General features: G+C 57.9%; 422 protein-coding genes, 1 tRNA gene, 1 other RNA gene and 4 pseudogenes (1 of these 428 only partly in view). 226 read left to right on the top strand and 202 right to left on the bottom strand.

From position 1 onward, the window contains the following. Positions 1-183 precede the first annotated feature (183 nt). The 6 genes from scpC to ACWKV9_RS07120 all read left to right on the top strand — a co-directional run bounded on the left by scpC (position 184) and on the right by ACWKV9_RS07120 (position 5,620). Positions 184-1,680 (top strand): succinyl-CoA:acetate CoA-transferase ScpC, encoded by a 1,497-nt coding sequence (scpC, locus tag ACWKV9_RS07145; RefSeq protein WP_483835367.1) that lies wholly within the window; start codon positions 184-186, stop codon positions 1,678-1,680. Between the two features lie 316 nt (positions 1,681-1,996). Further along, on the top strand, positions 1,997-2,212 hold the full coding sequence (locus tag ACWKV9_RS07140; protein WP_268798615.1) for a DUF1127 domain-containing protein: 216 nt from the start codon (positions 1,997-1,999) through the stop codon (positions 2,210-2,212). 365 nt (positions 2,213-2,577) lie between these two features. Further along, positions 2,578-2,895 (top strand): DUF2388 domain-containing protein, encoded by a 318-nt coding sequence (locus ACWKV9_RS07135; RefSeq protein WP_483835366.1) that lies wholly within the window; start codon positions 2,578-2,580, stop codon positions 2,893-2,895. A gap of 105 nt (positions 2,896-3,000) precedes the next feature. After that, positions 3,001-3,306 carry a DUF2388 domain-containing protein gene (locus ACWKV9_RS07130; RefSeq protein WP_483835365.1) on the top strand — a complete coding sequence of 102 codons (306 nt, stop codon included), beginning with the start codon at positions 3,001-3,003 and terminating at the stop codon, positions 3,304-3,306. Positions 3,307-3,341: 35 nt separating this feature from the next. Beyond that, positions 3,342-3,662 carry a DUF2388 domain-containing protein gene (locus tag ACWKV9_RS07125; protein WP_483835364.1) on the top strand — a complete coding sequence of 107 codons (321 nt, stop codon included), beginning with the start codon at positions 3,342-3,344 and terminating at the stop codon, positions 3,660-3,662. Further along, positions 3,659-5,620, top strand: a complete 1,962-nt coding sequence (locus tag ACWKV9_RS07120; protein ID WP_483835363.1) for a DUF7844 domain-containing protein — start codon at positions 3,659-3,661, stop codon at positions 5,618-5,620. Before ACWKV9_RS07125 ends, ACWKV9_RS07120 begins: the two co-directional genes overlap by 4 nt. 100 nt (positions 5,621-5,720) lie before the next feature. On the opposite strand, the gene ACWKV9_RS07115 is transcribed toward ACWKV9_RS07120, so the two are convergent. Beyond that, positions 5,721-6,122 carry a GFA family protein gene (locus ACWKV9_RS07115; protein ID WP_483835362.1) on the bottom strand — a complete coding sequence of 134 codons (402 nt, stop codon included), beginning with the start codon at positions 6,120-6,122 and terminating at the stop codon, positions 5,721-5,723. A gap of 338 nt (positions 6,123-6,460) precedes the next feature. Here ACWKV9_RS07115 and ACWKV9_RS07110 point away from each other — a divergent pair, with 338 nt between their 5' ends. The 9 genes from ACWKV9_RS07110 to ACWKV9_RS07070 all read left to right on the top strand — a co-directional run bounded on the left by ACWKV9_RS07110 (position 6,461) and on the right by ACWKV9_RS07070 (position 16,951). Then, the gene (locus ACWKV9_RS07110) at positions 6,461-7,768 is read left to right on the top strand and encodes a CitMHS family transporter (protein ID WP_483835361.1); all 1,308 of its coding nucleotides are present in this window, start codon (positions 6,461-6,463) and stop codon (positions 7,766-7,768) included. Between the two features lie 67 nt (positions 7,769-7,835). Then, positions 7,836-8,603, top strand: a complete 768-nt coding sequence (locus tag ACWKV9_RS07105; RefSeq protein WP_483835360.1) for a TerC family protein — start codon at positions 7,836-7,838, stop codon at positions 8,601-8,603. A gap of 356 nt (positions 8,604-8,959) precedes the next feature. Continuing rightward, complete coding sequence (locus tag ACWKV9_RS07100; RefSeq protein ID WP_483835359.1) at positions 8,960-10,603, top strand: Na/Pi cotransporter family protein; 1,644 nt, start codon at positions 8,960-8,962, stop codon at positions 10,601-10,603. A gap of 66 nt (positions 10,604-10,669) precedes the next feature. Next, positions 10,670-12,052 carry a M16 family metallopeptidase gene (locus tag ACWKV9_RS07095; protein WP_483835358.1) on the top strand — a complete coding sequence of 461 codons (1,383 nt, stop codon included), beginning with the start codon at positions 10,670-10,672 and terminating at the stop codon, positions 12,050-12,052. A 167-nt stretch (positions 12,053-12,219) separates the two neighbouring features. Beyond that, a complete protein-coding gene (locus tag ACWKV9_RS07090) occupies positions 12,220-13,395 on the top strand; it encodes a DUF5924 family protein (protein WP_483835357.1) in 1,176 nt (391 codons plus the stop codon). A gap of 10 nt (positions 13,396-13,405) precedes the next feature. Beyond that, positions 13,406-14,575 (top strand): ABC transporter permease, encoded by a 1,170-nt coding sequence (locus ACWKV9_RS07085; protein WP_483835356.1) that lies wholly within the window; start codon positions 13,406-13,408, stop codon positions 14,573-14,575. After that, a complete protein-coding gene (locus tag ACWKV9_RS07080; protein ID WP_483835355.1) occupies positions 14,572-15,375 on the top strand; it encodes an ABC transporter ATP-binding protein in 804 nt (267 codons plus the stop codon). The genes ACWKV9_RS07085 and ACWKV9_RS07080 overlap by 4 nt, the downstream gene beginning before the upstream one ends. Before the next feature lie 2 nt (positions 15,376-15,377). Further along, positions 15,378-16,316 carry an MlaD family protein gene (locus tag ACWKV9_RS07075; protein WP_483835354.1) on the top strand — a complete coding sequence of 313 codons (939 nt, stop codon included), beginning with the start codon at positions 15,378-15,380 and terminating at the stop codon, positions 16,314-16,316. After that, positions 16,313-16,951, top strand: a complete 639-nt coding sequence (locus ACWKV9_RS07070; protein WP_483835353.1) for an ABC-type transport auxiliary lipoprotein family protein — start codon at positions 16,313-16,315, stop codon at positions 16,949-16,951. The genes ACWKV9_RS07075 and ACWKV9_RS07070 overlap by 4 nt, the downstream gene beginning before the upstream one ends. On the opposite strand, the gene ACWKV9_RS07065 is transcribed toward ACWKV9_RS07070, so the two are convergent. From ACWKV9_RS07065 to ACWKV9_RS07040, 6 genes are all read right to left on the bottom strand, one after another. Further along, positions 16,924-18,162 (bottom strand): nucleoside recognition domain-containing protein, encoded by a 1,239-nt coding sequence (locus ACWKV9_RS07065; RefSeq protein ID WP_483835352.1) that lies wholly within the window; start codon positions 18,160-18,162, stop codon positions 16,924-16,926. The genes ACWKV9_RS07070 and ACWKV9_RS07065 overlap by 28 nt on opposite strands. A gap of 251 nt (positions 18,163-18,413) precedes the next feature. Further along, positions 18,414-19,745, bottom strand: coding sequence for a glutamate/aspartate:proton symporter GltP (gltP, locus tag ACWKV9_RS07060; protein WP_483835351.1), 1,332 nt, complete (start codon positions 19,743-19,745; stop codon positions 18,414-18,416). A 732-nt stretch (positions 19,746-20,477) separates the two neighbouring features. Further along, positions 20,478-20,945 carry an inhibitor of vertebrate lysozyme family protein gene (locus ACWKV9_RS07055; RefSeq protein WP_483835350.1) on the bottom strand — a complete coding sequence of 156 codons (468 nt, stop codon included), beginning with the start codon at positions 20,943-20,945 and terminating at the stop codon, positions 20,478-20,480. 1 nt (position 20,946) lies between these two features. Next, positions 20,947-21,111, bottom strand: coding sequence for a DUF1328 domain-containing protein (locus ACWKV9_RS07050; RefSeq protein ID WP_002555679.1), 165 nt, complete (start codon positions 21,109-21,111; stop codon positions 20,947-20,949). A 102-nt stretch (positions 21,112-21,213) separates the two neighbouring features. Further along, the gene (locus ACWKV9_RS07045; protein WP_483835349.1) at positions 21,214-21,498 is read right to left on the bottom strand and encodes a hypothetical protein; all 285 of its coding nucleotides are present in this window, start codon (positions 21,496-21,498) and stop codon (positions 21,214-21,216) included. Between the two features lie 335 nt (positions 21,499-21,833). Then, the gene (locus ACWKV9_RS07040) at positions 21,834-22,697 is read right to left on the bottom strand and encodes a BON domain-containing protein (RefSeq protein ID WP_483835348.1); all 864 of its coding nucleotides are present in this window, start codon (positions 22,695-22,697) and stop codon (positions 21,834-21,836) included. A 263-nt stretch (positions 22,698-22,960) separates the two neighbouring features. Here ACWKV9_RS07040 and algB point away from each other — a divergent pair, with 263 nt between their 5' ends. Both algB and ACWKV9_RS07030 read left to right on the top strand, forming a co-directional pair. Beyond that, the gene (gene algB, locus ACWKV9_RS07035) at positions 22,961-24,307 is read left to right on the top strand and encodes a sigma-54-dependent response regulator transcription factor AlgB (RefSeq protein WP_483835347.1); all 1,347 of its coding nucleotides are present in this window, start codon (positions 22,961-22,963) and stop codon (positions 24,305-24,307) included. Positions 24,308-24,317: 10 nt separating this feature from the next. Beyond that, positions 24,318-26,105: a KinB sensor domain-containing domain gene (locus ACWKV9_RS07030; protein ID WP_483835346.1), complete on the top strand. Its 1,788-nt coding sequence runs from the start codon at positions 24,318-24,320 to the stop codon at positions 26,103-26,105. A 7-nt stretch (positions 26,106-26,112) separates the two neighbouring features. Here the strand turns inward: ACWKV9_RS07030 and ACWKV9_RS07025 are convergent, their stop codons facing one another. From ACWKV9_RS07025 to ACWKV9_RS07000, 6 genes are all read right to left on the bottom strand, one after another. Continuing rightward, positions 26,113-27,732, bottom strand: coding sequence for an EAL domain-containing protein (locus tag ACWKV9_RS07025; protein WP_483835345.1), 1,620 nt, complete (start codon positions 27,730-27,732; stop codon positions 26,113-26,115). An 80-nt stretch (positions 27,733-27,812) separates the two neighbouring features. Further along, the gene (locus ACWKV9_RS07020) at positions 27,813-28,589 is read right to left on the bottom strand and encodes an N-acetylmuramoyl-L-alanine amidase (RefSeq protein WP_483835344.1); all 777 of its coding nucleotides are present in this window, start codon (positions 28,587-28,589) and stop codon (positions 27,813-27,815) included. Positions 28,590-28,698: 109 nt separating this feature from the next. Further along, on the bottom strand, positions 28,699-30,759 hold the full coding sequence (locus tag ACWKV9_RS07015; RefSeq protein ID WP_483835343.1) for a diguanylate cyclase: 2,061 nt from the start codon (positions 30,757-30,759) through the stop codon (positions 28,699-28,701). Positions 30,760-30,779: 20 nt separating this feature from the next. Beyond that, positions 30,780-31,637 (bottom strand): endonuclease/exonuclease/phosphatase family protein, encoded by an 858-nt coding sequence (locus ACWKV9_RS07010; protein ID WP_483835342.1) that lies wholly within the window; start codon positions 31,635-31,637, stop codon positions 30,780-30,782. An 11-nt stretch (positions 31,638-31,648) separates the two neighbouring features. Then, on the bottom strand, positions 31,649-32,290 hold the full coding sequence (locus ACWKV9_RS07005; RefSeq protein ID WP_483835341.1) for a thiol:disulfide interchange protein DsbA/DsbL: 642 nt from the start codon (positions 32,288-32,290) through the stop codon (positions 31,649-31,651). 194 nt (positions 32,291-32,484) lie between these two features. After that, positions 32,485-33,102, bottom strand: a complete 618-nt coding sequence (locus ACWKV9_RS07000) for a c-type cytochrome (RefSeq protein WP_483835340.1) — start codon at positions 33,100-33,102, stop codon at positions 32,485-32,487. Positions 33,103-33,383: 281 nt separating this feature from the next. On the opposite strand from ACWKV9_RS07000, the gene yihA reads away from it, so the two are divergent. Further along, positions 33,384-34,019 (top strand): ribosome biogenesis GTP-binding protein YihA/YsxC, encoded by a 636-nt coding sequence (gene yihA, locus ACWKV9_RS06995; RefSeq protein ID WP_483835339.1) that lies wholly within the window; start codon positions 33,384-33,386, stop codon positions 34,017-34,019. Positions 34,020-34,322: 303 nt separating this feature from the next. On the opposite strand, the gene polA is transcribed toward yihA, so the two are convergent. Beyond that, complete coding sequence (polA, locus tag ACWKV9_RS06990) at positions 34,323-37,085, bottom strand: DNA polymerase I (RefSeq protein ID WP_483835338.1); 2,763 nt, start codon at positions 37,083-37,085, stop codon at positions 34,323-34,325. Positions 37,086-37,159: 74 nt separating this feature from the next. Here polA and ACWKV9_RS06985 point away from each other — a divergent pair, with 74 nt between their 5' ends. Together ACWKV9_RS06985 and ACWKV9_RS06980 are read left to right on the top strand one after the other, a co-directional pair. Further along, entirely contained in the window at positions 37,160-37,450 is a 291-nt protein-coding gene (locus tag ACWKV9_RS06985; protein ID WP_483835337.1) for a DUF2782 domain-containing protein, read from the top strand. Between the two features lie 31 nt (positions 37,451-37,481). Continuing rightward, positions 37,482-38,432: a homoserine kinase gene (locus ACWKV9_RS06980; RefSeq protein WP_483835336.1), complete on the top strand. Its 951-nt coding sequence runs from the start codon at positions 37,482-37,484 to the stop codon at positions 38,430-38,432. A gap of 115 nt (positions 38,433-38,547) precedes the next feature. Here the strand turns inward: ACWKV9_RS06980 and ACWKV9_RS06975 are convergent, their stop codons facing one another. After that, positions 38,548-39,468 (bottom strand): zinc ABC transporter substrate-binding protein, encoded by a 921-nt coding sequence (locus ACWKV9_RS06975; RefSeq protein ID WP_483835335.1) that lies wholly within the window; start codon positions 39,466-39,468, stop codon positions 38,548-38,550. A 66-nt stretch (positions 39,469-39,534) separates the two neighbouring features. Between ACWKV9_RS06975 and ACWKV9_RS06970 the strand changes: the two genes are divergently transcribed. The 4 genes from ACWKV9_RS06970 to ACWKV9_RS06955 all read left to right on the top strand — a co-directional run bounded on the left by ACWKV9_RS06970 (position 39,535) and on the right by ACWKV9_RS06955 (position 42,462). Continuing rightward, complete coding sequence (locus ACWKV9_RS06970; RefSeq protein ID WP_483835334.1) at positions 39,535-40,017, top strand: Fur family transcriptional regulator; 483 nt, start codon at positions 39,535-39,537, stop codon at positions 40,015-40,017. Beyond that, positions 40,017-40,817: a zinc ABC transporter ATP-binding protein ZnuC gene (znuC, locus tag ACWKV9_RS06965; protein ID WP_483835333.1), complete on the top strand. Its 801-nt coding sequence runs from the start codon at positions 40,017-40,019 to the stop codon at positions 40,815-40,817. Before ACWKV9_RS06970 ends, znuC begins: the two co-directional genes overlap by 1 nt. Next, positions 40,810-41,592 (top strand): zinc ABC transporter permease subunit ZnuB, encoded by a 783-nt coding sequence (gene znuB / locus ACWKV9_RS06960; protein ID WP_483835332.1) that lies wholly within the window; start codon positions 40,810-40,812, stop codon positions 41,590-41,592. The genes znuC and znuB overlap by 8 nt, the downstream gene beginning before the upstream one ends. Before the next feature lie 156 nt (positions 41,593-41,748). Beyond that, positions 41,749-42,462, top strand: coding sequence for a PA5502 family lipoprotein (locus ACWKV9_RS06955; RefSeq protein ID WP_483835331.1), 714 nt, complete (start codon positions 41,749-41,751; stop codon positions 42,460-42,462). Between the two features lie 161 nt (positions 42,463-42,623). Here the strand turns inward: ACWKV9_RS06955 and katE are convergent, their stop codons facing one another. Continuing rightward, entirely contained in the window at positions 42,624-44,783 is a 2,160-nt protein-coding gene (gene katE, locus ACWKV9_RS06950) for a catalase HPII (RefSeq protein ID WP_483835330.1), read from the bottom strand. A gap of 380 nt (positions 44,784-45,163) precedes the next feature. Here katE and ACWKV9_RS06945 point away from each other — a divergent pair, with 380 nt between their 5' ends. From ACWKV9_RS06945 to ACWKV9_RS06935, 3 genes are all read left to right on the top strand, one after another. Then, the gene (locus ACWKV9_RS06945; RefSeq protein ID WP_483835329.1) at positions 45,164-46,171 is read left to right on the top strand and encodes a methionine ABC transporter ATP-binding protein; all 1,008 of its coding nucleotides are present in this window, start codon (positions 45,164-45,166) and stop codon (positions 46,169-46,171) included. After that, complete coding sequence (locus ACWKV9_RS06940; RefSeq protein WP_483835328.1) at positions 46,171-46,845, top strand: methionine ABC transporter permease; 675 nt, start codon at positions 46,171-46,173, stop codon at positions 46,843-46,845. Before ACWKV9_RS06945 ends, ACWKV9_RS06940 begins: the two co-directional genes overlap by 1 nt. A gap of 70 nt (positions 46,846-46,915) precedes the next feature. After that, on the top strand, positions 46,916-47,689 hold the full coding sequence (locus ACWKV9_RS06935) for a MetQ/NlpA family ABC transporter substrate-binding protein (RefSeq protein ID WP_483835327.1): 774 nt from the start codon (positions 46,916-46,918) through the stop codon (positions 47,687-47,689). Between the two features lie 135 nt (positions 47,690-47,824). On the opposite strand, the gene ACWKV9_RS06930 is transcribed toward ACWKV9_RS06935, so the two are convergent. The 5 genes from ACWKV9_RS06930 to ACWKV9_RS06910 all read right to left on the bottom strand — a co-directional run bounded on the left by ACWKV9_RS06930 (position 47,825) and on the right by ACWKV9_RS06910 (position 52,181). Then, positions 47,825-48,460, bottom strand: coding sequence for an SCO family protein (locus tag ACWKV9_RS06930; protein WP_483835326.1), 636 nt, complete (start codon positions 48,458-48,460; stop codon positions 47,825-47,827). Continuing rightward, on the bottom strand, positions 48,457-49,356 hold the full coding sequence (gene cyoE, locus ACWKV9_RS06925; RefSeq protein WP_483835325.1) for a heme o synthase: 900 nt from the start codon (positions 49,354-49,356) through the stop codon (positions 48,457-48,459). Before cyoE ends, ACWKV9_RS06930 begins: the two co-directional genes overlap by 4 nt. Before the next feature lie 436 nt (positions 49,357-49,792). Next, positions 49,793-50,848, bottom strand: a complete 1,056-nt coding sequence (locus tag ACWKV9_RS06920) for a COX15/CtaA family protein (RefSeq protein WP_483835400.1) — start codon at positions 50,846-50,848, stop codon at positions 49,793-49,795. A gap of 9 nt (positions 50,849-50,857) precedes the next feature. Beyond that, positions 50,858-51,451 (bottom strand): Ntn hydrolase family protein, encoded by a 594-nt coding sequence (locus ACWKV9_RS06915; protein WP_483835324.1) that lies wholly within the window; start codon positions 51,449-51,451, stop codon positions 50,858-50,860. After that, a complete protein-coding gene (locus ACWKV9_RS06910) occupies positions 51,417-52,181 on the bottom strand; it encodes an SURF1 family protein (protein WP_483835323.1) in 765 nt (254 codons plus the stop codon). Before ACWKV9_RS06910 ends, ACWKV9_RS06915 begins: the two co-directional genes overlap by 35 nt. 72 nt (positions 52,182-52,253) lie before the next feature. On the opposite strand from ACWKV9_RS06910, the gene ACWKV9_RS06905 reads away from it, so the two are divergent. Further along, positions 52,254-52,457 (top strand): twin transmembrane helix small protein, encoded by a 204-nt coding sequence (locus ACWKV9_RS06905; RefSeq protein WP_483835322.1) that lies wholly within the window; start codon positions 52,254-52,256, stop codon positions 52,455-52,457. Between the two features lie 110 nt (positions 52,458-52,567). Here the strand turns inward: ACWKV9_RS06905 and ACWKV9_RS06900 are convergent, their stop codons facing one another. From ACWKV9_RS06900 to coxB, 4 genes are all read right to left on the bottom strand, one after another. Next, positions 52,568-53,461 carry a cytochrome c oxidase subunit 3 gene (locus ACWKV9_RS06900; RefSeq protein WP_483835321.1) on the bottom strand — a complete coding sequence of 298 codons (894 nt, stop codon included), beginning with the start codon at positions 53,459-53,461 and terminating at the stop codon, positions 52,568-52,570. A 31-nt stretch (positions 53,462-53,492) separates the two neighbouring features. Next, entirely contained in the window at positions 53,493-54,071 is a 579-nt protein-coding gene (locus ACWKV9_RS06895) for a cytochrome c oxidase assembly protein (RefSeq protein WP_483835320.1), read from the bottom strand. Next, entirely contained in the window at positions 54,068-55,660 is a 1,593-nt protein-coding gene (gene ctaD, locus ACWKV9_RS06890; protein WP_483835319.1) for a cytochrome c oxidase subunit I, read from the bottom strand. Before ctaD ends, ACWKV9_RS06895 begins: the two co-directional genes overlap by 4 nt. A 163-nt stretch (positions 55,661-55,823) precedes the next feature. Then, positions 55,824-56,951 (bottom strand): cytochrome c oxidase subunit II, encoded by a 1,128-nt coding sequence (gene coxB, locus ACWKV9_RS06885; RefSeq protein ID WP_483835318.1) that lies wholly within the window; start codon positions 56,949-56,951, stop codon positions 55,824-55,826. Between the two features lie 372 nt (positions 56,952-57,323). On the opposite strand from coxB, the gene ACWKV9_RS06880 reads away from it, so the two are divergent. Then, the gene (locus ACWKV9_RS06880) at positions 57,324-57,974 is read left to right on the top strand and encodes a hypothetical protein (protein ID WP_483835317.1); all 651 of its coding nucleotides are present in this window, start codon (positions 57,324-57,326) and stop codon (positions 57,972-57,974) included. A 169-nt stretch (positions 57,975-58,143) separates the two neighbouring features. Here the strand turns inward: ACWKV9_RS06880 and ACWKV9_RS06875 are convergent, their stop codons facing one another. From ACWKV9_RS06875 to ACWKV9_RS06865, 3 genes are all read right to left on the bottom strand, one after another. Beyond that, positions 58,144-59,673: a SulP family inorganic anion transporter gene (locus ACWKV9_RS06875; RefSeq protein WP_483835316.1), complete on the bottom strand. Its 1,530-nt coding sequence runs from the start codon at positions 59,671-59,673 to the stop codon at positions 58,144-58,146. 144 nt (positions 59,674-59,817) lie between these two features. After that, positions 59,818-60,549 (bottom strand): carbonic anhydrase, encoded by a 732-nt coding sequence (locus ACWKV9_RS06870; RefSeq protein WP_483835315.1) that lies wholly within the window; start codon positions 60,547-60,549, stop codon positions 59,818-59,820. 309 nt (positions 60,550-60,858) lie between these two features. After that, positions 60,859-61,917, bottom strand: coding sequence for a PA0069 family radical SAM protein (locus tag ACWKV9_RS06865; RefSeq protein ID WP_483835314.1), 1,059 nt, complete (start codon positions 61,915-61,917; stop codon positions 60,859-60,861). A 275-nt stretch (positions 61,918-62,192) separates the two neighbouring features. Between ACWKV9_RS06865 and ACWKV9_RS06860 the strand changes: the two genes are divergently transcribed. Next, positions 62,193-63,836: a phosphoinositide-specific phospholipase C-related protein gene (locus ACWKV9_RS06860; RefSeq protein WP_483835313.1), complete on the top strand. Its 1,644-nt coding sequence runs from the start codon at positions 62,193-62,195 to the stop codon at positions 63,834-63,836. Positions 63,837-63,920: 84 nt separating this feature from the next. On the opposite strand, the gene ACWKV9_RS06855 is transcribed toward ACWKV9_RS06860, so the two are convergent. Both ACWKV9_RS06855 and prlC read right to left on the bottom strand, forming a co-directional pair. Further along, the gene (locus ACWKV9_RS06855; protein WP_483835312.1) at positions 63,921-64,208 is read right to left on the bottom strand and encodes a YheV family putative zinc ribbon protein; all 288 of its coding nucleotides are present in this window, start codon (positions 64,206-64,208) and stop codon (positions 63,921-63,923) included. Continuing rightward, positions 64,205-66,292 (bottom strand): oligopeptidase A, encoded by a 2,088-nt coding sequence (gene prlC, locus ACWKV9_RS06850; RefSeq protein ID WP_483835311.1) that lies wholly within the window; start codon positions 66,290-66,292, stop codon positions 64,205-64,207. The genes ACWKV9_RS06855 and prlC overlap by 4 nt, the downstream gene beginning before the upstream one ends. A gap of 77 nt (positions 66,293-66,369) precedes the next feature. Here prlC and ACWKV9_RS06845 point away from each other — a divergent pair, with 77 nt between their 5' ends. Further along, positions 66,370-66,915, top strand: a complete 546-nt coding sequence (locus tag ACWKV9_RS06845) for a gamma carbonic anhydrase family protein (RefSeq protein ID WP_483835310.1) — start codon at positions 66,370-66,372, stop codon at positions 66,913-66,915. 123 nt (positions 66,916-67,038) lie between these two features. Beyond that, positions 67,039-67,692 carry an HAD family hydrolase gene (locus ACWKV9_RS06840; RefSeq protein ID WP_483835309.1) on the top strand — a complete coding sequence of 218 codons (654 nt, stop codon included), beginning with the start codon at positions 67,039-67,041 and terminating at the stop codon, positions 67,690-67,692. 111 nt (positions 67,693-67,803) lie between these two features. Here ACWKV9_RS06840 and ACWKV9_RS06835 read toward each other — a convergent pair whose 3' ends face one another. Further along, on the bottom strand, positions 67,804-68,862 hold the full coding sequence (locus tag ACWKV9_RS06835; protein WP_483835308.1) for an aminopeptidase: 1,059 nt from the start codon (positions 68,860-68,862) through the stop codon (positions 67,804-67,806). 112 nt (positions 68,863-68,974) lie between these two features. Here ACWKV9_RS06835 and ACWKV9_RS06830 point away from each other — a divergent pair, with 112 nt between their 5' ends. Next, the gene (locus tag ACWKV9_RS06830; protein ID WP_483835307.1) at positions 68,975-69,391 is read left to right on the top strand and encodes a PA0061/PA0062 family lipoprotein; all 417 of its coding nucleotides are present in this window, start codon (positions 68,975-68,977) and stop codon (positions 69,389-69,391) included. 126 nt (positions 69,392-69,517) lie between these two features. On the opposite strand, the gene ACWKV9_RS06825 is transcribed toward ACWKV9_RS06830, so the two are convergent. Both ACWKV9_RS06825 and ACWKV9_RS06820 read right to left on the bottom strand, forming a co-directional pair. Then, entirely contained in the window at positions 69,518-69,751 is a 234-nt protein-coding gene (locus ACWKV9_RS06825; protein ID WP_483835306.1) for a DUF1161 domain-containing protein, read from the bottom strand. A 140-nt stretch (positions 69,752-69,891) separates the two neighbouring features. Next, a complete protein-coding gene (locus tag ACWKV9_RS06820; RefSeq protein ID WP_122667221.1) occupies positions 69,892-70,323 on the bottom strand; it encodes an OsmC family protein in 432 nt (143 codons plus the stop codon). 259 nt (positions 70,324-70,582) lie between these two features. Between ACWKV9_RS06820 and ACWKV9_RS06815 the strand changes: the two genes are divergently transcribed. Further along, positions 70,583-71,584: an LLM class flavin-dependent oxidoreductase gene (locus tag ACWKV9_RS06815; protein WP_483835305.1), complete on the top strand. Its 1,002-nt coding sequence runs from the start codon at positions 70,583-70,585 to the stop codon at positions 71,582-71,584. 161 nt (positions 71,585-71,745) lie between these two features. Here ACWKV9_RS06815 and ACWKV9_RS06810 read toward each other — a convergent pair whose 3' ends face one another. Together ACWKV9_RS06810 and ACWKV9_RS06805 are read right to left on the bottom strand one after the other, a co-directional pair. Continuing rightward, on the bottom strand, positions 71,746-71,970 hold the full coding sequence (locus ACWKV9_RS06810) for a DUF1161 domain-containing protein (protein ID WP_483835304.1): 225 nt from the start codon (positions 71,968-71,970) through the stop codon (positions 71,746-71,748). Between the two features lie 151 nt (positions 71,971-72,121). Further along, positions 72,122-72,334: a dodecin gene (locus tag ACWKV9_RS06805; RefSeq protein ID WP_483835303.1), complete on the bottom strand. Its 213-nt coding sequence runs from the start codon at positions 72,332-72,334 to the stop codon at positions 72,122-72,124. A 179-nt stretch (positions 72,335-72,513) separates the two neighbouring features. Between ACWKV9_RS06805 and ACWKV9_RS06800 the strand changes: the two genes are divergently transcribed. Next, positions 72,514-72,840 (top strand): ElaB/YgaM/YqjD family protein, encoded by a 327-nt coding sequence (locus ACWKV9_RS06800; RefSeq protein WP_268798674.1) that lies wholly within the window; start codon positions 72,514-72,516, stop codon positions 72,838-72,840. A gap of 1 nt (position 72,841) precedes the next feature. On the opposite strand, the gene ACWKV9_RS06795 is transcribed toward ACWKV9_RS06800, so the two are convergent. Beyond that, the gene (locus tag ACWKV9_RS06795; RefSeq protein WP_483835302.1) at positions 72,842-73,741 is read right to left on the bottom strand and encodes a LysR family transcriptional regulator; all 900 of its coding nucleotides are present in this window, start codon (positions 73,739-73,741) and stop codon (positions 72,842-72,844) included. A 119-nt stretch (positions 73,742-73,860) separates the two neighbouring features. Between ACWKV9_RS06795 and trpB the strand changes: the two genes are divergently transcribed. From trpB to ACWKV9_RS06780, 3 genes are all read left to right on the top strand, one after another. Continuing rightward, on the top strand, positions 73,861-75,087 hold the full coding sequence (gene trpB / locus ACWKV9_RS06790; RefSeq protein ID WP_483835301.1) for a tryptophan synthase subunit beta: 1,227 nt from the start codon (positions 73,861-73,863) through the stop codon (positions 75,085-75,087). Further along, positions 75,087-75,899: a tryptophan synthase subunit alpha gene (trpA, locus tag ACWKV9_RS06785; protein WP_483835300.1), complete on the top strand. Its 813-nt coding sequence runs from the start codon at positions 75,087-75,089 to the stop codon at positions 75,897-75,899. Before trpB ends, trpA begins: the two co-directional genes overlap by 1 nt. A 123-nt stretch (positions 75,900-76,022) precedes the next feature. After that, positions 76,023-76,571, top strand: a complete 549-nt coding sequence (locus ACWKV9_RS06780) for an anti-virulence regulator CigR family protein (protein ID WP_483835299.1) — start codon at positions 76,023-76,025, stop codon at positions 76,569-76,571. Between the two features lie 121 nt (positions 76,572-76,692). Here ACWKV9_RS06780 and ACWKV9_RS06775 read toward each other — a convergent pair whose 3' ends face one another. Further along, positions 76,693-77,025, bottom strand: coding sequence for a DOPA 4,5-dioxygenase family protein (locus ACWKV9_RS06775; protein WP_483835298.1), 333 nt, complete (start codon positions 77,023-77,025; stop codon positions 76,693-76,695). Between the two features lie 51 nt (positions 77,026-77,076). Next, on the bottom strand, positions 77,077-78,027 hold the full coding sequence (locus tag ACWKV9_RS06770; protein ID WP_483835297.1) for a choline sulfate utilization transcriptional regulator: 951 nt from the start codon (positions 78,025-78,027) through the stop codon (positions 77,077-77,079). Between the two features lie 114 nt (positions 78,028-78,141). Between ACWKV9_RS06770 and betC the strand changes: the two genes are divergently transcribed. Together betC and choX are read left to right on the top strand one after the other, a co-directional pair. Then, entirely contained in the window at positions 78,142-79,647 is a 1,506-nt protein-coding gene (gene betC, locus ACWKV9_RS06765; RefSeq protein WP_483835296.1) for a choline-sulfatase, read from the top strand. Between the two features lie 39 nt (positions 79,648-79,686). After that, a complete protein-coding gene (gene choX, locus ACWKV9_RS06760; RefSeq protein ID WP_483835295.1) occupies positions 79,687-80,616 on the top strand; it encodes a choline ABC transporter substrate-binding protein in 930 nt (309 codons plus the stop codon). Positions 80,617-80,728: 112 nt separating this feature from the next. Here the strand turns inward: choX and aroE are convergent, their stop codons facing one another. Further along, positions 80,729-81,556 carry a shikimate dehydrogenase gene (gene aroE, locus ACWKV9_RS06755; protein ID WP_483835294.1) on the bottom strand — a complete coding sequence of 276 codons (828 nt, stop codon included), beginning with the start codon at positions 81,554-81,556 and terminating at the stop codon, positions 80,729-80,731. Then, on the bottom strand, positions 81,553-82,476 hold the full coding sequence (gene hemF, locus ACWKV9_RS06750) for an oxygen-dependent coproporphyrinogen oxidase (RefSeq protein ID WP_483835293.1): 924 nt from the start codon (positions 82,474-82,476) through the stop codon (positions 81,553-81,555). The genes aroE and hemF overlap by 4 nt, the downstream gene beginning before the upstream one ends. 236 nt (positions 82,477-82,712) lie before the next feature. On the opposite strand from hemF, the gene ACWKV9_RS06745 reads away from it, so the two are divergent. Continuing rightward, positions 82,713-83,690, top strand: a complete 978-nt coding sequence (locus ACWKV9_RS06745) for an NADPH:quinone reductase (RefSeq protein WP_483835292.1) — start codon at positions 82,713-82,715, stop codon at positions 83,688-83,690. A 105-nt stretch (positions 83,691-83,795) separates the two neighbouring features. Here ACWKV9_RS06745 and tsaC read toward each other — a convergent pair whose 3' ends face one another. The 3 genes from tsaC to ACWKV9_RS06730 form a co-directional block, all read right to left on the bottom strand. Next, the gene (gene tsaC, locus ACWKV9_RS06740) at positions 83,796-84,353 is read right to left on the bottom strand and encodes an L-threonylcarbamoyladenylate synthase type 1 TsaC (protein WP_483835291.1); all 558 of its coding nucleotides are present in this window, start codon (positions 84,351-84,353) and stop codon (positions 83,796-83,798) included. 38 nt (positions 84,354-84,391) lie between these two features. Then, on the bottom strand, positions 84,392-85,519 hold the full coding sequence (gene dprA / locus ACWKV9_RS06735) for a DNA-processing protein DprA (RefSeq protein ID WP_483835290.1): 1,128 nt from the start codon (positions 85,517-85,519) through the stop codon (positions 84,392-84,394). Between the two features lie 124 nt (positions 85,520-85,643). Next, positions 85,644-86,669: a LysM peptidoglycan-binding domain-containing protein gene (locus ACWKV9_RS06730; RefSeq protein ID WP_483835289.1), complete on the bottom strand. Its 1,026-nt coding sequence runs from the start codon at positions 86,667-86,669 to the stop codon at positions 85,644-85,646. A 142-nt stretch (positions 86,670-86,811) separates the two neighbouring features. On the opposite strand from ACWKV9_RS06730, the gene def reads away from it, so the two are divergent. From def to trkA, 4 genes are all read left to right on the top strand, one after another. Then, positions 86,812-87,318 (top strand): peptide deformylase, encoded by a 507-nt coding sequence (gene def, locus ACWKV9_RS06725; protein WP_483835288.1) that lies wholly within the window; start codon positions 86,812-86,814, stop codon positions 87,316-87,318. Between the two features lie 131 nt (positions 87,319-87,449). Beyond that, positions 87,450-88,409 (top strand): methionyl-tRNA formyltransferase, encoded by a 960-nt coding sequence (gene fmt, locus ACWKV9_RS06720; RefSeq protein WP_483835287.1) that lies wholly within the window; start codon positions 87,450-87,452, stop codon positions 88,407-88,409. Next, positions 88,406-89,731 (top strand): 16S rRNA (cytosine(967)-C(5))-methyltransferase RsmB, encoded by a 1,326-nt coding sequence (rsmB, locus tag ACWKV9_RS06715; RefSeq protein WP_483835286.1) that lies wholly within the window; start codon positions 88,406-88,408, stop codon positions 89,729-89,731. Before fmt ends, rsmB begins: the two co-directional genes overlap by 4 nt. Before the next feature lie 108 nt (positions 89,732-89,839). Further along, positions 89,840-91,213 carry a Trk system potassium transporter TrkA gene (gene trkA / locus ACWKV9_RS06710; protein ID WP_483835285.1) on the top strand — a complete coding sequence of 458 codons (1,374 nt, stop codon included), beginning with the start codon at positions 89,840-89,842 and terminating at the stop codon, positions 91,211-91,213. Positions 91,214-91,329: 116 nt separating this feature from the next. Here trkA and ACWKV9_RS06705 read toward each other — a convergent pair whose 3' ends face one another. Next, positions 91,330-92,217 (bottom strand): lysophospholipid acyltransferase, encoded by an 888-nt coding sequence (locus ACWKV9_RS06705; RefSeq protein WP_483835284.1) that lies wholly within the window; start codon positions 92,215-92,217, stop codon positions 91,330-91,332. A 158-nt stretch (positions 92,218-92,375) separates the two neighbouring features. Then, complete coding sequence (locus ACWKV9_RS06700) at positions 92,376-92,939, bottom strand: DNA-3-methyladenine glycosylase I (protein WP_483835283.1); 564 nt, start codon at positions 92,937-92,939, stop codon at positions 92,376-92,378. An 81-nt stretch (positions 92,940-93,020) separates the two neighbouring features. On the opposite strand from ACWKV9_RS06700, the gene glyQ reads away from it, so the two are divergent. The 4 genes from glyQ to ACWKV9_RS06680 are packed head-to-tail and all read left to right on the top strand — an operon-like array spanning position 93,021 to position 97,418. Beyond that, positions 93,021-93,974: a glycine--tRNA ligase subunit alpha gene (gene glyQ / locus ACWKV9_RS06695; RefSeq protein ID WP_331188299.1), complete on the top strand. Its 954-nt coding sequence runs from the start codon at positions 93,021-93,023 to the stop codon at positions 93,972-93,974. Beyond that, positions 93,971-96,025, top strand: a complete 2,055-nt coding sequence (gene glyS, locus ACWKV9_RS06690; protein ID WP_483835282.1) for a glycine--tRNA ligase subunit beta — start codon at positions 93,971-93,973, stop codon at positions 96,023-96,025. Before glyQ ends, glyS begins: the two co-directional genes overlap by 4 nt. A gap of 15 nt (positions 96,026-96,040) precedes the next feature. Beyond that, entirely contained in the window at positions 96,041-96,592 is a 552-nt protein-coding gene (gene gmhB / locus ACWKV9_RS06685) for a D-glycero-beta-D-manno-heptose 1,7-bisphosphate 7-phosphatase (RefSeq protein WP_483835281.1), read from the top strand. Positions 96,593-96,647: 55 nt separating this feature from the next. Then, a complete protein-coding gene (locus ACWKV9_RS06680; RefSeq protein ID WP_483835280.1) occupies positions 96,648-97,418 on the top strand; it encodes a lysophospholipid acyltransferase family protein in 771 nt (256 codons plus the stop codon). Positions 97,419-97,591: 173 nt separating this feature from the next. Here ACWKV9_RS06680 and ACWKV9_RS06675 read toward each other — a convergent pair whose 3' ends face one another. The 6 genes from ACWKV9_RS06675 to dnaA all read right to left on the bottom strand — a co-directional run bounded on the left by ACWKV9_RS06675 (position 97,592) and on the right by dnaA (position 107,852). After that, positions 97,592-98,728: an MFS transporter gene (locus tag ACWKV9_RS06675; protein ID WP_483835279.1), complete on the bottom strand. Its 1,137-nt coding sequence runs from the start codon at positions 98,726-98,728 to the stop codon at positions 97,592-97,594. Positions 98,729-98,843: 115 nt separating this feature from the next. Beyond that, the gene (locus tag ACWKV9_RS06670) at positions 98,844-101,480 is read right to left on the bottom strand and encodes an MGH1-like glycoside hydrolase domain-containing protein (protein WP_483835278.1); all 2,637 of its coding nucleotides are present in this window, start codon (positions 101,478-101,480) and stop codon (positions 98,844-98,846) included. A gap of 168 nt (positions 101,481-101,648) precedes the next feature. Beyond that, positions 101,649-104,066 carry a DNA topoisomerase (ATP-hydrolyzing) subunit B gene (gene gyrB, locus ACWKV9_RS06665; RefSeq protein WP_483835277.1) on the bottom strand — a complete coding sequence of 806 codons (2,418 nt, stop codon included), beginning with the start codon at positions 104,064-104,066 and terminating at the stop codon, positions 101,649-101,651. Between the two features lie 4 nt (positions 104,067-104,070). Beyond that, positions 104,071-105,174 carry a DNA replication/repair protein RecF gene (gene recF / locus ACWKV9_RS06660; protein ID WP_483835276.1) on the bottom strand — a complete coding sequence of 368 codons (1,104 nt, stop codon included), beginning with the start codon at positions 105,172-105,174 and terminating at the stop codon, positions 104,071-104,073. A 12-nt stretch (positions 105,175-105,186) separates the two neighbouring features. Continuing rightward, on the bottom strand, positions 105,187-106,290 hold the full coding sequence (gene dnaN, locus ACWKV9_RS06655) for a DNA polymerase III subunit beta (protein WP_483835275.1): 1,104 nt from the start codon (positions 106,288-106,290) through the stop codon (positions 105,187-105,189). Between the two features lie 38 nt (positions 106,291-106,328). Then, on the bottom strand, positions 106,329-107,852 hold the full coding sequence (gene dnaA / locus ACWKV9_RS06650; protein ID WP_483835274.1) for a chromosomal replication initiator protein DnaA: 1,524 nt from the start codon (positions 107,850-107,852) through the stop codon (positions 106,329-106,331). A 585-nt stretch (positions 107,853-108,437) separates the two neighbouring features. Here dnaA and rpmH point away from each other — a divergent pair. The 21 genes from rpmH (at position 108,438) to glmS (ending at position 128,655) form a co-directional block, all read left to right on the top strand. Further along, on the top strand, positions 108,438-108,572 hold the full coding sequence (rpmH, locus tag ACWKV9_RS06645; protein WP_002551315.1) for a 50S ribosomal protein L34: 135 nt from the start codon (positions 108,438-108,440) through the stop codon (positions 108,570-108,572). A gap of 16 nt (positions 108,573-108,588) precedes the next feature. Beyond that, the gene (rnpA, locus tag ACWKV9_RS06640) at positions 108,589-108,990 is read left to right on the top strand and encodes a ribonuclease P protein component (RefSeq protein WP_483835273.1); all 402 of its coding nucleotides are present in this window, start codon (positions 108,589-108,591) and stop codon (positions 108,988-108,990) included. After that, positions 108,983-109,228 carry a membrane protein insertion efficiency factor YidD gene (gene yidD, locus ACWKV9_RS06635; RefSeq protein WP_483835272.1) on the top strand — a complete coding sequence of 82 codons (246 nt, stop codon included), beginning with the start codon at positions 108,983-108,985 and terminating at the stop codon, positions 109,226-109,228. Before rnpA ends, yidD begins: the two co-directional genes overlap by 8 nt. A gap of 2 nt (positions 109,229-109,230) precedes the next feature. Then, positions 109,231-110,913, top strand: a complete 1,683-nt coding sequence (gene yidC / locus ACWKV9_RS06630; protein ID WP_483835271.1) for a membrane protein insertase YidC — start codon at positions 109,231-109,233, stop codon at positions 110,911-110,913. Positions 110,914-110,992: 79 nt separating this feature from the next. Further along, on the top strand, positions 110,993-112,363 hold the full coding sequence (gene mnmE, locus ACWKV9_RS06625) for a tRNA uridine-5-carboxymethylaminomethyl(34) synthesis GTPase MnmE (RefSeq protein WP_483835399.1): 1,371 nt from the start codon (positions 110,993-110,995) through the stop codon (positions 112,361-112,363). Between the two features lie 522 nt (positions 112,364-112,885). Next, entirely contained in the window at positions 112,886-114,778 is a 1,893-nt protein-coding gene (gene mnmG / locus ACWKV9_RS06620; RefSeq protein ID WP_483835270.1) for a tRNA uridine-5-carboxymethylaminomethyl(34) synthesis enzyme MnmG, read from the top strand. Then, a complete protein-coding gene (gene rsmG / locus ACWKV9_RS06615; protein WP_483835269.1) occupies positions 114,775-115,419 on the top strand; it encodes a 16S rRNA (guanine(527)-N(7))-methyltransferase RsmG in 645 nt (214 codons plus the stop codon). Before mnmG ends, rsmG begins: the two co-directional genes overlap by 4 nt. A gap of 18 nt (positions 115,420-115,437) precedes the next feature. Further along, positions 115,438-116,229 (top strand): ParA family protein, encoded by a 792-nt coding sequence (locus ACWKV9_RS06610; RefSeq protein WP_483835268.1) that lies wholly within the window; start codon positions 115,438-115,440, stop codon positions 116,227-116,229. Between the two features lie 9 nt (positions 116,230-116,238). Then, positions 116,239-117,111: a ParB/RepB/Spo0J family partition protein gene (locus tag ACWKV9_RS06605; RefSeq protein ID WP_483835267.1), complete on the top strand. Its 873-nt coding sequence runs from the start codon at positions 116,239-116,241 to the stop codon at positions 117,109-117,111. Positions 117,112-117,257: 146 nt separating this feature from the next. Then, on the top strand, positions 117,258-117,665 hold the full coding sequence (locus ACWKV9_RS06600) for a F0F1 ATP synthase subunit I (RefSeq protein WP_483835266.1): 408 nt from the start codon (positions 117,258-117,260) through the stop codon (positions 117,663-117,665). Positions 117,666-117,681: 16 nt separating this feature from the next. After that, complete coding sequence (gene atpB / locus ACWKV9_RS06595; protein WP_483835265.1) at positions 117,682-118,551, top strand: F0F1 ATP synthase subunit A; 870 nt, start codon at positions 117,682-117,684, stop codon at positions 118,549-118,551. A gap of 136 nt (positions 118,552-118,687) precedes the next feature. Beyond that, positions 118,688-118,945, top strand: coding sequence for a F0F1 ATP synthase subunit C (atpE, locus tag ACWKV9_RS06590; protein WP_002555987.1), 258 nt, complete (start codon positions 118,688-118,690; stop codon positions 118,943-118,945). A 57-nt stretch (positions 118,946-119,002) separates the two neighbouring features. Continuing rightward, entirely contained in the window at positions 119,003-119,473 is a 471-nt protein-coding gene (locus tag ACWKV9_RS06585; RefSeq protein ID WP_268798716.1) for a F0F1 ATP synthase subunit B, read from the top strand. Between the two features lie 12 nt (positions 119,474-119,485). Further along, positions 119,486-120,022, top strand: a complete 537-nt coding sequence (locus tag ACWKV9_RS06580) for a F0F1 ATP synthase subunit delta (protein WP_074886101.1) — start codon at positions 119,486-119,488, stop codon at positions 120,020-120,022. A gap of 21 nt (positions 120,023-120,043) precedes the next feature. Continuing rightward, the gene (gene atpA, locus ACWKV9_RS06575; protein WP_483835264.1) at positions 120,044-121,588 is read left to right on the top strand and encodes a F0F1 ATP synthase subunit alpha; all 1,545 of its coding nucleotides are present in this window, start codon (positions 120,044-120,046) and stop codon (positions 121,586-121,588) included. A gap of 50 nt (positions 121,589-121,638) precedes the next feature. Continuing rightward, a complete protein-coding gene (atpG, locus tag ACWKV9_RS06570; RefSeq protein WP_483835263.1) occupies positions 121,639-122,499 on the top strand; it encodes a F0F1 ATP synthase subunit gamma in 861 nt (286 codons plus the stop codon). A 27-nt stretch (positions 122,500-122,526) separates the two neighbouring features. Then, entirely contained in the window at positions 122,527-123,903 is a 1,377-nt protein-coding gene (atpD, locus tag ACWKV9_RS06565) for a F0F1 ATP synthase subunit beta (RefSeq protein WP_483835262.1), read from the top strand. 45 nt (positions 123,904-123,948) lie between these two features. Next, the gene (locus ACWKV9_RS06560) at positions 123,949-124,374 is read left to right on the top strand and encodes a F0F1 ATP synthase subunit epsilon (RefSeq protein WP_043192055.1); all 426 of its coding nucleotides are present in this window, start codon (positions 123,949-123,951) and stop codon (positions 124,372-124,374) included. Between the two features lie 123 nt (positions 124,375-124,497). Next, complete coding sequence (gene glmU, locus ACWKV9_RS06555) at positions 124,498-125,865, top strand: bifunctional UDP-N-acetylglucosamine diphosphorylase/glucosamine-1-phosphate N-acetyltransferase GlmU (protein ID WP_483835261.1); 1,368 nt, start codon at positions 124,498-124,500, stop codon at positions 125,863-125,865. A gap of 177 nt (positions 125,866-126,042) precedes the next feature. Next, positions 126,043-126,810, top strand: coding sequence for a DeoR/GlpR family DNA-binding transcription regulator (locus tag ACWKV9_RS06550; RefSeq protein WP_483835260.1), 768 nt, complete (start codon positions 126,043-126,045; stop codon positions 126,808-126,810). A gap of 9 nt (positions 126,811-126,819) precedes the next feature. Further along, a complete protein-coding gene (gene glmS, locus ACWKV9_RS06545; RefSeq protein ID WP_483835259.1) occupies positions 126,820-128,655 on the top strand; it encodes a glutamine--fructose-6-phosphate transaminase (isomerizing) in 1,836 nt (611 codons plus the stop codon). Between the two features lie 60 nt (positions 128,656-128,715). On the opposite strand, the gene ACWKV9_RS06540 is transcribed toward glmS, so the two are convergent. Continuing rightward, the gene (locus tag ACWKV9_RS06540; protein ID WP_483835258.1) at positions 128,716-129,702 is read right to left on the bottom strand and encodes an ABC transporter substrate-binding protein; all 987 of its coding nucleotides are present in this window, start codon (positions 129,700-129,702) and stop codon (positions 128,716-128,718) included. Between the two features lie 618 nt (positions 129,703-130,320). Here ACWKV9_RS06540 and ACWKV9_RS06535 point away from each other — a divergent pair. From ACWKV9_RS06535 to proB, 6 genes are read left to right on the top strand one after another with little or no spacing between them, the layout of a single operon-like run. Beyond that, positions 130,321-131,169 (top strand): ABC transporter ATP-binding protein, encoded by an 849-nt coding sequence (locus ACWKV9_RS06535; protein ID WP_483835257.1) that lies wholly within the window; start codon positions 130,321-130,323, stop codon positions 131,167-131,169. 31 nt (positions 131,170-131,200) lie between these two features. Then, positions 131,201-131,950: an ABC transporter permease gene (locus ACWKV9_RS06530; RefSeq protein ID WP_483835256.1), complete on the top strand. Its 750-nt coding sequence runs from the start codon at positions 131,201-131,203 to the stop codon at positions 131,948-131,950. Between the two features lie 5 nt (positions 131,951-131,955). After that, positions 131,956-132,687: an ABC transporter permease gene (locus ACWKV9_RS06525; protein WP_483835255.1), complete on the top strand. Its 732-nt coding sequence runs from the start codon at positions 131,956-131,958 to the stop codon at positions 132,685-132,687. Between the two features lie 45 nt (positions 132,688-132,732). Further along, positions 132,733-133,569, top strand: coding sequence for a carboxylating nicotinate-nucleotide diphosphorylase (gene nadC, locus ACWKV9_RS06520; protein ID WP_483835254.1), 837 nt, complete (start codon positions 132,733-132,735; stop codon positions 133,567-133,569). A gap of 5 nt (positions 133,570-133,574) precedes the next feature. Continuing rightward, positions 133,575-135,629 carry a phosphonate metabolism protein/1,5-bisphosphokinase (PRPP-forming) PhnN gene (gene phnN / locus ACWKV9_RS06515; protein ID WP_483835253.1) on the top strand — a complete coding sequence of 685 codons (2,055 nt, stop codon included), beginning with the start codon at positions 133,575-133,577 and terminating at the stop codon, positions 135,627-135,629. Between the two features lie 21 nt (positions 135,630-135,650). Continuing rightward, positions 135,651-136,760, top strand: a complete 1,110-nt coding sequence (gene proB / locus ACWKV9_RS06510; protein ID WP_483835252.1) for a glutamate 5-kinase — start codon at positions 135,651-135,653, stop codon at positions 136,758-136,760. 13 nt (positions 136,761-136,773) lie between these two features. Here proB and ACWKV9_RS06505 read toward each other — a convergent pair whose 3' ends face one another. Together ACWKV9_RS06505 and ACWKV9_RS06500 are read right to left on the bottom strand one after the other, a co-directional pair. Then, positions 136,774-137,706, bottom strand: coding sequence for a LysR substrate-binding domain-containing protein (locus ACWKV9_RS06505; protein WP_483835251.1), 933 nt, complete (start codon positions 137,704-137,706; stop codon positions 136,774-136,776). Positions 137,707-137,907: 201 nt separating this feature from the next. Further along, positions 137,908-138,828, bottom strand: coding sequence for a DMT family transporter (locus ACWKV9_RS06500; RefSeq protein ID WP_483835250.1), 921 nt, complete (start codon positions 138,826-138,828; stop codon positions 137,908-137,910). Positions 138,829-138,984: 156 nt separating this feature from the next. Between ACWKV9_RS06500 and gcvA the strand changes: the two genes are divergently transcribed. From gcvA to ACWKV9_RS06455, 9 genes are all read left to right on the top strand, one after another. Beyond that, a complete protein-coding gene (gene gcvA / locus ACWKV9_RS06495; protein ID WP_483835249.1) occupies positions 138,985-139,893 on the top strand; it encodes a transcriptional regulator GcvA in 909 nt (302 codons plus the stop codon). Positions 139,894-140,177: 284 nt separating this feature from the next. Further along, positions 140,178-140,621, top strand: a complete 444-nt coding sequence (locus tag ACWKV9_RS06490) for a cupin domain-containing protein (protein WP_483835248.1) — start codon at positions 140,178-140,180, stop codon at positions 140,619-140,621. Next, complete coding sequence (locus ACWKV9_RS06485) at positions 140,621-142,129, top strand: methionine--tRNA ligase (protein WP_483835247.1); 1,509 nt, start codon at positions 140,621-140,623, stop codon at positions 142,127-142,129. The genes ACWKV9_RS06490 and ACWKV9_RS06485 overlap by 1 nt, the downstream gene beginning before the upstream one ends. Positions 142,130-142,146: 17 nt before the next feature. Further along, the gene (locus ACWKV9_RS06480; RefSeq protein ID WP_483835246.1) at positions 142,147-143,268 is read left to right on the top strand and encodes an NAD(P)/FAD-dependent oxidoreductase; all 1,122 of its coding nucleotides are present in this window, start codon (positions 142,147-142,149) and stop codon (positions 143,266-143,268) included. Beyond that, positions 143,268-144,212 (top strand): ABC transporter substrate-binding protein, encoded by a 945-nt coding sequence (locus ACWKV9_RS06475; RefSeq protein ID WP_483835245.1) that lies wholly within the window; start codon positions 143,268-143,270, stop codon positions 144,210-144,212. Before ACWKV9_RS06480 ends, ACWKV9_RS06475 begins: the two co-directional genes overlap by 1 nt. 47 nt (positions 144,213-144,259) lie before the next feature. Further along, complete coding sequence (locus ACWKV9_RS06470) at positions 144,260-145,624, top strand: SidA/IucD/PvdA family monooxygenase (protein ID WP_483835244.1); 1,365 nt, start codon at positions 144,260-144,262, stop codon at positions 145,622-145,624. Between the two features lie 2 nt (positions 145,625-145,626). Then, positions 145,627-146,646 carry a 2,3-diaminopropionate biosynthesis protein SbnA gene (sbnA, locus tag ACWKV9_RS06465; RefSeq protein WP_483835243.1) on the top strand — a complete coding sequence of 340 codons (1,020 nt, stop codon included), beginning with the start codon at positions 145,627-145,629 and terminating at the stop codon, positions 146,644-146,646. Beyond that, complete coding sequence (sbnB, locus tag ACWKV9_RS06460) at positions 146,639-147,646, top strand: 2,3-diaminopropionate biosynthesis protein SbnB (RefSeq protein ID WP_483835242.1); 1,008 nt, start codon at positions 146,639-146,641, stop codon at positions 147,644-147,646. Before sbnA ends, sbnB begins: the two co-directional genes overlap by 8 nt. After that, positions 147,637-149,463: an FAD/NAD(P)-binding protein gene (locus tag ACWKV9_RS06455; RefSeq protein WP_483835241.1), complete on the top strand. Its 1,827-nt coding sequence runs from the start codon at positions 147,637-147,639 to the stop codon at positions 149,461-149,463. The genes sbnB and ACWKV9_RS06455 overlap by 10 nt, the downstream gene beginning before the upstream one ends. Positions 149,464-149,725: 262 nt before the next feature. Here ACWKV9_RS06455 and ACWKV9_RS06450 read toward each other — a convergent pair whose 3' ends face one another. The 5 genes from ACWKV9_RS06450 to lpdA all read right to left on the bottom strand — a co-directional run bounded on the left by ACWKV9_RS06450 (position 149,726) and on the right by lpdA (position 158,172). Further along, complete coding sequence (locus ACWKV9_RS06450) at positions 149,726-151,675, bottom strand: acyltransferase family protein (protein ID WP_483835240.1); 1,950 nt, start codon at positions 151,673-151,675, stop codon at positions 149,726-149,728. A 55-nt stretch (positions 151,676-151,730) separates the two neighbouring features. Then, positions 151,731-153,044 (bottom strand): hypothetical protein, encoded by a 1,314-nt coding sequence (locus tag ACWKV9_RS06445; RefSeq protein ID WP_483835239.1) that lies wholly within the window; start codon positions 153,042-153,044, stop codon positions 151,731-151,733. After that, positions 153,041-154,351: a hypothetical protein gene (locus ACWKV9_RS06440; protein WP_483835238.1), complete on the bottom strand. Its 1,311-nt coding sequence runs from the start codon at positions 154,349-154,351 to the stop codon at positions 153,041-153,043. Before ACWKV9_RS06440 ends, ACWKV9_RS06445 begins: the two co-directional genes overlap by 4 nt. A gap of 533 nt (positions 154,352-154,884) precedes the next feature. Further along, positions 154,885-156,504 (bottom strand): glucan biosynthesis protein, encoded by a 1,620-nt coding sequence (locus ACWKV9_RS06435; protein ID WP_483835237.1) that lies wholly within the window; start codon positions 156,502-156,504, stop codon positions 154,885-154,887. 267 nt (positions 156,505-156,771) lie between these two features. Beyond that, entirely contained in the window at positions 156,772-158,172 is a 1,401-nt protein-coding gene (gene lpdA, locus ACWKV9_RS06430) for a dihydrolipoyl dehydrogenase (RefSeq protein ID WP_483835236.1), read from the bottom strand. Between the two features lie 432 nt (positions 158,173-158,604). On the opposite strand from lpdA, the gene hflK (ACWKV9_RS06425) reads away from it, so the two are divergent. From hflK (ACWKV9_RS06425) to cfaB, 5 genes are all read left to right on the top strand, one after another. Further along, on the top strand, positions 158,605-160,557 hold the full coding sequence (gene hflK / locus ACWKV9_RS06425; RefSeq protein WP_483835235.1) for a protease modulator HflK: 1,953 nt from the start codon (positions 158,605-158,607) through the stop codon (positions 160,555-160,557). Between the two features lie 11 nt (positions 160,558-160,568). Further along, positions 160,569-161,600: a protease modulator HflC gene (gene hflC / locus ACWKV9_RS06420; RefSeq protein WP_483835234.1), complete on the top strand. Its 1,032-nt coding sequence runs from the start codon at positions 160,569-160,571 to the stop codon at positions 161,598-161,600. Continuing rightward, a complete protein-coding gene (gene hflK, locus ACWKV9_RS06415) occupies positions 161,597-162,670 on the top strand; it encodes a protease modulator HflK (RefSeq protein WP_483835233.1) in 1,074 nt (357 codons plus the stop codon). Before hflC ends, hflK (ACWKV9_RS06415) begins: the two co-directional genes overlap by 4 nt. Then, positions 162,667-164,604, top strand: a complete 1,938-nt coding sequence (locus ACWKV9_RS06410; protein ID WP_483835232.1) for a heavy metal translocating P-type ATPase — start codon at positions 162,667-162,669, stop codon at positions 164,602-164,604. Before hflK (ACWKV9_RS06415) ends, ACWKV9_RS06410 begins: the two co-directional genes overlap by 4 nt. A 274-nt stretch (positions 164,605-164,878) precedes the next feature. Then, positions 164,879-166,063 (top strand): C17 cyclopropane fatty acid synthase CfaB, encoded by a 1,185-nt coding sequence (cfaB, locus tag ACWKV9_RS06405; RefSeq protein ID WP_483835231.1) that lies wholly within the window; start codon positions 164,879-164,881, stop codon positions 166,061-166,063. Positions 166,064-166,220: 157 nt separating this feature from the next. On the opposite strand, the gene cls is transcribed toward cfaB, so the two are convergent. Beyond that, a complete protein-coding gene (cls, locus tag ACWKV9_RS06400; RefSeq protein ID WP_483835230.1) occupies positions 166,221-167,660 on the bottom strand; it encodes a cardiolipin synthase in 1,440 nt (479 codons plus the stop codon). Positions 167,661-167,832: 172 nt separating this feature from the next. Here cls and ACWKV9_RS06395 point away from each other — a divergent pair, with 172 nt between their 5' ends. The 3 genes from ACWKV9_RS06395 to zigA all read left to right on the top strand — a co-directional run bounded on the left by ACWKV9_RS06395 (position 167,833) and on the right by zigA (position 171,213). Continuing rightward, positions 167,833-168,354, top strand: coding sequence for a DUF3617 domain-containing protein (locus ACWKV9_RS06395; protein WP_483835229.1), 522 nt, complete (start codon positions 167,833-167,835; stop codon positions 168,352-168,354). A 257-nt stretch (positions 168,355-168,611) separates the two neighbouring features. Beyond that, positions 168,612-169,844, top strand: a complete 1,233-nt coding sequence (locus tag ACWKV9_RS06390; protein ID WP_483835228.1) for an N-acetylmuramoyl-L-alanine amidase — start codon at positions 168,612-168,614, stop codon at positions 169,842-169,844. A 166-nt stretch (positions 169,845-170,010) separates the two neighbouring features. Further along, the gene (gene zigA, locus ACWKV9_RS06385; protein ID WP_483835227.1) at positions 170,011-171,213 is read left to right on the top strand and encodes a zinc metallochaperone GTPase ZigA; all 1,203 of its coding nucleotides are present in this window, start codon (positions 170,011-170,013) and stop codon (positions 171,211-171,213) included. A 19-nt stretch (positions 171,214-171,232) separates the two neighbouring features. Here zigA and ACWKV9_RS06380 read toward each other — a convergent pair whose 3' ends face one another. Beyond that, a complete protein-coding gene (locus tag ACWKV9_RS06380) occupies positions 171,233-171,601 on the bottom strand; it encodes an NADH:ubiquinone oxidoreductase (RefSeq protein ID WP_483835226.1) in 369 nt (122 codons plus the stop codon). 54 nt (positions 171,602-171,655) lie between these two features. On the opposite strand from ACWKV9_RS06380, the gene ACWKV9_RS06375 reads away from it, so the two are divergent. After that, entirely contained in the window at positions 171,656-172,627 is a 972-nt protein-coding gene (locus tag ACWKV9_RS06375) for a CobW family GTP-binding protein (protein ID WP_483835225.1), read from the top strand. A 4-nt stretch (positions 172,628-172,631) separates the two neighbouring features. Here ACWKV9_RS06375 and ACWKV9_RS06370 read toward each other — a convergent pair whose 3' ends face one another. Both ACWKV9_RS06370 and ACWKV9_RS06365 read right to left on the bottom strand, forming a co-directional pair. Further along, the gene (locus tag ACWKV9_RS06370) at positions 172,632-173,024 is read right to left on the bottom strand and encodes a DUF3301 domain-containing protein (protein ID WP_483835224.1); all 393 of its coding nucleotides are present in this window, start codon (positions 173,022-173,024) and stop codon (positions 172,632-172,634) included. A 216-nt stretch (positions 173,025-173,240) separates the two neighbouring features. Further along, positions 173,241-173,726, bottom strand: a complete 486-nt coding sequence (locus tag ACWKV9_RS06365) for an acyl-CoA thioesterase (RefSeq protein WP_483835223.1) — start codon at positions 173,724-173,726, stop codon at positions 173,241-173,243. A gap of 311 nt (positions 173,727-174,037) precedes the next feature. On the opposite strand from ACWKV9_RS06365, the gene ACWKV9_RS06360 reads away from it, so the two are divergent. Then, complete coding sequence (locus ACWKV9_RS06360) at positions 174,038-175,801, top strand: cation:proton antiporter (protein WP_483835222.1); 1,764 nt, start codon at positions 174,038-174,040, stop codon at positions 175,799-175,801. A gap of 33 nt (positions 175,802-175,834) precedes the next feature. On the opposite strand, the gene ACWKV9_RS06355 is transcribed toward ACWKV9_RS06360, so the two are convergent. The 3 genes from ACWKV9_RS06355 to uvrD form a co-directional block, all read right to left on the bottom strand. Then, positions 175,835-176,242 (bottom strand): SMI1/KNR4 family protein, encoded by a 408-nt coding sequence (locus ACWKV9_RS06355; RefSeq protein WP_349800999.1) that lies wholly within the window; start codon positions 176,240-176,242, stop codon positions 175,835-175,837. 133 nt (positions 176,243-176,375) lie between these two features. Next, on the bottom strand, positions 176,376-177,230 hold the full coding sequence (locus ACWKV9_RS06350; RefSeq protein WP_483835221.1) for a Tim44 domain-containing protein: 855 nt from the start codon (positions 177,228-177,230) through the stop codon (positions 176,376-176,378). Positions 177,231-177,529: 299 nt separating this feature from the next. After that, entirely contained in the window at positions 177,530-179,713 is a 2,184-nt protein-coding gene (uvrD, locus tag ACWKV9_RS06345; protein WP_483835220.1) for a DNA helicase II, read from the bottom strand. Positions 179,714-180,001: 288 nt separating this feature from the next. Between uvrD and hexR the strand changes: the two genes are divergently transcribed. Beyond that, positions 180,002-180,868 carry a transcriptional regulator HexR gene (gene hexR / locus ACWKV9_RS06340; RefSeq protein ID WP_483835219.1) on the top strand — a complete coding sequence of 289 codons (867 nt, stop codon included), beginning with the start codon at positions 180,002-180,004 and terminating at the stop codon, positions 180,866-180,868. Between the two features lie 201 nt (positions 180,869-181,069). Further along, on the top strand, positions 181,070-181,300 hold the full coding sequence (locus ACWKV9_RS06335; protein ID WP_483835218.1) for a PA3496 family putative envelope integrity protein: 231 nt from the start codon (positions 181,070-181,072) through the stop codon (positions 181,298-181,300). Here the strand turns inward: ACWKV9_RS06335 and ACWKV9_RS06330 are convergent. Continuing rightward, positions 181,254-182,204 carry a LysR family transcriptional regulator gene (locus ACWKV9_RS06330; RefSeq protein ID WP_483835217.1) on the bottom strand — a complete coding sequence of 317 codons (951 nt, stop codon included), beginning with the start codon at positions 182,202-182,204 and terminating at the stop codon, positions 181,254-181,256. The genes ACWKV9_RS06335 and ACWKV9_RS06330 overlap by 47 nt on opposite strands. 183 nt (positions 182,205-182,387) lie before the next feature. On the opposite strand from ACWKV9_RS06330, the gene ACWKV9_RS06325 reads away from it, so the two are divergent. Continuing rightward, positions 182,388-183,803: an acetyl-CoA carboxylase biotin carboxylase subunit gene (locus ACWKV9_RS06325; RefSeq protein WP_483835216.1), complete on the top strand. Its 1,416-nt coding sequence runs from the start codon at positions 182,388-182,390 to the stop codon at positions 183,801-183,803. Positions 183,804-183,906: 103 nt separating this feature from the next. Further along, positions 183,907-185,715 (top strand): sodium-extruding oxaloacetate decarboxylase subunit alpha, encoded by a 1,809-nt coding sequence (oadA, locus tag ACWKV9_RS06320; RefSeq protein WP_483835215.1) that lies wholly within the window; start codon positions 183,907-183,909, stop codon positions 185,713-185,715. 55 nt (positions 185,716-185,770) lie between these two features. On the opposite strand, the gene ACWKV9_RS06315 is transcribed toward oadA, so the two are convergent. Further along, the gene (locus ACWKV9_RS06315; protein ID WP_483835214.1) at positions 185,771-186,394 is read right to left on the bottom strand and encodes a hypothetical protein; all 624 of its coding nucleotides are present in this window, start codon (positions 186,392-186,394) and stop codon (positions 185,771-185,773) included. Positions 186,395-186,888: 494 nt separating this feature from the next. Here ACWKV9_RS06315 and ACWKV9_RS06310 point away from each other — a divergent pair, with 494 nt between their 5' ends. Further along, complete coding sequence (locus ACWKV9_RS06310) at positions 186,889-188,244, top strand: hypothetical protein (RefSeq protein ID WP_483835213.1); 1,356 nt, start codon at positions 186,889-186,891, stop codon at positions 188,242-188,244. Positions 188,245-188,350: 106 nt separating this feature from the next. Here the strand turns inward: ACWKV9_RS06310 and ACWKV9_RS06305 are convergent, their stop codons facing one another. The 3 genes from ACWKV9_RS06305 to ACWKV9_RS06295 are packed head-to-tail and all read right to left on the bottom strand — an operon-like array spanning position 188,351 to position 190,130. After that, positions 188,351-189,019, bottom strand: coding sequence for a GNAT family N-acetyltransferase (locus tag ACWKV9_RS06305; protein ID WP_483835212.1), 669 nt, complete (start codon positions 189,017-189,019; stop codon positions 188,351-188,353). Positions 189,020-189,049: 30 nt separating this feature from the next. Then, positions 189,050-189,496, bottom strand: a complete 447-nt coding sequence (locus ACWKV9_RS06300; protein ID WP_483835211.1) for an N-acetyltransferase family protein — start codon at positions 189,494-189,496, stop codon at positions 189,050-189,052. After that, complete coding sequence (locus ACWKV9_RS06295; protein WP_483835210.1) at positions 189,489-190,130, bottom strand: FMN-binding negative transcriptional regulator; 642 nt, start codon at positions 190,128-190,130, stop codon at positions 189,489-189,491. Before ACWKV9_RS06295 ends, ACWKV9_RS06300 begins: the two co-directional genes overlap by 8 nt. A gap of 89 nt (positions 190,131-190,219) precedes the next feature. Between ACWKV9_RS06295 and pdxR the strand changes: the two genes are divergently transcribed. Both pdxR and ACWKV9_RS06285 read left to right on the top strand, forming a co-directional pair. After that, positions 190,220-191,764 carry a MocR-like pyridoxine biosynthesis transcription factor PdxR gene (pdxR, locus tag ACWKV9_RS06290; RefSeq protein WP_483835209.1) on the top strand — a complete coding sequence of 515 codons (1,545 nt, stop codon included), beginning with the start codon at positions 190,220-190,222 and terminating at the stop codon, positions 191,762-191,764. A gap of 182 nt (positions 191,765-191,946) precedes the next feature. After that, positions 191,947-193,158, top strand: a complete 1,212-nt coding sequence (locus tag ACWKV9_RS06285) for a YeeE/YedE family protein (RefSeq protein ID WP_483835208.1) — start codon at positions 191,947-191,949, stop codon at positions 193,156-193,158. Positions 193,159-193,276: 118 nt separating this feature from the next. Here the strand turns inward: ACWKV9_RS06285 and tkt are convergent, their stop codons facing one another. Continuing rightward, positions 193,277-195,358, bottom strand: a complete 2,082-nt coding sequence (tkt, locus tag ACWKV9_RS06280; protein ID WP_483835207.1) for a transketolase — start codon at positions 195,356-195,358, stop codon at positions 193,277-193,279. A gap of 249 nt (positions 195,359-195,607) precedes the next feature. Between tkt and ACWKV9_RS06275 the strand changes: the two genes are divergently transcribed. Next, complete coding sequence (locus ACWKV9_RS06275) at positions 195,608-196,513, top strand: bestrophin family protein (RefSeq protein WP_483835398.1); 906 nt, start codon at positions 195,608-195,610, stop codon at positions 196,511-196,513. A 32-nt stretch (positions 196,514-196,545) separates the two neighbouring features. Here ACWKV9_RS06275 and ACWKV9_RS06270 read toward each other — a convergent pair whose 3' ends face one another. From ACWKV9_RS06270 to ACWKV9_RS06260, 3 genes are all read right to left on the bottom strand, one after another. Then, on the bottom strand, positions 196,546-197,646 hold the full coding sequence (locus ACWKV9_RS06270; RefSeq protein ID WP_483835206.1) for a polyamine ABC transporter substrate-binding protein: 1,101 nt from the start codon (positions 197,644-197,646) through the stop codon (positions 196,546-196,548). A gap of 42 nt (positions 197,647-197,688) precedes the next feature. Continuing rightward, a complete protein-coding gene (locus ACWKV9_RS06265) occupies positions 197,689-198,717 on the bottom strand; it encodes a histone deacetylase family protein (RefSeq protein ID WP_483835205.1) in 1,029 nt (342 codons plus the stop codon). Between the two features lie 172 nt (positions 198,718-198,889). After that, positions 198,890-199,885 (bottom strand): AraC family transcriptional regulator, encoded by a 996-nt coding sequence (locus tag ACWKV9_RS06260; protein WP_483835204.1) that lies wholly within the window; start codon positions 199,883-199,885, stop codon positions 198,890-198,892. Between the two features lie 200 nt (positions 199,886-200,085). Between ACWKV9_RS06260 and ACWKV9_RS06255 the strand changes: the two genes are divergently transcribed. Together ACWKV9_RS06255 and ACWKV9_RS06250 are read left to right on the top strand one after the other, a co-directional pair. Beyond that, positions 200,086-200,457, top strand: a complete 372-nt coding sequence (locus tag ACWKV9_RS06255; protein WP_483835203.1) for a type II toxin-antitoxin system RelE/ParE family toxin — start codon at positions 200,086-200,088, stop codon at positions 200,455-200,457. Further along, positions 200,450-200,755: a helix-turn-helix domain-containing protein gene (locus ACWKV9_RS06250; protein ID WP_483835202.1), complete on the top strand. Its 306-nt coding sequence runs from the start codon at positions 200,450-200,452 to the stop codon at positions 200,753-200,755. The genes ACWKV9_RS06255 and ACWKV9_RS06250 overlap by 8 nt, the downstream gene beginning before the upstream one ends. A gap of 15 nt (positions 200,756-200,770) precedes the next feature. Here the strand turns inward: ACWKV9_RS06250 and ACWKV9_RS06245 are convergent, their stop codons facing one another. From ACWKV9_RS06245 to ACWKV9_RS06235, 3 genes are all read right to left on the bottom strand, one after another. Further along, complete coding sequence (locus ACWKV9_RS06245) at positions 200,771-201,775, bottom strand: asparaginase (protein WP_483835201.1); 1,005 nt, start codon at positions 201,773-201,775, stop codon at positions 200,771-200,773. Between the two features lie 17 nt (positions 201,776-201,792). Further along, positions 201,793-203,247: an alanine/glycine:cation symporter family protein gene (locus ACWKV9_RS06240; protein WP_483835200.1), complete on the bottom strand. Its 1,455-nt coding sequence runs from the start codon at positions 203,245-203,247 to the stop codon at positions 201,793-201,795. A 312-nt stretch (positions 203,248-203,559) separates the two neighbouring features. Next, positions 203,560-204,984, bottom strand: coding sequence for an aspartate ammonia-lyase (locus ACWKV9_RS06235; RefSeq protein ID WP_483835199.1), 1,425 nt, complete (start codon positions 204,982-204,984; stop codon positions 203,560-203,562). A gap of 290 nt (positions 204,985-205,274) precedes the next feature. On the opposite strand from ACWKV9_RS06235, the gene ACWKV9_RS06230 reads away from it, so the two are divergent. The 5 genes from ACWKV9_RS06230 (at position 205,275) to ACWKV9_RS06210 (ending at position 209,009) form a co-directional block, all read left to right on the top strand. After that, on the top strand, positions 205,275-206,198 hold the full coding sequence (locus ACWKV9_RS06230) for a LysR substrate-binding domain-containing protein (RefSeq protein ID WP_483835198.1): 924 nt from the start codon (positions 205,275-205,277) through the stop codon (positions 206,196-206,198). 163 nt (positions 206,199-206,361) lie between these two features. Continuing rightward, positions 206,362-206,853, top strand: a complete 492-nt coding sequence (gene purE, locus ACWKV9_RS06225; protein WP_483835197.1) for a 5-(carboxyamino)imidazole ribonucleotide mutase — start codon at positions 206,362-206,364, stop codon at positions 206,851-206,853. A gap of 7 nt (positions 206,854-206,860) precedes the next feature. After that, positions 206,861-207,943, top strand: coding sequence for a 5-(carboxyamino)imidazole ribonucleotide synthase (locus tag ACWKV9_RS06220; RefSeq protein WP_483835196.1), 1,083 nt, complete (start codon positions 206,861-206,863; stop codon positions 207,941-207,943). A gap of 204 nt (positions 207,944-208,147) precedes the next feature. Next, a complete protein-coding gene (locus ACWKV9_RS06215; protein WP_483835195.1) occupies positions 208,148-208,393 on the top strand; it encodes a GlsB/YeaQ/YmgE family stress response membrane protein in 246 nt (81 codons plus the stop codon). A 79-nt stretch (positions 208,394-208,472) separates the two neighbouring features. Beyond that, on the top strand, positions 208,473-209,009 hold the full coding sequence (locus tag ACWKV9_RS06210; RefSeq protein ID WP_483835194.1) for a DUF3299 domain-containing protein: 537 nt from the start codon (positions 208,473-208,475) through the stop codon (positions 209,007-209,009). A 107-nt stretch (positions 209,010-209,116) separates the two neighbouring features. Here the strand turns inward: ACWKV9_RS06210 and ACWKV9_RS06205 are convergent, their stop codons facing one another. Both ACWKV9_RS06205 and ACWKV9_RS06200 read right to left on the bottom strand, forming a co-directional pair. Continuing rightward, complete coding sequence (locus tag ACWKV9_RS06205) at positions 209,117-210,043, bottom strand: D-hexose-6-phosphate mutarotase (RefSeq protein WP_483835193.1); 927 nt, start codon at positions 210,041-210,043, stop codon at positions 209,117-209,119. Positions 210,044-210,142: 99 nt separating this feature from the next. After that, complete coding sequence (locus ACWKV9_RS06200) at positions 210,143-210,544, bottom strand: acyl-CoA thioesterase (RefSeq protein WP_331187845.1); 402 nt, start codon at positions 210,542-210,544, stop codon at positions 210,143-210,145. A 382-nt stretch (positions 210,545-210,926) separates the two neighbouring features. Between ACWKV9_RS06200 and ACWKV9_RS06195 the strand changes: the two genes are divergently transcribed. The 8 genes from ACWKV9_RS06195 to ACWKV9_RS06160 all read left to right on the top strand — a co-directional run bounded on the left by ACWKV9_RS06195 (position 210,927) and on the right by ACWKV9_RS06160 (position 221,525). Next, positions 210,927-212,219 carry an MFS transporter gene (locus ACWKV9_RS06195; protein WP_483835192.1) on the top strand — a complete coding sequence of 431 codons (1,293 nt, stop codon included), beginning with the start codon at positions 210,927-210,929 and terminating at the stop codon, positions 212,217-212,219. A 153-nt stretch (positions 212,220-212,372) separates the two neighbouring features. Continuing rightward, positions 212,373-213,374, top strand: coding sequence for a phosphate ABC transporter substrate-binding protein PstS family protein (locus ACWKV9_RS06190; RefSeq protein ID WP_483835191.1), 1,002 nt, complete (start codon positions 212,373-212,375; stop codon positions 213,372-213,374). Positions 213,375-213,793: 419 nt separating this feature from the next. Beyond that, positions 213,794-215,827: an ABC transporter permease subunit gene (locus ACWKV9_RS06185; protein ID WP_483835397.1), complete on the top strand. Its 2,034-nt coding sequence runs from the start codon at positions 213,794-213,796 to the stop codon at positions 215,825-215,827. Between the two features lie 15 nt (positions 215,828-215,842). Continuing rightward, positions 215,843-217,513, top strand: coding sequence for a phosphate ABC transporter permease PstA (pstA, locus tag ACWKV9_RS06180; protein WP_483835190.1), 1,671 nt, complete (start codon positions 215,843-215,845; stop codon positions 217,511-217,513). Positions 217,514-217,624: 111 nt separating this feature from the next. Further along, positions 217,625-218,458 (top strand): phosphate ABC transporter ATP-binding protein PstB, encoded by an 834-nt coding sequence (gene pstB, locus ACWKV9_RS06175; protein WP_483835189.1) that lies wholly within the window; start codon positions 217,625-217,627, stop codon positions 218,456-218,458. A gap of 63 nt (positions 218,459-218,521) precedes the next feature. Next, entirely contained in the window at positions 218,522-219,280 is a 759-nt protein-coding gene (gene phoU / locus ACWKV9_RS06170) for a phosphate signaling complex protein PhoU (protein ID WP_483835188.1), read from the top strand. A gap of 168 nt (positions 219,281-219,448) precedes the next feature. Beyond that, the gene (locus ACWKV9_RS06165) at positions 219,449-220,339 is read left to right on the top strand and encodes a response regulator (RefSeq protein ID WP_483835187.1); all 891 of its coding nucleotides are present in this window, start codon (positions 219,449-219,451) and stop codon (positions 220,337-220,339) included. Positions 220,340-220,622: 283 nt separating this feature from the next. Beyond that, positions 220,623-221,525: a peptidoglycan DD-metalloendopeptidase family protein gene (locus tag ACWKV9_RS06160; RefSeq protein ID WP_483835186.1), complete on the top strand. Its 903-nt coding sequence runs from the start codon at positions 220,623-220,625 to the stop codon at positions 221,523-221,525. A gap of 134 nt (positions 221,526-221,659) precedes the next feature. On the opposite strand, the gene ACWKV9_RS06155 is transcribed toward ACWKV9_RS06160, so the two are convergent. The 3 genes from ACWKV9_RS06155 to phoB all read right to left on the bottom strand — a co-directional run bounded on the left by ACWKV9_RS06155 (position 221,660) and on the right by phoB (position 225,144). After that, entirely contained in the window at positions 221,660-223,000 is a 1,341-nt protein-coding gene (locus ACWKV9_RS06155; protein WP_483835185.1) for a hemolysin family protein, read from the bottom strand. Between the two features lie 98 nt (positions 223,001-223,098). Then, positions 223,099-224,400, bottom strand: a complete 1,302-nt coding sequence (phoR, locus tag ACWKV9_RS06150; RefSeq protein WP_483835184.1) for a phosphate regulon sensor histidine kinase PhoR — start codon at positions 224,398-224,400, stop codon at positions 223,099-223,101. A 54-nt stretch (positions 224,401-224,454) separates the two neighbouring features. Further along, on the bottom strand, positions 224,455-225,144 hold the full coding sequence (phoB, locus tag ACWKV9_RS06145) for a phosphate regulon transcriptional regulator PhoB (RefSeq protein WP_111758630.1): 690 nt from the start codon (positions 225,142-225,144) through the stop codon (positions 224,455-224,457). Positions 225,145-225,317: 173 nt separating this feature from the next. Between phoB and ACWKV9_RS06140 the strand changes: the two genes are divergently transcribed. Beyond that, positions 225,318-225,698 (top strand): COG4315 family predicted lipoprotein, encoded by a 381-nt coding sequence (locus ACWKV9_RS06140; RefSeq protein WP_483835183.1) that lies wholly within the window; start codon positions 225,318-225,320, stop codon positions 225,696-225,698. Between the two features lie 35 nt (positions 225,699-225,733). On the opposite strand, the gene ubiA is transcribed toward ACWKV9_RS06140, so the two are convergent. Both ubiA and ACWKV9_RS06130 read right to left on the bottom strand, forming a co-directional pair. Next, positions 225,734-226,624 (bottom strand): 4-hydroxybenzoate octaprenyltransferase, encoded by an 891-nt coding sequence (ubiA, locus tag ACWKV9_RS06135; RefSeq protein WP_483835182.1) that lies wholly within the window; start codon positions 226,622-226,624, stop codon positions 225,734-225,736. After that, entirely contained in the window at positions 226,624-227,199 is a 576-nt protein-coding gene (locus ACWKV9_RS06130) for a chorismate--pyruvate lyase family protein (protein WP_483835181.1), read from the bottom strand. Before ACWKV9_RS06130 ends, ubiA begins: the two co-directional genes overlap by 1 nt. A 214-nt stretch (positions 227,200-227,413) precedes the next feature. On the opposite strand from ACWKV9_RS06130, the gene ACWKV9_RS06125 reads away from it, so the two are divergent. From ACWKV9_RS06125 to ACWKV9_RS06110, 4 genes are all read left to right on the top strand, one after another. Further along, positions 227,414-227,581: a rubredoxin gene (locus ACWKV9_RS06125; protein ID WP_002555879.1), complete on the top strand. Its 168-nt coding sequence runs from the start codon at positions 227,414-227,416 to the stop codon at positions 227,579-227,581. A gap of 46 nt (positions 227,582-227,627) precedes the next feature. After that, positions 227,628-228,776: an NAD(P)/FAD-dependent oxidoreductase gene (locus tag ACWKV9_RS06120; protein WP_483835180.1), complete on the top strand. Its 1,149-nt coding sequence runs from the start codon at positions 227,628-227,630 to the stop codon at positions 228,774-228,776. Between the two features lie 190 nt (positions 228,777-228,966). Then, positions 228,967-229,242: an HU family DNA-binding protein gene (locus ACWKV9_RS06115; protein WP_008366879.1), complete on the top strand. Its 276-nt coding sequence runs from the start codon at positions 228,967-228,969 to the stop codon at positions 229,240-229,242. Between the two features lie 215 nt (positions 229,243-229,457). Further along, on the top strand, positions 229,458-229,832 hold the full coding sequence (locus ACWKV9_RS06110; RefSeq protein WP_483835179.1) for an SCP2 sterol-binding domain-containing protein: 375 nt from the start codon (positions 229,458-229,460) through the stop codon (positions 229,830-229,832). A gap of 127 nt (positions 229,833-229,959) precedes the next feature. Here ACWKV9_RS06110 and ACWKV9_RS06105 read toward each other — a convergent pair whose 3' ends face one another. The 6 genes from ACWKV9_RS06105 to exbB form a co-directional block, all read right to left on the bottom strand. After that, positions 229,960-231,354, bottom strand: coding sequence for an HDOD domain-containing protein (locus tag ACWKV9_RS06105; protein ID WP_483835178.1), 1,395 nt, complete (start codon positions 231,352-231,354; stop codon positions 229,960-229,962). An 87-nt stretch (positions 231,355-231,441) separates the two neighbouring features. Next, a complete protein-coding gene (gene recG, locus ACWKV9_RS06100) occupies positions 231,442-233,517 on the bottom strand; it encodes an ATP-dependent DNA helicase RecG (protein ID WP_483835177.1) in 2,076 nt (691 codons plus the stop codon). A 9-nt stretch (positions 233,518-233,526) separates the two neighbouring features. Beyond that, entirely contained in the window at positions 233,527-234,450 is a 924-nt protein-coding gene (locus ACWKV9_RS06095; RefSeq protein ID WP_483835176.1) for a hydrogen peroxide-inducible genes activator, read from the bottom strand. A 91-nt stretch (positions 234,451-234,541) separates the two neighbouring features. After that, entirely contained in the window at positions 234,542-235,285 is a 744-nt protein-coding gene (locus tag ACWKV9_RS06090) for an energy transducer TonB (protein WP_483835175.1), read from the bottom strand. Beyond that, positions 235,282-235,707, bottom strand: coding sequence for a TonB system transport protein ExbD (gene exbD / locus ACWKV9_RS06085; RefSeq protein ID WP_483835174.1), 426 nt, complete (start codon positions 235,705-235,707; stop codon positions 235,282-235,284). The genes ACWKV9_RS06090 and exbD overlap by 4 nt, the downstream gene beginning before the upstream one ends. A 3-nt stretch (positions 235,708-235,710) precedes the next feature. Then, a complete protein-coding gene (exbB, locus tag ACWKV9_RS06080; protein WP_483835173.1) occupies positions 235,711-236,679 on the bottom strand; it encodes a tonB-system energizer ExbB in 969 nt (322 codons plus the stop codon). 211 nt (positions 236,680-236,890) lie between these two features. Between exbB and ACWKV9_RS06075 the strand changes: the two genes are divergently transcribed. Then, complete coding sequence (locus tag ACWKV9_RS06075; RefSeq protein WP_483835172.1) at positions 236,891-237,751, top strand: NAD-dependent epimerase/dehydratase family protein; 861 nt, start codon at positions 236,891-236,893, stop codon at positions 237,749-237,751. Between the two features lie 126 nt (positions 237,752-237,877). Here ACWKV9_RS06075 and ACWKV9_RS06070 read toward each other — a convergent pair whose 3' ends face one another. The 6 genes from ACWKV9_RS06070 to ACWKV9_RS06045 all read right to left on the bottom strand — a co-directional run bounded on the left by ACWKV9_RS06070 (position 237,878) and on the right by ACWKV9_RS06045 (position 243,206). Beyond that, a complete protein-coding gene (locus tag ACWKV9_RS06070; RefSeq protein ID WP_483835171.1) occupies positions 237,878-238,615 on the bottom strand; it encodes a hypothetical protein in 738 nt (245 codons plus the stop codon). Between the two features lie 58 nt (positions 238,616-238,673). Next, positions 238,674-239,054, bottom strand: a complete 381-nt coding sequence (locus ACWKV9_RS06065; RefSeq protein ID WP_268798840.1) for a RidA family protein — start codon at positions 239,052-239,054, stop codon at positions 238,674-238,676. 24 nt (positions 239,055-239,078) lie between these two features. After that, on the bottom strand, positions 239,079-241,187 hold the full coding sequence (gene spoT / locus ACWKV9_RS06060; RefSeq protein WP_483835170.1) for a bifunctional GTP diphosphokinase/guanosine-3',5'-bis pyrophosphate 3'-pyrophosphohydrolase: 2,109 nt from the start codon (positions 241,185-241,187) through the stop codon (positions 239,079-239,081). A 60-nt stretch (positions 241,188-241,247) separates the two neighbouring features. Next, complete coding sequence (rpoZ, locus tag ACWKV9_RS06055; RefSeq protein ID WP_002551500.1) at positions 241,248-241,511, bottom strand: DNA-directed RNA polymerase subunit omega; 264 nt, start codon at positions 241,509-241,511, stop codon at positions 241,248-241,250. A 197-nt stretch (positions 241,512-241,708) separates the two neighbouring features. Further along, entirely contained in the window at positions 241,709-242,329 is a 621-nt protein-coding gene (gene gmk, locus ACWKV9_RS06050; RefSeq protein WP_483835396.1) for a guanylate kinase, read from the bottom strand. A gap of 13 nt (positions 242,330-242,342) precedes the next feature. Then, positions 242,343-243,206, bottom strand: a complete 864-nt coding sequence (locus tag ACWKV9_RS06045; RefSeq protein WP_483835395.1) for a YicC/YloC family endoribonuclease — start codon at positions 243,204-243,206, stop codon at positions 242,343-242,345. Between the two features lie 301 nt (positions 243,207-243,507). Between ACWKV9_RS06045 and rph the strand changes: the two genes are divergently transcribed. Together rph and ACWKV9_RS06035 are read left to right on the top strand one after the other, a co-directional pair. Then, complete coding sequence (rph, locus tag ACWKV9_RS06040) at positions 243,508-244,230, top strand: ribonuclease PH (protein ID WP_483835169.1); 723 nt, start codon at positions 243,508-243,510, stop codon at positions 244,228-244,230. Between the two features lie 27 nt (positions 244,231-244,257). Continuing rightward, on the top strand, positions 244,258-244,626 hold the full coding sequence (locus tag ACWKV9_RS06035) for a DUF4870 domain-containing protein (RefSeq protein WP_483835168.1): 369 nt from the start codon (positions 244,258-244,260) through the stop codon (positions 244,624-244,626). Positions 244,627-244,806: 180 nt separating this feature from the next. Here ACWKV9_RS06035 and ACWKV9_RS06030 read toward each other — a convergent pair whose 3' ends face one another. Continuing rightward, positions 244,807-245,586: a catabolite repression control protein Crc gene (locus ACWKV9_RS06030; RefSeq protein WP_065988229.1), complete on the bottom strand. Its 780-nt coding sequence runs from the start codon at positions 245,584-245,586 to the stop codon at positions 244,807-244,809. Positions 245,587-245,668: 82 nt separating this feature from the next. On the opposite strand from ACWKV9_RS06030, the gene pyrE reads away from it, so the two are divergent. Further along, positions 245,669-246,310 carry an orotate phosphoribosyltransferase gene (gene pyrE / locus ACWKV9_RS06025; RefSeq protein WP_483835167.1) on the top strand — a complete coding sequence of 214 codons (642 nt, stop codon included), beginning with the start codon at positions 245,669-245,671 and terminating at the stop codon, positions 246,308-246,310. Between the two features lie 22 nt (positions 246,311-246,332). Continuing rightward, complete coding sequence (locus ACWKV9_RS06020) at positions 246,333-246,929, top strand: DUF4124 domain-containing protein (RefSeq protein WP_483835166.1); 597 nt, start codon at positions 246,333-246,335, stop codon at positions 246,927-246,929. 17 nt (positions 246,930-246,946) lie between these two features. On the opposite strand, the gene ACWKV9_RS06015 is transcribed toward ACWKV9_RS06020, so the two are convergent. The 5 genes from ACWKV9_RS06015 to coaBC all read right to left on the bottom strand — a co-directional run bounded on the left by ACWKV9_RS06015 (position 246,947) and on the right by coaBC (position 255,956). Next, entirely contained in the window at positions 246,947-250,438 is a 3,492-nt protein-coding gene (locus ACWKV9_RS06015) for a ParB N-terminal domain-containing protein (protein WP_483835165.1), read from the bottom strand. Positions 250,439-250,646: 208 nt separating this feature from the next. Next, positions 250,647-251,552: an acetylglutamate kinase gene (gene argB / locus ACWKV9_RS06010; protein ID WP_483835164.1), complete on the bottom strand. Its 906-nt coding sequence runs from the start codon at positions 251,550-251,552 to the stop codon at positions 250,647-250,649. Between the two features lie 24 nt (positions 251,553-251,576). Further along, positions 251,577-254,177, bottom strand: a complete 2,601-nt coding sequence (locus tag ACWKV9_RS06005; RefSeq protein ID WP_483835163.1) for a phosphomannomutase/phosphoglucomutase — start codon at positions 254,175-254,177, stop codon at positions 251,577-251,579. Between the two features lie 108 nt (positions 254,178-254,285). Beyond that, positions 254,286-254,741 (bottom strand): dUTP diphosphatase, encoded by a 456-nt coding sequence (dut, locus tag ACWKV9_RS06000; protein WP_483835162.1) that lies wholly within the window; start codon positions 254,739-254,741, stop codon positions 254,286-254,288. A 6-nt stretch (positions 254,742-254,747) separates the two neighbouring features. Further along, entirely contained in the window at positions 254,748-255,956 is a 1,209-nt protein-coding gene (gene coaBC / locus ACWKV9_RS05995; protein ID WP_483835161.1) for a bifunctional phosphopantothenoylcysteine decarboxylase/phosphopantothenate--cysteine ligase CoaBC, read from the bottom strand. 134 nt (positions 255,957-256,090) lie between these two features. On the opposite strand from coaBC, the gene radC reads away from it, so the two are divergent. Further along, complete coding sequence (gene radC / locus ACWKV9_RS05990) at positions 256,091-256,765, top strand: RadC family protein (protein ID WP_483835160.1); 675 nt, start codon at positions 256,091-256,093, stop codon at positions 256,763-256,765. A gap of 7 nt (positions 256,766-256,772) precedes the next feature. On the opposite strand, the gene ACWKV9_RS05985 is transcribed toward radC, so the two are convergent. Then, positions 256,773-258,362: an ABC transporter substrate-binding protein gene (locus ACWKV9_RS05985; RefSeq protein ID WP_483835159.1), complete on the bottom strand. Its 1,590-nt coding sequence runs from the start codon at positions 258,360-258,362 to the stop codon at positions 256,773-256,775. A gap of 365 nt (positions 258,363-258,727) precedes the next feature. On the opposite strand from ACWKV9_RS05985, the gene rpmB reads away from it, so the two are divergent. Both rpmB and rpmG read left to right on the top strand, forming a co-directional pair. Continuing rightward, positions 258,728-258,964 (top strand): 50S ribosomal protein L28, encoded by a 237-nt coding sequence (rpmB, locus tag ACWKV9_RS05980; protein WP_037016669.1) that lies wholly within the window; start codon positions 258,728-258,730, stop codon positions 258,962-258,964. A gap of 11 nt (positions 258,965-258,975) precedes the next feature. Next, a complete protein-coding gene (gene rpmG / locus ACWKV9_RS05975; protein ID WP_010225867.1) occupies positions 258,976-259,131 on the top strand; it encodes a 50S ribosomal protein L33 in 156 nt (51 codons plus the stop codon). Between the two features lie 66 nt (positions 259,132-259,197). Here the strand turns inward: rpmG and ACWKV9_RS05970 are convergent, their stop codons facing one another. Further along, complete coding sequence (locus ACWKV9_RS05970) at positions 259,198-259,560, bottom strand: cupin domain-containing protein (protein ID WP_483835158.1); 363 nt, start codon at positions 259,558-259,560, stop codon at positions 259,198-259,200. Positions 259,561-259,821: 261 nt separating this feature from the next. On the opposite strand from ACWKV9_RS05970, the gene ACWKV9_RS05965 reads away from it, so the two are divergent. Both ACWKV9_RS05965 and ACWKV9_RS05960 read left to right on the top strand, forming a co-directional pair. Continuing rightward, entirely contained in the window at positions 259,822-261,315 is a 1,494-nt protein-coding gene (locus ACWKV9_RS05965; RefSeq protein WP_483835157.1) for an aldehyde dehydrogenase, read from the top strand. A 208-nt stretch (positions 261,316-261,523) separates the two neighbouring features. Continuing rightward, positions 261,524-262,669: an MFS transporter gene (locus ACWKV9_RS05960; RefSeq protein ID WP_483835156.1), complete on the top strand. Its 1,146-nt coding sequence runs from the start codon at positions 261,524-261,526 to the stop codon at positions 262,667-262,669. Here ACWKV9_RS05960 and ACWKV9_RS05955 read toward each other — a convergent pair. Together ACWKV9_RS05955 and ACWKV9_RS05950 are read right to left on the bottom strand one after the other, a co-directional pair. Then, on the bottom strand, positions 262,666-264,246 hold the full coding sequence (locus ACWKV9_RS05955) for a phospholipase D family protein (RefSeq protein ID WP_483835155.1): 1,581 nt from the start codon (positions 264,244-264,246) through the stop codon (positions 262,666-262,668). The genes ACWKV9_RS05960 and ACWKV9_RS05955 overlap by 4 nt on opposite strands. 66 nt (positions 264,247-264,312) lie before the next feature. Continuing rightward, positions 264,313-265,734: an aminotransferase-like domain-containing protein gene (locus tag ACWKV9_RS05950; protein ID WP_483835154.1), complete on the bottom strand. Its 1,422-nt coding sequence runs from the start codon at positions 265,732-265,734 to the stop codon at positions 264,313-264,315. A 184-nt stretch (positions 265,735-265,918) separates the two neighbouring features. On the opposite strand from ACWKV9_RS05950, the gene ACWKV9_RS05945 reads away from it, so the two are divergent. After that, positions 265,919-266,152, top strand: coding sequence for a DUF1127 domain-containing protein (locus ACWKV9_RS05945; RefSeq protein ID WP_483835153.1), 234 nt, complete (start codon positions 265,919-265,921; stop codon positions 266,150-266,152). A 237-nt stretch (positions 266,153-266,389) separates the two neighbouring features. Here the strand turns inward: ACWKV9_RS05945 and ACWKV9_RS05940 are convergent, their stop codons facing one another. Beyond that, a complete protein-coding gene (locus ACWKV9_RS05940; protein WP_483835152.1) occupies positions 266,390-267,700 on the bottom strand; it encodes an NAD(P)/FAD-dependent oxidoreductase in 1,311 nt (436 codons plus the stop codon). A gap of 142 nt (positions 267,701-267,842) precedes the next feature. Here ACWKV9_RS05940 and ACWKV9_RS05935 point away from each other — a divergent pair, with 142 nt between their 5' ends. Then, positions 267,843-268,196, top strand: coding sequence for a YkgJ family cysteine cluster protein (locus tag ACWKV9_RS05935; protein WP_483835151.1), 354 nt, complete (start codon positions 267,843-267,845; stop codon positions 268,194-268,196). Between the two features lie 106 nt (positions 268,197-268,302). Here the strand turns inward: ACWKV9_RS05935 and ACWKV9_RS05930 are convergent, their stop codons facing one another. After that, positions 268,303-268,791, bottom strand: a complete 489-nt coding sequence (locus tag ACWKV9_RS05930; protein ID WP_483835150.1) for an Lrp/AsnC ligand binding domain-containing protein — start codon at positions 268,789-268,791, stop codon at positions 268,303-268,305. 154 nt (positions 268,792-268,945) lie between these two features. Between ACWKV9_RS05930 and dadA the strand changes: the two genes are divergently transcribed. The 7 genes from dadA (at position 268,946) to ACWKV9_RS05895 (ending at position 275,390) form a co-directional block, all read left to right on the top strand. After that, positions 268,946-270,247, top strand: coding sequence for a D-amino acid dehydrogenase (gene dadA / locus ACWKV9_RS05925; protein ID WP_483835149.1), 1,302 nt, complete (start codon positions 268,946-268,948; stop codon positions 270,245-270,247). Then, complete coding sequence (locus tag ACWKV9_RS05920) at positions 270,219-270,572, top strand: RidA family protein (RefSeq protein WP_483835148.1); 354 nt, start codon at positions 270,219-270,221, stop codon at positions 270,570-270,572. The genes dadA and ACWKV9_RS05920 overlap by 29 nt, the downstream gene beginning before the upstream one ends. A gap of 149 nt (positions 270,573-270,721) precedes the next feature. After that, on the top strand, positions 270,722-271,795 hold the full coding sequence (gene alr / locus ACWKV9_RS05915; RefSeq protein WP_483835147.1) for an alanine racemase: 1,074 nt from the start codon (positions 270,722-270,724) through the stop codon (positions 271,793-271,795). A gap of 166 nt (positions 271,796-271,961) precedes the next feature. Next, a complete protein-coding gene (locus tag ACWKV9_RS05910) occupies positions 271,962-272,510 on the top strand; it encodes a cupin domain-containing protein (protein WP_483835146.1) in 549 nt (182 codons plus the stop codon). A gap of 181 nt (positions 272,511-272,691) precedes the next feature. Beyond that, entirely contained in the window at positions 272,692-273,111 is a 420-nt protein-coding gene (locus ACWKV9_RS05905) for a c-type cytochrome (RefSeq protein ID WP_483835145.1), read from the top strand. Between the two features lie 14 nt (positions 273,112-273,125). After that, entirely contained in the window at positions 273,126-273,425 is a 300-nt protein-coding gene (locus ACWKV9_RS05900; RefSeq protein ID WP_483835144.1) for a DUF2845 domain-containing protein, read from the top strand. Between the two features lie 42 nt (positions 273,426-273,467). Then, entirely contained in the window at positions 273,468-275,390 is a 1,923-nt protein-coding gene (locus tag ACWKV9_RS05895; protein WP_483835143.1) for an acetyl-CoA hydrolase/transferase C-terminal domain-containing protein, read from the top strand. A 95-nt stretch (positions 275,391-275,485) separates the two neighbouring features. Here ACWKV9_RS05895 and ACWKV9_RS05890 read toward each other — a convergent pair whose 3' ends face one another. The 4 genes from ACWKV9_RS05890 to rep form a co-directional block, all read right to left on the bottom strand. Further along, a complete protein-coding gene (locus ACWKV9_RS05890) occupies positions 275,486-276,301 on the bottom strand; it encodes a sulfite exporter TauE/SafE family protein (protein WP_483835142.1) in 816 nt (271 codons plus the stop codon). A gap of 11 nt (positions 276,302-276,312) precedes the next feature. Next, on the bottom strand, positions 276,313-277,197 hold the full coding sequence (locus ACWKV9_RS05885; protein WP_483835141.1) for an MBL fold metallo-hydrolase: 885 nt from the start codon (positions 277,195-277,197) through the stop codon (positions 276,313-276,315). Between the two features lie 143 nt (positions 277,198-277,340). Continuing rightward, positions 277,341-277,913: a xanthine phosphoribosyltransferase gene (locus tag ACWKV9_RS05880; RefSeq protein ID WP_483835140.1), complete on the bottom strand. Its 573-nt coding sequence runs from the start codon at positions 277,911-277,913 to the stop codon at positions 277,341-277,343. A gap of 48 nt (positions 277,914-277,961) precedes the next feature. Continuing rightward, positions 277,962-279,971 (bottom strand): DNA helicase Rep, encoded by a 2,010-nt coding sequence (gene rep / locus ACWKV9_RS05875; protein ID WP_483835139.1) that lies wholly within the window; start codon positions 279,969-279,971, stop codon positions 277,962-277,964. 200 nt (positions 279,972-280,171) lie between these two features. On the opposite strand from rep, the gene ACWKV9_RS05870 reads away from it, so the two are divergent. After that, positions 280,172-281,842 carry a putative bifunctional diguanylate cyclase/phosphodiesterase gene (locus tag ACWKV9_RS05870; RefSeq protein WP_483835138.1) on the top strand — a complete coding sequence of 557 codons (1,671 nt, stop codon included), beginning with the start codon at positions 280,172-280,174 and terminating at the stop codon, positions 281,840-281,842. A gap of 653 nt (positions 281,843-282,495) precedes the next feature. On the opposite strand, the gene ACWKV9_RS05865 is transcribed toward ACWKV9_RS05870, so the two are convergent. After that, the gene (locus ACWKV9_RS05865; protein WP_483835137.1) at positions 282,496-283,878 is read right to left on the bottom strand and encodes a NorM family multidrug efflux MATE transporter; all 1,383 of its coding nucleotides are present in this window, start codon (positions 283,876-283,878) and stop codon (positions 282,496-282,498) included. 164 nt (positions 283,879-284,042) lie between these two features. Here ACWKV9_RS05865 and ACWKV9_RS05860 point away from each other — a divergent pair, with 164 nt between their 5' ends. Together ACWKV9_RS05860 and ACWKV9_RS05855 are read left to right on the top strand one after the other, a co-directional pair. Next, on the top strand, positions 284,043-284,963 hold the full coding sequence (locus ACWKV9_RS05860; RefSeq protein WP_483835136.1) for a LysR substrate-binding domain-containing protein: 921 nt from the start codon (positions 284,043-284,045) through the stop codon (positions 284,961-284,963). A gap of 185 nt (positions 284,964-285,148) precedes the next feature. Further along, a complete protein-coding gene (locus ACWKV9_RS05855; protein ID WP_483835135.1) occupies positions 285,149-287,125 on the top strand; it encodes a methyl-accepting chemotaxis protein in 1,977 nt (658 codons plus the stop codon). A 1-nt stretch (position 287,126) separates the two neighbouring features. Here the strand turns inward: ACWKV9_RS05855 and ACWKV9_RS05850 are convergent, their stop codons facing one another. The 4 genes from ACWKV9_RS05850 to ACWKV9_RS05835 all read right to left on the bottom strand — a co-directional run bounded on the left by ACWKV9_RS05850 (position 287,127) and on the right by ACWKV9_RS05835 (position 289,741). Further along, the gene (locus ACWKV9_RS05850) at positions 287,127-287,417 is read right to left on the bottom strand and encodes a type II toxin-antitoxin system RelE/ParE family toxin (protein WP_483835134.1); all 291 of its coding nucleotides are present in this window, start codon (positions 287,415-287,417) and stop codon (positions 287,127-287,129) included. Next, entirely contained in the window at positions 287,404-287,703 is a 300-nt protein-coding gene (locus ACWKV9_RS05845) for a type II toxin-antitoxin system RelB/DinJ family antitoxin (protein WP_483835133.1), read from the bottom strand. The genes ACWKV9_RS05850 and ACWKV9_RS05845 overlap by 14 nt, the downstream gene beginning before the upstream one ends. A 61-nt stretch (positions 287,704-287,764) precedes the next feature. Then, positions 287,765-289,258, bottom strand: coding sequence for a YifB family Mg chelatase-like AAA ATPase (locus ACWKV9_RS05840; protein WP_483835132.1), 1,494 nt, complete (start codon positions 289,256-289,258; stop codon positions 287,765-287,767). 222 nt (positions 289,259-289,480) lie between these two features. Then, complete coding sequence (locus ACWKV9_RS05835; protein WP_483835131.1) at positions 289,481-289,741, bottom strand: accessory factor UbiK family protein; 261 nt, start codon at positions 289,739-289,741, stop codon at positions 289,481-289,483. 418 nt (positions 289,742-290,159) lie between these two features. Here ACWKV9_RS05835 and glnK point away from each other — a divergent pair, with 418 nt between their 5' ends. The 4 genes from glnK (at position 290,160) to sutA (ending at position 292,966) form a co-directional block, all read left to right on the top strand. Next, positions 290,160-290,498, top strand: a complete 339-nt coding sequence (gene glnK, locus ACWKV9_RS05830; RefSeq protein WP_002555808.1) for a P-II family nitrogen regulator — start codon at positions 290,160-290,162, stop codon at positions 290,496-290,498. Positions 290,499-290,531: 33 nt separating this feature from the next. Continuing rightward, the gene (locus ACWKV9_RS05825) at positions 290,532-291,869 is read left to right on the top strand and encodes an ammonium transporter (RefSeq protein WP_483835130.1); all 1,338 of its coding nucleotides are present in this window, start codon (positions 290,532-290,534) and stop codon (positions 291,867-291,869) included. A gap of 241 nt (positions 291,870-292,110) precedes the next feature. Then, entirely contained in the window at positions 292,111-292,530 is a 420-nt protein-coding gene (locus ACWKV9_RS05820) for a secondary thiamine-phosphate synthase enzyme YjbQ (protein ID WP_483835129.1), read from the top strand. A gap of 106 nt (positions 292,531-292,636) precedes the next feature. Beyond that, positions 292,637-292,966 carry a transcriptional regulator SutA gene (gene sutA / locus ACWKV9_RS05815; RefSeq protein WP_483835128.1) on the top strand — a complete coding sequence of 110 codons (330 nt, stop codon included), beginning with the start codon at positions 292,637-292,639 and terminating at the stop codon, positions 292,964-292,966. A gap of 190 nt (positions 292,967-293,156) precedes the next feature. Here sutA and ACWKV9_RS05810 read toward each other — a convergent pair whose 3' ends face one another. Genes ACWKV9_RS05810 through lptM form a run of 6 tightly spaced genes read right to left on the bottom strand, consistent with a single transcriptional unit; the run spans position 293,157 to position 297,758 of the window. After that, positions 293,157-293,852, bottom strand: a complete 696-nt coding sequence (locus ACWKV9_RS05810; RefSeq protein WP_483835127.1) for an HAD family hydrolase — start codon at positions 293,850-293,852, stop codon at positions 293,157-293,159. Continuing rightward, positions 293,842-294,747: a tyrosine recombinase XerC gene (gene xerC, locus ACWKV9_RS05805; protein ID WP_483835126.1), complete on the bottom strand. Its 906-nt coding sequence runs from the start codon at positions 294,745-294,747 to the stop codon at positions 293,842-293,844. Before xerC ends, ACWKV9_RS05810 begins: the two co-directional genes overlap by 11 nt. A 2-nt stretch (positions 294,748-294,749) precedes the next feature. Further along, complete coding sequence (locus tag ACWKV9_RS05800; RefSeq protein WP_483835125.1) at positions 294,750-295,487, bottom strand: DUF484 family protein; 738 nt, start codon at positions 295,485-295,487, stop codon at positions 294,750-294,752. Between the two features lie 13 nt (positions 295,488-295,500). Beyond that, on the bottom strand, positions 295,501-296,331 hold the full coding sequence (gene dapF / locus ACWKV9_RS05795; RefSeq protein ID WP_483835124.1) for a diaminopimelate epimerase: 831 nt from the start codon (positions 296,329-296,331) through the stop codon (positions 295,501-295,503). Positions 296,332-296,336: 5 nt separating this feature from the next. After that, on the bottom strand, positions 296,337-297,584 hold the full coding sequence (gene lysA, locus ACWKV9_RS05790; protein ID WP_483835123.1) for a diaminopimelate decarboxylase: 1,248 nt from the start codon (positions 297,582-297,584) through the stop codon (positions 296,337-296,339). Between the two features lie 9 nt (positions 297,585-297,593). Next, positions 297,594-297,758, bottom strand: a complete 165-nt coding sequence (gene lptM, locus ACWKV9_RS05785; RefSeq protein ID WP_349797959.1) for an LPS translocon maturation chaperone LptM — start codon at positions 297,756-297,758, stop codon at positions 297,594-297,596. A 239-nt stretch (positions 297,759-297,997) separates the two neighbouring features. Between lptM and cyaY the strand changes: the two genes are divergently transcribed. Next, complete coding sequence (gene cyaY / locus ACWKV9_RS05780) at positions 297,998-298,339, top strand: iron donor protein CyaY (protein ID WP_483835122.1); 342 nt, start codon at positions 297,998-298,000, stop codon at positions 298,337-298,339. A gap of 2 nt (positions 298,340-298,341) precedes the next feature. Next, positions 298,342-298,569, top strand: a complete 228-nt coding sequence (locus tag ACWKV9_RS05775; RefSeq protein ID WP_483835121.1) for a DUF1289 domain-containing protein — start codon at positions 298,342-298,344, stop codon at positions 298,567-298,569. A 165-nt stretch (positions 298,570-298,734) separates the two neighbouring features. On the opposite strand, the gene ACWKV9_RS05770 is transcribed toward ACWKV9_RS05775, so the two are convergent. From ACWKV9_RS05770 to argH, 4 genes are all read right to left on the bottom strand, one after another. After that, on the bottom strand, positions 298,735-301,584 hold the full coding sequence (locus ACWKV9_RS05770) for a class I adenylate cyclase (RefSeq protein ID WP_483835120.1): 2,850 nt from the start codon (positions 301,582-301,584) through the stop codon (positions 298,735-298,737). 196 nt (positions 301,585-301,780) lie between these two features. After that, positions 301,781-302,029, bottom strand: coding sequence for a TIGR02647 family protein (locus ACWKV9_RS05765; protein ID WP_483835119.1), 249 nt, complete (start codon positions 302,027-302,029; stop codon positions 301,781-301,783). A gap of 238 nt (positions 302,030-302,267) precedes the next feature. Beyond that, the gene (locus ACWKV9_RS05760) at positions 302,268-302,558 is read right to left on the bottom strand and encodes a hypothetical protein (RefSeq protein WP_483835118.1); all 291 of its coding nucleotides are present in this window, start codon (positions 302,556-302,558) and stop codon (positions 302,268-302,270) included. Positions 302,559-302,620: 62 nt separating this feature from the next. Next, a complete protein-coding gene (gene argH, locus ACWKV9_RS05755) occupies positions 302,621-304,015 on the bottom strand; it encodes an argininosuccinate lyase (protein ID WP_483835117.1) in 1,395 nt (464 codons plus the stop codon). A 146-nt stretch (positions 304,016-304,161) separates the two neighbouring features. Between argH and ACWKV9_RS05750 the strand changes: the two genes are divergently transcribed. From ACWKV9_RS05750 to rsd, 8 genes are all read left to right on the top strand, one after another. Further along, positions 304,162-305,244, top strand: coding sequence for a sensor histidine kinase (locus ACWKV9_RS05750; protein WP_483835116.1), 1,083 nt, complete (start codon positions 304,162-304,164; stop codon positions 305,242-305,244). Next, positions 305,241-305,987: a LytR/AlgR family response regulator transcription factor gene (locus ACWKV9_RS05745; protein ID WP_483835115.1), complete on the top strand. Its 747-nt coding sequence runs from the start codon at positions 305,241-305,243 to the stop codon at positions 305,985-305,987. The genes ACWKV9_RS05750 and ACWKV9_RS05745 overlap by 4 nt, the downstream gene beginning before the upstream one ends. 250 nt (positions 305,988-306,237) lie before the next feature. Next, the gene (gene hemC / locus ACWKV9_RS05740) at positions 306,238-307,179 is read left to right on the top strand and encodes a hydroxymethylbilane synthase (RefSeq protein ID WP_483835114.1); all 942 of its coding nucleotides are present in this window, start codon (positions 306,238-306,240) and stop codon (positions 307,177-307,179) included. Then, on the top strand, positions 307,176-307,949 hold the full coding sequence (locus tag ACWKV9_RS05735; protein ID WP_483835113.1) for a uroporphyrinogen-III synthase: 774 nt from the start codon (positions 307,176-307,178) through the stop codon (positions 307,947-307,949). Before hemC ends, ACWKV9_RS05735 begins: the two co-directional genes overlap by 4 nt. Before the next feature lie 51 nt (positions 307,950-308,000). Beyond that, a complete protein-coding gene (locus ACWKV9_RS05730) occupies positions 308,001-309,164 on the top strand; it encodes a uroporphyrinogen-III C-methyltransferase (RefSeq protein WP_483835112.1) in 1,164 nt (387 codons plus the stop codon). Continuing rightward, positions 309,161-310,408, top strand: coding sequence for a heme biosynthesis HemY N-terminal domain-containing protein (locus ACWKV9_RS05725; protein WP_483835111.1), 1,248 nt, complete (start codon positions 309,161-309,163; stop codon positions 310,406-310,408). Before ACWKV9_RS05730 ends, ACWKV9_RS05725 begins: the two co-directional genes overlap by 4 nt. A 201-nt stretch (positions 310,409-310,609) precedes the next feature. Then, positions 310,610-311,185, top strand: a complete 576-nt coding sequence (locus tag ACWKV9_RS05720) for a disulfide bond formation protein B (protein WP_483835110.1) — start codon at positions 310,610-310,612, stop codon at positions 311,183-311,185. 186 nt (positions 311,186-311,371) lie between these two features. Then, entirely contained in the window at positions 311,372-311,851 is a 480-nt protein-coding gene (rsd, locus tag ACWKV9_RS05715) for a sigma D regulator (protein ID WP_483835109.1), read from the top strand. A 108-nt stretch (positions 311,852-311,959) separates the two neighbouring features. Here rsd and ACWKV9_RS05710 read toward each other — a convergent pair whose 3' ends face one another. Further along, the gene (locus ACWKV9_RS05710) at positions 311,960-312,637 is read right to left on the bottom strand and encodes an FKBP-type peptidyl-prolyl cis-trans isomerase (protein ID WP_483835108.1); all 678 of its coding nucleotides are present in this window, start codon (positions 312,635-312,637) and stop codon (positions 311,960-311,962) included. Between the two features lie 180 nt (positions 312,638-312,817). Between ACWKV9_RS05710 and ACWKV9_RS05705 the strand changes: the two genes are divergently transcribed. Next, the gene (locus ACWKV9_RS05705) at positions 312,818-313,828 is read left to right on the top strand and encodes an AlgP family protein (RefSeq protein WP_483835107.1); all 1,011 of its coding nucleotides are present in this window, start codon (positions 312,818-312,820) and stop codon (positions 313,826-313,828) included. Here the strand turns inward: ACWKV9_RS05705 and ACWKV9_RS05700 are convergent. Beyond that, positions 313,825-314,289: a TIGR02444 family protein gene (locus tag ACWKV9_RS05700; RefSeq protein WP_483835106.1), complete on the bottom strand. Its 465-nt coding sequence runs from the start codon at positions 314,287-314,289 to the stop codon at positions 313,825-313,827. The genes ACWKV9_RS05705 and ACWKV9_RS05700 overlap by 4 nt on opposite strands. A 46-nt stretch (positions 314,290-314,335) precedes the next feature. On the opposite strand from ACWKV9_RS05700, the gene ACWKV9_RS05695 reads away from it, so the two are divergent. From ACWKV9_RS05695 to ACWKV9_RS05680, 4 genes are all read left to right on the top strand, one after another. Beyond that, positions 314,336-316,246, top strand: coding sequence for an ATP-binding cassette domain-containing protein (locus ACWKV9_RS05695; RefSeq protein ID WP_483835105.1), 1,911 nt, complete (start codon positions 314,336-314,338; stop codon positions 316,244-316,246). Continuing rightward, entirely contained in the window at positions 316,246-316,845 is a 600-nt protein-coding gene (locus ACWKV9_RS05690) for a mechanosensitive ion channel domain-containing protein (RefSeq protein WP_483835104.1), read from the top strand. Before ACWKV9_RS05695 ends, ACWKV9_RS05690 begins: the two co-directional genes overlap by 1 nt. A gap of 116 nt (positions 316,846-316,961) precedes the next feature. Further along, positions 316,962-317,588, top strand: coding sequence for a LysE family transporter (locus ACWKV9_RS05685; RefSeq protein ID WP_483835103.1), 627 nt, complete (start codon positions 316,962-316,964; stop codon positions 317,586-317,588). A gap of 207 nt (positions 317,589-317,795) precedes the next feature. Next, the gene (locus ACWKV9_RS05680; protein WP_483835102.1) at positions 317,796-319,691 is read left to right on the top strand and encodes an FTR1 family protein; all 1,896 of its coding nucleotides are present in this window, start codon (positions 317,796-317,798) and stop codon (positions 319,689-319,691) included. A gap of 185 nt (positions 319,692-319,876) precedes the next feature. On the opposite strand, the gene ACWKV9_RS05675 is transcribed toward ACWKV9_RS05680, so the two are convergent. Beyond that, positions 319,877-321,235, bottom strand: a complete 1,359-nt coding sequence (locus ACWKV9_RS05675; RefSeq protein WP_483835101.1) for an MFS transporter — start codon at positions 321,233-321,235, stop codon at positions 319,877-319,879. 797 nt (positions 321,236-322,032) lie between these two features. Then, positions 322,033-322,109 (bottom strand) — tRNA-Arg (locus tag ACWKV9_RS05670). A gap of 341 nt (positions 322,110-322,450) precedes the next feature. Here ACWKV9_RS05670 and gabD point away from each other — a divergent pair. From gabD to ACWKV9_RS05655, 3 genes and pseudogenes are all read left to right on the top strand, one after another. Next, positions 322,451-323,893 carry an NADP-dependent succinate-semialdehyde dehydrogenase gene (gabD, locus tag ACWKV9_RS05665; protein ID WP_483835100.1) on the top strand — a complete coding sequence of 481 codons (1,443 nt, stop codon included), beginning with the start codon at positions 322,451-322,453 and terminating at the stop codon, positions 323,891-323,893. 300 nt (positions 323,894-324,193) lie between these two features. Next, positions 324,194-325,474 carry a 4-aminobutyrate--2-oxoglutarate transaminase gene (gene gabT / locus ACWKV9_RS05660; RefSeq protein WP_483835099.1) on the top strand — a complete coding sequence of 427 codons (1,281 nt, stop codon included), beginning with the start codon at positions 324,194-324,196 and terminating at the stop codon, positions 325,472-325,474. Between the two features lie 153 nt (positions 325,475-325,627). Further along, positions 325,628-326,851: pseudogene (locus tag ACWKV9_RS05655) on the top strand (HDOD domain-containing protein); the annotation flags it as partial. Positions 326,852-326,867: 16 nt separating this feature from the next. Here ACWKV9_RS05655 and ACWKV9_RS05650 read toward each other — a convergent pair. Further along, positions 326,868-327,845, bottom strand: coding sequence for a GGDEF domain-containing protein (locus tag ACWKV9_RS05650; RefSeq protein WP_483835098.1), 978 nt, complete (start codon positions 327,843-327,845; stop codon positions 326,868-326,870). Between the two features lie 141 nt (positions 327,846-327,986). Then, entirely contained in the window at positions 327,987-329,171 is a 1,185-nt protein-coding gene (gene desA / locus ACWKV9_RS05645; protein WP_483835097.1) for a delta-9 fatty acid desaturase DesA, read from the bottom strand. Positions 329,172-329,475: 304 nt separating this feature from the next. On the opposite strand from desA, the pseudogene ACWKV9_RS05640 reads away from it, so the two are divergent. The 6 genes and pseudogenes from ACWKV9_RS05640 to ACWKV9_RS05615 all read left to right on the top strand — a co-directional run. Further along, positions 329,476-330,332, top strand: a pseudogene (locus tag ACWKV9_RS05640) (putative bifunctional diguanylate cyclase/phosphodiesterase); the annotation flags it as partial. A 177-nt stretch (positions 330,333-330,509) separates the two neighbouring features. Next, the gene (gene oscA, locus ACWKV9_RS05635) at positions 330,510-330,692 is read left to right on the top strand and encodes a sulfur starvation response protein OscA (protein ID WP_074752461.1); all 183 of its coding nucleotides are present in this window, start codon (positions 330,510-330,512) and stop codon (positions 330,690-330,692) included. A gap of 150 nt (positions 330,693-330,842) precedes the next feature. Further along, positions 330,843-331,850 carry a sulfate ABC transporter substrate-binding protein gene (locus tag ACWKV9_RS05630; protein WP_483835096.1) on the top strand — a complete coding sequence of 336 codons (1,008 nt, stop codon included), beginning with the start codon at positions 330,843-330,845 and terminating at the stop codon, positions 331,848-331,850. A gap of 165 nt (positions 331,851-332,015) precedes the next feature. Continuing rightward, positions 332,016-332,837 (top strand): sulfate ABC transporter permease subunit CysT, encoded by an 822-nt coding sequence (gene cysT / locus ACWKV9_RS05625; protein WP_483835095.1) that lies wholly within the window; start codon positions 332,016-332,018, stop codon positions 332,835-332,837. 10 nt (positions 332,838-332,847) lie between these two features. After that, entirely contained in the window at positions 332,848-333,720 is an 873-nt protein-coding gene (cysW, locus tag ACWKV9_RS05620) for a sulfate ABC transporter permease subunit CysW (RefSeq protein WP_483835094.1), read from the top strand. Between the two features lie 3 nt (positions 333,721-333,723). Beyond that, on the top strand, positions 333,724-334,713 hold the full coding sequence (locus ACWKV9_RS05615; protein ID WP_483835093.1) for a sulfate/molybdate ABC transporter ATP-binding protein: 990 nt from the start codon (positions 333,724-333,726) through the stop codon (positions 334,711-334,713). 349 nt (positions 334,714-335,062) lie between these two features. On the opposite strand, the gene ACWKV9_RS05610 is transcribed toward ACWKV9_RS05615, so the two are convergent. After that, positions 335,063-335,587, bottom strand: coding sequence for an Mpo1 family 2-hydroxy fatty acid dioxygenase (locus ACWKV9_RS05610; protein WP_483835092.1), 525 nt, complete (start codon positions 335,585-335,587; stop codon positions 335,063-335,065). 105 nt (positions 335,588-335,692) lie between these two features. Here ACWKV9_RS05610 and ACWKV9_RS05605 point away from each other — a divergent pair, with 105 nt between their 5' ends. Next, positions 335,693-336,394: a Crp/Fnr family transcriptional regulator gene (locus ACWKV9_RS05605; protein WP_483835091.1), complete on the top strand. Its 702-nt coding sequence runs from the start codon at positions 335,693-335,695 to the stop codon at positions 336,392-336,394. 21 nt (positions 336,395-336,415) lie between these two features. On the opposite strand, the gene ACWKV9_RS05600 is transcribed toward ACWKV9_RS05605, so the two are convergent. Next, a complete protein-coding gene (locus tag ACWKV9_RS05600) occupies positions 336,416-337,423 on the bottom strand; it encodes an AraC family transcriptional regulator (RefSeq protein ID WP_483835090.1) in 1,008 nt (335 codons plus the stop codon). A gap of 113 nt (positions 337,424-337,536) precedes the next feature. On the opposite strand from ACWKV9_RS05600, the gene ACWKV9_RS05595 reads away from it, so the two are divergent. The 8 genes from ACWKV9_RS05595 (at position 337,537) to ACWKV9_RS05560 (ending at position 345,883) form a co-directional block, all read left to right on the top strand. Further along, on the top strand, positions 337,537-338,580 hold the full coding sequence (locus ACWKV9_RS05595; protein WP_483835089.1) for a fatty acid desaturase: 1,044 nt from the start codon (positions 337,537-337,539) through the stop codon (positions 338,578-338,580). A 390-nt stretch (positions 338,581-338,970) separates the two neighbouring features. Continuing rightward, a complete protein-coding gene (locus ACWKV9_RS05590; RefSeq protein WP_483835088.1) occupies positions 338,971-339,552 on the top strand; it encodes an alpha/beta hydrolase in 582 nt (193 codons plus the stop codon). Positions 339,553-339,675: 123 nt separating this feature from the next. Next, positions 339,676-340,602: a sigma 54-interacting transcriptional regulator gene (locus ACWKV9_RS05585; protein WP_483835087.1), complete on the top strand. Its 927-nt coding sequence runs from the start codon at positions 339,676-339,678 to the stop codon at positions 340,600-340,602. Between the two features lie 265 nt (positions 340,603-340,867). After that, entirely contained in the window at positions 340,868-341,656 is a 789-nt protein-coding gene (locus ACWKV9_RS05580) for a MetQ/NlpA family ABC transporter substrate-binding protein (RefSeq protein ID WP_483835086.1), read from the top strand. Between the two features lie 289 nt (positions 341,657-341,945). Continuing rightward, positions 341,946-342,842, top strand: coding sequence for a TauD/TfdA dioxygenase family protein (locus tag ACWKV9_RS05575; RefSeq protein ID WP_483835085.1), 897 nt, complete (start codon positions 341,946-341,948; stop codon positions 342,840-342,842). Between the two features lie 14 nt (positions 342,843-342,856). Further along, positions 342,857-343,738, top strand: coding sequence for an ABC transporter ATP-binding protein (locus ACWKV9_RS05570; RefSeq protein ID WP_483835084.1), 882 nt, complete (start codon positions 342,857-342,859; stop codon positions 343,736-343,738). A gap of 126 nt (positions 343,739-343,864) precedes the next feature. Further along, positions 343,865-344,731: an ABC transporter permease gene (locus ACWKV9_RS05565; protein ID WP_483835083.1), complete on the top strand. Its 867-nt coding sequence runs from the start codon at positions 343,865-343,867 to the stop codon at positions 344,729-344,731. 132 nt (positions 344,732-344,863) lie between these two features. After that, positions 344,864-345,883 (top strand): ABC transporter substrate-binding protein, encoded by a 1,020-nt coding sequence (locus tag ACWKV9_RS05560; protein ID WP_483835082.1) that lies wholly within the window; start codon positions 344,864-344,866, stop codon positions 345,881-345,883. A 202-nt stretch (positions 345,884-346,085) separates the two neighbouring features. On the opposite strand, the gene ACWKV9_RS05555 is transcribed toward ACWKV9_RS05560, so the two are convergent. The 4 genes from ACWKV9_RS05555 to ACWKV9_RS05540 form a co-directional block, all read right to left on the bottom strand. Further along, complete coding sequence (locus ACWKV9_RS05555; RefSeq protein ID WP_483835081.1) at positions 346,086-347,306, bottom strand: 2-octaprenyl-3-methyl-6-methoxy-1,4-benzoquinol hydroxylase; 1,221 nt, start codon at positions 347,304-347,306, stop codon at positions 346,086-346,088. A gap of 40 nt (positions 347,307-347,346) precedes the next feature. After that, positions 347,347-348,534: a 2-octaprenyl-6-methoxyphenyl hydroxylase gene (ubiH, locus tag ACWKV9_RS05550; RefSeq protein ID WP_483835080.1), complete on the bottom strand. Its 1,188-nt coding sequence runs from the start codon at positions 348,532-348,534 to the stop codon at positions 347,347-347,349. Next, positions 348,531-349,865, bottom strand: coding sequence for a Xaa-Pro aminopeptidase (gene pepP, locus ACWKV9_RS05545; protein WP_483835079.1), 1,335 nt, complete (start codon positions 349,863-349,865; stop codon positions 348,531-348,533). The genes ubiH and pepP overlap by 4 nt, the downstream gene beginning before the upstream one ends. An 82-nt stretch (positions 349,866-349,947) precedes the next feature. After that, positions 349,948-350,502: a YecA/YgfB family protein gene (locus ACWKV9_RS05540; protein ID WP_483835078.1), complete on the bottom strand. Its 555-nt coding sequence runs from the start codon at positions 350,500-350,502 to the stop codon at positions 349,948-349,950. A gap of 161 nt (positions 350,503-350,663) precedes the next feature. Here ACWKV9_RS05540 and ACWKV9_RS05535 point away from each other — a divergent pair, with 161 nt between their 5' ends. From ACWKV9_RS05535 to ACWKV9_RS05520, 4 genes are all read left to right on the top strand, one after another. Further along, entirely contained in the window at positions 350,664-350,873 is a 210-nt protein-coding gene (locus tag ACWKV9_RS05535; protein ID WP_483835077.1) for a TIGR02449 family protein, read from the top strand. Next, the gene (zapA, locus tag ACWKV9_RS05530) at positions 350,870-351,187 is read left to right on the top strand and encodes a cell division protein ZapA (RefSeq protein WP_483835076.1); all 318 of its coding nucleotides are present in this window, start codon (positions 350,870-350,872) and stop codon (positions 351,185-351,187) included. The genes ACWKV9_RS05535 and zapA overlap by 4 nt, the downstream gene beginning before the upstream one ends. A 30-nt stretch (positions 351,188-351,217) precedes the next feature. Continuing rightward, a non-coding RNA gene (gene ssrS / locus ACWKV9_RS05525) (6S RNA) lies at positions 351,218-351,396 on the top strand. Positions 351,397-351,493: 97 nt separating this feature from the next. Next, complete coding sequence (locus tag ACWKV9_RS05520) at positions 351,494-352,129, top strand: 5-formyltetrahydrofolate cyclo-ligase (protein ID WP_483835075.1); 636 nt, start codon at positions 351,494-351,496, stop codon at positions 352,127-352,129. A gap of 21 nt (positions 352,130-352,150) precedes the next feature. Here the strand turns inward: ACWKV9_RS05520 and ACWKV9_RS05515 are convergent, their stop codons facing one another. After that, entirely contained in the window at positions 352,151-352,300 is a 150-nt protein-coding gene (locus ACWKV9_RS05515) for a hypothetical protein (RefSeq protein ID WP_483835074.1), read from the bottom strand. 194 nt (positions 352,301-352,494) lie between these two features. Between ACWKV9_RS05515 and ACWKV9_RS05510 the strand changes: the two genes are divergently transcribed. After that, entirely contained in the window at positions 352,495-352,944 is a 450-nt protein-coding gene (locus ACWKV9_RS05510; RefSeq protein WP_483835073.1) for an EVE domain-containing protein, read from the top strand. A 112-nt stretch (positions 352,945-353,056) separates the two neighbouring features. Here ACWKV9_RS05510 and ACWKV9_RS05505 read toward each other — a convergent pair whose 3' ends face one another. Further along, positions 353,057-353,467, bottom strand: coding sequence for a flagellar basal body-associated protein FliL (locus tag ACWKV9_RS05505; protein ID WP_483835072.1), 411 nt, complete (start codon positions 353,465-353,467; stop codon positions 353,057-353,059). 135 nt (positions 353,468-353,602) lie between these two features. On the opposite strand from ACWKV9_RS05505, the gene ACWKV9_RS05500 reads away from it, so the two are divergent. Beyond that, complete coding sequence (locus ACWKV9_RS05500) at positions 353,603-354,580, top strand: NADPH:quinone oxidoreductase family protein (protein WP_483835071.1); 978 nt, start codon at positions 353,603-353,605, stop codon at positions 354,578-354,580. A gap of 230 nt (positions 354,581-354,810) precedes the next feature. On the opposite strand, the gene ACWKV9_RS05495 is transcribed toward ACWKV9_RS05500, so the two are convergent. Together ACWKV9_RS05495 and ACWKV9_RS05490 are read right to left on the bottom strand one after the other, a co-directional pair. After that, complete coding sequence (locus ACWKV9_RS05495; RefSeq protein WP_483835394.1) at positions 354,811-355,113, bottom strand: TonB family protein; 303 nt, start codon at positions 355,111-355,113, stop codon at positions 354,811-354,813. A gap of 74 nt (positions 355,114-355,187) precedes the next feature. Beyond that, positions 355,188-355,832, bottom strand: a complete 645-nt coding sequence (locus ACWKV9_RS05490) for an energy transducer TonB (RefSeq protein WP_483835070.1) — start codon at positions 355,830-355,832, stop codon at positions 355,188-355,190. Positions 355,833-356,099: 267 nt separating this feature from the next. On the opposite strand from ACWKV9_RS05490, the gene glpT reads away from it, so the two are divergent. Beyond that, entirely contained in the window at positions 356,100-357,449 is a 1,350-nt protein-coding gene (gene glpT, locus ACWKV9_RS05485; RefSeq protein WP_483835069.1) for a glycerol-3-phosphate transporter, read from the top strand. 122 nt (positions 357,450-357,571) lie between these two features. On the opposite strand, the pseudogene ACWKV9_RS05480 reads toward glpT, so the two are convergent. The 9 genes and pseudogenes from ACWKV9_RS05480 to ACWKV9_RS05440 all read right to left on the bottom strand — a co-directional run bounded on the left by ACWKV9_RS05480 (position 357,572) and on the right by ACWKV9_RS05440 (position 366,213). Then, positions 357,572-357,873, bottom strand: a pseudogene (locus ACWKV9_RS05480) (type II toxin-antitoxin system RelE/ParE family toxin). Further along, positions 357,863-358,057, bottom strand: coding sequence for a type II toxin-antitoxin system RelB family antitoxin (relB, locus tag ACWKV9_RS05475; protein ID WP_483835068.1), 195 nt, complete (start codon positions 358,055-358,057; stop codon positions 357,863-357,865). Before relB ends, ACWKV9_RS05480 begins: the two are co-directional and overlap by 11 nt. 75 nt (positions 358,058-358,132) lie before the next feature. Next, on the bottom strand, positions 358,133-358,807 hold the full coding sequence (locus ACWKV9_RS05470) for a gamma-glutamylcyclotransferase (protein ID WP_483835067.1): 675 nt from the start codon (positions 358,805-358,807) through the stop codon (positions 358,133-358,135). Positions 358,808-358,989: 182 nt separating this feature from the next. Then, the gene (locus tag ACWKV9_RS05465) at positions 358,990-359,958 is read right to left on the bottom strand and encodes a CDP-6-deoxy-delta-3,4-glucoseen reductase (protein WP_483835066.1); all 969 of its coding nucleotides are present in this window, start codon (positions 359,956-359,958) and stop codon (positions 358,990-358,992) included. Next, on the bottom strand, positions 359,958-361,424 hold the full coding sequence (ubiD, locus tag ACWKV9_RS05460) for a 4-hydroxy-3-polyprenylbenzoate decarboxylase (RefSeq protein ID WP_483835065.1): 1,467 nt from the start codon (positions 361,422-361,424) through the stop codon (positions 359,958-359,960). The genes ACWKV9_RS05465 and ubiD overlap by 1 nt, the downstream gene beginning before the upstream one ends. A gap of 82 nt (positions 361,425-361,506) precedes the next feature. Further along, positions 361,507-363,462 carry an acyltransferase family protein gene (locus ACWKV9_RS05455; protein ID WP_483835064.1) on the bottom strand — a complete coding sequence of 652 codons (1,956 nt, stop codon included), beginning with the start codon at positions 363,460-363,462 and terminating at the stop codon, positions 361,507-361,509. A gap of 102 nt (positions 363,463-363,564) precedes the next feature. After that, entirely contained in the window at positions 363,565-364,824 is a 1,260-nt protein-coding gene (gene rho, locus ACWKV9_RS05450) for a transcription termination factor Rho (protein WP_032625122.1), read from the bottom strand. Between the two features lie 229 nt (positions 364,825-365,053). Next, complete coding sequence (gene trxA, locus ACWKV9_RS05445) at positions 365,054-365,383, bottom strand: thioredoxin TrxA (protein WP_331188630.1); 330 nt, start codon at positions 365,381-365,383, stop codon at positions 365,054-365,056. 125 nt (positions 365,384-365,508) lie between these two features. Continuing rightward, positions 365,509-366,213, bottom strand: coding sequence for a FadR/GntR family transcriptional regulator (locus tag ACWKV9_RS05440; protein WP_483835393.1), 705 nt, complete (start codon positions 366,211-366,213; stop codon positions 365,509-365,511). 251 nt (positions 366,214-366,464) lie between these two features. Here ACWKV9_RS05440 and ACWKV9_RS05435 point away from each other — a divergent pair, with 251 nt between their 5' ends. From ACWKV9_RS05435 to ppx, 5 genes are all read left to right on the top strand, one after another. After that, on the top strand, positions 366,465-367,250 hold the full coding sequence (locus ACWKV9_RS05435; RefSeq protein WP_483835063.1) for a transporter substrate-binding domain-containing protein: 786 nt from the start codon (positions 366,465-366,467) through the stop codon (positions 367,248-367,250). Positions 367,251-367,291: 41 nt separating this feature from the next. Beyond that, positions 367,292-367,957, top strand: coding sequence for an amino acid ABC transporter permease (locus tag ACWKV9_RS05430; RefSeq protein ID WP_483835062.1), 666 nt, complete (start codon positions 367,292-367,294; stop codon positions 367,955-367,957). After that, positions 367,957-368,607, top strand: coding sequence for an amino acid ABC transporter permease (locus ACWKV9_RS05425; protein ID WP_483835061.1), 651 nt, complete (start codon positions 367,957-367,959; stop codon positions 368,605-368,607). The genes ACWKV9_RS05430 and ACWKV9_RS05425 overlap by 1 nt, the downstream gene beginning before the upstream one ends. Then, positions 368,594-369,331 carry an amino acid ABC transporter ATP-binding protein gene (locus ACWKV9_RS05420; protein WP_483835060.1) on the top strand — a complete coding sequence of 246 codons (738 nt, stop codon included), beginning with the start codon at positions 368,594-368,596 and terminating at the stop codon, positions 369,329-369,331. Before ACWKV9_RS05425 ends, ACWKV9_RS05420 begins: the two co-directional genes overlap by 14 nt. Before the next feature lie 790 nt (positions 369,332-370,121). After that, positions 370,122-371,624 carry an exopolyphosphatase gene (gene ppx / locus ACWKV9_RS05415; protein WP_483835392.1) on the top strand — a complete coding sequence of 501 codons (1,503 nt, stop codon included), beginning with the start codon at positions 370,122-370,124 and terminating at the stop codon, positions 371,622-371,624. 1 nt (position 371,625) lies between these two features. Here ppx and ppk1 read toward each other — a convergent pair whose 3' ends face one another. Then, positions 371,626-373,836: a polyphosphate kinase 1 gene (gene ppk1, locus ACWKV9_RS05410; RefSeq protein WP_483835059.1), complete on the bottom strand. Its 2,211-nt coding sequence runs from the start codon at positions 373,834-373,836 to the stop codon at positions 371,626-371,628. A gap of 16 nt (positions 373,837-373,852) precedes the next feature. Then, positions 373,853-373,995 (bottom strand): annotated as a pseudogene (locus tag ACWKV9_RS05405) (porphobilinogen synthase); the annotation flags it as partial. A gap of 371 nt (positions 373,996-374,366) precedes the next feature. Here ACWKV9_RS05405 and ACWKV9_RS05400 point away from each other — a divergent pair. Then, positions 374,367-374,984 (top strand): DedA family protein, encoded by a 618-nt coding sequence (locus ACWKV9_RS05400; protein ID WP_483835058.1) that lies wholly within the window; start codon positions 374,367-374,369, stop codon positions 374,982-374,984. 216 nt (positions 374,985-375,200) lie between these two features. Continuing rightward, the gene (gene elbB, locus ACWKV9_RS05395) at positions 375,201-375,869 is read left to right on the top strand and encodes an isoprenoid biosynthesis glyoxalase ElbB (protein ID WP_483835057.1); all 669 of its coding nucleotides are present in this window, start codon (positions 375,201-375,203) and stop codon (positions 375,867-375,869) included. Between the two features lie 22 nt (positions 375,870-375,891). Here elbB and ACWKV9_RS05390 read toward each other — a convergent pair whose 3' ends face one another. The 4 genes from ACWKV9_RS05390 to ACWKV9_RS05375 all read right to left on the bottom strand — a co-directional run bounded on the left by ACWKV9_RS05390 (position 375,892) and on the right by ACWKV9_RS05375 (position 379,735). Beyond that, positions 375,892-376,338: an NfeD family protein gene (locus ACWKV9_RS05390; protein WP_483835056.1), complete on the bottom strand. Its 447-nt coding sequence runs from the start codon at positions 376,336-376,338 to the stop codon at positions 375,892-375,894. 10 nt (positions 376,339-376,348) lie between these two features. Continuing rightward, positions 376,349-377,287, bottom strand: a complete 939-nt coding sequence (locus tag ACWKV9_RS05385; protein ID WP_483835055.1) for an SPFH domain-containing protein — start codon at positions 377,285-377,287, stop codon at positions 376,349-376,351. 195 nt (positions 377,288-377,482) lie between these two features. Further along, a complete protein-coding gene (gene tfpB / locus ACWKV9_RS05380; RefSeq protein ID WP_483835054.1) occupies positions 377,483-379,267 on the bottom strand; it encodes a type IV pilus assembly ATPase TfpB in 1,785 nt (594 codons plus the stop codon). A 120-nt stretch (positions 379,268-379,387) separates the two neighbouring features. Next, positions 379,388-379,735, bottom strand: coding sequence for a hypothetical protein (locus tag ACWKV9_RS05375; protein ID WP_483835053.1), 348 nt, complete (start codon positions 379,733-379,735; stop codon positions 379,388-379,390). A gap of 150 nt (positions 379,736-379,885) precedes the next feature. On the opposite strand from ACWKV9_RS05375, the gene ACWKV9_RS05370 reads away from it, so the two are divergent. Further along, positions 379,886-380,356, top strand: coding sequence for an Lrp/AsnC family transcriptional regulator (locus tag ACWKV9_RS05370; protein ID WP_483835052.1), 471 nt, complete (start codon positions 379,886-379,888; stop codon positions 380,354-380,356). A gap of 444 nt (positions 380,357-380,800) precedes the next feature. Here ACWKV9_RS05370 and ACWKV9_RS05365 read toward each other — a convergent pair whose 3' ends face one another. Next, positions 380,801-382,168: a CYTH domain-containing protein gene (locus ACWKV9_RS05365; protein WP_483835051.1), complete on the bottom strand. Its 1,368-nt coding sequence runs from the start codon at positions 382,166-382,168 to the stop codon at positions 380,801-380,803. Positions 382,169-382,334: 166 nt separating this feature from the next. Here ACWKV9_RS05365 and argE point away from each other — a divergent pair, with 166 nt between their 5' ends. Both argE and argA read left to right on the top strand, forming a co-directional pair. Next, positions 382,335-383,486: an acetylornithine deacetylase gene (argE, locus tag ACWKV9_RS05360; RefSeq protein WP_483835050.1), complete on the top strand. Its 1,152-nt coding sequence runs from the start codon at positions 382,335-382,337 to the stop codon at positions 383,484-383,486. 117 nt (positions 383,487-383,603) lie between these two features. After that, positions 383,604-384,902, top strand: a complete 1,299-nt coding sequence (gene argA / locus ACWKV9_RS05355) for an amino-acid N-acetyltransferase (protein ID WP_483835049.1) — start codon at positions 383,604-383,606, stop codon at positions 384,900-384,902. A gap of 163 nt (positions 384,903-385,065) precedes the next feature. Here argA and gshA read toward each other — a convergent pair whose 3' ends face one another. The 3 genes from gshA to ACWKV9_RS05340 all read right to left on the bottom strand — a co-directional run bounded on the left by gshA (position 385,066) and on the right by ACWKV9_RS05340 (position 389,558). Further along, a complete protein-coding gene (gene gshA / locus ACWKV9_RS05350) occupies positions 385,066-386,652 on the bottom strand; it encodes a glutamate--cysteine ligase (protein WP_483835048.1) in 1,587 nt (528 codons plus the stop codon). Between the two features lie 198 nt (positions 386,653-386,850). Beyond that, a complete protein-coding gene (locus ACWKV9_RS05345; RefSeq protein ID WP_483835047.1) occupies positions 386,851-387,234 on the bottom strand; it encodes a PaaI family thioesterase in 384 nt (127 codons plus the stop codon). Further along, positions 387,234-389,558: a Tex family protein gene (locus ACWKV9_RS05340; protein ID WP_483835046.1), complete on the bottom strand. Its 2,325-nt coding sequence runs from the start codon at positions 389,556-389,558 to the stop codon at positions 387,234-387,236. Before ACWKV9_RS05340 ends, ACWKV9_RS05345 begins: the two co-directional genes overlap by 1 nt. Positions 389,559-389,840: 282 nt before the next feature. Between ACWKV9_RS05340 and ompR the strand changes: the two genes are divergently transcribed. Beyond that, positions 389,841-390,593 carry an osmolarity response regulator transcription factor OmpR gene (gene ompR, locus ACWKV9_RS05335; protein ID WP_483835045.1) on the top strand — a complete coding sequence of 251 codons (753 nt, stop codon included), beginning with the start codon at positions 389,841-389,843 and terminating at the stop codon, positions 390,591-390,593. Positions 390,594-390,766: 173 nt separating this feature from the next. Next, positions 390,767-392,080, top strand: a complete 1,314-nt coding sequence (locus tag ACWKV9_RS05330) for an ATP-binding protein (protein ID WP_483835044.1) — start codon at positions 390,767-390,769, stop codon at positions 392,078-392,080. Positions 392,081-392,188: 108 nt separating this feature from the next. Here the strand turns inward: ACWKV9_RS05330 and rimK are convergent, their stop codons facing one another. From rimK to rimA, 3 genes are read right to left on the bottom strand one after another with little or no spacing between them, the layout of a single operon-like run. Next, positions 392,189-393,094 (bottom strand): 30S ribosomal protein S6--L-glutamate ligase, encoded by a 906-nt coding sequence (gene rimK, locus ACWKV9_RS05325; protein ID WP_268798963.1) that lies wholly within the window; start codon positions 393,092-393,094, stop codon positions 392,189-392,191. Further along, positions 393,091-393,573: a retropepsin-like aspartic endopeptidase RimB gene (gene rimB, locus ACWKV9_RS05320; RefSeq protein WP_483835043.1), complete on the bottom strand. Its 483-nt coding sequence runs from the start codon at positions 393,571-393,573 to the stop codon at positions 393,091-393,093. Before rimB ends, rimK begins: the two co-directional genes overlap by 4 nt. 16 nt (positions 393,574-393,589) lie before the next feature. After that, positions 393,590-394,366 (bottom strand): S6 modification regulatory phosphodiesterase RimA, encoded by a 777-nt coding sequence (gene rimA, locus ACWKV9_RS05315; protein WP_483835042.1) that lies wholly within the window; start codon positions 394,364-394,366, stop codon positions 393,590-393,592. Between the two features lie 123 nt (positions 394,367-394,489). On the opposite strand from rimA, the gene ACWKV9_RS05310 reads away from it, so the two are divergent. After that, positions 394,490-394,891, top strand: a complete 402-nt coding sequence (locus tag ACWKV9_RS05310; RefSeq protein ID WP_483835041.1) for an RNA-binding S4 domain-containing protein — start codon at positions 394,490-394,492, stop codon at positions 394,889-394,891. Positions 394,892-395,021: 130 nt separating this feature from the next. Here the strand turns inward: ACWKV9_RS05310 and ACWKV9_RS05305 are convergent, their stop codons facing one another. Beyond that, positions 395,022-395,819 (bottom strand): phosphatase PAP2 family protein, encoded by a 798-nt coding sequence (locus ACWKV9_RS05305; protein ID WP_483835040.1) that lies wholly within the window; start codon positions 395,817-395,819, stop codon positions 395,022-395,024. Positions 395,820-395,916: 97 nt separating this feature from the next. On the opposite strand from ACWKV9_RS05305, the gene hslO reads away from it, so the two are divergent. The 4 genes from hslO (at position 395,917) to ACWKV9_RS05285 (ending at position 400,499) form a co-directional block, all read left to right on the top strand. After that, positions 395,917-396,819 carry an Hsp33 family molecular chaperone HslO gene (gene hslO, locus ACWKV9_RS05300; protein WP_483835039.1) on the top strand — a complete coding sequence of 301 codons (903 nt, stop codon included), beginning with the start codon at positions 395,917-395,919 and terminating at the stop codon, positions 396,817-396,819. Between the two features lie 194 nt (positions 396,820-397,013). Continuing rightward, complete coding sequence (locus ACWKV9_RS05295; RefSeq protein WP_483835038.1) at positions 397,014-398,555, top strand: phosphoenolpyruvate carboxykinase; 1,542 nt, start codon at positions 397,014-397,016, stop codon at positions 398,553-398,555. Positions 398,556-398,985: 430 nt separating this feature from the next. Beyond that, positions 398,986-399,612, top strand: a complete 627-nt coding sequence (locus tag ACWKV9_RS05290) for an RNase A-like domain-containing protein (RefSeq protein WP_483835037.1) — start codon at positions 398,986-398,988, stop codon at positions 399,610-399,612. A gap of 215 nt (positions 399,613-399,827) precedes the next feature. After that, positions 399,828-400,499 carry an RNase A-like domain-containing protein gene (locus ACWKV9_RS05285; protein WP_483835036.1) on the top strand — a complete coding sequence of 224 codons (672 nt, stop codon included), beginning with the start codon at positions 399,828-399,830 and terminating at the stop codon, positions 400,497-400,499. On the opposite strand, the gene ACWKV9_RS05280 is transcribed toward ACWKV9_RS05285, so the two are convergent. Next, a complete protein-coding gene (locus ACWKV9_RS05280; protein ID WP_483835035.1) occupies positions 400,496-401,227 on the bottom strand; it encodes a hypothetical protein in 732 nt (243 codons plus the stop codon). The two genes, ACWKV9_RS05285 and ACWKV9_RS05280, sit on opposite strands and share 4 nt — an antisense overlap. 560 nt (positions 401,228-401,787) lie before the next feature. Here ACWKV9_RS05280 and ACWKV9_RS05275 point away from each other — a divergent pair. Further along, complete coding sequence (locus tag ACWKV9_RS05275) at positions 401,788-403,716, top strand: RecQ family ATP-dependent DNA helicase (RefSeq protein ID WP_483835034.1); 1,929 nt, start codon at positions 401,788-401,790, stop codon at positions 403,714-403,716. 55 nt (positions 403,717-403,771) lie between these two features. Here ACWKV9_RS05275 and ACWKV9_RS05270 read toward each other — a convergent pair whose 3' ends face one another. Continuing rightward, positions 403,772-404,917 (bottom strand): S8 family peptidase, encoded by a 1,146-nt coding sequence (locus ACWKV9_RS05270; RefSeq protein WP_483835033.1) that lies wholly within the window; start codon positions 404,915-404,917, stop codon positions 403,772-403,774. Between the two features lie 172 nt (positions 404,918-405,089). Between ACWKV9_RS05270 and ACWKV9_RS05265 the strand changes: the two genes are divergently transcribed. Further along, positions 405,090-405,515, top strand: a complete 426-nt coding sequence (locus ACWKV9_RS05265) for an acyl-CoA thioesterase (protein ID WP_483835032.1) — start codon at positions 405,090-405,092, stop codon at positions 405,513-405,515. A 62-nt stretch (positions 405,516-405,577) separates the two neighbouring features. Here the strand turns inward: ACWKV9_RS05265 and ACWKV9_RS05260 are convergent, their stop codons facing one another. The 4 genes from ACWKV9_RS05260 to ACWKV9_RS05245 form a co-directional block, all read right to left on the bottom strand. Then, a complete protein-coding gene (locus tag ACWKV9_RS05260; RefSeq protein WP_483835031.1) occupies positions 405,578-406,054 on the bottom strand; it encodes a glycine zipper domain-containing protein in 477 nt (158 codons plus the stop codon). A gap of 313 nt (positions 406,055-406,367) precedes the next feature. Continuing rightward, a complete protein-coding gene (locus ACWKV9_RS05255; protein WP_483835391.1) occupies positions 406,368-408,698 on the bottom strand; it encodes an FdhF/YdeP family oxidoreductase in 2,331 nt (776 codons plus the stop codon). 2 nt (positions 408,699-408,700) lie between these two features. Beyond that, positions 408,701-409,540, bottom strand: coding sequence for a formate dehydrogenase accessory sulfurtransferase FdhD (gene fdhD, locus ACWKV9_RS05250; protein WP_483835030.1), 840 nt, complete (start codon positions 409,538-409,540; stop codon positions 408,701-408,703). 94 nt (positions 409,541-409,634) lie between these two features. After that, on the bottom strand, positions 409,635-410,522 hold the full coding sequence (locus tag ACWKV9_RS05245; protein ID WP_483835029.1) for a LysR family transcriptional regulator: 888 nt from the start codon (positions 410,520-410,522) through the stop codon (positions 409,635-409,637). A gap of 163 nt (positions 410,523-410,685) precedes the next feature. Here ACWKV9_RS05245 and lysM point away from each other — a divergent pair, with 163 nt between their 5' ends. Then, complete coding sequence (lysM, locus tag ACWKV9_RS05240; protein ID WP_483835028.1) at positions 410,686-411,132, top strand: peptidoglycan-binding protein LysM; 447 nt, start codon at positions 410,686-410,688, stop codon at positions 411,130-411,132. A gap of 131 nt (positions 411,133-411,263) precedes the next feature. On the opposite strand, the gene yrfG is transcribed toward lysM, so the two are convergent. Then, positions 411,264-411,926, bottom strand: a complete 663-nt coding sequence (gene yrfG, locus ACWKV9_RS05235; protein ID WP_483835027.1) for a GMP/IMP nucleotidase — start codon at positions 411,924-411,926, stop codon at positions 411,264-411,266. Between the two features lie 97 nt (positions 411,927-412,023). Between yrfG and nudE the strand changes: the two genes are divergently transcribed. After that, positions 412,024-412,590 carry an ADP compounds hydrolase NudE gene (nudE, locus tag ACWKV9_RS05230; protein WP_483835026.1) on the top strand — a complete coding sequence of 189 codons (567 nt, stop codon included), beginning with the start codon at positions 412,024-412,026 and terminating at the stop codon, positions 412,588-412,590. Then, positions 412,587-413,429, top strand: coding sequence for a 3'(2'),5'-bisphosphate nucleotidase CysQ (gene cysQ / locus ACWKV9_RS05225; RefSeq protein ID WP_483835025.1), 843 nt, complete (start codon positions 412,587-412,589; stop codon positions 413,427-413,429). The genes nudE and cysQ overlap by 4 nt, the downstream gene beginning before the upstream one ends. A gap of 96 nt (positions 413,430-413,525) precedes the next feature. On the opposite strand, the gene ACWKV9_RS05220 is transcribed toward cysQ, so the two are convergent. The 7 genes from ACWKV9_RS05220 to rfbB form a co-directional block, all read right to left on the bottom strand. Next, on the bottom strand, positions 413,526-414,023 hold the full coding sequence (locus ACWKV9_RS05220; protein ID WP_483835024.1) for a YiiD C-terminal domain-containing protein: 498 nt from the start codon (positions 414,021-414,023) through the stop codon (positions 413,526-413,528). After that, a complete protein-coding gene (locus tag ACWKV9_RS05215) occupies positions 414,010-415,389 on the bottom strand; it encodes a sigma-54-dependent transcriptional regulator (RefSeq protein WP_483835023.1) in 1,380 nt (459 codons plus the stop codon). The genes ACWKV9_RS05220 and ACWKV9_RS05215 overlap by 14 nt, the downstream gene beginning before the upstream one ends. Continuing rightward, complete coding sequence (locus ACWKV9_RS05210; RefSeq protein ID WP_483835022.1) at positions 415,386-417,197, bottom strand: sensor histidine kinase; 1,812 nt, start codon at positions 417,195-417,197, stop codon at positions 415,386-415,388. Before ACWKV9_RS05210 ends, ACWKV9_RS05215 begins: the two co-directional genes overlap by 4 nt. Positions 417,198-417,367: 170 nt before the next feature. Further along, positions 417,368-418,258 (bottom strand): dTDP-4-dehydrorhamnose reductase, encoded by an 891-nt coding sequence (gene rfbD / locus ACWKV9_RS05205; protein WP_483835021.1) that lies wholly within the window; start codon positions 418,256-418,258, stop codon positions 417,368-417,370. Beyond that, on the bottom strand, positions 418,255-418,800 hold the full coding sequence (gene rfbC / locus ACWKV9_RS05200) for a dTDP-4-dehydrorhamnose 3,5-epimerase (protein ID WP_483835020.1): 546 nt from the start codon (positions 418,798-418,800) through the stop codon (positions 418,255-418,257). The genes rfbD and rfbC overlap by 4 nt, the downstream gene beginning before the upstream one ends. Continuing rightward, positions 418,797-419,672 carry a glucose-1-phosphate thymidylyltransferase RfbA gene (gene rfbA, locus ACWKV9_RS05195; RefSeq protein ID WP_483835019.1) on the bottom strand — a complete coding sequence of 292 codons (876 nt, stop codon included), beginning with the start codon at positions 419,670-419,672 and terminating at the stop codon, positions 418,797-418,799. The genes rfbC and rfbA overlap by 4 nt, the downstream gene beginning before the upstream one ends. Continuing rightward, complete coding sequence (gene rfbB / locus ACWKV9_RS05190) at positions 419,669-420,748, bottom strand: dTDP-glucose 4,6-dehydratase (protein WP_483835018.1); 1,080 nt, start codon at positions 420,746-420,748, stop codon at positions 419,669-419,671. The genes rfbA and rfbB overlap by 4 nt, the downstream gene beginning before the upstream one ends. Before the next feature lie 278 nt (positions 420,749-421,026). On the opposite strand from rfbB, the gene ACWKV9_RS05185 reads away from it, so the two are divergent. The 4 genes from ACWKV9_RS05185 to ACWKV9_RS05170 all read left to right on the top strand — a co-directional run bounded on the left by ACWKV9_RS05185 (position 421,027) and on the right by ACWKV9_RS05170 (position 427,295). Beyond that, positions 421,027-423,954: an aminotransferase gene (locus ACWKV9_RS05185; protein ID WP_483835017.1), complete on the top strand. Its 2,928-nt coding sequence runs from the start codon at positions 421,027-421,029 to the stop codon at positions 423,952-423,954. Positions 423,955-424,274: 320 nt separating this feature from the next. After that, complete coding sequence (gene aguA / locus ACWKV9_RS05180) at positions 424,275-425,381, top strand: agmatine deiminase (protein ID WP_483835016.1); 1,107 nt, start codon at positions 424,275-424,277, stop codon at positions 425,379-425,381. Positions 425,382-425,583: 202 nt separating this feature from the next. Further along, positions 425,584-425,763 (top strand): hypothetical protein, encoded by a 180-nt coding sequence (locus ACWKV9_RS05175; protein ID WP_483835015.1) that lies wholly within the window; start codon positions 425,584-425,586, stop codon positions 425,761-425,763. A gap of 248 nt (positions 425,764-426,011) precedes the next feature. Then, positions 426,012-427,295 (top strand): OprD family porin, encoded by a 1,284-nt coding sequence (locus ACWKV9_RS05170; protein ID WP_483835014.1) that lies wholly within the window; start codon positions 426,012-426,014, stop codon positions 427,293-427,295. 69 nt (positions 427,296-427,364) lie between these two features. Here the strand turns inward: ACWKV9_RS05170 and ACWKV9_RS05165 are convergent, their stop codons facing one another. Then, the gene (locus ACWKV9_RS05165; protein WP_483835013.1) at positions 427,365-427,694 is read right to left on the bottom strand and encodes an XRE family transcriptional regulator; all 330 of its coding nucleotides are present in this window, start codon (positions 427,692-427,694) and stop codon (positions 427,365-427,367) included. After that, on the bottom strand, positions 427,691-428,056 hold the full coding sequence (locus ACWKV9_RS05160) for a type II toxin-antitoxin system RelE/ParE family toxin (RefSeq protein ID WP_483835012.1): 366 nt from the start codon (positions 428,054-428,056) through the stop codon (positions 427,691-427,693). Before ACWKV9_RS05160 ends, ACWKV9_RS05165 begins: the two co-directional genes overlap by 4 nt. A 230-nt stretch (positions 428,057-428,286) precedes the next feature. Between ACWKV9_RS05160 and ACWKV9_RS05155 the strand changes: the two genes are divergently transcribed. The 3 genes from ACWKV9_RS05155 (at position 428,287) to ACWKV9_RS05145 (ending at position 430,377) form a co-directional block, all read left to right on the top strand. After that, positions 428,287-429,060, top strand: coding sequence for an AraC family transcriptional regulator (locus tag ACWKV9_RS05155; RefSeq protein ID WP_483835011.1), 774 nt, complete (start codon positions 428,287-428,289; stop codon positions 429,058-429,060). Between the two features lie 141 nt (positions 429,061-429,201). Continuing rightward, on the top strand, positions 429,202-429,375 hold the full coding sequence (locus tag ACWKV9_RS05150) for a DUF1427 family protein (protein ID WP_483835010.1): 174 nt from the start codon (positions 429,202-429,204) through the stop codon (positions 429,373-429,375). Positions 429,376-429,417: 42 nt separating this feature from the next. Then, positions 429,418-430,377: a quinone oxidoreductase family protein gene (locus tag ACWKV9_RS05145; protein ID WP_483835009.1), complete on the top strand. Its 960-nt coding sequence runs from the start codon at positions 429,418-429,420 to the stop codon at positions 430,375-430,377. Between the two features lie 41 nt (positions 430,378-430,418). Here the strand turns inward: ACWKV9_RS05145 and ACWKV9_RS05140 are convergent, their stop codons facing one another. The 16 genes from ACWKV9_RS05140 to ACWKV9_RS05065 form a co-directional block, all read right to left on the bottom strand. Continuing rightward, on the bottom strand, positions 430,419-431,129 hold the full coding sequence (locus ACWKV9_RS05140; RefSeq protein ID WP_483835008.1) for a substrate-binding periplasmic protein: 711 nt from the start codon (positions 431,127-431,129) through the stop codon (positions 430,419-430,421). A gap of 225 nt (positions 431,130-431,354) precedes the next feature. Continuing rightward, complete coding sequence (locus tag ACWKV9_RS05135; RefSeq protein WP_483835007.1) at positions 431,355-431,981, bottom strand: glutathione S-transferase family protein; 627 nt, start codon at positions 431,979-431,981, stop codon at positions 431,355-431,357. A gap of 117 nt (positions 431,982-432,098) precedes the next feature. Continuing rightward, positions 432,099-432,371: a hypothetical protein gene (locus ACWKV9_RS05130; protein ID WP_483835006.1), complete on the bottom strand. Its 273-nt coding sequence runs from the start codon at positions 432,369-432,371 to the stop codon at positions 432,099-432,101. Beyond that, positions 432,368-432,583 (bottom strand): hypothetical protein, encoded by a 216-nt coding sequence (locus tag ACWKV9_RS05125; protein ID WP_483835005.1) that lies wholly within the window; start codon positions 432,581-432,583, stop codon positions 432,368-432,370. Before ACWKV9_RS05125 ends, ACWKV9_RS05130 begins: the two co-directional genes overlap by 4 nt. Before the next feature lie 226 nt (positions 432,584-432,809). Continuing rightward, positions 432,810-433,013 (bottom strand): hypothetical protein, encoded by a 204-nt coding sequence (locus ACWKV9_RS05120; RefSeq protein WP_483835004.1) that lies wholly within the window; start codon positions 433,011-433,013, stop codon positions 432,810-432,812. A gap of 322 nt (positions 433,014-433,335) precedes the next feature. Beyond that, complete coding sequence (locus ACWKV9_RS05115) at positions 433,336-433,644, bottom strand: DUF6124 family protein (protein ID WP_483835003.1); 309 nt, start codon at positions 433,642-433,644, stop codon at positions 433,336-433,338. A 1,940-nt stretch (positions 433,645-435,584) separates the two neighbouring features. Continuing rightward, on the bottom strand, positions 435,585-436,733 hold the full coding sequence (locus tag ACWKV9_RS05110) for a site-specific integrase (protein ID WP_483835002.1): 1,149 nt from the start codon (positions 436,731-436,733) through the stop codon (positions 435,585-435,587). Next, on the bottom strand, positions 436,730-436,942 hold the full coding sequence (locus ACWKV9_RS05105; protein ID WP_483835001.1) for a hypothetical protein: 213 nt from the start codon (positions 436,940-436,942) through the stop codon (positions 436,730-436,732). Before ACWKV9_RS05105 ends, ACWKV9_RS05110 begins: the two co-directional genes overlap by 4 nt. A 127-nt stretch (positions 436,943-437,069) precedes the next feature. Beyond that, positions 437,070-437,282: a hypothetical protein gene (locus ACWKV9_RS05100; protein WP_483835000.1), complete on the bottom strand. Its 213-nt coding sequence runs from the start codon at positions 437,280-437,282 to the stop codon at positions 437,070-437,072. Then, positions 437,275-437,550: a hypothetical protein gene (locus ACWKV9_RS05095; RefSeq protein WP_483834999.1), complete on the bottom strand. Its 276-nt coding sequence runs from the start codon at positions 437,548-437,550 to the stop codon at positions 437,275-437,277. Before ACWKV9_RS05095 ends, ACWKV9_RS05100 begins: the two co-directional genes overlap by 8 nt. A 67-nt stretch (positions 437,551-437,617) precedes the next feature. Then, positions 437,618-437,929: a hypothetical protein gene (locus ACWKV9_RS05090; RefSeq protein WP_483834998.1), complete on the bottom strand. Its 312-nt coding sequence runs from the start codon at positions 437,927-437,929 to the stop codon at positions 437,618-437,620. 23 nt (positions 437,930-437,952) lie between these two features. Beyond that, positions 437,953-440,646: a toprim domain-containing protein gene (locus tag ACWKV9_RS05085; protein ID WP_483834997.1), complete on the bottom strand. Its 2,694-nt coding sequence runs from the start codon at positions 440,644-440,646 to the stop codon at positions 437,953-437,955. Continuing rightward, positions 440,643-440,882 (bottom strand): hypothetical protein, encoded by a 240-nt coding sequence (locus ACWKV9_RS05080; protein ID WP_483834996.1) that lies wholly within the window; start codon positions 440,880-440,882, stop codon positions 440,643-440,645. Before ACWKV9_RS05080 ends, ACWKV9_RS05085 begins: the two co-directional genes overlap by 4 nt. Before the next feature lie 69 nt (positions 440,883-440,951). Further along, positions 440,952-441,314, bottom strand: a complete 363-nt coding sequence (locus ACWKV9_RS05075) for a hypothetical protein (protein WP_483834995.1) — start codon at positions 441,312-441,314, stop codon at positions 440,952-440,954. Then, positions 441,311-441,790 (bottom strand): YmfL family putative regulatory protein, encoded by a 480-nt coding sequence (locus ACWKV9_RS05070; protein WP_483835390.1) that lies wholly within the window; start codon positions 441,788-441,790, stop codon positions 441,311-441,313. Before ACWKV9_RS05070 ends, ACWKV9_RS05075 begins: the two co-directional genes overlap by 4 nt. Positions 441,791-441,819: 29 nt before the next feature. After that, on the bottom strand, positions 441,820-442,032 hold the full coding sequence (locus ACWKV9_RS05065; RefSeq protein ID WP_483834994.1) for a helix-turn-helix domain-containing protein: 213 nt from the start codon (positions 442,030-442,032) through the stop codon (positions 441,820-441,822). Between the two features lie 84 nt (positions 442,033-442,116). Between ACWKV9_RS05065 and ACWKV9_RS05060 the strand changes: the two genes are divergently transcribed. Beyond that, positions 442,117-442,467 carry a helix-turn-helix domain-containing protein gene (locus ACWKV9_RS05060; protein ID WP_483834993.1) on the top strand — a complete coding sequence of 117 codons (351 nt, stop codon included), beginning with the start codon at positions 442,117-442,119 and terminating at the stop codon, positions 442,465-442,467. A 359-nt stretch (positions 442,468-442,826) separates the two neighbouring features. Here the strand turns inward: ACWKV9_RS05060 and ACWKV9_RS05055 are convergent, their stop codons facing one another. The 3 genes from ACWKV9_RS05055 to ACWKV9_RS05045 form a co-directional block, all read right to left on the bottom strand. Beyond that, the gene (locus ACWKV9_RS05055; RefSeq protein ID WP_483834992.1) at positions 442,827-443,075 is read right to left on the bottom strand and encodes an ogr/Delta-like zinc finger family protein; all 249 of its coding nucleotides are present in this window, start codon (positions 443,073-443,075) and stop codon (positions 442,827-442,829) included. Positions 443,076-443,153: 78 nt separating this feature from the next. After that, a complete protein-coding gene (locus tag ACWKV9_RS05050) occupies positions 443,154-444,023 on the bottom strand; it encodes a phage portal protein (protein ID WP_483835389.1) in 870 nt (289 codons plus the stop codon). Then, entirely contained in the window at positions 443,935-445,998 is a 2,064-nt protein-coding gene (locus ACWKV9_RS05045; RefSeq protein WP_483834991.1) for a terminase large subunit domain-containing protein, read from the bottom strand. Before ACWKV9_RS05045 ends, ACWKV9_RS05050 begins: the two co-directional genes overlap by 89 nt. A 162-nt stretch (positions 445,999-446,160) precedes the next feature. On the opposite strand from ACWKV9_RS05045, the gene ACWKV9_RS05040 reads away from it, so the two are divergent. The 7 genes from ACWKV9_RS05040 to ACWKV9_RS05010 form a co-directional block, all read left to right on the top strand. Then, positions 446,161-447,096 (top strand): GPO family capsid scaffolding protein, encoded by a 936-nt coding sequence (locus ACWKV9_RS05040; protein ID WP_483834990.1) that lies wholly within the window; start codon positions 446,161-446,163, stop codon positions 447,094-447,096. Continuing rightward, the gene (locus ACWKV9_RS05035) at positions 447,096-448,118 is read left to right on the top strand and encodes a phage major capsid protein, P2 family (protein WP_483834989.1); all 1,023 of its coding nucleotides are present in this window, start codon (positions 447,096-447,098) and stop codon (positions 448,116-448,118) included. Before ACWKV9_RS05040 ends, ACWKV9_RS05035 begins: the two co-directional genes overlap by 1 nt. Further along, positions 448,115-448,864 carry a phage terminase small subunit gene (gpM, locus tag ACWKV9_RS05030; protein ID WP_483834988.1) on the top strand — a complete coding sequence of 250 codons (750 nt, stop codon included), beginning with the start codon at positions 448,115-448,117 and terminating at the stop codon, positions 448,862-448,864. The genes ACWKV9_RS05035 and gpM overlap by 4 nt, the downstream gene beginning before the upstream one ends. A gap of 101 nt (positions 448,865-448,965) precedes the next feature. Beyond that, positions 448,966-449,427, top strand: coding sequence for a head completion/stabilization protein (locus tag ACWKV9_RS05025; protein WP_483834987.1), 462 nt, complete (start codon positions 448,966-448,968; stop codon positions 449,425-449,427). Next, positions 449,424-449,864 (top strand): phage tail protein, encoded by a 441-nt coding sequence (locus ACWKV9_RS05020; protein WP_483834986.1) that lies wholly within the window; start codon positions 449,424-449,426, stop codon positions 449,862-449,864. The genes ACWKV9_RS05025 and ACWKV9_RS05020 overlap by 4 nt, the downstream gene beginning before the upstream one ends. Continuing rightward, positions 449,854-450,534, top strand: a complete 681-nt coding sequence (locus ACWKV9_RS05015) for a phage virion morphogenesis family protein (RefSeq protein WP_483834985.1) — start codon at positions 449,854-449,856, stop codon at positions 450,532-450,534. The genes ACWKV9_RS05020 and ACWKV9_RS05015 overlap by 11 nt, the downstream gene beginning before the upstream one ends. Before the next feature lie 11 nt (positions 450,535-450,545). Continuing rightward, positions 450,546-450,839: the start of a DUF2586 domain-containing protein gene (locus ACWKV9_RS05010; protein WP_483834984.1), read on the top strand. The gene runs 822 nt beyond the window's last position; only the first 294 of its 1,116 coding nucleotides appear in the window; it begins with the start codon at positions 450,546-450,548; its stop codon lies off the right edge, out of view.

Raw genomic sequence — 450,839 nt, 5'->3', positions numbered from 1 at the left:
CTCGTCCGCAACAAAATAACCCTTCAGCGCGGGTATCGGCTGAAGGGTTTTTACATTTCGGGTAACAGTGTTTTGTCCTGAAACCCGCTAATTAGAGCCCTCCAATGCGACCTTGGTAGTGGGACGAAAAAAACTTCACGTTTTAGACTGGGCATTCGCTTACCCCGTCCGAGATAACAATCCATGTACCGTGAACGTATCCGCCTGCCGTCGCTGATGAGCAAGGTAATGAGCGCGACTGACGCCGCTTCTTTGATCAAAGACGGCATGACCGTTGGAATGAGTGGCTTCACTCGCGCAGGCGAAGCCAAGGCGGTCCCTCAGGCTCTGGCCGAACGTGCCAAAACGACGCCGCTAAAGATCAGCCTGATGACAGGCGCCAGCCTGGGCAACGATCTCGATAAGCAGTTGACCGAAGCCGGCGTACTGTCACGCCGCATGCCGTTCCAGGTCGACAGTACCTTGCGCAAAGCGATCAACGACGGAACGGTGATGTTCATTGATCAACACCTCTCGGACACCGTCGAACAGCTGCGTAATCGCCAGATCACTGCCGTAGACCTAGCTGTCATCGAATGCGTGGCCATCACCGAGGAAGGCCATCTGGTGCTCAGCACCTCCGTGGGCAACTCTGCCAGCTTCGCAATTCTCGCCAAGGAGGTGATTGTCGAAATCAACCTGGCGCAGCCGCTGGAGCTTGAAGGCCTGCATGACATCTATATACCCAGCTATCGGCCCACTCGTCTGCCGATTCCAGTCTTGAAACCCGACACCCGTATCGGTAGCCCTGCGGTACAGATTGACCCTTCGAAGATCGTCGGGATCGTCATCAGTAATCAGCCAGACTCCCCGTCAACAGTACTGCCGCCGGACAGCGAAACCCAAAGCATTGCCGGACACTTGGTAGAGTTTCTCAAGAATGAAGTGTGCCAGAACAGGCTGACCAACCAGCTGATGCCGCTTCAGGCGGGCGTCGGCACCATCGCCAACGCGGTGATGACCGGTTTGCTGGATTCACCCTTTCACGATATGACCATGTACTCAGAAGTCTTGCAGGATTCCACGTTTGATCTATTCGACGCGGGCAAGCTGAGCTTCGCATCCGGCAGCTCCATGACATTGTCCGAACGCAAGCACAATGGTGTCTACAACCACCTCGACCAGTACAAACCCAAACTGTTATTGCGCCCGCAGGAAATTTCCAACCACCCAGAGATCGTACGCCGCCTGGGGATCATCGCAATCAACACTGCGCTGGAGTTCGATTTGTACGGCAACGTCAACTCGACTCACGTCGGCGGCACCCGGATGATGAACGGGATCGGCGGCTCCGGCGACTTCGCCCGTAACGCCCATCTGGCAATCTTCGTGACCAAATCCATTGCCAAGGGCGGCTCTATTTCAAGCGTGGTACCTATGGTCAGCCACGTCGACCATACCGAGCACGATGTAGACATTCTCGTCACCGAGCAAGGACTTGCCGATCTGCGTGGCCTTGCACCGCGCGAGAGAGCGCGGGTCATCATCGATAACTGCGTGCATCCGGCTTATCGCGACGCACTGAATGACTATTTTCACAGAGCGTGCTCCATTGGCGGCCATACCCCGCATGTGCTGCGCGAAGCACTCGCTTGGCACATTAATCTCGAAGAAATTGGCCGAATGCTTCCGGGCGAATAAAACAGTTTTAGACTGACGACGACCATTTGTCGTCAGATTCCAATGGCTGAACGTTAATCTGGCGAAAACTGTACTTCTGTACCTGTTGTTTTACCCTCACAAAACACCAAAATCCGCTACTGACGAGCAAAAACGCACTGTTATTGTGCCAACCCGTACAGTTGCCCTAATTTTGAACAAAACAGTACCGCCGAACAGTTAACTGAACCCTCACAATACAAATGAACTGTGTCTGGAGAGGGGGCTGAAACGAGAGGAAGATTGGCACCAATCAAGTCACTATCTAATCCCGCCATAAGCGGAAGGAAGAAGCACCATGGAACGTACAGTTAGTTCCGATCTGTTCTACGAAGAAACCGCAAAAACCGCCCAAGCCTCGTTGCCTCTGCGCGCTTTCGCTAACCTGATGCTCTGGCAGCGTCGTCTTTCCAGCCGCCACCAACTGGCTCGCCTGGATTCGCGTCTTCTGGCCGATGCTGGTATCAGCGAATCGCAACGTTACGAAGAGCTGAGCAAGCCGTTCTGGCGCTAATTAGCGTCCGCTGGTCCCAAGGCCAATAGCCTTTTAACCAGCACCCCGAATTGCTACACACAAGACCCGTCGCGGGTAACTGCGACGGGTCTTGTCGTTCAAGCACGATAAAAAAACAAATCGACGCCGCACTAGTACAGTTTTATCCAGCTCATTAATGACCAGCACAGTGCTTGTTATTAAAGGGTCATATGGGGGTTGAAGCCTGGGTATTGTTGGCAGCTACAGCGCTGGCTATTCGCCGTGATAGTGCTAATCCCTCCGCTACGCTAGTCTTTGCGCCAATTATCACACCCTGTCGCAGCGACGCCCGTCCTCGCCTATTCGCAAGCGTGGCTTTCTCTGCCACTTTATGGAGTTCTACTATGTCTCGCCTTCGTTTACTGTCCGGCGCCGCTCTGCTAATTGCTGCTACCAGCGCCAGTGCATCCAGCTTCGTTGTTACAACTGATGCAGTGGTCCGTGCACTTGATGCATCGTCCAACGCCACTTCGAAAATCTCTTCCTCTTTGAAAGACGACAAAATCGTCCTCGCCGCCCGCGAAGACGCTGCAAGCTTTGTCGCAACCAAAGGCGACATCCGTGGAGCTCAGTTGGAAGGTGCTTTCCAGCACATCCGCGAAATCGCCCCGCAGATCAACGCCACTGACGCTCAATTAGCTCAGGCAATTCTGGCGATCTGATTCAGCGATCAGACAGCTTTCCAGCTGACGCGCCCTGTTCTCGGACTAGCTCTGAACAGGGCATTGCGCTAGCCTTGCAACTCGATTTACCAGTACCCGAGTCTCATGCCTTTATTGCCTCGCCTGTCGATTGCGACGATTGTTAGCCTGCTCTGGATCTCCCAGGCACAGGCTTTCGATGTCTCCACACAAAGCCTGGTCAAGACCGGATTCGCCACGACTCAAGTGACGACCGGCCCCTTCGATAACAAACTGATACTTGCCGCCCAGGACGATGCTGCAGCTTTTATTGCCAGTGACGGCCAACTGCGAGGAGCACAGCTGGAGTCTGCCTTGACGTATCTGCGCCAGACCCAGCCAAAACTTCATGCCAGCGACCTTGAACTGGCGCAAGCAATCCTCGTCCAATAACCACTTTGTATCTTCTGTATTTTTGGAGACGTTCCATGCGTACCCCGTTGATCGCCGCAACGCTGGGCCTGCTGATGCTGGCAGGCACGGCTCAGGCACAAACTCTGAAGGCCACCAGTAACATCATCGTTCGTGCATTTGGCCGCACCATCGATTTCACCTCGGACACCACAACGTCTATTCGCGACTCCAAAATCGTCCTCGCGGCCAAAGACGACGCCGCCAGCTATGTCGCCACCAACGGCGACATCCACGGTGCCCAGCTTGACGCAGCCTTCGTTACCCTGCGCGAACGTCTGCCCGAAGCGCGTAATGCCAGTGATCAGGTACTCGCCGAAGCCATCCTCGCACTGTGAGGCGGATTGCCGTCTGGCTGATGGCGTCTGCGCTCTCGCTGCTGTGTACCAGCGCTTTCGCCGACCTCACGCTGTCGCTTGACGCCGAAGGCTTGAGCGCGGCTCAGCAAAAGGCCAGTCAGACGCTGCTCGATGAGGCGCTAGCTGCCTTACCGCCGCTGTTTGTCAGCAAGCTGGATCGCAAGGTCAATGTAAGCTGGTCCGATCACATGCCAGCCAACGCCTACGGCCAGGCGGACGGGTCCGGGCAGCTGGACTTGAATCGCAACCTGTTGGCCTCCTTGACCGACGGCAGTGCCGCCACGACCAAAACGACTCGCCCTCATGGAACCGTGCGCAAGGAAATGCTCGCCACGGTCCTGCACGAGCTGACTCACATTTATGACCGCGGCCAGTTCTGGCCTGAAAATCAGCGCTCGCTGATCATTATGTGTGGACGCCGTGAAAACAGTCTGGGCAAGGTCGGGCTGCCGGATAAGTGCCGAGGCCAGACCGACCGCCGCTTCACCCTGAGCGATGACCCACGCCTGCTGGACCTCGCAGGCTGGCCGCAATATGTCGGGAGGCGAGGGGACCGGGAAGAGAAAAACGGGCAGGTCGCCCGCAGCCCTGACATCTACGAGATCAGCAGCCCGCTCGAATTCGTAGCCGTGAACATGGAGTATTTCCTGCTCGATCCGGCCTATGCGTGCCGACGGCCAGCGCTCTATGACTATTACAAACAGCATTTCGGCTGGGCGCCTGCGATTAAGGATGAATGTCCGAAGAGCTATCCGTTTCTTAACGCGGGCAACGATTTTGCGCGCGAACCTTTGGGCAAGCTCGATCCTGAACGCGTGTACGAAGTGGATTACCTGCTGGCCGAAGCCAATCAGAATCTTGTAAGTCGCTGGGGCCATTCGATGCTGCGCCTGGTGATCTGCAAACCCGGACGTCCTCGCGGCCCGGATTGCCGACTGGATCTGGACCAACACTTGGTGCTGTCCTACCGCGCATTTGTAAATGACCTGCAGCTGTCCAGCTGGAGTGGCCTGACTGGCGCCTATCCCTCGCGCCTGTTCGTTTTACCGCTGGGGCAGGTGATCGACGAATACACCAAAACCGAACTGCGCAGCCTGGCGTCGGTACCGATGAAGCTTTCTCGCGAGGAAATCGACGGCCTGGTGCAGCACGCCGCCGAGATGCACTGGGCGTACGACGGCAACTACTGGTTCATCTCCAATAACTGCGCGGTGGAAAATCTCAAGCTGTTGCGCAGCGGCACCAACGACCCAAAACTTCAGGGTCTGGACAGCATTTTGCCCAACGGCCTTCTCGAAGTCCTGAAAGGGCGAGGATTGGCGGACCCCAGCGTGCTGGACGATCCGAAAGAAGCGCTACGCCTGGGTTATCGCTTCGATTCCTACCGGGATCGCTATCAGGCGATGTTCGACGTACTGCGCAAGAATCTCCCGGTCAAACAGACCGGTGTCGAGGATTGGCTCGCATTGCCCGCTAAAGAGCGAACGCCCTGGTTCGCCCAGGCGGACTTGCGCACCAGTGCGGCAATGTTGCTGTTGGAGCAGGCCAGCCTGCGTCGGCAATTGCTGCTCGCGCAGGATGAAGTGAAACAGCGCTACCTCAGCGCTCGCGAGCAAAAGGACAACAGCGTTGCCCACGCCACCGGCACGCTGCAAGACATCCTCGCCAATAGCGGTTTCCTCAGTCGTCCAGCGGAATTGCTAGGCAGTGGTGGTTATGGATTGCCCCAGGAGGGCGAATGGCAGCGACTTGAAGCGGAAAGCAGTCAGCGCCAGAAACAATTGCAACGGCTGACCGGTGATCTGGATAAAGAAGTGAGGGCGCTGCTGGAACCTGATCGCGCGAAGGAAATCGCCGCCACCGAGGACAATCTCAAACAGGTCGGCGAGCACCTACGGGCACTGCACAAGGCCGCAGGCGGGCTGGAACTGCCGTAAAGTTCTGTAGGAGCGCGCTTGCCCGCGATTGCGGTACGTCAGGCGTTACTTTCTTCGTGGCCCACTGCCTTTCGCAGGCGAGCGCGCTCCTACAGGCTCATCAGATTGTTTCACCGGGCTCACCCGGCAGTTGCTCATCCAGGTGCAGCCACGGCAGGCGATTGTCGGTCCAGATGTGGCGTGAGGCAGGGGCGTCTTCTGGATGATCGAGGGTGGCGATCGTGACATCCATTTCCTCCGGGCTGTTACGACTGAGCAGCGCCACCTGCGCCCCACAGTTATTGCAGAAATAGCGCACGCAAGTCGGCCCCGAATCGTACGCGGTGGGGCTGCCTGCCAACCATTTGAATGAAGTGATCGGCACCGAAATCCAGGTCATAACGATCCCGCCCGACGTGTGCCGACAGATCGAGCAGTGGCAATGGGCGATGTCAGCCAGTGGCGCATCGAATTCGTAGCGCAGATTGCCGCAATGGCATCCGCCCGTGTGCAAGTCGCTCATAGCCAGTTCTCCCAAGTCGGTTACAGCGTCTGACACTCCCGTGCGTCAATCGCTTCATCATTCATTTAACGATCAACGGAAAAGTGTCCGAAAGCTGGTTGAAAGCTTCGCGCATTAGGATCGCGCCACCGCCGGCAAAAGACCGGTCAGCCAGGCAGAACGTTTCGGCGTTCACCGGCCCAGTCAACAACAACAAATTTGGTGAACCTGATGCTTGCTCCTACCCCGCACTACATCCCGCACTCCACGCCTGACTCGATCCCACTCCACGCGCCATTGATTTGAGCTGATTCGTCTCTCTTGTCTTCCTCAAATCACGTTTCGCCTGGAGATTTCCTATGCTGACCTTCCTCGGCTTCGCCATGGTCGTCGCCTTCATGTACCTGATCATGAGCAAACGCCTGTCGGCGCTTATTGCTTTGATCCTGGTGCCTATCGTATTTGCACTGTTCGGCGGTTTTGCCTCTGAAATCGGGCCGATGATGCTGGCTGGCATCACCAAGCTTGCGCCGACTGGCGTGATGCTGATGTTCGCCATTCTGTATTTCGCCCTCATGATCGACTCAGGGCTGTTTGATCCAGCCGTTCGCAAGATTCTCAAGCTGGTCAAAGGCGACCCGGTGAAAGTGTCGGTTGGCACCGCCGTGCTGGCACTGGTGGTTTCCCTGGACGGTGACGGCGCGACCACTTACATGATCTGCGTCGCTGCGATGTTGCCGCTGTACAGCCGCTTGGGCATGAGCCCGCGCATCATGGCTGGCTTGATCATTCTGGCGGGCGGCGTGATGAACATGACCCCGTGGGGCGGCCCGACTGCACGAGCAGCCAGTGCGCTGCATGTAGACCCGTCCGACATCTTCGTGCCCATGATTCCTGCAATGCTCGCGGGCGTTGTCGCGATTCTGGTCATCGCTTACTTCTACGGTAAGCGTGAGCGCGCGCGCCTTGGTGAACTGCACCTGCCGGGCGATGAAGTCGATCACAGCGAGATCAGCGTCTCTCAGTTCCCGGAGGCTCGCCGCCCCAAGCTGATCTGGTTCAACGGCCTGCTCACCTTGGCCCTGATGGTCGCCCTGATCATGGGCCTGCTGCCGCTGCCGGTGTTGTTCATGGTGGCTTTCAGCATCGCCATGATCGTCAACTATCCGAACCTGGACATGCAGAAAGACCGCATCGCCGCTCACGCTGGCAGTGTTCTGGCAGTCGTCGGGTTGATCTTCGCGGCCGGTATTTTCACCGGTATCCTGTCGGGCACCGGCATGGTCGATGCGATGTCGAAAAGTCTGCTGGCAGTGATCCCGGACGCACTGGGGCCGTATCTTGCGGTCATCACTGCGCTGGTCAGCATGCCGTTCACATTCTTCATGTCTAATGACGCGTTCTACTACGGCGTGTTGCCGGTACTGGCAGAAGCCGCTGCCCATTACGGGATCAGCCCGGTGGAAATGGCACGTGCCTCGATCGTAGGTCAGCCCGTCCACCTGCTCAGCCCGCTCGTACCGTCCACTTATCTGTTGGTGGCATTGGCTGGTATCGAGTTTGGAGATCACCAACGCTTTACCCTCAAGTGGGCGGTGCTGGTTTGCCTGTGCATAATGGTCGCCGCGTTGCTGATGGGGATTTTCCCCGTGTTCAGCACTCTGTAAGGCCAATGACTCCCTCGCTGTCGTGACTGACGATGGCGAGAACTAGAACTGCTCAAAGGATTACCTAATGGAATGGCTGACCAACCCAGAAATCTGGGTTGCCTTCTTTACCCTGACCGCCCTGGAGATCGTCCTGGGCATCGACAACATCATCATGATTTCGATTCTGGTCAGCCGCATGCCCAAGTCGATGCAACCGCGCACGCGGATCTTCGGCCTGGCGCTGGCCATGGTCACGCGGATTCTGCTGCTGCTGTCGATCACCTGGGTCATGCAGCTGACGGCTGATTTGTTCGTGGTGCTGGGCCAGGGCATTTCAGGTCGCGATCTGATCCTGTTCTTTGGTGGTCTGTTCCTGCTGTGGAAAAGCTCGCAAGAGATCTACCACGGTATGGAAGGTGAAGAAGAAAGCCTCGATGAGCCTAAAGGCAAGGGCGGCACGTTCATCTACACCATCATCCAGATCGCGATCATCGACATCGTGTTCTCGCTGGACTCGGTGATCACTGCCGTTGGCATGGTGTCCCACGTACCGGTCATGGTCGCGGCGATCATCGTTGCAGTATTGGTCATGATGCTGTGCTCGGGCTTCATCAGCCGCTTCATCGATCAGCACCCGTCGCTGAAGATGCTCGCGCTGTCGTTCCTGATCGTGGTCGGTACGGTGCTGATTGCCGATGCCTTTGACGTGCATGTACCCAAAGGCTACGTGTACTTCGCGATGGCGTTCTCGCTGGCCGTGGAAGCGATCAACATCAAGATGCGCATGTCGATGGCGAAGAAGAAAGCCATGAGCGACCCTGTGAAACTGCGCAAGGACGTACCGGGTCAATAAAGCCCTGTAAGCTGTTGCTGCGAAAACGGGGCAGTTCATGCCCCGTTTTTTGTTTTGGAACAGAACACTCTTGTGAGAGCGGACCTGTCCGCGAAGACGTCAGAACATCCGATACAGTTGTAATGTCTGTGCCGCAGCATTCGCGGACAGGTCCGCTCCCACGGGCTCTGACTCCCTGCGGTTCAAACACCTGATTTGTGACAGAATTGTTTCAAAAGCGCTATTCCGTGTGCGATGCTGGCAATAAGGCCTCAGGCCGACTAAAGCTTAGTTGAGCAGCTTTCATGGCTCATGCTCGCTACACGCTGCACCTTCAATCTTTTGCCCATATGGGCAACCTTCAGGGGGCTTTTCGTATGCTGACCCTGCTCGATTTGCTATCTGCCGTCGCGCTGCTGATCTGGGGCACCCACATCGTTCGGACCGGAATTCTGCGCGTCTACGGCTCGCAGTTGCGCCGTATCCTCAGCCAGAACATGTCCAAACGCCCGCTGGCGTTCGTTGCCGGAATTCTGGTTACAGCCCTGGTGCAGAGCAGTAACGCCACCGCCATGCTCGTGACCTCATTCGTCGGCCAGGGCTTGATGGGCCTGACACCTGCGCTTGCAATCATGCTCGGCGCTGACGTCGGCACGGCGCTGATGTCTCGAATCCTCACCTTCGACCTGTCGTGGCTGTCGCCGCTGCTGATTTTTCTCGGGGTGATTTTCTTCCTGTCGCGCAAGCAAACACGTGCTGGCCAGTTCGGCCGAGTGGGCATCGGCCTGGGCTTGATCATCCTGGCACTGCAACTCATTGTCAGTGCTGCGGCACCGATCACCCAGGCGGCAGGCGTGAAAGTGCTGTTCGCCTCGCTGACCGGGGATCTGCTGCTGGACGCCCTGGTTGGCGCCATGTTCGCGCTGATTTCCTATTCCAGCCTGGCAGCTGTGCTGTTGACTGCAACGTTGGCGGGGGCAGAAATCATCAGCTTGCCCGTTGCCATCGGGTTGGTGATCGGCGCTAACATCGGCAGCGGGTTGCTGGCGTTTCTCAGCACCAGCATGCAGAACGTCGCCGGACGCCAAGTCGCCCTCGGCAGCCTGCTCTACAAACTGATCGGCCTGCTGCTGATTACCCCGGTCCTGACCCCGCTGGTGCACTGGATGGATACGCTGGAATTGAGCCCGGCCAGTCTGGTGATCACCTTTCACGTCATCTACAACTCGCTGCGTTGCCTGATCATGCTGCCAACGGTCGGTCCGATGGGTCGACTGTGCGCTTCGTTGCTGCCGCAGCAGCCCGAAACCGATACCCAAATCAAGCCTCGCCATCTGGACCTCACCGCCTTGGCGACGCCCAGTCTGGCGCTGGCTAATGCCGTGCGCGAAACGTTACGCATGGGCGACCTGATCGACAGCATGCTCAATGCCATGCAAGAAGTGCTGCGCGGCAACCAGACAGCGGTCACACAAGAAGTTCGTCGTTTGAACGATGACGTCGAAGTTCTCTATAACGGGATCAAGCTCTATTTAGCGCAAATGCCCCGCGAGGACTTGAGCGATCAGGACAATCGCCGCTGGGCCGAAATAATTGAGCTGGCAATCAACCTTGAACTCGCCAGCGGTTTGATCGAGCGCATGCTGCGCAAGGTTCAGCAGCAAAAAACCGCCAAGGGCCGTTCTTTCTCCGAAGTCGGACTTGAAGAGCTGTCGGGGCTGCATGCGCAGTTGATGTCGAACCTGCGGCTGGGGCTGTCGGTGTTTCTGAGCGGCGATCCGGAAAGCGCGCGCCAGTTGCTGCGCGAGAAACGTCGCTTCCGCGCACAGGAACGGCGTCTGGCACACGCCCATGTCAGCAGGTTGCAACGTAAGATCGTGCAAAGTATCGAAACCAGCTCGCTGCACCTGGAACTGATCGCCGACATGAAGCGCCTGAACTCAATGTTTTGCAGCAGCGCGTACGCCGTTCTCGAGACTACTGACACCGGTGCGCTGTCGAGCGAGCCACTGCCCGACTGATCCCGGTGAACGCAGCGACCGGTTTGAAGTCTGTTACACATACCGGCCCGCAAGGAAGCCCGTTTTATGCGTTGCCTGCTTCTCGTCTCTTTACTGTTGATCTCCCTTCCGTCCGTGGCGCTCGACCGCTTTCAGGTCGAGGGCTACGTGTTGCCCAACGGGCTGCAATTGCTGCTCAAGCCGGCCGAAAAGGGCCATGTGTCAATTCGGCTGGTAGTCGGGATTGGTTTCGATGACTTCAATTGCGCCGACAAAGAATTGCCCCACGTGCTTGAGCATTTGCTCTTTAGCGGGGTAGATGACAGCGGGGAAGGCGGCCTTGAGGAGCAAATGCAGGCGCTGGGTGGCGACTGGAATGCCTTCACCAGCAACGCCGACACCACGTTCGTCATCGAGGCGCCAGCGCAGAATCAACGAAAAGTGCTGGATCTGTTGCTCAACGTCCTTACGCATACGCAGATTAACCAAGCCAATCTAGACAGCGCCAAACGCATCGTCGAACACGAAGACGGCGGCCATCATTCGCACTTGCAGCGCTTGCTTGATCTGCGTGATCAGGGGCACAGCGCCAGCAATCAGTTGGCAGCGGAGCTTGGGCTTAAATGCCCCGAACGCCCGGAAGTCGATCACCTGACCGTGGATCAGATCGAAAGCATTCACAGTGGCTGGTACGCGGCCAACAACATGACGCTGATCATCGTCGGCGATCTTGACCGCCTGTTACCGGCGTATCTTGAGCGTACTTACGGGCAGCTCAACGCAGTAGACCCAACCGAACACCCTCCGCTGCCGCAGATCACCGAGAAAGCAGACCCCGAACGCGTGCTGACTCGCGGAGCACTGGGCGATAACGCCAAACTTCATCTGTTCTTCCCCGAGCCAGACTTGGGCGAACAACACGATGAGACGTGGGATATGGTGAAAACTTATCTGGACTGGGCGCTGTACAGCGAACTGCGTCTGGATAAAGGCTTCTCCTACGGTCCGTGGACGGATCGCGAAGTCTTCGGCGATACCGGGTTTCTTAGCCTTAACGCCGATGTGGACCGCAACGACATCGACGATGCCGTCGCCGCAACGCGCTCAATGCTGGCACGCCTGCGTAAGGACGGCCTTGATCCTGCAACCTTCGCGCGCCTGCAACAAGCATCCATCGCCAAGCAGGCCTGGGCGGTGCAAGGTAACAGCGCACTGGCCGATTATTACTGGGGCGCGATCAACGATTACGAAGACGGGCGTTTCGACGACCCAGCCAAGCGCGCACGTGCCGTCAGTCTGGATCTGGCCAATCAGGCCCTGCGCAAGATGCTCGCGCAGCCGGGTTATTTGCGCATCGAGAAACCGTTGCTCAGTTACGACGAGCTATACGGGGTAGGTGTGGTGTTGATTGCTCTGATTGTGTTGCTGATCGTTTGGCGGGTGTGGGCGTACAAACGGCGATCGCTGTAAGAACATCGCAGCCTTTGTAGGAGCGCGCTTGCCCGCGAAACTTTGATCGGAAAGTGAAGAGCTACTGCCTCAACGCGATCGCGGGCAAGCGCGCTCCTACAGTTTGGGCCGTGCTGATTGTTGATACCCTGCAAAGGTTTTTTCCCACAACAAAGTGAACAAGCGAAATGCCGGATTGGAACGCCCTCATTAATCACTCAGCCGTACAGCGTGTCATCGGGCTGATGAAGCGCTATCCGGGCGTTATCGCATTGTTCGGCTTTTGCTCGGGGATCGGCAGTTTCATCCTGGTGGATCGTCAAGCCAAGCTGGCGACGTGGATTGCCGTCATTCTGCTGCTGAGCTGGATCTGGCTGATGTTCGAGAACAGCGCTATTACGCTGTTCGCGAAAATCTTCAAGAAAGAGATCCCCAAACCGCTCCTGCGTTACGGCACGCAGATGATTCACCAGGAAAGCCTGTTCTTCGTCCTGCCGTTCTTCTTCATCACTACCACCTGGAACAGCGGCCAACTGGTCTTCACCGGACTCTTGGGCGCCGCAGGGCTGATCTCGATCATTGATCCGCTGTATTACAAATGGCTGGCCCCCAAACGCTGGCTGTTCATGGCGCTGCACACCCTCACGCTGTTTGCGGCACTGCTGACCGCTCTGCCGATCATCCTGCACCTGACCACCGCCGAGAGTTACAAACTGTCGCTGATCACCGCCATGCTGCTGGCATTCCCTAGCCTGGCGTCGAGCTTTCCGATCAACAACTGGCGTCGTGGCGTAGGGCTGGTAGTCATGACGCTGGCGATTGGCGGTGCTGGCTGGCTGCTACGTTCGTGGGTGCCGCCAGCGACGCTGTGGCTCACCGAAGTCGCCGTCAGCACCACCTTCGATAACCAGAGCCGCACCCCCGGCGACAGTATTCAGGAAATCGGCGTCAATCAGCTGCGCGGGGGGGGCTTATATGCCTATACCTCGATCAACGCACCGCGGGGTCTGGATGAGCGCATTTATCACGTGTGGCGTCATAACGGCAAAGAAGTCGATCGCATCGCGCTGGATATTCATGGCGGTCGCGAAGAAGGTTATCGAGCCTGGACCCACAAGCAAAACTTCCCGCCTGACGTGCTCGGCAAATGGCAGGTGAGGGTGCTCACAGACGACGGGCAAATGATCGGCGTCTTGCGCTTTGAAGTGACCGACCGCGATCAACCGGCGGTCACTCGCAAAAGATTCACCCCTGCCGGTTTGAAACCTGGCGCAGACAGCTATGATGCAGACGATTCGGACAAAGCCACGCCCGAGAAAAAGGCGCCCGCTGCGGCGCCATCCGACCCTGCAAATACCAACTAAGCTCGTCGCCATGACTTCATCCAACTCGTTGGCAACCCGCGCACCGACGCTTTCGGGCAGCGCACTACTGGATACCTCGAGCAATCCCACGCAGCTGTGGATCGCCGGAGACTGGACACTCGCCCATTACCCCAGCTTGCGGCACCAAACAGAAGTCCTGCGTGACGGATTCAGCGCCAGCACGGTGGTCGATTTGAATCAGCTGGGCGCGCTGGATACCGCGGGCGCTTCGCTGTTGGTCGAACTGCTTGGTGTCGAGCGCCTGCGACTCTTGTCAGTTCAGGCACCCAACCTACCGGAATCCAGTCGCGCCTTGATGCAGACGATTCAGGCCGCGCTGTGCGACTACTGCGCGCCGGTCAAAGACCCCGAAAAAGCCGTCGGCATGCAGTTGCTGGAGCGTATCGGTCGCGCAGTCGATGTGATCTGGAAGGACACGCTGCAACTGCTCGGCTTCGTGGGTCTGATCCTGCAAACCATTGCCCTCAATCTGTTTCGCCCCAAGCGCTGGCGCACGACATCGGTCATCGCCCACATCGAGCAGATCGGGCTGGACGCTGCGCCCATCGTGGCGCTGCTGACCTTTCTGGTGGGGGCAGTGGTGGCATTTCTCGGCGCCACGGTTCTGCGAGCCTTCGGCGCGACAATCTTCACCGTAGACCTGGTGGCGTTCTCTTTTCTCAGGGAATTCGCAGTACTGCTCACGGCGATTCTCATGGCCGGACGTACCGCCAGCGCCTTCACCGCCCAAATCGGTTCGATGCAGGCCAACGAAGAAATTGACGCCATCAGAACGCTGGGTTTGAGCCCTACAGAACTTCTGGTCGTACCCCGCGTGATTGCGCTGTTGATCTCTCTGCCAATGCTGACGTTTCTGGCGATGGTGTGCGGCATCGTTGGTGGCGGCGTAGTTTGCGCGTTGTCGCTGGACATCTCGCCCGCAATGTTTCTGTCGCTAATGCAGGCGGACATCGGCGTGCAGCATTTTCTGGTGGGCATGGTGAAGGCTCCGATCTTCGCCTTCTTCATTGCCTCGATCGGTTGCCTGGAGGGGTTTAAAGTCACAGGCAGCGCTGAGTCGGTCGGGGCACACACGACGTCGAGCGTGGTGCAGTCGATTTTCGTCGTGATCGTGCTCGATGCCCTGGCGGCGATGTTTTTCATGGAGCTGGGCTGGTGACCAAACGTTGCGTCCAACCGAGTGAAGCGGTGATCGAAGTGCGCGGGCTGTGCAACCGCTTTGGCACACAGAGCGTGCATGAAAACCTGGATCTGGATCTGTATCGCGGCGAGATCCTGGCCGTGGTCGGCGGCTCCGGTAGTGGCAAGTCAGTTTTGCTGCGCAGCATCGTCGGGCTGCGCCGCCCTGATGAAGGCAACATCCGGGTCTTGGGTCAGGACCTTCAGAATTTGTCGGAGAAAGGGCGCTCCCAGGTCGAGCGACGTTTCGGTGTGCTGTTTCAGAAAGGCGCGCTGTTTTCCTCGCTGACCATCGCCGAGAACGTCGCGTTACCACTGGTGGAGCACGCCGGGCTGAGCCGCGAAGAGGCCGAACATCTGGCCGGGATCAAGCTGGCGTTGTCCGGGCTGCCGTTGTCAGCGGCGCACAAATATCCGGCGTCGCTGTCAGGCGGCATGATCAAGCGCGCTGCATTGGCCCGAGCATTGGCGCTGGACCCGGACATTCTCTTTCTCGACGAACCCACCGCAGGTCTTGATCCAATTGGCGCGGCGGCGTTCGACCAGTTGATTCTGACGCTGCGCGATGCCTTGGGCTTGAGCGTGTTTCTGGTCACCCACGACCTGGACACGCTGTACACCATCACTGATCGGGTCGCGGTGCTGGCGCAAAAGCGCGTGTTGGTGGCCGACAGCATCGACAAGGTCGCCGCCACCAACGATCCATGGATTCACGAATACTTTCATGGCCCTCGGGGCCGCATGGCCTACGCCGCCGCCAATCATCAAAAAGAGGTCTGAGGATGGAAACCCGTGCCCATCACGTGCTGATCGGCTTGTTCACTGTGATCGTGGTCGCCGCCGCGCTGCTGTTTGGCCTGTGGCTGGCCAAGTCCAGCGTCGACACCGCCTTCAAGGATTACCAGGTTGTGTTCAACGAAGCGGTGACCGGCCTTTCACGTGGCAGCGCCGTGCAGTACAGCGGGATCAAGGTGGGCGACGTTATCCAGCTCAAGCTCGATCCGCAGGACCCACGCCGCGTGCTGGCGCAGATTCGCGTCACGGGCGACACGCCCATCAAGGACGACACCCAGGCCAAACTGGCTCTGAACGGCATCACCGGCACGTCGATCATCCAGCTCAGCGGAGGCACGCCGCAAAGCCCTGAGCTGGTGGGCGAAGACGGCAAGATACCGGTCATCATCGCCGCGCCATCGCCCATTGCGCGTTTGCTGAATAACAGCAACGACCTGCTGACCAACGTCAACGTGCTGCTGCACAACGCCAACGAGATGTTCTCCTCCAAGAACGTGCAAACCCTTACCCAGACCCTCCAGCATCTTGAGCAAACCACTGGCGCCATCTCCGATCAGCGCGACGACATTCGCCAGGCGCTCAAGCAACTGACGGTTCTCAGCAAACAGGCGGGCGGCACGCTGGAACAGACTTCGCTGTTGATGCGCAACGCGAACACGTTGCTCACCAGCGACGGCAAGCAGGTGATCGGCAGCGCCGAGAACGCGATGAAGTCACTTGAACAAAGCAGCGCCAAGATCAACGCCTTGTTGACGCGTAACCAGGACTCGCTCAACGGCGGTATGCAGGGCCTTGGCGAACTGGGCCCGGCGATTCGCGAGCTGCGTGAAACCCTGACATCGCTTAAAACCATTTCACGCCGGCTGGACGCCAACCCCAGCGGCTATTTACTCGGCAGTGACAAGAACAAGGAGTTCGAGCCATGAGGCTTGCCCGTCAGTCCATTCGCGGTTTGTTGGTCACGGGCGTGATCGTACTGTCCAGTGCTTGCTCGATCCTGCCCAAGACCGAGCCCTCCGATGTCTATCGCTTGCCGACTGCCACCACCGGCACAAAAAACCAGACACCGGTGCCGTGGTCATTGCGTATCGTGCGGCCAAAGGCCAGCGAAGCGCTGGACAGCCCTGGCATTGCGGTCATTCCTCAGGGCGATGTGATCAGCAGCTATAAAGGCGCGCGCTGGAGCGATCCGGCGCCGGTGCTGCTACGTAACAGACTGACCGACGCGTTTTATCGCGACGGGCGAGTGCAGTCGATCAGTACCGATGACAGCAATCTGCAGGCAGATTTCGAACTGGGCGGGGAGCTGCAGGCGTTCCAGAGCGAATACACCGGGCAGGGGATTGAAGTGGTCATTCGTCTGGACGCACGGATCGTCAACGACCGCCAACGGATTATTGCCAGCCGTCGTTTCGAGGTGCGTCAGCCAGTGGCTGACAAGCAAGTGCCGGTCGTGGTGGCAGGCTTCGGGCGCGCCAGCGATACGCTGACGACCCAGTTGCTGCAATGGGCCGTGGAACAGGGCCAGAAGAGCTACGCAACTGCGCCGAAGAACCAGTAGCAGACGAAGATCGCCGCGATTACGCCAGCCAGTTCCGCCAGCAGCGCACAACCGACAGCGTGGCGTGCGCGCTGAATCCCCACAGCGCCGAAATACACTGCCAGTACGTAGAAGGTGGTTTCGGTGCTGCCCTGAATGGTCGCCGCGACCAACGCCGGGAAGCTGTCGACGCCTTGGGTCTGCATCGTCTCGATCAGCATCGCCCGCGCCGCGCTGCCCGAGAACGGTTTGACCAAGGCTGTCGGAAGGGCATCGACAAAGCGGGTATCCACCCCGAACCACTGGGTGACGTGGCGAATCCCCTCAAGAATCAGATCCAGTGCGCCGGAAGCCCGCAGCACGCCCACCGCGCAAAGCATCGCCACCAGATACGGCAGCAGGTTTTTCGCTACGTCGAAGCCTTCTTTCGCGCCTTCGACAAACGCTTCGTAAACCTTGACCTTGCGCAGCGCGCCTATCACCAGAAACAGGATGATCAGGCCGAACAGGGTGACGTTGCCCAGTACCGAGGACAAAGTCGCCAACGCCGTGGCCGACAGCCCCGCCAGCACCGCCATAAAGCCGCCCAGCAACAAAGCGCCGGGGATCAAATAGGCGAGCACTACCGGGTCCCACAATCGCAGGCGCTGCATGACGGCCACCGAGAGCAGGCCAACCAGGGTCGAGGCGCTGGTCGCCAGCAGAATGGGCAGGAAAACCATCGTGGGATCAGGCGCACCTTGCTGAGTGCGGTACATGAAAATCGTCACCGGCAGCAGCGTCAAAGAGGACGCATTCAGGACCAGGAACAGAATCTGCGCGTTGCTGGCGACGGTCTGGCTGGGGTTCAGGTCCTGCAACGCGCGCATGGCTTTCAAACCAATGGGCGTGGCGGCGTTGTCCAGGCCCAAGGCATTGGCCGCGAAGTTGAGGGTGATCAGGCCGAGGGCAGGGTGGCCGGGCGGTACTTCCGGCATCAGGCGGGTAAACAAAGGGCCAAGGACTTTGGCCAGCCAATCGACTATGCCTGCCTTCTCCGCGATCTTCAGAAAGCCCAGCCACAGGGTCAGGGTACCGAACAGCAGGATCATCACATCGACCGACAACTTGGCCATGGCGAAGATGCTTTCGACCATCGTCGCGAAGATGCCAGCGTTGCCGCCGATCAGCCATTGCGCGAGCGCCGACACCGCCGCCACCAGAAAAAAGCCAAGCCATAGGCCGTTGAGCATCAGTTAGTCCCTCGAAAGATGCGGGGGATGATAGCGGCGCAGAGCGTAACAACAAACCCTAATACGCATTAAAAGCGGGACGGCACGACGTCTTCTGTAGGAGCGAATTTATTCGCGAGGAGTGTATCCGGCGCATCTAGGTTTATAGGGCCGACGCCTCGCGAATAAATTCGCTCCTACAGGGGTTATCTTCAAACCGCACAAACAACAAACCCCGGAAATCCGGGGTTTGGGGTCAAGCGTTCAATACTTCAATCGACCGTAGTCTGACCCGCAGGCAGCGCCTCGTTATTGCGCTCACGTTGCAGCGACTTCCAGTAGCGTTCGCCTTTGGCATCGTCGTACAGACCTTCCCAGCGGGAAATGACCAAAACCGCCAGCGCGTTGCCGATCACGTTTAGTGCAGTACGCGCCATGTCCATGATGCGGTCTACCCCAGCAATAAATGCCAGCCCCTCAAGCGGGATACCGACGCTGCCCAGGGTTGCCAGCAGCACCACAAACGACACACCGGGTACGCCGGCGATGCCTTTGGAAGTGACCATCAAGGTCAGCACCAGCATCAGCTGCTGCCCGATCGACAGATCAATGCCATACAGCTGGGCGATGAACAGCGCCGCAATGCTTTGGTACAGCGTCGAACCATCGAGGTTGAACGAGTAACCGGTTGGTACTACGAAGCTGCTGATTGCCTTCGGCGCGCCGTAGGCTTCCATTTTCTCGATGACCCGTGGCAGCACGGTTTCTGAGCTTGCGGTGGAGTAAGCCAGGATCAGCTCATCCTTGAAAATGCGCATCAGCTTCATGACCGAGAAGCCGAACAGGCGAGCAATCAGGCCCAGCACAACAAACGCAAAAAACGCGATCGCGACGTAAACCAGAATCACCAGCTTGGCCAATGGCAGCAACGAGGCGAAACCGAAGTTGGCCACGGTCACTGCGATCAGCGCAAACACGCCGATGGGCGCGTAGCTCATGATCATGTGCGTGACTTTGAACATGGTTTCCGAGATGCCTTGGAACACCTTCACCAGTGGCTCACGGACTTCGGCTTGCAAGCTGGAAAGGCCGAGGCCGAAGAATACCGAGAAGAAGATGATCGGCAGCATGTCGCCACGGCTGATGGCCGCAAAGATGTTCGACGGGATCAGATTGAGGATCGTCGCGATGAGCGCGTGATCGTGCTGCACTTCGGCAGTGGTCTTCTCGTACTGCGAGATGTCGACCGTTCCCAGCGTGCTCATATCGATGCCGGTGCCAGGATGGAAAACGTTGGCCAGCAGCAAACCCACAACAATGGCGATTGTTGTGACCACTTCGAAGTAGAGAATAGTTTTGAAGCCGATGCGGCCCAGTTTTTTGGCGTCGCCCATGCCGGCAATGCCAACGATCAGTGAAGAAATCACGATCGGAATAACGATCATCTTGATCAGACGAATGAAGATGTCACCCGCTGGCTGCAGAATATTGCTGATCCACCAGGCTTTCTCTGCGCTGAAGTGATTGAGCACAGCCCCCAGTGCGATCCCCAATACCAGCCCGATGAGGATTTGCCAGGCGAGGCTCAGTTTTGCCTTCTTCATGTCATTACCTTTGTTTTAGATGGCTTGGACATCCCTCGACCCACACCTGCGAATTCACCCCAATGAGTTGATCCGAAGCGCCGCCGACCGTGGAATGTTCCAGAAGGTCACCGCAAACGAGCATCCGAGCTCTTGGCAGGCGAAAAAGGGCGCAACTATTCCCACGCGAGCCCTGATCGTCTAATGCCGTAAATGACTACCTCATGCCGAATCGGCATGAGCAAAATCAAAGACTTAGCTGCTGCAGGTCTATTCAGGATTTAACAGGGTGCGCGCGGTAGTGCTGAGAAGTGGCTAAAACGTCGCCTGCAGGCGGTCGTAGCAGGTTTTTCGGAGGGCAAGACAAAGAATATTCATGTGCCGGCAAGCCAGATTTCGAGAAAATAATTCTCGATATACGGTCGTAGGACGTTTCTTCGCAGCTTGCAGGACGTTAACCGATTAAACGATATGACAAAAACGGCACGGCGCGCATGGGCCGCAAATGAGAGGTGAAGCTGAGGGTTTTGCGCTTCGCAAGTCCATCATCTGACTCAAGTAGTGAGTGAGATATTGGACCTGCGCTGCGGCTTCCTGACCCGGCCCGTAAACGGAGGTACTCCCTGTACCCCTAGGTCGAATCGATCATCCATTGACCAAAACAACCCGACCCCGTGGTCGTACGCCGCCGTCTTCGGGAGGCGCATGAAACAAAAAGGCTGAACCGAAAGCGCCAGCCTTTCTGCGTTTAAATCAGTACCAATTTGGATCTTTCTTCAATTGCTCTTTCAGAAGGCCTTGCATGCCTTCATCGGGCTTACCCAAGAAGCGGTAATCCGCGTGGCGCGTGGGCGACTTGTCCGCAGGCAAACCTGCAGGAACTTCGACCAACATGGCATAGGCGTCTTTTTTATCGAGACTAAATGCCACGATCAGACGCTTATTGATGCAAGTATCCTGGGTTTCGCAAAGCGGTCCAACCAAGTAGCCGTGACCCTTTTCGGTAACCGCACTCATCTGCTCAGACGATCCAGACAGATTGATCACCCAGTCGGGTAACCGCTCTTCTTTCTTTACGACATCGGACCACGCCTGGCGGTACTCGGGGTCTGAACTTAAAAGCTCATTCACCCGAGACTGCCCGTCGTTGGCCGCCATGGCCGTGGCACTGCTGCTCAGCAAGAGCGCCAGCACCACACCATGGAAGGGTTTAACCAACATGTCAGCCTCGACCGCGACGACCGAAGAAGAACGAGACTACGAACATCACCAGGAAGACAACAAAGAGGATCTTGGCGATACCCGTTGCGGTGCCTGCAATACCACCAAAGCCCAAGACAGCAGCGACGATAGCGATGATTAGAAACGTGATTGCCCAACTCAACATGATGATTCTCCTTTCTGTTTTTGATTTCTACACATCGAATCGGGATCGATATTTCGATGCAGATGCCCCTCTGACTTCAGTCGGTCAAAAGGTCCAGCTCTCTTAGAACACCCAGCTTTGCTGACGCGGAGCTTGCTCGACAACAGCGGCCCCCTCATCAGCCAACTGAAAACCCATGCCCACATCGGTTGCTTTCAAAGCCGTAGCGACAGCTACAGGCATGGACTGCCGATACACCGACTGGATCTGAGTGACGTCCTGATTTTGATTCCAATGATTGAATTGCTGAGCTGCGATCAGTGTGACCAACAACGCCAAGCTGGCGAACAAGCCTTGCTGCATATGCAGTGGCGAAATACGCATTTGAGCGAGACGCTGAGTGATCATTCCGATGCTCCTTCCCACCTTGGTGGGCTTCAATCTTGTTGGCCGGTGGTTCAAGCCTTTCTTGGGAGAAGTATTGCAGCCTGTGTGCCAGCTTTTTTTATCAAATAAAATCTATATAAATCAATCAGTTAATCAAACTATGGGATGGGGTCTTACACGCAAGCTGCACGATTGGGCAATTGGCATCGTGCGTAATGCACGACGAGGGGATGAGATTCGGAACGTTAGATGCAAAACATCGCAGGAGCGCGCTTGCCCGCAAAATCGTCAGCCCGTTCATCAACGATGGCGCCTGACAGAATGCAATCGCGGGCACGCGCGCTCCTACATGGCTGTCAACCGGCGGTGCGGGTTGTCACTCGCAACGTGTCGGCATTCACACCTTTAACCCCACGAATGTTGCGCGCGATCTCGACGGCCAGTTCTTTTTCGGCATAGTTGGCTACCACACCATCAAGCTTGACGACGCCTGCCTTGGTATCGACCTTGATATTCAGGCCGTCCAGTGTGCGGCTGTAAATAAGGCTGGATTTGACCTTGCTGGTAATCCAGACATCGCTGAACTCCTCACGCACACTATTGGCCTCGGCAGCGCTCTGGTCCTTGATCGCCTGGGTATCCCGGGCGCTTAGGCTGATCAGGTTGTTGACCTCAGTTACACCATCAGTGTTGCTCGCCAAGCTGCCGGCCAACTGTTTGGCATCCGCATTCTGCGCCTGACCCTTGAGGGTGACGACCCCTTGCTGACTGCTTACGTCAATCTTCAGCGCCTCGGTGACACTGTTCCACAGCAACTTTGATTTGATGGTCGCGGTGAGGGTGGCATCTTCAAAACGCTGAGCCATATTGGCCTTGGTTCCTGGCTCAGACGCCACGGCGTCATCAATCTCCAGCTGGTTATCAACCTTGTTGATGCCCTGTGTGTCGCCAGCGATCTGTTCGGCCAGCTCTTTATCGACCTCGTTTTCGACCTTACCCTTGAGGATGGCGGTGCCTTGCTCCACTTCGACCGACAGGTTGAACGGGCTCAAATGGCGGTTCAAAGCGAAGGCCGTCCAGATCGAGCCTTCTTGTCGAGCTTCGGCAAGCTGGGTTTGCAGATCACCCTTTGCAGCCTCGGCGGCCTGAGCAAAAAGCGGGGTAAGACCCAGCACGGTGACAGTGGCTGTGGCCAGGGCGATCTTCTTCAGCGGGTGCATGGCAAATCTCCAACGAATACGAAAGGACTACTTGAAAGACTTTGCTTAGCCCAAGTCGTTCTGTACTGAGTGCCATCACGGCTGAACCAGTCGTTGTCCTGGAGCGGCATTGTTTGCTGGAAAAGGGGAGGCGAATTCGCGGCAGGAGCAATTGTGCGCAGATAACTTCCACGTCATCGGTGTAATCAATCAGAATCAACCATGCAACTTGCCCGATGTTTCCGGGACTAACCAAAGATCATTCGTACAGGAGCGTAGGAAAAATGGAAGCAGCCACTGAGAATCAGGGCCGTATTCTGCTTGTGGATGATGAATCCGCCATCCTTCGCACCTTCCGCTATTGCCTGGAAGATGAAGGCTACAACGTTGCAACCGCCAACAGTGCGGCGCAGGCCGATGCGCTGTTGCAACGCCAGGTGTTCGATGTGTGCTTCCTGGATTTGCGTCTGGGTGAAGACAACGGGCTGGACGTATTGGCGCAAATGCGCGTGCAAGCACCTTGGATGCGCGTGGTCATCGTCACCGCGCACTCTGCGGTGGACACAGCGGTGGACGCCATTCAGGCCGGCGCTGCCGATTATCTGGTCAAGCCGTGCAGCCCCGATCAGCTGCGGCTGGCAACTGCAAAACAGCTGGAAGTTCGTCAGCTGTCTGCTCGACTGGAAGCGCTGGAAGGCGAAGTTCGCAAGCCCAAGGATGGCCTGGATTCCCACAGCCCTTCGATGATGTCGATTCTTGAGACGGCCCGTCAGGTCGCCAACACCGATGCCAACATCCTGATTCTCGGCGAGTCGGGCACCGGTAAAGGCGAACTGGCGCGTGCGATCCATGGCTGGAGCAAGCGGGCGAAAAAATCCTGCGTGACCATCAACTGCCCGTCTCTGACCGCAGAGCTGATGGAAAGCGAGCTGTTCGGTCACAGCCGCGGCGCGTTTACCGGTGCCAGCGAAAGCACACTGGGCCGGGTGAACCAGGCAGACGGCGGAACATTGTTCCTCGATGAGATCGGCGACTTCCCCCTGACCCTGCAACCTAAGTTGCTGCGCTTCATTCAGGACAAGGAATACGAGCGCGTAGGTGATCCGGTGACTCGCCGTGCCGATGTGCGCATCTTGGCTGCGACCAATCTGAATCTCGAAGATATGGTCCGTGAAGGGCGTTTCCGCGAAGACCTCTTATATCGCCTGAACGTCATTACGCTGAACCTGCCGCCGCTGCGCGAACGAAGCGAAGACATTCTGACTTTGGCTGACCGCTTTCTTGCCCGTTTCGTCAAAGAGTACGGCCGACCGGCGCGCGGTTTCAGCGATGAGGCAAGAGGCGCGCTGCTCAATTATCGCTGGCCGGGCAACATCCGTGAGCTGCGAAATGTCATTGAACGGGCCAGCATTATTTGCCCACAGGAAAAGGTCGAAATCACCCATCTGGGCATGGCCGAACAACCGGTCAACAACGCCCCACGCGTAGGCGCAGCACTGAGCCTGGACGAGCTGGAAAAAGCCCATATCGGTGCGGTATTGGCCACCAGTGACACGCTCGATCAGGCAGCCCGAACCTTAGGCATCGACGCCTCGACGCTCTACCGCAAGCGTAAGCAGTACAACCTATGATTTGTCGTCCATGAAGTTCGCGATGAAGTTACGCACACGCCTTTTTCTCAGCATTTCGGCCCTGATTACGGTCGCCTTGCTGGGTCTGCTATTGGGGCTTGTCTCCGTCATGCAGATGGCAAAGTCTCAGGAAGCTCTGATTCAGCATAACTTCGTCACCCTCGATCTGGGCCTGAAACTGCGGCAAAACCTGGGCGATCAGTTGGTCATGATGCTGCGTGACAAGCCGGTTCAGCCTGAACTTTTGCAGGCTCAGCAGCAGTTTCAAGAGTTATTGACGGAAGGGATAAACCACGACGTTCAGACCCATACCAGCAACGGCTTTGAACAGGCGCAGGTGGATTATAAAAACTTTGTCCAGGCCTATGAGCGCTCCCAAAACGCCGCGCTGCCTGTCGGTGACGACGCTGAACTCACTGCAAACTTCAATACACTGCGCAATGGGTTGCTGAGCGCCCACAGGCAAGCGCTGGAGAACATCAATCAGTCTGAAAGCAGCGCACGCAGCCATGCGCTCTGGGTGTCCGGGCTGCTGGGGCTGGTCGGGCTGGCGGTTCTGGGCATCGGCTTTATCACTGCCCACGGAATCGCCAGGCGTTTTGGCGCACCAATCGAGGCGCTGGCCAAAGCGGCCGACAACATCGGCCAAGGCAACTTCGAAGTCACTCTGCCGATCTCTTCGGCCGCCGAGATGAATCTGCTGACTCGCCGTTTCGGGGTGATGGCTGAGGCCTTGCGCCGACATCAGGTGACCAATGTCGATGAACTGTTGGCAGGCCAACAGCGCTTGCAGGCGGTGCTCGACAGCATCGATGACGGCCTGCTGATGATTGATCGCCAAGGGAAACTGGAGCACTTGAACCCGGTTGCCCAACGACAACTGGGCTGGGAAGAGGATCGCCTTGGCCTCGGGCTCGGTGACGCGCTGGGCCGCCCAGAGTTGGATGAGCAGCTTTATCTGGTATTGCGCGGCGGTACGCTGGAGCGTGCGCCAGAAGATTTGTCCATCGAGATCGACGGCGAGGCGCGACTGCTGACCTACAGCCTGACGCCGGTCAGCCACACAAAGGGCCACATCCTTGGCGCTGTGATGGTGCTGCATGATGTTACCGAGCAGCGCGCCTTTGAACGGGTCCGCAGCGAGTTCGTGTTGCGTGCGTCACACGAATTGCGCACGCCGGTCACGGGCATGCACATGGCGTTCGGCTTGCTGCAGGAGCGGGTGCATTTCCCGGCCGAATCGCGGGAAGCAGATCTGCTTAAAACCGTTAATGAAGAAATGCAGCGCTTGATGCAGCTGATCAACGACCTGCTCAATTTCTCCCGTTACCAGAATGGTCTGCAAAAGTTGACCCTGGCGCCCTTTGACGTCAGCGAATTGCTGGAAGAATCTCGTGTGCGTTTCGCCGAGCAGGCGCAGGAACAGGACATCATTCTGCTGGTGGAAATGCAGGAGCCGTTGCCACGCCTGAATGCCGACCGGGCTCAGCTGGAAAGGGTCCTCGACAACCTGCTCGACAACGCATTGCGCCACACCCCCCATGGAGGCCTGATCCGCCTACAGGCTCGCCGCCATGGCGAGCGGCTGATCATCAGCGTCGAAGACAACGGCGAGGGCATCGCCTACGGCCAACAGGCGCGGATCTTCGAGCCTTTCGTGCAGGTGGGGCGCAAAAAAGGTGGCGCGGGGCTGGGGCTGGCCCTGTGCAAAGAGATCGTGCAGCTACACGGCGGGCGGATGGGCGTGTATTCAAGGCCTGCGCAAGGCACGCAGTTTTACATGGCGCTGCCGCTTTAGCCCAACCTCAGGCGACGTCGTCGGCGCGTCGGCCGGCATCACGTCGTCCCCCGGTCACCAGTTCAGTGAATTTTTTTGCGGTCAACGGCCGCGCGAACAACCAACCCTGCCCGTAAATCACGCCTTCGCTTTTGAGCAATAACGCCTGGGATTCAAACTCGATACCCTCGGCGATGACCCGTAGTTGCAGCGCGTGAGCCATGCGGATGATGTGCGGTGCAACGCCGCTACTGGCTGCATCATGGCCAAGCGCGTCAATGAAAGCCTTGTCGATTTTGAGGCAATCCACTGGCAGGGTTTGCAGGTACGCAAGGCTGCAATAGCCCGTGCCGAAATCGTCGATCAATACCTGATGGCCCCGGTCGCGCAGCGCTTGCAGGTGATTGCGGGCAACCACGACATCGATCAGCCCGCGCTCAGTCACTTCGAATGCGATCTGCCGCGGTGCGACACGATGCAGAGCCAGCAGCCGGGCTGTCACTCGGCCGATTCTCGGCGCCATCACATCGCATGCTGCCAGATTGACGGAAATATACAAATGCGGATTGGCGCGCAGCAATTGGCCTAGCTGTTCGAGTAACTGTTGAAGGACAAAATCGGTGATCTGGCGAATCTGGCCGGTGTTTTCCGCCAGCGGAATGAACAGGTCAGGACTGGTCAGCGTGCCGTCAGGTCGTCGCCAACGCACCAATGCTTCGGCGCCGACGCAGATCCGCGTATTGAGGTCGAAGATGGGTTGGTACAGCACTTTCAATTCGCCGCGCCGCAATGCCCCGTGCAATTCGCCGCCCAGCGACAAGCGCTGGCGAACCACCTGTAGCACCAGCGCACCAATGCACAGCGAAACCAGTACGCTGGCAGGCACCAATAGCCACCAGGCGCCGGTGATCTTCTGTTGCAGGCCGCTACGAGGCGTGACCAGCACAAGCTGGTATTCCGGGCTTTGCGTGGGCATGCGGTAGATGAGTTGGTCTTGTGTGGTGATCAATGTTTCGACTGAGGACGGCGACCAGTCATCGGTGGGGGGCCATACCTGCGTCGGCCCCAGTACGGGAACCGCAGTGGCGCCATTATTAAGGACCACGATCAGGCTGCCGCCCGGGGGCAAATCGACCACATCGGTCAGATGACCGCGAGAAGTCGAGACGCGAAAATCGCCGCGTCCAAGCACCAGCGAGGCGAGGTTGTCATCCGGTTGCGTTGAGGTATTGAGCCAGTAATCGTAGGTCGGCCCGCGAATGTCCGGCACCCGAACCTTGCCGATCATGCTTACGCGGGTCCAGCTCGAACACAGAGTGGTGTCGGTCAGGAATGCGGCTTCGTAGATGAAGCGATAGCGGGCGTTGACCTCACGAAGCTGCTCGACCATTTGCGGGCTGCAGCCACGCAGCGGTTGGGCTTCCAGCTGATCCAGACCGGCGCGAAGCTGGCCGAACAACTGTTCAAGACGAACCAGAAAGCGCTCGCCCTGAGCATTCATTTGCGCGCTTTCCTGCTGCCGCGCCTGATGCATGGCCAACCCGAAACTGCCCGCCAACAACACAACGGCGCTCAACAACGCCGCCAGCAAAGCCAGCAGCCAAGGTCGGTAGAAGATTGAGCGTAATTGAGTTGTTGCTATCCACATTGGTTGATATCCGCGCGAATACCAATGAGGTATAGCAACAAGCACGGAAATAGCCCATCAAATCTGACGCGCACGTGAATTTAATTCTTGAGGTTAAGCACCTGGAGGATAGCTGCACTTTGCAGATCAGGCTCACCGTCGAACTTTTCCGGCCGGTAATGCATCTGGAATGCTGCCAGAACATGGCGGGTGGCAACATCCCATTGTCCCGTCTGTGGAGTTGGATAGCCCAGTAAAGCCAGTTGCTGCTGGAACCATGAGGCGGTTGGCACAAGCCCCATCATCTGCGACTGACGCTGCTCCACCCGCTGTTCGTCTGGCCAGACACCCAAGCCTGCCTGCGCCAGGCGCTTCCATGGGAACAGCGGACCGGGGTCGAGTTTACGCAGTGGCGCGATGTCGCTGTGACCGATGATGTGGCGCGGCTCGATGTGATTGCGTTGAACGATGTCTTTGAGCAGCACGATCAGCGCCTGAACCTGCGCTTCACTGTAGGGATACCAAAGCCTGCCGGTGGGGGTATCCGTGAAACCTGGATTGACGATTTCGATACCGATGGAGCTTGAATTGAGCCAGGTTCGACCTTCCCACTCGCTTTCTCCGGCGTGCCAGGCGCGCTGACTTTCGTCTACCAGCTTGTAGATCGTGGCTGGGCCGTCACCAATGAGGTAGTGGCTGCTGACCTCACCATGGGTCAACAACTGCAACGAACGCTCCAGCGATGCGGAGGTGTAATGAACCACCACGAACTGCGCGCGGTTGTCGAAATTAACGGAGGGATGACTGGTGTCGAGCTTCGGGCCACTGGCACAAGCAGTCAGCAAAAGGAGCAATAGAGCGGAGCAGAACAGCTTCATATCAAGACGGAACACGTAGGCGAGTAATGCAATAGCATAACGTAAGCTCCGCGAGCTGCTCAAAGAAAGGCCAAAACTGAAACATCCGCTTACTTCTTCGCCAGCTTGATCAGCCCTGCTCCAAGCGATTACGGCCTTCACGTTTGGCACGGTAGAGCGCTTCGTCGGCGCGCTTGAGTACCAGATCGCTTCGTTCGCCGGCCTTGAACGTTGTGATGCCCATCGAGACCGTAATAGTCACCGGCTCACCTTTGAAGTGAAAAGGACACTGCTCGATGGTCGAGCGCAAACGCTCCAGCAATATGAGCCCGTCCGCCAGTGCGGTATCAGGCAACAGAAAGACAAATTCCTCGCCACCAAAGCGCGCGATGAAGTCGTTGGGCCGCAGACGCCTTTTGAGCTGAGCGGCAATAATTTTCAACACCTTGTCGCCGGCCAGATGCCCGTAGCCGTCATTGATACGCTTGAAGTGATCCAGATCGAGAATCCCCAACAGCAGGCTGGCGCCGCTCTTTTGAAGTTGCTTGATCTCAAGCTCCAGACGCTCGTTCCACGCGGCGCGGTTGGGTAACCTCGTCAGCGTGTCGATCAGCGCTTTTTGCCGCTGTTCTTCCAGGTGAACACGAAAGCCCTGCGCTTCCTGCTCCATTGTCGCCACCCGACCGACCAGCGATTGCAGCTTGCTGGCAACTTCCTGCTCACGCTCATCGCGTTCTTTCTGGTGTTGATCCATGGCACCGATCAACCCTTCGAGCCGGCTTTCCAGCACGCTTTTCAGGCTGTCGAGATCGGCGGCGTCCTGGACGCTGGTTTGCAATCCACCGACGTGCTCGCGCAACTGCTCGTTCAATTGGCGAGAAGCGGACTGGGTGTCGGCGTGATCGGCGCTCGCGGCCTGGAGATTGCTCTGGAAAGACTCTAACCGGTCGTTCAACTGCTTGAGGTAGATCTCAAACTCATGGTGCCCGCTATCGGTAATGGCGAGCATCAAAACGGCGAGATCGTCGAGAAGAGGCAGTAATTCGTACCAGTTAAGTCCGTTTTCCAGGCGCAGTCGCATCGCTTGCGCTTGGGGACGGTGATGTTCTGGCAGCGTCAGGTCATCGAGCAGCCCCAAAAGCGTTTGCTCGATGTGTGCCGCGACCGAACTGTAAGTCGGTTCGGGAGACGCCGGCAAAGCGAAGGAGCTGTCCTCGTCAGATTCAATCGCAGCGTCTTGGGCATCAGCGTCAACTTCATCTGGCGCTACGACTGCTTCGTCTTGAGGCTCGGGCGGGGTGTCTGGGTTGTCCGGGATATCAGTGTGAGACGCGTTTTCAAGAGGCGAATTGGTTTCAGATGAAGTGGGCTCTACAACCTGCGTCGCCGCGGCTTCAAGCGTCTCTGGTAGCTCTTCTGGCAACGCGACGGCTTCGACGGCGGTCAGCGCGGGCGCGTCCAGTACCAGTTTTTCAGGGTCGTGATCGGCAGCGGGAACAGGCGTCGGCGGTTGCTCCAACTGTGAATCTGCCGCCTGCGGCGCAGGTTCGGGCTCACCAGTCACGATAGTTGCCGCCTGCTCCTGAACACGCGTTTGCGCGGGGGCCTCATTGGTCCACTGGATTTGCGCTGGCCCGACATCCTCTTCGGGTTCTGGCTCTGCGGCGTCTCGCCCACCAAATAGCCGTTGTAAAAAGCCGGGGCGCGTCGCCAGTTCAGGGTGCTCAACCAGCGCCAGAGCCTGACCTTGCAAACCGCTGAGTTCCCCCAACAAAAGCGGCAGTTCGCGGGCCTGATTTACTCGATCTTCAAGGCCTTTGGCGAAACGCTTCAGGGGTTTGCTTACTTCCTTGGGTAACGGCAACGCCTGAAGTTGCGTCACCAGTGAGGTCAACGCCGCGCCCATCTGCTCCACGCGCTGTTCACGCCGCTGCTCGGAATCGAGCACCGCTTTTTCAAGACGAGGTATCAGCGCAGCCAACCCTGCGTCCATGTCGTCGGTGCGCACCACTTCGCGCATTTCTTTCATGCACAGATCGACCGCCTTGTCCGCCCCCTCGGCGGCTAGGCTGGTACGCACCAAGCCACGGCGCAGCAAGTCGAGGCGCGCGTTCCAGCGGCGCTCCAACTTGTCTTGCTGATCAATGCTCTTGAGGTACTTTTCTTTCCAGCGTTGTGCTTCGTCGCTCATTCCACAGGTCCCGGAGGAGATCAGCTTGTTATCGGCAGGGAGTCCCCAATTAATGAGGCTGGCAAGCGAATCTCCACCGCGACCGGCAGATGATCAGAGATGGGATGAGCCAGCACCTGGACTTTCTCAAGTGTCAGGGTCGGGCTCAGCAGGATGTGGTCCAGGCAGCGCTGAGGGCGCCAGCTTGGGAATGTCGCTTCGATCTGAGGCGCCAGCAGACCCAAATCGCGCAGCGGCGACAATTCGAGCAGGTCGGAGGCGTGGGTGTTCATATCGCCCATCAACACTTGATGACGATAACCGCCGATCAGCTCGCGGATGTAGGTCAATTGCCGGGTGCGCGTGCGAGCGCCCAGTGCCAGGTGCATCACCACGATGACCAATGCGTCAGGGCCTTCGCCGAAGCGAACCAGAATTGCTCCACGCCCAGACGGCCCGGGCAGCGGATGATCTTCGATTTCCCACGGCTTGAGCCGACTGAGCACACCATTGCTGTGCTGGCCGAAGCGGCCGAGGTTGCGATTTAGTTGCTGATGCCAATACGGAAAGGACCCGAGTTGGGCGAGGTGCTCGACCTGATTGACGTAACCGGATCTGAGGCTGCCGCCATCGGCCTCCTGCAGGGCGACAAAGTCGTAGTCGCCTAGCAGGTTGCCGATCTTTTGCAGATTCCCGGCGCGACCATTGTGCGGCAGCAGATGCTGCCAGCCGCGGGTCAGGTAGTGGCGATAACGCTCAGTACTGATTCCCACCTGAATGTTGAAACTGAGTAAACGGAGCCGACCGTCAGCCGGCAGCCCCGTTTCCTGCAGATGGCGTTCGTTGACCTTCGCCGAAGGCCGGCCAACGATGCGTTCAGTACTTCCCCAGCGCGCCATGACGAGGCCGCTTACTTGGCGGCCATCGCCGCACGTTCTTTGGCGATGAGCTGATCGGCGACCTGCAGGGTTTGCTCTGGACCGCCGGCACTGCCTAGGTCGAAGCGGTATTTGCCGTTGACGATCATGGTCGGTACGCCAGTGATTTCGTATTTCTTGGCCAACTCTTTGTATTGGGCGATCTTGCCCTTCACAGCGAACGAGTTGAAGGTTTCGAGGAATTTGGTCTTGTCGACGCCCTGAGTGGCGACGAATTCAGCCATGTCGTTCGGGTCGGTCAGACGCTTGCCGCCTTTCTGGATGGCTTCGAAGACAGCGGCGTGAACCTTGTGCTCGACGCCCATGGTGTCGAGGGTAATGAACAATTGACCGTGTGCATCCCACGGGCCACCGAACATGGCAGGAACGCGGACGAAATGAACGTCGGCAGGGAGTTTTTCAACCCATGGATTGATGGTGGGTTCAAAGGCGTAGCAATGTGGGCAGCCGTACCAGAACATTTCGACGACTTCGATTTTTCCTGGCTCGGAAACGGGAACGGCGCTCTTTAACTCGACATACTGTTTGCCAGCTTCGATGGGCTCTGCGGCCTGGGCGGACAAACCAAACAAACTGGTAACAACCAGAGCGGCGCTGAGGATCAGATTACGCATGCTTAACTCCTGGGCATGAAAAGTCGCCTCGACGCGACCGAATTAGGACCGGGCGTGGAGACGTGAGTTCGCAAGTGTAACGCCTGCGGCCAGAAAAAAGGGCAGCTGTTCGCCACCCTTTTTGCCCCGCCGCAGCAGGATTCATTAACGCATATGTCAGAGCACGCAAAGTCGCCTCGCGCCTTAATCCGCCCTTAATGCAGGCCTTGGATATAAGCCGACAATGCGTCGATATCCTTGTTGCTCAACTTCGCTGCGATGCTGCGCATGACCATGGTGTCGCCGTCATTGGTGCGCTCGCCTTCGCGGAAGGCCGTGAGTTGTTTTTTGATGTAATCGGCGTGCTGACCGCCAAGGTGCGGAAAGCCCGCTGCGGCATTGCCAGCGCCGTTTGGCGAATGGCATCCGGTACAGGCTGGCAGGCCCTGATCGAGCTTACCGCCGCGGAATAGTTCTTCGCCGCGCGCTACCAGTTTGGCATCGGCGGCGCCGACGCTGCCTTTCTGGCTGGAGAAGTAAGCCGCCATGTCCGCCAGATCCTGATCATTGAGGTTATTGAGCAGTCCGGTCATTTCCAGGACGACGCGTTTGCCATCCTTGATTTCATGGAGCTGCTTGAGCAGATAACGTTGACCCTGTCCCGCCAGTTTTGGAAAGTTCGGTGCCATGCTATTCCCGTCGGGTCCGTGGCAGGCACCACACACCGCTGTTTTCGCCTGGCCTGCGGCGGGGTCACCGACTACCACATCAGCGGCGTGGGCAGCGCCGCAAAGGCCCAGCATCAACAGCAGACTCACGAATAGTTTGTTCATCGGCTAATCCAATACGGCTAAAAGTGAAATGAATAGCGGGCCTACTCTTTCATCCTGCGGATGATGGCTCGGTAGTCCTCGCTACTGTGGTCCCTGCACAGTCCACGCGGCAACATTCACGTAAACATGGGCTGACCACTTGTTGTTGTGTCTACTTGCTGTGCGTAAGTCTAGGCGGCTGGGGCGGGTTGTCACCCCGCCGAAGTGTATACTCGCCCCACTTAAACGGAAATGAACCACCTTGCCGCCCTCGAGCAGGCAACTTCCCCACCGGAAATCTCATGCAACTCAAGAATCCCATCCTCGGCCTGTGCCAACAGTCCAAGTTCATGCTCAGCGCCGCCAAAGTCGATCAGTGCCCCGACGACGAAGGTTTTGAGGTCGCGTTTGCCGGTCGTTCGAACGCGGGCAAATCCAGCGCTCTCAACACCCTGACCCACGCCAGCCTGGCCCGTACCTCTAAAACGCCAGGTCGCACGCAACTGTTGAACTTCTTCAGTCTGGACGACGATCGACGTCTGGTCGACCTGCCGGGCTACGGTTATGCAAAAGTTCCGATTCCCCTCAAGCTCCACTGGCAGCGTCACCTGGAAGCCTATCTGGGCAGCCGCGAAAGTCTGAAGGGCTTGATCCTGATGATGGACATTCGCCACCCGATGACTGACTTCGATCTGCTGATGCTCGACTGGGCGATTGCCAGCCAGATGCCGATGCACATCCTGCTGACCAAGGCCGACAAGTTGACCTTCGGCGCAGCCAAAAACGTGCTGCTCAAAGTGCAGGCCGAGATTCGCAAGGGCTGGGGTGACGCAGTCTCCATCCAACTGTTCTCGGCGCCCAAGCGTCTGGGACTGGAAGAGGCCTACACCGTGTTGGCTGACTGGATGGAACTGGAAGACAAAGCGCCTGCCGAGTAAATCGCAGGCAAAAAAAACCCCGGACTTCATGTGGGGAGGGGAAGTTCGGGGTGTAAGTCCAGACCACTAGGGAAAGGTCCGGATATCTGCCAACACTTAACACAACATAGGAGCTGAATGGCTACGTCAGCCATTCGCTAGCTCTGACAAGGATTTGGCGGCGGAAGTTCAAAACCGGTTGGAAATTAGTGCCGTACCGCCGCCTGTAGGAGCCAACTGTAGGCGAGAGGTCCATGCGGTGTACCGGAAGACGCCTCGCGAACAAGTTCGCTCCTACAGGAGGGCATGCGCGTTAAGTCAGACTCAATGCGCTTCGTCCCAGTTATTCCCCACGCCCACTTCCACCAGCAACGGCACGTCCAGCTCGGCAGCGCCGCTCATGTGCACGCGGATTTCCTGGCTGATCTGATCGACCAGATCCTCTCGCACTTCCAATACCAATTCGTCGTGCACCTGCAGGATCACGCGGGCATCCAGCCCTGAACTGTCCAGCCACCCATTTACCGCCACCATCGCGCGCTTGATGATATCCGCCGCCGTGCCTTGCATCGGAGCGTTGATCGCCATGCGCTCGGCACCTTTGCGCAAAGCCTGGTTCTTGGCGTTGATGTCTGGCAAGTACAGCCGGCGACCGAAGATAGTTTCGACAAAACCCTGCTCTGCCGCCTGGGCACGCGTTCGCTCCATGTACTCAAGCACGCCAGGGTAACGCGCGAAATAACGGTCCACGTACGCTTGTGATTGCTTGCGATCGACACCGATCTGCTTGGCCAGGCCAAACGCGCTCATGCCGTAGATCAAACCGAAGTTGATCGCCTTGGCGCTGCGGCGCATGTCAGTGGTGACACCTTCCAGCTCGACGCCAAACACTTCTGCCGCCGTCGCCCTGTGTACGTCCAGGTCGTTACGGAAGGCATGTAACAAACCTTCGTCTTTTGCCAGATGCGCCATGATCCGCAGTTCGATTTGCGAATAGTCCGCTGCCAGCAGTTTGTAGCCCTTGGGCGCAACGAACGCCTGGCGGATACGCCGACCTTCTGCCGTGCGGATCGGGATGTTCTGCAGATTCGGATCACTGGAAGACAAGCGACCTGTAACCGCGACAGCCTGGTGGTAGGAGGTGTGAACACGGTTGGTACGCGGGTTGATCTGCTCCGGCAAACGGTCGGTGTATGTGCTTTTCAGCTTGCTCATCGAGCGGTACTGCATCAGCACTTTAGGCAGCGGGAAATCCTGCTCGGCCAGTTCCTGCAAAACCGCCTCGGCAGTGGACGCCTGACCGGTGGCAGTCTTGCTGATGATCGGCATGCCGAGCTTTTCGTACAGGATCACGCCCAACTGCTTAGGCGAGCCTAGGTTGAATTCTTCGCCAGCGATGGCAAAAGCTTCACGCTCAAGCTCGGTCATCTTGTTGCCCAGCTCGACGCTCTGAATACCCAGCAGCTTGGCGTCGACATAAGCACCCTGACGCTCGATCCGCGCGAGTACCGGCATCAGTGGCATCTCAATATCGTTCAGCACCGGCGCCAGCGTTGGAATAGCGGCTAGCTTGGCTTGCAGTGTTTCGTGCAGGCGCAGCGTCAGGTCAACCTCTTCGGCCGCGTAAATCCCTGCCTGCTCCAGCGCGATCTGATCAAAACTCAGCTGCTTGGAGCCTTTGCCAGCGATGTCCTGGAAATTCACTGGCGTGTGGTTCAGATACTTGGCAACAAGACTGTCGCGGTCGTGACGGGTGGCGGTGGAATCGAGGACGTAGGACTCAAGCATGGTGTCGAACTTGACGCCCTGTACGTTGATGCCTTGGGCCTGGTCGCCGTCGATAGCGCAGTTGGCGAGCAGGTTGATCGCGAACTTTGCATGCTGGCCGACTTTGATTTTGGCCGCATCTTCGAGCATCGGCTTGACCGCTTTAAGCACCGCGTCACGATCCAGTTGCTGCGGCACGCCCATGTAGGAGTGGGTCAGCGGGATGTAGGCAGCTTCGTGGGTCTGGATGGCGAAGGAAATTCCGACAATCTGCGCCCGTTGCGCGTCAGTGCCATTGCTCTGCACCACGAAGGCGAACAGCTTGGCGGCTTCCAGTTTCTTCAGCCAATCGTCAAATTGGGTCTGCTCGAGGATCAGTTCGTACTTCGCCTCGATGACCGGGGCCTGCTCCTCAACGACGATTTCCTTGCCAGCCTGCCTGGCGTCACGTTGCAGGTCTTCAATCCAGCTTTTGAATTCCAGCTCGGTGTACAGCTCCATCAGCGCGTCGCGATCAGGTTCGCCGCAGTGCAGGGCGTCCAGTTCGATGTCCAGCGGGACGTCGATCTTGATCGTCGCAAGCTGGTAGGAGAGGAAAGCCATTTCCCGGTGTTCTTCCAACTTGGCAGCGAGGGATTTAGCCCCTCGCAGGGTCAGCGTTGCGACCTTGTCCAGGTTCTCGTACAGCTCCTTCAGACCGCCGTTGATACCGGTCAACAAACCTGCGGCGGTTTTCTCACCCACGCCAGGAACACCGGGGATATTGTCGACTTTGTCACCCATCAGCGCGAGATAATCGATGATGTGCTCAGGGCCGACGCCAAACTTCTCCTTTACGCCAGCCACGTCCAGCACGCTACCGGTCATCGTATTGACCAGCGTAATGTGCCCGTCGACCAACTGCGCCATGTCCTTGTCGCCCGTGGAAATCACCACCGGCCGATCCGCCGCCGCGCTACTGCGGGCCAGGGTGCCAATCACGTCGTCCGCTTCTACGCCTTCGACGCACAGCAGCGGGTAGCCCAGGCCTTTCACGCACGCATGCAGCAAATCGACCTGCACCCGCATGTCATCGGGCATGCTCGGGCGATTGGCTTTGTATTCGGCGAACATTTCGTCGCGAAACGTCCCGCCCTTGGCATCAAACACCACGGCAAACGGGCTTTCGGGGTATTGACGACGCAGGCTTTTGAGCATGTTCAACACGCCTTTCACGGCGCCGGTCGGCAGGCCTTTGGACGTAGCGAGCGGCGGCAGCGCGTGAAAAGCGCGGTACAGATAAGAAGAACCGTCCACCAGGACGAGGGGGGCTTGGCTCATGGGCAGAATCAACCTTTTCGGCGGGTCTGGCGCTAGAATGCGCGGACCGTTGACGACAAAGGAGCAAGGTTATCATGCGCAGGATGAATCGCCTGTTGCTGGCAAGCCTCTTGTGGGTTTGCCCGATGATCGCGATGGCTGCCGATGATGAAGCACCCTCGGCTGAGCCCGACGTCACGATTCGCCAGGACGGCGACAAGTTTATTCAGGAATACCGCGTGAACGGCTTTCTGTATGCGGTCAAGATTACGCCCAAGCACGGTAAACCTTATTTTCTGTTGCGCGCCGACGGTACAAGCGCGCAATTCATCCGGTCTGACCAGCCGGACATGCTGATTCCCCAGTGGGAAATTTTCAGCTGGTAACGTCCTACATTCACTTATTTGGCAGTCCTCTATGTCGGTTTTTACTCCCCTGGCTCGGCCCGAGCTGGAAGCTTTTCTGGCCCCCTACGGGCTCGGTCACCTGCGTGACTTTCAGGGCATTGCCGCCGGAAGTGAAAACACCAACTTCTTTATCAGCATGGAGCAGGGTGAGTTCGTCCTGACCTTGGTCGAGCGTGGTCCGGTGCAGGAAATGCCGTTCTTCATCGAACTGCTGGACGTGCTGCACGACGCTGATCTGCCGGTTCCGTACGCCCTGCGTACCACCGACGGACAAGCGTTGCGCGAGCTGAAAGGTAAACCGGCTCTGCTGCAGCCACGCTTGCCGGGCAAGCATCCGACCACCCCGAACACCCAGCATTGCGTGCAGATCGGCGAGCTGATGGGCCGTATGCATCTGGCAACCCGGGTCAATGTGCTGGAACGCAAAACTGATCGTGGGCTGAACTGGATGCTGGAGGAGGGGGCGAATTTCATCTCCCATCTGGACGATGTTCAGGGCGCGCTGCTGAAATCGGCCGTCGATGAGATCACACAGCATCAGTCCAAGATCATGGCCTTGCCCCGCGCCAACCTGCACGCCGACCTGTTCCGCGACAACACGCTGTTCGAGGGCACCCACCTGACCGGTGTGATCGACTTCTATAACGCCTGCTCCGGACCGATGCTGTATGACGTGGCGATTGCAGTGAACGACTGGGCCTCCCACGAAGACGGCACCATCGACGCACCTCGCGGCCGGGCATTGCTGGGGGCGTACGCGGGGTTGCGTCCATTCACGGCGGCAGAGGCAGAGCTATGGCCAACGATGCTGCGTATCGGTTGCGTACGGTTCTGGCTGTCTCGTTTGATAGCGGCCGAGACGTTCGCCGGACAGGATGTGCTTATCCACGACCCGATGGAGTTCCAGAAACGGCTGGAACAGCGCCAGGAGACGCATATTCCGTTGCCGTTTGCGTTGTAGCAACGACGGCCCCCTGTAGGAGCGCGCTTGCCCGCGATTGCGTTAGATCACTGAACGTTTACTTATCTGATCCACCGTAATTGCGGGCAAGCGCGCTCCTACAACAGCAGCGGCGTTACAAACTCTCCAGACAACCTGCCAAGTCATCTCCGAGCTTCGTCAGCAACTGCTCGTATCCCTGAGCCGTCGCGGGGGTGTAGCCGCCCAGACCATCGAGTTCCGCAAGCTTCACCGGCAACCCCGCGCTCAAGGTTTCTGCCAAACGTGGCCGCAGCGGTGGCTCACTGAACACACAAGTCTTACCGAAAGCGGCTAACCGCTTGCGCATCTCAGCGACATGCTGCGCCCCAGGCTGCACTTCACCGCTTACGGTAAATACGCCCGCATGCTCCAGCCCATAGGCTTCTTCGAAATAATCGAACGCCTCGTGGAACACAAAATATTTCTTATCAGCGATGCCAGCCACGCGAGCTTTGATCTTCGCGTCAGTGGCATCCAGTCGCTCATCGAAGGCTTTGACGTTGCTCTGGTAGCGTGCAGCGTTGGCCGGGTCAGCTGCGCTCAGGTCAGCCGCCATCTTGGCGGCAATCACTCGCGCATTGGCCGATGACAACCACAGATGGGCATCAAGACTGCCGGGGCGATGATCGTGATCATGCTCGTCTGCATCGTCGTCATCATGGGCCGCGCCTGCAGTGAAGTGGCGCAAATGCATACCCGGCAAGGACTCGACAGGAATGGATGGCTGATTCCGGCCCTCGAGTACGCGTGGCAGGAAAGTCTCCATGTCCGGGCCTATCCAATACAGCAGATCGGCATCCTTTACCCGCCGTACGTCGGAAGGCCGCAGCGCGTAGTTATGTGGCGATGCTCCCGGTGGCAGCAGCACTTCCGGGACCGCGATACCTTCCTGCACGGCAGCGGCAATCAACTGTAGAGGCTTGATGCTGGTCAGCACGCGAACGTCAGCCTGAGCGTTGGAAATATTTAGAAATCCAAGGAAGGATGCGACAAAAATCAAAAAAAGTCGGGACACGGTGACCACTCATGAGGGCAGGAACGGGTAACATAATAACGTCTCTCACAAAAGTCGTCGCCGCCCATGCCTAAAACACCGTTGGCCAGTCGCCCCCACGATCACTCTCACTGCGTGCATTCGGCCCTTACCGAAGCCGACACGCTGTGCGCTGGCAAGGGCCTGCGCCTGACCGCCTTGCGTCGTCGCGTGCTGGAGCTGGTCTGGCAAAGCCATAAACCGTTGGGCGCCTACGACATCCTTGCTGTGCTCAGCGAAGAAGACGGCCGCCGCGCTGCGCCGCCTACCGTTTACCGCGCGCTGGATTTCCTTCTGGAAAACGGTTTGGTGCATCGCATTGCCTCGCTCAATGCCTTCGCCGGCTGTAATCACCCCACTCACGCGCATCAGGGCCAGTTCCTGATCTGCCGCGAATGCCATGCCGCCATTGAGCTGCAGCATCCGGTCATCAGCGACGCAATAATCAACGCCGCCAAGGAAGTCGGCTTCGCCGTTGAAACTCAGACCGTTGAAGTGGTCGGAATTTGCACTGGTTGCAAGGCCGCTTGATGAGCGATGCGCTGATCCGCCTGAATGATGTCGTCGTGACCCGCGCTGGACAGAGCGTGCTGGAGAACATCCAGTTAAGCGTCCGACCAAATGAAATCGTTACGCTGATCGGACCTAACGGCGCGGGCAAGACAACACTGGTGCGTGCGGTACTGGGTTTGCTCAAGCCTGACTCGGGCAGCGTCTGGCGCAAACCCAAGCTGCGTGTCGGCTACATGCCGCAAAAACTGCACATCGACGCGACGCTGCCGTTATCGGTACTGCGTTTTCTGCGTCTGGTGCCGGGTGTCAGCCGCCCCACCGCGCTGGCGGCATTGGCTGAGGTAGGCGCAGAGAAAGTCATCGATAGCCCGTTGCAGGGCATCTCCGGCGGCGAGATGCAGCGCGTGCTGTTGGCGCGTGCGCTGCTGCGCAAGCCGGAACTGCTGGTGCTTGACGAGCCGGTGCAAGGCGTTGACGTCGCAGGGCAGGCCGATCTTTACGCGCTGATCACCCAATTGCGCGACCGCCACCAATGCGGCGTACTGATGGTGTCCCACGACTTGCATCTGGTCATGAGCACCACCGATCAAGTGGTCTGCCTCAATCGCCACGTCTGCTGCTCTGGCCATCCTGAGCAGGTGAGCAATGACCCGGCCTTCGTCGAGCTGTTCGGCCAGCACGCGCCAAGCCTGGCGATCTATCACCATCATCACGACCACGCCCACGATCTGCACGGCGAAGTGTGCGCAGCAACGCCCGCCCAAGCCCAGGATCACACCCACGACCACCCACATGGAGATGGCTGCAAGCATGGCTGATTTTCTTCTGTACGCCTTGCTCGCAGGCCTTGCGTTGGCGGTGGTAGCGGGCCCGTTGGGCTCGTTTGTGGTGTGGCGGCGCATGGCCTACTTCGGGGACACGCTCTCCCATGCAGCGCTGCTAGGCGTAGCGATGGGCTTTCTGCTGGACGTAAGCCCGGCCATTGCCGTGACCGTCGGTTGTCTGTTGCTCGCTGTCTTGCTGGTCACTTTGCAACAGCGTCAGCCTCTGGCATCTGACACGCTGCTGGGGATTCTCGCGCCGAGCACGCTATCGTTAGGCTTGGTGGCGCTGAGCTTCATGCGTGATGTGCGCATTGATCTCATGGGCTATCTGTTTGGCGACCTGCTGGCGATCAGTCCGACCGATCTGGCCTGGATTCTCGGTGGCAGCGCAGCGGTGCTGGTTCTTATTACTGCGCTGTGGCGGCCATTGCTGGCGATTACCGTGCACGAAGAGCTGGCAACGGTCGAAGGCCTACCCGTCGCCGCGCTACGCATGACCCTGATGCTGTTGATTGCCGTGGTGATCGCGGTTGCGATGAAAATCGTCGGCGTGTTGCTGATCACGTCGCTATTGATCATTCCAGCGGCTGCGGCACAGCGTCACGCTCGTTCGCCCGAACAAATGGCCTTCGGCGCCAGCCTTATCGGCATCATTGCGGTCTGTGGCGGGCTGGCGATGTCGTGGTTCAAAGACACGCCCGCAGGCCCGTCGATCGTGGTCTCGGCGGCTGCACTGTTCCTGCTGAGTTTCGTTTTGCCCAAGCGGTAGAACCTTGTGCTGGAAGAACAGTCATACTCGGCAATAATAAGTGGCGGCAATGTGCAATTACCGTTGTCCCGTCGCCATGCAGTGATCCGTTATTTTCGGTGCAAGGTACTTATGTGTAGACTTGCTCGTTTTTTGCGCAAATAGAGAATCGCAGGAATGAAGCCGTACGCATCCCGTTATCTGCTGCTTGCTGCATTTACCATTCTGTTGGCAGCCTGCCAAACCAAGCCCGTCGAGGCGCCCGCTCCGGTTGCGCCGCCTGACGAATATCAACAGCTGGAAAAAAACATCGCCAGCAGCGAGCTGGCAACCGCCGAGGACCAACTGGCGGCCCTGCAAACCAAGGCGCCGGATGATCCGCGTCTGGAACAGTATCAGCGTGAGCTGGCCGAGGCGTACCTGAGCCGCAGCCAGATCGTGCTGCAGAAAGGCGACGTCAATGCCGCTGCCACTGCACTGAGCCGTGCTCGCGCCCTGATGCCCAAAGCACCTGCACTGACCAGTGGCGTGAACGGTGCCATCGCCCATGCCCGTAAAGCCGAGCTTGAGAAAGCAGAAGCGGAGCTCAAAGCAGCAGAAGCCAAACGAATTGCGAAAGTGATCGATCCTTCGGCCGAAAGCACGACGGTTGCATTGAAGCTTGGCGATATGAAGCAACTGCGTCGTCAGCTGAACGATATCGCTGCGGACACCACCGCATTCAATTGCGAAGTCGTGCTGCAAGTACCCCGTGTTGATGATTACCCATGGTTGGCAACGCTGATCCACAAGCGCGTGACCAAGATCAATCCGGACTTCGAGCTTCAGCTTCGTCGTGAGATTGAAAAGGGCGAGCCCGCTCAGGTCATTCTGAAACCCGCCCAGCTCTGATCTGAAGCCAACAAAAAAAGGCGCTGCCGTCATGGGCAGCGCCTTTTTTGATTTTGACGACAACCCTGTAGGAGCGAATTTATTCGCGAGCCGGTGTATCTGAAACACCGCGATCAATGCTCGCCAACAAGTTGGCTCCTACAGGGAGAACAGCAAGTATCTTAAGCCGGAACAGCCTTGGCCTTAGGCTCGCGCGCCCAGACCCGGTGCTGCTTCATCGCGTCGAAGAATGCATCGAGTGACTTGCTGTCCGACACTGCCAACAGACCAGCATCTTCCTCAAGACGCAGCAGCGTGATCAGCTCCTTGGCGTCAGCGCTGAACGAGATGGCCTTCAAGTGCTTGTAAGCTTCCAGCACATAGTGAAGCGCCACGCCGTCGCCGCTCAACGCTTTGATTGACGCCGCGCCACCGGGAATGAACACCGCATCGAAAGCTACCGATGGCAGGCCTTCCTGGGATGCGTCCACTGGCAGCGATTTGCCGCCAGCAGTCTTCACCGGTGCGGAAGTCGGGCCGAGCACCTTGGCGTGTGCGCCTTGAGCTTCGACTGCGGCTTTCATGGCAGCAACCGCTTTGTCGTCCACACCGTCCGCTACAAGGATCGCTACTTTGCGCGACGAGATGTCGGCAGGCAGCAGGTTCGCCTGGCTCAGCAACGGCGAGTTATCCACAGTCGCTTTGGTTGCCTTGCGCACAGGAACGGTGCCGGCCTTCGGTGCTGGCAGGCCAAGATTGGTGGCCACGCGGGAAGCCAGTTCCAGGTCGATGTTCGCCAGAATCTCGTTCACCTGACGCTCGCGGATGTACTCACGCTCCACCTTACCCAACTCGAAGCTGTATGCCGCGATGATGTGCTCTTTCTCGTGGTGCGCCATGCTGTTGAAGAACAGCGTGGCCTGGGAGAAGTGATCGCCAAACGACTCACTGCGTTCACGGACCTTGTGCGCTTCGACACGCTCAGGATAGGTCTCGAAACCGCCATCAATTGGAGCCGATGGCGTTTCTTTCGGCCAGCCGCCATCAATCGAGTTCGGCTCGTAAGAAGCGCGACCCTTATCGATAGTGGTGCGATGTTGAGCATCACGCTGGTTGCTGTGATTTGGCGCAACCGGGCGGTTAACCGGGATTTCGTGGAAGTTCGGCCCACCCAGACGGCTGATCTGCGTATCGGTGTACGAGAACAGACGGCCCTGCAGCAACGGGTCGTTCGAAAAGTCGATACCTGGCACGACGTGGCCCGGGCAAAACGCAACCTGCTCGGTTTCAGCAAAGTAGTTGTCCACGTTGCGGTTGAGCACCATTTTGCCCAGCGGCGTCACAGGCACTAGCTCTTCGGGGATGATCTTGGTCGGATCCAGCAGGTCGAAATCGAAGTTGTGCTCGTCTTCTTCAGCCACCAATTGAACGCCCAATTCCCATTCCGGGTAGTCGCCCATCTCGATGGACTCGGACAGATCGCGACGGTGGAAGTCGGTGTCCTTACCAGCCAGCTTTTGCGCCTCGTCCCACACCAGCGAGCAGGTGCCGTACTTTGGCTTCCAGTGGAACTTGGCGAAGGTGGATTTACCTTCGGCGTTGATCAGGCGGAACGTGTGGATACCAAAACCCTGCATGCTGCGCAGGCTTTTCGGGATCGCCCGGTCAGACATGGTCCACAGCACCATGTGCGCGGATTCAGGCACCAGCGATACAAAGTCCCAGAACGTGTCGTGGGCCGAACCTCCGGTAGGGATTTCGTTGTGCGGCTCAGGTTTTACCGCATGCACGAAATCTGGAAATTTGATGGCGTCCTGGATAAAGAACACCGGCATGTTGTTGCCGACCAGGTCGTAGTTGCCTTCGTCGGTGTAGAACTTCACCGCGAAACCACGCACGTCACGCACTGTGTCGCCCGAGCCGCGCGGGCCTTGAACGGTGGAGAAACGCACGAACACCGGGGTTTTCTTGCCCGGATCGCGCAGAAACTCTGCTTTGCTCAATGCGCTGTGGTTTTCGTAGGTCTGGAAGTAACCGTGAGCACCCACTCCGCGGGCATGGACGATGCGCTCCGGAATGCGCTCATGGTCAAAATGCGTGATCTTTTCACGCATGATGAAATCTTCAAGCAGCGACGGGCCGCGGGCGCCGACCTTCAATGTGTTCTGGTTGTCGGAGACTTTTACGCCCTGATTGGTGCGCAGCGCCTGACCGGTTGCGTCAGAGCGAAACTGCTCAAGACTCTCAAGCTTGGCGTTTGTATTGCCCTTGTCCAGCGTGTCAGCACCTGCCAGCTCACTGGTTTTGCCATCGGGGGTATTGGTAGGTTTGTTCGTAGCCATCAGACAGAAACTCCTCGGTTCGGACGGCCCACTTGTATGAAATCGAGTGGGCTCTGTAAGCAAGAATTTCCCCGGAAATGGCACAGGGAAATAACAACGCTTATGTAATGACTGATGAGTGAAATGGCCGTTCCGTGTTTTTTTCTACCTTTGGTCCACCTTTGCATCTGCGCCTAAACCTGCCGCCCTTATTACCGTTCGGCAGATTGGTGATGAAATAAATGCTAAGAACGCTGGGCCCAACCCTGGCAGGACAGGCTAAAATGCGCGCCCGGTTTATCCAGCCAAGGGGACAGTAACCAGAAATGGCATCGCCCCAGCAGCCGACGAGTGTCCTGCCCGTCGGCTGATTCTTACCGCGCCCCCACAAGGTTCGCTACGTGATCGAGTTTCATAACGTCCATAAAACCTATCGGGTCGCCGGCAGGGAAATTCCCGCCCTGCACCCGACCTCCCTGCGCGTCGAAAACGGCCAGGTATTCGGCCTGATCGGCCATTCTGGCGCAGGCAAAAGCACCTTGTTGCGCCTGATCAATCGTCTGGAAGCGCCGAGCGGCGGCACCATTCTGGTTGACGACGAAGACGTCACCGCGCTGGACGCCGACGGCTTGCGCCGCTTTCGGCGTCAGGTCGGGATGATCTTTCAGCACTTCAATCTGCTGTCCTCCAAAACCGTGGCCGACAACGTTGCCATGCCGCTGACGCTGGCCGGAGACATGTCCACCGCAGCGATCAATCAGCGAGTGGCCGAGTTGCTGGAGCGGGTGGGTCTGTCCGATCACGCCAAGAAATACCCGTCGCAGTTGTCCGGCGGCCAGAAGCAGCGCGTCGGGATTGCCCGAGCACTGGCAACCAAACCGAAGATTCTGCTCTGCGATGAGGCCACCAGCGCGCTCGACCCGCAGACCACGGCGTCAGTGCTGCAACTGCTGGCCGAGATCAATCGCGAGCTGAAACTGACCATCGTGCTGATCACCCATGAGATGGATGTGATTCGCCGCGTCTGCGATCAAGTGGCGGTGATGGACGCGGGCGTGATCGTCGAGCAGGGCGCTGTGGCCGACGTGTTCCTGCATCCCAAGCACGCAACGACCAAGCGTTTCGTCCAGGAAGACGAGCAGGTCGACGAGAACGAGCAGCGTAATGACTTCGCTCACGTTCAGGGCCGCATCGTGCGTCTGACGTTCCAGGGCGAAGCGACCTACGCGCCGCTGCTGGGCACGGTGGCGCGCGAAACCGGCGTGGACTACAGCATCCTTGCGGGCCGAATCGACCGCATCAAAGACACCCCCTACGGACAACTGACGCTGGCCATTACTGGCGGCGACATGGACGCCGCGTTTGCGCGCTTCACGGCGGCTGACGTTCACATGGAGGTGCTGCGCTGATGGACACTTTCCTCAATCTGTTTTCCAACGTCGACTGGTACGAAATCTGGGTCGCCACCGGTGACACGCTGATCATGCTCGGCGTGTCGCTGGCGTTCACCATATTGCTGGGCTTGCCGCTGGGCGTGCTGATGTTCCTCACCTCGCCGCGCCAGTTGCTGGAGAACAAGCCGCTGTACGCCACGGTCGGCTTGATCGTGAACATGCTCCGCGCACTGCCGTTCATCATTTTGCTGATCGTGATGATGCCGTTGACCGAAGTCATCACCGGCACGTCGCTGGGCATTCTCGGCACGTTGCCGCCTTTGATTGCCGGCGCTACGCCGTTTTTTGCGCGGCTTGTGGAAACCGCACTGCGCGAAGTGGATCGCGGGATCATCGAAGCGACTCAGGCCATGGGCGCAACGACGCGGCAAATCATCGTCAAGGCGCTGTTACCCGAGGCGCGTCCCGGCATTCTCGCGGCGGTTACCGTGACTGCCATTGCGCTGGTTTCCTTCACGGCGATGGCAGGTGCGGTGGGCGCGGGCGGTCTGGGCGATCTGGCTATTCGTTACGGTTACCAGCGCTTCCAGAACGATGTGATGTTTGTGACGGTCGTATTGCTGCTGGTGCTGGTGCAGATCCTGCAAACCGTTGGCGACAAGCTTGTCGCCCACTTCTCACACCGTTAACAGAATTGGCCGATTGCTGATCGGCAGATGCACGCGGTATTTCTGCAGCGTGCATTCAAGGAGTAGACGCATGAAAAAGCTTTTGGCAGCCTTCGCCGCCGTTGTTGCCCTGTCGGCCCACGCCGATGAAACCGTGACCGTCGCGGCTTCCGCCGTGCCTCACGCCGAGATCCTCGAGTTCGTAAAACCGATGCTCGCCAAAGAAGGCGTGTCGCTGAATATCAAAGTCTTCAACGACTACGTTCAGCCCAATGTGCAGGTCGATCAGAAGCGCATGGACGCTAACTTCTTCCAGCATCAGCCGTATCTGGATGAGTTCAACAAGGGTAAAGGGACGACGCTGGTGAGCGTGGGCAAGGTTCACGTCGAACCGTTCGGTGCTTACTCGGACAAGCTCAAAACCCTCGCAGAATTGCCTGACGGCGCGACTATCGCCATGCCAAACGACGCGACTAACGAAGGACGTGCGTTTTTGCTGCTGGCCAAGGCCGGGCTGATCACGCTGAAAGATCCGAGCAACATCCTGTCGACGCCGCGTGATGTGGACCAGAACCCGAAAAACCTGAAATTCCGTGAACTGGAAGCCGCGACATTGCCGCGTGTACTCACCCAAGTTGACATGGCGCTGATCAACACCAACTACGCGCTGGCGGCCAAGCTGGATCCGACCAAGGATGCGCTGGTGATCGAAGGGGCTGAATCGCCATACGCCAACATCCTCGTGACCCGCGAAGACAACAAAGACGCCCCCGCCATCCAGAAACTGGTCGCCGCGCTGCACAGCCCGGAAACCAAAGCGTTCATTCTGGAGAAATACAAAGGCGCGGTCGTTCCAGCTTTTTGATCAATCCCTCTCGGCGAGCGGCTCCACTGTAGGAGCGCGCTTGCCCGCGAAGACTTAGGTGCATTCAACAACATCCCCGCGCTCGACATATCTATCGCGGGCAAGCGCGCTCCTACACCGTCATCTAACAATCTCCTACTTCCTCTCAACCAACCCCGGCAATTGCGCGATCAGCTTTTGGCTGTTCAACGGTGCGCGGATAAAACCTCGCTGTGTACCGTCGGGGCCGAGGAGGGCGAGGTTGCCGCTGTGATCAACGGTGTAGTTGGGCTTGCTGGTATCGGCGGGGATGTACGGAATGCTCACCGCATTGGCGATCTTCTGCAGATCGCTCACCGACGATGCCGTCAGACCCATGAACGTCTTATCGAAATACCCCAAGTAGGTTTTCAATTGCTGCGGTGTATCCCGATTGGGGTCGACGCTCACCAGCACAATCCTCAGTTTGGCCGCTGCTTCTCTGGGCAACTCACTCTTGATCTGGCGCAGCTGGGCGAGGGTGGTAGGGCAGATGTCAGGGCAAAAGGTGTAGCCGAAAAACAGTAGCGTCCATTTGTCTTTCAGCTCATCCATCACCACCGGTTGACCGTCCTGATCGATCATTTTCAGCTCTGGCAAATCGCGACTTTGCGGCAGCAGGATCACCCCTGCATCAATCAGCGCAGTCTGATCGCCCTGGCCTTTGCCAGACAGCACGCGGTTGACCGTCAGGCCCAGAATCAACGCGATGATGGCGACGAGGATGAAAACGGTTTTCTGGGTTCGGGTCATAAATTCAACAACAAGTAGTGGTCTACGAGCAGCGCGATGAACAGCAGGAACAAGTAGTAAATCGAAAACTTGAACGTACTGATCGCGGCATGCGGCCGGGTGCCACGGTACAACACGGCGGCCCAATACAGAAACCTCGCGCCCAGGGCCAGTGCGCACCCCAGGTATAACGTCCCACTCATGTGAATCACGTAGGGCATCAAACTCACGGCCATCAACACCAGCGTGTACAGCACGATGTGGATTTTGGTGTAGTGCTCGCCGTGGGTCACCGGCAGCATCGGGATGTCGGCTTTGGCATACTCGTCCTTGCGATGAATCGCCAGCGCCCAGAAATGCGGCGGGGTCCAGGCGAAGATAATCAGCATCAATAACAGTGGTTCGGCGGTGACATGCCCGGTCACGGCGACCCAACCCAGCAGTGGTGGAGCGGCGCCAGCCAGCCCTCCGATGACGATGTTCTGCGGCGTAGCGCGTTTTAAAAAGCCGGTGTAGATCACGGCATAGCCCAGCAACGAAGCCAGGGTCAGCCATGCCGCCAACATATTGGTGAAGGCCATGAGTAGCGCTTGCCCAATGATTGCGAGTAACCCCGCAAACACCAGAGCGGAAATGGGGGAAACGCGTCCTTCGGCAATCGGCCGCTTATGGGTGCGCGCCATAATTGCATCGATCTTGCGATCCACAACGTGATTGACCACCGCCGCACCGCCTGCACACAGTGCAATGCCCAGATTGCCGAACACCAAGACGTCCCATGCAACACCCGCACGCGTGGCAAGGAACATCCCGACCAGCGAGGTGATCAGCATCAGCACCAGGACCTTGGGTTTGGTCAGTTCAAGATAATCCCGCCCTAGGGCCTGCCCATGGCGGCTGGCAATCAAACTGCTCATCGACTGAATCTCCGTTAATTGCGCCGCCTGTAGGAGCGAACTTGTTCGCGAGACGCCCTGCCTGAAACAACGCGTCGCAACGCTCGCCAACAAGTTGGCTCCTACAGAAACGAGCCGTATCGATCGCATGCCTCTGTAGGAGCGAACTTGTTCGCGAGGCCTCCGGCCTGAAACACCGCGTCGCAACGCTCGCCAACAAGTTGGCTCCTACAGAACTGAGCCATATCGATGACAACGCCCTGTAGGAGCGAACTTGTTCGCGAGGCCTCCTGCCTGACACACCGCGTCGTAACGCTCGCCAACAAGTTGGCTCCTACAGAACCGAGCCATATCGATGACAACGACCTGTAGGAGCGAACTTGTTCGCGATACGTCCGGCCTGAAACACCGCGTCGTAACGCTCGCCAACAAGTTGGCTCCTACAGGTTTGGTGTCATCACCTGTGCGGACCGAGGTGCAGCATCATGTTCGCGTAATGCCACAAGCTCGGCGCGCGTTTGGGGGCGACGACTCGTACCGCGCGCACCCGGTAATTGATCAACGTCATCGTCAGCATCAACGCCGCGCCGCCCGCGTTATGCGCCACGGCCACCCCAAGCGGCAGGTGAAAAACCACATTGCTCAGGCCCAGCGCAATCTGCATTCCTAGCGCCAGCAACAACAATCGCGCCATGCCCCTGAGCCCTTCGAGATTGAGGCGCCAGGCCAGCGCCAACAGCGAAAACGTCACCAGCAGCGCGCCGATACGATGGGTCAAGTGAATGGCCGTTCGCGCATCGCTGTCCAGTTGCCCGCCCAGATAATTCGGACCGATGTGCTGGGTCAGGTGAAAGCCGTTGGCAAAATCGGTGTCGGGCCACCACTGCCCGTGGCACGTCGGTAAATCGACACACGCCATAGCCGCATAATTGGAACTGACCCACCCACCCAGCGCGATCTGCAGCACTACCAATCCCATCCCCACTGCCGCCATCCGACGCAACCGAAGCGACAACTGCGGCAGCGCCTCGAATTGGCCGCTTAAGCGCAGCGTCAGCAGAAACAGCAAACTCAGCGTCATCACGCCGCCCAGCAAATGCGCCGTGACCACCTGCGGCCACAGCTTGAGCGTTACCGTCCACATGCCAAACGCCGCTTGCGCAAACACAACGCCAACAAGCGCCAGGGGCAAACGTACTGGCTGACCTGCGATATGCCGACGATGCCAGGCATGCACGCCCAGCATCATGATCATCAATGACAACCCGCCAGCGAAATAGCGATGGACCATCTCGTTTCGGCCCTTGTGCTCTTCCACCGGAGAATCTGGGAAACGCACCTCGGCGTAGGCCAGTTGCACATCGGTTTTGGGCACGCTGATGAAGCCGTAACACCCCGGCCAATCAGGGCAGCCAAGGCCTGCGTGGGTCAGCCGGGTATAAGCGCCGAGCAGAATGACGACGAGGGCCAACCCAGTGGCCAGCAGCGCAAGACGAAATCCGGGCTTGGTCATCATGACCCCCTATCCGATGTTCGACAGCTTCAACAGCTGACGCATATCGTTGAGCAAATCCTTGCCGTTCACCTCAGCCCCGTAGCGCAGCACAAGGTTGCCGTGGGGGTCGACGATCCAGAGCTGCGGCAGGTCGATGCCCGGCGCGGCGCGTTGATAGCGCTTCATATCCAGCGGATAGCGCTGCAACTGCGGGTATTCGCGGGTCAGCCTGGCGTCGTAATCTGGGCTGAGCGGTTGTGAGGTGGTGATCGCATGGCTGGCGCGCGAAGCATCACGCCCCAGCCCGATCTGAATCTGCCGCGCCAGGTAAACCAGTTGCTGGCAATCGGCGTCGCATTCATTGGGAGCCGTCACCAGCAACTGCCAACGTTTCTCGTCGGACTGGACACCCAGCTCGGCGCGGGTTTCGCCGTTGCCGATCATCTCGCCGTGGAAGCTGCGGTTGTCCGGCACCCAAAACTTGAATTTATACATGCTGGTGGCGAGGATCATCGGCCCGACCGCCACTAACAGCACCAACATCAGCTGCAACCGACCTTTGCTGCGACTCTTGGGCGAGGGGTTTTCAGACGTGCTGGTGGGGCTCATGACCGTTCCCATGGGGGTGCTCCTTTTTCTTATTGTTCCGGCTGCCTTTGGTGTTGTTCCAACCCAGATACAGGTAGAGCCCGACCAGCGCCGCAGACATGGCAAACCACTGCACGGCATAGCCGAGATGTTTTTCCGGGCCCATGGCGACGACTGGCCAATCCAGTCGATACGCCGCCGGGCCTGGTTCCAGACGCAGTTCGTGAGCAAAACCTTCGCGGCCCATGTCGCTCCAAGCCTTCGCCGGATCAAGCGCCGTGATGAGTTTCGGCCAGCTGCCGCTTTGCGCATCGGCGTGCAGCTGGAACGTAGCGCCGGGCGATACGTAAACCCATGTGTCAAGACTCAGCGGTTCAACGGGCGTATCGAAAGCGGGCGGAGTACGTCGGTCGGGCCACGGCAACCAGCCACGATTGACCATCAACCAAAGGCCGCTGACTTGATCGTGAAAGGGCTGGATCAGCTCCACCCCGACCTTACCTTCGCGGGTGCTGTTGTCGAGCAAATAGCTGTGATCGGCATCGAAGGTGCCGCGCAGTTGTACGCGGCGATAAGCAGGATCGACAGTCGTGGGCAGCAGTTCGGCGGACACCGCAGGCGCGGCGCGACGCTCGGCATACGTGGCGAGCATGACGCGCTTTTCTTCGCCACGGCTCAACTGCCAAAACCCCAGCGAGACAAACAACGGCAGCATCGCCAACACCACCAGCGTCGGCGCAATACCGGGCCGGAAGCGCTTCATCAGGCGCCCCGATTTTGCTGACGAGCCACACCTATACTCCGTTGCATAGCGTTTGCTCCTGGAGTTGCCCCCATGCTCAAAGCGGCGATTGTTTTTATGCTGATTGCCACCGTGATCAGCCTGTTTAGCGGCCTGTTCTTTCTGGTCAAGGACGAAGCCTCATCGACCCGCCTGCTCAAAGCCCTGACCGTGAGGGTGTGCTGCGCTGCCATCACCCTGGGGCTGATCACCTACGGGTTTTACAGCGGGGAGCTGGTAACGCATGTGCCGTGGTGATCCAACCCCATCACTGTAGGAGCGCGCTTGCCCGCGATGGCGTCGTATCAGCACCGCTTATGTAGCAGGCACACCGCAATCGCGGGCAAGCGCGCTCCTACAAGGCTTGCTTAAAGCACATAAACGAACACAAACAACCCCACCCACACCACGTCCACAAAATGCCAATACCAGCTCGCGGCCTCGAAGCCGAACTGATGCTCGGCGTCGAAATGCCCGCGCAAAATGCGCATCAGCATCACAAACAAAATGATCGTGCCGATCGTCACGTGCGCGCCGTGAAAACCGGTGAGCATGAAGAACGTCGCGCCATAGATGCCCGAGCCCAAGGTCAGGCCCAGCTCGGTGTAGGCGTGGTGATACTCCTCGACCTGCAGCGTCAGAAAGCTAATGCCCAGCAGGATGGTCAGCGCCAGCCACAACTTCAGCGCGCCACGATGACCCTTCTTCAGGGCGTGATGAGCGATAGTCACGGTGACGCTGGAGCTGACCAGCAGGACCGTGTTGATCAGCGGTAAAACCCACGGATCGATGATCCCTTTGGGCGCAGGAAACAACTTGGGATCCGGTGTGTGCAGCAGCGGCCAGGTGTACTGAAAGTTGGGCCAGAGCATGTGCGCGATGCCCTTTGAGCCCTCACCGCCAAGCCACGGCCCGGCCCAGGTGCGCACATAGAAGAGCGCACCGAAAAACGCCACGAAAAACATCACTTCCGAAAAAATGAACCAGCTCATGCCCCAACGGAACGAGCGATCCATCTGCGCGCTGTACAGTCCTGCGCGGCCCTCTTTGATCACAGTGCTGAACCAGCCAAACATCATGTACGCGACCAAGAGTCCGCCGACCATGAAGATCCAGGGACCATGGGAATCGGGGCGCGCGGCTTTCATGTCGTTAAACCAGGTCGCCAGCCCAAACATCGTAACCAGCATCCCGACCGTGGCGATGATGGGCCATTTGCTCTGCGCCGGAACGTAGTAATGCTCGTGCAGGGGCGTTGCCATTTTTCTGGTTCTCCTTCTCGGGCGCGCTGGCCTAGCCGCCGGTTTTTCTAATAACGGGCGTAACAGTTGCAGCCTGGGCAACGGGCGGCATGCGAGCGGTGATGTCGAACAGCGTGTAAGCGAGCGTCAGGTGTTTCACATCTGCGGGCAGGTCGCGATCAACGATGAAGCGAACCGGCATTTCAATGCGCTCGCCCGGTTGCAGCATTTGCTGGGTGAAGCAGAAGCATTCGGTCTTGTGGAAATACACGGCCGCCGTGCTAGGCGAAATACTCGGTACGGCTTGGGCCGTCATGGGTTTCCCGGTCGGGTTCTGGGCGACGAACAGCATCTCGTTAACCGCGCCGGGGTACACATTCAGCTCCTCGGCCTTGGGATAGAAACCCCAGGACATGTCCGCTGAATTGGTCGACAAAAACTGCACCCGCACCTTTCGGCTTTGGTCGACGATCTGGGTTTGCTTGTACTGATCGCCGGTCTTGCCGTTGATGCCCAGCGCCTTGCACATCACGTCGTACAGCGGCACCAGCGCAAAGCCAAAGGCGAACATCGCCACCACCGCGATCAACAGGCGGATGACGAGGGGGCGGTTGGGTCCCGCGATGTTCATTTCACCTCCGGCGGCGTGACGAAGGTGTGGTACGGCGCAGGCGAGGGCACCGTCCACTCCAGGCCGTCCGCGCCGTCCCAGGGTTTGGCGGGCGCAGGTGCGCCACCGCGAATGGTCTTGATCACGATGAACAGGAAGAAGATCTGCGTCGCGCCAAAGGTGAAGGCGCCAATGGACGACACCATGTTGAAATCAGCGAACTGCAGGTTGTAGTCAGGCACGCGACGGGGCATGCCCGCCAGTCCCACAAAGTGCATCGGGAAAAACGCCATATTCATGCCGATGAACGACAGCCAGAAATGCAGCTTGCCCAGGGTTTCGTCGTACATGTGGCCGGTCCACTTCGGCAACCAGTAGTACGCCGACGCGAAGATCCCGAAGATCGCACCCGGCACCAGCACATAGTGGAAATGCGCGACCACAAAATAGGTGTCCTGGTATTGGAAGTCGGCGGGCGCTATGGCGAGCATCAGCCCGGAGAAGCCGCCGATGGTGAACAGAATCACGAACGCCACGGCAAACAGCATGGGCGTCTCGAAGGTCAACTCGCCCTGCCACATGGTGCTGACCCAGTTGAAGACCTTCACGCCGGTGGGTACCGCAATCAGCATCGTCGCGTACATGAAGAACAATTCGCCCACCAGCGGAATGCCCACCACAAACATGTGATGCACCCAGACGATGAACGACAGAAATGCGATGCTTGCCGTGGCGTACACCATCGACGTATAGCCAAACAGCGGCTTGCGCGAGAACGCCGGGATGATCGAACTGACCGCGCCAAACGCCGGCAAGATCATGATGTACACCTCGGGATGCCCGAAGAACCAAAAGACATGCTGGAACAGCACCGGATCACCGCCGCCTGCCGCGTTGAAAAAGCTGGTGCCGAAATGGATGTCCATCAGCATCATCGTCACGCACCCGGCCAGTACCGGCATCACTGCAATCAACAGGAACGCGGTGATTAGCCAGGTCCAGACGAACAGCGGCATTTTCATCAACGTCATGCCGGGGGCGCGCAGATTGAGAATCGTCGCGATGACGTTGATCGCACCCATGATCGAACTGATGCCCATCAGGTGAATGGCGAAAATGAAGAAGGTCACGCTCTCCGGCGCGTAGGTGGTGGAGAGCGGGGCGTAGAAGGTCCAGCCGAAGTTAGGCCCGCCGCCGGGAGAAAACAGCGTCGACACCAGCAACAGGAATGCTGCTGGTAATAGCCAGAAACTGAAGTTGTTCATGCGCGGCAGGGCCATGTCTGGCGCGCCGATCATCAGCGGGATCATCCAGTTCGCAAGGCCCACGAAGGCAGGCATCACGGCGCCGAAGACCATCACCAGGCCGTGCATGGTGGTCATCTGGTTGAAGAACGCAGGCTCGACGATTTGCAGGCCCGGCTGGAACAGCTCCGCGCGGATCACCATGGCGAATGAGCCGCCGAGCAGAAACATGCAGAAGCTGAACCACAGGTACAGCGTGCCGATGTCTTTGTGGTTGGTGGTCAGCACCCAACGCATCAGCCCCTTGGCCGGACCGTGCGCGTGCGCTGCACCTGCGTGGCCATGGTCATCGATCACTGCGCTCATGTTCTGTCTCCTGCGGTTTCCTGTTCCCGTTGCCTGTCGAAAACCCCGTCAGTGTAGGAGCGCGCTTGCCCGCGATCGCGGTGTGTCAGACAGGACATTTGCGTCTGACACCCGGCATTCGCGGGCAAGCGCGCTCCTACAAACTGTCTTGAGCCGGGCTCGTTCATTTCGCATCCGCCTGTTTGAGCGCCAGCACATCTTTTGGCGTGACCATGTCGCCCTTGTTGTTACCCCACGCGTTGCGCTCGTAGGTGACGACGGCGGCGATGTCGACCTCCGACAACTGCTTGCCGAACGCAGCCATGGCCGTGCCTGCACGACCGTGGAACACGACATTGAGGTGTTCTTCTTTGGGGCCGGTCGCGGTTTTCGAGCCCTTGAGCGCCGGGAACATAGGCGGCAGTCCCTGACCTTCGGCCTGATGACAGGCCACGCAGGTGGTGTGATAGACCTTGTCACCGCGCGCGACCAACTCGTCCAGCGTCCATTCCTTGCTGGTCAGCTCCTTGAGCTTGGCGGCGTCTTCCTTGCGCGCGGCGAGCCAGGTGTCGTAGTCGGCCTGGGATTTGGCCTCGACCACGATCGGCATGAAGCCGTGGTCCTTGCCGCACAACTCAGTGCATTGGCCGCGATAAATCCCAGGCTTCTCGATGCGCGTCCAAGCCTCGTTGACGAACCCCGGGATGGCGTCGCGCTTGACAGCAAAGGCCGGCACCCACCAGGAATGAATGACGTCAGCAGCCGTCACCAGAAAGCGAATTTTCACCCCCACCGGCACCACCAGTGGCTGATCGACTTCCAACAAGTAGTGCTCGCCCTTGGCCTCTTTGTTATGAATCTGATCCGCTGGCGTGGCGAGATTGCTGAAGAACTCGACATCCTGGCCCAAGTATTTGTAATGCCATTTCCACTGGTATCCCGTGATCTGGATGTCCAGACCCGACTCAGTGTTGTCGTACATTCTGATGAGGGTTTTAGTGGCGGGAATCGCCATGACGATGAGGATCAACAGCGGCACCACCGTCCACAGAATCTCGACCGTGGTGCTCTCATGAAACTTGGCTGCGACCTGCCCGGTTGAGCGCCGGTGAATGACCATCGACCAGAACATCGCACCGAACACCACGATTCCGATCACTACACAAATCCAGAAAATGGTCATGTGCAGATCGAAGATTTCGTGACTGACCTCGGTCGCTCCCGGTGCCATATTCGTGGTCCAGGCGGCGTGCGCCTGGCCGAATACCGACCACAACAGAAGGCCCATCCAGACTTGTGGATGTCGCATCATTGCGGGTTCCCCTCTTGTTCTTCTTATTTGCCAGCAGTCACATGCGGGCTAGGGAGCGGTGGTCAAGACACGTTACTTGAGGACCGGGGCCATGCCTGCTTTTACAGTCCGATGCATCAGGTGCTTTTCACTGAATCGAGTATAGACACGGCCCAACGCTGCGCAACGCAGTGGAGAAACCGGCAAACCCGGCTATACGCGTGCGCAAATACTGAGAAATATCGCGCCCACAACGGCAATAGCGGATTTTTAATAGCCGATGCACATAAGCATGAAGCTGTTATGACAATTGCGTCTTAAGGGAATTGATAAGCAAGCTAACGTATGACTTCCCCTATAATTCGGCCTGGTTTATTGCCTTCAGGAGCCTCCATGAACACCGCCGCTTTGCGCGAGCAGATCAAACGAGCACAGGAACACGAGGCGGCCACTGGTCAGTTATTGCGCCAACTCGAGTTACAACTTCCGCATTTGCACCCTGCTATCCATCTTCCAGAAGTGGACGCACGGGGCGTGCTAACGCGCTTTGTCACGGCGTATATCGACCAAGTGCCCGATCTGCTGGACGCGGCCAATGCCGTGGCGCAGGAAGCGGGCATCGAGGAACAGATCAAACCGGTGTTGAAGATCGCCGAACATTTTTTCGTCCAGCCACCTGCCATCATGGCTGGCCATGAAGGGCTCGACAGCCTGTTGGACGAGGCCTATCTGGCGCATCGCCTGGTAGAAGAAGTGAATGACCTGTACATCATGCATTTCGGCCAACCGCTGATTCCTGCCAACACCACGGTTGCAAGCGTGATTGCCCACCACTTGATCGGTGAAGGGTTCGCCAACCAATTGGACGAAGCCGTGCATCATGCCGTTGATGAATTGCTCAACGAGGACAGCTTTTCCCTGGAGTCAGTGGAAGCCCACCGCGAGCGCTTGAGCAGCCCGGATACCGAATCCGCCTGGAAACGCTGGCCGAGTCTGTCCCGGGAACTGGGCGTCGGGCTTGAGATGGAATGTCCGAAGGACTGAGGATCGATTTACAGCGAACAGTGATCTTTTGCGACCAACACAACTCATGTGGGAGCGGACCTGTCCGCGAAGAGGCCATTACATTCGATAAAAATCTATCGTCTGTTCAACCGTATTCGCGGACAGGTCCGCTCCCACAGGTGTTGCACACCACCTGCTAAATCAACTATCAATGCAACGCCGCGCCGCCCACCGTGGTGCGAATGCGGCCTTCCACCCGTCGTTTCAACAGCCGCTGCTCGACGATCAACCGTGAACCCTGCGTCGCATTAGCGCGGCCCCATTCTTCCAGCAACTCCAGGCAAGAATGGTCGATGTAACTCACGTTGCTCAGCGGCACGTGCAGCGTGGTACCCGGCGGCACGGCGGTCAGTGCCTGAGTCAGGGCAGGGACTTTCAGGAACGTAGCCGAACCGTTCAGCCGCAACTCCATCTCGCCTTCGGCCGGCAGGTCCACCAGATTGATCTTCAGCCGCGAAGCGTTGAGCGCCAGCTTCACCAGTGTCAGGGCAAAGCCCACCAGCACACCGGTCAGAAGGTCGGTGAAGATGATCGCGCTCGCAGTCGCTGCGTAGATGAACATCGGCATGCGGCCATAACGACCCAACCCTCGAAAGGCCTTCAGATCCACCAGTTTCAAGCCGGTGTACACCAACACGCCCGCCAGACTCGCTACTGGAATGCTCTGCAAAACGCTCGACAGCAACAGTACAAATGCCAGCAACCAAACGCCGTGAAAGATCGCCGACAATCGGGTTTTAGCGCCCGCTTGCACGTTGGCCGAGCTGCGTACGATCACGCCGGTCATCGGCAACGCGCCCAACAATCCGCAGAGCATGTTGCCTACGCCTTGTGCGCTCAACTCTTTATCGAAATCCGAACGCGGGCCGTTGTGCATGCGGTCAACCGCTGCCGCCGACAGCAGCGTTTCTGCACTGGCGATGAACGCCACGGCTATCGCCGCCACCAGAATCGCCGGATCAGCCAGATTCATCAGGTCCGCCGGGCGCAACCAGTCAATGGCTTCAGCCAGATTGGCCGGAACCTCGACGCGCTTGACCTGCAATGCCATGAACAGACTCACCGCCGTAGCGATACCTACGCCCAGCAAGGCGCCGGGTACGAAACGCAGCGCATGAGGCCTGCGCTTTTCCCACAGCCACATGACCGCAATTGTACCGAGCCCGAGCAATCCGGCCTGCATGCCGGTGCCTGGGCCTACGGCATTGAACAACGTTTCCGGGAAGCCGATCAGGTTGTCCAGCCCGGACGGCTTGGGCCCGCTATCGAACATCACATGGACCTGCGACAGCACAATTAACACGCCAATCCCTGCAAGCATTCCGTAGACCACTGCAGGCGCAGTCACCCGAAACCAGCACCCAAGCTTGAAGCGCCCGGCCAATACTTGCAGCAAGCCTGCAAGCAGAAGGATCGGTCCGAGCATTGCCATGCCGTGCTCACGCACCACCTCGAACACCAGCACCGCCAACCCAGCAGCCGGACCGCTGACTTGCAGCGGCGAACCCGCCAGCCATCCCACCACCAGGCCGCCAATGATCCCGGTGATCAAACCCTTGGCAGGCGGCATGCCCGAAGCAATGGCGATACCCATGCACAGCGGCAGGGCAACGAGGAAAACCACCACGGAAGCCATCAGCTCCCGTGGTAAGACCGATTTCAGATTTGTAATAGCCATGACGACTCTCCGGCAAATTCTTCAGGCGTGACAACGCCCGGCGGCACACAAAAATTGTGGCCGCAGCGAGCTTGAGTGAGGATCGAACCGTCAGTGGTGAATCAGATTCACACGCCCGGCAACACGATGTCCCTGGACGGGGGTTTAGTAACGACGTCTCGGCGTAGCCATCGGCGTTGGATGGTCGCCATCAAGGGACAGGAAGCAATCCTGTTCGGCGTCGTAGGCTCTGATGTCACTGGTCTCGATGTCGTAGACCCAGCCATGGATGAACAGCTGACCGCTGGCCATCTTCGACGCAACTGAAGGGTGTGTGCGCAAGTGCTGCAATTGAGCGATGACGTTTTCTTCAGTGAGCACGTGCATCGTTTCTTTCTCACCGCTGCAATTGCAGTTGTCTTCTACGACGGTGCGCGCGACCTCGGCATGACGCAGCCAGGCCGTGACCGTCGGCATTTTTTCGAGACTTTTCGGATTGAGTACAGCGCGCATGGCGCCACAGTCGGAATGGCCACAGATGATGATGTGATGAACGCCCAAGGCCATGACGGCGTACTCGATGGCAGTGGAAACGCCGCCGTTCATAGGGCCGTAAGGCGGGACGACGTTACCAACGTTACGGGTGACGAACAGGTCGCCGGGCGAGCTGTGAGTGATGAGCTCCGGCACGATCCGGGAATCGGCGCAGGTGATGAACATGGCTCGGGGTTGCTGGGCGGTCGCCAGCTTTTTAAACAGTTCTTCCTGCTGGGGGAAGATGTCAGTACGAAAATGCTTGAAGCCGTCGACGATGTGGCGCAGCGCTACATCCGCGGATTCCGCTTCGGGCAAAGCGTCCGCTGGCGCAACTGAAGGCTGTTGATCAGTGTCTCTCATGTCTCGTCCTCTCTGACGGATTGAAATGTAAGGTCCGCATCGACTGAAGGATGACCCATGCTCTGGGACAGCGGCCACATCTCTATGTGCGCGTCCGACTTGTTACTCGGAGTTACCATAAAGGCCCAAACTTAACTGAAACTGAATGCATCGCTCTAGCTCGCGGGTCTTGGTTAAGAAAACCTAATCCGGCACCCACCCTGTAGGAGCGCGCTTGCCCGCGATGATGTCAGTTGAGCCAAAGCATCTTCGTCGCCTGCCAGATGTATCGCGGGCAAGCGCGCTCCTACAGTGGCGAGAGCTGCTTGCCTACAGCAACGACATCTGCCCGCCCGGCCTGCAAAACGCATCGCAATCGAGCTTGAAACTGTCCCGTGCATCGAGACCGTGTTTCCTCACCGCGATACTGTAGCGCTGAGCCAGCAAATCCGCGAACACGCCTTCGCCACGCATCCGGCTGCCGAAACGGCTGTCATACACTTCACCACCGCGGGACTGGCGTACCAGGCTCATGACGTGGGCAGCTCTTTGAGGATAATGCGCTTGCAGCCATTCCTCGAAAAGCGGCGCTACCTCCAACGGTAGCCGCAACATCACGTAACTGGCTGCCAGAGCCCCCGCCGCCTTCGCCTCGGCCATCAAACCCTCAAGCTCCATGTCGTTGATCATCGGAATCATCGGTGCCAGCAACACACCCACCGGAATACCCGCCTCACGCATGACCCTGATTGCTCGTAAACGCGCCTTGGGTGCTGCAGCCCGGGGTTCAAGAATGCGTTTGAGTTCATCGTCCAGAGTAGTAAGGCTGATAAACACCGAAACCAGCCGCAGCTTGGCCAGCTCTGCCAGCAAGTCGAGATCGCGCAGGATCAAAGATCCTTTGGTGATGATCGTCACGGGATGGCGATAGCGCAGCAGCACCTCAAGCGTGGCGCGGGTGATTTTGTACTCGCGCTCGATCGGCTGATACGGATCGGTATTGGCCCCCAGCGTAACCGGCGCGACGCTGTAACCGGGCTTGGACAGTTGCTGTTCAAGCAGCGCCGCCGCATTGGTTTTGGCGATCAGCTTGGTCTCGAAATCCAGACCCGGCGACATATCCCAATACGCATGGCTGGGCCGCGCATAACAGTAGATACACCCATGCTCACACCCGCGATAAGGGTTGATCGAGCGGTCAAACGGGATGTCGGGGGAGGTGTTGCGGGTGATGATGCTTTTGGCCGTTTCAATGGTGACGGTCGTGCCTTGGGTCATAGGCACTTCCTGATACCAGCCGTCATCCTCAGCCACCGAGCGATTCGGCGCGAAGCGGTTGTGCGGATTAGTGGCCGTGCCTCGGCCGCGAGGAGGAAGTGGCGCAGACATGAGGGCTTTCCCGATAACTGTTTATACATACAGTACACCGATCACAGGCACAGCTCCACGCCAGCTGTGGTAAACGCCATACAGCTGATCAACGGTACAGAGAATTCTGGTGCGTCTTAGTCATCGGCTTACGCAATTGGCAACACACGTATTTCGTCGCAGACTTGCAGTTGTAACCAGAGTCGTTATTACTAAGCACCAGGCCGCTAATGATTAGCAGCCTTACACTAAGGGTCACATGAGTGACCACAGCAATATTCGAAAAGGATTTCGAAATGAACAACCGTATTACAGCAACCACGGCGCTTGCTTCATTACTAGCGCTTACCGCACTTTCTGCCACGGCCGTCCCTATTGACTCTCGGGACAAGCCTTTCAACCAGTATTCCTGGGTGACAACGCATAACTCTTACGAAAAAATCAATCAGAACGGTAAAGAGCTTCCGCAGCAGCTAAAGGATGGCGTCCGAGGCTTTATGCTGGACATCTACTTCAAGTCGCAATATACAAAACCGGAAGACAAAATCAGAGTATGTCATAAAGACCTAGCTTGTTATGGCACGCTTATCAATCAGCTCAAGAATGAATTTGTCCCATTCTTACGAAACAACCCTAATGAAGTTGTGACTATATTTCTCGAATCCTATGTCGAATTTCCCCAGCTGAAAGCAGTTTTCGATGCGGTTCCCGAGCTCGCAGAATATTCCTTCGATCCGAAAAATTTTTCTGGTAAGGAATGGCCGACGTTGAAAGAAATGGCCGATAAGAACAATCGACTGGTATTCATGACCGCCAGTACGAAAATTGTTGGGGACTACCCGATCGGTAATAAGAAAATCACTGTTCTATATGACAACGACTGGATGGTCGAAAATCGATGGGACACATTGGGCGCAGTGGCAGTCCCTCTGGCATCAGCGCATAACTGGTCATGCCCATCACGCAACGATGCCCTCCCACTGAAAACTCAGAAAGTAAATCAAAGGACCGGAAAAGAATGGAGCAGGCTCTTTCTGATGAATCAATTTCATCATTGGACGTCCCTTACCAATGACTCTGCGGGGTTTGACAACAACCTGACCTACCTGCTGCGCCGCGTCGACAACTGTGAAGTCACACCTAACTTCATTGGCGTGAACCACTATTCAAGTGGAGAAGTTGAACGCTATACCAATGCATTGAACAACGGCGGCATTTACTTTTATGAGGGCGCTAACGCTGACAAAAAACAGGATGCCGTTTGTGTTATTCCAACAAAGCCAGGCGTTGTAGATATGAAGGGTAACGGCTGTGAAAACGATGAGGCCCAATCCCTGACTTTATCCGGCGTATCCAAAGGCACCCGGATTACACTGTACGACAGCCCCTCCGGCAGCACTCAGGATGACCACCTTATCATCGATGTAAAAAGAGACATCGGCCTCAACGAACGAGTCGTTCTCCCAAACTTCCAGACGAATTACTCATGGAGTAGCTTTGATACTATCTACAACCGAAACAATGGTCTGAACGGCAAGATATCCCGTATCACTATTGACAAAACACCGACTGATTTTTCTGACTCTTCTATCGCATTCTATGAAGGAGGCAACGGTACTCAGAACCTTGATTGCGTTGTTCCGTTTGCGAGCCATCACGTAGTCAAAATGAAAAACAACAGCTTCGGCTGTTCTAATGACGAAATTAAATCCGCCAAAATCGTGAAAGCCAAAGCGGGGGCATCACTCAGTCTGTACGGACATCCGGATGGCAAGAATGATCAAGGTGTCACTACTATTGAAATCTTGAAAGATATTAAATCTCCCCTTAACATCCCAAGCTTCAACACCAGCTTCACAAATGAATACGTGAGAGTTGTTAACTATCATCATGGTATTGATGGCAAGATTTCTTTCGCAGGTTTACGCGGCACAAAATAGCATTACCGCTACATACATTCACCTAACTTGAACACGGCTGATCATGGATGCCCGCGATTAATTCGCGGGCATCCATGTTTCATTTCAACTTGGATCGACCGGCTTCTTCAATTTAGGATTCGGGAAAAACTGCACGCCCTGGACCTTCGGATCCGCTGGCTTGACCACGGGCTTGTTTACCCGTGTACCGAGCTCTTTCGGGATCGACTGACCTTGGGCATTGAGCGTGTCCGAGTAACCGCAATGCACGCACTCGCGATGCGGAACGTCGTCTTCGTTCCACATCATCAGCTTGTCAGGCTCGCTGCACGCCGGGCAGACAGCCCCGGCGATGAAGCGTTTCTTGGTCACTACAGCGGGTGTATCGGTCATGCTGCCGCGTCCTCACTCAAACCGCTATGACGCAAGAGTGCGTCAATCGAAGGCTCACGCCCTCGGAAGTCGACGAACAACACCATCGGCGCTTGCGAGCCGCCACGGGCCAGAATTGCCTCGCGGAAAGCACGGCCAGTGTCTTCGTTGAGCACGCCGTCTTCTTCGAATTTCGAAAAAGCGTCTGCCGACAATACTTCAGCCCACTTGTAGCTGTAGTAACCCGCCGCATAACCCCCAGCGAAGATGTGCGCAAAGCTATTGGGGAAGCGGTTATAAGCCGGTGGACGCATGACCGAAACCTCGTCGCGTACGCCTTCGAGCACTTGCAGCGTGGTGCGACCGTCGCCGTGAGTGGCGTGCAATTCGAAGTCGAACAGCGAGAACTCAATCTGGCGAATCATCATCAGGCCAGACTGGAAATTCTTCGCCGCGAGCATTTTCTCCAGCAGGTCCTGAGGCAACGGTTCGCCGCTCTCGTAGTGACCGGAAATCAGGGCCAGGCCTTCAGGCTCCCAGCACCAGTTTTCCATGAACTGGCTTGGCAACTCGACCGCGTCCCATGCCACGCCATTGATGCCCGAAGCGCCAGCATGCTCGACGCGGGTCAGCAGGTGATGCAGGCCGTGACCAAACTCGTGAAACAAGGTGGTGACTTCATCGTGGGTCAGCAGCGCAGGTTTGCCGCTGTCGGCCGGGGTGAAGTTGCACACCAGATTAGCAACCGGGCTTTGCAGTACGCCGTCCATAGTGCGACGACGATCACGCGCGCCATCCATCCAGGCACCGCCACGCTTGTTGGCGCGGGCATAGAGATCAAAGAAGAAGCGACCCACGTGCTGACCGTTTTCCTTGATTTCGAAGAGGCGAACGTCCGGATGCCAGGTGTCGAAGCCTTTGTGTTCGGCGATTTCGATGCCGTACAGCTTTTGCACAATGGCAAACAGGCCGCTCAGCACTTTATCGATGGGGAAGTAGGCGCGCAGGGTTTCCTGAGAAACGCTGTAACGCTGCTCACGCAGCTTCTCGCCGTAGAATCCGCTGTCCCAGCTTTGCAGGTCCGGGCAGCCTTGTTCGGCAGCGTAGGCTTTCAGTTGCTCAAGATCCTGAGCGGCAAACGGCTTGCTGCGTTTGGCCAGGTCGCGCAGGAAGCTGAGCACCTGATCGCTGGATTCAGCCATTTTGGTCGCCAGACTCAGTTCGGAGAAGCTGGCAAAGCCCAACAGCTTGGCCAGTTCCTGACGCAGGTCGAGGATCTGTTCCATCACCGGACCGTTATCATTTTTACCGGCGTTCGGGCCTTGGTCCGACGCACGGGTGCAGTACGCCGCGTAGACCTCTTCGCGCAGGGCACGGTCTTCGGCGTAGGTCATCACCGCGTAATAGCTCGGGAATTCCAGGGTGATCAGGTAGCCGTCGAGGTCTTTGGCTTTCGCGGCAGCAGCCATTTGCGCCTTGGCCGAATCGGTCAGGCCAGCGAGAGCCGCTTGGTCAGTGACATGCTTGGTCCAGGCTTGGGTCGCGTCGAGCAACTGATTGGAGAACTGACTGCCCAGCTCCGACAGCTTGCTCTGGACTTCGGCGTAACGCTTTTGCTGTTCTGGCGGCAGATCGATGCCGGACAAGCGGAAGTCACGCAGCGAGTGTTCGAGAATGGTCTTCTGCGCTACATCAAAACCGGCCGCTTCCGGGCTATTGGCCAAGGCTTCGAACGCTTGGAACAGCTCCCGGTTCTGGCCCATCTCGGTGGAATATGCGCTCAATGCCGGGAGACAGGATTCATAGGCCTCACGCAGCTCCGGGCTGTTACGCACGGCATTCAGATGGCTGACAGGGCTCCAGGCTGCGCCCAGGCGGTCGTTGAGTTCATCCATCGCCAACACCAGGCCAGCCCATGTAGGCTGCGAGCCTTGTTGGGCGAGCAGATCGACAATCGCAGCGCGGTTGTCGGCAATAATCTGGTCAATGGCCGGTTTTACATGCTCAGCGCGGATCGCCGAGAAAGGTGGCAGGTCGTAGGATTGCAACAGAGGGTTGTTCGCGCTCACGGTTTGGCACCTTGGCAGAAAGAAACACCCACGCATCTTAATTATAATCGGCGCCGGCCGCAGCTATCTCGCTACGATGGCCGCGCTATCAGCCCCAGAGAAGGAGCCTATCAGTGGCCATTCGCACCTTTCAGAACCATACGCCAATGCTGGGCGAACGTGCTTTTGTCGACCATTCGGCGGTGGTGATCGGGGATGTCGAGATTGGTGCCGACAGCTCTGTCTGGCCACTGACGGTCATTCGCGGCGATATGCACCGCATCCGCATCGGCGCGCGCACCAGCGTGCAAGACGGCAGCGTGCTGCACATTACTCACGCCGGGCCGTTCAACCCCGACGGCTACCCGTGTCTGATTGGCGACGAAGTGACCATCGGTCACCAGGTGATGCTGCATGGTTGCACCGTTGGCAATCGGATTCTGGTCGGCATGGGTACCACGATCATGGACGGCGCCGTGGTTGAAGACGAAGTGATCATCGGTGCTGGCAGCCTCGTGCCACCGGGCAAGCGACTGGAAAGCGGCTATTTGTATGTCGGGCGGCCTGTGAAGCAAGTCCGCCCGCTGACCGAGAAGGAGATCGCCTTCTTCCCTTATAGCGCCAGCAACTACGTGAAGCTCAAGGACCAGCACCTGGCGGAAGGCTTTGATCGGCCTTGATTGAGCCCTGATTCTGTAGGAGTGAATTCATTCGCGAAGCAATGTGACAGGCAGTGCAGGTGTGTCGGCTGTCCTGGCCTCCGCGAATGAATTCGCTCCTACAGCTCCCACACCGAGGAAACCATGCATTACCAAAACATCCTGTTCGACCTGGACGGCACGCTGACCGATCCACGGGAAGGCATCACCCGTTCGATTCAATTCGCCCTGAGCCGCCTGGGCATCGACGAGCCCGACATCACTGCACTTGAACATTTCATCGGGCCGCCTCTCCTGCAACAATTCATGCGCTCCTATGATTTCGACGAAGCGAAAGCCTGGGAGGCGGTCGGGTTTTATCGCGAGCGATTCCAAGTCACCGGGCTGTATGAAAACCTGGTATTCGACGGCGTTTTCCAGCTGTTGGAACTGTTGTCCGAGCAAGGCCGCAATCTGTTTATCGCGACCTCAAAGCCCTGGGTGTTCGCCCATGAGATCGCCCGGCACTTTGATTTTGCGCGGCATTTCAAATTGATCTACGGCAGCGAGCTGGACGGCACCCGAACCGACAAGGTCGAGTTGATTCGGCATCTGCTGGACACAGAAGGGCTGGACCCAAAACAGACTCTGATGATCGGCGACCGCAAACACGACTTGATCGGCGGCCAGCGCAATGGCCTGGACGTGGCGGCGGTGGGGTATGGGTTTGGCAGTCGTGAGGAGCTTGAAGCAGAAGCGCCGACGTACCATTTCGATACGCTGAAACAGCTGCATGAGGCGTTTCTCAAAACCTCATGACATCGCAAATTCTGTAGGAGCGCGCTTGCCCGCGATGGCGTCATTCCTGACAACGCGATGTCGACTGACACACTGCTATCGCGGGCAAGCGCGCTCCTACGAGTGTCAGCGTCAGGGCTGAGCCATCAAACGGTCTAAGGCCGCCTTACGCTCGTCCTTCGGCAACCCGCCCAGCTTTTCGACCGCCTGATAAAACGCCACCCAATCCCCGCCAACCTGTTTGAACAATGCCGCAAATGCCGGCACCCACTGATCGTAAAGACCGAAGGGCAGTAATCGGGCGTTGTTCATCGGGGCATTGATCCAGGCGTCGTAACGTTTGTCTCCCGCCCATTGCGTATCGCGCATCTGCCGGTAATCGGCACGCAACTGCTCAAATTCTGCCGCCTTGCGTGTGCGCATTATCTCGGGGGACAACGGTTGTGCGTAGAGCAGTTTCAGACGCTCGCGAGCGGCGAGCACCAACAGCGTGAATTGATCTCGGTGCTGGGTTTGCGAAGAAGTCTCAGGCGGCAAACCTCGCGCTGCCCGCCATTGCCGGGTGCCTTCCTGCTCGACAAAATTGGCGTAGGACTCGTTGAATTCGCTGTCATCCTTCACGTAGAACCGTTGATGCGCCAGCTCATGAAAAATCAGCGTCATCAGGCGTTCGCTGCCCCAGTTCATCATCGAGCTGATGATCGGATCGTTGAACCAGCCCAGAGTCGAATACGCCTCGACGCCGCTGACGTAGACGTCCTTGCCCTCCAGTTTCTGCAACGCTGCTTTGCCCCGCGCCGAGCCCTGATTGTAATAGCCGCGATAAGCGACGCAGCCTGCGATGGGGAAGCAATGGGTGACAGGTTCCAGCGAAAACTCCCCGGTCGCAAATACATTCCAGACCACATACGGACGGCCTATGTCGGCGTACAGGCGGTAGCTCTGGTTGTCCGGTAAATGCAGATGTTCGCTGGCAAAGACTCGTGCTTTTTGTGCCTGCGAAAGCCGATCGCGCAGTTTGGGGTCGCGACTCGGATCGGCAATGACGTCGGCAATGGGCTCCCGGGCTTTGAGCAATCTCAGCTGACCGGTCGCCAATTGGCTGTAATAAGAGACGCTGGAGCATCCGCCGAGCAGTAGCAAAATAACCGGCGCGCAGTATCGCCAGAGGGAAAGATTGAAGGAATTCATGCAGCGGCCTTAAAGTCGAACGCGTGAAGGTCTCAAAGCACAAGCGTTATGCCGGACAGTCGGCCATCAACGCAACTATCATCGCCGCGTCCTGATCATCCTGGAGCCTGCCATGCGCCTGCTTATTTTATTTGCTGCCCTGAGCTTGCTGGCCGGTTGCGCAGGCCCGCTACCTGCCGTCGACCCACAACAGGCCTGGGTCGACATGCACACGTTCACAGGCAAGCTGGTCATGGCAGATAAGCTCGACGGCAAACGCACAGAAGACGGCCGCTACTTTCAAGTAACGCCGGGCAAGCATGAGCTGGAAGTGCGTTATGACTATGAGTACGCGGCTGGCGGGCTAGGGCTGTCGATGGATCTGTATAACGAGATCACTTGCTACGTGACGGTCAAATACGACAACTTCGAAGCAGGGCGCCGCTACCGGCTTGAGGTGCGAGACATCGCCAACAGCATTGATGCGCAGCTCAAGGACGAGCAGCGAACGGTATTGGCAGAGGAAAGTAATGTGTTTTGTTTGCCGTGAGCCGCCACGGAAAACCTGTAGGAGCCAACTTGTTGGCGAGGCGGACGATTCGGTGTGTCAGATTCGATATCTCGCGAACAAAGTTCGCTCCTACAGAAGATCGCGTTGCTCGCTCAGGCGACATAGCTAGCGATCATTGTTCTGATAGATGATCTTCTTCGTGCCGTTTTCGCAGGTGCCGACCACCATGTTCTGATCCTGCACCTCGTCGTTTCGGACGATCTCCAACGTGTAGGAACTGACGTTCTGGGCCTGGATCTTTGCCTCGATCTCGGCCTTCAATTCCTCACAAGGCTTGGGCGCGGCGAACACAGTGCTGGAAAGGGCTGTGGCGATAACGGCTAAGACGATGCGTTTCATGCTTGACTCCTCGGACGCCGCGCAAGGGGCGGCGGCATACATACGACAGCCGCCGCACTGCGCGGTTCTCGACGAACACAAACGAAAACGACCCGCTCAGCTCAGCCGGGCGGGTCGTCTCAAGATAGCGCTGTGGGCGATTAGCTCAGCAGCGTTGCGTCCAGAGTGATTTTTGCGTTCAGCACTTTGGATACCGGGCAGCCTTCTTTGGCAGCAGCGGTCAGTTTGTCGAATTGCTCTTGGGTCGCGCCCGGCACCTTGGCTTTCAGGGTCAGATGCACAGCAGTAATCGCGAAGCCGCCATCAACCTGATCAAGGGTCACATCAGCGGTAGTGTCGATGCTTTCAGCGGTCAGGTTTTCACCACCAAGGATCATAGACAGTGCCATGGAGAAACAGCCTGCGTGGGCCGCGCCGATCAGTTCTTCAGGGTTAGTCCCTTTGCCGCCTTCGAAGCGAGCTTTAAAGCCATATGGCGCTTCGCGCAGTACGCCGGTTTCAGTGGAGATGCTGCCGATACCGGTTTTCAGGTCACCTTCCCAATGGGCGGATGCTTTCTTGACGATACTCATAATGTCTCCTGATGTAGGGCGTGCGAGGGATCGCACAGGAACAAGGAATCTGAGGATAGACGGTACAGCAAAGTTCAACGGCGATATTTACAGAGATAATTCCGACCAAAATAGTAGGAAATTTCGCCTCCACCATTGAAACCTCGTGTTTTGCCCTTATCCTATAGCCTTAACGCAAATATTTAGGCTTTAGGCCGGCTTTGCATGCGCTCACTCGATTGCAACCGCGCGCAGCAGCCCAAGAGGATACAAGCGACCCATGAAACGATTAGCCGATGTGAAGATTTCCACCCTCGATCTGGTGCCGGTTCGCGAGGACAAAGGCCCGGCCGACTCGTTGCGCAATTCGCTGGATCTGGCTCAGCACGTCGAAAAATGGGGATATAACCGGTTCTGGGTCGCTGAACATCACAACATGGACGGCATCGCCAGCTCGGCGACTTCAGTGTTGCTGGCGTATCTTGCTGGCGGCACATCGACCATCCGCGTCGGCTCCGGCGGCGTGATGCTGCCCAACCATGCGCCGTTGGTAATCGCCGAGCAGTTCGGCACCCTCGCCAGCTTATATCCAGGCCGGATCGACCTGGGACTGGGCCGCGCACCGGGGTCTGATCAAATGACGGCCAGGGCGTTGCGTCGCGAGCGCTCTGGCAGCGCCGATGATTTCCCCGATGACGTGGCGGAACTGATGGCCTACCTGGGCCCGCGCCAGCCACATCAGCGCGTGGTTGCGGTCCCGGGCACTAACACCAATGTGCCGGTTTGGTTACTGGGTTCGAGTTTGTTTAGCGCCCAACTGGCCGGGGAACGTGGTTTGCCTTATGCCTTTGCATCGCACTTTGCGCCGCGTTTCATGCACGAAGCGATTCGCGTCTATCGCAATCACTTCAAGCCATCGGCCACGCTCGATAAGCCCTACGTGATGCTTGGAGTGCCACTTTCTGCCGCCGACACCGACGAGCGTGCCGATTATCTGGTGACGTCGGTGTATCAACGGATTCTCGCGTTGATGCGCGGCCAGTCGCTGATGCAGCGCCCGCCCGTCGAAAGCATGAATGGCCTGTGGCTGCCCCATGAGCGTGAAGCGGTAATGGATTTCCTGGGGCTGGCGATGGTTGGCGGTCCGGAGAAAATCCGCGCCAAGCTCGAAGTGTTGCTGGAACAGACCGATGCCGATGAGCTGATCTTTACCTGCGACATGTACGAGCACGCCGATCGTTTGCGCTCTTACGAAATCCTCGCGCAAGTCGCGAAGGGCTGAGATCGGTGTAGGAGCACGCTTGTCCGGTATTGCGATATATCAATCACCTTTGTGGTGACTGAACAGACCACTTCGCGGGCAAGCGCGCTCCTACAGTCTGTGGCGCACCCATAAAAAAACCGACGCACGATGCGTCGGTTTTTTTATGCGTCAGCCAACGATCAGCCGCGCTTGTAGACCAATTCCTTGGTGCCGCCTTCGCAGGTGCCGACGACTTTGCCGTCTGCCGCTGCGCCTTTATCGACCGCTTCAAGGGTGTACGACGTCGCGCCGTTGGCTTTGATCTTGGCGTCGATCTCGGCTTTTACGTCATCACAAGACTTACCGGCCGCCATGGTGGTGCCAGCAATGCTCAACAGACCTACCGCCAAAAGAAACTTCTTCATGGGTCACACTCCCTCGTCAGGCTCTACTTCAGGCAAAAAAGGCCGCCTGGAAAGTAGCGGCCCAAATACGTTGCACTCGCCTCGGCTGAACGAACAGCGGGCTGGGTGTCGCGAAGGTTGTGGCAATCGGCCAGCTCAAAAGTTCAGAGAATCAGCTTTTGTCGATGCGAAAGCCCACTTTGATCGTGACTTGGAAATGAGCGACTTTGTTGTCCTTGATATGGCCTCGTGTTTCCAGCACTTCGAACCATTCCATATGGCGCACGCTTTGGCCTGCCTCGGCCAGCGCGTTGTTGATGGCGTCTTCAACCGTGGTAGTGGATGAGCCGACGAGTTCGAGCATTTTGTAGGTGTGTTCAGACATGGCAGTTCTCCTAAAGGGTCTTGATGGGAGCCTAGCAGCGAATTCGCTTACCTACGTCTGTGCCGAAAACCGGGTGAAAAGTTCAGAAGAAACGGTACTTCGACACTTGCACTGCACTTTCTCAAAACCCTGTAGTCCCAAACAACACACGCCACTCATCACTGCAGGAGAGTCAAATCATGCCATTCACGTCATCCCGTAAAGCATCGCTGCAAAGCATGGAAGCCGAGATCGAGAGTCTGCTCAAGTCGCTGGAAAGCTTGAAGTCGGACGCTTCGGACGAGTCGCGCAAGACCCTGAAGAATCTGAAAGCCAACGCCGAAAGCGCTCTGAGCCATTCGCGCAGCCTGCTGAGCGATGTCTATGAAGACGTCAAAGTGAAGACTCGCGAAACCAGCGTGGCCACCCGTGACTACGCACAAGAGCATCCTTGGACCACAGCCGGTGTGGCTGTCGGCGCAGTTGGCCTGTTGGCAGCATACTTGCTGTTCAAGCGCGGTAACTGATTTACGCCTGACCTGAGCGTGCCAACTCGCTTTTGAGCCATTGTGCCAACTGTTGAGCTCGACCGTCTGCGGCACGTTTGGGTACCCACAACGCCAGTTGCGCCGGGGTTTCGCTGAAGCCCCATGGCGCAGCCAGGCGTCCCGCCTTCAAGTCGTCGGCCACCAACGGTTCTGGGGCGATGGCGATTCCCAAGCCCGCTGATGCGGCTTCCAGTAAATAATACAAATGCTCGAAATCCTGCCCGTAACGCAGGTCTTCAGGATTAATTTCGTTTTGCTGCGCCCAACTCGGCCACGCTTGAGGCCGCGAGGTTGTCTGCAGCAGCAGTTCTTGAGTTAGGGAACGCGCGGGCAGTGCCTTTAAGTCTTCGAATCGTTCGAAGCGAGGGCTCACCACCGGTCCGATCCGCTCATTGGCCAGTTCAAATACTTGCATATCCGCAGGCCACGGTGGCTCAGCGAAGACCAGTAAAGCGTCGAGCCCTGGGCGTCTGGGGTCGAGATCACCTTCACCAGCCGACAGATGCAGCCGTAAATCCGGCAGGTCCGCATTCAGCCGTCCGAGGCGTGGGATAAACCAGCGTGCCAGCAGGCTCCCCGAACATCCCAAGACAAACGGTGCATCGGCACTGGTTTTACTAAGTTCTGCACAAACAGTGCGCAATCGGTCAAACGCCTCACCGCTGGCATCACGCAGGCGAACGCCGGCATCTGTGAGTTTCAAGCCGCGGCCGTCTTTGCTGAACAGGCTCACCCCCAAATGCTCTTCGAGCACCTTCAATTGGCGACTGACCGCGCCGTGGGTAACGTGTAGCTGCTCCGCTGCCTGACTGACACTATTCAGGCGCGCAGTAGCTTCAAATGCACGCAAAGCGTTAAGCGGGGGAAGGTCTCGGCTCATGGTATCTGTGAGTTTTCCTGACAGGTTGCTCCGATCTTATCGGTTTTAATCCACCATGACGCTGGTTAAAGTATGTTCACTGCCTGAACGGCAATCCTCATTCGTTACCCGGAGGTTCCATGAGCCAGACCCAGACCCAATTTCGTAACGGCCCCGACGCCAAAGGCATGTTCGGATCGTTCGGTGGTCGGTACGTCGCTGAAACGCTGATGCCGCTGATCCTTGATCTGAACCGCGAATACGAAGCGGCCAAAGTTGATCCTTCTTTCCTCAAGGACCTGGCGTACTTTCAGCGCGACTATGTAGGCCGTCCAAACCCTCTGTATTTTGCCGAGCGTCTGACTGAGCACTGCGGCGGTGCAAAGATTTACTTCAAGCGCGAAGAGCTCAATCACACTGGCGCTCACAAGATCAACAACTGCATCGGCCAAGTCCTGTTGGCGCGGCGCATGGGTAAAAAACGCATCATCGCCGAGACCGGCGCAGGGATGCACGGCGTAGCGACCGCAACGGTGGCGGCGCGCTTTGGCTTGCAATGCGTGATCTACATGGGCACCACCGACATTGATCGCCAACAGGCCAACGTGTTCCGCATGAAGCTGCTGGGTGCTGAAATCATCCCGGTCGTCGCGGGTACCGGCACCTTGAAAGACGCAATGAACGAAGCACTGCGTGACTGGGTGACCAATGTCGACAGCACGTTTTACATGATTGGCACAGTGGCCGGTCCTCACCCGTACCCAGCGATGGTGCGGGACTTCCAGGCGGTCATTGGTAAGGAAACCCGCGAGCAGATGCTGGCTCAAGAGGGCCGTCTGCCCGACTCCCTGGTGGCGTGTATTGGCGGTGGTTCCAATGCGATGGGGCTGTTCCACCCGTTTCTGGATGACACCGGCATCGACATCATCGGCGTTGAAGCGGCCGGTCACGGGATCGAAACCGGCAAGCACGCGGCCAGCCTGAATGGAGGCGTGCCTGGTGTGCTGCACGGCAACCGCACCTTCCTGCTGCAAGACGACGACGGCCAGATCACCGACGCTCACTCTATTTCTGCAGGTCTGGATTACCCGGGCATCGGCCCTGAACACGCCTGGTTGCATGACATCGGCCGCGTTCAGTACACCTCGGTCACCGACGACGAGGCACTGGCGGCGTTTCATCAGTGCTGCAGGCTTGAAGGGATCATTCCTGCGCTGGAAACCGCGCACGCCTTGGCCGAGGCGGTCAAACGCGCTCCGTCGCTGCCGAAAGATCACTTGATGGTGATCAACCTGTCCGGCCGTGGCGACAAGGATATGCAAACCGTGATGCACCACCTGGATCTGTCCAAGCAGGAGAAACACTGATGAGCCGCCTGCAGACACGCTTTGCCGAACTCAAGCAGCAAAACCGCGCAGCATTGGTGACCTTTGTCACTGGTGGCGATCCGGACTACGACACATCGCTGGCGATCCTCAAAGGCCTGCCTAAACACGGTGCTGATGTGATCGAACTGGGTATGCCCTTCACCGATCCGATGGCAGACGGTCCGGCCATTCAGTTGGCCAACATCCGTGCGCTGGCCGCCAAGCAAAACCTGGCGAAAACCCTGCAGATGGTCAGCGAGTTTCGTGTCGAAGACCAAACTACTCCGCTGGTGCTGATGGGTTACTACAACCCGATTCACGCCTACGGCATTGAGCGCTTCATCGCAGCGGCCAGTGAAGCCGGGGTAGATGGCTTGATCGTGGTGGACTTGCCGCCAGAGCACAACGAGGAGCTGTGTGATCCGGCCCAGGCGGCAGGCCTGGACTTTATTCGCCTGACCACGCCGACCACTGACGATGTGCGGCTACCAACCGTGCTCAACGGCAGCTCAGGGTTCGTTTACTACGTGTCCGTTGCCGGGGTGACCGGTGCAGGCGCGGCGACAACTGATCAGGTCAAAGAGGCCATCGAACGTTTGCGTCGTCACACTGATCTGCCGATCAGCGTTGGTTTCGGTATCCGTACCCCGGAACAGGCAGCCGCGATTGCCCGACTGGCTGAGGGTGTGGTTGTCGGATCGGCGTTGATTGATTGCATCGCCAGCGCCAAATCCTCTGACGAAGCCATCACTGGCGTGCTGACACTTTGCTCGGCATTGTCTGAAGGCGTACGCAACGCGCGGGTCGGCTGAAGGTAAAGATTCTGATACACAGGAATTAGCCGCTCGGTACGCAGACTAAGCAATACAGCAAAGGGGTTCAGGACCAGATCCTGAGTCCTTTTTTGTTGTCTCGTATGGGTTCAGGAGCACTACATGAAAGTCTCAAACCGTTTGATTGCCGGGGTTGGCATCTTAATGATCAGCGCTACCACGCTGGTTAATGCAGCAGGGCCCGACGAGCGAGGCGGCCAGGACAATCGTGGTCCGGCCAACCATCAGGATCAGAATCAAGGTCACGGCAACGAACACGGCAACAATCAACAAGGCGGGAACCAGCCAGGCAACAATCAACCTGGTAATAATCAGCAAGGCCGAGGTCCGCAGGGTAATAACCAGCCTGGCAACCAGCAGCACGCAGACAATCGCGGCGGCGGTCGTCCTCCTGCAAATTTCGATGACGTGCGTCGCCAGGTTTATGAGCATCGGGAATCCATCGGTCGCGGCCAGCCGCTGCCGCCCAATGTTCACGTGGTACGTGGACACCCGTTACCGCGCGGTTATGGCAAACGCCTGGACAGCCGGTCGTTGCAGTATCTGCCGCGTTACGACGGTTATGAATGGCGCCGCCTGGGCCCGGACGTGGTCTTGATCGCAATAGGTAGCGGGCTGGTGTATGAAATCCTGGAAGGCGTTTTGAACTAAGCCCCTACGTCACTCAACTGTAGGAGCGTGCTTGCCCGCGATTTGCATTCTGTCAGCCAATGCAAACTGTGCTGCCTGATCCCAATCGCGGGCAAGCGCGCTCCTAAAGTTCGATAAGACTTCAACGCCTGAACATCTCCACCTTCAACTCCCGAATCCCGCCCATCCAGATCGCATGCTCAGTGTGGTCGGCTAAATCGTCTCCGGTCACAGGGTGTGTAAACACCACCAAACCGTTGCGATTCAGCGCCAGCCACAGCATCACATCAGCAAACTTGGAATGATCAAACGCCAACTGACAACTCCAGTCAGGATGCGGCCCGACCGGGCGCTCATGCACGCGGCCCATTTTTACGTCGAACGTTGCAGCAGCGGTTTCGCATAACGCCCGAGCCTGCTCGATGGTTTGAGCATCGAAATAGATGTGAGCGTGGTAGCTATCGATAGATGACATGGTGGGTTCCTCCGCAGTTAAGGCAGCAACGAGTACTGCCGGTTAATTCATTCAAATGGCAATCGAAGGCAACGGCTTGCCCACCAGCGAATCCCCGCTCCGCGCCTGTTCACTTTTCAACCAGTCGAGGAACTGTTGCACGATCTGAACGCGTCTTTTGCGTTGCGGTAGGACCACGTAATAGCCGTACGCTGAGATCGCGCTGGCTTGAATCGGACGACAGAGCAAACCCTGATCCAGCAAAGCATCCACCAAATGGCGCCAGCCAATCGCCACGCCCTGGCCGCCGATTGCGGCCTGGATGAGCAGCGTGTAGTTGTCGAAGCGAAGCTGCCCGGGCGCAGGTGCCTGGGGGATATTTAATGCGCGAAAGACGCCGCCCCAGTCGAACCAGTTGTTGCTGCCTTCGCTGCGCAGGTGCAGCAACGGAAACTCTTTCAGGGAGTCAGCGGGTAACGGCAACGCACGGCCGGCAATCAACTGGGGGCTGCACACCGGGAAGACTTCTTCGCTGAACAACCAATGACTCTCGCCCTGCTTGAAACGCCCGTCGCCGAACAGCACCGCGACGTCGATATCGGCGCGCAGCATTGTGTGGCTGCGCTCACTGGTGACAAGGCTGACATCGACGTCCGGGTTCAGCTTATGAAAACGGTGAAGCCGCGGCATCAGCCAGTACGCCGCGAAAGCAAAGTCTGTGGCGACCTGCAGCACTTCATGCTGGTGCTGCTCGGTGATGGCGGTCAAACCCGCGTCCATTGACTGCAGACCTGTTTGCACATGGCCAAACAGTATTTCCCCAGCCTCAGTCAGCTCGATGCCTCTGTAGATGCGATCAAACAGGCGAGTGGCCAGTTGCTCTTCCAGCCGTTTGATTTGCTGGCTGATGGCTGGCTGCGTTGTACCGAGCTCAATGGCCGCGGCGGTAAAGCTGCGCAAGCGAGCAGCGGCCTCAAAGCCACGCAACAGGTCAAGCGACATATCACCAAGCGCATCAAACATAAGCTGTGCTTATCCTAGGTATTGCCGTCTATGGGTTTTACACGCGCACTATAGGGTCCCATCCTGATCTGAAGCAATTTCGCATAAATATTCACTATGGAATGCCGCGAATACATGAAGCGCAAAAATATTCTTTTCATCATGGCCGATCAAATGGCCGCGCCGATGTTGCCGTTCTACGCTTCATCTCCTATCAAAATGCCCAATTTGAGCCGCCTCGCTGCAGAGGGCGTGGTCTTCGACGCCGCTTATTGCAACAGCCCGCTGTGTGCCCCATCACGTTTCACTCTGGTCAGCGGTCAGCTTCCGAGCAGAATCGGCGCCTATGACAACGCAGCAGACTTCCCCGCCGACGTCCCGACTTACGCGCACTACTTGCGCCGCCTGGGTTATCACACGGCACTGTCTGGGAAGATGCATTTCTGCGGCCCGGATCAGCTGCATGGTTATGAAGAGCGCCTCACCAGCGATATCTACCCTGCTGATTACGGTTGGTCCGTGAGCTGGGATGAGCCAGACGTGCGGCCGACTTGGTTTCACAACATGGCGTCAGTGCTGCAAGCCGGTCCATCGGTGCGCACCAACCAGCTCGACTTCGATGAAGAAGTAGTTTTCAAAGCCCAGCAGTATTTGTTCGATCACGTTCGTGAGGATGGCGATCAGCCGTTCTGCCTGACCGTGTCGATGACCCATCCCCACGACCCGTACACCATCCCGAAAAGCTATTGGAATCTGTACGGCGATGACGACATTCCAATGCCAGACCAGCCGCCTTCGCAGGCCAATCAAGACCCGCACTCCCAGCGATTGATGAAAGTTTATGACCTGTGGGACAAACCGCTGCCTGAGAACAAGATTCGTGACGCGCGTCGGGCGTATTTCGGAGCGTGCAGCTATATAGATGACAACGTCGGCAAGCTGTTGCAGACACTCGAGGACACAGGCCTGGCAGACGACACTATCATTGTGTTTTCTGGTGATCACGGCGACATGCTTGGCGAGCGCGGTCTCTGGTACAAAATGCACTGGTTCGAGATGTCGGCGCGGGTGCCTTTGCTGGTGTACGCTCCGGGGCAATTCAAGGCCGGCCGCGTGACGTCCGCTGTTTCAACGGCGGATCTGCTGCCGACCTTTGTCGAGATGGCCCAAGGTACGCTGGAAGACGGGCTGCCACTGGATGGGCGCTCACTGATGCCGCACTTGCAGGGCCAGACCGGACACGACGAAGTCTTTGGCGAATACATGGCTGAGGGCACAATCGGGCCGCTGATGATGATTCGTCGCGGTGCTTATAAATTCATCTATTCGGAAGACGATCCATGTCTGCTGTATGACGTGCATAACGACCCGAAAGAACAGGAAGAGCTGAGCCAATCCGACGATCATCGCGACCTGTTCAATGCATTTCTGGCCGAAGCACGGGCCAAATGGGATATACCGGCGATACACCATCAGGTGCTCGCCAGCCAGCGACGCAGGCGCTTTGTTGCGCAATCGCTGGCACTCGGCAAGCTGAAGAGTTGGGATCACCAGCCGCTGGTAGACGCCAGTCAGCAGTACATGCGCAACCATATCGATTTAGACGATCTGGAGCGCAAGGCCCGTTATCCACAACCTTGAACCCTGCCAAAACCTAGAAAATCAAAAAAGGGGCACACCATGAAAAAATTATCCACGGCGCTGGCGGTTGGGGTGATGAGTTTGAGCAGCGCTGTCGCATTCGCTGCTGATTCGGCAAGTTGCAGCACAGTGAAAATGGCCGATCCGGGTTGGAGCGATATCGCTGCGACCAACGCCATTGCCAGCTTTTTGCTCGATGGCATGGGTTACAAGGCGAAGGTAGATACGTTGGCAGTGCCGATTGCCTATGGTGGTCTAAAAGACGGGCAGATGGACGTTTTTCTAGGTAACTGGATGCCCGCGCAGCAGGGCTTTTATGACAAGTTCATCGCCACCGGGGACGTCACTCAGTACAAGAAAAACCTGGAAGGCACCGAGTTCACGCTCGCCGTGCCGGACTATGTGTACGACGCGGGCGTGCATGATTTCGCCGACCTGAACAAATTCGCGGATAAATTCCACAAGAAGATTTACGGCATCGGCTCGGGGGCTCCGGCCAACGCTTCGCTGCAGGAGATCATCAAGAAGAACGAGTTCAGCCTGGGTGAATGGAAGCTGGTTGAGTCCAGCGAGCAGGCGATGCTGGCCGAAGTGCAGCGCAACGTGAAGAAGAACGAGTTCGTGGTCTTCCTCGGCTGGACTCCGCACCCGATGAACGTGCAGATCAAAGGTATGCATTATCTGAAGGGCGGCGAGAAGTACTTCGGTGACACAGGCAGCGTTTACACAGTCACCCGCAAAGGTTACGCCGACGCCTGTCCGAACGTGGGCAAACTGCTGTCCAACCTGACATTCACTCAGGACCTGGAAAACACCATCATGAAGACTGTGGTCGACAGCAAAGTCACCAATGCCGAAGCGGTGAAGACTTACATCAAAGCTAATCCGGCAGTGTTGGACACATGGCTGGAAGGCGTGAAGACACTGGACGACAAGGATGCACTGGCGGCGGTGAAAGCCAAGCTGTAAGTCCTGATAGCTGGGATTGACGCCCGTCTGTAGGAGAAAACTTGTTGGCGAGACGGACAACGCGGTGTGTCAGGCACACCGCTTCGCGAACAAGTTCGCTCCTACAGAATCACTAAGCGCCTGCCAGCAACCGACGCAACTCAGCCAACACAGGCGCCGATTCAGGCCGCACACCGCGCCACTGAAAGAACGCTTCCGCCGCCTGTTCCACCAGCATCCCCAAACCATCTACTGATTGACCCGCCCCGTGCTCGGTTGCCCATCGGCAAAACGCGGTCGGCTCATTGCCATACATCATGTCGTAGCAGAACGTTTCGCCCGGTTGGATCAGGCTGGGTGAAATCGGCGGCAATTCGCCTGCCAGACTGGCAGAAGTTGCGTTGATGATGAGGTCCACCGGCTCCTCAAGCCAATCGAAGCCACTCGGGAATACGGGGCCGAGATCAGAAAACTCCTTCGCCAGATGTTCCGCTTTCTCAACCGTGCGATTGGCGATGACGATGACTTCAGGCTGCTCGGCCAGTAACGGTTCCAACGCCCCACGCACCGCGCCACCGGCGCCCAGCACCAGAATACGTTTACCCTTGAGCGCCACGCCGTGATTGACGGTCAGATCCCGCACCAAACCCGCACCGTCAGTGTTGTCACCCCGAAGACTGCCATCGGGCTGCTTGATCAGCGTATTCACCGCGCCGGCTCGTTGAGCGCGTTCAGTGAGGGTGTCCGCCATTCGAAAGGCTTGTTCCTTGAACGGCACCGTGACGTTGGCGCCACGGCCGCTCTGGAAGAAGGTCTTGGCAAAAGCGGTGAAATCATCCAGCGGCGCCAGCGATGTCGTGTACTCAAGCGCCTCACCGGTTTGCTCGGCAAACAGGCGATGAATCAGCGGCGACTTGCTGTGGCCGATGGGATTTCCGAAGACGACGTATTGGTCTGTCATTTGTTTTGCGCCTCACCCAACCAATCCCGATCCTGCAAAAAGTAGTCAGTCAACCGTGCTTCTTCACTGCCAGGTGCAGCTTTCCAGTCATAACCCCAGCGCACTTGCGGTGGCAGGGACATCAGAATGGATTCCGTGCGCCCCCCTGATTGCAGGCCGAACAGCGTGCCGCGGTCGTAAACAAGGTTGAATTCGACGTAGCGCCCGCGCCGGAACTCCTGAAATTCCCGTTGCTGAGCGGTATACGGCGTGGATTTGCGGCGCTGAACGATGGGCAGATAAGCGTCGATGAACGCATCACCTATGGCCCGTTGAAAGGCAAAGCTGGTGTCGAAATCCCATTCGTTCAGGTCATCGAAAAACAAACCGCCGACGCCCCGGGGTTCGTCACGGTGCTTGATGTGGAAGTACTTGTCGCACCACGCTTTGTAGCGCGGATAGACATCGGCGCCGAACGGCGCGCAGGCCTGCTCGGCAACGCGATGCCAGTGGATACAGTCCTCTTCAACGCCGTAATAAGGAGTCAGGTCGAAGCCGCCGCCGAACCACCAGACTGGCTCTTCGCCTTCTTTTTCGGCAATGAAGAAACGCACATTGGCGTGGGAGGTAGGGACGTAGGGATTGTGCGGATGCATGACCAGCGAAACGCCCAGCGCCTCGAAACCCCGTCCGGCCAACTCAGGGCGATGCGCGCTGGCAGAAGGTGGCAAACCGGCGCCGAAAACGTGGGAAAAGTTAACCCCGCCTTTTTCGATCAGCTCGCCGTTTTCCAGTACGCGGGTGCGTCCACCGCCGCCTGCTGGGCGCGTCCAGGCATCTTCAACGAAACGTGCGCTGCCGTCTTCCTGCTCCAGGGCTGCGCAAATCCGGTCTTGCAGATCGAGCAGGTAGGCTTTGACAGCGTCGGTGCGTGTGGACATGGCAGTACCTTCGTATCAAGCGCTTGAACTGAACCACCCGGGAACGATCCTGAAAATCCGCAGCAATACTGCGCCGCAGCATTCGAGCCCCAAGGCCTTGTAAACACAAGCGCGTCGGCAAAATTGGCGCGTAGCATACCACCGGCCACCCGGACGTCGCAGTTGACGAAGCTCAATCGAAGGAGTCCGATAGCACCCTTTCGCACGTGTTTTTTCGACCCTGACGGAGAAAGCAAATGGCAAAGCGTATCCAGTTCCGCGCCCACGGCGGCCCTGAAGTCCTTGAGTACGTCGACTTCGAGCCAGCAACACCGGGCCCGCAAGAAGTACTCGTGCGCAACAAGGCGATCGGCGTCAACTTTATTGAAACCTACTTCCGCACCGGTCTGTATCCCGTGCCCTCGATGCCATCAGGCTTGGGAAACGAAGGGGCGGGCGTGGTTGAAGCAATCGGAAGCGAGGTGACCCACGTCAAAGTAGGTGATCGCGTGGCATACGGCACAGGTCCGCTTGGAAGTTACTCGGAAGTCCACCTGATACCTGCCGCGAATCTGGCCAAGCTGCCGGACGACATCAGCTTCGAGCAAGCCGCCGCCGTGATGCTCAAAGGCCTGACCGTGCAATACCTGTTTCGTCAGACCTATGAGATTCGTCCGGAAGAAACCATTCTTTTCCACGCCGCTGCCGGTGGCGTCGGCTCGATCGCTTGCCAGTGGGCCAATGCGCTGGGCGTGAAGCTCATCGGCACGGTCAGCTCGGCGGAAAAAGCAGCGCACGCCAAAGCACTCGGCGCGTGGGAAATCATCGATTACAGCAAAGAAGACGTAGCCAAGCGCGTGCTGGAATTGACTGACGGCAAAAAGGTGTCGGTGGTGTATGACGGCGTCGGCAAAGACACGTGGGAAACGTCACTCAATTGTCTGGAGGTGCGTGGGTTGCTGGTGAGCTTCGGTAATGCGTCCGGCCCGGTGTCAGGCGTGAACCTGCAGATACTGGCGCAGAAAGGCTCGTTGTACGTGACTCGCCCGACACTGGGCTCTTACGCCAACACTCCGGAAGCGTTGCAGGCCATGGCCGATGAAGTGTTCGGTATGGTGGCAAGCGGCAAAGTGAAGGTCGACGACATTCAGCAGTACGCGCTCAAAGATGCAGGCAAAGCGCAGACAGAGCTGTCGGCACGGCGTACGACGGGGTCGATGATTCTGGTGCCTTAGCACTGGATTTTCTGTAGGAGCCAACTTGTTGGCGAGGCGGCAGACACGGTCTATTCAGCCAGAACGCCTCGCCAACAAGTTCGCTCCTACAGAAATAGTGCTGCGTTAACCTTGGCGCACCACATTCGCCGTCACCAAATCCCGAATCACACTCGGGTTGCGACGACCGCCCAGACTGCCACCCAGCACCATGTCCAGTTGCTGGTGGAAATACTGTTCCACACGCAACCGACTTCTCGCCGCAGGCCTGCCGGTCGGGTTGGCCGAGGTAGAAACCAAAGGCCCGGTCAGGGCACACAACTCGCGCACTTGCGGGTGATCACTGACCCGCAATGCAACGGTCTCATGTCCGCCAGTGATCCAGTCCGGCAACAGGTTCTGATGCGGCACCAGCCAGGTGTTCGGCCCGGGCCAAGTGCTGGCCATCCGGTCGAGCCACAGTTCCGGGAAGTCATCGAACAAGAAGTCGAACTGGTTAATGTTGTCAGCGATCAGGATTAGACCTTTTTCGACTGGCCTGGCTTTTATTGCCAGCAGGCGATACACCGCCTCAGCGTCCCAAGGATCGCATCCCAATCCCCACACAGCCTCGGTTGGATAGGCAATCACCGCCCCGGCCCGGATTTCTCGTGCGGCTTGCTGCACACGCCAACTGCTGACCATCGCGCTCTCTCCATACAAAGCTGGCCGCCAGTTTAACCTCACGGCGCCCGGCCAAACCATCGTCCCGCCTCGCAGGTGATGCATCCGTCCAGCTCAAGCTCAGTCAGCGCCGACAGCACCTTGGGTAACGGCCAGCCGCTGGACGCTGCAAGCGCTTCGCTGGTGTGCGGCGCCGCATGCAATAACGCCAGCAGGGGGTGATCAACTTGTTTGGTTACCGGGGCAAGGTCAGCCGCCTTGGCGTCGTTGGAGGGCGGCAATACTTGCCAGCCGCGCAGGCCTTCCATGATGTGGTCAATAGTCTCCACCAGCGTCGCCCCGTCGCGAATCAACTGGTGGCAACCGCGCGCGCCCGGATGATGAATCGAGCCAGGAATGGCATACACCTCACGCCCCTGTTCAGCCGCCAGACGCGCTGTAATCAAGGATCCGCTGGCGACACTGGCCTCCACCACCAGGACGCCCAAGGACAAGCCGCTGATGATTCTGTTGCGTCGCGGAAAGTTGCTCGCATGAGGACCGGCATCAAGCGGTAACTCTGAAATTACAGCGCTACCTTGGGCAACCATCGCTGCCGCCAAGTGTTTGTGCCGCTGTGGATAAAGTTTTTCAATGCCTGTCCCCAGCACTCCGATTGTGGCCCCTCCGACGTCCAGCGCGCCCTGGTGCGCAGCGCCATCAATTCCCAGTGCCAAGCCACTGGTAATCACAAATCCGGCACCCGCCAGACTGCGTGCGAAGGCGGCAGCCGTATCCATCCCTGGCTTGGAAGCACGCCGACTGCCGACCATTCCGAGCTGCGGTCGATCCAGCAGACTGCGATTGCCAGCGATGAAAAGCAGGGGTGGCGGATCAGGAATTTCAGCGAGCAGTGCAGGGTAATCCGGGTCGTCCCACATCAGTAAATGTTGGTCCTGACGCTCTAGCCACGCCATTGCAGCGCTGGCGCCGTCGCGTACATCAGGATTGCGCCGCGCTTCTGCTGAGGCTGCCGGGATACCCAACGCACGCCACGCCGAAGCAGGAGCACTGAGTGCAGCGCTGGCACCACCAAAGGCGTCGATGAGTTTATGAAAACGTTTAGGACCGATTTCCGGAAGCCTGTGCAGACGCAGGCGGGCCTCCAGTTCGGCGGGCGAGGATGCAGCGTTTTGAAGCAGTGGCATAAGATCTTCCCTGATCTCCAGCCCCTCCGGAAAAGAGGAGCAACCTGTGGATAACTCTGTTGACAACAATTATTCAAGTGAAGCACTTCGGTGGAAAAAAGCGTGTTGCACCTGATACATAGCGTTACGGATTACGCACCTTATCCATCACCGCCAGAGATCTGGTCGCGTGCAGCACAAGCGCATAGCTCAGGCGTTCGTAGGTACGGAAAATCATCAGCTCGCCTGCGCGCTCGTCAGGAATTTTCACTTCGTCGCCGCTGACGCGATCACGTACGTGCTCACCTGTCTTGTAAATCGCCAGTACGTTGCCATCGCTCAGGCCATCGCGTCTGCCGCGATCAAGAGTCACTACGTCAAATTCACCAATCTGCGTAACACCGCGCGGTACGTCGATGATCAGCCCGTCGATAGGGGCCGAAGGGGCGCTAGGCATGAATGTGGAGTTGATGGCGTGCTCTTCGCTTACGAACAGTCGATCGCCGAGGCGCACTTCTTGGGTCGAGCGCTGCAATTGCAAAGTGCCGATGTCGCCTTCGCTGGCGACGATGTCACCTCCGCCGATGTCATCTGCATTGATCCCCAGCACTTCCTTGCTGACCGGATCGATATAGGTTTTGCCCTGGCGAAAAATGCCGTAGCTGGCGTGTTCCGGGTCGAAATAGCCACGGGCGTAAATGCGATCTCCCGCGCCGCTGAGCACGCGTTCAGCGTTACCGCCGACGATGTAAGGCGCTTGCTGAAATTCTTTAGACGTATCGACGATCCGGTTTTTCAGCAGGAACGCGTTGATTGCACCCAGCGGGATAATCGGGATGGCGTCTGCCACCGGGCTGCTGCGAACGCGCGGAGACAGTTTGATAGTGCCGCGCGACTCGCCCCTATTCAGCGTCAGGCGCGGCTGACCATTCACGTAGCTCAGGGTCAGAACGTCTCCTGGATAGATAAGGTCCGGGTCGTGGACCTGAGGATTGGCGCGCCAGATCTCCGGCCATTTCCAGGGTTGACTGAGAAATTTTCCAGAAATACCCCAAAGCGTGTCGCCGGCGACAACGGTATAACGCTCTGGATGACCTTCCTTTAACTGTACTTGCGCCTGAACAAGGCCTGTCGCGGCCAACAGCAGCAGGGCGAGTAGTGATTTCCTCATGCGGTGAATCCCTTTATCATGTTGGCTTCGCGTGAATCATGGAGTCCTGCGAGACTTCTTTTTTATCAGGGTTGCCCGCTTGTGACGTCCCAAGCCTAGCAGCCGATTTTGACTTTACCCTACAAGTGCAGCGCTCACGTATATGGCCATTTTAAACATTCTCGAATTTCCCGACTCGCGCCTGCGCACCATCGCCAAACCGGTGGCCGTAGTCGACGACGGTGTCCGCCAGTTGGTCGACGACATGTTTGAAACCATGTACGAAGCCCCCGGCATCGGTCTTGCGGCGACGCAGGTTAACGTACACCAGCGCATCGTGGTCATGGACCTGAGCGAAGACCGCAGCGATCCGCGGGTCTTCATCAATCCCGAGTTCGAAACCCTGACCGACGAGATGGAACAGTATCAGGAAGGCTGCCTTTCCGTGCCGGGCTTCTATGAGAACGTAGATCGGCCGCAGAAGGTAAAAATCAAGGCCCTTGACCGCGACGGTCGACCTTATGAGCTCATTGCCGAAGGCCTGCTCGCAGTGTGCATTCAGCACGAATGCGATCACTTGAACGGCAAGCTGTTCGTCGATTACCTGTCCAACCTCAAGCGCGACCGGATCAAGAAGAAGCTCGAAAAACTGCACAAGCAGAACGCTTGAGTCAGTCCCCCATCTCCCTATTGTAGGAGCGCGCTTACCCGCGATTGCAGTGTGCCGGTCACGTGTCATGTCAGACCTGCCGAATCGCGGGCAAGCGCGCTCCTACAGCCATATTCCTCCAAGAGAAGCCCATGACTGAGCCATTGCGCATCGTCTTTGCCGGCACCCCCGAATTCGCCGCCGAACACTTGAAAGCCCTGCTCGACAGTCCTTACGAGGTGATCGCGGTCTACACCCAGCCGGATCGACCGGCAGGCCGTGGGCAAAAGCTGATGCCAAGCCCGGTCAAGCAATTGGCCCTGCAAAACGCGATCCCTGTCTTGCAGCCGCCAACCTTGCGCGACGCAGCGGCTCAGGCAGAACTCACAGCCCTCAAGCCTGATTTGTTAGTGGTCGTTGCATACGGTCTGATTCTGCCGCAAGTGGTGCTGGATATTCCGCGTCTGGGCTGCATCAACAGTCACGCCTCGCTGCTGCCACGCTGGCGCGGAGCGGCGCCAATCCAGCGTGCGGTAGAAGCGGGCGATGCACAAAGCGGCGTAACCGTCATGCGCATGGAGGCGGGTCTGGATACTGGCCCCATGCTGCTGAAAGTCACGACACCGATCAGCGCCGAAGACACCGGTGGCACCCTGCATGACCGCTTGGCAGAAATAGGCCCGCCCGCAGTGGTGAAAGCCATCGCCGGCCTGGCGGCCGGTACATTGGTCGACGAAGTCCAGGACGATACCCTTGCCACCTACGCCCACAAGCTCAACAAAGACGAAGCCCGCATAGACTGGACACGCCCTGCCGATGAGCTGGAGCGTCTGGTTCGTGCTTTCAATCCCTGGCCTATCTGTCACAGCACGCTGAGCGGCGAAGCGCTGAAGGTATTGGCAGCCGAAGTCGCCGAAGGGCAGGGCGCGCCGGGGGAAATCCTTAGCGCCAGCAAAGAAGGCCTGATCGTCGCCTGCGGCCAAAGCGCTCTTCGCCTGACGCGCCTACAACTGCCAGGCGGCAAACCCCTGAACTTCACTGATTTGTACAACAGCCGCCGCGAGAAATTTGCCATCGGCATCGTGCTCGGCCAGTCGGTGGACGCTCAATGAACCCGCGTCTAGCCGCCGCCAAAGCCCTCGCCGCCGTGCTCGGTGGCAAGGCTTCTCTTAATAGCTCGCTGCCCAAACAGCTGGACAACGTCGATGACCGCGACCGCGGCCTGACTCAGGATCTGGCCTTCGGCACGGCGCGCTGGGAGCCGAGGCTTTCAGCATTGGCTGCCAAATTGTTGCAAAAGCCGTTCAAGGCGGCTGACAACGATGTGCAAGCGTTACTGCTGGTGGGTTTGTACCAGTTGTTTTATTCGCGCATTCCCGCCCATGCCGCCATTGGCGAAACGGTCGGCTGCGCCGACAAACTCAAAAAGCCCTGGGCCAAGGCATTGCTCAATGCGGTGCTACGCCGCGCCCAACGCGAGGGCGAAGCGCTGTTGATCGAGCTTGAACATGACCCGGTGGTGCGCACCTCGCATCCGCGCTGGTTGCAAAAGGCGCTGAAGGCCGCCTGGCCTGAGCAGTGGGAAGCGATCTGCGCGGCCAACAACGCGCATCCGCCGATGATCCTGCGGGTCAATCGTCGTCACAAGACCCGCGATCAGTACCTACAACTGCTGCTGGACGCAGGTATACAGGCCAGTGCTACCGAGTTCAGTCAGGACGGTATCGTGTTGACCGAGCCGGTCGATGTGCGCGGGCTGCCAGGTTTTGCCGAAGGCTGGATCAGCGTTCAGGACGAGGCGGCCCAACTGGCCGCTGACCTGCTGGAGTTGGCGCCGGGCCAGCGCGTACTTGATGCCTGCTGCGCGCCGGGGGGCAAAACCTGCCATTTGTTGGAAGTGCAGTCGCAACTGGCGGGCGTAGTGGCTGTGGATCTTGAAGCCAAGCGCATGGTGCGGGTGAAAGAAAACCTGGACCGTCTGGGCCTGAGCGCTGAGCTCATCGCTGCCGACGCCCGCGCGACCGATCAATGGTGGGACGGCAAGCCGTTCCAGCGCATTTTGTTGGATGCGCCTTGCTCGGCAACGGGCGTTATCCGACGCCATCCCGATATCAAGCTGACGCGTCAGGCGGACGACATCCCGGCACTTGCCACGCTGCAAGGCCAATTGTTGGATGCATTGTGGCCAACGCTGCAAGTCGGCGGGATTCTGCTGTACGCCACCTGCTCGACCTTACCAACTGAAAATACCGAGGTCATCGAAGCGTTTCTCGCACGGACCTCTGGCGCACGGGAGCTGGACATCGCAGGCCAGAACGGCAATCCACCGCCCGGCCTGAAACAACCCCATGGCCGCCAGTTGTTGCCCCAGGAAGGCGGGCACGATGGCTTTTACTACGCCAAGCTGATCAAGATCGCTGCTAGCCAGGGCTAATCTGTAGGAGCCAACTTGTTGGCGAAGGGGTGACGCCGTTGAACGTCCCTCGCGAACAAGTTCGCTCCTACAGAGGTCGGGGCAGCGCAAGATTCAAGGAGTGAACCGTTGAAAATCATCATTCTCGGAGCAGGCCAGGTTGGTGGCACGCTGGCCGAGCATCTGGCCAGTGAAGCCAACGACATCACCGTGGTCGACACCGACGGTGACCGGCTGCGCGATCTGGGCGACCGCCTGGACATTCGTACCGTGCAAGGCCGCGGCTCTTTCCCTCACGTACTGCGTCAGGCGGGCGCCGACGATGCCGACATGCTGGTGGCCGTCACCAGCAGCGACGAAACCAACATGATCGCCTGCCAGGTTGCGTACACGCTGTTTCACACGCCCACCAAAATCGCGCGCATTCGCGAAGCGGCTTATCTGACGCGCGCGGGTCTGTTCGACAACGATGCGATTCCGGTCGACGTCCTGATCAGCCCGGAACAGGTCGTAACCAACTACATCAAGCGGCTGATCGAATACCCAAGCGCGTTGCAAGTAATCGACTTCGCCGGCGGCAAAGTGCAACTGGTGGCGGTCAAGGCGTATTACGGGGGCCCGCTGGTGGGCCAGCAGTTGCGCCAACTGCGTGCACACATGCCAAACGTCGATACGCGGGTAGCGGCCATCTTCCGCCGTGATCGTCCGATTATTCCTCAGGGCGATACGGTGATCGAAGCCGATGACGAAGTCTTCTTCATTGCGGCCAAGGCGCACATCCGTGCGGTGATGGGAGAAATGCGCCGGCTGGACGAGAGCTATAAACGCATCATCATTGCCGGTGGCGGACACATTGGAGAGCGGCTGGCCGAGGCCATCGAAAACCGCTATCAGGTCAAAATCATCGAGATGAACCCGGCGCGCTGTCGCTACCTGTCGGACACTCTCGACAACACGGTCGTCCTACAAGGCAGCGCATCGGACCGCGATCTGCTGATGGAAGAAAACATCGACAACGCTGACCTGTTTCTGGCCCTCACCAACGACGACGAAGCCAACATCATGTCGTCGTTGCTGGCCAAACGTCTCGGCGCGAAGAAGGTGATGACGATCATCAACAATCCCGCGTACGTGGATCTGGTTCAGGGCGGCGAGATCGACATTGCGGTCAGCCCACAGTTGGCGACCATCGGTACATTGCTGGCTCACGTGCGGCGCGGCGATATCGTCAGCGTGCATTCACTGCGCAGGGGTGCGGCGGAAGCCATCGAAGTGGTGGCCCATGGTGATTCGAAATCGAGCAAGGTCATCGGCCGGTGCATTCGCGACATCGATTTACCATCGGGTACGACCATTGGCGCCATCACTCGTGGGGAAGATGTACTCATCGCCCATGACGCCACGGTGATCGAGTCGGGCGACCACGTGGTCATGTTTCTTGTGGATAAAAAACACATTCGGGACGTGGAGCGGTTGTTTCAGGTGGGGTTGAGCTTCTTCTGAAACGAATACCGTTGTAGGAGCGCGCTTGCCCGCGATTGCGCTGTGTCAGGCGACATCACTGAAACCGACATACCGCATTCACGGGCAAGCGCGCTCCTACAGATTAAAGGTCGGGATCAATACCACCGCGCCTCACCGGCGGGGCGTTTCTTGAAGCGTTTCATCGTCCACATGTACTGACTTGGATAAGCCCGCACATACTTCTCGACCACTTTACTCATGGCCGCTGCCGAGGTCTCAGTGTCGGTGCTGTACATCTCTTCCGGCGCCGCTTGGAGCACGACTTTGTAGCCGGAGCCATCTTCCAGCCGCATGGCGTGCAGGAACACACCCACCGCTTTGCCACCCGCCAGCATGTTCGGCACGAACTTGCTGGTCAGCGCCACCGTCCCACAGAACGGTACGAAAATGCCTGCTGATTCTGCAGGCTCCGGGTCAGCCGGAATGCCCACCGAACCGCCTTTGCGTACTTCTTTGATGACGCTGAGAATGCCTTCCTTGGTCGAAGCGGCCACCCGATTCCCCAACTGCACACGCTGTTTGCGCAGCAGGTCATCCACGGCTTTGAGCTTGGGCGGACGATAGAAAATGATCGGTTTGCACTGGCTGCAATAGAAGTGGTTGAGCACTTCCCAGTTGCCCAGGTGACTGGTGATACCGACCACGCCTTTGCCCGATGCCAACGCGGCAGTCAGCACTTCAAGGCCTTCGACTTCGCGCACCAGATTGATCGATTTTTGGGCTGGCCAGATCCAGGCGCAGGCGCTCTCGGTGAGGGTCTTGCCGATATCCATCAGGCTGCGCCCGACCAACGCTTCAAGCTCCTGTGGATTCAACTCAGGAAAGCACTTGGACAGATTGATCCGCGCCACTTCACGCGAACGATTGGGCAATTTCCACATCAGCCAGCCGATGGCCGTACCGACCGCTTGCACTGCGCGCCAAGGCAGCAGGGCAAACAACCGCAACGCCCCGACCATCATGGCGCCTTTGAACTTATCCACAGATCACTCCTGAATCGATGAGGAGGGTATTGTAACCGTCAGCCATGGGCCGGGCTGCAACAACCGCTGATCTGTAGTAGCGCACTTGCCCGCAATGTGCGGTGGGTCAGCCAACATCTTCGTAGCTGACCTACCGCGATTCGCGGGCAAGCGCGCTCCTACAGTGAGTCGTTACCTACTAGCGCCGCGTACTGATCACAATCCACGGTATGGTCCATGACCATGCCGGTGGCCTGCATGTAGGCGTAACAAATGGTCGGACCGACGAAGGTGAAGCCTGCTTTTTTCAACGCCTTGCTCATGGCCTCAGCTTGGGGGGTGATAGCCGGGACTTCGCTGCGGTCCTTAAAGTGATTGATCTTCGGCGTGCCACCGACAAAAGACCAGACGAACGCTACAGGATCTTCCAGCTTCAGCCAGGCCTGAGCGTTGCGGCGTGCGGCATTAAGTTTGAGACGGTTGCGCACGATGCCTGGCTCCAGCATCAGCGCCTCAATGTGAGCGTCAGTCATCTGCGCCACACGCTGCACGTCAAAATTGAACATGACTTCACGGTAGCGGGCGCGTTTCTTTAAAATCGTGATCCATGACAACCCGGCCTGGAACCCTTCGAGCAACAGGAACTCGAAGAGCATCTGCGCATCGCGCAGCGGCACGCCCCACTCTTGATCGTGATAGGCCATATAAAGAGGGTCTTCGTTGCACCAAAAGCAGCGTGGCATAGGGCTCCAAGGGTGGAGGCGCGGTCGAATCGGGTATACTCCCGCTCTTTAAATCGCAGCCCCCCAGTACAGGTGAATTTCGTGAGCCAGCCTACGCCAGCCGTGCGTACCTTCCAAGACTTGATCCTCGCCCTCCAGCAGTACTGGGCTGAGCAAGGTTGTGTGGTACTTCAGCCCTACGATATGGAAGTGGGCGCCGGCACTTTCCACACTGCCACGTTTCTGCGCGCCATCGGCCCGGAAACCTGGAACGCAGCCTACGTACAACCGAGCCGTCGTCCTACCGATGGCCGTTATGGCGAAAACCCGAATCGCCTGCAGCATTACTACCAGTTCCAGGTTGTGCTCAAGCCCAATCCGGACAATTTCCAAGAGCTGTATCTGGGCTCGCTGAAGCATGTCGGTCTCGATCCACTGGTCCACGATGTGCGCTTCGTCGAAGACAACTGGGAATCGCCGACGCTGGGCGCCTGGGGCATGGGCTGGGAGATCTGGCTCAACGGCATGGAAGTCTCGCAATTCACCTACTTCCAGCAGGCTGGCGGTATCGAGTGCTACCCGGTGACTGGCGAAATCACCTACGGCCTCGAGCGCCTGGCGATGTACCTGCAGAACGTCGATTCGGTGTACGACCTGGTTTGGGCCGACGGTCCGTTCGGTCGCGTTACTTACGGCGATGTGTTCCACCAGAACGAAGTGGAGCAATCCACTTACAACTTCGAGCAAGCGAACGTCGAGAAACTGTTCGAGCTGTTCGACTTCTACGAAAGCGAAGCCAAGCGCCTGATCGAACTCGATCAACCGCTGCCACTGCCAAGCTACGAAATGGTCCTCAAGGCCTCGCACACCTTCAACTTGCTGGACGCCCGTCGCGCGATTTCCGTGACCGCTCGTCAGCAATACATCCTGCGTGTGCGCACGCTGGCGCGCTCCGTGGCCCAGGCGTACCTGATGGCCCGAGCCAAACTTGGCTTCCCGATGGCACCCCCTGATCTACGTGACGAAGTGTTGGCTAAGCTGGAGGCTGCGCAATGAGTGCTCAAGATTTCCTGGTTGAACTGGGCACCGAAGAATTGCCACCCAAAGCATTGAGCGTGCTGGGCGACGCCTTTCTGGCCGGTATCGAAAAAGGTTTGCAGGCCGCGGGCCTCACCTACAGCGCCAAGCAAGTGTTTGCAGCGCCACGCCGTCTGGCCGTGCTGATCACCGAACTGGCAACCCAGCAACCCGACCGCAGCGTTAACCTCGATGGCCCGCCACGTCAGGCGGCCTTCGATGCGGATGGCAATCCAACGCAGGCGGCCTTGGGTTTCGCCAAAAAGTGCGGCGTTGATCTCAGCGAAATCGATCAAAGCGGCCCGAAACTGCGCTACAGCCAGAGCATTGCCGGCAAGACCACAGCTAGCCTGCTGCCAACCATTGTCGAAGACTCATTGAACGACCTGCCTATTCCCAAGCGCATGCGTTGGGGAGCCCGCAAGGAAGAGTTCGTGCGTCCAACCCAATGGCTGGTGATGTTGTTCGGCGAACAGGTGATCGATTGCACGATCCTGGCGCAGACCGCAGGCCGTGAGTCGCGCGGTCACCGTTTCCATCACCCTGAAAACGTGCGTATCACTTCGCCTGCCAGCTATATCAGCGACCTGCGCGCTGCCCACGTGCTGGCCGATTTCAATGAGCGTCGTCAGCTGATCAGCAAGCGCATCGAAGAGCTCGCCACCGAGTACGAAGGCACTGCAATCGTGCCGCCGAGCCTGCTGGATGAAGTGACCGCGCTGGTCGAGTGGCCGGTTCCGCTGGTCTGTTCTTTCGAAGAGCGCTTCCTTGATGTGCCTCAGGAAGCGTTGATCACCACCATGCAGGACAACCAGAAGTATTTCTGCCTGCTGGATGCCGACGGCAAATTGCTCCCGCGCTTCATCACGGTCGCCAATATCGAAAGCAAAGACCCGTCGCAGATCGTGCTGGGCAACGAGAAAGTCGTTCGCCCGCGCCTGACTGATGCCGAGTTCTTCTACAAGCAAGACAAGAAGCAGAAGCTGGAGACGTTCAACCAGCGTCTGCAAAACGTGGTGTTCCAGGCGCAACTGGGCACCGTGTTCGACAAGGCCGAGCGGGTTTCCAAACTGGCAGCCTTCATCGCACCTCGTATCGGTGGCGATGCCCAGCGCGCTGCACGTGCTGGCCTGCTATCCAAGTGCGACCTGGCGACCGAAATGGTTGGCGAATTTCCGGAAATGCAGGGCATTGCCGGTTACTACTACGCCTTGGCCGATGGCGAGCCGGAAGACGTTGCGCTTGCGCTCAACGAACAGTACATGCCACGCGGTGCAGGTGCTGAACTGCCCACTACGTTAACTGGTGCTGCCGTTGCCATCGCTGACAAGCTCGACACGCTGGTTGGCATCTTCGGCATTGGCATGCTGCCTACCGGTAGCAAAGACCCGTACGCACTGCGGCGCGCGGCGCTGGGCATTCTGCGCATCTTGATCGAGAAGAAGCTCGATCTCGATCTGATCAAGACCGTGCAATTTGCTGTGGCGCAGTTCGGTACCAAGATCAAGCCAGCCGGTCTGCCGGAGCAAGTGCTCGAGTTCGTATTCGATCGCCTGCGTGCTCGCTACGAAGACGAAGGCGTCGACGTGTCGGTATACCTGTCGGTGCGTGCGCTGCAGCCTGCTTCTGCGTTGGACTTCGACCAGCGTGTGCAAGCTGTACAGACCTTCCGAAAACTACCGGAAGCAGCAGCACTGGCGGCCGTCAACAAGCGTGTTTCCAACTTGTTGAGCAAAGCCGAAGGCGCCATCGCCAACACGGTTGAGCCTAAGTACTTCGACAACGCCAACGAGTTCTCGCTGTACTCGGCAATCCAACAAGCGGACCAGGCAGTACAGCCCATGACGGCGGATCGTCAATACAGCGAGTCACTGACACGACTGGCTGCCTTGCGCGAACCGGTTGATGCCTTCTTCGAGGCAGTCATGGTCAATGCCGAAGACGCCAGCGTGCGCGCCAATCGTTATGCCTTGCTGGCGCGGCTGCGAGGGTTGTTCCTCGGTGTCGCCGACATTTCCTTGTTGAGCTGATGTTGGGGGCGATTCGTGAAACTGCTGATTCTCGATAGGGACGGGGTGATCAACGAAGACTCCGACGCGTACATCAAGTCGGTAGAAGAGTGGATTCCAATTCCCGGCTCAATCGAGGCGATTGCACGGTTGAGCAAAGCCGGCTGGACGGTAGCGATTGCTACTAACCAGTCCGGCATCGCTCGCGGTTATTACGACATTGCCACTCTGGATGCCATGCACGCGCGTTTGCGTGCCTTGGTGACAGAGCAGGGCGGCGAGGTTGGTCTGATCGTTTACTGCCCGCACGGCCCAGATGAGGGCTGCGACTGTCGCAAGCCCAAGCCCGGTATGCTGCGCACCATAGCCGGCCATTACGCTGTAGATCTGGCTGAGGTCTGGTTTGTGGGTGATAGCAAGGGTGACCTGGAGGCCGCGCTGGCCGTCGACTCTCAGCCTGTTCTGGTGATGACCGGCAAAGGTCGCAAGACCCGCAGCGGCTCTATACCTGCAGGCACACTGATTTTTGATGATCTGGCGGCGATTGCTGCAGAGCTTATTCACAATAACGCTTCGTTGAACGGCTAGCCGGTCACCCAACGGTGCGCAAGATTCGGGCAACGCCCGTACGGTAAATGCTTCTATGTCGATGATGCGGGCAGTCAGGATTTTCTTCTTTTACCTGCTTTTAGGCAGCACTGCTTTGCTGTGGTGCTCGCTGAGTTTTTTCGTCGCGCCCTTTATGCCATTTCGTGTTCGTTATCGGTTCATCAATGTCTATTGGTGCCGATGCGCGCTGTGGCTGACTCGGGTGATGCTCAATATCAAAGTTGAAGTTACCGGCCAGGAAAACGTGCCGAAAACTCCATGTGTGATCGTGTCCAACCATCAAAGCACATGGGAAACGTTTTTTCTGTCGGCGCACTTCCAACCGCTGAGTCAGGTGCTCAAGCGCGAATTGTTGTACGTGCCCTTTTTCGGTTGGGCAATGGCAATGCTGCGCCCGATCGCGATCAATCGCGATAACCCTAAAGCGGCGCTTAAAGAAGTGGCCAAAAAGGGCGATGAGCTTTTGAAGGACGGTGTGTGGGTCCTGATCTTTCCTGAAGGCACACGCGTTCCGTACGGTCAGATCGGAAAATTCTCACGCAGTGGTTCGGCGCTGGCGGTTAACGCCGACCTGCCGGTTCTACCTGTCGCACATAACGCTGGGAAGTATTGGCCCAAAGAAGGTTGGGGTAAGAAAGCGGGCACTATTCGAGTCGTCATCGGTGAGCCGATGTATGCGGAGGGCGCCGGGCCACGTGCCATTGCCGCCTTGAATGACCGCGTAGCTGCATGGAATGAAGCAACCCAAAAGGCATTGGGTTCGCCCGCGCTGCCCATCGGCGCGCAGGAAAAAACCCCTGTGTGATTTTGTGGATAACCTGTGCACCATTTTTGTAAATTTGCTGATAATCCACAGTAACTTGTTAATTTCGCTACTTATTTCATATAGCGATTAATGAGCCAAAAACGTGCATAAGTTTTTTGAGCCATCCTGTTTTATCGTGTCAGAGCGCTGTGAATCCCGGTCTTGGGCCTTGTTTACGAATGGCCATCACTCGTAAGCAGTCGCCGGGATATCCACAGATTGCAAAGCGCCGCCATTCCTACCAGAACCAGTCCACCCATCGCTGCCGCGACGAATCCCGAACTCGGCGAAACACTGTCTATCGCAAGTCCTACGAGTGGCGTCGCCATCGTCTGACCAACCCTGTAGGCTGAATCTTGAAAGCCCATAGCCTCGCCACGCACGTTAGATGGCGCCAGGTTAGCCACAGTTTCAGAACCTGCCGCCAATGTTGGCGTACACAACAGGTTGGTCGGCAGCAGCGCGATCATTAAAATCCACCAGTTCTGATCGAACAGCGCCACTGGCAGAAGCAACAAGCTCATGCCTAGTGCCAGGGATGCCTGGGACAGCGATCGATGAACAATGCCGTGTACGAACCCGCCTGCGATCGACGCTATCGACATAGCGGCAATGACGTACCCGGTATACCCGATCTGGCCGTTTTCACGCAGTACAGCGATCAATGCCAACTCCGTCCCGGAAAGCACAAACAACGCGCCAGCGCTGATGAACAAGGCCGAGATCAAACGACCTGACATCCATGTCTTCAACGCAGGTCGGACAGGCTTGGCTTCAATCGAGATTTCTTCCGGCGTGCGCGTCGGCCAATTCAATCGGTACAACGCAACGTAGGACACGGCACGCCAGAGACCAATGCCGACCAGCGTAGCCATGGGCGAATACAACGTGATGAGCAAAATACCCACGGTAGGGCCGATGACGAACGAAAGCTCCATTAGCATCATGTTTAACGAGTAGGCCGGGCGACGTTGATCCTCAGGCACCAGAGTGGCCACGAACTGCCTGGCGAGTGAGCCGGTGGGCACGGTAAACAATGAAGCCAGAAACGCCAAGCCGATGAACATCAAAAACGGCACAAAGGGCAACAGGGCCCAAGCGACAGTCGAGAGTGTTCCGCAAACCGTTACGACAGGACGCAGGCCATGTTTGTCGATCATGCGTCCCAGCACCGGTGAGCCAAGTGCAAACCCAAGCGCAGTGGCGGTGCCAACCACCCCGGCTTCGAAATAGCCCCGCCCCATGTCCGTCAGCACATGCAGCGTTAGGGTGAGGCTCATAATCGTCAGGGGGAGACCCGCGATGAACATGAATAGAATTGCCGGCAGAACTCTCGGCAATTCCAAAACTTTTCTGTACTTGTAAAACGACATCCTGTGGACAGCTCCTTAAGTTGAAAAAAAGCTCCTGACAAACGATTTCGTACTACTTAGGGTGCAGGATCAAAGCGACCAAGGCACTCCAGCCAGTCTGATGCGATGCACCCAGTCCTCGCCCGTTTTCTCCATGGAAATACTCATGAAATAACAGCAGATCACGGCTATGCGGGTCAGTTTGTAGCTGTGAATAACCGGACATAGATGGGCGATTTCCCATGTCATCCCGCAGAAACATCCTACAAATCCGTGCGCTTATTCCGTCAGCTACTTCATCCAGCGATGCCAGATAACCCGAGCCGGTTGGGTACTCCACCGAAAAATTCTCACCGTAATAACGATGAAACTCACGCAATGATTCAATCAGCATGTAGTTCAACGGCATCCAGATCGGACCCCGCCAATTAGAGTTACCGCCAAACAGGCGCGATTCTGACTCTGCTGGCTGATAATCCGCGCAGAGATTGTCGCCGTTGATGTGCATGCTAAAGGGCCGCGCTGAGTAAGATTTGGATAACGAGCGAATTCCGAATTCAGACAAGAACTCCCTCTCATCGAGCATGCGCTTAAGCAAGTCCTTTGTTCGCTGCCCCCTTAACAAAGCCAGCAACAGGCGATTACCCTTACCCGGTTCAGTCCAGCGAGAAACTAGCAGCGCCAGATCAGGACGGTGATGCAGGAAACCAAGCAGTCGATCACGCAGCCCTTTCAAACCTTCATGTTCTCGTTGTTCCAGTACACGGACGGCGAACAACGGGATCAAGCCTACAATCGAGCGCAGACGCACGGGATCACTTGCGCCGTCAGGACGATGGAGGACGTCGTAGAAAAAACCGTCCTCATCATCCCACAAGCCTTGGACATCTTTGCCCACCTGGTTGATCGCACCTGCGATGTAGAGGAAGTGCTCAAAAAACTTAACCGAGATATCAACGTAAACCTCGTTGCGCTTGGCCAACTCCAGCGCGATACGCATCAAATCAAGCGCGTACCCAGCGACCCATGCAGTGCCGTCCGCTTGGTCCAACTGGTATCCGGGTGCCATGGCCGCAGATCGATCAAACAGCGCAATGTTGTCGAGCCCAAGAAACCCGCCCTGAAAGATATTGTGTCCCTCAGCGTCCTTGCGGTTGACCCACCAGGAAAAATTCAGCAACAGCTTGTGGAAAACTCGCTCGAGAAAATCGGCGTCGCCTACGCCTTTTAACGCCTTTTCCATCTGATAGACGCGCCATGTCGCCCAGGCGTGGACAGGCGGATTGGCGTCGTCGAAACGCCACTCGTAAGCAGGCAACTGACCATTGGGGTGCATGAAGCGATCTTTGATCAGCAATAAGAGTTGGTCTTTGGCAAAGTCAGGATCGATAAGGGCGAAGGCAACAGCCTGGAAAGCCAGATCCCAGGACGCATACCACGGGTACTCCCATTTATCCGGCATCGATACGATGTCGAAATTACACAGGTGCTGCCATTGGCTATTGCGAATTTTCGGCCGGTCTGGCGACAGTGGTCCTTGATTGGGATCGCCTTCCAACCAGGCTTTTACATCAAAGTAATAAAGCTGCTTGGACCACAGTAATCCTGCCAGCGCTTGGCGCTGAACATTGCGCGCGTCAGCGTCCTGCATACCCTGTTGCAGCGCTTCGTAATACTCGTCAGCTTCTCTGAGACGGGTGGTGAATAACCCGTGAGCGTCGACCTGCTCGGCGTTGGCAGGGGCAAATCTCAGGTAAATCACTTCGCTGGCGTAGCCGTCCAGTTGCATCAAGAAATGCGCAGCTACACGTGTGCCCTTGTCGCGGCAGATTGCATCAGGCTGAGCGCTGACAATATAGTCGTTGATCCCATCTTTGAAAGGCCCGGTACCTAGCGTGCCGAATAATTTGGGGCCATTGGTTTCGTTGTCGCAAAAGAGCCATTCGCAAGGCAGCTTGCCCCAAGCCGTCGCCTGTTTTTCAGATAACTGCGGATGGCGCGCTGTCACTGTTTTGCCATCCAGCGACAGGGTAGGGCGCTGGTGGTCCCGTCCCAGGCTCCATGTATTTCTTGCCCAAAGATGTGGCAATACGTGTAACCGCGCAGAGCAGTCGGACCGGTTGACGACAGTGACACGCATGAAGATGTCATCCGGGGTATGTTTGGCGTATTCGATAGTGACATCGAAATAATGGTTGTCGTTGAAAACGCCTGTGTCGAGGATCTCGTATTCAGCGTCCTCCAGACCGCGCCGTGCGTTCTCGGTCACCAGATCATCGTAGGGAAAAGCAGCATGGGGGTATTTGTACAGCATGCGCATGTAGGCATGGCTCGGGACGCCATCGACATGAAAGTACACCTCCTTCACGTCTTCGCCGTGATTTCCTTCGGCGTTGTTCAGACCAAAAAGTCGATCCTTCAAAATTGGATCGCGCTCGTTCCACAAACCCAGTCCGAGGCACCAATGCTGGGACTGGTCAGAGAACCCAGCCAAACCATCCTCGCCCCAGCGATAGCTTCGGCTGCGCGCATGATCGTGGGGGAAGAAATCCCAGGCGTTGCCGTCGGCGCTGTAATCCTCCCGCACCGTGCCCCATTGCCGATCGCTTAAGTACGGTCCCCATTCTCTCCACTGGGCCGCGTCTTCACCGGCCAAGCGCAGGCCCTCCGTTGTTTCAAGGATGGTCTTCGGAAGGGCATCTGCGGTCATCTTTACTTCCATCACAAATCAGACGTTTGGAAGTGTAGGGCGACCCTGTAACGAAAAGAAATCTATTTCCCGATCTTCAAGGTTTCGCCGCTTTGAACCCGGCCATAAAAAAAACCCGACAGATCGAGGACCTGTCGGGGTTTTTTCGTCAGCAGAATCGAGCGAGCTTTAGAAATCCAGGTTCGATACCGCCAGTGCGTTGCTTTCAATGAACTCGCGGCGCGGTTCTACGGCATCGCCCATCAAGGTGTTGAAGATCTGGTCTGCACCGATAGCATCTTCGATCGTGACTTTCAGCATGCGACGTACGGCTGGGTCCATCGTAGTTTCCCAGAGTTGATCCGGGTTCATTTCACCCAGACCTTTGTATCGCTGGATGGTGTGACGCTTGGTGCTTTCAGCCATCAACCAGGCCAACGCTTCCTTGAACTCGGTGACCTGCTTTTTACGCTCGCCACGTTGGATGTATGCGCCTTCTTCCAGCAGCGAGCTGATCTGCAAGCCGAGTGCAGTTACCGTCTTGTAGTCGTTGCTACCGAAGAAGTCACGGTTGAAGGTGACATAGTTCGAAAGACCATGGGAGATCAGTTCGACCTCCGGCAGCCATACGCCACGCTCACGGTCTTCACGCAGACTGGCTTTGTAGACCAGGCCAGACTTCTCGCCAACACGCAGACGCTCGTCGAACTTATCCAGCCACGCTTGCATGCCAGCGTGATCAGCAAGTTGCTCCAGCGTCACCGGGGGCAGGTACACGAAATGCTCGGTTAGCTCTTGAGGATAAAGACGTGACAGGCGCTTAAGCGTCTTCATCACCATCCGGAAATCATTGACCAGTTTTTCCAGCGCTTCGCCTGAAATCCCGGGTGCTGATTCATTCAGGTGCAGGCTCGCATCTTCAAGGGCCGACTGCGTCATGTACTCTTCCATGGCTTCGTCGTCTTTGATGTACTGCTCTTGCTTGCCCTTCTTCACCTTGTAGAGCGGAGGCTGAGCAATATAGATATAGCCGCGCTCGACCAGTTCAGGCAATTGACGGAAGAAGAAGGTCAACAGCAGGGTACGGATGTGCGATCCGTCGACGTCAGCATCGGTCATGATGATGATGTTGTGATAGCGCAGTTTTTCAATGTTGTATTCATCGCGGCCGATGCCACAGCCCAAGGCGGTGATCAAGGTGCCCACTTCTTGCGACGAGATCATTTTGTCAAAACGCGCTTTTTCGACGTTCAGAATTTTGCCTTTAAGCGGCAGAATCGCTTGAGTCTTGCGGTTACGTCCCTGCTTGGCGGAACCGCCAGCAGAGTCACCTTCCACCAAGTAAAGTTCGGAAAGAGCAGGGTCTTTCTCTTGGCAGTCAGCGAGTTTGCCTGGCAGGCCGGCAATGTCCAACGCGCCTTTACGGCGAGTCATCTCACGGGCCTTACGCGCAGCTTCGCGAGCGCGTGCTGCGTCGATCATCTTGCCTACAACGGCTTTGGCTTCATTTGGATTTTCCAGAAGGAAGTCCGAGAAGTATTTGCCCATTTCCTGTTCAACCGCAGTCTTCACTTCGGAAGAGACCAGCTTGTCTTTGGTCTGTGAACTGAATTTCGGATCCGGGACTTTCACCGAAATAATAGCGGTAAGGCCTTCGCGCGCATCGTCACCAGTGGTGGCAACTTTATGCTTCTTAGCCAAACCTTCTTGTTCGATATAATTGTTCAGGTTGCGCGTGAGCGCCGAGCGGAATCCCACCAGGTGAGTTCCGCCGTCGCGCTGGGGAATGTTGTTGGTGAAGCACAGCAGATTCTCGTTGAAGCTGTCATTCCACTGCAGCGCGATTTCGACGCCAATGCCGTCTTCACGCTGGATATTGAAGTGGAACACTTCATTGACCGGAGTCTTGTTGGTGTTCAGATACTCAACGAAAGCACGCAGACCGCCTTCGTATTTGAACAGCTCTTCCTTCCCGCTTCGCTCGTCTCGCAGAACAATGCCGACACCGGAGTTCAGGAACGACAGCTCCCGGATTCGCTTAGCCAAAATATCCCAACTGAAGTGGATGTTTTTGAAGGTCTCAGCCGAAGGTTTGAAGTGAATCTCTGTACCGGTCGAGTCACTTTCGCCAACGATGCGCATCGGTTCCTGAGGAACGCCATGCACATAGGTTTGTTCCCAAATCTTGCCACTCCGACGTACAGTCAGCAGCAGCAGTTCAGACAACGCGTTAACTACCGACACACCAACGCCGTGGAGGCCGCCAGAAACTTTGTACGAGTTATCGTCGAATTTACCGCCAGCGTGCAATACGGTCATGATGACCTCTGCTGCAGACACGCCTTCTTCTTTATGCACATCGACTGGGATACCGCGGCCGTTATCGCGCACGGTAATCGATTCGTCCGGGTGGATGATGATACTGATGTCGTCGCAGTGGCCAGCCAGTGCTTCGTCGATCGAGTTATCAACCACCTCGAAAACCATGTGGTGGAGACCGCTACCATCGTCGGTATCGCCGATGTACATACCGGGACGCTTGCGTACGGCGTCTAGCCCTTTCAGCACTTTGATGCTGGAGGAGTCGTACGTTTGATTTTCGCTCATGCATTCACTCCCGATGATCGTGGGTCTGGGTGATACAGCCTTGTTCCACGTGGAACAGTGCCACTGGCGTTTCCGTCCGCCAGCCTTCCCTCAAAAATTCTTGATCTACACAGGTAATGAAAACCTGGCAGTGTAATTCTTCCAGCAAACGACAAAGTGCGTTGCGATGGTTTTCGTCCAGCTCAGAGGGCAGGTCATCGACGAGGTATATACACTGGCCCCTACGAGCCAGGCTCACCAGATGGCCCTGAGCGATACGTAGCGCGCACACAACTAACTTTTGCTGCCCACGCGAAAGGATATCGGCAGCATTATGACCACCTAATCTGAGCCGCAAATCTGCTCTCTGTGGTCCTGCCTGCGTATGGCCCATCTGCTGATCGCGGTGGAGTGAGGAAGCGAGCACTGTGCTCAGCTCCTTTTCTTTATCCCATCCGCGGTAGTAACTCAGGCTCAAACCTTCAAGCTGAACCAACTCGCTTAAAGTTTGCTCGAAGACTGGCTTTAAAGCCTTGATATACGCGCGTCGAAATTCATCGATTTCATCACTAGCGAGGCACAGCTCTCGATCCCATGCCGCTTGCGAAGCGCCGTCAAGTGTACCATGCCGCAACCACGAGTTACGCTGCCGCAGAGCCTTCTGAAGTCTTTGCCACGTGCCCATAAATCGAGGTTCCACGTGGAACACTCCCCAGTCCAGGAACTGACGTCGAATCTTCGGAGCCCCCTCAAGCAGCCGAAAGCTGTCGGGATTAATTAACTGTAGGGGCAAAGTCTCGGCAAGCTGTGCTGCGCTTTTTGCGTTCTGACCATCAATGCGGATCTGAAATTCGCCATGTCGATCGCGGGAGATGCCAAGGTTGCTATGACCACCTTCGGCGAGCTCGACCTGGCCGAAAACCGTGCACGCCGGCTGCTCATATTGAATGACGGGCAGCAGCCTCACGCTACGAAACGAGCGAGCAAGTCCCAAGAGATGTATGGCTTCAAGGACACTGGTTTTCCCGCTGCCATTGGCGCCGTAGAGAATGTTAATACGAGGGGAAGGGGAGAAGGTCACCGGTTGCAGATTGCGCACCCCGGTGACCGAGACGCGGCTGAGAGACATTAGCTTCTGCTGTTAAAGGCGCATCGGCATTACGACATAGGCCGAATCATCATTGCCGGACTCTTGTACCAGCGCGCTGCTGTTGGAATCAGACAGAATCAATCGAACCTGTTCGGTAGTCATCACGCCCAGTACGTCGAGCAAGTAGCTGACATTAAAACCAATTTCTAGGGCTCCGCCGTCATAGTCAACGCCAATTTCTTCTTCCGCTTCTTCCTGCTCAGGGTTGTTGGCCTGAATCTTCAACTGGCCGCTGGCAAGTTGGAGACGGATACCGCGATACTTTTCGTTGGAAAGAATAGCCGTCCGGCTGAAGGCTTCGCGCAGTGCCTGGCGATCACCGACGACCAACTTATCCCCACCTTTAGGCAGGACGCGCTCGTAATCGGGGAATTTACCGTCAACCAATTTAGAGGTGAATGTAAATTCTCCTGTTGTGGCGCGAATATGATGCTGCCCCAGCACAATGCTGACGATCCCGTCTTGTTCTGTCAGCAAACGCGCTAGCTCGAGAATGCCCTTGCGCGGCACGATGACTTGGTGACGATCAGCCTGTTCGATTTCTGCAGTCATTGAGCACATTGCGAGCCGATGACCATCAGTCGCAACTGCGCGCAGGATGCCGGACTGGACCTCAAGCAACATACCATTGAGATAGTACCGAACGTCCTGTTGAGCCATTGCAAAACTGGTGCGCTCAATCAACCGACGAAGCTTGCTTTGAACGAGGTTGAACGTGAAGGAGCCCGGCCCTTCTTCCACCGTAGGGAAGTCGTTTGCCGGCAGTGTCGACAAAGTGAAACGGCTACGGCCAGCCTTGACGATCAGCTTTTGCTCATCGAGCTTGATATCGATCAATGCGTCATTGGGCAGGCTCTTGCAGATGTCCATCAACTTGCGCGCTGGCACAGTGATTTCGCCAGGTTCAGCAGCCTCTTCGAGCTGCACTCGGCCCACCAGCTCAACTTCCAGGTCAGTACCCGTCAGAGACAGTTGTTGGCCCTCGACAACCAAAAGAACGTTCGACAGAACCGGCAAGGTCTGGCGGCGTTCTACAACGCCTGCGACCAGTTGCAGGGGTTTCAACAGGGCTTCGCGTTGAATGGTGAAATGCATGGTCTAGTCCCTTGCCTTGATAAGCTGCGTCGGCATCTTCAAGTAGTCAGTGTACGCAGCAGGTTCTTGTAGTCCTCGCGAATATCCGCGTCGGATTCTTTAAGTTCGTTGATCTTGCGGCAAGCATGCAGGACCGTTGTGTGGTCGCGTCCACCAAACACATCACCGATCTCCGGCAAACTGTGGTTGGTGAGTTCCTTGGACAGCGCCATTGCCACCTGGCGAGGTCGAGCAACCGACCTGGAGCGACGTTTGGACAACAAGTCCGATATCTTGATTTTGTAGTATTCGGCGACTGTGCGCTGAATGTTATCCACACTTACCAGCTTGTCTTGCAACGCCAGAAGGTCTTTGAGCGATTCGCGGATCAACTCGATCGTGATGTCTCTGCCCATGAAATGCGAATGCGCGATGACTCGCTTAAGCGCGCCCTCAAGTTCACGAACGTTAGATCGAATACGCTGAGCGATAAAGAAAGCGGCATCGTGGGGCAGATCAACTTTTGCCTGATCGGCCTTCTTCATCAAAATCGCTACGCGGGTTTCGAGTTCAGGGGGCTCGACCGCAACGGTCAGTCCCCAACCAAAACGCGATTTTAAACGCTCTTCCAGACCTTCGATTTCTTTTGGATAACGGTCACTGGTGAGAATGACCTGTTGTCCACCCTCCAACAGGGCGTTGAAAGTGTGGAAAAACTCTTCCTGAGAACGCTCTTTGCGAGCGAAAAACTGAATATCATCAATGAGAAGCGCGTCAACTGAACGGTAGAAACGCTTGAACTCATTAATCGCATTGAGCTGCAACGCTTTGACCATGTCAGCCACGAACCGCTCGGAGTGCAGATACACCACCTTTGCGTTTGGATTCTTCTTGAGAAGATGGTTACCCACAGCGTGCATCAAGTGAGTTTTACCCAAGCCGACGCCCCCGTATAGAAACAGCGGGTTATATCCATGCTTTGGGTTATCCGCAACCTGCCAGGCCGCAGCCCGTGCCAATTGGTTGGACTTGCCTTCGACGAAGTTTTCGAAGGTGAATGTACGGTTCAGATAGCTCGTGTGCTTCAAAGCACCCTCAACCTGCACATTCCGTTGCTCTGCCCGGGCCGGCGCCTGTTGGGAACTTGCCCCCGCCATTGGATCAAAGCTCGCCCGCGAAGGCTCATCGTCAGAGCTTAGCGAGTTTTGAACCGGTGTTTGTACGGAGGCTCTTACCGCGGGCTGGGAAACTATAGCCCCGTTTCCGCCGTTGCCGTGGACAGCCTGCGATGCAGCTGCGGCCAAAGGAGCATTAGGCGCAGCGCGTGGCGCTGAGCTCCTCTTGCTGCCTATTAATAAGGAAAGAGCCGGGGCCATGCCCTGACCATGCTCGCCGAGAAGCTCAAGCAGTCGGCTGAGATACTTTTCGTTAACCCAATCGAGCACAAAACGGTTCGGGGCATAGACACGCAACTCGTCGCCTTCGGCTTCAACCTGAAGCGGACGGATCCAGGTGTTGAATTGCTGGGCAGGCAGCTCATCACGTAATAGCTCTACGCACTGCTGCCAAAGTTCCACTGACACGGACATCCCCTAAGTCAAAAGCCGGTGAGGCAAAAACAAGCGCCCATTGTAGCGATGAGCAACGGACTTATCCACATGTAGGTTGCTGCCCTTAAGCGACAAAAAAGGTTTTCATACACAGAAACGCGACCAGCGGTCTGTGCATAAGCTCTGTGGATAACTCCACCTCAGCCCGTTGCATAAGTACGCCTTAAAAACTGTGGATAATGCCCCTGTGGATAAAATAGCGTTTCACTCACAGCTTTTCCGACACTGCAGCACAGCTACAGCACCGCTTTTCGACAGACTTTCTGTCCTCTGTACACTATGATCTACGTGGCCCGCATAATGTTATCCACAGATATTCGCCCCTATAGCTTCTATAAGCTTTATAAAAAAGCTTTAAATACTTTCCTTCTTTATTTCTATATCTACGTTCTGATTGCCACGTCGGGTCGGCCTGTAAAATGGGAAACTGGCATGCAAGGAACTAAATACAGGAAACGTTGGTTGGAAATTGACCTGAGGGCCTGCTTTCTCTAGAATCCCCGGTCTCTTAAAACGGGGGCCATTCCGGCCCGTTGTGGACGAACCAGGTAACACGCCATGAAACGTACTTTCCAACCCAGCACTATCAAGCGCGCCCGCACTCACGGTTTCCGTGCACGTATGGCCACCAAAAACGGCCGTGCAGTCTTGTCGCGTCGCCGCGCCAAAGGCCGTAAGCGTCTGGCAGTTTGATTAATCGGCACAGGTGGTGAGTCAGGACTTCAGTCGGGAAAAGCGTTTGCTGACACCCCGGCATTTCAAGGCAGTCTTTGACTCCCCCACCGGCAAGGTTCCGGGGAAAAATCTCCTGCTCCTTGTGCGCGACAACGATCTGGATCACCCCCGTCTGGGATTGGTGATCGGGAAAAAGAGCGTAAAGCTCTCGGTTGAGCGCAATCGTTTGAAACGCCTGATGCGCGAATCGTTTCGCCAACACCAAGACAATTTGGTTGGTTGGGACATCGTGGTAGTCGCGCGAAAAGGCTTGGGTGACATTGAAAACCCCGAATTGATTCAGCATTTCGGCAAGCTCTGGAAACGTCTGGCGCGTAGCCGGCCTGTTTCAGAAGCCACAACCGAAACTGCGGGGGTAGACAGTCCTGATGCGTAAACTGGCGCTCGTTCCGATCCAGTTTTACCGTTACGCCATTAGTCCGCTGATGGCCAGTCACTGTCGTTTCTACCCCAGCTGCTCCTGCTACGCGTACGAAGCCATTGAAAATCATGGCTTGTTACGCGGTGGCTGGCTGACCTTACGTCGCTTAGGTCGCTGTCATCCTTGGAATCCCGGTGGTTATGACCCGGTTCCAACAGATCCCACCTCCCGTTCCTCTTCGATGGCCGAGTAATCATGGATATTAAACGCACGATCCTGATCGTCGCCCTGGCAATCGTGTCCTACGTCATGGTCCTGAAATGGAACCAGGACTATGGCCAGGCTGCCCTGCCGACTCAGAATGTTGCCGCCAACACAAATACATCCGCGCTACCGGATACCCCGCCTGGCACAAACGCATCAGCAAATGCCGATGTACCAAGCGCAACGGGTGAAGTTGCTGCTCCTGCTGAAACTCCAGTGGTTGCAAGCAAGGATCTGATTCAAGTCAAAACAGACGTCCTAAATCTGGAAATCGATCCTGTTGGTGGCGATGTCGTGCAGCTTCGGTTGCCGCTTTATCCGCGTCGGCAAGACCATCCGGACGTCCCATTCCAGCTTTTCGACAATGGTGGCGAACGTACCTTTCTGGCTCAAAGTGGCCTGACCGGCGCCAACGGTCCGGATGCTCGCTCAACCGGGCGTCCGGTGTACGTCAGCACTCAGAAAAGTTATCAACTGGTCGATGGCCAGAACGATCTAGTCGTTGATCTGAAATTCAGTGACGCCGGGGTCAACTACATCAAGCGCTTTACATTCAAGCGCGGTTTGTATGATCTGACCGTCAGCTATCTGATTGATAACCAAAGTGCTCAGCCTTGGAATGGCAATCTGTTTGCTCAGTTGAAACGTGACGCGAGCTCCGACCCTTCGTCGTCGACAGCTACGGGCACCGCGACTTATCTGGGTGCTGCCATGTGGACTGCCTCCGAGCCTTACAAAAAAGTATCGATGAAAGACATCGATAAAGGCTCGGTCAAAGAAACAGTGCAGGGCGGCTGGGTGGCTTGGCTGCAGCATTATTTCGTCACCGCCTGGATCCCGAATCACGGCGACAGCAACACCGTTACTACTCGCAAAGACAGCCAAGGTAATTACATCATCGGTTTCACCGGACCTGCGCTGAATATCGCTCCAGGTGCCAAGGCTGAGACCAACACCACTCTTTACGCAGGGCCGAAAAGCCAGGCAGTTCTCAAAGAATTGTCCCCAGGTCTGGAATTGACCGTCGATTACGGAATCCTTTGGTTTATTGCCCAGCCTATTTTCTGGCTGCTGCAACATATCCACAGCATTGTGGGTAACTGGGGCTGGTCAATCATCTTCCTGACAATGCTGATCAAAGGGCTTTTCTTCCCGCTGTCGGCCGCAAGCTATCGCTCGATGGCGCGCATGCGAGCCGTTGCTCCGAAACTCGCTATTCTGAAAGAGCAACACGGCGATGATCGTCAGAAGCTTTCGCAGTCGATGATGGAGCTTTACAAGAAAGAGAAGATCAACCCGCTGGGTGGATGCCTTCCTATTCTTGTCCAGATGCCAGTTTTCCTTTCGTTGTACTGGGTATTGCTCGAAAGCGTCGAAATGCGTCAGGCGCCGTGGTTGCTGTGGATAACTGACTTGTCGATCAAGGATCCGTTCTTCATTCTGCCGATCATCATGGGCGCAACCATGTTCATCCAGCAGCGTTTGAACCCGACGCCTCCGGACCCGATGCAGGCCAAGGTCATGAAGCTGATGCCAATCATCTTCACGTTCTTCTTCTTGTGGTTCCCTGCAGGTCTGGTTCTGTACTGGGTTGTGAACAACACCTTGTCCATCACGCAGCAGTGGTATATCACTCGCGGTATCGAAGCCAAGGCCAAGAAAGCTGAAGCTTGATCTAACCTGTGAATAAGTTATTCAGGACGCCCCCTTGTGGGGCGTTTTGCTATCCGTCATTTTCTCCGGGAGCTGGGTCATGAATGTCCCTCGTGAAACCATTGCCGCCATTGCCACCGCGCAGGGAAGAGGTGGGGTCGGCATTGTGCGCATTTCCGGTCCGCTTGCGTTCAGCGCCGCACAAGCGATCATCGGTAAAACCCCTCAGCCTCGGCATGCACATTTCGGCGCATTTCAAGACGAAGAAGGTCATGCCATCGATGAGGGCATCAGCCTGTATTTCCCTGGGCCCAACTCGTTCACCGGGGAAGATGTGTTCGAGATGCAAGGCCATGGAGGCCCGGTTGTCCTCGATATGATTTTGCAGCGCTGCGTACAACTGGGATGCAGACTTGCCCGTGCTGGCGAATTTAGTGAGCGGGCGTTCCTCAATGACAAGCTGGACTTGGCCCAAGCTGAAGCAATTGCCGATTTGATCGAGGCCAGTTCAGCACAAGCTGCACGCAACGCCCTACGTTCCCTGCAGGGGGCTTTCTCGGTTCGTGTGGATAACCTGACTGAGAAGCTGATCAGTCTGCGGATCTACGTAGAAGCAGCTATCGATTTTCCCGAGGAAGAAATCGATTTCCTGGCCGATGGTCATGTCCTGAGCCTGCTCGATGAGGTACGCGAGCATTTATCAACCGTTGTACGTGAAGCCAGTCAGGGAGCACTTCTGCGTGACGGCATGAATGTAGTGATTGCCGGACGGCCCAACGCAGGTAAATCCAGCCTGTTGAACGCCCTCGCCGGCCGTGAAGCAGCGATTGTTACTGAGATTGCAGGCACCACCCGCGATGTATTGCGCGAACATATCCATATTGATGGCATGCCACTTCACGTGGTCGACACTGCCGGGTTACGGGAGACGGCAGATCACGTCGAGAAGATAGGCGTGGAGCGGGCACTCAAAGCCATTACCGAGGCTGATCGTATTCTGCTGGTGGTTGACGCAACGGCGCCGGAAGCAAGCGATCCCTTCGCGCTGTGGCCAGAATTTCTGCAGGAACGTCCGGACCCTGCAAAAGTGACGTTGATTCGAAACAAGGCGGATCTGAGTGCCGAGCCAATCACGCTAGAGGTCAACGCCGACGGCCATGTGACGATTAATCTCAGTGCCAAGGCGGGTGGTAAGGGTCTGGAACTGCTGCGTGATCATCTCAAGGCCTGTATGGGCTTCCAACAGACCTCAGAAAGCAGCTTCAGCGCGCGTAGACGACATTTGGATGCGTTGCAACGCGCCAGCACATCGCTTGAGCACGGTCGTTCACAATTGACTTTGGCAGGCGCTGGGGAGTTACTGGCCGAAGATCTTCGGCAGGCGCAGCAGGCGCTCGGTGAGATCACCGGTGCGTTCAGTTCTGATGACTTGCTGGGCCGAATATTCTCCAGTTTCTGCATTGGCAAATAGTCCAAATCTTCTCCCAATGAGCTCATCTTGCCGGTGAGCCCGTTCGCATCGCCTCCCGCCCTTCCATAAAACTCCCAATCAAGCCTTTCGAAAGGCGAGGTTTGCCCGCCGGCGAGCTGGTTTTTCGCGAATTCTGAAAATTAAGGTCTGTGCATAAGCTTGCCTAGGCTCGGTTGATAACTGAGGTTTTGGAGGGGGTATAAACCCCTCTGTGCATAAGTATCGATTTAATCCACAGCCTTAAGCTGCTTATCCCACGAGCTCATTGATAGATAGCCACAGAGTTTTGAATCTCTATACAGTACGGTTTTAAAGGCCTAGGAGAATCTATCCACAGAAAAGTGCCTGTGTATAAATAAACATAAAAACAAAGATCTTATAAATCTCTTTCTTTTTAATTTCTATAACCGCCATCTATCCACAGCTGGTTAAATTTTGCGCAAAAGGTTTCTTCAGTGGGGTGAAGTCCCTATACTTGCCGCCAATTCCAATTCCCCCCAGAAAACAGGCACGAGGTGCGTGGTGGATTTCCCTTCCCGTTTTGAAGTGATCGTCATCGGTGGCGGTCATGCCGGTACCGAGGCAGCACTGGCGTCCGCACGCATGGGTTCAAAGACCTTACTGCTGACGCACAACGTGGAAACCCTCGGTCAGATGAGCTGCAATCCCGCCATTGGCGGCATCGGCAAGAGCCACTTGGTTAAAGAGATCGATGCGCTCGGCGGCGCCATGGCTATTGCCACCGATAAAGGTGGCATTCAGTTTCGTGTATTGAACAGTCGCAAAGGCCCGGCGGTGCGAGCTACTCGTGCCCAGGCAGACCGTGTCCTGTACAAGGCAGCCATTCGCGAAATCATAGAAAATCAGCCAAACCTGTGGATATTCCAACAAGCCTGCGACGACCTGATAGTGGAACAGGGCGAAGTGCGGGGCGTTGTCACACAAATGGGTCTGCGCTTTCTCGCGGACTCAGTTGTATTGACCACCGGCACGTTCCTGGGCGGACTTATCCACATCGGAATGCAGAACTATTCAGGCGGTCGCGCTGGAGATCCGCCATCGATCGCATTGGCACAGCGTCTGCGGGAACTGCCTCTACGCGTAGGCCGCCTGAAAACTGGTACGCCGCCACGCATCGACGGCCGCTCTGTGGATTTCTCGGTCATGACCGAGCAACCAGGTGATACGCCGATACCGGTGATGTCGTTCATGGGTTCCAAAGACCAGCACCCGGCTCAAGTCAGTTGCTGGATCACCCATACCAATGCTCGTACTCACGAAATCATTGCGGCCAACCTCGACCGTTCGCCGATGTATTCCGGTGTGATTGAAGGCGTCGGCCCGCGCTATTGCCCCTCGATTGAAGACAAGATCCATCGCTTTGCCGACAAGGAAAGCCATCAGGTCTTCATCGAGCCGGAAGGTTTGAATACTCACGAGCTGTATCCGAACGGAATTTCGACGTCGCTGCCGTTCGATGTGCAACTGCAGATTGTGCGTTCGATCCGAGGCATGGAAAACGCCCACATCGTGCGTCCCGGCTATGCCATCGAATACGACTACTTCGACCCGCGAGATTTGAAATACAGCCTCGAAACCAAGGTGATTGCCGGACTGTTCTTCGCAGGGCAAATCAACGGCACTACCGGTTATGAGGAAGCAGGTGCACAAGGTTTGCTCGCCGGCGCGAACGCAGCGCTACGGGCCCAGGGCAAAGAAAGCTGGTGCCCGCGTCGAGACGAGGCGTACATCGGGGTATTGGTCGACGACTTGATCACGCTGGGTACCCAGGAGCCTTACCGTATGTTCACCTCCCGGGCCGAGTACCGTCTGATCCTGCGTGAAGACAACGCCGACTTACGTCTGACCGAAAAAGGTCGGGAGCTGGGGCTTGTCGATGACGCCCGCTGGGCTGCTTTCTGCACCAAGCGCGAAAGTATCGAGCGTGAAGAGCAACGTCTGAAATCCACCTGGATTCGTCCAGGCACCCCCCAAGGTGATTCGGTATCAGCGCACTTCGGCACGCCGTTGACTCACGAATACAACTTGCTCAATCTCCTGACCCGTCCAGAAGTGGACTATGCCAGCCTCATTTCACTGACTGGCGAAGGCTGCACTGATCCACAAGTGGCAGAGCAGGTTGAAATCAAGACCAAATACGCCGGTTATATCGATCGTCAGCAGGACGAAATCGCAAGGCTTCGTGCCAGTGAAAACACCAAATTGCCTGCGGACATCGATTACACAAACATCTCAGGTCTGTCGAAAGAAATTCAGAGCAAGCTGGGGATAACTCGGCCAGAAACCCTGGGCCAAGCGTCTCGCATTCCTGGTGTGACCCCTGCAGCAATTTCGCTATTGATGATTCACTTGAAAAAACGCGGCGCGGGCCGTCAGTTGGAGCAAAGCGCTTGAGTTCTATGGTTACCCCGCAACACGCTGAAGAGTTGATCCTGGGTGCCCGCGAGTTGGGGGTTGAGCTTACCGAAAGTCAGCACCATCAGCTGTTGGCGTATCTGGCTCTGTTGATCAAGTGGAACAAGGCATACAACCTGACGGCAGTGCGCGATCCGGACGAGATGGTGTCGCGTCACTTGCTCGACAGCTTGAGCATCATGTCTTTCGTCGAAGGTGAGCGCTGGCTCGATGTAGGCAGTGGCGGGGGAATGCCTGGCATTCCGATGGCTATCCTGTTTCCAGGTACCAAGGTTACGGTGCTCGACAGCAATGGTAAGAAAACTCGCTTTCTGACTCAGGTCAAACTTGAGCTCAAGCTCGACAATCTGCAAGTTATCCACAGCCGGGCAGAAGCCTTTGAACCTGTACAGCCGTTCAACGGGATAATCTCCAGGGCTTTCAGCAGTCTTGAAGACTTTACCCAGTGGACGCGCCATATGGGCGATGCCCAAACGCATTGGCTCGCGATGAAGGGTCTGCATCCTGCCGATGAACTGGTAGCATTGCCGGCAGACTTCCGCCTCGACAGTGCGCAGGCCTTGGCCGTTCCGGGTTGCCAAGGGCAACGCCATCTGCTGATACTGCGCCGCACGGCTTGACAGGGAACACACGCAAGAATGGCTAAGGTATTCGCGATCGCGAACCAAAAAGGTGGTGTGGGCAAAACCACCACCTGCATCAACCTCGCAGCCTCGCTGGTCGCTACCAAGCGCCGAGTGCTATTGATCGATCTCGATCCTCAAGGCAATGCCACGATGGGCAGCGGCGTGGATAAACACGCGCTCGAGAACTCGATTTACGACGTGCTGATCGGCGAATGCGATCTTGGCCAGGCCATGCATTTTTCTGAGCACGGTGGCTATCAATTGTTACCGGCAAACCGCGATCTGACCGCTGCAGAAGTGGTGTTGCTCGAAATGCAGATGAAGGAAAGTCGCTTGCGCACTGCGCTGGCGCCGATTCGCGAAAATTACGACTACATCCTCATCGACTGCCCGCCGTCGCTGTCGATGTTGACGCTCAACGCGCTAGTGGCGGCTGACGGTGTGATCATCCCCATGCAGTGCGAGTATTTTGCACTCGAGGGTTTGAGCGACCTTGTGGATAACATCAAGCGAATTGCCGAGCTGCTGAATCCACAGTTAAAGATCGAAGGTCTGTTGCGGACTATGTACGATCCGCGGCTGAGCCTGATCAACGATGTGTCCGCCCAGCTCAAGGAGCACTTTGGGGAACAGCTCTACGACACTGTGATTCCGCGCAACATTCGTCTGGCCGAGGCACCGAGCTTCGGTATGCCAGCTCTGGCATACGACAAGACTTCCCGAGGCGCGTTGGCTTACCTGGCCCTCGCGGGCGAGATGGTTCGTCGTCAACGTCGTAACACCCGCACCGCTCAGCCCACTTAAGGAATACCCATGGCCGTCAAGAAACGAGGACTCGGACGTGGGCTGGATGCACTTCTGAGCAGTCCAACCGTCAGTTCTCTGGAAGAACAGGCCACCAAGGCCGACCAGCGCGAATTGCAGCACATTCCGCTGGACCTGATTCAGCGTGGGAAATACCAGCCACGTCGCGACATGGATCCTCAAGCGCTTGAAGAGCTGGCTTTGTCGATCAAGGCCCAAGGCGTTATGCAACCGATCGTAGTGCGCCCAATCGGTGAAAACCGCTTTGAGATCATTGCGGGCGAGCGCCGCTGGCGTGCGAGTCAACAGGCTGGTATTGACACCATTCCGGCTATGGTCCGCGATGTGCCGGACGAAACGGCTATTGCCATGGCGCTGATCGAGAACATTCAGCGTGAAGACCTTAATCCGATTGAAGAGGCTGTGGCACTGCAACGTTTGCAGCAGGAATTCCAACTGACCCAGCAACAGGTCGCCGAAGCTGTGGGTAAGTCGCGGGTGAGCGTGGCTAACCTGCTACGCTTGATCGCACTGCCTGAGGTGATCAAGACAATGCTTTCGCACGGTGACCTGGAAATGGGCCACGCGCGCGCATTGCTCGGTTTGCCTGAAGATCAGCAGGTTGAAGGGGCGCGACATGTTGTCGCACGCGGGCTAACAGTTCGCCAAACCGAGGCACTTGTAAGGCAGTGGTTGAGCGGTAAGCAGGAAGCTTCAGCGCCGGCCAAACCTGATCCTGACATCAGTCGTCTGGAGCAGCGTCTAGCCGAGCGGCTAGGCTCCGCAGTGCAGATTCGTCATGGCCAGAAGGGAAAGGGCCAGTTAGTCATTCGTTATAACTCACTGGATGAGTTGCAAGGTGTCCTCGCTCACATCCGCTGAAACAATTGCCCTGTAGCGTGTAGTCGGAAATCACTACCCGGCAGTTGAATAGGGCGTTAACCGCCCCTATACTCTGCGCGCATTTTGTCGGCACAAATTATGCCAAGTTATTGATTTTGGCCGCCGACGCTCGAGGAGCAGTAGTGATGGAAACACGCACACCAAACAGGTTGCCATTCCATCGCCTGGCGGTATTTCCGGTACTACTGGCCCAAGGTGTTGTTCTGCTGTTGGCTGCTTTGGCGCTGTGGCAGTGGAATGGGGTCGTTGCTGGATATTCTGGGCTGTGCGGAGGCCTGATAGCGTGGCTGCCCAATTTGTATTTTGCTCACAAGGCATTTCGGTTTACCGGAGCTAGAGCAGCGCAAGCCATCGTGCGGTCTTTTTATGCCGGCGAGGCGGGCAAACTGATTTTTACGGCAGTGCTATTTGCACTGACCTTTGCAGGAGTAAAGCCGCTGGCGCCTCTGGCAGTCTTCGGCGTGTTCATACTGACCCAGTTGGTCAGTTGGTTCGCACCCCTGCTCATGAAAACAAGACTTTTGAGACCTTAGGGCGTTTGAGGCAACCATGGCAGAGCAAACAGCTTCGGGCTATATCCAGCACCACTTGCAGAACTTGACCTATGGTCATTTGCCTGACGGCAGTTGGGGCTTCGCCCATTCCGCGGCAGAAGCAAAAGAAATGGGCTTTTGGGCTTTCCACCTGGATACATTGGGTTGGTCGGTTGCCTTGGGTCTGATTTTTGTCCTGATTTTCCGTATGGTCGCCAAAAAGGCTACTTCCGGTCAGCCCGGTGCTCTGCAAAACTTCGTTGAAGTGATGGTCGAGTTCGTCGACGGCAGCGTAAAGGATAGCTTTCACGGTCGCAGCGCAGTCATCGCACCGCTGGCGCTGACGATTTTCGTCTGGGTCTTCCTGATGAACGCCATCGACCTGATCCCAGTCGACTGGATTCCTCAGTTGGCTATCATGATTTCCGGTGACCACCACATTCCTTTCCGCGCAGTGTCGACCACCGACCCTAACGCGACGATCGGCATGGCGCTTTCGGTCTTCGCGCTCATCATTTTTTACAGCATCAAGGTCAAGGGCATCGGCGGTTTCATCGGCGAACTGACCCTGCACCCGTTTGGTAGCAAGAACATTCTTGTCCAGGCGCTATTGATTCCTGTGAACTTCCTGCTTGAATTCGTGACTCTGATTGCCAAACCGGTTTCTCTGGCTCTGCGTCTCTTCGGCAACATGTACGCTGGTGAACTGGTGTTCATCCTGATCGCGGTCATGTTCGGCAGTGGTCTGCTCTGGCTTAGCGGTCTGGGCGTGGTCCTGCAATGGGCGTGGGCTGTATTCCACATCCTGATCATCACCCTGCAAGCGTTCATCTTCATGATGCTGACCATCGTTTACCTTTCGATGGCTCACGAAGATAACCATTAAGACTCGCATTGCGCGTCTGATGATCCCCTTGCTTGCGTAAGGGGATGCCCGCGAGGGCTTGATGTAAGAAACGATTTTGTTTTACCGCTTTAATCTAAAAAACCTAACCAATACGACGTAAAAGTCGGGAGGAAAGATGGAAACTGTAGTTGGTCTAACTGCTATCGCTGTTGCACTGCTGATCGGCCTGGGCGCACTGGGTACTGCAATCGGTTTCGGCTTGCTGGGCGGTAAATTCCTGGAAGGCGCAGCGCGTCAGCCAGAAATGGTTCCAATGCTGCAAGTTAAAATGTTCATCGTGGCTGGTCTGCTCGACGCCGTAACCATGATCGGTGTTGGTATCGCTCTGTTCTTCACCTTCGCGAACCCCTTCGTTGGTCAGCTCGCTGGCTAATCACTCGAATTTTCGAGTTGATTGGTGTGATGGACAACGAACTAGCGAGGTGTTGGCGTGAACATTAATGCAACCCTGATTGGCCAGTCCGTTGCGTTCTTCATTTTTGTACTGTTTTGCATGAAGTTCGTATGGCCTCCGGTCATCGCGGCTTTGCACGAACGTCAGAAGAAGATTGCGGATGGATTGGACGCTGCCAGCCGAGCAGCTCGCGACCTGGAGTTGGCCCAAGATAAAGCGGGTCAACAACTGCGCGAAGCGAAAGCTCAGGCAGCTGAAATCATTGAGCAGGCCAAGAAACGCGGTACTCAGATTGTCGACGAAGCCCGGGAACAGGCACGCGTTGAAGCTGACCGCATCAAGGCTCAGGCTCAGGCCGAGATCGAACAGGAACTGAACGGTGTCAAAGATGCGCTGCGCGCCCAATTGGGTAGCCTGGCAGTCAATGGCGCAGAGAAGATTCTGGGTGCCACAATCGATCAAAACGCGCACGCGGAGCTGGTTAATAAACTGGCTGCTGAAATTTAAGCGAGGGCGATCATGGCAGAACTGACCACGTTGGCCCGACCTTACGCTAAGGCAGCCTTCGAGCATGCACAGGCGCACCAGCAACTGGCCAATTGGTCAGCGATGCTCGGCCTGGCTGCTGCAGTGTCGCAAGACGACACAATGCAGCGCATGCTCAAGGCCCCGCGACTGACGAGCGCAGACAAGGCCGCCACTTTTATTGAAGTGTGCGGCGACAAGTTCGATGCCAAGGCACAGAATTTCATCCAGGTCGTTGCAGAAAACGACCGTCTCCCGCTTTTGCCGGAGATCTCCGAGCTGTTCGACCTGTACAAGGCCGAGCAGGAAAAGTCGGTAGATGTGGATGTGACCAGTGCTTTCGCATTGAACCAAGAACAGCAAGACAAACTCGCCAAGGTTCTCAGTGCACGGCTCGGCCGGGAAGTGCGCCTGCATGCTGCGGAGGATGCCACCCTTATAGGTGGTGTCGTCATCCGCGCCGGCGACCTGGTTATCGATGGCTCAGTTCGCGGCAAACTCGCGCAACTAGCCGAAGCATTGAAATCTTGAGTTTGAAGGGGCAGCAGAGCAATGCAGCAACTCAATCCTTCCGAAATAAGTGAAATCATCAAGGGTCGCATCGACAAGCTCGATGTAACCTCCCAAGCCCGTAACGAAGGTACTGTCGTCAGCGTGTCTGACGGTATCGTGCGGATTCACGGTCTCGCCGACGTAATGTACGGCGAAATGATCGAGTTTCCGGGCGGCGTCTTCGGTATGGCTCTCAACCTTGAGCAAGATTCTGTAGGTGCTGTGGTATTGGGCTCCTACCAGTCTCTGGCTGAAGGCATGAGCGCCAAGTGCACAGGCCGCATCCTGGAAGTTCCGGTTGGTAAGGAACTGCTGGGTCGCGTTGTCGACGCACTGGGTAACCCTGTCGATGGCAAAGGTCCGCTGAACAACACCGAGACCGACGCCGTAGAAAAAGTCGCTCCGGGCGTTATCTGGCGTAAGTCGGTAGACCAGCCTGTACAGACTGGCTACAAGGCTGTCGATGCCATGATCCCTGTCGGCCGTGGCCAGCGTGAGCTGATCATCGGTGACCGTCAGATCGGTAAAACCGCTCTGGCGATCGACGCGATCATCAACCAGAAAAACAGCGGAATCTTCTGCGTCTACGTAGCAATTGGTCAGAAGCAATCGACCATCGCCAACGTAGTTCGCAAACTGGAAGAGAACGGCGCTCTGGCTAACACGATCATCGTGGCTGCCAGTGCTTCCGAATCTCCAGCGCTGCAATTCCTGGCTCCGTACTCCGGTTGCACCATGGGCGAATACTTCCGCGACCGCGGTGAAGACGCGCTGATCGTTTATGACGATCTGTCCAAGCAAGCAGTGGCTTACCGCCAGATTTCCCTGCTGCTGCGCCGTCCACCAGGCCGTGAAGCGTACCCAGGCGACGTGTTCTATCTCCACTCCCGTCTGCTGGAGCGCGCCTCCCGCGTTTCGGAAGAGTACGTAGAGAAGTTCACCAACGGCGCGGTAACTGGCAAGACCGGTTCCCTGACTGCACTGCCGATCATCGAAACCCAGGCTGGCGACGTTTCCGCGTTCGTTCCGACCAACGTGATTTCGATCACCGACGGTCAGATCTTCCTGGAATCGGCCATGTTCAACTCCGGCATCCGTCCGGCAGTGAACGCCGGTGTTTCGGTATCCCGTGTTGGTGGTGCCGCTCAGACCAAGATCATCAAGAAGCTTTCCGGTGGTATCCGTACCGCTCTGGCTCAGTACCGTGAACTGGCTGCATTTGCCCAGTTTGCTTCTGACCTGGACGAAGCGACCCGCAAGCAACTTGAGCATGGTCAGCGCGTTACCGAGCTGATGAAGCAGAAGCAATACGCGCCAATGTCGATCGCTGACATGTCGCTGTCGCTGTATGCCGCTGAGCGTGGGTTCCTGACTGACGTCGAAATCGCCAAAATTGGCAGCTTTGAACAAGCGCTGATTGCTTACTTCAACCGCGATCACGCCGATTTGATGGCGAAGATCAACGTGAAGGGTGACTTCAACGACGAAATCGATTCTGGCCTCAAAGCCGGTATCGAGAAGTTCAAGGCCACCCAAACCTGGTAAGCCGCAGCGGGGGTCGAGAGGCCCCCGCTTGCTAACCTGATAGGTGTTACATGGCAGGCGCAAAAGAGATTCGCAGTAAGATTGCGAGCATCAAAAGCACGCAAAAGATCACCAGCGCCATGGAAAAAGTGGCGGTCAGCAAAATGCGCAAGGCTCAAATGCGCATGGCAGCTAGCCGTCCTTACGCGGAGCGTATCCGCCAGGTGATTGGTCATCTCGCCAACGCTAACCCGGAATACCGCCACCCGTTCATGATCGAGCGCACAGTAAAGCGCGTCGGTTATGTCGTTGTGAGCAGTGACCGTGGTCTGTGTGGTGGCTTGAATACCAACCTGTTCAAGGCTTTGGTCAAGGACATGGCGAAGAACCGTGAAAACGGCGTAGAGATTGATCTGTGCGTGGTTGGCAGCAAAGGTGCGGCGTTTTTCCGCAACTTCGGCGGTAACGTCGTCGCTGCGATCAGCCACTTGGGCGAAGAGCCGTCGATCAACGATTTGATCGGCAGCGTCAAGGTGATGCTGGATGCCTACCTGGATGGCCGTATTGATCGCCTGTCCGTGGTATCCAACAAGTTCATCAACACCATGACTCAGCAACCAATGGTCGAGCAGTTGATTCCGTTGGTCGCAACCCAGGATCAAGAACTCAAGCACCACTGGGATTACCTGTACGAACCCGACGCCAAGGAGCTGCTGGACGGCTTGATGGTACGTTACGTGGAGTCGCAGGTTTACCAGGCGGTGGTCGAGAACAACGCAGCCGAACAGGCCGCGCGGATGATCGCGATGAAGAACGCCACAGACAACGCCGGTGATTTGATCAGCGATTTGCAGCTGATCTACAACAAGGCGCGTCAGGCAGCGATCACCCAAGAGATCTCGGAAATCGTCGGCGGCGCTGCCGCGGTTTAACGGTTCAAAATTCAGAGGAACCAGCTAATGAGTAGCGGACGTATCGTTCAAATCATCGGCGCCGTGATCGACGTGGAATTCCCACGCGATAGCGTACCGAGCATCTACAACGCGCTGAAAGTACAAGGCGCGGAAACCACTCTCGAAGTTCAGCAACAGCTGGGCGACGGCGTGGTTCGTACTATTGCAATGGGCTCGACCGAAGGCTTGAAGCGCGGTCTGGATGTTGTCGACAGCGGCGCAGCCATCTCGGTACCGGTCGGTAAAGCGACTCTCGGCCGTATCATGGACGTCCTCGGTAACCCGATCGACGAAGCCGGCCCAATCGAAACCGAAGAACGTTGGGGCATTCACCGTCCAGCGCCTTCGTTCGCTGAACAGGCAGGCGGCAACGACCTGCTGGAAACCGGCATCAAGGTTATCGACCTGGTTTGCCCGTTCGCCAAAGGCGGTAAAGTCGGTCTGTTCGGTGGTGCCGGTGTAGGCAAGACCGTAAACATGATGGAACTGATCCGTAACATCGCCATCGAGCACAGCGGTTATTCCGTGTTCGCAGGTGTAGGTGAGCGTACTCGTGAAGGTAACGACTTCTACCACGAGATGAAGGATTCCAACGTTCTGGACAAAGTGGCACTGGTTTACGGTCAGATGAACGAGCCGCCGGGTAACCGTCTGCGCGTAGCACTGACCGGCCTGACCATGGCCGAGAAGTTCCGTGACGAAGGTAACGACGTTCTGTTGTTCGTTGACAACATCTACCGTTACACACTGGCCGGTACTGAAGTATCCGCACTGCTGGGCCGTATGCCTTCTGCAGTAGGTTACCAGCCGACCTTGGCCGAAGAGATGGGCGTGCTTCAAGAGCGCATCACTTCCACCAAAGAAGGTTCGATCACTTCGATCCAAGCGGTATACGTACCTGCGGATGACTTGACTGACCCATCGCCAGCGACCACCTTCGCCCACTTGGACGCCACCGTCGTTCTGTCTCGTGACATCGCCTCCCTGGGTATTTACCCAGCGGTCGATCCACTGGACTCGACTTCGCGTCAGCTGGACCCGAACGTGATCGGCCAGGAGCACTACGACACCGCTCGCGGCGTTCAGTACGTGCTGCAGCGCTACAAAGAGCTGAAAGACATCATTGCGATCCTGGGTATGGACGAGCTGTCGGAAACCGACAAGCAGTTGGTATCCCGCGCTCGTAAGATTCAGCGCTTCCTGTCGCAGCCGTTCTTCGTGGCTGAAGTCTTCACCGGTGCTTCGGGTAAATACGTTTCCCTGAAAGACACCATTGCTGGCTTCAAAGGCATCCTCAACGGTGACTACGACCACCTGCCAGAACAAGCGTTCTACATGGTCGGCGGCATCGAAGAAGCGATCGAGAAAGCCAAGAAACTGTAACCCCCGGCGCCCGGTAACGGGCGCTAATCAGGTTGAGGCAGGCAAATGGCTATGACAGTCCATTGCGATATCGTCAGTGCGGAAGGAGAAATATTCTCCGGTCTGGTCGAGATGGTGATTGCGCACGGTAACCTGGGTGATATCGGTATCGCTCCAGGTCACGCGCCGCTGATCACTGATCTGAAACCAGGTCCGATCCGTCTGATCAAGCAGGGTGGAGAAGCCGAGGTGTTTTACATCTCTGGTGGTTTCCTTGAGGTTCAACCGAACATGGTCAAAGTGCTTGCCGATACCGTGCAACGCGCTGCTGACCTGGACGAAGCCTCTGCTCAGGAAGCCGTCAAGGCGGCTGAGAAAGCCCTGAACGAGAAAGGCGCAGACTTCGACTACGGATCTGCTGCTGCTCGTCTGGCCGAGGCCGCAGCTCAGCTGCGTACCGTTCAGCAAATTCGCAAGAAGTTCGGCGGCTAACGTCGTCGGCTTTGATGCGCGATTGAGAAAAAGGGTAGCCTCGGCTACCCTTTTTCTTTTTTCAAAATCAGCTCGTTCCGGATCTCTCTCCGAAGCGCGGCTCGCTCGGTTGGAATGTCTGTCATGTCTCTCGATATCGTAATTCTCGCGGCCGGCCAAGGCACCCGCATGCGCTCGGCGTTGCCCAAGGTGCTTCACCCGGTGGCAGGCAATTCCATGCTTGGCCATGTTATCCACAGTGCTCGTCAGCTCAATCCACAAAGCATTCAGGTCGTCATCGGCCACGGTGCCGATGCGGTGCGTGAGAGGCTGGCCGCTGATGATTTGAATTTTGTTCTGCAGGACAAGCAATTGGGTACCGGCCACGCCGTTGCCCAAGCAGTACCTGCACTCACCGCCGATACTGTGTTGATCCTTTATGGCGATGTGCCGCTGATTGAGGTGCAGACCCTGCAGCGGCTGCTCACATTGGTCAACTCTGAACAGCTGGGCCTGTTGACTGTCACCCTAGACGACCCAACCGGTTATGGCCGCATCGTTCGTGATGAGCAGGGTCGTGTCAGTGCCATTGTCGAACACAAAGACGCGACTGATGCTCAGCGCTCAATCCAGGAAGGCAATACCGGCATCCTCGCCGTTCCGGGCCAGCGCCTGGGGGAATGGCTGAGTCGCCTGTCGAACAACAACGTTCAGGGCGAGTATTACCTGACTGACGTCATCGCCATGGCCGTCGACGATGGCTTGGTGGTTGCAACAGAGCAGCCGCAGGATGCGATGGAAGTACAGGGCGCCAATGATCGCAAGCAGCTCGCGGAGCTAGAGCGCCATTATCAACTACGTGAGGGGCGTCGCCTTATGGCGCTGGGTGTCACTTTGCGAGACCCCGCGCGCTTCGATGTCCGAGGCGAGGTGATTGTGGGTCGGGATGTCACCATCGACATCAACGTCATTCTCGAAGGCCGCGTCGTGATTGAAGACGATGTGATCATCGGGCCGAATTGCGTGATCAAGGACAGCACACTGCGCAAAGGCGCCGTGATCAAGGCCAACAGCCACCTGGATGGCGCAATTGTCGGCGAGGGTGCGGACGCCGGCCCGTTCGCACGCTTGCGTCCGGGCACTGTGTTGGGCGATCGCGCGCATGTGGGTAATTTTGTAGAGCTGAAGAATGCTCGTTTGGGTGAAGGCGCCAAAGCCGGTCACCTGACTTATCTGGGCGACGCGGTCATTGGCGCGAGGACCAACATCGGTGCGGGCACTATTACCTGCAACTACGATGGCGCCAATAAACACCAAACCACTATGGGCGAAGACGTATTCATCGGATCGAACAACTCGCTGGTAGCGCCTGTGGATATCTCCTCTGGCGTCACTACAGCAGCTGGTTCGACGATCACTCAAGATGTTTCTATCAATCAGTTGGCAGTTGCCCGCGCTCGCCAACGAAACATAGACGGCTGGAAGCGACCAGTTAAGATCAAAAAAGACTGAAGTTATCCACAGCTCCCTCCTGTAGGGGCGTACTTGTTCGCGAGAAAATATTTGGCATCCCGCAGTCTCGCCATCAAGTTGGCTCCTACAGGTTTCAATCGCTTCGGCGCTTGACGTTTATCTTTCGATAGGTTTTGATTGGCTTCGTTATCTTTCGAAACGAAACCTAAGGTCGCCATGTCGAAGCGCAATACTCCTCAGCGTCGTCACAATATCCTCGCGCTACTCGCAGAGCAGGGAGAAGTGAGCGTCGATGAACTTGCCAAGCGCTTCGAAACTTCCGAAGTAACGGTTCGAAAGGATCTGGCTGCGCTCGAAACCAACGGCTTGCTGTTGCGCCGCTACGGTGGCGCGATAAGTATGCCGCAGGAACTCATCGGCGATGCCAGTCAGCCAGTCTCGCGATACAAGCAGGCCATCGCTCGGGCAGCAGTCGGACGCATCCGCGAACACGCTCGAATCATCATCGACAGTGGTAGCACCACCGCCGCCATGATTCCCGAACTTGGTTTGCAGCCAGGTCTGGTGGTGATGACCAATTCCCTCCATGTGGCCAACGCCTTGGGTGAACTGGAACACGAGCCGGTGTTGCTCATGACCGGTGGCACTTGGGACCCGCACTCCGAGTCCTTTCAAGGGCAAGTCGCCGAGCAGGTATTGCGCTCATATGATTTCGATCAGCTATTCATCGGTGCCGATGGCATCGATCTGGCGCGCGGCACTACCACTTTTAATGAGCTGTTGGGCCTTAGCCGAGTCATGGCTGAGGTTGCCCGCGAAGTGATCGTGATGGTTGAAGCCGACAAAGTCGGTCGCAAGATTCCCAATCTGGAGCTGCCGTGGAGCAGCGTCCATACCCTCATTACCGATGATCGCCTGCCCCAAGCGGCACGCGAGCAAATTCAGGCCCGCGGCATCACGCTGATATGCGCCGCTGTTTCCTAGGAGAAAACCATGTGTGGAATTGTCGGCGCTGTCGCTGAACGTAATGTCACTGCCATCCTGCTAGAAGGCCTTAAGCGTCTTGAATACCGCGGCTACGACAGTGCCGGTGTGGCGCTGTTCACCAGCGCCGGTGTGCTTGAGCGTCGACGCCGCGTGGGTAAAGTCGTCGAACTGGAACAAGCCTTGGCGGGCGAACCGCTGGTGGGCCGTCTCGGCATAGCCCACACCCGCTGGGCGACCCACGGCGCGCCGACTGAACGCAATGCCCATCCGCATTTCTCAAATGACGAGCTGGCAGTGGTTCATAACGGCATTATCGAGAACCACGAAGTGCTGCGCGAACGCCTCAAAGGCCTGGGCTATGTGTTCACCTCGGACACTGATACCGAAGTTATCGTCCACTTGCTGCACCACAAACTTCAGGACACGCCGGACCTGACCGTCGCTCTCAAGGCAGCGGTCAAAGAACTCCATGGTGCCTATGGCCTGTCGGTAATCAGCGCCAAACAGCCTGATCGTCTGCTCGCCGCCCGTAGTGGCAGTCCGCTGGTGGTTGGACTCGGCCTGGGGGAGAACTTTCTTGCTTCCGACCAGCTCGCGCTGCGTCAGGTCACGGATCGATTTGTATATCTGGAAGAAGGCGATATCGCTGAGATTCGTCGCGATAACGTACAAATCTGGGATGCCGAAGGCGCACCCGTTATTCGCGAAACCGTGCAACACCGAGAAGGTGCCGAAGCCGCCGACAAGGGCGAGTTCCGCCACTTCATGCTCAAGGAAATTCACGAGCAACCAAAAGTGGTGCAGCGCACGCTCGAAGGTCGTCTGGGTCAAGAACAGGTTTTGGTTCAGGCGTTCGGCCCTCAAGCGGCCGAACTCTTTGCCAAAGTGCGCAACGTACAGATCGTCGCGTGTGGCACCAGTTATCACGCAGGCATGGTCGCGCGTTACTGGCTAGAAGGTCTGGCCGGGATTCCCTGCCAGGTCGAAGTTGCCAGCGAGTTCCGTTACCGCAAAGTGGTTGTGCAGCCGGACACGCTGTTTGTCTCCATCTCCCAGTCCGGTGAAACCGCCGACACACTGGCCGCGCTGCGCAACGCCAAAGAGCTAGGGTTTCTGGCCAGTCTGGCGATTTGTAACGTTGGTATCAGCTCGCTGGTGCGTGAGTCCGATCTGACCCTGCTGACCCAGGCAGGCCCGGAAATCGGTGTCGCCTCGACCAAGGCCTTCACTACGCAGCTGGTGGGCTTGTTGCTGTTGACCCTGTCACTGGGGCAGGTCAAAGGCACATTGGGGGAGGGCGTTGAAGCAGAGCTAGTTGAAGAACTTCGTCGCCTGCCGACCCGGCTGGGTGAAGCGCTGGCGATGGACAGCACTATCGAGAAGGTCGCCGAGCTGTTTGCTGAGAAGAACCACACGCTGTTCCTGGGTCGTGGCGCGCAGTTCCCGGTGGCGATGGAGGGGGCGTTGAAGCTTAAGGAAATCTCCTACATCCACGCCGAAGCCTACCCGGCGGGTGAGCTGAAGCACGGCCCATTAGCCTTGGTCGATAGCGACATGCCTGTCGTGACAGTCGCGCCGAACAACGAGCTGCTGGAGAAACTCAAATCCAACCTGCAAGAGGTTCGCGCGCGAGGTGGCGAATTGATCGTTTTCGCCGACGAACAGGCCGGTATGCACAACGCTGAAGGCACGCATGTCATTTCCATGCCGCACATCATCGATGCCTTGGCGCCGTTGCTGTACACGATCCCATTGCAGCTTTTGTCGTACTACGTTGCCGTGCTGAAAGGTACTGACGTAGACCAACCGCGCAATTTGGCCAAATCTGTCACGGTGGAATAAGTTACCCACAGCGAGTTATATCCACTGGCGACTGCCTATAAGTCGCCGGGCGGATAAAGCTTAGCGCTGAAGATCAGCCGGTAGATAAGACTTATCCACAATCGCCTGCCAATCCACTTCACCTTTCAACTCTCCGTTCAATCTCAGGCCATCGGCCATACGGTCAAGCTCGACCAGATTGAAGTCTCCCTCGCTCCACATATGTGAAGTGACCATATTATCCACAGCCTCCTTCGCGATGGCGGGTTCAAGCTTGAAGCTCTTGCCGAGGATTTCTGCTGCCTGCTGTGGGTTGTCGTAGATCGCTTTCACACCCATGCGCCGTCCTTCGATGATTGCCTTGAGCTTGTCGGGGTGCGCTTTGGCGAACTCGCGAGTGGTAATGCCGACCGACGTGGTCATTGGCGGCAGAATGTCGCTGGATTTGTAGAGGGTGTCGTATTGGTCTTTGCGGATGATCGACAGCGGTTCGATCAATACAGCTGCGTCCACGGCTTTCTGATCCAGCAGCGTCAAGCCGTTCACGTAACCGCCAGATGCCACTCTTGCGACCTTCTCGGCGTCCACGCCCTTGGCTTTCAACGACATCAACAGCAGCATTTCCGAGACACCCTTGGGAGAGGTGATCGCGACTTTCTTGCCCGATAGGTCAGCGATGGTTTTCAGCTGCGAGCCTTTGAGCGTTACCACCGAAGATTCGGCGACCGATCGAGTGCCAATATTGACGATCACCAGATCCAGTCCTTGACGTTGAGCAGCCAGTGCCGCAGCCACTGCTACCTCACCGTAAGGCGTGTCGCTCGCCAGAATATTGCGAACGGTTGTGCCGCCGCCACCTGAACCCAGGATGCCTGTGATATCGGCACCAGCCTTCTTGAACAGGCCGTTTTCCATCGCTACTGCATACGGCAAGCCATACAGGCTCGTACCCCATTGGGTCACGGAGATCTCATCGGCGCGCGCCATGGATGTCACCAGCGAGAGCGCGGCCAGGCCAGTAACGGCAAATTTTCGGGTGGAGCGCATGAGGGCTTGCTGTGCAGTCATTCTCGAAACTCCTAATAGCAGCGACGGGTATTCGTAATGGCAAAATTTAAGGCGGCGGGGATATTTTTTTTAGTTTCTGTACGCTATTAAAAGTGATGGAGCAAGATACAGGCCAATTGCGTAGCGCAATACCTATAGGTCATTTCCGGTCTTTATCATGTTGATAATTAACATATTTATTACATAAAAGTGTTAACCCTCATTTTTCATTCGCGTCTGTGAAGTGTTCGATAAAGAAGCGTACACATTGATTTAAGCGCCTTTTCGTTCCAACCAGAGCCTGCTGGAAAAGCCTTGCAATGGCGTCCTTCTTTGGTGCGATGGCCCAATACGTGGCACTACCCTGGAGCGAATAGTGTGTACGTCCTATTGCTGCGTGCCTCAGCTTTATTATGAGTGCTTGATTCGTTATGCAATAACGAACCAAGAAAACAACGTAACTAATAATTACTTGTTGATAATCAAGATGATAACTTAAAAGTGTTTTCGTACAGACCGCACTCTCCGTTTTTGGCTTCTATCTTGCTAACACCTATATATCTAGCGTGTGCATTATAAATTGAACGCTTTTAGCCCTAGTCGGCTCAAGGTTCACCAGCCGATCTTGGAGGAGTGAATATGACGTTTGCATTGAAAGGCGGGGCGGTTGAAACGCTGCGGGCGGCAACGGATTCCCGCACCGCGCATGTCACTCTGAAACAAGTGACGCGCTCCTTCAAGAAAGCTGGCACCAAAGAGCTGTTCCACGCGCTGGGGCCCATTGATCTGACCCTGAACAAAGGCGAGTTCTTCTCCGTGGTCGGTCCCTCTGGTTGTGGGAAGTCGACGTTGATGGATGTCCTCTCCGGCCTGGCCCGTCCCACTTCGGGCGAAGTGACGTTCGAAGGCAAAGTCATCTCCAGCGTTCCGGACGGCGTCGGCGTGGTGTTTCAGGAAGATGCTTCGTTTCCCTGGTTGACCGTGCGCGACAACATCGCTTTCGGTCTTCGCCGCAGCGGCATGGATGGTCCTGAAGTCGAGCGACGTGTCATCTATGCGCTGGGTTTCATGGGCCTGCGGGACTTTGCCGGCGCTTACCCCGCTCAGTTGTCCGGCGGCATGCGTCAGCGCGTATGCATCGCCCGCACGCTGGTGATGCAGCCGCGCCTGATCCTGATGGACGAACCCTTCGGCGCTCTGGATCAACAAACCCGCCTGCTGATGGGCGATGAACTGCTGCGGCTCTGGCGCGAAACCTCTGCCACCGTATTGCTGATCACTCACGCACTGGATGAAGCGGCGATGCTTTCGGACCGGGTCGGCGTGATGTCCTCAAGGCCAGGGCTGTTCATCGACATGGTTGAGACTGGCTGGGACCGCGACCGCGACAGTCGTGTGGTATCGACCCCGAGATTTGGTGAGATCAATTCGCGCCTGTGGGACAAGTTGCGGGTGGAAACCATGAAGGTCATGGGCGCGCAGCATTGATCCGGTTCGGCCATCTTCTGAGGACGTCGATTTGAATATCGAAAGCGTGCTGCGATCCGTGTTGGTCGCGGGGTTCATCGGGCTGATCGAGGTGCTGTGTCGCACCCATGTCATCCCGCAGACGGTGATGATCCCGCCGTCGCAGATGTTTACCCATCTGCTTACGCTGGTGTCGGCAGGGCAATACAGCAAAGACATCCTTTTCAGCTTTACCAACATCATCGTTTCCGCGTTCGTCGCAATCATCAGCGGCTTCTTCATTGGCCTGCTGGTGCATTCGATGCCGCGCTTTCGCGGGGCGCTGGAACCCCTGCTCGCCAGTTATTACGCGGTGCCGACGTTCATTTTTTATCCGGTATTTATCGTTGTGTTCGGCGTCGGCCATGGCTCGATCATCGCCATCGCGGTGCTGTTGGCGATTGTCGCGATGATCACCGCGACCCTGACCGGGCTGGACCGCATCCCTCATGTGCTGCGCAAAAGCGCGGCGGTGATGCGCATGTCCCGACTACAGACTGCCTGGCGCATCGAGCTGCCAGCAGCGCTGCCGTATCTGTTTGGCGGTGTGAAGCTGGCGGTGGCGTACTCGTTCATCGGCGTGATTGCTTCGGAGTTCATCTTGTCTGGCTCAGGAATTGGTTACGCCATCGCCTTTGCCTACAACAACTTCGAAAGCGACAACATGTACGCCCTCATGTTGCTGGTGTTGATCAGCGTCACGCTGATCAACGCGGCGCTCAACTTCTTCGACCGTCGCTTGCAAGCGCGTCGTCAACGGTGACCGGCATGCAGAGATTCCTCCCGACCTTTTTACTGGTGCTTGCGCTGATCGCCGCGTGGCAACTGTTGCATCTGGCCATCGGTGCTGGCGCGCTGACCTCTCCCTGGATGACCGTCACGCACCTGATTTCGATGATGGGCACCGTCGAGCTTTGGACCAATGTCGGCGAGACCGCCAAGGCTTTTGCATATGCCATGAGTCTGGCGCTGATCGGCGGGATCGTATTGGGTGTGCTGCTTGGCGTGAACAAGCTGGCGGGCGCAGTGGCCGAACCGATCCTGCTCAATCTGTATGCCATCCCCAAAGTGACACTGTATCCATTGGTGCTGCTGTGTTTCGGGTTGGGGCTGTCTTCGAAGGTGGCGTTCGGTGTCATGCACGGCTTGATCCCGATTCTGCTGTTCACCATGAACGCCATCCGCCAGATGCGTCCGGTGTACATGCGCACCGCCGGCACGTTGCGCCTGACCCCGATTCAATCGCTGTTTCATGTGCTGTTGCCGGCAATTCTGCCGGAGATCGTGGCCGGGGTGCGGCTGGGTTTTGCCCTGACGTTACTGGGCGTGCTGATCGGCGAAATGTTCGCCTCCCAGCGCGGCCTTGGCTACATGGCGGTCAACGCCATGGGCCTGGGCGACATACCGACCATCATGGCCGTGGCGCTGCTGCTGACGGTCATCGCGGTCACCTGCAACAGCCTGATGCTGATGCTCGACAAAAAACTTCAACACCGATAACTGACTTTTCGTACCGAACTGTATCCACACATAGGGGTAACCACGATGTATGACGTTTTCCAGACTGACCGCCTCATTGATCTTTGGCTGACCGAAGACATCGGTTACTGCGACCTGACCGCGCAAGTCATGATCGAAGCAGAAGAAACCGGTGCTTTTTATATGAACGCCCGGGAAACACTGATCGTCTCCGGCATCGACATCGCCGCCCGCGTTTTCAAGCGCTACGACCCGACGCTGGAAGTCATCGTGCGAGTAAAAGACGGCCAGAAGATCGAAGCCGGTACCGTGATGATCGATGTCAGCGGTAACGCACGCAGCGTACTGACCGCCGAACGCACCGCGCTGAACATCGTGCAGCGCATGTCCGGGATCGCCAACGAAACGGCTAAATACGTCGCCGCCGTCGCGGGCAGCAACGCTCGTCTGATCGACACCCGCAAAACCACTCCAGGCCTGCGCATGCTGGAAAAACACGCCGTTACCTGCGGCGGCGGTCTGAACCACCGTCTGGGCCTGGATAACGGCGTGATGATCAAGGACAACCACATTGCCGTCTGCGGAGGCATTACCCAGGCTGTGCAGCGCGCCCGTCGTCAACTGCCGGTGCTCACCAAGCTGGAAGTTGAATGCGACAGCCTCACTCAAGTGGCTGAAGCGCTGGAAGCCAACGTCGATGTGATCATGCTCGATAACATGAGCGTGGCCGACATGACCGAAGCGGTAAAAATGGTCAACGGCCGCACTAAGCTCGAGGCTTCGGGCGGCATCAATCTGTCCACCATCGGCGCGATTTCCAAGACTGGCGTCGACTACATTTCCACCAGCAAGCTCAATCAGGCGGCGGTGTGTGTGGACATCGGCCTGGACGAGGCGGAGTAAGACTCATGGCGCAGGGCATCTTCTTCTTTGTTGTCGGCCCAAGCGGCGCCGGTAAGGATTCGTTGATCGAAGGCGCCCGCGCCCATCTCGGTGAGGCCGGTCGGTATGTGTTCGCTCGTCGCACAATTACGCGCCCCACCGGCGCCCCAGGCGAGGATCACGACGGCGTCACCGAGGCCCAATTCAGAACGTCTGTGAGCGCAGGGGATTTTTTGATCACCTGGGAAGCCCACGGATTGTCCTACGGTTTGTCAGCCGATCTGCTGACGGCCTTGAGCAACGGCTACAACGTGATTGCCAATGGCTCACGAAAAATGATCCGCGAGCTGGCAGGCCTTGTGCCCAGACTGATCGTGGTGGAGGTCACGGCGTCCATAGACGTACTGGCCGCGCGGATTCTGGCGCGCGGTCGGGAGAATGCGTTGGAGGCTCGGGCGCGGGTCATGCGTCAGGTCGAACCGTTGCCCATCGATATCGAGACCATCCGCGTGAGCAATGACGGTGCGCTCGAAGACGGCATCAACGCCTTCATCCGTGCGCTGGCCAATGCCACGCAACGCCTGCGGCTGCGGCGGGTGCCTGTGTCTACGGGCCTTGAGCGTATCGCCTACCTCCCGATGCAGAACGCCGTGCTGTCAGCAACGGATTATCTTGGCGCTTCAAAAGTGGACCTGCTCGCTGAGGGCAAATCATTGAGCGTGCAGATTCATGGTCTGGCCGCCGGGGTGTTTCTTGAGTCCGACGAAATCGGCTTGAGTGAAGAAGCGTTCTCCAGTTGGGACGTTGCCGAAGGCGCCGAGGTTGCTCTGCGCCGCACGCCTTCTCCGGCCAGTCGCCAAGCGTTGATCAAGAAGGTTCAGGGTCAGGAGTTGGGCGAGGAAGAGTACGAGATGTTGCTGCGCGACATCATTGAGGGGCGCTACACGGACGGCGAAATCAGCGCTTTCCTGGTTAGCGCCACTCGCAGTCTGTCCGACGCCGAGGTTATCGCACTGGCCAAGGTGCGAACCCGCTTCACGCCGACAATGCGCTGGGATCGACCCATTGTGGTCGATAAACATTCCATGGGCGGGGTCCCTGGCAGCCGCATCACGCTGCTGGTGGTGCCGATCGTCGCGGCCCACGGCATGGCGATGCCCAAGACTTCGTCGCGGGCGATCACTTCGGCGGCAGGCACCGCCGATGCGATGGAAGCCTTGGCGCGCGTCGACCTGACAGTCGCCGATGTGCAGCGCTGCGTGGAGCAGGCTGGCGCTTGTATTGCCTGGAACGGTCGGCTCAATCACTCCGTGGTCGATGACGTGATGAACGCTATCACCCGGCCGCTGGGCATCGACTCCAATCGCTGGTCGGTAGCGTCGATTCTTTCGAAAAAACTCACCGCAGGCTCCACCCATGTGGTCGTCGATCTGCCCTACGGGCCGCGCACCAAACTAAAAACCCAGGCGCAAGCCCGGGAGTTGGGTGATTTATTCGAGCGGGTCGGCGCCGGGCTCGGTCTGACTGTCGTGGCCTTCGCAACCGATGGCAGCCGCCCGATTGGCCGGGGCATTGGCCCGTCCCTTGAAGTGCGCGACGTCCGATTGGTGTTGGAAAACGATCCGGCAGCGCCGCAGGATTTGCGGGAGAAAGCGATCTTCTTCGCAGGGCAGATCTTGTCCTGGGACCCTGCGGTGGGTAGCGTCGAGGCGGGTCGACAATTGGCTGAGAAACTGTTGCTCAACGGTGAAGCCAATGCAGCATTCGAGCGAATCATCGACGCCCAGGGCAGAAAGGAGCCTTCGTTGCCGGGCGCGTTGACCTACTCGGTGTACGCGACCGCGGATGGGCAAGTGAGTGAGCTCGATGGCTGGCGCATCGCCGAGATCGCGCGCCGTGCCGGAGCACCTGTGGATAAGTCAGCCGGTATCGATCTTAAAGTCGGGCAGGGCGACCGCGTGACGCAGGGGCAATGCCTCTACGTAATCCATGGCTCGAATGCTGCAGACCTCGAGTCGGCCAGCGTATTGGCGCAAATGAGCGATGGCGTAACGTTAATGCCAGAACGCGAGCCTGAGTGAGGGGCAAAACCGAGGTGAATCATGCGAGATGAGATAGCGACGACCAAGCGTTGGGTCATTCACATTGAAAGCCGTTTGATTTGCGCCCCTGATGGTTTGAATCAAGAAGCTGTCCAGCGCCTGGCGGCTCAAATTGCGACGCTGCATCAGCGGGGCATTGAGGTGGTTGTGGTGTCGGCTGGTGCAACCGGCGCCTGCGCCAGTCAAGCCCATGCAGGGCTATTGCCGCTTCACGAAGCGCAGGCACTGGCGGCCATCGGTCAGATCAAGCTGACCAACGCCTGGGCCAAGGGCCTGGAAACCCATGGCCTGCAATCGGCGCAGATCCTCCTGACCCAGGACGACTTGTCCCACCGCAAGCATTACCTTAACGCCCGCAGCACCATGCAGGTATTGCTCAAGAACGGCGCGATCCCCGTGGTCAGTGAAAACGGCACCGTCGCCAGCCATGGCATACGGGCAGGCGACACCGACAGTCTTGGTGCGCTGGTGGTCAATCTGGTGCAGGCCGACCTGTATATCCTGCTGACAGAGCTTGAGGGATTCCTCGCGCTCAACCCGGATCAGCCAGACACGCTCATCAGCGAAGCGGCGGCCGGTGATGCCCAGCTGGATCGTTGCGCCCACGACATGACCGAGCACTTTGGCTTCGATGTCCGTTCATGGCTACGCTCGGCGCGACTGGCCGCGCGTTCCGGTGCGCACACGATCATTGCCGACGGACGCACAGCTGGCATTCTCGAGGCGGTGGCCAGCGGTGCGTCGGTTGGCACGTTGCTGCTGTCCGACACCCACCCTGTCGCATCGCGGGACAGATGGCTGTCCAACCAGTTGCCCATGCGTGGGGTGCTGGAAATTATTGCGGGTTCGTATGGCGAAGTGGCAGATGGCAGCGGCGTGACGGCGCTGATGATCCTGCGGGTGGAAGGCGTCTTTCAACGGGGTGACATGGTGGTGTGCCGCGGGCCGGACGGCGCTGAGCTGGCGCGGGGTTTGGTCAATTACAGCTCGCAGGAAATTCAGCGCTTGCGCGGCCAGTTTGTGGAAGCATTTTCACGGCAGATTGGCTACGTTGCCGAACCTGCGATCATCAGCCATGAAAATCTGGTGATGTTTCTCTCCCCGGAATAACAGCGCAGCGTGCTTACGCCACCTTAGTTCCCTTGTCCATGTCCTGCACATGGCCGTGCGCGGATTTCCCAGCCTGCTGCACGGCCCATTTCATGAACGCATCAATAGCCCATTCTTCGCGGCGCTCTTTGGCGCAGTACACGAAATAGTCAAACTTGAGTTCCGACGTCGCATTCAGCACCTGTACTAAACGTTTGGATTTCAGCGCTTCGCAGGCAAAGACATTGTTTACCAAGGCAATGCCTTGCCCTGCGCACGCTGCACTGATCAACAGTGATTCATCGCCGTAGCTGGACCCCTGAATAATCTTGCGATTGCCCATGCCAAACGCGTTCATCCAGACCTTCCAGTAATTGCGCTCGGTATCGTGCAGCAAGGGGAAGGTCAGGCAGTCCTGCGGGGTCTCGATACTGCGTTGCTTTGCCAGTAATTTAGGGCTGCACACCGGGATCAGGTATGAAGACCAGAGTCGAGTGGCGTGATTGTCTGGGCTGCTGGCCATCTCGCGCTGAATCGCGATATCCACATGGCCGTGTTTAAGGTCTGACAGGCCATTGCAGATCTGAATCGAGATTTCGATATTCGGGCAGCGCTCTTTGAAATCGCCCAGCGCGGGTATCAGCCAGGAGCTGGCTATGGTCGATGTGGTGCTGATGACCAGTCGGGTTTGCCTCGGCGGTTTGAGCGCAGCGCTGGACCAGGCTTTCTCGATCACATCGAAGGTGTCAGACAATTCGTCGAACAACGTACGACCGCTGGCCGTCAGCTGAATGCCTTTGGCGTCGCGCTCGAACAGACGTCGGCCAATCTGATCTTCCAGCCCTTTGATCTGTTGACTGACGGCAGCGGGAGATACGCACAAGTGGTCAGCGGCGCGTTTCATACTGCCGACCTTGCACACTTCAACGAACGTGCGAAGGGCAATCAACGGTATCGCTCTGCTCATCTTGAATACTCCGCCCAGATGTAAGAGCCAATGATCCGAATGGCGATTGAGCCGATGTTTAGTGCCATGTTCATCTGTCCCAACGCTGTTTTGCCTAAAGCCTGAAGAGCGAATGCCTGGGATAACCGGGCACAGCGATGCCCCGCCTGGTCACCGCGACCAGGCGACTGCAACGAAGTCATTTGTGGATAAGTTGTTGCGTCAGCTTGTGGCCGCGTTACGCCTGGCCGGTAGTTGCTTGGGTTTGCTTTTGCTGAGCACGAACCACACAGCAAGACAAATCAGCCCACCGCCATACAGGTGCGCAATCGACAGATGTTCATCGAGGAACATCACGCCCCAGAGCACGCCGAAGGGCGGGATGAGAAAGGTCACGGTTAGCGAGCGTACCGGGCCAATGTCGGCGATCAGGCGGAAATACAGAATGTACGCACAAGCCGTGCAGACGAAACCTACCGCCGCCAGCGCAAGCCAGACAGTGGAGTCGCCCCAACTGGGCGGCGGATTAACCGCAGCGGAGATACTAAAGAACGGCATCAAAAATAGTGTTGCGCCGATCTGGCTACCGAAGGCCACCAGTTTTGCGTCCAGGCCGCCCTTGTCGGCGATCCACTGCTTGGTCAGAAATCCTGCGGCGCCATAGCAACTGGTGGCAACCAGACACGCCAACGCGCCCATCACCACGGTGGTAGAAAGCGTGACCGGCCCAGTGGTGGTTAGCAGGGTTATCCCCATCAAACCGATCAATACGCCAGCGACTTTCTTCGGCGTCAGTGAATCGCTGAAAAACATCGAGCCAATCAACACACCCATTAACGGCGTAGTTGCGTTGAAGATGGCCGAATAACCGGCGGGTAATAACAGCGCTGCCACGCTATACATCAAAAAGGGAATGCCAGAGTTAATCACACCCAACACCATCGTGGGCTTGAGCTTGCCTTTGAAATCAACTTTGGTTTTGAGTACGAAGAGAATAACGGCCAGACCAATTGCACCGAGCAGTACGCGAAAGAATGCTGTGGGCAATGCCCCCAGCACGGGAGCTGCAATGCGCATGAACAGAAAGCTGGCGCCCCAGATAGCTGCCAGAACAAGTAGTCGCACATAATCTGAGAATTTCATGGGCTACCTTTGCCGCCGACTGTTAACTAAAAAGTGACTCGAAAGATGCGGCATTGACGCTTGTCGAGTCAGGGTGTGATGATTTGAGCAGTGTCTGAAGCGGTGCTCAAGCGAGCTTTTCTTAAGCACATTAGTTTTTCTTAACTGAGGTCAGACATGAAATTCCCGCCCCTGCACGCCTTGCTCTGTTTCGAAGCAACAGGGCGTCACGCGAGCATGAAGAGCGCGGCGGGTGAGCTGTTTGTCACGCCTGCGGCAATCAGTCAGCAAATTGCCAAGTTGGAAAAAGCTGTCGGCGTGCAGTTGTTCATTCGCAATACCAAGCGCCTGGAACTGACCGCTGAAGGCAAGATTTACCTCAGGGCGATCCGCCCGGCCTTGGGCCAGATCGCTGACGCTACTCAGCGACTCATGAGCGATAACGGCCCCAACACCATCACCATCAGTTGTACCAGCGGCTTTGCCATGCAGTGGTTAATGCCGCGCCTGCCGGATTTTCAGACGATTTGCCCGGACGTCGAAGTGCTCATCAGCACCACCAATCGCCTTGTCGATCTACTCGGCGACGGTGTTGATTTCGCGGTTCGTCATGGCCTGGGCCGCTACCCGGGGCTTGAAGTGGAGATGTTGATCAACGACCGGTTGCAGCCAGTGTGCAGCCCCAGCCTGTTGCCCGATTCGAAATTTCTGTCATCCCCCATCGACCTGAAAAGCTACACCCTGTTGCACGATGAACACCGGGAAGACTGGGGCCTTTGGCTGCGCGCAGTGGGGATCGAAGACGCTGAGGCCGCGGTCCACAGGGGTTCGGTGTTCGTGGATTCCAACGGTGTGATCGAAGCCGCACTGGCGGGCATGGGCATCGCATTGGTGCGCCGATCCCTGATCAGCGATGAGTTGGCCTCCGGCCGATTGGTGGTGCCGTTTCGAGTCACCATCGAAACGCCCATCGCGTATTACCTGGTCTACGACGAAACCGCAGTGCTGCCCAAATCGAGCCGTCAGTTTCGTGACTGGCTGGTATCCCAGGCTATTTCCAGCCAGCGGGAATTCACCAGACGCTAGGTCAATAACGCGAGTTTAAACTGCGTGTTTATTTGTAGGTCGGTTAAGTCTCACTTTAACGTCCGCTGGTGAAACAACCGGTCATGTAACCACCGTTAACTTCATGATCCATAAAACAATTAAGCCATTGGTGGTTAAGTCAAACTTAACCGGCAATTGCGTATTCGTTGTTTGCTCCGCCCTGCAAAATTCTTCAGTTTATCCAGTCATTGACGGGCGTAATTCATCACCTGCCACGTCGAAAAAATGTAGAGCAGGGACGCTCAAGACTGAAGGAGAACATCATGGCGGACTTCCAAATTTTTCGTCCGATGGCGTGGGACAAACTGGTCCATGAATATGATCTGGACGGCGCAAGGCTGTTGCCATGGGCCAACTATCCAACACCGATTGGCGGGGGTTGGTGCGTCGTACGGCCTCACACCAAATCCCTGTCACACACCCAGATCGACCAAGAGTTTTTTATCGGTATCAAAGGCACTGCCAAGTTAGTGGTGGGCGATGAGACGTTCCCTTTTGCCATGGGAGATATCGCGGCCATTCCCAAGCACACTGATCATTACGTACTCAACGACACCGACGAAGACTTTCACTTTTACGTTGTCTGGTGGGACCGCGATTCCGCTAATCGCTTTCTCGATGAAGATGCTCAGCAAGACTCTGCTTCGCAGCATGTATCACTGCAGCATGCCGTCATTCATGACGTTTCCGAACAGAGGGTGTCCTGATGGCCAAGTTACTGGTCACTATTACGCCGCCAACGCCCAATGGTGATTTGCACATCGGACACATGGCCGGGCCCTTTCTGGCAGCAGATATCTACACCCGGGCGCAACGTCAGCGCGGGCACGATTGCACTCTGGTTTCCTACTCTGATGACTACCAGTCGTACATGTTGCGCCGTGGCATCGAACTGGATCGGGCGCCTCAGGAACTGGCTGTTGAAAACACTGACAAGATCAACGAGACGCTGACCAAGATGGGCATCCAGGTTGATTTCTGGATGCGCCCGTATCGCAACCACTACTTCAAGAAAGCCGTCGAAGAAGTGTACGAATTCGTGGTCAAGGCCGGGGCCGTCTACAAAAAAGTCAGCCAGGAACCGTACTGCGAAGGCTGTGACAAATGGGGTTACGAAGCTTTTGGCCGGGGCAATTGCGATCATTGCGGGTCGGACTCCGACGCCAGTCAGTGCGAAGAATGTGCGCACACGCCCAACGCCTCGAAAATGACCGACTTCCGCTGCAAGTTGTGCTCATCAAAGATGATCTGGCGGCCTGTAGAGCGCGAATTTCTGACGCTGTCGAACTTTCGCAACCACTTACAGAGCACTTTCGAGCACGCGCCTTTGCGGCCTTTCATCCGGCGCTTTCTCAACGAGGAGATGCGTCTGGGCCCTGCGGACTGGGGCGTTACCCGGCCTCACGATGGCGGCCTGGACCTAAAGCCTGACGGCACCCGCCGTATCCATACCTGGGTTATGGGGTTGTCGGGTTATTTGGCGGCCTTTCGCGAATACCTCAACGAGCACAAACAAGCGCCTTGGGAATACGACGAGTATTGCCGCTCCGGCAATGGCCGGCTGGTGCATTTTCTCGGTTACGACTGCGCGTTCAGTCACATGGTGGTCTACCCCTCGTTGCTACACACCATGCACGGCTACCGCATGCGCCAGACCTTCTACACCAATCAATTCCTGACGCTAAACGGCAAGAACCTTTCTACCAGCCGCAACTACGCGATCTGGGCCCGCGATCTGGTGGCCGACGCCTGCACCGACAGCGCCAGGTTCTATCTGGCGCTGATTGCGCCCGAGCAAGACACCGACGATTTCGACGTTGAAAAATTCGCCGCCTGGCGTGAGGAAACCTTCAACGAGGTGCTGGTCAGGCTCGCAGCTCAGGCCGAACGCGAACGCCTGAATGGCGACAGCTTGAAGGTCAATTCCACCGATGCGGCGGCGATCAAGATTCTCGTCGCGCGCTGGTTTGAAGTGACCTCGGTGGACCACTTCTCCATGAAAGGCCTCGCGGTACTTCTGTCCGATGTGATCAACGCCGCTCGCGACCGGCAATCCATGGGCAAACGCATCCTGCCGTACATGGCGCTGATCGGGGCCATCGGCGCGCCAGTGTTTCCGGATCTGGCGCGTGACATTTTGCGTTACTGCCGTTTTACCGAGAAAGAAGTGTTTCAACAGTTGGTTCACGTCAGTGCCGTCGAGTACGAAATCTGACAGGGGAGTGCGCGACGATGAAAACTTCATTCGATGTGATCGTCATCGGTGCCGGCGTCATGGGCGCCTCGATTGCGGCGGCGCTGGTAGAGAACGGACTGGATGTCGCGCTACTGGAAAAGGGCATCGGCGCCGGACAAGGCGCGACTCGCTACACCGGCGGCATCGTTCGTGGCCTTGAGCTCGATCCGGCATTACGGCCGTTGACGGCCAAGGGCGCGCACGCAGATGGCACCGGGATTGTGCATGCCACCTTCCAGCAATCGATGAAGCGTACCGGCGTTGCTTACATTGCCAACACCGAAGTCTGCGGTGCTTACCTCGATGCCATGGGTAGCGAGAGCGCTTTGAATGTGGAAATGCATGCCTCGGTTGATTCGCTGGATAACGGGCGTTTCGCCCCATATTGCGCGGGTGAGTGCCTACTGATCGAGCGAAATGGCGGCATCGTCGACGCCCGAATCAGCGTTCTCAACCTGTGCCGTTATGTGGGCGAAAAGGGGCTGCTGCTGGACAACCTGGCCGTTGACCACTGCGAAGAAGGCGATGGTCACGTCAAAGTCTATGCTGGCGCTTTGTGTCTGGAAGCGACGTGGGTAGTAGACGCCTGTGGCGCCAGTGGGTCGCTGGCAAGACCTGCCCACGCCGTTCATGCGCGGACGATTCCGTTTACTCGATTCGGCTGCGATCAAGCGCCGAGCATGCCGATCATCGCGCACACCCTGAACACTTACGTTTTGCCATTGGGTCGTCATCTGGCCCAAGCGGGAGGGCAGCGTCGTAATCGGGCCGAACATGCCAGCGAATTGAACCTGGCGCTTATGGACAATGAACAGGACGTGATGGCGCGCATGGCTCGCCTGGGTTACGGAGCCCACAGCCTGCCCGTGGTGACCAAGATTGCCAGCGATGCCTACACCGATGACGGCTGTCCGCTGATTGGCCGCTCATATCCCGACAGTCACATTTATCTCGCCACCGGCTTTTGTGGCATCGGCTTCAAAATGGCGCCCAGCGTGGCGGAGTTGCTGGCGACCGAGCTTGGCGGGCAAATGGCCGGGTTGCAGGTTGATGCCACCCACCGGTCGATGATGGAAGCCTATCGACCCACGCGCTTTGAATCGGCGGTGCTGTCGTGATGCGCCTGGGGATTTGTGCTGCGTTGGAGGTGGGCACCACCTTGCACGCCAGAAGCTTTTTGCGCGGCGTTTACTTGTCATCGCATCTGTTCGAGAACGTGCGCCGATCCCGTCATTTTTACTTCGACGACAAAGCCAGCGCTGAGGGCGGCAGGGCGGCAGCACAGTTGTTCATTCAGGAGAAAGTGGACGCGGTCATCGGCCACTTTGCGTCGGAGTCTGCCGCCGCGGTTGTGGAAACTTATGCACAGGCCGGAATTCCGCTGATTCTGCCCGCGTCGACCTGTGCCGCGCTCACCGAAGACGGGAGTACGACGTTTCGCGTGTGTGCGTCTGATCGAGTGCTTGCGCAGCGACTGCTTGAGTTTGCTCACAACCAAGGGCTACAGCGACTGGCGCTTTTTGCAGACATGAGCTTGCACGGTCAGCAGCAACTGCATGAGCTCAAAAAGGCCAATAACTTATCCACAACCCTCGTTGACGATCCCGAGAAAGCCGATGCACTGGTGTTTTGCGGACGTTTGAAATCCAGCCACCGGTTTTTGCGCGAGCGCCGCGCGTCAGGGTGCCAGCTGCCACTTTTCTTTACCGATGACGCCGCGTCTCCCGCTTTGGTCAGTGGTGTTGATCGGATCGGCACGGTGTACGTGGTCAGTTTTCCAATCGCCAGCGATCTGCCTGAAGCCCACTTTGCCGACCGCGCCTATCAGCGGCTCTATGGCGAGCAAGCTCCTGTCTATGCCATCGAAACGATGGCTGCTTTTGCGTTGGTGGACCGCGCCGCACAACAACCTAAGGGCCTGCTAAACGCCCTCAGATTCCAACACTTTTCCACACCTGCCGGCCCCATCAGCTTTACCAATGGGGAAAACGATCGCGCCCGGGTTTCGCTGTGGGTATACGCCGACGATCTCGCCCATGAGCGGCGATTGCTCTGTGGATAACTCCCACTCGCCAGGCTCAGCCTTTCAATCTTTCAGGAAGCATCACTATGAATCAGTTTGAAACCGACGGTTTTCACAACGACCTGGACGTCGCATCAGTCGGCTTTGGCCCGGCAGGTATCGCGTTGGCCTGCGCACTGGAAGACGAAGCCGAAGACAGCGGTAAAAAGCCGTATCAGCATGTGCGTTTCTTCGAAAAAGGCTGCGACTCGACTTGGCACGGCGCCTTCCTGCTAGCCGGAACTGACATCAATCACCACGTCTTTCGCGACCTGGTAACGCCGCGCAATCCTCGCAGCCGATTCTCCTTCGCCATGTACTTGAAGGAAAAGGGCCGGCTGTACAAATTCGGGCTCTTGGGGCGCCCTGCCAGCCGTGTTGAATGGTCCGACTACATTTCCTGGGTGGCCGCACAGCTCAAGGAGTACGTGTCTTACGACGAAGGCGTCACCGAAATACTGCCTGTGACCGAAAACGGCATCCTGCGCGCGGTGGATCTCGTTACCGCGCAGGGGACTTATCGCACGCGCAGGCTGATTCTTTCTCACGGCAGCCTTCCGCGCATCCCTGAGGTGTTCGACCCGCACTTGGGCGGGCGTGTGTTTCACACCTCGCAATACCTCAAGAACGTCCACTTGGGTGGTGGCCCGATTGCCCAACGCTGGCTGGTGCTGGGTTCTGGTCAAAGCGCCGGTGAGGCCGTCGCGCATTTGCTCGGTGCGGCGCCGACAACTCAGGTGCATTCGGTGCATCGCGGCGTTGGGTTTCGTATCGGCCAGCTGGGCCAATTTCCCAACATGGCGTTCCTGCCGGAGCATGTGGATTACTTCTATGAACTGGAACCTGCGCGCCGGACCAAGGTGTTCGACGAGATTCGTTCGACCAATTACGCAGGCATCGATGCCGACGAGAGTCAGGCGTTGTACTCATTCATGTACGAAGGGGAGGTCAGCGGACACCAGCGCCTGAACCTGCATACATGGTCCAGCGTCGTTTCTGTGGAAAAAGTTGGTGGCGCTTATTCGGTACTGCTGCGCGATAGCAATACCGGTCTTGAGACCACGCTTTATGTGGATGGAATCGTTCTAGGCACTGGCTACGAACAGCTCCCGGTCCCGCCGCTGTTGACCCTGCTTCAACCCTGGTTGCTGCGCGATGACGACGGCGCGCTGGAGGTGGATCGTCGTTACCGTGTCGGTCTGCAGAACAGCGAAGGCGTGCACATTTTCGCCAACGGCACCTCCGAAAAAACCCACGGCATCAGCGACGCCCAGTCGTTTTCAATGCTGGCGCTAAGGGCCCAACAATTGACCGACGCTCTCCTGGCATCGCAGCCGCGCACGGCGGCCAACGTATTGACCCACCCCGCTCGGGTTTCAAGGCTTCATCAGCCCACCCGTGTGGAGGCCTGACCATGAACTTCATTTCACACATCGTCGGTGATTCAAACTTCGTGCGGCTCAAGGGTCTGGGCTTCGAAAACCTGCACTTGAAGCTTGAGTCCTGCAATCCAGCCGGTTCGATCAAAATGAAAACCGCGATTGGCCTGATCAACTCCTACGCGGAACGCCGACTTATCCACAAGGACACGGTGCTGATCGAGTCGTCCTCCGGCAACCTTGGCGTGGCGCTGGCGATGATTTGTGCCGAGCGCGGCTACAAGTTCTGCTGCGTGGTCGACCCCAATACGAATCTGCACAACATCAAGATGATGGAAGCCTTCGGCGCGCAGATCGTGATCGTCACCGAACGCGATGACAACGACGGTTATCTGGGCACGCGCATTCGCCACATCCGCGACACCGTCGCCCGTGATCCGCGCTATCTGTGGCTCAACCAGTACAGCAATCCGGCCAACGCGCGCACCCATGAAATGACCACCGCGCGCTCGATTCACATCGCCTTTCCCGCGTTGGATTATCTGGTGATCGGCGCTGGCACCACCGGCACGTTAATGGGCTGCGTGCAGTATTTCCGCAAGCACTCGCCGCGCACCAAGATCATCGCGGTCGACAGTCTAGGTTCCGTTACCTTCGGCCAGGCGCCGGGTAAGCGCTTCATTCCGGGACTTGGTTCTAGCCAGATGCCACCAATCTTCCGCCCAGGGCACCTGTTCAAACAGCAAGTAGTGGACGAGCGCGCGACGATCGCCATGTGTCGCTGGCTGGCGAAATCCAATGGCGTGTTGTCAGGAGGCTCAACAGGGACCGTCGTTGCTGGCCTCGCCGCTCCGTCGTTGGGCATCCCCCGTGATGCGGTGGTAGTTGCCATCTCGCCGGACGCGGGCGAGCGCTACCTGGACACGATCTACAACGATGAGTGGATCATGCAGAAATTCGGGCTGGCCGAACTGTCCGCGCTCAATTCCCAGCCCATCGGCAAATACCTCAAGTCCTACGTGCACACCTTCGAGGGGGAAGAACTGAATGTCTGACTTTCATGTCATTCCTGGCGCTGTGATCAACGACATCCTGGAAACCTATCTGAGCAGCATGGTCGACCGCGTGGAGCAGGTCTACTTACAGCATCATGCTGGGCAAACCATCAACCCGGACAGCTATTTTCTGCGTTTTCCCCAGCAACCTGCCGACCGCATCATTGCGCTGCCGGCGGCGCTGGACGGAAAGGATGCGGTGGCGGGGATCAAGTGGATTTCCAGTTTTCCCGGCAATGTCGCGCAGCACAAACCCCGAGCATCGGCGGTGGTGATTCTCAACGATCGCGACACGGGTTATCCCTACGCTTGCCTGGAAGGCGCGCAAATTAGCGCTGTTAGAACTGCGGCGTCTGCGGTGTCGGGGGCTTACTGGCTCAATCGTCAGTCGCGCAAAGCGGCGAGCGTAGGATTTATCGGCGCCGGGGTTATCGCCCGGAACATCGCGCGCATGCTGGCAGTAGAGGGCTGGGGCATCGAGCAGGCAGTGGTGCACGATTTCGACGCTGCATCTGCGAACGCGTTGACTCAGTACGTCGAGCAAACGGACTTATGCACAGCCCGTGTGGGAACGCTGGATGAAGCGCTAGCGGCGGATCTGGTGATTTTTGCGACAACGGCTGGCGAGCCATACGTTAAATCACCGAAGAAATTTCGTGCCGGGCAAGTGGTGTTGAACATCTCCCTGCGCGATATCGCCCCGGAACTGCTGCTGCTGGCCGACAACGTTTGCGATGACGTCGAGCACTGCATGAAGGCCAATACGTCGCCGCACCTGACCGAGCAGCTCTCTGGAAACCGGGCGTTCATGAACGGAACACTGGCGGCGCTGATCCGGGGCGAATTCAAACTCGATGACAGCAGACCGGCGATCTTCTCGCCGTTTGGTCTTGGTGTGCTGGACCTTGCGTTGAGCAAATTCATCGTCGACACCGCCCTCGGTCAATCGCGCGCTGTGGCTATTGATGGCTTCTTCGGGGAGACGTTGCGATGGAGCTAACTGGGTACGCGTCAACCCCAGACACTGCAATCAGCATCGCAATCGTCGGCTGTGGCTCTCGCGGGCTGACGGTGCTTGAGCGACTTTGCGCATTGGCCAGCCGTGGCGATACGCCTGTGGATATCCATGTTTATGAGCCACAGACGCCTGGGCCGGGAGTGCATTCGGTTGAGCAGCCGGAGTATCTGATGCTCAACACCGTAGCGTCGCAGATTTCAATGTTTCCGGACCGCGCGGCGCTGGATGGGCAGGAGGGGCGAGAGGGGCCGGATTTCTTTCAGTGGTGTCTGCGTTACAAATCTTCAGGCCGAACTGTGCGGGCTAACGAATTCCTGCCTCGGCAATGGCTGGGGGAATACCTGGCCTGGACTTTTGACACGGTAACGCAGGGATTGCCTGCTCACGTGCGGGTGCATCATCACCGTCAGGCTGTGGATAACATTACTCGAATGGATCTTGGCGGTTTTGTCCTGAATGGTTCTCACCAAGAATCTATCTCAGTGGATGCTCTGGTGCTGACCGTAGGCCATGCGAGTTCTCGCACTTTTGTGGATAACCGTGCACGAGCCACGAAGGTGCTGCTCCCTTATCCACAGCCCAAGGCGTTTGATGAGATTGCTGCCGGGGACCTAGTGGGGGTTGAAGGGCTGGGACTCTGCGCGATGGATGTGGTGTCCGGTCTGACGGTTGGCCGAGGGGGTCGCTTTGTCGTTGAGGGGGCGGGTTTGCGCTATGAGCCTTCTGGCAGTGAGCCCAAGCTGTTCATGTATTCTCGAAGCGGTCTGCCTTATCGAACCCGTCCAGACATACGCGAACACCGCCTGGGCTCTCCTGCGTTGATTTTTACCCTGGAAGCGGTCAGCAGGCTGCGTGCTGAAAACCCAAGCGGTCTGGATTTCCAAGCGCAGGTTTTGCCGTTGATCAAAGCCGAAATGTTCGCTGAGTACTTCGGCATGGTGGCTCAACTTCAAGGTGAGTCGGCGCAGGCCATCAAGGAGGAAGTCACTCAGGCGTTCCGGTTCGGCGCCGCTGAGTCCAAAGCAGTTGAATTAGCGCAGCGCTTTGACGTAATGCCGTTGGAATGCAGTGTTTTCGATCCCTTGGGGATAAAAGTCCCCGTCGAAGATTATCAAGACTGGGTGTGCGCGTTTATCCGGCAGGATTTGCATGAAAGCGTGCTTGATTTGGACCATAGCCCCATCAAGGCGGCTCTTGAGGTTTGGCGTAGCTGCCGAGAACAATTGCGTCGGATTGTGGATAACAGTGGCCTGGCGGCTGAATCTCACCGCGTGTTTTTCAGCCAATATGCCCCTTTGGTCAATCGTATGGTGGCGGGGCCGCAAAAAGAGCGGCATCAGGAGTTGTTGGCATTGGCTAAGGCGGGGGTGTTGCAGTGGATTCATGGCTCGAGGGTTGAGCGCGGTGAGGATCACGCTGTTCGAATCTTGCCTGTGGATAACGCAAGTCCCCGTTTTCTGGATGCGGTCGTGCTGGCACATGTCAGTGATAACCGAAGTGTTGGCACTCAGCCGATATTGATCAAATGGCTTCGCTCGGCTGGTGTTATCCACAGTCTCACCGACGAAGGGGATGGCCTGCGAGTGGACAGTAATGGCAGGGCACAGCCCAATCTGTGGATAACGGGTCCTATCGTCGAAGGCGCGACGTATTACAACCATTACGTTCCCTCAACCGGCAGCTATTCGCGTGCTTTCGTCGACGCCGATCGCATTGCCCGCGAAGTGCTTGGGATAAGCAATGAAAGTATGCCGGACATCGAACCCGAGTTGCCCAAAGCCGAACGGGCATTCGCCTGACACCAAAAAAAACCCGCACTGACAAAATCAGGCGGGCAGGGGAAAAGGGGTAATGGCGAGGAAGTATTGCCTTTGCTTCTGGCCGGAGGCCGTAGGAGTCCAGCTTGCTGACGATCTGCCGCGAAGCGGTAGTAAAGCGGTGCACCTGGCGTAATCGAGGCGGCTGATTCAGGGCCGCTGCGCACCCCATCGCCGGCAAGCCAGGCTCCTACGGCCTGCGGCCAGAGGCAGAAACGCCGAGTGTTACATCTGTTGATCAAACTCAATACGGCCCAATCGCCGCGCTGATTTCGGCGCCGGTCATCCGGGTGCCAACCAGCGCTGCATTTTGCTTACGTAGTTCGGGCATCAGGTAGTTTTTCACGATGTACAGCGACCCCGCCGAGCTGAGATGACCTGAGTCGATCTGCAGCAGCGAATGGTCATCCTGCAAGCGCACCAGGCACGAATTGGCAACACACAGTCCGTCGATCAGCGAGACGAAATCCACCACCTGTGGATTGATCATGTTTCGTGTCGCACGGTCGGTGGCGATCAACCCAGCGTCCATCGCAGCGTCGGTGATGTGGGAATTTTCATCGCCCCAATGACGGTTGGCGATCACGCTGGGGAGTGAAGGACTCCATTGCGGCAACGGCCCCATCAATACAACGCGCTTGACGCCCAGCTCCTTGAGTCGCGCGGCGAGTTCATTCCATTGAGTTTTGTCGTGCTCGTCCTTCTGTGCGATCACCACCACTTCGGGTTGCAGCGCGGCAATGGATTTCAGCGCAGTGGCGTTGGAATAGTTGCAGGTCATCCTCGGTGGCGTATTGCGGCCTGGGTCTTGGGTCAGACTAGGCCGGCAACCGGCTGACGCGACCTGATAGAACGGAGTCCCTTTTGCCAGTAGCGTCCTCAGGCCCAAAGACAGCGCCTGAGCATGTGAGTCACCCCAGAGAAACACGCCGCCCTCGCCCTGTCTGCGCGTGCAGGAATCGTCGATCCCCGACTGGCCGCGTTCAGTGAACGCCGAAAACGCATCGCACTTGAGCCAGTAGTTTTCGTAGAGATCCTTCTGCCGGTTCGCGTAATCCTGAACGAAGCGCGCCTTGTCTGAGATGCTCACCGCCCGCAACGAAGACACCGCACCGTCCGTGGCGTTAACCGCAGTGCCGCCAACGAAAACCAATGCAATCAGTGCGCTGACCGAAGCAAATTTCCAAGGCCTGACCGGCGCCTTTTTGGCTGGTGTCTTCTCGATCAGCGAATACGACAACTGCGCCAGAGCGAACGCCGCGACGATCCCCAGCAGTGCATTACGTGGATTACCGAGATAACCGGCATAGCTCATAAACACTACGACCGGCCAGTGCCACAGGTACAGCGAATACGAAAGCTTGCCCGTCCATTGCGAGAACCGATTGTTGGTCGCAATAGAGTCCTGCCGGCCTGCCACGATAATTGCAAACGTACCAAGCACCGGCATCAGCGCCAGATAACCCGGCCACACGACGCGCTCCGACAACAGGGCGAAACTGGCTGCCATCAGTGCCAGGCCGGTGGCTTCCAGCAGACGCTGTCCGGTGCGACCAAGTTTGATTGGAAACAGACACGCAACGCCCCCCAGTAGCAACTCCCACGCACGGGCGGGGAGTAGATAGAACGCAGGCTCGGGCCATTTGATCGACGTCACCACACAGAAAGCAAAGCCCGCTACACAGGCCGCCATCACGATCCAGCGCAGATGCCGCAGGGCTAAAACTTTGCTTAACCCCAGCAACACGATGGGGTAGAGCATGTAGAACTGCCACTCCACTGACAGCGACCATGTGTGCAGCAGCCATTTCTCGTGAGCGCTGGCGGTGAAATATCCCGCTTCAGACCAATAGGTGAAGTTGGAATAAAACCCCAGGCTCGCGGCGACGTGTTTGCCCAGCTCGCTGTACTCCAGCGGCAACAGGTAAAACCAGCCCAGCACCAGCAATACGCAGCACATGGCGGCGAGGGCTGGAATGATCCGCCGCGCGCGGGACTTGTAGAAGCCGACCAGGCTCAGGCTGTCTTTTTCCAGGCTCCGAAACAGAATCCCGGTGATCAGATAACCCGAGATCACAAAGAAAATATCGACACCCGAAAAACCGCCCGGCAGCCAGCCAGGGTTGAAGTGAAACAGCACCACGGCGATGACCGCGATGGCCCTTAGTCCATTGATGTCTTTTCTGAAGTCCATGGCGATTCTTCGAATGACGTGATGATGTGGAAATCAGCCGCGTGAGAGCACAGGTTCAGTTAGCTGCACTTAAACGGATGATTTTCGGAAAGTTGGTCAGCGTCACCGCTGTCGAGCATTGCTGCGCCTGGCACGTCCAGGTCTTGTCGCCCGAGAACCAGCCCTTTTGCGGCTGAGCAGTATCGATGAGCGTGATCGCACCGGTTTGCTCGGTAGTCGTCGTCAGCGTTTTTTCACTGGTTTTACCACCGGACCAAGCAACGACGATCTGCTCGCCGCCCTTGTTGAAATGCAGCAGATACAGGTTGTTTTCCCAAACGCTCAAGGCCGGCTCGTAGGTGAAATCTTTGATGAATGGGCTGATTACTTTCAGCACGTTGTAGGCGGGCTTGGGTGACAGATCTTCGTTGAGCAGGCCGAAGTTGTGCTCTTGATCCGTGCGATCAGGCCCGTCGTTGATCAGGTCGTACCACCACATGCCTTTGATGTTGGGAATCGTGCGAGCAAAGAACATGATTCGGGCCATATACGCCGCCTGAGTATCAGGCGTGTTGCCGCAGGCGCCGGTGTGGCTCGGCCAGGCCATCTCGGTGAGGTAGATCGGTACGTCGCGCCCGGCTTTGGCACGGATATGGCGCTCGTACTGACGCATCCAGTTGACCCAGCTTTCGGGGTTGTTTTGCCCACCGCCAGCACAGTGTGCATAAGGGTGCACGGACAGGCCGTCGACCAGATCGAGCATACCGGCATCGATCAGGTGATCGGCAAACCCGAAGTCCATGCCTTCAGGCGTAATAGAGCCGGCCAGGATTTTCGCGGGCGTGCCGTTTTGTCCCACCGTGTGCTTGCGGATCAACGGCACCGCGTCGCGTACCAACGCCGCATAATCGGCCGCCAGCTTGGCGTCCTTTGGGGCTTCCAGATCCCATTCGTTCCAGATTTCGTAGTAATTGACCTTGTTGCCTAACTGGCTGGTGACGTAATCCACGTACTTCAGGTACGCCGCCTTGACCTTGCCTTCGCGGGGTTTGGCGTTGTCGTGGAAGAAGGTGCTGTAGTCCAGAATCGTCAATCGGGTCAGGTTCAGCGCGGTCGCAGTATCCAGATAAGTGCGCCATTGCGGCACGATTCGCAGCTGGTTAGGGGCAGGTTCCGCCGTTGACCAGAACGCATCATCCTTGAGCGCCGTGATACACGCTTGCGCGGCCAGCTCCAGCGGCTTGCGCGGCGAGGCTTCGAAGTTCATCAGGTGCGTACCAATGCCCACAATGAAAGGCTCATTTGCCGACACCTGATTGCACAGCAACGCGCCGAACAAGGGTAAAACGGCAGCAAGCGTACGGCTGGACTTCATCGCCAATGCTCTCACTGAAGTTTGGGTACTAGGGGGAAGAAATGCTGCGCTCCACTGGCTGTGGATTTCACGCGGCGCACAGTGAGGTTTCCCGCCAGGACATGACCCATGGCCATCCCCAGAAACAGGTTTGCCGTGGCGACTTCCAGCATGTCGGTGGTCCAGCCGGTCAGCAGGCAGCAGAAACAGATCGCCAGCAATGCGCGCCCAGCTCGAGTGATGTCATTACCCAAGGCAATGAACATTGGAATCTGCAGCGCGAACAGCAGCAGCCCGAACATGCCGAACATGCCCCACAGGTACATGGCGGTGTTGTCCGAGGCCAACGCCGGAACGCCAGGGATCGGGAACAGCGCGATGGTGCTGCCGTAGGCGCCAAGACCAGCTCCGGTCACCTCCCAGCCTTCGTCCATAAGGCCATGGGCCATGTTGGGCCATGTGTTTATCAACCGGTCATACATGGACGACAGCGCCCCGCTGCTGGCAAGCCCTGCATTGAAATCGACGGTCAAGCCAATCAGCGGCAGTAACATTCCCATCAGCACGGCGATGGTCATGACCACGCGAGCCGACCAGTGAAAGCGCAAGATCATCAACAGGCCCAGTGTGCAGACGAAGCCGGCAGCGGGCGCCTTGCTGGTGGTCATCACAATCGCCACGGCGGTGACGCCACACAGGGCGATCATCAGCAATTTGGAGCGCATGAACATCAGGACGAACAGGGCGCCGATGGCCAGGTTGATCGACAGCACGTTGGAGACTCGGGCAAAACCGGCGATACGGTCCGCCTCGTCCACCGCCCATGCGGTGTTGCCGCTTAGCTCGGTCTCACCCAAGGTGTAGCTGTAGCCTTTCCAGGGCACCGAGATCAACTTGTCCAGCGCGATACCGCCCAAGGACGCCAGCAGGCAAAAAGCGACGCCCCACAGCAGCAAGCGTTTGCGGTGCAACAGTTGCTCGCTGCAGACCATGCCAAACAGGATCGGGCAGATCCCGAACAGGCTGAAACCAATGTTGGAAATCCCGGCGCCGTGCAACATGGCGACAAGAGCGTAAAGCACCAGCGCGATCAAACCCAGCCAGACACCCTTGCTGGTTTTAAGAGTGCGCAGCTCCAGCAGGAACAACAGGCAGCACAGGACTTTCGGCCCGTAGAGGACGGCGGAAATGCCAGCCTTGTCCAGGTAGAAGCGCAGGGCTCCGGAGAACGTCTCGATCACGATCAAGCTGATGGCGGTCCAGACGATCACTGTCGACTTGTTGAACGACATGATCGACGGCTTATCGACGTATGGGATGTAAGTGGCGGAGTTCGACATCATGGTGCAGCCCCTCTGGAGCGCTCGAATTGCTGAAATGACCGAATAGAAGGAATTGCCGGTTCTGCGTGGTTGCAGTTCAATCCCTGAGGCAGATATCGCGGCGCAAAGCTACCGCCAATCGACTCAGCGCGAAGCTGTCGATCAGGATAAAAAGTGCGGTATGTCGAGAATGCCGTAGTGCTTAAGGGCAGCCAGAAAGGCTTCTTCTTAACGGCGTGACAGGGATATATCAGCCTCAGACGCGAGGGCTGTCAATCAATTAGTCAAAATTTCGGACACATGATCGGGGTGTTTAAATCATGCGCTCGTAACTTATTGAATTAATTGGAGGATGAAAATTTGACGCTAGTAAATAGGAGGGGCGGGGAGGGGATTTAGAGATTGGCTATGACTCAGTTTTGTTACAGATCTAATGTAATGATTCGATTGAACCTGTAGGAGCGCGCTTGCCCGCGATGCTTTTTTGCCGCAAAAACTACGTCGTGTGTACCGACGTCTTCGCGGGCAAGCGCGCTCCTACAGATTGCGGTTTATCAGGTATACCGACGCTTTTCCGGAGCAGGCGGGAAGTACTGGTACAGCCAGGTTTCACTCAGTGTGCGGTCGCCGGTCTTGATGAACATGCGCATCTCCACAGGATCTACGCCGTCGCTGGTTGGATACCAATCGAACGTCACCCGGAAGCCTTTAATGTCCGGCAGCGCCAGCACATTGAAATCCTGGACCTTGCCGTTGGAAACCGTGACCACTGGCTCGATGCTCGAACCCTCTGGTAAACGGTCGATGCCGCCGCCCTTGAAATCCACAGCAAATCGGCGTGCCCAGACATCCGGGTAATGCTCGCCCGGCGCCCAACCTTCGATAAATCCGCCCATGCCTGAACGTGTGGCATTGACCTGTGCCAGCGGCGAACTGACCGGGGGCAGAGGGCTCCAGTAAAGTTTGTAGCCAAAGTTCATCGACATGCCGGCTTTGATCGGGTCACGCGGGTTCCAGAACGCGACGATGTTATCCAGCGTCTCGCCGGTTGTGGATAGCTCCAGCAGATCAATCGAGCCTTCGCCCCACGCCGTGGTCGGTTCGCACCACAGGCTTGGACGGCGGTGATACCAATCGACGGTGTCCTGATAGGTCTTGAATTCGTGGTCCGTCTGCACCAGACCAAAACCTTTCGGGTCTTTGTCGGTGAAGGCATTGAATTGCAATTTGGCCGGATTGTTCAGCGGACGGCAGATCCACTCGCCGTTGCCGCGCCACATGGCCAGGCGATCGGAGTCATGGATTTCCGGGTGAATGGTGTCGCACATCCGCCGCTCATGAGTGCCGCAACTAAACATGCTGGTCATCGTCGCGATACCCATTTGTTCGATGTCGGCGCGGGCGTTGATGTGCGCGTCAATATCCATTACCACGCGGTCAGCCTGGCAATCGATATCGAAGCGGTATGCACCGGTCGCGCTTGGCGAATCCAACAGGGCGTAGACCACGAAGCGGGTGGCGTCCTTGGTCGGTTTCTCGAACCAGAACTGGGTGAAATCGGGGAATTCTTCAGGCTTTTTCGCGTAGGTATCGATCGCCAGACCGCGTGCCGACAGGCCGTATTGCTTGTTGCTGTCGATGGCGCGGAAGTAGCTGGCGCCCAAGAACGACAGGATGTCGTTGATAGCGATTTCAGGCGCTTTGAACAGCTTGAAGCCAGCGAAACCCAAGTCGCCTTTCAACTGCGCCTTATCGACGCCACTGGCTTCGTAGTTGAACAGCTCCGGACGGAAATGCACCTCCCGGGCCTGCTTGGTCGCCGGATCAACGCTGTACATGCGCACTGGCGTCTTGAAGCCCGCGCCGACATGGAAGAAATGCACGTCTAGCTGGCCTTTGACGTCGTTCCACAGCGAATGCCCGGCGTCGTACTTGATCGCGTTGAATTGCTGGGGAGTCATGTTCGCCAGCGTCGGCGGGAGGTTTTGCTTGGTGCTGACGTAGGGCTTGCCCGCCAGTTGCTTGGCGTTGTCTTGCAGGGTTTTGAAATCAAAGTGTTCGATTTCGCCATCTGCCGCTGCCGCTAATGCGCGAGCAGCGTAAAGCCCAGAGGCTGGCAACGCGCTATAAGCGGCCAATGCCATAGATGCTTTCAGGAGATTCCTGCGATTCATAAGGTGAAGCCTCTGAAGAAATGCTGTGCCTTCCTGCACGAATAAGTGCGCTTTCCCAATCCTTGCCGAACGCAAATTACCAACAAACAGATAACAATCTCGGCGTCTTGTTCGCAAATTAAGGAAATAAATCGTTTCAGAGGGTAATAGGCACGTGACTGAGGCGGGAATGAGCTCTGTAGGAGCGAACTTGTTCGCGAGACGTACCCTTGGATTCGGCGGGTAAGTGGCCTCGCCAACAAGTTGGCTCCTACAGACGCGGCGCGCTTACGCCTGAGTGGTGTGCCCACCCACTGCCATCGCTGCTTGCCGCAAGGCCTCGGAGCGAGTCGGGTGAGGATGGCTGGTCAGGGCGATATCCTCCGCTGACGCCGCGAACTCCATGCCCACGCAATACTCGCCAATCATCTCGCTAACGCTCGGCCCCACAAGATGCACTCCCAGAATCTCGTCAGTTTTCTCGTCGGCCAGCACTTTGGCGAAACCTTCGGTCTCGTGATTGACCTTCGCCCGGCTGTTGGCGCTGAAGGGGAATTTTCCGACCTTGTACGCCCGGCCCTCTGCTTTCAGCTGCTCCTCGGTCTTACCTACGCTGGCCAACTCTGGTCGGGTGTAGATGACGTTGGGAATCAGGTTGTAATTGAGCTCGCCTTTTTTGCCGACGATCCGCTCCACGCACACCATCGCTTCGTCTTCTGCCTTGTGCGCCAGCATAGGGCCTGAGGTCACGTCGCCGATCACCCAGATGCCGTCGACGGAGGTGCGATGGCCCTTGTTCTCCAACACCCCGCGCTTGTCGACTTCCAGTCCGACGGTTTCCAGCCCCAGCCCTTTGGTGACAGGCCGACGGCCGATAGAGACCAGCACATAATCGACTTCAATCGTCTCAGGTTCTCCACCTGCAGCCGGTTCCACTGTCAAAGTGACCCCTGTGTCGCTGGCCGTCGCGGAGGTGACTTTTGAGCTGAGTTTGAACTCTATGCCCTGCCGCGATAGCGAGCGGTGCAGCGTTTTGCCGGCTTCCAGATCGGTGCCGTGAGCAACGTGATCCAGAAACTCCACCACCGTCACCTTTGCTCCCAGACGCCGCCAGACCGAACCTAATTCAAGCCCGATCACCCCTGCGCCGATCACCACCAGATGCTTGGGCACTTCGCTCAACGACAGCGCACCAGTTGAATCAAGAATGCGCTTGTTGTCGATGGTGACGCCGGGCAGCGGCGTCGGCTCGGAGCCTGTGGCGATGATGATGTCTTTGGCCGTCAGTTCGGTTTCGACGCCCTGGGCATCCTTGACGATCACCTTGCCCGGCCCGGCAATCCGCCCCCAGCCCTTGATCCAGTCGGCTTTGTACTTGCGAAACAGAAACTCGATGCCTTTAGTCAGCGCAGTCACGCTCTCGCCTTTTTGCGCCATCATCTGCGCCAGGTTCAGGGTGGGAGTGACCTCGATTCCGAGCTTCTTGAACTCGTCCCCCACGGCGGCTTCGTACAACTCCGATGCATGCAGCAGCGCTTTGGACGGAATGCAACCGACGTTCAGGCATGTGCCGCCCAAAGTCTCTCGGCCCTCGACACAGGCGACTTTCAAACCCTGCTGCCCGGCGTGGATGGCTGCGTTATAGCCACCTGGGCCGCCACCGATAATTACGACGTCATAGCTACTCATTGAGCTGCTCCTGTAGGAAAAATCGACAATGGAGGGAAGCGTAGACCGCTTCGGGGAAAAGGCTGGAGAGATCATCCGATGATTAGAATTACATCTGTAATCTTTGTGAGCAAGAGTTGAGTCAGGCACCTGTAGGAGCGAACTTGTTCGCGAGGCGTTGTATCAGGCATACCGCGTCAAAAGAGCTCGCCAACAAGTTGGCTCCTACAGACACTGCTCCCACGTATCGATGCAGGCATCGCCTAAACCTGTCGGCTGCCTGTCTGACTCAACAATTCAATGGTTCTGATATCAGCAACCCGACGAAAATTTCACCATTTTTGTTATATCGTAACGCCCTCAAGCCACTATGTTTCGGCGTGTTACTCAGGCAATGCCACACATGCAGAGGTAAGCCGATGGCTACAGCATTCAGCAGGTTTTGGAGCATTGATGCGGGTTGATCTGGATGGTGAAGATTTTGCGCTGGAAGGTTTGCCACGGTTTCAGCGCGCCTCGATTCATGCGCGACGTCTGGCAAGGCTGACGTATCTGATTGGCGGGCTGGGCGTATTTGCGCTCGTGGTGTCGTTGTTCGTCGATCTGTTCTCTCCCAATTCACTGTGGACTGCGGTGCTGACCAACTCGGCAGCGAGCTTTCTGGTGCTCGCGGCAGGATTGCAGTCGGCGCAAGTTGTCGCTCTGTGGCGCGCGCAGGCCATTGCATTGCCTGCGCCCGCTGAGGTGGTCGTCGAAAACGTCTCGCCTGAAGAAGAAAGCGGGTGGTACGACCGCCTGCTCGCGCGCATCGGCGGGCGAGGGGGGTCGATGGTGACGCTGATTGGCCTGCCGACGTTCTGGTTGGCCGGTTGGGCGCTGTTGTCGCTGATCAGTATCAAGCTGATCTGGAACACTTCGCTGCCAGGCACCGACCTGACTCAGGCGGGCAACATCGTCGGTGGTCTATTAGTCTTGATGGCATTCGGCTTGCTGGTGCTGGAACGGCAGTTGAGCAACGAGCCTGCGACCAACTGGCCCGAGGCAGATCAACTCGCGCACCTGACGCGGGTCGCTATCGGCAGCCTGTTGATCGGCGCGCTGTGCCTGTTCTTCTCATCCTCCGAGCGCATCTGGCCTGCACGCCTCGCCGTTTTGATCGGCCTGTTGCCGGGTCTGGTGGCGCTTGAACTGTTGATCCGCGCCATCTTGTCGGTGTTCAGCCCGCGTAACGAACGCGTCGAGCCGCGCCTGATGGCCAGCAGTTTCATCGCCGGTTTGTTGCGCTGGCCGCCTCAACCGCTAATGGCGCTGCAACACGAACTCCACAACCGCTTCGGCATCGATCTGCGCCAGATCTGGGCGTTTACCTACATGCGTCGGGCATTTCTGCCGGTGCTGGCGGTCATCGTCGCTTTGGGCTGGGCGCTGAGTGGCGTCCATGAAATCCCCATGCAGGGGCGCGGCATTTATGAGCGCTTCGGCAAGCCGGTCGAGGTGCTGGGCCCAGGGCTGCACGCTGGTCTGCCTTGGCCATTTGGTCGGGTACTGGCGGTGGAAAACGGCGTGGTACACGAACTCGCTACGAGCGTGTCGGACGCCAGCGCTACCGAGCAAGTGCTGGACCCAGCCGAAGGTCCGCCGCCTGCCATCGCCAATCGCTTGTGGGACGCCAGCCACGTCAATGACAAGTCACAAGTGATCGCCAGCAGTACCGGCGACAAGCAGAGCTTTCAGATCGTCAACATGGATGTGCGCTTTGTATACCGCATCGGCTTGACCGACGAAGCGGCGATGGCCGCGACCTACAACAGCGCCAACGTCGTCAGCCTGATTCGCAGCACCGCCAGCCGCATTCTGGTTCACGATTTCGCCTCGCGCACGCTGGATGAGCTGCTCGGCGAACAGCGAACCGATTTGGCCGCCGACATCGGCAATGCCGTGCAGCGTGACCTGAAAAAACTCGACAGCGGGGTGGAAATTCTCGCCACGGTGGTGGAGTCGATTCATCCCCCAGCAGGCGCAGCCAATGCCTATCACGCTGTGCAGGCGGCGCAGATCAGTGCTCAGGCATTGATATCCCGGGAGCGCGGTGCGGCAGCGGATCAATCCAACGTCGCGCAGCTGCACGCCAGCATGGCCCACGATCAGGCCGCTGCCGATTCACGGGAAGTCATGGCCACCGCTCAAGCGGCAGATTTGCGTTTTAGCGCCGAGCGCCAGGCTTATGCCAAAGCGGGTCAGGCGTTTCTGCTGGAGCAATACCTGACGCAGCTCACCCAGGGCTTACAGCACGCCAAATTGTTGGTTATCGATCACCGTTTGGGCGGCACCACGCCGCCGACCATTGATCTGCGCACATTCACACTGCCGGCCGACCCAACGGCGCCCAGCAAAGCGGCTGAATAAGGAGTCGTCCCTTGAGTCTGTTTCATTCACACGATCACCACGACCATTCGGGTCACGACCGCGGTCACGGCGGGCACCACCACGGCCATCATCACGGTGAAGCAACCGGTCCTGTAGGTTTCCCGTGGCGGCGTTCGGCGCTGGCGGTGGTGTTGATCGCCTTCGCCGTCGCGGCTGCGAGTCTGGTGCAAGTACGCTCCGGCGAGGCCACGGTGGTGACGCGGTTCGGTAATCCCTCACGGGTGTTGCTCGATCCGGGTTTGAGCTGGCGCTGGCCGGCGCCGTTCGAGGCGACGATTCCGGTCGACCTGCGGCTGCGCACCACCTCAAGTGGCTTACAGGATGTCGGCACCCGCGATGGCCTGCGCATCATCGTTCAGGCGTATGTCGCGTGGCAGGTGCAGGGCGATCCGGACAACGTGAAACGCTTCATGCGCGCTGTGCAAAACCAGCCGGATGAAGCCGCGCGGCAGATTCGTACCTTTGTCGGCTCGGCGCTGGAAACCACCGCAGCGAGCTTCGACCTGTCGAGCCTGGTCAACACCGATGCCAGTCAGGTGCGGATCACCGATTTCGAGAACCAGCTGCGTCAGCAGATCGATCAGCAGTTGCTCACGACCTATGGCGTACGCGTCCTGCAGGTGGGTGTCGAGCGTCTGACATTGCCCTCGGTGACGCTTAACGCCACGGTGGATCGCATGCGCGCCGAGCGTGAAACCATTGCAACCGAACGTACCGCCATCGGCAAGCGCGAAGCGGCGCAGATTCGCTCCGCTGCCGAGCGTGATGCGCGAATCGTCGAAGCCGATGCCACTGTGAAAGCGGCGGATATCGAAGCGCAGTCGCGGGTCGAGGCGGCGCAAATTTATGGCCGTGCCTACGCCGGTTCGCCACAGCTCTACAACCTGCTGCGTTCGCTGGACACCCTCGGCACAGTCGTCGGCCCGACCACCAAGCTGATTCTGCGTACCGACGCGGCGCCGTTCCGCGTGCTGGTCGATGGCCCGCCGACTCTGGACGGCAAGCCTGGAACTCAACCATGAGTGAGCATGATGCGCCAACCGCTGGCGGCTCATTGGCGGGCGAGCGGCCGGTGAGCAACAGTCCCTGGTTGCAGGCGAGTCGCCTGGCGTTTATCGGGCTTTACGCGGTCACGGTGCTGGCGGCCTTGGGCTGGGCGTTCTCGAACGTTCGGCAGATCGATCCGCAAAACCGCGCTGTGGTGTTCCACATGGGCGCGTTGGACCGGGTGCAAAACGCGGGATTGCTGATGGCCTGGCCGCAACCGTTTGAACAAGTAGTGTTGCTGCCGTCGGCGGATCGGGTGATCGAGCGTCACGTCGAGACGCTACTGCGTTCTCCGACTGCGCTGGCGGCCGACAAAGTTGCGAGCTTCGCCACGCCGATGAGCGATGCACTGGCGGGTTCTGGTTTTCTCCTGACGGGAGACGCCGGTGTCGTACAGCTGGATGTGACGGTGTACTACAAGGTCACTGACCCACGAGCCTACGTGCTGCAAGGCGAACATGTGCTGCCAGCGCTGGATCGATTGGTCACTCGCAGCGCAGTGGCCCTCACGGCGGCTCGGGATCTGGACACGATTCTGGTGGCGCGTCCCGAACTGGTGGGCGCCGACAGCCAGTCCGCCGAGCGACGTGAGCGCCTGCGGGGCGATTTGGTGCAGGGCATCAATCAGCGCTTGAAAGAGCTGACGGCCACCGGCGCAGGCCTCGGCGTCGAGGTCGCGCGGGTTGACGTGCAGTCGAGTCTGCCTACCGCCGCAGTCAACGCGTTCAACGCTGTGCTCACCGCCAGCCAACAAGCCGATCAGGCTGTTGCCAATGCACGCACCGACGCTGAAAAACTCAACCAGACCGCTAATCAGCAGGCCGACCGCACCGTGCAGGTCGCACATGCCCAAGCGTCTGAGCGGCTGGCGAAGGCGCAAACGGACACAGCGACAGTCACCGGCCTTGCCCAGTCGAGCGACCCGGGTCTGTTGCAGCGAATCTATCGCGAACGCGTGCCAAAAATTCTCGGCCAAGCCGGCTCGGTGACCACGGTCAATCCCAAAGACGATTCACGTCTGATCATTCAGGGAGCAGATAAATGAGTGGCGATGCCGTTCACACCCATGCCGAACCCGCGACGCCAGGCAGCATGCTGACCCGCTCCGAACGGCGCAGTGCCGCGCAGCAACTGACTCTGGCGATGCTCGCGCTCGGCCTGCTGGCATTGGGGCTGGTTTGGCGTTTCTTGGCTCCTGAGCAGGTCGGCGTCAGCCAGTTGCTGCTGGGAGCCGCGTCTCTGCTGGTGGCGATTCCGGTGGTCAGCGCCGGATGGCACAGCCTGCGTTACCCGAGTCTGCACGGCATCACCGATCAACTGATTGCGCTCGCCATGTTGGGTGCGTGGGCGACGGGCGATCTGATGACCGCAGCGCTGCTGCCAATCATCATGATTTTCGGTCATGTGTTGGAAGAACGTAGCGTTATCGGTTCCCAAGAGGCAATTCAGGCGTTGGGCAAACTCACGCGCAGCCACGCCCGCCTCGTCGCGGCGGACGGCAGCATCCGCGAAGTGGATAACGGCACATTGGTTGCGGGCGATCAGGTTGAGGTCCGTGCGGGTGATCGTGTGCCGGCGGATGGCAAGGTTATTTCAGGGCAAGCCAGCCTCGACACTGCGCCGATCACGGGCGAGTCAGTGCCGCTGGAGGCGAGAGCGGGTGTGGACGTGTTCGGCGGTGCGATCAATCTCGATGGCCTGCTGAGGATTGAGGTCACGCGTATTGGCAATGAGTCGACGCTGGGCAAAGTCATCGCGCTGATGCAGAGCGCCGAACGCTCCAAGCCGCCGATCACTCGCTTGCTGGAGCGTTACGCCGGGAGCTACATGGTGCTGGTGTTGCTGATCGCGGCGGTGACGTGGTTCATCACCAATAACGCCCAAGCCATGCTTGCGGTACTGGTGGCGGCTTGTCCTTGTGCGCTGGTGTTGTCGGCACCCGCGACGGCGATTGCCGGGATTGCGGTCGCTGCGCGGCACGGGATTCTGATTCGTAGCTCGGCGTTTCTGGAGGAGCTTGCTGATCTGACATCACTGGTTGTGGATAAAACAGGGACGCTGACTTATGGCAGCTTACGGCTGCAATCGGTGCAGGCCGTGAATGGGGAATCGCAAAGCGTGTTGGCTCTGGCCGCCAGCCTTGGCGCGGCGAGCAGCCATCCGGTCAGTCGGGCACTGGCGCTGCTGGTGGAAAAGGACCAACTGTTGCCCCTTCAGGATATCCGCGAGCGGCAGGGCCTGGGTGTCGTCGCGCAAACGCCCCACGGCGAAGCAGCGTTGGGCCGACCTGAGTTGTTTGAGCAGCTGGGGATCGAGACTTCACCGGTGCCCGATCACGATGGACCCATTGCCGGTTTGGCGGTGGACGGTGTGTTTCTCGCTTGGCTGTTGCTCGCAGACAGCCTTAAGCCGGAGGCCCGTCAGGCGCTGGCCGAGTTACGCGAACTGGGCATGGGGCGCCAACTACTGCTAACCGGTGACCGGCAAAGCGTGGCTGACAGTGTGGGCCATGAGGTCGGCGTCAGCGACATCCAGGCGCAGGCGTTGCCTGAGGACAAGCTCAACCGCGTGATGGGCGAAATCAAAAACGGCTTCCGTCCCATGGTGGTGGGCGATGGCATCAACGACTCGTTAGCGCTGAAGGCTGGTGTGGTTGGCGTTGCGATGGGTGCCGGTGGGGCGGACATTGCGTTGGCGTCAGCAGACATCGTGCTAATCGGCAGTGATCTGCGACGCCTTGGCACCTGTGTGCGTCTGAGCCGTCAATGCCGACACACGCTGCAAGTCAACGTGATCATCGGTCTGGGCTGGACGCTTGCGATCGTGGCGCTCGCTGCGTTCGGCGTGCTGGGCGCTGCTGGCGCGATGATCGCAGCCGTGCTGCACAACCTCAGTACCTTGTTGGTCTTGGGCAACGCGGGCCGTTTGCTGCGCTTTCATGAACCGATCGCAAAATTTAATAATCCCGTTAAGCATTGATTAGTCGGCGCTTTTCCTGAAAGCGCCGGGCTAGAGGCTGCGCCTAAGTATAAAAATTCGCTTGAGCTTTGAAGAACTCTGTTACAAATTATCTTCAGTCATGAAGAGGGTGTTCCATCGCAGGCACTAAATTGGCTCGAATCCTCGGGGCAGATGGCAGTACCCGGACGTCGATTCATGCAGTTTTTCCTTAAAGCCGATCGCCTGACGGGTCCGATGTTGATCCGGTTTTGGACTACCCTTTTCTAAGTTTCTGGATCAGGGGGTTTTCTCAATGCTCGCGCAATTACCACCGGCGTTACAGAATCTTCACCTACCGCTTCGGCTCAAACTCTGGGACGGTCATGAGATGGATCTTGGGCCTACGCCCAAGGTCACTATTGTCGTCAAAGATCCCCTGTTGGTTTCCGGCTTTACCCATCCCAGCCTGGGCTTGCTAGGCAGTGCTTTCGTCGAAGGACGGCTTGAGCTTGAGGGCTCGATCACCGAAGTAGTGCGCGTGTGCGATCAGTTGACCAAAGCCTTGGGTGACGACGAGGACGTGAATCTGGTCGTGCGAACCGAGCACGATAAGGAAACTGACGCCGCTTCCATTTCCTACCATTACGACCTATCCAACGCGTTTTATCAGCTGTGGCTCGACAAGGAGATGGTCTATTCCTGCGCCTATTTCAAAACAGGCAACGAGACCCTGGAGCAGGCCCAGCAGGACAAATTCCATCACCTGTGCCGCAAGTTGCGCCTGCAGCCAGGCGAGTACTTGCTGGACGTCGGTTGCGGCTGGGGCGGATTAGCCAGGTTCGCGGCGCGCGAGTACGGTGTGAAAGTCCTAGGGATCACCTTGAGCCGTGAACAGTTGGCGCTGGCGCAGGAGCGAGTAAAGGCTGAAGGCCTGGAAGCCCAAGTCGAGTTGAAACTGCTCGACTACCGCGACTTACCCCAAGACGGCCGTTTCGACAAAGTTGTTAGCGTCGGTATGTTTGAACACGTTGGCCACGCCAATCTTGATCTCTACGCCAAGTGCCTGTTCGGCGCGGTGAAGGATGGCGGTCTGGTGATGAACCACGGGATTACCGCCAAGCATACTGATGGCCGTCCGGTTGGCCGCGGTGCGGGGGATTTCATTGATCGCTATGTGTTTCCGAATGGCGAGCTGCCGCATTTGTCGATGATCACCGCGCACATCAGCGAGGCCGGTCTTGAAGTCGTGGATGTGGAAAGTCTGCGTCTGCATTACGCCAAGACGCTGGATCACTGGAGCGCACGGCTGGAGCAGAAGCTTGAGGTCGCCGCCGCAATGGTGCCTGATCAGGCCCTGCGCATCTGGCGCCTGTATTTGGCTGGCTGCGCTTACGCGTTTTCCCAGGGCTGGATCAATTTGCATCAAGTGCTGGCGGTTAAGCCATTGGGGGACGGAAGCCACGATCTGCCGCTGACGCGTGAAGACATTTACCGCTGACAGCTTTAGCTCCGCCGCTCCCGCAGGTTGAAGCCTAAACCCGTGGGAGCGGACCCGTGCGCAAATGCTCTCTTCCAGGCTACCAATCTTTATCAGATACCCTGGCCTCTTCGCGGACGGGTCCGCTCCCACAAATACCTCGCTAGCTGCGTCACCTTCACAAAATAGGCGATATCAGCCGCGCTACACGCATCCCCAACTGCTGCAAATGATGGGTCTCGCGGCTTTCTTCAATCGATAACTCATGTGCCAGCGCAAAGTCCGCGTTCAGCATGTCCTCGACCTCGCGCGCGAAGTCTTCATCGACCGTCAACAGCATCAATTCGAAGTTAAGACGGAACGAGCGGTTGTCCATGTTGGCGCTGCCAATTGCGCTGATTTCGGTGTCCACCAGCACCACCTTCTGGTGCAGGAAGCCTGGCTTGTAACGAAAGATCCTCACCCCGGCGCGGACCGCTTCAAATGCGAACAGGCTGGAGGCGGCATAAACCACGTAATGGTCGGGTCTTGATGGCAGGAGAATCCGCACGTCCACCCCGCGTAATACAGCGAGATAAAGAGCAGCTGATACGGCTTCGTCAGGAATGAAATAAGGGGTGGTGATCCAGACTCGTTCGGTCGCGGCATGAATGGCTTCGACGAAGAACAGCGAGCAGGTTTCCTGAGGATCGGCGGGGCCGCTGGCGAGCAGTTGGCACAGCACGCCATCTTCCGGGTAGGACTGCGGCAATATCAGCGGCGGCAATTCGCGTGTTGCCCAAAACCAGTCTTCGGCAAACGACTCCTGCAGACAGGCGACTACTGGCCCGACGATAGCGACATGCGTATCGCGCCAAGGAGCCAGCGGGGGCTTTAGCCCCAGGTATTCATCGCCTACGTTGTGCCCACCGACGAATCCGATCTCCCCATCCACCACCACAATTTTCCGATGATTTCTGAAGTTGATCTGGAACCGATTGAGCCAACCGCTGCGGGTGGCGAAGGCTTTGATTTGCACGCCACCGGCACGCAGTTTCTCTGTGTACGCGGCGGGCAGGGCGTGGCTGCCGATCCGGTCATATAGCACATGAATCGCGATACCCTCAGCGGCCTTTTCCAGTAGCAACGCTTGCAGACGTCTTCCAAGATCGTCGTCGTGGATGATGAAAAACTGCACGAGCACGGCCTGTTTGGCTTTGCCGATGGCATCGAAAATGGCGCTAAAAGTAGCGTCGCCGTCGATCAGCAACCTGACTTCGTTGTTCGCAAGACACGGCATCCGACCCAGTTTCGGCATCGCCCGCAGCGAGACGTAGGCGGCGGATTGCCGTGCGGCAACAGCCTCTTCAATCCAGGGCCGCCAGTTCATATTGCCAATGGCGTCGCGCATCTCACGGTTAGCCTGCCGCCGCGCCTTAATATAAGCGTCGAATGAACTGCGACCGAATACCAGATAAGGAATCAGCGTGATGTAGGGGATGAAAATCAACGGCATCGCCCAAGCGATAGAGCCTTGCGCGGTGCGAACCGTCATCAATGCGTGGATCGCGGCTATGATGCCGAGCAGGTGAGTGAAGCCGATGACGTAGCCGAAAAAATAGGGGCTGTGGTAATCCATGCGAGAGCTTGCTCCAAGCCTTACTGATGTCTAAACAGACCACAGTGGGCGGGGATTGTCGCTATTTTATTCGCCGTGCAACTGCACTTGGTATTCGCCGTCTAAGCGTCATCAACTGGTTACAGGTACTGATCAGTTTCAGATTGATTCGGGCACACAAAGGTAGAGATAAATGAAGAAGCGCTTTGTAGCGTTAATGGTCTGTTTGGCCGCGCCGTTCGCACAGGCGCAGGTACTGCAACCTGGTTTGTGGGAACTGACCTCGAGCAACATGCTGGTGGACGGCCAGCAGCTTCCTGATATGCAAGTCATGCTCAATCAACTTCAAATGATGGCTCCTCAACAGCGCGCTGCCATGGAGCAAATGCTGGAAAAACAAGGTGTTACCGTGGGTGGCAAGGGTGTCCGCATTTGCCTGACCCCGGAGCAGGTGAAAAGCGAACAGATTCCTCTTCAGGACCCCAAGTCGGGATGCACGCAGCAAGTTACCGATCGCAATGGGCCAAACTGGAAATTCAAATTCAGCTGTCCTCGCGCACAGGGCACTGGCACCGCCCAGTTCCTCAGTGATCGTCAGTTCAACACCCACGTTGTCGGCTCTTTCAACGCTACTGGTCAGCAACAGAATGGCAGCATGGATACCAAAGCGGTCTGGCTAGGCCAGCAGTGCGGCACAGTCAAACCACGGACTTAACTAGCTGCTTAAGCTCCCAGCGCCCCATTTTTGGGGCGTTTTGCTTTCTGGTGGAACATCGCTGGCCAGCTTATGTTCCACGTGGAACATCCTGTTGTTTCAAATGGGTTTTTTGCGTCATATGGGGGTGATTCCTCCGCGTGTGAATTTCACCCAAGCCGCCAAAAGCTTCATCTTCGGCGTCACATTGGCATGTTATACAGTAACTATTACTGTTCCCGTCCATGAGCCATGCGCTCGCTTTCTCGGTACATGCCATGCATCGACGTCAAATGCTGCTCAATATGTTATTGGCCAGCGCCGCTTTCGCGCTTCCCTTCACTGCAAGCGCGACGCAGATTCGCAACGCAAGGCTCTGGCGTTCGGATAACAAGCTGCGATTGGTGTTTGATCTAAGTGGCCCGGTGCAATACAGAACCTTCACGCTGAGTGCGCCGGAACGCATCATTATCGATTTCAGCGGCGCGCGGCTTGAGGGTAACTTCAATCAGTTGGTGCTCGACAATACGCCGATCAAAGCCATTCGCTCCGGCCATTTCGGGCAAGGCGATACGCGCATTGTGCTGGACCTGGCTTCAGCCGTTGCGCTCAACAGCTTTGTTCTCGGGCCGGAAGGCTCCCAGGGTAATCGCCTGGTACTGGATCTGGGCGCAGACGTACAGCATGCGCCGGTGGAGATGGCCGCTGTGCCGTTGGTGAAGCCTGTGGCAGAGCCCGCCGCCGACAGACGTGGGCCCAAGCGAGACATCATGGTGGTGGTTGATGCGGGTCACGGCGGCAAAGACCCTGGCGCGATTGGCTCCAAGGGCGAGCGTGAGAAAGATGTTGTGCTGTCGATTGCGCAGCTGCTCGCCAAGCGCTTGAAGCGTGAGAAGGGTTTCGATGTGCGGCTTGTGCGCAATGATGATTTTTTCGTCCCGCTGCGCAAGCGTGTGGACATCGCCCACAAATACAACGCCGACATGTTCATCTCGGTGCATGCCGATGCGGCGCCGCGTCTTACGGCCTCGGGTGCTTCGGTATTTGCCTTGTCCGAAGGTGGCGCCACTTCAGCAACCGCCCGCTACATGGCACAGCGCGAGAACGGCGCGGATCTGATTGGCGCTACCAGCCTGCTCAATCTGAAGGACAAGGACCCAATGCTTGCGGGCGTGATCCTTGACATGTCGATGAGCGCCACCATCACCGCCAGTCTGCAACTGGGCAATACGATCCTTGGTAGTTTGCAGGGCATCACTGACTTGCATCAGAAGCGCGTCGAGCAGGCCGGATTCGCTGTGCTCAAGTCCCCTGATGTGCCGTCGATTCTGGTAGAAACCGGGTTTATCTCCAACGCACGGGATAGCCAGCGTCTTGTGACTGCGCGCCATCAGCAGGCAGTGGCGGATGGGTTGTTCGAGGGGATGAAGCAGTACTTCGAGCGCAATCCTCCAGTGGGCTCGTATGTGGCGTGGCGACAGGAGGAGAAGCGCGGGCAGGCGCAGGTCTGAACTGGCTGGATGATCTGTAGGAGCCAGCGTGTTGAAGAGACGAAACCGCGCCGCATGAGCCAGGACGGCTCGCGAACAAGTTCGCTCCTACAGAAAGAAGTGGCTGACGTGCATTGTTATACTATAACGTATGCAGAACTTGAATCAGCCACCTGATGAGACTTTCATGAACCGCCTTCCTGTCACCGTTCTGTCCGGCTTTCTCGGGGCTGGCAAAAGCACGCTGCTCAACCACATCCTGCGCAATCGAGAAAACCTACGCGTCGCCGTCATCGTCAATGACATGAGTGAAATTAACATCGACGGCGGGGCCGTACAGCGCGGCGTCAGCCTCAACCGTGCTGAAGAGAAGCTTGTGGAAATGAGCAACGGCTGCATCTGCTGCACGCTGCGTGAGGACCTGCTCGAAGAAGTTGGCCGCTTGGCAAAAGATGGCCGATTTGACTATTTGCTGATCGAATCCACCGGCATCTCCGAGCCGCTGCCTGTGGCCGAGACGTTTACGTTTCGCGACGAAGACGGGCAGAGCCTGGCCGACGTCGCTCGGCTAGACACTATGGTCACGGTGGTTGATGGCATGAACTTCCTACAGGACTACCAAGCGGCCGAAAGTCTGGCCAGCCGTGGCGAAACCCTCGGTGAAGAAGACGAGCGCGCGATCACTGACTTACTGATCGAACAGGTCGAATTCGCCGACGTCATCCTCATCAGCAAGATCGATCTGATCAGCTCGAGCGAGCGTTTGGAGTTGATGGCTATCCTGCAACGACTCAACGCCCAAGCCGAAATCATCCCGATGGTCATGGGCCAGGTGCCGCTGGCTAAAATTCTCGACACCGGACGCTTCGATTTCGATCGCGCTGCACAAGCGCCGGGCTGGCTTAAAGAGCTGCGCGGCGAGCACACACCGGAAACACACTCTTACGGCATCGCGTCCACAGTCTACAAAGCGCGTAGGCCGTTTCACCCGCAGCGGTTTTTCGACTTCGTAAACCGCAATTGGGACAACGGCAAACTGCTGCGCTCCAAAGGTTTTTTCTGGCTCGCAAGCAAGCACCAGGACGCTGGCAGTTGGTCTCAGGCTGGTGGTTTGATGCGCCATGGTTTTGCCGGTCGCTGGTGGCGCTTCGTACCCAAGGCCCATTGGCCGCAAGACCATGAAGACACCCAGGCCATCATGAAAAACTGGACCCCACAGACCGGTGATTGCCGTCAGGAACTCGTATTCATTGGGCAGAACATGGATTTCACGAGGCTGGTAATGGCGCTGGATGATTGCCTGCTGACTGATGCAGAAATTGCGCTAGGCAGTGAAAGCTGGCGCCTGTTGCCCAATCCCTTCGGCGACTGGCACGACGCGACAGCGTAAGCGCCCTTACAGGTGATGATCAGGGTTTCCAGACGCCCTTGCTCTGCTGTTCGCAAAACGGCTTGAGAAACGCCGCATCGCTGGCCACGCCGTAATAGTGAATGTTCTGGCGATAAGGCATATTGGCGACCAGCGCATTGCTGCATTGTCCGAAGGAGCCTGTGGGGCATTGCTCGGAGAAGGTGACGTCCACAGTCTGGTCTTTCAGTTGCGGCTGACAAAAGCCGTCGTGAAAAAGCTTGGGCGGGATGGTCAGGTTTTCCTGGCAAACCTTCACATCGACTCGGTCTGACTGACTATGCACCAGACACGCCTCGGCGCGAACCTCGCTCGACGTCACCGCCAACACCGCTAATGCCAGCCACGTGGGCAGCCAGATTGCTCGCATCGATTACCTCCGTCTGCACTCGGCAACGAGCGCGACTTCAAAAGAATGGCCGCCATGCTGCAGAACATTCCTACTCATGTGATTGCGGGCCCGCTGGGGGCCGGCAAGACTAGTTTGATCAAGCACCTGCTGTCGCAAAAACCTGTAGGCGAAAGCTGGGCGATTCTAATCAACGAGTTTGGTCAGATCGGCCTGGACGCAGCGCTACTGACCACGGCTGCGGATGGTATCGCACTTGGAGAAGTCGCTGGAGGGTGCTTGTGTTGCGTCAACGGTGCGCCGTTTCAGATCGGACTGGGGCGGCTGCTGCGTAAGTCCCGCCCGGATCGATTGTTCATCGAGCCGTCGGGATTGGGGCATCCGGCGCAATTGATGGCGCAGTTGCGAGCCGCGCCGTGGGTTGGAGTTTTGGCGCTGCAGCCCAGCGTCATCGTGTTGGATGCCGAGGCGCGTGCAGGGGGGCGCCTACTGCCGCCCAGTCAGCTGGATGCAATGCCCGAAGCCGGATTACTTGTGCTCAATAAATCAGCGGGTTTAACGGAGCAATCGCGAAAGACGTTAATTGAGCAGCTACCAGTTCGGCCAATTTACTGGACTGAACAAGGCGCGTTGCCACTCCACCAACTGCCCGGTATAGACCAGCACGCCAGTCATGCTGTCGATAACTTCGCACCACCGAAGACATTGGCGCAGGCGCCTGCCGTGTGGAGCAACCGACGGGTGCCGATCTGCTTGAGTCAAAGCCAGCCGGAAGGCTGGAGCATCGGCTGGCGGTGGCATCCCGAACAGCGCTTTGACACGTCAAAAGTGGGTCTTTGGCTGGACGGCCTGAATTGGCGTCGGGCCAAACTGGTTATCCACAGTGAGCGTGGCTGGGTTTCCAGCAATGCGCTGGAAGGCTCTGCCGTTGAATGGTCGCTTAGCGAGTGGAGGCGGGATTCTCGTCTGGAGCTGATATTTGCAGAACCGCAGGATCAGGCAGCGCTCCAAGCGGAGCTGACCGCCTGCTTGCGCGACGATCACTAGCGGTTTACTGCTTCCACTTGTTGTGCTCTTGGCGCCACTGATTCATTTCGATGATTTCAGCAGTTTTTGGCGGGGTCTTGATTTCGAACGGGTACGGCGCCAATTCGATCTGCGCGGTGTGGGCGCCGAACATGGTGATCGTCCCCGGATGACGCTGCTCGCCCGTGACCGTGAACTCAAAGTTATACACGCGGGCCAAGCGTTTGCGGCCCTCGTTATCAGGCCTGAAGGTAATGCGGCGCAACGCCACGTTACCGTCCAGCAATTCGATGTCGAGCTTGGCGCAGTGCTGTTTCACTCGCTCTAGCGCCCGTTCGCGCAAGCCGTGGGAATGCCATAGCCACGCAACGCCGGTCAGCAGAAGCATCAGGACGAATATGTTGCCCAAGGTCAGCATGAAAGGAGAACTCCAACAGAAGGCGTCCAGCTTAACTGCGTCAGGTGACTGTCAGCCATAGCACCTGTGTTTAATTTCTTATTGTTTTGACGCAGTGCTCTGTAGGAGACAACTTGTTGGCGAGCGTTATGCGGTGCCACCTGAATCGCCTCGCGAACAAGTTCGCTCCTACAGAATAAACCGACCCCAAGAAGTGGGACGGTTCAGACGTCGTCGTTAAACCGGATCGGATTTGATCTCGCGGTAACGTTTTTCCAGTTCCTGTCGGATTTGCCGGCGCTGCTGCGCTTGAACGAAACGCCGTTTATCGTCGGCCGTTATGGGGGTCAGAGGAGGAACGCCAGCCGGTTTGCGCTGGTCGTCCACTGCCACCATCGTGAAGAAGCAGCTGTTGGTATGACGCACCGAGCGCTCGCGGATGTTCTCAGTCACAACCTTGATCCCGATTTCCATCGAGGTGTTGCCGGTGTAGTTGACCGATGCCAGGAACGTCACCAGCTCACCGACATGAATCGGCTCGCGGAAAATGACCTGGTCCACTGAAAGGGTCACGACATAACGACCGGCGTAACGGCTTGCGCAAGCGTAGGCCACTTCGTCGAGGTACTTCAGAAGGGTCCCTCCGTGGACATTGCCAGAGAAGTTGGCCATGTCCGGGGTCATCAATACAGTCATCGATAGCTGGGCGTTTCCGGGTTCCATAGCGTGCTCACGGTCAAGTCGGATCAAGTAAGTGCATCTCAAAGGGATGCTCGATTCAGAACGGGCAGAAAAACCAACCTTATCGGGACGCTGATAGACGGTTTGCCGTCACGCGTGCCTGCATCTGTTTCCATATATTGCACCGGCTTTATCGATGAATGCGCGGTGTTAACCTGCGAAAACCCGTGGATCGGGTATTTCCTACGCCTCAACCAGACATTTCTTAGCCAATTCAGCGAGCTATCGCTCAATTAGCGTCGTCTGGCGGACTGAGGTGGACATTGTTTCCGATCATCCAAGGAGCCGCGCCCATGCATGCCATCAGCTTTATTCAGGACTTAGCGGTCATCATGCTAGTCGCGGGCGTGGTCACGGTGCTGTTCCATCGCCTCAAGCAACCCGTCGTGCTGGGGTACATCGTCGCTGGCTTCATCATCGGCCCGCATACGCCGCCGGTGGGGCTAATTCACGATGAGGAGACAATCAAAACCCTGGCCGAGCTGGGGGTGATTTTCCTGATGTTTTGCCTGGGTCTGGAGTTTAGCCTGCGCAAGCTGTTCAAAGTCGGCGCGACGGCGTTCATTGCCGCCTTTCTGGAAATCACCCTGATGATCTGGATCGGTTACGAAATCGGTCAGTTCTTTGGCTGGAAGACCATGGACTCGCTGTTTCTTGGCGCGATTCTGGCGATTTCTTCCACCACGATCATCGTCAAAGCCCTCAACGATCTGAAGATGAAAAATCAGCGCTTCGCTCAGCTGATTTTCGGCGTGCTGATCGTTGAGGACATTTTAGGCATTGGCATCATCGCGCTGCTTTCCGGCATTGCGGTCAGCGGCACTGTCAGCTCGGGGGAGGTGTTTTCCACCGTTGGCAAACTGTCGCTGTTCATGATCGTTGCGTTGGTGATCGGCATATTGCTGGTACCGCGCCTGTTGGCGTATGTCGCGACGTTTGAAAGCAACGAAATGCTGCTGATCACTGTGCTAGGCCTGTGCTTTGGTTTTTGTTTGTTGGTAGTCAAGCTTGAATACAGCATGGTCTTGGGCGCGTTTCTCATCGGCGCGATCATGGCTGAATCCAAACAACTGCTGAAGATAGAGCGGTTGATCGAGCCAATTCGGGACATGTTCAGTGCGATCTTTTTCGTGGCGATTGGCTTGATGATCGATCCGGCGATCCTGCTCGACTACGCCTGGCCAATCGCAGTTATCACCGTCGCGGTGGTGCTGGGCAAGATCCTGTCCTGCGGGATCGGCGCCTTTATCGCAGGCAACGATGGTAAGACCTCGCTGCGAGTCGGGATGGGGCTTTCGCAGATCGGCGAATTTTCTTTCATCATCGCGGCGCTAGGGATGACGCTTCAGGTAACCAGCGACTTCCTGTACCCGGTGGCTGTAGCCGTATCGGCCATCACGACCCTGCTTACGCCGTATCTTATTCGCTCGGCAGATCCTTTATCCCACAAGCTGGGCAGCATCATGCCGACTCGGGTTGCCCGCGTTTTCGGGATGTATGGCGAATGGCTTCGCAGCATTCAGCCGCAGGGGCAGGGCGCCTTGTTGGCCGCAATGATCAGAAAGATTTTGCTGCAGGTCGGGGTTAATCTGGCGCTGGTGGTAGCGATCTTCTTCTGCGGCGCCTATTTCGCCGAACGTATCGGTGAGTATTTGACCGATTGGATCATTGAGGCGGGGCAGCAGAAAGCCTGGATCTGTGGGGCGGCGCTGGTGCTGTCACTGCCATTCTTGATCGCGGCCTATCGCAAGCTCAAAGCGCTGTCGATGCTGCTGGCGGAGATGGGCGTGAAGCCGGAAATGGCCGGGCGCCATACCGAACGCGTTCGCCGCGTGATCGCCGAAGTGATTCCGCTGTTGTCGCTGTTGGTAATTTTTCTGCTACTGGCGGCGCTGTCAGCGAGCATCTTGCCGACAAGTGAGCTGCTCATACTGATCGTGGTGGTCGCTGCTGTGGTGGCCGCGGTCTTGTGGCGTTGGTTCATTCGCGTGCACACGCGCATGCAAATCGCCTTACTGGAAACGCTGGGCAATCATCAGGAGCCTTCGGAGCATTAAGTCTTCAGGCTGCCGTGATGGCTGCGGCGGTCTTCAGCTTTCCAGCCAGACGTCACGTGCCCAGTGCCAGACCGATTCCCAGCTCTCTTCGGTGACGAGTTCTTCTTCGCCAGACCAAAGCACCACCGTGCCGTCTTCCTCAACGCAGTAGTAGTCTTCGCCGTCCTGACAGATCGGAATCAACTCGCGCGGTACGCCGATGTCCCAAGCGCTGGCTGCAACTTCCGGCATGTAGGTGTGCGAGCCAGGATCGGTCACGGTGACAGGTTCGAGACTGCCGTAAACGACATCGCTCACCGTCAGCAAGAATTCCTTGAACACGAAGGGAATGTTGATGAACAGCTGTTCTTCGATCTCGACCAGTTGGTCCTCATCCGGCAGTTCCAGAGGGACCGGTACCGGCTCGTTTGCTTCACGGAGTTGCTCGATGACTTCTTCCACGACGTGGATCCTCTAACGGTTTGCGCGGTTTATACAGTAGCTGAAAGGCGTTCGCAGATTAAATGTTGCGCGTGCAAAAAACAAAAACCCCGGACAGGTCCGGGGTTTCAGTTTGTAACTAACCTAACGAGGTTTAGCCGTTCTGGCGGATACCGGCCACCAGCCAAGGCTGGTTGTCGCCAGGGGCGCGCTCCATGTTCCAGCTTTCGCTGAACACTTCGCCCTGGTCGAAGCGCGAAGTCTTCGAGGTGCCGGAAAACGTCAGGGTCGCGATGGTTTTTTCAGCGCGGTCATCAACGCCGTCCAGTTGCACGGTCAGGTTGTCGATGTACGTGGACTGGAAGCCATCACCCAGGTCAGCGCGTTCTTTCTTCAGGAACTGCAGCATTTGTGGCGTCACGAACTCAGAGATTTTGTCCATTTCGTTCGCGTCCCAATGCTGTTGCAGCGACTGGAAGTGCGAGCGAGCGGCTTCAAGGAAGCGTTCTTCGTTGAACCAGGCGGGCGCCTGAATCACCGGGCGGGCTGACGTTGCAGCGGCCGAACCACCAAACATCGAGTTGCTCTGAACAGGCTTCTGTTCAAAGACCTCACGCTGATACGGAGCACCTGCTGGAGCAACCTGCGGCTGCTGCTTGCGGCGACGTGCGGCGATGAATCGGAAGATCAAGAACGCGATGACCGCCATGATCAGGATGTCGAAGAACTGCATGCCCTGGAAGCCGCCGCCCATGAACATTGAGGCCAGCAGGCCGCCTGCTGCGATACCGGCCAATGGGCCGAGCCAGCGGGACGCGCCGCCTGCGGCAGCGGCAGGAGCGCCAGCAGCATTAGGTGCAGCGGAAGGAGTGGATGGGGCAGTTTGACGCGCCTGGTGGCTTGGCGCGGAGCCCATGCTCTTGCCACCACCGAAACGCGCAGCGTTGGCTTCGAGGCTCATGGTGAGCCCGATGACCAGCGCCAAAGCGATGCTTAGAAAACGTTGCATATGGGGATTCCCGTTTGTGGATTGCACGCGCGCCATGTTGCACAGCACTTAGGCATCTGGCTAGCAGCCAAGTGTTTCCGGCTTTTGCGTGATCTTTCAGAATGCCTGTCCTACTTGGGCTGTAGGCAGACGAAGAAAGTTCTGTAGGAAAGATGGGGGTGATGGGGTGGGAATACAACCCGGGTGCGGTGCCTGATTTCTGTAGAAGCGAGCTTGTTCGCGAGACGTCTTACCTGATCCAGCGCATAAATCGTCTCGCCAACAAGTTGACTCCTACAGAAAAATAGAAATATCTGGTCTTAGAGAGGCTCCAGCTTCGCATACCCCAGCATCAGCCACTTGCTGCCTTCCTCGAAATTCACCTGCACCCGCGCCTGTGCGCCGGAACCTTCGAAATTCAGGATCACGCCTTCGCCGAATATCGAGTGGCCAACGCGTTGACCAAGGGAGAACTGACTTTCCGGAATTCCTTCGCCATCGAACAGACGGCTCGGAGCCATCGTCTTCGAACCACCGAAAGGACGCGTGACGCTGTTGGACAGCCGCACTTCCTGAATTAGATTGGCCGGCACTTCACGTACGAATCGCGACACCTTGTTGTAGGTCTCGCTGCCATATAAACGCCGAGTTTCAGCGTAAGTCAGGACGAGGTGCTGCATCGCCCGAGTGATCCCGACATAAGCCAGACGACGTTCCTCTTCCAGACGGCCCGGCTCTTCCAGACTCATCTTGTGAGGGAACAGGCCTTCCTCCATACCCACCAGAAACACGTACGGGAATTCCAGTCCCTTGGCGCTGTGCAGCGTCATTAGCTGAATGCTGTCTTCGTGCTCATCGGCCTGGGCGTCGCCCGCTTCCAGTGATGCATGCCCCAGGAAGGCGGCCAGTGGCGTCAGATCCGCCTCTTCGTCGCTGACTTCGAAGGCACGCGCTGCGCTGACCAACTCCTCAAGGTTTTCCACCCGGGCCTGACCTTTCTCGCCTTTCTCTTCCTGGTGATACGTAATCAGCCCGGACTGCTCGATGACGGTCTGCGTCATCAGGTGCAGTGGCATTTCCATGACCTTCGCCGCCAGGCTCTCGATCAGTTCGACAAAGCCACTCAGCGCACCGGCGGCGCGTCCGGTCAGGCCTTTGTTGGCAATGAGCAGGCGCATGGCCTCCCACATAGACACATCGGAATGACGAGCGTGGGCACGAATCGCTTCGATGGTCTTCTCACCGATGCCGCGGGGCGGGACGTTGATGACGCGCTCCAGCGCCGAGTCATTGCCGCGGCCTTCAAGGACACGCATGTAGGCCATGGCGTTCTTGATTTCGGCGCGCTCGAAGAAGCGCTGGCCGCCGTAGATCCGGTACGGAATCCGTTCGCGCAGCAAGGCCTCTTCCAGCACCCGCGACTGGGCGTTGGAGCGATAAAGAATAGCGATGTCGCTGCGGGCAAGGCCGGTCTTGATGGCGCTTTCGATGGTTTCGACCACGTAGCGCGCTTCGTCGTGTTCGTTGAAGGCGGCGTAGAGGCTGATCAGCTCGCCATCGCCGACATCAGTCCACAGCTCTTTGCCCAAACGACCACTGTTGTTGACGATCAGGCCATTGGCTGCTTTGAGGATGCTCGCGGTCGAGCGGTAGTTTTGCTCAAGCCGGATGGTTTCGGTGTCCGGGAAGTCATCGGAATACTGATGGATATTCTCGATCTTCGCGCCACGCCAGCCATAAATCGACTGATCGTCGTCGCCTACCACCATCAAGCTGTCGCCGCCTTGAGCGAGCAGGCGCAGCCAGGCGTACTGCACGGCGTTGGTGTCCTGGAATTCGTCTACCAAGACATGTCGGAAACGGCGTTGATAGTGCGCCAGCAGACCGGGGTTGTCCCGCCACAGGTCCAGCGCGCGCAGCAGCAGCTCGGAGAAGTCGATGACGCCAGCGCGCTGGCACGCCACTTCATACCCTTCGTAGATGGACTTCATGGTGCTCAGGAACAGATCGCCGCTGGCCTGAATGTGCTTGGGCCGCAGGCCTTCATCTTTCTGGCCATTGATGAACCACTGTGCCTGACGCGCTGGCCATGCCTTCTCGTCCAGACCCAATTCGCGGATCACACGCTTGACCACACGTTGCTGATCGTCGCTGTCAAGAATCTGGAAGCTCTGGCTCAGGCCCGCTTCCTGCCAATGCGCCCGAAGCAGGCGGTGCGCCAGGCCGTGGAAGGTGCCAACCCACATGCCAGCAGGGCTGATCCCCATCAGTTGCTCGATGCGATGACGCATCTCGGCGGCGGCTTTGTTGGTGAACGTCACCGACAGGATCGAGTGTGGCGAGGCATTCTCGACCTGGATCAACCAGGCGATTCGATGCACAAGCACACGGGTTTTGCCGGAACCAGCGCCAGCGAGAACCAACTGACGACCCACGGAGGCAGCTACGGCCTGGCGTTGGGCATCGTTGAGGGAGTTAAGCAGAAGGGAGAGATCATCGCGCATCGGGGCATTCTAGGGTGTGGGATGTTGGCGGGCAAACTCTAACGCCGGGTGGTCGGCAATCTGTTGCAGCTACGCATTTGTAGGAGCGCGCTTGCCCGCGAAAAGATCCGACAGGCCATAGAGACGTGGGGAGTACAAATCCGTCATCGCGGGTGAGCGCGCTCCTACACTGAACCGTGACCAATCTTGCGATTTCGACAGACCGTTTCGCTGGGCGCTTTGCAGGGCATGTAGTATAACTACAAGAAAGCTACATCCCGTCCCGCCCTACTTAATGAGTCCTGCCCCTTGAATCTGTTGCAGCACATTGCCCAGTCACGCCATCTCTTACGCAAGTCGGAGCTTAAGGTTGCCGACCATGTGTTGCTCGACCCTGCGGCCGTGATGCACAGCTCCATGGCCGATCTTGCGCACAACGTAGGGATCAGCGAGCCGACCATCGTGCGGTTTTGTCGTGCGATAGGTTGCACGGGATTTCAGGATTTGAAGCTCAAGCTGGCGCAAAGTCTGGCCGCAGGCGCAAGTTTTGGGCAGTTCGCGATCCACGAAGATGATTCTGTGGCGGACTACAGCCTGAAGATTTTCGACACCACGCTGCACACGCTGATGGAGGTTCGGGAAAAGCTCGACCCCCACGCCTTGCAGGCAGCGGTGACAGTCATGGCCGCGGCTCACCGGGTTGAATTCTATGGGTTTGGTGCATCGGGCGCTGTCGCGGCGGACGCGCAGCACAAGTTTTTCCGCCTGCTGCTGACAGCTGCGTCCTATTCCGATCCCCATATGCAGGCGATGTCGGCGGTCACGCTCAAGCCCACTGACGTCGCGGTGTGTATTTCCCAGTCGGGACGCTCCAAGGATTTGCTGATCACCGCCAATCTGGTGCGTGAAAGTGGCGCCAACCTGATTACGTTGTGCCCCAGCCAGACACCGCTGGCGGAGCTGTCGACGGTCAATCTGGCGATCGATGTGCACGAAGACACCGAAATCTACACGCCGCTGACCTCGCGCATCGCGCACCTGGTGGTCATCGATGTGCTGGCAATGGGCGTTGCCATGGCGCGCGGGCCGAGCCTGGTCAACCACCTCAAAAGCGTCAAGCGCAGCCTGCGCAGCCTTCGGTTGTCGCCCAAGTCGATCAAGTCGCACGAGGATTGATCAATACAACTCTGTTGGAGCGAGGCTTGCCCGCGAAGCTAACGGCTCGGATTGCCTGACACCCTGAGTTGCTTTCTTCGCGGGCAAGCCTCGCTCCAACAAGTCATTCGACAACCTTCACCAACTTGTCACGCATTCGCCGCCTGATCGTCACGCCAGCCCACCACTCTGTACTCCCGCACACGCAATGGGAGACAGGATATGCCTCGGCACTACGATGACTCGCAGCAACAGAGCAACTCCAGCGTCAAAACCCGCCGTCAGCACGAAGACCAGCGTCGCATGGCGTTCAGGCGTGCAATCGAAACCTACTCCGAAGAGCGCCGTTTGAATCAGGAGCTCTCTGATTACCTCGACGCTGCCTCCGGCCACATCTGGCAGGCGACTAAAGCGTCGGACGACGGCCGTCGAACCGCGCAACTATCTCACTGATCTGCGCACGTTCAGTGCGGATGAATGCGAGAAACGCGTGAGCCACGGGGGAAAGGCGTTTATCGCGCCCCTGCACCACGCACCAGCTTCGGTACAACGGCAACTCGGCCACCGGCAGTTCCACCAGCGCGCCGGTGGCCAGTTCCAGGCTCAGCGCGTGACGCGTCAACAGCGCCACGCCTAGCCCCGCCACCACGCATTCGCGCTGCGCTTCGGCTGACGACACTTCCAGGGTGCGCTCGAAGTGGATGCGCTTCTCCTTGTAATACTCCTCACAAGCCCTGCGCGTACCCGAGCCCGATTCACGAATCACCAGCGTGTAGGGCTGCAGATCTTTGAGCGTCGGTTTTTCCATCTGACACAGCGGATGATCCGGCGTGACAACCGCGACAATCGGGTTGTTCAGAAACGGCAGAAATTCCAGCCCCATGTCCTGCGGCACCATCGACATCACCACCAAGTCGTCCCTGTTATCCGACAGTCGCCTGATTACTTGCGCGCGATTGACGACAGTGAGGTTCAGCATCACTTCGGGGTATTGCCGCTTGAACGCTGCAAACAGGTGAGGCACGAAATACTTGGCGCTGGACTCGATCGCCAGCTTCAATTGCCCCTGCAATGAGCCCTGCATGTCCGACAGCTGCATATCCAGATTTTCCAGCCGGCCAAAAATGTCGCGGCTGGCCAGTTGCAGTGCTTCGGCGGCTTCGGTCATGTAGAGCTTTTTGCCGACATATTCGAAAAGTGGCTGCCCGATTAGCTCTTCCAGCTGACGCATTTGCAGGCTGATGGCAGGCTGGGTGAGGGACATTTCTTCAGCAGCGCGGCTGTAAGAGCGCAGATCGCACACTTCATTGAAAATCCGTAGCTGACGCAATGTCATGCGCATCAATGACTTACGCATTTTATTATTCTCCGATCCGCGTTATTCAGGTCACTATAAGTTTTTACTTATGGATAACCCAATATTTACTCATTTTTGTTAATTCCTGATCCGGCTTAGGGTAGCGATGCGTCTGCGAGGCAACATGCAGTTACGCGTTGACCGGCCCGCCGGTTCGTCTGTTTAACGGTCGAGGAAACGCCAGTGATAAAAAAAATCCTGATCGCAAACCGAGGTGAGATTGCTGTCCGTATCGTGCGCGCTTGCGCCGAAATGGGCATTCGCTCGGTGGCGATCTATTCCGACGCCGACCGCCACGCGCTGCATGTAAAACGCGCGGACGAGGCATACGGCATTGGCTCCGAACCGCTTGAGGGCTATCTCAACCCGCGCAAGCTGGTGAACCTGGCTGTGGAAACCGGCTGCGATGCATTGCACCCAGGTTATGGATTTCTGTCTGAAAACGCAGAATTGGCCGACATTTGCGCTGAACGTGGCATTAAGTTCATCGGCCCTTCTGCCGAAGTCATCCGGCGTATGGGCGACAAGACTGAAGCGCGCCGTAGCATGATCAAGGCCGGCGTTCCGGTTACGCCAGGCACCGAAGGCAACGTCGCTGACATCGCTGAAGCGCTGATCGAAGGCGATCGCATCGGTTATCCGGTCATGCTTAAAGCCACGTCAGGCGGCGGCGGTCGCGGCATTCGACGCTGCAACAGCCGTGATGAACTGGAGCAGGCGTTTCCTCGGGTCATCTCGGAAGCGACCAAAGCGTTCGGCAAGGCCGAGGTTTTCCTCGAAAAATGCATCGTTAACCCCAAGCACATTGAAGCGCAGATCTTGGGCGACAGTTTCGGCAACGTCGTGCATCTATTCGAACGTGACTGCTCTATTCAGCGCCGAAACCAGAAGCTCATCGAAATCGCGCCAAGCCCGCAATTGACCCCTGAACAGCGCGCCTACATCGGCGACTTGTCGGTGCGTGCGGCCAAAGCGGTGGGTTACGAGAACGCTGGCACCGTGGAGTTTCTGCTCGCCGAGGGCGAGGTGTACTTCATGGAGATGAACACCCGCGTGCAGGTGGAACACACCATCACCGAAGAAATCACCGGTATCGACATCGTTCGCGAGCAGATTCGTATCGCGTCCGGGCTGCCGCTTTCGGTGAAGCAGGAAGACATCATTCATCGCGGTTTCGCGCTGCAGTTCCGCATCAACGCCGAAGACCCGAAGAACAACTTCCTGCCCAGCTTCGGCAAGATCACCCGGTATTACGCGCCCGGTGGTCCGGGTGTACGAACCGATACCGCGATTTACACCGGCTACACCATTCCGCCGTATTACGACTCGATGTGCCTGAAGCTGATTGTGTGGGCGTTGACCTGGGAAGAGGCCATGGACCGTGGTTTGCGCGCGCTGGACGACATGCGTTTGCAGGGCGTTAAGACTACCGCCGCGTATTACCAGGAAATCCTGCGCAACCCGGAATTTCGTAGCGGGCAGTTCAACACCAGCTTCGTGGAAAGCCACCCTGAACTGACCAACTACTCGATCAAGCGCAAACCCGAAGAGCTGGCCCTGGCCATCGCCGCCGCCATTGCCGCCCATGCGGGGCTTTGAACAAAGCAGCCGCAAGCTTTAAGCGGCAAGCTTCAAGCAAGAGCGCGTCCGGCTTTTACTTGCAGCTTGTAGCCTGAAGCTTGTGGCTCAAAAGGAGATTCAAATGACTAAGAAGATCTTCGTAACAGATACCATCCTGCGCGACGCTCACCAATCGCTGCTGGCGACCCGCATGCGCACCGAGGACATGCTACCGATCTGCGACAAGCTCGATAAGGTCGGCTATTGGTCGCTGGAATGCTGGGGCGGCGCGACCTTCGATGCGTGCGTGCGCTTTTTGAAGGAAGACCCGTGGGAGCGTCTGCGTCAGCTACGCGCCGCGCTGCCTAACACGCGTCTGCAAATGCTGCTGCGCGGTCAGAATCTGCTGGGCTATCGCCATTACAGCGATGACGTGGTCAAGGCGTTTGTCGCTAAAGCGGCGGTCAACGGCATTGATGTGTTCCGCATTTTCGACGCCATGAACGATGTGCGTAACCTGCGCGTCGCCATCGAAGCGGTGAAGGCGTCGGGCAAACATGCCCAAGGCACCATCGCCTACACCACCAGCCCGGTGCATACCATCGAGGCGTTCGTGGCCCAGGCCAGACAGATGGAGGCCATGGGTTGCGATTCGGTAGCCATCAAAGACATGGCAGGTCTCCTGACGCCTTATGCCACTGGCGAGCTGGTCAAAGCGCTGAAATCCGAGCAGTCGCTGCCGGTGTTCATCCACTCCCATGACACGGCTGGCCTGGCTGCGATGTGCCAACTCAAGGCCATCGAAAACGGCGCCGATCATATCGATACCGCGATCTCCAGCTTTGCCTGGGGTACCAGCCATCCCGGTACCGAATCGATGGTTGCTGCGCTCAAGGGCAGCGAGTTCGACACCGGTCTCAATCTGGAACTGCTTCAGGAAATAGGTCTGTATTTTTACGCGGTGCGTAAGAAATATCACCAGTTCGAAAGCGAATTCACTGCTGTCGATACCCGCGTGCAGGTCAATCAGGTGCCGGGCGGGATGATCTCCAACCTCGCCAACCAGCTCAAAGAGCAGGGCGCGCTGAACCGCATGGGCGAAGTGCTGGCCGAAATTCCGCGCGTGCGCAAAGACCTTGGCTATCCGCCGCTGGTAACCCCGACGTCGCAAATCGTAGGCACCCAGGCGTTCTTCAACGTCTTGGCGGGGGAACGTTACAAGACCATTACCAACGAGGTGAAGCTTTACCTCACCGGCGGTTACGGCAAGGCGCCGGGTATGGTCGACGAAACGCTGCGCCGTCAGGCCATTGGCAACGAAGACATCATCGATGTGCGTCCGGCTGACTTGCTCAAGCCGGAAATGACCAAGCTGCGCGGCGAAATTGGCGCGTTGGCCAAGTCCGAAGAGGACGTACTGACCTACGCCATGTTCCCGGACATCGGGCGCAAGTTTCTCGAAGAGCGCGCGGCAGGCACGTTGAAATCCGAAGAGCTGCTGCCCATTCCGGAGCCCGGCGCAGTGGGCAAGGTAGGCGGAGAAGGTGTACCGACCGAGTTCGTGATTGACGTACATGGCGAAAGCTACCGGGTCGACATCACTGGCGTCGGCGTCAAGGCCGAAGGCAAGCGTCACTTTTACCTGTCGATTGATGGCATGCCGGAAGAAGTGGTGTTCGAGCCGCTTAACGAATTCGTCAGCGGTGGGATAGGCAAGCGTCCGCAAGCCAGCAAACCCGGGCACGTCAGCACCACCATGCCGGGCAACATCGTCGATGTGTTGGTCAAGGAGGGCGACATGGTCAAAGCCGGTCAGGCCGTGTTGATTACCGAGGCCATGAAAATGGAGACCGAAGTTCAGGCGGCGGTTGCTGGCAAGGTCACGGCAATTCACGTGGCCAAAGGCGACCGCGTGAACCCCGGCGAAATATTGGTTGAGATCGAAGGTTAAGGGCGCTTCGACTCACACGGTTTAAACCTCGGGGGGGCAGGTGCTCCCCTTTTTTTTATTTAGGCTGTTTGTAATTTTTTTGGATGATATACAGGATTTCTTTAAAGCTTAGTTTGCGAGTGCCAATCTTCTGCATCTTGTCTTCCGGCAAGTAGCTGAACTTCACATACAGCACTTGCCCTTTGGCTTTTTCTGTTTCACTCAGTTTTGTTATTGATGACTTCATATCTTTCAGTGTGCTGGGAATACTCGCAATATCTACCCAGGTTGGTATAGGAGCGAGGCCCGCGAAGTATTTCACGACGCTGACCAGCGTATCGCCAATTCCGAATACACCGGAAAATTGATTTTTGGGTGTATAGGGAGAAATACCCATATAGATATCAGGCAGGGATGTAATTTGGTTTTCGATGCCCTGTGTCTCGTGGCTGAGCAGGAAATCAAACACCTGCAGCGCGGTGCCGACGATAACGACCGACTGGACACCGGGACCGGTCTGGGAAAAAAGGTGATAGTTGTTACTGCCCACGACCGATTTTTTGAGTTGGCCGCGATCAATAATCACGCTGCCATATTTCCCGGACGATAAGACGGGTTGTGGAACGCGCCACGGGTTTTGTTGTACGGCGGAAATATTGGCTGATGCGGAATTGCTATTCACTTCAATTGTATTACTCATTTCTAACATCCTTGTTAGTGGTGAAAACGCTTCGATATGGAGCGCTTTAGTCACGTGCTTAACCTTAGCGTGGCTTATCTAAAGCGCCAGTCGATGATCCTTGGGGTGTGTTGCCGATTGTAAGAGGCTTCATTAGGCCCAGTTCATACATCTGCGCGGAGCTGCATTGTTCAGTCGCTGGTAACAGACTGAGATGCCAGCACTGTGGTGGCAAAAATAATGTTGGGTCCGATGACAGTCTGATAGGGATTTGGGGGCTGATAATCCCGGACTCAAAGGATCAAACCTTCGGCGGTGCAGGTATCCCATTTTTTTGCGCGCAATAATTTCCTCTGTCAGCACTGCGCCGTCAACTGTCAAAGTTGACAGTATACGAGGTGGGTATTTGCGCATACATTTGATCTTGGAGTTGCAATTGGCCACAGGACGGCAGTGTTGATGATTGCTGTCTGGTTATTTGCGATAAAGAGTCAATAATCAGGAGCGTGAATAAGATGGCCAGTCAATCAAGAGCTGATCTTCCCGGTGAACTGGATCCAAGCTTTGGTGTTAATGGTAATGTGCGCCTAACAAAAGCCGGCGGCATATTTAGTAATGCGAAACAAGCCCTCATAGATGGCAGTGGTCAAATATTGCTGGCAGGAACGTTCAAGACGCACGAGGCCGAGCAGTATGCGGTTGTTCGTTTGACCGCTGACGGCGATCAAGACTCCAGTTTCGGTGATCGAGGTGTGGTAGTTGGAAGTTTTATAGATAAAAAAGATGCACGAGCGAACTCGGTAACTATCACCCAAGATAATAAGATATTACTGTCCGGAAGTTCGGGCGCCAGACAGGCTGGCAGTGGTTCGGCGCTTACGGTTTTTATGGGAGGCATCGCTCGTTTTGACCAAGCCGGGACCCTGGATACTTCATTCGGAAGTATGGGGCATATATCACTGTCCATTCGCCATCCCGCAGACCAGAAGCCGGTTGGCCTAAAAATAACTTCCGATGATGTCTCGGATCCTATTGCCGGTGTCGTGTCATCGGTGGACAAGAATAAGATCCTCTACACTTGGATGGGACCCACTCGATCCATGGATTCGGGTATTTACCTTGCCTATGCGGTGCTTGGGCGGCTCAAAACGGACGGAACGAGCGACGAGTCATTTCAAAAAGAAGGCCATGTTTATATCCGCTATCTCACAGGAAAGTCCGTATTAATAACATCGGTAAAATGTCATATCATTTTGAATGGGGGAATTATTGTTGCAGGATACATTGTAAATGACGATGCGCCTGTTAGAGGGTATTTGAGTCGCTACGATTTGAATGGAAAAGTAGATACCGCGTTCGGCGGTAGCGCACAAACAGATGGTTTTGTTTTGACGCCACCACTTGGTGAAATAAGAAGCGATGGTGATATCGCCGCTTTGGTGCAACACGAGTCCACACTGATATTAGTGGGAAATGCCTCGGGTCAAGGCGTCATGGCTGCCTATACGCTAGACGGTGCCGTTGATCAAACCTTTAACTTAGGCAACTTGCTGTATGCGGATCTGCCGGGTTCAAAAAGAACGGTAACGTGGCTGGACGCCGCTTCAAGTGATGGAGGCATTTTAGCGCTGGGTTACATTGGCGCGCCGGAGTTAGGCGAATTCGTTATTGCACGTTACCTAGCCTCTGGCGTGCTGGATACGCGCTTTGGCTCAGGACAAGGTTGGGTGTTTTCCACCTTGGGTGTGCAGTTGAAAGCACTTGTTGTTCAGCGTCGAGAAGGTGGCTTGCCCAACCGTATTCTGGTGACAGGTGTAGTCGTTAAGGGTGAGTATGCTGTCGTCATGGCTTTCACGGATGTGAAAGAGTAACGACGCAGGGAGTCCATTTTTGCGGTGATGCTTTGTCATCTTACCGGGCGGCCACTACCTAAAGAGGACGTCCGGTATGCTGGGTGAAGCTTTCGCCCCGTCGCTGTTACTTATAAAACTGCTCCAGGGTTTTGATTTGTCCACTCGCGGGTTGGTTTTCAGGGGCGAGCCATGACTCAAACGCGCTCTGCAGCTCAGGCCATTCAGTGTCGATGATTGAATACCACGCCGTATTACGGTTTTGACCCTTCACAACCATGTGCTGGCGGAACGTGCCTTCGTACGTGAAACCAAAACGTTCGGCGGCCCGTTTGGAACGGGCGTTGTCGCCGTTGCATTTCCACTCCAGACGACGATTTCCCAGCGCGAAGGACTCCTTGGCAAGAAGGTAGACCGCCTCCGTGCTTTTCGGCGTGCGCTGCATGGATGCGCCGAACGTGACGTGACCAATCTCGATACGACCATGAGCGGGCACGATGGACATCAGGCTCAGATAGCCATCGATAGCGCCGGTATCTTGATCGATCACGGTGTAGAACCAAGGATCGCTACCTGCTTGCATGCCGGACAGAAAATCATCGAAGGCGCTGCGTTCGGTAAACGGGCCATAGGGCAAGTAATCCCACAGCCTGGCGTCTGAGCCAGGGCCTTGCAGCGCAGCCCATAGACCATCGCCATGGTGCGCGAGATCGAGTTTCTCCAGACGAATGAAACGTCCTTGCAGCGTGCGGCTATCAGGCAGTGTCGCGGCTTGCCAGTGTTCAAGGTTCGACATGTCGGGGCATTCCAGAGATTGAAGTTGGGCTTAAAGCGGTTTGCGGAACTGGATATAGCCAGGCCGCTCGGCGATGCGCTCGTAGAGCTGAATCGCCGTCGCATTGGTTTCGTGGGTCAGCCAGTGGACCTTGTCGCAGCCGTCCTGTTTGGCCGTCGCGTAGACGTATTCGATTAACAACCGTCCGACACCCGTGCCACGCTGCTCGGAGGCGACAATCAAGTCCTGCAGATAGCACGCATTGTGGATGCTCCAGTTGGAGCGATGGTAGATGAAATGCACCAGGCCTATGGCCTTGCCGTCCTTCCAGGCGAGCGCCGCATGGGTCGGCTCATTGGCATCCAACAATCGTAGCCAAGTACTGTGGCTGATGCTGTCTGCCAGTTCAGTTTTGTAGAACTTCAAATATGCCTGCCACAGCGGCAGCCATTGGGCGTGATCGGCCGGGGTAACGGGTTTGATTTGCACATCAGACACGGGATTCTCCTTGGCTCATTTGTTGAGCGATTTCCTGATCGTTCGCTTGGTCGCTGGCGGCAAGTCCGTCGCGTACTCCGGCAATGTCCTCGGTGCTGCGGTTCTGATTCAGCTTGCATTTGCCTTCCAGTCGCTCGATGGGAAGGGCAAAACCGACGATGGCGCCCAGCATCTTTTCAATGTAGTCCGCTGGCGCATCGCTGACTGCCCAAGGGCTTGCGCGGCCTGTTTCGTGCTTGTCGGTCAGAGCGCTGACTAACTCAAGCAGCCGCTGTTGTTCGGTGAAAACCTCGGCGTGGCCGTAGGCGTGAATCGCCAGATAATTCCAGGTCGGCACAACTTTGCCGTGCTCGGCTTTCGCCGGATAAAACGAAGGGCTCACGTAGGCGTCACCACCCGGAAAGATGACCAGTACCTGCGCGCCGCTCTGCAGGTCTTTCCACTGTGGATTGGCCTTGGCGAAGTGCCCGTACAGCGTCCCATGCTCGCCTTCGTCGTGATTAAACAACAGCGGTAGGTGGCTGGCTTGCAAGCCAGATTCGCCGGATGTGACCAGCATGGCCAGGCGGGCACCGTTGATCTGGGCATGCAGGCGGGTCAAATCGGCGTCTTTGAAATAGGACGGTGTGTACATGAGATTTTCCTTGGCGACTGAGCCAATCCTAGGCAGCCTATTGGTCTGTTGTAAGAGCCATTAATGATCAATTGAGCAGGACCAATTCCATGCCGCCGTCCCCACCCTCGCTCACCTTCGATTTCGCTGGCATTCAACTTGACCGCCGTCAGGGTTTGAGCCGTCAGTTGTATCAGGCGCTTCGGCAGCGAATTCTCGACGGTGGCTTGAGCAGCGGCACCCGCCTGCCTGCAAGTCGAGACCTGGCCGCGGCGTTGACGATTTCACGCAACAGCGTAATGCGCGCCTACGATCAGCTTTACGCCGAAGGTTTTATCGAAGGGCGTATTGGCGATGGGACGTACGTCGCCCAATTAGCAGCGAACGCCAGCACGGCCAAAAAACTATCCACAAATTTGTCCACAGGGTTAACAACAGGCTTACCCACAGGGTTATCCACAAAACCGCCGAAATGCACTGAGGATTTATCCAGCAAAGTTATCCACAGTACTGCGCTGGAACGGCTGGAAGAGCATCATTTGAGCCCTAGAAGAACCGGCCTGCCACGAGCATTTCGGGTGGGCGTTCCGGCTTTCGATCTGTTCCCGTTTACGGTTTGGGGCAAGCTTCACGCGGCTTTCTGGCGAAGGCCGGACATGCAGCAGCTCGGCTATGGCGATGCGGCGGGTGAATGGCGTTTGCGCCAACTGATTGCTGCTTATCTAAGGACATCCCGGGATTTGCACTGCACCGCTGAGCAAATTGTGATCACCAGTGGCGCGCAGCAGGCAATTACCCTTTGTGCACAGCTGCTACTGGAACCTGGCGACGGGGTATCTGTGGAAAACCCCGGCTATAGAGCAGCGGGCCACGCGTTCGCGATTGCCGGGGCGACACTGCATGGCATTCCGGTTGATGGGGAGGGGATGTGCAGCGAAGCGCTGGACAGCAGCTTTAGCAAGCTGGCTTACGTCACGCCGTCCCACCAATACCCGACTGGTGTCACCATGAGCCTGGCGCGCCGCCTGCAATTACTGGCATGGGCCGAGCGAACCGGCGGCTGGATCGTGGAGGACGACTACGACGGCGAATATCGATACAGCGGCGCACCGCTGGCACCCTTGGCGGCGCTTGATCAGCACGGACGTGTGTTGTACGTCGGCACCTTCGGCAAGGTGGCGTTTCCGGCTTTGCGCCTGGGTTATCTGGTGCTGCCCCTCGATCTTGTTGAACCCTTCAGCCAGCGCCGGGCAGTGGACATGCGTCATTCGGAAATCGGCACCCAGGCGGTGATGGCTGAGTTCATAGCCGCCGGTCACTTTCAGCGACATATCCGGCGCATGCGTCGCGCGGCTTTGAATCGGCGCAATGCTTTGCTGGAGGGATGGCCTGAGGGGATTGCCGGTTGCGGCCCGATGCCAAAACCGGTGGCCGGGCTGCACGTCGCGTTGAAAGTCGACAGCATCGCCCGCGAGCAACAGCTGGTCGCGCTGGCCGAGAGCGTTGGCGTTGAAATCAATCCACTGAGCGAATATTGGCTGCCTGAATCGTCGACGCCAATGGATGAGCGGGCGGGTTTGGTGCTGGGCTTTGCAGCCGTTCCCGAGGCTGACATCGCCTCGGCGCTGGAGCGGCTGCGAAAAGTCTGGAGCTGAAGTCAGATCCTGTAGGAGCGAATTTATTCGCGAGGCGGCGTTACAGGTGTCCGATATTCATCATGCTGTCTGCCCTCTCGCGAATAAATTCGCTCCTACAGGTTGGGGCAGATGGTGGGTCAAACCCCCAGCTCTACCGGCGTATACTCGCGCCCATCGCACACTTTCTTCGAGAGACTCCCATGAGCCTTCCCCTTTCCGTTGCGCCAGAGCGTAAGTTCGGCGCGCCATTGATTGCTTTCATTCTGCTGCTCATAGGCGCTGTTTTTCTGCAAAACAGCGTGGGCGGCAAGCAGGTTCTGCTGCTGATCGTTGGCGCGGCGTTGGGCCTGACGCTGTATCACGCGGCATTTGGTTTTACGTCGGCCTGGCGCGTGTTCATCAAAGAGCGTCGCGGCGCTGGTCTGCGGGCGCAGATGGTGATGCTGGCGGTGGCAGTTGTGCTGTTCTTCCCGGCATTGGGGGCAGGCACCTTATTCGGCTCGCCTGTCACGGGTCTGGTAGCTCCGGCCGGTGTATCGGTGGTGTTTGGCGCGTTCATCTTTGGCATCGGCATGCAACTGGGCGGCGGTTGCGCTTCGGGCACGCTGTTCACCGTGGGCGGTGGCAATGCGCGAATGCTGATCACTTTGTTGTTTTTCATCATCGGCTCACTGATCGCAACCCATCACGTGGATTGGTGGTTCTCGCTGCCGTCCTTTCCGGCCACCTCCATCGTCAAAACCTTCGGTGTGTTGCCTGCGTTGATCGCCAGTCTGGCGTTGTTTGCCTTGATTGCGCTCATCACCGTCAAACTGGAAAAGCGCCGCCATGGCGAACTTGAGGCCCCGGCTACCAGTGAGCACATCGGCCTGCGCCGCTTCTTGCGCGGGCCATGGCCCTTGGTGTGGGGTGCTATTGCGCTGGCATTGCTGAACTATGCAACCCTGGCACTGGCCGGTCGTCCATGGGGCATCACCTCGGCGTTTGCCCTGTGGGGCGCGAAGGTGGCGAGCGGTTTGGGTGTGGACGTGAGCAGTTGGGTGTTCTGGCAAATGCCGGCGAATGCGAAAGCTTTGGCTGCACCGGTGTGGGAAGACATCACCACGGTCATGGACATCGGCATCATGCTGGGTGCGTTGTTGGCGGCGGGGCTGGCAGGACGTTTCGCCCCAAGCCTGAAAATCCCAGCGCGCTCCATCGTCGCTGCAGTGATTGGCGGGCTGTTGCTGGGTTACGGCTCGCGCCTGGCGTATGGGTGCAACATCGGCGCGTATTTCAGTGGTATCGCGTCTGGCAGCTTGCATGGCTGGTTGTGGCTGGTCGCCGCATACATCGGCAATGTGGCAGGCGTGCGGATGCGTCCATTTTTCTTCGCAGGGGAAAGGCAACCTGTGGCGTTGACCGGCTGTTGATAACGCTACCTGGCCTGCCGGGCAGCAGATATCTGTAGGAGCGAACTTGTTCGCGAGACGTCATCGCTGATACAGCGCGTTGTCCGCCTCGCCAACAGGTTGGCTCCTACAGATGGCCTCAGCCGATCTGTTCTTTGGCCAGTTTGACAATGTTCTCCACCGTAAACCCGAACTTGGCTTGAAGCTTCTCGATCGGCGCTGACGCCCCAAAACTGTTCATCACTACCTTGGCGCCAGTCTGCCCAACGTAGCGATCCCAGCCCATCGGCCCTGCCTGCTCGACGACGACCCGGCCTTTCACGCTCGGCGGGAAAACGCTGTCGCGATAGGCCTTGTCCTGATCTTCGAACAACTCCCAGCTTGGCATAGACACCACGCGCGCCGACACGCCTTCGCCAACAAGCTGCTCATAGGCTGCGACAGTCATGCCGACCTCGCTGCCGGTCGCGATCAAAATCACATCCGGCTCGCCCTTGCCTGAATCCGCCAGCACGTAGGCGCCTTTAGCCACCCCTTCAGCGCTTGCGTACTTACTGCGATCCAGCGTTGGCAGTGGTTGACGTGACAGCACGATGCAGGACGGACGATTCGTCTGCGCAAGGGCAATTTTCCACGCTTGCGTCGTTTCGTTGGCATCACCCGGACGCAACGTGATCAGGCCTGGTGTGGCACGCAGTTGTGTCAGTTGCTCGATGGGCTGATGCGTAGGCCCGTCTTCGCCCACGCCAATGGAGTCATGGGTAAAGACGAACACCACCGGCAACTCCATGATCGACGCCAGACGAATCGGCGGCTTCATGTAATCGCTGAACACCAGGAACGTCGAGGTGTACGGGCGGATGTAGGACAGCGCCAGGCCATTGGCAATCGAGCCCATCGCGTGTTCGCGAATCCCGAAGTGCAGGTTGCGGCCGCCGTAATTACCCGCTTCAAAACTGCCCGCGCCATCGAAAGTCAGGTTGGTTTTGGTGGACGGCGAAAGGTCGGCCGAACCGCCGATCACCCACGGGATTTTCGCCGCAAAGGCATTCAGTACCTTGCCGCCGGAGGCTCGCGATGCGATGCCCTTGGCGTCGGTTTCGAAGTTTTCCAGCTTGTCTTGCCAGCCGGCCGGCATTTCGCCTGCGCGCATGCGCTTGAGTTGATCGGCCAAGTCCGGCTCATTCTTCTCGAAGTTGGCAAGAGTTTGCTGCCATGCGTCGAAGTCGGCACCGTTGTGACTGAGCAGTGCGTCGCGCAAGAAGTGTTTGGCTTCATCCGGCACCAGGAAGCTTGAGTTCTCATCCCAGCCGTAGGCTTTTTTGGTCAGCTTGATTTCATCAGCGCCCAGCGGTTCGCCGTGGGCTGCAGAGGTGTTGTGCTTATTCGGTGAACCGAAGCCGATAACGCTGTCGACCACGATCAAGGTGGGCGCGCTGTCAGTTTGCTTGAACAGGTTTAGCGCTTTTGCCAGCGCCTGCGCGTCGTTCGCATCGGCAACATGAACGGTATTCCAGCCATAGCCTTCGAAGCGCGTTTGCACGTCGTCGCTGTAAGCGAGTTCGGTGTGGCCTTCAATGCTGATGGTGTTGTTGTCGTAGATCCAGCACAGGTTCGACAGCTTGAGGTGGCCGGCCAGTGAGGCTGCCTCGGCGGTGACGCCCTCCATCATATCGCCGTCGCCGCACAGCACGTAGACGCTGTAATCGAACAATGTCGCGCCAGGGCGGTTGAAGTGCTCGCCTAGCCAACGTTCGGCCATCGCCATGCCGACGCTGTTGGCACAACCCTGACCCAGCGGGCCGGTGGTTGTTTCCACACCCGTGGTCATACGGTATTCAGGGTGGCCGGGGGTTTTGGAGTCCATCTGGCGAAACTGCTTGATGTCCTCAAGGCTGACCGCCGGTTTGCCGGACGGCTTGCCGTGTTCGTCGATTTCGACGACGCCCGCCAGGTGCAACAGCGAATAGAGCAGCATCGAAGCGTGGCCGACTGACAGCACGAAACGGTCACGATTCGGCCAGTCCGGGTGTTCAGGGTGATAGCGCAGGAAATCCTTCCACACCGTGTAACCGACGGGCGCCAGCGCCATGGGCGTGCCGGGATGGCCGGAATTGGCCTTCTGCACGGCGTCCATTGCCAGGGTGCGGATGGTATTGATGGTCAGTTGGTCGCGGTCGGTATGTGGTTCGATGGAGCGAGACGTTGAAGACGTGCCCATTAACTTTCTCCTCGTGACGTGTTGCTGAAACATCCAGACAAGAGTTGAGCATGAGGAGGGCGGGTTTGTTCCATGAATAATGCCCCGGCGGTCCGGGGTTAAAGCGCGGGTGCTCTGGGACGGCTAAACGATTCAGCAGCTCGTCGATGAAAGCTCCGGACGGCGAACCATCTGCCCTCAATGTATTCAAAGTCAGGCATGCCGGGCATCAATGCGTACCCGGCAAGATTTTTACCAATGGGGTGGCCTTTGCAGCAATTCATCGTCAAGAAATACCGCGCCATGATCAGGACGTTTACCTACATCGGTTGGTCGCTGTTCTGGCTGCTGATATGGGACGTGGTTGTCACCGTCGACTTCATGCTTTACCTGGAACGCAAGATCACCTTGCCATCGATGCCGCTGACGTTGCTCGGATCGGCGCTGGTAGTACTGACCAGTTTTCGAAACTCCAGCGCCTACAACCGCTGGTGGGAAGCGCGGACGCTCTGGGGCGCGCTGGTGAATAACTCCCGCAGCTATGCACGTCAAGTGCTGACGCTGATTGATGACGAAGATGAACTCAATCCGGTCAAGGCCGTGTTGCTGCGTCGGCACGTGGCCTACGTTGAGTGCCTCTCGGCGCACTTGAAGGGCGGCCACTGCAACGAAGACGTGACAGCGATGATCCCGCGCGCTGAATACGATCGGCGCACGCGCACCAACAATTTCCCCAACGATTTGCTCAACACCTCGGCCGCGATCATTGCCAAGGAGTACAAGGCCGGGCGTCTGGACAGTATTCGTCTGGAGCGACTTGAGGCCACGCTGGTTGAAATATCCAACTGCCAGGGCGGCATGGAGCGGATTGCCAATACGCCGCTGCCATACCCTTACGTGACCTTTCCTCGTCTGTTCATCACCTTGTTCTGCATCATCGTACCGATCGGTCTGGTCGAGACACTGGGCTGGTTTACCCCCCTGGCTTCTACTGTTGTGGGCTTCATGTTGCTGGCGATCGAGAAAATCGGCACCGATTTGCAAAGCCCGTTCAAGGCATCCGAGCATGAAATTCAAATGAAGGCGCTGTGCGAAAACATCGCCGGGAACCTGAATTCGATGCTGCGTGATGCAACTCAGGAGCGGGACGAGCGCGAGCTGGTGGGCAGCGTGTAGCGCCAGAGCAAGCGCGCTCCTACAGATTTTGACTAGGTGCCCGATTTGATTTTTGTCCATACCCGCGTCCGCGCCCGTTCTGCATCTCGGGGCAGTGGCGTCAGGGTGTAGAGCGTTTTCATCGCTTCTTCAGTTGGGTACAGATTCGGGTTGTTGCGGATTGCCGGATCGACCAGCTCGGTCGCGTCTTTGTTGGGATTCGGATAGCCGACAAAATCGCTGATCGGTGCGATGACCTTGGGCTGCAGCAAGTAGTTGATGAACGTGTGCGCGTCCTCCGAATCCTTGGCACCCTTCGGAATCGCCAGCATGTCGAACCAAATCGGCGCGCCTTCTTTCGGCAAGCGCATATCCACCACCACGCCGTTCTTGGCCTCCTTGGCGCGGTTGGCCGCTTGCGAGAAACTGCCCGAATAACCAACCGCCACACAGATATCGCCATTGGCGATGTCGGCCATGTACTTGGATGAGTGGAAATAGGTGATGTACGGACGAATCTTCATCAGCAGCGCTTCGGCCTTGGTGTAGTCCGCGGGGTTCTTACTGTTCGGATCAAGACCCAAATGTTGTAAAGCCAACGGCAGAATCTCCGAAGGCGAATCCAGTAGTGCCACGCCACACTGCTTGAGCTTGCTGATGTTCTCTTCTTTGAAGATCAGGTCCCAGCTATCTACTGGCGCGTTTTCACCCAGCGCCGCTTTGACCTTGGCCGGGTTAAAGCCGATCAAAATCGTGCCGTACATATAGGGCACAGCATATTTGTTGCCCGGATCATTGACCTCCAGCAGCTTCATCAGCTTGGGATCAAGGTGCGAATAGTTCGGCAGCTGGCTCTTGTCCAGCGGTTGAAACACCCCGGCTTCGATCTGTTTAGCCAGGAATACGTTAGACGGCACCACCACGTCGTAGCCGGAGTTGCCGGTCAGCAGCTTGGCCTCAAGCGCCTCGTTGGTGTCGAAGATGTCGTAGATCAGGTTGACCTTGGTCTCCTGCTTGAAATCCTCCAGCGTTTTGGGAGTGATGTAGTCGAACCAGTTGTAGACGCGCAGGGTTCGGCCCTCGTCGGCCTGAGCGGCGCCAGCGGACAACGCCGCGCAGAGTGCTGGAGCAATGAGACGCTTGAGTCGGTTCATCGTGTTCTCTCTTCTTCTGGTTCGCATTCTGGTGCGTAGGGATCAGGCGTTTTCGAAACCTTCCAGCACGTTCACGGCGTTGATGCCGATTTCCTCGACGGCGTAGCCGCCTTCCATCACAAACAGCGTCGGCTTACCCAGTCGGGCAATGCGCTCGCCCATGCGCAGGTAATCAGGGCTGTCTAGTTTGAACTGCGAAATGGGGTCGTCCTTGAACGTATCCACGCCCAGCGACACCAAGATCACGTCCGCGTCATAACGCTCGACCTCTGCGCACGCCTGCTCCAGCGCAGCGCTCCACTGATCCCAGCCGATGCCTGCGGCGAGCGGATAGTTGAAATTGAAGCCTTCTCCCGCGCCTTCGCCCAACTCATCGGCATAACCGAGGAAAAACGGAAACTCCGCTTCTGGGTCGCCATGAATCGAGGCGAACAGCACGTCACTGCGCTCGTAGAAAATCGACTGCGTGCCGTTGCCGTGGTGGTAATCCACGTCCAGAATCGCGACCTTTTTATGGCCCTGATCGATGAATGCCTGAGCGGCAATGGCGGCGTTGTTGAGGTAGCAATAACCGCCCATCAAATCGCTGGCGGCATGGTGTCCCGGTGGGCGGCACAGGGCGAAGGCGCTGGGGGCGCCGTTTTGAATCGCTGCCTGCCCGGTCAGTGCCACTTGCGCGGCGCTATATGCCGCCTGCCAAGTGCCAGCGGTAATCGGGGCGCCGCCGTCGAAGCTGTAGTAACCCAACTGGCCGTGCAGACTTTTTGGCATGACATGACGCAATGTGCGCGCCGGCCAGGTAAAGGGCAGCAAATCACCTTCGGTTTTTGTCTCGGCCCAACGAGCCCATGCGCCTTTGAAAAATTCGAGATAAGCGTCCGTATGTATTTTTTGGATGGGCGCCAGTCCGAAGTCCTGCGGCGCTTCAATCACCCCTAGCTGACGATCTTTGACCCGTTGCAGGACGTGGTCGGCTCGCGACGGCATCTCAAAACACGGCATGAGCTGGCCGTCGATCAATTCGCAGCGGCCGTGGTGCAGGTGGTGATCGTCCGAATAGATCGTCAGCATATTGTTGTGCTCCAGTGGGCTGAACGGTTGCTCATTCTTGGTGAGCAGAGCGTGCAACAGGAACGGTGCAAGCGGCCAAAAGAGGACTTATTCGGCCAGAAATATTGGCCGAATATCGCCCCTTAATAGCGCGTGATGCCCCGTTTGGAGGCAGTGGTTTGAGGGCAGTGAGTCAGCCGCGAAACTGGCTGGGGGCTACGCCGCTCCAGCGAATGAAGGCATGGCGAAAGCTCGCAGTTTCGCTGAAGCCCAGTGCTTCAGCAATGCGATGAATCGGCAGGCGGTCCTCATGCAGCAATTGCTTGGCGCGTTCGAAGCGTAGCTCGTCCAGCAGTTGTTGATAGCTACTGCCAGTCGCGTGCAAGTGGCGGCGAAGGCTGCGCTCCGAGCAGTTCATTTTTTGAGCAATCGAGCCCAGGCTGGGCGTTTGATCCAGCTGTGCGGCTAGCAAATGACGAATGCGCCCTAACCATGCCTGACGGCCGGTGAACTCGATGTTCTGACGCCGACAGCGTTCGCGCATGTCGCGGTGGGTGATCGGATCGGCCAGCGGCAGCGGCTGGTCAAGCCAGCGGCGGTCGAACGCGAAAGCGCTGTCGGCAGCGTGATCGAACATCACTGCGCACTCAAAGCTGTCCTGATAACTGGATTGGTATTCAGGCGCTCCGTGGGCAAACCGCACACTCAGCAACGGCAGTGGCTTACCCAGCAAATCGTCGCAAATGACCTTCAGTGAGCCGATGCACAATTCGGCGTTGAACACCTGCAAGCCCTCATCGTCGCGATAGTCGCTGGCGCTGAACCAGACCCGCTCACCGTCCTCGATCAATGTCAGTTCGAACAGCGTGCCGAGCAATGCGGGGTATTCCAGCGCCAGCCGTAACGCGTCACCGAAAGTGGCAGCGGTGAGCAGCGCGTAACCGAGGATCCCGTAAGACGACACATGCATACGCCGCCCCAACTGCAGGCCGATTTCCTTGCGCAACGCCACGGCATTGGCGCAGACCTGCATCTCTTGATAGGTAGTGATGCGGATATCCGGTCGGCTCAAGTCCGCCTCGGTGATCCCGCTCCCCGCCAGTAAAGGCTCGCTGCTCAAACCCTCTGCCGCGAAGGTGCTCAGGACCAGCGAAACCGCATTGAGGGTGGTGAGGTGGGAGTGGAGCATGGGCTGCGTCCGATCGTTTTGGTTGATCGCAGAGGCAGCAAGTGTTGTGCCGGGCTCTGCATCAGCCCTGGCCGTAGCAATTGTTAACGCTTGAAACTGCAACGGCTACGGTTTTTTGGCTAACTTTCAAGCCGGAGGCTGCCTCTTGGAAATATCGACAAAACATACCCGTAACGGGTATATATCACTGGAGTCAAAGGATGGGAGTTTTGAAGCGAAGGGACTTTGCGAGGTGGCAGGCTGGTGAGGCGTTTTCAGACAGCGTTTTGTGTGAGGCTATCAACGAAATGGAGCGCGGTCTGATCGATGCCGATCTCGGCGGCTGCCTGTACAAGAAAAGAGTGGCTCGTGCGGGCGGAGGAAAAAGTGGCGGCTATCGCACGTTACTCTCAGCAAAGTTAGGAAGTCGCTATGTGTTCCTGTTTGGATTTGCAAAAGGCGCCCGGGCTAATGTCAAGGCGCAAGAGAAAAAAGCACTGCGCTATGCGGGCAAAGTTTTCCTGAGCTTGTCGAGTGATGCCCTAAACCTGGCCCTGCAAGCTGGTACGTTGGAGGAAGTAGTTTGTGACTAGCAAAATCATCGAGTCCTTACGGGCAGACATCGCCGAGCTTCATCAGATCGGTGCAATTGGTAAAGTCACCATGCGGGAATTCGAGGCGGTTTGCCCAACTCCTGTCAGGGAGCTAAGCGCGATAGACATAAAAGATTTGAGACTGGCCCTGAATTTTAGTCAGCCTGTGTTTGCGCTGCATCTGAACACGACCGCTTCCACGATCCGTAAATGGGAGCAGGGGGACAGCAGACCGGCAGGCCCCGCGCTGAAGCTTTTAAATGTGATAGCAACGAAGGGGCTGCAAGCGATCATCTGATTGCGCAGTCAAGCCTCAGCGCAACTCCCCACACATATCCAGCTCCACGAACCGGCGCACGTCTTCTTGCGAAAGCCCTGCGCCGATCAGGGCGTGGAGCTTGCCGAACGCGGCTTCGCGGGTCATGCCGCCGCCAGACAAAACGCCTGCTTCACGCAAGCGGCTGCCGGCTTCGTAGACGTCCAGCTCAACGCCACCTTCATGGCACTGGGTGATGGCGACCACGCAAATCCCTTGCTGATGGGCACGTTTCAGGCTCGCGAGGAAGGCCGGGTTGTCGCTGGGGCCTGTGCCGCTGCCGAAGCATTCCAGCACCAAACCCTGGACGCCGCTGTCGATCAACGCATCGATCTGTGCAGCGCCGATGCCGGGGAACAGCGGCATGACGGCGATGTTGGACAGGCTTTTCGGCTGGCGGTAATCCAGCGCAGATGGCAGTTGCGACGCAGCTTCCCCTCCGCGCGAGCGATTCAAGGCGGCGAATGGGTTGCGCCCGAAGCTGCGAATCTTCGCGCAACGCGTCGGTGCCAACAGCTCGCCGTGGAAAAACAGGTGCACGCCCGTCGCCAGACCTTGTCCCAGCGCGGTCAGTGCGCCGTTGACGTTTTCCCACGCATCACTGTCCGGCACGCCAGCCGGCAGCATCGAGCCGGTAAACATCACCGGCGCATTCAATCCCAACAGTTGGAAACTCATGGCTGCTGCGCTGTAGGCCAACGTATCGGTGCCGTGCAAGATCAGCACCGCATCACACTTGTCGACATCGCACGCCTGGACCACCGCTTCACGCAAACGCTGCCAATACGCGGGCGTCATGTTGGCGCTGTCGATCAGGGGCGACATTTCGCGAAAGGACCACTGCGGCACGATCAGGTCGGGCAGGGCGGCCAGTTGCTCAGCCATGCGCGCCTCAAAGCCCGAAGCCGGAGCAAGCCCATTCTCGCTGGCTTGCATGCCGATGGTGCCCCCTGTGTAGAGCACCCTCACGTGTTTAGCCGCTGCAGACCGTTCGCGATTCATTTCTTTCCCCTGAATGATTAACGTGCGTCGACGACCGGTTTACCCGTTGCGATCGTTGCGTTGGCAGAAACCTGCGCACTACCGGGCTTGGGCCATGCCTGCAAGTCCAGGTCCAGATCCGGGAATTTGCTCGAATCGAAAACCGGGGTCTTGATCCCTGCCTTACGCTGGTCGTCGTAGTCGCCGAGGATACGCAAACCGATCTTGAACAGCATGGCCAGCGCGATCAGATTGACGAATGCCAGCAGCGTCATGGTGATGTCGGCAAACGCGAACACGGTCCCCAAATCTTCGACCGCACCCCACAGGATCAGCGCCAGCACGAATGCGCGGTAGCTGATCAACGCCTTACGGTTCTCGCCGATCAGGAAGCGCAGACTGTTTTCGCCCAGGTAGTAGTTGTAGAGGATCGAAGTGAAAACGAACAACGACAGGGCCACGCTGATGAACAGCTTGCCCCAATCACCGACAACCGCTGCCAGCGAGTTTTGCGTGAGAGCGATGCCGTCGCCTTCAAAGCCCGGCGTGTAGAAGCCGGACAGCAAAATCAGCAGCGCTGTACACGTGCAGATGACGAAGGTGTCGAGGAACACGCTAAACGCTTGCACCACGCCTTGCGCGATAGGGTGTTCGACCTGGGCAACGGCCGCGACGTTGGGCGCACTGCCCAGGCCTGCTTCGTTGGCGAACACGCCACGCTTCACGCCCATGACGATAGCGCTGCCGATCAACCCGCCAAATACCGGGTCCAGGCCAAACGCACTTCTGACGATGGTCAGCAGCATTTCCGGGACATGTTCGAACTGCACGGCAATCACGTAGATCGTCACGGCGATGTAGACCAGCGTCTTCACCGGCACCAGTAAGTCTGCAACAGCGGCGATGCGCTTGATGCCGCCGATGAATACCAGCCCGAGCAAGGCGGCCAGCGCGATGCCGGCGTAGGTGGGCGACACGCCGAACGCATCGTTGAGCGAGTGCGTAACGGCGTGGGATTGCAGGCCGTTGAAGGCGAAACCAAACGTCACCAGCAGCAATACCGCCATCACCATGCCCAGCCAGCGTTTACCGAGACCGTGCTGAATGTAGTACGAAGGACCGCCGCGATATTGGCCATCGGAATCGCAGCGCTTATACAGCTGCCCGAGGGAACATTCGAAGAAGCTGCTGGCCATGCCGACCAGAGCGGTGACCCACATCCAGAACACCGCGCCCGGGCCGCCCAGCGTCACGGCGATGCCGACACCGGCGATATTACCCGCGCCCACGCGCCCGGCCAGGCTCAACATCAGCGCCTGGAACGAACTCAATTGACCCGAGCTGCTACGCAGGCTGTCGCGGAACACGGCGAACATGTGAAAGAAGTGGCGCAATTGAACGAAACGCGAGCGGATCGTGAAATACCCACCGAGCCCGACGATGAGCACGATCAGTACCTTTCCCGAGAGGAAGTCGTTGATGACTTCAAGCATTGAATAGTCCTCGCTGTTTTTGAGGGGCCGCACTATACCGGTGCGTGGGGTTGGCGTCTGTAAGCGGATTTCTTGACCGCTGGATAGCTGCGGATGTTTCTGTAGAAGCGAACTTGTTCGCGAGCCGTTCCAATTGACACGCGGCAACAGCCTCTCGCCAACAAGTTGGCTCCTACAGAAAGCACGCGATCAGTGGGTCTTTCCCAGACATCCAGGCAAAAAAAAGGGCCTGAAGCACGAAGCTTGCGGCCCTCAAAAGGACGAGGGGTGTCTAGACCCTCAGCCTGGTGATCGTTTGTAGCGATGGCGCGATCAAGCCTTGAGTGGCACCAATCGCGGAGCAATCATGTTTTCCGGACGCAGGATGTCGGCGAGCATGACGTCATCCAGCAACCCTTCTTCGCGCACCAGTTCCAGCACGCCGCGCCCGCTTTCCAATGCGATACGGGCGATGCGGGTCGCGTTTTCGTAGCCGATGTAGGGGTTCAGCGCAGTCACCAGACCGATCGAATGCTCGACCAGCTCTCGGCATCGTGCCTCGTTGGCGGTGATGCCGACGATGCAGTGCTCACGCAGCATGTCCATGGCGCGCTGGAGCAGGCGGATCGAGTCGAAGATCTTGTAGGCGATCAATGGCTCCATCACGTTGAGCTGCAACTGGCCGCCTTCGGCTGCGATGGTCAGCGCCAAGTCGTTGCCCATGATTTCGAAAGCGCACATGTTCACCGCTTCCGGTATCACGGGATTGACCTTGCCCGGCATGATCGAACTGCCCGGCTGACGCGCTGGCAGGTTGATTTCATTGATGCCAGTGCGCGGACCGCTGGACAGCAAGCGCAAGTCGTTGCAGATCTTCGACAGTTTGACGGCAGTGCGCTTGAGCATCCCGGAGAACAGCACGAACGCGCCCATGTCGGAGGTGGCTTCGATCAAGTCGGCCGCCGGCACCAGAGGTTGACCGCTGATGGCCGCCAGACGCTGAACAGCCAAATGCTGATAGCCCGGATCGGCGTTGATGCCGGTGCCGATGGCAGTGCCACCCAGGTTGACTTCGGTCAGCAGCTCCGGCGCCATGGTGCGCAGGCGATTGAGGTCTTCGGTGAGCGTAGTGGCGAAGGCGCGAAATTCCTGGCCCAGCGTCATCGGCACTGCATCCTGCAGCTGCGTGCGGCCCATTTTCAGGACGTGGCTGAATTCCTGACCTTTGGCGGCAAACGCCTGGATCAGGCTGTCGAGGCTGGCGAGCAGAGCGTCGTGGCCCAACAGCAAACCCAGACGAATCGCGGTCGGGTAGGCGTCGTTGGTGGACTGCGCCATGTTCACGTCGTTGTTGGGGTGCAGGTACTTGTATTCGCCTTTCTCATGGCCCATCGCTTCAAGGGCGATGTTGGCAATGACTTCGTTGGCGTTCATGTTGGTCGAAGTGCCCGCGCCACCTTGAATCATGTCCACCACGAATTGATCGTGGAAGTCGCCGCGAATCAGGCGTGAGCACGCTTCGCTGATGGCCGCGTGTTTGGCGCCGTTCAGATGACCGAGCTCATGGTTGGCGTCGGCCGCTGCCTGCTTGACCATGGCCAGTGCCACGACCAGCTTGGGGTAATGAGAAATCGGGACGCCGGAGAGGTGAAAATTGTTCACCGCCCGCAGCGTCTGGATGCCGTAATAGGCCTCAGCGGGAACGTCGAGAATGCCAAGCAAGTCTTTTTCGGTGCGAAATGATGCAGCGCAGGACATGATAGAGAAAGTCTCAAGGAGGGCACGGACTAAGCCGGAACGCCTTGAATACTAGGCTTGCGCGCAATTTCGGACCAATGCTGTTAAGCGCTGGCCTATGCCCAAACGGCATAATGTTGATGTGACGTTCCGAATGTGACGAGCGTATGAACGGTTACGCACGTACCACTGTAGGAGCGCGCTTGCCCGCGAATGGGACGTGCCAATCGCCGGATGTGGTGCAGACATTCCGCAATCGCGGGCAAGCGCGCTCCTACAATTGAATGGCAGTGATCACCTGTGAGAACACAATGAACCTAGAAAGCAAATGGCTGGAGGACTTCAGTGCTCTGGCCGCCACGCGCAGTTTCTCCCAGGCGGCTGAGCGTCGATTCGTGACCCAGCCTGCATTCAGCCGGCGCATTCGCAGCCTCGAAGCGGCCTTGGGGCTGACGCTGGTCAATCGGTCGCGCACGCCTATCGAGCTGACGGCGGCAGGCCAGCTGTTTTTAGTGACTGCGCGAACCGTGGTTGAGCAACTCGGTGAAGTCTTGCGGCATCTGCATCACCTTGAGGGCGGGCAGGGCGAGGTCATGCAGATCGCCGCAGCGCACTCCCTGGCGCTGAGCTTCTTTCCACGCTGGATCGCCCAGCTGCGCAACGACGAAGGGCTGAACATCGCTACGCGTCTCGTCGCCACCAACGTGGGTGACGCGGTCCATGCGCTACGCGAAGGCGGGTGTGATCTGATGCTCGCTTTTTACGACCCGGACGCGGCCCTGCAAATGGACGCCGAGATATTCCCCTCGCTGCACCTGGGCATGACCGAAATGCTGCCGGTGTGCTCCGCGGACGCAGACGGTAACCCGCTATTCGATCTGGAAGGCGAAAACAGCGTGCCGTTGCTGGCCTATAGCGCGGGGGCATTTTTGGGGCGCTCGGTGAATCTGTTGTTGCGGCAACGCAGCGTTCGTTTCACCACCGTTTATGAAACGGCGATGGCTGACAGCCTCAAAGGCATGGCGCTCCAGGGCCTTGGCATCGCTTGGGTTCCCAGGCTGAGCATCACTTCGGAGCTTGCCCGTGGCGAGCTGGTGATCTGCGGCGGTACGCAGTGGCATGTGCCACTGGAGATTCGTCTTTACCGCTGCGCCCTGGTGCGTAAAGCAAACGTGCGATTGCTGTGGCGCAAGCTTGAAAGCGCGGCGCAAATCGAGTCGGAAAAGGCCTCCTGACAGAAGGTCGTCGGGGGTGCTTTAAACGCATCGCTTTGCGCTATACTGCGCGGCCTTTGGCCGGTTGCACCGGTCATCATTCGTACGACAAGCCACGCCGGTCCTCCCGCGTGGCTTGTTGTTTTTAGACGCGCCTGCGGGCGCTCGATGAAGAGGCACGACGATGAGCGCACTGGTTGGCGTGATCATGGGCTCCAAGTCCGATTGGTCCACCCTTAGCCACACCGCCGACATGCTGGAAAAGCTCGGCATTCCGTATGAAGTCAAAGTGGTGTCGGCTCACCGCACCCCGGACTTGCTGTTCCAGTACGCCGAAGAGGCCGAAGGCCGTGGCATCGAGGTGATCATCGCTGGCGCAGGTGGCGCCGCCCACTTGCCAGGCATGTGCGCCGCGAAGACTCACCTGCCGGTGCTGGGCGTTCCGGTCCAGTCATCGATGCTGTCCGGCGTCGATTCCCTGCTGTCGATCGTGCAAATGCCCGCCGGTATTCCCGTGGCGACCCTGGCCATCGGCAAAGCAGGCGCGATCAACGCAGCCCTGCTGTCGGCCAGTATTCTGGGCGCCAAGCACCCGCAATATCATACGGTGCTGAAGAAATTCCGCGCTGAACAGACAGACAGCGTTCTGGACAATCCAGACCCGCGCCAGGCCTGAGGTTTTCATGAAGATCGGTGTAATCGGTGGCGGCCAATTGGGTCGCATGTTGGCTCTGGCGGGTACGCCGCTGGGGATGAACTTCGCCTTCCTCGACCCCGCGCCGGACGCTTGCGCGGCCGCATTGGGTGAGCATCTGCGTGCCGATTACGGCGATCAGGACCACTTGCGTCAGTTGGCCGATGAAGTGGATCTGGTGACCTTCGAATTTGAAAGCGTGCCGGCCGAGACCGTGGCCTTCCTGTCGCAGTTCGTACCGGTTTACCCGAGCGCCGATGCCCTGCGCATCGCCCGGGATCGCTGGTTCGAAAAGAGCATGTTCAAGGATCTGGGCATTCCGACGCCTGAGTTCGCCGACATCCAGTCCCAGGCAGACCTCGACGCCGCCGTTGCTCGCATCGGGCTGCCAGCGGTACTGAAAACCCGCACCCTGGGTTATGACGGCAAAGGCCAGAAAGTCTTGCGTACCGCGCAGGATGTGGTCGGCACGTTCGCGGAACTGGGCAGCGTACCGTGCCTGCTGGAAGGCTTCGTGCCGTTCAGCGGTGAAGTCTCGTTGATCGCTGTGCGCGCCCGTGATGGCGAAACCCGTTTCTACCCTCTGGTGCACAACACTCACGACAACGGCATCCTGCGCATTTCCATTGCCAGCACCGATCACCCGCTGCAGGCCCTGGCCGAGGACTATTCGGGTCGCGTGCTCAATCAGCTGGATTACGTTGGTGTGATGGCGTTCGAGTTCTTTGAAGTGGACGGCGGTCTGAAAGCCAACGAAATCGCGCCACGTGTTCACAACTCCGGGCACTGGACGACTGAAGGCGCGGAATGCAGCCAGTTCGAAAACCATCTGCGGGCGGTGGCCGGCTTGCCTTTGGGCTCGACGGCCAAGGTCGGCGAGAGCGCGATGCTCAACTTCATCGGTGAAGTGCCGGCCGTGGAAAAGGTTGTCGCTATCGACGACTGCCATCTGCATCACTACGGCAAGGCGTTCAAGGTCGGTCGCAAGGTCGGCCACGCCACCGTGCGCAGCCACGACCGTGCGACGCTGGATCGTCAGGTGAAGCTGGTTGAGGCGTTGATCAAGAATTAATGCGCCTGCGTAGGAGCGCGCTTGCCCGCGATGGCGTCGTGTCAGTTCACGGATGTGGTGAAGACATTTCGCAATCGCGGGCAAGCGCGCTCCTACAGTTGTTCTGCCATGCGATTGAACCATTCCACACCCGCACATCTCTCATAGCGTGATGCCAATACCGGTCTAGGCTTTGGCGTATTAATTCATACAGAGGGGCATGACATGGGAATCATTGGAACCATCTTCATCGGCTTGATCGTTGGCTTGCTGGCGCGTTTCCTGAAGCCAGGCGACGACAGCATGGGCTGGATCATGACCATCGTGCTCGGTATCGCCGGTTCCCTGGCAGCCACCTACGGTGGTCAGGCGCTGGGTATCTACCAAGCGGGCGAGGGTGCTGGTTTCCTCGGTGCCTTGGTCGGCGCGATCGTCCTGCTGGTTATCTACGGCTTGATCAGCAAGAAGTAATTGTGTGACCGGCCCTCTGCGCTAATTCGGCGCAGAGGGCTAGAATGCCGGCCAAATCACTTCTCGCGCCGAGCCTTCAATGCGTCGTCTTTTCCTCGCTTCACTGTTGCTGGTCTCCGGGCTCGCACACTCAGCTGACCTCCCCGAAACCGACTGGCTGGCGCTGATGCCCAAATCAGACCAGAAAGCTCTCGAAGCCATGCCCGACATCGACCACAACTCTCCGGAAGCTCAGGGGACGTTCGACAGCAAGGGTGGCTTGAAACAGAGCAAGGGCCTGCCCGCCGTCATGTATTCGACCAAAACCGTGCCTTCCATGAACGGCAAAAACATTCGTTTGGGTGGCTATCCGGTGCCACTGGAAACAGATGCGAAGGGGCGCAGCACGTTGTTTTTCCTCGTCCCCTATCCAGGCGCCTGCATTCATGTGCCGCCCCCGCCGCCCAATCAACTGGTGCTGGTGCGTTATCCGAAGGGTCTGAAAATCGAGGACATCTACACGCCGTTGTGGGTGATTGGCGCGCTGAAAATCGAGACGGTCAATAACGACCTCGCCGATGCGGCCTATGCGCTGGATGCCTCGAAAGTGCGGGTGGTGACAGAAGCAGATCTTTGAATGGATCTGTAGGAGCGAATTTATTCGCGAAGCTAGTGTGCAGACGCTAGAGATGTGACGGCTCTACCGACGTCTCGCGAATGAATTCGCTCCTACAGGGAGTCTCGTCACACGGTAGCGATGGGCTCAGCCCAAACACTCACGCTCATCACATGCATTTCATCAGGCGCAATCGTCACGACGTCGCTCATGACGTTGGCCGTTTCGACACAGACCATACCTTTCCAGCCATCGGGCTCCATGTCCGAGAAAGTCTTGGTTTTCTCGATCCACGGGTTCCACAGCACGGCGGAATTTGAGCCCAGCGTCTGGATATGGATCTTGCGATTCCAGGCGGGATCGACGATAGACAGCAACTCAGGCGTGTCCTGATAGATGCGGTCGGTCTCGGCGCTGAACGTCAACTCGCCGGACTGAATGTTCTCTTCATCCCAGCTCACCAGCGTGTTCAGATACTTCACCCCATCAAGGCCTTCGACGCTGACCTGATGCACGTCGCTGACGGCGAAGTAGCTGTGCAGCGCCTGGCTCAGGGTGACGGGCTCAGTGCCAGCGTTGAAGCTCACGAGGCTGACATTCAGGGCATCATCCAGCCGGATGTGCAGCTTCAAGCCCACCTTGTGTGGCCAGCCGGGTAACTGTCCTTCGGCCTGTGGCTGGATGAACTCGATGATCAGCGCGTCACCGTCTTCGCCCATACCCATCAATTCCCAGTCGATGGCGCGCACTTCTCCGTGCGCGTTGGCAGGCTCGGTGCTCTGGCGCATCGCCTGAACCGATTGTGGATTGCGTTGAAAATTGCCAAACCACGGCCAACAGATCGGCATGCCGCCACGAATCGCTTTGCCCTGCTTGAACACGGCACCGGGGTTGGACCAGATCAGGGGCTGCTGTCCGTCAATCTGATAGCTGATGATGTGGGCGCCCTGTTGAGCGATCACCAATTCGGCATGGCCGTGGCTAATCCGCCAGCAGTTGAGCTCATCGAGCACGATGGATTCGACTTGTGTCGTAGGCGTTTGCGGCGTTGGCATAAGGTCTTCACTCGAAGGACAGTGACTGAATCAAACTTTGCCAAGCTTGATCAGTTTACTGCGCGATGCCAAGTGCAACGAAACCCGGTTAGCGAGCCGTCATCGGCGGGCCGGTACCGAGCGGGTCCGCCCGCTGCCGTCGATAGCTACAAAAACAAACACCGCTTCGGTCACTTTGCGCCATTCGCTGGACAGCGGATCGTCGCTCCAGACCTCGACCATCATCTGAATCGAGCTGCGGCCGATTTCCAGCGTCTGCGTATAAAAGGATAGCTGCGCGCCCACTGCGACCGGGACCAGAAATGCCATCCGATCAATCGCAACGGTCGCCACGCGTCCGGCGGCGACCTTGCTGGCCATCGCGGTACCGGCAAGGTCCATCTGTGCTACTAGCCAGCCGCCGAAAATATCGCCGAAACCGTTGGTCTCCCGGGGGAGGGCGGTGATTTGCAGAGCGAGATCGCCCTGTGGAATTGGATCTTCTTGTTCGAGCTCGATCATGCCTGTGCCTCTGACCCACAACTTTCAAAGCCGTGGATACCATTTAAAAAAGGGAAACTCTGCGAAATCGACTTGGTTAAATGCTTTCGCACAATTTCCCGCGCTGACCGGGGCTGAGTCGCGGTCGGCAGTATATCGGGCGAAGCCGGAAGCTTCGACCGCCCGGAGCGCATTTTGACCGGTGGATGTTTCTATCCATGTGCATTTAGAAACAATTTGCTATCGTGCCGGACCGATTTGGCCTACCACGCCATTTCTGGCACGCAATTTTGATGCCCGATTGCACAGTCGAGTCGATAAATCGCGTGGGTCGCCGACACCCTCGGCCTTCGTTGCTATTGATCGTTCGCCCCAACTGAGCCTCAAAAGAGAAGCGATTTTCATGTCCTCTGTGTCTTCAAGTGCTGCGCAACCTTCGCGCCCACTGACCCGAAACGATTACAAAACTCTGTCGCTGTCTGCTTTGGGCGGTGCGCTGGAGTTCTACGATTTCATCATTTTCGTATTCTTCGCAGCCGTGGTTGGCAAGCTGTTCTTCCCGGCAGACATGCCTGAATGGCTGCGTTTGATGCAAACGTTTGGCATTTTTGCCGCCGGTTATCTGGCTCGCCCGCTGGGCGGCATTGTCATGGCGCATTTTGGCGATCTGCTGGGCCGCAAAAAGATGTTCACCCTGAGCATTTTCCTGATGGCGGTCCCGACACTAATCATGGGCCTGCTGCCAACGTATGCGCAGATCGGTATCTGGGCACCGCTGTTGCTGCTGCTGATGCGCGTGATCCAGGGCGCGGCGATCGGCGGAGAAGTGCCGGGGGCGTGGGTATTCGTTTCCGAACACGTTCCCGCACGTAACGTCGGTTACGCTTGCGGCACGCTCACCTCCGGTTTGACGGCTGGCATTTTGCTCGGCTCGCTGGTCGCCACTGCCATCAACAGCATCTACAGCCCGATTGAAGTGTCGGACTACGCCTGGCGGATCCCTTTCCTGCTCGGTGGTGTGTTTGGTCTGATGTCGGTCTATCTGCGTCGCTGGCTGCACGAAACGCCGGTTTTTGCTGAATTGCAGTTGCGTAAGGCACTGGCCGAGGAAGTCCCGCTCAAGGCGGTACTGCGCGACCACCGTGGCGCCGTAGTGTTGTCGATGGCGTTGACCTGGTTACTGTCGGCGGGTGTTGTGGTGGTTATCCTGATGACTCCGACCATCCTGCAAACCGTCTATGGTTTCAGTCCAGCCGTCGCGCTCAAGGCCAACAGTCTGGCGATCGTCTTTCTGAGCCTGGGTTGCATCGCGGCCGGTGCGCTGGCGGATCGGTTCGGCGCAGGAATCGTCTTTCTGATCGGCTCGCTGTGCCTGCTGATTACCTCTTGGGCGTTCTATCACCTGGTAGGCGCCCATCCGGACTTGCTGTATCCGCTGTACGCCATCACTGGATTGTTCGTAGGCACCATTGGTGCCGTGCCGTTTGTGATGGTCAAAGCCTTCCCGCCAGCGGTGCGCTTCTCTGGCTTGTCGTTCTCGTACAACCTGGCCTACGCGATCTTCGGCGGCCTGACGCCGATGGTGGTGACCTTCATGCTCAAGGCCAACCCGATGGGGCCATCCTGGTATGTGGCGATTCTCTGCGCGCTAGGCATGGGGATCGGCGTGTATTTGCTGATGAGAAAGCCGCTCTGAGATACAACGCGCTGCTATCACGACGCTAGAGCAAGGCCGTTATCCGACGTTAGGAAACGGCCTTTCATCTTTTTGTCATATTCCCTTCATAGAGTAGTCATAAGGCCATCATTCTTCCGGCCTTCTTTTGTTTACCCTCGCCAGGAGCAAGGCATGACACTCAAGCGTTTGATGACGGCACTGACTTTAGTTGCCGCCGGTGTAGCAGCGGGCCACGTGGTCGCCGCCGTTGATCCGGCGATCAAGCCGTACGTCAAAACCAGCGGAGTGTCTGGCAACCTTTCCAGCGTCGGCTCCGACACCCTCGCCAACCTGATGACCATGTGGGCCGAGGCCTACAAGAAAGAATACCCATCGGTGAACATCCAGATTCAGGCCGCAGGTTCTTCCACCGCGCCCCCGGCTCTGACAGAGGGCACTGCAACGCTGGGCCCAATGAGCCGCAAAATGAAAGACGGCGAACTGTCGGCTTTCGAGCAGAAACATGGCTACAAACCCACGGCCATCCCGGTGGCCGTTGATGCGCTGGCCGTATTCGTACACAAAGACAACCCGATAAAGGGCCTGACGCTGCAGCAAGTGGATGCGATCTTTTCAGCGACCCGGCTGTGCGGCGCCAAAACCGATGCGAAAACCTGGGGCGATGTCGGCGTGACCGGGGATCTTTCGGGCAAGTCGATTCAGCTGTTTGGTCGCAACTCGGTCTCTGGCACCTACGGCTACTTCAAGGAAGAGGGGCTGTGCAAAGGCGACTTCAAAGCCAACGTCAACGAGCAACCCGGCTCGGCGTCGGTGGTGAGTTCTATCAGCAGCTCCCTGAACGGCATCGGTTACTCGGGCATTGGTTACAAAACGTCCAGCGTCCGTACTGTGCCGCTGGCGAAGAAGGAAGGCGGCGAGTACGTCGAAGACAACGAAACCAACGCCTTGAACGGGACTTATCCGCTGGCGCGCTTTCTTTATGTGTACGTGAACAAGGCGCCGAACAAACCCTTGGCTCCGCTGGAAGCCGAGTTCGTTCGCCTTGTCTTGTCCAGGCAAGGTCAGGAAGTTGTCATGAAAGACGGGTACATTCCTCTTCCAGCCAAGGTGGTTTCCAAGGCCTTGGCTGATCTGGGATTACAAGAAGGTGCTGCGGGCGTCGTAGCTAAATAACCCTGATGCGGGACGAACCGTTCGCCCCGCTCAAAAGAACAAGCAGGCCTTATGGATCGAGGCTCGCCACACAAGCGTCAGTCCGCTGCCACAATCCCAGGGCGGCGGGCTTTTTTGCGTCACCGCGCTGTAATGTATTTGTCATACAGGGCCGCTAGGGTGTGCGCATGAATGATTTGGCCAATTCATCGATGACCGAAAAATCTCCACCCGCGCGCATTGATTTCAATACGCCGGCGATGCAACGCAAGCGCCGTATGCGCGCGTTCAAAGATCGACTGACCCGCTGGTATGTACTGGTTGGCGGTCTTGCTGTGTTGGCCGCAATTACCCTCATTTTCTTTTATCTGGCCTACGTCGTCGCGCCGCTCTTCAAAGGCGCCGACTTGACCCAGAAAACCGTGCAGACACCTGCCTGGATGCAGGACGCTGGCAAGCCGATGGTCCTCACCATCGAGGAGCAGAATCAGGTCGGCATGCGCGTGTCGGACAAAGGCGAAGCGCTATTCTTCAGGCTCAGCGATGGCGCCGAACTCAAGCGCGTGGCGTTGCCGATCCCGGCGGGTGCCAGCGTCACGTCAGTAGGCCAGGATCAGCCCGGCAAGCCTTTGCTGGCGGTGGGCCTGTCCAATGGCCAAGTGCTGATCTTCAGGCACACCTACGCCGTGACTTATCCCGATAACAAAAAAACCATCTCGCCGGTGATCTCCTATCCCTATGGCGAAACGCCGCTGGCGCTCGACGAAGCAGGGCGCGCCATTGAGCACGTCAACCTCAACGCCACCGATTCCACGCTGATTCTTGCGGGCTCGACCGGCACTCAACTGCATGTTCTGTCCGTGACCCAAGCGGAGAACATGCTGACAGGCGAGACCACCAACGAGCAGAACCGCATCGATTTGCCGCAGCTGTCTGCTGCTGTGAAAGCGATTTACGTCGATCCTCGCCAACAATGGCTGTATGTGATCAATGGGCGGGCGCAGGCCGACGTGTTTGATCTGCGCGACCGTTCCCTCAATGGCCGTTACAAGCTTTTGGAAGATGCCAACGCCGAAATCACCGCCAGCACCCAATTGGTGGGTGGGATTTCGTTGGTCATCGGTAACTCCCGTGGCGGCATTGCGCAGTGGTTCATGGCCCGCGATACCGATGGCGAGCAGCGCTTGCAGCACATTCGGGACTTTAAAATGGGTGGCGCGCCTATTACGCAGATCACTGCTGAGCAGCGCCGCAAGGGTTTTATCGCGATGGACGCTTCTGGCAAGCTTGGGGTGTTCCACAGCACGGCCCACCGTACGCTGCTGGTTCAGCAAGTGTCCGAAGGCCCTGGCGTGATCGGCATGTCGCCGCGCGCTGACCGCGTGGTGGTTGAGCAGGGCGGCAGTCTGTTGCCGCTGGACCTGAAAAACCCGCACCCGGAAGTGTCGTGGAGCGCGTTGTGGAGCAAGGTCTGGTACGAGAACTACGACTCACCCCAGTACATTTGGCAGTCGACAGCCTCCACCAGCGATTTCGAGCCCAAACTCAGCCTTGCTCCGCTGACCTACGGCACACTTAAAGCTGCGTTCTACGCCATGGTGCTCGCCGCGCCGTTGGCGATTGCCGCAGCAATTTATACCGCTTACTTCATGGCGCCGGGGATGCGCCGCAAGGTCAAGCCGGTCATTGAGCTGATGGAAGCGATGCCGACGGTGATCCTTGGCTTCTTCGCCGGTTTGTTTCTGGCGCCATATCTGGAAGCTCACTTACCGGGCATTTTCAGCCTGCTGATCTTCACCCCGATTGGCATCTTATTGGCCGGCTTTTTGTGGGCCCGGCTACCTGACTCGATTCGCCTGCGTGTGCCTGACGGCTGGGAAAGCGCGATGCTCATTCCGGTCGTTTTGTTGATCGGCTGGGCCTCGCTGGGCATGAGCTCGCACCTGGAAAACTGGGTCTTCGACGGCGATATGCGCTCCTGGATTACCAACGATCTGGGGATCGCCTACGATCAGCGCAACGCATTGGTGGTCGGGCTGGCGATGGGTTTTGCCGTCATCCCCAACATTTATTCCATCGCCGAAGACGCCGTGTTCAGCGTTCCGCGCGGCCTGACACTGGGCTCCTTGGCCCTCGGCGCTACGGCGTGGCAAACCCTGACCCGCGTGGTCATTCTGACCGCCAGTCCCGGGATATTCTCGGCGCTGATGATCGGCATGGGCCGGGCAGTGGGCGAAACCATGATCGTACTCATGGCCACCGGCAATACGCCGATCATGAACATGAATATGTTCGAAGGTATGCGCACGCTGGCGGCAAACGTCGCGGTGGAGATGCCTGAATCTGAGGTGGGAGGCAGTCATTATCGAGTGTTGTTCCTCGCCGCGTTGGTGCTACTGATGTTCACCTTCGCCATGAACACCTTGGCAGAGCTGATCCGTCAGCGACTGCGCAAGAAATACTCGTCTCTCTAAGGAAGGTAGAAGTTCGTGAAACAGAACTCCCTCAAGAGCTGGTTCAAAAGCGGCGCCCCTGGCGTCTGGCTCAGCGCGGGTGCCGTTTCCGTCGCGGTGATCATGACCGTGGGCTTGTTGCTGGTGATTGCCGTGCGCGGGCTCGGGCATTTCTGGCCGGCTGACCTGATTCAAGCCCAATACGATGTGCCCAACCAGGAAACACACGTGCTGGTGGGTGAGTTGGTGCAGTCCGAGCTGGTGCCGCGTGCCCGGTTGAAAGCGGCAGGCTTGCCGGTGCCGAATCAAGGTCCGGAATTCATGACCCGCGACCTGTTCAAGGTCGGTAACCGTGACATCGGACCCAGCGACTTCACTTGGGTAGTGGGCGAGTGGTTGACCGAGCAAAGCCGGCCAGCCGAACTGATGACCCTGGAGCGCCGCGAGTGGGGCAATTTTTACGGGTATCTGGTCAACGTCAAAGAGAGTGGCAAGGTCGTTGCTGAAGGGGAGGCCGCGTGGCCGACCTTGCAGGAGCGTATCCAGCGCGTTGAAAAACTCTCGGATGAACTGGCCGGGCTGGAGAAGGGCGACATCGGCGCCATCAACCACGGCATCGAGCGCTTGCGCCTGAAGGCGCGCAAGCTTGAACTCAATGGCGAACTGACTCCTGCTGCCCAGGCTGACATGGCCAGCGAGCGCGCTGAATACGACGCACAGTACAAAGACATCGAATCGCGACTGGGCGACCTGCACGACGCCTTCAACCGCGACAGCCTGACCGCCCGCGACGCCAACGGCAAAGAGGTCGAGATCAGTCTGGGCAAGGTGGTTCACGCCTATCGGCCGAATGCGATGGGCACGTTCACCAAGCTCGGTTTCTATTTCCAGAAGCTATGGGAATTTCTCAGCGAGGACCCCCGTGAAGCCAATACCGAGGGCGGCATCTTCCCGGCGATCTTCGGCACCGTGATGATGACCCTGATCATGGCAGTGATCGTTACACCGTTTGGCGTGCTGGCGGCGGTTTACCTGCGTGAATATGCGCGGCAAGGACCGATCACCCGCTTGATCCGCATCGCCGTGAACAACCTCGCAGGCGTGCCGGCAATTGTGTACGGCGTATTCGGGCTGGGCTTTTTCGTCTATGTGCTCGGCGGCTCGCTGGACCGGTTGTTTTTCCCCGAAGCGCTGCCAGCCCCGACGTTCGGCACGCCGGGCTTGCTCTGGGCTTCGCTGACCCTTGCGTTGCTGGCCGTGCCAGTGGTGATTGTCGCCACCGAAGAAGGTCTGGCGCGCATTCCGTTGAGCCTGCGTGAAGGCTCGCTGGCGCTGGGTGCGACCAAGGCCGAGACGCTGTGGAAGATTGTTCTGCCGATGGCGAGCCCGGCGATGATGACCGGCCTGATCCTGGCCGTGGCGCGTGCCGCTGGCGAAGTGGCGCCGCTGATGCTGGTGGGGGTGGTGAAGCTGGCGCCCTCGCTCCCGGTGGACGGTAATTATCCGTATTTGCACCTGGACCAGAAGATCATGCACCTGGGCTTTCACATCTACGACGTCGGCTTTCAGAGCCCGAACGTCGAGGCGGCGCGACCGCTGGTGTATGCCACAGCGTTGCTGCTGGTGCTCGTGATCGCCTTGCTCAACCTGTCAGCGGTGACGCTGCGCAACCATCTGCGCGAGAAGTACAAGGCGTTAGACATTTGATGAGCTTCAAGCTTCAAGCTTCAAGCTACAAGCGGAAGGCCAAAGCCAGCCGCAGTTTTTCTACTTGCGGCTTGCAGCTTCAAGCTTGCAGCTAAGAACGGAGTGAGCCTAATGCAACAAGATCCTCCTGCACGCGGCATCAACATGTCGGCGCTGGGTCGTAAACGCCAGATCCTGGACCTGGAGAGCGAGCCTGTGGCCCTGGAAGTGCCGGGCTTGAGCTTGTTCTACAACGACAAGCAGGCGCTGTTCGACATCAGCATGAATATCCCCAAGCAGCGTGTAACCGCGTTCATCGGGCCGTCGGGCTGTGGCAAATCCACGTTGCTGCGCACGTTCAATCGCATGAACGACCTGGTGGACGGCTGCCGGGTGCAGGGCGCAATCAATCTGGACGGCCATGACATCTACACCAAGGGTGAGGACGTCGCTGAGTTGCGCCGTCGTGTCGGCATGGTGTTTCAGAAGCCTAATCCATTCCCCAAAACCATTTACGAGAACGTGGTCTACGGTCTGCGGATTCAGGGGATCAACAAAAAGCGCGTGCTCGACGAAGCAGTCGAGTGGGCGTTACGCGGCGCGGCATTGTGGGATGAGGTCAAAGACCGTCTTCATGAGTCCGCGCTGGGTCTTTCCGGTGGTCAGCAGCAACGTCTGGTGATCGCCCGCACTATCGCCGTTGAGCCTGAGGTATTGCTGCTGGATGAGCCATGTTCGGCGCTCGACCCGATTTCGACCCTCAAAGTCGAAGAACTGATCTACGAACTGAAATCCAAATACACCATTGTGATCGTTACCCACAACATGCAGCAGGCGGCGCGTGTGTCGGATTACACCGCCTTCATGTACATGGGCAAGCTGGTCGAGTTCGGTGACACCGATACGTTGTTCACCAATCCGACCAAGAAACAGACTGAAGACTACATAACCGGTCGTTACGGCTAGCACGTGCTTCGTCAGCCCTGAACCACCGCAGCGGTCTCGCAACTCATCGGACGGACATTGAGCATGATCAAAGACAGCCACACACATCACATCTCCCAGCAGTTCAATGCCGAGCTTGAAGAAGTTCGCAGCCACTTGCTGGAAATGGGCGGCCTGGTAGAAAAGCAGGTCAACGACGCAGTCACCGCACTGATCGACGCCGACTCGGGTCTGGCGCAGCGAGTACGTGAAGTTGACGACCGCATCAACCAGATGGAGCGCAACATCGATGAGGAATGCCTGCGCATTCTGGCTCGTCGTCAGCCGGCCGCGTCCGACCTGCGTTTGATCATCAGCATCTCCAAGTCGGTGATCGACCTGGAGCGCATTGGTGATGAATCGACCAAAATCGCCCGTCGCGCGATTCAGCTGTGCGAAGAAGGCGAGTCGCCACGCGGCTACGTCGAAGTGCGCCACATCGGCGATCAGGTGCGCAGCATGGTACGTGACGCCCTGGACTCGTTCGCACGCTTTGACGCGGATCTGGCGCTGTCTGTCGCTCAATACGACAAGACCATCGACCGCGAATACAAAACCGCTCTGCGCGAGCTGGTGACCTACATGATGGAAGATCCGCGTTCGATCTCCCGTGTATTGAATGTGATCTGGGTACTGCGTTCGCTGGAGCGTATCGGCGATCATGCACGCAACATCTCCGAACTGGTCATCTATCTGGTGCGCGGCACTGACGTTCGTCACTTGGGGCTCAAGCGCATGCAGGAAGAAGTTCGGGGCCGCGTCGCCGAAACTCCTCATGTTCCGGACGCACCTGACGATAAATAAGATTGCCTGCGAAAAAACGCCCGGCATCTGCCGGGCGTTTTCGTTTTCCGGTTTTCAATCGTCAAGTCGCCCGCGTACTACATGTCCCGGTGTCGTCAAACAGTTTGGTATTTGGCGAGCAGTCAGCGATGTGCTCGCCATTTGCGGTACACGCCATCAGGAGCGTCGATGAGTAAAGTCAGTGTATTGGTGGTGGATGACGCACCGTTCATTCGTGACCTGGTAAAAAAGGGACTGCGCAACGCCTTTCCTGGCGTCGCCCTGGAAGATGCAGTCAACGGCCGCAAGGCTCAGTTGTTGCTGAGTCGCGAAGCATTCGATCTGGTGCTTTGCGACTGGGAAATGCCGGAGATGTCCGGTCTTGAACTGCTTACCTGGTGTCGCCAGCAAGACAGCATGAAGAACATGCCGTTTATCATGGTCACCAGCCGGGGCGACAAGGAAAACGTGATTCAGGCGATTCAGGCCGGCGTGTCTGATTTCATTGGCAAGCCGTTCACCAACGAGCAGCTGCTGACCAAGGTCAAAAAGGCATTACACAAGGTCGGCAAGCTGGAAGCTTTGATGACGGGCGCACCTGCTCGTTTGTCGTCTGCGTTTGCCAACGACTCTTTGGGAGCGCTGACTGGCAATCGTCCGGAAGTAGTGACGTCGTCGGCGTCTTCACCGACTCAACCGCTGATCCAGCCCACAGCGCCTGCGCCGGTCACCACCGAGCCGACGGGGCGCGGACAGGGCCAATTGCGTCTGTCGAGCGGCACTCAGTCGTGCGTGATCAAGGCGCTGAGCCTCAAGGAAGCGCTGCTGGTGGTGCGTCGCAGCGACGTCTTGCCTCAGATTCTTGAAGGTGCCGTGCTCGATCTGGAGCAGGGCGAAAACGCCGAGATCGCGCGTTTGAACGGTTACCTGCACGCCATCGTCGCGTTCGAGCAAAAACCCGACAGCGACTGGCTGCAACTGACCTTCCGATTCGTCGATCAGGATGCGCAAAAAATGGATTACCTGTCGCGCCTGATCGCGCGGGGTACGGCGCAGAAGCACTTTATTCCCGGGGCTTGATTCTCCACTGCTTGACCATCGCTCTTCTGTAGGAGCGAACTTGTTCGCGAGACGGTTTACCGGATACATCGCATCCACCGCCTCGCCAACAAGTTGGCTCCTGCAGTTATGCCTGCGACGAAATACCGTGGGGGATGCATAGAAATTGCAAATCCTCGCACATCAGCCGCTGACGCGATTTCCTTGACGCTCGGTGTGTTGCCGATTGATACGCATGAGTCCTCATCTGTAGACATCGCTGTTAGGCTGGCCTCCATTCGTCAACAACTCAGATATATTTCCGATGCTCGAGCGCTTGCTGATCGTATGTGCCTTGCTGCTGACCGCTCAATCGGCCGGGGCGGTCACCATCTACAAATACACCGATGCCAATGGCGTCGTGTCTTTTACCGATCATGCGGTGCCTGGCGCAGCGGTGATGAAATTGCGCGAGCGGATGGTCGAACACATCGACCAGCAAGTGCGTCTGAACGTCAAAAAAGAGAAGGGCACCGACAGCCTATACGTGCGTAACGACTTGTACGCGCCGGTGGAGGTCGAGCTGAAATTGTCCGGCGTAAAAAACGTGCTGGGCGTTGCCGATCAAGTCATTCGACGCACCGTCCCGGCTCGCAGCAGCGAGCGTCTTATCGCTTTGAGCCCCAAGCAGGTCGGAAAGGGTATGAGCTACAAACCCAGCTTGCGCTCCATCGTTGGTGATCCGCAGCGCAGCAGCAACTCGTTGGCTTATCGCTATCCGCTGCCGTGGGTCGGTGGGCCGTTTCGCCTGAGCCAAGGGCCGAATGGGGGTTATAGCCATTTCGGTGCCAAGAGCCGTTACGCAATGGACATCGCCATGCCCGAAGGCACGCCGATCATTGCGGCGCGCAGCGGTACGGTGATCAAGACGGAAAACGGCCAGACCGGTAGAGGCGCGAACCCCTCAGGCAACTTCGTGCGGGTGTTGCACGACGACGGCACCATGGGCGTTTATCTGCACTTGATGCAGGGCTCGGTGGTGGTCAAGGAAGGGCAGCGGGTGGCGGTGGGCAGCGCGTTGGGTCGATCAGGCAATACCGGCAACAGCACCGGGCCGCACCTGCACTTTGTAGTGCAGCGCAACGTCGGGCTGGCGCTGGAATCGATCCCCTACGAATTCGCCCAACCGGTGCAGAGCCTGCCGAACTTCGCGGTGGGCGGGAATTGAACGGATCACCGTGATCAACTGTATGAGCGCGCTTGCCCGCGATGGCGGCGTGTCAGTCGCCTCATCGGTAGCTGATTCACCGCTTTCGCGGGCAAGCGCGCTCCTACAACGGATGTTCGTTGAAACGAACGCGATCAATCCAGCTTCAACACCTTGGCCAGCACGATCTTCGGGCCTTTCATCTTTTTGATGATGATGCGCAGGCCTTCGACTTCCATGACCTCTTCTTCTTCCGGCACGCGTTTGAGGCTGTCGTAGATCAATCCCGCCAGCGTCTCGGCCTCTACGTGGTCCAGATCGATGCCCAGCAGGCGCTCGACCTTGAACAACGGCGTGTCGCCACGCACCAGCAGCTTGCCTGGTTGATAGGCGAGGATGCCGCGCTCGGCCTTGCGGTGTTCGTCCTGAATGTCACCCACCAGCACTTCAAGGACGTCTTCCATGGTCAAGTAGCCGATGACTTTACCGTCGGCTTCTTCGACCAGCGCAAAGTGCGCGCCGCCCTGACGGAACTGCTCCAGCAAACGAGACAGCGGCATGTGCTTGGACACCCGCTCCAGCGGACGCGTCAGTTCTGCCAGGTTGAACGATTCGGGCATGTGGTCCAGCGCAGCCAGTTCCAGCAGCAGATCCTTGATGTGCAGCAGACCGACGAACTCTTCGCGGTCCGCGTCATACACCGGGTAGCGGCTGAACTTGTGGCGACGAAACAGCGCCATGATTTCCTTTAGCGGAGCGTTGCAGTCCAGCGTGACCAGGTCTTCGCGGGAGTTGGCCCAGTCGACGACTTCCAGCTCGCCCATTTCCACGGCAGAGGCCAATACGCGCATGCCTTGATCGCTCGGATCTTGACCACGGCTGGAGTGCAGAATCAATTTCAGTTCTTCGCGGCTGTAATGATGCTCATGGTGTGGGCCGGGTTCGCCTTGGCCAGCAATGCGCAAAATGCCGTTGGCACTGGCGTTGAGCAGGTAGATTGCCGGGTACATCGCCCAATAGAACAGGTACAGCGGCACAGCGGTCCACAGCGACAGCAATTCGGGCTTGCGAATGGCCCACGACTTGGGCGCCAGTTCACCGACCACGATGTGCAGGTACGAAATCATGAAAAACGCGGAGAAAAACGAAACGCCTTTCACCACTTCCGGCGATTGCACGCCCAGGGTTTCCAGCAACGGCGCCAGCAGATGCGCGAACGCAGGTTCCCCGACCCAGCCCAGACCCAGCGACGCCAGGGTGATACCCAGCTGGCAGGCGGAGAGGTAGGCGTCGAGCTGACTGTGGACGGTGCGCAGGATGCGGCCGCGCCAGCCGTTCTTTTCGGCGATGGATTCAACCCGGGTCGAACGCAGTTTGACCATGGCGAACTCTGCGGCAACGAAGAAGCCGTTGAGCAGGACCAGAATTATTGCGAAAAGAATCATGCCGAAGTCGGCAAAAATGGAGGCGAGGCTTAAACCAGGGGAAGGGTCCATGATGGAGTTTTGCGGGTTCCGTATGATCAAAAAAGGGGCGTGCCGGCCAGGAATGGCGGGCACAAGAGGCGCAATTTAGCGGCTATCCGCCAGCTTGGCTAGGCTTTGGTCATTTGGATCGGCGGGAAGTTGCAGATAAACACGCTGCCTTTGCCGATCACGCTGTTGATCTCCAGTGTCGCGCGGTGACGCAACAACACATGTTTGACGATCGCCAGCCCCAGGCCCGTGCCCCCGGTGTTGGAGGCCCTGCTGGAATCAACCCGGTAAAAACGCTCGGTCAGGCGCGGCAAATGCTTGCTGTCGATGCCGATTCCGGAGTCCTGAACGCTTAAATGCGCGCCGCGTCCGTCGGTCCACCAGCGCACGCGGATCTTGCCTTCGGCCGGTGTGTATTTCACGGCATTGAAAATCAGGTTGGAAAACGCACTGCGCAACTCAGGTTCGCTGCCTTTGAGCCTCGTCTCGTCTTCGACTTCAAGGGTGATCTGCTGATTCTTGCTGCCGGACAACGCCTGCGCATCGTTGACAATGCTGCGCAGCAACGCCGGAACTTCCACCGGCTGGTTATCGGACGGGTAATCGGTGGCTTCCAGCTTGGCCAGCAACAGCAGGTCATTGAGCAGCGTCTGCATGCGCCCGCCTTGCTGGTGCATCTGCTGCAAGGCGCGAACCCAGCGCGGGTTCACTTCCTCAACGTTATCCAGCAGCGTTTCCAGATAGCCGCAGATCACTGTCAGCGGCGTGCGCAGCTCATGGGAAACGTTGGCCACGAAGTCTTTTCGCATCTGCTCTAGCTGATGAATCCGCGTGACGTCGCGCACCAGCATCAGATGCTCGTTGTTGCCGTACCGGGTTATCAGCAATTGGATGCGCAGCCGCTCGCTCACAGGCGAAGGGATTTCCAGCGGCTCGGCGTAGTTGTTTTGTTCGAAGTACTCTTTGAAGCGTGGGTGACGAACCAGGTTGGTGACTGGCTGGCCGCTATCCTGAGGAGTCTTGAGGCCCAGCAACGTTTCGGCAGCGCGGTTCCACCATTCCAGGTTGCCCTCGCTGTCGAGCATGATCACCGCGTCGCGCAGGGCGGCGGTGGATTCCTGAACCCGATCGATGACCGCTTGCAGACGCCCGCGCACACGCATGTCGCGGCGTTGCAGGTGATAAATGCTGTCGAAGACTTCGCCCCACAGGCCGTAGCCGTCAGGCGGTGGCTCGTCAGCCTTGTGATGGCGCAGCCAGTCGTGCAGGCGCAACAGCTGCTTTAGTGTCCAGGCCAGATACAGCGCGAGCGCGATTGCCAGGCACCAACCATAGTGCCCGCTGATCAGCCCAGCCAGCAGCGCAGCCGTAACCAATAGCAGCAGATGGCGAATCAGCGTGCCGTGCCAGTTGTGATTCAATTAAAACGCGTCCTTGTCGTGAGCGAACTGCAGGCAATCGCCCCAAAAGTTTTTTCAGCTTTTGGTAGAAAAGCGATAGCCGGTGCCGCGCACGGTTTGTACCAGATTCTCGTAGGCATCGCCGAGGGCTTTGCGCAGGCGACGAATATGAACATCGACGGTGCGCTCCTCGACATAGACGTTGCCGCCCCAAACCTGATCGAGCAATTGCCCGCGAGTGTAGGCGCGTTCCTGGTGCGTCATGAAAAATTGCAGCAAACGGTATTCGGTGGGGCCCATTTCAGCGGGCTTGCCGTCGATGGTCACACGGTGGCTGATCGGGTCGAGCAACAGGCCGCCGACCTCGATAGGAGACTCGCCATCGGTTGGGCCGGCACGACGCAACACGGCTTTGAGGCGAGCGACCAGCTCACGGGGGGAGAAGGGCTTGGTAATGTAATCATCGGCGCCGACCTCAAGACCCTGGATCTTGTTGTCCTCTTCACCTTTGGCGGTGAGCATGATGATCGGAATGTCGCCGGTGAGTTCGTCGCGCTTTAGGCGGCGCGCCAGTTCGATGCCTGAAGTGCCCGGCAGCATCCAGTCAAGGAGGATAAGGTCCGGTTTGCGGTCGACGATGATGGCGTGAGCTTGTTGCGAATTCTCAGCCTCCATGCAGTCGTAGCCGGCCATTTCCAATGCAACGGCGATCATTTCGCGAATCGGCGCTTCGTCGTCAACGATCAGAATGCTCCTGCCCACCATGCCTCGAACCTCTTGTCATTTAACTGTCTTGGGGCGCATTAGATAACGGAATTATTGCAGTCGTGTGACAGGTTGTTGAGTCGCTGGCGGCAAAGCGCGGTCTAGAGCTAAGCTTGAGGTCTTGTCCTACAACAATGTTGTCCAACAACGAATACAAAAAGAGGATTCATCTGATGGCCAAATTTTCATCTTCCCTTATGGGCCTGCTCGCTGCTGCGGCCCTCGCGTCGTCCGGCCTTGCATTTGCCGCAGAGCCTGCGATGACACAGGACGGTATCCTGGTCGACCATAAAGGCATGACGCTGTACACGTTCGACAAAGACATTTCAGCTGGCAAATCTGTCTGCAATGACCAATGTGCGACCAATTGGCCTCCGCTGACTGCATTGGCGACCGATAAATCCGTTGGCGACTGGACCGTGATCAAACGCGACGATGGCGCATCGCAGTGGGTGTACAAAGGCAAAGCGCTGTACTACTTCAAAAACGACAAAGCAGCGGGCGATAAAACGGGCGATAACAAAGGTGATGTCTGGCACGTTGCCAAACCCTGAGCCACATGCCCGAATGAATTGCGCTGGCCTTACGGTCAGCGCATGGCGTAATCCACTACGATCCCCACAAAAATAGCCAGCCCTGCCCAATGGTTATGCAAGAAAGCCTTGAAACACGCTTGAGGTTCTCTGTTGCGCGTCGACCAGAACTGCCAGGCGAAACATCCCGCCGCCACAATCAATCCGATAAAAAAGTACAAACCCAACTCAAAACGCGCGCCAGCCAACATCAGGCAGCCGAGCGCCAGTAACTGCAGCGTGATGATGATCACCCGGTCGGCATCGCCAAACAGGACGGCGGTAGATTTCACGCCGATCTTCAAATCGTCTTCGCGATCGGTCATCGCATAATAGGTGTCGTACCCGACAGTCCACAGCAGATTGGCGATGTACAGCAACCAGGCGGCGGCAGGCAGGTTGCCGGTCTCGGCCGTGAACGCCATCGGCATGCCCCACGAGAACGCCGCGCCAAGTACAACCTGCGGGTAATAGGTGTAGCGCTTCATAAACGGATAACACGCCGCCAGCGCAAGGCCGCCGAAAGACAGCCAGATCGTCGTGGAGTTGGTCAGCAGTACCAGCAAAAAGCTCAACCCCACCAGAATCGCAAACAGCACCAGCGCTTCTTTGCTGCTGACTTTGCCGCTCACCAACGGGCGTTGCTCGGTCCGTTTCACGTGGCCGTCGACTTTGCGGTCGGCGAAATCATTGATCACGCAGCCCGCCGCTCGCATCAGGAACACGCCAATGACGAAAATCAACACGTTCGCCAGAGAGGGCGAACCCTTGCCAGCAATCCACAGCGCCCACAGCGTTGGCCACAACAGCAGATAAATGCCGATGGGTTTGTCGATACGGGTCAGTTGAACGAAATCCCATGCGCGTGGGTTCAGGCGATTGAGCGATTTGAGCAGAGAGACGTACATCAGCGGTGCTCCGCAGTGACGGGATCGACAGGTTCAAAGACGTGCCACAGCGTGGGCAGAAAGACTTCAGCGACCAGAATGCTCAAGCTCGCGCGACTGAAGCACGAGCGTCTTGCCCACAGCCCATCTTGCGCGTCTTCGGCGGGCAACCAGTTGGCAGGGTAGCGGCAAACCTGCATCGGGCCACGTTGAAACGCCTCGTCGCTGAACAGCAGTTCGCCCAGCGAGCGGGTGCCGAGTTCATCCATGTGCAAGCCGTCTTGCTCAAGCGCACGGCGAGCGGCGACGCTGCGTGCAAAGACCCACTTTTCGCCATGACCACGCAGATACACTTCCCTGACCCAGCCTTCGCTGTTGTCAGCGAGGTCGAGCGCTGCGCATTCATCGGGGCGCAGGGGCTGCCAGCCTTCATGCAGCGGCGTGACGCTGAAGCGGTTTTCGCTCAGGCGTGTGAGGCGGCGGGTAAGTGAGTCTTCATTGAAGAGCCAGTCGAGAATCACCGGAGTGGGCGCGTCGATCAAGTGATCGCGCAGGCGCCATTGCGGGGTCGCAGGTGGGAGATTTTGCTGGGTCACGGCGGGCAGTTATTGTCAGCAATCGAGGCGGCGAGCTTAACATGATTGACGGTTTGGACCGACGCTCTGCGTCAGGCCTTAACGTCGATGACGCTTGCGTCAAAGCCTTGTGATCAGTAAAACGCCCTGACTCAGTCAAAAAATAGGCGGCGACGCGAAGAGACTGGGCGCGCGAAGCCCGCCTGAGCACATTAAGCCGTGAGAGAACCGACCGATGAAAAAGTGGCAATGCATTGTTTGTGGCCTGATTTATAACGAAGCCGATGGTTGGCCGGATGACGGCATTGCGCCTGGCACCCTCTGGCAAGACGTCCCCGAAGACTGGCTCTGCCCGGACTGCGGCGTCGGCAAAATGGATTTCGAAATGATCGAAATCGGCTGATCCTTCAAACCGCACCTACCAGGCTCTACACAGGAGATACGAACGAATGAATGCCCCCGTTGTGATCATCGGCACCGGCCTTGCGGGTTACAACCTGGCTCGGGAGTTTCGCAAGCTCGATGCCGAAACGCCGCTGTTGCTGATCACCGCTGACGACGGCCGTTCGTACTCCAAGCCGATGTTGTCCACCGGCTTCGGCAAGAACAAGGAAGCCGATGGCCTGAGCATGGCAGAGCCCGGCGCAATGGCCGATCAGCTTAAGGCCGAAGTGCGCACGCACACGCGTATCAGCGGCATCGACCCGGGCCACAAGCGTTTGTGGATCGGCGAGGAAGCGGTGGAATATCGAGACCTGATTCTGGCGTGGGGCGCGGAAACTGTCCGGGTGCCGGTGCAGGGCGATGCCAGCGATGCAATTTTTCCGATCAATGACCTTGAAGACTACGCGCGCTTTCGTCTGGCGGCCGCCGGTAAACGCCGGGTTCTGATTCTTGGCGTTGGCCTGATTGGCTGCGAGTTCGCCAATGATTTGATATCCGGCGGCTACGAAGTCGATCTGGTGGCGCCGTGCGAGCAGGTCATGCCGACGCTGCTGCACCCGGCGGCGGCGAATGCGGTGCAAACGGGGCTGGAAGGTCTTGGTGCACGTTTTCACCTGGGGCCGGTGCTCACGCGCTTGCTGCGCACCGAGCAAGGGCTGGAAGCGCATCTGTCCGATGGCGAAGTGGTGCGGTGTGATGTGGTCGTGTCGGCCATCGGGTTGCGCCCGCGGGTTGATCTGGCTGCGGCGGCAGGTCTGGAAATAGGCCGCGGGGTTGTGGTTGACCGTTACCTGCAGACGTCCCATGCCAACATCTATGCCCTGGGTGATTGCGCCGAAGTGGATGGCCTGAATCTGCTCTACGTCATGCCGTTGATGAATTGTGCACGTGCATTGGCGCAAACCCTCGCGGGAACACCGACAGCGGTCAAATACGGGCCGATGCCAGTCACTGTTAAAACGCCGGTTTGCCCATTGGTTGTTTCGCCTCCACCCAAAGGTGCTGAAGGCGTTTGGAGCGTTGAGGGGCAGGGCGCGGACATCAAAGCGCTGTGCCGCGATGCTGATGGCAATCTGTTGGGTTACGCGCTTACCGGCACTGCGGTCATGGAGAAACTGGCGCTGAACAAGGCGTTACCTGCGCTGTTGGCGTAAATACCGGTCGTTCTGTCGGATAACCCGCCTTTTTGCTCCTACAAACGTCTGGCACGTACTGGCGCAGGTCTCGGCAGCATGCCATCCTCATTTCCGTCAGCCGCAACGTAGAGCCGTTGTGGCAGCCTGCTCGCTGCTCAGGACGAGTAGCACGGCACATAACAACAAAAAACTGTAAATGAGGCTTCATATGCGTAAACCAGAACTCGCAGCCGCCATCGCTGAAAAAGCAGATCTCACCAAAGAACAAGCCAATCGCGTACTCAACGCCGTCCTTGAAGAAATCACCAATGCTTTGCACAAAAAGGACAGCGTCACCCTTGTTGGTTTTGGTACGTTCCTGCAGCGCCATCGCGGCGCACGCACAGGCAAAAACCCCCAAACCGGTGAGCCGGTGAAGATCAAAGCAAGCAACACTGTGGCATTCAAACCGGGCAAGTTTCTGAAAGACAGCGTTAACCCGTAAGCTGCTCGGCGCCTTAGCGGGAGGCGCAGAGCGAGGAAAGTGGGCATATCAATAAACATTGAATGCCCCTTTTTTATGCCTGCGATTCAATACCTGCGAACGGCCTGAAACGCCACTTTGCGACTGATCGGTTCTGCCTGCGACTAGCTCATTCAAGCCCGCTACACTGCGACGCGGTCGCAACATCCAGACCGGTCACGTTGAGAGCCACGCGCATGAAGTTTCGTTTTCTATTGTGGATGCTGGGTGTGCTGATGGCCCGCGCCAGTCGCAACAATCCGGCGTTCCAGCAGCAACTGGTGGGCAAAGATCTGACGTTTCAGCTGCAAACGTTCGACGGCAAGGTCGCCCGGCATTTCATTGTCCAAAATCAGCGCGTCAGCAGCCGCAGCGGCGTAGTGCCGGAGCCTGCGTTTTCCATTGCGTTCAAAGATGCCGCGTTCGGCTTCGCCGCGCTGCAAGCGACGAACAAGCAACTGGCGTTCATGCAGGGGATTCAGGACAAAGACATTCTGGTGAAGGGCAACACCGGCCTGGTGATGTGGTTTCAGGGCCTGATGAAGTACTTGAAGCCAAGGAAGAAAAAGTAAGCGCCCGCACGAAAGTCCTTTAGGAACGAACTTGTTCGCGAGAGCCCAGAGCTGCATCAACCGTGAGACCGCCTCGCCAACTAGTTGGCTCCTACAGAACAGTCCGCGGAGCCAACGGTGGTCGTTATCAGTGAAACTGCGCAGCCAGTTCGCGCAGCAGCGTTTCTGCTTCGAGCACTTTATGCACAACGTCGTCCGCTTTCTCACGGGACAGCTCCAAACGCTCGAACAGCTCATCCGGGATGCTTTCAACAGGGCCGGAGCCGATGCCTTGTTTTCTCAGCAAGCTGACTGCCATGAACACCAGATTGGCGTACGCCGCGTGTTCGCCGTCGTAATGCGGGTCGTGCTGGAAGCGTAATGCAGTGGACAATTCTTCGGGCATATCCCAGCTGCGCATAAGCCAGGCGCCAATCTGTTCACGGGTAATGCCCAGCAGGTGTTGCTCGACAAAACTGTGATGCAGATGCGGATTGACCTCGATCTGGCGGCAGATCAGCGAGAAATGCGGCGGGAACACGTGTGCCAGCAGCAGATAGCCGAAATTATGCAGCAGGCCCGCCAGGTAAGTCAGACCGTTCTCCGGACGCTTGGCCCGTGGCATTGCGCGGGTCAAGCCTTCAATGACCGCTGCGGTGTAGATTGACTGTTGCCAATACGGCGTCGTGTGTTGCGGCTGATCTTTGGGCAGACTCAGGGTTTTGCCCAGGGCCAGGCCCAGCGCCAGGTTGATTACCAGGTCAAAGCCCAACACCCGCACGATCGCGTCTTCAACCGAGCGAATCTTGCCGGCAGAACCGTAATAAGGGGACGACGCCCAGCTGACGACTTGCGCGGCCAGGGAAGGATCGGTTTCAACCACCCCGGTGATGTCGTCGATGGTCGCATCAGGATCGACACGCAATTTGATGATCTTCTGCGCCGTGTCGGCCAAGGGCGGAATCTCCACCGTCGCTTCCAGGCGCTGCTGAATGCGGCGAGCGGTGAAGTCCTGCATCGCTTTGGTGATTTCCTTACGGTCATCATCCGGGCGGTCGAGGTTAGGTTGAACAGATGTCACCGGCTCGCCGAAGCGTGCGGCACTGGCTTTGCTCAAAAGGCTTTTGAAGTCATCGCAGCTGATTTCCAGCAATAAGCCTGGCTCGCCCGAGTCGATCAGCAGTAGCGGCTCCTGAAGAATGCGCTCTTCGTACAGGCAAGGCGCCCCTGTCAGCGCCGGTAAACCCGGCAGCATGCGCAGATTGTGTTTGCCCAGCATCTGCTCGATGCGGTCCTGCGACACCGCCGTTAATTTGCGGCCTGTCAGTTCTGTGATGCGATTGAGGTCCAACAGGTGGTTCTTGGGGAACAGGATCAGCAGCGCACCCACCGCATCGTCCACCAGAACCGCCTGGATCTTCTGCGCTGCCGGGATTTTTTCGTCGTCCATGACTTCGCGATAATTGATGGCCAATTTGCCAAGCAACTGTCGGATGACAGACGGGGCTTGAAGGGTTGCGTCGACGTGGGCAACTTCTGTCATGGTATGGATCCAAGTTCCTACAATCGTTGGAGTATAACCAGCTTAATTGTTGTCAGGGTGAGGCCGTAACGGATTGCGTTTACTGCTTCACACTTGGCCGTATTGCTGGCCATGGCGCAGCCATCGCTCGAGCAAGGGGCTGACGTGCTGGGGCCATCTTTCGATCAACGCTTGCGCAGCGTCTCTGACGGCTGGCAGCAGATCTGCATCGCGCATCAGATCTGCAACTTTGAACTGAAGAAGGCCGGTCTGCCGGGTGCCAAGCATCTCACCGGGGCCCCTGAGTTCGAGGTCTTTCTCGGCGATCACGAAGCCATCGTTGGTTTCACGCATGATGCCCAGCCGCTGACGACCTATCTGCGACAGTGGCGGGTGATACAGCAGCACGCAATGGCTCGCCGCGCTGCCTCGTCCGACCCGACCGCGCAATTGGTGCAGTTGCGCCAGGCCCAGTCGCTCCGGGTTTTCGATAATCATCAGGCTGGCGTTGGGCACGTCGACACCCACTTCAATTACGGTTGTCGCGATCAGCAGTTGCAAAACGCCTTGCTTGAACTCGCCCATCACCGCCGCTTTCTCGGCAGGTTTCATGCGGCCGTGAATCAAACCGACGCGCAATTCTCCCAACGCACTGGTCAACTCCTCAAAGGTGGTTTCGGCGGCCTGACAGGTCAGCTCCTCGGACTCCTCAATCAGCGTACAGACCCAATACGCCTGACGGCCTTCGGCGCAGGCGTTTCGTACGCGCTCAACCACTTCAATGCGGCGGCTGTCGACTACCAGCACCGTATTGACGGGCGTACGGCCCGGCGGCAGTTCGTCGAGGATCGAGGTGTCGAGGTCGGCGTACGCGCTCATTGCCAAGGTGCGTGGGATCGGCGTGGCGGTCATGATCAACTGATGCGGACACATCCGGCCGCCCACGCCTTTTTTGCGCAGCGCCAGACGTTGTTGCACGCCAAAGCGGTGCTGCTCGTCGATGATCACCAGCGCGAGGTTTTTGAACTGCACTTCGTCCTGGAAAAGCGCGTGGGTGCCGACGACCATGGGCGTGCCGGTAGCGATTTGCTCAAGGGACGTCGCTCGCGCCTTGCCTTTAAGCTTGCCCGCCAGCCAGGCGGTTTCAATGCCTAAAGGCTCAAGCCAGCGCTTGAAGTTGATGAAGTGCTGCTCGGCGAGGATTTCGGTGGGCGCCATTAACGCCACCTGATAGCCCGCCTCCAGTGCCTGCAATGCAGCCAGTGCAGCGACCACGGTTTTACCGGCGCCGACGTCGCCCTGAATCAGGCGCAGCATCGGCTCGTGTTGACTGAGGTCGTAGGCGATTTCATTGCCGACTCGTGTTTGCGCGCCAGTGGGCGGGAAACCGAGATTGGCGAGGAACTGCTTTGGCAGCTTCTTGGCTTTGGGCAAAGCAGGCGCCTGCTGCGAGCGCAAACTTTCGCGCAAGCGCTGTTGCGACAGCTGGTGGGTCAGCAGCTCTTCAAACGCCAGGCGGTGCTGAGCCCAGTGATGACCCAGGGCCAACTCTTCAACGTCGGCATCGGCAGGCGGATGGTGCAGATATCGAATGGCTTCATCGAGCGGCGCGAGCTGATAGTCGCGAGCCAGCTCCTCTGGCAACCAGTCGGGCAGGCTTTGCGGGCCGAGCATTGTCAGGCTTTGCTGGCACAACTGACGCAGGCGCTGCTGGGTCAGGCCTTCAGTGGTGGGGTAAATCGGCGTCAGCGTCACGTCCACAGGCGGCGGCTCGTCGCCGGTAAGCGCGCGATATTCCGGGTGATAAATCTCCAGTCCCGACGCACCGGGACGGGCTTCACCGTAGCAGCGCACATGGGTGCCGCGTTTGAGGCCGTCTTTCTGTGCGTTGCTGAAGTGATAGAAACGCAGGCTCAACACGCCCGTGCCATCACCCAGTCGGACTAACAGACTGCGGCGTTTGCCCATCACCACATCAGTGCCGCTGACTACACCTTCGATCACTGCGTCTTGCCCCGGCCGCAGTTGGCCGATAGGGACAACGCGGGTTCGATCCTGATAGCGCAGCGGCAAGTGGAACAGGACGTCCTGAATGTTCTCCAGTCCGACCTTCGCCAGTTTCTCAGCCATGGCCTCGCCGACGCCCTTGAGCGCCGTCACCGAGACGTGGGACAGCTCTGTCATACCGCCTGCTTAACTTGCTTGTGCTTTGGGTTTGGCAACCGAACACAGGCGAATCGAATCAGCGAGGATCTCGATAGCTTTCGGCCGAGGGAAGCTGGCGCGCCAGGCAATCGCAACCGTGCGGAACGGCACGGGCGGCGACAGTGGACGCACTTCAATTACGCCAGGCGCGTAGTGGTGGCTGTCGACTGCGGACATCGGCAGGATCGAAACGCCAAGCCCGGAAGCGACCATGTGGCGAATGGTTTCCAGCGAACTGGATTCCACCGTCGTGTGCTTGGCGCTGTCGCCACCCTTGACCAGAGTCGGGCAGGCTTCGAGGACTTGATCGCGGAAACAATGCCCTTCACCGAGCAGCAGCAGGCTCTTGTCGTTGAGCGCGGACGCATCGATGGTCGCTTTCTGCGTCCACGGATGATCGGCCGGCATCAGCACATAAAAGGGTTCATCGTAGAGCGGGAGGGTCAGGACGTCTGACTCGTTGAATGGCAGCGCGATGATGATCGCGTCCAGTTCACCGTTGCGCAGTTTGTCGCGCAGGACGTGGGTAAAGTTTTCTTCGATGTACAACGGCATTTGCGGGGCGACCCGATGCAGTTGCGGGATCAAATGCGGAAACAGGTAAGGACCTACGGTATAGATCGCGCCGACTTTGAGCGGTGCGGTCAGCTGGTTCTTGCCGGTTTGCGCCAGTTCACGAATGCCTTGCGCCTGCTCTAGCACTTTTTGTGCTTGAGCGACGATGCCCTCGCCAACCGGCGTCAGACGTACCGCACTCTTGCTGCGCTCAAAAATCAGCACGCCGAGTTCATCTTCCAGTTTCTTCACGCCAACCGACAGCGTGGGCTGGCTGACGTGGCAGCGCTCGGCCGCATGGCCGAAATGCTGCTCTTGGGCGAGGGTAACGATATAGCGCAATTCTGTAAGGGTCATAGCGTGCGTCCATGAAGTTGCGGCCCCAGCATAGCGGGTGCAATCGATAGACGCACGTTATCAACCCCTTCGGTGTAACAAAATCAAGATTTCAACGTTTATCCAGGGAATAAACGAAGGGCGCGACGATTTCAACCGAGCCATTGTTGAGCAGTTCTGCGGGTGGTTTAGGCAGTGGCTGCGCGCGACGGATCATTTCCAGGGTGGCTCGATCAAGTGATGCGCTGCCCGATCCTCCAGAAATCTCGTAGGAAAGCACGTTGCCGTCCTTGTCGACCACGAATCGAAGTCGGCTGGTGCCCTGCGTGCCGCGACGACGGGCGTCTTCCGGATACCGCTTGAATTTGCTCAGGTGACGCAGCAAATCTCCCTGCCAGCTTGGCAATGCGTTGCTCGGCGGACTTGGCGGTGCAACCTGCGGCGCAGCTGATTTTTCTGGCTTGGCGTTGGAAGGCGGTGTTTCTACCGGCTTTTCGTCGGCAGGTTTTTCTTCCTTCGGTGGTTCAACCTTCTTCACCGGTTTGGGCGGCTGTGGTTTTGGCTTGGGCTTGACCGGTTTAGGGACTGCGATTTCCGGCTTTGGCGCTTCGACAATTGGAGGAAGAGGCAATTCTTCTTCCGGCGCGGGCGGCTGTGGCGGCTGCACGACTTTAGGCGGAGGCGGTGGCGCGGGCTCAGGAATTGGCGCCAGCTCGACCATCATGGCGGCCGGCTGCAACTCGATGGCCTGAGAGGTGGGCCAGCGCAAAGCGACGATGATCGCAATGGCATGCACCGCCAGCACCAACAACAGACTACCGCTATAGCGCGTCAGTTTTTGGCGCGTACTGATCATTTCTTACCAACCGTCTCAAGACCGACCAGCCCGACTTTCAAGTAACCTGCTCCGCGCAGAGCGTTCATGACTTCCATCAGATCGCCGTAATCCACGCCTTTGTCAGCCTGGAAGAAGATCGTCGTGTCTTTCTTGCCTTTGGTCTTGGCGTCGAGCGTTGGGCCGATCAGCTCACGCGCAACCTTCTCGTCGCCCAGATACAGGCTCTGATCGGCTTTGACGCTGAGGAAGATTGGTTTCTCAGGTCGGGGTGCCGGTTTCGCCGTGGAGGCAGGCAGGTCGACTTTGATGTCCACTGTCGCCAAAGGCGCCGCCACCATAAAGATGATCAGCAGGACCAACATCACGTCGATAAACGGCGTGACGTTGATTTCGTGGTTCTCGGCGAGATCGTCGCCGCTGTCATTCAGATGCAGGCCCATGGCTTACCCCATTTTTACCATGTGCGGCGGCTGGCTGCGTTCGACGGCAGGCTGGTGGTCCAGGTCGCGACTGACCAGCAATAGAACCTGCGCCGAAGCGTCAGAAACCTGTGCCTTGTACCCGGCGATGGAGCGGGCGAATACGTTGTAGATGACCACTGCAGGAATCGCCGCCACCAGACCCAGCGCCGTTGCAAGCAAGGCCTCGGCAATGCCTGGAGCTACGACGGCGAGGTTAGTGGTCTGGGTTTTCGCGATGCCGATGAAGCTGTTCATGATGCCCCATACGGTACCGAACAGGCCGACAAACGGGGCAGTCGAACCGATCGTGGCGAGTACGCCGGTGCCCATGCTCATATTGCGGCCACACGCTGCAACCAGACGTTCAAGACGGAAGCTCACGCGCTCTTTGATGCCCTCGCGCTCGCGGGCGTTGGCTGATAAGCGCATCTCTTCCAGGGCGTCATGCACCAGCAGATTGGCCAGAGTGCCTTGTTTGCTGGCGCTGACACTGGCTTCATCCAGGGTACGGGCTTTTTTCAGATTGGCGATTTCGCCGCGCAGACGACGCTTGGCGCCTAGCAGCTCAAAGCCTTTGGAGATCCAGATGGTCCAGGTGATGATCGAGGCAATTGCCAGACCGATCATCACCGCTTTAACGACCACGTCTGCGTTTTTATACATGCCCCAAGGCGACAGATCGTGTGACATGCCCAGGCTGTTGTCTTCTGGCGCTGCGTCCAGGGCTTCAACTGGAGCGACAGGCGCTTGAACGCCCGGGGCTGCGTTGGTGTCAATCGGAGCAGTAGCAGGCGCTGCTGATTGTGCGGCGGGAGGCTGAGTCGGTGCAGTCGCGTCGGCAAGGGCGACCGGCATCAGCGTCAGGCTGAACACGACTGCTGCGATACCGCGAATAGCACGTGGCAGGCGTGGAAGCTTGATAGGCGAAGCGGGAGACTGAATAGGTATCATGCTGACCGGACCTGATATGAAAAAATAGGGGTTCGTTCTGTAAGCGTCACACCAGCCCGAGGCGAGCGGAGGAGAACAAAGGGCCAGTATTATTGCAAGTAATTCTCGTTAACGAAAGTAACAGAGTCTCTTTTTTTCCTTCAGTCGCGTTTCGCAGGTCAGTTATTGCACCGCTTTATCGGATCAAACGGACTTTTTTTGGAGATATCACATGGTGGCCCCGTGCGTATTGATTGCTGGTTGCGGCGATATTGGCAGTCGTCTCGCTACGCAACTCTTGGCTCATGATTGGACTGTTTTTGGTTTGCGCCGCTCGATAGGACGACTGCCAAATGGCGTAGTCGGGGTCAGCGCGGATCTGTTCGATGCCCGAATGCCGGAGCAATGGCCTGACGGTCAGATCGACTATCTGGTGTATTGCGCGACGCCTAGCGAGCGGGATGAGGCGGGCTATCGGGCTGCCTATGTCGACGGCTTGCGTCACGTGCTCGACTGGACACAGCGCAGCGGGCAGAGACCGAAACGGTTGATTTTCGTTTCCAGCAGCAGCGTCTACGGGCAGCAACAGGGCGAGTGGGTAGACGAGACGTCACTGACCGAGGCAAGCGGGTTTTCCGGGCAAATCATGCTTGAGGCCGAGCAGGTGGCGCTGCGCAGTGATTTGCCAGCAAGTGTTGTCCGGCTTACCGGCATTTATGGGCCGGGTCGCAGCGATCTGATGAACAGAGTGCGTCAGGGTTATAGCGTGGCGGTCACCCCGCCTTTATATGGCAATCGCATCCACGCTGACGACGCGGCGGGGCTATTGGCCTTTTTGCTATTGGCGGATGCGCGCAGTGTGCCGCTGGAGGATTGCTACATCGGTGTAGATGATGCGCCCGATCCTTTGGCCGACGTGGTCGACTGGATGCGTCATCGACTGGGCGTTACGCAGTGGTCTGAAGAGAGCAGCATTCGGCGGGCGGGGAGCAAGCGTTGCAGTAATGCACGGGCTAAAGCACTGGGCTGGACGCCGCGTTATCCGAGTTATCGGGAAGGGTATGAAGCAATGCTTGCAGAACAGGCTGTTTGATATTTCAGCGTTGCCTTGTCTGTGGGAGGGCGCTTGCTCGCGAAGATATTGCAGTTAATGCATTTGCAGCATCTTAAAAACCGCATCGCGAGCAAGCTCCCTCCCACAGTGGATCAGCTCAAAGCTTTAGTTCTTTTGCAGCAACCACTGGCTTGCACCAGGCCGCAGGTCGGGCATCTCATCCGCTTTAGCGTTGTTCACGGCCTGGAAAATCTCCAGCTGTTTGCCCTGGCGGACGAAGATGTAAGGGTTGCCCTTCTCATTTCGCTCCAGCCACATGCTGTCGTACTCGCCGCTCATGGCTGCGCAATCGCCAGCCAGGCAAAGTGCGTAACGATCATTGTTTGGCAGGCCGGATACGCTTCCGTCTGGCTGAAAGTCGACCACGCCACCTTGGCCCTCGCCCTGAACGATGGACCATTTGCCACCCAGGTAAGCGCTGTAGAGCGCGCGCTCGAAACTGGTACCAGGTTGGGCGCCTGCTGGAGCGGCCTCTTTTGGCGTCTTGAAGTGCTGCTCGGCCCCGGTGTCGCTGGCGGTTTGCACCAGTTGGTCGCCCTTGAGCGTCAGGTCTTCAAAAGAGTTGCCGTAGAAGTCGATGTGCAGCTTGCCATCTGCAGCGCTGACAATCTTGCCTTCGCTGAGCTCAAAGCCATTGGAGGCAGTTGCTTTGCCGCCTTTGGTGTCGACGTTCCATTCAAGATTGGGCCCGTAGGCCAGCAACGCCTGACGCAGGTTTCCGCCAGCAGCGGCTGCATCGATAGCGGTCTGGTTGATCCAGGTGCCATCAGGACTGCGGTTGGAATGGCTGGCGCAGCCGCTTAACAGTACGGCCAGCAGCGAGAGGGCGAACGCAACGCGCATAAACGGAGTCCTTCCTTTGCTCTAGGAGTGGCGGAGCAGGAAATGCTCCGCGAGGGATTTACTCGATAACGAGGATGGCGTCCATCTCGACCATGGCGCCTTTGGGCAACGCAGCAACGCCAATCGCGGCGCGTGCCGGATACGGTTGCTCGAAGTATTTGCCCATGATTTCGTTGACCTTGGCGAAGTGGCTCAGGTCAGTCAGGAAGATGTTGAGTTTGACAATGTCCTTGAACGAACCGCCAGCTGCTTCAGCTACCGATTTCAAGTTCTCGAACACCTGAACGGTCTGGGCTTCGAAGCCCTCGACCAACTCCATGGTTTTCGGATCGAGCGGAATCTGCCCGGACATGTAGACAGTATTGCCAGCCTTGATCGCCTGAGAGTAAGTGCCGATGGCGGCAGGCGCTTTGTCGCTGGTGATAACGGTCTTGCTCATGAAAAACTCCTGTTGTCGGGTTAGCTAGGCGCGCATGCGGGTGATGCGGATGACCCCGGTCAGGGCGCGCAGTTTCTTGATCACGCGAGCCAGATGCACGCGGTCGTGTACGCTGACCACCAGTTGGACCACGCTGATGCGACCATCGCGTTCGTCCATGCTGATTTTTTCGATGTTGCCGTCTGCCGCGTTGACACTGCTTGCCAGCAACGCGATAAGGCCGCGTTGATGTTCGAGTTCGACACGCAGCTCGACATTGAATTCGCCGGTAACGTCCTTCGCCCAGGACAGCTGGATGCATTTTTCCGGGTTATGGCGCAGCTCGCTGATGTTCCGGCAGTTATCCAGGTGTACCACCATCCCTTTGCCAGCAGACAGATGACCCACGATCGGATCGCCCGGTATCGGCGTGCAGCACTTGGCATAGCTGAGGACCAAGCCCTCTGTGCCACGAATGGCCAGCGGACTCTCAGCGTTAGGCAGTTCCTCACCTTCGCTGGCGAGCAAGCGACGCGCCACAACGTAGGCCATGCGGTTGCCCAGGCCGATGTCTTCGAGGAGATCTTCAATGACCTCGACCCGGTATTCGGCAAGAATCAGCTGCACGCGCTCGGAAGGAATTTTCTCAAGCGTGGTTTCAAATCCGTTCAGTACCTTGTTCAGCAGGCGCTCGCCCAGGCTGATGGATTCGGAGCGACGTTGCAGCTTGAGGGCGTGACGAATATGCGTACGCGCCTTGCCGGTGACCACGAAGTTCAGCCAGGCCGGATTAGGGCGTGCTCCGGGTGCGCTGACGATCTCGACGGTAGAGCCACTTTGTAGCGGTTCCGAAAGCGGGGCCAACCGACGATTGATCCGACAGGCGATGCAGCTGTTGCCAACGTCGGTGTGGACCGCGTAGGCAAAGTCGACTGCGGTAGAGCCTTTGGGCAGCTCCATGATCCGGCCTTTCGGGGTGAAGACGTAAACCTCGTCCGGGAACAGGTCTATCTTCACGCTCTCGATGAATTCCAGCGAGTTACCAGCACGCTGCTGCATTTCCAGCACGCCTTTGACCCACTGGCGGGCGCGAGCATGGGTGCTCTTGGGCTGCTCGTCACCGGAGGACTTGTACAGCCAGTGCGCTGCAATCCCGTTGTTTGCCATCTCTTCCATTTCGCGCGTACGAATCTGGATTTCGATGGGGACGCCATGCATACCGAACAGCGTGGTGTGCAGCGACTGATAGCCGTTGGCTTTGGGAATTGCGATGTAATCCTTGAAACGGCCCGGCAGCGGCTTGTACAAATTATGCACAGCGCCAAGGACTCGATAGCAGGTATCGACCTTGTCGACGATGATCCGGAACGCATAGACGTCCATGATCTCGTTGAACGCCCGACGCTTGCCGCGCATTTTTTTGTAGATGCCGTAAAGATGCTTCTGACGGCCGCTGACTTCGCCTTCGATTTCATCAACGGCGAGACAGTGGCTCAACGATTCTTCGATCTTGTTGACCAGCTCTTTGCGATTGCCCCGGGCGCGTTTGACCGCCTGGCCGATTCGCGAGGAGCGCATCGGGTACATCGCTTTGAAACCCAGGTCTTCGAACTCGATGCGCACGCTGTGCATGCCCAAGCGGTTGGCGATGGGCGCATAGATTTCTAAGGTTTCTTTGGCGATGCGGCGGCGCTTTTCACCGGACAACACTTCCAGTGTGCGCATGTTGTGCAGGCGGTCGGCGAGTTTGACCAGGATGACGCGAATGTCTCGCGCCATGGCCATCGCCATCTTCTGGAAGTTTTCTGCTTGCGCTTCGGCCTTGGTCTCGAAGTTCATCTGGGTCAGTTTGCTGACCCCATCGACCAGTTCGGCCACGGTTTCGCCGAACTGTGCGCAAAGCGCTTCTTTGGCGATACCGGTGTCTTCGATCACGTCATGCAGCATCGCGGCCATCAGGCTTTGATGGTCCATGTGCATGTCGGCAAGGATATTTGCCACCGCCAACGGATGTGTGACGTAGGCTTCGCCGCTGCGACGGCGTTGGCCGTCGTGGGCTTGTTCGGCGTAGAAATACGCCCGGCGAACCAGGTTGACCTGGTCTTTGCCGAGGTAGGTCGAGAGGCGATCGGCGAGGGCGTCTATGCTCGGCATGATAGGAAACCCTGCCGGTGGCTGTGACCCTGCGCCGTACTACGTCGACCTGGCATAGGCTTAAACGGCCTCGTTGGACTCGTCCTCGAACGCCGCGAACAATGGTTCATCTTCAACGATTTCAGCTTCTGCGATTACTGCGTAATCCATCAGGCCAGCTGCGATTTCGCGCAATGCCATGACGGTAGGCTTGTCATTTTCCCACGCCAGCTTTGGTTCTTTGCCGCCGGTTGCCAGTTGACGAGCACGCTTGGTAGAGAGCATGACCAGCTCAAAGCGGTTATCCACGTGTTCTAGGCAGTCTTCAACGGTTACGCGGGCCATGGGTATTCCTCGTAGCAAATGCGGTATGCGCGGAGCCCGGATGGGCGAGCGGACTCGACAGTTTAAAAAAACACCAGCGTTTAGGGAAGCGCTGATTTCGTAAAGGTCAATATGTAGGAGCGAACTTGTTCGCGAAGCAGTGTTTCAGAGTGCGCGCGTGGCATCTCTCGCCAGCACGTTGGCTCTTACACAAAGCGTTAAGCCAACAACTGCGCAAGCAACTCGCCAAACCGCTGCTGCTGGTGTTCCTGACTGAGCAGATTGGTGCGGAAGATGGCTTTCAGGTCTTCCAGCGCACTGGCGAAATCATCGTTGATCACAATGTAATCATATTCCACGTAGTGGCTCATCTCGCTGACTGCCTCACGCATACGGCCTTCGATGATCTCATCGCTGTCCTGACCACGATTGGTTAGACGCTGACGCAGCGCTTGCTGGGTCGGCGGCAAAATGAAGATCGAGCGTGCATGGGGCATCCATTTGCGCACTTGTGCCGCCCCTTGCCAGTCGATTTCCAGAATCAGGTCGTGGCCTTCATCGAGTGTCTGCTGCAGTCGGCTTTGGGAGGTGCCGTATAAGTTACCGAACACTTCGGCCTGCTCAAGAAAATCGCCGTGCTCGATCATCCGCACGAATTCGGGGCGGTCAACGAAGTGATAATTCACGCCGTCCACTTCACCTGGCCGCATGGCGCGAGTGGTGTGGGAAACCGACACGCGAATTTGTGGCTGAGCATTGATCAAGGCATTGACCAGGCTGGTCTTGCCCGCGCCCGAAGGGGCGGAAATGATGTACAGGGTGCCGGTGCTGTGAGTCATGTCGAGAGTGGCCTTACTCAATGTTCTGCACTTGTTCGCGCATCTGCTCGATCAACACCTTGAGGTTGACCGCAGCCTGAGTGCTACGAGGATCGAAGGCTTTGGAGCCCAGTGTGTTGGCTTCGCGGTTAAGTTCCTGCATCAGGAAGTCCAGGCGCCGCCCGGCTTGCCCGCCGGTCTTCAATACCCGGCGCACTTCCGTAACGTGGGTGCTGAGACGATCGAGCTCCTCAGCCACATCGCTTTTCTGCGCCAGCAGAACCATTTCCTGTTCCAGGCGCTGCGGGTCGAGTTCGGCTTTCATGTCGGCGAAGCGGTCGAGTACCTTTTGCCTCTGCGTCGCCAGCATCTGCGGCACCAGCGTGCGGAGAGTGGCAACTTCGGTTTTGATCGCGCTGAGCCGCTCGTCGAGAAGTTTCGCCAAGTCTGCGCCTTCGCGGCCTCGGCCAGCTTTCAACTGGTCGAGCGCTTCGTTGAAAAGCGCCATGGCGTCGTTATTCAATGCTTGTGGATCGCTGGCGTCGGCCACCAGCACGCCGGGCCATGCCAGTACCTCCAGCGGATTTAGTGCCGCTGGCTGTTTAATTAGGCTGGCGACGATTTCAGCAGCGGCCACCAATTGCCCGGCGCGCTCGCGATCGACCTGCAGCGGCTTGCCTGCGGTTTCCTCGGTGAAGCGCAGCGTGCATTCGACCTTGCCGCGAGAGAGCCCCTGACGCAATGCCTCACGCACTGCGCCTTCCAGGTCGCGGAAGGACTCGGGCAAGCGCAGATGAGGTTCGAGGTAGCGATGATTGACGGAGCGCAATTCCCAGCTCAACGTGCCTTGGGTGCCAGCGCGCTCGGCTCGGGCGAAGGCAGTCATGCTATGCACCATGGGAGTTACCTCAATAAAGTCAGGCATTGAAAAAAGCCTGCACCGGGCGGTGTTTTGCCCGAATCGGTGTCATGAATAATCGACAGGCTATAAAGGCGCAGGATTGTAGCGCAGTGCAGCGTTTGCGCCCAAACATGGCAGCGTTAGAAGCGATGCATGGTGTCGGGCTGCCCGACGCTGGCGCTTTTTTTCCGGTCGCGGCGAACTGCCGATGGTCATTGGCCGTTGATTAGATGTGCCCAGCGTCGGTTGTCGCCTCTATAATGCTCGGCAGTTTTCCGTCTCAGTACAGGTATCCCAGATGAAACGTCCAAGTGGTCGCGCTGCCGATCAGCTTCGCTCGATCCGTATCACCCGCAACTACACCAAGCACGCCGAAGGTTCTGTGCTGGTTGAGTTCGGTGACACGAAAGTGATCTGCACCGTTAGCGTTGAAAATGGCGTACCGCGCTTTCTGAAAGGTCAGGGTCAGGGCTGGCTGACGGCCGAGTACGGCATGCTCCCGCGCGCCACTGGAGAGCGTAATCAGCGTGAAGCCAGTCGTGGCAAGCAAGGCGGTCGCACTCTGGAGATTCAGCGTCTGATCGGTCGTTCGCTGCGCGCAGCCCTGGACATGTCCAAGCTGGGCGACGTTACCCTGTACGTCGACTGCGACGTTATTCAAGCTGATGGCGGTACGCGCACAGCGTCCATCACTGGCGCGATGGTTGCGCTGGTTGATGCACTCAAAACCATCAAGAAACGTGGCGGCCTCAAGGCCGGCGATCCGCTCAAGCAAATGATCGCAGCCGTTTCCGTAGGCATGTACCAAGGCGAGCCAGTGCTGGATCTGGATTACCTGGAAGACTCGGCCGCTGAAACCGACCTGAACGTTGTCATGACCAGCGCGGGCGGTTTCATTGAAGTGCAGGGCACAGCTGAAGGCGCGCCGTTCCAGCCTGAAGAGCTGAATGCGATGTTGGCTCTGGCGCAAAAAGGCATGACCGAACTCTTTGAATTACAAACAGCCGCACTGGCCGACTGATTCATTCATTAGCCATGGTATCGCACGATGATCGACAGCCAGCCTCCAGCTCCATTGCCGAGTAAAGAAGTTCGCCAATGGGCGATGCTCTGTCACTTCGCAGCGTTTTTCGGCTTGATATTCCCGTTCGGTAATTTGCTGGGGCCGCTGATTGTCTGGCAGCTGAAGAAAGAAACCGACCCGTTTATCGATGCGCAGGGCAAGGAAGCGCTGAATTTTCAGATCACTGTGTCCATCGCCGCGATGATCTGCTTTTTGCTGATGATCGTGGTGATCGGCTTCCCGCTACTGATGCTGGTTAGCGTTGGTGCTCTGGTGCTTACCATCATCGCGGGCATCAAGGCCAATGACGGAGTTGCGTACCGCTATCCGTTTACCTGGCGGTTGGTTAAATAGTCGGCGCGCCGCGTCCGGTTTTTGTAGGAGCGCGCTTGCCCGCGATTGTAGGCCGTCCCCACTGCGGAGCTGTCTTACCTGACGCCTCGCGAGCAAGCTCCCTCCCACATTGAATGCCCGAGGTCTGCCCTGACAAAACAAAGCCGACACGAAGTCGGCTTTTTTGTGGGCGATTGAACGTCAGATAGTCAGCGTCCAGTCGTAGTCCACGATCAGCGGTGCATGCTGCGAGAAGCGTGGCTGACGTGGCAAGCGTGCGCTACGCACGAAGCGGCGCAAGCCTGGGGTCAGCAACTGATAGTCGAACCGCCAGCCCAGATTGAGCATCTCGGCCTGTTCATTATCTGGCCACCAGCTGTATTGATCGCCTTCGCGACTGACTTCGCGCAGGGCGTCGACATAACCCATGTTGCCAACGATCTCATCCATCCAGGCCCGTTCCGGCGCCAGGAAACCAGGAGATTGCTGGCTGTCACGCCAGTTCTTTATGTCCAGCTTTTGCTGCGCAACGTAGAGCGAGCCGCAATAAATATACTCGCGACGTTTGCGCCGTTGCTTGTCGAGGTATTTGCCGAAATCGTCCATGAGCTTGAATTTCTGATTCAAGTCTTCATCGCCGTTCATCCCGGAGGGGAGCAGCAAGGTCGCAATACTGACTTTGTCGAAATCTGCCTGCAGGTAACGCCCGTAGCGGTCGGCTGTCTCAAACCCTAGCCCGTTGATAACCGCCTTTGGCTGCAACCGCGAGTACAAAGCCACGCCGCCTTGTGCGGGAACTTCAGCTTCGCAGGCATAAAGGAAGTAACCATCCAGTTGGAAGGCTGGGTCGTCCAGTTCGAAGGCGGAGGCGCGGGTGTCCTGAAGGCAGATGACGTCGGCATTCTGAGCTTGCAGCCAACTGAGCAAACCACGCTCGACTGCGGCCTGAATGCCATTTACGTTCACACTGATGATCCGCATAAATGGCCCCAAAAATCACGTGCGTGTATGATACCCGAGCTCTACCTAATTAGCTAAATCCGTGGTATTCGGGGCTTTTTTCATGCAGGCGTATCAGCGCGATTTCATTCGTTTTGCCATCGAACGTGGGGTTTTGCGTTTCGGTGCGTTCACTCTTAAGTCTGGACGCACAAGTCCTTACTTCTTCAATGCCGGTCTATTCAACAGCGGATCGGCCCTGGCTCAGCTGGGCCGCTTCTATGCGTCAGCTGTAGTTGAAAGCGGTATTTCCTTCGACGTGCTATTTGGGCCTGCTTACAAGGGTATTCCCTTGGCGGCCGCGACGGCTGTGGCCTTGGCCGAACATCATGGCCGTGATTTGCCATGGTGTTTCAACCGCAAGGAAGCCAAGGATCATGGCGAAGGCGGCAGCCTGGTGGGCGCGGCGCTGGAAGGCGAGGTGTTGATCATTGATGATGTGATCACCGCTGGCACAGCGATTCGTGAAGTGATGCAGATCATCAGCGCTCAGGGCGCGAAAGCCGCCGGTGTGCTGATCGCTCTGAACCGCCAAGAGCGCGGCAATGGCGAGCTTTCTGCCATCCAGGAGGTCGAGCGCGACTTCGGGATCCCGGTCGTGAGCATCGTTTCGCTCAATCAGGTACTCGAATACCTGGCCGATGATCCTCAGCTCAAGCAACATTTGCCCGCTGTTGAAGCCTACCGGGCTCAGTACGGAATCTGAGTGTCCATAGGGATATTGTTTTATGCTCAAGCTGGGCGCAGTCGTTGTTTGTCTATCGCTGGGCAGTGTTGAAACCCTACAGGCCGCCGACAATCCGACCATCATGTTGTACCGCTACGTAGATAGCCGAGGCGTAACAGTCCTGGATACGCAAGGCGTGCCGCCTGAGTATGTCGGCAAAGGCTATGAGGTGTTGAATCAGCGCGGGCGAGTGATTCAGGTCATTCCACCCGCGCCGACGGCTGACGAGATTCGTCAGGCTCAAGCCGCAAAGGTGCAGGCCGATGCCGATGCGCAACTGACGCATCTCTACACCAGCGTCGCGGACATCGATCGCGCCAGGAGCAGGCGCCTTGCCGAGCTGGATGCTTTGATTGCTGTGGCACAGGGCAATGTTCAGGGCCTGGCGGCTCAGCAGTCGACGCTGCAAAGTCAGGCTGCTGACCAGGAGCGTGCCGGACGTCAGGTGCCGAAAACGATGTTGGATCAGATGGATGACCTGCGCGACCAGCAGCAAAACCTCAAGGGCGACATTCTGCGCTACCAGACAGCGCGTCAGCAGGCGGATGCAGCCTTCGAGGTTGATCGGGCCCGATTGCAGAAATTGCTGCAGCCCTAAGCTCCAGCGGCCAGTCTTCAGTCAACAACGTTGATGGGTATCTCCTGCAGGCCGAGTTGAGTCGCCGCCTCGATTCGGTGATTGCCGTTTACGACAACATAGCTCGCGCCTGTTTTGCGCACATCGACGGGCAGAAGCGGCACCCCCTCCTGTATGGCCTGCTTGGCTGACTGTATCCGGCTAGCGTCCAGATCTGTTCTCCTCGTTACGATGCGGTCGATGGATATACGTTGCACGCCCACCGTTTCATCTAAAAAAGTGCCCCAGCTTTTAAAGCTTTTATAGTTATAGGCTTTTCCTACATTCACCGTGCCGTTGGTGAAGATATCAGCGTAGGTATGCTCGCCAACGTTTTGCATCATCACACTTTGAGTCCCATCGTGTTTTTTGTAGGTATAAAGAGCAGCGCCTGCGTCGAAGTCCGCCCGAATATCGTCTAGATGATCAACTTTCAATGAACCGGATTGGGTCAATAGTTCATCAAGTTCTTGCGTAGTTTGAATCTTCTTTCCCTTTACTCCCGAAACTGCTCTCGGCAGCGATCCCGATCCCGAACCACGACCTGACATTAGATAGCCGATGCGGTTGTTGATGCGCTGGGGGGGCTTGAGCCAGCGTTTTATTTTGATCAGCCTGGGACCGTACGCCAGACCTGTAACCGGGTTAATCAGGTGATAACCAACCCGTGTTGACGAGATGGAGCTGGAAAGCGGTCTGATCGGCACATTGGTGATGCCGCCCAGTGTTGCAAGCTGGTCCGTGGTTAGCAGGGGCCGCCAACTTCGTGAATTAATGCTCGAGAACAAACCCGCGACATGGGTGTATGGGGCCGCCTGATTTGAAGGAAAATCAAGACGATGTCGCCTGGCCAATGCATGCACCCCGGTCAAGAAGGTATGTCGGGATTTGCGAGCGTTCAAAGATGCTCGCGCAACTCTGATAAGTCCTCCCGGGCTCATCCCCATCCGAAGGTGCGTACCTGGCACTTTCAAAGCCAAAGCAGTAACACTTGCAAACTTCGGCAGTACTAGCCGGACTCCAAGCTTGATCGTCCCTGTCAAATACTTCACCGTGCCACCGAGTAATCCCATCACGGGATACAGCAGTGTTCCCGCTGCATCCAGAGTACACGTTAGCCCGGCGGAATCTTGGGTCAATAGTGATCTGGCGCAGGCCAGTCCAGGCACAATAATCTCGAACGTCTGGAGAACAGGCGGGAACTGTTTGGCGATCTTTTCCGAATGACTTTCGTGACGATGGTAATCGCGGCTCAGCGTCTCATCGAAGAACAGATTATAAGCGGCCCCGTACTGGGCAATCTGTCTGAAGCGCGATGAGGAAAGCGGCGCGTAATTAATATTTGCGACGACGGGGTCCAAAGCGGCGATCAGGTGCGGGATGACTGTTGACGTCTTTCCCTCGCGGGGATTTGCCAACTCGACGTAGGGGCGCCAGTCCAGGCCAAGCAACTCGCCTTTGTGATAGATGTTCCTGCTGCCAGGGGGGCGTTGCTCAAATTCAAGCGTGGTCGAAAATGTACTGCGACCGTTATGACGCCTGAGTGTGCCGGTCAGCGGAAAGACTTCATAAAAAAAATGTTCGCCCCTGTATTCGCAGCCGATGATAAATCCAAATCTTCCGCGACTGTTTTGGCGGTCTTGTTCTACTTCCGCCTGCACCGTCTTCCCGGTTTCCGAGCGCAGCGAGTAGATGTTTACCTTACCAGCGCTTATCGCGGCCCTATCGCGGCCCGGCATTGTTGAAAGTGTTTGTTCGATGAGCACGGGGTAGCTTGATTTGGCATTAAGGACGTATTTGTCGAATGCATCCTCATACAACGCTGGCATGTCGACTCCCTCAAGTCCCTTGAGGTCTCGAAGTATGCTGAGCTCCCTTAGTTCGCGATGTTCGACCCCGACCAAAAACGGTTCGAAGAGGTCCACCCCGTTTTTCATATGGCCAGCGATGAACACATCCAAGAGCCTATAGCGCCCGGTGTAGCGCTCCACGGGTGAGTAGGATGGTTTTGGCGGAGAAGGCACCCAACTTCGCAACGACAACTCAAGACTCTTCCCGAGCGATGTCGGAATCATCAGCTGTCCCTTCATCAATTCTGCATTAAAGCCAAAGCGATCTGCGAACACCTGATTTGCCATCGCAAGACGATCCGGCATCGCGCGCGCGATTGCCCTGAAAGCGGCCTCGGCGCGCGAGATTTGATCATCAAGTGCAGTCACAGCACGCTTTGTTGCCAGGGTGGTAGGTTCGCGTCTCGGAGCCCTCACCAAGACATCGTGCGCGTAGGCCCATTGCAGCGTGGGCGCTAACCGCGTGCTGGCGATCAGCGTCATCTCATCCTGCGTCGCGTCTTCGCTCAGATCCAGCGCCAGTTGCAGCAGTTGCTCATAGGCCAGCGGAGTAGATCGAACCGGGTCGATTGCGTGGGCAAGGGCAACTCCATGGGTAAAGTTGACCCAGGAGACGGTGCCGTACTTAAGTGATTCGGGGATGTCCGTAACGGCGAAGTCCGGCATGGCCGGCGTCAATATGTAAGCCGCCAGACAGGCCGCGTTTTCGTTGGGTTCGGCATCTGTCCAGGTGCGCCGTTTGAGATGCGCCCGCAACTGCGCGCGGCGGTGACCGTACGACATGCCCCAATGGTGATGATCCTCCGTGCAGTAACCCGCGACATAGCCAGGCTGCTGTTCACCAACCGGATCAAGTTCCAGCATGAGTGCTGCCCAAATCAGCTGCTGGCTGATGTGCGTGTCGGCTTCTTCGCCTGCAAGCCCGCCGAACCAGCCCAATGCGCGTAGCAGCGTCTGGCTCAGCTCGTTGGCTGTAGATGAGCTGAGCATGTTATCGAACACAATCCTGATCGCATCCGGTGAAAGGCTAGCGGTCCCTTGCTCGGCCAATAGGCTCTGCGACAGGAGATGGAATAACGAGCGATTGTCGCGCGTTGTTGCCGGGTTTTCAGGCGCGGCGCTCGACTGCCCTTGCAGGAACTGTCGCGTCGTGGTTTCGATGGTGCTGACGTCTTCATCCCGCAACAACCCATCGATCTGCACGGGAAGGCGGCTCACTCTGGTTTTAGCAGGCGCAGCGTCCGAAGGCAGCTCATCAATAAGTTGCAACCGCCACGTTCGGGTGGGCGCATCGTAGTAAAGCCGGCAGTCCTGTAGCTGGAGGTGCTGAGCCCGTTCGAGATCTTGTTCGGGAGCGGGCTCGTCAGGTGCGAAGGGGCTTACGACCTGAAAGGCGTAACGGGCAGCGTCGAGCTCTACTTCGTAGACCAAGCCCTCAACGAGGATAAAGAGCTGACCGTCAATGTTGTAAACGCCATCGAACGGCGCCGAGTTTTCAAGAGGGGCATACCCTTCAAGCCGTTGGCCAGATGCGAAGGGGGAAAGCAGGTCCGCAGAGATGTGTTCTGTGGGTTCGAAAGCGAACTGCAACTCTAGTGATGGGTCATCAAGAGGCAAAGTGGGGGGTTGAGTAGCGGACATGTGAGCTCTCAGGGGTTAATAAGCAAGTGAAAAGCGAGCATTCACGTTGTTTAAAACCTGGAGTCAGCGATGTCGTTGGAGTCGACGCGAGGAGTAGGACGGTTCTGTGACGTGTGTCGGGATAACTGGAAGGCATTTAGCTTGATGAGACAGGCACAAAAAACCCCGAACGGTGCAGGACCGGCCGGGGTCGTTCAGTGCCAATCAATCAGTGACGCTTGCGGTTGCTGATCAGGGTGCCCACACCGGTATCGGTGAAGATCTCCAGCAGCACTGCGTTTGGCACCCGGCCGTCAATGATGTGCGACGTTGTGACACCACCTTGAACCGCCTCCAGCGCGCATTTGATCTTCGGCAGCATGCCACCGTAGATCGTGCCGTCGGCAATCAGGCCGTTGACCTGTTCAGTGGTAAGCCCGGTCAACACTTCGCCGTTTTTGTCCATCAAGCCTGCGATGTTGGTTAGCAGCATCAGCTTTTCGGCTTTCAAGGCTTCGGCGACTTTGCCTGCAACCAGGTCGGCGTTGATGTTGTAAGACTCGCCATCGGCGCCTACGCCAATCGGCGCGATAACCGGGATGAAGTCGCCTTTGACCAGCATGTTCAGCAAGTCGGTATTGATGCCGACCACTTCACCCACCTGGCCGATATCGATGATTTCCGGCTTGGTCATCTCCGGGGTCTGGCGTGTCACGGTCAGGCGCTTGGCCCGGATCAGATTGGCGTCCTTGCCGGTCAGGCCGATGGCGCTGCCGCCATGGCGGTTGATCAGGTTCACGATCTCTTTGTTGACCTGGCCGCCCAGCACCATCTCAACGACGTCCATGGTCTGAGCGTCAGTGACGCGCATCCCGTCGATGAAGTGGCTCTCGATAGAAAGGCGCTTGAGCAGATCGCCGATCTGCGGGCCGCCGCCGTGGACGACCACCGGGTTGATGCCTACAGCTTTCATCAACACGATGTCGCGCGCAAAGCCTGTCTTCAGCTCCTCGCTCTCCATGGCGTTGCCGCCGTATTTGATGACCAATGTCTTGCCGACAAAACGTCGGATATAAGGCAGCGCTTCGGAGAGGACCTTGGCGGCATTAGTCGCGGCATCACGTTCGAGGGTCATTTGGGCTCCACTCAAAAAATTTGATCAAAAAGGAAGGTCGAGGTCCGGTGCGACTTTTTTCAGCTCAGCGTGGAACACGTCCTTGATGCGCTGCAATTCTTCTTCTGTTTCAGCTTCGAAGCGTAATACCAGCACTGGCGTGGTATTGGAAGCTCGAACCAGGCCCCAGCCCTTCGGATAGTCGACACGTACGCCGTCGATAGTGGTCAGCTTGGCATCGCCCCACTGCGCGTCTTTCTCGAGCGCCTGGATGATGGTGAACTTGGTGACGTCGGTCACCTTGACGTTGATTTCAGGCGTCGAAATATCGTTCGGGAAAGTTTCAAACAGGTCGTCCGCGCTCTGCGATTCCTGGCTGAGAATTTCCAGCAGGCGTGCCGCGCTGTAGATGCCGTCGTCGAAACCGAACCAGCGCTCCTTGAAAAAGATATGGCCGCTCATTTCGCCAGCCAATAGGGCGCCGGTTCTCTTCATTTCTTTTTTGATCAAGGAATGACCGGTTTTCCACATGACCGGACGACCGCCATGCTCGCGGATCAGAGGCGTCAGGCGGCGGGTGCATTTGACGTCGAAAATGATGTCAGCGCCGGGATTGCGTTTCAGAACATCCAGGGCAAACAGCATCAGCAGGCGGTCAGGGTAGACCACGTTGCCCTTGTTGGTCACAACACCCACTCGGTCGCCGTCGCCGTCGAATGCCAGGCCCAGATCGGCGCCGGTTTCATTGACCTTGGCGATCAGATCCTGAAGGTTTTCAAGCTTGCCCGGATCCGGATGATGGTTCGGGAAGTTGCCGTCGACTTCAGCGAACAGCGAAATCACTTCGCAGCCCAGCGCTTCAATCAGTTGGGGCGCGATGACGCCAGCCGCGCCGTTGCCGCAATCCACCACGACTTTGAGTCTGCGCGCCAGGACGATGTCGTCTTTGATTTGCGTGAAGTAGCGATCGAGAATATTGACCTGGGTGATACTGCCTTTTGTGGCGGGCAGGTTGTTGCTCTTGATTCGGTCGTGAATGGCCTGGATTTGCTCGTTGGCGAGGGTATCGCCAGCGATGACGATCTTGAAACCGTTGTAGTCCTTGGGGTTATGGCTGCCGGTCAGCATCACACCGGTTTTACCCGCGAGCACGTTTGCGGCGTAGTAAAGAGCGGGTGTAGGCACCAGACCGACGTCGCTGACGTGGCAGCCTGCGTCATGCAGCCCTTGAATCAATTGCTGTACCAGCTCCGGGCCTGAAAGGCGACCGTCGCGGCCCACGGAAACGTTGGGTTCACCTTGTTCGATGCTTTGAGCGCCGATGGCACGGCCAATCCAGTAGGCTGTTTCAGCGCTCAACGTATCCCCGACCACACCGCGAATGTCGTACGCGCGGAAGATGCTGTCAGGAAATTGCGGGGCGGTGGAGGCTGTGCTGTTCATGGCTTGAGGGTGCTCCGATCTCATGAAGTCCAGATTTTCGTCGAGAATGTCGATGTCCAGAATGTCGGTGTCTTGAAACAGCGGGCCGGAAGGCTCGGTGTGTTTTGCATCGATTGCCGATGGGGTATCGCTGCCAGTCAGAAAACCGTTCGATGCTGTCGAGTCGCTGGGGTGCGCTGTGGCCGTTGAGGCCGCGGGCTGGTTGCGCAGCGAGAATCTGGCCAGGGTCTGGGCCAGTCCATTCAGGGCCGGCAAGCTCAAACCGAAGGATTTGACGGCTTTTCCACCGGAGAGTTCTTGGATGAGCTGATCCAGCTGCCTGGCGTCCCCGGCGACCCGGCGTTTAAAGGCGCTTTCATTCAGATAGAGACCCAACAACATGCCGCCCAGCGCAACCAGCGCGGCCAGAATCAGCATCCAGTACGCCGGCGATGCGTGCAGAGCTGGTCCGGGAGTGAACTGCAGCTTCCAGTTGGCGAATCCGGTGTCAAAGCCCTGCGGCTGGCTACCATCGCCTTGCCCTCGGGACAGGAATGGCTGCGCAGCGGCAGTGCCGAATTGCTGGCTTAGCTCAATCTGTCCGACATTATCGGGGATTTGCGGCAAAGCATTAAGCAGGCGCTGGGGTGAAAAGGCGAGCAGCAACGTACCCAGAACGGGCGCGTCTGGGGCGGACCGCAGGGGAGCGGCACTGTAGATCAGCCACGCGTCGCCCACTTTTCGTGCTTCAGGTGCAGGAGCTTCGCCTTTGGTGGCCTTGCTGAGCATGTCCAGAGTAGCGAAGTTGACGGGCAAGGCGCGCTGATTATCGACCTCATTGAAGCCAGGCGGGATAAGACGTGAGCCCACCACGCCATCACGAAACCTCAGCGAGGTCTGAGCATTGGCAATGCGGGCTGGATCGTTACTTTGCAGGGTCTGAGACAGGGCAGCATCCTGACCGGCGGCCATGGTGTCGGCGCGGATTTGTTGCAGTGCTTTGTTGACCGCGCCAGCCTGCGCGCTGCCCCACGCCTGGGCCAGTTGATCATGCTGTTGCGGTTGGCTCAGCAGGCCAAGCCATACCAGAATCGCAGCGGCAATCAGTCCGATGACCGAAGGCATCAGGCCAGGCGTGGACAAGCTCAGATTGGAATCCTTGCCCGGAACTTCAGTGCTATCCGTACGAGCGGACGCCTTCGCGCTGCGCTTGATGCCTTTCACCTGAACTCTCCCTGCTCAACTGACCCTGAATCGATTTGAAGGTCGCCGTGTCATTAGCGGCGGCGAACACTGCTCAAATACTGCAATTGGCTGCTCAGCCCGTCAGGCTCAGTGGCTTCCGGAGTGACCGAAACCGCCCGCGCCGCGTTGGCTTTCATCGAAGGCTTCCACCAGTTCGAAATGAGCTTGCACCACGGGGACCAGGACCAACTGTGCAAGGCGTTCGCCGATGGCGATGTTGAAAGCAGTCTGGCCACGGTTCCAGCACGAGACCATCAGTTCGCCCTGGTAGTCAGAGTCGATCAGGCCGACCAGATTGCCCAGCACGATGCCGTGTTTGTGGCCCAGCCCCGAGCGCGGAAGAATCAGTGCAGCAAGGCCTGGATCGCCGATGTAGATCGACAGGCCGGTTGGGATCAGCAGCGTTTGACCGGGCTCCAGAACCGTATCCTCTTTGAGCATGGCGCGCAGATCGAGTCCGGCAGAACCGGGGGTGGCGTAAGCGGGTAGTGGGAATTCGTTACCAATGCGGGGGTCGAGGATCTTGGCTTGTAGAGCATGCATACGTGATTAAACCTGGGTCATTCGTTCGGCGATAAAGGTCACCAGCTGGCGCGCGATCTTGGCCTTGCTGGTTTGGGCAAATAGCGTTTCGTGCAGCGCCCGGTCGATCACGCTGCAGGCATTCTCTTCGCTATTGAAGCCAATGCTGGGGTTGGCGACATCATTGGCGACGATCAGATCAAGGTTCTTGTCCTTGAGCTTGCGTGCAGCGTAATCGTGCAGGTGTTCGGTTTCGGCGGCAAAACCCACGCTAAAGGGGCGGTCGTTGCGCTGGGCGATCGTCGCGAGGATGTCCGGATTGCGGACCATCTGCAGCAACAGGCCGTCACCGTTCGTAGGGTCTTTCTTGAGCTTCTGTGGCGCGACGACTTCTGGACGGTAGTCGGCAACCGCAGCGGAGGCGATGAACAAATCGCATGGCATTGCAGCTTCGCAAGCGGCGAGCATGTCTCGGGCGCTGACAACGTCGATTCGGGACACCCGATCAGGCGTCTGCAAATGAACGGGGCCTGTAATCAGCGTCACTCGCGCACCGGCTTCGGCGGCGGCCTGGGCCAATGCAAACCCCATCTTTCCGGAACTATGATTGGTGATGTATCGCACCGGATCGATGTTTTCCTGGGTCGGCCCAGCGGTAATCAACACGTGCTTGCCAGTCAGCGACAGACGCTGGAAGCAATCGGCGGCAGATTGCGCCAGATCATTGGGTTCGAGCATGCGGCCGTAACCTACGTCGCCACACGCCTGACTGCCACTGGCCGGACCGAACATGCGCAGACCGCGGTCTTCAAGCTGCTTGATGTTGGCCTGCACCGACGGATCGCGCCACATCGCTTGGTTCATGGCGGGGGCGACGGCGACGATGGCATCTGTGGCGAGCACCACGGTGGTCAACAAATCGTTGGCAATGCCTTGGGCCAGGCGGGCGAGCAAGTCGGCGGTGCCGGGCGCGATCAACACCATGTCGGCCCACTTCGCCAGTTCGATATGTCCCATGGCTGCCTCGGCGGCCGGGTCGAGCAAATCAATATGAACCGGATGCCCGGACAAAGCCTGCATGGTCAGCGGGGTAATGAACTCAGCGCCGCCCTTGGTCATGACGACGCGCACTTCGGCACCATGGTCGCGCAAGCGGCGGACCAACTCGGCACTCTTGTAGGCCGCAATGCCGCCGCCCACGCCGAGAACGATGCGTTTCCGATACAGCCGCTGCATAGGCCTGCCTTTTGGTCGAGTTAACACGCGGCAATCAAAACGCCTCCCCAGGCCTGATCGTCACGCAAAAAAGATGGGCTAAGATAGCACAGCGACCGCACGGGAACAGCGGCGCCCACACACATGGAGGTGCTATGAGTATTCGTGATTGGCCCGTGGCCGAACGCCCGCGAGAAAAGCTGCTTGAGCGGGGGGCCGCGAGCCTTTCGGACGCAGAATTACTGGCTATTTTTCTGCGGACTGGCGTGGCGGGGCGCAGTGCAGTTGATCTGGCCAGGCATCTGCTCAATCAGTTCGGTAGCCTGCGCGCCCTGCTTGATGCCAGTCTTAATACTTTCAGCAGCGAATTGGGCCTTGGACCTGCGAAATACGCTCAGTTGCAAGCCGTTATGGAGATGTCGCGCCGGCACATGGCCGAATCCCTCAAGCGCGACTCTGCCCTGCAAAATCCGCTTCAGGTGCGCAACTATCTCAAGGCATTGCTCAGGCACGAACCGCACGAGGTGTTTGGGTGCCTTTTCCTGGACAACAAGCACCGGGTGTTGACCTTCGAGGTATTGTTTTACGGATCAATCAACACCGCGCAGGTCTACCCCCGTCAAGTGGTCAAGCGGGCCTTGGCCAACAACGCCGCCAGCCTGATCCTCTGCCATAACCACCCCTCCGGCATCACCGACGCCAGTCAGGCAGACCTGAAACTGACGCAGCGCCTGAAGGAGGCGCTGGCGCTGGTTGACGTTTCAGTGCTGGATCACCTGATCATTGGGGACGGTGATCCACTGTCAATGGCGGAAAGTGGGTTGATGTAGCGCAGCCTTATTTGACCGTCACCTTCGAAAAATCCTGCCGCCCGAACGGGCTGACCGAATAACCCACGACGCTTTTACGGGTCAGTGCGGCGGCAGTTGGATGCGCCAACGGCAGCCACAGCGCCTGCTGCTGGATCACTGCCTGGGCCTGATGATAGATCTTGCTGCGCTTGTCTTGATCGCTGGTGGTCTTGCCTTCGCTGATCAGCTTGTCCAGATCGGCATTGCAGAAGCGCGCAAAGTTGGTTCCTGATTTCACGGCCGCGCATGAGAATTGCGGCGTCAAGAAGTTATCAGGATCACCGTTATCCCCGGCCCAGCCCATGAACAGCAGGTCGTGTTCACCGGCCTTGGCGCGGCGAATCAGTTCACCCCATTCGATCACTTTGATTTCGGCTTTTATGCCTACTTTTGCCAGATCTGCTTGCAGCAGCTGTGCGCCCAGATTGGGGTTTGGATTCAATGTGCTGCCGGTCGGTCGTGTCCAGATCGTTGTGCTGAACCCGTCCTTCAAGCCTGCTTTGGCCAGCAGCTCCTTGGCCTTGGCGACGTCGAGCTTATAGCCCGGCAGGTCGCTGGCGTAACCCCAGGTGTTAGGCGGGAACGGACCGTTCGCGGCTTTGGCGGAGTCTTCGAACACCGCTTTCAGGTAGGTCGCTTTATCAAACGCCAGGTTAATCGCCTGGCGCACTTCGGGCTTGTCCAGCGGCGGGTGCTGGCTGTTGATGGCCAGGAAGGCGGTCATGAATGCGTCAGTCTTTTCGACTTTCAACGCAGGGTCTTTACTGGCCTCGGCGATGTCCAGAGGCTTGGGTGAAAGCGCTACCTGACATTCGTTTTGCTTGATCCGCTGCAGGCGAACGTTGGCATCCGGGGTGATCGCATAAATCAGTGCATCGACGCCTGGTTTACCAGCGAAGTAGTCCGCATTGGCCTCGTAACGTACGACCGCGTCTTTCTGGAAGCGCTTGAAGATAAACGGCCCTGTTCCGATCGGTTGGCTGTTTAGCTTTTCCGGCGTGCCCGCTTTCATGAGCTGTGCCATGTACTCAGAAGAATAAATCGAGGCGAAGCCCATGCTGAGCGTTGCCAGGAAAGTCGCATCCGGGTGATCGAGGGTGAAGCGCACAGTGTTGGCATCCGGCGCCTCTATTTTCTTGATCAGCGCTGGCAACTGCATTGATTGCGCGTGTGGGAAGCCTTGTACGGCCACCTTATGCCAGGGGTTCGCCGGATCAAGCATGCGCTGGAAGCTGTACACCACATCATCGGCATTGAGCGTGCGAGTGGGTTTGAAATAGTCGGTGGAATGAAACTTCACACCGCTGCGCAGCTTGAAATCGTAGGTCAAACCGTCTGGCCAGACGGTCCAACTCTCGGCAAGGCTAGGCACAAGCTTGCGGGTGTCGGCGTCATAGTTCACCAGCCTGTTCATCAGCACGTCGGCAGAGGCGTTAGTGGTGGTCAACGAGTTGTACTGCACCACGTCAAATCCTTCTGGACTGGCTTCGGTGCAAACGCTCAGCGTTGTAGCGGCTTGGGCCATCACTGGAGCGAACAGGGGCGCAAGCAAAAAAGGCAATAAGGCGAGACGCATGGCGATGTTCCTGCTGATCAGTAGGGGCCATCTGCTGGCGCAGTCTGGTGAGGGAGTTACCCTAGACTATGCACTGGCGCAGAACAATCAGTCTGACGCGACGAGTGGTAGATTTGCGCTGCACCCATGGGGGCTGGCTCTGTCAGGCTAATTGCGCAGCGTTTTCTGTATTGAAAGCGTGATGGCTGTTGTTGCATTGGGGGGTTTCTGGTATAAAGCAGCGCTCTTTTCTAGGGGCCCGCTTCCTTCATCGTAGGTGTGGCCGGTAAGACCCCTGAAGAAACGCGGCGCCTGGCGCCAAATGACTGAGAGATTAAGCGGCCAACCCATGCCGGGTTGGGCATGTGGTTTTAGAGGGCTGAGGCATGTCGAGAGTCTGTCAAGTTACCGGTAAGGGTCCGGTGACTGGGAATAACATTTCCCACGCAAACAACAAAACCCGTCGTCGTTTCCTGCCAAACCTGCAGCATCACCGCTTCTGGGTTGAAGAAGAGAAACGTTTTGTACGTCTGCGCGTATCTGCTAAAGGCATGCGCATCATCGACAAGCGTGGCATTACAGTCGTTCTGGCTGAAATTCGCCGTGCTGGCGCTAAGGTCTAAGGGAGAGAATCATGCGTGAATTGATCCGTTTGGTGTCGACCGCTAACACCGGCCACTTCTACACCACTGACAAGAACAAGCGCACTACTCCGGACAAAATCGAAATTAAAAAATTCGATCCGGTTGTTCGTAAGCACGTGATCTACAAAGAAGCCAAAATCAAGTAACTGATTTTTGCCTCTTACGAAAAAGCCCGCAGCGATGCGGGCTTTTTTGTGGGTGACGTTTAGCGGTCAAGACTTCTGCTCAAACACCACATAGATTTTTCGGCATGCCTCCAGCACCTCCCAGGTGCCCGTAAACCCAGCCGGGATCACGAAACGATCACCTGCGCGCAAAGTTTTGGAATTGCCGTTTTCGTCACGCAAAACCGATACGCCTTGTACGATTTCGCAGTATTCGTGTTCGGTGTAACTGACTTTCCATTGGCCTGGTTCACCTTCCCAAACGCCCGCGCTCATTTGTCCGCAGGGGCTGTTGTAATGGTTGTACAGCGTTTGCTCAGGATCTCCCTTGAGGACCTTTTCGGCTGCCGGGCGATAGCGTTCGGCTTCGGTGCTGACAGCGCTGAAGTCGACGATGCTTTCGATACTCATGATTTCTCTGGCTCCTGGAGGATGCGATGGCGTTCAGCGTTGGAGGGGCAAGCCATATGATAGTGCCGCAGTAATGTGTTGAATAAAATGCACGAAGTGGCAGCGTTTTTGGGGTTTGTGTCCAATATATTGGAAATTACCCGGATGCTGGTTTAGGGTGGCAAATGCCTTTGGCCGATTCGGCACAACGTTTGGGCGAGTCCTGCGGCGCGGTTCATGTACGCCCGGGCGCGCCCTGATTCACAAGAGGAGGAATGTTTCATGACGACCCTGACTCATGCTGACTGGGAACAACGCGCCCAGGATTTGAAAATCGAAGGCCGTGCTTTCATCAACGGTGAATACACTGACGCAGCGGCTGGCGCCACGTTTGACTGCATTAGCCCGGTCGATGGCCGTTTTCTCGCCCACGTCGCCAGTTGTGATGCTGCCGACGCTCAGCGGGCTGTTGAAAACGCCCGCACTACCTTCAATTCTGGTGTCTGGTCGCGCTTGGCGCCGGTCAAGCGTAAAGCTGCGATGCTGCGTTTTGCTGCCCTCATCAAAGAAAACATCGAAGAACTGGCGCTGCTCGAAACCCTTGATATGGGCAAGCCGATCAGCGATTCCTACGGCATCGACATTCCGGGCTCCGCGCAAGCGTTGAGCTGGAGCGGCGAGGCCATCGACAAGATTTACGACGAAGTGGCCGCCACCCCGCACGACCAGCTGGGCCTCGTTACGCGTGAGCCAATCGGCGTCGTTGCTGCCATCGTGCCGTGGAATTTCCCGTTGCTGATGGCCTCCTGGAAACTGGGCCCTGCATTGTCTAGCGGCAACTCGGTCATCCTGAAGCCGTCGGAAAAATCCCCGCTGACTGCAATTCGTGTCGCGCAACTGGCGATTGAGGCAGGCATTCCGGCCGGCGTGCTCAACGTGCTGCCAGGCTACGGTCATACGGTTGGCAAAGCGCTGGCACTGCATATGGACGTGGACACTGCGGTGTTCACCGGTTCAACCAAAATCGCCAAGCAGCTGTTGATTTACTCAGGTGAATCGAACATGAAGCGCATCTGGCTCGAAGCTGGCGGCAAGAGCCCCAACATCGTATTCGCCGACGCGCCGGACCTTCAAGCCGCCGCTGAATCGGCCGCCAGCGCTATCGCGTTCAACCAGGGCGAAGTCTGTACTGCGGGTTCGCGATTGCTGGTCGAGCGTTCGATCAAAGATAAATTCCTGCCCATGGTGATCGAGGCGCTGAAAGCCTGGAAGCCAGGTAACCCGCTTGATCCGGCCACCAACGTGGGCGCATTGGTCGACACCCAGCAGATGAACACCGTGCTTTCGTACATCGAATCCGGCCATACCGACGGCGCGAAGCTGGTCGCGGGTGGCAAGCGGATCTTGCAGGAAACGGGCGGTACCTATGTCGAGCCGACGATTTTCGACGGTGTGACCAACGCCATGAAAATCGCCCAGGAAGAGATCTTCGGTCCGGTACTGTCGGTGTTGACCTTCGATACTGCCGAAGAGGCGATCCAGATTGCCAACGACACGCCTTATGGTCTCGCTGCTGCGGTATGGACGGCTGATCTGTCCAAGGCACACCTGACGGCCAAAGCGTTGCGTGCCGGTAGCGTGTGGGTCAACCAATACGACGGCGGCGACATGACTGCACCGTTTGGTGGATTCAAGCAGTCAGGTAATGGCCGCGACAAATCGCTGCATGCGTTCGACAAGTACACTGAACTGAAGGCGACCTGGATCAAGTTGTAAAAAGTCAGTGCGGCGGTATTAAACCTGTGGGAGCGGACTTGTCCGCGAATGCGAACGTACAGGCGATGATCATCCAGCGTCAGTCACGGCCTCTTCGCGGACGGGTCCGCTCCCACGGGATCTGACGACAGCAGTGACGCACAGCCGGGTTTTCCCACGAAAACCCGGCTGTTTTGTCTCTCTCCTTTAAAACCACAGGAGCGCAGTAATGCGTTGGGGTACGTATTTCGCCGTCCTGGCCTCAGTCTTGAGCGTCGGGTTGGCGCTGGGCGTCAGCATGCCGCTGGTGTCGTTGCGGCTTGAGGCGTGGGGTTACGGCGCGTTCGCCATCGGTGTCATGGCCGCGATGCCCGCTATTGGCGTATTGATGGGCGCCAGCTTGGCCAGTCGGCTAGCGGCCTGGCTGGGCACGCCAACGCTGATGCGCTTTTGTCTGTGGGGCGGCTCGATCTCGGTCGGATTGCTCGCGTTGCTGCCCAATTACTGGATCTGGCTGGTGCTGCGGCTGATGCTCGGAGTGATCCTGACCATTGTCTTCATCCTCGGTGAAAGCTGGATCAACCAACTGGTGATCGAACGCCTGCGCGGCAAGCTGGTTGCCCTGTATGGCAGCAGCTACGCCCTGAGTCAGCTGGCAGGTCCGATACTGCTCGGGTTCGTCGGCACTGACGCCGACTATGGTTTTTGGGTAGGAACGGCCCTGTTGGCGACGTCGCCATTGTTGCTGCTGGGACGTACGGGTGCGCCGAGCGCGCATTCAGCCAACGTTACGCTGGGAGATTTGTGGGGTTTTTGTGCGCGACTGCCCGCCATCGCGTGGGCCATCGCGCTGTTCGCCGGGTTTGAGGCGATGATTCTGACGCTGCTGCCTGTGTATTGCCTGCAACAGGGCTTTACTCCGGAAATCGCTTTGGCGATGGTCAGCACGGTCGTGGTGGGCGATGCACTGCTGCAATTGCCCATCGGCGCGCTGGCCGATCGCGTGTCCCGACGCAAGCTGTTTTCCGGCTGTGCGCTGGCGCTGATGGTGGCGAGTTTGTTGATTCCGCTGCTGGTCAACACGCAGCTGATCTGGCCGCTATGGGTGCTGTTCGGTGCCAGCGCGGGCGGGTTATTCACCCTGTCGCTGATCCTGATTGGCGAGCGATATCGCGACGACGCGCTGGTCCGCGCCAATGCTCACGTCGCGCAACTGTGGGGCATTGGCTGCCTGCTCGGCCCGCTGCTGGCGGGGGCAGGGAGCCAGTGGATCAGCGGTCAGGCATTGCCGTTGCTGATGGCCGCGGGAGCATTGGGGCTGGTGATCCTTTCGCAACGTCGGCGCGCGTTTGGCGTTGAGCCGGTAGCCGCCTAAAGCATGCGCTCAAGGCCTACGGTCGTGGCGAACCAGGCATTGAAGCGCCGCCACCAGTCACCGGGCTCCTGGTAGATCGTATGAATCTTGCCGTTGTCTTCAGTCACCCACACCACGCGATCATTCTCCAGCTTGGCCTCATAGCTGGTCGCCGGGGACATACCCTGTAGCGCCAGCTCGCGCAGGTATTGAGTGAGTTCCGGGCTGTCCACCAGCACGCCGACTTCGGTGTTCCACAGCACCGAGCGCGGATCGAAATTGAACGAGCCGACGAAGACCTTCTGCCGGTCAAAGATCATCGCCTTGCTGTGCAGACTTGAATCCGAACCTCCGGTGAACGAACCCTTTTTGAAGAACTTCGGTCCGCTTCCGCCGGAGTTCCCCACATCGCCGGGCTGTCGACGCAGCTCGAACAGCTTCACGCCGTGGGCCAGCAATGCCTTGCGATACGGCGCATAGCCGCCATGCACGGCGGGCACGTCGGTGGCTTCCAGCGAGTTTGTCAGCAGGCTGACCGCCACACCTTTATCCGACAGCCCTGTCAGGTAAACCAAGCCTTGTTGCCCCGGCACGAAGTAAGCCGAGATCAACATCAACTCCCGATGCACGCCCAACAGATCAGGCGCCAGTTGCGTGGTCAGCAACAAGTGCGGATCAGGTTCGCCTTGCGATAGCACTTTGGTCGGCGCGTCCCACAGCGCCTGGTTGTGGGCCCAGATCAGTTCGTTGAGCCAAGTCTTCATGCGTGGATGGTCCTTGTAGGCCATCAATCGCTCATACAGCGCCTTGTTGTGCTCGTGGGATTGCTCCAGCGATTCGGCCAGACGTTTCCGGGCTTCTGTCAGATCCTTTGCGTCAGGCCGCCACGACACGAAATTGTCGATGGGAGTGCTCAGCCTGCTGTTCCAGTACTGATCGAAGCTGTGACCCAGTTGCTCGGCCACGGGCCCGACGCTGAGCATGTCGATGTCGGTGAAGTTCAGATTCGGCTCGGCATCAAAATATTCGTCGCCCAGATTTCGTCCGCCGACGATGGCCACCGCGCTATCGGCCAGCCACAATTTGTTGTGCATGCGCCGGTGTTGCAGCGACAGGTCAAACAAGCGCCCCAGACTGCGTGTGGCGCCTGTACTGCGGCCCAGGTTGAGCGGATTGAACAAGCGAATCTGAATGTTGGGATGGGCGGCGAGGGTAGCGATGACCTGATCCAGACCATCACTGGTGGTGTCATCCAGCAGGATGCGCACGCGCACGCCGCGATCGGCTGCTTTGAGCAGTTCGTCCACTAGCGCCCGGGTGCTGAGCCCGTCATGCACGATGTAGTACTGCAGATCCAGGCTGGTCTTGGCGTTGCGGATCAGCTCGGCGCGGGCCATGAAGGCTTCTGTGCTGTTGGGCAGCAAGCGAAAGCCTGACTTCCCCTCATAGGGTTTGGCCTGCGCCATGATCGAACGACCAAATGACGAATCTGCCGCAGGCAGTGCCTGAGTCGGCACGCCAGCAGGCGGGGTGTGGGCGCATCCGCTGACGCAGAGGGCACAGAACAGCAAGTAGGGCGTGGCCCATTTATAGGTCAACGGATTCGTCCAGAAGTCACATCACGGCGATATGACAGCATCTGGCCGGAAAAAGTTAACCACTGGTCAATCCGTTTGCATCATTAGTTTCGAGACCGCTGCTCCGACCTTGCGCACTGCGTCCTCGATCTGGGGGGTAGGCTTGGCTGCGAAGTTCATGCGCAGGCAGTTTCTGTATTTGCCGGATGCTGAAAATATGCTGCCGACCGCAATCTGTACGCCTTGGCCTTGCAACGCGCGATTCAGTCGCAGGGAATCAAATGTGTCCGGTAGTTCGATCCACAACATGAAGCCGCCCTGTGGACGACTGACCCGCGTGCTCTCAGGAAAGTAGCGGGTAACCCAGTCCGTCATCTGATCGCGGCTGCGCTGGTACTGGGCGCGCATTCGGCGCATGTGCGGCTCGTAATGACCGTCTTTGAGAAATTCGGCAATCGCCAGTTGCGGCTGGGTCGCGGTGGAGCCGGTGCTGATGTATTTCATGTGCAGCGCGCGGTCCAGATACCGTCCCGGCGCCACCCAGCCAACGCGCAATCCTGGCGCCAGTGTTTTCGAGAACGAACTGCACAGCAGGACGCGGCCATCTTCGTCGAAGGATTTGATCGTGCGCGGCCGTGGGTAGGTGTAGGCAATATCGCCGTATACATCGTCTTCGATGATCGCCACGTCATAGCGCTGTGCGAGGGTGAGCAGCGCGCGCTTGCGCTCCTCCGGCATGATGTATCCCAGCGGGTTGTTGCAATTGGGGGTCAACTGTATGGCCTTGATCGGCCACTGCTCCAAGGCAAGTTCGAGCGCTTCGATGCTGATGCCGGTGATGGGGTCAGTAGGGATTTCCAGGGCTTTCATGCCAAGGCCTTTAAGCGCTTGCATCGCTCCATGAAAGCTTGGTGAATCCACGGCCACGATATCCCCCGGCTGGCAGACAGAGCGGATGCTCACGGATAACGCTTCCTGCGCGCCAGTGGTAATCACCAGATCCTCTGGTCCCACGTTGGTCCCTGAATCCAGAAGCAAGCGCGCGACCTGATCACGCAGGACTTGAGTGCCGTAGATGTTGTCGTAATACAGCCCCGGCATGTCCATGCGCCGACTGATCTTGCCCAGCGCTTGCGTCAAGGGGCGCAGCGTCGGGCTGGTGATGTCTGGCATGCCGCGTGCGAACTGTATGACGTCAGGGTTGGGCGTGGCGCTTGCCAATTCCAGGACCTGGTCCCACTGGGAAATATCAACAGGCCTTTGTGCCGGGCGTCCTACCACCGGAAGGGCCGGAGCCCTGCGCCCGGCAGGAACGAAATACCCTGATTTTGGCTTGGGGGAGGCCAGCCCGTTGTCTTCCAGCAGCCGATACGCCTGCTGCACCGTGCTTAGGCTGACACCGTGTTCAATGCTCAACGCCCGCACTGACGGCAAGCGATCTCCAGGGCGATAAAAGCCGTTCTCAATGCGCGAGCCGAGCAGATCAGCGAGGTTGACGTACAGGGTCATGGCGACCTCCCAGTAATCTTTCTATGGTTCAGCCAATACAGATGGCGCCAAAATACACCATTCAGCGCTCAGTTGGCGTCATCTGTATGAAAAATATTCCTGTTTTTTGAGTCTGTAATGGTTTTGCGTTGGCGCCCATCATGAAGCCACATGAAAACATGAACACATGATGAGGTGCAGGAACATGAACGGGTTGAGCGATGTGCGGTTAGCGCTTTACGGCCAGGAGCTGGTAGACGGGCAGGCTCGCTCGGTGAAGACGAGCTACCCGCGCAACCTCAGCCGCTGGGCACTGTTTCAGCATCGGCGAGCGACACGCCAGGCGCTGCTGAGCTTGAACGCCGATCAGTTGAAAGACGTTGGCCTGACCGCAGAGCAAGCGCGGGAAGAGGGGCTGAAGCCGTTTTGGAGGGAGTAAGTCCGTAGGAGCGCGCTTGCCCGCGATTGGGATTTGCCTGCGACAGGGTTCTCGCCGGTCACACCGCAATCGCGGGCAAGCGCGCTCCTACATTGAGTCTCAAGCGCTACCTATCTTTTGACCGGATGCAGACTCGTGGGAGCGGACCTGTCCGCGAATGCGTCAGCACAGCCGAAATAAATCTGCCTGGTGTAATGGTCTCTTCGCGGGCAAGCGCGCTCCTACAGCAGTTTTGCTTCAGCGCAATTCCTTCAACCGATGCCACAACATCCCTAGCGCCAACAACGGCGAGCGCAGATGTTTGCCGCCGGGGAAGTTCATGTGCGGGACTTTGTTGAACAGTTCAAAGCCGCCGCTGTGCTGGCCACTGATGGCCTCGGCCAACAATTTACCGGCCAGGTGCGTCGCGTTCAGACCGTGGCCCGCATAGGCCTGGGCGTAGAAGACATTGGGATGATCCTTCAGCCGTCCGATCTGTGGCAGGCGGTTGGCGCCAATGCCGATCATGCCCCCCCATTGGTAATCAATCTTCACCCCGGCCAGTTGCGGGAAAACCTTGAGCATCTTCGGCGTCATGTAGCCCGCGATGTCCTGCGGGTCGCGGCCGGAGTAATGACACGCCCCCCCAAATAACAGCCGCCGATCCGCCGAGAGCCGAAAGTAATCCACGGCTACTTGTTGATCACACACCGCCGTGTTGCGCGGCAAAAGCTGATGCGCCTGCTCTTCGCTCAAGGGTTCGGTGGCGATGATGTAGCTACCTGCGGGCAATACCTTGCCGCTGAGTTGGTGGTCCAGATCATTGAGATAGGCGTTGCATCCCAGCACCAGAGTTTTGGCGCGGACGGAGCCCTGCGCTGTGTGAACGCGGACCTCGGCGCCGTATTCCATTCGAATCACCGGCGAGTGCTCAAAAATCTGCACGCCGAGGGATCTGGCAACTGCCGCTTCGCCCAATGCCAGGTTCAGCGGATGCAAGTGCCCTGAGCCCATGTCGATCATGCCACCGGCGTAGTTGTCCGAGCCGATGACGCTGGGCATTTCCTCCTTGCTCAGCAGCTGCAACGAATGCCGATAGCCCAGGCTGCGCAGCTCTTCGGCGTCCTCGGCAAAATGTGCCAGTTCGCGCGGCTTGTTCGCCAGATCGCAATAACCCCAAGTCAGATCACACTCGATGGCGTATCGCTCGACCCGCTGGCGCACGATTTCCACCGCTTCGAGCCCCATCACTTTGAGCTGGTGAACTCCTTCATCGCCGATGACATTCTTGAAACGCTCGACACCATGACCAACGCCGCGAATCAACTGCCCGCCATTGCGACCGCTAGCGCCCCAACCAATCTTCCGGGCTTCCAATAACACAACGCTCAACCCGCGCTCCGCCAGTTCAATGGCTGTGTTCAGCCCGGAAAAACCGCCGCCCACGATGCAGACATCTGCAGTGAGATTGCCTGCCAAGGCCGAATGATCGGGCTGCGGGTGGCTCGTGGCGGCGTAATACGAAGCGGCGTGCTCGGTGTCGGCGGGGCGCTGAACGCGGGCGTTCATGTGGTTTATCCCAAGAGTTGTGTTTTAAAAATTTTACGGAGGGTAGCCGCGAGTCGGCGGGCGGGCAAGCGGGGTGCGGCGTCGCTGTCACATCGGACTCAGATGGGGGAAAATCCCGGCTTCTTCTTTCGGTACTGACGTCATGAGCTGCAACAGCCAGAAAATTCGCGACTTGCGCCGGCAGATTCCGTCTTTTGAATGCGTGCCCGGTTGCCACGATTGCTGTGGTCCCGTGACGACTTCATCCGAAGAAATGGCCCGCTTGCCGCGCAAGACAGTGGCCGAGCAGGAGGCCGCAATGAACGAGCTTAACTGTGTGCATCTGGGGCCCAATGGCTGCACGGTGTATGACGAACGGCCGCTGATCTGTCGCCTGTTTGGCACGACCAAAACATTGCCGTGCCCCAATGGCAGACGGCCCGAAGTGTTGATTCACCCGCGGGTTGAAGCGCAAGTGCATGAGTACATCGCGACGACGCGCCAAGTGCTGGTTTAGCACTGGGCTGTAGGAGCGCGCTTGCCCGCGAATGCGTTCAGTCAGAAACAAATGAAGCGGCTGACACACCTCAATCGCGGGCAAGCGCGCTCCTACAGTCTGAAGCTCACTCCGCAATCGGCAAATTCAGGCTCTCTTTCACCTCTTCCATCACGATATAGCTCTTGGACTCTCGCACGTGGGGCAGCTTGAGCAGGATGTCGCCCAGCAGTTTGCGATAAGACGCCATCTCGGAAATACGCGCCTTGACCAGGTAGTCGAAATCTCCCGACACCAGATGACATTCCAGCACATGGGGCAATTTGAGCACCGCCCGGCGGAATTCCTCGAAAGTATCCCCTGATTTGTAATCCAGACTGATCTCGACGAACACCAACAGGCTAGCCTTGAGGCTCTGCGGATTGAGCCGGGCGTTGTAGCCCATGATGATGCCTTCGCGTTCCAGTCTGCGGACCCGCTCTGTGCATGGCGTGGTCGACAAACCCACGCGTTCTCCAAGCTCCGTGAAGGAGATTCTGCCGTCGCTTTGCAGGATGCGCAGGATGTTGCGATCGATCTTGTCCAGTTCGCGCTTGGACTGATGCTGTGTGCGCATGGTATGCCCCTCTGCGAAAGACGTTGTTGCCGAGATTTAAAGCCGAATATAGGCGCTTATATAGTGAAAGGCACTGCTGATTGCTTTTTATACTGCCCACATCCTTGCTTAAAACTTCAAAACGTCAGCGGATATCCGCGATGAGGTAGTCAACATGCGCGTCTTGGTCCTTGGAAGTGGCGTAATCGGTACAACCAGTGCTTATTATCTGGCGCGTGAAGGCTTCGAAGTGACTGTTGTCGACCGTCAGCCGGCCGCTGCGATGGAAACCAGTTTTGCCAACGCAGGTCAGGTCTCCCCGGGATATGCATCTCCTTGGGCCGCGCCGGGCGTACCGCTCAAGGCCATCAAATGGCTGCTTGAACGGCACGCGCCGTTGGCGATCAAGGCGACAGCCGACATCGATCAATACCTTTGGATGGCGCAAATGCTGCGCAACTGCACGGCCAGTCGCTATGCCGTGAACAAAGAGCGCATGGTTCGGTTATCTGAATATAGCCGTGACTGCCTTGATGAGTTGCGTGCTGAAACCGGGATCGCCTATGAAGGGCGCAGGCTTGGAACCACCCAGCTGTTCCGCACCCAGGCACAACTCGACAACGCCGCCAAAGACATTTCTGTCCTTGAACAAGCGGGCGTGCCCTACGAATTGCTCGACCGCGAAGGCATCGCCCGGGTCGAACCGGCACTGGCCAGTGTCAGCAATATCCTCGCCGGCGCTTTGCGTCTGCCCAACGACCAGACCGGCGACTGTCAGCTGTTCACCACGCGTCTTGCGCAAATGGCGGCCGATCTGGGCGTCGAATTCCGTTTCGGACAGTCCATCGAATCCATCGACTTTGCGGGCGACCGCATCAATGGCGTGTGGATCAACGGCAAGCTCGAAACCGCCGACTGCTACGTTCTGGCCCTCGGCAGCTACTCGCCGCAATTGCTCAAGCCACTGGGTATCAAAGCGCCGGTCTACCCGCTCAAGGGCTATTCGTTGACTGTGCCGATCACCAATGCCGCCATGGCGCCGACTTCGACCATCCTGGACGAGACCTACAAAGTCGCGATCACCCGTTTCGACAACCGCATTCGTGTCGGCGGCATGGCCGAGATTGCCGGGTTCGACCTGTCGCTCAACCCGCGCCGCCGCGAAACGCTGGAGATGATCGTCAACGACCTCTATCCTCAGGGCGGCGATCTGGCCAAGGCCGATTTCTGGACCGGTCTGCGTCCGACCACGCCGGACGGCACGCCGATTGTCGGTGCTACGCCTTATCGCAACCTGTTCCTCAATACCGGTCACGGCACGCTGGGTTGGACCATGGCCTGCGGTTCGGGCCGTTTGCTGGCTGACCTGATCGCCCGCAAAAAGCCTCAAATCAGCGCCGAAGGCCTTGATATTTCTCGTTACGGCAGTACCAAGGAGATCGCAAAAAATGTCAATCCAGCGCCAGCTCACCAATGAGCGACTGAGCCAGATCGTCGTTCACAACGGCACCGTTTACCTTGCCGGCCAAGTAGGTGACGACATGGCTGCGGGCATCGAGCAGCAGACCCGCGAGACGCTGAATAACATTGAGCGTCTGCTGGATCTTGCCGGAACTGACAAAAGCCGCATCCTGTCGGTGACGATTTACCTGAAAGACATCGACGCGGATTTCGCCGGGATGAACAGCGTGTGGGACAAATGGCTGAATAAGGGTCTGGCTCCGGCGCGCGCGACTGTTGAATCCAAGCTGTGCGAGCCAGAGATTCTGGTTGAAATGACCGTGGTTGCGGCTTTGCCGTAGGCCCCACATACCATCACCCTGTGGGAGCGGACCTGTCCGCGAATGCGATATGACATCCGACAATTTTGTTTCGGATGGACCGAAGTATTCGCGGACAGGTCCGCTCCCACAGGTTTCGATTAACCCCTCACGATCAGAATTTGCCCGCCATGCGTCCAGCCCGCGCCCTCATCGATCTCCAGGCCTTGCGCCACAACTACCAACTCGCCCGCGAGACCACCGGCGCCAAAGCGCTTGCGGTGATCAAGGCCGATGCCTATGGCCACGGTGCCGTGCGCGTAGCCCAGGCACTTGAAGCCCAGGCGGATGGTTTTGCCGTGGCCTGCATCGAAGAGGCGCTGGAGCTGCGCCAGGCCGGTATCAAGGCGCCGATCCTGCTGCTCGAAGGCTTTTTCGAGGCCGATGAGCTGGCGCTGATCGCTGAGCATGATTTCTGGATTGTGGTGCATGGGTTGTGGCAGCTCGAAGCGATCGAGAAATCTACGGTCGGTAAACCGCTGAATATCTGGCTTAAATTGGATTCGGGCATGCACCGCGTGGGCCTGCATCCAGCTGATTATCAGCCGGCTTATCAGCGTCTGCTCGCCAGCGGCAAAGTGGCGAAGATCGTATTGATGAGCCACTTCGCTCGCGCAGACGAACTGGACAGCAAGCGAAGCGACGAACAAGTGGCAGTCTTTGAGGCCGCACGTCAGGGCCTGAACGCTGAAATCAGCCTGCGCAACTCGCCAGGCACGATGGGCTGGCCCACTATTCCGAGCGATTGGGTGCGTCCGGGGATCATGATATACGGCGCCACGCCCTTTGATCAGCCCCAGGCCATCGCCGATCGGCTGCAGCCGGTAATGACTCTGGAATCGAAAGTCATTTCCGTGCGCGAACTGCCAGCGGGAGAGCCGGTGGGCTATGGCGGGACGTTCCTGACGGACCGGCCGATGCGCATTGGCGTGGTCGCCATGGGTTATGCCGATGGATATCCGCGTCAGGCGCCGACCGGCACTCCGGTGCTGATCGACGGCCAACGCAGCCGATTGGTCGGGCGTGTATCGATGGACATGCTCTGTGTCGATCTCACCGATGTGCCTCACGCGGGGCTGGGCAGTCGCGTCGAGTTGTGGGGCAAAAACGTATTGGCCAGTGACGTCGCAGCAAGCGCTGGCACCATCCCGTATCAGATCTTTTGCAACCTGCGTCGCGTGCCACGGCTCTATTCCGAGGCCTGACGGCTCCGTCTGCACCTACCTTCGTCAACGTCCGAGCGGTCATCTCTGGCCGCCAGTCTCCTTGCTGATCGGGCAACGGGCTCAAGTGTTGTAAATACTGAACGCTGTTGCCATCATGGCGGCCACTGCCACTTGACCAAACTTGATCATCAGGAGGACTGCCGCATTGGACGTCGGTGAACGACTGCAATCCATTCGTAAACTCAAAGGCCTGTCCCAGCGTGAGCTCGCCAAGCGAGCGGGCGTGACCAACAGCACTATTTCCATGATCGAGAAAAACAGCGTCAGCCCCTCGATCAGTTCCCTGCGAAAAGTGCTCGGCGGCATACCGATGTCCATGGTGGAGTTCTTTTCTGAAGAGCTTGCGCCCGAAAACCCTACCCAAGTGGTCTACAAAGCCAGCGAGTTGATCGATATCTCGGACGGCGCGGTGACCATGAAGCTCGTGGGCAAATCCCATCCCAGCCGTGCCATCGCGTTCTTGACCGAGGTCTATCCACCCGGCGCAGATACCGGCGATGTAATGCTCGTCCATGAGGGCGAGGAAACCGGCATCCTGGTCGAAGGCCGTCTTGAGCTGGTGGTCGGGCTCGATACTTATGTGCTTGAGGCTGGCGACAGCTACTATTTTGAAAGCACCCGACCGCATCGATTCCGTAATCCGTTTGACGTCCCGGCGCGACTCATCAGCGCAGCGACGCCGGCCAATTTTTGACCGGCAAACCCCATTGGCCTGAACCCAAGGCCAACGAAGGACTCGCCTGAGACGCAGGTCGAAACGCTAATACCCCTGCAATTTAGAGGGAAGTTTCAGACCATCAGGCTACCCGCTATACTTTCGCGGCCTGCGTATACCGTGGCCGCGGGCGTGTGATAGCCACCATGAGGGTGAGAGCGTGAACCAAACCAATAAGAATTGGGCTGTAGCGGGTTTCCTGGCTTTGTGGGCGTTGACTGCCCAGGCTGCCACCAACGACGACATCGCCAAACGGCTTGAGCCGGTGGGGCAGGTCTGTGTTCAGGGCAAGGAATGTCCGGGCATGGAAGTCACTGCATCAGCGGGCGGCGGCGCTGCGAAAACCCCCGACGATATCATCGCCAAGCACTGCAACGCATGCCACGGCTCGGGCCTTCTGGGTGCGCCGAAAATCGGTGACACCGCCGCCTGGAAAGAGCGCGCCGACCACCAGGGTGGTCTGGACGGCATCCTCGCCAAAGCGATCACAGGCATCAACTCGATGCCGCCCAAAGGCACATGCGCCGACTGTTCAGACGATGAGCTCAAAGGTGCCATCAAGAAAATGTCCGGCCTGTAAGGCGGCCAACGCCTATGCCCAGAATCACCCGTTGGTGGCCGTTGCTGTTGCTGACGCTGGCTTTGGAGGCTAGCGCCACCATGCGTTGCGGGACGGCATTGATCAGCAACGGCGATTCAGCACAGACCGTCCTGCAAAAGTGTGGAGCGCCGGACACCCAGACCAGCGAAGGTCCGGCGCTGCGGGCCAATGGCGTCCCTTATCGAGACTCCGCCAGAGTCAGTCATTGGGTTTATGGCCCGCGAAGTGGTGCCTATCAGCACTTGCGATTCATCGACGATAAGCTCGTCTCCATCGAAACGCGCAGAGACTAAGCGGGTCCAAGCTTCATCCAACAACAAGCCAGGAGAGGCCGGATGCCGCATTCCTGCTCGATCGAGCAAGCTGTCGACTACGTTCTGGCATCGCTGCCAAGCCACATTCGGATGGGCATGCCGCTGGGATTGGGCAAACCCAACCGCTTCGCCAACGCGCTGTATGCGCGGATCAAAACCCTGCCAGACCGGCAACTGACGATCTACACCGCGCTGTGCTTGGGCCGTCCGCCTGCTGGGGACGGTTTACAGGGCCGCTTTCTAGAGCCGTTTCTGGAGCGTGTATTCGGTGATTATCCGGAGCTGGATTTCCTGAGCGACCTGCGCGCTGACAACCTCCCTCCAAACGTCCACGTCGAACAGTTTTTCATGCAGCCGGGCAGCCTACTCAACAGCGAATCTGCCCAGCAGAGCTACGTCAGCAGTAACTACAGCCATGCCGCGCGGGACATCAATGGCAATGGCGTGAATCTCATTGCGCAGTTGGTGGCGCGCGATCCGCAGCGCCCTGACAGCCTGAGCCTGAGCTGCAACCCCGATGTCACTCTCGATCTGCTGCCAATGATCGAGAAGCGCAGGGCGGCGGGGGAGACGATTCTGACGCTGGCGCAGGTTCATGCCAACTTGCCCTACATGCCGGGCGATGCCGAGGTCGACGCCGATACCTTCGACCTGTTGATCGATTACGAAGAGCGCAGCACGTTGTTTTCCACGCCCAACATGCCGGTCGGGACCCAAGACCATTTCATCGGCCTCTACGCCAGCACGTTGGTCCGAGATGGCGGAACGCTGCAAATCGGAATCGGCTCCATGGGGGACGCACTGACGGCAGCTTTGCTGGCGCGCCAGGCCGATAACGAAACCTATCGCGCATGCTTGTCGGAGCTGGACGGCATCTCTACCTGGAGGCCCTTGATCGAGCGCGAAGGCGGGGTGATGCCGTTTGCATCCGGGCTTTATGGCTGCAGCGAGATGTTCGTCAATGGCCTGCTGGTGCTGCTTGACGCAGGGATCATCCGGCGCAAGGTTTACCCGACCATCGAGCAACAGACTCGGGCCAACAGCGGTCTGCTGGATGAAGCCGCGCAGGCAGATGGCATTTTGGTGCATGGCGGATTTTTCCTCGGGCCGCGTAGCTTCTACGAGCGACTTCGGGAGTTTTCGACCGAGCAATTGGCGCAGATCAACATGACCGCTATCAGCTATATCAACGAGCTATATGGCGATGAACAGCTCAAGCGTCTGCAACGGCGCGATGCGCGGTTCATCAACAGCGCGTTTACGGTCACCCTCATGGGCGCGGCGGTTTCCGATCAGTTGGCGGACGGGCGCGTGGTCAGCGGCGTGGGCGGGCAGTACAACTTTGTCGCACAGGCGCACGCCCTGGAAGATGCCCGCTCGATTCTGATCCTGCGCAGCTGGCGGGAGTCGGGCGGGGACGTGAGCTCCAACATCGTCTGGGATTATGCCCACACCACTATTCCTCGGCATCTGAGGGACATCGTGATCACTGAGTACGGCATTGCCGATTTGCGCGGCAAGACTGACTCCGCCGTGATAGAGGCGCTGCTCAATATCAGCGATTCGCGCTTTCAGTCGGGCTTGATCGATCAGGCGCAGAAGGCCGGCAAGCTGGCCAAAGGCTTTCGCCTGGACCCTTTATTCACGCAGAACACGCCTGAGCGCTTGCAGGCGATTCGGGATCAATACGGCGGGTTGTTCACCGAATACCCGCTGGGCAGTGATTTCACGTCTGAAGAACGGGATCTGTTGCGGGCCCTGAACTGGCTCAAGAGCAAGTTCAAGCTGCGGGACATCATTGAGCTGGGCAAGGCGACGCTGGAGGCGCCGGAGCCGGAAACATTCCCTGAACACTTGGCACGCATGAGGCTGGATCAGCCCCAGGGACTGCGCGAGGAGTTGTATCAGCGGTTGTTGCTGGCGGGTTTGCAGGCAACTTCGTGACGAACCCTGTAGGAGCGAACTTGTTCGCGAGGCGGTATACCTGACGCACCGAATAAATGACTCGCCAACAAGTTGGCTCCTACAGGATCGAGCCGTCAGGCGATGGCTTTGTACGCCAATAAACCTGCGGCGATAAATCCGGCCACCGCAAACACCTGCTGCAATCTCGGGCCGGCAATGAACCTGGCCGCCTGTAAGCCCGCGATCAATCCCACCACCGCTCCCATCGCAAAAGGCACGGCGACCGCCCAATGCATCGCTCCGCTGACCGTCGCTGTCACCACACTGCCGGTGGAAACCAGCGCGATGACGGCCAGCGATGTGGCGACGATGCTCTTCATGTTCAGATCGGTAAAGCGCGTCAGTGCGGGGATGATGACGAAGCCGCCGCCCACGCCGAGCAGGCCGGACAATAATCCGGCAACCATTCCGGTGATCGCCAGGGAGCGGGCGCAGGGCAGGGTCCAGCGCAATCGGCCCACGCGCGGATTCAGCACGCAGGGCAGAAACGCCGCACGGTCGGCCGGTTGTCCGTGCTGCAGGTGATGAGCGGCTTTGCGGTAGATGCGTGCGCAGGCATACACCAGCACCAAAGCGAAGCCCAGCGACAGCGGGCGATTGGGCAATTGATGAGCGAGCCATAGACCCAACGGCGTCATGACAATGCCGATAGCGGCAATAAACCCGGCGGCGCGATAACGCACGATGCCCTGTCGCAAGCCCAGTAACGCGCCGATCCATGCTGCCAAACCTACGGCCAGCAAGCCCACCGGCGCGGCTTCGACCATAGTCAGACCCAGTACGAACACCAACAGAGGCACGGCGAGAATCCCACCCCCCGCGCCGGTCAGTGCCAGAATCGCACCGACGATTGTCCCTAGGCCTGCGGCCAGCAAACCATGTTCATTCAAAGGAAAGATGCTTACAGGGCATTGATCGGGATCTTCAGGTAGCGCACGCCGTTATCTTCAGGCTCCGGCAGATGGCCGCCGCGCATGTTGATCTGCACCGACGGCAAGATCAGCAGCGGCATGCCCAGCGTGGCATCGCGTTTTTCGCGCATCTCGACGAATGCGTCTTCGTCGATCCCTTCGTGAATATGGATGTTGCTGGCACGTTGCTCGGCCACCGTCGTCATGTACATCAACTCCCGACCGTTGGGCAGGTAGTCGTGGCACATAAACAGGCGCGTTTGAGGCGGCAGGCTTAGGATTTTGCCAATCGAGCGAAAAAGGGTGCGGGCGCTGGCGCCGGGGAAATCGCAGCGTGCCGTGCCGTAGTCGGGCATGAACAAGGTATCGCCAACGAAGGCAACCGTTTCGCCACCGGCCTGGATGAGGTAGGTCATGCAGGCCGGGGTGTGTCCGGGTGTATGCATGGCGCGTGCTTGCAACGAGCCGATCTGGAAATGTGCATCGTCTTCGAGCAACTGGTCGAACTGACTGCCGTCCCGAGCGAAATCACCCTGGGCATTGAACAGCGTGCCGAAGACCTTCTGTACGCGAGTGATCTGATTGCCGATGGCGACAGTACCGCCCAGCTTCTCTTTCAAATAAGCCGCTGCGGAAACGTGATCGGCGTGGACGTGGGTTTCCAGAATCCATTCCACCGACACGCCCAGCTCATGGACTTTGGCGATCAGGCGGTCGGCGGACATAGTGCTGGTGTGCCCGGACTTGGGGTCGTAATCCAGCACGCTGTCGATCAACGCCGCTTTGAGGGTGGAGCGGTCGATGACCAGATAGCTGATGGTCGACGTCTGCTCGTCGAAGAAAGCCTCGACGCTCATGGTTTGGCCAATGATCATTGCTGCTCTCCGAAAATTAAAACGCCTGGAGCGCATGGTTCTGTAGGAGCGCGCTTGCCCGCGAAGGCGGCATTCGGCCGCCACAGATGCGTCAAACCTTACACCGTCGTCGCGGGCAATCGCGCTCCTACAGTTGCGCATGCTTACTCGACGAACGTGACGACGCCATCTTTTAGCGACTTCACTCGCGCCAGCGACTCTACGTGGTAACCCTGAGCATCCAGCTCGGCGCGGCCGCCCTGAAACGACTTCTCGATCACGATGCCAAGGCCTGCCACGGTCGCGCCCGCCTGTTTGATGATCGAGATCAAGGCTTGTGATGCTTTGCCGTTGGCCAGGAAATCATCGATAACCAGCACACGGTCGCTGCTGGTCAGATGGCGCGGGGAGATCGCGACGGTGCTTTCGACCTGCTTGGTGAACGAATACACCGTGGCCGACAGCAGGTTTTCAGTCAGCGTCAGCGATTGATGTTTGCGCGCGAAAATCACTGGCACGCCCAGTTTCAGGCCGGTCATCACCGCCGGGGCGATGCCGGAAGCTTCGATGGTGACAATCTTGGTCACGCCCGAATCTGCGAACAATCGAGCAAATTCGTCGCCGATCTGCTGCATCAGCACCGGGTCGATCTGATGGTTGAGGAACGCGTCGACCTTTAATACCTGATCAGACAGGACGATGCCTTCTTCGCGAATTTTCTTGTGCAGTGCTTCCACGTCGGGGTCCTCGGCGCGCAAATGCGCGGGTGCATTATTAGATGAAGCCTAGCGCTTGAGCATGGCGCGGATGTCCGCCAATGCCGTATTGCCGCGAACGGCCTTCACTTCTGTCGGTGTGTCGTCGTTGCCTTCCCAGGCGAGATCGTCCGGGGGCAGTTCATCGAGAAAACGGCTCGGCGAGCAGTCGATGATCTCGCCGTATTGCTTACGCTTGGCCGCGAAGGTGAACGCCAGCGTTTGCCGCGCGCGGGTGATGCCCACGTACGCCAAGCGCCGTTCTTCCTCAATGGTGTCGGCCTCGATACTGGAGCGGTGGGGGAGGATTTCTTCCTCCATCCCCATGATGAATACGTAGGGGAATTCCAGGCCCTTTGACGCGTGCAACGTCATCATCTGCACGCCTTCAGCGCCGTCTTCTTCCTCTTGCTGACGCTCAAGCATGTCGCGCAGGACCAGCTTGCCGATGGCCTCTTCGATGGTCATGCCGCCTTCTTCGTCTTTCTCCAGCGTGTTTTTCAGCGCCTCGATCAAAAACCACACGTTGCCCATGCGGTAGTCGGCAGCCTTGTCGCTGGAGCTGTTTTGACGAATCCAGTTTTCGTAATCGATGTCCATGACCATGCTGCGCAGGGCGGCAATCGGGTCATTTTGCGCGCACTGCTGGCGCACGCCGTCCATCCAGTGCTTGAAGCGTTTAAGGCGGTCTGTGAAGCGGCCGTCCAGATGCTCACCCAGGCCGATTTCGTCGGTGGCGGCGTACATCGAAACTTTGCGTTCAGTGGCGTAGTTGCCCAGCTTTTCCAAAGTCGTGGAGCCGATTTCCCGGCGTGGCACGTTAATCACGCGCAAGAACGCGTTGTCGTCATCCGGATTGACCAGCAGGCGGAAGTAGGCCATCAGGTCTTTGACTTCCTGACGTCCGAAGAAGCTGTTACCGCCAGACAAACGATACGGCACTTGATGGTGCTGCAGCTTCAGCTCGATCAGCTTGGCCTGGTAGTTCCCGCGATACAAAATCGCGAAATCGCTGTATGGCCGATCGGTGCGCAGGTGCAGGCTGAGGATTTCGACGGCCACGCGTTCAGCTTCGGCGTCTTCGTTGCGGCAACGGATCACGCGGATCTCGTCGCCATGGCCCATCTCGCTCCACAGCTGTTTTTCGAACGCATGGGGATTATTGGAGATCAGTACGTTGGCGCAGCGCAAAATCCGGCTGGTGGAACGGTAGTTCTGCTCCAGCATCACCACTTTCAGCGACGGATAATCGTCCTTGAGCAGCATCAGGTTTTCCGGCCGCGCGCCACGCCAGGCGTAGATCGACTGATCGTCGTCGCCCACGACAGTGAACTGGCAGCGCGTGCCGATCAGCAGTTTCACCATCAGATACTGGCTGGCGTTGGTGTCCTGATACTCGTCCACCAGCAAGTAGCGAACTTTGTTCTGCCACTTTTCGAGAATGTCGGGATTGTCTTCGAACAGCTTTACCGGCAGCAGGATCAGGTCGTCGAAATCCACTGCGTTGTACGCCTTGAGCGTGCGCTGGTAGTGGGTGTAGACGATGGCGGCGGTCTGTTCTTTGGGGTTGCGCGAGTTGGCGAGCGCTTCGGGCGGCAGGATCAGATCGTTTTTCCACGAGCCGATCATGTTCTTGATCTCGTCGACGCCGTCGTCGCCCGAATATTCCTTCTGCATGATGTCGGTCATCAGCGCTTTGACGTCAGTCTCGTCAAAGATCGAAAAGCCCGGTTTGTAGCCAAGCCGTACATGTTCCTTGCGGATGATGTTCAGGCCCAGGTTGTGGAACGTCGATACGGTCAGCCCCCGACCTTCGCCGCCTTTGAGCAAGGTGCCGACCCGCTCTTTCATTTCCCGCGCGGCCTTATTGGTAAAGGTCATGGCGACGATGTATTGCGCACGAATGCCGCAGTTCTGCACCAGATGGGCGATCTTGCGCGTGATAACGCTGGTCTTGCCGGAACCCGCACCGGCGAGCACCAAAAGAGGGCCGCCGACGTAGTTCACGGCTTCTTGTTGCCGGGGATTGAGTCGGGACATGACGAAAAGGGAGTCGCTGGCGAAATGGGCGGGCATTTTAACAGGCTGGACGGTTTGTGCAGCGACCGTCTGACCTGTGATGCACCGCGCTATCTATATTTCGCCGTTTTGTTACATTTGCGCATCACGCGGAGAATTCCCGCGGTTGACGACCCTCGATTGAGGGGAGCCAACGTCCTTTGTTTGTGTGGGGAGTTAGCTTGTCTACGCCTGTCGAAACCTTGCGTTTGCTGCTACTGGCCGATACGCCAGAATGGTCAGCGCTGTTACGCGAGTGCCTGGCTCCGTTGGGAGAAACTACTGTCCTGGTCTGCGTATCGGGTTGGGAAGCTGTCGGCGATCCTTTTGCCATCCCGCACAACACCGTCATCTTCACCACCCCCAAACTTCAGCCGCCAGGCGGCCGGTGCAAATTGCCTGTGGTGCTGCTGCTGGATGCGGAGCCTGACGACGAGCCAAGCGGCGTCGCTGACTGGCTGGTGCGTGATTCCCTCGACACCCACAGCCTTCGCCGATGCCTGCGTCATGTGCGCGAGCGCGGGTTGTTGGAGAACACCCTTCAGCGTCTGGCCGAGCAGGACCCTCTGACCGGTATCGCCAATCGGCAGGGCTTTCAGACCTTGCTCGCCGCGCGATTAGCTGAGTACGACGGTCGTGGGCTGGCACTGGGGCATCTGGATCTGGATAACTTCCGTCGCGCCAATGACGCGTTGGGGCATCAGGCGGGTGATCGGCTGATCCTGCAAGTGGTTGCGCGCTTGAAGGGCCAGCTGGAAGCCGGCGATCAGCTGGCTCGCTTGGGTAGCGACGAATTTGCGCTGTTGATTGACACTCGCCGCGCGCCAAACCGGGCCGAGTGGATGGCCGAGCGCATCACCGAGGCGCTGTCGGAACCCTATTGGGTTGATGGCGAAAGCTTGTTGATTGGTTGCAGTCTCGGGATTGCCCACGCCCGCGCACAGAACGGCGCCGATCCGCTGATGTGGCACGCCCACATCGCCATGCAGCAGGCCAAAGGCACCCAAGGTTGCACTTTTCACGTCTTCAACGAACGAATCAATCGCAACGCGCGCAGTCTGGCGGACCTTGAAAGCGAGCTGCGCCGGGCGTTGCGCCGTGACGAGCTGGAGCTGCATTACCAGCCACGTTTGTGTCTGAACAGCGGCAAGATTCTCGGTCTGGAAGCACTGGTGCGTTGGCGACATGCCGAACGTGGTTTGCTTCCTCCCAGCGAGTTCGTGCCGCTCGCCGAGCAAAGCGGCCTCATTGTGCCGCTGGGTTACTGGGTCATCTCCCGCGCCCTGCGCGACATGCAGACCCTGCGCGAGCAAGGCATCCCGCCGCTGCATATGGCGATCAATCTGTCGTTTCGGCAGTTTCAGGACAACCAGTTGTTGGCGACGCTCAGCCGCTTGATCGCTGATCGTGGCATCGATGCGCAATGGCTGGAGTTTGAGCTGACGGAAACTGCAGTGATGCGTCGCAGCGATCTGGTAAAGCAGACCATGGATGCGCTGGGCCGTCTGGGCATCAGATTCTCGCTGGATGATTTCGGCACCGGATTTTCATCCTTCGTGCACCTCAACAGCCTGCCCATCACACTGCTCAAGATCGATAAAAGCTTTGTCGGTGAGATGGAACAGCGCGAAGAAAACCGCAAGCTGGTCCACGCGATGATCAACCTGGCGCACAACCTCAACCTGGAAGTCGTCGCCGAAGGTGTCGAAACCCCGGAGCAACTGGCGCTGTTGCGCAGCTTCAAGTGCGATCAGGTACAGGGCTACCTGATCAGCCACCCGCTGGCGCTGCCTGAGTTGATGGGGTATTTGATGTACGGCCAAGGCAGGGCAAACGGCACGCAGGTCCTGTAGAAGCGAATCGCGAAAGCGGCGCAAATCCTCACACGATCAAAACCCGCAAGCGGCGCAAACCCTGTAGGAGCGAACTTGTTCGCGAGCGCTCTTGATTCTGGGCGAAGCCCGTAGGAGCCCTGCTTGCAGGCGATCTGCCGGGCACCGGCAGCAAAGTCGGTGGATGCGGTGTGTCAGCTTGAGCCGAGTTTATGAAGGGGGGCCGCTACGCAACCCATCGTCGGCAAGCCGGACTTCCACGCCCTCCGGGCAGAAGCAAATCGCGAAACCCTCACACGATCAAAACCCGCAAGCGGAACAGACCCTGTTGAAGCGCTCGCGAAAGCTGCGCAAACCCTGTAGGAGCGAACTTGTTCGCGAGCGCCCTTGATTCTGGGCGAAGCCCGTAGGAGCCCTGCTTGCAGGCGATCTGCCGGGCACCGGCAGCAAAGTCGGTGGATGCGGTGTGTCAGGTTGAGCCGAGTTTATGAAGGGGGCCGCTACGCAACCCATCGTCGGCAAGCCGGACTCCCACGCCCTCCGGGCAGAAGCGCCGTTGTGGCGATCTGATGGATCAACCGACTCCCACAGGATTTGCGTTGCATCAGTTGGCGACGGTGCTACGGGCAAAATGCAATCGCGGGCAAGCGCGCTCCTACAACTGACCTCTCGGTCTAGCCCATCACCGCGACACCCGACGCCTCTTTGCGCAACAACTGACCGGCCTTGCGCTCGAACGCGTAGGTGAGCGCAATCGCTGAACACAGCAACCCCAGCGCAAGCCCCCACCAGACGCCGACCGCGCCTTGATTGGCGATGAAGCCAAACCCCCAGGCGGCGGGCGCGCCGACGATCCAGTAGCTCGCAAAACCGATCAAGAAAGTGGTTTTGGCATCCTTGAAGCCGCGAATCGCACCCATCGCAATCGTCTGCGTGCCATCGAGCAACTCAAACCAGGCCGCGATCGCCAGTAGCTTGACCGCCAACTCGACGGTGTCCTGATACTGCGGGTTATGAATGTCCAGAAACAGGCCGATGACCGCATGGGGCGCGAGCCAGAACAGAAATGCAAACGCCAGCATCACCAGACCGCCAAAGGCAATGCCCATGCGCCCGGCCGTACGCGCCAGGAGCAAATTACCTGCCCCGTAATGCAAGCCGATGCGCATGGTCACCGCGTAGGAAATGCCCACCGGAATCATGAACGCCATCGACACCGACTGCAGCGAGATCTGGTGCGCGGCCATTTGCGCGCTGCCCATGGCGCCCATGCAGAACGCTGCGAAGGTGAACAGGCCCACTTCTACCGCGTACGTTCCGCCGATCGGCAAACCCAGGCGCCAGAGCTCTTTCAGACACGTGCGCGATAGGTTCATCAAGCCGACGTGGATCGGATACGCCGCATACGCACGGTGGTAGCGAATGTGCAGAGCCAGGATGATCGCCATGGCGTTGGTGACAATAGCCGTCACCAGACCGATCCCCATCAGCCCCCAGTGGGGCAAGCCAAACAGGCCATGAATGAAAGCGTAATTGAGGGCGAAGTTTGCGGCTGCACCTCCCAGGCTGATGGCCATGACAGGACCGGCGCGGCCCAGTGCACTGGTGAAGCCGCGCAGAGCCATGAAAGTCAGCAGGCCGGGGAGGGCGAGAGGCAGGGTGATCAGAAACTGAGTTGCCATGTGCACGTTGGCTTCGACCTGGCCGAATTTGAGCAGGATTGGCTCAAGATTCCACAGGATCAGCGCCGCGATCAGCGCCATGCCCCACGCCAGCCACAGCCCTGCTTGAGCAAGCTTAGTGGCGCCTGCGGCGTCGTTGGCGCCATGGCGAATGGCAACCAGTGTGCCGACTGCTGCCATTACGCCCACGCAAAAGAAAGAAATGAAGTTGTAACTGGCCGCGCCCAGACCGCCGCCCGCCAGGGCTTCCGGGCCCAGTTGGCCCATCATCACGGTGTCGGTGAACACCATCAGCATGTGCGCCATTTGGGACGCAATCAGCGGTCCGGCCAGACGCAGGATGATCCAGAGTTCTTTAAAGGCGTGCTGATGCATGATTGTGGCGCTCGGATTTGCGGGCATCTAAGAGCCGCACATTCTGGTGGCTAAGGCGCGTCCGCACAAAGGGATAAATCCGATCCAAGGCATGAGTAAAACTCATGTCCGGTTTAAGCTACAGTCGTCTTCTAACGCCGTAGCGATTCAATGAGGTATCCCAGATGTCCCGAAGTCTTGCGCCGTTGTATGCGCTCAAAGCATTTGAAGCGGCCGCCCGGCATGCCTCGTTCACTCGCGCTGCCGAGGAGTTGTCGATCACCCAAAGCGCGGTGAGTCGGCACATTCGCACGCTTGAAGATCACTTTGCCTGCCGCTTGTTTCAGCGCAACGGTCGTAATCTGCAATTGACCGAAGCGGCGCGCACCCTGCTGCCGGGGATACGTGAAGGTTTTTCTGCGCTGGAGCGGGCATGCAGCACGTTGTTTGCCGAGGAGGGAATCTTGCGCATGAAGGCGCCATCGACCCTGACCATGCGGTGGCTGCTGGCGCGCCTAAGCCGCTTTCGTCATCTGCAGGTGGGCAATGAGGTGCAGCTGACCAGCGCCTGGATGGACATCGACAACGTGGACTTTACCCAAGAGCCTTTTGATTGCGCCGTGCTACTCAGTCGAGGGCATTTCCCGCCCGACTGGGAAGCGACCTATCTTTTCCCCGAGCTGCTGATTCCGGTGGGAGCACCGACGTTGCTGGAGGACCGGCCTTGGGATGTCGAGCGGTTGGCAGGCGCAGAGCTGCTGCACCCTACGCCGGACCGACGTGACTGGCGCAGTTGGCTTGAACGTATGGGCTTGTCCGAGCAAGTCTCGCTCAAGGGCGGCCAAGTGTTCGACACCCTTGAACTGGGCATGATTGCTGCCGCGCGTGGGTATGGCGTTTCAATGGGCGACTTGCTTATGGTCGCTGAAGATGTTGCGCAGGGACGCTTGAGCCTGCCGTGGCGCACAGCGGTAGTCAGTGGCGAGAACTATTATCTGGTCTGGCCCAAGACGCGGCCGGGCGGTGAGCGGTTACGCCGATTAAGCGATTTTCTGCAGGGCGAGGTGCAGGCCATGGACCTGCCGGATGTGACCATTCTGAAATAACTTGTAACGCCCGATCGCCGCGCCACTGGTCATTATCCGGGCGTGGGACTCAAGTATTTTTGCTGTCAGCCGAATCCGTAATACCAGAGCCTTTTGTTCAAAGCGGCTCACGAAAACCTTTTCATTAAATTAGTCCGAATGTGCTGTCGATCAGGATGATCCGGTCGTTCGGTCAGGGAGTCACCATGCCTCAACCTCGTGCCCGAATTGCGTCCCAGCTGGGAGTTGCTCTGGCAGTGATTCTCGCGATAGTCATCAGCGGCAGTACGCTGTTTGCGTTGCGCTCACTGGACACCGCTAACCTTGCGATTCGTGAAGAGCACATGGGCAGTGAGGCGAGATTGCTGGCCGACCAGCTCAACACGTTCCACAGCACACTGCGCGACAGTACACAGCGCCTGAGCGGCCTTTTCGAAAAGCGCTTCAGCAGCGGGCTTACCCTGCAGACCGATCAGCAGATCACGGTTGCAGCGCTGCAAACGCCTGCTTTGCTGCTGGATGGCAACCCGCTGAACAACAATTTCGACCAGGTCGATGACTTCCGCAAAATGACTGCCGGCGTGGCGACTGTTTTTGTGCGCAGCGGCGATGACTTCGTTCGCATCAGCACTTCGCTGACCAAGCAGGATGGCTCGCGGGCAATCGGCACTCTGCTTGATCACAAACATCCTGCATACGCACGCTTGGTGGCCGGGCAGGAATACGTCGGCCGAGCTCTGTTGTTTGATCGCTCATACATGACTCAATACACCCCGGTGAAGGATGCGGCGGGCAAGGTGATTGCTGTCTTGTTCGTAGGATTCGATTACACCGACGCTCAGAAAGCCCAATTCGAAAACCTCAGGAATTTCCGTATCGGTTCGACCGGCTCCTTGGCGCTGCTTGATGAGCAAAACCAATGGTTGGTGCCGCCCGCTGGTGTGAAGGACCTGGATCAGGCGAGCAAAACCTTGGCGGACTTCGTCAAGCAGCCGGGCAAAGGGCAGATTTGGCAGGATGGCGACAATGAAATCTACACCGTCGCCCAATCGTTTCCCGGCGGGCCTTGGACCGTGCTGGCAAGCATGCCGGAAGCGGAAATCAGCGCAGTCACCTGGAGTGTAGGCACCCAACTCGCCATTGGTAGCCTGCTGTCGATGCTGATTGCGGTCGGTGCAGCGATCTGGTTGCTGCGCAGCAAACTCAAACCGTTGTCCGATCTGGTCAATCAGGCTGAGGCACTGGGCGCCGGTGACCTGAGCGTGCGTTCGAACGTGACCAGCCATGATGAAATCGGTCAGTTGGCTGGCAGCTTCAACAAGATGGGCGAGGCGCTGTCGACGATGGTGTCGCACATCCGTACCGCCGCGCAGGAAGTCAGCAGTCGGGCGCAGGCGTTGTCTGGCCTGTCGGGCGGCGCTTATGAAGGCATGGAGCAGCAATCAGGCGAGATCACCAGCATGGCTGGCGCCGTGGAAGAGTTTAGCGCCACGGCCCTGAATATCGCCGACAACATGGGCCATACCGAACGTCTGGCACAGGGCAACGCCCAGCAGACCCGTATCGGTCGCGCATCCATGCATGAAGCGTCGGCATCGTTAGAACAGATCGCTGGCTCACTGAGCAGCACTGCAACGGTGATCGATACGCTCGGCCAGCGCTCGCAGGAAATCGGCGGCATCGTCAGCGTCATCACCTCGATCGCCGAGCAAACCAATTTGCTGGCGCTTAATGCTGCGATCGAAGCTGCTCGCGCCGGCGAGCAAGGGCGCGGTTTTGCCGTGGTGGCCGACGAGGTGCGCAATCTCGCGTCGCGGACCCGTCAGGCCACCGACGAGATTTCCGGCATGATCACCAGCATCCAGCAGGAAACCGGCAACGCCATCAGCACCATGGAGCAGGGCAATACGCTGATGCAGGAAGGTCTGTCGCGTAATGCCAAGGTCGCCGCTGCCCTGGCCCAGATCGACGAACAAAGCCGCTCGGCGGGCGAGCAATTTGCCGCCATCACCACCGCCACCCAGGAACAAAGCAACACCGCCACCCTGCTCAGCAGCAACCTGCAAAGCATCGCGCTGGCCAACAGTGAGCAGCGTGAAGTGGTGTCCAACTTGGCCGTTACCGCGCAAGAGCTGAACGCCTTGGCAGCGGATTTGCGGCGCGAGGTTGATCGGTTCCGCTGATTCAGAGCCCTTCGCCCGCTGGCCATTGCCGTGCGGCGTGTAGGATTCGAAGTATCAGGACAGCGTCAGGCGTTTCTCGGTGGATCACCAGATAGTTCGGCTTCACCACTATTTCGCGTGTGCCCTCCACCCGGCCAGATTTATAAAGGCGCGGGTGGTTGGGTAATTGCGCTATCTGTGTCTGGATTTCATCCTTCAAGCATTGCGCAGCCTGGGGATTTGCGTCCGAGATGTAATCGATGATTGCCAGAAAATCTTTGCTGGCAGGTCCGCTCCACTCAACTTTCGGCACGACGCTTCCTGTCTATCAACGCTTGAGCATCGGCCATCACCTGCTCGTGGGACATAGCCGGTGCTGAGTCTTCCATGGCTTCGCGCACTTTGGCGCGAAACCAAGCGTCGTAGGCATCCGGGTCGCTGGTAAAGCCCGCCGGGAGAGCGCCTTCCTTCGCTACGCGGGTCAATAGAATTCTTACGGCATCAGAGATGGTGAGCCCAAATTTTGCCAGGTTCGCCGCAGCCTGAACCTTAAGTTCGTCATCTATTCGCACGTGCAGCATTGAGGTGTGGGTCGCCATTTTCATCTCTCCTGAAAAGGCTGACTATGTATCTCATTCGAGATACAGGCAACGTCGTTCATCAGTTACTTGACGGCCGATACTGCAACGCTTCGGCGATATGGCAGCGGGCGATGGCGTCGACGCGCTCAAGGTCTGCCAGCGTCCGGGCGACTTTGAGCAAACGGTGGGCAGCGCGCAGTGACAAGGTGAGCCGCTCGCAGGCGGTTTCAAGCCAGGCTTCGTCTTCGGCGGTGAGTGCGCAGTGTTGGCGCAACGCGGGGAGGTCGAGGAACGCGTTGGCGCATCCCTGGCGTTTTTGTTGGCGTTCTCGTGCCTCGGCCACAAGAAGCGATGCGCTGGCGCTGTCGTCCCCTTTTTGGGGCATCGGTGTCAGTGAAGTGGTTTCGCGGGCCACGGTCAGGTGCAGGTCAATACGATCGAGCAGTGGCCCGGAGAGTTTGTTTCGATAGCGCTGGATTTGATCCGTCGAACAGCGGCAGCGGCCCGTTGGCTCCCCCAGATATCCACAAGGACACGGGTTCATGGCGGCCACCAACTGGAAGCGTGCCGGGAAACGCACCCGATCGCGCGCACGGGAAATCACGATATGGCCCGATTCCAGCGGCTCCCTCAAGACTTCCAGTACGCGCCTGTCGAACTCGGGTAGTTCGTCCAGAAACAACACCCCATGATGCGCCAGCGTAATTTCACCCGGCTGGGGTCGGCTGCCACCCCCCACCAGCGCTGGCCCAGAGGCAGAGTGATGAGGCTGACGGAATGGGCGCTGCGGCCAACTGGTGAGCGGTGTGTGGCTGGCGACTGATTGTATGGCGGCGACTTCCAGAGCCTCGTATTCATCGAGCGGCGGCAACAGACCCGGCAAGCGACTGGCGAGCAAGGTTTTGCCGGTGCCCGGGGGGCCGCTGAACAACAGGTTATGGGCGCCTGCCGCCGCCACTAGCAGCGCACGTTTGGCGGCGGCCTGACCCTGCACTTCGCTGAGATCGGGATAGGGCCGTGTTTGCAGGATCAGCCCCTTGGATTGATAAGGGGGGATGGGAGTACGGCCGTTCAAATGCGCCACGAGTTCGAGCAAATGATTGACAGCGATGACGCGCAAGCCTGAGGCCAGGCACGCCTCTTCGGCGTTAACAGCCGGGACGATCAACGTATGCCCGGCTTCACGGGCCGCCAATGCGGCGGGCAATACTCCCTGGACCGGTCGAATCGCCCCTGACAGCGCCAGCTCGCCCAAGCATTCCACTGCCTGAAGCGCGAGTGCCGGGACTTGCGCGCTGGCGGCCAGTAGGCCCAACGCAATTGCCAGATCGAATCGTCCGCCGTCTTTTGGTAAATCAGCCGGCGCCAGATTCAGCGTGATGCGCCGCGCCGGAAACTCCAGCCCGCAGTTAAGAATGGCGCTACGCACGCGGTCTTTGCTTTCCTTCACCGCACCTTCCGGCAAGCCCACCAGCGTGAGCGTCGGCAGGCCGTTCGCGAGATGGCATTCAACGGTTACGGCGGGTGCTTCGACGCCGACCTGGGCGCGGCTGTGGACGATAGCGAGGGACATAGATCATTCCTTGATGGCGACAGACCGCGTCCTGCGGTGTGGCAAAGGATAGTCATCAAGGTGGAGGGGCGGGTGAGCGAAGAGGTTCAGGGTGTTTCGTGGGGACGGGCGAGGGTCTGTAGGAGCGAATTCATTCGCGAAGTGTTATTTCAGGCGATGCAGATGTATCGCTTGAGCGGGAGTCTCGCGAATGAATTCGCTCCTACAGAGCCAACGCGTTGATCACTCAATCGGCGGCGCGAGCTTCGCTTCCATCTCGGCCATCTTGGCTTCCAGCGCTTCTAGGCGGGCGCGGGTACGGGCGAGGACGATCATCTGGCTATCGAACTCTTCCCGGCTCACCAGATCCAGCTTGCTGAACCCGCTTTGCAACAGTGCTTTGAACTGGGTTTCGAATTCATTGCGGGCAATCGGTGTCTCGCCACTGAGCAAGCGTGAGGCGTGACCACTGACCGCATCGAGAAAGGCTTTCGGGGCGAGCATGATGTTTTTTCCGTAGATCAGATGCGCGGCAGTGTAGCACGCAGCGTCTATAGTCCCCTTGGGGTGGGGTTGCACGGTTATCGCGCATTCGCCCGTGCACTGGCGCACTGTTCTTGTGCGCGCCCCTCGAATGATGGCTATCTGCAACCCTTAGATGGCGAGGGATAAGCCGTATTTAATGGAATTCGATGAAATGGCAAGCTTTCTGCTTAGTGGCTTATGACCCATGCACTGATGCAGTCGCTGTGACGAATCCAGTGCGACAGGCGAAGCGGGGAAGTGTTTCGTCAGAAGCGGTTTTCTGGCGTTGATCTGGTCTGTTTCGGGCTATCGACGCGTTACAAAGCCAGACACTGCGCTTAGACTTGAGTCGGGTTTGTTTTCCTGGGGCAAGTCCACCAATTCGGGAGAAAGTTTCATGAAGCTAGTCACTGCCATCATCAAGCCGTTCAAGTTGGATGACGTACGCGAGTCGTTGTCCGAAATCGGCGTGCAGGGCATTACGGTAACTGAAGTCAAAGGCTTCGGACGTCAGAAAGGCCATACCGAGCTGTATCGCGGTGCGGAATATGTAGTCGACTTCCTTCCCAAGGTGAAGATCGATGTTGCGATCGACGACAAGGATCTGGATCGGGTTATCGAAGCGATAACCAAAGCAGCCAACACTGGCAAGATCGGTGACGGCAAGATCTTCGTGGTTAATCTGGAACAGGCCATTCGCATCCGTACCGGCGAAACCGATACCGACGCAATCTAAGCCGCCAACCCCAACGCCCCAGGAGAAAACAATATGACTCTGCGTCAATTCGCAGGGCTAGGAGCCCTGTTGTCCCTCGTAACCCCTGGCTTGGCCATGGCGGCAGACGAAGTGGCAGCCCCAGTCCTCAACTCAGGCGACACAGCCTGGATGCTGACTTCGACCGCTTTGGTGCTGTTCATGACCATTCCCGGTCTGGCACTGTTCTACGGCGGCATGGTCCGCTCGAAAAACATTCTTTCCGTGATGATGCAGTGCTTTGCCATTACCGGTCTGATTAGCATTCTGTGGGTCGTTTACGGCTACAGCATTGCGTTCGACACAACTGGTATGGAAGCAGGCGTCGTCAATTTCAACTCCTTCTTCGGCGGCATGGGCAAGGCGTTCCTGGCGGGTATTACTCCAGCCAGCATCACGGGCCCGGCTGCGCTGTTCCCTGAAGCGGTGTTCGTCACCTTCCAGATGACCTTCGCCATCATCACTCCCGCTCTGATCGTCGGTGCTTTCGCAGAACGCATGAAGTTCTCCGCGATGCTGATCTTCATGGCCATCTGGTTCACTCTGGTCTACGCGCCAATCGCGCACATGGTCTGGAGCGGTGTCGGTGGTCTATTGTGGGATTGGGGCGTACTCGACTTCGCAGGCGGCACCGTTGTTCACATCAACGCGGGTGTTGCAGGTCTGGTGGCTTGCCTGGTGCTGGGCAAACGTAAAGGTTTCCCGACCACCCCAATGGCTCCGCATAACCTGGGTTACACCTTGGTCGGCGCGGCAATGCTCTGGGTCGGCTGGTTCGGCTTCAACGCAGGTTCCGCTGCTGCTGCCAACGGCACTGCCGGTATGGCGATGCTGGTTACGCAAATCGCGACCGCTGCCGCAGCACTGGGCTGGATGTTCGCTGAATGGCTGACCCACGGTAAGCCAAGCGCACTGGGTATCGCATCGGGTGTGGTTGCTGGCCTTGTTGCCGTTACCCCAGCGGCTGGTACTGTCGGCCCAATGGGCGGCCTGATCATCGGTCTGGCGGCAGGCGTTGTGTGCTTCTTCTGCGCAACGACCCTGAAACGCAAAATGGGCTACGACGATTCCCTGGATGCCTTCGGCGTTCACGGTATCGGCGGTATCCTCGGCGCGATCCTCACCGGTGTTTTCGCAGCCCCTTCGCTGGGCGGCTTCGGCACCGTGACTGACATCGCTGCACAAGTCTGGATTCAGTGCAAAGGCGTCGGCTTCACCGTCATCTACACCGGCATCGTGACTTTCATCATCCTCAAGGTTCTGGACGCCGTCATGGGTCTGCGCGTAACCGAAGAAGAAGAAGCGGTCGGCCTCGATCTGGCGCAACACAACGAACGTGGCTACAACTTGTAATCACGCTTGAAAAAAATGCCCGGGCGACCGGGCATTTTTTTGTCTGGCGTTTGTCGATAGCGTGTTGCTCGCTGCTTGCGCACTCAGCTGCTGCGGTTATAAGCGCTGGTTTGCAAGGGGTAGCGAGGTTATCGCGAAGTGATATCGGCGTTAGCAACAGGCTTACAAACAACGTCGCTCATTACGCGCTTTGTTTTTTTTTCCAGCGCGTTAGAATGCGCGCCGAAGGGCGGAGAACTGTATGTGGCAACAGACCAGAATCACCCTGCGGGCAAGGCCCCGTGGATTTCATCTGGTGACCGACGAGATCATCGCAGGGCTTCCTGAACTGCGTGAATGCCGCGTCGGACTGTTGCATTTGTGGCTGCAGCATACCTCGGCTTCGTTGACCATCAACGAAAACGCCGACCCGGCAGTGCGACGTGATTTCGAGCGTTTTTTCAACCGTCTGGTGCCCCAGGGCTCGAACGGGTATGAACATGACGACGAAGGTCCCGACGACCTGCCTGCGCACTTCAAAGCCAGTTTGCTAGGCTGCCAGCTTGTTCTGCCGGTAACGGCCGGGCGGCTCGCGGTAGGGACCTGGCAAGGTGTTTATTTAGGCGAGCATCGCGATTCAGGTGGTGCGCGTAACGTCCTTTGCACCCTTCAGGGTGAATAGGAAAGACCGCTGATTATCGGCGGGTGTTGAATTTTTTCTGGCTGTCTTAGAAATTATGCACAGCTGGGCTATAACTAATCTGCTTTCGCAAGTCATGAGGTAGAACATGAGCGACGACGACATCGATAACGAAGGTCTGGAAGACGATCTGGAAGGCGAAGACGGTGAGGAGCTTGCCGCTGCTCCCGAAGAGGATGGCTCGGAAGCTGATGATGGCGCCGAAGTCTCTGTAACGCCTGCCAAAGGCAAAGCCAAAGCCGCTGTCTCGGTTGATGAACTGCCTAGCGTAGAGGCAAAAAACAAAGACCGTGACGCTCTGGCCCGTGCTATGGAAGAGTTTCTCTCCCGTGGTGGCAAGGTGCAGGAAGTGGAGGCCAATGTGGTCGCCGATCCGCCCAAAAAGCCTGACAACAAGTACGGTAGCCGCCCTATCTAAAGGGTGTCAGATGCCACGCTGAAAAAACCCGCTGTCGCTGCGGGTTTTTTTTGCCTGAAGATTTACGCCCTGTAGGAGCGCGCTTGCCCGCGATTGGGATGTCTGACTTGTTGACGCGGTGACTGACGAAATGCAATCGCTGGCAAGCGCGCTCCTACAGTGGCAAGTGTCCGGCAAGCAAGCGATGCGTTTAACTCCAGCGCGCCAAAACGTCTGGCAGCTGCGTCAGGCTGCTGATCTGCGCATCAGGCGCTTTATCGGCCTGCCACGGTTTGCCGCTGGGGTTGTACCAGATCGCTCGCATGCCCGCCTGCTGCGCGCCAGCGATATCGTCACCCGGGTGATCACCCACATGCACGGCGTGCTGCGCTTGTGCGTTGCCACGTTTGAGGGCTTCAACGAAGGGTGCCGGATCTGGTTTGCCGATGCCTAGGTCTTCGGCGCACAAGGCGAAGGCAAAGTAATCCGCCAGCCCCAGACGACGCACGTCGGCGTTGCCGTTGGTCACCACGCCCAGCGTGTAGGTCTTGGTCAGAATTTCCAGAGTCGGCACCACTTCCGGAAAGATATCCAGCTGATGGCGCCCATGCAGAAACACTTCAAAGCCCCGATCCGCCAGATCCTGGGCTTGCCCATGGGAATATCCGGCATCTTCCAGGGCATGAAACAGCACGCGCCGTCGCAGCGCACTGATGCGGTGCTTGTAGCTCGGATCGGCCTCAACCAGTCGCGCACGGATTTCCCACAAGTGTTCAACCGGAACAGGGCCCAGTTTTGGGGCGTGCTCTGCCAGCCAGTCTCGCAATGAGGCCTCGGCACCGACAATAGCCGGTGCGGTCTCCCACAGCGTGTCGTCCAGATCAAACGTGATCAGCTTAATGCTCATGGTCGGAAGAACCCTTGCGTTTGGCCCTGGGGTGGGCGCTGTCGTACACCGTCGCCAGATGTTGAAAGTCCAGGTGCGTGTAGATTTGAGTGGTCGAGATGTCGGAATGGCCGAGCAATTCCTGGACTGCCCGCAGATCCTGAGAGGACTCCAGCAAATGGCTGGCGAAGGAGTGGCGCAGCATGTGCGGGTGCAGGTTCTGTCCCAGCTCGCGCTCACCCGCCACCTTCACCCGCTTCTGGATCGCCCGTGGGCCCAGACGTCGGCCTTGCTGACTGACGAACACGGCGTCGTCCTGAGGATTGGCCAGCAAGCGCAGCTTCAGCCACTCGCTCAGTGCCTCGCGGGCTTTGCTACCAACGGGAAGCACGCGCATCTTGCTGCCTTTGCCCAGCACTTGGACCAGCCCGTCAGCGATGTCCAGCTGCTCGCAGTTCAGGCCGGTAAGCTCGGATAAACGCAATCCGGAAGAATAGAAAAGCTCCAGAATCGCCTGATCACGGCGGGCCAGGAAGTCATCCTCGACGCCGCCTTCCAGCAATTGCAGCGTGCGGTCGGCATCCAGCGTTTTAGGCAGGCGTTTCTCACCTTTTGGTGGCGACAGACCCGTAGCGGGGTCGTGTTCGCAAATACCTTCGCGATTGAGGTATTGGTAAAAGCCGCGCACGGCGGACAGCAATCTGGCGAGACTGCGGGACGACTGCCCTTGGTGATGCAGGCGCGCGACGAGGCTGCGCAAGGACTGGACATCCAGCGCGGTCCAGGTCGACAGTTGTTGTTTTTCGCAGTACGCGAGCACCTTGTTCAGGTCGCGTCGATAAGCATCCAGCGTGTGAGGCGACACTTGGCGCTCACTGCGCAGGTGAGTGCAGTAAGCTTCCAGGTGCGTTTGCATGCCTAGCGAACCGAGCGCAAAGCGTTGGCGTGGCGAGGCAACAGGCGCGCTAGCACGTCGGCGATGTACGTCAGGAATAACGTGCCGACCGAGCTTTTATAGTGCTGTGGATCGCGGCTGCCGATCGCGAGCAGACCGTGCAGGCCTTGATGGTTGAGGGCAACGATGGCGGTTGAACCCACCTCCTTGCTCTGCTCGGCACCAAAAAGAAACTCCAGCTCATGCTCGCGTAAAGCGCCGCAAATAGTCTTGTCGCCAGAGATCAGGCCGCCAACAGCTTTCTGTGCCTGTTCACTGCTGACCCAGCGCCCGACCGGCATCGGGTTTTCGCTGAATAGAATCAAGCTGACAAAGGGCACCTGAAAATCCTGACGCAGGCTGTCCTCCACCGCGATGACGATTTCTTCCAGGCTGGTGGCGTCCATCAGGTTGAGGATCAGGCGGCGGGTTTTATCGAACAGGCGATCATTGTCGCGAGCCACGTCCATCAGCTGCGACAGTCGATGGCGCATCTCGATGTTGCGTTCGCGTAGCAGCTTGAGTTGGCGCTCCACCAGCGACACGGTGTCGCCGCGCTGATGCGGGATGCGCATCGCGTTCAGCAGCTCGTCCTGTTCGGCGAAGAATTCCGGGTGTTGCTGCAAGTAGGCGACGACGGCCTCGGCTTCAAGGGTTGGCACTGCGTTATCGGCAGGCGATTCGCTGGGCGTGTCGGTTGAAGCCTGAGGCTGGTCGGTCATTGCATGATCTCGCTCATAGACGTACTTGGCCTTCGTAAACCCGAACCGCGGGGCCCGTCATTAGCACCGGTTGGCCGGGGCCCGCCCATTCGATGGACAGGCGTCCGCCGGGCAGGTCGATCAGCAACGGCGAGTCCATCCAGCCTTGGCTGATGGCGGCCACTGCTGCGGCACAGGCGCCGGTGCCGCAGGCCTGGGTTTCCCCGACTCCGCGTTCCCAGACACGCAATTGTGCGCGCTGGCGATCCACTACGTGCAGAAAACCGACGTTTACCCGGGCCGGGAAGCGCGGGTGATGTTCCAGTTTCGGACCCAGCGTGTGGACTGGCGCATTGTTGATGTCGTAGACGCGCAATACGGCATGGGGGTTGCCCATGGACACTGCGGCAAGCTCCAGGCTCTGACCGTCCACTTCGACGGTATAGCTGTCGGCCTGGGCTGGTGCATCGAACGGGATGTCAGAAGGCACCAGGCGTGGTGCGCCCATGTCGACGCTGATCTGTCCGTCGTTGCGGATATCCAGTTCGATGATGCCGCCCTTGGTTTCGACGCGGATCTGCTTTTTGGCCGTCAGGCGTTTGTCGAGGACAAAGCGGGCAAAACAGCGTGCGCCGTTGCCGCACTGTTCGACCTCTGAGCCATCGGAGTTGAAGATTCGGTAGCGAAAGTCCACATCCGGGTTGCTCGGCGCCTCGACCAGCAATAGCTGATCAAAACCGATCCCGGTGTGGCGATCGCCCCATTGCTTGGCGTGCTTGGGCAAAATATGCGCGTGCTGGCTTACGAGGTCCAGCACCATGAAATCGTTGCCCAGGCCATGCATCTTGGTAAAACGCAGCAGCATGGGGATTACTCCGGCAACAGGCTTTCGCCGGCAAACAACTCGGCCACGGTTTCACGGCGACGGACTTCGAACGCATCGCTGCCATCTACCAGCACTTCGGCGGTACGGCCGCGAGTGTTGTAGTTGGAGCTCATTACGAAGCCGTAGGCGCCAGCGGAATGCACGGCCAGCAGATCGCCTTCGGCCAGGGCCAGCTCGCGCTCCTTGGCGAGGAAATCACCGGTTTCGCAGATCGGGCCAACGATGTCGTAGGTGCGCGCTGCGCTGTCGCGAGGCTGCACAGCGGTCACGTCCATCCAGGCCTGGTACAGCGCCGGGCGGATCAGGTCGTTCATCGCCGCATCGACGATGGCGAAATCCTTGTGCTCGGTGTGCTTGAGGTATTCGACGCGGGTCAGCAGCACGCCAGCATTGGCCACGATGAAGCGACCGGGTTCGAACATCAGCGCCAGATCACGGCCTTCGAGGCGTTCGCGCACGGCTTTGATGTAGTCGCTGGCCAGCGGCGGCTCTTCGTCGCGATAACGTACGCCCAGACCGCCGCCCAAATCGATGTGGTTCAGCAGAATGCCGCAGTCGGCAAGACGATCAACCAGCGCAAGCAGGCGGTCGAGCGCATCAACGAAGGGTTCAAGGGTGGTCAGCTGTGAGCCGATATGGCAGTCGACGCCGATCACTTCAAGGTTGGGCAATTGCGCGGCGCGGATGTAGACGTCTTCGGCGTCAGCGATGGCGATGCCGAATTTGTTTTCTTTCAAGCCGGTGGAAATGTACGGGTGGGTGCCAGCGTCCACGTCCGGGTTGACGCGAAGCGAAACCGGGGCGCGAACGCCCATCTCGGCGGCTACCGTTTGCAGGCGTTCCAGCTCGTCGGTGGATTCGACGTTGAAGCAATGGACGCCGACTTCAAGTGCGCGGCGCATGTCTTCGCGGGTCTTGCCGACGCCGGAAAACACGATCTTGTCGGCTTGGCCGCCAGCGGCCAGTACGCGTTCAAGTTCTCCACGGGACACGATGTCGAAACCGGCGCCCATACGCGCCAGGACATTGAGTACACCCAGGTTGGAGTTGGCTTTAACAGCGAAGCACACCAGATGCGGCATGCCGCTCAGGGCATCGGCATAAGCGCGGTATTGGGCTTCGATGTGGGCGCGGGAGTAAACGTAGGTTGGCGTACCAAAGCGTTCGGCGATGGCTGACAACGCAACTCCCTCCGCGAACAGCTCACCGTCGCGGTAGTTGAAGGCGTCCATGAATATTCCCTAGTTGGTCGTGTGCTTGTGCGGGGCCGGGTGGGTCTTGGCTTCAGGGCTGCTGGCGTTGGACGCATCGTCATCCGGCAGATACAGCGGACCTTTTTGACCGCAGGCAGTAACAAGACACGCAACCGCTAGGAGCGCAGCTAGGGAAGAGATCAGGCGCTTCATGGCGAAATCCTTTGTATAAGCATTAATTGCGCCCGAGTATACCGACCACCCGACAGATTGCCTATGCGCTGAACTTCCCGTCCGGCGGGGCTTTGACGCGATGATGAAGAAACCTGCGATGATCGCTCGGATTTTTGGCGCCCGGACCCGCAATTGGGCGGGTATGCTTTGCAATTGCTGCGGAGCGTCCGTATCTTGCGTCGCTGCGCCATCAGTAGACACTTTCGAGGTTCCCCGTAATGAGTTTGACCGAAGCCCGCTTTCACGACCTGGTCGATGCTACCCAAGAGAAGCTTGAAGATATTTTCGACGAGAGCGATCTGGACTTGGACCTTGAGAGCTCGGCGGGTGTGCTGACGGTTAAATTCGAAAACGGCACGCAGTTCATTTTCAGTCGTCAGGAGCCGTTGCGTCAGCTGTGGCTCGCCGCACCGGCCGGTGGTTTTCACTTTGACTACGACGAAGAAGAAAAGCGTTGGGTGTGCGACAAGACCGAGGAATTGCTGGGCGAAATGGTTTACCGTCTGGCTAAGGAACAGGCCGGAGTCGAAATCGATTTTGATCCCATCGACGGAAATTGATCGTGACCGCCACTGCTACAACCCCGCCCCGCGCTCCCAAGCCCCTGTTCAGCAACGTAAGCCCGGCGGTGAAGTCGCCGTGCATCAGCGTATGCCGGCTCGATGAAGCGAAAGTTTGCACCGGCTGTTATCGCCATGTGGAAGACATCCGCGAATGGCGCGCTGCGACCGATGAGCGTCGGCGGGCGATCGTGGCCGAGTCCGAGGTTCGGCGGGCGCACGCGGTCTGACGTTTTAACGACGATGCTCATCTTTTCGCAACAACTCTCATCCATTGCCGAGTGCGAATATCTGTAGGAGCGCGCTTGCCCGCGATTGCAGTGTGTCAGTTGCCTAATACGGGGAAGGCGCCCAAATTATCGCGGGCAAGCGCGCTCCTACAATTGGTCAACGCTCTACGCCTGATCCATCGCCTCGTTCAGCGATTTCTCCAGCTGCGCTTTGTAGCGTAAATACAAGATCGTCTGACCATTCTGGTCGCTTAGTACGCCTGACAAGTCCAAATCCGTGATGTAGCAGCGATAGCGCTGCGGCTCGCTACGCCTGTCGAGAATCTCCCGTACCACCACTGCATACAGCTGCTCACCAAATTCCAGTTCGGAAAACTCTTTGTTGTTGCAGTACAGCGTCACGCTCACCATGGCGGGCGAGGCTTGCTCAATGATCGCCTGAACATCGTAAAACGCCTTATCCACGGCCATCGCCGGTGCCGACCGCGGTTCAATGCGTCGCGCATGCAACGCGCCGTCCGGCAAAATCCGGTAATACGCGGTCTCCAGGGAGGGCGGATCAAGGGGACCTTCCAGTGACAATGTTGCTCCACGCCGGTACATCAGTGAATTCAGGAAACGCTGCAGGGGCAGCAACAGGCTGGATTCATCGTAAAACGGCAATCGCTGGTGCCACACGGCGTTGCATTCATCAAGCACGTAAAGGTCGGCATGGACCTCACTGATGCGATAAAACACCTGAATGCAGTCGGGCTGCCCGTGGGGAAGGATCAGCGATAGATCGCTGTCATCCAGCGCATGGGGATCCAGGTGCAGCGGGCTGTATGCGGGCAGTTCTTCGCTCAAGTAGTCCAGCAACGCGGGAAGGCTGTTCAGCGCAACGTGACTGACCTGGGCCGGAATTATTTCCAGCACGTGGTAGCGCTGCTCGACCTGAATCAAATAACGATGATTGAGCCCTCTTTTGAGCAGCAGCTGCGCTGTACTGATCAAATCCTCGACTCGCTGGGCTATGGCAGGCGCCCGGTTGTGGCAAAAGCAACGCACTCGCACCACGGGCGCTGGTCGGTTCGGCGGGAAGCTGTTGAGCAGCTCTGCCATGCAATCGAGAAGCGCGTGGGGGCCGTCGAAACGATTGACCAGCACTTCATTCCAGCTGTTCAGCGTGACCTGATCGAACGTCAGTACAAGGTTCTCCTTGACTCCCGCATAGCTCAGCGAGTCCGTGCGCTCGGTGGTCATCAGGATATTCAGGTCTTTGTGATGCTTGAGCGGATCGACCCCTACGTTCACCAGCAGCAGGATTTCGGCCGGGACGCCAGGACTCAATAAGGCCTCTTCGCTGACGGGCTGAAGCGGCAGTGCAATGCTTTGCTGCAGCGCGCCCTGCAAATTGAATAGCTCCAATTCGGTCAGGTCGCTGGTGCCGGGGTGCAGCGCCAGGCGAGTAGTGGTGTCGATCACATTGTTGCGATGGCACCAGGTGAGCAATTCCAGCAGCTCGCGGCTGCGCTTGATCGGCGTAAAGTTTTCCCACTCGTGGACGCCTAGATTGCCGTTGTACAAGCCCCATTGGTATTTGCCGGGTTCGCGTTTGTTCGGCGACTGCACCAAGGTCAGCGTGTCCTCGGCCAGATCCGGCGCGATTCCCGGATTGACGAACTCGACCTTGCCGGCCTTGCGCTCGAAAGTCGCATACAGGCGGCGCCCGAGCACGCTCAGGTCGCGCTTGGTGATCGAGCTGATCGCGTTTTGCGTGCGCGCAAACTGGGTCAGAAAGCGGTAGCTGAAATTAAGCTCAGTGACCAACGCCCGGCGCTCGCTGGACACCTGCCGCACTTTCCACTGGCTACGGCTGTCGAGCAGCGCCAACTGACGCTCGTCCCAATGCCACTCCTTCGTCAGTCGTTCCAGCAGGGTGCGCTGCCAGCTGGGATTGCGTGTCCGTGAGGAGCCGGTGAGCTTCTTGTTCACCTTCAGATACAGGCTGCGGCGCACCAGTTCCAGGCGCTCAGTCTCGCCCCGTGCGCGCAGATATTCCTCGATCCGGCGATAAACCATCATGTAGGGGTCCAGTTCGTCGAGATCCGCATGATTAGCGAACACGGCCTGTTTGAAACGCATGCTCAGGCACTGCACATGAGGATGCTCGCTGGCGTAAACCTCGGTCAGCAACAGCTTAAGTACTGACTTGTAGGGCGACTCAATGCCTTTGAAGAGTTGCCACAGTCCGGCGCCGATGAATTCGCCGGGCGGGATGTTCGCCATGTTGCCCAAGTCTAGAATCTCGTCGGCACGGATGAAGCGCTTGGACAGCAGCGTGTGCGTGTAATCGCTGTAACGCGCTTCCTCATACACCGGCACCAGCCACCACAGCGGCGTGCGCCCGGCCAGCCAGATCGCCGTGCGATAAAACTCGTCGAGCAGCAAGTAATGCTGGGTTGTGCCGCAGTCCTCTGCGCTCAGTCGCGCATCGCGCTCGCCAAGGACAAACCGTTCAGGATCGATCAAAAAGAAATGCGCTTCTGCGCCCATCGTCGCCGCCCACACCTCCAGCGCGTGGCATTTCTTGCGCAGGTCCTGCACCGCCTCAGTCGGCAGCTCTGAATCGTGGCAGACCCATACGTCCATGTCGCTTTGGTCGGCCTGGGCCAGCGTCCCCAGACTGCCCATCAGGAAGATGCCGCGAATCGGGTCTGGTGCAGTGCCGCGACGAGGCTTATAGGAAAACGACCGTGTCAGCCGCTGGGCTTCGGTAAGCGCCTGGGTGTCGGGTTCGTAGTTGGAAACACCTGCGGGTGTACTGCCTGACACATAGCCTGGCAACAGCGGGTGATTGACATGAAAGAACAGCGGCAACAGCGTCAGCACTGACTGCTGACGAGAGGACAGTCCTTCATTGGCGCGAGCGAGCCGCCCTTCGTTCAGAGCCAGGAAGCGAGCACGTAGTTGGGTCAGCACCTTACGGTCGATGCCTTCGTCCAGATCTGGTCGAATTTCGAAATTTCGCTTCATCGCGACTCAGGCCGGCGAGCGGCAATGCAAGGGGGCAAGTTGAGCGACGAGCAAGAGGTGCAGCGCTGAGATGCGGGCCAGCGGCTGGTGGTTCTTGGATGGCGCCAACCTGTATCGGCGCAGCTCCCTGCAAATGAAGGGGTCGCGAAACCTTTATTTCACGCATCCGGGCGAAGGTTTCGCGCTACCGATTGGATCAAGCCGCTTCTTCGGAGACGACAAGAATGGTCAGCAGTGATTGTGCATGCTCCGCGGCCTCCAGCCCCAGGCTGGTCAAGTAACCGCCATCGACCTGAGTGGTCAGGCCTTTTTCGTGAAGTCTTTTTGTTGCGGCGATGGCCGAAGGCGCGGCCACGTGATGGACTTTGAGGCCCTCCTTGGTACTGCCCAGATTGAACAGTGACAGGATTTCCAGTTCGGCAACCAATTCAGGGGTAAACGACATAGGCGCTCCAGACTTTTTTTAGTTGATACGAGCGATTGGAATCGCAGGCGACACAGCCCCGTGGGTCAAGCGGCAGCGGGACGTTTGCAAGTGTAGTTGCGTCTGGAGGATTTGCTGGGGGAATGTTGCGAAGTGATGAAACGACCTGTAGGAGCGAACTTGTTCGCGAGGCGACATGGCAGGTACACCGCATCGGGCCGTATCGCCAACAAGTTGGCTCCTACAGGTTTTGCTGGTCTTACTCGTCGTCGTTCTTCACGCCTGGCGGCATTTCCGGCAGCGCGCGCAATGCCTTTTCGTACCATTCGGTGTTGAACGGCCGGTCATCCTTGAGAATGCCGTCGATCTCCACCGCAAGCACGTGAGCCATCATTTCCAGGATGTCATCGCGCTCGTAACCTACTAGCGTCAGCTTGTTGAAGGTGGCTTTGGCGGCAGGTGGATTATCACTGTCGATCTGATTTTCGATGGCTTCAATCAGTGTTGCTTCAGCGAATTCTTCTTCATCGTTGTCGATTGCGTCGCTCATGATGGTCTCGTTGTTCTGGTCGGGGGCCGCGCCACCTTCGGCGGCGGGGCTCAAAAAATGTTTCAGCGAGCGGCGAGCAGCGCCTGACCGCGAATCACGGCGGCCTTGACCTGATTCGGCGCGGTACCGCCGATGTGGTCGCGGGCATTGACCGAACCTTCCAGTGTCAGCACGGCGAACACGTCCTGTTCGATCTGATCGCTAAAGCGGCGTAGTTCTTCCAGGGACATTTCCGCCAGATCCTTGCCGCTGTCCACGCCGTATTTCACAGCATGGCCGACGATTTCGTGGCAGTCGCGGAAGGGCAGGCCACGGCGGACCAGATAATCGGCAAGATCGGTTGCAGTAGAGAAACCACGCAGCGCCGCTTCGCGCATGATCGCGTGCTTGGGCTTGATCGCGGGGATCATGTCGGCAAATGCACGCAACGAGTCACGCAGCGTGTCGGCGGCGTCGAACAGCGGCTCTTTGTCTTCCTGATTGTCCTTGTTGTAGGCCAGTGGCTGGCCCTTCATCAAGGTCAACAGGCCCATCAGCGCGCCGAACACGCGGCCACTTTTGCCGCGAACGAGTTCTGGAACGTCGGGGTTTTTCTTTTGCGGCATGATCGAGCTGCCGGTGCAGAAGCGGTCAGGCAGATCGATGAATTGGAATTGCGCGCTGGTCCACAGCACCAGCTCTTCGGAGAAGCGCGACAAGTGCATCATCGCGATGCTGGCTGCCGAGCAGAATTCAATGGCGAAGTCGCGATCCGAAACGCTGTCCAGCGAGTTGCCGCCAACGGCCTCGAAACCCAGCAGTTGGCAGGTCAGCTCGCGGTCGATCGGGTAGGTGGTGCCGGCCAGGGCGGCGCTGCCCAACGGCATGCGGTTAGTGCGTTTGCGGCAGTCGATCAGGCGCTCGTAGTCGCGGCTGAGCATTTCGAACCACGCCAGCATGTGGTGACCGAACGTCACCGGTTGCGCGGTCTGCAAGTGAGTAAAGCCCGGCATGATGGATTCGGCCTCACGTTCGGCCAGACCCAGCAGGCCCTCTTGCAGGCGGGTGATCTCGGCCAGAATCAGGTCGATCTCGTCGCGCAGCCACAAGCGGATATCGGTAGCGACCTGGTCGTTACGGCTACGACCCGTGTGCAGTTTTTTACCGGTGACACCGATGCGGTCAGTCAGACGCGCTTCGATGTTCATGTGTACGTCTTCCAGGTCCACACGCCAATCGAACTGACCGGCTTCGATTTCGCCCTGAATGGTCTTCAGGCCATCGATGATGGTGTCGCGTTCGGCATCGGTCAGCACGCCGACGTTGGCCAGCATGGTGGCGTGGGCAACGGAGCCCATGATGTCGTGACGGTATAAGCGCTGGTCGAAAGTGACGGAGGCGGTGAAGCGCGCGACGAAGGCGTCGACGGGTTCACTGAAGCGGCCGCCCCAGGACTGATTGGTCTTGTCGGTGCTCATGGATTCGCTCGCTGTTCTGCTGGTTGCTGTACTGAAAAAAAGACGTGGGCCGATTTTGAAAAAGGCGCCGGCGATAATAACAGCATTGCTGTTTTTTTATCCCGGACAGCTTGCCGTTGGGGGGTGCGAGCGCAGAGACTGAAGCGATGCGAACACAGCGAAACAACCCGGTCCAGAGCGGCTCTCCCGGTAAAGAGTTTTTCCTTCCCGAACTGTGCTTGCCCCAGGCATTGTTGGTGCTCGTCGTGCTGGCGCAGCTGCTGGTTCTAGTGCTTGTTTTGGTTGAGCCCATGCGACCCGGTTTCGACTGGGTGCGCATGGCGCTGATTTCCCTGTTCGTGCAATGGATCGTGTTGCTGTCAGCCGCGCTGTTGTGTGGTTTGCGTCCGTGGCTTGCGCGTTTGCATCCCGGTGTCGCTGGCGCGGTGGGCTGCATGCTTGTGGTCGGGGTGACGCTGGCATGTACCGCTGTCGCCGATTATTGCCAGCTAAGCGGCGATTTGGCCGTAGATGGCATGATCGAGCGCTATGTGCGGTATTCGTTGATTGCGGTGATCATGTCGGCGCTGATGTTGCGCTACTTCTACCTGCAGAGTCAGTGGCGCAAACAGCAGCAGGCAGAGTTGCGCGCCCGGATCGAGTCGCTTCAGGCCAGGATTCGGCCGCACTTTCTGTTCAACACGCTTAACAGTATCGCCAGCCTGGTCACCAGTGACCCGGTCAAGGCCGAGCAGGCGGTAATGGATTTGTCCGACCTGTTTCGCGCCAGCCTGGGCAAGCCCGGAAGCCTGACTACGTGGCGCGAAGAGCTTGAATTGGCGAAACGTTACTTATCGATTGAGCAATATCGACTTGGCGAGCGTCTACAGTTGGACTGGGACGTCAGTGCAATTCCCGACGACTTGCCGATTCCCCAGCTAACCTTGCAGCCATTACTGGAAAACGCGTTGATCTATGGCATTGCGCCTCGAGTCGAGGGCGGGGTGGTCAGGGTCGAAGCGGATTATGAAAGGGGGGTATTCATATTGCGTGTCAGTAATCCCTACGACGAAGTGGCCGGGCGGCATACTTCAAACGGTACCCAGCAGGCCCTGGCAAATATCGGAGCTCGAATCACGGCACTTTTTGGCCCTCTCGCAAGTCTGAGCGTGGAGCGCCGTGACGGTCGTCACTTCACCTGTCTACGCTATCCTTGTGCGAGACTCACGCAGGAAGCCAGAGCAATATGAATGTCCTGATCGTTGATGACGAACCCCTTGCCCGCGAGCGACTGAGTCGCATGATCGGCGAGCTTGAGGGCTATAGGGTGTTGGAACCCAGCGCCACCAATGGCGAAGAAGCGTTGGCTTTGATCGATAGCCTCAAGCCTGACGTGGTGTTACTTGATATCCGCATGCCGGGCCTGGATGGCCTTCAGGTAGCGGCCAAATTGTGCGAGCGTGATACCCCGCCTGCCGTGGTTTTTTGCACGGCGCACGATGAGTTCGCGCTGGAAGCTTTTCAAGTCAGCGCTGTTGGTTACCTGGTCAAACCAGTGCGTCCTGAAAGCCTGCTCGATGCATTGCGCAAGGCCGAGCGACCCAACCGGGTTCAGCTGGCCGCGATGACTCGCCCGGCAGCCGAGAGCGGCAGTGGACCGCGCAGTCACATCAGCGCCCGCACTCGTAAGGGCATCGAGCTGATTCCGCTGAACCATGTGATTTATTTTATCGCTGACCATAAGTACGTGACGCTGCGTCACGAGGATGGCGAGGTGTTGCTGGACGAGCCGTTGAAAGCGCTGGAGGACGAATTCGGAGACCGATTCGTGCGTATCCACCGCAACGCGCTGGTAGCCCGCGACCGCATTGAACGACTGCAACGCACGCCGCTGGGGCATTTCCAATTGTTCCTGAAAGGGCTCAACGGCGACGCGCTGATCGTCAGCCGCCGGCATGTGGCGGGCGTGCGCAAGATGATGCAGCAGCTGTAATTCATATCGCGGCCTGTAGGAGCGCGCTTGCCCGCGAAATGGTTTTTTGCCGCGCCTTCGCATTGATGCGAATGACGCTATCGCGGGCAAGCGCGCTCCTACAGATGAAACAGCATAAAGTCGCGACACGGCGCCACATGGCGGCCGTTAATCAATTGAGTTCATGATGCGCGCAGATTCAAGACAGCAATGAGGCCCTGCGGGGCCGAGCTGCTATCATCGGCCGCATTTACTCAGTACGGATTGATTCATGTCCTCTCGCGAAATCCGCATCGCTACTCGCAAAAGCGCGCTGGCCCTCTGGCAGGCCGAATACGTCAAATCTCGTCTTGAAGAAGCTCATCCCGGTTTGCAGGTCACGTTGGTGCCCATGGTCAGTCGTGGCGACAAACTGTTGGATTCGCCGCTGTCGAAAATCGGCGGCAAGGGCCTCTTTGTCAAAGAGCTGGAAACCGCGCTGTTGGAACACGAAGCCGATATCGCCGTGCACTCCATGAAAGACGTGCCGATGGATTTCCCTCAAGGGCTGGGTCTGTTCTGCATCTGCGAACGCGAAGACCCGCGCGATGCCTTTGTTTCCAATACCTACGCCAGTCTTGCGGCCTTGCCAGCCGGCAGTATTGTCGGCACCTCTAGCTTGCGTCGGCAGGCGCAACTGCTGGCCCGTCGTCCTGATCTGATCATTCATTTCTTGCGCGGGAACGTCAACACGCGGCTGGCCAAGCTCGATGCTGGCGAGTACGACGCAATCATTCTGGCGGCGGCAGGTTTGATTCGCCTCGGGTTTGAAAGCCGCATTACTGCTCCCATCAGCGTGCAGGACAGCTTGCCTGCAGGCGGGCAGGGCGCGGTCGGCATCGAGTGCCGTAGCGTCGATACTGAACTTCATGCGTTGCTGGCGCCGCTGCATCACGACGATACGGCGGTTCGCGTGACAGCAGAGCGTGCCCTGAACAAGCACCTTAACGGTGGCTGTCAGGTGCCAATTGCGTGCTATGCCGTGCTGGAAGGCGATCAGCTTTGGCTCCGTGGCCTGGTGGGTGATCCTACTGGCGCGATATTGCTGCACGCCGATGCGCGCGCGCCGCATGTCGATGCCCAGACGCTGGGCGTGCAGGTGGCTGAGGCGCTGCTCGCCCAAGGTGCGGCGAAGATCCTCAAAGCGGTGTACGGCGAGGCTCACGAGGAGTGAGCAATTGGCGCCTGTTGCTCACCCGCCCGAAGGAGGAATGCCAGACGCTGGCGCAGGTACTGGCCGACGCAGGAGTGTTCAGTTCAAGCCTGCCGCTGCTAGACATACAGCCCCTGCCGGTGACTGCTGAAGCGCAGTCGATCATCTATAAATTGCATCAGTACTGCGCCGTTATCGTGGTCAGCAAACCGGCTGCGCGCCTGGGTCTGGAGATGCTGGACGAGATCTGGCCCCAGCCCCCCATCCAGCAATGGTTCACCGTCGGTGCCGGTACCGCGCAATTGCTCGATGATTACGGTTTGAGCGTGAGTTTCCCGCAGGAAGGTGACGACAGTGAAGCGTTGCTCGACTTACCCAGCTTACAGCTAGCCATCGCCGGTCATGATCCCAAGGTATTGATCATGCGGGGCGAGGGCGGGCGTGAGTTGTTGGCGGAGCGTTTGCGCGAGCAGGGTGTTAGTGTCGATTATCTGCCGCTATACCGCCGCAACCTGCCGCAATACCCGGCTTTGGTGCTGCCTGATCGTGTTCGGGCGGAACGCTTGAACGGGCTGGTGGTCAGCAGTGGACAAGGTTTTCAGCACTTGCGTGAGTTGGCGGGCGATTTCTGGCCTGAGCTTTCGCAAATGCCTTTATTCGTGCCAAGTCCTCGGGTCGCTGAATTAGCGCGCGCCGAAGGGGCTTGCACTGTAGTGGATTGCCGTGGCGCGAGCGCTGCGGCCTTGCTGGCGGCGCTGGGGAAACAACCCGAGCCCGACTCCCAGGCGTAAAAATCGACGAGCTTTACAACGCGATGACGCCCAAATGCAAAGGATGGATACGTGAGCGAGACACTCTTGCCTAAAGATGACGTTGAACCGGTACTGACCCACAACCCTGAGGTGGTCCCGGATCCAGCGTACAAAGAGCCTTCGGGCAAACGCAGCAATGGGTTGGTGATTCTGGCGTTGTTGCTGGGCGCCGCTGGCGTTGCGGTCGGCGGTTGGAGTGTCTGGCAGTTGCGGGCGATCCAGAGTGGCAATCAACAGCAGTTCGGCCAGTTGCAGGAGATGGGTTCCCAAACTCAGGTCCTCAAGCAAGACCAACAAGCCCTTAAGCAGGATCAGCAAGCATTTAACGAGCGTCTGGCTAAGTTGCCTGCCGCAGACGAGCTTGAAGAACGCCGGCGTTTGGTGACCCAACTTCAAGGTGATCAGCAGCGCTTGAGCCAGCGGGTTGAAACCGTTCTGGGGGCCAGCCGCAAAGACTGGCGCCTCGCTGAAGCCGAGCACTTGCTTCGTCTGGCAAGCCTGCGGCTGTCTGCGTTGCAAGACATCAACAGCGCTCACGCGCTCGTCGAAGGTGCCGATGAAATTCTTCGCGAGCAGGACGACCCTGGCGCTTATGCAGCGCGCGAGCAGTTGGCCAAAAGCCTGGCGGCTCTGCGCAGCGTCGATCAGCCGGATCGCACCGGGTTGTTTCTGCAACTGGCGGCCGTGCGCGAACAAGCCATTGGCCTGAACGCGCTGGCCCCGGAGTACAAGGATGACGGTCAGTCGCTGTTCGGTCTTACCGATGGCAACGAAGACACCTACTGGGCGAAGTGGTGGGATCAGATTTCGCGTTTCATCCGTATCGATTTCAATGCCGATAAAAGCGTGAGGCCGCTGTTGGCAGGACAAAGCCTGACGCAAGTTCGCCTCGCGCTCAGCCTGGCGCTTGAACAGGCGCAATGGGCTGCGCTCAACGGCGAGGCACCGGTTTATGCCAAAGCGATGGCTGAAGCCAAAAGCGTGCTCGACAGCAACTTCAATCAGGACAATCCGCAGAGCAAAGCCATTGGCGCGCAGATTGAAGCGTTGTCCAAGCAACCCGTCGCGGTAGTGACGCCAGATCTGGCACCCAGTCTGAGCGCGGTGCAAGCTTATCTTGAGCAGCGTCACACGCCTGTTGGCGGCGCGTTGGGCAAGCAAGGCAATGAGGCGCAGCAGGAGACTCGCCAATGAAGCGCGCCTATCTGATTGTGTTCGCCGTCATTGTTGTCGCTGCGGTGGTCGGGCTCGCCATATCCGAGCATGCGGGTTACGTGCTGATTTCCTACGATAGCTTCCGCTTCGAATCCAGTCTCTGGGCGACGCTGGCATTGCTCGTGGCTGTCTGGTTCGTGCTGTGGCTGATCCGGGCATTGCTCGGACTGGTCATGGCGTCCAGCGGAGTGGTCAATCCGTGGTCAAATCGCAATCGTACCCGTCGTGTTCAAACAGCGATTGAGCAGGGCCAGCTGGATTTGGCGGAAGGTCGCTGGGCCAGCGCGCAGCGCCATCTACATCGCGCCGCCGAAGCTGAGCGTCAACCGCTGCTTTACTACTTGGGCGCAGCCCGGGCCGCCAATGAGCAAGGTCGTTACGAGGACAGTGACACGTTGTTGGAGCGGGCTCTTGAGCGTCAGCCGCAAGCCGAGTTGGCTATTGCTCTGAACCACGCCCAACTGCAACTGGACAGGGGCGATAGCGAAGGCGCCCTCACTACCTTGCAGGCCATGCAGCAACGCCACCCGCACAACGCGCAAGTGCTGCGGCAATTGCAGCGCCTGTATCGTCAGCGCGGCGAGTGGTCTGAGGTTATCCGACTGATGCCCGAACTGCGCAAAGACAAGGTATTGCCTGCGCAGGAGCTGGCCGAACTTGAACGTCGCGCATGGGGCGAGAATTTGTCCCTTGCCGCTTACCGAGACCAGTCGGGCGAGGCAGACCTGACCGGGCTGCCGGCGCTGGATAAAGCCTGGCAGCAATTGAGTTCCGCGCAGCGTCAGGAGCCTACCCTGGTGCTGGCATACGCGGAGCAGTTACGCCGACTGGGGGCAGATGCTCAGGCGGAGGAAGCCCTGCGTGCCTGCATGAAGCGTGATTACAATACTCATCTTGCTCGCCTTTACGGCCTGGTGCGTGGCAGCGATCCAGCCAGGCAGTTGCAAACGGCAGAAGGCTGGCTAAAAAATCACCCTGACGATCCAGGCCTGCTGTTGACCCTGGGTCGGCTGTGCCTGCAGAGCAGTCTCTGGGGCAAGGCGCGCGACTATCTGGAAGCAAGTTTGCGTCTTCAACGCAATCCAGAGGCATGCGCGGAGCTTGCCAGGCTGCTGGGTCAACTGGGTGAGACCGACCGCAGCAACCAGCTGTTTCAAGAAGGCCTGGGTCTGTTGGATGAGCGACTGTTGGCCCGTCCCCTACCCATGTTGAGCAGCGTCTGAAGCGGCCAAACCGAAGGCGAAAAAAGACCTCTGTCGGGTCTTTTTTTCGTTTTTAACCCCCTCATGAGTAGGAGGTTTCCTGGGTTGGTGGATTTCTGCGGATGAGTCTTAAACACTTTTGTATAAATTCGCTGCTCAGGGGTCGGTAAGTCCTTACTTAAACAGGGAAATATCCGTGCCCCGCCGCCTTGAAACGGGCGTGTGCTTTCCTCTACCGTAACTGCCCACGTCCTTTGTCACGGATTTTCCATGCACTTGGCTCGGCTTCGCACCCTCTTCTTTCTGGCGTTTATCGCCTGTGCATCGTTTCTGGGTGCTGCTGTCTATCTTGAGTACCAACTCGGACCCTCTCTGAGCCCGCTGTGCCTGGTGCAGCGCGTTCTTTACGCGATTTATGGCTTGATCTGCCTGCTGGCAGTTTTGCACTGTCCGCACAAGCAGGGCTGGCGGGTGTATGCCGCGCTTATGTTGCTGGTTTCACTTTGTGGGGCGGCGGTTGCAAGCAGACAGGTCTTCCTGCAGGCATTCGCACCAGAGGACATGGCGGCATGTCTGGCCAATCTGCAATACCTGCTCGATACCCAGCCTTACCTCAAGGTTTTAAGCCTTGTGCTATACGGCCATGCAGGCTGCTCTGAAATCTCCTGGTCATTTGTCGGGCTTAGCATTCCTGAGTGGAGCCTGCTGGCGTTTGCGGGCTTGAGCGTCTTTGCGCTGGGTCATCTTTTCATCAGATCTCACCGCATGGAATCAATGGAATCAGGTCGCGAGGATTAAACGCTTGTATGAACTTTATCTCCTGCGTACCTTGAAGGCCCAGTCGTGCGGGCATAATCTGACCCGCACGCGTTATTGGAATATTGCTGCTGGCGACGTGTTTTTGGATCCGGTTTATCTGCACTTGCAGGCCGTATCGTCAATTCGATTACAGGCAGCATGCCCCTGAAGGGAAGAGAGAACATCATGCTGGAAAGTTGTCAGAACGCTCAGGAACGCTGGGGTGGGGTTCACAAGCTGATCGATCGTTGGTTGCTGGAACGCAGCGAACTGATCCGGTCCTACGATGTACTTGGCGATACACCTGAAGCCTTGGCTGCGGATCGAAAGGGATTGCAGACGTTTTGCGAATTGCTGGTTGATTACGTTTCCGCCGGGCACTTTGAAATCTACGAACAACTGAACAGTGAAGCCAAAGCGTTCAATGATGAGCGCGGTCTGGAATGGGCTGACACAACGATTTATCCACGTTTGAACGCCATTACCGCTACAGCGTTGGCTTTCAACGACCGGTGCGATAAGGGCGACGTCTCTGATTGTTCATTGGTCGCGGCAGAGTTCAACGCACTAGGCGGTTTGCTACATGAGCGTTTCGAGCTAGAAGATTGCCTGATCGAAGTACTGCACAACGCACACAAAGAACAGGATGCTGCTGTTCAGGCTTGATGGACTAAAAGCGCTGAGTTACGCAACAAAAAAGGGGTGCATCCATGCACCCCTTTTTTTGTCTCTGCTTTCCAGGCTTTGTTGGCAGAACCTAATACGACACAGAAGTTATTGCGACACAGCGATTAGCTCGATATCGAACACCAGTGGTGTGTAGGGATCGATCAAGTCGCCCGCACCCTCAGCGCCGTAGGCCTGAGACGAGGGGATCACCAAATGCCATTTCGCGCCGACCGGCATTTCCTGCAGCGCAGTCGTCCAGCCCGCAATCACGCTGTCGAGACGAAACCATACAGGCGCTGCGCTCTGATCAAAGATCGTACCGTCGGGCAAGCGGCCAACGTATTTCACCTGCACTCTGCCATTGATATCGGGTTTGGGCCCGGTGCCAGGTGCCAACTCGGTCGCGAGAATGCCGTCCGCCAACACGCGAACGCCCGGCTTGGCTTTCTGGATATCCATGAAATGACGTTCTTCTTTGAGCGCCGCCTCGGTCTGTGGCTCCGATTGCCCTGAGGTTTCCGCTTGGGCAACAGCGGCATCATGATCACTGAGGATCTGCTCGATGCGCTCCTGCTTAATCGCTAGCGGTTTGTTCTGATACGCCTGCTGCAAGCCGTCGATCAGCGCGGGGAGCTGCAGATCGGGGGCCTCCTGCCGAAGACGCTCACCCAGGCTGGCACCCAGGCTGTATGCCAGATCATGGGCGTTGTCGGTGGTAGGAGCATCGGCTGCGTGCGCAAGGGGTAGCAAAAGTAACAACGACGTTAACAGGTAGCGCGACATGAATGCTCTCCGGCCTGGGAAGAGGGGATTATGCCAGCGCCGCGTAGCGAATGTGATGGGGATATGCAGGGATTTTCGGCGATGTGCAACAGACCGGGGTTTGCAGTGTCAAGATGCCCTAGCGGCGGTGCGGGCAGAGGTCTAGTATGAGCCGCATTCAAATCAGCCAGGAGGTAAGTCATGTCGGCCAAAAAGAAGCCAGTAAATACCCCGTTGCATTTGCTCCAACAACTGTCCAGCAGTTTGCTCGAACACCTTGAAAACGCTTGCTCTCAAGCTTTGGCTGACGCCGAGAAATTGCTCGCCAAGCTTGAAAAACAACGCGGCAAGGCTCAGGAAAAATTGCACAAGTCGCGCACCAAACTGCAAAACGCTGCGACCGCAGGAAAGGCCAAGGCGCAGTCCAAAGCCAAAGACGGTGTGGCTGAGCTCGAAGCATTGCTTGATGCTTTGAAAGATCGTCAAACCGAAACCCGTTCTTACATCCTCAATCTCAAGCGTGATGCTCAGGAAAGCTTGAAGTTGGCACAAGGCGTAGGACGCGTGAAAGAAGCTGTTGGCAAAGCGCTGAGTGATCGCGCTGCGAAACCTGCTGCCGTAAAAGCAACGGGCGCCAAAGCAGTTGCCAAGCCGGCTGTCAAAGCACCTGCGAAGGCACCAGCCAAGGCTGCCCCTGTCAAAGCCGCAGCCAAGCCTGCGGCCGTTAAAGCGCCGGCCGCAAAAGCTGCCAGCAAGCCAGCTGCAAAACCTGCCGCTAAAGCTCCGGTTGCCGCCAAAGCACCTGTGACGGCCAGGTCGCCAGCCAAGCCTGCGACCAAGGCGGCACCTACTGCTAAAGCCGTGGCAAAACCTGCCGCCAAGCCAGCGACTAAATCGCCAGCTGCCAGCGCCGCTGCCAAGCCTGCGGTAAAAGCACCGGTTAAAGCAGCTGCGAAACCAGCCGCTAAACCAGCCGCTGCCAAACCCGCAGTTGCCAAGCCTGTTGCAGCAAAACCTGCCGCCAAGCCAGCAGCCGCCAAAGCCCCGGCCAAGCCAGCCGCCAAGCCTGTGGCGAAACCTGCTGCACCGGCTGCCACCACTGCGAAACCTGCGACCGCACCGGCTTCGACGGCTGCATCGACAACACCTGCCGCGGCGCCAGCCAACGCTGCAACACCTGCCACCGGTTCCACTCCGGGAAGCGCTTCCTAATCGGAGCTAGCCGCGACGCGCAGCAACTGCAGCGCGTCGTGGTTGTCATTGGCAGCATCTTCGGCCAGTCCAAATATCCAGGCTTCAGCGTCCAGCGCCTGTTGTCTCGGCCAGTTCTGAGCCAAACCCTCCAGCCTCAACAACAGCTCACGTTCTGCATCCAGTTCAAGCGCTTTGAGCTGCTCGCGTAACGCCGTCCATTGTGCGTCGCCCACCGCCTTCGTTTTCCAACGCGTACGTAATTCCCGCAGCGGCTGCACGACGTCTTCCTGCCATGGCGTCGCCAACTGTCTGATTTCCTCCTTTCGCTGATCGGAACAGGCAACGCCCTCAAGACCCAGCCACACCCCGCACAACACTGCACACACGTTGGCGCCGCTGGTTTGTAGCGTCAGACATGCCTGCTCGATACCCGGTCGGGCATAGAAATCCTGGGTGAAACTCCAGAGTTGTGACGCCATAGTCATCTACCTGTTCAGAGCGAAGCTGGTAGACTCCGCCGCCATTATGATCCGAATCCAAAGCCTTACCTTACAGCGTGGTCCGCAACGTCTGCTAGAAGACGCCGAGCTGACCCTGCACGCCGGCCAGAAAGCCGGTCTCATCGGTGCCAACGGCGCCGGTAAATCCAGCCTCTTCGCATTGCTTCTGGGTGAACTGACCCCAGACTCAGGCGACTGCTTGCTGCCTGCCGATTGGCGTATTGCTCACATGCGCCAGGAGATCGATACCCTCGATCGCCAGGCCGTGGACTATGTGCTTGATGGCGATATCCGTCTGCGTCAGGTCCAGCGTGATCTGGCGCTCGCGGAAGAATCCCAGGACGGCGCTGCCCAGGCTCGTATGCATTCGGAGCTCGACAGCGCCGATGGCTACACCGCCGATGCGCGCGCTCGCAAACTGCTGGCGGGTCTGGGGTTCACCAACGAGCAAATGGAACGGCCAGTCAGTGATTTCTCCGGCGGCTGGCGGATGCGTCTGAATCTGGCGCAGGCGTTGATGTGCCCATCAGACCTGTTGCTGCTCGACGAACCGACCAACCACTTGGACCTCGACGCCATTCTCTGGCTCGAAGACTGGTTGAAAAGCTATCCAGGCACGTTGCTGCTGATCTCCCACGACCGCGACTTTCTCGATGCGGTGGTCGATCACGTCGCCCACGTCGAGCAGAAGAAGATCACGCTCTATCGTGGCGGCTACAGCGCTTTCGAACGCGCCCGTGCCGAGCGTCTGGCCCAGCAGCAGCAGGCGTACGACAAGCAGCAGGCGCAGCGCGCGCACATGGAGAAATTCATCGCGCGCTTCAAGGCCCAGGCCACCAAGGCCAAGCAAGCCCAGAGCCGGATCAAGGCCCTGGAGCGCATGGAGGAATTGTCAGCGGCCCACGTTGATTCGCCGTTTGATTTCACCTTCCGTGAGTCCAACAAAATTTCCAGCCCGCTGCTGGATTTGTCCGATGCGCGCCTGGGTTATGGCGACGTGACGATCCTGCAGAAGGTCAAGCTTCAACTGACGCCTGGCGCTCGCATTGGTTTGTTGGGGCCGAACGGTGCGGGTAAGTCCACGCTGATCAAGAACCTGGCCGGTGAGCTTGAGCCGTTAAGTGGGCGCATGGTGCGCGGCGAAAATACCGTCGTGGGTTATTTCGCTCAGCACCAGCTGGACTCGCTTGACTCCAAAGCCAGCCCGCTCCTGCATTTGCAGCGCATTGCGCCAGTGGAGCGTGAACAAACCCTGCGCGACTTCCTCGGTGGTTTCGACTTCCGCGGGGCGCGACTGGACGAGCCGGTGCTGAATTTCTCAGGCGGCGAAAAGGCGCGTCTGGCCCTGGCGTTGATCGCCTGGGACAAACCGAACTTGCTGCTGCTCGATGAACCGACCAACCATCTCGATCTTGAGATGCGTCTGGCGCTGACCATGGCGCTTCAGGAATTCAGTGGCGCGGTGCTGGTGGTTTCTCACGATCGTCATTTGCTCAAGAGCACCACGGACGACTTCCTGCTGGTGGCCGATGGCGTGGTGCAGGAATTCGACGGCGACCTGGACGACTACGCGCGCTGGCTTGTGGATTACCGCCTGCGCAACGCACCGGTCAGCAACACCCCGGTGAACGTCGACAAGACCGACAAGAAAGCCCAGCGTCAGCAGGCCGCCGCGTTGCGGCAACAACTGGCTCCGCACAAGCGCGAGGCGGACAAGCTGGAAAAAGACCTGGGCACGCTGCACGAAAAGTTGGCGAAGATCGAGACCGCACTGGGCGACAGCGCCATTTATGAAGCCGTGAACAAAGACAAGCTGCGCGACACACTGGCCGAACAGGCCAAACTGAAGGTCCGCGAAGGCGAGCTTGAAGAAGCCTGGATGACGGCGCTGGAATTGCTGGAGTCGATGCAGGCCGAGCTGGAAGCATTGTCCTGATGGAGTCGTTGGCGCTGCCAGTCCCGGCGTATTGGGTGGAGCCCATTTTGCTGGGACTGCAGATCTTTCTGATCCTGTTGGCAGGCTACGTTTCGCAGCGGCTTGTCGGGCGTTTCCTCACGCGTCTCGGCGAACGTTATCCGTTTCCCCCTGAATTGCTGGTCTTGCTGCGTGGCGGCTTGCGCTGGCTGATCATGGGCAGCGCATTCGTGGCTGTGCTGGGGCGTCTCGGGGTGTCAGCTGCTGTGTTGTGGGCTGCACTCTCAGGTTTTGTGGCGGTGGCAGCGGTGGCGTTTTTCGCCATGTGGAGCGTGCTGTCGAACCTGCTGTGCGCAGTGTTCATCTTCACCATGGGGCCGTTTCGCATCGGTGACGTGGTCGAGCTGGTCGACACCACTGACAAGCCCGGCATCAAGGGCCGGGTCACGGCGATCAACCTGATGTTCACCACCCTGATCGAGCCTGCGGAATTGGGCGGTGCACTGGTTCAAGTGCCCAATAGCCAGTTCTTTCAGAAATCGATTCGCCGCTGGCGAGGGAGCGACGCGCTGCCCATCGTCACGGGCGAGAAGCGCGTTCTTGATCAACCCCAGCGTTGATTTGCGCCGCAGCACACAGTTTCAGCTCATCTCACCGCAACAGTTAGAAATCATTGGTTTTCGGCTAACGGAAATACTAGGTTAGATGCCTGCTTTTTCGCTGCCCGAGGTGTGTGATGTCGCTCGAAACGTGGCTGGCCTTTTTCGCCGCTTGCTGGATCATCAGTATTTCTCCCGGCGCCGGTGCAATCGCATCGATGTCCAGCGGCCTGCAATATGGTTTCTGGCGCGGCTACTGGAATGCGATCGGCCTGCAGCTTGCGCTGATTGTCCAGATTGCGGTCGTAGCCGCAGGCCTCGGTGCGGTGTTGGCGACCTCGGCATTGGCGTTCACCCTGATCAAATGGTTCGGCGTCGCGTATCTGGTTTATCTGGGCATCAAGCAGTGGCGCGCGCTGCCGAGCAACATGGCTGATGACGCGACTGTCCGTCCGATTGGCAAGCCGCTGGCGCTTGTAGCTCGCGGTTTTCTGGTCAACATCAGCAACCCTAAAGCGCTGGTGTTCATGCTGGCGATCCTGCCGCAATTCATCGATACCCACCTGCCGCTTGTGCCGCAATACGCAATCATCATGGCGACCATGGTCAGCGTCGATCTGATCGTCATGGCCGGTTACACCGGGCTTGCCTCCAAAGTGCTGCGCGCGCTGAAAACGCCCAAACAGCAGCGCCGCATGAACCGCACGTTTGCCGGATTGTTCGTCAGCGCGGCGGCGTTTTTGGCGACATTGCACCGCGCGTAACGAGCTTTATAGCGTCTGCTTACTGACCAACGGTGCTGGGATTGTGTGGGAGGGAGCTTGCTCGCGATGAGTGAGCTCACCTGCCGAAGTTACCTGGGCGGTCGGCATCGTGAGCAAGCTCCCTCCCACGAAGCGTTTCAGTGCTTGAGTACGCGCTGCCGTACGTGAACAATGACAACCCTTCGCATTCCTATTTGAGATCCACTCATGCTTTCCCCTTCCAGACTTCTGCGCTGCGTTGGCCTGTTTCTGTTGGTGTTTTGCAGCTTCGGTGCATCGGCTGATTCAGTTGATGGCGCCGCCCAAGCGCTGCATTTGCTCGATTACATCGGCGCTGATTACCCCTCTACCGTCACCGACGGCAAGGTTGTGGACGAGTCGGAATACCGCGAGCAGGTCGAGTTTCTGACTGTGTTGCAGGGGTTAGTCGTCGCCTTGCCCGCACGACCGGAACGTGCAGAACTGGAGCGCGGCGTTGCCGATTTACAAAAGGCCGTCGAGCAACGGGTGGACGGCACACAGGTCGCGCGCCAGGCACGGCAGTTGGGCGCCAAGTTGGCAGTCACCTATGAAATCAGCCAAGCGCCGATCATCACGCCCGACCCAACCCGAGGCGCGCCGCTGTATGCGCAGCATTGCGCGGTTTGTCATGGCGATGCAGGGGCAGGGGATGGCCCGGCGGGCATTGGTCTGACGCCGCCACCGGCCAATCTGCGGGACGCCGCGCGCCTTGATCGGCTGAGCCTGTATGACATCTACAACACGCTGGGGCTTGGGATTGAAGGCACCGACATGCCCGCGTTCGCCGATCAACTGGACGACCGGCAGCGTTGGGACGTTGCCACCTACATCGCAAGCTTCAGTGCTGACGCAGCAGCGGCGCAGGGCAAGACTTTCAATCTGGCCGATCTGGCACGTCAAACCCCTGCCGAAGTCAATGCGGCCGAAGGCCCCCAAGCGGCGGCGACTTTCCGGGCGCAACGCGCGCAGCCGCCACAGGTTCAGCGCGGCCCGGCGCAATTGCTCGATTACACCAGCACCACGTTGGACAAAAGCCTGGCGGCGTATCAAGCGGGTGATCGCGAGCAGGCTTACGATTTATCGGTGGCGGCTTATCTGGAAGGCTTCGAGTTGGTCGAAAGCTCGCTTGATAATGTCGACGCCAACGTGCGCAAAGACACCGAAAAGGCGCTGATGGCTTACCGGCAGTCATTGCAGGATGGATTGTCGATCCCGCAAGCCGCGCAAAAACTGGAAGCTGCGAAAGCCAAGCTCAAGGAGTCTGCAGGCTTGCTCGGCGGCGACAGCTTGAGCACTTCATTGAGCTTCATTTCCGGATTACTGATTCTGCTGCGTGAAGGTCTGGAAGCGATTTTAGTGCTGGCGGCAATCCTGGCCTTCCTGCGCAATACCGGGCAGCAGTCAGCGGTGCGCAGCGTCAACATCGGCTGGGGCCTGGCGCTGGTGGCAGGCTTGGCGACGTGGGCCCTTGCGGCCTATGTGATCGACGTCAGCGGCGCTCAGCGTGAATTGCTCGAAGGCGCGACTGCGCTGTTTGCCAGCGTCATGGTGTTGTGGCTCGGCGTCTGGATGCACGACCGTCGCCATGCCGCGGCCTGGCAGGATTACATCAAGAGCAGTTTGGTGGGCGGCGGAGGGCGGTTCGGCTTTGCGATCCTGGCGTTCTTCTCGGTCTACCGAGAGCTGTTCGAAGTGATCCTGTTCTACGAAACCTTATGGCTGCAAGCAGGGCCCTCAGGTCATAACGCGGTGCTGGCAGGTGGCGCCACGGCGTTAGTGCTGTTGATCGGTCTGGCGTGGGTAATCTTGCGCGGCTCGGCCAAACTGCCGCTGGCATTGTTCTTCGGCATCAACGCGGCTCTGCTTTGCGCACTGTCGGTGGTGTTTGCCGGGCATGGTGTGAAGGCGCTGCAGGAGGCGGGGATATTCGGGACCCGGCCAGTACCGTTCTTCGAGTTCGATTGGCTGGGGATACATGCCGACGCGTATTCGTTGAGCGCTCAAGCGGTGGCGATCGTTGCGATCGCCCTGCTTTATGGTCGTAGCTGGCTGGCTGAGAAGAGGCGGGTCCAGACGGCCTGATCCAGAAAATGCTTCGTCGTAAAACTACAGTGCTGTGGCGAAGCGAACGGGGATTGTGGGAGGGAGCTTGCTCACGATTAGATAATCGGTACCCAGGATATGCGGCGAGTGTACCGGCCTCATCGCGAGCAAGCTCCCTCCCACGATCGGTAGCCAGACCGATGTTGGAGGAGAGCCAGTTTGACTCAGCTCGGATCTTTATTCGGGTCTTCCGCATGGGCCCAACGGAAATCAATTCGTGGCGCGTAGACTTTGATCCGGCGTTTGATCTTGATCAGGATCGGGTCATGCACCGGTTCCGGATCTTTCAGGAACGCAGTCAGCACAGCGCTGAGCGCGTACAGCCCGCTAAACGCCCAGACCACGCCTTCGATACCAAAACGCTCGTTGAAGATCGCGACCACGGCTGGCCCGACCCACGTCGAAGCGCCTGCGCCCAGGCTCAATACGGACAACGCAGCGGCTTTGTTCTGCGGTGCCAACGCGGGTGCGAGCGCAGACAGCGGCACGAAGCACGCCAGCGTCAGGCCATAAAAGGCACCGAACACCGAGGCAATCAGAAAGTCGTGCGGGAATGCCTGGGGCATGAAGAAGAACAGCGGCGTGCTGATCGTGCTGCCCACTGCGCCGAACCACAGAATCGTGTTGCGGAAGCCGATCTTGGTGCTGATCACGCTGGAGCTGAGATTGCCGATGATGTTGAACACAAAGACGATGGTTAGCAGGCGCAGCCATTCTTCCAGGGTGAAGCCTACGGTTTCCATGAAGAACCCTGGCATCACCACCAGGAAACCAAACATCGACGAGGTATTGATCACCCGAATCAGACCAGCCAGCGAGACTTTTGGACGCGTCCACATGATGGTGATGTTCTTGGCCATCGACACCATCGGGCGTTCACCCTCTGGCGCCAATCGACGCATCCCATGAGCTTCGCGCATCCCGACCAGGCCAATCACGCCGCCTACGACTACCAGCGCGAAGGACAGCCAGAAAGTTTGCAGCGCGCCAATCAGCGGAATGGCGATGCTCGCCACCAGCGAACCCAGCATCGGCAGGCCTGCGGCATACGCCACCCAGAACCAACCCACGGCCATACCCATTTTGCGGGAGGGGGTGGCAGCAGCGATCCAGACCAGAAAACCATAGGCGAACAGCGGATAACCGAAACCGCGCAAGCCGTAGGTCAGCAGAATCATCGAGTAGCTCAGTTCCTGCAGGCCGTAAATCAGGAACAGTACTTCGAACACGCTCCAGATGATCAGGCCCAGAAACATCACTCGCTTGGGTCCCCAGATATTGGAGAGCGCGCCGGCAAGCCATGAGGAGATCCCGACCGTTACGCCATAAATGGTGAAGATCATTGCGATTTCATCGCCGGGCATGCCGCGTTCACTGAGGAAGGGCGAGAGGTATCCGAGTTCGACGCCGTCGCCGATCATGAAGATCAGCAGGCCTACAAAGCCCCAGAACAGCGGATAGGGAATGCCGACTTTGTCGCAAAATCTGGCAAGTGGAGAGTTCGGAGTGGATTGATCGCTCAATGTCCGGTCCTTTTTTGATGCACGACGTTTGGGCGCGCCGTATGAATGGCCTCGATGAGGTTGAAGGGGCAGGCTGGATAGCACAGATATCCGCTACGGGCAGCGGGCAACGACTGGCTTGTTTGGTGATGCGCGGGGTCGAACTTTCGAGCTGCTATCGTCGACCCATTAATCTATGTTTTTTCTAGATTTTCGAGCCCGTAGCCAGCCTTTTATGACAGATGAAACGATTCAGTTCAACTGTCAGGCATTCGTTTGGGTGCGACAACGTGCCCGGTTGTATCGTCTGAGGGGTACGGGGTTAGCGGGATGAGGTGTGTCGATTTGTGTCACAAATAAATGTGAAAAAAATGTCCAAAGGCCATCTTCTTGCGCGGGTAATCGGCAAAGCCAGCTCGCAATTGAAACCGTGGGAGCGGACCTGTCCGCGAAAGGGTCATAACTGCCGACGCCTGTTTAGCACCTGACGCTTGGGCTTCGCGGACAGGTCCGCTCCCACAGGTTTCATGCCCAGATTTAATCGCGTACGGATGGGATGTTTTTGATTCTGGCCGAAGGACGTAGGAGTTGGCTTGCCAACGATCTGCCGGGAACCGGCAGTAAACCAGTGCATGCGGCGTATTTGATACATCCAGGCGACTGGTTTTGGGGCCGCTTCACAGCCCATCGCCTGCAAGCAAGGCTCCTACGCCCTTTGGGCAGAAGCGAATCCCGAGACGAAAAAAAGCCCGCACATCGGCGGGCTTCTCTCTAAGCGGCGATCTCCAGAACGCTTATAGCGGCCTGAAATCAGAAGATGGTGCACCAGACGGGATTCGAACCCATGACCCCTGCCTTCGGAGGGCAGTACTCTATCCAGCTGAGCTACTGGTGCGACGCGGGCGCCATAATACTCATCTGGCTTGCATGCGTCCATGCTGGCGAGCGCCTGTTGTCGATTTCGCACGGTTTTGAGCGTTACGCACGACGTTCATCAGATTTATTGCCTGCGAGCAATCAGCCTGTTCTTTTTTTCGAACAGGCTATTGTCCTTTAACCTTGTAGTCCCTAGGATTCGTTTGAGATTTCAAACGCACTTGTCCGGTCTCCCGCACCTTTTGCAACCTGTGCATACAGGGCCCGGCTGATGTTTTCCTGACGGCAGCCTCGTTCGAGGCGCCTTCGAACAATCAATAAAACGCTGCGCCACCGCGCGGTGCTGTTTAGGAGACCGACATGCAGCTCAAAGACTCCACGTTGTTCCGCCAACAGGCCTATATCAATGGCGCCTGGGCAGATGCCGATGGCGGCCAGACGATCAAGGTCAACAACCCGGCGAATAACGAGATTCTGGGCACTGTGCCGAAGATGGGCGCCGCTGAAACCCGCCGCGCCATCGAAGCGGCTGACAAGGCCTTGCCAGCCTGGCGTGCACTGACCGCCAAAGAGCGCTCTAACAAGCTGCGTCGCTGGTTCGAACTGATGATCGAGAATCAGGACGACCTGGGCCGCCTGATGACCCTGGAGCAAGGCAAGCCACTGGCCGAAGCCAAAGGCGAAATCACCTACGCCGCTTCCTTTATTGAGTGGTTCGCTGAAGAAGCCAAGCGCGTCTATGGCGATGTAATCCCGGGTCACCAGCCGGACAAGCGTCTGATCGTGCTCAAGCAGCCGATTGGCGTCACTGCCGCGATCACGCCGTGGAACTTCCCGGCCGCGATGATCACCCGTAAAGCTGGTCCGGCCTTGGCCGCTGGCTGCACCATGGTCCTCAAACCTGCTTCGCAAACTCCTTACTCTGCACTGGCATTGGCCGAGCTGGCTCAACGTGCCGGCATCCCCGCTGGCGTTTTCAACGTAGTGACCGGCAGCGCGGGCGACATCGGCGGTGAGCTGACCAGCAACCCGATTGTTCGCAAGTTGTCGTTCACCGGCTCGACCGAAATCGGTCGCCAATTGATGGCTGAATGCGCCCACGACATCAAAAAGGTTTCGCTGGAATTGGGCGGCAATGCGCCTTTCATCGTGTTCGACGACGCGGATCTGGATAAGGCCGTCGAAGGCGCGATCATCTCCAAGTACCGCAACAACGGCCAGACTTGCGTTTGCGCCAACCGCATCTATGTTCAGGACTCGGTATATGACGCGTTCGCTGACAAGCTGAAAGTTGCGGTTGCCAAGCTCAAAGTCGGTAACGGCCTGGAAGAAGGTACCACTACCGGCCCGCTGATTGATGAGAAGGCGGTGGCCAAAGTCAAAGAGCACATCGCTGATGCCCTGAGCAAAGGCGCGAAGGTGCTGAGCGGCGGCAACAGCCTGGAAGGCAACTTCTTCGAGCCGACTATTTTGGTCAACGTCTCCAAGGACGCGGCCGTGGCGAAGGAAGAAACCTTCGGCCCGCTGGCGCCGCTGTTTCGCTTCAAAGACGAAGACGAAGTGATCGCTATGGCGAACGACACCGAGTTCGGTCTGGCGTCGTACTTCTACGCCCAGAACATGAGCCGCGTGTTCCGCGTCGCCGAAGCGCTGGAATACGGCATGGTGGGTATCAACACCGGCCTGATCTCCAATGAAGTCGCGCCGTTTGGCGGTATCAAGGCGTCGGGCCTGGGCCGCGAAGGCTCCAAGTACGGCATCGAAGATTATCTTGAGATCAAATACCTCTGCCTTAGCGTTTGAAGCTGCTGCGCTCGGTGAGGCTGCGTGGGCAAGGTTCGAAAAAATACTCATTGGCTGGAGCCAACTCCGTTTTTTTCGAACCTTGCCGCCTTGCCTGACCGTCGCTCGCTACGCTTCAAATATAAGAATGAGGTGTTGAGGCCTGTGGGGCGCGAGAGCGACGCTTCACAGGCTTTTGTTGTACCGAAACTATTTGGTGGCCGGGAGGCCGCGACAGTCGATCATCGTATGCTGTCGTCGTTGACCCCCGCTGCTTCATCCTTGAACCACGCCGCCCGATGAGCGGCGAATGAGGAAATCATGAGCAAAACAAACGCATCCTTGATGAAACGCCGCGAAGCCGCTGTCCCGCGTGGCGTTGGTCAGATTCACCCGATCTTCGCTGATCATGCGAAGAACGCTACCGTTACCGACGTTGAAGGTCGTGAGTTCATCGACTTCGCCGGCGGCATCGCCGTACTTAACACCGGCCACGTGCACCCGAAAATCATCGCCGCCGTGACCGAGCAGCTGAACAAGCTGACCCACACTTGCTTCCAGGTGCTGGCGTACGAGCCGTATGTTGAGCTGTGCGAAAAAATCAACGCCAAGGTTCCAGGTGATTTCGCCAAGAAAACCCTGCTGGTGACCACCGGTTCCGAAGCCGTCGAAAACGCCGTCAAGATTGCCCGCGCTGCTACTGGCCGTGCTGGCGTGATCGCGTTCACCGGCGCGTACCACGGTCGCACCATGATGACACTGGGCCTGACCGGCAAAGTCGTGCCTTATTCGGCTGGCATGGGCCTGATGCCAGGCGGCATCTTCCGCGCCATCTACCCGAACGAGCTGCACGGCGTGAGCGTTGATGACTCCATCGCCAGCATCGAGCGCATTTTCAAGAACGACGCTGAGCCTAAAGACATTGCCGCGATCATCATCGAGCCGGTTCAGGGCGAAGGCGGTTTCTACGTCGCGCCGAAGGCCTTCATGATTCGTCTGCGCGAACTGTGCGACAAGCACGGCATCTTGCTGATCGCTGACGAAGTACAGACCGGCGCAGGCCGTACCGGTACGTTCTTCGCCATGGAGCAGATGGGCGTTTCTGCCGATCTGACCACCTTCGCCAAGTCCATCGCTGGCGGCTTCCCGCTCGCCGGTGTGTGCGGCAAGGCCGAATACATGGACGCTATCGCGCCAGGCGGCTTGGGCGGCACCTATGCCGGCAGCCCGATTGCTTGCGCCGCAGCGTTGGCGGTGATGGAAGTCTTCGAAGAAGAGCACCTACTAGATCGTTGCAAAGCGGTGGGCGAGCGCTTGGTGACAGGTCTGCGTGCCATTCAGGCCAAGTATCCGGTGATCGGTGAAGTGCGTGCCCTCGGCGCGATGATTGCACTTGAGTGCTTCGAAAACGGTGATACCCACAAGCCGAACGCTGCTGCTGTTGCTCAAGTGGTCGCCAAGGCGCGTGACAAGGGCCTGATCCTGCTGTCGTGCGGCACTTACGGCAACGTATTGCGCGTGTTGGTCCCGTTGACCTCTCCGGATGAACAACTGGACGCAGGCCTGAAAATCATCGAAGAATGCTTCGCTGAAATCTCCTGAAGCCGCTTGGTCGCAGCTGATCAAAATGTGACCAAATGGACAAAAAAACCCGCTTAGGCGGGTTTTTTTCGTTTATTGGCGTCAGAAATGTCCCTTTTGCCTGTTTCCATCGGTTCTCTTTGACTAAGGTACGCAGAGTGATGCCGGAGAGTCATGATGACCGTTGTGAAGGCCCCCGATGTAACCCGAGTATTGATTGCCGAGTCCGACCCCTGGATTCGCGAGATGCTCAGTGAAATGGTATTGAGTGTGCGTTGTGATGCACACCTTCAAGTGTGTGCAGACGGCAATCAGGCTTCGCAATGGCTCAAGGGCGCGGTGCCTGACCTGGTAATCGCTTCGCGCGAGCTTGGCGGTATCGATGGCCTGAGCCTGCTGCGCAGCGTGCGTCTAGTGCGTAAGCAGCCGACGATTCCTTTCATTTTGCTGAGCAACCGCAACGACGGCGCCAGCGTGCGCGAAGCCGTACAGCTCGCACCTACCGCCTATCTCACCAAACCGCTGAACATGGACAGCCTGCGCGTGCGCCTGGAAGGGCTCCTGCTCGAAAGCGGGGCGCAAGTAGCGTGTGAGATTCCAAGCCTGGCCCCAGGCTTGACGTTGAACGACTTTCTGGAAAAGCGCCGTGAAGTGGCCGACGGCGCGCCGTTGTTCGTGGATGTGCAGCAGGCGATCAGACTCAGTCAGGGTGCGTCAGGGATCGACATCAAGCTGCTAGAACAGGCGCTGATGCCGGACCCGCAATTGGTTGCCGGGTTGATCGCGGCTGCCAACAGTGCCGCTCAGCATTTGGGCAAGCCGGTTCAGACATTGCACCAGGCATTGGCGACGTTGGGCGGCACGCAAAGTGCGAACCTGATTTCAGGCATGGCGATGAAGCGCGGGGCGGTACTGACCGATGACGCGCTGATCGTTCGGGCCAATGAGTGTTGGGGGTTGTCTCAACGCACCGCCAATTACGCACGCACTCTGGCGCGGATGCTGGAACTCGATCACGAGCGCTGTCACTGCGCGGGCTTGCTGCGCAATCTTGGGGATCTGGCCGTCCTGCGTTGCTTGCAGGAATGGTCGCTGTCTGGCGGCGTGCTTAGTGATGAGGTGATCGCTGGTGCCCTCAATCAATATTCCGCCGCGTTTGGTTCTGCGCTGCGCACACGCTGGCGTTTGCCCCTGGAGCTGCGTGAGCTGATCGCGGCGGTGTATCAGTACAACACCGGCGTGTTCACCCGCGAGGTTCTGGCGATGAATGTAGCGGGGGAGATGGGGCGGCTGGGGGAGGAGGACAGCGCGTTGCAGGCTTTGGCTAAATCCAAACCGGCGCGGCTGCTTAAGATCGATGCGTCGGATCTGGATCGGTTGCGCAAGAAGGTGGAGGGGTAGGGCGTATACGGCGTCAGACCAACACAATCTGATTCTTGCCCTGGCGTTTGGCCTGATACATCGCCGCATCAGCTCTGGCGAACAACGCTTCCAGGCTCTGATCATCCGGACCGAGATTGGTCAGGCCCTGACTGGCGGTGATTCCGAAGGATTTATCGTCTCGCTGAAAGCTCAGGCGTTGGATCTCACGCTGCAGGCGTTCGGCGATCTGCTTGGCCATTTCCGGCGCGCAACCCGGAAATACCGCCGCAAACTCTTCCCCGCCAATGCGCCCGAACAGATCGCCTCGGCGCAGCGTCGTTCGTCCACTTTCAGCGATGCGCTGTAGCACGATGTCGCCTTCTTGGTGACCATAGGTGTCGTTAACCAGCTTGAAGTCATCCACGTCCAGCAGCAGGAAGGCCATGGGCGTGCCCTGCAATCGCGCCTGTTCGAACTCGCGCTGGGCGCATTCGAAGAAGTGACGTCGGTTGCTGCTCTGAGTGAGCACATCGGTGGTCGCCAGGCGCTGCAATTCGTCTTCCAGATGCTTCTTTTCGGTGATGTCTTCAGCGATACCGACGACGATCAAGCGCTGGCCTTGCTCGGCCTGATGGCTGATGAAGCATTTGTCGCTGAGCCAGCGAACCTGACCGTCAGCGCGGATGATCCGGTATTCGCGATCCTCAACCGAGCCCTTTTCCAGCACTTCGCTCAAACTACGTTCGGCATAATCGAGATCGTCTGGATAGATGCTGTCGCGCCATTCGCCGAAGTCTGCCAGCAGCAAACCAGCCGAGCGACCAAAGATGCGTTCGTAGGCGGGGCTGACGTAAATCATGCGCTGGGTTTGCCAGTCGAACGCCCAAAGCACCGCATTCACGCTCACCAGCAACGAGCTGAATAGCTGCTCGCGCTCGCTTAGCCGCGCGACTTCTGCCTGGGCATGCATCAGCGCCAGCAACGTCTCAGCTGCAGCGGGTACTTCAACAATGGGCGTCTGGTTGTCCATGAGCACTGCATCTCAGTAATAAGGTGCGGCGCACTGCCACAACATGCACACAGGATAGTGTGAGAGTGGAGTTCTGATCGGACCGATGGCACGAAGTTCCGATCGGCGCGCACTCGAGCCAGTGCGCGCCGATCAACGGCATCAAGCGTGAGAAGGGCGCAACGAGTAGGTCTTCAGTTGATCGGCGAACTCGCGAAGCGATTGAATCCCGCTGGCCTCAGCCTCATGAACCCAGTCCTTGATCGCAGCAAGCATATCGTGGCCGTTGGTGCTGGTCTTGAGCCAGATTTGCTGCAATGCCAAGCGTTTTTCGTAAATCACGGTTAACGCCTGACTGTGCGCCAGCATGCTTTGAATGCGCAGTTGGTGCTTGTCGTCCAGCAGGCTGGTTTCCCGCGACAGCAGGCGCTTGGCGCGATGAAACTGGTGCCGGACCGACGCATCCGCTTTGGCCAGTTCTTGCGCCACCAGCGGGGCAATCACCAACTTGCGGTACTGAGCCATGATCTGGAAACGGTTGTTGAGAATCGCCATCGCCGTGTCCATGTCCAGATGGCCTTTGCCTTCGACGCGGTGAGCGATCGGCGCCACTCGCTGGACCTTGGCCAGACGCAAAAAGCTGAACAGCTTGATCCACGCCCAACCGATGTCGAATTCCCATTTCTTGACCGACAACTTGGCCGAGTTCGGATAGGTGTGATGATTGTTGTGCAGCTCTTCGCCGCCAATGATGATGCCCCACGGCACCAGATTGGTGGCTGCGTCGCGGCATTCGAAGTTGCGATAGCCGACCGCATGGCCCAGACCGTTAACGACCCCAGCGGCCCAGAATGGAATCCACATCATCTGGATCGCCCAGACAGTGATGCCGATAACACCGAACAGCGCCAGATCCAGCACGCCCATGATGGCAATACCCAGCAGCGGAAAGCGCGAGTACAGGTTGCGCTCGATCCAGTCTTCAGGGCAGTTCTTGCCGTAGATGCGCAGCGTGTCCGGGTTCTCGGCTTCGGCGCGATACAGTTCAGCACCTTTGCGCAGCACAGTGGACAGGCCCTTGATGACCGGGCTGTGCGGGTCATCGACGGTTTCGCATTTTGCGTGGTGCTTGCGGTGGATAGCGGTCCACTCGCGGGTGTTCTGTGCCGTGGTCAGCCACAGCCAGAAACGGAAAAAATGTTTGAGCCCGGCGTTGAGTTCCAGAGAACGGTGGGCCGAATAGCGATGAAGGTAAACCGTGACGCTGACGATGGTGATATGAGTCATCACCAGAGTGACCGCGACCAGTTGCCAGACAGAAAGGTCGAGCAAACCGTTGTTCCACATAGGCTGAGTTGCCCTCGATAAAAACGCGTAGAGGTGTGGTGCAGCAGGGCGCATTATCACTTAGCCACCAGATAAAACCAGTCGCCCTTTTAGATAAGAGTGGCAAGATATTTCTTGTTTACGCCCCATTCCTTTGTAAGGGTTTCCATCTTTTTATGTCAGTTAATTCCCGAGACGCTGTGCGAATAGCACTTCTGTATGGGCTTGCGTCAGTTCTTTGGTTTGGAATGAGCGATTACTTGCTCCCCTATCTGATCGAAGAACCGGCTCGATTGGCCCGTGGGCAACTGATGAGTGGCTACGTCTGGATCACTTCAAGCACATCAACGATAGCCTGGGGCACAGCGTCGGGGATCAGCTGCTCAGGTCGGTGGTCGAGCGCTTGCAGGGCTTGCTCGACAGCAGCGTGACGCTCGCCCGGCTGGGCGGCGACGAATTTGCTGTCCTCATTGAAAACGGTCAATTGGCGCCTGAGCTGGCCCAGCGCGTTCTTGAGTCGATGCGTGAACCGTTCTTGCTGGAGGGGCAGACGTTGTTCATCAATGTCAGCATCGGCATCAGCTTGTTCCCCAACGACGCGGCGGGCGCCGAGGAGCTACTGCGTCACGCTGACGCCGCGCTGTTCAAGGCCAAAAGCCAGGGACGCGAAAGTTACGCGATGTACAACGAAGAACTGACGGCACATTCCCGCCAGCGTGTGGAGCTGGCCAGTGAGCTTAGGCGCGCCATCGAACAGAATGAGCTGCGGGTTTTTTATCAGCCCATCCACGACCTGCAAACCCGGCGCATTCAAGGCGTCGAAGCGTTGGTGCGCTGGTGCGTTGGCAGCATCCGGAGCGCGGCATGGTGTCGCCTGGCGAATTCATTCCGGTCGCCGAGCAAAGCGGGCTGATTGCAGATATCGATCGCTGGGTGCTGACCCAGGCTTGCGAGCAAATGCGCCAGTGGCTGGCCGAGGGCGTGAAGATTTCCTACGTGGCGGTCAACGTGTCGAGCCGGCTGTTCAGCGGCGCAGACCTCGATCGTCGCGTGGCGCAGGCGGATCAAGCGCATTTTCTGCTGGAGAATGACTGTGAGCTGGGCCAGGGCTATTGGTTTGCGCGCCCGATGCCTGCTGAGCATATCGACTGGCATCATGCGCCGGTCTTCACACCTTCTTGAGTGTGGCTCTGCGTTTTGAGAGCGACCTGCCTGGCTTTTTTTAGCTAAATGCTATTTAGCTATATCGGCATTCTTAAATAGTATTTTTAAGAATAACCGGGTCTCTCTAAGATTGCCTCACGCCACCAGCCGCCCCTTTCCACTCGTGCTGCGGGCAACTTATAAAGGAGCACGATCATGAGCGCATCTCTACGTAGCGTCGACGGCCAGGACGAAGCAAGCATCTTGCGAGAAATCCAGAGCGCACTGCGCGATCTGCGCTTTGGCGCGGTTGAAATCACTGTACATAACGCGCAAGTGGTGCAGATCGAACGTAAAGAAAAATTCCGTTTGCAGAATCCGGGTAATAAACCGAGCTGAAACGCAAACATCGTAGGAGCGCGCTTGCCCGCGATTGCGTTGGGTCAGCGACTCAATCGGCGACTGACTCGCCGCAATCGCGGGCAAGCGCGCTCCTACAAAGCCAATTAAAAAATTAGAAAACCAATAACGCACCCAGGAGCTTGATCCATGTCCATTCGCCGTTATGCGCTGGCAGCCCTCGCCAGCGCTGTGTTTGCCGGTTCCGCTGTCGCCAAGGATTACGAGCTGCTGAACGTGTCCTATGACCCGACGCGTGAGCTGTATCAGGATTACAACGCTGAGTTCGTCAATTTCTGGAAACAATCACACCCGGACGACAAGGTCGAAATCAAGCAATCCCACGGTGGTTCGGGCAAGCAAGGCCGTTCGGTGATCGATGGTCTGCGCGCTGACGTAGTAACCCTGGCACTGGCCGGCGACATCGACGAAATCGCAAAACTGGGTAAGACCCTGCCTGAGAATTGGCAGACCCGTCTGCCGGATGCCAGCACGCCTTACACCTCGACCATCGTGTTTCTGGTGCGTAAGGGCAACCCAGAAGGCATCAAGGACTGGGGCGATCTGATCAAGAAAGACGTCTCGGTGATCACGCCGAACCCGAAAACCTCCGGCGGTGCGCGCTGGAACTTCCTGGCGGCATACGGCTATGGGCTGAAAACCGGCGGCAGTGAAGCCAAGGCCCAGGAATACGTAAAAGAACTGTTCAAGCACGTCCCTGTTCTGGACACCGGCGCTCGCGGCTCGACCATTACCTTCGTCAACAACGGTCAGGGCGATGTGCTGCTGGCGTGGGAAAACGAAGCGTTCCTGGCGTTGAAAGAAGACGGCGGCGCCGACAAGTTCGACATCGTCGTACCTTCGCTGTCGATCCTGGCCGAGCCTCCTGTCGCTGTCGTCGACAAGAACGCGGAGAAGAAGGGCAACGAAGAAATCGCCACCGAGTACCTCAAGCACCTGTACAGCAAGGAAGGCCAGGAAATCGCAGCGAAAAACTTCTATCGTCCTCGCAACGCTGAAGTGGCTGCCAAGTACGAGAAGCAATTCCCTAAACTGAACCTGCTGACCATCGACAAGGATTTCGGCGGCTGGAAATCGGCGCAACCGAAGTTCTTTAACGACGGCGGCGTGTTCGACCAGATCTATCAAGCGCAGTGATGGATAACGTGTAGGAGCGCGCTTGCCCGCGAAGAGTCTGTCAGCTGATAAGGATGCATCTGACACACTGGCGCTATCGCGGGCAAGCGCGCTCCTACAATGGTTGTCCGTTGAATCATGAACCCGCATTCATTTGCGGGTTCCGTGTGTTAACCAAGGACTCTTATGTCGCGACGTACTTCCCCCGTCATACCCGGCTTCGGGCTGACGCTGGGTTACACCTTGGTGTACCTCAGTCTGATTGTGCTCATCCCGCTGGCGGCGATGTTTATTCACGCCTCGCAACTGAGCTGGGGCCAGTTCTGGACCATCGTCACTGCGCCGCGAGTGCTTGCTGCGTTGAAGCTCAGCTTCGGCACTGCGTTCTATGCTGCGATTATCAACGGCATTATCGGCACACTGCTGGCCTGGGTGCTGGTGCGCTACACCTTCCCGGGTCGCAAGATCATCGACGCAATGATCGACTTGCCCTTCGCTTTGCCCACGGCTGTGGCCGGTATCGCATTGACGGCGCTGTACACGCCGACAGGGCTTGTAGGGCAATTCGCCGCCGACCTCGGTTTCAAAATCGCTTACACGCCGCTCGGTATCACGTTGGCGCTGACATTCGTCACGCTGCCGTTCGTGGTGCGTACCGTCCAGCCGGTGCTGGCCGATATCCCGCGTGAAGTCGAAGAAGCCGCAGCTTGTCTGGGCGCACGTCCGCTGCAGGTGTTTCGCTACATCCTCGTTCCCGCCTTACTGCCCGCCTGGCTGACCGGTTTTGCGCTGGCGTTTGCCCGTGGCGTGGGTGAGTACGGTTCAGTGATTTTCATCGCCGGCAACATGCCGATGAAAACCGAAATCCTGCCGCTGCTGATCATGGTCAAGCTCGACCAATACGACTACACCGGCGCGACGGCCATCGGCGTGATGATGCTGGTGGTGTCGTTCATTCTGTTGCTGCTGATCAATTTGCTGCAACGACGCATCGAAACCCCAACCTGAGGAGGCGCATATGTCTGGTTCATCGCTTATCGCCGCTTCCTCCGCCAACGCTGCCCGTCGTGGCAGTGCGGTGTCGCGGCGCGTTCTAATCAGCCTGGGCTGGCTGGTCTTCGCACTGTTTTTGTTGTTGCCGTTGTTCATCGTCGTGTCCCAAGGGCTGAAGTCTGGCCTGGGCGCTTTCTTCGCGGCGATCTTTGAGCCGGATGCCTTGTCGGCGCTCAAGCTAACGGTGATCGCCGTCCTGATTTCGGTGCCACTCAATGTGGTGTTTGGCGTCAGCGCCGCCTGGTGCGTGAGCAAATACTCGTTCCGTGGCAAAAGCTTTCTGGTGACGCTGATCGATCTGCCGTTCTCGGTCTCGCCGGTCATTGCCGGTCTGGTTTATGTGCTGATGTTTGGCGCCCAAGGGCTGTTCGGGCCGTGGTTGCAGGATCACGACATCCAGATCGTCTTCGCACTGCCGGGCATCGTACTGGCGACGATTTTCGTCACCGTGCCGTTCGTGGCCCGTGAACTTATCCCGCTGATGCAGGAGCAAGGCACGCAGGAAGAAGAGGCCGCGCGTTTGCTCGGCGCCAATGGCTGGCAGATGTTCTGGTACGTCACCGTGCCCAACATCAAGTGGGGCCTGATCTATGGCGTGGTGCTGTGTACCGCCCGTGCGATGGGTGAGTTCGGCGCGGTGTCGGTAGTCTCCGGCCACATTCGCGGCGTTACCAATACCCTGCCGCTGCACGTCGAGATTCTCTACAACGAATACAACCACGTGGCCGCATTTGCCGTGGCGAGCCTGTTGCTGATCCTTGCGCTGTTCATCCTGCTGCTCAAGCAGTGGAGCGAAGCGCGCATTACCCGTCTGCGCCAAAGTGCGGCGGAGGAATAATTCATGTCGATCGAAGTCCGTAACGTCAGCAAGAATTTCAACGCCTTCAAGGCCCTCGACAGCATCAATCTGGATATCCAGAGTGGCGAGTTGGTGGCTTTGTTGGGCCCGTCCGGCTGTGGCAAGACCACGCTGCTGCGCATCATTGCCGGGCTGGAAACGCCTGACCAGGGCAACATCGTGTTCCATGGCGAAGATGTCTCCGGCCACGATGTGCGTGATCGCAACGTCGGGTTCGTGTTCCAGCATTACGCGCTGTTCCGGCACATGACCGTCTTCGATAACGTCGCTTTTGGTCTGCGCATGAAGCCGAAGAACCAGCGCCCGAGCGATAGCCAGATCACCGCGAAAGTCCATGAACTGCTGAACATGGTGCAGCTTGATTGGTTGTCGGATCGATATCCTGAGCAGTTGTCCGGTGGTCAGCGCCAGCGTATCGCGTTGGCTCGCGCCTTGGCTGTGGAGCCCAAGGTGTTGCTGCTCGACGAGCCGTTCGGGGCGCTAGATGCCAAGGTGCGTAAAGAGCTGCGTCGCTGGTTGGCGCGTCTGCACGAAGATATCAATCTGACATCGGTGTTCGTGACCCATGACCAGGAAGAGGCCATGGAAGTGGCGGACCGCATCGTGGTGATGAACAAAGGCGTGATCGAGCAGATCGGCTCGCCGGGCGAAGTCTATGAAAACCCGGCCAGTGATTTTGTGTATCACTTCCTCGGCGATTCAAACCGTCTGCATCTGGGCGCAGACAATCACGTGTTGTTCCGCCCGCACGAGGTCTCGCTGTCACGTCATGAAGTCGAAGGCCATCATGTCGCTGAAGTACGGGATATCCGTCCACTGGGCGCGACCACTCGGGTGACGCTGAAAGTGGAAGGGCAGAGCGAGTTGATCGAAGCCGAAGTGGTGAAAGACCACGACAGCCTCGTCGGCCTGGCGCGAGGCGAAACGCTGTTCTTCAAGCCGAAGGTTTGGCAGAAGGTCGCCAATATCTGATCTGCGCACGCCCCGTATTTGCGCCCAACAGCGAGCCACAAACCCGTAGGAGCGAACTTGTTCGCGAGGCGTCCGGGCTGACAAACCGCAGCGCCCGGCTCGCCAACAAGTTGGCTCATACAGAAGTGCGTAAATACCGCAGTCCTGTAGGAGCGTACGAGCAGCGCGAGGCCGCGATCGGCTGCGAAGCAGTCGTAGAAATATTGGACTCACTACTTCTGCCAGCGCTTCGCACTGGATCGCGGCCGTCGTAACCTCCGATCGCTCCTACAGGGGCGGCGTTCACTCGGAAATCGCGGGCAAGCGCGCTCCTTCAGGTAACTGCATTGCCGGGTGTCTGCGGTCACGGTTAAACCACCGTTTTCATATCCCTTCTGCGCGACGGGCCGACGCGCTTTTCGATTTCGTGCTGCAAGCCTTTGCGCATCCCCAGCAGGAACGCCAATTCCGCGACCACGAACAGCGGACCGATGATCAGGCCCGATACATCATCGATAAACGCAGGCTTGCGCCCCTCGTAGTAGTGCCCCACAAACTGAATCGCCCAACCCACGATAAACATCCCAAGCCCGGCGCTTAGCCAAATCAGGGTCGGCTGCTGTGCGAGCAGTGCGCCAGCCCACAGACACAAGCCCAGCAACGCGGCCATCAGCACACCAAAGGCCAGGTCCAGCCGCAGGTAAAAAACAGTCGACGCCAACGCCACCAATGCGGCGGGCGATAGCCAGAATCCGCTAACAAAACTCCCGGGTAGGGAAAGTAGTACAGCCACTGCGAGCACAATCAGCGGAATGCCTAGGAAATGGCTGACGATGTTCCGGGTATCTCGGTGGTAGGACGCGTACTGGCTCAAATAATCGATGAGGTTTTTCATTGTTTTTGTTCCCTCCTAGCGTTGATCATGCCGCTGTTTTTGGTTGGGCAAGCAGCGGTTCGGTCCAGCCTGATGCAAACATCGAACAAGAAAAAGGAGATTCACGTGACGAATGGAACCCAATGGCGCTCATGGTTAATCAACGATCAGTGGTTCAACGAATTGCCTGCCAAATTGCAGGATAGCTTGCTGGTTTCAATGCAGCAGCGGCGAGTGACGCCGGGCAAACTCATCTTCCGAAAGGACTCCCCGGCGTGCGGGTTCTACGCGTTACTGGAAGGCACGTTGCGCATGGGCCTGCCGTGTCAGCAGCGTCAATGGCTGCCGGCCAATGACTTCAGAAGGCCCTACTGGTTTGGCGAAGTCTCGCTTTTCGAAGACAACCCTCGTCAGCAGGACATCTACGCCGAGGATCAGGCGATCACCCTGCAAATGCCGCAGCCCGCGTTACGTGGACTGCTCAAAGAGCACCCTCAGTACTGGCGCTACTTTGCCGATTTGCTGAGCCGCAAACTGGGCTTGAAAATCCCGCAGCCTGGGGAGTTCACCCGTCTACCCACTGTTGAGCGCGTGGCTTTTCGCCTGCTGATGCTGGCCGAGGGGTATGGCGAGATCAACGGTGCCGTGCGCATTGTGTCCCGCAACGATTTGCCGTCCGAGCAGTGTCTGGGCCTGAACGCCGAGAGCATCGACCGCACACTCGCAGAGCTTTGCGAGCGCAAGATCATTCGCCGTGATCACGACTTCATCTCGATTCCCGACTCCGACAGGCTTCGCCGGCTGGCCCGGCACCGATTGACCGAATGAGCGCCCGTCAGCGTCGTAAATTCAAATCCCTAGACCTGCGCGGTATTGACTCGGGGTCATCCCGGTCCAGCGCTTGAACGCCCGGCTGAAGCTACTGGTATCGGCGAAACCCAGTAGATAGGCAATCTCGCTAAGTGAGCTGCCGGGCTCGCGCATGTGCTGCAGTGCCAGATTCTGTCGGCATTGATTGAGCAGCAAGTCATAGCTGCAGCCTTCGTCGGCCAGATGTCGCTGCAGGCTGCGCAGGCTGAGGTGCAAATTGTGCGCGATACGCTCGGCCGAAGGTTCGCCTTCGGGCAACTGCAGTTCGATGGCGCCGCGAACCTTGCGCTCCCACGTCAACGCGGACAGCTGTTCGAGCGTGCGGTTAAGGACAGTTTCGTTGTGCTGGGCCAGTTCCGGGTTGGCGTCGTCCAGATGGCTGTCGAAGTCGGCGCAGGCGAACTCCAGCAGGTTTTCCTTGGCATCGAAGAATAGCGGCGCGCGGAACACGTCGTGCCATGGCTTGGGGTCAGCGGGCTGAGGGCGCACCAGATGAACCGCAAGCGGCGCGTAATGGCGCCCCAAACGGTTGCGACAGGTGCGCACATATATCGCGGCGAAGGCATCCATGGCCTCGTTTGCTGGCACCGGACTGCCCTGCGGGACGACAAAACGAAACTCATATCGATCCCCCGCGCGCGCAAAACTCAAATTCAACGCATCGCTGACCACTGGGTGATATCGCACGATCCGCTCGAATACCTCACGCAGCGAACCACTGGCCACCAATGCGTAGCCCAGGGCGTGAAAAGTGGTCGGGCTCACGAAGCGCGACACCCGCAAACCCAATGCCGGATCGCCGCTGGCCTCGACCGCCATCTGCCACAAGCGGGTGGTGATGGTCACCGGATAGCGAGCGTTGGGGTCGTCCATCAGCCGTGGATCGAGACCCGCAGCCAGGCTCATTGCGTTGCTATCTAGGCCAATGGCGTCGAGTTGCTTGCGCAGGGCGCGGGTCCAGCTGGCGAGAATGCTCGGCTCAGACATACAGGTTGGCGCTTCCGGTCAACAGGTTGGCGTGTGTGGCAGCGCGAGCACGGGTCAGGCGCGCCACAGTAGCGAATCGATTTTCACCCATCATAAAAATAGAGGATGAAAGCATGCACGGCACTTCTGCAAGCCCCGCCGGGCTGAATGCACAGCAGCGATCAGCACATATTCGTGCGGTGGTGATGGCGCGCGGCGATGAACTGCGCAAGCGCTACCCCATCCTCAAGCATCAGGACGCCATAGGCGTGGGCATCCTTGCATTCGCCTTGATCGGCATGATCGCCAGTGCAGCTCTCTACATCGAGGGTTACATGGCGTGGTGGGCGTGTTTGCTGGTCAATGCGTTTCTGGCGTCACTGACTCACGAGCTTGAGCACGATCTGATTCACAGCATGTATTTTCGCAAGCAACGGGTGCCGCACAACCTGATGCTGGCGCTGGTGTGGATGGCCCGGCCCAGCACGATCAATCCGTGGATTCGTCGACATCTGCATCTCAATCACCACAAGGTGTCCGGCACTGAAGCCGACATGGAGGAGCGTGCAATTACCAATGGCGAGCCTTGGGGTATCGCGCGGTTACTGATGGTGGGGGACAACGTCATGTCCTCGCTGATCCGCACGTTGCGGGCCAAAACCTGGGCGCACAAACGCAGCATTCTCAAGCGCACGCTCAAGGTCTATGCGCCGCTGGCATTGCTCAACTGGGGCACGTGGTATCTGTTTCTGGCGTTTCATGCCGTCAGTGGGGTGGCGAGCCTGGTGGGCGCGCCCATCGAGTGGTCGAGCAGTACGCTGGCGGTGATGCAGTTGATCGACATCGCCGTGGTGGTGCTGGTAGGGCCGAATGTATTGCGCACCTTCTGCCTGCATTTCGTCAGTTCCAATATGCACTACTACGGCGACGTGGAATCCGGCAATGTCATGCAGCAGACACAAGTGCTCAACCCTTGGTGGATGTGGCCGTTGCAGGCGTTCTGCTTCAACTTCGGCAGCACCCACGGGATACATCATTTTGTGGTGAAAGAACCGTTCTACATCCGGCAGATGACCGCCCCCGTTGCACACAAAGTCATGGCCGAGATGGGCGTGCGGTTCAATGATTTCGGCACGTTTAGCCGGGCGAATCGTTTGGAGAACATGGTCCGCTCATAAGGTGGGAACGGACCTGTCCGCGAATGCTGTGTTTCAGGCAGTAGAGATGTATTGGATGTGCCGGCCTTTTCGCGGACAGGTCCGCTCCCACGCGATCTCCGTCGGTTCCGGATGGCAAGGCCAACCGTCCAGACAGATGGCATCCTCGAAAAAATTCTGTAACAACTCCCGCGTACGCTTCACCTGTCCCCGGAAAAGCAGGGTAGACAGTTTGCAGGGCCGTTCCTTAAGGCAGGGTGCGGCCCTTTTTTTTGCCTGGTTTCCGGCATCGCCCCCGCCGCGTTAGGTATATGTTTTTAAGCTATTAACAAATAGCTTCTTATTCCTTAACGAATATATGCCTCGTCCTTATACTCGCCCCATGAATGCAACATGCAGGAGGCGAACCCCATGCATAACGAGTCGATCCGCTACGTGATCCTGCCTGGCTGGCAAGGGTCTGCCGACGACCATTGGCAAACCCACTGGCAAAACAGCCTGCCCAACAGCGTGCGCGTGGAACAGGCCGACTGGCTCAAACCACGCCGCGAAGACTGGGTGGGCGAGCTGCAGCGCACCATTGCCGCCGACAGCACGCCAGTGATCCTGATCGCTCACAGCCTGGGTTGCGTCACCGTCGCACATTGGGCCCAGCTCGCGCCGCTGGAAACCTTGCGACAGGTGCGTGGCGCATTGCTCGTTGCCCCGGCTGACGTCGAACGTCCCAACTGCCCACCGGCTATTAGAAATTTCGCACCGATTCCGGAACATCTGCTGCCGTTCCCGGCCCAGGTCGTCAGCTCCGATAACGACTCCGCCGTAAGCGCCTTGCGCGCCATGGAAATGGCCCGTAATTGGGGTGCTGAAATCGGCATTATCAGTGGCGGTGGGCACATCAACGTCAAATCCGGACACCAACGCTGGGAGCAGGGATTCGCGTACCTATACCGTCTTCAGGGTCGCATGGAGCATCTGTCGCGCCGTCGTGCCTGATCCGCTTCTTATTGCGCACGAGCCGCGCGCTCTTGATCGCTAGCCTTTGCGAACCGAGCCACTGGGCTCGGCCGCCTATTTGCAACGCTCGGGTTCCGGTAAGGAGGCGGGCGGGAGTCTGCCATGAGTCAGCTTGAAACCACCGGCCAGCCACTGCTGACCTTTTCCGATGCCGAAAAAAGCCCGCTGAGCATTCGTGCCAAGGCGCTGTTGTTTTTCGATCCGCGCTCCCGGCGCCTGCGTGAAGAGATGGAGCTACTGGCCACTCAGGAGTTGCCGGTGCTGATCCGCGGCGAGACGGGGACCGGCAAAGAACTGCTGGCGCGGCACATTCATCGCGGCAGTGATCGGGCGGGATTGTTCGTGTCGGTCAATTGTGGCGCCATCAGCCCAACGTACGCCGAGGCCGAACTGTTCGGTTATGCGGCGGGCGCACACAGCGGCACGGTCAGCAGCCGCGCAGGCTGGTTTGGTTCAGCCACGGGCGGCACGCTGTATCTGGATGAGATCGCGGATTTGCCGCTCTCGATTCAGATAAAACTGTTGGCTGCGCTGGAAAATCACGAAGTCACCCGCGTTGGCGCTCAACAGCCAAGCCCTGTGGATGTGCGCCTGGTCGCCGCTACCAGTATCGATCTGGGCCTGGCTGTGGCCGCCGGAAAATTTAATGAGCGCCTCTACCATTACTTGAGCGAAGGGCGGCTGGAAATGCCCGCGTTACGCGATCAGCCGGGCAATATCCTGCCGTTGGCCGAGTACTTCCTGGGCATCTACAGCCAGCGCTTTGATTTCCCAATGCCGCTGATCAGCGACGCTGCGCAAGAGGTCCTTGAGCGACACACTTGGCCCGGCAATACGCGAGAGCTGGAGAACGTCATTCACTTCGCGCTGTTGGTAAGCATCGGCGAGGAATTGTTGCCCGAGCATTTGAACTTGCCGCCGCATACGGTTGAGCCGTTGGCGCGCATTGAGGAAGACGTGCGGCGATTGATTGCAGGTGGTAACTCTTCACAGTTTGATGCGCTTAAACGGCTATTGGACGCCTTGTAGGAGCGCGCTTGCCCGCGATTGCGGCGTGTCAGGCCTAGATAGGCAGCTGACAGACTGTTATCGCGGGCAAGCGCGCTTCTACAATGCATAACTGATGGCAACTTGGTTTCTGATAACCAAAAAGAATATGGGTTTGCTTAAAAATTATTGTCTCGGAATAAAGAAAATCGGTAATGTCCGCTCCACGCCGCCGACAACATCTGTCGACGGCATTATCACAAGCGCGAGTCGCCCATAGGCGGCCGAATAAACCTAAGGACATCGCATGAAAAAGACGTTTTTGTTCACCGCACTGGCGGCTGCTCTTTCCCTGGGCATCAGCGCGGCGCAAGCTGCCGAAAAACTGGTCGTCGGCGCCACTGCGGTTCCTCATGCCGAGATCCTCGAGCTGATCAAGCCTGAGCTGGCCAAAGAAGGCGTGGACCTGGAAATCAAGGTCTTCACCGACTACGTGCAGCCAAACGTGCAGTTGAACGAGAAACGTCTGGACGCCAACTACTTCCAGACCAAGCCGTATCTGGATGGCTTCAACAAAGGCAAGGGCGCACACCTGGTGACAGGCGTGGGCGTGCATGTTGAACCGTTCGGTGGCTACTCCAAGAAGTGGAAGTCCATTGCTGATCTGCCAGAAGGCGCAACCGTTGCCATTCCAAACGAAGGCAGCAACGCCGGTCGTGCCCTCCTGCTGCTGCAGAAAAACGGCCTGATCACGCTGAAAGACCCGACCAACGCGCTGGCGACCCCGAAAGACATCGCCACCAACCCGAAAAAACTCAAGTTCCGCGAACTGGAATCGGCTCTGCTGCCGCGCGCGCTGGACCAGGTTGACCTGGACCTGATCAACACCAACTACGCGCTGGAAGCCAAGCTGAGTCCTAAGAAAGACGCACTGATCATCGAAGGTGCTGATTCGCCGTACGTGAACTTCCTGGTGACCCGTGAAGACAACGCGCACACCGACGCGATCAACAAACTGTCCAAAGCGCTGACCAGCCAGCAAGTCAAAGACTTCATCAACAAGAAGTACGACGGCGCGGTATTGCCAGCGTTCTAACGAGCCACGCGCTCCCTTGTAGGAGCGGCGCTTGCCCGCGATTACGGTTTATCAATGAAAGATTGACTGACAAAACCTTTTCGCGGGCAAGCGCGCTCCTACAATCAGAGGGATCAGACACACGTTTTCCACGCCGACGGCTTGTACATGCGTCGGCGTTTTTGCATCTGGGCGAAGTGCTAGTCCGATCAGCGCTATGCATATGCGCTAACGGTATTTAAATTTCGATTCTTATAGCTATAAAGTTCTCCATCCTCAGCCATATGCCTTTTCTGGAGTCGGAGTTCTCATGCCAGCAGCCTCCCAAGCTTCTTCGTCCGCGCAAGCGCCCGGTCAGCAGTTCGATGTGCGTCCATTCGCCGAAAAGGTGGGCGCGGAAATCGTCGGTCTGGATCTGTCCCGTCCGCTGAATGACGCAGACTTTGCCCGCGTTCACAAAGCCCATCTTCATCATCACGTTGTGGTGTTCCGCGATCAGCAGATCACCCCGCAACAGCAGATTGAATTCAGCCGCCGTTTCGGCGTGCTGCAGATTCACGTGCTCAAGCAATTCTTGCTCGCTAATCACCCGGAAATCCTCATCGTCTCGAACATTGTCGAGAATGGTCAGCCGGTTGGTCTGGGCGATGCCGGCAAATACTGGCACTCGGACCTTTCCTACAAAGAGCTGCCGAGCCTGGGCTCCATGCTCTACGCGCAGGAGCTGCCAAGCGAAGGCGGCGACACGCTGTTCGCCGACATGCACCTGGCCTGGGAAACCCTGCCTGAGCATCTGCGCAAAGCCGTTGAAGGCCGCTCCGCCGTACACAGCTATACCTCGCGCTACCGCGAAGGCCACAACGCGCAGAACTGGCGCCCGACCCTGAGCGCCGAGCAGTTGGCGCAAGTGGTGGTGGTCAGCCACCCGATCGTGCGCACGCACCCGGAAAACGGTCGCAAGGCACTGTTCGTCAGCGAAGGTTTTACTACTCATATCGTCGGACTGCCGGAAGACGAGAGTCAGCAGATTCTCAATGAGCTCTACGCCCACAGCGTGCGAGCCGAAGGTGTCTATCGCCACAAATGGCAAGAAAACGACATGGTCTTCTGGGACAACCGTTCCCTGATTCACCTGGCAGGCGGCACCCCCGACCATCTGCGTCGCCGCTTGCACCGCACCACCATCCAGGGTGATGCGCCGTTCTGATTCAGGAGAGTTCCATGAACGCTGTTCTGCAAAGCCACACGGCTAGCAATGGCTCGACCACGCAACCGCTCAACCAGCCCAACGCTGAGCCGCTGTTGCAAGTGCAGGGCGTAAGCCTTGAGTACCGCACCCCCGAGCGCGTGGTGCGGGCGACCCATCAAGTCAGTTTCGAGATCGATCCGGCTGACCGCTTCGTGCTGCTCGGCCCGTCCGGCTGTGGCAAATCGACGTTGCTCAAGGCAGTGGCCGGTTTCATCCAGCCAAGCGAAGGCAGGATTCGTCTGGCAGGCCAGGAAGTCAAAGAGCCTGGGCCGGATCGCATTGTGGTGTTTCAGGAGTTCGATCAACTGCCGCCCTGGAAGACCGTGATCCAGAACGTCATGTTCCCGCTGTTGGCTTCGCGCACATTGAAGCGTCCCGAGGCTGAAGAGCGCGCGCGTTACTACCTGGAAAAGGTCGGCCTCAGCGCGTTTGCCGATGCTTATCCGCACACCCTTTCTGGCGGCATGAAGGCCCGTGTGGCGATTGCGCGCGCATTAGCGATGCAGCCGAAAATCCTGTTGATGGACGAGCCGTTTGCGGCGCTCGATGCGTTGACCCGCCGCAAGATGCAGGAAGAGCTGCTGGAACTGTGGGACGAGGTGCGATTCACGCTGCTGTTCGTCACCCACTCCATCGAAGAAGCGCTGGTGATTGGCAACCGCATTCTGTTGCTGTCGCCACATCCGGGTCGCGTCCGCGCCGAAATCAACAGCCATCAGTACGACTTGAAAAGCCTCGGCGGTGTCGACTTCCAAGCGTCCGCGCAGCGCATTCACCGACTGCTGTTCGATGAGGGTGATGAGCCTGTGGTTGAGCAGGACATACGCTTCCAGGACATTCGGATCGCTTACTAAATTCACGCCACCCCTGTAGGAGCGAACTTGTTCGCGAAGCGTTGGACCTGACCCACCGAATCAGGGCCCTCGCCAACAAGTTGGCTCCTACAGAGGGCTGCGTCGCCTTCTCAGAGATTTACGCCCATGAGCCTTTCCCCCCCAATTCGCGAGGAATACGAAGTCGCGCTGGAGCCTTTCACTCAGGAAGACCTGGCCCGCGACATCCCCCTCGTGCAGCGCATCTGGCAACAGGGCTGGGTGCGCAAAAGTGTGATCCTGATTGCCTTGGCGGTGATCTGGGAAATCGCGGCGCGCATTCAGGGCAACGACCTGTTGCTGCCGAGCTTTTTGCAAACGGCCCACGCGTTCATCGACGGCATCGCCAGCGGTGAGTTGTTGGAAAAAGTCTGGATCTCGCTGAAGGTGCTGATCAAGGGCTACCTGATCGGCATCGTCCTGGCGTTCGGTCTGACCACGCTTGCTGTTTCGACCCAATTGGGCCGCGACCTGCTCGGCACTTTGACTGCAATGTTCAACCCGCTGCCGGCCATCGCGCTGTTGCCGTTGTCGCTGCTGTGGTTCGGGCTCGGCGAAAACAGCCTGGTGTTCGTGCTTGTTCACTCGGTGCTGTGGGCGCTGGCGCTCAATACCTACGCGGGCTTTCTCGGCGTCTCGGAAACCCAGCGCATGGCGGGCCGCAATTACGGGCTCAAAGGCCTTCGGTTCGTCTGGTACATCCTGATCCCCGCCGCACTGCCGTCGATTCTGGCCGGTCTGAAAATCGGTTGGGCATTTGCCTGGCGCACCCTGATCGCGGCCGAGCTGGTATTTGGCGCGTCGTCCGGTAAAGGCGGGCTGGGCTGGTACATCTACCAGAATCGTAACGAGCTCTATACCGACAAGGTGTTCGCAGGGCTGGTGGCGGTGATTCTAATCGGCTTGCTGGTGGAGAACCTGCTGTTCGCCAACATCGAACGGCTGACCGTGAAGCGTTGGGGCATGCAGCGTTGATGCTGGCGAACTAGAACTATCGTTATTCCAATTGCGTATTTATCGGTGGTGGTTCGGTAACAGTAAGCTATAAGCACCGAACCACCGGATTAGCCGGGCTCCGCTCCTAATTTGTCTCATCGCGAGGATTTCATGGTCTCTTCATTCAAGCGTCCAACGCTTACAACACTAGCTGCAGCGTTAGGCCTGACCGGTGCGTTACTGAGCAGCGGCGCCCATGCCGAAGGCAAGATCAGCATCGCCCAACAGTTCGGCATCGGTTATCTGATCCTCGACGTCGTTCAACAGCAAAAGCTGATCGAAAAGCACGGTAAGGCCGAAGGCCTGGACATCGAAGTCAACTGGAACAGCATCTCCGGCGCCACCGCGATGAACGAAGCGCTGCTGGCTGGCGCACTGGACGTTGTGTCGGCAGGCGTGCCACCGATGCTGACCATCTGGGACCGCACCAAGGGCAAGCAGAACGTCAAGGCCATCGCCTCTCTCGGCTCGATGCCCAACTACCTGCTGACCAACAATCCCAACGTCAAAACCCTGAAAGACTTCACCGACAAAGACCGGATTGCGGTGCCCGCTGCGGGCGTGGGCTTCCAGTCGCGCACGTTGCAGATCGAAACCGCGAAGATCTTCGGCGACGCCGAATTCAAGAAGTTCGACAACATTTCCGTGAGCATTCCGCACCCGGACGCGACCGGTGCGCTTTTGGCAGGCGGCTCTGAAATCAACTCGCACTTCTCAAGCCCACCCTTCCAGTATCAAGAGCTGGAAAACCCGAAGGTGCATAAGGTGCTGAGTTCCTATGACATCCTCGGCGGTCAGGCCACGTTCAACGTGCTCTACACCACTCAGAAATTCCACGACGAAAACCCGAAGACCTACAAAGCGTTCTACGACGCGCTGGCTGAAGCCGAGAAGATCATCAAGGCCGACAAACCCGCTGCGGCCAAGACTTACGTCGATGTCGAGAAGTCGAAGTTGCCGCTGCCGTTCGTTGAGAAGATCGTCTCCGATCCAGAAATCGACTTCACCATCGTGCCGCAGAAAACCTTCATCTACGCCACCAAACTGCAAGAACTGGGCGTGCTGAAAAACAAGGCTGATAGCTGGAAAGACTACTTCTTCGAAGAAGCCCATGGCGGCGACGGTAGCTGATCGAGCTTGGCTCTACTCGCCTGACCTGAGGCATTCGCGGACAGGTCCGCTCCCACAGGTACGATGCAAACCCCTGTAGGAGCGAACTTGTTCGCGAGGCGGTGTATCAGGTTTACCGCACACCCGCCTGCTCGCCAACGAGTTGGCTCCTACAGGGACCGGCTTGGTCAAAACCTTTCGTTTCACGTCTGCCTATCGAGGGCTACAGCCGCGCCAGCTTCGGCAAATCCCCGGTCAGGCCCATCGCTTGACGCACGAACATTGCTTTGGCTTCTGACGAATGATCCACCATCTTCAAACCGGTGTTGCGCAACCAGCGCAACGGCAACGGATCAGCCTGGAACAACCGCTCGAAGCCTTCCATCGCCGCCATCAGCGCCAGATTGTGCGGCATGCGACGGCGTTCATAACGACTTAACACGCGCTCATCAGCCAACCGCTCTCCACGTTCTGCCGCGTGATTCAGCACTTCAGCCAGCACGGCAGCATCGAGAAAGCCCAGGTTGACGCCTTGTCCGGCCAAGGGATGAATCGTGTGGGCGGCATCGCCGATCAATGCCAGCCCTTCGGCGACATAACGTTTTGCATGGCGCTGGCGCAACGGCACGCACAGCCGTGGGTCAGCTGCGAGTACCTGACCGAGGCGCCCTTCGAACGCACGTTCCAGCTCACGGCAGAATGGTTCGTCTTGCAGCGCCATCAGGCGTTCGGCTTCAGCTGGCGTGACCGACCACACGATGGAGCACCAATGCTCGCCTTCGCGCTCCAGTGGCAGAAACGCCAGGGGGCCGTCATCGGTGAAGCGCTGCCAGGCGGTTTTCTTGTGGGAATGGGTCGTACGCACACTGGTCACGATGGCGTGATGCAGGTAGTCCCACTCGCGGGTTTCGGTGCCAGTCAATCGCCGGACCGCCGAGTTGGCGCCGTCCGCCGCGACCACCACAGGCGAGCGCAGCGTTCGTCCGTCTGCCAGTGTCAGCAGCCAGTCATCGCCGGAGCGACGCATTTGCTCCAAGCGCGCGTTGGCCAGCAGGCCGACGTCGCAATCGTGCAGTCGCTCGATCAGTGCATCCTGAATCACTCGGTTCTCGACGATGTGCCCGAGCACTTCGGCGTGCACGCTGGCGGCGGAAAAATGTACTTGCCCGGTGCCGCTGCCGTCCCAGACCTCCATATCCCCATAAGGGCTGGCCCGCCGCGAGACAATGCCGTCCCACACATTCAGGCGCTGCAGGATGCGCTGAGAGGCGGCAGACAACGCGCTGACCCGAGGTTCGAACATCCCGGCCGAATCGAACGGTTTAACGCTCAGCGGGCTGTTGTCGACCAGCAGGATGTTCAGCCCACTGTTCTGCAACGCCAACGCAAGGGCGCTACCGACCATTCCAGCCCCGACAATCAGCAGATCTGCGCGCGTTTCCATGCTTTAAATCGTTCTCGCGTGTGGCCGAAGCCGAGGGAAATTAGACATCTGCACGTGTACCCAGCCCCATGGCCTGACGGGCAAACCAGCGCTTGGCCGATGGCAGTAAATCGAGGCCCAGCAAGCCGACATTGCGCCCGGCGGTGATCAGCGGTTGATCACTGCCAAACAAGCGCGTGACCTGATCGGAGAAGCCAACCGTCAAGCTTTGATCCAGCCGTTGACGCCGCGCATAGGCTTGCAGCGTCGACAGATCGCCAGGTGTGTTGTCACTGGCCAACAGCGCTTCGGCCAGGGACGCGGCGTCTCGCAGTGACAGATTGAAACCCTGGCCGGCGATCGGGTGCAGGCTGTGCGCTGCGTTTCCCAACACCGCCAGATGTGAGCGAACCTGTTCCTGCGCTTCGATCAGGTTCAGCGGATAAACGTGGCGCACGCCGACCTGCTTCAGAGCACCTAATCGATAGCCAAACACGCTTTGCAGCTCCGCCAGAAACGCACGATCGTCCAGTTCGAGCAAACGCTGAGTGTCATTGCCGTTACGGGTCCAGACCAACGCGCATCTGTTTTCCGGCAGCGGTAGCAGCGCCATCGGGCCCTGGTCGGTGAAGCGCTCGAATGCCTGGCCGCAATGGGCTTCGCCGGGGGTGATGTTGGCGATCAGCGCGGTCTGGTCGTAAGGCCGGGTCGTTACGGCGATGCCCAGTTGCTCGCGCAGGTTGGACCGACCACCGTCAGCGAGCACGGCCAGATCGCAATCGATCTGGGTTTCATCGTTCAACGTCAGGCGATAGCCATCGGGCAGCGCCTGCATTTGCTTCACTTCGGCGGGCACGCGCCAGCTGATCACTTCCTTATCGAGCCCCTGCCAAAGGCATTGCCCCAGCCAAGCGTTCTCAACCACGTAACCCAGAGCGGGCACGCCTTCTTGTATCGCCGACAGATTGGCTGCGCCGATGCGGCCTTTGTCCGACACTTGAATCTGCCGGATGGGCTCGGCGCGACGGCTGATGTGCTGCCACACGCCCAGGCGCTCGTAGATTTGCCTCGCACCGAACGACAGCGCAGAGGATCGCGCGTCGTAGCTTGGCTGGTAGGTATCGCCCGGGGCGAAGGGTTCGATCATCACGATCTTCCAGCCCCGTGCCTTGGCGCCCGCCTGCAGTGCTAGCGCCAGGCTCGCGCCGACGAGGCCACCACCGATGATTGCCAGATTGAAGCGGCTCATGCGGCTTGAGTTCGCGCGGCGGACATCAGCGCTTCAATATCGGCGACCGACTTGGGCACGCCGCTGGTGAGAATTTCGCAGCCTTTTTTGGTTACCACCACGTCGTCCTCGATACGTACGCCAATGCCGCGCCATTTCTTCGCGACGGTTTGGTTGTCTGGCGAGATATAAATGCCCGGCTCCACGGTCAACGCCATGCCGACTTCCAACACGCGCCATTCACCGCCGACGCGGTAGTCACCCACATCGTGCACGTCCATGCCGAGCCAATGCCCGGCGCGGTGCATGTAGAAAGCTTTGTACGCTTCGCTGACGATCAGTTCATCGACGTTACCCTGCAACAGGCCAAGCTCAACCAGACCGGTGGTGATGACCCGAACGGTGGCTTCGTGCGCCTGATTCCAGTGTTTACCGGGGCCGATGGCCTCGAACGCTGCTTCCTGCGATTTGAGCACCAGCTCGTAAATCGCTTTTTGCTCGGCAGAGAATTTGCCACTGACCGGGAAGGTGCGAGTGATGTCACTGGCGTAGCAGTCAATTTCGCACCCGGCGTCGATCAGCACCAGATCGCCGTCTTTGAGCACGGCGTCGTTTTCCTGGTAATGCAGAATGCAAGCGTTGCGGCCTGAGGCGACGATGGAGCCGTAGGCGGGCATTTTCGCGCCGCCCTTGCGAAACTCGTAATCCAGTTCCGCTTCAAGGCTGAACTCATACAGCCCCGCACGACTGGCCTGCATCGCCCGCACGTGGGCGCGAGCGGAAATCTCGGCTGCGCTGCGCATTACTTTCACTTCGGCGGCCGATTTGTACAAACGCATATCGTGCAGCAGATGATCCAGCGCAACGAACTCTTTGGGCGGCTGCGCGCCGAGGTTGGCCTTGGAGCGGATGACGTTGATCCACTCCATCACGTGCCGGTCGAATTCGGGGTTGCTGCCCATCGACGAGTACACGCGATCCCGGCCCTCAATCAGGCCCGGCAGGATGTCGTCGATGTCGGTAATCGGAAACGCGTCGTCAGCGCCGAAATCGCGAATCGCTCCGTCCTGCCCTGCGCGAAGGCCATCCCACAGTTCACGCTCGGCATTGCGCTCGCGACAGAACAATACGTACTCGCCGTATTCACGCCCCGGGATCAGCACGATCACGGCTTGCGGTTCGCCAAATCCGCTGAGGTATTGGAAATCGCTGTCCTGGCGGTACACGTGCTCTACATCCCGGTTGCGAATCGCCACCGCAGCCGCCGGCAGAATGGCGATACTGTTGGGCTCCATCTGCGCCATCAAGGCTTTGCGGCGGCGAGCGTATTCGGCTTTGGGGATGTGAATCATGGGCAAGAACGGTCCCTTTTAGTGAGCGCTTCGCCCCTCATCGCGTTTACGCGAAAAGAGGCGATTCGGCGCAGATGAACAATCAATGCAGAGACGGTTTGGCGTCGGGGGCCGCTTTCTTGTTGAACTCGGTGAACAGCAGCAGGGGGGCGACGCGCAGGTATTCCATGACTTCCATGTAGTCGCTTTCGCCGTCTTCGGACTCTTCCAGCGCGTCCTGAACCTGGGCGATGGCGGCCAGATCCTGCAGTACTTCGGACGCTTCGGGGCTCAGGGTGTTATTGCCGCCGGCCAGACCGAAACCGGCAAGAAAGCCCTGGCACCATTGGCCCAGAGCAGCAGCGCGCTCGGGCAGGGGTTCGTCATCACCAGGCAACAGCAAAACGACGGTCATGTCATCACTGGTCAGTTCGCCTTTGACCATCTCCTGCAGGCCGATCAATGCCTGACGAACGTTATCTTCAGGCTCCTTTTCCAGCAGCATGGATGCGTCGGCAAACCAGCCTTCGGCTTCGAAGCCTGCGCCTGCGCAACTGCGGCCCAGCAAAAGACCGTGCAGTTCAGCAGGAGACACAGGATGACCGCTGCCGTTGAGCAGGGTCGCGAACGCGTTGTACGGGGAATTCTGTTTAGGCATGGGCAACTAGGCGCCAAGCGGCGCAATGTCTAGAATGAAGGCCTTGTATCCTAGCACCGGCAGACATGCCCAAGCTATCGGGGTGCGCATCGCTCACAAAGTCGAGGCTAGCTCCGGCCCAGCTTCTGCGCCGCTCATCTGAAAGTATTCAGTGGAAAACAATGGAAGACACCGACCTGCAAGCGCTGATGGCTCGACTGGAGTTATTGATCAATCGTGTCGAGCAACTAAAAAGCGAGAACGGACTCTTATTAGCTCAGGAAAAGTCCTGGCGCGAGGAACGCGCTCACCTCATTGAAAAAAACGAAATCGCCCGGCAAAAGGTCGAGTCAATGATTTCGCGCCTCAAGGCCCTGGAGCAAGACACATGAGCAATGGCAACAGCATCACCGTTCAGATCCTCGACAAAGAATATTCGATCATCTGCCCCCAGGAAGAGCGCACCAATCTGGTCAGCGCAGCGCGTTACCTGGATGGCAAAATGCGTGAAATCCGTAGCAGCGGAAAAGTCATCGGTGCTGACCGCATCGCGGTAATGGCGGCCTTGAATATCACTCACGATTTGCTGCACAAACAAGACCTCCCTCAGTTACAGACCAACGGTTCCACGCGAGAGCAGGTAAAGGATCTACTGGATCGAGTGGACCTGGTCCTTGCCACGGATCCGGAGAAACCGCAAGGCTGATACTTGCCAGATGTTTGGGTATACTGGCGCCGCTCCCTGGAGTGCTTGCCAGTCGGTCATGTCCCTGAGCCGATACGCACAACCACGGGGGTTGCAAGTTGGGGTTGGTGTGCATGTCCGCTCGACGGAAAGCCTTAAAACCTCCTGCAATCTCCACCTTGAACTTTCGGGTTCAAGGGCTACACCGACAGCGGTTCGTCGGGGAGTCTTCGAATATCTGCCCATGGCCGGACACCTTGTCTGGCGGTGGGAGTCGCGGAAAAACCGTCATTCGCGATCGCCTTCATCCTCTACGGACCAGCCTGCATGACCTCTTCCGGCTCTGCTTCCCTGACTGATCCTGCCTCTCTTTCTCGTCCCCAGCTCCGCCGTCAACTGCGCAAGGCACGTCGCGCACTGTCACGTGCCGAACAGCGCGCCGCTGCTCGCGGTTTGTACCGCCAGCTCGCGCAACATCCATTGTTTCGCCGCGCCAGACATGTCTCGCTGTACCTTCCGATGGATGGAGAAATCGACCCTCGGCTGTTGCTGCGTGAAGCGCAGCGTCGTGGCAAGGCGACGTATCTGCCGGTGCTGAACGCCTGGCCGAGCACCAAGATGGTGTTCCAGCGCGTGCGGCCGGGCGAGAAATTCCGGCCCAATCGCTTTCGCATTCCCGAGCCCCACATCAACCCTCGTCGCCAACGCAAGATCTGGGCGCTGGATCTGATTCTGATGCCGCTGGTGGGTTTCGATGATGAAGGTGGTCGTTTGGGCATGGGCGGTGGGTTTTACGATCGTAGCCTGGCGTATCGCGCGCGCAGGAAAGCCTGGCAAAAGCCGGTGCTGCTGGGTATGGCGCATGAGTGTCAGAAGGTGCAGAGACTGGCGCAGGCCAGTTGGGATGTGCCGCTGCAGGGGACGGTGTCGGATCAGCGTTGGTATCTGGCGCAGAAAGTTTGAATTCTGCGCTGCTGCATTGAATCAGCGATGGCCTTGTTTAGGCTGCTGTTGAGCGATCTCAACCGGTGCGTCCGGTTTGGCAGACCACAAGCTTTGTGCGTAGCCAGTGGTCACGATCCCCAAGCCGAACAAAATAACCAATATCCACAATAAATCCGGCTTGCGTTTCATTGACTGCCTCCCTTTGGCACATCATTACCTCCCGTTTATGGCATTTTTCGATAGGCCGAGTAACGGTGTACCCTTAAAATCCGCGCATTCTGAGGCAACCTCATCGCACACGCAAATGCTGGCGCCAACCGACTGTCGATTTGTCACAAAAGCGTAGGACAACCTGCCCAATTGTTCTTTCCGGAGGAAAAAAGATGGCCTTTTGGTTGATGAAATCCGAGCCTGATGAGTTTTCCATCAGCAATTTGCAAAAGCTGGGAGACGCGCGTTGGGACGGCGTTCGCAATTACCAGGCGCGCAACTTCTTGCGCGAAATGGCCGTCGGTGACCAGTTCTTCTTTTATCACTCTAGTTGCCCGGAGCCTGGCATTGCGGGCATCGGCAAAATCATCGAAGCCGCTTATCCCGACCCCACCGCGCTGGACAAGAAAAGCCATTACTTCGACCTCAAGGCCAGCAAAGAGAAAAACCCCTGGAGCGCGATCAACGTCGCCTTCGTCGAAGCTTTTGCTTCTGTCCTCAGCCTGACCTTTCTCAAGCAGCAATCTGCGCTGGAGGATTTGCCGCTGGTGCAAAAGGGCAGTCGGCTGTCCGTGATGCCCGTGACTAACGAGCAATGGGCGGCGGTGTTGGCACTGAAGTAATGCTTGACCCTGTAGGAGCGCGCTTGCCCGCGATGGCAATACTGACAGTCAATAATGTATTGCCTGATACACCTTCATCGCGGGCGAGCGCGCTCCTACAGAGGCGAGTGGGTCACTGAGCAATAAAGTTGTTGAACAACAAATCTTCAACCACCGGTTTGCCGGTTTCGTCGTTCATGACTTGCTGAACCTGCTTCAACGCTTCCTGACGCAACTTCTCCTTGGCGTCGACGTTGCTCATGCTGTCGACAGTCTGCTGGGTGAATAGCGCAACCAGCTGATTACGAATCAGCGGCTCGTTGGTTTTCACTGCCTTCTGCGCGTCGGCGCCGGTCACACGAAGCGCTACGTCGGCTTTGTAAACATGCAGTTTGGGGCCGCCGTCCAGTGAGTAATTGCCCACGAAGGGCGGCGTCAGCGCGACATACGCCACTTTGTTTACGTCTTCTTCCTTGCCGCCTTCTTCAGCCAGCGCCATAGCGGGCATCGACAGGGCCAGCAACATCAGGGTCCACGCTTTCACAATCCACTCCTCAATCTGCGTTTGCGCCACAGCTTACTTCAGCTTATGCACGCTTATCAGGCCCGGGCATGCTCATTGACCACGCAACCGCTCTACCTACACTTATCGGCCATCACTCCAAAAGGAATAGCCCCGATGAAAGCCGTGCTGTGCAAAGCCTTCGGTCCTGCCGAAAACCTGGTGCTGGAAGACGCTGCGAGCCCAGTCCCGAAGAAGAATGAAATCCTGCTGGACGTGCACGCCGCCGGGGTCAATTTCCCGGACACACTGATCATCGAGGGCAAGTACCAATTCAAACCGCCGTTCCCGTTTTCACCGGGCGGCGAGGCAGCGGGCGTGGTGTCAGCCGTGGGTGAAAAGGTTGCGCACTTGAAAGTCGGTGATCGCGCGATGGCGCTGACTGGTTGGGGCAGCTTCGCCGAACAAGTTGCCGTGCCGGGTTACAACGTCCTGCCCATCCCGGATGGGATGGACTTCACCACCGCCGCCGCATTTAGCATGACCTACGGCACCTCAATGCACGCGCTCACGCAGCGCGCAAACCTGCAGCCCGGCGAAACCCTATTGGTTTTGGGTGCGTCCGGCGGCGTGGGCCTGGCCGCCGTGGAAATCGGCAAAGCCATGGGCGCTCGCGTGATCGCTGCGGCCAGCAGCGCCGAAAAACTCGAAGTCGCCAAAAACGCAGGCGCCGACGTCCTGATCAATTACACCGAAACCAACCTCAAGGACGCACTCAAGCGCATCACCGATGGCAATGGCGTCGACGTCATCTACGACCCGGTGGGCGGCGATCTCTTCGACCTCGCCGTGCGCTCCGTCGCCTGGAACGGCCGACTGCTGGTGGTCGGATTTGCCAGCGGGCGTATTCCTGAGCTGCCAGTAAACCTGGCGCTGCTCAAAGGCGCGTCCGTGATTGGGGTGTTCTGGGGGGCTTTTGCGCAGCGGCAACCGCAGGACAATGCGGCGAACTTTGGGCAGTTGTTCAAGTGGTTTGGGGAGGGGAAATTGCAGCCGCTGGTGTCGAAGGTTTATCCGTTGAGTGAGGCGGGGGCGGCTATTGATTCGTTGGGGCAGAGGCGGGCGGTTGGGAAGGTGGTTGTTGGGGTGAGGTAGTCGGCGAATTCCGACTTACCCTGCCTTGGCATGACCATCCGCAGCCGTTGCTCAACCCGATCCATCCCGAATAGGTATTCCACCGACTCACGAACAGCTGCCGGTTTTCAGGTAGCTGGCGAGGGGAAATGTGGGCGGATCCTAACGTTCGAACCGGGGGTGAATCATCAGCGTATGCCATGCTGGAAATTGTCACGAGGAATGCAGCCAGAGAATTCTCGTTGGCGCTTTCAAGGGCACCCCCTCTCCTCATCTATCGTGAAATGCATATTCACTATCCACTGAACTGACGCTGGCTTCTCTTCCGAAACCTCCCAGGGTTTGAATCGCCACCGAGCCACCGCAAAGGTCGCAGCATTCGCAAACCGTGGATGCGTTGCCTTAAGAACATGGATGTCGCTTACTGAGCCCTCCCATTGCACGATGTAACTGAGCTTTACGCATCCGGATATGCCCTTATCTCCTAGATAGGGAGGATAGAAAGGCGCAACGTAGTGCTCATACTCCGGATCATATTTCTCCCCGTCCGCCATAGCGGGCGGTGAACCGGCAGCGATGCACACCAACACCGCAGCACCCAAAATTCCCTTCGAGGCGTGAGCGCCCATCACAACCCCACCAACACTTCCCGAATCCCCTTGGGCAGGTAATACGCGACGGGATGGTCCGGATTGCGTTTGCAGTGTTTGACGATCCTGGGTATCGCGCTTTCCATTTGCGCGACCAGTGTTGCGCGCGTTTGCGGGTCGGGCTTGAGCCTTTGGACATACGCGCCATTCACAAACTCTTGGGTGTACTGAAACACGTCGACGTTCTTCAGCGGTTGTTCTGCGAAGTTACGAAGGCTGGCCTTCACTTCGTAAAGGAGGTACGCGCACAACGTATTGCGCAGGCCGACGGTGATTTCTGATGAGAAGGGCTCAATTCCGCGAGCGCCGAAAAGAATGGGAACGGTAAATTCCAGCGTGGAAGGTTCGCCGTTATCGGTAGTCCACGGCTGAAACCGCCATCCAACAACGGCGCGTTGAGTGGCCTCGGCAAAGGCCGGGTGGCTGCTCTCAATGATCCTGGCCGCTTGAATGCCGCCGTGGGCTGCAATGGTCAGATGGACGCGCACCTTGCCGGTGTAACGTGTGTCGATCAGCTGTCGGGGGAATTCCGGCTTCGGTGTCTGTTCGGGAATCAACAGGACATCAGCAGCAAGCGCCTGAAATGCACACAACAGAAACCCTATTACTACGCAGAACCTCATCCTTTGACTCTCCAACCATCGCTCATTGTTTTGATGTCGGAATGCTATGGCCTGGAGCCACCTGAAATAAGGTTATCGAGTCTGGTTCTCATGTAGGACGTATCCTAAACATGTCGCTACTGGTTACACATTCACGTCATGTTCATATTCCAACACGTCAAAGCCCGTGTTTCTTGCGGTTTATCCGATGAGAAGCCTTCCTATTTTCTGTAATGAAAATGTAATATTCGGATTCGCAGAACAATATAAGAAAAATGGAGAGCCACGATGTTTGCCTTCTTCCGCCCTGCCGCACACCAGGCGCCCTTGCCCGAGGAACGGGTTGACAGCACTTACCGACGACTGCGGTGGCAGATCTTCGCCGGTATCTTCTTTGGTTACGCCGGTTACTACCTGCTTCGAAAAAACTTCTCTTTGGCGATGCCTTACTTGATTGACGAGGGCTACACGCGCGGCCAATTGGGCGTCGCCATTTCAGCGATTGCGATTGCTTACGGGCTGTCGAAGTTTTTGATGGGCATCGTGTCGGACCGATCTAACCCTCGTTACTTCCTGCCCTTCGGCCTGCTGGTGTCGGCTGCGGTGATGTTCGTGTTCGGGTTTTCTTCCTGGGCGACGTCCAGCGTGACGATCATGTTTATCTTGCTGTTCATAAACGGTTGGGCGCAGGGCATGGGCTGGCCGCCGAGTGGGCGGACGATGGTGCACTGGTGGTCGCAGAAAGAGCGTGGCGGCGTAGTGTCGGTGTGGAACGTCGCGCACAACGTGGGCGGCGGGTTGATCGGGCCACTGTTTTTGCTGGGTCTGGGCTGGACCAATGACTGGCACGCGGCGTTTTACGTACCCGCTGCCGTTGCGCTGCTGGTTGCAGTGTTTGCCTTCGTGGCCATGCGCGACACGCCGCAGTCGGTGGGTCTACCGCCCATTGAGGAATACAAGAACGATTATCCGGAGGGCTACGACGCGAGCCATGAGGAAGAATTCAGCGCCAAGGAAATCTTCGTCAAATACGTGCTGCGCAACAAGATGCTCTGGTACATCGCGCTGGCCAACGTCTTCGTTTACCTGCTGCGCTATGGCGTGCTGGACTGGGCTCCGACGTATCTGAAAGAAGCCAAGCACTTCACGGTCGATACAACGTCGTGGGCCTACTTCTTTTATGAGTGGGCAGGTATTCCGGGGACGCTGCTGTGCGGCTGGATGTCGGACAAAATCTTCCGCGGCAACCGTGGCCTGACCGGCATGGTGTTCATGTTTTTGGTGACGATCGCGACGTTGGTCTACTGGCTTAATCCGCCGGGAAACCCGACGGTCGATATGATCGCGTTGGTGTCCATCGGCTTCCTGATTTACGGCCCGGTGATGCTGATCGGCTTGCAGGCGCTTGAGCTGGCACCGAAGAAGGCGGCAGGCACGGCAGCGGGCTTCACGGGGCTGTTCGGTTATCTGGGAGGCTCTGTCGCGGCCAGTGCGTTGATGGGCTACACCGTGGACCACTTCGGTTGGGATGGCGGCTTCATCCTGCTGATCATCGCCTGTGTGCTGTCGATGGTCTTCCTCGCGCCGACGCTCTGGCATACGCGCGTTGCAAGCACCAGTCGTGAGGCAACCGCGTAACGATCGAATGGCGTAACCCGGTAGGAGCGAACTTGTTCGCGAAGCGTTTATCTGGGAAGGAACATTTGTTGCCGGATGACCGCCTCGCGAACAAGTTCGCTCCTACCGGGGCAGATTTGTTTTCAGGGATATTCTTGTCGGGCATGCAGCACGCTTACGATCTCGATTCGATCAGTGACGCGATAGACGACCAGATAATTGGGATGTACGACAATCTCACGCGTAAGCGGTATTCGACCCTTCCGGTAGAGATAAGGGTGCTCAGGAAGAGCGGAAGTGGCGTTCTCGATGTCGTTCTGCAGAGCATCTGCCGCTCTCGGATTTCGTTCTGCAAAGCATCTGCCGCTCTCGGATTTCGTTCATCAATGTATTCAAGAATTTCAAGCAGGTCGGCCAGCGCTCCAGCTCGCCACTCAACGATCATTGCGTCGCTGTTTACGTTTGGTGGCGAGTCGCGACTTCATTTCAGTCATGGCTTGATCATGTGTGACGTTCGGGCATTCATCTTCGAGGGACGCCTGAACCTTCGCGCGGAACCATGCGTCATACCGGGCGGCGTGTTCTTCGGATTCGAACTCTGAAACAATGGGTGAAAGCTGGGCACTCATGATAAGGCTCCTTTGCAGGTGCCGGTTAGTCTAGCCGTTTTGGCTTCAAACCAGAAAACCGATTGCAACTCAACGCTACACCACTTCCGTCACGGCCCCACACCGTTTCAACCGCGCCTCCAGATTCAAATCCGGCATGGCGTGGGTGCGCAGTGCGTTGATGGTTTGCTCGACGTAGTCGCGGGTGGTGCCGTAGCGGCCGCTGGCGCTGGCGAGGACTTGGGTCAATACGCTGTCGGGCAGGTTGCCGGCGTAACTCGGAAGATGGCGTTCAAGAACAAAGCCCAGCGCCTGAACCTTGGTGCCATCTTCAAGACGACAGCTGAGCCAGTGGGGGCGGTAGGAAGGGAAGGGCATCTCCCGTTGCCACAGCGCAAGCAAGGATTCTTCGAGATTGTCGTCCGGCAGGCGGTAAGCGAAACCGCTGCAGGAGCCGCCTCGATCAAGGCCGAATACCAATCCTGGCTGTTCGGGTGTGCCGCGATGTTCGTGGGACCAGAGATACAAGCCACGGTGATAGCCGTAGACACGGCCACGTTGACGCTCGGTTGCGGTGCATTCCGGTCGCCAGATCAGCGAACCGTAGGCGAATAACCAGACAGGCCCACCCTGATGGCGGGTCATGGTTGCGTGCATTGAGGCGATAAGTTGTTCGCGGGTCAGTTTCGGGCCCAGATCGATTACGGGCGGATAAGCAAGCCCCAAACCATCATGGACTGCCGCCACCAAGCTATTGATTTGATTCCCCATCTGTTCCCCCTGACAGCCAGACTGTCAGTTGCTGCGACCCTGTATCGCATTGGGCCGCATCAGGCTACTGCCACCGGAGAAGCGCTCCGGCGATGCAAAAAGCTTAACGGTAATCTGTCACCGAGAAGACGAATACCTTGGAGCATGCAATTTGTAATCCGTCGCCTGCACCGGCAGTCTGCTCAGCCGCGCGGCGCGTAGGCAAATACATCAGCGCGCATCTGGTGCGCATCCATACCCGCTTCGACCAATGCATCGAGAGTCGCATAAACCATCGCCGGAGAGCCACTGCCGTAGACATAAATCGACTTCAGGTCGCCTATGTCCTCGCGCACCGCTTCGTGGAGCATGCCGCAGCGTCCTTCCCACCCGCACAAATCGCTGACGATCTTGTGCAGTTGCAGATTATCGAGCTGCTTCCACTCATCCCAATGTCTGATTTCATAGAAGTCTTCGGGACGGCGCACGCCCCAGTACAAATGCACCGGATGCGGGAAACCCTTGGCGCGGCAATGCTCGATCAGGCTGTGCATCTGCGCCATGCCGGTCCCGGCTGCGATCAACACCAGTGGCCCGTTCGGCAGTTCGGCAAGATGCGTGTCGCCAAACGGCAGTTCAATGTGGGCCATGCCGTCGCGTTGCAGTTGCGCGATAAGTTTCTGCGCACTGCTTTCGCGCGCTAGAACGTGTATTTCCAGATCGCGACCCGCCTCGGGTGCCGATGCCATGGAGAAAGCGGATTTCTCGCCGTCATCGCGATTGATCATCAAGTACTGACCGGCGTGATAACGAGGCGGCTTGCCAGCCGGTGCGCGGAGTGTCACGCGGAAAACATCACCGCCGACATCTGTGCACTCGGCCACCTGGCAGGCGAGTTTGCGCATCGGCAGTTCTCCCGGAGCCAGCACGCCATCCCACATCACCACGCAGTCTTCGACGGGTACAGCGAGGCACGCGTAGATTTCGCCGTGGTCATGGATCACGCCGTCTTGTGTCACGCTGCCTTCGACCAGCAGTGCCGAGCAGATATGACAATTGCCATTACGGCAACTGTTGGGGCACTCGTAGCCTAGACGCTGAGCCGCATCGAGGATTCGCTCACCGGGCAACATTTCAAGCACTGCGCCCGAAGGCTGCAAGGTTACGCGCATCAATCTATTCCCAACTGATTCCAGATGTCGTCGATCCGGCGAGTGACGGCCTCGTCCTTGACGATGGCGCGACCCCACTCCCGCGTAGTTTCGCCCGGCCACTTATGCGTGGCATCCAGCCCCATTTTCGACCCCAGACCAGAGACCGGCGACGCGAAATCGAGGTAGTCGATCGGGGTGTTGTCGATCATCACCGTGTCGCGCTTGGGGTCCATGCGCGTAGTGATCGCCCAGACCACATCGTTCCAGTCCCGGGCATTGATGTCGTCGTCGGTGACGATAACGAACTTGGTGTACATGAACTGTCGCAAAAACGACCACACCCCCAACATGACGCGCTTGGCGTGACCCGGATACTGCTTTTTGATGGTCACGATCGCCATGCGGTACGAACAGCCTTCCGGCGGCAGGTAGAAATCGATGATTTCCGGGAACTGCTTTTGGAGGATCGGCACGAACACTTCGTTCAATGCCACACCGAGAATCGCCGGCTCATCAGGCGGACGGCCGGTGTAGGTGCTGTGATAAATCGGTTTGATGCGGTGGGTAATGCGCTCGACCGTGAACACCGGGAAGCTGTCGACTTCGTTGTAATAACCGGTGTGATCGCCGTAAGGACCTTCATCAGCCATTTCGCCAGGATGAATCACGCCTTCGAGCACGATTTCTGCGCTGGCCGGCACTTGCAGGTCATTGCCACGGCACTTGATCAGCTCCGTGCGGTTGCCGCGCAACAGGCCTGCGAAGGCGTATTCGGAAAGACTGTCCGGGACGGGAGTCACTGCGCCAAGAATGGTCGCCGGGTCCGCGCCCAATGCCACTGATACCGGGAAGGGCTTGCCGGGATGCTTGTCGCACCAGTCCTTGAAGTCCAGCGCGCCGCCACGATGGCTGAGCCAGCGCATGATGACTTTATTGCGGCCAATCACTTGCTGGCGATAAATGCCCAGGTTCTGACGTTCCTTGTTCGGGCCGCGAGTAACGGTCAGGCCCCAGGTGATCAGCGGGCCGACATCGCCCGGCCAGCAGGTTTGCACGGGGAGCATACCGAGGTCGACGTCGTCACCTTCGATCACGATCTCCTGGCACGGCGCATCCTTGACCACTTTCGGGGCCATGGCGATGACTTTGCGGAAGATCGGCAGCTTGGACCAGGCGTCTTTCAGGCCTTTGGGTGGCTCGGGCTCTTTGAGAAATGCCAGCAATTTGCCGATTTCCCGCAGCTCGCTCACTGCCTCTGCGCCCATACCCATCGCAACGCGCTCTGGCGTGCCGAACAGGTTGCCAAGCACCGGAATATCGTAGCCGGTCGGGTTTTCGAACAACAGGGCCGGGCCTTTGGCGCGCAGGGTCCGGTCGCAGATTTCAGTCATTTCCAAGACAGGGGAAATGGGTACCTGGATGCGTTTCAACTCTCCGCGCTGCTCAAGCTGCTGCACGAAATCCCGTAGATCCTTGAATTTCATTAACCCGGCCACTTAACAAATAGACGCACATCCTACCTGCTCTGGCGGGCGACAGCAGCTTCCGAACGCGTATTTGCCCGCCTTATCTGGGGTTTTCGCTGAGGAAAATCGGTGCCAGTAGCGGCTTCATCCGCTCGCCGCCCTGATCGGACAGATGGTTTTCATCCATGTACTGCGAAAAGCCCTCAAACTCGGCACGACAGATACCGCTAGTGCACATCAACGGTGCCGGATCGAGCACGTGCACCTGAGGATCTGCCGCGCTCAATCGGTGGAACAGCGAGTCGAGAAACTGCTGGCGCGCCTGGTGATCGGCTATCGGTCGGCCGACGTTTTCCGCGCTGCGACCGATCATTGCCAAGCTGCTAAGTCGCCCGACGGTGCCCTGACGTTGCAGCGGGACTTCTTTGAAAATCCACACCCGTGCCCCTGTCGCCCGCAGCTGGGCAACCATGTCTTCCAGGTCCGCGGCGACTTTCTGCTCAGCCACGGCGCGACTGTCGTTGCGATAGAGCACGTGCTGCCAGTCGCCGTCCTCTTCGCCATACAAATACAGACTCCAGCGTGCGGCCAGCACCACATCATGGATGTGCTGTTCGCGGACGGTTTGCAGCGTTTGGCGGTTGAAGTCCTGACATTGCGGGCGTACTTCTTGACCTAGAATCGGCAGGCACCCCGACAGGCTCGCGAGCCAAACGGGCGTCGCGAAACGCTGCGCATCAGCCTTGATCGCGGGCAGCAACGCAGCCGCATGGCTGTCGCCCCACACTAATTGGATCGGCGGCGTGCTGGCATCCCCGCCGAAGCGACAGACCTTTTTCAGATCAGGGCTATCGCGTTGCAGCAGGCACTCCATCTGCCCCATTTGCCAGTCGCGGGCTTTCGCGTACTGCATGGCCTGGCCCGAGAGCCGCCCTGGTACACCATCGGCCGAGCGAATCGCCTGACCTGCACCGGCGATGACGACCATTGTGATGAGGCCACCCACCAACACCGGCTTGCGTCCGGCCAGCCAACGTTTTTCCCGAAACGGCAGCTCGATAAATCGCCAGCTCAGCCATCCCAATACCACGCTGAGCGCCACCCACATCATTGCTTCTCTTGGCTGCATGCCATCGACCGAAGCCGCGTTGGCGTAGACGAAAATCGGCCAGTGCCACAGGTATAGCGAGTAGGAAATCAGGCCGACGCCCACCATCAAGCGCGTACTCAGCAGCCGTCCGACCCAAGTGGACGTTTGACCATTGGCCCAGAGCATCGCTGTCGCGCCGAGCACCGGCAGCAGCGCTGGCCAGCCTGGAAACGGGGTGAATTTGTCGAAACCAAAGACAGCGAACAGCACCGCCGCGACCCCGGCCAGACTGATGATTTGATACGCCATCGGCGGCAGTTTGCGTGCGGGCATGGGCATCACCGCCAACATCGCGCCACAGAGCAATTCCCACGCGCGCATGGGCAGCAGGAAGAACGCGGCATCGGGCTCACGCTTGATCATCCAGACGTTAAGCGCAAACGACACCAGCAGTAGGGCGAACAACATCAGTCGCCACTGACGCAGATAGCGGGTCAGCACCACCATCAGCAGCGGAAAGAAGATGTAGTACTGCTCTTCGACAGACAGCGACCAAGTGTGCAACAGCGGTTTGAAGTCCGACGCCGGGTTGAAGTAGCCGTCCTGGCGCATGAACAGGATGTTGGACATGAACGTGGCTTGATAACGCACCGCCCGACCCAGCTGCGAATAATCGCTGGGTGGCATAAGAATCCAGCCTACGACGAGGGTGGCGAGCAGGACCACGCTCAGCGCAGGAATGATGCGTCGGGCGCGGCGGGCCCAGAAGTCGACGAAGCTGAAACGCCCTGCGCTGATTTCACGAAAGATGATGGAGGTGATCAGGAAGCCGGAAATGACAAAAAATACGTCCACACCGACGAAGCCGCCGCTAATGCCGCCCAGACCGAAATGGAACAGTACAACCGGTATAACGGCTAGCGCGCGCAGGCCGTCGATGTCTCGACGATTTCCGAAGGTGTGCATGACGCTCCTTGTCGCGCTTGGTGACAAAGCGCAGGCAAAAAAAAATGGTGTCCAAAAGGACACCATTCTTTTTTAGCAGTTCAGCCTGTTTATTTGCGCGTGTTATTTGCGCTTCATGGACAGGAAGAACTCATCGTTGGTCTTGGTCTGTTTCAGCTTGTCGATCAAGAACTCGATGGCAGCGACTTCATCCATAGGATGCAGCAGCTTGCGCAGAATCCACATGCGCTGCAGCTCGTCATCGGCAGTCAGCAGCTCTTCACGACGTGTGCCGGAGCGGTTGATGTTGATGGCCGGGAAGACACGTTTTTCTGCGATCTTGCGATCCAGAGGCAGTTCCATGTTGCCGGTGCCTTTGAATTCTTCGTAGATCACTTCGTCCATCTTCGAACCGGTTTCAACCAGCGCGGTGGCGATGATGGTCAGCGAGCCGCCTTCTTCGATGTTTCGCGCAGCGCCGAAGAAACGTTTCGGTTTCTCCAGTGCGTGAGCATCGACACCACCGGTCAGTACCTTGCCGGAGCTAGGAATGACGGTGTTGTAGGCGCGAGCCAGACGGGTGATCGAGTCGAGCAGAATGACCACGTCCTTCTTGTGCTCGACCAGGCGCTTGGCCTTCTCGATCACCATTTCGGCGACTTGCACGTGACGGGTAGGTGGCTCGTCGAACGTGGAGGCAACCACTTCGCCGCGCACGGTGCGCTGCATTTCGGTCACTTCTTCCGGACGCTCATCGATCAGCAGAACGATCAGATGCACTTCCGGATTATTGCGTGTGATGTTCGACGCGATGTTCTGCAGCATGATGGTCTTGCCCGCTTTTGGCGGAGCAACGATCAGACCGCGCTGACCTTTACCGATCGGCGCACACAGGTCGATGACACGGCCGGTGAGGTCTTCGGTGGAGCCGTTACCGGCTTCCATCTTCATGCGGATGGTCGGGAACAACGGCGTCAGGTTTTCGAAAAGAATCTTGTTCTTCGCGTTTTCGGGACGGTCGTAGTTGATCGTGTCGACCTTGAGCAGTGCGAAATAACGTTCGCCTTCCTTCGGAGGGCGAATCTTGCCGACGATGGTATCGCCGGTACGCAGGTTGAAGCGGCGGATCTGGCTGGGCGAGACATAGATGTCATCGGGGCCCGCAAGATACGAAGCATCAGCCGAACGCAGGAATCCGAAGCCGTCCTGGAGGATCTCCAGCACGCCGTCACCCGAGATTTCCTCGCCGCTTTTAGCGTGCTTTTTCAGCAGGGAGAAGATCACGTCCTGCTTGCGCGAACGGGCCATATTTTCTATGCCCATCTGTTCGGCCATTTCGAGCAGATCGGTAATAGGCTTTTGCTTGAGTTCAGTCAGGTTCATATAGGAATGACGTAATCATGTATGGAGGGGGAAATTAAGCTTTTGGCTTAATGAGGCCGCGCCGCAGAGAAGGCGACAGGATCGCGTAGTAAATCGAAAGGAGAGCGTCGGCGACGGCTAGCAGGGGGCAACGGAGAAGCCGTTGCGGGGCCGAATGTACCACCTGATTTTCCAAGCGTCTAGTGTACCGCCCAAAAAAAACCCCGCTATTTGCGGGGCTTTTGCGCCATCAGATGTTGGCGTCGAGGAATGCTTGCAACTGCGATTTGGACAGCGCGCCGACCTTGGTCGCCGCTACTTCACCATCCTTGAACAACATCAGAGTCGGGATACCACGAACGCCGTGCTTGGCGGGTGTTTCCTGGTTTTCGTCGATGTTCAGTTTGGCGATGGTCAGTTTGCCTTCGTAGGTGCCGGCGATATCGTCCAGAACCGGGGCAATCATCTTGCACGGGCCACACCATTCAGCCCAGTAATCTACCAGTACAGGACCGCTAGCCTTCAGGACATCGGCTTCGAAGCTTGCGTCACTGACGTGTTTGATAAGTTCGCTACTCATGAGAGTTTCTCCGAGGTCGTAGGCAAAAAAACGTGGTCCATCATAGCGGCACCAGGCCGCGACAGGAAGCCGGGGTTCATTGTCTCTTGCTATGACCGCGTATCAGCCAGCTAATTGAACAAACTTCACCCCGCTGGCGACACGAACACGATCCCCGTACGCAAGGCCCCGCCACGGATGTGTTCCTGCATGGCTTTTTGCGCAGGGCCCGACGCATTGCGGGCGAGGGCGCGGAGGATCTTGCGGTGTTCCTGCCAGGTTTCCATTGCACGGCCCGGGCGTATGAAGGGCAGTTTCTGGCTTTCAAGGAAGATGTCAGCGCTGGCGGTGATAATGCTCAGAATGGCCTGATTGCCGCTCGCGACCAGAATGCGACGATGGAAATCAAAATCCAGGCGCGCGGCAGACTCAAAATCCCCGGCGCGCAGCTCCAGACGCATGGACTCAACGTTGTCTTCCAGGCTGTCGCGCTCATCGGCCGTCAGTGTTACGGCAGCGAGGCCTGCGGCAAAGCCTTCCAGCGCGTAACGCAGCTGAAACGTCTCGGACGGCGACGCGGTTGCCGCAAAAGGCCACGAAAATCCACTCGTGCTCTGTTGTGGTTCAGAAATCGCCTGAACGAACACGCCTTTGCCTGGCTGCACGCTGACCACGCCCAGCGCACTTAAAGACGACAACGCCTCACGCAACGATGCGCGACTGACGCCCAGGCGCAAGGCAAGATCACGCTGCGATGGCAGGCTGTCACCGGGGACATAGCCCTGCTCGGCAATCAGTTTTCGGATCGCTTGAAAGGCTGCTTCGGGTACTGCAATCGGGCTCGGATGCATGGCAAATTCAGGCGTATTCGTCATCGAAAGACCTCTTGTATAACCATCCGACCGTTACAGCAAGCGACGCCCAAGCCAGGTGCGCCGTGGGTTTGGCCCGCTCCAAAGCAGGGCGAAGAAACCGGCGACTGTTCAGACCAGTAAGACCAAATGCGCGCGGCAGCCCGTCATTCCCGGCGCATTACAACGAATGGCATGGGCTGTGCACTGCTGCTTTCAGAAATACCATTCGTTCGATCCGGAGACGTCCCATGACCAAGCGTTACAGCGCTCTGTTTGCCGCCCTGTTTGCCAGCCTGATGCTGACTCAGGCCCCCGCCCACGCCAACGGCCTGGACGATGTGACCGCGCGCGGCACGTTGAAAGTCGCGGTACCGCAGGATTTTCCACCGTTTGGTTCGGTGGGCCCGGACATGAAGCCTCGTGGTCTGGACATCGACACCGCGCAACTGATCGCCGACCAGTTGAAGGTCAAGCTTGAACTGACCCCGGTCAACAGCACCAACCGCATCCCGTTCCTTACCACTGGCAAGGTCGATCTGGTGATTTCCAGCCTCGGCAAAAACCCGGATCGCGAAAAGGTCATCGACTTCTCCAATGCCTATGCGCCGTTCTATCTGGCTGTATTCGGTCCTCCTGATGCGGCCATCAACAGCCTGGATGACCTGAAAGGCAAAACCATCAGCGTGACCCGTGGCGCCATCGAAGATATCGAACTGACCAAAGTGGCCCCGCAAGAGGTGACCATCAAGCGCTTCGAGGACAACAATTCCACCATCGCCGCTTACCTGGCTGGTCAGACTGATCTCATTGCCAGCGGCAACGTAGTCATGGTCGCGATCAGCGAGAAAAACCCCAAGCGCATCCCGGCGTTGAAAGTGAAGCTCAAGGATTCCCCGGTTTACGTCGGCGTCAACAAAGGCCAGCCAGAATTGCTGGCCAAAGTGAACGAGATCATCGAAGCGGGTAAGAAAGACGGTGCGCTGGAGAAGAACTCCCAGACCTGGCTCAAGCAACCGCTGCCTGCCGATCTTTGATCGCTGTTTTTTAGTCACTGCATCTGATCCGGGGCGTTTAAATGGCTTATCAGTTCGACTTCATGCCGGTCCTGCAAAATGGCGATCTTTTGCTGCGCGGGGCCTTGTTCACGCTTGAACTGACTGCGATAGGGACATTGCTCGGGGTCAGCCTGGGCATTGTGGGCGCTATCGTCCGCGCCTGGAAAATTCAACCGTTCTCCGCAATTTTCGGGGTTTATGTCGAGCTGATACGCAACACGCCGTTCCTGGTGCAGCTGTTCTTTATCTTCTTCGGGCTGCCTTCTCTTGGTATCCAGATTTCCGAGTGGCAGGCGGCGATCCTGGCGATGGTGATCAACCTGGGCGCGTACTCCACGGAGATTATTCGTGCAGGCATTCAGGCCATTTCCGCCGGACAGATCGAAGCGTCGGCCGCCTTGGCGATGACGCGCTACGAGACCTTTCGCCACGTGGTGCTGATCCCGGCGCTGGGCAAGGTCTGGCCGGCATTGAGCAGCCAGATCATCATCGTGATGCTCGGCTCGGCGGTGTGTTCGCAGATCGCCACCGAAGAGCTGAGCTTCGCCGCTAACTTTATTCAGTCGCGCAACTTCCGTGCCTTCGAGACTTACATTATCACCACGCTGATTTACCTGTGTATGGCGCTGTTGATTCGTCAGCTGCTCGGCTGGGTTGGGCGTCGCTACATCGCAAGGAGCCGCTGATGTCTGATTTCACCCTTTGGGACGTGGTGCGCAATCTGCTTACCGGGTTGCAGTGGACACTGGCTTTGTCGCTGGTAGCGTTTATCGGAGGCGGGGTGATCGGCCTGATCGTCATGACGATGCGGATCTCGGATACCTCTGCCTTTCGAACGCTCGCGCGCTGCTACATCGAGCTGTTTCAAGGCACGCCGCTGTTGATGCAGCTGTTTCTGGTATTTTTTGGTGTCGCCCTGATGGGCGTCGATATTTCGCCTTGGTTTGCCGCCGCACTGGCGCTGACTCTGTTTACCAGCGCCTATCTGGCCGAGATCTGGCGGGGCTGCGTGGAGTCGATCTCAAAAGGGCAGTGGGAGGCGTCGGCAAGCCTGGCGCTCACACCGCTTGAGCAATTGCGTCACGTCATCCTGCCCCAGGCGCTGCGCATTGCCGTCGCGCCGACGGTGGGTTTTTCGGTGCAGGTGGTCAAGGGCACTGCCGTGACGTCGATCATTGGGTTTACCGAGCTGACCAAAACCGGTGGCATGCTCGCCAACGCCACCTTTCAGCCTTTTATGGTCTACGGCTTTGTTGCCCTCGGCTACTTCCTGCTTTGCTACCCCTTGTCGCTCAGCGCTCGCTACCTGGAAAGGAGACTGCATGCCTCTGCTTAGAATTTCCGCGCTGCATAAATATTACGGCGACCACCACGTTCTCAAAGGCATCGACCTGACCGTCGAAGAAGGCCAGGTTGTGGCCATCATTGGCCGCAGCGGCTCAGGTAAAAGTACGTTGCTGCGAACGCTCAACGGTCTGGAATCGATCAACGACGGCGTCATTGAAGTCGATGGCGAATACCTCGACGCCGCCCGCGCTGACCTGCGTTCGTTACGGCAGAAAGTCGGGATGGTCTTTCAACAGTTCAACCTCTTCCCGCACCTGACCGTTGGCGAAAACGTGATGCTGGCGCCACAAGTAGTGAAGAAGGTGCCGAAGGCTGAGGCTATGCGGCTGGCGAAAGCCATGCTGGAGCGAGTGGGTTTGGGTGAGAAATTCGACGCCTTTCCGGATCGCTTGTCCGGCGGGCAGCAGCAGCGCGTGGCGATTGCTCGTGCGCTGGCGATGTCACCGAAAGTGTTGCTGTGCGACGAAATCACCTCGGCGCTGGACCCTGAGCTGGTCAATGAAGTGCTCAGCGTGGTGCGGCAGTTGGCCAAAGACGGCATGACCCTGATCATGGTGACCCACGAAATGCGCTTCGCCCGTGAAGTCGGCGACAAGCTGGTGTTCATGCACCAGGGCAAAGTGCATGAAGTCGGCGATCCGAAAGTGCTGATGGCCGACCCGAAGACTCCTGAGCTGGCGAACTTCATCGGCTCGGTGGAGCAGGGCGCCTAACATTGTTCTGTTGGAGCCAACTTGTTGGCGAGGCGGCGAACGCGGTGTGTCAGGCATGACGCTTCGCGAACAAGTTCGCTCCTACAGAGCCCGATTTTTGTTGGAGCTAGTGGGCGGCATTCCGACTTGCCCGCGCAGCTGGCACCGCGGTTTGGCTGACACCCCGCATCGTCTGGTTTCAGGGCCGCTTCGCGCCCCATCGTCGGCAAGCCGGACTCCTACGCCTTCGGCAGAAGCGATCGGCGGCGTTCGCGGGCTTTGATTCTGCCCGAAGGGCGTAGGAGCCCTGCTTGCAGGCGATCGGCTGCGCAGCAGTCGTAAAGGTGGCCAGTGCGGTGTGTCAGGTGACGCTTCGCGAACAAGTTCGCTCCTACAGAGCCCGATTTTTGTTGGAGCTAGTGGGCGGCATTCCGACTTGCCCGCGCAGCTGGCACCGCGGTTTGGCTGACACCCCGCATCGTCTGGTTTCAGGGCCGCTTCGCGCCCCATCGTCGGCAAGCCGGACTCCTACGCCTTCGGCAGAAGCGATCGGCGGCGTTCGCGGGCTTTGATTCTGCCCGAAGGGCGTAGGAGCCCTGCTTGCAGGCGATCGGCTGCGCAGCAGTCGTAAATGCGGCCAGTGCTGGGTGACAGTCGTATCGCGGTGTTTGGGTTTGCTGCCGCTTCGCGGCAGATCGTCGGCAAGCCGGACTCCTACGCCTTCGGCAGAAGCAAGCCCAGCAACAACCGGTTTGGCGGCAGTGCTGGATCGTGGCACGATGTCGGGGTTATCGACCGAGGCCTTTTTTCCATGCCGCAATCCAAAGCCATCAACCTTTCGCTCATCGCAGCGATCGACTTGGGCTCCAACAGTTTTCACATGGTGGTCGCCAAGGCCAATCAAGGCGAGATACGCATCCTTGAGCGCTTGGGCGAGAAGGTGCAGCTGGCCGCCGGGATCGACGACGAGCGCCAGCTCAGCGAAGAGTCCATGCAGCGAGGGCTTGATTGCCTCAAGCGTTTTGCCCAACTGATCAACGGCATGCCACCGGGCGCCGTGCGAATCGTGGGTACCAACGCCCTGCGTGAGGCCCGCAACCGTGGCGAATTCATTCGCCGCGCCGAAGAAATCCTGGGTCATCCCGTCGAGGTCATCTCCGGCCGTGAAGAAGCGCGTCTGATCTACCTCGGCGTGTCCCACACCCTGGCGGACACCCCAGGCAAACGTCTGGTCGCTGACATTGGCGGCGGCAGTACCGAATTCATCATCGGTCAGCGTTTCGAGCCGTTGCTGCGCGAAAGCCTGCAAATGGGCTGCGTCAGCTTCACTCAGCGCTACTTCAAAGACGGCAAGATCACCCCGGCGCGGTACGCACAGGCCTACACCGCCGCACGCCTGGAGATCATGAGCATCGAGCACGCCTTGCATCGCCTGACCTGGGATGAGGCCATTGGCTCGTCCGGCACCATCCGCGCTATTGGTCTAGCCCTGAAGGCCAACGGCCATGGTGCAGGCGAGGTCAACGCCGAGGGGCTTGCCTGGCTCAAGCGTAAGCTGTTCAAGCTGGGCGAAGTCGACAAGATCGATTTCGACGGGATCAAGCCCGACCGCCGCGCAATCTTCCCGGCGGGGCTTGCCATTCTCGAAGCCATTTTCGATGCTCTTGAACTTCAGCGTATGGACCACTGTGAAGGCGCCCTGCGTGAAGGCGTGCTGTACGACCTGTTGGGCCGTCATCACCACGAAGACGTGCGCGAACGTACCCTCAGCTCGCTGATGGACCGCTACCACGTTGATCTGGAACAGGCCGCCCGCGTCGAAAGCAAGGCGTTGCACGCACTGGAACAAGTCGCCAAGGCGTGGGATCTGGAGGACGACAGTTATCGGGAGTTGTTGAGCTGGGCAGCGAAGGTCCACGAAGTCGGGCTCGACATCGCGCACTATCACTACCACAAGCACGGCGCATACCTGATCGAGCACTCGGATCTGGCAGGTTTTTCACGCGAAGACCAGCAAATGCTCGCGCTGCTGGTGCGCGGCCATCGTCGTAACATTCCCAAGGACAAGTTCGCCGAGTTTGGCGATGAAGGCGTGAAACTGATCCGCCTGTGCGTGCTGCTGCGCTTTGCGATCCTGTTTCACCACATTCGCGGCACCCAAGAGATGCCGCAGCCTGTGCTGACCGCCAATGGCAACAGCCTGGACGTGCTGTTCCCCGATGGCTGGCTGGAAAACAACCAGCTGACTCAGGCCGACTTCGGGCTGGAAGCCGAGTGGCTGACCCGAGTCGGCATCATCCTTACGCTACGCTGACTTACCTGACGATTAGCACCGGATTGCTCAGGCGCTCCAGCAGGGTTGCCTGGGCGCTTCGAGCGTTCTGGTTGCCGGTCGGCGTGCTGCGTATGTAGCGGCCGTCAGACTGCAGCAGCCAGCTGTGGGTGTTATCGGTGAGATACACCTCAAGTTCTTTCTTCACGCGCAGGATCAGCTTCTTGCCCTCAACGGGAAAGCAAGTCTCAACACGTTTATCCAGATTGCGCTCCATCCAGTCGGCACTGGACAGGAACATCTGCTCTTCGCCTCCATTTAGGAAATAGAAGACCCGGGTGTGTTCCAGGAAGCGGCCGATGATCGAGCGCACGTGAATGTTGTGGGACACGCCCGCAATCCCCGGACGCAGGCAGCACATGCCACGCACTACAAGATCGATCTTCACGCCAGACTGACTTGCCTTGTACAGCGCGCGGATGATCTTCGGATCGGTCAGCGAGTTGAATTTGGCGATGATGTGCGCAGGCTTGCCTTCAAGAGCGAACTGCATTTCCCGGGCAATCATGTCGAGCATGCCCTTTTTGAGGGTGAACGGCGCGTGCAGCAGCTTCTTCATGCGCAGCGTTTTGCCCATGCCGATCAATTGACTGAAGAGTTTGCCGACGTCTTCGCACAGCGCGTCGTCGGAAGTCAGCAGGCTGTAGTCGGTGTACAGACGAGCGTTGCCAGCATGGTAGTTGCCCGTGCCCAAGTGCGCGTAACGGACAATTTCGCCGGCTTCGCGTCGCAGGATGAGCATCATCTTGGCGTGAGTCTTGAAACCCACCACGCCGTAGATCACTACCGCACCGGCGGCCTGCAGACGGCTTGCCAGTTGCAGGTTGGACTCTTCATCAAAGCGCGCGCGCAGCTCGATAACAACCGTGACCTCTTTGCCGTTACGCGCCGCATCCACCAGCGCATCGACGATTTCGGAGTTGGCGCCGCTGCGATACAGAGTCTGACGCACGGCCAGCACGTGAGGGTCTTTGGCGGCCTGGCGCAGCAAATCCACGACCGGCGTGAAGGACTCGTACGGATGCAGCAGCAGAATGTCTTGCTTGCTGATCACGTTGAAAATGTTTTCGCTGTTCTGAAGCAGCTTGGGAATCGCCGGGGTGAACGGCAGGTATTGCAGCTCTGGATGACTGTCCAGGCCAGTGATGCTGAACAGCCGCGTCAGGTTGACCGGGCCATTGACCTGATACAGCTCGGTTTCGCTCAGGTTGAATTGCTTGAGCAGGTAATCCGACAGGTGTTTCGGGCAGGTGTCTGCCACTTCCAGACGCACCGCATCGCCGTAACGACGGGAGAACAACTCGCCGCGCAGTGCGCGGGCCAGGTCTTCGACGTCTTCTGAGTCCAGCGCCAGGTCGGCGTTACGGGTCAGGCGGAACTGATAGCAGCCCTTGACCTTCATGCCTTGGAACAGGTCATCAGCGTGGGCGTGAATCATCGACGACAGGAACACGTAGTTGTCGCCCGGGCCACCGACGTCTTCCGGCACTTTGATGATGCGCGGCAACAAGCGCGGTGCCGGGATGATCGCAAGGCCCGAGTCGCGACCAAAGGCGTCGATGCCTTCAAGCTCGACGATGAAGTTCAGGCTCTTGTTTACCAGCAGCGGGAACGGGTGCGTGGGGTCGAGGCCGATCGGGGTGATGATCGGCGCAATTTCGTCACGGAAATAACGACGCACCCAGGCTTTCAGCTTGGTGGTCCAGTAACGGCGACGAATGAAGCGGACCTGATGTTTCTCCAATTCCGGCAACAGGATGTCGTTGAGGATCGCGTACTGGCGGTCGACGTGGCCGTGTACCAGTTCGCTGATGCGGGCGAGCGCCTGGTGCGGCTGCAGGCCGTCGGCACCTGCCTGCTCGCGGGCGAAAGTGATCTGTTTCTTGAGGCCTGCGACACGAATTTCGAAGAACTCGTCCAGATTGCTGGAAAAGATCAGCAAAAATTTCAAGCGCTCAAGCAGGGGATAGGACTCATCGAGCGCCTGCTCCAACACGCGAATGTTGAATTGCAGTTGGGACAACTCGCGATGGATGTAGAGGCTGCTGTCATCCAGATTCGGGATGATGATGGCGGGCGTCGCCGGATGATGAGGCTCGAAGGCCGGTACGACTTCAATCGTCGGTTCGACCACGGGCACTGTCTCCTGGGCGTCGACTTCGACGGCGGCTTCGGTGAGTCCTTCGGTATTCATGAATGATCCTGTGAGGCTACTGCCCTTTTAACAGTTGGGCTGCGCGTACGGCGAAATAAGTTGGAATGCCGTGTGCGCCAGCGCGTTGAAAAGCGGTGAGGGGCGCAAAATCGTACCCTCGCTCAGCCACCCATTCTGAATCGCGGCCATGTGCATTGCCCTTAACCGCTGATCGGTTCGCGACAGTCGGTCGCAGGGCAGGCCATAACGATGAAGACGCCACGCTTGATGCGTCAGTCACGCGACTAGCCAATTGCTTGCTCTTGGTCGACAGTCGAGTGAGGCATTCAGTGGCTAAGGCCTGTCGGGATACATTAAACCCGCGCCGGCGGGCAAGCGCGACAGTTATAGGCTGCGATTATGACCACCGTGTGACAGTCTTGGTTGCCACCGGGCGTCGAGACATGGCCATCACTTCTGAACGATTTATCCGTCTACCTCGTAGGAAACTTTAACGCCGAGACACATTTGCACACTTTCCTGAATGTCGTGGGCGAGTTAGGCTGCGCGTTCATTTCGCCAGCACCCACATGATGCTCCAGCAATTTCTACAAGAATTCGGCTACTTCGCCCTCTTCCTCGGGACCTTCTTTGAAGGTGAGACCATTTTGGTGCTCGCTGGATTCCTTGCGTTCCGCGGATACATGGACATCAAGCTTGTGGTAGTCGTAGCGTTCTTCGGCAGCTACGCCGGCGATCAGCTCTGGTACTTCATGGGGCGCAAGCATGGCCGCAAACTGTTGGCGCGCAAACCGCGATGGCAACTGATGGGCGACCGTGCGCTGGAGCACATTCGGCGTCACCCGGACATCTGGGTTCTGAGCTTCAGATTCGTCTATGGGCTGCGCACTGTCATGCCAGTTGCGATCGGTCTTTCGGGCTACCCGCCGGGCCGTTACTTATTGCTCAACGGCATTGGCGCGGCGGTGTGGGCCGCTGCGCTAGGTACTGCGGCCTACCACTTTGGTGCGGTGCTCGAAGGCTTGTTGGGCAACGTCAAGAAATACGAACTGTGGGTCCTCGGCGCGTTGTTGCTGCTGGGCGCAGGCCTGTGGCTGCGTCGTCGCCTGAAGAACGCGCGCATCGCCAGACAAGCCAAGCTCGCCGTACCGGCTGTGATCGAAGTCAAAGATCGTCCGGACGAATAAACTGCCCCCTTGCGCGGTTTTCCCTAGTCAGCATCCCGTCTAAAGAATGAACACCCTGCTGTTGTCGCGATCCATGTAAATAAGATTCTGCGTGTGGCTGCCATTTGACTCTATCGTTAAAGCTGGCGCTTTCAGGTTGCACACCACACGCCATGGAAATCGACTGACCGGCGCGCTCATCTGCCTTCGGCGCGCCAACGAAAGGGAGCACACAGCATGACCAAAAAAGTAGCTGTCATTCTTTCTGGCTGTGGCGTCCACGACGGCGCGGAAATCCAGGAAAGCGTGCTCACCCTGCTGCGGCTCGATCAACGCGGAGCGCAAGTGAAGTGCTTCGCGCCCAACATCACGCAGCACCACGTCATCAACCATCTCAACGGCGAAGAAATGCCTGAGACGCGCAACGTGCTCATCGAGTCGGCGCGCATCGTGCGCGGCGCCATTGAAGACATCCGCGAAGCCGATATCACCGAGTTCGACGCGCTGATCATTCCCGGCGGTTTCGGTGCAGCGAAGAACCTGTCGAACTTCGCCGCTGAAGGTTCGGGCTGCAAGGTGCAGGCGGAAGTATTGGCGATGGCCGAAGCGTTTGCCGAAGCGGGCAAGCCAATCGGGTTGATCTGCGTGTCGCCTGCGCTGGCGGCGAAAATCTATGGTCCCGGCGTGACCTGCACCATCGGTAACGACCCTGAGACAGCGGCGCATATCACCCGAATGGGCGGCAAGCACGAAGATTGCGACGTCACTGATATCGTCGAAGACAAGGCGCGCAAATTAATTAGTACACCGGCCTACATGGTTGCCAAGTCAATCAGTGAGGCCGCGTCGGGGATCAACAAGCTGGTGGATCGCGTGCTTGAGTTGACCCACGAGAACGACGCGTAAAGCCGATATTGCCCGGGCATTGTCAGGCGGGTTCAACCTTCAGAATGGCGCCATCCTGACTCACCACCCGCACCAGACTGCCAGCCGGTGCATCCGGGCCAATTACCATCCACACGCCGTCGTTGACTTTGATCTTGCCGCGTCCGGCGGTGATCGCGTCGTGAACCGTGAACGTGCGGCCGATAAGCTCTTGGCCGCGCATGTTCAAACCTGGTTGATCCGATTGCCGGATCACCACCCGTTGCCGACGCCACCAGTACACGGCGGTCAGCACCGAGAGCACGGCAAATAGCAAAAACTGCAGCTCCCACGACATGCCTGGAAGAATGTAGGTGAGAATACCGACAGCGGCCGCCGCCACGCCGATCCACAGTAGATAACCGCCAGCGCCGAATACTTCGAGAATCAGCAGAACGGTGCCCAGTGCCAGCCAGTCCCAGAACGACAGGGTTTGCAGATAATAGAGCATGCTCGCCCCCTCAGACTTTCTTGGTTGGCGCAGGCGGCGGCGTGCCGAACGTGGCTTTGACTATTTCGCCGATGCCACCCACAGCGCCGATCACCTGACTGGCTTCCAGCGGCATGAGGATCACTTTGCTGTTGTTCGCCGATGCGAGCTGGCCCAGCGCGTCGATGTATTTCTGAGCGACGAAATAATTGATCGCCTGCACGTTGCCGGTGGCGATAGCTTCGGATACCACTTGGGTTGCCCGGGCTTCCGCTTCCGCTTGTCGTTCGCGTGCTTCGGACTCTAGGAACGCAGCCTGACGACCACCTTCGGCCTCTAGAATCTGCGCTTGTTTCTTGCCCTCGGCCGTGAGGATGGCGGATGCGCGCAGGCCTTCGGCTTCGAGAATTTGCGCGCGCTTGATCCGCTCGGCTTTCATCTGGCCGCTCATGGCTGCCATCAAATCTGCTGGTGGACTGATGTCCTTGATTTCGATCCGCGTGATCTTGATGCCCCAAGGTGCGGTGGCTTCATCAACGGTGCGCAGCAGCTTTTCGTTGATGTTGTCGCGCTGGCTGAGCATGGCATCCAGCTCCATCGAGCCGAGCACGGTGCGGATGTTGGTCTGCAACAGGTTGCGCAGCGCGTGTTCCAGATTGTTGATCTCGTACGCGGCCTGGGCGGTGTTGACCACCTGGAAGAAGCACACCGCATCGATCTGCACGGTTGCGTTATCGGCGGTGATGACCTCTTGGGGTGGTATGTCGAGGACGCTTTCCATGACATTGATCTTGCGACCAATGCGGTCCATGACGGGCACGATGATGTTCAGCCCCGGTTTGAGCGTGTTGGTGTATCGCCCAAAGCGCTCAACCGTCCATTGGTAGCCCTGCGGCACCACTTTGAAGCCCATGAACACAATGGCGATCGCCAGCGCGACAAACAGTAAAACCACACTACCGATTTGCATAACCTTTCCCTGTTGGTTGTTGAATGGGGTCATTCAGCGCGAGCATCAGGCGCCGATCAGGTCGACCTGACATGCTGCGATTTTGTGGGAGCGGACCTGTCCGCGAAGAGGCCGATGCATCCTTCCGATATCTACCGCCTGACGCTCAGCCTTCGCGGACGGGTCCGCTCCCACGTTGGAGTTCACGCGCGTTCACTACCGCTGCTCGCTCTGCGGCGTTACGCGCAGTACTTCTTCAAGCGTAGTCAAACCGGCTGCGACTTTCTGAGCGCCGGACAGGCGCAGGCTGCGCATTCCTTCTTTGAAGGCCTGACGACGCAGGCCCGTGAGGTCCAGGTCCGCGACGATCTGCGATTTCACCGCATCCGACAACACCATGATCTCGTACACCCCCGCGCGTCCCCGGTAGCCTGTTTCGCGACACTCAGCGCAGCCCACCGCCTTATGCGCTCCGGTTGGAACGGGCGCTTGCCACGGCCTTGTCAGGGTCTGCCAGTCGGCCTCGTCCAGCTCTATCGGCGCCTTGCAGTGGGGACACAATGTGCGCACCAGCCGTTGCGCCATCACCCCAAGAATCGTGGCTTTGAGCAAATAATGCGGCACCCCCAACTCCAACAGCCGGCTGATCGCGCTGGGCGCGTCGTTGGTGTGTAGTGTCGACAGCACCAAGTGGCCGGTGAGCGCTGCCTGGATCGCCATTTCGGCGGTCTCCAGATCACGAATTTCGCCAATCATGATGATGTCCGGATCTTGCCGCATCAGTGCGCGAACGCCGCTGGCAAACGTCAGATCAATGTTGTGCTGGACCTGCATCTGATTGAACGCGGGCTCGACCATCTCGATCGGGTCTTCGATGGTGCAGAGATTGACTTCTGACGTCGCGAGCTTCTTCAAGGTGGTGTAAAGCGTGGTGGTCTTGCCGGAACCGGTCGGCCCGGTGACCAGAATGATGCCGTTGGGCTGGCGAGTCATGTCCTGCCAGCGGCGCAGGTCATCATTGGAAAAACCCAGTTGATCGAAGTCCTTGAGCAGCACTTCCGGGTCGAAAATACGCATGACCATTTTTTCGCCGAATGCCGTCGGCAACGTGGATAAACGCAATTCGACTTCGCCACCGTCGGGCGTCTTGGTCTTGACTCGGCCGTCCTGGGGTTTGCGCTTTTCCGCCACGTTCATCCGACCCAGGCTTTTCAGGCGACTGACGATCGCCATGTTCACCTGAGATGGGAATTGGTAAACGTTGTGCAGCACGCCATCAATGCGAAACCGAACCATGCCCTGATCACGGCGAGGTTCGATGTGTATATCGCTGGCGCGTTGCTGGAAAGCGTACTGAAACAGCCAGTCGACGATGTTGACGATGTGAGCATCGTTGGCGTCGGGCTCCTGGTCGCTGGCGCCAAGCTTGAGCAGTTGCTCGAAGTTACCCAGGTTGGTCAGTTTCTGATCAGTTGCGTTGGCGCCGCTGACAGACTTGGCCAGCCGATAGAACTCGACGGCCAGGCGCTGGATGTCTACGGGGTTCGCCACGACGCGTTTGATGGGCAGCTTCAGCACGTGAGTCAGGTCTGCTTCCCACGCGCTGACGTGGGGCTGCGCGCTGGCAATGGTCACTGCATCGCGGTCTACGTTAACCGCCAGAATCTTGTGGCGTTGAGCAAAGGCGTATGACATCAGCGGGGTTACGGCGGCGACGTTGATCTTTAGCGGGTCAATGCGCAGGTATGGCTGACCGACCTGTTCGGCCAGCCATGCGGTCAGGGTTTCCAGGTCGAGCTTTCTACCGGGACGTCGAAGGTTTTCGAATTGCTGGGTCGCGATGAATTCCAGCGGGTGGATGCTGGCGTTTTGTGCGCTGCGGCGAATGGTCAGCGCCTGCTCGGCGCTGTCCTGATCCAGAAATCCCTGTGTAACGAGGTCACGCAACAGATCGTTCAGATCCAGCCAGCGGTCCTGAGATGATGAGGCGAGGACGGACATGCAGGCTCCTTTGGACGAGACGGCTTACTTCGGTAAGCAAGAGTAGTCCCAAGCGTGCCAGTTGTTGCGTCCGACGTGTGAGTAAGCGTTGCCAATATTTTTCTTCGCTAATCCAGTGGCTCAACCCGCCGCGAGTGACATTGGCTCCGGCAGCGACTGCAAGTCGTAGATCGATTCAAGCTCGACTGAGCAAACACTGATCAAACTGCGCATCTTTTCACCAATGACTTGCGCGCGATGCCACGTCAACTCACCCACCTGAGCCTCGATCATGAGCAGACCGTCTTGCTGCAACACGCTGACTTGCTGCGGGATCAAATACTGCATCGCGAAAAGGTTGAGCACCCGACATAGCAGGTCAGGCTCAGCTTCGGCCAGAATTTGATAGCGGGCGCGACAATGCGCGTTATCGGCGGACCAGGCATCCGGACGCAGCGGGGCACAGTGGACGGCTTCGAGATGAGACATGCGGGACGCTCCTTTTTTACCTGCGAATGGCGGGTGACCTCAATGAGAGAAATATTTACACGCAGGAAAAGAAATTTCTGGTCGGAGATCCATTGAATTAGACTAGATTTGACTTGTTAATGTGCATATAGCTTGTTTCGAGAATTATTTATGCAAATCGAGCTAGACGGGTACGATCGCAAGATTCTCGCGCTGTTGCAGGAGGACGCTTCACTGTCCAGCGCGCAGATCGCCGAGCAGGTGGGATTATCGCAGTCGCCGTGCTGGCGGCGGATTCAACGCTTGAAGGATGAGGGGGTAATTCGGCGTCAGGTGACACTGCTGGACCGAAAGAAAATCGGCCTGAACACGCAGATCTTCGCCGAAGTGAAACTCAACGCCCACGGCCGCTCAAACTTCACTGAGTTCACTGAAGCAATTCGCGGATTTCCCGAAGTGCTGGAGTGCTACGTGTTGATGGGGTCGGTGGATTTTTTGTTGAGAATCGTCACGCCGGACATTGAGGCGTATGAGCGCTTCTTCTTCGAAAAACTGTCGCTGGTGCCGGGGATACAGGAAGTGAATTCAACCGTGGCGCTGTCGGAGATCAAATCGACCACCAGCCTGCCGATTGACCGGTAGTCCGCCGCGCGGACTACCTCAGAAGCATCGCGAGCAAGCTCCCTCCCACAGTTCATGCGTCACCTTTTGGTCGATCAGTGCCGCTGTTGATTCTGGCCGCAGGCCGTAGGAGTCCAGCTTGCTGACGATCTGCCGGGCACCGGCAGTAAATGCGGTAAATGCGATAAGTGCGGGGTATCGGCCGAGTCGGCGGCGCCGGGTTTTGCGACCGGTGCCCGGTCGATCGCCTGCAAGCAAGGCTCCTACGCCTTCGGCAGAAGCGGACTTGATCCGTCATTAGAAGAACGTCCCTGCTGGTAAAGGTAGGGCGCAGAACCTGTAGAGGCATCGCGAGCAAGCTCCCTCTCACAGTGTTTCGGTTGGCGAAAATTATTCGCCGGACAGAAACCCGTGGGAGGGAGCTTGCTCGCGATGCGGTGAAGCAGGCGCAGGAGTTTTACCGAATTACATCTTCAGCAGCGTTTTCCATGAGCGGCTTTGCAGCACGACGATGGTTTGCTGCATGCGGGCATCAAGGATTTCATCGGTGATGTCCAGGTGCGCCAGTTGCTCCAGCTTGTTCAGCTCGCCGTACAGTCGATCCAGCTCCGGCAAATCCAACGCCGAGCGGGCGTAGTGCAGCCAGACTTGAATACGCTCGATGCGCGGCAATTGCTCCGCCAGATCTTCCGGCTGCTGCTGATAGCGCGCCAGATTCAGCGCGGTCGCCTCGTCGGCAAGGAAGCGTGCGACCCAGCTTTCAACCATCGCAGCGCCCTGACGATTGCCACGGTTGTTGCGCTCAAGCGTCCAGCTTCGTGCCATCAACCAGCGCGAGGTGTTCAGGGAGAACTGGCCCCAGCGTGGATCTTCCAGTTCTTCAATGAACTGCTCATGGGCGGCGGCACGGACATCGGCGTCTTCCTGACCGGCTTGTACCAGCGTGCGCCAGTCTTCGATCAAGGCGTCCAGCGCGGCACGCAGGTTATGAGTGGTCGAGCGTGGTGCGGCCTGACCAAGGCTGCCGGCCAATGCGCGCAGTTCGGCGAGCACTTCGACCCATTCCTGCAAAAGGCTCCAGTGACCGTTGAAACGATATTGCTCGGCCAGACGCTGGCTGCTGCCCAGCAAGAACCAGGCGATGGCGTTGAACGCCTCGTCCAGCGCCAGTTCGGCCGGGATCTCTGGCGTAGGCAATTTCACTGTGTAGCTGCTGGCGTCCGACAGGCGATAGCCGCGCTCGGCTTTGCTGATGTCACACGGCATCAGCGCGAGCTTTTCGGCCAGCTCGGCAGCCAATTCCAGCAGTGCCGCGGGCTCGCCTTCACGCAGCTCCAGCTCCAGCTCGCAGATTTCTTCTTCCTGCTTGCCGACGATGACTTTGCCCAGGTCCAGCGCGGCTTCGATCACGACCTTTGATTTGCCACGGCCCCAGGCGATTTCGGCTTTTTCGCGGACGAAATCGGTAGTGAACACCGGCTTGATGGTCTTTTTGTCCAGATCCGCCAATTGCTCGGGCCAGCATTCGCCGTCGAGTTTCTTCAGGTCCAGCTTGGCTTTGGGCAGATCCCAGTTGTACTCGTTGCGCTCAGACAGGCCCGCAACGCTTTGGCCGCGGGTCTTGAGGGTCTGGATGATCGCGTCACCATCACGGCGCAGGCGCAGCGCGACTTTGGCTTGAGCCAGTTCGCGCTCTGGGGTGTCGAAATATTGGTTGAACAGCTCAAGACGCTCCCAACCGCTTTTGTTGCGTTTCTTGAGCAACGGGTGCTCGCGCAGCGCGATGAGGGTTTCGCGGCTGACGCGGAGTTTGATTTCTGTTTCTTTCTGCATGGCCGGAGAATCCAAGCGCTGATCGCTGATAAACGGGGGGCGCAGCCGGGTTCGACACAGCTGCAACGGCCGAGCAGTGTACAGGACATCACCCGTGACAGTTTATTCCCGGACGCCAATCACCCTATGATGGGTCGCGTGTCTTCACCGTTTTGAGGAAGTGCCCATGCCGTTGCCATCCATGAAAGACCAGTTCGCGGCCTTGATCGCTGCGCCTTCGGTGAGCTGCACTCAGCCAGCGCTGGATCAATCCAACCGGCCCGTCATCGATCTTCTGGCCGGCTGGTTGGGGGATTTGGGTTTCATCTGCGATATCCAGCAAGTGCTGCCCGGCAAATTCAATCTACTGGCGACCTACGGCACCGGCCCCGGCGGCCTTGTATTGGCAGGTCACAGCGACACCGTTCCGTATGACGATGCGTTGTGGAAGACCGACCCACTCAAATTGACGGAAGTGGACGGCAGTTGGGTAGGACTCGGCAGCTGCGACATGAAAGGCTTTTTCGCCCTGATCATCGAAGCCGTGCGCGACTTGATCGACCAGCCGTTTAAACAGCCGCTGATCATTCTCGCTACGTGTGACGAAGAGAGCTCAATGTCGGGCGCGAAGGCTCTGGCCGCAGCAGGCAAGCCTTTGGGCCGTGCAGCGGTAATCGGCGAACCGACAGGCTTGAAGCCGATCCGGCTGCACAAAGGCGTGATGATGGAGCGCATCGAGATTTTGGGGCGCAGCGGCCATTCCTCGGACCCCAGCCTGGGACACAGCGCCCTCGAAGCGATGTACGACGCCATCGGTGAGCTAAAAGGGTTGCGCGCGCAGTGGCAGACGCAATTTCGCAATCCGCAGTTCAGCGTGCCGCAGCCAACGATGAATTTCGGCTGTATTCATGGCGGCGACAACCCAAACAGGATCTGCGGGCAATGCTCGCTGGAGTTTGACCTACGGCCATTGCCGGGGATGGATCCGGAAATGTTACGCGCTGCCATCCGGCAAAAGCTTCAGCCGCTGGCCGAAATGCATCAGGTGCAGATCAACTACGCGCCGCTGTTTTCCGAAGTGTCGCCGTTCGAAGAAAGCGCCGATGCGGAACTGGTGCGTGTTGCCGAGCGTCTGACCGGTCATACGGCCCAAGCAGTGGCATTTGGTACCGAAGCGCCTTATCTTCAGCGCCTCGGCTGCGAAACCATCGTGTTAGGCCCTGGCGACATCGCTTGCGCTCACCAACCCGGTGAATACCTTGAAATGTCACGCTTGCAGCCTACAGTGCGTTTGCTTCGCCAATTGATCGAACATTATTGCCTGACGCCTGCCCGGTGAGTCAGGCGCTACCTAGAAGGAGAGTGCGCGTGTTGCCAAGCCTGTTCCGACGATAAAGCTCATGTGGCTTTGAGTTTTTTCTACCCCTCGTCCCTCTTTTTACAGGCTCTTTCGGTTATGCCCGATTACGTTAATTGGCTTCGTCACGCATCTCCCTACATCAATGCCCACCGCGATCGCACTTTCGTCGTCATGCTGCCTGGCGACGGCGTCGATCACCCCAACTTCGGCAATATCGTTCACGACCTTGTGCTGTTGCACAGCCTGGGCGTGCGACTGGTGCTGGTTCACGGTTCCCGTCCACAGATTGAAGCGCGTCTGCAAGCGCGTGGGCTGACACCGCATTTCCATCGCGACATGCGCATTACGGACGCAGCGACTTTGGAATGCGTGATCGACGCCGTGGGCGCACTGCGCCTGGCCATCGAGGCACGTCTGTCGATGGACATGGCCGCCTCACCGATGCAGGGCTCACGTTTGCGTGTGACCAGCGGCAACCTGGTGACGGCGCGGCCAATCGGTGTGCTTGAAGGCGTCGATTATCAGCACACCGGCGAAGTGCGCCGTATCGATCGCAAGGGCATCAATCGGTTGCTGGACGAACGCTCCATCGTGCTGCTGTCGCCCGTGGGCTATTCGCCGACCGGTGAAATTTTCAACCTCGCGTGCGAAGACGTCGCCACCCGCGCGGCAGTGGATCTCGCCGCCGACAAGCTGCTGTTGTTCGGCGCCGAGCCCGGTTTGCTGGATGCACAAGGCAAGCTGGTGCGCGAATTGCGGCCGCAGCAAGTCCCGGCGCACCTGCAACGGTTGGGCAATAACTATCAGGCTGAATTGCTGGATGCTGCTGCTGAAGCCTGTCGCGGCGGCGTGGCGCGCAGCCATATCGTCAGTTATGCCGAAGACGGCGCATTGCTGTCGGAGCTGTTCACTCGTGCTGGCGGCGGTACGCTGGTGGCGCAAGAGCAGTTCGAGTTCGTGCGTGAGGCGGGAATCGGCGATGTCGGCGGTCTGATGCAGCTGATTACGCCATTGGAAGAGCAGGGCATCCTTGTGCGGCGGTCGCGTGAAGTGCTGGAGCGTGAGGTCGAGCAGTTCAGTGTGGTCGAGCGCGAAGGGCTGATTATCGCCTGTGCGGCGCTTTACCCGATTGCCGACTCGCAGGCTGGGGAACTCGCGTGTCTGGCGGTTAACCCGGATTATCGTCACGGCGGGCGAGGGGATGAATTGCTGGAACGCATCGAAGAGCGTGCTCGGGAGTTGGGGCTCAAAACCCTGTTCGTGCTCACCACGCGCACCGCTCACTGGTTCCGCGAGCGTGGTTTTGAGCCAAGCAGCGTTGATCGCCTGCCGAGCGCGCGGGCGTCGCTTTACAACTATCAGCGTAATTCGAAGATTTTTGAGAAGGCGTTGTAAGCGCATTCAACGACGAGGGTGTACCCGGTTGCCGGGTATGGAATCAAATGTGGGAGCGGACTCGTCCGCGAATGCTTCGGTGAAGTTGATAGAAATCTATCGACTGTACCGGCGCATTCGCGGACGAGTCCGCTCCCACAATTTGTTTTGACTCACATATAGATCAGTTACTGATCGCCAAGATACTCGCCTGATACGCGCCGACGAAGGTGTCGAAGTCGACCACTTCTTCGGTTTGCTCCAGCTCCGCCTGTTGCGCGAGGGAGTTGCGGGCCAGACTTTCGAAATGTGACTGCTCTTCAACGCTCAATGGCTGGCTGCGGAAGTGTTCAGCATGGGCCTGGCTCTGACGGAACGAGAACGCCGTGAAGCCTTCCTTGTGCTCGGCCATGCTCGCCAGCACCTGCGCCGACGGCGTCAGCGATGCATCAGCCACTTTCGCGCGCTGCACGGCCAGCGATTTGGCGTGCTCATCAAGGCCCTGGCTTTCATCCAGCAACGCGATGATCGGCTCGATCTTGTCCAGCAACTCGTCGGCCCAGACTTTCAGGTCGATGGTTGTGTCATTGCGATTCAATTCCAGGCCCGGACGACGACCTTCCTTGACCACCGTCAGGAAGTTCGAAGCGGCGTTGTTGCATTCGTTTTCCGCCAGCTGCGGGCTTTCCTGTAGCGCGCAGAACAAAATGAACGCGTCCATGAAGCGTGACTGTTGCAAGTCGATGCCGGTGGGCAGGAACGGGTTGATGTCCAGGCAGCGGACCTCAACGTACTGCACGCCGCGGGCAACCAACGCCTGAATTGGACGTTCTCCGGAATACGTCACGCGTTTGGGGCGAATGGTCGAGTAATACTCGTTTTCGATCTGCAGAACGTTGGTATTGAGCTGAATCCACTCACCGTCCTTATGCGTGCCGATCTCGACATACGGCGCGTAAGGCGTCGCAACGGCTTTGCGCAGGCTGTCGGTGTAGCTGATCAGATCGTGGTAGCAAGGGGTAAGGTCGGCTTGAGCGTTGCTCTGATAGCCCAAATCGCTCATGCGCAAGCTGGTGGCATACGGCAGATACAACGTATCGGCGTCCAGTTGCTCCAGCTGATGAGAACGACCGCGCAAGAAACTGGCGTCCAGCGCAGGCGATGCGCCAAACAGATACATCAGCAACCAGCTGTAGCGACGGAAGTTACGAATCAGCCCGATATAACTGTGAGACTGATAGTCACGAGCGTCGCCTTCGAAATCTTCGGTCTGCTTGAGCAGCGGCCAGATGGCCTCCGGCAGCGAAAAGTTGTAATGAATGCCAGCGATGCATTGCATCGTCTTGCCATAGCGCAGGGCCAGGCCCTTGCGATAGACATACTTGAGCTGACCGATATTCGACGTGCCGTAATAGGCGATCGGAATATCTTCCTCGGCGGGCAGCGGGCAGGGCATCGACGGGCTCCAGAGGAACTCGCTACCCAGCTTGCTGTAAGCGAAGCGGTGGATCTGATCCAGGCTCGCCAGAGTTTCAGCCGGATTCTTCAGCGCAGGCGTGATGAATTCCAGAAGCGACTCGGAGTAGTCGGTGGTGATCTGCTCGTTGGTCAGCGCAGCGCCGAGGGCCTCGGGGTGCGGCGTCTGGGCCAGGCGGGCATCACCTGTCACGCGTAAACATTCACGCTCGATGCCGTGCAAGCACTGCTCCAATAAGGAGAGGTTGGTGCGCTCGCTAAGCAGAGCCAGGCGGCGGTTGAGAATTTCGCTCAAGTTGAATTCCTTCACGCATCAGTCGGCCCTATATGGGGATCGTAATGACGGTCTACAAGGGTGAGGAAAAAAACTGGCGTTGACGCCTCGTTTCGGCCTGAACGCCCGGTTTCCGGTAACCGATGATCCAGCATCGATTTCAGAGTATTTCGACACTGTTACACAGTGCCAAAATTACCCCATAACCATGTCGGACAGCTAGACGACAGCGAACGTGCCCTGCGCTTTCGCGACAAGTTTGTCGTCCTGACGTACTTCGGCTTCGACCACCAGCGTTCGCCTGCCGGCGTGCAGGACCGTGCTCACACAGGTCACTTCACCGTCGGCCACGCCGCGCACATAGTTGATTTTGCATTCAATCGTGACGCTGCGCTGTTCAAAACCATGGGAACTGGAACACGCCAGTCCCATGGCGATATCGACAAGGCTGAAAATCGCCCCGCCGTGCATGACGTTGCCACGATTACGTAAGTGCGGTTCAAGCGCCAGCGCAACCTCAGCTACACCCTCGCCCAGTCGCACGACGCGACAGCCGAGGGTTTTGAAGTACGCGCTTTGAGTCAATTCATCTGGAATTTCCATCAGCGCTTCTTCAGTTGTTTGGCGTTGGCGAACAGCGAGGCCATGGCGTTGTTGGCCGGGGCTGCCGTGACGGTTTCCTTGCGTGGAGCACTGGATTGTTGCTGGCGTGGGGCTGAGCCCGGACGCGCGCCACGTGCACCGTCGATTTTTTCGCCGGGCGTGTCGCTCATGCGCATCGACAGGCCGACGCGTTTGCGCGGGATATCGACTTCCATGACCTTCACTTTCACCACGTCGCCGGCCTTGACCGCTTCGCGGGGGTCCTTGATGAACTTCTCCGACAGCGCCGAGATGTGCACCAGGCCGTCCTGATGCACACCGATGTCGACGAACGCACCGAAGTTGGTGACGTTGGTGACGACACCTTCCAGGATCATGCCCAGTTGCAGATCCTTGAGATCTTCGACACCGTCCTGGAATTCAGCCGTTTTGAACTCGGGGCGTGGATCGCGACCGGGTTTTTCCAGCTCTTGCAGAATGTCGGTCACTGTCGGCAGACCGAATGTTTCGTCGGTGTACTTTTTCGGGTCCAGACGCTTGAGGAAGCTGGCGTCACCCACCAGCGAGCGAATGTCGCGATCGGTTTCAGCGGCGATGCGTTGCACCAGCGGATAGGCTTCCGGGTGAACGGCTGAAGAATCCAGCGGATTGTCGCCGTTCATGACACGCAGGAAGCCTGCAGCCTGTTCGAAGGTTTTTTCGCCCAGACGCGCGACTTTCTTCAGCGATGCGCGGGTTCTGAAAGCGCCGTTCTCGTCACGGTGGGCGACGATGTTCTGCGCCAGCGTGGTGTTGAGGCCGGAAATGCGGGCCAGCAGGGCGACGGAGGCGGTGTTCACATCCACGCCTACGGCGTTTACGCAGTCCTCGACTACAGCATCCAGCCCACGCGCCAGCTTGAGCTGCGACACATCGTGCTGGTATTGGCCGACGCCGATGGATTTCGGATCGATCTTCACCAGTTCGGCCAACGGGTCTTGCAGGCGACGAGCAATGGAAACCGCGCCACGGATGGACACGTCCAGGTCCGGGAATTCCTTGGCCGCCAGCTCGGACGCGGAGTACACCGATGCACCCGCCTCGGAAACCATGACTTTGGTCATTTTCAGGCCTGGATATTTTTTAATCAGGTCAGCAGCCAGTTTGTCGGTTTCGCGGCTGGCGGTGCCGTTGCCGATGGCAATCAAGTCAACCGCGTGCTTGGCGCAAAGGGCAGCCAATACGGCGATAGTCTGGTCCCACTGGTTTTTTGGGACGTGCGGGTAAACCGTAGCGTAGTCGAGCAGCTTGCCAGTGGAATCGACCACGGCGACTTTGCAACCGGTGCGCAATCCCGGGTCCAGGCCCAGCGTAGCGCGCGGACCGGCCGGAGCGGCCAGCAGCAGGTCGTGCAGATTATGGGCGAACACGTTGATCGCTTCGGTTTCTGCACCTTCGCGCAGCTCGCCGAACAGGTCGGTTTCCAGATGCGAATAGAGTTTTACCTTCCAGGTCCAGCGCACCACTTCGGCCAGCCACTTGTCGGCGGGGCGGTTCTGATTCTGCAAGCCGAACCGCTCACTGATCATCATTTCGCATGGGTGCATGGTGCCTGGCAGTTCTTCGCCGACTTTCAGCGCGGAGCTGAGGATGCCTTCGTTGCGGCCACGGAAAATGGCGAGCGCGCGGTGTGAGGGCATGCTTTTGAGCGGTTCGTCGTGTTCGAAGTAATCGCGGAACTTGGCGCCTTCTTCTTCCTTGCCAGCGACAACACGCGCGCTGATCACGGCTTCGTGCTTGAGGAAGCTGCGCAGCTTTTCCAGCAGGCTGGCGTCTTCGGCGAAGCGCTCCATGAGGATATATTTAGCGCCTTCAAGCGCTGCCTTGACGTCGGCCACGCCTTTTTCGGCGTCGATGAAGCGTGCCGCTTCGGTGTCCGGGGTCAGGCTCGGGTCGTTGAACAGACCGTCGGCCAACTCACCCAAACCGGCTTCCAGGGCGATCTGGCCCTTGGTGCGGCGTTTTTGTTTATAAGGGAGATAAAGGTCTTCGAGGCGGGTTTTGGTGTCGGCGAGTTTGATGTCACGTGCCAATTCTGGCGTCAGCTTGCCTTGCTCTTCGATGCTGGCAAGGATGCTGATACGACGCTCATCCAGCTCGCGCAGGTAGCGCAGGCGCTCTTCCAGATGTCGCAACTGAGTGTCATCGAGGCTGCCAGTCACTTCTTTACGGTAGCGAGAAATGAAGGGCACGGTTGAGCCTTCATCCAGTAGCGCGACGGCCGCTTCGACCTGTTGCGGGCGGACACCGAGTTCTTCGGCGATGCGGCTGTTGATACTGTCCATAAAACCACCTGGCAAATGTATGTGCTAAAAATCCAGCTACTGGCGAACTGCCTTGATTAAGCGTTGCCTGACCTTGAAGGCGGCGCATTATACCCAGCCAACCCCGAATAGGGGACCCGCCGATGCCGCCCCGCCCAAGGGGCTCGGCAATGTCCGGATTATCCTTCGCAAACCCGCGCCCAAGAGCGTCAGTGGCAGCTCAGGAAAAATCTGCTAACAATGCACACGGTGCGCATCACAGCAGCTACGCCATAATGCGCGCCGAGATCAAAGGAGCATCCTATGAGCAGCACCGCACAAACGGTTGAAGGCGAGAAAATCCTCATTGTTGATGATGACCCGGGCCTTAGCAGTCTGTTAGAGCGCTTTTTCACCAGCAAGGGCTATCGTGCCCGTGCTGTGGCCAACGTAGAGCAAATGGATCGCTTGTTGGCTCGCGAGGTTTTCCACCTTGTTGTGCTGGATCTGATGCTGCCGGGCGAAGACGGTCTTTCCGCCTGCCGTCGCCTGCGTGCAGCGAACAATCAGGTGCCGATCATCATGCTTACCGCCAAGGGCGACGAGCTGAGCCGGATCAAGGGTCTTGAGCTTGGCGCAGACGATTACCTGGCCAAACCTTTCAACCCCGACGAACTCATGGCTCGCGTCAAAGCGGTCCTGCGTCGTCAAGCCGTTCCGGTTCCCGGGGCGCCAGGTACCGAAGACGAGTCTGTTACGTTCGGCGAGTATGAGCTGTCCCTGGCTACGCGCGAGCTTAAGCGTGGCAATGAAGTTCACATGCTCACCACCGGCGAATTTGCGGTTCTCAAAGCGTTGGTCATGCATGCGCGTGAGCCACTGACCCGCGACAAGTTGATGAACCTCGCCCGTGGCCGCGAATGGGACGCGCTGGAGCGCTCCATCGATGTGCAGATCTCCCGTTTGCGGCGTCTGATCGAGCCGGACGCTGCCAAGCCGCGTTACATTCAGACCGTTTGGGGTGTGGGCTACGTGTTCGTGCCGGACGGCAATAGCGACGCCAATGCCGAAAAATAATCACTGACCGGTCGCATTTCAGGGCGGTGTCTACGCCCAGCCTAAGCTCCAGTCGCTCTGACTTCTCCATAAATGGGGCTGTCGGTGTGGCTGGTTTTGGCGTACCTCTCGATCCGCCGAGCCGCAATAAAATCCGAGCCTTACTCGCTCCTGCAAAGTGTGTAGCTGCTGTTATGAAGACACCGCTGTGGTTTCCGCAAAGCTTTTTCTCACGCACCCTCTGGCTGGTGCTTATTGTCGTCCTGTTTTCCAAGGCGCTGACACTGGTTTATCTATTGATGAACGAAGACGTGCTGGTCGATCGGCAATACAGCCATGGCGTAGCGTTGACGCTGCGTGCGTACTGGGCAGCCGATGAAAGCGACCGCGAACCCATTGCCGAGGCTGCAGGCTTGATTCGTGTGGTGGGCGGCGGTGTGCCGGAAGGCGAGCAGCATTGGCCGTATTCGGAGATCTATCAGCGTCAGATGCAGGCCGAACTGGGGGCCGATACCGAAGTGCGATTGCGCGTACATGCACCGCCAGCGTTATGGGTGCGTGCGCCAAGCCTGGGCGATGGCTGGTTGAAGGTGCCGCTGTATCCGCACCCGTTGCGGGGGCAGAAGATCTGGAGTGTGCTGGGCTGGTTCCTGGCTATCGGATTGTTATCTACGGCATCCGCTTGGATTTTCGTCAGCCAGCTCAATCAGCCACTGAAGCGGCTGGTGTTCGCAGCGCGTCAACTGGGTCAGGGGCGCAGCGTGCGTCTGCCGGTCAGCGACACGCCCAGCGAGATGACCGAGGTCTATCGTGCGTTCAACCAGATGGCTGAGGACGTCGAGCAGGCCGGGCAGGAGCGGGAATTGATGCTGGCCGGTGTGTCCCACGATTTGCGCACGCCATTGACGCGACTGCGGCTGTCTCTTGAGCTGATGCCGGGTGACAACGACTTGACTGCGGGGATGGTGCGCGATATCGAAGATATGGACGCTATTCTTGATCAGTTCCTGGCGTTCATTCGCGACGGCCGTGACGAGGAAATCGAAGAGGTTGATCTCGGCCAGTTGGTCCGTGAAGTGGTGGCGCCCTACAACAGTCCTGAAGAGCAGATCCGCTTGTGTCTTGAACCCATTCCGCCTTTCCCGCTTCGGCGCATTTCGTTGAAGCGCCTGCTGGCGAACCTGATCGGCAATGCCATGCATCACGCAGGTAATGGTGTTGAAGTCGCGGCCTACGTTTCGGGAGACAGTGGCGCACCCTATGTAGTACTCAGCGTGCTTGATCGGGGGGCAGGGATTGATGAGTCGGAGCTGGAAGGTATCTTCAACCCATTCATTCGTGGCGACCGCGCACGAAGCGGGAAGGGCACGGGGTTGGGGTTGGCAATCGTCAAGCGGATTGCTGCGATGCACGGCGGCAATGTCGAATTGCGTAACCGTTCAGGTGGCGGCCTTGAAGCCAGGGTCAGGCTGCCATTGGGCTTGATGCTGCCGCGAGATGCCGATTAGGCTGGTTTGCAGGAGCGCCTTTGCCCGCAATTGTGGTCGGTCAGAAACCATTGGTGTGTCTGGTCTGACGCTATTGCGGGCAAGCGTACTCCTACAGTTTTTCGTTTCTCAGCCCTTACCTTTGGTCCTCGTCATGTGCGGTCCGCCGTTTTTCTCGATGTATTGAATGATCATCCCGGCCACATCCTTGCCAGTTGTCGTTTCAATACCTTCAAGACCTGGCGAAGAGTTGACCTCCATCACCAGCGGGCCGTGATTGGAGCGCAGGATGTCGACGCCGGCAACGCTCAAACCCATGACCTTCGCCGCGCGAATCGCAGTCATGCGCTCCTCTGGCGTTATCTTGATAAGGCTCGCCGTCCCGCCGCGGTGCAGGTTGGAGCGAAACTCCCCAGGCTTGGCCTGCCGCATCATCGACGCAATCACCTTGTCGCCAACCACGAAGCAGCGGATATCTGCGCCTCCGGCTTCCTTGATGTACTCCTGCACCATGATGTCCTGCTTGAGGCCCATGAACGCCTCGATCACCGATTCAGCCGCAGTCGCGGTTTCACACAGCACCACGCCAATGCCTTGAGTGCCTTCCAACACTTTGATCACCAACGGCGCGCCGTTGACCATCTGGATCAGATCGGGGATGTCATCCGGTGAGTGAGCAAAGCCTGTCACAGGGAGGCCAATCCCGCGCCGTGACAGCAACTGCAGCGAGCGCAGCTTGTCCCGTGAACGGGCAATCGCGACGGATTCGTTGAGGGGGAAAACGCCCATCATTTCAAATTGACGCAGTACGGCACAGCCGTAAAACGTGACGGAAGCGCCAATGCGCGGGATGACCGCGTCAAAGCCTTCCAGTGGCTTGCCTCGATAGTGAATCTGCGGCTTATGACTGGCGATATTCATATAGGCACGCAGGGTATCGATCACCACCACCTCGTGGCCGCGCGCAATGCCAGCTTCGACCAGACGGCGGGTTGAATACAGACGCGGGTTTCGCGAAAGCACAGCGATCTTCATGCAGCACCTGTGGCAGAGGAATTAGAGGCCGGGAACACCGGCTTGTCCTGAACGTATGTAATGCCCGGATTGACCACTAACTGGCCGTCAATCAAAGCGTTGGAACCCAGTAGCAGCCGATAACGCATGGCTTTGCGGCAGGCCAGTGTGAACTCTACCGGCCAGACCCGATCACCGAGTGCAAGCGTGGTGCGAATCACGTAGCGCACCTGCGCGTGGCCGTTGGAGCTTTTTATGGTCTTCATGGCCACCAGTTGCGCTTCGCATCGGCGATGGCGCAGTTGGACGATCGTGCCGAGGTGCGCGTTGAAGCGTACCCATTTCTCTCCGTCGCGCTCGAAGGGTTCGATTTCCGTTGCATGCAGACTTGAAGTGCTCGCGCCGGTATCGATTTTCGCTCGCAGGCCAGCAACCCCCAAGTCGGGAAGCGCCACCCATTCGCGTAGGCCAATGACTGTCAAATGATCAAAAGTTTTCAATACGGTTCCGTACGTTTCATGCGGTCTGCCAAACACCCGAATCTATCTGGGCCAAGGCTTTGAATGCAGGTTTGGCGAACCAGTAGCCCTGCATCAGAAAAATGCCGCAGTCGGCGAGAAAGTCCCGTTCCTCGGCATGTTCGATGCCTTCGGCGATGACTGTAACGCCCAACTCGGTACACATTGTGACAACACCACGAACGATAGCCTGACGAACGCGATCCCGGTGGATATCGCGTATCAGCGCCATGTCCAGCTTGATCAGGTCGGGTTGGAAATCTGCGAGCAGCGTCAGACCCGAATGGCCTGCACCGAAATCGTCGATGGCCGTCTTAAAACCGTACTCACGGTATTCGCGCAGGATATGCGCGAGATGAGCGGTGTCCAGTTGCTCGCTTTCGACGGTTTCGAAAATCAGCCGGTCCAAAGGAAAGTTATGCGCCCGAGCGGCTTCCAGCGTGCTGCGTATGCACAGCTCCGGGCGATATACGGCGTTGGGCAGGAAGTTGATAGACAAATGCTCGGTCATGCCCAAGTGGGCGGCAGTGGCGATTGCCCGGGTGCGGCACAGTTGGTCGAACCGGTAGCGGTTCTGATCGTTGACCCGACTCAATACCGACAGAGCGCCTTCCCCATTGACGCCACGCACCAGGGCTTCGTGGGCAAATGTCGAGTGGTCCCGCAGGTCCACGATGGGCTGGTAGGCGAACGCAAAGTCGAAATCCAGCTCAGGACTGGTTTTACATCCCGCGCAGCCGCCGGGCGACGTTAAAGAAGTGGGAAAATCTGTCACATCGCACTCCATATGAGTCAGGCGCCATTGGTCTTGGCGTGCATTCTAATCAAGGGTTGGTATTGGTGGGTGATTGGTGTGTCGTAGTACAGTTTCTGACTATTACTCAATCGAGGAATTCAGATGGCACAAAAGTCAGATGAAGACGATAAGGTTCGTTTGGACAAATGGCTCTGGGCCGCGCGCTTCTTTAAGACGCGTGCCTTGGCAAAAGCAGCTATCGAAAGCGGCAAGGTGCATTGTCGGGGCGAGCGTTGCAAGCCCGGCAAGGAACCGCGCGTCGGAGATGAATTTCAAATTCGCGCCGGATTCGACGAGCGCACGGTCGTTGTTCTCGCCCTGTCCATCGTCCGGCGTGGCGCTCCTGAGGCTCAATTGCTATACAGCGAGACTCCCGAAAGCCTCGCCAAGCGGGAGAACGCCGCCGCTCAGCGCAAGGCCGGCAGCCTGGGTGTGACCACCGATGGCAAGCCGACCAAGAAACAGCGCAGACAGTTATTTCACTTTCATTCGGCAGATGATTGATCGCCGATTGAAAATTTGTGGGAGCGGACCTGTCCGCGAATGCGGTTAGTCAGGCGCCGGAGATGTACCGGATTCACCGCGCGCGGCGCGGACGAGTTCGCTCCCTCAGGATTGATGTCAGCTACCCTGATTAACCACGCACAATGCTCAAATGCTTAACCAGCGGCACCCGACCCAGCAGCTTGAAAATGGGCGCGGTTGCCCTCAGTAACAGGGCAGTCGCCTTGGCAACGAACGGCGTGTAGTAGCTCCAGCCTAACGCCAACAGCGCGATCATGACGCCGCCAACGTAGTCGTCTTGGCCCCAATGGGCCCCTGCCACCAAGCGCGGCATCATAAATAGCAGTGCCAGTGCCCAGATGATCACGCGCTGACCGACGGTGCGGCTGAATACGGTCATGAACATGGCCCAGATCAACAGCACCGAGGCGTGGTCACCCGGGAAGCTTTGACTGGAGCGGTCCTTGAGCTGCCACTTGTCCTCAAGAACCGGAAAGATTTCGCTTAGCTTGATGGCGTCAGGAATCATCACTGACGCGCTGTCATGCTGAAGCGCGGAGTGGTCGATGATTTTGGAGAAAACCGTACGAATGATCAGCAGAACGATCAGCGTCACGACAAACCCAATCAATGCCGCCCGGGTCTGTGCGGCTTTGAACACCCAGTCGCCTTTGATCAGCAGTGTCAGCAGGATAATACCGACCACCGCGTCGAAGGGACGCATACTGGCGACAGTCCAGATGTAAAGCCACACTGTGTTGTGCTCCAGGGGGCGATTGAGCAGATGGAACAGCCACTCATCGAACTGGGTGAACAGTGCATGACCCGTCGGCCATATCCACACCAGTAGCAGCGCAAGCGCTACCAGATTACACAGTACAAAACGGCTGAAATTCCACCTGGGTTGGAACAGCGCGGGATACTCCATAAAATGCCCCCATCGGCTAGACAGTGCACCCATCGGTGCTAAACGGCGTTTTATAAGCGCTTGTCATTACTTTGTCATCAATTCAGATACTTTCCCTATGCATGATTTTCCGGACACCGATTACACCCAGCGCTTCATATTCGATGAGAGCGACGTTCGCGGCGAAATCGTTGCGCTGGAGCGCAGCTATGCCGAAGTGCTGGCCAAGCACACCTATCCAGAGCCGGTGGCGCAACTGCTTGGCGAGATCCTTGCCGCTGCCGCATTGCTCGTCGGTACGCTGAAGTTCGATGGCTTGCTGGTGTTGCAGGCGCGCTCGCTTGGCCCGGTTTCGTTGTTGATGGTTGAGTGCTCCAGCGAACGTGAGATTCGCGGCATCGCCCGCTACGATGAATCTCTTATCGAACCCGGCGCCACGCTTCAGCAATTGATGCCTGATGGTGACCTGACCATGACCATGGACCCACGACGGGGCAAACGCTATCAGGGCATTGTCGGTCTGGATGGCGTGGATCTTTCGGAATGCCTGTCGACCTACTTCGTGATGTCCGAGCAGTTGCCTACGCGCTTCTGGCTAAATGCCGACGGCAAACGTGCTCGTGGTCTGTTGCTGCAACAATTGCCTGCCGCGCGGCTGACTGACGCCCAAGAGCGCGAGGCCAGTTGGCAGCACGTCACGACGCTTGCCAGCACGCTGACCGCTGAAGAGTTATTGAGTCTGGACAACGAAACGGTCTTGCATCGTCTCTTCCACGAAGACCCGGTTCGCATGTTCGATATTCAGCCGCTGACCTTCCGCTGCAGTTGCTCACGCGAACGTTCTGCCAATGCACTGGTCAGTCTTGGTCTGGAAGATGCACAGCAATTAGTGATCGAGCACAACGGTGTCGTTGAAATCGATTGTCAGTTCTGTAATGAGCGTTATTTGTTCGATTCCACAGATGTAGCGCAGCTGTTCGCAGGTGGTGGCGTGGACTCTCCCTCCGACACTCGTCATTGAGGTAGTGCCACGCTCTGTTCGGGCGGTTTCGTGCCAATTAGGCCGGGCAAATCCCATGTGTAGTTACTGACCGGAGGGCCCTACCTTTTCTAGGGTTTTCTGGCATAATCCGGCCCACTTTTCGCTGTAGTAGTGGTTGTTTTTTTACTACAAAACGTTTGGAGCACTCGGCCTTTGAGCCGACGGGGACACTCATGACGCAAGCCAATAGCACCGTGTATACCGATCTCAGCATTGACGATCTGGTTAAAGAAGCCCTGAATCGCGGTGAAGGCGAGCTGGCCGATACTGGCGCACTCGTCGTGAAAACTGGCCATCGTACTGGCCGTTCACCGCTCGACCGTTTCATCGTTGAAGAGCCGAGCACTCAGGCCGCCATCGCCTGGGGCCCGATCAACCGCAAGTTTCCAGCCGACAAGTTCGACGCACTGTGGGATCGCGTGGCCGCCTACCTGGGTGAGCGCGATCACTTCGTATCCCACGTGCATGTAGGTTCAGATCCGGCTTACTACCTGCCGGTCAAGATGAGCACCGAAACGGCCTGGCACAACATGTTCGGTCGTTGCTTGTTCATCAATCCTGAACAGTACAACGAAGGTGCCAAGCAAGAATGGCAGGTGATGAACGCCCCATGGTTCGTCTGCGAGCCTGAGCGTGACGGCACCAATTCCGACGGTGCAGTGATCATCAACTTCGCAGCCAAGAAAGTGCTGATCGCAGGCATGCGTTACGCCGGCGAAATGAAGAAAGCCATGTTCTCGGTGCAGAACTTCCTGCTCCCGGCCCACGATGTGCTGCCTATGCACTGCGCAGCCAATATGGGCGAAGACGGCGACGTCACATTGTTCTTCGGCCTGTCGGGCACTGGTAAAACTACTCTGTCTGCAGACGAGAGCCGTTACCTGATCGGTGACGATGAACACGGCTGGGGTGAAGGCGTTGTGTTCAACATCGAAGGTGGTTGCTATGCCAAGTGCATCGACCTCTCCGAGAAGAACGAGCCCGTCATCTGGAAAGCTATCCAGCACGGTGCTGTTCTGGAAAACGTAATTCTTGATGCTGACAAAAAAGCTGATTACGCAGACGACAGCCTGACCCAGAACAGCCGCGCCGCTTATCCGCGTGAGCTGATCGAAAAACGCGCTCCGAAAAACCTCGGTGGCGAGCCAAACGCTGTGATCTTCCTGACGTGCGACCTGACCGGTGTTCTGCCGCCAGTGTCGATCCTCAGCGAAGAACAAGCCGCGTATCACTTCCTGTCGGGATACACCGCACTGGTTGGCTCCACCGAAATGGGTTCGGGCCCGGGTATCAAGTCCACGTTCTCCACCTGCTTCGGCGCGCCGTTCTTCCCGCGTCCGGCCGGTGAATACGCTGAGCTGCTGATCAAACGCATTCGCGGCTTTAACTCCAAGGTCTATCTGGTTAACACCGGCTGGACTGGCGGCGGTTATGGTGTCGGCAAACGCTTCAACATCCCTACCACCCGTGGCGTTATCGCGGCGATCCAGAGCGGCGCACTGATCGGTACCGAAACCGAGCATCTGGACACCGTCAATCTTGACGTGCCGAAGTCGGTGCCGGGCGTAGACACCGCGCTACTTAACCCACGCAATACCTGGGCAGACAAAGCGGCCTACGACGAAGCTGCCAAAGCACTGGCAACTTTGTTCACCGAGAACTTCAAGAAGTTTGACGTGAGTGATGCCATCAAGGCAGCGGGTCCGAAGTTGTAAGATTCGGATTGGTTGTAAAAAAACCGCCCTTTGGGGCGGTTTTTTGTTGTCTCGGATTTAACGTTATAGGAGTTGTCTTGTTCTGTTGTACGAAACTTCCCTAACGCTTGTAACTGTCTTGTTGCTGTTGATTTTCAGCCTTAGCCTGCGCGCCATCGTTGCACGTTTGACAGCTGAACATTAAAAGTCACTCCAGGGACAGGTCTATTCACAATGTATAAAACTGACGACTTTCGCGTCACGTTAAGTTTTGCGCAAATGGCCGCAATTCTAACTCAGGATTCGTTATCTGAAGGCGAGATAAGATCGAATCGCATATTCGGCAGTTTACGGCTGGTGGGAGGCATCGTAGAACTCGCAGGTGCGGGTGTTCTATGTGCGCTTCCCGATCCGACCATGATAAGCAAGGTCGGATGCGTGGCTATGGGGAGTGCATGCTGCTGATCAACTGTCTGCTGCGTCAACGCAGATTTTGACTGGCCGGAATACCGATTCATTCGCTTTCAAAGCCGGAGCGTCCGCTGCCGAGGCACTTGGCGCTTCTCACGCTGCGGGCCAGGTCATCGGATTAGCAACTGAATTCGCGGTACCGCTTTCTACGGCTTCTTTGTATAACGCGTTCAGAGTGTCTTCGGTCAGGGCGGGGCGTTTGACGGTAGTGACAAATGAAATACCATTACACGCGCCTAAAAAATTTGGCGGCGGCCATATTATTGCCAGGCATGTTGACAAGGACGGGGCGTTTCTGCAGAAACGGTTTGCGTCGAAGAAAATTCATGTGGCGAGCACCTTTTATGACCTGGCGACCGCAGAGCGAGCAGTAAGCCAGGCGCTTCAGCGAAATAAGCTTAAAATTATTATGTACTCTAAGGCGAAGTTTCTTTTGAGGAATGGGCAATATGAATTTGATACGATTTTGAATAGGGTCGTCGGTTGGGGTATCTCTAGAAATGCCCCAAACGTCCCTATTGAAATGTCAAAGGTTAGAGTCGTTATATCGTTCGTGGAATATAATCATATGCCCTACTACATTGTCACGGCATATCCTATACCTTAGGGTAAAATTGTGGCAGGGTTTGCTCCGTAAGGATAGTAAATGGTTATATAAATATTATTGTTTTCGTGTCCGATAATGCAGAAGTTTCCTATTTCCGTTGATGAATCGTTTTGTCAGAGCGGGGGGGTGTTGTGGACGACGATCCATAAATACATGCGCCTAAATGCTGGGCGGCGGTCAGTCAATTTTAAAGTTTAGATCAGGAGTTGAATTTTTTGGAAAAGATACTTTCCCCGAATAAGGTCACTGAGTCGAGTACGTTTTATGACTTGGAGGCCGCTGAGTGGGCTGTGAGTCAGGCGCTTCAAAAGAATAAGCTGAAGATTTTTATCTACTCTAAGGCGAAATTTCTACTCATGCGTCCGGAGTACAGGTTTGATATGCAGCTGGACAAAGCAGTGGGTTGGGGGCTTACCAGTCAAAATCCTGAAGAGGTAGTAGATCTTTCAGCAATCAGAGTCGTTGTTAAGATGGCTGAGTATAACCACATGCCTTTCTTCATTCTCACGGCATTTCCAGTTTGGAGAGTACTCCCATCGACATACGGTTTTCTCATGGGTTTCATGTATGACGTAGGAATTGCAGTAGGAGAGTTTTTGGAAGACGAAGACAAAGAAAATTTCGTTCCTCTGACTTTGCCGGAAATTGTAGCGGAGTACATGGATACTCACGGCGTTTTATGTGTGTTCTTTTTGAAAAGAAACATCAAAAAGTACATCAAGAAATACATGACTGTTGACGGTCTGGAATATGCAGATCCATTTGACCAGGAGCTTTCGTTTGCTGAGGACTACTTCGAAGGCGACCTCCACGTTTTCCTCACAAACGTCCTGTCCTTACTCGACGCAGAGCGCAAGTCACGAATCAAAGGGTTCTTCTCACGCTAACCCGCGTTGTCGGTCACTGGAAAGTCTTGGGTAATGTCAAAGCTTCCCTTGGCAACCACGCTTTTCGCTTCACACAGTTTCGCGTCAAACCCTGGATGGCGTTCGCCGTGTTCCGCCGCGAACGTGGCGGCTTCTTTGGAGCAGGCTTCGTTGGGTTGTTCTGGACCGAAGGCTGCGTTGAACTGGAAGCCCCCGATCAGTCGATAGCGGACCAGCAGCTTGTTATTCGACTGCAATTTCTCCACCGACGTGAAGTCGAGTTTGACGTTGCTGTTCGCGCCGGTTTTGTCTTTGTCGAAATACAGGTAATAAGCACCGGTGTCATAGGACGCGTTGCTTTCGCCGTGGGTAACTTCAACGCGCCCGCCCTGGAATAGCAACTCGATATGAGGCTGGGAAGGGTTTTCAAACGAAAAGCCGAGAATCGGTCCAATGCTGACACGATTGCTGTCGCCATCTTTAATCTGATTACCACTAAGGGTCAGCCAGTTTGCCCCAGGTTCTTTTCCGGGCAGAAATCCAACGGCCACATCCTCGCCCGTCGCCACGTAATGCAAATTCAGGTCGCCAGTGACATCGATGGTCATTTGCTTGAGCGGAGCTGAGGCATTGGCGACGGGACTTTTGCCTGCCGTGGGATCATCGTTGCCGCAGCCAGATAACGCTGCAACAAAGACGCTCAGAAGTATGAGCAGTCGGGGCAGGGGACGGGCGAGATTTGGGGTCATGTGCATTCCATGGGTGAGCGGCTTAGGGCGCTTCTGTTTGGTTGCAGGTTATGACCGCACAATCGGCGAGTATGTCGAATAAATTTTTCCTGACTGCTGGCTGGCCGAGGCTGAACTATCCCGTCGGGCTGAATCCACTCGCTGCCTTACGACACTCCGGTATTCAATCCACCCTCGGCGCTGGTTGGCGCAAACACTGGTGCCGTCAATCTGGTTATCAATCAACAACCATTGTGCCAAGTGCTGTCTGAGACATTCCTGAAGACCTCCGGCGCTTTAGTTTTATTACTACGAGGGCGTCTGGGCCCATCTTCGTTGTCGGCGGTGAGGCGCTCACGCAGGCGATTGCGCTCATCTTCGGTCATCGTGTGCCTCTCCTTGGCGAAACGTTGGAAGCCCGCAAAATAGCTTGGGGGGATAGCTATTTAGCATTTGCTGCAGTTCGGAGGGATCAGCACTGTATCCTGATCTTCATTTCTGTAACGGTTTCGGCCTGTCTTGCCTGGACCCCTCCGCGTTAAGGTTCGAACCCTTTCCAGCGGTCAATGGAGTGGCAGCTAATGCATCAAACTCTTGAGCAGGTTTTTGGTTATCGGCAGTTCCGGGTGGGACAAGAGGCCGCGATTGGTGCGGTGTTGGCCGGACGTTCAGCGGCGGCGATCTTCCCGACTGGCTCGGGCAAGTCTCTTTGCTATCAGCTTCCTGCGCTGTTGTTGCCGCATCTGACGTTGGTGGTCTCGCCGCTGCTGGCACTGATTCAGGACCAGTTAGCGTTTCTCCAGCGTCACGGCATTGCAGCGGCCAGCATCGACTCAGCACAAAATCGTGATGAGGTGGCGGACGTCATGTCGCGAGCCCGGTCCGGTGATTTGAAGATTTTGATGATTTCGGTGGAGCGTCTCAAGAATGAACGTTTCCGCCATTTCATTGCGCAGATTCCGGTCTCGTTGCTGGTGGTAGATGAAGCGCACTGCATCTCCGAGTGGGGGCACAATTTCCGCCCCGATTACCTGAAACTGCCGGACTACCAACGCGAGTTCAACATCCCGCAGGCTCTGCTGCTAACGGCCACCGCCACGCCGGATGTGATTGCAGACATGCAAAGCAAATTCGGCATCGAGCCTGACGATGTCGTCACCACCGGTTTTTATCGCTCCAACCTGAAGCTGCTTATCGAGCCCGTATCAGGTCATGACAAGCGCAAGCGTCTTGTGCAATGGCTGACCGAGCGGGCGAATCAACCGACCATTGTGTACGTGACGCTGCAAAAGACTGCTGAGTTTGTCGCTTTGCACCTCTCTGATCATGGCATTGCTGCTTACGCGTACCACGCGGGACTTGTTCACGATAAGCGGGAGTCGATTCAGCGCCAGTTCATGGACGGAAGGATTAATTGCATCGTCGCCACCATCGCCTTTGGCATGGGTATCGACAAGAGCGACATTCGTAATGTCGTCCACTTTGATTTGCCCAAGTCCATCGAAAATTACAGTCAGGAAATTGGCCGGGCCGGACGTGACGGCGCATCGTCCGAGTGTCTGGTATTGGCCAATCGTGACAGCGTCAACGTGCTGGAAAACTTCGTGTACGGCGACACACCTGAGCTTGAGGGCATACGGCGCGTACTTGAGGACGTGCTCAATGCGAGGGGCGATGGTCAGTGGGAGTTTCTGCTGACGCCGCTGTCGGACATGAGCAACATTCGCCAGCTGCCCCTCAAAACGCTGTTGGTACAGCTTGAGCTTCGCGGAATCATAGCCCCGCGCTATTCCTATTTTGCGGAGTATCGCTTCAAGTTCTTGCTAACCGCAGAGCAAATAGTTCAGCGTTTCGAAGGCGAGCGTCGGCAATTCGTGCAGGCGCTGATGGAGACATCGAGCAAGGCGCGCACTTGGGCAACCGTTAACTTTGATGCGATGTTTCAGCAGTACCGCGCTGATCGCGGGCGGGTTGTGACTGCGCTGGATTACTTCCAGGAGAAAGGCTGGATCGAGCTGGAAAGCAAGCAGATGACTGAGGTGTACAGCCTGCTTGATACAGACTTCGACCTTGACGGGCTGAGTGCGGAGCTGCACGCCCACTTTGCGCACCACGAACGGACTGAAGTGGCGCGGATTCACGCAATGCTGGATGTGTTCAGCAGCGAGCAATGCTTGAGCTTTCGACTGGCCCAGTACTTCGGCGATGAAAATGCGCCCGAGCATTGCGGACACTGTTCAGTATGCGAAGGGTGCGTGGCCCGGTTACCGGCGGCGCCAGCATTGGCGCCATTCGAGGCTCAAGATTTTCAGGGCCTGTGCGCCGAATTCATCGCAAGGCATTTAAGTGCGAAGGGCTTTGAACCCAGCGCTGAATGCCTGACCCGGTTTCTGTGCGGAATCAGTGTGCCTATGTTCACCAGGCTCAAGGCGCGGAGCATCACAGGGTTCGGGATGCTGGAGCATTATCCATACGCCTCAGTGCGCGAATGGGTCATAAGCCAGGTTTGATTCAGCTCGGTGTGGCTGCGACGTGATCATCGCAGCCACGCTCGGGCTCCTAACGTTATGAGTCGCTGTTCTCAGGTGCTGCGAATTGCTGCTTCGCTTCGATTGCAGCCGCATCAAGATCCAGGACGCCTTGGCCATACGCTTCCTCATTGGCAAACAGGCCATTGCGGTTTGCGGTTGTCAGCAGGATCGCGCGCAACTGCTGAGGGCTGGCCTGGGGATAAAGACTTTGCATCGCCGCCAGCGCCCCGCTGACCAACGCAGTGGCGGGAGAGGTGCCCGCAGTTTCAGTTAACGCTCCGTCTTTGCCGGTGGTCCACAGACCGCGGTCCTTGCCGCCATCTCCACCCGGAGCGGCAATGCACCACTTCGCGGCGATCGCGCAGTAGTTGGACTTATCGGTAACCAGCGTTCCCTGATTATTGAGCGCTACAACTGCCAGCCAGCCTTTTTCCAGTTCATTCACGGCAAAGGGCAGGCCGGGCTCAGCCAAAGGCTGTCGCTTGAGTTCGTTCCCGGTTGGAAATACAAAAACCGCACCGTTGCCGACCAAATCACGCGCCATCGCCAATGATTCGGGCATCACCTGGTTGTAACGCGCCTCGGTAATTTCTGTGGCTGGAATGGAGTTTGCCCAAGAGTTGCTGATGATTCGCGCTCCTGCGTCGAAGCTGAGCTTCCACGATTGAGCTATCTCGCTATCAAAGAAGAAGGGTTCGTCATTGTCCCCAAAGCGCATCGGGATAATTTTTGCGTCGTAGGCGACGCCGTGGATACCCTCATCATCCTTGTTAGCAGCGATGATGCCTGCCATTTCGGTCCCGTGGCCCTTTACATCGACTGTGCCGGGCACATTGCGCATGAAGTCATACCCCGGATCAGCGATGCGGCCGCGAAACTCCGGCAGGGCGGTATTCAGACCAGAGTCGATGACGGCGACGGTGACTCCCTGTCCCGTACCGCCCCGCGCGTAAAGCGTTGCGGCCTTGATGATGGCGAGGCCCTTTTGAGCTTCATACTCATCGGTTTCAAACCCGGCAATGTGCTGGCGGTCTTGAGAAGTGTCGTGCTGTTTCGCTGGTGTGATGCAGCCTGTCAGCAGCAGCGGAAGAATCAACGTGGTAACGCTTAAGCGGTGTTTCGTTTCGGGGGTTTTCAGCTTGATTTGGTACTGTGGAAATTTGTACATACGCAGCTCCATGATGTAAATCCACTACGCTTCCTGCGTAATGGTCGTCGGCTGTCAGTATTGTGGCTTTCTCAGGGTTTCGGGCCATAGATATGTATCGTTTTATCTGCGCAAGTGACGCCCTGTAATTTCAATCCATTGCGCAGTAGCGATCCTCCATCCGCATTTACAAGGTTTGTGATCAATGACTACAACGCAGCGCGCCGACTACAAACACTTTCAGCCCATCACCACTCGTTGGCACGACAACGATATCTACGGCCACGTGAACAACGTGACTTATTACAGCTTCTTCGATAGCGCGGTGAATACCTACCTCATCGAGCGCGGCGCTCTGGATATTCACGATGGTGCGGTGGTGGGGTTTGTCGTCAGTTCGTCGTGCGATTACTTCGCCTCGATTGCCTATCCCGACCTGATCGAAATCGGTCTGCGGGTGGCCAAACTGGGCAATAGCTCAGTTCAATATGAGTTGGCGGTGTTCAAATCGGGAGAGGAGGAGGCCTGTGCAGCGGGGCGATTCGTGCATGTGTTCGTGGACCGGGGCTCGAATCAGCCAGTGCCGATTCCGGACGAGCTGAGAAGGGCGATGGCGTTGTTGCAGGTCTGAAAACAACACTGGCCGCTTTTCAGGCCGCCAGTGTGTGAAGCTTCAATCATGAGCTTGGCGGATTAACGATGACGCCAATGGCGTTGGTTTTTACGATGACCGTAGGCGTGGCCGCGTGGGCCATGGCCGTTACGATAATCGCGACGGTCGCCACGATAGCTGCGATCGTCATCGCGACGGCTTTCGTTGCCCATGTAGTTACCCAGCGCGCCACCTGCGCCACCGCCGGCTGCGGCGCCAATCAGGCTGCCGGTGCTGCCGCCGACGCTGCGGCCGATCACGTTACCGCCCGCTGCGCCCAAGCCGCCGCCAAGCGCTGCTTCAGTGCGGTTGCGACGATTGGCGCCTACCGCACCACCTGCCGCACCACCCAGGCCGGCACCAATGGCCGAACCTGTGCTGCCGCCAATCTGTTGGCCGACAACTGAACCGAGTACCCCACCCAATGCTCCGCCCACACCGGCAGTCACATTGTCGCCAGCTGAAGCGAAACCAGTGGCCAGAGTGAGTGACAACAACAGAATCGAGGAATACTTCATGTATGGACTCTCGTAGGGATGACGGCGCGATCCTGCAATCATGTAGGAAATGTCACAATCGAAATCCGACGAATAACACGACTTGTATACAAAACGCTAAGTTATTGTTTTGGTTAAGGAACTAAAGCCGGAATCGACAGTCCTAGATTACTTCAGACAGGCCCGAATCACGCGATTCGGGCCTTTTTTTGTGCGGAGATTCTGTAGGAGCGAATTTATTCGCGAGGCTTTGTCCGGCTTACAGGATTTATCGAACGATCCTACGTCTCGCGAATGAGTTCGCTCCTACAGAGAGAGTTATTCGCAAAACAAATCAAACGATCCGCGCCACCTCAACATGCCGCTCCAGCTTGATTGCGACGAACTTCGATGTCGGCGTGCTGCTGCCTTCACCGACGCTTTCCAGCGGGACCAGAGGGTTCACCTCTGGGTAATACGCCGCAGCCTGCCCGGCAGGGATGTCGAACGCAAGCAACGTGAAGCCCTTCACGCGGCGCACGATGTCATCGCCCCAGATCGACACGATATCGGCCTTCTGGCCTGGCACGAAGCCCAGGCGCACGATGTCAGCCTCATTCATGAACATTACGTCACGTTGACCTTTAACGCCGCGATAACGATCGTCCAGGCCATAAATGGTGGTGTTGTACTGATCGTGGGAGCGCATCGATTGCATGATCAGATCCGGAATAATCCCCGTGGCGCGAACGCCTTCATGCACCAGATCCACCGGGAGCATGTTCGGCTTGAAGTTGGCGCGGGCACTTGGCGTGTTCCAGCGACGCGCACCCGCCGAGTTGCCCAGATAGAAGCCACCCGGATGTTTGATCTTCTCGTTGAAGTCTTTGAAGCCTGGGATCGTGTCAGCGATCAGGTCGCGAATGCGGCTGTAATCTTCCACCAGCCACAGCCAGTCCACCGGCTGCTTGCCCAGCGTTGCGTTAGCGATGCCGGCGAGGATCGCAGGTTCGGACCGCATCTGACGCGACAGCGGTTTTAGCTGACCGTTGGAGGCATGAACCATGCTGAATGAGTCCTCTACGGTCACTGCCTGCGGACCGTCGGCCTGAATGTCGATATCCGTACGACCAAAGCACGGCAGGATCAGCGCGTCTTTGCCATGCATCAGGTGGCTGCGGTTGAGCTTGGTGCTGATCTGCACCGTCAGGTCGCAGTTGCGCAGCGCCTCGGCAGTACGCGGGCTGTCCGGCGTGGCTTGGGCAAAGTTACCGCCCAGGCCGATGAAGACTTTCGAGCGACCTTCGAGCATCGCGTGAATGGCTTCGACCACGTTATGGCCATTGGTGCGAGGCACTTTGAACTGGAAGCGTTTTTCCAAAGCGTCGAGGAAGAACACTGGCGGGCGCTCGTTGATGCCCATGGTGCGATCACCCTGCACGTTGCTGTGCCCACGTACCGGGCAAAGGCCTGCGCCGGGGCGGCCGATATTGCCGCGCAGCAGCATCAGATTGGCGACTTCCTGGATAGTCGGCACCGAGTGGCGATGCTGGGTAATCCCCATCGCCCAGCACATGATCACGTTTTTGCCTTTGGCGTACATGCGCGCGGCGCGCTCGATGTCTTCCAGCGGCAAGCCAGACTGCTCGATGATCGCTTCCCATGTGGTGTCGTCGATCTTCGCCAGGTAATCGAGTACGCCCTGGGTGTGCTCGTTGAGGAAGTCGTGGTCGAACACCGATGGCGCGTTGGTTGCCTGAGCTTCGCGCTCCCATTGCAGCAGAAACTTGGCCATACCGCGCAACAAGGCCATGTCGCCACCCAATGCTGGGCGGAAGTAGGCGGTGTTGGTCGGTTCGGAGCCATTGCTTAGCATTTCAAGCGGGTGTTGCGGGTGCTGGAAGCGTTCCAGACCGCGCTCTTTAAGCGGGTTGACGCAAACCACTTGCGCGCCGCGCTGCACTGCTTCACGCAGCGGTTCAAGCATGCGCGGGTGATTGGTGCCAGGGTTCTGGCCCAACACGAAGATGGCGTCGGCGTGTTCGAAGTCGTCGAACGTTACGGTGCCTTTGCCCACACCGACGCTTTGCGACAGCGCCACGCCGCTGGCTTCATGGCACATGTTCGAGCAGTCGGGGAAGTTGTTGGTACCAAAGGCGCGAACGAACAGCTGATACAAATAAGCCGCTTCGTTGCTGGCCCGGCCCGACGTATAGAACTCAGCCATGTCAGGGCTTGGCAGGTTGTTCAGGTGTTTGGCAATCAGGGCGAACGCGTCGTCCCAGCTGATCGGTTTGTATCGATCGGTCTGGGCGTCGTAAGTCATCGGCTCGGTCAGACGGCCCTGATATTCCAGCCAATAGTCACTTTGCTCCAGCAAAGCGCTGACGCTGTAACGGCTGAAAAATGACGGATCAACACGGCGCTTGGTGGCTTCCCAGTTGACCGCTTTGGCGCCGTTTTCGCAGAACTTGACCATGCCGCTTTCCGGCGAATCGCCCCACGCGCAACCAGGGCAGTCGAAGCCGCCGTTTTGGTTGGTCTTGAGCATCATGCGCAGGTTTTTCAGCGCGTTGTCGCTGGTCAGCCACGCCTGCGTCACGCTGATCAGTGCGCCCCATCCACCGGCCGGACCTTTGTACGGCTTGTAACGCGGAACAGGGGTTTTGTCGGCTTGTTTATGCATGCTCAAGCTGGATTCTCCATCGCAGGGCTGTAAACCCGCGGCGCACTTTTCTGCGGCAGGTGGATTAAATTGAGGTTGTGTCGACGCGCCCATTGCAGCGCCAGGCCCGTGGGCGAGGACAGGCTGACCAAGGTTTGAATGCCTGCACGCAGGACTTTTTGAATCAGTTCGAGACTGCAACGACTGGTGACGATAGCCAGGCCGCCCGCGGTGGGGATGTTCTGGCGAATCAGCGCACCGATCAGTTTGTCGAGCGCGTTATGACGGCCAATATCTTCGCGGCCCATCAACAGTTCGCCTTTATCGTTCATGAACACTGCAGCATGCACGGCGCCGCAATGCTGGCCCAACGGCTGGAATTCACTGATGCGCTGGCGCAGGCCTTCCAGCCATTGAGCAGGGGGCAGCGGGGCGCCGGGCAATACGTTCAGCTCAGGCAGCGCTTGCTCGACGGCTTCGACCCCGCACAGGCCGCAGCCGCTGGTGCCGGCCATTTGTCGGCGTTGAGTTTTGAGATTCCAGAAGGCGCGACTGGCAATCTCGACTTCTGCGGTCAGCGCCGAGCCACAGCCGCCGAGCTTGATGTCGTAGATATCACTGGGCGAAGCGATGAGTCCGCTGCCCAGGCTGAAGCCAACAATGAAGTCTTCAAGATCTGCCGGAGTGACCAGCATTACGGCCTGACTGATGTCGTTATAGGCAATAGCGAGTGCTGATTCTTCGGCCAAGTCTGCTGGCTCGACGGCGTCACGCGCGAGATTTGTGTAGCTATAGGGCTGGCTTGCGACGGGCGCGGGCAGGTTTTTTGCGGGCGCCGTGCTGTCCGTGTGCTTGGCGTGCATGGGCAGTACCGGCAGAGTTGTCAGGCCTTTAGCCTAGGCCTCTTCCCCAATGGCGTCTAATTGCTAGTACTGATGTGCCGATAGATGACGTCGATCAAGATGGCTCGATCATTTTCTGGTATAGCGCAAAGCACGCCTCAGCCAGTGCCGAGCGTGGTGCAGCGCGGCGCATGATCAGTCCAAGGCGCGCTAATGTCTGCGCCTCTGCAATAGGCTGTAGTCGCAAATGCTCAGTGAGCGATTCCAGGCCGCCATCCAGCGGCATGATCGCGCAACAAAATCCGCCGTGAACTGCCTGCATCAGTTGGTGCACGGCATCGGTCTGGATCAGCGGCTGGGGTTGCAGGCCGCGACTGTGAAAATTGTGGTCGATGGATTGACGAAAATGCATGCCGCTGTTGAGCATGCCCAGCGGCAGTTCGATCAGGCTCTCCCAGCTTATAGGGGCTTCGCCGAAGCTGAAATGACGCTGGTCGTACATCAGGCCCATGCGTGTTTCGGCCAGTTCCAGGGAGTCAAAACGGTCATTGTCCAGACGCTCCAGGTAGGAAACGCCCAGATCCAGCCGATTGCTCGCCAACTGATCGAGAATCTGCTCGGAGCTCAAAGACGACAGCTCGAAGCGCATGTTGGGATGAACGGCATGCAATCGTTGAAGCAGCGGCAAGGGATCGAAGCTCGACAACGGCACCACGCCCAAGCGCAATGTGCCGACCAGATGGCCCCGACATGCGGCGGCTTCAGCCAGCAAACCGTCATAGGCCGCCAGTACGGTCCGCGCCCAGGCCAGCACGCGTTCGCCAGGGGCGGTGAAGCTCTCAAAGCGCTGCCCGCGATTGACCAACGGCAAATCCAGCTCTTCTTCGAGGCTGCGCAAGCGCATGGAAAGCGTCGGCTGGGTGATGTGACATCGCGCTGCGGCTTGCCCGAAATGACGGGTCTCATCGAGGGCAATCAGGAATTTCAGCTGTTTGATGTCCATCGTCACTCCACTTGGTGCAAGGCAGGCGCCGCGATTCTAGCGCGACCGGATGTCGCATGGCTTGAAACCTTGCGCAGGGGTCATTGGTCGGAAGTGCTGTTCGGGCAAGGTCAGCGGACTAAGGTTGTTGCTTGGGACATAAAAACCACAACGGAGAAACGACATGAGTCTGTTTAGTTTTGTGAAAGAAGCCGGTGAAAAACTCATCGACCTTCTGACGCCTGGCAATGCCAATGCTGAAGAATCCCTGAAGAAGCACATTTCAGATGTGGGATTGGGCAATCCTAACGTCCAGGCAACCGTCGACGGTGACAAGATCACCTTGACCGGTGAAGTTGCCAGCCAGGAAGAAAAGGAAAAGATCGTGCTCGCAGCGGGCAATATCGCGGGCGTGGGCAGTGTGGATGATCAGCTTACTATTGCCGCGGGCGCGCCTGCTGCGGTGGCTGCCAAGTTCGTCACCGTCGAGAAAGGCGACACGCTGAGCGCTATTTCCAAGCGTGTTTATGGCGATGCCAACAAGTATCAAAAAATCTTCGACGCTAATAAACCGATGCTCAAGGACGTGGACAAGATCTACCCGGGTCAGGTTTTGCGTATACCGGAATAGGAACTCGATCTTCTGTGGGAGCGAATTTATTCGCGAGATTTGGCAGGCGACAGATGTATTTCTGATACGCCGACGCCTCGCGAATGAATTCGCTCCTACAGGAATCAGATTCCAGTGCTGACCCCCCCAATTCAAAGCCCTGCTATCAACTCCCGATAATCCGTCACCGCTTCAAACTCCTCAGTGTTCTTGGGCCCTTTGCGGCTGTCCGGCTCGCTCACCGCTAATAGATGCCTGACGCCATAACGTCCCGCGCTGCGCAGGATCGGCAGGGTGTCGTCGATGAACAGGCTGCGTGCCGGGTCGAAATCGATTTCAGCGTGCAATGCATCCCAGAATTGCGGGTTTTCCTTTGGGAAACCGTAGTCGTGAGAGCTGATCAGGCGCTCGAAGTAGGGCGCAAGTTCGATCCGCTCCATCTTCAGCGACAGCGAATCGCGATGGGCATTGGTGATCATGATCACGCGCTTGCCTGCATGTTGCAGCGCGGCAAGAAAGGTTTCGGCATCAGGGCGCAGGGCAATCAAATGAGCAATCTCAACTTTCAGCTCACGCACTGAAAGCTTAAGTTCGCTGCTCCAAAAGTCAGTGCAGTACCAGTTCAGCGTGCCAGCGTTTTTCTCGAACAGCGGCAGCAACTCCATTTCGGCCATGGCCCGGCTGACCCCGTGCAGTTCGGCGTAGCGCTGGGGCAAATGCTCAAGCCAGAAGTGATTATCGAAGTGCAGGTCGAGCAGCGTGCCGTCCATGTCCAGCAGAACGGTGTCGATGTCGCGCCAGGGTAAAGAGGGCATGTAAATCTCTCGGCGGTGAAGAAGTACGTCGGCAGATCCGACAAAGACATTCCCAAAAGCCACGGTATAGTACTCCGTCCACGCCAAGGAGCTTGTCATGCGCCAGAAACCCACCGTATTAGCCCGCGAAATCGTCGCCAGCAGCCGCCTGTTCCGTGTTGAAGAAGTGCAGTTGCGCTTTTCCAATGGCGTTGAACGCGTCTATGAACGTTTGGTCGGGCGTGGCAACGGTTACGGCGCAGTGATGATCGTGGCGATGCTCGATGAAGAGCATGCCGTGTTGATTGAAGAGTATTGCGGCGGCACCGACGAATATGAACTGTCCCTGCCCAAAGGTCTGATCGAGCCGGGCGAAGACATTTTGGCGGCGGCTAACCGAGAGCTTAAAGAGGAAGCAGGCTTTGGCGCGCATCAGCTTGAACTGCTCACTGAGCTGTCTTTGTCTCCGGGCTACATGAGTCAGAAAATCCAGGTGGTGCTGGCCACCGATCTGTATCCAGAAACACTGCCGGGCGATGAGCCCGAGCCGATGCGTGTGGACAAAGTGAATCTGCGCGAGCTGTCGAGCCTGATCGAGCATCCTCAGTTTTCGGAAGGTCGGGCTTTGGCGGCGTTGTATCTCGTACGCGACCTGCTGACCCAGCGTGGGATATTCCAGCCATGACCAATGCGTTCGCGCACTTGCCGCATCCGTTGTTGGCTCCGGTTGTCGATCTTTGCCGCCGGGCGGGCGAAGCCACGCTGCCGTTCTGGCGTAATGGCGTTGAAGTCACCGCCAAGTCCGACAATTCCCCCGTCACGGCGGCAGATCTGGCCGCGCATCATGTGTTGATCGACGGCCTGAAAGCGCTGGCGCCGGACATTCACATTCTCTCCGAAGAAGACGCCGACATCCCCTTGAGCGAACGCTCGAGTTGGGATCGTTGGTGGTTGGTAGATCCGCTGGACGGCACCAAGGAGTTCATCGCTGGCAGCGAAGAGTTCACCGTCAACGTGGCGCTGATCGAGAAAGGTCGGGTGGTGTTCGGCGTAGTGTCGATGCCGACCAATGATCGCTGTTATTTCGGCGGACAAGGACTCGGCGCCTGGCGCAGTGAAGCTCCCGGGCAGCTGGCGCCCATTGGCGTGCGCAACGAACCTGCTGCGGGCGAGACGTTTACCGTAGTTGCCAGCCGCCGTCATTCCAGCCCTGAGCAGGAGAAGCTGCTGGCCGGGTTGTCTTCGGCGGTCGGGCAATTGCAACTGACCAACATCGGTAGCTCGCTGAAGTTTTGCCTGTTGGCCGAAGGCGCCGCCGATTGTTACCCGCGTCTGGCGCCTACGTCGCAGTGGGACACGGCGGCCGCTCAAGGTGTGCTGGAAGGCGCGGGCGGCGTGGTGCTGGATCTGAGCGGAAACGTGTTTGCCTATCCGGCGCGCGAGTCGTTGCTCAACGGCTTTTTCCTGGCCCTGCCTGCCAAAGCCCCGTGGCGTAATGCCCTGCTGGCGTTAGCTAAGACGTAGATCCTGTAAGTGCGAACTTGTTCGCGAGGCGCCCCGGCTGATGCACCACGTAAGCCTCATCGCCAACAAGTTGGCTCCTACAGGAAAGATGCGATTTTACCGATGAAGCACAAACTGCCCGCTGAACGTAACGGCTGACTCATCTGAGTCCTGCGCCACGATCCGCGTATCCAGTGCCAGACGCGCCCGTCCCCGTCGCTCGTACATCTTCAAAAACCGATCCCATGTCGCCTCATCCGGCGCATCGCAGATCGCCACGGCATCTGTTTTTACCGGCAACGGATAGCTGATCTGTCCTTCCTGAATCACGATATGACCGTCGTCGATGCCGGCCTCCTTGAGCCGCACATGCAGCCAGCCCCAGCCCGCCAGTACTGCGCCGCAATACAGACTGCCGCCGAACAGCGTGCTTTTGTGGTTCACATTCGGCGCAAGTGGCAGGTGCAGACGCAACGTCTGGTCATGCCAGCTCAGTACTTTCACTCCCATGTCGCGGGTCAGCGGAATGTCGCGATGCAGCACCGCTTCCAGCGCTTCGGCCTGGGCGAAATCGCCGTCACCTTCAGAAGGATTCACCCCATCACTCGCCGTCATCGTGACCCCCTCCGCTGAAGGTCAGCCCGTGTTTGCGCAGTTTGTCGTGCAGGGTTTTGCGCGGTAGCCCAAGTGATTCGGCCAGGCTGCGCACCGAACTGTGGGGGCGCGATAATTCGGCCGCGATCAGTGAACGTTCAAAACTTTCCACCTGCTCGCTCAGCCCCCCACCAGTGCTTGGCAGATCCGGTTGCTGGTTGCCTTCGAGTTCCAGCTCCAGACCGAGGGCGAAACGCTCGGCTGCGTTTTGCAGCTCTCGCACGTTGCCGGGCCACGTGTGACGCAGCAATAGCGCGCGATGGCCCGGCTGCAGCTCGTGGCGCGGCAATCCATGACGCAAACTAGCGGCATCGGCGAAGTGCTGGAAGAGCACCAGCGGATCTTCGCCACGCTCGCGCAAGGGCGGAATACGCAGCGGTGCAACGTTGAGCCGGTAATACAGGTCGGCACGGAAACGGCCTTGGTCTGCGGCGTGACGGAGGTCTTCCTTGGTGGCGGCAATAACTCGGATATCCAGCGCAATCTGCTGGTTGCCGCCCAGTCGTTCCACCACCCGCTCTTGCAACAGGCGCAGCAGCTTGACCTGCACGTCCATGCTCATGCTTTCGATTTCGTCGAGAAACAGCGTGCCGCCGTTGGCGAATTCGAACTTGCCGATCCGCCGTTTTTGCGCACCGGTAAACGCTCCGGGCTCATGGCCGAACAGCTCGCTTTCCACTACTGATTCGGCTAGGGCACCAGCGTTGATGGCTACAAACGGCCCGTTTCGGCGGTTGGACAAATCATGTAGCGCCCTTGCGACCACTTCCTTGCCAGCCCCGGTTTCGCCAAGTATCAGTACGTCGGCTTTGGTCGCGGCGAGCGCGCCGATCTGGTCGCGCAGGCGTTGAATCGGCGCTGAAAACCCGACTAGCCGATTGCTCAACTGCTGGCGGTCACTGAGTGCCAGCCGCAAGCTGCGGTTGTCCAGTACCAGACGACGCAAGGCGAGGGCGCGACGTACGCTGTCAAGCAATGCGTCGCTGGCAAACGGCTTTTCGAGAAAGTCATACGCACCAGCGCGCATGGCTTGAACGGCGAGCGGGACATCGCCATGGCCGGTGATCAGCAGGACCGGCAAATCGGGATCCTGCGCGTGTAGTTGTTTGAGCAGTTCCAGACCATCAATGCCCGGCATCCGGATATCGCTGACGATAACGCCGGGCCAGTCGCGCTCGATGCGTGCGGGCAAACCCTGGGCATCGCTCAGGGGCAGGATTTTCAATCCGGCAAGATCCAGCGTCTGGCTCAGCGCCTGGCGCAGATGCGGGTCGTCGTCGATCAGCACAACCTGAATCCGGCTGTCGATGGCGGTGTCCGTACTCATGCAGATAAGTCCTCTGACGGTTGTAGGTTGACGCCCGAAGCACCGGCGCGCATGCGCAGCGTCAGCAATGCGCCGCCGTCTGGATGATTGGCGAACAGCAACTCGCCGCCCAGCGCGCGCATCAGCGTATCGCAGATCGCAAGCCCCAGGCCAAGGCCCTGAGTGCGGGTCTTGGTGGTGAAAAATGGCTCGCGGGCGCGCTCCAGTGCTTCTTTGGAAAACCCAGGGCCATTGTCGCGAATGTACAGATTGATGCCATCTTCGATGCGCTCGGCACTGATCCACAGCTTGCGCGGTGGGCCTTTTTCGGTGAGCGCATCCAGCGCGTTTGCCAGCAGATTGCCGAGCACTTGTCGCAGCCGGGTTTCCCCTGCCTGCACCCATAAGGTGGCGGCGGGCAGGTCGCGGATCAGCTCGACTTCCATACCCCGGCGACGCTTGGCCAGCAGCGCCAGTGCATCGTCCAGCGCCGGTTGCAGGGCCACGCTTTCCGGCGCATGACGGTCGCGGCGGGCGAAGGCGCGCAGGTGGGCAATGATTGAAGCCATGCGCCCGGTCAGCTCGCTGATCAGCTTGAGGTTGCCGCGTGCGTCTTCGGTGCGCTCGTGATCGAGCAGTACTTCAGCGTTCTCGGCGTAGCTGCGAATCGCCGCCAGCGGTTGATTGAGTTCGTGGCTGATGCTGGCCGACATGGTGCCCAGCGCCGACAACTTGCTGGCCTGCACCAGCTCATCCTGCGCCCTGAACAACTCCTGTTGTGCGTGCTCTCGCTCCAGCACTTCCTGACGCAGCCGACCGTTGGCGCCTTCCAGGTCACTGGTGCGCTCGATCACACGAATTTCCAGCTCGCGCCGGGCCTTGGCCTCGAAGGCGATGCGGTCCAGATAGTGACGCCGCCGCTGCATCATGATGCCCAGTAACAGCATCAACACCAGCAATGTCGCGCCACCCACGGCGACCACGGTGCGCACTGGCCGTGAGACCAACATTCGAGGTGCCAGGATATTCACGCTCCAGCCGGTTTCACCGATTTGCTGGGTCTGAGTCAGCCAGCTCTGTTCGTCGAGCAGAAGTGGGCGTGGATCGCGGGTGGGGTAGGGCTGATTGGCGACGATGGCCTGCTTTTCCTCGTCGCTCAAGGGCCGTGTGGCGCGGAATCGCCAGTTGGGGTTGGAGGTCAGGATGACGACGCCGTTATGGTCGGTGACCAGCAATTGCTCGGGGGTTTTGCCCCACAGCGTTTCGGTATGGTCCAGATCGACCTTGACCACCAGCGCGCCGAGCACGTTGTCGCCATCGCGCACTGCAGCGCCGAAAAAGTAGCCGCGCTTGGCGGACGTGGTCCCCAGCCCGAAGAAGCGCCCGAGGCGCCCGGCCATGGCATCGCTGAAGTAGGGGCGGAAGGCAAAATTGCGTCCGACGAAGCTGTCGCGCTTGTCCCAGTTGGAGGCCGCGAGCGTGTCGCCGTTGGGGGCCATCAGGTACATGACTTCGGCGCCGGTTTGCTGCGCTGTCGTCATCAGCAGCCGGTTGGCAGCGTCTTGTGCCTGTTTGTCTTGTGGATTGGCGAGGGCGGCGCGCAGGGCGGGGATGTCACCGAGGATCTGCGGCATGACCTCGTAACGATGCAGGGTGCCCAGCAGGTTGGCGACGTAGAGGTCCAGGGTCTGACGATTCTGGCTCAGCAGCTCGTTGCGGTAGTAGCGCTCGGCGAGGTGTTCCAGCGGCCACAGCAGCGGCGCGAGAATCAGCGCCAGCAAGGCGAGACTGCGCCAGCGAGGGCGGCGTGGGAGGGTTGCGGTGTTCATCGTTGCGCGTACGCCGATTGATTCGTCGGTGTCTGCACCTACGTCTTCGCGGACAGGTCCGCTCCCACAGAATTTACGCAATCAATGTGGGAGCGGACCAGTCCACGAACGAGCGCGAAGCGGTCGCAAACAGGTGGGCCCTTTGTCGTCGGGCAGTCACCGCATTATGCCTACCGCTGCTGCGCTAAGCACTCCAGCAATGCGTCGTGCCAGTCCGGCTGGCTGACGCCCCATTCGCGCTGCAGCAGGCTGCAATCCAGCCGGGAGTTGAGCGGGCGCGCCGCAGGGGTTGGGAACGCACTGGACGGAATCGGCTCAAGCGTCGCGCAGGGTTTGCCCTGTTCGATCAACTGTTGACCAATCGCCTGCGCGAAGCCGAACCAGGAAGTCTCACCGCTGGCAGTCAAGTGATAAACACCCCAGGCGCCAGCATCACCGTTTTGCCAGCGCTCGATCAATTGCCGAGTGCTCTGGGCAATGGTGCCGGCCCAGGTCGGTGCGCCAATCTGGTCAGCCACAATCGTGAGTTTTTCGCGTTCCTGCAGCAGGCGCTGCATGGTCAGCAAAAAGTTACGACCCACTAGCGAATACACCCAACTGGTGCGCAGGATCAGGTGCTGCCCGCCGACGGCTGCAATGGCCTGCTCGCCTGCAAGCTTGCTGCTGCCATAAACACCGAGCGGATTGGTCGCGTCCGACTCGATCCACGGCCCGTTCTTGCTGCCGTCGAACACGTAGTCAGTGGAATAATGAATCAGCGGAATACCCAGCGCGGCGGCTTCTTCGGCCAGCACGCCTGGGGCGATACCGTTGATGGCCAGCGCCAGTTCCGGTTCACTTTCGGCCTGATCCACAGCCGTGTGCGCCGCCGGGTTAATAATCAGGTCCGGCTTGATGTCTCGCACTTTGGCGCGAAGCGACTCCGGCTGGCTAAGGTCGAACTGGTCGCGGCCCAGCACGATCAGTTCGCCCATGCCCTTCGAGCTCTGCTGCAACGCCTGAGACACCTGGCCGTGCTGGCCGCTGATCAGGATGCGCAGCGGTTTTGCCTGCGCGCTCATGGAAACACGTCCGCGTCTTTGAAACGCTTGCCGTCCTGATCCTTGGCGGACAGTTTGGGCGCTTCACTCAACCCCCAATCGATCGCCAGATCCTCGTCATCCCAACGGATGCAGCGCTCGGCGGAAGGCGTGTAGTAATCGGTGGTCTTGTACAGGAATTCAGCGTGCTCGCTCAAAACAACAAAACCGTGTGCAAAGCCAGGCGGCACCCACAACTGCCGAGCATTTTGCGCCGACAGATGCACGCCGACCCAGCGGCCGAACGTCGGTGAGCTGCGACGAATGTCGACCGCCACGTCGAACACCTCGCCCACGGTGACGCGTACCAGTTTGCCCTGCGCGTGCTCGACCTGATAATGCAGGCCGCGCAGCACGCCTTGTTGCGAGCGTGAGTGGTTGTCCTGGACGAACTGCGCAGTCACGCCGGTTGCCTCGGCGAAGGCTTTGGCGTTGAAGCTTTCATAGAAGAAACCACGCTCATCACCGAACACTTTCGGCTCGATGATGAGGACTTCAGGCACTTCGCAAGCGGTGACTTTCACTGACTTTCCCCTGCCACTTTGAACAGATACTGACCGTAGCCGGTTTTGCCGAAGTAATCGGCGCGGCTGAGCAGATAGTCCTTGTCGATCCAGCCGTTTTGAAAGGCGATCTCTTCAAGGCACGCCACTTTCAAGCCTTGGCGATGCTCGATGGTCTGCACGTACTGCGACGCTTCCAGCAGGCTGTCATGGGTGCCGGTGTCAAGCCAGGCAAAGCCACGACCGAAGCGCTCGACACGCAGATCACCGCGTTGCAGGTAAGCATTGTTGACGTCGGTGATCTCCAGTTCGCCTCGAGGCGACGGCTTGACGTTTTTGGCGATCTGCACGACTTCGTTGTCGTAGAAATACAGCCCGGTCACGGCGTAGCTGGATTTCGGTGCCTTGGGCTTCTCTTCGATGGACAGCGCTTGCCCGCTCTCGTCGAAATCCACCACGCCGAAGCGTTCCGGGTCTTTGACCCAGTAGCCGAATACCGTGGCGCCGGATTTCTGATCGTTGGCGCGCTTGAGCTGATCGCTGAAATGCTGGCCGTGGAAGATGTTGTCACCCAGGATCAGGCATACCGAATCATCGCCGATGAACTCTTCACCGATCAAAAACGCCTGCGCCAGGCCATCTGGCTTAGGTTGTTCGGCGTAGTGGAAGTTGACGCCGAACTGGCTGCCGTCGCCCAGCAAAGCGCGATATTGCGGCAGGTCCAGCGGAGTGGAAATCACCAGGATTTCCTTGATTCCCGCCAGCATCAGCACCGAGATCGGGTAGTAGATCATCGGCTTGTCGTAGATCGGCAGCAGTTGCTTGGAAACCCCAAGAGTAATGGGGTGCAGGCGCGTGCCCGAGCCGCCTGCCAGTACGATTCCTTTGGTCATGCGATCAAGTCCTTAAGTGAGGTGCCCAGGCGTTCGCCCTGATAACTGCCGTCTTGTACGTTGCGGCACCACTCGAGATTGTCGAGGTACCACTGCACGGTTTTGCGCAGGCCTGATTCGAAGGTTTCTTCCGGCGTCCAGCCCAGGTCGTGTTCGATCTTGCGGGCGTCGATCGCATAGCGCATGTCGTGGCCAGGGCGATCGGTGACGTAGGTGATCAGGTCGGCGTAGTTGTCGACGCCTTTGCGTTGCTCCGGCGCGAGCTCTTCAAGCAGCGCGCAGATGCCTTTCACCACGTCGATGTTTTTCTGCTCGTTGTGGCCGCCAATGTTGTAGGTCTCGCCAACAACGCCTTTGGTGACCACTTCGAGCAACGCCCGGGCGTGGTCTTCAACGAACAGCCAGTCGCGCACTTGCAGACCGTTGCCATACACAGGCAGTTTTTTACCGGCAAGAGCGTTAAGGATCACCAGCGGGATCAGCTTCTCGGGGAAGTGGAACGGGCCGTAGTTGTTCGAGCAGTTGGTCACGACCACCGGCAGTCCGTAGGTGCGATGCCAGGCGCGGACCAAATGGTCGGACGCAGCCTTGCTCGCGGAGTAAGGCGAGCTGGGCGCGTAAGGCGTGGTTTCAGTGAACAGATCGTCTACGCCATGCAGATCGCCGTACACCTCGTCCGTGGAAATATGGTGGAACCGGAACGAGGCCTGCTCGGCTTCAGGCAGGCTCGACCAATAGCTGCGCGTGGCTTCCAGCAAACTGTAAGTGCCGACGATGTTGGTCTGAATGAATTCAGATGGGCCATCGATTGAGCGGTCAACGTGGGACTCAGCGGCCAGATGCATGATCGCCTGGGGCTGGAACCGTGCAAGCACTTTGCTGACGGCATCTTGATCGACGATGTCCGCTTGCACAAACTCGTAACGGGTGCTGGTTACGATGCTTTGCAGCGATTCCAGGTTGCCCGCGTAAGTCAGCTTGTCGAAGTTCAGTACATCGTGATCAGTGTTGTTAATGAGATGGCGGATCAGCGCTGAGCCAATAAATCCCGCACCGCCGGTGACAAGTATTCGCATGGGTGGACCTTCTTCCCTGGATAGACGTAAAGATAATGAAGCACAGCTTGTGGGGCGACGCGACCTTGCGCAAGGCAGAACTGGCCTGCGGGCCATGAAATTAATTGATTGCGGGTCAACAAGAGCGCCATAAAACCGCCGCAAGTGTTTCACGCGGCTAACGGCTACGCTAAATACTGTCTCCAAAAGCTGATTCTGAAACCGCAAAGTCCCGTATTTGCCTGATGCTCTGGCAACGGGAGAAAAGATCCGTTCATCGCCGCCAATGAGAAATATGTATGCCACTCGATACCCTGATCCGTCGATCCAGTCTGCCGTGTCCCGTCATCAGCATCGGGCAGGCCGCCGAGTGGCTGGCGACCTACTACGGCCTGACGGGCAGGCTCAAGGAGTTGGGCAGTCATCAGGATCGTAACTTTCTGGTCGAGAGCGAAGACGCTTCGGGTGATAAACGGCGCTACGTTTTGAAAATATGTCACGGCGCGTATTCGATCGACGAACTCGCCGCCCAGCATGCAGCGCTGCGACATCTGGCTCAGGCTTCACAGGTCAGAGTGCCTGCGGTCATCGCAGCCAAAAACGGCGAAGACCTGCTGACACTTCAGGCGCAGGGCGACGCTGTGCACGTTCGATTGCTGGAGTTCATCGACGGCCAGTCCATTGCTCATGTCGCTCATCTCAGCCGCGATGTCGTAGTGGCGCTGGCCGAGTTGTGCGCCGAGGTCGATGTCGCGCTGGCAGGTTTTGAGCACCCGGGCCTTGATCGCATCCTGCAATGGGACCCGCGTCACGCCAGTGCATTGATCAAACATCTGTTGCCAGTCATCGAGAATGCAGACGAGCGCGCGTGCATTAGCGACGCCGCCGAACAGGCGCATGCCCGTTTGCTGCCTTTGATCGGAGCGCTGCCCGTGCAGGCGATCCATCTGGACATCACCGAATACAACGTCGTGTGGGCCAGAGATGCCCATCGCCAGTGGCAGCTTCAGGGGCTGATCGATTTCGGCGATCTGGTCAAAACCTGGCGCATCGCTGACCTGTCCGTCACGTGCGCCGCGTTGTTGCATCACGCCGATGGCGATCCTCTTTATTTGCTGCCAGCGATTCGCGCCTATCACGCCATCAATCCGCTGCAACGCGAAGAATGTCAGGCGTTATGGCCGTTGATCGTGGCCCGCTCGGCCGTGTTGGTTTTGAGCAGCGAGCAGCAGGCCAGCATCGAGCCCGACAATGCTTACATCCAGGAGAACCTGGCCAGTGAGTGGAATATTTTCGACGTCGCGACATCTGTGCCAATGCCATTGATGGAGGCAGCGATTCTGCAGGCGGTGGGTTTGCTGGAGTCGGCGGATAGCTTTCCTGTCAGTTCGCCTTTGCTGCCGACGTTGAGCGAACAGACATTTACAGTGGTGGATCTGGGCGTGCTCAGCGAGCACTTTGTGGCCGGGAACTGGAATCAGAGCGGTATCGATGAGCGTTTGCTCCAGCACGCTGCGCACGCAACCGGCCTGGCTTGCAGTCGCTACGGTGAGTATCGACTGTCGCGCACTCAGCCTGACTGTGCCACTGAGCCCGACACCCTTGCTCTTCACGTTGAGCTGCACATCACTGACGCTACTGCGGTTCATGCGCCGTTTGACGGTGTGTTGAGCCACACGGCGGATGCCGCATTGGTATTGGTCGGCGATTACGGGGTACTCAGGCTTTGGGGCGTCAGATCAGACTTTGAATCGGGCACGTGCTTAAGTGCTGGCGACGTCATCGGGCAGGGCGCGGGCTCGCTGATTATCCAGGTGTGCCGAGACCCGCAGCTCAGTCCGCCGTTATTTGTTACTCCTTCCTGGGCACCGGTCTGGCGGGCGTTATGTCCGTCGCCCAAAGCCATGCTGGTGTTTGATTGCGACGCGCCCGCGCTCGATGATTCGGCGCAGTTGCTGGCTCGCCGCGATGCCAGTTTTGCGCGCTCGCAAAAGCACTATTACGCGGCGCCCCCTCATATCGAGCGCGGCTGGCGCAATCACCTGATCGACATGCAGGGCCGCTCCTATCTGGACATGCTCAACAACGTGGCGGTGCTGGGTCATGGGCATCCGCGCATGGCTGAGGTCGCCAGTCGACAGTGGTCGCTGCTCAATACCAACTCGCGCTTTCATTACGCGGCGATTGCCGAATTCTCCGAGCGGCTGTTGCAACTGGCGCCGACAGGCATGGACCGAGTGTTTCTGGTTAACAGCGGCACCGAAGCCAACGATCTGGCCATTCGGCTGGCGTGGGCCTACAGCGGCGGGCGCGATATCTTGAGCGTGCTGGAGGCGTATCACGGTTGGTCTGTGGCGACCGACGCCATTTCCACGTCGATTGCCGACAACCCGCAAGCGTTGAGCACACGGCCTGACTGGGTGCATCCGGTGACGGCGCCGAACACCTATCGCGGCGAGTTTCGTGGGCCGGAAAGTGCGGCGGAATATGCCCGCAGCGTCGAGGCCCATCTGGCAACACTGGCTGAGCAGCAGCGTCAGGTCGCGGGCTTTATCTGTGAGCCGGTGTATGGCAATGCGGGCGGGATTTCTTTACCGCCGGGCTATTTAAAACAGGTCTATCAGCGGGTCCGCGCGCAAGGCGGCGTGTGCATCGCTGACGAAGTGCAGGTCGGATATGGCCGTTTGGGGGAGTATTTCTGGGGTTTCGAAGAGCAGGGCGTGGTGCCGGACATCATCACCATGGCCAAAGGCATGGGTAACGGGCATCCGCTGGGTGCTGTGATCACCCGGCGGGAAATTGCCGAGGCGCTGGAAGCTGAGGGTTATTTCTTCTCGTCGTCGGGAGGCAGCCCGGTCAGTTGTCGTATCGGCATGGCGGTGCTCGATGTCATGGAAGAAGAGCGGTTGTGGGAAAACGCCAGGGTCGTGGGCGGTTATTTCAAAGAGCGACTGCTGGCGCTGATCGACAAACATCCGCTGGTGGGCGCGGTACATGGCAGCGGATTTTACCTGGGCGTCGAATTGGTCCGGAATCGCGAGACGCTGCAACCGGCGACCGAAGAAACCACTTACCTGTGTGATCGTTTGCGTGAACTGGGTATTTTCATGCAGCCCACGGGGGACTTCCTGAACATCCTCAAGATCAAACCGCCGATGGTGACGACGCGACAGAGCGTGGACTTCTTTGTCGATCATGTGTCGAAGGTGTTGGGCGAGTTGGAGTAGGTTCATGAGACCTGTGAGCCCTCTGAGAACTCTGAGCCTGTGAGCCTGTGAGCCTGTGAGCCTGTGAGACCTGTGGGAGCGGACCTGTCCGCGAAGACGGTGGTACATCCAGCGCATCTTCGGCAGCCGGACGTATGTATTCGCGGACGGGTCCGCTCCCACTAGGCAGGCCGTATTTCAGATTAATATCGGCTCCATCCCCAGTTATTTTTGTTCGCGGAGATTTTTGCTGTTTTATTACCGATTTCTATCGGCTATAAAGCTTCCCTGATTTCACGGCATGACAATGCCCAAGACCGTCCACCGGAGTCCTGATACCCATGACGACACTCAACAGCACGCCGCGCGCCGATGGCTTCTACATGCCTGCCGAGTGGGCGCCGCAGACGCAAACCTGGATGGTCTGGCCTGAGCGTCCGGACAACTGGCGTCTAGGCGGCAAGCCGGTGCAGACCGCCCACGTTGCTGTAGCCAAGGCCATTGCGCGTTTCGAGCCGGTGACCGTTGCTGTATCGGCCGGGCAATACGATAACGCCCGGGCGCGCCTGGACGTGCCAAACATTCGCGTCGTCGAAATCAGCAATAACGACGCCTGGGTGCGCGACACCGGCCCGACCTTCGTCATCAATGACAGCGGCGAAGTGCGCGGCGTGAATTGGGGGTTCAACGCTTGGGGCGGTTTTGACGGCGGCCTGTATGCGCCTTGGAATCTTGATGAGCAACTCGGCGGCAAGGTGCTGGAAATCGAGCGTTGCCCGCGTTACGTGACCGAAGGCTTCGTTCTGGAAGGCGGTTCGATTCACGTCGACGGCGAAGGCACGCTGATTACCACCGAAGAATGCCTGCTCAATCGCAATCGCAATCCGCATCTGTCCCGCGAAGAGATCGAAGCGGTGTTGCGCGATCACCTGTCGGTGGAAAAAATCATCTGGTTGCCGGACGGCCTGTTCAACGACGAAACCGACGGCCATGTGGATAACTTCTGCTGCTACGTGCGCCCCGGCGAAGTGCTGCTGGCATGGACCGATGATCCGCAAGACCCCAATTTCCCCCGTTGCCAGGCGGCGATGGCTGTTCTGGAAAATACCCGCGACGCCAAAGGACGGCCAATCATCGTGCACAAGATGCCGATCCCGGGACCCTTGTTCGCTACCGAGGAAGAATGCGCAGGCGTCGATCAAGTGCACGGCAGCCAGGAACGCAACCCATCGGTGCGTCTGGCGGGTTCCTACGTGAACTTCCTGATCGTCAACGGCGGCATCATTGCCCCCAGTTTCGACGATCCGCTGGACCAGGTCGCCCACGACCTCCTTCAGCAATTGTTCCCGGAGCATGAGGTGGTGATGGTCCCAGGCCGCGAGTTACTGCTCGGCGGCGGCAATATTCACTGCCTGACCCAGCAACAACCGGCGCCTCATCGCGGCTGAGTTGGTTCAGTTCTTGCTGTCATCAAGCCCATCAGACGATGGGCTTTTTTTTGCCTGACTATTCATGCGGATCTGCGAAAGATTCGATCACGGGTGGCTTAACACCCGCTTGATTCGTTCGTCTGTCACAAAAGCTCCGTAGATTTTGCAGTCCAAAGACGTATTGAGGTTGTCACCTATGAACGCAGGTTATGAGCCGCGAATGGCTCGAGGTTTGTCTGCGAGCAATGAAGCACGGCAGATGATGGCGGACTGGTTACGGATAACCCGAGCGCCCAAAATTGACGCGCCTGACTACCGCACGATGCTGCTTCAGCGCTACCCCAAAGGATTGATCAACGACGCCGAACTAGAGGCGTTACTGGGCGTTCTTTACAACTGATTCCCTGTCGCTTCTGCATGGGGTGAGCGTGCGGAATCAGTTCGTCACTCATCGAATTGACACCCTGCGCCAGTGCCGGATAGGATTCGCGCCTTCACTGCCCCGTGGCTAAACGCCATATACGTGCATCAGTAGTCCACTGCGATGATTTCGTGCGGGCTTTCGAGGCTGTCTATGCTCGAGAGACGCAATTACCTGTCTGGGTATTTGCCGCGGCGCATGATCAATCCGCTGACAAGGACAACAAGATGAACACACGTATCGGCATGCTCGCCCTGAGCATCATGGCTGTGACGACCGCTACCCAGGCATTCGCCGACGGGCAGGCGGACGCAAAAGGCTTCGTGGAAGACAGCAGCCTCAAGCTGCGCCTGCGTAACGCCTACATCAGCCGCGATTACAAAGACGGTCGCGACGACAAGGCCGAGTGGGGCCAGGCTTTCATGGCCAACTACGCTTCGGGTTTCACCCAGGGCACTGTCGGTTTCGGCGTTGACGCATTCGGCCTTTACGCTAAGCGACTGGACGGCGGCAAGGGCAAAAGTGGCGCGGGCGGCATCGACTTCTTCCGCAAGGGCGAAGACGGTACCGGCGATGCAGCCGATGACCTGTCGCGTTTCGGCGGTGCGGTCAAAGCGCGTATTTCCAACACCGAACTCAAATACGGCGACATGATGCCGGAGCTGCCGGTTCTCAGTTACGACAATTCGCGTCTGCTGCCTGAGTCGTACACCGGCACCATGATCACTTCCAAAGAGATCAAGGGCCTGGAACTGGTTGCTGGCCGCTTCACCGCGCAAACCCGCAAGAGCGCTCAGGGCCGCGACAGCGGTGATGTCAAAAGCATCAACGTCTACGGCGGCAGCTACAAATTCAACGAAGCGTTCAGCGCCGCGTTCTACGGTTCCGACGTTGAAGACGTGCTGAAAAAGCAGTACCTGAATCTGAACTACGTGTTAGCGATGCCGAAAGACCAGTCGCTGACTTTCGACTTCAACGGCTACAAGACCAAGCTGGAGAAGGATTTTGCGGTCGACGACGCCCGTGACAACAAGATCTGGAGCCTGGCCGCGACTTGGGCAGTGGGTATCCATTCCTTCACCATCGCGCATCAGCGCAGCACTGGCGAAACCGGCTACAACTACGGCGGCTACCGCAACGACGGTGGCTTTGGCGATGGCGGCAACAGCATCTATCTTGCCAACTCGTACTGGTCCGACTTCAACGGCAAGGACGAGCGCTCCTGGCAGCTGGGCTATGGCGTGAACCTGTCGACTGTCGTCACACCTGGCCTGAGCTATCGGATCGCCTACGTGCGCGGCGACAACATCGACGACGGCAGCAACCGTGGCGATGGCGACGAGCACGAACTGTTCAGTCAGTTGACCTACGTCGTCCAAAGCGGCCCGGCAAAAGATTTGTCCGTGCGTCTGCGTAACTCGATCCTGAAAGTGTCGAACAACGCCAGCAACTACAACGCCGAAGGCAACGAAACCCGCATCTTCGTCGACTACCCGATCAACGTCTTCTGAGTTGAGCGGCCAATAAAAAACGCCTCGGTCTTTGGATCGGGGCGTTTTTGTTTGGGTCAATTGATGGCGCTATGGCGCGTCGGGTTTATCCAGATCCGAGAACTGATTAATCCGAATGGCATGATCTGGAAACTGCGCAGTCATTATCAGCTCACCTCCCATGGCTTCGACAAACCGCCTGACTGTGCTGATGTACATGTCCGTACGTTTTTCCATTTTGGCGACGCTACCCTGGCTGACGTGTAGCAACTGCGCCAGTGACTCCTGAGACAGGACCCGTGCCCTACGCAGCTCAGCGAGGTCCATCTCAGCACTGAGCACCTCCGCTTTCGCTTTCGCGCGGGCTTGTGATTCGGGCGACATCTTTTCGCGCAATGACGAGAATCTCTCTCTGGTCATGGGGTTTGTCCTTTTTCATTTTCCAGTTCAGCAATGTGAACGTCATAGAGCCGATCGGCCTGAGGGAGGGCAGTTTCATAAAACCGGTTGTCACCAGTCTTGTCGCCGCCGATCAGCAAGATCGCCGTACGCGTGGGGTCGAACGCATAAAAAATCCGGATTGGCCTTCCCTGACTTTGCACCCTGAGTTCTCTCATATGGCTGTGTCTCGAACCGAGTATGGAACTGCAGAAAGGAAACCCAAGCTGCGGTCCTCTTTGCTCAAGCAAATGCACGTAAGTATCGATATCTTCCTGCGTGGTCTGATGGAGCAACGCCCACCACTCTCCAAACTCATCTGTAAATTCAACATCCCATGTCATCCTATATATTCCCTTGAGTGCATATTTACTGTGATCAACCGCTGACGTCAAATCCTAGGCAAGGAATCATCAGACGGAACGCAGCTTGCTTCTTTAAAGGCAAATCTTGAATGACTCAGCTTCAGTCATTTGTTAGCTGGATTTTCCGCTCTTGGTTCGTGGGTGTGCTGGCAAGTGCGTAAGCAACCTCGTACCCTTGATTCATTCCAACAGACTGCCGATCTTCTGAAATGGCCCTCGCCGCCCCACCCGATCTCACTGACACCGCCGTCGCCGTACAGCCGCTGTCGCGGACTTACCCGCGCGGCCATTACATCGAGCCACATGAGCATGATTGGGGGCAGGTGCTGTACGCGATGTCGGGAGTGATGTGGGTCGAGACGCCCCTTGAGGCGCTGGTCGTGCCGCCGCAACGTGCAGTGTGGTTGCCGCCGGGCGTACCGCACGGGATTCGGGTGGTGTCGGATCTGGAGATGCGTAACATCTATCTGCGACCCGAGATTGCTCAAACCCTGGAAACCTCCGTGCAGGTGTTTGAGGTCGGCGGCCTGTTGCGCGAACTCATCCTCAATCTGGTGGCTGAGGCCGACAAGGACTCGGCGTATTACAACGCACTGGTCGGGTTGTCTTTGCTGGAGCTTCAGCGCGCCAAACGGTCGCTGTTGAAAGTGCCGATGCCCGACAATCCTGACCGACGCTTGATGAGCCTCTGCCAGGCCGTGATGATCGAGCCTTCCCTGGATGTGTCGTTCGAACAGCACGCTGAAAACGCTGGCGCCAGTGTGCGCACCCTTGCTCGGCTGTTTCAGTCGGTGCTCGGCATGGGCTTTGCTGAATGGCGCAGGCAGGTGCAATTGGCGACGGCTGTGGCGGAAATCATTCAGGGCGTGCCGGTGAGCAGAATCGCGCGTTCGATGGGGTATTCGCCGAGCAGCTTCAGCGACATGTTCCGCCGCGAACTGGGGATGCCCCCATCGCAATATCCTCTCGGCGTACAGGCATAAACTCACGCTTGCCTCCCCAGCCTGTCCGGAATTCAGAAGCATTTGGCCGGTAGCCATTGCGGCGCCTCCATACACTCTGGTCATCGCTAAACGCAAACGTGCCGCCGCCGCGCAGCACGACGCACAGCCCCGGAGTTGACCATGAGCTACGTTATTTCACTCGCAATCGGCATCGCCGTCGGCCTGCTTTATGGCGCGCTGGATTTCCGTTCACCCGCGCCGCCGTTGATCGCGCTTGTAGGCTTACTGGGCATGCAGGCCGGTGAACAGCTATGGCCGATGGGCCGTCAGCTTCTGGCGAACTGGATAGCCTGAATCACGATTTCCGATCCCTGAACCCTTCTGGAAACCACACCCATGCACGCACTGCAATTTTCACGAACTGGCGACCTGGCTGCGCTGGAATACGTCGAACTGTCGACCCCGACGCCTGCTGAGGGAGAAGTCCTTGTTCAGATCAAAGCCGCTGGCCTGAACCCCAGCGACGTGAAGAATGTCCTCGGCCGCTTTCCCTACACCACGATGCCGCGTATCCCCGGCCGTGATTTTGCCGGTGTCGTAGTCGATGGCCCGCAGGCGTTGATCGGCCAGGAAGTCTGGGGTACGGGTAAAGAATTGGGTTTCGTAAGAGATGGATCACACGCGGGGTACATCACGCTGCCCGCAAAAGGCATTGCGCTCAAACCCAAATCCTTGAGCTTTGCTCAAGCAGCCAGCCTCGGGGTTCCCTACACCACGGCGTGGGACGCATTGCAGCGCAGTCTGGTCGATGGCAACACACGTTTGCTGGTGATTGGTGCCAACGGCGCAGTCGGCAGCGCAGCGTTGGCATTGGCCAAGGTGCTGGGCGCGCAAGTACTCGCAGCGGTACGTCGTCCCGAGCAACTCAAGGCGCTGACGGCAGAAGGTTATGACGCGATCCTGCTGGATAAAGCCGAGGATTTGGCCTCGCAGGTTAAAGCGTTCTTTCCCGACGGCGCCGACGTGATCTTCGACACCACTGGCTTTTGGTTGCCAGCATCCGTCACAGCCTTGGCGCCCTTTGGCCGTATCGCCATCATCGCCGCTCCGGTAGACGGCCTTGTCCAGCTCCCGGCGCTTGGACTGTACCGTAAAGGTGGCTCGGTGGTCGGCATCAACTCGCTGCTGTATGGCGTCGAAGACTGCGCGCGCATGCTGGAGCAGTTCGGAAAATGGTTCGATAACGCGGCTTTACCCCTGCCCACAGGCTTAGTGGAATCCCCGCTGGGCGAAGGGATGCAGCGATATGCGCAAGTGAATGAGGGCGGGGTAGATAAGGTCATCCTGATTCCCTGAATGACCGACTGCAAAGCCCATTGCTGACTCAGAACTGCATTTCAGCGCTTGGGCAGTCCGTTGAGATAGTCGTCGATCAGCTGATTGATCGTGCCATCGCGCCTTAGCCCTTCAACGGCTCGGCTGAGCGAGTCAACCATCGCGGCGTTGCACAACTTCGAGCAGGCCAGATACAAGTCCGCCGTCATCAACGGCGGGCTCATTTTCAGCGGACGGCCAGACAGCTGGCGCCAGATGTATTGGCTTTCCGGCACACCATTGAACCAGGCGTCGACCCTTCCGCGCAGCAGCATCTGTGCCGGGTTTTCACCGATCTTCAACGGGTAGATCTGGTCATTGCGAAAGCCTTCGTCCCGCAGTTTCTGCTCTTGGGCGCTGCCCATTCCTACGGCGATCAGCCCATAGGTCTTTTTGGCCTCAGCGAACGACTCAACCCGTTCATTCAATGTAAAGAAGGCGCGGTCCATGGTCATGATCGGCGCTATCCACGTGTATTTCTCTTCGCGTTCAGGCGTTCGAGACAGTGGCACGATCAATCGGTCCGGGCCTGTCTGCACGTCTTTTTGAGCGCGGGCCCAAGGCAGTGAGATCAGACGCAATTCATACCCTGCAATGGCGGCCGCTTTCAACGCCACCTCGCCAAGGATGCCGTGACTGTCGCCCTGGCTCAACATGCTCAGCGGCGGTGCTTCGGCTGCGTACAGATCAACCGTGCGCAGCGGCGCGGCAGTCGCACTTAGTGCGCACAGCATTAGTATGGTGCTTGTGAAGATGGAGGCTGACAGCGGTCCGGTACAACGAAAAAACCCGGTAATGCGACTCATGGCAGTGAGACTCAAAAGGATGCTGTTAGCAGTTTAGCTGGGGTATTTGGAGGGGGTGACTTTCTGTAGGAGCCAATTTGTTGGCGAGGCGTTTTACCGGGTGTGTCTGGGATAACGCTTCGCGAAAAAGTTCGCTCCTACAGTTCTGATTTCTCAGCCGGCCAGATTGTATTCGCCGCCCTGTTTCATCGCTGCCTGGTACGCAGGACGCTGCTGAAAGCGCTGTGTCCATTCCTTCAGGTGTGGGTAGTCACCGAGCAGGCCCTGCTGGTTCGCCACTTCACCGATAAAACTCATCTGAATGTCCGCACCGCTTAGTTCATCACCCATCAGGTAATCAAACTGGCTCAGAGCATTGTCGAGATAACCCAGGTAATTCTTCAGCTCGCTGTCGATACGTGGGCGCAGCGGCGCGCCGGCATCGCCCAGACGGCCAACGTACAGATTAAGCATCAGCGGCAGCATCGCCGAGCCTTCGGCGAAATGCAGCCATTGCACGTACTCATCATAAGTCGCTGTAGACGGATCCGGCTGCAAGGCGCCGTCGCCATGACGTCGAATCAGATAGTCAACAATCGCCCCTGATTCAATCAGCGTGTGCGGACCGTCCTGGATGACCGGCGACTTGCCCAGCGGGTTGATCGCTTTCAATTCCGGCGGTGCAAGATTGGTCTTCGGGTCGCGCGAGTAGCGCTTCACTTCGTACGGCACGCCCAGTTCTTCAAGCAGCCAGAGAATACGTTGCGAGCGCGAGTTGTTGAGGTGGTGAACGGTAATCATGGGCAGGTCCGTTGGTGGAGGAGGGAAGACCTGCTGCACCGATCGCTTTGCCGTGCAGGGTCTTAAAAGCAGACCTCGCTGGTTTGGCAGAGTGCCTGATTTCTGCGTAGGCCGTTTTCAGGCCTTGGGCGGAAGGCTTTCCAGCCGCGCCTGCACAGCGTCATCAAAAATGATGTAAAGCGTTTCGATATCGCCCTTACGCACGCGCTTATCGGACTCCAGGTCGTGGATAAAGCTGATCTGCACTTCGCCTTCGCTCTCCACCTCTTCGCGCGTGTTGGCCGCTTCGAGCGAGCGCAACAGTCGGTCGATGGGGGTGCGAATCTGTTTGTGCAGCTTGATCTGATCAAGCTTGTACTGCGGGCTGTTTTCGTCTGTGTCTGTATTCATGTGGTCGTGAACTCGCTGCTGCCGGGTTTGTGTGAACCGAACTTGGATTCGTAGCCTGCACCAAGCTTGGCGGCTTGCGCTTGGGCCAACTCTTGGGAGGCAAATATATCGACGAAGCTCCAGGGAGTGCGGCGAATGACCGCCCATCCGAGGACATGCGTGGGGTTGTTCGGATCCTTCGGTAGAGCGCGGACTAGGCTGACGAGGGTCATGAGGATTCCGTTGCGCGAAGGGTGGGGTGGGAAGATAGCATTTTGAGGGGGTGGGGATTTGGCTCGCGAGTATGAGCGTTTGTAGCTGCCTATGGCGGCAGGAGCATCAAGGTCTGACGCGCGGCGGGAGTATTCGTGTGAAGCGCTGGAAATCCCTCGGCGGCGGGCCGATCAGGCCGGACGTTAGACCCCGCGAGATTGCGGGACCTGGCTGATGAGTCGTTCTTTAATAAAGCTTAGCGGCCGCCAGCCTCAACCGTTCAACCGACGATTCAATGGCCTCGATGCTCAAGCTGATATCCAGTTGTCCTCGGTTTGACTGCCTATGGGCAGAGAAAAGCAGGTGGCCGGACATCACCGCAGAGAGCTGCTCAAAATGCGCAGCAGTTTCTTCGAGGTCACGTTTCATGTTCGACAGCGTTACAAGCATGGATCAAGCTCTCCAGAGGGATGATGCAGTGGCCCTTTCCGAAGCGTCGGAGGGCCAAAATCCGGACCATGCAGCAAGAGATGGCGTGCGCAAAGTGCCGGTTAACGTGCCGTATTCAAACTTCATCCATCCGGCGGGGCCAATGAGTTGGCTCAATAGCTGCTCCATGCGAAAGCTATCGGAAACGTGCGCAGTTTCTTGAGGGTGAGTGGGGCAGATGGAAGGAATTTATATTCGCCAGGCTATCGCGATAACGCCGAGCTGAACGGGGACGAACCTTCGTCGCTAAAACGATGCTGATCCGCCCCTCGCTCGTGGCGCATTACCTACCTGTTGGCACCGATACCGCCGAACTGCCCACCTTGGCGATCGACACCTCAATCAACGCCCGCGCGGCATCGAGTTGATGCACCACAGACCGAGCCAATGGCCGGAATTCCAGCGTGCAGTTATCAGCGACTTCGTAGGCGGTGGCTGCGGCGCAGGCGAGGTATTCGGAGGCGGTGAGCAATGCGTCTTCCACTCGCACGCCAGGCTTGACCGAGAACAGGCTCAGGTTGCCGAGGTTGGCGTTGGTGCAGGTTGATTGTGGGGCGGGTGTTTCAGGTGGGTGGGGGGTGGATCTGATCATATGGAATCTCCCTGATTGGTTTAGCTGACACCCTCTGCTGTCAATCAGGATGGGTGGCAGCTGTACGCGGGTTGACAGACCAGGAATCAAGGAACCTGGCGCACACGAATGTGCCCCGCGTACAACCGCCATAACGCACCAGCTATTTAAAGCTCGCTGGCTGTCTGGCGAATGTCGCGCCTCGATTGATACGGTCTGTCAAAACCGGTCGCTGTGAGCAGCGACGGGGAGAGGCTATGCCGTGGCCTGAGGCGTCGCAAGACGGCGCGGAGGATATCGCTTAATTTCAGAAGCGTCCTACGGGATTTGGGACTTTTTGTGTGGGGTGGACTGGCAGATAGCGCGGTTGTCTTGGTGAATGCTTCGCAAGGGGGCCCTCATTTCTCCGCAAGCAAGAGGTGGGCTCAGGTTGGTGCAAGAAAATGGGTAATTGAAGAGCTTGGTGCACGGACGCTAAAGAGGCCAACGGTTGACCTTGCCAATACATTTCAATAAACGCGCGCAGGGCATCAAGCTGATGCACTGCCGGTTGCGCTACCGGGCGGTATTCCAGCGTGTCGTCGGCGACTTTGAGTACGGCGCTGATTGCATAACAAACCCACCGATGCATGTTCAAGCCATTAGATGGGCTTGAGTGACAGTAGACGCTGAACCTCTTGCGTCTGTAGCAACCAGTCGGCCGTATCATTGCACCGGTACCTGATCAACTTTTCGATCAGTAAAAACTCTGCGTCCAGCGGTCGTGCAAAGATTGGCTCGTGATGTGCGATACGGTTTCGAAGCTTTCGAAGAGTGCCTAGTGCTTGGTAAATATCTGCCCTTACCGAAAAATACTGCGCACCGTCTGGAGCATTGGGAAACAGTGCCATGAGTTGACTCTGCCAGATGCCTGGGTCAAATCGCTTCGTAAACATCGACTCCCAGAAAGCAAAACTCATCTCCGCAATAGCTTTGTCCGTCGATGGGGGCATCCCCTTTTTTGCGCTGTGTTGAGCTTTATTTGTAGCTGCCGTAACAGCATCCCGGGGTCTGAAGAGTTTTAGACCTGTCGGATGAGGGAGGCTTAGCAGGAAACCTTGATCCCATGGCCACCGTGGCCCGTGCGCGGTGATCAATGCCTCAGATACGGCGTTTCGAATGACCACTTCGCATAAGTGAAGTGGGTACATCAGAGCCGCAGAAACCTGCGCATTCCATGAGTACAATGCAATCGCCCCATGTGCGTGAGGCAATGTATCCGTCGCAGAAATGTAGGTTCCCATCCTGGGAGTGGATAATGTGTTTTGTATGTTGAGGTGTGACGGCATGCGTCCGTGTCTTCCGTTGCCCGTTTGACCAGCCGGGCATTTAGCCATAGAATCCCGGCACTGGCCACTTGGTTAGGGGTTGTTGCCAGAAGGTAATAATTTCGCCGAGGGACGTACGAAAGTGAAAAAGCCTACCGTTTGGTGGGCTTTTTTTTGCCCATAAGAAAGGCCCTCGGCTCATTGCTGAAGGCTGGCTATGCATAGTCTGCCTAGCTCTGCCCAGCGCGGCTGTATAACCCAGAGGATCGAGCAACTGAATTGTGATCAGTAGGTCCCGGTTCTTACGTCGAGGCCCATAAATTTCAGAAGCGTCCTACGGGATTTGGGACTTTTTGTGTGGGTTGGGCGGGGAGGTAGGGCGCTGGTGCGGTGGAGGGCGCTTTCGCGGGCAAGCGCGCTCCTACGGGGATTGGCGGTGCGGCATTTGGCACAAACAAAAAAGGCCCCCCTTTCGGTGAGCCTTTCTCGCTAAATCTTGGTGCCGGCACCAGGAGTCGAACCCGGGACCTACTGATTACAAGTAAGGTGCTTCAAACATACAAATCAATAGGTTACGAGATTCCTTGTTACGTGCTGATGCGCCAAAGCCCCCGTTATGCGGAGGCTCTAGAACGCTTGTTACGTGGGTTTTTCTCAGTCGGCGGAGGGTGAAACGATTGGCAGGCTAAGATCGTAAACATCCATCATCTTGGGATCGCGATGGCCGCTGGCTTCTTGCTTGTCTGCTCGGTTGCCAACGGTATCAGTGATGCCGCGTCGTTTCAGATCGTGCAGGGCGAAGCGTTGATCCGGGGTAATGATCTCATCTAGGAGAGCTAGCGTGATGAAGCGCTGCCATGCAGTGTCCAGGCTGGATTTGCGAAGCGGGCCGCCATGGCTGGCCACGATGATGTTTCGTCGGGACGCTACGATAGGAATGGCGGTCTTGCGCTTCGTCCACACTTTGGACCGATAGGCTTTGGCGTTCTCCCAAGCTTTGCGTAGCCGTGGAGTCCAGCGAACGACATTGTCCCGACTGCCTTTTCGACGGTTTGTCAGAATCCCATTTTCCAGCTCGTTTTCGTCGGTCAGGGTCACAACTTCAATACCGCGTAACCTGCAGAGATAAGCCAGCTCCATGACGTAGCCTAAATATTCTGGGCAACCGCCCTTCTCGCCGCGCAGCAGTAGACCTCGAGCAATTGCCCGATCAATCAGCGTGTCCATAACCTGATGGTCTGGTAGGCGGCGTTGTTTTCGTTCGACGGGTGCTTCGATGCCCAAGGCCGGATTCACTTCCAGGTAGCCACGGTTACGACCCCACTGCAGTACACGGCGCAGGTAGCGAAGGGCGTGTGCGGCCTTAGACGGTGTTCCTTCGTCGGCTAGTCGGTCGACGATGCGTTGCACCAGGGCAGAAGTGAACTTGCGCACAGCCAGATCACCCAGCGGCTTACCCAGCTTTGTTGGCAAGGTCAGCAAAACATCCCGGGAGTAGCAGTAGTCATCGTGGGTTTTGAGGCTGAGCTTCTTGTACCGATCGCTTTCATGGAATTTGGCGCATACGTAGCGAAGGGTTCCCCGATCGACGTTGGATGCCTCGTCCATGATTTGGTGGAGTTCGGCCAGAGAAACGCCTGCGGGAGCAATATTGCGACGGCGCTGTTTGCCCGTTTCATCCCTGTGGAGGGTGTACCAGATTCCGTTGTCACGATGGTCAAAGTAAACGGCCGCAGGGAGAGCGGCCTGGTCAATATGGCTGGGAATACGCGGATTATGCTTCCGCTTCCGTGCTTTCTTCATAGGATGTCGGGATCGTACCCTTTTGCTGCGGCTGGCTTCATGCCGGCGGCCTGGTTAACTAGATCCAACGTGGTCCATGGCCCTGTGCGGCCTCGGAATAAGCGAATGCCCTGGTCAATTAGCGACCGTTCAACGTCAGACCGGCGTTGGTATCCGGTTATACGCTGCAGGTCTGTGAACACCAGGACATTGTCCGATCGGGAATTCATGGTTTGCCCTTTATCGAATGGAGCGCCCCGGCCAGTTTAGCGCTAGATCCGGGGCTGAAGTTGTCAGAAGTGTCGTGCTTAGATACTGGTGCTTAGCATGTAGGGGCTGGGATCGTCGCCATTTCTCTTAGCGGGCATAGCGACGCTCCTTTGCTAGTCGGGCTGCAAGTTTTTCGGCCATAAGTGCAGCCCATTCTTCGGTTTTACGCTGCTGGCGGATGCTGCTGCACACCTGATGTTTACGAGTTGATCGAGCAGTCCCGCAAATGTCACAAATGCTTGGCAGATCCAGGCGTTTGCTGGCCATCGTTGGTCGCTGACGGGTGAGGGTATTAAACATGGTGTCGGTCCTGCAGATGCTGGGTGGTATGAGTAGCGAGCACCTTGGCAACGACAAGCGCTTCGACGTCAGTCAAATCCCCTTGGGCCTGAGCCATGATGGCCAGACATTCGAGGCGAATTCGCGCGTCGGGCGTTTTGCGTACCTGGTAATCGAAAATTGCCGTGCCGACGATCCGGATCGTCATCAAATGCCGAGCTGCTTGCTCGTCCGGATACGGCGATGTGATAGCCTTCAAACCGCTGCTGCTTTGGTGCTGTGCTTGCATGGTGTTGCCCTCAGTGGTGGTTGGTGTCGGGGAGGTGTGAACTCCTCGACGCCTTTCATTTCCGGACTCAGCCGGCGTTCGTTTGGGTCGGGCGCTTTCGCACCAGGTGAATCACCAAATCCTCAAGTTCCCCTTCGTCATCGCACGCCTGCCATTCCAGAACTGCTTGAACCTGCTCCCGTGAGCAGTCCAGGACCAGAATTTCACGCTGGCCAGGACTGGCCCGAACTTCCAAAATCTCAACCAGCCCATCAGCGGCATAGGCTTCGGCAAACACTGTCCGACTTTCGTCACCCAACTTGGCCATTAACGCGTGCAATCGCCGGATCTCGGCGATGGCGTTATCGCGATCGCTCTCAGTAATTACTTGGATCTGCATTGCCATTCCTCACGTGATTGCGATCAAGCGGCCTGGAATATCCAGCACCGCACGGTTTTGGGTTTGTTCGCGGCGTCGACGTCCCAGGCCGAACAAACGTTGCGGTTGGTCTCCACGAACTTCGGGCATTTGCTGGTTTTCAGGTGGCGTTTGAGTTCGGTCAGGTCCGGCACTTTCTGCCGTTTCTCTGCAGCTTCTTTGGCGAAGTCGTTCAGGTTTACGGCGATCAAGCCTTCATTGCGGGAGTGATTCAGCCCGCCGGCGAAGTTGTTCAAGTACTCGTACAACTCCCAGAATTCGACGACGATCGGGTGGTCAGCGTTGATGGCCAGCTGGCGCGCCTTGGCCATGCTTTGAATCTCAGCGTGTGCTGCATCGATCTGGTTTTTTTTCAGCGGGATGACATGCACCAGGGCATCGACCAGCGCGTGCAGTTGGGCGTGATTCTTCGCAATCCGCACAGTGCGGATCTCCGGCAGGGCGAGCAGCTGCTGTTCGTACATCGGGCCGCTTTCGCGAACGGTCTGCATGACCAGGCTTTCTTTCATCGTCGACTTGACCAGGAAGCCGCTGACACGGTCGATCGGCATCCGCTCGAGCTTTTCCACTTTCAGCTTGGTTTGGGGTGTCTGGCCTTCCTTGGTCATGTGGATATGCACCAGACGCTGCAGGATCGGTTCGGAGGCATTCACCGCGTGGTTCTGGCCAATGACCACGGCGCCCCGGAAAGGAGGCTCCCGCGTATCGTTGCCGTTGTTCTTCACGCCGGTAGAACGGACGCTGCGGCCGTTGTAGGCGGTCTTGAGTTCATCCCAGTCGTACTGTTTGGTCTGGCTGCCGTCAGTCTTTTCCCGCTCAGACTCGATCAGCACCACTGGCAGGTTGCCGACCTGGGCAAAGTTCCGTGCTCGAGCAACGGGGGTGCCTTTGGTTGGGTCGAATCCTTCATAGTCGACGCGGCCGCACAGCTTCCATAGGAACTCAATCAGGGTAGATTTACCCGCGCCGGGCTCGCCGATGATCTCTGCGAACGGGTAGCTTTTTTGGTGCTGACGGATCTGTTCCGCAAACAGCGATCCGAACCAGAACGCAAGCGCCACAAGCCCTTTGGCACCGAAGCATTCCCAGATGATGTCCAGCCACTCGGTGTCGAACTTCTCCAGATCGGTATTCAGGTTCAGGATCACGGACTGACTGAGCGTTTTGATGCTCAACCGATCCATGTCGAAAAAGTCTTCTTCGTTCAGCTTGAACACCTTCCCGTCGCGTACCGCTACGTCACCGTAGATGTAGGCACCGTGTTCACGGGTGTAACCGGTGAAGTCGATCGTCTGCACGGTTTTCAGGGCATCGGTCTGCTCTTCAATGAAGGCATCCAGCTGCTGGGTCGTGCCGATGAACATGCCGCCCGGGGCGATACCGAGAAGGCGTTTCTTGAACTCGGCCGACGACGCGATCTGTGAACTGGTAAAAGTGTTCTTGATCGGCTGTGCATCGTGGGCAAAGGTGATCCGGAAGTAATACCAGGACTCGTCGGTGAGCTTGTTTTCCTGGTAGTACAACGCTTTGGGATTGCAGGTTGCGATACGTTGCAACGCGCCGCACTGCTGCATGGCTTTGGCGCGCATCTGCCTGTTGTTCAGCTGCTGGTCGTCGTGGTGCTCGCTGTCTTCGAGTTCCTGGATCGCCTTGTTGTATTTCTCGAGGTCCAGCTTGAACCAGTACAGGCGGTTGCCGTACTCCAGGTGGAATTCGCTGCGACGCTTCCAATCGAACATCACCAGCGCTTTCTCGGTGGCGTTCTCAGCGATCAGCAGCGCGCCGTGATGGCGTGCGGTGGTGATGTCTTTGTCGAACTGGGCCGCGCGCTTCTCGCCTTCGTCCAGGAACTGCCAGCGCTGGTGCAGATCGTTCCAGTCAACCTTTCTGCTATCGCGCTGCGGGATCTGCGCGGCCTCACAGGTGAAGCCCAGTTCGCGGGCCATGCGGACCCAACGCTTGGTGTATGCGTGTGCCCCGGGTTCGTTGTCCAATGCCCAGACCAGCTTTGGAAGTTTTCCCGGGCGTGCTTCTACCAGTGCCTTGAGCGAATCGGCAGGGAAAGCGTTGGAGGACATCGCCGACACCGCTGCGATTTTGTGATGTATCAGGGCGATCGCGTCGAAGATCCCTTCAACAATCCAGATTTCCTTCGCCTCGAGCACGTCGACGCAAGGCGGGGACCACCACACGCCACGGTAGCTCTCACCTGGTGCGAAGCGGGCTTTCATCTTGCCGAAACGAGCCGGCTTATCGATCAGGCGTTCCCAGTAGCCGCCTTTCTCCAAAGGAAAGCGCACCGTGGCGCTCCCGGCATTATGTTGAGCCGAGTAGTAAGTTTCTTGTGTGAACCAACCGGCGACCAGCTCGATGTCGAAGCCGCGGCCAAACTCCAAGTACGCCCGGGCTGTGGCAGTGGGAGCGTTATCTGTTGCCGGCGCACGCTTGCTCCAGTCTTCGAACAGGTCGTCATAGATTTCCTTGACGTGCAGCGTGTGGCCGCACTTCTCCGATCGACCGCAGATCACCTGCCACGGTTTGTCGTGACGGCTGTAGAGCTCACGCTTGTGGCATTTAGGGCATTCACCGCCGCGCATGTATTCGGTACCGGCTCGATGCTTCAAGCCGAAGTCAGATTCCAGGCGCTGCAGTACGTCGTGACGCAGGTCGTCTCTCATGATTGTTTCGCTGCTTTGAGGCTCAGTGACAGCGCGGCCATCAGGCGTTGCTGTGCTGCCATCACCGGCTTTTTCTTGAGAATCGAGCTGTGCCTGGTTTCCCTGGGAACATTCCGAAATTCATCGGCGTACCAGTAGTCGTTGAGGCTCATGCTGTAGTGCGCACGCAGATCCGCCAGTAAGGCTTGAGCCTGGGCAGCGGGCATCTGGGCTTTGATATTCAGTGCGTTTCCCATCAGGAACCTCGAATTCGGGCGCAGCTCACCCATACCCACGGAGGTGGGGCAGGGCTGGTTTAAGGGGTGTTAGGAAGCGGGGGTGATGCGTTTGCCGAGACCGGCGGAAATCAGGTGTTCACAGATCAGGTCGACATCAATCGACCAACTGGTGCCCCTTTTGGGGTCAGCTATCACCACTGATGTTTCGCTGCTGGCCGACATGTCCACACGATGCCGGCACCAGATAGTCATCAGGTCACCATGGGCGAGAAACACGATGCGGGTAGCGGTCGGTTTGTTGATATCGAACCGCTCTATCACGTGAACAGTTGCTCTATCGATAAGCCTTACAGAGTCATTCAGATGCTCGGCTTGGTGACGCTCAAGGAACGCCAGTGCTGCAGCGCGAACGGTGTCCTGAAAATCCATATCCGTGGAAACGTTGTTCATTGCGCGGCCCCTGACTTGTTTCGATAAAGATCGATCGCAGCCAGCACCTCGGCATGACGTGCCGCCATGTGCAGGTTGTGTGCGTTGAGGATGTGTTCGGCTTCGACTTCGCTGATACATCCATCCGCAAGCGCTTTGGCAATCTCCTGGTCGACGCATCCGCGCTTCGCAGCCACTTGGACGGAAAGGGTGTACATCTCGACGATGTCGTTGTTGTCCGGATCCGGAACTGACACGAACAGACCGCCGTACATCGACGCCACGTAGTTTGGGAAGTGTTGTGTGCCGGATTCCTGCTCGAGCTGATAAAGCTGCGAGTCACTCAGTGGCCGACTGTTGTTGTTCTCGTAGGCGTGATTATCGAACTTCTTCAACGCCAGACCGATACGCGCTGCGGCACATTCGCGGCCACCTGGATAGCTGCAGATAATTGCACTAACAACTTCACGGCGGGTTTTTAGAACTGGGCTTTTCATGTTCTGCTTTTTCCCATTGGTCAGTGCCATTACTGTGCAATCACGCCGTCTTTGATCCCCAGCAACACGGCGGCTCGATGTGCCTCACCACGTCGACACCGGCTTTGCCCGCTCAGCACCGCGTAAACGGTGCTGGGATTTAGTTGGTGCTTAGCGGCGAAGTCTTTCGCTGTCTGACCTTTTCGCTCCAAAGCTTCCCGCGCCTCTTGGCGGGCTTGCTCAGTGATAGATACGTTCGGCATAGTGCAATTCCATGCATTTTCATGTGATCGGGAATGCAGAATTATGCACCTTTGTGCATTTGTAAATATCCAGGATGAAAAATTTTGCACGATTCGGAAGAAATCGGCTCGCGACTGCGGGAAGAGCGGAAGAGATGTGGGCTTACCCAAGATCAAATCGCGGAGGCTTACGGCATTGCGAAGCGAACCCAAGCAAATTACGAATCCGGAAGCAGCGACGCTCCTGCGTGGTATCTCAGCCGTGCCTTGAAAGAGAACCGGTTTGATGTCGCTTACATCCTGACCGGCCAACGGACTATGGCCACTGAGGCATCGTTGAATGAAGTGGAGAATTCGATTGTTCAGAAGTACCGCAGCATCCCAGAAGAGGATCAGAAAACGATTAGGCGGATGCTTGATGCCATGGCTTTGATGGAAGCGCGCGGCCTGAATTAGGTTGTACAAATTGTTAACACTATCTTTCCCCCGCGCTGCGCTAAGCCCCGTTGATGCCCGATAACGTCGATTCACTCATGCACCTATGGAGCAGTACGCATGTTGGATCGATCCAAATTTGAAGGCAGTTACAACGAAACAGGTGAGTTTGATTGGCAGGCTCTTACCAAGTTGGAGCGGCGCTTAATCAGGCTATACCGGCGAATGTCTGACGAAGATCAGAAGCGGGTGCGTCGCATGTCGGAAGTACTCTCAGAAGTTCCTGACACCCCATGTCCGATATCGCAACGACCTAACGGCGGCTTTGTTTAAACCGCTGCATCAGGCGTCAGCCCCTGCAGGCTGGCGTTTCAGCACGCTCATGCCGCCCCCAGTTGATCAAACAGCTCCCGCTGTTGTGTCCTGGACAGGCTTTTCAGACTGTCGAAGATTAGACGATCCATAGCCTGGGCCGAGGGGCTCAAGGTGTGCGAGAAAGTCAGGTTTGACACCCATGTATGCCCGCACTTTGCGTCCAGGCATTGGCAATACAACTTCGCAAAATCATTTGAAAGCTGATCTCTCGAAGCAATCCTTCCGCGATGTCCGCACTTACATGTGATGCGCATTCTTGCTCCCTCCCCAGGGACAGCCACTTGCCACTATTTTGCCACATTATGTAGTGGCAATCTCTTCTTAAGGACACCTTATGTAGTGGTTTCGACTTCACTTGGTGCGTCTCGCCAGTGAATTCGTCTGTCCTCCCGCAAGGTATCGTTCACCTGGTCGAAAAGTTGACAGATCGGCCTGATTTCGTTGCTGGTGTAGACCCGATCGATCTTTTCGATATCGCCGAAACCGGCGCTGTTTTCCGGGATGATCCCTGCCAGTGCGGGGTTCATCCGCCAGGCGGCGATCACGTCGTTGCGGGTGATGTTTTTGACTTTCTCCAGCTCGTCCTTTGCCTGGAAATCCCCGACCGGAATAATCTGAATGGCTTTTTCAGCACCGCCGGGGATGTTGACGAACATGGATCTGAAGTTGCCCACGCCCTTGCTCGCTGTGATCTGGGCCTTCAACTCGTCTTCGTCCTCCTCGGTCAGGTTCGGATCGTTCGTGTAGAAGATGTAACCGGCGTGCGCACCGTTGCTGTAGTAGCGCCGGCGGAACAGGGTCGCGGCTTCGTTGAGCAGCAGCGCCTGCAGTCCGCCCAGGTAGTCAGGGACGCCGTAGATGTTCTGTTCCACGTCGTAGTTCAGGATGTGCTCGATGTCTTCCTTGCCAAACTCCTCCTCCCCACCCTCCGGCTGCAGCATCACAAAGCCGCCCGCACGCATCACCCGCATGTTGATGGCGGGGAGGTGTTCCATCCCGATGACCTGGCCCAAGGCATTGCGCACGCGATACAGGTACGTTTCCCCAAACACCATGAAGTCCAGCGCAGCCCGGCTCATTGTCTGACTGGTGAACCCAGTTGAGGGGATGAACTCACGCAGCAGCAGGTTGCGCTTGAATCCCGGAATGGCCCCGTGGTGCGCGTTTGCCCGAAGCAGCCTGGCTAGCCCTTGGCGCGACACCGGCGGCGTGAACAGTCTGCCGTCGTGACTGGCGAACACGCCCAGATACTGGCCTATGTTGTCGCTCAGAACCTGTTCCGGTGCTCCGAACGAAAAGGCGCGCATGGGCCCTGGTGCCGGTTTTTCCTGCTGCTTTGTTTGGTGACGAGCCATTGGTTGCGGATCCAGTGAGTGCGTAGCGGCTGCGCCGCGACTTGTTGGTGTTGAGGGGTTCGTTGGCCAGGGCGTGCATGATTGCCCAGGCGATATCGGCGTGACCGGTGGCGTCCGTGCGCGAAGCGCTGTAGGTGATCTGCCCGCTGTTGGTCGCCCCGCGCTTGATCGTCAGGAAGGCCTGGGCGATGTCGTTCCAACCCGCGTCCCACTCGATCCGGCTACCCACGATGGTGTCCTGCGCCTTGAGCACCAGGCTGTTTTTGGTTTCCAGGCTGTAATGGATCGAGGTCGCACGCGGGTAGAAGTCGCGCACCAGGTCAAACACGCCGTAACCGATGCCTGTGGTATCGATACCGATGTGCTGGACGTTGAAACGTTCGGTGAGACGCTTGACCTGTTCGGCCTGGTACTTGAACGACTGCCCACGCCAGCTGTGTTTCTCGAGGATCCGGAACTTGCCTTCCGGCTCGAGCGGCGGCGCGATGACCACGCACGTCGCATCGTCCCGGGTTCGGCTGGGGTCGTAGCCAATCCAGACAGGGCTATTGCCGAACGGTCGCGGGTCGTCGGGTTCGTAGTCGGTCCACAACGACAGATCCGAATAGCAACGCTCCAGGTCGCCCAGTGCGAACACGCTCTGAGTGCTGTCGATGAACTTGCACATGAACAGCTGTTGGAATCGGTCTTCGTCGTACTCCAGCTGCAGCTGCTCGAGGTCAAACAGATCACAGCCGCCAGCGATGGCATCCAGGATGGTGATGACCTTGCGCCACTGGCCGTCAGGACACAGCGACCCTGCAGACGTTTGTTTTTCGCTGGGCCACGGCTCTTTGGCTGCCTTGCGCTTGCTGTTACGGAATTTTTCCCCGGTCCAGAACGGATAGGCCTGGTGCGACACCGCGCTGGGCGTAGAAAAGTAGGTCTTACGCCACTTCTTGTGGGTGGCCATGGCGCTGGCCACGGTGTTCAGCTTCTCGAAATCTCGTATCCAGAAATATTCGTCGACGTACACATGGCCATGGTGGCCTTGGGCGGTGCTGCTGTTGGTGCTGAGAAACCGCAACTCTGCCCACGGTTTGCCGTCTTTGCTGAGCACGATCGGGTTACCGGTCAGTTCCAGGCCGAACCATTCCTGGGCGAACGAGATGATGTAGCTGCGGAAAATCTCGGACTGAGCACGGCTGGCCGACAGGAATATCTGGTTGTCGCCCGTCAGCACCGCATCCATGAAGGCTTCGCCGGCGAAGTAGTAGGTCAGGCCCACCTGGCGGCTTTTCAGGATGTTGCGGATCCGCGCCGTCAGCGGGTTGAGCTTGGCGGCGTACAGCTCTTTCTGGTAGCCGTACATTTTGCTGATGAACTTGTCGAGAAAGTCCACTTCCGTCAGTTCGCTGACGTCGTTCTTCACCTGTTTCTGGCGTTTCTTCCCGCCCTTGTCGCCCCGATCGCCTTTTTCCCGTCGCTGGTTGCGGGGGTTATCACGGCGGTGGCCATCGTCATCGATCGGATCATTTGCTGGCATCGGCGCCGGCTTGGCGCATTGCTTGGCCAGGCGTTCACGAACGGTGGTCAGGCGGTCCAGCTCGTCCAGGTCGCCCTTGGAGAGGGTGGTCTGCTTATCGAGGATGAGCGTGATCCGCCGACTGACAGCAGTCAGCGGTTCTTCGTCCGACAACATGTCGTCCCATTCACCTTGGCGGATCCAGTAATAGACGATCCGGATATTGGGCAGGGATAACTGCGCCTGAATTTCACGCGGCTTGCAGCGGCGTAAATAGAGGCGTTTGGCGGCTTCTTTAAGTTCGGGGGCGTATGGCATGGCCGCAGTCTATGCGGCGAAAACACCGAAAAGGTGCAGTCAAAATTCGGCTTCGTCCTAGATCGTGGATATAGGACCAATGCAAAAGTTAATCAATTGTTGGAGGGGCTGCAGCTCCCTATCTTGGCGACTCAAACCACCGATTGAGCGCAGTTAACGCCCATGCCCCGTTCCCTTGTTTCATTCTGGAAACGTGTCGCCACCAGCGGCATTACCGCCGATGGCCGCGAGATCCTTCCCCAGGAACTGCGCGATATCGCTGAAACCTACAGCACGGCCAAGTATACGGCTGTGATCTGGTGTGAGCACGATCGCTGGTCAGGTTCCTACGGCACCGTGTTTGCCGTGCGCCTGGCTGAAGACGTTGAAGGCCTTGAGGCTGGCCAGGTTGCTCTGGAAGCCCAATTGAAGCCCAACGACAAGCTGCTGGCACTCAATGACCAGGGCGAGAAGCTGTTCACCAGCATCGAGATCACCCCCAACTTCGCGAACAGCGGCAAGGCCTATCTATCTGGCCTGGCTGTCACCGATTCGCCGGCCAGCCTGGGCACCCAGGAACTCTATTTCTCCCGCGCCACCAACAAGCCCGCGCATTTCGCAGCAGCTGTGCCGCTGGGTGTGCTGGTTGAGGCCGAACCCGCCGGCGAGATCGGCCTTCTGGCAAGCCTGGTTTCGCGCTTGGTCAAACACTTTGCCGTTGCTGACCAGCCAACCGACACCCCAACGACACCCCCCACCGAGAGCAAAACCCCAATGGATGAAGCTACAGCCACGGCGTTGAAAGCCCTGATGGCGCAATTGCTTGTTGTCGCTGCCGGCATTCAGGCAGTGATTGAGCCAGCTGCAGAAGACGCGCCCGAGCCTGAACAGGCTCCGATCGATGACGTTACTTCTGCAGTAGACGCCATCGTCACCACCGCCGAAGAAGAGCGCGAGTTCAAGCGCAAAAAAGGCGAGACCAGTTCGGTCCTGTCGGCGCTCGTCGCCGGTCAGGCTCGCCTGGAACAACAGTTCAGCGCTCTGCTGGACAATCCCAAAGGCCGCGTGATTCCGCCTGTAACTGGCGCGGGTGACTCAATCAAAAAGCGGGTGCTCTGATGGCTCATTCCCTTAGCAACCACGGCGCGAAGATGTACGCCGAACTGCAGGTGGCGATTGCTGAAAGCTACGGCGTCGACCTGTCGCGCCGCATGTTCAGCGTTGAGCCATCGATTGCCCAGGAGCTGAACGAGGCGATCACTGCCAAGTCAGACTTCCTGCAGCGCATCAACGTCATCGGCGTGTCCGAGATCAAAGGTCAAAAGGTATTCCTGGGCGTTTCCGGCCCAGTCACCAGCCGCACCAACACCAGCACCACCGATCGCGTGGCTAAGGATGCGTCGGCGCTGGATGACAGCACCTATGAGCTGTCGTCTACCGAGTCCGATGTAGGCCTGCCGTACGCGAAAATCGACGCCTGGGCGAAGTTTCCCGACTTCCACCAGCGTTATTCCGCCGCCGTGCAGAAACAGATTGCGCTCGATCGCATCATGGTCGGCTTCCATGGCACCCACGTTGCCCCGCAGACCAACATTGCCACGTACCCGATGCTGCAGGACGTGAACAAAGGCTGGCTGCAGATCGCCCGTGAGCAGATCCCGGAACAGGTGCTCAGCGAAGGCGCAGTTGACGGCAAAGTGACCCTCGGTGTGGGTGGCGACTACGCCAACCTTGACGCCCTGGTTCATGACGCCAAGCAACTGGTCGACGAGCGTCTGCGCGATGGCGGTGACCTCATCGCAATCATCGGCACCGACCTGCTGGCGGCTGACAAAGCCAAGCTGTACGCCAAGCAGGGCGATGTGCCTACCGAGAAGGAACGCATTGAAGACGCCCAGGTGATCGCCACCTACGGCGGTCTGCCGAGTCACAGCGTGCCGTTCTTCCCGGTCAACGCCGTGGTAGTGACCAGCTTCGACAACCTGTCGCTGTACTTCCAGGACTCCAGCTGGCGCAAGCAAACCATCGACAACCCGAAGCGCTCCCGCGTTGAAGATTTCAACAGCCGTAACGAAGGCTATGTGATCGAGCAGCTCGAGAAGTTCGCGATGATCGAAAACGTCGAACTGGTGACCGCGTGAGCCTGGCACTGGCGCATAAGCGCCGCTTGATTGCCCAAGGTCCTGCGGCCGGCGGCGCCAGTGCCGCTGCGGTGGTCTACTCGGCCGCCAACGCACTCAACAGCCCAGCCAACGCCAAGAAGCACCTGATGCTGATGGTCGATGCCATGAACATCGATCTGGAGCGTGTCAGTGCGATCGACAGCCGCGAACTGCGTCAGCAGCTCAAGCGTGACGAGCTGCTGCCCAAATACCAGGAGTACGTGCAGCGCTATCTTGATTCGGAATTGGTTTTCCAGAACCCGGTAATGATGCAGGTCCTGGTCTGGCTGTTTGACACCGCCCAGTTCACGGAAGGACTGGAGCTGGCCCGCGTGGCAATGCGGCAGGAGCAGGAACTGCCGGAACGCTTCAAGCGCAACGTGCAGACCTTTGTTGCTGACGAGGTGATCGACTGGGCCGAGGCCGAGCAGAAGGCCGGCCGCAGCTTCGAACCATACGTCTCCAACATGCTCCCGCTGGTCGACGGCGAATGGAAGTTGTTCGAGCGAATTCCGGCCCGGTACTACCGGATCCTCGGAATCGTCGCCTTGGACAATCGGGACTTTGCTGTCGCCATCAAACACTTCGAACGAGCTGAAGCGCTGTTCCCGGGCATCAAGGTTGAGACCCGGCTGAACGGAGCCCGCAAGGCTTTGGAAAAAGCGAAGGCATTGGCCGACGCGGAGGCCCTGGCAGCACAAACCGCCGGCAACGGCTCCGAATAACCGACTACCCCCCCCAGCGGGGAACTGTGGGAGTGAGTCAGCCATTTATGGCCGTCGACCCACCGCCAACAGCTTCCCTGCTCCTATTCGAGCGCCCAGCAATGAGCTTTTCAGGTAAACCCACCACATTCGTGGATCAGGCGATCGACAACGACGGCTTCTGGCCGGACCTGTCTGTTGCTGAATTCCAGAAGGGTTACCGCCTGCCGGCGGAATACCTGGGCGAGATGCTGGCCGCTGATCTGACCATGGCCATGGTCGAGGTGAACACTGACCTGGCCAAGTGCAAAAGCCGCTGGCAGTCCGGTGGCGTCACTACGTTGGAAACGGCTGACCCTATGGTGCTGCCGGAACGCACATTTCAAGCAGCGACGTATAAGCGCGCCGTGTATTGCCGCGCCAAGGCCAGTCTGCTGACCCAGTTCGCCACCGTGACCCGCCGCGAAAGCGCCGAGAACACCGGCAAGGAACTGCCAGAACGATCGGAAACCTTTCTCGCCTTTAGCCAAGCCGCTGTTCGCTCGCTGCAGGGCCGTGGCCGCATCACGGCGAAGCTGCTGTGATCAAGCTGCAGGCTTTGACGGCCTACCTCATCGAACGCCAGCTGGTGACCCCGGAACAGCTCGACAGCTGGACGGACCAGGTGCAGCTGGAATTGATCTGGAAAGACGACGAAGCCGGCATGCACATGGGCGACATGAATTACAGCGCCACGATCGTGCTGGAGCGCTTCGCCGATCACCCGGGGCGTCTGATGGCCCTGGTCGGCAGCTGGCTGGAGACTCACGACGAGGACCGCGACGGCCTGCCGGCCACGGTGTTCGACATCACCATGCTCGATGACGACCTGGCGGACGTGGATATCAAGCTGCAGTTCACCGAGCCGCAGTACCTGTCCGAAGATCCAGCCGGCGAAATCAAGGCCTTTGGAAAGACCTGGTCATTTGTGCCGTTCGAGCTGTGGGTTGCGGAAGCAGGCGAGGTGGCCAATGCCCCGTAACAACTTCGACCTCGACATTCGCGGCCTGGCTGACGCCGAACAGCTGCTGGCACTGCTCGAACTGCCTCCCAAGTTGCGCCGGCGATTGCTGAACAACGTGAGCAAGCGCGTGCGCAGCATCAGCCGCAAGCGTGTCAGCACCCAGCAGAACCTGGACGGAACGCCCTTCGCCCCGCGCAAAGGATCGTCCAAGGGCAAAAAGAAAATGGAGTCCGGCCTGGGCAAGTTGCTCGACGTGACCCGCCTGAGTGCCAACGAGGCCGAGCTGGGATGGCGCAACGCGCTGACCCGCTGGGTTGCTTCGCAGCAGCACAACGGTGTTTCCGAGCGCCGAACTGCCGCCCAGATGCGCCAGTGGAATCGGGTTCCGGTCGGGCTGGCCGCGACAGAGAAGCAAGCCAAGCGCCTGCGTCGACTGGGTTTCAAGACCCGTCAGGCGGGCAAAAAGACCCTTACACGCCCATCCGTGGCGTGGATTAAAGAGCATGTGAACTACGCCAAGGCGGGTCTGCTGATCCGCATTCTGGACGACGAACAATCCGAGTCATCTGGTGCGCAAAGCTGGGATATCACCCTGCCAAAACGTCAGTTCCTCGGCCCTGGCACTGAATCAGAAACCAGCGCGCTGGTGAACCTGGTGCTGCAACAAATCCTTAATTCACCCCGCTAGCGAGGCACTGCATGGCACTCGGCAAAGTCAGCGTTAACAATCTCAATCTCAGCCAAGGCGCTGTGACGGCGGTTGAACGCTATCTCCTATTCATCGGCGTCGGCGCAACCAACGTCGGATCGATTCTTTCCTTGAACACCGACAGCGATCTGGATGTTCAGCTCGGTGCTGCGGTAAGCGACCTGAAAACCCAGATCACTGCTGCCCAACTGAACGGTGGCGATCGCTGGGCCTGCCTGGCCGCCCCGATCGCTGCGGACACCGGCTGGTATGCAGCGCTGGAGAAGGTCCAGCAGCAAGGCTAT

It is taken from the genome of Pseudomonas corni, from assembly GCF_057128765.1.
This window is presented reverse-complemented; position numbering and strand designations above follow the sequence as displayed.

Excerpts from the sequence above, each read along its gene's own strand:
- ACWKV9_RS05425 (WP_483835061.1), top strand. The coding sequence starts at position 367,957 with ATGTCTGATTTCACCCTTTGGGACGTGGTGCGCAATCTGCTTACCGGG.
- ACWKV9_RS06485 (WP_483835247.1), top strand. The coding sequence starts at position 140,621 with ATGGCCAAGTTACTGGTCACTATTACGCCGCCAACGCCCAATGGTGAT.
- ACWKV9_RS05365 (WP_483835051.1), bottom strand. The coding sequence starts at position 382,168 with ATGCAGAAAGAAACAGAAATCAAACTCCGCGTCAGCCGCGAAACCCTC.
- ACWKV9_RS05945 (WP_483835153.1), top strand. The coding sequence starts at position 265,919 with ATGAACGGGTTGAGCGATGTGCGGTTAGCGCTTTACGGCCAGGAGCTG.
- ACWKV9_RS05935 (WP_483835151.1), top strand. The coding sequence starts at position 267,843 with ATGAGCTGCAACAGCCAGAAAATTCGCGACTTGCGCCGGCAGATTCCG.
- ACWKV9_RS05615 (WP_483835093.1), top strand. The coding sequence starts at position 333,724 with ATGTCGATCGAAGTCCGTAACGTCAGCAAGAATTTCAACGCCTTCAAG.
- ACWKV9_RS06260 (WP_483835204.1), bottom strand. The coding sequence starts at position 199,885 with ATGCTCCACTCCCACCTCACCACCCTCAATGCGGTTTCGCTGGTCCTG.
- glyS (WP_483835282.1), top strand. The coding sequence starts at position 93,971 with ATGAGTGCTCAAGATTTCCTGGTTGAACTGGGCACCGAAGAATTGCCA.
- ACWKV9_RS05140 (WP_483835008.1), bottom strand. The coding sequence starts at position 431,129 with ATGCTGTGCGCACTAAGTGCGACTGCCGCGCCGCTGCGCACGGTTGAT.
- ACWKV9_RS06230 (WP_483835198.1), top strand. The coding sequence starts at position 205,275 with ATGAACCTAGAAAGCAAATGGCTGGAGGACTTCAGTGCTCTGGCCGCC.
- ACWKV9_RS06215 (WP_483835195.1), top strand. The coding sequence starts at position 208,148 with ATGGGAATCATTGGAACCATCTTCATCGGCTTGATCGTTGGCTTGCTG.
- ACWKV9_RS06810 (WP_483835304.1), bottom strand. The coding sequence starts at position 71,970 with ATGAAGAAGTTTCTTTTGGCGGTAGGTCTGTTGAGCATTGCTGGCACC.
- glmS (WP_483835259.1), top strand. The coding sequence starts at position 126,820 with ATGTGTGGAATTGTCGGCGCTGTCGCTGAACGTAATGTCACTGCCATC.
- ACWKV9_RS06195 (WP_483835192.1), top strand. The coding sequence starts at position 210,927 with ATGTCCTCTGTGTCTTCAAGTGCTGCGCAACCTTCGCGCCCACTGACC.
- gyrB (WP_483835277.1), bottom strand. The coding sequence starts at position 104,066 with ATGAGCGAAAATCAAACGTACGACTCCTCCAGCATCAAAGTGCTGAAA.
- rho (WP_032625122.1), bottom strand. The coding sequence starts at position 364,824 with ATGAACCTGACTGAACTCAAGCAAAAGCCTATTACCGATCTGCTCGAA.
- ACWKV9_RS07070 (WP_483835353.1), top strand. The coding sequence starts at position 16,313 with ATGAGGCTTGCCCGTCAGTCCATTCGCGGTTTGTTGGTCACGGGCGTG.
- ACWKV9_RS06840 (WP_483835309.1), top strand. The coding sequence starts at position 67,039 with ATGCATTACCAAAACATCCTGTTCGACCTGGACGGCACGCTGACCGAT.
- rpoZ (WP_002551500.1), bottom strand. The coding sequence starts at position 241,511 with ATGGCCCGCGTAACCGTTGAAGACTGCCTAGAACACGTGGATAACCGC.
- ACWKV9_RS05495 (WP_483835394.1), bottom strand. The coding sequence starts at position 355,113 with ATGGCGGACGGGGAGAAATATGATCCGGAGTATGAGCACTACGTTGCG.
- ACWKV9_RS05115 (WP_483835003.1), bottom strand. The coding sequence starts at position 433,644 with ATGATCAGATCCACCCCCCACCCACCTGAAACACCCGCCCCACAATCA.
- ACWKV9_RS06380 (WP_483835226.1), bottom strand. The coding sequence starts at position 171,601 with ATGCGAGCAATCTGGCTGCCCACGTGGCTGGCATTAGCGGTGTTGGCG.
- ACWKV9_RS05855 (WP_483835135.1), top strand. The coding sequence starts at position 285,149 with ATGCCTCAACCTCGTGCCCGAATTGCGTCCCAGCTGGGAGTTGCTCTG.
- ACWKV9_RS05555 (WP_483835081.1), bottom strand. The coding sequence starts at position 347,306 with ATGGAAACGCGCGCAGATCTGCTGATTGTCGGGGCTGGAATGGTCGGT.
- ACWKV9_RS06830 (WP_483835307.1), top strand. The coding sequence starts at position 68,975 with ATGCGCCTGCTTATTTTATTTGCTGCCCTGAGCTTGCTGGCCGGTTGC.
- ACWKV9_RS05630 (WP_483835096.1), top strand. The coding sequence starts at position 330,843 with ATGTCCATTCGCCGTTATGCGCTGGCAGCCCTCGCCAGCGCTGTGTTT.
- katE (WP_483835330.1), bottom strand. The coding sequence starts at position 44,783 with ATGGCTACGAACAAACCTACCAATACCCCCGATGGCAAAACCAGTGAG.
- ACWKV9_RS05960 (WP_483835156.1), top strand. The coding sequence starts at position 261,524 with ATGCGTTGGGGTACGTATTTCGCCGTCCTGGCCTCAGTCTTGAGCGTC.
- glnK (WP_002555808.1), top strand. The coding sequence starts at position 290,160 with ATGAAGCTAGTCACTGCCATCATCAAGCCGTTCAAGTTGGATGACGTA.
- rfbA (WP_483835019.1), bottom strand. The coding sequence starts at position 419,672 with ATGACCAAAGGAATCGTACTGGCAGGCGGCTCGGGCACGCGCCTGCAC.
- ACWKV9_RS06800 (WP_268798674.1), top strand. The coding sequence starts at position 72,514 with ATGCCATTCACGTCATCCCGTAAAGCATCGCTGCAAAGCATGGAAGCC.
- oscA (WP_074752461.1), top strand. The coding sequence starts at position 330,510 with ATGAGCGCATCTCTACGTAGCGTCGACGGCCAGGACGAAGCAAGCATC.
- ACWKV9_RS05390 (WP_483835056.1), bottom strand. The coding sequence starts at position 376,338 with ATGCTCTATTATCTGCAAACCCTGTCGTTCTGGGACTGGCTGGCACTG.
- ACWKV9_RS07135 (WP_483835366.1), top strand. The coding sequence starts at position 2,578 with ATGTCTCGCCTTCGTTTACTGTCCGGCGCCGCTCTGCTAATTGCTGCT.
- trpB (WP_483835301.1), top strand. The coding sequence starts at position 73,861 with ATGAGCCAGACCCAGACCCAATTTCGTAACGGCCCCGACGCCAAAGGC.
- rfbD (WP_483835021.1), bottom strand. The coding sequence starts at position 418,258 with ATGAGCGCGCAGGCAAAACCGCTGCGCATCCTGATCAGCGGCCAGCAC.
- ACWKV9_RS05895 (WP_483835143.1), top strand. The coding sequence starts at position 273,468 with ATGCCGCATTCCTGCTCGATCGAGCAAGCTGTCGACTACGTTCTGGCA.
- ACWKV9_RS06370 (WP_483835224.1), bottom strand. The coding sequence starts at position 173,024 with ATGCTGACCTTGGGCAACATATTCGTCCTGATGCTTCTGCTGACCGGC.
- ACWKV9_RS06480 (WP_483835246.1), top strand. The coding sequence starts at position 142,147 with ATGAAAACTTCATTCGATGTGATCGTCATCGGTGCCGGCGTCATGGGC.
- proB (WP_483835252.1), top strand. The coding sequence starts at position 135,651 with ATGCGAGATGAGATAGCGACGACCAAGCGTTGGGTCATTCACATTGAA.
- ACWKV9_RS06825 (WP_483835306.1), bottom strand. The coding sequence starts at position 69,751 with ATGAAACGCATCGTCTTAGCCGTTATCGCCACAGCCCTTTCCAGCACT.
- znuB (WP_483835332.1), top strand. The coding sequence starts at position 40,810 with ATGGCTGATTTTCTTCTGTACGCCTTGCTCGCAGGCCTTGCGTTGGCG.
- ACWKV9_RS05835 (WP_483835131.1), bottom strand. The coding sequence starts at position 289,741 with ATGCTCGCCCCGAAAGCCTTTCTCGATGCGGTCAGTGGTCACGCCTCA.
- ppk1 (WP_483835059.1), bottom strand. The coding sequence starts at position 373,836 with ATGAATACCGAAGGACTCACCGAAGCCGCCGTCGAAGTCGACGCCCAG.
- ACWKV9_RS06305 (WP_483835212.1), bottom strand. The coding sequence starts at position 189,019 with ATGTCGAACCTTGAACACTGGCAAGCCGCGACACTGCCTGATAGCCGC.
- ACWKV9_RS05585 (WP_483835087.1), top strand. The coding sequence starts at position 339,676 with ATGAGTCAGCTTGAAACCACCGGCCAGCCACTGCTGACCTTTTCCGAT.
- aroE (WP_483835294.1), bottom strand. The coding sequence starts at position 81,556 with ATGACAGACCAATACGTCGTCTTCGGAAATCCCATCGGCCACAGCAAG.
- hflK (WP_483835235.1), top strand. The coding sequence starts at position 158,605 with ATGCGGGTTGATCTGGATGGTGAAGATTTTGCGCTGGAAGGTTTGCCA.
- ACWKV9_RS05125 (WP_483835005.1), bottom strand. The coding sequence starts at position 432,583 with ATGACCCTCGTCAGCCTAGTCCGCGCTCTACCGAAGGATCCGAACAAC.
- cyaY (WP_483835122.1), top strand. The coding sequence starts at position 297,998 with ATGAGTTTGACCGAAGCCCGCTTTCACGACCTGGTCGATGCTACCCAA.
- ACWKV9_RS06020 (WP_483835166.1), top strand. The coding sequence starts at position 246,333 with ATGCTCAAGCTGGGCGCAGTCGTTGTTTGTCTATCGCTGGGCAGTGTT.
- ACWKV9_RS06700 (WP_483835283.1), bottom strand. The coding sequence starts at position 92,939 with ATGCCACGCTGCTTTTGGTGCAACGAAGACCCTCTTTATATGGCCTAT.
- gcvA (WP_483835249.1), top strand. The coding sequence starts at position 138,985 with ATGAAATTCCCGCCCCTGCACGCCTTGCTCTGTTTCGAAGCAACAGGG.
- phnN (WP_483835253.1), top strand. The coding sequence starts at position 133,575 with ATGGCGCAGGGCATCTTCTTCTTTGTTGTCGGCCCAAGCGGCGCCGGT.
- yihA (WP_483835339.1), top strand. The coding sequence starts at position 33,384 with ATGCAACTCAAGAATCCCATCCTCGGCCTGTGCCAACAGTCCAAGTTC.
- ACWKV9_RS06295 (WP_483835210.1), bottom strand. The coding sequence starts at position 190,130 with ATGTACACACCGTCCTATTTCAAAGACGCCGATTTGACCCGCCTGCAT.
- ACWKV9_RS05765 (WP_483835119.1), bottom strand. The coding sequence starts at position 302,029 with ATGTCGTTTACCCCTGAATTGGTTGCCGAACTGGAAATCCTGTCACTG.
- recG (WP_483835177.1), bottom strand. The coding sequence starts at position 233,517 with ATGACAGAGCTGTCCCACGTCTCGGTGACGGCGCTCAAGGGCGTCGGC.
- ACWKV9_RS05215 (WP_483835023.1), bottom strand. The coding sequence starts at position 415,389 with ATGAGTACGGACACCGCCATCGACAGCCGGATTCAGGTTGTGCTGATC.
- ACWKV9_RS05535 (WP_483835077.1), top strand. The coding sequence starts at position 350,664 with ATGGAAGACACCGACCTGCAAGCGCTGATGGCTCGACTGGAGTTATTG.
- ACWKV9_RS06315 (WP_483835214.1), bottom strand. The coding sequence starts at position 186,394 with ATGAGTAATACAATTGAAGTGAATAGCAATTCCGCATCAGCCAATATT.
- ACWKV9_RS06190 (WP_483835191.1), top strand. The coding sequence starts at position 212,373 with ATGACACTCAAGCGTTTGATGACGGCACTGACTTTAGTTGCCGCCGGT.
- ACWKV9_RS05515 (WP_483835074.1), bottom strand. The coding sequence starts at position 352,300 with ATGAAACGCAAGCCGGATTTATTGTGGATATTGGTTATTTTGTTCGGC.
- ACWKV9_RS05105 (WP_483835001.1), bottom strand. The coding sequence starts at position 436,942 with ATGAATTCCCGATCGGACAATGTCCTGGTGTTCACAGACCTGCAGCGT.
- ACWKV9_RS06820 (WP_122667221.1), bottom strand. The coding sequence starts at position 70,323 with ATGAGTATCGTCAAGAAAGCATCCGCCCATTGGGAAGGTGACCTGAAA.
- ACWKV9_RS06360 (WP_483835222.1), top strand. The coding sequence starts at position 174,038 with ATGCATGCCATCAGCTTTATTCAGGACTTAGCGGTCATCATGCTAGTC.
- ACWKV9_RS06045 (WP_483835395.1), bottom strand. The coding sequence starts at position 243,206 with ATGGTGCATAGCATGACTGCCTTCGCCCGAGCCGAGCGCGCTGGCACC.
- ACWKV9_RS07015 (WP_483835343.1), bottom strand. The coding sequence starts at position 30,759 with ATGAGCGACGAAGCACAACGCTGGAAAGAAAAGTACCTCAAGAGCATT.
- desA (WP_483835097.1), bottom strand. The coding sequence starts at position 329,171 with ATGTGGAACAACGGTTTGCTCGACCTTTCTGTCTGGCAACTGGTCGCG.
- exbD (WP_483835174.1), bottom strand. The coding sequence starts at position 235,707 with ATGGGCCTGCATCTGAATGACAGCGGCGACGATCTCGCCGAGAACCAC.
- rph (WP_483835169.1), top strand. The coding sequence starts at position 243,508 with ATGAAACGTCCAAGTGGTCGCGCTGCCGATCAGCTTCGCTCGATCCGT.
- cysQ (WP_483835025.1), top strand. The coding sequence starts at position 412,587 with ATGACCAATGCGTTCGCGCACTTGCCGCATCCGTTGTTGGCTCCGGTT.
- dnaN (WP_483835275.1), bottom strand. The coding sequence starts at position 106,290 with ATGCATTTCACCATTCAACGCGAAGCCCTGTTGAAACCCCTGCAACTG.
- ACWKV9_RS06680 (WP_483835280.1), top strand. The coding sequence starts at position 96,648 with ATGTCGATGATGCGGGCAGTCAGGATTTTCTTCTTTTACCTGCTTTTA.
- ACWKV9_RS05570 (WP_483835084.1), top strand. The coding sequence starts at position 342,857 with ATGAACGCTGTTCTGCAAAGCCACACGGCTAGCAATGGCTCGACCACG.
- nudE (WP_483835026.1), top strand. The coding sequence starts at position 412,024 with ATGCGCCAGAAACCCACCGTATTAGCCCGCGAAATCGTCGCCAGCAGC.
- alr (WP_483835147.1), top strand. The coding sequence starts at position 270,722 with ATGCGTCCAGCCCGCGCCCTCATCGATCTCCAGGCCTTGCGCCACAAC.
- rsd (WP_483835109.1), top strand. The coding sequence starts at position 311,372 with ATGCTGGAAAGTTGTCAGAACGCTCAGGAACGCTGGGGTGGGGTTCAC.
- ACWKV9_RS06835 (WP_483835308.1), bottom strand. The coding sequence starts at position 68,862 with ATGAATTCCTTCAATCTTTCCCTCTGGCGATACTGCGCGCCGGTTATT.
- ACWKV9_RS05345 (WP_483835047.1), bottom strand. The coding sequence starts at position 387,234 with ATGGAAATTCCAGATGAATTGACTCAAAGCGCGTACTTCAAAACCCTC.
- hflK (WP_483835233.1), top strand. The coding sequence starts at position 161,597 with ATGAGTGAGCATGATGCGCCAACCGCTGGCGGCTCATTGGCGGGCGAG.
- ACWKV9_RS06580 (WP_074886101.1), top strand. The coding sequence starts at position 119,486 with ATGGCAGAACTGACCACGTTGGCCCGACCTTACGCTAAGGCAGCCTTC.
- hemC (WP_483835114.1), top strand. The coding sequence starts at position 306,238 with ATGTCCTCTCGCGAAATCCGCATCGCTACTCGCAAAAGCGCGCTGGCC.
- gabD (WP_483835100.1), top strand. The coding sequence starts at position 322,451 with ATGCAGCTCAAAGACTCCACGTTGTTCCGCCAACAGGCCTATATCAAT.
- ACWKV9_RS05760 (WP_483835118.1), bottom strand. The coding sequence starts at position 302,558 with ATGAGCGACGCAATCGACAACGATGAAGAAGAATTCGCTGAAGCAACA.
- ACWKV9_RS06410 (WP_483835232.1), top strand. The coding sequence starts at position 162,667 with ATGAGTGGCGATGCCGTTCACACCCATGCCGAACCCGCGACGCCAGGC.
- ACWKV9_RS05920 (WP_483835148.1), top strand. The coding sequence starts at position 270,219 with ATGTCAATCCAGCGCCAGCTCACCAATGAGCGACTGAGCCAGATCGTC.
- def (WP_483835288.1), top strand. The coding sequence starts at position 86,812 with ATGGCCATTTTAAACATTCTCGAATTTCCCGACTCGCGCCTGCGCACC.
- tfpB (WP_483835054.1), bottom strand. The coding sequence starts at position 379,267 with ATGTCCGTCCTCGCCTCATCATCTCAGGACCGCTGGCTGGATCTGAAC.
- ACWKV9_RS07040 (WP_483835348.1), bottom strand. The coding sequence starts at position 22,697 with ATGCACCCGCTGAAGAAGATCGCCCTGGCCACAGCCACTGTCACCGTG.
- ACWKV9_RS06375 (WP_483835225.1), top strand. The coding sequence starts at position 171,656 with ATGCTGCAGAACATTCCTACTCATGTGATTGCGGGCCCGCTGGGGGCC.
- ACWKV9_RS06070 (WP_483835171.1), bottom strand. The coding sequence starts at position 238,615 with ATGCGCGTTGCGTTCGCCCTCTCGCTGCTGGCCGTACTGTTAAGCGGC.
- ACWKV9_RS06490 (WP_483835248.1), top strand. The coding sequence starts at position 140,178 with ATGGCGGACTTCCAAATTTTTCGTCCGATGGCGTGGGACAAACTGGTC.
- ACWKV9_RS05370 (WP_483835052.1), top strand. The coding sequence starts at position 379,886 with ATGCAAATCGAGCTAGACGGGTACGATCGCAAGATTCTCGCGCTGTTG.
- rep (WP_483835139.1), bottom strand. The coding sequence starts at position 279,971 with ATGTCCCGACTCAATCCCCGGCAACAAGAAGCCGTGAACTACGTCGGC.
- ACWKV9_RS06395 (WP_483835229.1), top strand. The coding sequence starts at position 167,833 with ATGAAGAAGCGCTTTGTAGCGTTAATGGTCTGTTTGGCCGCGCCGTTC.
- ctaD (WP_483835319.1), bottom strand. The coding sequence starts at position 55,660 with ATGAGCGCAGTGATCGATGACCATGGCCACGCAGGTGCAGCGCACGCG.
- ACWKV9_RS06255 (WP_483835203.1), top strand. The coding sequence starts at position 200,086 with ATGGGAGTTTTGAAGCGAAGGGACTTTGCGAGGTGGCAGGCTGGTGAG.
- ACWKV9_RS06200 (WP_331187845.1), bottom strand. The coding sequence starts at position 210,544 with ATGATCGAGCTCGAACAAGAAGATCCAATTCCACAGGGCGATCTCGCT.
- relB (WP_483835068.1), bottom strand. The coding sequence starts at position 358,057 with ATGAGTGCCCAGCTTTCACCCATTGTTTCAGAGTTCGAATCCGAAGAA.
- ACWKV9_RS06210 (WP_483835194.1), top strand. The coding sequence starts at position 208,473 with ATGCGTCGTCTTTTCCTCGCTTCACTGTTGCTGGTCTCCGGGCTCGCA.
- ACWKV9_RS05080 (WP_483834996.1), bottom strand. The coding sequence starts at position 440,882 with ATGGGAAACGCACTGAATATCAAAGCCCAGATGCCCGCTGCCCAGGCT.
- ACWKV9_RS07115 (WP_483835362.1), bottom strand. The coding sequence starts at position 6,122 with ATGAGCGACTTGCACACGGGCGGATGCCATTGCGGCAATCTGCGCTAC.
- prlC (WP_483835311.1), bottom strand. The coding sequence starts at position 66,292 with ATGCGTGGGTGTTTCTTTCTGCCAAGGTGCCAAACCGTGAGCGCGAAC.
- ACWKV9_RS06160 (WP_483835186.1), top strand. The coding sequence starts at position 220,623 with ATGCTCGAGCGCTTGCTGATCGTATGTGCCTTGCTGCTGACCGCTCAA.
- atpD (WP_483835262.1), top strand. The coding sequence starts at position 122,527 with ATGAGTAGCGGACGTATCGTTCAAATCATCGGCGCCGTGATCGACGTG.
- ACWKV9_RS06115 (WP_008366879.1), top strand. The coding sequence starts at position 228,967 with ATGCGTAAACCAGAACTCGCAGCCGCCATCGCTGAAAAAGCAGATCTC.
- uvrD (WP_483835220.1), bottom strand. The coding sequence starts at position 179,713 with ATGCGCGATGATCTCTCCCTTCTGCTTAACTCCCTCAACGATGCCCAA.
- purE (WP_483835197.1), top strand. The coding sequence starts at position 206,362 with ATGAGCGCACTGGTTGGCGTGATCATGGGCTCCAAGTCCGATTGGTCC.
- ACWKV9_RS05035 (WP_483834989.1), top strand. The coding sequence starts at position 447,096 with ATGGCTCATTCCCTTAGCAACCACGGCGCGAAGATGTACGCCGAACTG.
- trxA (WP_331188630.1), bottom strand. The coding sequence starts at position 365,383 with ATGAGTAGCGAACTTATCAAACACGTCAGTGACGCAAGCTTCGAAGCC.
- ACWKV9_RS06930 (WP_483835326.1), bottom strand. The coding sequence starts at position 48,460 with ATGACCCGAACCCAGAAAACCGTTTTCATCCTCGTCGCCATCATCGCG.
- rpmH (WP_002551315.1), top strand. The coding sequence starts at position 108,438 with ATGAAACGTACTTTCCAACCCAGCACTATCAAGCGCGCCCGCACTCAC.
- zapA (WP_483835076.1), top strand. The coding sequence starts at position 350,870 with ATGAGCAATGGCAACAGCATCACCGTTCAGATCCTCGACAAAGAATAT.
- recF (WP_483835276.1), bottom strand. The coding sequence starts at position 105,174 with ATGTCTCTCAGCCGCGTCTCGGTCACCGGGGTGCGCAATCTGCAACCG.
- aguA (WP_483835016.1), top strand. The coding sequence starts at position 424,275 with ATGACGACACTCAACAGCACGCCGCGCGCCGATGGCTTCTACATGCCT.
- tkt (WP_483835207.1), bottom strand. The coding sequence starts at position 195,358 with ATGGGCACGTCTTCAACGTCTCGCTCCATCGAACCACATACCGACCGC.
- gmk (WP_483835396.1), bottom strand. The coding sequence starts at position 242,329 with ATGACTCACAGCACCGGCACCCTGTACATCATTTCCGCCCCTTCGGGC.
- ACWKV9_RS05120 (WP_483835004.1), bottom strand. The coding sequence starts at position 433,013 with ATGCTTGTAACGCTGTCGAACATGAAACGTGACCTCGAAGAAACTGCT.
- ACWKV9_RS05245 (WP_483835029.1), bottom strand. The coding sequence starts at position 410,522 with ATGGACATCAAACAGCTGAAATTCCTGATTGCCCTCGATGAGACCCGT.
- ACWKV9_RS06875 (WP_483835316.1), bottom strand. The coding sequence starts at position 59,673 with ATGGCTATTACAAATCTGAAATCGGTCTTACCACGGGAGCTGATGGCT.
- ACWKV9_RS06610 (WP_483835268.1), top strand. The coding sequence starts at position 115,438 with ATGGCTAAGGTATTCGCGATCGCGAACCAAAAAGGTGGTGTGGGCAAA.
- ACWKV9_RS06880 (WP_483835317.1), top strand. The coding sequence starts at position 57,324 with ATGAACACCGCCGCTTTGCGCGAGCAGATCAAACGAGCACAGGAACAC.
- ACWKV9_RS05305 (WP_483835040.1), bottom strand. The coding sequence starts at position 395,819 with ATGGAGTATCCCGCGCTGTTCCAACCCAGGTGGAATTTCAGCCGTTTT.
- fmt (WP_483835287.1), top strand. The coding sequence starts at position 87,450 with ATGACTGAGCCATTGCGCATCGTCTTTGCCGGCACCCCCGAATTCGCC.
- ACWKV9_RS05970 (WP_483835158.1), bottom strand. The coding sequence starts at position 259,560 with ATGAGTATCGAAAGCATCGTCGACTTCAGCGCTGTCAGCACCGAAGCC.
- ACWKV9_RS05340 (WP_483835046.1), bottom strand. The coding sequence starts at position 389,558 with ATGGACAGTATCAACAGCCGCATCGCCGAAGAACTCGGTGTCCGCCCG.
- ACWKV9_RS05705 (WP_483835107.1), top strand. The coding sequence starts at position 312,818 with ATGTCGGCCAAAAAGAAGCCAGTAAATACCCCGTTGCATTTGCTCCAA.
- rpmG (WP_010225867.1), top strand. The coding sequence starts at position 258,976 with ATGCGTGAATTGATCCGTTTGGTGTCGACCGCTAACACCGGCCACTTC.
- ACWKV9_RS07110 (WP_483835361.1), top strand. The coding sequence starts at position 6,461 with ATGCTGACCTTCCTCGGCTTCGCCATGGTCGTCGCCTTCATGTACCTG.
- ACWKV9_RS06905 (WP_483835322.1), top strand. The coding sequence starts at position 52,254 with ATGCTCAAAGCGGCGATTGTTTTTATGCTGATTGCCACCGTGATCAGC.
- ACWKV9_RS06770 (WP_483835297.1), bottom strand. The coding sequence starts at position 78,027 with ATGTTTGATGCGCTTGGTGATATGTCGCTTGACCTGTTGCGTGGCTTT.
- xerC (WP_483835126.1), bottom strand. The coding sequence starts at position 294,747 with ATGCAAACGCACCTGGAAGCTTACTGCACTCACCTGCGCAGTGAGCGC.
- ACWKV9_RS05160 (WP_483835012.1), bottom strand. The coding sequence starts at position 428,056 with ATGACATGGGATGTTGAATTTACAGATGAGTTTGGAGAGTGGTGGGCG.
- ACWKV9_RS06030 (WP_065988229.1), bottom strand. The coding sequence starts at position 245,586 with ATGCGGATCATCAGTGTGAACGTAAATGGCATTCAGGCCGCAGTCGAG.
- cysW (WP_483835094.1), top strand. The coding sequence starts at position 332,848 with ATGTCTGGTTCATCGCTTATCGCCGCTTCCTCCGCCAACGCTGCCCGT.
- ACWKV9_RS05885 (WP_483835141.1), bottom strand. The coding sequence starts at position 277,197 with ATGATCATTGGCCAAACCATGAGCGTCGAGGCTTTCTTCGACGAGCAG.
- ACWKV9_RS05135 (WP_483835007.1), bottom strand. The coding sequence starts at position 431,981 with ATGATTACCGTTCACCACCTCAACAACTCGCGCTCGCAACGTATTCTC.
- ACWKV9_RS06470 (WP_483835244.1), top strand. The coding sequence starts at position 144,260 with ATGAATCAGTTTGAAACCGACGGTTTTCACAACGACCTGGACGTCGCA.
- ACWKV9_RS05490 (WP_483835070.1), bottom strand. The coding sequence starts at position 355,832 with ATGAGGTTCTGCGTAGTAATAGGGTTTCTGTTGTGTGCATTTCAGGCG.
- ACWKV9_RS07065 (WP_483835352.1), bottom strand. The coding sequence starts at position 18,162 with ATGCTCAACGGCCTATGGCTTGGCTTTTTTCTGGTGGCGGCGGTGTCG.
- ACWKV9_RS07130 (WP_483835365.1), top strand. The coding sequence starts at position 3,001 with ATGCCTTTATTGCCTCGCCTGTCGATTGCGACGATTGTTAGCCTGCTC.
- ACWKV9_RS06475 (WP_483835245.1), top strand. The coding sequence starts at position 143,268 with ATGCGCCTGGGGATTTGTGCTGCGTTGGAGGTGGGCACCACCTTGCAC.
- yidD (WP_483835272.1), top strand. The coding sequence starts at position 108,983 with ATGCGTAAACTGGCGCTCGTTCCGATCCAGTTTTACCGTTACGCCATT.
- ACWKV9_RS05710 (WP_483835108.1), bottom strand. The coding sequence starts at position 312,637 with ATGTCGCGCTACCTGTTAACGTCGTTGTTACTTTTGCTACCCCTTGCG.
- ACWKV9_RS05930 (WP_483835150.1), bottom strand. The coding sequence starts at position 268,791 with ATGCGCACACAGCATCAGTCCAAGCGCGAACTGGACAAGATCGATCGC.
- ACWKV9_RS07005 (WP_483835341.1), bottom strand. The coding sequence starts at position 32,290 with ATGCGTAATCTGATCCTCAGCGCCGCTCTGGTTGTTACCAGTTTGTTT.
- ACWKV9_RS05220 (WP_483835024.1), bottom strand. The coding sequence starts at position 414,023 with ATGACGGCGAGTGATGGGGTGAATCCTTCTGAAGGTGACGGCGATTTC.
- ACWKV9_RS06745 (WP_483835292.1), top strand. The coding sequence starts at position 82,713 with ATGGCAAAGCGTATCCAGTTCCGCGCCCACGGCGGCCCTGAAGTCCTT.
- rsmB (WP_483835286.1), top strand. The coding sequence starts at position 88,406 with ATGAACCCGCGTCTAGCCGCCGCCAAAGCCCTCGCCGCCGTGCTCGGT.
- ACWKV9_RS05045 (WP_483834991.1), bottom strand. The coding sequence starts at position 445,998 with ATGCCATACGCCCCCGAACTTAAAGAAGCCGCCAAACGCCTCTATTTA.
- ACWKV9_RS05965 (WP_483835157.1), top strand. The coding sequence starts at position 259,822 with ATGACGACCCTGACTCATGCTGACTGGGAACAACGCGCCCAGGATTTG.
- ACWKV9_RS06450 (WP_483835240.1), bottom strand. The coding sequence starts at position 151,675 with ATGGACTTCAGAAAAGACATCAATGGACTAAGGGCCATCGCGGTCATC.
- gltP (WP_483835351.1), bottom strand. The coding sequence starts at position 19,745 with ATGAAGAAGGCAAAACTGAGCCTCGCCTGGCAAATCCTCATCGGGCTG.
- ACWKV9_RS07095 (WP_483835358.1), top strand. The coding sequence starts at position 10,670 with ATGCGTTGCCTGCTTCTCGTCTCTTTACTGTTGATCTCCCTTCCGTCC.
- ACWKV9_RS06095 (WP_483835176.1), bottom strand. The coding sequence starts at position 234,450 with ATGACCCTTACAGAATTGCGCTATATCGTTACCCTCGCCCAAGAGCAG.
- ACWKV9_RS07045 (WP_483835349.1), bottom strand. The coding sequence starts at position 21,498 with ATGATCACTCAGCGTCTCGCTCAAATGCGTATTTCGCCACTGCATATG.
- ACWKV9_RS06870 (WP_483835315.1), bottom strand. The coding sequence starts at position 60,549 with ATGAGAGACACTGATCAACAGCCTTCAGTTGCGCCAGCGGACGCTTTG.
- phoB (WP_111758630.1), bottom strand. The coding sequence starts at position 225,144 with ATGGTGGGCAGGAGCATTCTGATCGTTGACGACGAAGCGCCGATTCGC.
- lptM (WP_349797959.1), bottom strand. The coding sequence starts at position 297,758 with ATGAAGCGCCTGATCTCTTCCCTAGCTGCGCTCCTAGCGGTTGCGTGT.
- atpE (WP_002555987.1), top strand. The coding sequence starts at position 118,688 with ATGGAAACTGTAGTTGGTCTAACTGCTATCGCTGTTGCACTGCTGATC.
- ACWKV9_RS05510 (WP_483835073.1), top strand. The coding sequence starts at position 352,495 with ATGGCCTTTTGGTTGATGAAATCCGAGCCTGATGAGTTTTCCATCAGC.
- dut (WP_483835162.1), bottom strand. The coding sequence starts at position 254,741 with ATGCATGCTCTACAAGCCAAGATCCTCGACCCCCGCATTGGTAACGAA.
- ACWKV9_RS05260 (WP_483835031.1), bottom strand. The coding sequence starts at position 406,054 with ATGAAGTATTCCTCGATTCTGTTGTTGTCACTCACTCTGGCCACTGGT.
- ACWKV9_RS06285 (WP_483835208.1), top strand. The coding sequence starts at position 191,947 with ATGAGCCTTCCCCTTTCCGTTGCGCCAGAGCGTAAGTTCGGCGCGCCA.
- ACWKV9_RS06600 (WP_483835266.1), top strand. The coding sequence starts at position 117,258 with ATGGAAACACGCACACCAAACAGGTTGCCATTCCATCGCCTGGCGGTA.
- ACWKV9_RS05015 (WP_483834985.1), top strand. The coding sequence starts at position 449,854 with ATGCCCCGTAACAACTTCGACCTCGACATTCGCGGCCTGGCTGACGCC.
- ACWKV9_RS06505 (WP_483835251.1), bottom strand. The coding sequence starts at position 137,706 with ATGAGCAGAGCGATACCGTTGATTGCCCTTCGCACGTTCGTTGAAGTG.
- ACWKV9_RS05540 (WP_483835078.1), bottom strand. The coding sequence starts at position 350,502 with ATGCCTAAACAGAATTCCCCGTACAACGCGTTCGCGACCCTGCTCAAC.
- cfaB (WP_483835231.1), top strand. The coding sequence starts at position 164,879 with ATGCTCGCGCAATTACCACCGGCGTTACAGAATCTTCACCTACCGCTT.
- ACWKV9_RS05745 (WP_483835115.1), top strand. The coding sequence starts at position 305,241 with ATGAATGTCCTGATCGTTGATGACGAACCCCTTGCCCGCGAGCGACTG.
- ACWKV9_RS05685 (WP_483835103.1), top strand. The coding sequence starts at position 316,962 with ATGTCGCTCGAAACGTGGCTGGCCTTTTTCGCCGCTTGCTGGATCATC.
- ACWKV9_RS05700 (WP_483835106.1), bottom strand. The coding sequence starts at position 314,289 with ATGGCGTCACAACTCTGGAGTTTCACCCAGGATTTCTATGCCCGACCG.
- trpA (WP_483835300.1), top strand. The coding sequence starts at position 75,087 with ATGAGCCGCCTGCAGACACGCTTTGCCGAACTCAAGCAGCAAAACCGC.
- ACWKV9_RS06540 (WP_483835258.1), bottom strand. The coding sequence starts at position 129,702 with ATGACTGCACAGCAAGCCCTCATGCGCTCCACCCGAAAATTTGCCGTT.
- ACWKV9_RS06090 (WP_483835175.1), bottom strand. The coding sequence starts at position 235,285 with ATGATCAGTACGCGCCAAAAACTGACGCGCTATAGCGGTAGTCTGTTG.
- ACWKV9_RS07055 (WP_483835350.1), bottom strand. The coding sequence starts at position 20,945 with ATGTTGGTTAAACCCTTCCATGGTGTGGTGCTGGCGCTCTTGCTGAGC.
- ACWKV9_RS06815 (WP_483835305.1), top strand. The coding sequence starts at position 70,583 with ATGAAACGATTAGCCGATGTGAAGATTTCCACCCTCGATCTGGTGCCG.
- ACWKV9_RS05725 (WP_483835111.1), top strand. The coding sequence starts at position 309,161 with ATGAAGCGCGCCTATCTGATTGTGTTCGCCGTCATTGTTGTCGCTGCG.
- ACWKV9_RS05940 (WP_483835152.1), bottom strand. The coding sequence starts at position 267,700 with ATGAACGCCCGCGTTCAGCGCCCCGCCGACACCGAGCACGCCGCTTCG.
- ACWKV9_RS05095 (WP_483834999.1), bottom strand. The coding sequence starts at position 437,550 with ATGCAAGCACAGCACCAAAGCAGCAGCGGTTTGAAGGCTATCACATCG.
- fdhD (WP_483835030.1), bottom strand. The coding sequence starts at position 409,540 with ATGCACGCCAAGCACACGGACAGCACGGCGCCCGCAAAAAACCTGCCC.
- ACWKV9_RS05280 (WP_483835035.1), bottom strand. The coding sequence starts at position 401,227 with ATGACCCCAAATCTCGCCCGTCCCCTGCCCCGACTGCTCATACTTCTG.
- ACWKV9_RS05470 (WP_483835067.1), bottom strand. The coding sequence starts at position 358,807 with ATGGGGAATCAAATCAATAGCTTGGTGGCGGCAGTCCATGATGGTTTG.
- ubiH (WP_483835080.1), bottom strand. The coding sequence starts at position 348,534 with ATGAGCCGCTTCAATCTGGCAATCATCGGTGGTGGCCTCGTCGGCGCG.
- ACWKV9_RS05165 (WP_483835013.1), bottom strand. The coding sequence starts at position 427,694 with ATGACCAGAGAGAGATTCTCGTCATTGCGCGAAAAGATGTCGCCCGAA.
- ACWKV9_RS06985 (WP_483835337.1), top strand. The coding sequence starts at position 37,160 with ATGCGCAGGATGAATCGCCTGTTGCTGGCAAGCCTCTTGTGGGTTTGC.
- ubiD (WP_483835065.1), bottom strand. The coding sequence starts at position 361,424 with ATGAAATTCAAGGATCTACGGGATTTCGTGCAGCAGCTTGAGCAGCGC.
- argE (WP_483835050.1), top strand. The coding sequence starts at position 382,335 with ATGCCGTTGCCATCCATGAAAGACCAGTTCGCGGCCTTGATCGCTGCG.
- lysM (WP_483835028.1), top strand. The coding sequence starts at position 410,686 with ATGAGTCTGTTTAGTTTTGTGAAAGAAGCCGGTGAAAAACTCATCGAC.
- ACWKV9_RS05840 (WP_483835132.1), bottom strand. The coding sequence starts at position 289,258 with ATGTCCCTCGCTATCGTCCACAGCCGCGCCCAGGTCGGCGTCGAAGCA.
- choX (WP_483835295.1), top strand. The coding sequence starts at position 79,687 with ATGAAAAAATTATCCACGGCGCTGGCGGTTGGGGTGATGAGTTTGAGC.
- ACWKV9_RS06900 (WP_483835321.1), bottom strand. The coding sequence starts at position 53,461 with ATGGCAACGCCCCTGCACGAGCATTACTACGTTCCGGCGCAGAGCAAA.
- ACWKV9_RS06920 (WP_483835400.1), bottom strand. The coding sequence starts at position 50,848 with ATGACCAAGCCCGGATTTCGTCTTGCGCTGCTGGCCACTGGGTTGGCC.
- ACWKV9_RS05040 (WP_483834990.1), top strand. The coding sequence starts at position 446,161 with ATGCCCCGTTCCCTTGTTTCATTCTGGAAACGTGTCGCCACCAGCGGC.
- ACWKV9_RS05400 (WP_483835058.1), top strand. The coding sequence starts at position 374,367 with ATGATGCTCCAGCAATTTCTACAAGAATTCGGCTACTTCGCCCTCTTC.
- ACWKV9_RS05455 (WP_483835064.1), bottom strand. The coding sequence starts at position 363,462 with ATGCACACCTTCGGAAATCGTCGAGACATCGACGGCCTGCGCGCGCTA.
- ACWKV9_RS05810 (WP_483835127.1), bottom strand. The coding sequence starts at position 293,852 with ATGAGCATTAAGCTGATCACGTTTGATCTGGACGACACGCTGTGGGAG.
- ACWKV9_RS06805 (WP_483835303.1), bottom strand. The coding sequence starts at position 72,334 with ATGTCTGAACACACCTACAAAATGCTCGAACTCGTCGGCTCATCCACT.
- ACWKV9_RS05820 (WP_483835129.1), top strand. The coding sequence starts at position 292,111 with ATGTGGCAACAGACCAGAATCACCCTGCGGGCAAGGCCCCGTGGATTT.
- ACWKV9_RS05560 (WP_483835082.1), top strand. The coding sequence starts at position 344,864 with ATGGTCTCTTCATTCAAGCGTCCAACGCTTACAACACTAGCTGCAGCG.
- ACWKV9_RS05845 (WP_483835133.1), bottom strand. The coding sequence starts at position 287,703 with ATGGCGACCCACACCTCAATGCTGCACGTGCGAATAGATGACGAACTT.
- ACWKV9_RS06185 (WP_483835397.1), top strand. The coding sequence starts at position 213,794 with ATGCAGGACGCTGGCAAGCCGATGGTCCTCACCATCGAGGAGCAGAAT.
- ACWKV9_RS07090 (WP_483835357.1), top strand. The coding sequence starts at position 12,220 with ATGCCGGATTGGAACGCCCTCATTAATCACTCAGCCGTACAGCGTGTC.
- ACWKV9_RS07020 (WP_483835344.1), bottom strand. The coding sequence starts at position 28,589 with ATGAAGCTGTTCTGCTCCGCTCTATTGCTCCTTTTGCTGACTGCTTGT.
- atpB (WP_483835265.1), top strand. The coding sequence starts at position 117,682 with ATGGCAGAGCAAACAGCTTCGGGCTATATCCAGCACCACTTGCAGAAC.
- ACWKV9_RS05580 (WP_483835086.1), top strand. The coding sequence starts at position 340,868 with ATGAAAAAGACGTTTTTGTTCACCGCACTGGCGGCTGCTCTTTCCCTG.
- ACWKV9_RS06980 (WP_483835336.1), top strand. The coding sequence starts at position 37,482 with ATGTCGGTTTTTACTCCCCTGGCTCGGCCCGAGCTGGAAGCTTTTCTG.
- yrfG (WP_483835027.1), bottom strand. The coding sequence starts at position 411,926 with ATGCCCTCTTTACCCTGGCGCGACATCGACACCGTTCTGCTGGACATG.
- ACWKV9_RS07125 (WP_483835364.1), top strand. The coding sequence starts at position 3,342 with ATGCGTACCCCGTTGATCGCCGCAACGCTGGGCCTGCTGATGCTGGCA.
- ACWKV9_RS05420 (WP_483835060.1), top strand. The coding sequence starts at position 368,594 with ATGCCTCTGCTTAGAATTTCCGCGCTGCATAAATATTACGGCGACCAC.
- ACWKV9_RS05520 (WP_483835075.1), top strand. The coding sequence starts at position 351,494 with ATGACCTCTTCCGGCTCTGCTTCCCTGACTGATCCTGCCTCTCTTTCT.
- ACWKV9_RS06245 (WP_483835201.1), bottom strand. The coding sequence starts at position 201,775 with ATGAATCGCGAACGGTCTGCAGCGGCTAAACACGTGAGGGTGCTCTAC.
- ACWKV9_RS06435 (WP_483835237.1), bottom strand. The coding sequence starts at position 156,504 with ATGAATCGCAGGAATCTCCTGAAAGCATCTATGGCATTGGCCGCTTAT.
- ACWKV9_RS05575 (WP_483835085.1), top strand. The coding sequence starts at position 341,946 with ATGCCAGCAGCCTCCCAAGCTTCTTCGTCCGCGCAAGCGCCCGGTCAG.
- ACWKV9_RS05770 (WP_483835120.1), bottom strand. The coding sequence starts at position 301,584 with ATGAAGCGAAATTTCGAAATTCGACCAGATCTGGACGAAGGCATCGAC.
- atpG (WP_483835263.1), top strand. The coding sequence starts at position 121,639 with ATGGCAGGCGCAAAAGAGATTCGCAGTAAGATTGCGAGCATCAAAAGC.
- ACWKV9_RS06550 (WP_483835260.1), top strand. The coding sequence starts at position 126,043 with ATGTCGAAGCGCAATACTCCTCAGCGTCGTCACAATATCCTCGCGCTA.
- ACWKV9_RS05600 (WP_483835090.1), bottom strand. The coding sequence starts at position 337,423 with ATGTCTGAGCCGAGCATTCTCGCCAGCTGGACCCGCGCCCTGCGCAAG.
- ACWKV9_RS06780 (WP_483835299.1), top strand. The coding sequence starts at position 76,023 with ATGAAAGTCTCAAACCGTTTGATTGCCGGGGTTGGCATCTTAATGATC.
- ACWKV9_RS05275 (WP_483835034.1), top strand. The coding sequence starts at position 401,788 with ATGCATCAAACTCTTGAGCAGGTTTTTGGTTATCGGCAGTTCCGGGTG.
- ACWKV9_RS05440 (WP_483835393.1), bottom strand. The coding sequence starts at position 366,213 with ATGCATCCGAGCCCGATTGCAGTACCCGAAGCAGCCTTTCAAGCGATC.
- betC (WP_483835296.1), top strand. The coding sequence starts at position 78,142 with ATGAAGCGCAAAAATATTCTTTTCATCATGGCCGATCAAATGGCCGCG.
- ACWKV9_RS05375 (WP_483835053.1), bottom strand. The coding sequence starts at position 379,735 with ATGTCTCATCTCGAAGCCGTCCACTGTGCCCCGCTGCGTCCGGATGCC.
- ACWKV9_RS07010 (WP_483835342.1), bottom strand. The coding sequence starts at position 31,637 with ATGGCGCGCTGGGGAAGTACTGAACGCATCGTTGGCCGGCCTTCGGCG.
- ACWKV9_RS06730 (WP_483835289.1), bottom strand. The coding sequence starts at position 86,669 with ATGAGGAAATCACTACTCGCCCTGCTGCTGTTGGCCGCGACAGGCCTT.
- atpA (WP_483835264.1), top strand. The coding sequence starts at position 120,044 with ATGCAGCAACTCAATCCTTCCGAAATAAGTGAAATCATCAAGGGTCGC.
- ACWKV9_RS05650 (WP_483835098.1), bottom strand. The coding sequence starts at position 327,845 with ATGGACAACCAGACGCCCATTGTTGAAGTACCCGCTGCAGCTGAGACG.
- ACWKV9_RS05465 (WP_483835066.1), bottom strand. The coding sequence starts at position 359,958 with ATGCGCGTAACCTTGCAGCCTTCGGGCGCAGTGCTTGAAATGTTGCCC.
- ACWKV9_RS06310 (WP_483835213.1), top strand. The coding sequence starts at position 186,889 with ATGGCCAGTCAATCAAGAGCTGATCTTCCCGGTGAACTGGATCCAAGC.
- rimK (WP_268798963.1), bottom strand. The coding sequence starts at position 393,094 with ATGAAGATCGCTGTGCTTTCGCGAAACCCGCGTCTGTATTCAACCCGC.
- ACWKV9_RS05500 (WP_483835071.1), top strand. The coding sequence starts at position 353,603 with ATGAAAGCCGTGCTGTGCAAAGCCTTCGGTCCTGCCGAAAACCTGGTG.
- ACWKV9_RS07075 (WP_483835354.1), top strand. The coding sequence starts at position 15,378 with ATGGAAACCCGTGCCCATCACGTGCTGATCGGCTTGTTCACTGTGATC.
- ACWKV9_RS07000 (WP_483835340.1), bottom strand. The coding sequence starts at position 33,102 with ATGAACAAACTATTCGTGAGTCTGCTGTTGATGCTGGGCCTTTGCGGC.
- radC (WP_483835160.1), top strand. The coding sequence starts at position 256,091 with ATGAGTATTCGTGATTGGCCCGTGGCCGAACGCCCGCGAGAAAAGCTG.
- yidC (WP_483835271.1), top strand. The coding sequence starts at position 109,231 with ATGGATATTAAACGCACGATCCTGATCGTCGCCCTGGCAATCGTGTCC.
- ACWKV9_RS06140 (WP_483835183.1), top strand. The coding sequence starts at position 225,318 with ATGGCCAAATTTTCATCTTCCCTTATGGGCCTGCTCGCTGCTGCGGCC.
- polA (WP_483835338.1), bottom strand. The coding sequence starts at position 37,085 with ATGAGCCAAGCCCCCCTCGTCCTGGTGGACGGTTCTTCTTATCTGTAC.
- argA (WP_483835049.1), top strand. The coding sequence starts at position 383,604 with ATGCCCGATTACGTTAATTGGCTTCGTCACGCATCTCCCTACATCAAT.
- exbB (WP_483835173.1), bottom strand. The coding sequence starts at position 236,679 with ATGATACCTATTCAGTCTCCCGCTTCGCCTATCAAGCTTCCACGCCTG.
- ACWKV9_RS05075 (WP_483834995.1), bottom strand. The coding sequence starts at position 441,314 with ATGAACAACGTTTCCACGGATATGGATTTTCAGGACACCGTTCGCGCT.
- ACWKV9_RS05595 (WP_483835089.1), top strand. The coding sequence starts at position 337,537 with ATGCACGGCACTTCTGCAAGCCCCGCCGGGCTGAATGCACAGCAGCGA.
- ACWKV9_RS05680 (WP_483835102.1), top strand. The coding sequence starts at position 317,796 with ATGCTTTCCCCTTCCAGACTTCTGCGCTGCGTTGGCCTGTTTCTGTTG.
- ACWKV9_RS06440 (WP_483835238.1), bottom strand. The coding sequence starts at position 154,351 with ATGATGTCGAACTCCGCCACTTACATCCCATACGTCGATAAGCCGTCG.
- ACWKV9_RS06265 (WP_483835205.1), bottom strand. The coding sequence starts at position 198,717 with ATGCTGACGATCTATTCGGACGATCACCACCTGCACCACGGCCGCTGC.
- dprA (WP_483835290.1), bottom strand. The coding sequence starts at position 85,519 with ATGCCACTGCTTCAAAACGCTGCATCCTCGCCCGCCGAACTGGAGGCC.
- ACWKV9_RS06910 (WP_483835323.1), bottom strand. The coding sequence starts at position 52,181 with ATGAAGCGCTTCCGGCCCGGTATTGCGCCGACGCTGGTGGTGTTGGCG.
- znuC (WP_483835333.1), top strand. The coding sequence starts at position 40,017 with ATGAGCGATGCGCTGATCCGCCTGAATGATGTCGTCGTGACCCGCGCT.
- ACWKV9_RS06970 (WP_483835334.1), top strand. The coding sequence starts at position 39,535 with ATGCCTAAAACACCGTTGGCCAGTCGCCCCCACGATCACTCTCACTGC.
- ACWKV9_RS06015 (WP_483835165.1), bottom strand. The coding sequence starts at position 250,438 with ATGTCCGCTACTCAACCCCCCACTTTGCCTCTTGATGACCCATCACTA.
- glpT (WP_483835069.1), top strand. The coding sequence starts at position 356,100 with ATGTTTGCCTTCTTCCGCCCTGCCGCACACCAGGCGCCCTTGCCCGAG.
- ACWKV9_RS06240 (WP_483835200.1), bottom strand. The coding sequence starts at position 203,247 with ATGCTTGAAGTCATCAACGACTTCCTCTCGGGAAAGGTACTGATCGTG.
- tsaC (WP_483835291.1), bottom strand. The coding sequence starts at position 84,353 with ATGGTCAGCAGTTGGCGTGTGCAGCAAGCCGCACGAGAAATCCGGGCC.
- ACWKV9_RS06500 (WP_483835250.1), bottom strand. The coding sequence starts at position 138,828 with ATGAAATTCTCAGATTATGTGCGACTACTTGTTCTGGCAGCTATCTGG.
- ACWKV9_RS06895 (WP_483835320.1), bottom strand. The coding sequence starts at position 54,071 with ATGAACATCGCGGGACCCAACCGCCCCCTCGTCATCCGCCTGTTGATC.
- ACWKV9_RS06335 (WP_483835218.1), top strand. The coding sequence starts at position 181,070 with ATGCCTCGGCACTACGATGACTCGCAGCAACAGAGCAACTCCAGCGTC.
- hemF (WP_483835293.1), bottom strand. The coding sequence starts at position 82,476 with ATGTCCACACGCACCGACGCTGTCAAAGCCTACCTGCTCGATCTGCAA.
- ACWKV9_RS07140 (WP_268798615.1), top strand. The coding sequence starts at position 1,997 with ATGGAACGTACAGTTAGTTCCGATCTGTTCTACGAAGAAACCGCAAAA.
- ACWKV9_RS06775 (WP_483835298.1), bottom strand. The coding sequence starts at position 77,025 with ATGTCATCTATCGATAGCTACCACGCTCACATCTATTTCGATGCTCAA.
- ACWKV9_RS06155 (WP_483835185.1), bottom strand. The coding sequence starts at position 223,000 with ATGGACCCTTCCCCTGGTTTAAGCCTCGCCTCCATTTTTGCCGACTTC.
- ACWKV9_RS06075 (WP_483835172.1), top strand. The coding sequence starts at position 236,891 with ATGGTGGCCCCGTGCGTATTGATTGCTGGTTGCGGCGATATTGGCAGT.
- algB (WP_483835347.1), top strand. The coding sequence starts at position 22,961 with ATGGAAGCAGCCACTGAGAATCAGGGCCGTATTCTGCTTGTGGATGAT.
- phoU (WP_483835188.1), top strand. The coding sequence starts at position 218,522 with ATGATCAAAGACAGCCACACACATCACATCTCCCAGCAGTTCAATGCC.
- ACWKV9_RS06940 (WP_483835328.1), top strand. The coding sequence starts at position 46,171 with ATGGACACTTTCCTCAATCTGTTTTCCAACGTCGACTGGTACGAAATC.
- ACWKV9_RS06205 (WP_483835193.1), bottom strand. The coding sequence starts at position 210,043 with ATGCCAACGCCGCAAACGCCTACGACACAAGTCGAATCCATCGTGCTC.
- lysA (WP_483835123.1), bottom strand. The coding sequence starts at position 297,584 with ATGGACGCCTTCAACTACCGCGACGGTGAGCTGTTCGCGGAGGGAGTT.
- ACWKV9_RS06270 (WP_483835206.1), bottom strand. The coding sequence starts at position 197,646 with ATGAACCGACTCAAGCGTCTCATTGCTCCAGCACTCTGCGCGGCGTTG.
- ACWKV9_RS06855 (WP_483835312.1), bottom strand. The coding sequence starts at position 64,208 with ATGACCGATACACCCGCTGTAGTGACCAAGAAACGCTTCATCGCCGGG.
- zigA (WP_483835227.1), top strand. The coding sequence starts at position 170,011 with ATGAACCGCCTTCCTGTCACCGTTCTGTCCGGCTTTCTCGGGGCTGGC.
- rfbB (WP_483835018.1), bottom strand. The coding sequence starts at position 420,748 with ATGCGAATACTTGTCACCGGCGGTGCGGGATTTATTGGCTCAGCGCTG.
- ACWKV9_RS05385 (WP_483835055.1), bottom strand. The coding sequence starts at position 377,287 with ATGCAAATCGGTAGTGTGGTTTTACTGTTTGTCGCGCTGGCGATCGCC.
- ACWKV9_RS07105 (WP_483835360.1), top strand. The coding sequence starts at position 7,836 with ATGGAATGGCTGACCAACCCAGAAATCTGGGTTGCCTTCTTTACCCTG.
- ACWKV9_RS05265 (WP_483835032.1), top strand. The coding sequence starts at position 405,090 with ATGACTACAACGCAGCGCGCCGACTACAAACACTTTCAGCCCATCACC.
- rpmB (WP_037016669.1), top strand. The coding sequence starts at position 258,728 with ATGTCGAGAGTCTGTCAAGTTACCGGTAAGGGTCCGGTGACTGGGAAT.
- ACWKV9_RS06955 (WP_483835331.1), top strand. The coding sequence starts at position 41,749 with ATGAAGCCGTACGCATCCCGTTATCTGCTGCTTGCTGCATTTACCATT.
- ACWKV9_RS07085 (WP_483835356.1), top strand. The coding sequence starts at position 13,406 with ATGACTTCATCCAACTCGTTGGCAACCCGCGCACCGACGCTTTCGGGC.
- sbnA (WP_483835243.1), top strand. The coding sequence starts at position 145,627 with ATGAACTTCATTTCACACATCGTCGGTGATTCAAACTTCGTGCGGCTC.
- ACWKV9_RS05565 (WP_483835083.1), top strand. The coding sequence starts at position 343,865 with ATGAGCCTTTCCCCCCCAATTCGCGAGGAATACGAAGTCGCGCTGGAG.
- ACWKV9_RS05590 (WP_483835088.1), top strand. The coding sequence starts at position 338,971 with ATGCATAACGAGTCGATCCGCTACGTGATCCTGCCTGGCTGGCAAGGG.
- ACWKV9_RS05255 (WP_483835391.1), bottom strand. The coding sequence starts at position 408,698 with ATGCATAAACAAGCCGACAAAACCCCTGTTCCGCGTTACAAGCCGTAC.
- ACWKV9_RS05025 (WP_483834987.1), top strand. The coding sequence starts at position 448,966 with ATGAGCTTTTCAGGTAAACCCACCACATTCGTGGATCAGGCGATCGAC.
- ACWKV9_RS05130 (WP_483835006.1), bottom strand. The coding sequence starts at position 432,371 with ATGAATACAGACACAGACGAAAACAGCCCGCAGTACAAGCTTGATCAG.
- ACWKV9_RS05610 (WP_483835092.1), bottom strand. The coding sequence starts at position 335,587 with ATGAAAAACCTCATCGATTATTTGAGCCAGTACGCGTCCTACCACCGA.
- pyrE (WP_483835167.1), top strand. The coding sequence starts at position 245,669 with ATGCAGGCGTATCAGCGCGATTTCATTCGTTTTGCCATCGAACGTGGG.
- ACWKV9_RS06035 (WP_483835168.1), top strand. The coding sequence starts at position 244,258 with ATGATCGACAGCCAGCCTCCAGCTCCATTGCCGAGTAAAGAAGTTCGC.
- gabT (WP_483835099.1), top strand. The coding sequence starts at position 324,194 with ATGAGCAAAACAAACGCATCCTTGATGAAACGCCGCGAAGCCGCTGTC.
- dapF (WP_483835124.1), bottom strand. The coding sequence starts at position 296,331 with ATGCTGCTGCGTTTTACCAAGATGCATGGCCTGGGCAACGATTTCATG.
- ACWKV9_RS05865 (WP_483835137.1), bottom strand. The coding sequence starts at position 283,878 with ATGCATCAGCACGCCTTTAAAGAACTCTGGATCATCCTGCGTCTGGCC.
- ACWKV9_RS07025 (WP_483835345.1), bottom strand. The coding sequence starts at position 27,732 with ATGTGGATAGCAACAACTCAATTACGCTCAATCTTCTACCGACCTTGG.
- ACWKV9_RS06350 (WP_483835221.1), bottom strand. The coding sequence starts at position 177,230 with ATGCAACGTTTTCTAAGCATCGCTTTGGCGCTGGTCATCGGGCTCACC.
- ACWKV9_RS05695 (WP_483835105.1), top strand. The coding sequence starts at position 314,336 with ATGATCCGAATCCAAAGCCTTACCTTACAGCGTGGTCCGCAACGTCTG.
- ACWKV9_RS05085 (WP_483834997.1), bottom strand. The coding sequence starts at position 440,646 with ATGAGAGACGACCTGCGTCACGACGTACTGCAGCGCCTGGAATCTGAC.
- oadA (WP_483835215.1), top strand. The coding sequence starts at position 183,907 with ATGACTAAGAAGATCTTCGTAACAGATACCATCCTGCGCGACGCTCAC.
- sutA (WP_483835128.1), top strand. The coding sequence starts at position 292,637 with ATGAGCGACGACGACATCGATAACGAAGGTCTGGAAGACGATCTGGAA.
- lpdA (WP_483835236.1), bottom strand. The coding sequence starts at position 158,172 with ATGAGTAGCTATGACGTCGTAATTATCGGTGGCGGCCCAGGTGGCTAT.
- ACWKV9_RS05145 (WP_483835009.1), top strand. The coding sequence starts at position 429,418 with ATGCACGCACTGCAATTTTCACGAACTGGCGACCTGGCTGCGCTGGAA.
- ACWKV9_RS06605 (WP_483835267.1), top strand. The coding sequence starts at position 116,239 with ATGGCCGTCAAGAAACGAGGACTCGGACGTGGGCTGGATGCACTTCTG.
- ACWKV9_RS06390 (WP_483835228.1), top strand. The coding sequence starts at position 168,612 with ATGCATCGACGTCAAATGCTGCTCAATATGTTATTGGCCAGCGCCGCT.
- ACWKV9_RS06235 (WP_483835199.1), bottom strand. The coding sequence starts at position 204,984 with ATGTCCTGCGCTGCATCATTTCGCACCGAAAAAGACTTGCTTGGCATT.
- ACWKV9_RS06125 (WP_002555879.1), top strand. The coding sequence starts at position 227,414 with ATGAAAAAGTGGCAATGCATTGTTTGTGGCCTGATTTATAACGAAGCC.
- argH (WP_483835117.1), bottom strand. The coding sequence starts at position 304,015 with ATGAGCACCGACAAGACCAATCAGTCCTGGGGCGGCCGCTTCAGTGAA.
- ACWKV9_RS05100 (WP_483835000.1), bottom strand. The coding sequence starts at position 437,282 with ATGTTTAATACCCTCACCCGTCAGCGACCAACGATGGCCAGCAAACGC.
- pdxR (WP_483835209.1), top strand. The coding sequence starts at position 190,220 with ATGCCGCCGTCCCCACCCTCGCTCACCTTCGATTTCGCTGGCATTCAA.
- glmU (WP_483835261.1), top strand. The coding sequence starts at position 124,498 with ATGTCTCTCGATATCGTAATTCTCGCGGCCGGCCAAGGCACCCGCATG.
- coxB (WP_483835318.1), bottom strand. The coding sequence starts at position 56,951 with ATGATGCGACATCCACAAGTCTGGATGGGCCTTCTGTTGTGGTCGGTA.
- cls (WP_483835230.1), bottom strand. The coding sequence starts at position 167,660 with ATGGATTACCACAGCCCCTATTTTTTCGGCTACGTCATCGGCTTCACT.
- ACWKV9_RS05270 (WP_483835033.1), bottom strand. The coding sequence starts at position 404,917 with ATGGAGCTGCGTATGTACAAATTTCCACAGTACCAAATCAAGCTGAAA.
- ACWKV9_RS05330 (WP_483835044.1), top strand. The coding sequence starts at position 390,767 with ATGAAGACACCGCTGTGGTTTCCGCAAAGCTTTTTCTCACGCACCCTC.
- ubiA (WP_483835182.1), bottom strand. The coding sequence starts at position 226,624 with ATGTACGTCTCTCTGCTCAAATCGCTCAATCGCCTGAACCCACGCGCA.
- ACWKV9_RS06065 (WP_268798840.1), bottom strand. The coding sequence starts at position 239,054 with ATGAGCAAGACCGTTATCACCAGCGACAAAGCGCCTGCCGCCATCGGC.
- sbnB (WP_483835242.1), top strand. The coding sequence starts at position 146,639 with ATGTCTGACTTTCATGTCATTCCTGGCGCTGTGATCAACGACATCCTG.
- ACWKV9_RS05750 (WP_483835116.1), top strand. The coding sequence starts at position 304,162 with ATGCGAACACAGCGAAACAACCCGGTCCAGAGCGGCTCTCCCGGTAAA.
- ACWKV9_RS05690 (WP_483835104.1), top strand. The coding sequence starts at position 316,246 with ATGGAGTCGTTGGCGCTGCCAGTCCCGGCGTATTGGGTGGAGCCCATT.
- ACWKV9_RS05825 (WP_483835130.1), top strand. The coding sequence starts at position 290,532 with ATGACTCTGCGTCAATTCGCAGGGCTAGGAGCCCTGTTGTCCCTCGTA.
- ACWKV9_RS05310 (WP_483835041.1), top strand. The coding sequence starts at position 394,490 with ATGGCACAAAAGTCAGATGAAGACGATAAGGTTCGTTTGGACAAATGG.
- ACWKV9_RS06560 (WP_043192055.1), top strand. The coding sequence starts at position 123,949 with ATGGCTATGACAGTCCATTGCGATATCGTCAGTGCGGAAGGAGAAATA.
- ACWKV9_RS06795 (WP_483835302.1), bottom strand. The coding sequence starts at position 73,741 with ATGAGCCGAGACCTTCCCCCGCTTAACGCTTTGCGTGCATTTGAAGCT.
- cysT (WP_483835095.1), top strand. The coding sequence starts at position 332,016 with ATGTCGCGACGTACTTCCCCCGTCATACCCGGCTTCGGGCTGACGCTG.
- pepP (WP_483835079.1), bottom strand. The coding sequence starts at position 349,865 with ATGATTCACATCCCCAAAGCCGAATACGCTCGCCGCCGCAAAGCCTTG.
- ACWKV9_RS05065 (WP_483834994.1), bottom strand. The coding sequence starts at position 442,032 with ATGCCGAACGTATCTATCACTGAGCAAGCCCGCCAAGAGGCGCGGGAA.
- ACWKV9_RS05090 (WP_483834998.1), bottom strand. The coding sequence starts at position 437,929 with ATGCAGATCCAAGTAATTACTGAGAGCGATCGCGATAACGCCATCGCC.
- ACWKV9_RS05170 (WP_483835014.1), top strand. The coding sequence starts at position 426,012 with ATGAACACACGTATCGGCATGCTCGCCCTGAGCATCATGGCTGTGACG.
- ACWKV9_RS07030 (WP_483835346.1), top strand. The coding sequence starts at position 24,318 with ATGAAGTTCGCGATGAAGTTACGCACACGCCTTTTTCTCAGCATTTCG.
- scpC (WP_483835367.1), top strand. The coding sequence starts at position 184 with ATGTACCGTGAACGTATCCGCCTGCCGTCGCTGATGAGCAAGGTAATG.
- hslO (WP_483835039.1), top strand. The coding sequence starts at position 395,917 with ATGCATGATTTTCCGGACACCGATTACACCCAGCGCTTCATATTCGAT.
- ACWKV9_RS06860 (WP_483835313.1), top strand. The coding sequence starts at position 62,193 with ATGAACAACCGTATTACAGCAACCACGGCGCTTGCTTCATTACTAGCG.
- nadC (WP_483835254.1), top strand. The coding sequence starts at position 132,733 with ATGTATGACGTTTTCCAGACTGACCGCCTCATTGATCTTTGGCTGACC.
- ACWKV9_RS07050 (WP_002555679.1), bottom strand. The coding sequence starts at position 21,111 with ATGTTGAGTTGGGCAATCACGTTTCTAATCATCGCTATCGTCGCTGCT.
- ACWKV9_RS06330 (WP_483835217.1), bottom strand. The coding sequence starts at position 182,204 with ATGCGTAAGTCATTGATGCGCATGACATTGCGTCAGCTACGGATTTTC.
- ACWKV9_RS05175 (WP_483835015.1), top strand. The coding sequence starts at position 425,584 with ATGGCTCGAGGTTTGTCTGCGAGCAATGAAGCACGGCAGATGATGGCG.
- ACWKV9_RS06455 (WP_483835241.1), top strand. The coding sequence starts at position 147,637 with ATGGAGCTAACTGGGTACGCGTCAACCCCAGACACTGCAATCAGCATC.
- ACWKV9_RS06525 (WP_483835255.1), top strand. The coding sequence starts at position 131,956 with ATGCAGAGATTCCTCCCGACCTTTTTACTGGTGCTTGCGCTGATCGCC.
- ppx (WP_483835392.1), top strand. The coding sequence starts at position 370,122 with ATGCCGCAATCCAAAGCCATCAACCTTTCGCTCATCGCAGCGATCGAC.
- ACWKV9_RS05110 (WP_483835002.1), bottom strand. The coding sequence starts at position 436,733 with ATGAAGAAAGCACGGAAGCGGAAGCATAATCCGCGTATTCCCAGCCAT.
- ACWKV9_RS06535 (WP_483835257.1), top strand. The coding sequence starts at position 130,321 with ATGACGTTTGCATTGAAAGGCGGGGCGGTTGAAACGCTGCGGGCGGCA.
- ACWKV9_RS06365 (WP_483835223.1), bottom strand. The coding sequence starts at position 173,726 with ATGGAACCCGGAAACGCCCAGCTATCGATGACTGTATTGATGACCCCG.
- pstB (WP_483835189.1), top strand. The coding sequence starts at position 217,625 with ATGCAACAAGATCCTCCTGCACGCGGCATCAACATGTCGGCGCTGGGT.
- spoT (WP_483835170.1), bottom strand. The coding sequence starts at position 241,187 with ATGCCGAGCATAGACGCCCTCGCCGATCGCCTCTCGACCTACCTCGGC.
- ACWKV9_RS05070 (WP_483835390.1), bottom strand. The coding sequence starts at position 441,790 with ATGAAAAGCCCAGTTCTAAAAACCCGCCGTGAAGTTGTTAGTGCAATT.
- elbB (WP_483835057.1), top strand. The coding sequence starts at position 375,201 with ATGACCAAAAAAGTAGCTGTCATTCTTTCTGGCTGTGGCGTCCACGAC.
- cyoE (WP_483835325.1), bottom strand. The coding sequence starts at position 49,356 with ATGAGCAGTTTGATTGCCAGCCGCCATGGGCAGGCCCTAGGGCGGGAT.
- ACWKV9_RS07100 (WP_483835359.1), top strand. The coding sequence starts at position 8,960 with ATGCTGACCCTGCTCGATTTGCTATCTGCCGTCGCGCTGCTGATCTGG.
- ACWKV9_RS06110 (WP_483835179.1), top strand. The coding sequence starts at position 229,458 with ATGAAGTTTCGTTTTCTATTGTGGATGCTGGGTGTGCTGATGGCCCGC.
- ACWKV9_RS05210 (WP_483835022.1), bottom strand. The coding sequence starts at position 417,197 with ATGAACACCGCAACCCTCCCACGCCGCCCTCGCTGGCGCAGTCTCGCC.
- ACWKV9_RS05985 (WP_483835159.1), bottom strand. The coding sequence starts at position 258,362 with ATGCGTCTCGCCTTATTGCCTTTTTTGCTTGCGCCCCTGTTCGCTCCA.
- ACWKV9_RS05800 (WP_483835125.1), bottom strand. The coding sequence starts at position 295,487 with ATGACCGACCAGCCTCAGGCTTCAACCGACACGCCCAGCGAATCGCCT.
- ACWKV9_RS06670 (WP_483835278.1), bottom strand. The coding sequence starts at position 101,480 with ATGACCGCAGATGCCCTTCCGAAGACCATCCTTGAAACAACGGAGGGC.
- ACWKV9_RS05900 (WP_483835144.1), top strand. The coding sequence starts at position 273,126 with ATGCCCAGAATCACCCGTTGGTGGCCGTTGCTGTTGCTGACGCTGGCT.
- ACWKV9_RS05150 (WP_483835010.1), top strand. The coding sequence starts at position 429,202 with ATGAGCTACGTTATTTCACTCGCAATCGGCATCGCCGTCGGCCTGCTT.
- ACWKV9_RS05185 (WP_483835017.1), top strand. The coding sequence starts at position 421,027 with ATGCCACTCGATACCCTGATCCGTCGATCCAGTCTGCCGTGTCCCGTC.
- coaBC (WP_483835161.1), bottom strand. The coding sequence starts at position 255,956 with ATGCAGCGGCTGTATCGGAAACGCATCGTTCTCGGCGTGGGCGGCGGC.
- ACWKV9_RS06220 (WP_483835196.1), top strand. The coding sequence starts at position 206,861 with ATGAAGATCGGTGTAATCGGTGGCGGCCAATTGGGTCGCATGTTGGCT.
- mnmE (WP_483835399.1), top strand. The coding sequence starts at position 110,993 with ATGAATGTCCCTCGTGAAACCATTGCCGCCATTGCCACCGCGCAGGGA.
- ACWKV9_RS05435 (WP_483835063.1), top strand. The coding sequence starts at position 366,465 with ATGACCAAGCGTTACAGCGCTCTGTTTGCCGCCCTGTTTGCCAGCCTG.
- ACWKV9_RS06865 (WP_483835314.1), bottom strand. The coding sequence starts at position 61,917 with ATGTCTGCGCCACTTCCTCCTCGCGGCCGAGGCACGGCCACTAATCCG.
- ACWKV9_RS06105 (WP_483835178.1), bottom strand. The coding sequence starts at position 231,354 with ATGACAGAAGTTGCCCACGTCGACGCAACCCTTCAAGCCCCGTCTGTC.
- ompR (WP_483835045.1), top strand. The coding sequence starts at position 389,841 with ATGAGCAGCACCGCACAAACGGTTGAAGGCGAGAAAATCCTCATTGTT.
- ACWKV9_RS05295 (WP_483835038.1), top strand. The coding sequence starts at position 397,014 with ATGACGCAAGCCAATAGCACCGTGTATACCGATCTCAGCATTGACGAT.
- ACWKV9_RS05155 (WP_483835011.1), top strand. The coding sequence starts at position 428,287 with ATGGCCCTCGCCGCCCCACCCGATCTCACTGACACCGCCGTCGCCGTA.
- ACWKV9_RS05860 (WP_483835136.1), top strand. The coding sequence starts at position 284,043 with ATGTCCCGAAGTCTTGCGCCGTTGTATGCGCTCAAAGCATTTGAAGCG.
- dadA (WP_483835149.1), top strand. The coding sequence starts at position 268,946 with ATGCGCGTCTTGGTCCTTGGAAGTGGCGTAATCGGTACAACCAGTGCT.
- ACWKV9_RS06935 (WP_483835327.1), top strand. The coding sequence starts at position 46,916 with ATGAAAAAGCTTTTGGCAGCCTTCGCCGCCGTTGTTGCCCTGTCGGCC.
- ACWKV9_RS06165 (WP_483835187.1), top strand. The coding sequence starts at position 219,449 with ATGAGTAAAGTCAGTGTATTGGTGGTGGATGACGCACCGTTCATTCGT.
- ACWKV9_RS05055 (WP_483834992.1), bottom strand. The coding sequence starts at position 443,075 with ATGCGCATCACATGTAAGTGCGGACATCGCGGAAGGATTGCTTCGAGA.
- ACWKV9_RS05430 (WP_483835062.1), top strand. The coding sequence starts at position 367,292 with ATGGCTTATCAGTTCGACTTCATGCCGGTCCTGCAAAATGGCGATCTT.
- argB (WP_483835164.1), bottom strand. The coding sequence starts at position 251,552 with ATGACCCTCGAACGTGATGCCGCGACTAATGCCGCCAAGGTCCTCTCC.
- ACWKV9_RS06915 (WP_483835324.1), bottom strand. The coding sequence starts at position 51,451 with ATGGGAACGGTCATGAGCCCCACCAGCACGTCTGAAAACCCCTCGCCC.
- ACWKV9_RS06120 (WP_483835180.1), top strand. The coding sequence starts at position 227,628 with ATGAATGCCCCCGTTGTGATCATCGGCACCGGCCTTGCGGGTTACAAC.
- ACWKV9_RS06675 (WP_483835279.1), bottom strand. The coding sequence starts at position 98,728 with ATGTTCATCGCGGGTCTCCCCCTGACGATTATGAGCCTCACCCTAACG.
- ACWKV9_RS05950 (WP_483835154.1), bottom strand. The coding sequence starts at position 265,734 with ATGACCCTGTACGTCAACCTCGCTGATCTGCTCGGCTCGCGCATTGAG.